We start from the raw sequence: 461,373 nt of genomic DNA, 5'->3' as shown, positions 1-461,373 counted from the left end.
ACCTGAAACAGCATACTTACGGTCGAATACAAAGAATGGAACACCGCGTACGCCTAAGTGCTGTGCTTCCTCAACATCCTGTCTTACTTTGTAGGCATACGTATCATCCGTTAGAGCTGTTTGAACTTCTGCTTCGGTTAACCCAATGTCTTTACCTAATTCAATCAATACATAGGAGTTGCCAACGTTTTTGCCTTCCGTGAAATAAGCATAAAATAAACGTTCTTCTGCAGCATCACCCAAGTCTTTGGTTTTTGCCAGCTGAATCATGCGGTGTGCGTTGAATGAATTTGCAATAACAGCTTTATCAAAATTGTAATCCAGCCCGGCCTTTTTTGCGGTTGCAACTACACTGTCGTGCATCTGTACCGATTGTTCATAGCTCATGCCTTTGCGCTCTGCAAGATATTGATATACATTTTCTGTTACAGCTGTATCCTGAGGAATGTTCGGGTCAAGCTGAAAACTTTTCCAGATGATTTCTATGTTATTGCTGTCTGCAAATTGCTTTAAACCAGCTTCGTAATTTCTTTTTCCGATGTAGCAGAAGGGACACATAATGTCGCTCCATACTTCTACCTTCATTTTATTTGTTGCTTCCATGAAATTCTTTTTTGTTGCTGATAATACAAAATCTAAGGGAAATGAGTTCACTAATATTTCATCGGAATCACTACTTTGGGATTTTTATATTTTACCAGAACCTTGTAGGGGATGGTAGAGAATTCTGCACCATCGCAGCAGCGCGCTGCACGGTAAAAATAGGGATAGATATATAGTCCTTCTTCTGTTAGATACCAGGAGTATGCGCCCCATACATCCGGGTCACTATAATCGCATACTTCGTCCCCATCTTCAGGCTTCTTCATTTCTTCCGGATAAAGTTTTGTGAGTAATGCAGCAACATGTGGTTTCGTAAATTCAATGCTGAATTTATATGAATCCTCTTTTTTATAGTCTGCTTCTGTTTTCCCAAAATATAAAAGATCTGTCAATTCAATTCGCTTACCTGTTTCCAGATTAAATGTACGGCCCATAGTACCAAAATCGGGGTGTGCACCGCCGCACTCATAGCTATTGGATATTGCAAAGCTTAATACGTGTCCGCGTATGTACACGCTGGAAATATCGCTTGTGTATTCGCTTCCTTCGCAATTCAGGAAAGATGAAATTTCATAAAATTGAAGATCTTCAAGAAAAATATTAATAGAATCAATTGCCTTTGAAGCTGTTTTTGTAATTATGCGAAAACAGCGAAAATCTGCAATGGTATCTCGCAACCACGTAATGGAAAATTCAGGAGTTACCTGCTGAATCGAATCCTGTATAAGAAGAATAGGGGCCAGGATGCTGTACTCATATTCAGAAAGTTTATTTCGCTTAACAAACGAATTGCGCGCAGGTATTTTGGAAACATCAAAGGGTTTTAATTTAACAGGTAATGATTTTGATGTAACAGTTCCGTTTTCGTCCTGTGCTGTATTCTGCCAGGTGCCAGAATAAAACAGTGAAGATGAACCAATATCAAGCAAGGTAAATGTTTCTTTTGTGTCCCAGTGTTCGTAGGTGAGTTCAATCCCCTTTCCGTCAGTATAGCGACCTTCCAGAGGAATATTTTTTTTGAACCGTTTGTAATAATAATTACCGGATATTTCTGATCCATTCATGGTAATTTCCATTACGATAGAAGCCTTGCCAACCGTACCTTCCAATAAGATTGTAGTGGCGTGCTGTGCAGTAGAAAAGAAAGAAGAAAGGAATAGGAAAAAAAATATAATAATAAGTGATAATTTTTGAATTGACTTATTCATAGAACTCAATAGTAATTAGTACGATTAAGATACTGAACAAATATTATACATACAAAAGGCAGGAGTTTATAACAGTGTCAAGATGTTAAATTTCGAAAATGTTATAAACTCCTGTGTGAAATCCAATAATTTTTTAATCCGGCGAATCCTAATCAACAAGCTTCAGCAGCTCTTTCGGAATCCGTGCAGAAATGATCTGCAGCAGATCCAGTTTTTTCAGATCATCTTTTTCTTCGATCTCGTCTGCGAAAGGCGTGAGCCAGTCGTCGCAGGTAAGCAAGAGCGATTCTGTATCTACATCGGGAAACTGTGCCAGCGGGTGCTGTTGCTGTGCTCTAAACATAGCTGCTTGCCACTGTTCAAATTCAGGTGTAAAATGTAATAATTCTCTGCCGTCTTTTTTTACCACATCACATAAGGCTCTTGAACGTTCTTCATCGGTTGGATCATCCATGGGGAAAGACTTTAAGACAATCTTGCCGATACGTAATTCTGTATGTACGATCAGATCATTGCTGATCAGATCCCAATGTACCGATACAGCAGTTTTAACCATGCCCTTCAGATCTTTTGGATTCAACGGTGAAGCCATAAAAATTTTTCCGGTTCCTTCGCGTGCATCAATGTGTGAAACAGATACCCATGATTCGCGCGACAAAGAATCCTTGTGGCTGAACTGCGCATAGGTACCATTTGCAAGCTGAAACTGTGATTGATTACCGGGGCGTGCAAATGCAACACGTTCCGGATATGCATGTGCCAATAACAAACCTGTCATGAAAGAATCAAAGCCTTCATTTTCTACTTCAATTTCCATGAGGTCTCTGTATGATCGGGCAACACGTTCAATCAATCCAAAGGCACGCCCTTTACCGTCATTTCTTCTGAAGCGGCGCAGCGCTTTGATCCGTTCGTTGATGTCAACGCCTGCTTCTTTGATTGTAAGCGGATCTTTCTCTTCAATGATTGCCGCAATATCTGTTGCTAAGGCTTCCTGCTCCAGTTTTTCAGCCATCAGCAGCATGTGTGCGATACGTGGGTTGCAAGGCAGCTGATGGATCTTTTTTCCATGCGCAGTAACTTTATTGCGATCGAGTGCATCGATGTAATGCAGCGTTTCTTTGGCCTGTTTTACATGTGATTGCGGCGGCGGTGTAAGCCAGACCATGTTATAAATATTGGAGATTCCCCACACGGCCATTTCAAGTACCAGGGAAGAGAGGTCTGTAATTTCTATTTCCGGCTGGTGGTGCTTCTGTAAGGTTTCATGCTGCGCCTTCGACCACATGCGGTAACAGGTACCAGCAGATAACCGCCCCGCACGGCCTGCACGCTGATCAGCAGCATCGACAGAAATATTCACTGTTTCAAGACGGGATAATCCGGATTGCGGATCAAATTTAGAACGCTTGCCAAAACCCGAATCAACAACCGTTGTGACACCTTCGATTGTTAAACTTGTTTCTGCAATGGAAGTTGCGAGTACAACTTTACGTTTGCCTGTCTGATCGGGCAGGAGCGCTGCCTGCTGCTGTGCAAAAGGAAGTTGTCCGTAAAGGGTATGAACAACGGTATTGCTAAGTTTATTGTCAAGCAGATCTCTGCAGGCATTTATTTCTGCCTGGCCGGGCAGGAAAACAAGAATATCTCCTTTATTATCTTTGCTGGCTTTGCTCACCACACGTGCGGTTAGCTCGGGCAGCAGGTGCATGTCTGTTACACCTGTATAATGAATTTCGACGGGGTATTGGCGACCTTCGCTTTCAATGATTTTCGCTTTCAGTTTGGCAGATAACTCCGGCAGATCCATTGTTGCAGACATAATCAGCAGGCGCAGGTCATTCCGCTTGGTCAGCTGTGCTTCCCTACATAGCGCCAGGGCAACATCTGCATGGATGCTGCGTTCGTGGAACTCATCAAAGATTACCAACGCAACATCTTTTAACGTATTATCTGTTTGCAGCATACGTGTAAGTATGCCTTCTGTAACAACTTCGATACGCGTCTTATCGCTGATCTTTGTTTCAAAGCGGATACGGTAGCCAACGGTTTCTCCTGCCTGTTCGCCCAGCAACTGGCTCATGCGCGTAGCAATCGTTTTTGCTGCAAGTCTGCGGGGTTCCAGTACGATGATTTTTTTACCTTCCAGCCACGACTCATTTAAAAAAGTCAGTGGAAGCAAGGTGCTTTTACCGGCTCCCGGCGGAGCCTTTACAATAAGGGTGGTATTGTCTTGAAAGTGATTGATAACCTGCGGAACAATTTCCTGTACAGGCAGTGTGGTTGTAGGAATGGTATATTTCAACGGTATGGGATTTTACTATGTAAAAATACACAATAATTTCTGGTTTTGATTCTAAGAAAAATACATAAATTAAAATGGCGGTAACTAAGTATGCGCTACCACCATTTTAGTTTTTAGGACAAGGTTATTTTAACGTTTTTGTCTGTTGCAAGCAGTATGATACTCAGTACACAAACAATTAAAGAGTTATAGAAATGATTATATTCCTGATGTGCCATATGTGCCGTGAAAGCACCGATTGCAAAGGGAAGCAAAAGTAAAATGCCAATGGCTTTTAACCGATGTATAACTATGCCTGCAACGATTAGCAGCACACCTGTAAGTTCCAGAATACCGATGCTGATTGTCCATGTTTTATTAAATCCGAATGATTGCATACTCTGCATCATCGTTGTTTTCTGAAATACTTTGAATAATGAAGCATATCCAAATACATACAGGTAATAGGTATAACTTAACCAATGAACGGTTGTTTTAATTGTTTCCATTTTTAGATTTATTTTTTTATAAATATCTTTATTTACTTGTATTAATAGCAGCGCATACAGAATTGTATGGAACGAACAAAAAAGTATGTATGGCAAAACGGAAAGAAAATTCAACAAATAGTGTTAATGAAGTATACTGGAAAGACAACTGTGGTATCGCATTTACATTGTCTGTAATCGGAGGCCGGTGGAAAATAAATATTCTTTCATTTCTGTTGCATGAAAAAAAGCTGCGGTTTTCTGAACTAAGAAATAAGCTTGTTGGCATTTCAGAACGCATGCTTATTTCAAAATTAAAAGAATTGGAACAGGATGGATTGATAAATAAAATAATTCATGCGCAGGTGCCTCCTAAAGTGGAATATGAGCTAACAGAGCTTGGCTATTCGCTAGAGGAATTACTGAATTTAATGGATAAATGGGGGGAGGTTACATTAAAAAACAACATCTGATCTCAAAAATTTTTCGTCTGTTGACTTTGTGAGACTTATTAAAAATAAGTTTCATTTTCAGAAGATGTGTTTGTTATTTTATTCACGTTCAAACTGTCACACAGCATTTTTGTATATAGTTTGCTTCCGTACACATTGGTATGGATAGGATCTGAGAAATATGTGTATGAATTCCATGCGCCGGATGCTGTAAAATCAATATACCGCGTATTGAAGGTATTTTTTAAAAAAGATACATAGGTGTTATGTATGGTGCGGTCAAACGTGGCCATTTTATAATAAGGCGCAGTTACAAGTATAATTGAAATGTTGTTTTTTTTAGCAAGGCTAAGAATTTTTAATAAGTATTTTTCACTTCTCGGTCCTAACCGCACTACGCCTGGCGCTGAGATACGTTCGCCTTTGAATGTAAAATTATGGATAAGCTGTTCTCCTGTATGTGTATTAAACGATGCATGCTGCGGTTTCCCATCCATGACAAACTGCAGCATGGAGTCTGCCTTGAAGTAGGTATTAAATTCTGCGAACCGGGAGAAAGGCAGGTATTTCCACAGATACATATGCCACGGTGCCGTGTAGCTGTTGTATACGGATTTTATTTCAGGGATTTCCTGATACGGGAAAAAATCAAATTGTTTAAACACAAGCGGAGTGATTGGTTCGGCACTTAAATCCAGGTGTCGTGATTTAAATAAATCAAATGAAAGTACGAGTGTTTTTGCGGTATTTCCATTTGCCAGGTATTGTTGAAAGAGTACATAACTTTCACCATAAGAAGAACCTGGTGTTGCCAGATTGATAGAGGTTTGATGTAAAGAACTGTCAAATGCCGTTGAGGAAATCATATTAGCCATTCTTGAAGAACCTAAGAATATATAATCAACATGTTGATCCTTTAATTCAAGCGCCCAGCGGGTTTTTAAACTTTGCTTATAATAACTCAATTGATAGGCATTCAATACGAAATAAACCACGTAGCTGGCTGCCAGTGTAATGCCCGCTAATAAAAATAGTTTATGTTTGAATAATTTCATCTGGCTAAAATTGAAAGTAAATGAAATCACTGGTTTGATGAAATGACATATTCATTAATATAAGAATTATCATTGATACATAAAATGCCCATGCCAGCCATTGGTAGTTAAATGCAATTGCACGGAAGCCATCCGTCCTGAAATAGTGCCATTCCACAGCTAATAAAAAGAGAATGGGTGCTGCTACACTTAGTGGTAATATGGCCAGAAAAGGTTTAGTTATAAACGGATTTGAATATACATGTGTGATATACGCAAATGCTTCTGTAAGGCTGTTGGCGCGAAAGAAGATCCACGAGAAGCAGATACAAACAAAAACAAAAATCATCTGAATGTAATCCGGTAGTGCATAGTGCCCGGACTTGGGAGTAGATTTGAAAAATAAATATGGTATAAAATACAAGGCATTAAGCAGTCCCCAGAAAATGAAGGTCCAGTTTGCGCCATGCCAGAAACCGGAGACTAAAAAAATAATGAACGTGTTGCGTAAGGTCGTGACCAATCCATTTTTATTTCCGCCTAACGGAATGTATACATAATCTTTAAACCATGTTGTTAATGAAATGTGCCAGCGTTTCCAAAAGTCGGGGATGGAGCGTGCAAAATAAGGTGTTTTGAAATTGGTTGTTAATTCAATGCCGAATAGTTTGCTGATGCCTAAAGCCATGTCTGTATAGCCGCTGAAATCACCATAGATCTGAAAGGCAAATAATATGGCTGCAAGCAGAAGTTGTATTCCAGGTAAGGTTTCATAGTGTGCAAAGGCTGTGTTTACATGCGGGGCACAGGTGTCGGCAACGACTACCTTTTTGAAAAGCCCCCAGAGTATCTGCTGCATGCCGGCAACGGCAGTTGCATAGTCAAATTTTCGTTCTTTCTGAAATTGCGGTATAAGTGTTTTTGCGCGCTGAATGGGACCTGCAACTAATTGCGGGAAGTAGCTCATGAAAGATGCATAGACAATGAGATTCTTTGTTGCAGGAATGGTTTTTCGGTATACATCAATGATATAACTTATGTTGTGAAAGGTATAGAAGCTAATACCAATAGGCAGAATAATTTTTAAGGTGATGAAATCTGCCTGAAACCCCATCTGATTTAATAATGCTTCCAGCGAATCGGTAAAGAAATTGGCATATTTGAATACGGCCAAAAAAAGTATGTTCATTATGATTGCACTGCTTACGAGTAGCTTTCGTTTGTATGGGTCTTCATTTTTTTCCAGTAAGATACCTGCAAAGAATCCTGCAAGGGCACTGCCTGAAATTAAAAAAAGAAACTGCCAGTCCCACCAGCCATAGAATACATAACTGGTTACAAAAATAAACGCATTCTGAACACGGAGATTTTTATTGAAGATAAACCAATAGCCATAAAATACCAGTATTAAAAAAAGAGCAAATGGTATTGAATTGAAGAGCATGGAAGAGAATGATGAGTTATTTATTAGACGAAGGTACCATGTTGAAAGCTATGAACAAATAGGAAGACGAGAAATATCGTCCGGCGTAAACTCCGCCTGATGTAGTGCAATGTCTAACATACATTCACCGTGGTCTGTGGCACACAGACCATTCACTGTTGCATCAAGTTAATAATTACTATCACTTCAACCTAATAAGTAATATATCTAACACATGAATAAATTCTTTTTTAACTCATTTTACCCTTGGTGTTCTGTGTGCCACAGAACACGGTGAAAGTCACTGCTGCATCAAGTTAATAATTACTATCACTTCAACCTAATAAGTAATATATCTAACACATGAATAAATTCTTTTTTAATTCATTTTACCCCTGGTGTTCTGTGTGCCACAGAACACGGTGAAACAGACCACGGTGAAATATAAATGAGTGCGTGCAGCAACTTTAGTTTCTAATATCCAACCACTTTGTAGTTGAAGTTCTCATACCGTTGTCTTTTTATTTTTTACCCAATGGATTATATTCCTGCCTATAAAGAATAAAATTAATGAAAGAATGATTGCACCGCCTGTCATTTTAATAGAGCTGAACGTACTTGATATGGCCACTCCTGAAGGCGATATTGCAGGAAAATTATTCATCAAAATAATTTGCGAAATATTTTCAAAAATATCTGAAAGCGTTAATACAAGAGGCAGAATAATATACCATTTTTCCTTTTTGGCTAAGGCTGCAAGTAATAGGGAATAACCTGCACCGGAGATCGTGGTGTATAAAAAGTCCACTACAAGCATGTTAAAGTAGAATTTTCTTCCTTCTTCGCCTAGTTTTTGATATAAGTCCACGATGTATTCATAGTTATACGTAAAAAACTGGTCAGGATTTTTCATGTTATCTGAATAGTGAAGAAATTCAGGAAGATAAGCCATTATTAATAAAGCTTGTAACGTAAATCCCAATCCCAATACCGGAAGGGCAATTTTATATTCCCCATTTTTAAAAAAGAAACGCGTTAGTTTGTTCATCTTGGAATAAATTTTTATGATTAATAATCACAAAATTATTCCAATGTATTTCTAATTCTGTTATCAATTGTTATCAGTTCGTACAATCATTGATTTTTTTAAGCGACTGAGCGAAACAGGGGTGATGCCTAAGTACGAGGCTATATAGCGTTGAGAAATCTGCCTTTCTAAAGCGGGATAATACGTAATGAATTTCTGGTATTTGTCAAGGGCTTTTACTTGCATCAAACAATCATCTCTGTTCATAAGTCTGGTCAGTTCTCTTTCTTTTATTGCTTTACCTATTTCAGATAATTTTTTGGTTGCAGATAGTAAGTCCTTCAATTGTTTTGAGTCGAATATCAATAACTTTGTACGACACAAAGCTTGGTAATTATAAAGGGAAATACCTTTTTTAGTTCTAAGTGCCTGCGTGCTCATAAACTCTCCTTCTTCAAAAAAGGACGTACTTTTCTCATTACCATTTTCATCTGTAATAAAGCCTCTAACGATTCCATTTACCAAAAAAACTTCCTTGTTGCCAGGGTCGCCTTTTCGAATGATTAGTTGATCTTTCTTCAAATGGACTGTAGTTGCAATATGTGTTATTGAAGCCCATTCATCTTCATTTATAGCGGTTATAATTTTCATAATTTATTTGTGCATCAAACTTGTAGGTAACGGTAGCGGTTGCATTTGTTGTAGGCCTTGAAAGTGCCTAGATATCCTAAACACAAAACCCGCACAACCTTTTCCATTTAATTATTTCGTGCGGTCCGCCGTGGCGGATGAAAGCACCGCTATTAATATTATCAAAGAAGCCTACAATAAATGCTACTTATTGTTAGGCACATGTTTTATTTTTTTATTAATCCAATTGTAAATTCCATTACAGGATCTTTTCCTTGAATCATATCAGTAATATCTGGTTTCACCTCATAATCGGGTTTAACCCCGTGTCCATGAAATTTTGACCTGTCTACATGCAATACTATTCGATATCGTGGAATCTGAACTTTAATTCTAGAGTTTGTTAACGTTAAATAATAATGATGTTCTCCTGTTCCACCTTCAAATAAGCCACCTGGCTCTTCTCCAATAATTGTTCCTCTTCGATTTTGATAAATTAGGGATGCTACTTGAGCAGAAGACGAGTTTGATTGTCCATCTACTAACAAGTATATATTTCCAGTGAAAGTTACATTTGATGGATTTTGCTGCCCTAATCCTCTGGCATTTTTAACAACTTTGTAGAATCCATTGTCCATTGGAACAAAAACTTTTGTAGAATCAAAAGCTATTTTTTCTTCAAAAGTAAATTTTGTCGTAATTAAAGAATCGCAATACCGAAAGGGTTGATTCAATATCTTGGAAAGTAAATAAATTGGGTACTCTCTAGGTCCTCCTATATTCCAGCGTAGATCAATTATGAGATTAGTTATTTGTCTTGTATTTAAATTATGAATACTTGAATCCAAAAAACTTTTGTATTCTGTAAAAGGGACCCTATCAAACCATTTGATTTTAATAGTTCCATAGTTATCACGTTTGTTAATCGATAACTTTGTATATGGACCTATATTAAAAGGTTCTGGTTTTAAGTGAATTTTGTTTTCTGTTCGATTTGTTCTTATTGAATCAATTAAATGTTCAGTTAATGGTTCTAATTCAACTATTTTTGATTTATTCTTACTTTGGTATTTAATTGAATACTGATTTTGAGGTTGAAATATGTACTTGAACCATTCTTCTGCAACTCTCTCTTTTGTAGTTTCAATAAATCCATCGGTTACAACAGATGCTTTTAATCGTGTTATAATTTCCTCTGATTTTTCATTGTTTATTTCTAAAATTCTTGTTCCTGGGGATAATTCATTATTATAGCTACAGTTGTTATAAACAAACAATTGATTTTTATAAATTTTAAAATCTAAAGGTATTAACGTATTTGATTCTTCACGATTGGGTAATTGTTGCCAAGTATGTGCATCTTTGATTAATAAAAAGATAGGAGATATTAATACTGAAAATTCTTTCTCTGTATTTGTTTTGTATATTCCTTTTTTGATAGCACTTAAAGTGCTATCAAATTCCATTGGAGTACAAAATCTATAAAGTGAAGGGTGAATAGTTTTTAATTTTTGCTCTAATTCATCAATATCATTTAATTGCTGTTGAATAGATAATAAATTTTCATTCTGTCCATAAATGGAAAAAGAAATAATAGCAAAAATAAAAAGTAACAAGGTCGTATTTTTCATTTTAAAATTGTGCCTAACGGTTAACAATGCAATTTGTAGCGGTATTTAAAGATAAGAACTTTAACGGAACAGCGTAAACAAATTGCTGCGGAAAATTATATTCTTTTTAAGCATCAGATTTCCGCAGGAATTTGGAGGAGTAGGGAAGAGCTCAAGTGTTTCCTGCCAAACGAACCGCTATAAATTTTATGGATTGTTACCAGCAATTTTTTATAAATCACCAATAAACCTGTTTCCATACACTATCAGATTTACGATTATGCCAAGTTGTCTTTATCTTATTTTCTAATTGTCCTTTATAATTATATTCTTTTTCAATTGTTTTATTTAATGCTTTACCTAAAAACTTTCTTCTTTTAGTCTTTTTACTTACCTGACTATTATTATAATATTCAAGAGTGACATCCCTCCAAAAACTATTATATTCAGCTGATAAAATTATTCCATCCTCGGTGTAATGGATTGTTGTTTCCTTTCTAAATTTTGAATAATATTTATATTTACTTTCAAAATTGACTAAAATGAAAGTACCGTTAGTGTCTACTATAAAAATCTTTTTTGCCCATCCATTTTTATAATCAAAATGTTCGAAACGTTGAGTTTTGATTAATTGGCTGTCTTTGTCAAAGTATTTCCAAACTCCATCTTTTGAATAGATACCTTGTTTCTTAGTAACCCAGCCTCCGTTACCATCTGAAGTTGATTGTATACCACTCTTAAATTGCCCAAATGAGTACGAACTATCACTACAATGATATTTCCATTCTCCTACAGGTTGTCCGTGACGGTAGTTTCCAATAATAAATGTATTGCTGTCACTACTATAAGTATATAAATGAAGGCCTTGATAAAATCCTAAATTATCAAGTTTATTGAGCGTATCTCCTTGATGAGTTACAAATATTGAACTATGACAAAACCCTGATGGATATTCTTGCCCACATTGCCCATAGGATTTTATAGTTAAAAAAGTCAATATGATTATTAGTCGATATCTCATTAAAGTTTCTGGTAACGGTTGTGGTAACATTTGTTGTAGGTCTTGAAAGCGCAAAGATTCAGAACCCGCACAACATTTTTATTTAATTACTTCGTGCGGTCTGCCGTGGCTGATAAAAGTAACGCTATTACTATTATCAAAAAGCCTAAAATAAATGTTGTCCATTTTTAGGTTTATTATTCATTACCATTTATTTGAATTGCAAATTATTGTTTTATTGTCTATTAAAAACAAAATATCAAAGTTTTTAAATCCAAAATTTTTTGTCAATATTTTCTTTCTCTTATATTTTAAGGGAGAATTTATTAAATATTCATTTTCAGATGTTTCAAGATACACATCACTACTATGAAATCCCTTAGTCAATAATTGAGAGTATATATGATTATAATCTGTTGTCTCTAATTGATATATATAAGATATGTTATAGTCCCCAAAACTATAAATCGTATTGTTCCCAGAATATCGAATTAGTTTAGCAGAATCAGGTAAAGTTAATTTTGTATTTTCTTCAAAATTATTTGAATAAAATGATTCTAAAGGGTAGAAGTTTGTAATAATAAAAAAGCTAAATATTATTAATAAAATGACGCTTACAAATACGGCTAATTTTAGTCCTAACTTTTTCTTAAAAATAAAAAAAACAAATCCGACGCACAATAGAGGTATAATGATAAAAATTAATGTAGATATTAATATTGATAAAATAAAATGTTCCATATTTATTATGTTGAATGATTCGATTTTAACTAGTAGTACTACACCTAACGTTCTGGTACTACAGCGGGTTTGATACTAAATTAAGCCATTATTCGGATTTGCCAAATCATCAAAAATACAAAACCGTTTTTTCATTAAACCAATTACCTCAATCCGTTGTAGTAGCTGTTACCAACTGGCATTTATCGGTCTTCAATTTTGTGTCCTAGTTCAATAAAAAAATGCCTTAATAAGTCGTAAGTTTTATTGTCTCCATTTATGCGGGAAAACATTTTCGTTTCCATATATTCACAACTTAAACAGATATTTAAAGTAGATATGATTTGGTTCAATTTGTCGTAAAAAACTATTGCATCACGATAAATAGGAGCACACATCCAAGATGGTACGTCCTTAATTTCAGTCCTCAAGATATTTTTCAGTATGTTTATTTGAGGGTCTGTGGCTTTAAAAGTGTTTGTTTTTGTGCTGGAAGGATGAAATTGTCCTTTGTCATTGACTAAATATTGTGTAACCCCAAAAAGTTGCTGTAATTCAAAAAAACGCTTTTCTTCGAGGATTGTCAAATCATTATGCTTTTCTTTTCTAATCTTTAACTTCTCATATTCTTGTTGACTTGTCTTATTACTTTTTTCAAACTCCGTTCCTCGCTGAAATGAATACATCTCAACATAGTCAAATGGCAAATTATTTATATAGTCAATCGAGGATATATTTGTGTATTTTATCATCTTATGCTTGCTGGTAACGTTTAACATAGTTAGCGATATGTTAAAGATAATAAGTTTAACGGAACAGCGTAAACAAATTGCTGCGGAAATCATATTCTATTTTACCATCAGATTCCGCAGGAATTTGGAGGAGTAGGGAAGGGGGCTAGTGTTTACTGACCAACGAACCGCTATAAATTGCAGGTATTGTTGTAGCCAGTCTATTTTCCATACATCTCCAATACGAATTTCACATTGTCATTGTTTAGACTTTCAAGTCTTTTAAAAGTTATTAATGATTTTTCAGAATCAATTGTTTTAAGAGCATGCACACATTTTCTTAATGTAGATTCCAACTCATCATCATACCACCTAAAAATATCCTTTTAAAGAACAATCTCGATAATTGGCTCTATGAATCGATCATCACTGAAACTTCCTAAATAAATAATATTAACCAAGTCCTCATATTAGCTGTGCCAAGTGGCTTTGAGAGCTTACGCAATGTAATCATAATGACTATAATTGATTCCCTTTTAATTATCAAAATTGAGACAAATGCTTAGATCCTCTTGATTTTTATTTTACAGCTTCTACTAAATTCATTTTCATTTTGATTATATAATATCTCTTAATTCACTAGATCCTTCAGAGTTTTGAACTCTCGCTATTCGAAAAACCATATCTTCAAAGTCTGAAAATCCTTCTCCTTTCCTTACTGTAATTAATATTCTTCCATGATCAATCAAGCATTCAACTCTTATTATTAAATCTTCATAATCAATAATTGTCTCGTTCAAGATTAATCCGGTCGCACTTTGTCGATAGGTCTCGTCATCTACATAGATATGAAAGTCTTTTAGATTCAATTCTTGTCCAAATAAACATTTGAAGTCTTCAGATATCTGCACATGAACTTGGTGCACCGCATCCTGAAGTCTTTTTTGTATGTCCGTTTCATCTATTAGGTTAAGATATAAACTATCACTAATGCTCTTTATTGCTTTGTATGACTTCATTCCTGATTGGCTATAACGGTTGTGGTTGCATTTGTTTTAGGCCTTGTAAGCGCTGCGCTTTCCTAAACACCGAACCCGCACAACCTTTTAAATTTAATTATTTTGTGCGGTCCGCCGCGGCGGATGAAAGCACCGCTATTCTTATTATCAAAGAAGCCTACAATAAATGCTACTTATTGTTAGCGTATGTATTTTCGTTTTTGAATGATTGAGTCATAGTATTTGCTATGATAATCTGGCCTGTCAAAAACCTTTAATCCTAAATTGTCGAATAAAGTTTTAAATGCATTTAAATCACCTTTAATATTAGGTTTACTTGATCGATAATATCCGCATTCATAACAAACCGAAATATAATTGACTAAAGTGTCCCTATTTAGAAAAATTATATTGTGTCTAGGATTAAAACAATCGGCTGGAAAGATTTTTTTTCCAGGCTTATTTTTCAAACCATTTATAATTGAATCTAAAGTTTCAATTTGTCTTTCTGACAATGAAACAGAAATTGTATCATTTATTTCTGATAAATCAATCAAATTCCCTTTATTTAAAATTCTATAAAAAGGGTCAATAGTTGCAAAGGTAATTACACTATCATATTTAAAATTTAACCAATTCTCATTAGTTGAATCTGACTTACAAATTGACGAATGATTTTTTTCTATCCTATTTTCGCAAGAAAGAGTACAGATAATCAAAATTATAAAAAGAAAATGTTTCATCATTAATATATACGCTAACGGTTTGCAGATTTGCGATGGGCGGGATTTTTAGCATAAAAGTTCATTTGGAGAACTGAACTTTTCGTTACCACAAAGCTGTCTAAGAAGCACGAAACCCCGCCTATTGCAACTGTGCTGTTATAAGCAGCCTTTATTTCATCTTCGATTTTATTAAACATTCGTTAAGTCGATTTTGAGTTTCTTCGTCCAGTTTCCATTGACCATAGCCTCTTTTGCTCGGCCCAAGTCGTCTAAAATGATTGCCATTTAATTTAAACGGTAGGGATTTGTGAAATTTGTATATCAGCTCGTAACATTTATCATTATCGATAGGATAAGGAATAATTAAATGCAGTCTGACAAAAAGCCTTCCCGATTCAATTGAACACATAATATGTCCATATGGCTCTGGACTTTTTCCGTAATGATAAAAACAAGAAATCCAGTATTTAGATAAAGGCAAAAAACTGTCGTCCTTTAGTTTGTCTATGTAATCTAATAGGTCGAGAATATTTGCATTTTCATTTTCCCAGGTCATTGTATTTTCCATTTTCTCAAATCCTGCGTTGTCCCATTCTCTTTTTGCAGTACCTAAGAAATTGTTTAGCTTCTCAATTGTGTTACGTGCCTTTTGCAACTCGTTGTTCTTGTCGTGGCTTAAAGTCAATTGAAGCCTGTTGTCGGTTGTAGCTTTAAAACTGCTTACAAAACTGTCAATTAATCTTTGAGTTGCTCGTCTTACGTTTTTGTCACGTACACCATGTCCATGAGAATTTGACTTTGGCGGGCTATAAACAAAATAAGAAAGTGTCTTGTCCATGTTGTTGTGTGCCTAAGGTTGCTTATAACGGTTGTGGTTGCATTTGTTGTAGGCCTTGTAAGCGCCAAGATTTCCTTAACACTGTACCAGCATGCATTTTAATTTAATTATTTTGTGCGGTCCGCCGCGGCGGATGAAAGTGCCGCTATTCTTATTATCAAAGAAGCCTACAATAAATGCTACTTATTGTTATAACCATTTGTTATTCTCAGAGTTTATGACCGTCAGCTAAACAAGGTTCTGCGTATCCTATTGTCTCTTGTGTTTCTAGCTCGACTAACTTCTTCTTTATATTTTTATAGTCGACTGTTGAAGGAATTTCCATTGCAAAATATCCTTCATTCACTTTTTCTGAAACACAACCAAGTTCTTTGAATAAGTCACGGATTTGATTTATATCTTTTGACTTGTCAATTAACACAATTTGAACTGTTGAGTTGCCCGAATATCCAACGGTCTTGCGGTATGTTAGCATTTGTTCTTGATCGTCAAACTCTGCAAATACAATATCGTCTGATGCAACATATGGTGCATAAAATGGAATGCTGTCAAGTTTGTAAAATCCTTTTTCTTTATCAACTATTGTCGCCCACATTGTCTCGACTGTTTCTTCGTCCAAGACGTTACTATGAAAACGAAATAATACTTTAACGTAATTATTGTCTTGTGTTAGCATTTCACTTTTTGAAAATTTATTCTTAATCCAAATAACACAATATGATAATAATAAGGCTAATGAAAAATCTGTAAATAAAAATCTAGGTTTAAAACCAAAATCATCATAGCAATTATCACATTTGCCTTCAAAATGCTCATAGAAGATATATGGAAAACCATAAGTATCAATACCATCCGAGATTGCTTCATGTTTCATTGTCAACAAAGTCATTACAATGAAAATAATCAAAGTCAAAATTATCGTTGATTTAGCTGTCTTCATAAAATTGGCTATAACGTTTCTGGTTACATTTGTTGTAGGCCTTGAAAGCGCCAAGATTTCCTTGACTCCAAACCCGCACAACCTTTTAAATTTAATTATTGTGTGCGGTCCGCCGCGGCGGATGAAAGCACCGCTATTAATATTATCAAACAAGCCTACAATAAATGCTACCTATTGTTAGGTGCTGGCGTATATGAATGCTTATTTAAAAGCCATTTATTTTTATTGATTATCATATTTATTGCAGTCCATATTTTTTAGTTATTATTATGTTTACTATTTAAATCTGGATTAACTGCAAATCCAATTTACTCACAACACCAAATCGAAAATCCATTTGCCAAAATGTTTAGTGTGATTATTCAATGTAAACAAAGTGGAAATTCTAAATTGTCAATCTGCTTTTTTTCTTAAATAGAAGATAAATTGAATACCCTCCATTAGGTTCTGTTATTGCTGTATCAAATAATTCCCAACCTTCATTATTCATTTTTTTTACTTGTTTTAATGCCGGTGAAACAAGGTAATACGAGTTGCCATTTTCTTTTACATCTACATCAATTTTAGTATATACCTCACCATTTATATCAACTTCAACTATTTTATCTTTAAATCTATATGTAACCATTGCATAGTCATACTTATTCTGAGCTTGTAAATTATTTAAAATACTAAGAAATAAAATACTTGTCAGAAGAATAGATTTGAATAATGTTTTCATTTTGCTTGGGTTTAAGTTGTATTATAAAGACTGTCTTAAAATATCGTAATGCTGCACTTTTGGATTCACAACGGTTGCACCTACCGGTCCGCGGCTTTGCGAAGTGGCGGAAATCGAAGCACAAATGTTCAATTCAGCACTACCGTAGCCAATGCTTTTTTTATCGTTGGCTAAATTACACTTAACTCGCCATTACGCAAAACCGATGTTACCTGCTGTTTTTTTCTTTCAGCCGTTCAATTTCTTTTGTCAGCGTTTGTTTTTCTGTCTTGGATTTTATTAGTCCGATTGCCTGTTCGTAATGTGAAATTGCTTTGTCAATGTCTGTATCAGCATACAAGTAACCTAACAATTCGTGATAATAGTTGTTGCCTGTCAGTTTTAGTTTTTCGGCTTCGGATACTGCTTGGTTATGTCCGTAAACTTTGGCAAATGCAAATGTCCTGTTTAATGCTGTTATGGGCGAATACTCAATAAGAACAAGTTGATTATAAAGCTGTAAAATGTGTTGCCATTTGTTCTGGTCTGTCGGTGTAGTATGCCAATAAGCGATGCCTGCTTCCAAATGATATTTTGAAATTTCGATTCCGTTGCAGGCATTTACCAAATAGTAATTCCCTTTTTCAATCAGCGTTTTGTCCCACAAACTTTTGTCCTGTTCGTCAAACAAAATGGCTTCGCCTTTGTCGTTTGTTCTTGCTTCAAGCCGTGAGCTTTGAAAACACATTAAGGAAAGTAATGCGTTTGTTTGCGGTATGTTGGTGTAATTGTTTTCTGTCAGGATTAAAGTTAGTCTTACAGCTTCCGAACAAAGTTCTTTTCTGATTAACTGATGATTGGTTTTGGAAAAATAACCTTCGTTAAACAGCAAGTATAAAGTTTTTAAAACGGTGTTTAATCTTGATTTGATTTCTGTTTCGCCTAATGTTTTGATTTTAAAATTGTCGTTACGAAGATTGGTTCTGGCTCTTTGCAAGCGTTTTTTAATGGTTTCAGGTTTTGTAAGAAAAGCGTTGGCGATTTCTTCCACGCTGAAACCGCAAAGAATTTGAAGTGCCAAACAAATTTGACTTTCCGTTGAATTGCTTGGATTACAAACCGCAAAAATTATTGCCAACTGACTGTCTGAAATGTTTTGACTACTAAACTCAAAATCTTTTTCAGTTTCAATTTCATTTGGTTTTATTGCTTCTTTGATTTGCGTTTCAAAAACGGAAATGTGTTTGAAATAATCTTTGGTCTTGTTTTTGGCAACTGCGTAAAGCCACGCTGTCGGGTTTTCAGGTATTCCGTTGATTGCCCAATTTTCGGATGCTTTCAGAAAAGTTTCACTTGCTATGTCTTCTGCAATTTCAATATGCTTTAAACCAAAATGACGGCATAAAACAGCCGTCATTTTAGCGTATTCCTGTCGGAATAAGTGAGGTAAAAGTTCGTTATGTGATTTCGTTTCGTCCAATATTAGTCACGTTTTAAAACTTCACGAACTTCGATGTTTCCTCCGACTTGGTCAAAAATCGGATTGGCTTTAGCAATTTCCACTGCTTCGTCAATTGTTTCAGCTTTTACAATAACATAACCGCTTATAAATTCTTTGATTTCGGTGTAAGGTCCGTCCGTTACCACATTGTTAGGCTTTACGGTTTTCGCACTTCCTGGAATGGGTAAAAGTGTATTGCCTTTGTCCACTAACTTGTTTTGTGAGGCGATGCCCGCTAACCAATTCATTCGTTCCTGCATTTGTTCAGGTGATGGTTTGAAGTCAGTAATGTTTTTCAGTCTGAAAATTAACGCAAATTCTTTCATTCTTTTAAAATTTTATTGTTCGTCCTAATGACGATTTGAATTTCAGAACGGGGACAAAAGTCGCATTTTTTTTTGTCGGAGTGTGTCGGTCAGTAAAATTGCCACTAACGGTTAACATGCAATTTGTAGCGGTATTTAAAGATAAGAAGTTTAACGGAACAGCGTAAACAAATTGCTGCGGAAATCATATTCTATTTTACCATCAGAATTCCGCAGGAATTTGGCGGAGCAGGCAAGGGTACTAGTGTTTACTGACCAACGAACCGCTATAAATTGTAGGTATTGTTACCAGAAATTTTTTATAAATCACCAATAAACCTGTTTCCATACACTATCAGATTTATCAAAGAAGCCTTCAATTTATATTTTTTCTTTTTAGTTTTATGGCTCAATAAAAAAGCCTCCTGTTTTAGCAGGAGGCTTTAGATTATATCTTGTAAAAAGATCTTACTTTTTTGAAGAAGCCAATTTCGCTGCGTAGAACTCTCTGTTCATACGGGCGATGTGTTCCTGGCCGATTTCTTTCGGACATTCAGCAGAACATGCTTCTGTGTTTGTACAGTTACCGAAACCTTCTGCTTCCATCTGGTCGATCATTGCTTCAACACGCGAAGCTCTTTCCGGATGACCTTGCGGTAACAATGCCAGCTGAGAAACCTTTGCAGATAAGAACAACGTAGCAGAAGCATTTTTACATGCTGCTACACAGGCACCGCAGCCGATACAGGTTGCTGCATCCATGGCATTGTCTGCATGCTCTTTAGGGATTGCGATCGCATTTGCATCAATGGTTACGCCCGTGTTTACAGACACATAACCACCTGCCTGTATGATACGGTCAAACGCAGAACGGTCAACAACTAAATCTTTTATAATAGGGAAGGCCTTCGCTCTCCATGGTTCAATGGTAATGGTTTCGCCATCCTTGAAGCTGCGCATGTGCAGCTGACACGTTGTAATGCCTTTTTTAGGCCCGTGTGCATGTCCGTTGATGTACATACTGCACGCACCACAGATACCTTCGCGGCAATCGTGATCAAAAGCGATGGGTTCAACACCTTTTTTAATCAGACCTTCGTTAACAACATCAATCATTTCAAGGAAAGACATATCCGGAGAGATATCCTTCGCTTCGTATGTTTCAAGTTTACCTGAAGATTTAGCATCTTTCTGACGCCAAACCTTTAACGTTAAATTCATGTGACCTGACATATTACTTATAACTTCTTTGAGTTAATTTAACACTTTCAAAATTCAATACTTCTTTGTGTAATACTTCCGGTTGATTATCGCCTTTGTATTCCCATGCAGCTACGTAGCAGAAATCGTCATCGTTACGCAATGCTTCGCCTTCTTCTGTCTGTGATTCTTCACGGAAGTGACCACCACAGGATTCAGAGCGGTTCAAGGCATCTACCACCATCAACTCTCCAAGTTCCAGGAAGTCAGCTACACGGCCTGCACGCTCAAGCTGCTGGTTCAGTTCTTCGTTTGTTCCGGTTACGTTTACATTCTTCCAGAAATCGGCACGTAATTCCTGAATCAATACCTGTGCTTTTTTCAGACCTGCTTCATTACGGGCCATACCGCAGTATTCCCACATGATGTGGCCCAATTCACGGTGGTATTCGGCAACCGTTTTCGTTCCTTTTATTGCTAATAGTTTTTTCGTCTGTTCTTCAACCTTCGCTTTTGCTTCAGCAAATGCAGGGTGTTTCGTATCTACCGCTTTCGGTCCGATCTTAGCTAAGTAATCACCAACTGTATATGGCACTACAAAGTAACCATCAGCCAAACCTTGCATTAATGCTGATGCTCCCAAACGGTTTGCACCGTGATCAGAGAAGTTCGCTTCACCTAATGCATACAAACCTGGAATCGTAGTCATCAGGTTGTAATCAACCCAAAGACCACCCATTGTATAGTGAACGGCAGGGTAGATACGCATTGGTTCTTTATACGGATTCTCACCGGTGATCTGCGCATACATGTCAAATAAGTTGCCGTATCTGGCACGTACGGTGTCTTCGCCCAAACGGCTGATGGATTCAGCAAAGTCAAGATAAACAGCTAAGCCGCTTGTACCAACACCTTTGCCTGCATCGCATTGTTCTTTTGCGTTACGTGATGCCACGTCACGCGGAACAAGGTTACCGAATGACGGGTATTTTCTTTCTAAGAAGTAATCTCTTTCGTCTTCGGGAATTTCGCTTGCTTTACGTTTATCGCCTTTTGCTTTCGGAACCCATACACGGCCATCGTTACGAAGTGATTCAGACATCAATGTTAATTTAGACTGATGATCACCTGAAACCGGAATACATGTAGGGTGAATTTGTGTGAAGCATGGGTTTGCAAACAATGCACCATGTTTGTGTGCTCTCCATGCTGCAGTTACGTTTGAACCCTGCGCGTTTGTAGATAAGAAGAATACGTTACCGTAACCACCTGTACAAAGAAGTACGGCGTGTGCAGCGTGTGTATCAATTTTACCTGTTTCAAGGTTACGTGTTACAATACCTTTTGCTTCCCCATCAATCATTACCAGATCCAGCATTTCTTCACGCGTGTGCATTTTTACTTTGCCTGTGTGAATCTGACGGCTAAGTGCGCTGTAAGCACCTAATAATAATTGCTGTCCTGTCTGGCCGCGGGCATAGAACGTACGGGATACCTGAGAACCACCAAATGAACGGTTATCTAATAAGCCACCGTATTCACGTGCGAACGGAACACCCTGTGCAACGCACTGGTCAATAATATTTACAGAGACTTCCGCTAAACGGTGAACGTTTCCTTCACGCGCACGGTAGTCACCACCTTTTACTGTATCGTAGAACAGACGGTAAACAGAGTCACCATCGTTCGGATAATTTTTTGCTGCATTAATACCGCCTTGTGCTGCGATGGAGTGCGCACGGCGCGGACTATCCTGAAAGCAGAATGCCTGTACGTTGTAACCTAGTTCTGCTAATGAGGCAGCGGCAGAAGCACCTGCAAGACCAGTACCTACAACAATAATGTTGTACTTTCTTTTGTTGGCAGGGTTTACCAATTTAAGATTGAACTTATGTTTGGTCCACTTTTCAGCTAACGGTCCGTCTGGTATTTTCGAATCTAATATCATAATGCTATAACAGAAGGTTTAATAATTATCTACAGAAGAGAAATATAATAGGAATAATGGCAAAGCCAAGCGGGATAAGGCCCCAGAAAACAAAACCTACTGCTTTGATTGCCGGAGTATATTTAGGATGTCTTAAACCCAATGTCTGGAAAGCACTCTGGAAGCCGTGGTATAAGTGGAAGCCCAACGCGATCATGGAAAGTACATAGATCGCTACAACTGCCGGCTCATGAAATTCTTCCACAACTTCAGCATACATGTTTTTTACAGTAACATCATCACCGTTTTCCAATGTGTATGTAACCATTGGTAAATCATGCGTTAAGCCCATGTAAGCCAGTTTAAAATCTTTCAGGTGAATGATCAGGAAGATCAGGATCATTGTACCCAAAACACCCATCCAGCGGGAAGAGAAAGAACTTGTTTTACCCGGATCGTTGTAAGCATAACCTACTGGACGTGCTTTTTTGTTTTGGATGGTAAGGTATGCACCCCATACAACGTGCCCAAAGATAAAGGCAAAGTTTACATACGATATTGCCTTAATCAATGGATTAGAAGTCATGAACTTGGTATACAAGTTAAAAGCTTCTCCGCCATCATTATGCAGTAATTGAAAATTACCTGCCAGATGCACTGCTAGAAAGGTGCATAAAAACAAGCCTGTAAGGGCCATAATTACTTTTCTACCAACACTGGTAGAGAAAATCGTCTGTGTAAACCAACTCATCTTTTATCCTTTTATTTTTACCTGTTCGATAAATGTTTTTTATTATCTTGCCAAAGTTAACTTCAGACTTGAAATCTTGCAACCTAAATTATTATTTGTATATATTCTAAATTAAGTTTTTTCGTTCTCTAGCTAACAACAAACTGTCTTTCATTGTTTTGAACCTGAATGGAAACTTTAAAAAATCTAAGAAAATTTACGTACGTAGTTATACTTGCAATGATTTGCACGTTTTCAAGCCAGGCAACGCACATCCGGGCGGGAGAATTTTCAGCCAGAAGGCTTTCTTCAACTACGCTTGAATATGAAATTACATTGGTATTGTATTATAATTCATTAAGTGCTGCCGCGATTCCGCCATATGGTGGTGATGTTTTAGTTGAATTCGGAGATGGGGAAAGCGCAAGAGTATATAGAAGCGCGCCCATTGATGTGGGCAATAATACGTCTAAAAATGTATTTGTTACAAAACATCTCTATGGTGGCCTGGGCAAATATATTGTGCGGATGAGTGAAGCTAACCGCAATGGGAACATTGTAAACATACCGAACTCCGATTTTGTACGGTTTTATGTAGAAATGCAGATCTGGATCAATTCTTCTTTTGGACTGAATGATAGCCCGGTTATGACGGTACCGCCTGTTGATTTCGGGAACGTAAATAAAATTTACACACACAACCCGGGGGCGTATGATCCTGATGGTGATAGTCTTTCATATGAATTAATTCCGGCACAAAGTAATATTGGTGCCCAGATTGCAGGATACAATTATCCGGGATCACCCGTGTTTGGCGGACAAAGCACGCTCGGCGGACCTGCTTTTCTTACGCTTAATGCGAGCACAGGTGATATCGTATGGAATACACCTAGTGATGCAGGGGCTGTACCGAGATATTACAATCTTGCCATAAAGATTACGGAATGGAGGTATGGCACGGCAATCGGTTACATTGTGCGCGATATGCAGATTGAAATAAAACAGGAAGATAATTTTCCCCCTGTACTGGCAATGCCAAAAGATACCTGTATTGAAGCAGGTAAATTATTGCTTTCAACGGTTTCCGCCTCTGATCCGGATGGGAATAGAGTGAAACTTGAAGCGTATGGACAAACCTTTGAATTGAGTGCTCCGTCTGTAAAATCAACGTTTCCAACTATTGGCCCCGTTATCAATCCAACCGGTCAGTATACCTGGCAAACACGCTGCTCGGATGTGCGCAGACAACCGTATCAGGTAATCTTCAAAGCAAGCGATCAGGATGCAACACCTATTTTAACCGATGTGCGTACGTGGCTGATTTATGTGAAAGGTCCTAAAATAACCGGCGTCACTGCAACACCGGGTTTTGATTTTGTTACCTTAAACTGGTCTCCTTATACCTGCAGTGCAGATGCTACTAAAATTAATATCTACCGGAAAGACTGTGATCCGGCAGTACCTGTATCAGACCCTTGTACTACAGGTCCTTTAGCCGGCTATGTACTGGTTGGAAACGCGAAAGGTACAGACATTACATTCACAGATACGAATAAAGGCACAGGATTGAGCAAAGGCAAATCGTATTGTTATATACTGGTTGCTGAATACCCGGCACCAGCGTATGGCGAAAGTTATCCTTCAGATCAGGTATGTGCGCAGCTGAACCGGGATGTTCCTGTATTTTCACAGATGGATGTAACTGTAACATCTGCCACAGCCGGTGAAGTGTTTTTGAAATGGTACAAACCTTCAGCAGCAAGTGTTCCCGGGTCATATACCTATGATGTAGAAAGAGGTGTTGGTTTAAATCCAACTACATTTACAACGATTGCTGCGGGTATCAGTGACACGGTATACACCGACACAAACATTGATACCAAAAACACCATTTATTCTTACCGAATAAAACTGTTAAACAACAACCTGAAAACAACTTATGTTCCGCTGTTCGATTTAACAGCAGTGGCAGGCAATGCACAGGCAATACTCAACTGGACCTATAAAACACCTTGGACAACAGATTCTGTGCAGATATACAGAAAAATAAATGTTGCCGGTACCTTTACCAAATTGATTACGCTGCCAAGTTCAGCGGTTACCTATACAGATAATGCTGTTACGAATTGTGATACGGTATATTACTATTTACACCAGTATGGCTCTTATTGCGACGATGCCTTAAAAGCCATTGCTACACAGATTTCAGCCATTGATTCCGTTCTTCCGCTGGATGATAATCCTCCGCCTGCGCCTGCATTATCAGTAGTTGGCTGTAATGGAGATATTACGGTATTTCAGAATGTATTAAACTGGACAAATTTATCAAACCCGCAATGTGATATCATTGATCATTATAACATTTATTTTGCTACACATAATACAGATGAATTAGGTTTGCTGCGTACAATTCCAACAGGTACGACAACATATACACACATAAACATGCAGACAACGGCTGGCTGTTATCAGGTTTCAGCAACCAATGTTGCCGGAGTGGAAGGAGCCAGAAGTGATAAAATCTGTGTGGACGATTGTGTTGATTACAGGCTTCCCAATTTGCTTACCATCAATAACGATGGGTTTAATGACTTGATGAGACCGTTTGATGTTCCGCAAGGTGCACCAAGAGGAGCAGAGCTTGTACGTTTCTCTGTCTATAACTGCTGGGGAGCGCTTGTGTTTTTTAAAGATACAGACCCTAATATTATGTGGAACGGTTCTTTAAATGGTACGCCGCTTTCAGATGGTATTTATTATTACAATGCAGAGGTTCATTTCTATGGACGTGTGAATAAAGACGATGAAGTAAAAAATCTTAAGGGATGGGTACAGTTACTGACAACAAAATAAATACGTCCCAATCATTGATCTTGTTTGATGGTGTATGCCATTTCTGTAACAATTCAGTGAACTTTGTGATTGACCGCGATCCTGAAAAGAAATTTGTATTTGCTCCGCTTCAATCAGATTATGCAAAAGAACGATTGACCCAACTAGGTGCGTACAATGCTTCTGTTTATACGGTGATCCTTATCCGCAACAATAAGCTATACAAGCGTTCAAGAGCTGCACTGGAAATAGCCAGGCGACTTAATGGCTTGTGGCCATTGTGTTATATGTTTATTCTCATACCCGGATTTATACGGGATGTTGTTTATAATTTTATTGCTAAAAACAGATATAAATGGTTTGGCAAAATGGAAGCATGCCGCATACCTACACCGGAAATGCGCGAGCGATTTTTATAAGAAGTTCTGAGTACTCAGTATAAAGTGCTTAGTACTCAGTACTCTATACTTAGTACTAAATCTGTCACAGTTCTTTACTTTGGAAATAAGTAAATAAAGGAATAGTTTTGTTCCCTTATACTTAGTTTAAACAGTAAGAACATACTATGAAAGCATACGTTTTCCCTGGTCAGGGGTCTCAATTTTCAGGAATGGGTAAAGACCTTTTTGAAAACTCTGCGAAAGCAAAAGAATTATTTCTTCAGGCAAATGATATTCTGGGATTCGATATTACGAAAGTAATGTTTACAGGTACAGACGAAGAATTAAAGCAAACGAATGTAACTCAACCGGCTATATTTATTCATTCTGTTATACTTGCTAAGATCAGCGAAACATTTGCACCTGAAATGGTGGCAGGTCACTCGTTGGGCGAGTTTTCTGCCTTAGTTGCAAATGGTACATTATCTTTTGAAGATGGATTAAAATTAGTATCCAAGCGTGCTGCTGCCATGCAGAAAGCATGTGAACTTGTACCGGGTACAATGGCAGCTGTATTGGCCTTAGCGGATGAAAAGGTTGAAGAGATATGTGCATCTATTGCAGATGAAGTTGTTGTCGCAGCGAATTATAACTGTCCGGGACAATTAGTTATTTCCGGCAGTGTAAAAGGAATAGAAAAAGCATGTGAGCTGATGAAAGCAGCCGGTGCAAAACGTGCGTTGGTATTACCTGTTGGTGGCGCATTCCATTCGCCTTTAATGGAACCTGCCCGTATTGAGTTAGAAGACGCAATTAAAAATACATTGTTCAGCAAGCCTGCATGTGCCGTTTACCAAAACGTAAATGCCAAGCCTTCAACAGATGTTGAAGCAATCAAATTAAACCTGATTGCTCAGTTAACGGCTCCGGTCCGCTGGACACAGTCTGTACAGAATATGGTAAAAGATGGCGCAACAACGTTTGTTGAATGTGGTCCGGGTAAAGTATTACAAGGTCTTGTAAAGAAAATTGAATCCGGCACGGAGGTAGCTTCGATTTAATAATTTTAGTATTAATGAAAGCGTACACAATCTTATGATTGGGTGCGCTTTTTTATTTTTACAATGCCTAAGGCCCAGAGCCTAATGCTGAAAATGTGAGCCACAAGCTTTAAGCCTTTAGCTTTTGGCATTAAGCTTTATCACTTCCAACATATCCGTACACCGCTCCAGCAGCTGCTGATTTGAAAAATTGTATATCGGATGTATGAAATCCGGCATCACTTCACAAAGAGGCACTAACACAAACCTGCGTTGTTGCAGGAAGGGATGCGGTACTTTTAGTATTCCGGAAGCAATAATATCCCGGTTAAAATATAAGATATCAATATCAATTGTGCGGCTGCCCCATTTTTCTTTTCTGTTTCTGCCCAGTTCTTTTTCGATCGATAGACACAACGCTAATGTTTTCTCTGCTGTACATGCCGTTTGACAAACCAATACCTGATTTAAAAAATCCGGCTGATCTTCAAGTCCCCAGGATTTGGTTTCATAGTATGAAGATATTTTTGTAATAGAACCGATCTGCTGAGCAATTTTACCGGCAGCCTGCTCCAGAAAATTCTTACGTTCACCCAGGTTGCTGCCAAGCAAAAGTACAGCGCTATGTAATTGCTGATTTTTCATTATGCTGTAAAGATAGGTACTGAATAGGTAATTTCTGTAAAATAAATATGGGGAAAACAGATGTATGGGTACAATAAAAAACAGACTTCACACGACTATACGCATAAATAACTTTATCAGCTAAATAATCAGGCTTTTAAAGTATTCAACTCTCTTTCAGGTTTTGTATATTTGAATGAATTAACCACTATTTCCTATGAGTTTTATAAAACAAGTTCTGGCTGTTTTTGTTGCGTTTGTATTGTTTGTTGTGCTGGGCATTCTCATTATCGTAGCATTGTTCTCATCCGGTAAAGAAGATGTTTCTGCAGCCGTAAAAGAAAATTCTGTATTAAGGCTTACGCTGGATAACGAAATTATTGAACGTGAATCAGATAAACTATTCGATGGGTTGCTGGATCCGAGAGGTGCTGCTTCAAAGATCGGCCTGCTTGAATTAAGAGAAGCCATACAGGAAGCCGCTGTAAATGATAAGATCAAAGGTATTGTTATTGAGATTAAATTTGCGAATACCGGTATTGCTACCTGGAAAGAATTAAGAGATGAATTGACTGCATTTAAAAAATCTGGGAAATTTATTATTGCTTATGGTGAAATGTACACCGAAGCAGGATACTATCTGGCATCTGTGGCAGATGAAATATATTTGCCTGAATCAGGTATGCTTGAGTTTAATGGCATTGGTGTAAACATGCTTTATTTTAAAAACCTGTTGAGTAAAATAGGGGTTAAGACAGAAGTGTTCCGTGTAGGTAAATATAAAAGTGCAATTGAACCGCTTGTTAACGATCACATGAGTGACGAAGACAGAGAACAGGTACACTTATATATAAACTCATTGTATTCAGTCATGCTGAATGATATTGCGTCGTCCAGAAATATTCCGTTAGCGTCATTAAAAAATATTTCAGATTCAATGCTGGTACGCAATGCGCATGATGCAAAGAAATATGGCCTGGTTACAAACGTAGCTTATTACGATGAGATGTTATCTTCTCTGAAGAAAAAACTAACTGTTGAACCGGATCAGGAAATTGATTTTGTTTCATACAAAAAAATAATAAAAGGCAAACCTGAAAAAACAACCTCAAGTGAACCGCATATCGCTGTTTTATTTGCCAACGGAGAAATTCAATCGGGCAAAGGTGATAATGAAACAATCGGGTCAGAGACATTTTGTACAGATTTACGTAGGCTGCGCGAAGATAAAAATGTTAAGGCAATTGTATTACGTGTGAACTCACCGGGTGGCAGTGCACTGGCATCGGATCTTATCTGGAGAGAAATTATGCTGGCACGTGAAGTGAAACCCGTGATTGCCTCTATGGGTAATGTAGCTGCATCAGGAGGCTATTACATTGCTATGGCCTGTGATACAATCGTGGCTTCACCGGCAACAATAACCGGTTCCATTGGCGTATTCGGTTTATTGATGAATACAGAAGATTTGCTGAACAACAAGCTGGGCATTTCTACCGATCGTGAAAAGACCGGTTTATATTCCGACCTTGGTTCGCTTACACGCCCGGTAACAGACGCGGAACGTATGATTATTCAGAATGAAGTAAATGCCATTTATGCTACGTTTATCAGAAAAGCGGCAGAGGGAAGACACACTTCTGTTGAAACGATAGAAGTACACGCATCCGGTCGTGTATGGGCAGGGAAAGATGCCAAAGAAAACAACCTGATTGATGTATTCGGAGGCATGAATGATGCTGTTATGCTGGCTGCTAAAGCAGCAAATATGGGAGAAAAATATGCGTTGGTGTATTATCCGGAACAAAAAAATCAGGCTTTGATTGCTCTGATGAATGCTTTTTCAGACGATGAAGAAGCAAAAATAAAAACCTTCGGCGCATACTATACACATTTCAAAACGCTACAGTCTTTACCTAAATATCAAGGCGTACAGGCCCGGATTCCTTATTTTATGGAAATAAAATAAGGAAAGTCTAAATATTATATCTTCACGCTGAATTACTTAGCATTCAAGAGGAAACGTAAGACTCCCGAGTACGTATACAAAACTCAATAATTCGTATATTTGTTGATTAGCTTATAGAAAAAGAAATGACAGAAATTCGCAATAACTGGACAAAAGAAGAAATTTCAGCAATCTACAACAGCCCAATATTGGATTTAATGTATCGTGGTGCTACAGTACACCGTGAATTCCATGATCCGCAAGAAGTACAGGTTTGTACATTGTTGTCTATCAAAACGGGGGGGTGCCCGGAAGACTGCTCTTATTGCCCGCAGGCTGCCCGCTATCACACAGATGTGAAAGTAGAGAAGTTGATGGATGTGAAAGATGTATTGAACTCAGCATTGGAAGCGAAGGAATCCGGAAGCACACGTTTTTGTATGGGTGCTGCCTGGAGAGAAGTCAGAGATAATAAAGACTTTGATAAAGTGATTGATATGGTGAAAGGAGTAAGTACAATGGGTATGGAAGTATGCTGTACACTTGGTATGTTAACTCCTGAACAGGCTGATAAATTAAAAGACGCCGGTTTGTATGCATACAATCACAACCTGGATACAAGCGCAGAGCACTACGATAAAGTAATTACAACCAGAACATACGACGACCGGTTGGAAACATTGGATAACGTGCGTAATGCAAAAATATCTGTATGTTCCGGAGGTATCATCGGTATGGGCGAAAGCCACGGTGACCGCGTAGGTATGCTGCATACGTTAGCTAATATGGTTGAGCATCCGGAATCTGTTCCCGTAAATGCACTGGTACCTGTTGAAGGTACACCATTAGAAGATCAGCCCCGTGTTTCTGTTTGGGAAATGGTTCGTATGATCGCTACAGCACGTATCATCATGCCGAAAGCAATGGTACGTTTATCTGCCGGCCGCGTGCGTATGAATACAGAAGAACAGGCATTGTGCTTCCTGGCAGGTGCTAATTCAATCTTTGCCGGTGATAAATTGCTTACTACACCAAATCCTGAAGTAAACGCCGATAAAGAAATGTTTCAGGTATTAAATCTAAAACCGCGTCAATCGTTTAAGAACGGCGACGCGCCAAAGATTAAATTTGAACAGATCCCAAGTGCATTGGTAAAATAATACGAACCCTTACAAACATATTGTTTGTATGCATATTTATAAAAAAGCCTTCCTGTAAATTTGCAGGAAGGCTTTTTTATAAACAATAAAAGAATTCAGAATAGTTTAATGACGTAGAGCAGGAATACTTTTACTGCTGATAAATCGTTAACTTACATAGAGCGTAATCGTATTATGGTAAAAAAATCACACATACGTTTTTTAATCCTTCTGTTTCTGGGCAGCATAACAGGTATGTTGTTTTCCTGCAAAAATAAAACCTACAACTATAATAATGGTGTTATACCTAACGGTATTAGTTTTACGAATTATTATTCCGGCACGGGTACAAGTCTTACGGAAGGCGCTATCATTGTGAATGTGTATTCCAACAGCACTAATATCAATTATGAATATTATGTTGTAAGCATTTATGGCGTTGGAACCTATACCATGCAGACGGGTACCAAACAATTATTTATTCCATATGTATGGGCGAATACGTATGATATTTCCGTAGAAAAAATTTGTGCCGCAGGAACCAATACAGGCTGTAACCCACGTATTGTAATAGGTTCTATAAATATTACAACACAAACAACAACGGTTGCTAATGCCTATCTGTGATATCAGAACTGTGGACAGACCACCCGTCTTGAAACCCGTTTAGATTTTTTTGATTTAATGCCGTACGATACCGTAAGCTCATGCGCACCGCCGGAAGCACGTGTTAAGTTTGATATGGTGTAGTCATAACTATAACCTGCAGACAAGCCTTTGTGAACAAAGCCGATTAAAAAGATCAGCGCATCGTTGTTCATTTTTTCAGGTTTAAAAACTTTTACGGGTATTCCTCTATACCACATACCTACAATTAATGTATTGTATCGCCCATATAAGCCAACATCCAGCTGGTCTGATTTTCCCTGCATTTTATAAAGCAGGGTAGGTGTAATACTTTTTTCTTCATCGGGGTTTACGTGTTTCTTACGCCATTCGGGTGTAAATGAAAATTTGTATCCGCCAAAAAAAGATGTTTTTACAGCGAGTTCACTTTGACTTTTAATAAAACTTTGTTCCGGTGTGTTTAAATGATTTACAGACACACCAATCCAGAAATTTTCTGAATACAGAATCCCGCCTGAAGATATATCAAGGTAAGACACGGTTGGCACGTTAGATACTTCGTTGCTTGGGGCGCCGGTAAAACCATTATTATCATATTGAGAACCAAATGTAAGGCTATTAAAATTAATACTTCTGTTTACATAAGAGAGCTGCAGCGCCGGTCTGAAAACGATTTTTTTTGAGAGTTCCGCCTGGAACGCATAGATGAGGCCTGCTTCAGTAGAACGTAGTTTAGCAGCTGTTGAAAGATCGGATGTAGCAATGAAACCCACACCGCTTTTGTAACGGTCTATATAATGGTCCACAGAAAATGTATTGGAAATAAACGACGCATCTAATGCCGGCCATTGATAGCGGGTTGCAAAAATGCCGCGCGTGTTTTCTTCTGCACCGGCAAAGGCCGGACTCAAATACAAGGCATTTGCATACATCTGCGAATACTGAGGATCCTGTGCATAGACACTGTATATGCTGCAAAGTAACAGAAACGTATAGATGAATATTTTTTTCATACAGATTTCTTTAACGCACAAGAGTTATACTGCCTTTAACTACATGCTCCGAATGCTCAGCATCAACAGTGCTTTGATAGTTGATGATCCACGGATAACTGCCCGAAGGCATTTCCTGACCTTTATAAGTACCATCCCAACGCATGTTTTTATCGGTTGAAATAAAAATTACTTCTCCCCATCGGTTAAAGATTGTTATTTTAAACGCGGTAAAGTTCTTGCCAAATATTTCTACATCATCATGCAAACCATCTCCGTTAGGTGTAAATCCGGTCGGTACAAATATTTTTGTTTCGCAGAAGTTATTCACCTGTATTTTTTCTGTGGAAGTACATTGATTCTCATCCGTTGCTGATACGCTGTAGATACCGGGTTCTGTTATCTGTATGCTTTGTGTGGTTTCGCCTGAAGGTGTCCATATAAATACTTCACCCCAGTTGGCTGTAAGAATAGCAGGTTCTTCATCAAAACAATGATTCAGCATATCTGCAGTAAATATGGCTTCAGGTTTGAGTATCGTAAGATCTAAGGTAACAATACTGTCGCAGGTAAGTGTAGAAAGTGTATCCTGATAAATACCTGCTTCATAGTACCTATGCGTACCAATGGTTATACTTTCTCCGATACAAATGGCTGTTTTAACGGTAGTACGTTTGAGCGGTACTACGGTGAGATCAGTAATTACAACACTGTCGCAGCCAAACGAAGAGAGCAGGGTATCTGTATAGATGCCCGTTTGCGAATAACTGTGTATGCCTACCTGCAGCTGTTCGTTTTCGCAGATACTTTTCTGAAATATTTCAGGATATCCGTTTACATCCAGATTTGTTACAGTGATTTCATAGCAGCCGAATGCATTTAATGTTGAGTCTTTATAATAGCCCGGACTGTTATAGGTATTTGTACCGATCAGAATAGATTCGCCATTACAGATGCGTACCGCAACCGTATCTATTTTTTTAGGACGCATCGTTAAGGTAATGATACGTATGCTATCGCAGCCAGCAAGATTTGTTAATGTATCTGTATATATACCCGAAGCGGTGAATGTTGCCGTATCAATGTTTACAGAACCTCCTTCACAAAAGAAAATTGTTTGGCGGTACACATCCCGCAATTCAAGGTGATATGTTGCTAAGAAAGTATCTGTGCAGCCATTAATGGATACCTTTTTTGCAATGGTATAAATACCAGTATCTGCGGGCGATAACGCATTAATTATAATAGAATCTCCTGTATACATAGTGCCATCTGGTTTTTTCCAGTCGTATTCAAAAAAAGCAGAAGTAATTGCTTTTAATACAATACGGTTTCCCCGGCAGGCGCCGCCGATTTTTAATATCGGAGAGAATTTAGCAGAGTCAACAGAGATCTGTTGGGTATTGCTGTTGCTGCATGCATCGCGGATACGGATAACATATTCACCATAGATGGGCAATTGAAAGACATTGCTGTATTGAAGCGGAAATGTTGTGGGCCCGCTGCTTATTTCATATTGGTATGGCGCAACACCACGTGAACTATCTACATTGATTTCAACATAACTACTATTGTTGCAGAATATGGATGTATTGGACTCAAAGGAATTATTTGAATATTCGGGCACCTGTATTGTATCTGTTAAAAACCAGCAATCAAGCGGCCCGTCTGTTATGGTGCTGTTATATGGTTGTGTTGAATAACCCGGAACATTGCCATAATAAATCTGAAAAACATATTTTCCCGGTTCTATGTTTATGATAGAATCAAAAGCCAGTCTTCCGATGCGTTTGTATAATTCAATATTTGTAGAAGCATTTTTAATGGTCACACCTGCGGCATTGTTGCTTACGGGATCAAAGTATAAAACATTTTTTCCTACACATCCTTTGGTTACGGAATACGAATAAAATAAATTGGATACATTTGCAGGTCGTACTTCAAAGGTACCGTTAAACGTATTTCCACAGGTGTCTGTAACGTTATAGGAATACACACCTGCCGAAAGATTTTTTATTGAATACCGTGTTGAACGACCTGCATAATAGGTTTTAGGATAGGTAATGGAGTAAGAAAACGCATAGCCGGGTTTTGTGCTGCTCACTGTTTGTGGGCCGGACAGGATGTTTATGGTTACCGGTGAACCAAAATTGTTTAAATTAAAGTACGCAACCGCTGTAGAATCCAAACAACCTTTGTCGAGAGAAACAGACACTGCTTCAGGAAGTATAACAGGAGGTGGCCATAGAATTGTTTTTTGAAAAACAGTGCCGCAGCCATCCACAATACGCAGGTTGTAATTTTCTCCTGGTGTCTGTTCTTTTAATGAAAGTGTACAGAAACTTCTGCTGCAGCCGGTAGAATCACTTAATGTATTTGTAGCGGCATTTCGTAATGTTACAGATACCGGTGTCTGGAATCCTGTCTTCATATAAGGTGTAGCTGTAACAGATGCAGGTGAAACAGTAGCGGTTAATTTATTTGTACAGGAAATATAGGAAGTATTGAATTGAACATCAAAAGTAAAAGGTGCAATCAAATCCCTGGTAGCACAGATTTCATAACCACATACATCTTTGATACAGGCATGCAGATAATCTTCGTACGTTATGTCAGGAACGGTATCACTTATGGAATATAGGCCAGGAATATAATTAACCGTGTCAACCGGAATGGCTGTAATTGTTTTTATGGAAACACTTCCATCTCTTCTGGTGAGCGATAGCGTAAGCGGGCTTCGGGCGCGTTCTTTAAAAAGTTTTAGTTGCATGGTGAACAGCATGGTGTCACACGCTATCTTCGATATGGTTGGGATACCATCAGATGCATGCACAAGTCCGGTCCCGCCTTTAGAAATGGTTACCGAACGTGTTTGATAATTTCCGCAGGCATCGGTTAGTTTTATGTTATAATTTCCGGCAGACAAATTTGTGAATACGTCTGTAGATTGTTTTACAGTAGATGTAGCAGAAATTAATTCCCAGATAAAAGGTTCTTTGCCTTTACCCGGAACGGCCTGGCCAATGATGCTGCCATTAGAGCCTCCTGTACACACTGGATTTGCTGCTTTGGGTGTAAGGTCAGGTAACTCATAGTTCCCATCAATTTTAATTTCCTGTTCTTTAAATTCAAAATCAATATCATACACACGTATCACATAGGTACCAGGAAACAAAGAAGAAAAAACGGGTGTATTTTGTAAGGGAGCTAAAGACGGACCTGAAATGATTTCATAAAATAATACCGGATTTACTTTCGTACTTTTTGCCAGTATGGTTGCCGTGCCATTATTTCCACATGTACTGGCAGTTACAGCAATGGATTGTATTGTTACTGTTCCGTAGGAAAATTGTGCATAGAGTAAAAAAACAATGCTCAACAATATGGTTAGTTTAGATATACTGTTTTTAAAAAAACACGCGAAGAGACAGACTTTTTTTTCAACGCAGTACATACTGCTTTGCCCTGCCGAAATAGGTTCGGATATGCGGTTGGGTATGTTATGTGAAAACAAAACAGTCTGTAACATAATGTATGTTAATGTATAGCATATCACATCAATTACATCGTGAAATGCGATTGAATCAATATTCGTAAAGGGGGTAGAAGGATAGGGTAGGTATTGTGCAGGCTGGTTAAACCTATATGAATATAGTAAAAAAAATCAAAAAATGGAAGTGTGTATTTTGAAAATGAAACTCAACCAACATATAAAAATTATGCGTATCTGATGTAAAAAAAACTTTCCTTAAAAAGTTAAATTTTGATTTGTTATAATATAGGAGGGTATATTAGTTTTTGTCACTCAAAATTTAAAATAGGACTAATGGGGTTTAAATTTATGGTTATTAGTTTTTTGTTAAAATTAAGCATAAAAAAATATACCCGTAATTGTGCAATAATTTGTTTTTTCTAGGGTTTCACTTACTGTTTTATGAATCACTAGAATTTCGGACACACGGCACGTTTTTGTATACGCTTCGCTTTTTTTGTTTTAAATCCATAGGATAGTGTCAGCTCATGTGCGCCTCCTGAAATGCGTGCAAGTTTTGATATGGTATAATCGTAACTATACCCCATGGCAAAACCTTTGTGTAAAAAGCCTACAAGGAAAATTAACGCATCATGATTTGTTCGCTCCGGGGCATACAGTTTAACAGGAATTCCTCTGTACCAAAAGCCAACGACCAGTACATTGTATTGCCCGTACAGCCCAATGTCAAGCTGATCGGATTTTCCCTGCATTTTATAAATGAACGTTGGGGTAATGCTTTTTTCTTCGTCCGGATTCACATGTTTCTTTTTCCATTCAGGTGTAAATGAAAATTTATATCCTCCGAATAAAGAACCTTTGATTGGCAGCGGGCTTTGGCCTTTCATGAATGTTTGTTCAGGCGTATTCAAATGATTTACGGAAATTCCGATCCAATAATTTTTTGCATATAACAGACCGCCGGCAGAAACATCCAGATACGAAACGGTTGGAATGTTTGACGTTTCATTCGATGCACCGCCTGCAAATCCATCGTTGGTGTATTGAGAACCAAATGTGAGCCGGTTAAAATTAATGCTTCGGTTTACATATGAAAGCTGCAGTGCCGGCCTGAAGACAAGTTTTTTTGAAATGTCTGCCTGAAAAGCATAGATTAATCCTGCTTCTGTAGAACGCAGCTTAGCTGCTGTAGAAAAATCAGAAGTTGCAATAAAGCCAATACCGCTTTTATAGCGGTCTATATAATGATCGGCAGAAAATGTATTCGATATAAAAGAAGCATCTATACCGGGCCATTGGTAACGGGTAGCAAATATGCCACGTGTATTTTGTTCTGCGCCTGCAAACGCCGGACTTAAATATAAGGCATTCGCATACGACTGGGAATATTGTGGATCTTGTGCAAACACATGTATACTGCAAAGAAAGAACGATAGCAAACAGATATACATTTTCAGCATATGCATATTAACGTATAAGTGTAATGCTGCCATTTAACTTCTGTTCTGTATGATTTGTATCGAAGATACTTTCATAACTTATTATCCAGGGATAACTGCCAATAGGCATTTCTTCTCCGCGATACATACCGTTCCAGCGTATTTCTCTGTCTGTAGAAATAAATATGATTTCACCCCATCTGTTGAAAATGGTTATTTTAAAATTTGTAAAATTTTTTCCGAAAATTTCTACATCATCGTGCAGACCGTCTCCATTAGGTGTAAACCCGGTAGGAACGAAAATTTTTGTTTCGCAAATATTTCTTAATGAAATCTGTTCTGAATAGGAACAATGATTTAGATCGGTTGCGGTAACAGTATAAATACCTTCCTGCGCTACCTGAATGGTTTGGGTGATTTCTCCGGAAGGAAGCCAGAGAAAAGATTGTCCCCAGTTTGCGGTAAGTGCTGTCGGGCCTTCGTCAAAACAATGATCGATTGTTGCGGCAGAAAAGAGGGAGGCCGGCTTAGGGTATACAGTTACAGCAACATCGTCTGAAGCCGAGCAATGATTTATATCAGTTACTGTTACACGATACGTTGTATGTGTAAGCGGCGACACGGTTACCGTTTCTTGCTGCATATTACCGGGCATCCATACATAACTGATGCCACCACCCGCAGACAGCTGAATGCTTTCACCGTAGCAGGCTGTTGTATTTGGACCTGCATCGGCCGTTGGTAATGGGTATACATGCAGTATTTCCATCGTATCATTTTTCGTGCATCCAAATTGATCCTGTACATTCACCCAGTATTTTCCGGCAGCTGTTACAGTAATTGAAGAAGCAGCAGCAAGTACATTATCGTTCCAGTAATAAGCGGCATAACCTGTATTTGCCTGTAACACTAAGGATGCGCCCGTGCAGAGAGAGGTATCTTTTCCGAGTGATACATCCGGAGGAGCTGTCACTGTTAAGTTGAGTATAACAATGCTGTCGCAGCCTGTTGTTGCTAAGGTATCTGCATAAATGCCTGTCTGATTATAAATATGCGGGCCAACCTGTATACTTTCTCCTGCGCAAATTGTTTTGCTGAGCATATTTCGTTTGAACGGATGTACCGTTAGGTCAAGAGTAACAATGCTGTCGCAGCCTGCTGTTGCAAGTGTGTCCTTATAAATACCGGTTTGTTTATAGCTATGTGTGCCGATTGTTACGCTTTGCCCTTCACAGATGCTGCGTACAAGCGTATTCCGTTTAAGTGGAAGTACGGTAAGATTTACAATTGTAATGCTGTCGCATCCGGAAGTGGATACCGTATCTCTGTATATGCCGGTTTGTATGTAGGTGCGTCCGCCTGTACTATATTTTTCACCTTCACATATAACTTTAACAATTGAATCTTTTTTGTAAGGATTAACCGTTAGTGTAAGCACAATAATATTTTTACAGGATGCAGATTGGATCGTATCTCGGTAAATACCTGCTTGCGTATACGTATGTGTTAAGAAGGCAAAACTTTCTCCTGCACAAATTGTTTTTGCTACAGGAAATTCCGGATAAGGGGTAACGGTGAGGTCATGTACAATAATGCTATCACACCCAAGGGAGGATGTTAATGTGTCTGTATACATGCCTGTAGTCGTATACGTATGTGCCCCGACCACTAATGGATACCCCACACATGTGTTTATTTTTACTGTATCAGGATCTCCATATACATATAATTTTGTAAGAATTAAATCGTAACATCCGGATATATTCTGTACAGAATCTTTGTAAATACCAGTTGTATTGTACGTATTGCTTCCTACAGTAATGTGATTTCCTTTACAAATAGATACGTTAGTAGTATCTGTTTTTTGCGGCATCTTTTTTATTGTTGTAATAATAATGCTGTCACATCCCAGCCCATTTTTTAATGTATCTCTGTATATACCCGGTAAGGTGTATAGATGTGTACCGACATGGATTGCAGTACCTACACAAAACGGAAACGTTTGTTCGGAAAGATCATGCAATGAAACCTGGTAGGTTGATTTGAAAATATCTGTACAGCCGTTGATGGTAACTTTTTTAGTGATGCTGTATGTACCCGTATCTGCAGGCCCCAGCGGATCAATAACAAGCGAATCTCCGGCATAGGTGGTGCCGTTGGGTCGTTTCCATTCATAAGAAAAAAATCGTGCACTGGTTCCTTTCAATACAATCCTGCTCCCGGTACAGGATGCACCTTTTTTTATAATAGGCGGAAATTTAGCAGAGTCAACGGAGATCTGTCTGCTATTACTGTTGCCGCAGGCATCACGGATCCGGATAATATATGTTCCATATGTTGGTAATTGAAATACATTGTTATCCTGCAAACCAAATGTAGCCGGACCTGAAATGATCTCGTACCTGTAAGGTGGCACACCACGGGTACTGTCTACATTAAGTTCTACATAACTTGTACCATTACAAAAAATAGTTGTATTGGATTGGAATACATTACTGCTGTATGGAAGCACAGTGATCGTATCGTCTACATGCCAGCAATCAGCATTATTATCTGTAGCTGAACCATTGTATACACCGCCACCCATGGGATCATATCCATAATAAATACTCATTACATACTTTCCCGGAGCCACCGAAGGAATGGAATCAACAGCATCAAAGCCTCTGCGCTGATACAGGGTAACTCCTGTTTCTACATTTTTCACATAAACACTAATGGTATTGCTGCTTCGTGCATCGAAATACAACATATTATTGCCAAGACATCCGCGTTTTATTTTGTATGAATAATTAAAGTCTGTCAGTTGTTCGGGTTGTACGGTAAAAGATCCGTTCACGAGATTTCCGCAGGTATCAGCCACTCGGTATGTATATGTTCCTGCAGTAAGATTTTTAACGGAAAGCCCATTATAGGCATTTGGTATGAATATCTTGGGATAGGTAATGACATCTGAAAATGCATACTTAGGCTTGCTGCTATGAACAGACGTTGGTCCTGATAATAATGTAACAGTTACAGCAGAAGTAAAATTATAAATATTAAAAGACCCGGTTGCTGTTGAATCCATACAACCGGTACCTGTGGAATAATCAACTCTGGGCGGAGCAATTACTTGCCATACAAATGTTTTATTATAAACGGTTCCGCAGCCGTCTGTTACTTTTAACGTGTATGTTTTTCCGGCTACCTGCGGACTGATCAACATATTGCAATAGCTATATGTACAAGCAGATGAATCTACAGTTGTATTTGAATTGTCTTTTAATGTATAGGTAAGAGGCGCATTGAATGCTGTCCAGACGTATGGGTAAAATGGCGGATTTTTCATCCGTAACGTTGCTGCTAATTTATTACCGCAGTTTACAACACTACTGTATTCCAGATCAAATTCAAAAGGAGCTGTTGATGCCCTGGTGGCATAAATAGAATTTCCGCATGTATCCGTAATATATGCATAAATATAACTGCTATAGGTTATTCCCGGAATGGTATCGCGAAGTTCATAAAAGGCCGGATTGTAACTGATCGTGTCAAGTGGAGTAGGATAGATGTATCTTACATGTGTACCTGTACTGGTATTAACAGTAAGCTTTAAAGGCATGTGCGCTTTGTCTTTAAACAGCTTTATCTGCATAGCGAAGGCAACCGTATCACAACCTATCTTTTGCACTGAAGGAACTCCATCATAAAAATGCGAAAGGCCTGTACCGCCATTTACCAGCACGGCTGTGCGTGTCTGGTAATTGAGACATGCATCGGTCATTTTGATGGTATAGGTGCCGGTTGTTAAATTTTTTAAACTGTCACTTGACTGTGGCGCTGTGGCAACAGGATCTACAATTTCCCATGTGAAAGGAGCACGGCCGCTTCCCGTTACCGGGTTACCTATGATCATTCCATCTGAAGCACCCGGACATATGGGATTAATTGTTACAGGCTGCATATCCGGTAATGTATAGTTTCCGGTTATAGTAAATTGCTGGTCTTTATATACGAAGTCAATATCATATACACGCGCTGTGTATGTTCCGGGGAATAAAGAAGGAAACGTTGGATTATTTTGTATGGCAGCCGTACCTAAAATCTCGTACATCAGGGAAGGATTGGATTTATTACTTGTTGCTGAAATTGTTGCTGTGCCATTGTTCCCACAAGTACTTTCTGTTGTTGTTATTGAGCTGATTGTAATTGCTGCATTAGAAAAATTAACGTTAAGAAAAAATGTAAAAATCACTAGTAAAATAAAAAGTGCCTTATTATAAGAGATTATATTCTTGTTATGAAAAGAATATTTTTTTGATTTTGTTTTATCTGTATCCGGGCTGAAATTACCTTTTAATAAGTAATCAGATACTCTATTATTTAATGAAAAGTAACAGGGGGGGAAGTTCATCATAAGTAGTCTATAAAGATAGCACAGATCTATGATTGAATACAAATACATAGGATATAAGTAACCTTCATATCTTAAATATATTTTCTGTGAATGCAATATTACAAATATTGAATAGGTTACATATATTTTTTTTGAAGGCTACTATCTGATGATTAATGATGTGACTGACTATGTATCAGAACAAACCTAATTGCCCTTTGTTACTTCGCACAAATAAATCTGTACGTAATGGTGGATATTCTCTGCCCGATAAATATTTTTTTCTGGATACATAAAAGAGGTCATGTATACTTGCAGCAATATTTCCTTGTCCGCGCATGCGGGTGCTGAAACGGCTGTCGTTAAGCGTACCACCATGACATTCTTTAATTTGATTCAGTACTTTATCTGCACGGTCGGGATAGGCTTTTCGGATCCAGTCTTCAAACACTACGCCAATAGAACCATTCAGCCGCACAATGGTATAAGCTGCTGAAGATGCTCCTGCGTCTGCAATCTGTTTCATGATCTGTGGAATCTCATGATGGTTGATACCAGGAATGATCGGCGCGATCATTACATTCACCGGTATGTTTTCTTTTGCTAACGCTTCAACCGTTTTTAAGCGCTGCGAAATAGCCGAAGCTCGCGGCTCTAATTTCTGTCTGATCTCATCCCGTGCAGAAGTAATGGAGATACTCACATGTACAAGCTGTTGTGCGGCAAGTTCTTTTAAAATATCTATGTCTCGTGTGATCAAATGATTTTTGGTGATCATACCAACCGGGTGCTTATAGGTTGCAATTACTTGCAGCATGTTCCGGGTAATCTGTAATTTACGTTCAATAGGCTGATAACAATCTGTATTGCCTGAAAACATAATGGGTAATACTTCCCAGTTTGGTTTTTCAAATGTCTTAGCCAATACACTTGCAGCATTGCGCTTCACAATTATTTTTTTCTCAAAATCTATTCCTGCATTGTAGCCCCAGTATTCATGACTGTTCCGCGCATAACAATAAATACAGCCATGCTCACATCCCTGATAGGGGTTCATGGAATAAGCAAGGCCAATATCCGGACTGTCAACTTTATTTACGATCTGTTTTGCATTTTCATACAGATATTGAGTAGGGGTGTTGATGTCTGTAATTTCATCAATACCTTCCATATGCTCTTGAACAATTTCCTGTGCATGAAAACGGCTCTTTGCCTGCATCTGCGCACCTCTGCCTTTAATTAATTCATTATTATCTTCCATGATGTGAGGAGTGTGATAAATGGAGCTGTATTAATAAGGCTGGATCTTATTTAAATCAAAAATACTAAAAAAAATGGCAAAACTAAAAATATTAGAAATATCTTTTTGCCTGATTACGCCATTTTTTTGTGGAAAAAAACAAATAAATAGAAAGGCACAAAACAGGTAAAAACACAAAAATAAACATCGGGTGATATTGCCACATGATCCAGATACAAAATAAAAATATGGCAGCACTGAGTAAATAGGTAACTATAGGTGCAATATAATAGGCTATGCGTGCAGGTTTAAAAAAAGCGGATTGCTGAAACGCTTCTTTGCGTTTGAGAAACGCAGCATACGCAATTTCTTCTTCTTCTTTTATTTTCCTGCGTTCAATTTCTTTCCATTGCGCATACGTCAGCAGATGTTCTGAATTTGAAACCATTGCCATGTCATACAGGTGACGTTTGTTGGGGTCCATCAACGTTTCATATGCCTGCGTGAGAATTAAAAAATGCAGATGCGAATTCGATTGCAGGTTCATATCCGGGTGATAGAGTTTTGCCTTAGATCGATAGGCTTTACGAATCTGCTGTACAGTAGCAGTTTTCGGTATTTCCAACAGATCGTAGTAATTTCCTGCAGACATATTCCAGCTATTTCAACTGCAAGTACGAACAACATTGAATAAATTCCAAATAACAAAAAACAAATTACAAATACGTAAATCTTAGCTTGAGTTTAATTCGTAACAATCAAATATTATTAATTATTAGTTTCAACTCGTGAATAATTTCCGCTTACTATTTTATATTGAAATTTGTTTTTTGTTATTTGGAATTTTGTCAAAATGTCCATCGTATCTGCCACGTGCCGCTGTAAATCGATTTCAATGAAGTTGCCGCTGATTCAAGCACAGTTGCTGCCAGTGGTTTGGTTAAGGAAAGTTTAAACCAGCAATCAATGTTTTTAAACACATTGTACTTAATAATCAACATCGGATGAATAGCTTTTCCTGTATAAGCCGGTATATAAAAGCTATATGGAACATCGGGCTCATACGCATACTGCCGCGCATTGTAATCTGCTACTTCATACCACATCCAGCGAAAGGTCAATTGATATTTTCTTTTTTTATACATAATGTCCTGAGCATACAAACTGCCTGTTGAAGTTGTTGCATTTGTTTCATAACTGCCCCATTGGATACGTGTCCGCAATGTTATGGCAAGGGAAAGTTTGTGCTCGAAATACAGAATCGAAGATTGCCTGAACGCAGGCAGGGTAAGGGTTGTTCCGGTTACATCCCACGACTTCTGTTCATTACGGTGCTGAAAATACAGCATCGTTTTTTTGGAAGGTTTATATTCAATTTTTATAAAATATTCTTCACCTGTTGATGGTGTGTGGATGCGGTATTTCAACCACGGGAATACAAAGAGATCAGCATATGCATGAATGCTCCATTCTTTCTTTGGCCGTATTTTTATACCTACATACATGCCTTTTTCATTAGACACAGCACTTGATTCTGCAAATGCCTGTGCATACGGGCTGATATATTCTTTCCCATAATTCCGGTACAAAAAGGAAAGATCCGTACTACGGTGCAGAGCCATCATGACGCCTGCCAGAAAAGCTTTTCCGCCCGTCGCTGTAAATGAAACTTCTCCAAATAACAGCATGTTTTGATACCTTCCCTGAAAATCAAGAGACGTACCGGAGAATAGTTGCCCGCGGTTGTAGAATTGATTGTAATATGTTTCTTTGGGTTGAATGGCATGAGAAACGGCACGGTACAGAAATGTATTGCCAACCGAAAAATGTTTGCTTTCATACCGTACATGATAACCTGCTAACTGAACATGAATGTTTTTACGTTTGGCAAGTTCTGCAAGTGAACGGTGATACCCTGTTTCTGAAATGGATTGTATAAAAGGAACATTATCGTTGGTTGTATCGATGCCGGCATCTTCTTTTGTGTTTGAATAAAAACCGGTAAGTGAAATGTGCCGTGTAAAGTAATAGGTAGAACTTATTCCAAACAGTCTTCCATACTCTGTTGTGCCCCCAACGGGAATAATAGCGCGGCCGGTTTTACGGAGTGTGGTAATGGTTTCAGATCCTTTGCCTGCATAGAAACCACCGCCCATGAGCAATCCCTGTCCAAATTGCAGGCGTTGTGCGCCGATGGTTATGTGTTTCCACTTTTTTGATGGCAGATAATGCAGATAGAAATTAACATTGTCAAATCCATAGTAATTTTTTGCGGCATTCCAGCGGATCTGTTCACCCGCATCTTTTTCAAGACACAAACCAAAACGCATTTTATTTGGTATCATGGTTTGAAAACGGATGGACGCTTTATCTCCGTTGCCGGTCCATTCTTTCGGAATAGTTACAGGAGCAGCACTATAGCGGATAAGCAGCATGCTGTGTTCTTTACCCGCCAGATGATGCAGCAGCTTTTGGTCCTGTGTTGAACCTGTTATTGTAAAACAGCTTTTGAGCCAGAAAAAAGTTTGTTCGTTCATGGACGGAAGCGTTTGCAATTCATGCACATTGATCAGCGGTCCGTATGCATGTATGTACTGCATGATTTCCGTGATCTGAACTTCTTTTAAATAGCCTACACCCAGCAATACCGACTCATCTGCTTTATTTATATTCATAGGATTTTTTACTAACAATGCCAGGTTTTCAGCGGCATCTGAATTGGTTTGCATAATTTCTTCATTACCGGTTAAACTTTCAAGAATGCCTGAATCTTCTATACTTAACTGTGCCTGAAGGATAAAAGGTATGCTGTAAAAAAATAATAAAAGTAGCTGACGCATTATTTCTTACGAAGATTGATGTACATAGAAAGCTGATGTTTACTGCCCAACGGCTGCTGCCAGGAAAAACTGTAATCGATAGACAAGCGTTTAGATGAAAAGCCTGCACCGCCATGCAGGCGCATGGGCTTTAATTGCAGTCCCGTTCGCAGGTAAAAAAATCGGTGCATACGGTATTCCAGACCGGAACTGAAAAAGACATTGCTGTTGCTTTGCTTTATGATATCCGCATAAAACAATACGTCATTGGAAATTTTATACAACATGCCGCCTTTGATACGCAGCGGTAATGTCTGAACAGTATTTTGAGTATTGCTCACATTGCTTATATGTAAACCAATCTGCAGGTGTTTGTTTACAGACATTGTACCGCCAATATTACACAAGGGATATGTTTCCCGAAATGTTTCTCCTGCAATGCGCTGCCATAAAATAAAACTGATACCTAAACTATACGGACCTTTTCTGTGTGCCGCGTGTATTCCTATCTGCTGATCATTGAACCATTTGTAGCCCTGATTGGAAAAACTCGCAGCAAGCAGCAATTGTTTTTTAAGCGGACAAATAATTCCTGCGGAAAAATTTTTTATTTCCTGGATACCGTATATTTTTTCATCGCTGATCAGTACCGCGACGTGTTTCAGAGAAGCAATACCAGCCGGGTTATTGAACAATGACCATACAGTACTATCTGCCGTACAGCCCGATCCAAGTGAACGGGTGCGTGCCCCTGAAGCAAAATCCTGTCCATAGGATTTGTGGTGGAAATATGTTAGTACAAAAAGTGCTAACCCGATAAAAAATTTCATAACAGTATTTAAAAATATATTCAAAGAAAAACCTTTTACCTGACCTGTGAAAGCATGTAGCTATTTGGTAGCAAATGTTAATAATTGTCAATGAAAATAGGATATACAGGAATTTTGTATATGCGCATATCTCTGACAATAAATAGCCGTAGCCATAAATCAGGAAAAGGAAAACCAACTCTGTTAGTACAGACAACGTTTAATAGAAAAAGGGGGATCAAAAGCATTATTATTAATCAAACCTTTTTTGTATTTTACTAAGCAATAACTGACCTAACAGTACACATTATGTATCGATATTTATCTGTAGTTCTATTCCTGTTTTTTAGTTTTTTACTTCAGGCACAGCAGACAAAAGAATACTATGCGAATAGTAAAACCGTAAAGGCTGAAGGAAATCTGCTCAATGGTAAGCGGGATGGTTTATGGAAATCCTATTATTCTTCCGGTAAAATTGAAGCAGAAGAAAACTATACAGCAAATAAATTCAATGGAAGTGTGGTTACGTACCATCCGAACGGTAAAGTTGCACTACAGGGAAATTATGTAAACGGAAGAGAAGAAGGAGCATGGAAAGAATTTTACAACAACGGGCAGCAGTCGGTTGATGCTGCATTTATCGATGGTAAACGCAACGGAACGTATAAAGAATTTTATGCCAATGGGAAAATCTCTATTGAGGGTACATACAAACTGGATGCGAAAGACGGTTCATGGAAAGAATATTACCCAAACGGGCAAATAAAAATTGATGGCGTATATGCCAATGGGTCACGCATCGCAGAATGGAAGGAATATTATGCGAATGGTGCGGTATATCACAAAGCACAATACGTAAATGGTAAAATTGAAGGAACGGTATTCTGGAACTATTCAACAGGCAAACCAAAGATCATGGGTTCATATGCAAAAGGCAATATGAATGGAGAATGGAAACATTATTACGCATCCGGCAAACTTGAAACACGTTCATATTACACCGATAGTTTAGAAAACGGGTTGTTTGAAGAATATGCAGAGTCAGGTGTTAAAACATTTTCGGGTACTTACAACCAAGGCGAGCCTGATGGCACCTGGACATACTATTACGATAATCAAACAGGTTCAAAGCAGAGCGTAGAGCAATGGAGCATGGGCAAATTACAGTCTGCGCCGGAAGCATATACCGAAGCGGGTGTGTCGCTAGATGCCGGTACCTTGAAAGATGGAAAAGGTTCGCGGAATATTTATTATCCGAAAGGCGCATTGTTGATGGATATTCCTTTTGAAAATGGCCTGGAGAATGGCTTGGCAACAAGCTATTATGAAAACGGATTTATTAAAGCAGAAATATTTTATGTGGATGGGGTACAGGAAGCTGTAATGCGTGAGTATTATTCAACAGGTACACTGGCAGCTATTACAACGTATGAGAAGGGAGTGGAAGAAGGAGCTTTCAAGCAGTTTAGAAAAGATGGCACCGTATCAGTATATGGTTTTTATAAAAAAGGACTTGAAGATAGCGTGTGGTTTGAATTTCATGCAAACGGAAAAGTATTCAGCGAAGGTTATTATGTAAATGGGAATAAAGAAGGCGAATGGCTGGAACATTATGACAATGATACCTTAGCTTCCAGAGGTTCATATAAGAATGGTAAACCGGATGGCCTCTGGATTGATTATTACCCGACAGGCTTAAAAACAACAGAAGGATATTATGTGGACGGCATGAAAGAAGGTCTTTGGAAAAGCTACCACGCTAATGGAAAGGTTTCCATGGAAGGGAATTTTGTACAGGGATATGAAGACGGACCATGGAAAATTTATTTTGAAACAGGAAGAGTAAATCTGGAAGGGGCTTTTGTGATGGGCAAAGAAACAGGTGTTTGGAAAGAATACCATTCAAATGGTAAACTTGCTTCTGAAGGAAGTTATGTAGACGGACTGGAAGATGGCAAATGGAAAAATTACTGGAGCAATAGTTTGCTGATGGATGAAGAAACATATGAAAGGGGACGCCTTGTTGCAGTAAGCGACATCACATCTATGGCAGGCGCAAAGCTGTCTAAAGGTTCATTTAAAGATGGAAATGGCATACTGAAAAGTTATCATTACAATACAAAACTTTCTGCCGAAGGTAATTTTAAAAACGGATTGCCGGATGGTAAATGGAAGTATTATCACAACAATGGTTTTTTATCCGGCGATGGAGATTATGTGGAAGGCATGCGTCAGGGACACTGGCGCTTCTACACAGAAGCCGGCTTGCTGGAGGCTGAAGGAGCATATACCGACGATGAGATTTCCGGTATCTGGAAATACTATGATCAGGGAAAACTCGTTCGTATTCAGAACATGGATATAGACGAAGAAGAGGAAGAATAATTATGATAAAAAAACTATCTGTAACAATCTTTTTTATGTACACACTCCTGCCGGTTAGTGCGCAAAGTAGCGATACGCTTAAAGAATTTTATTCTAATGGAAAACTGAAATCAAAAGGAATAAAACAGGAAGGGTTACGAGAAGGAAATTGGTTTTATTATTATCCCAATGGAAACTTATCTGCACGGGAACAATATAAGAGTGATATGCTTGATGGTACTTCCTGGTATTACGATACACTTAATCATGTGGTAGCGAAAGAACAGTGGAAGCGGGGCATGGAGCAGGATAGTGCCTGGTATTACTACAGCAATGGAAACCTGAAGCGTGCAGGTGTATATGCATTTGGCATGTACAAAGGTGTGTGGCACAGTTACCATGAAAACGGAAAATTGAAATCTGTTGGACCGTATGTGAATGGAACACCAAATGGTGTATGGGTATTTTATTCAGAAGCAGGTGTTATAACCGAAGAGTACACATATGTAAATGGTGTATTAAACGGTCCGGCAAAATTATACAACAACGGAATCTTATCTGCTGCAGGCAAGATGGAAAAAGATGTACCGGTGGGCTGCTGGCAGTATTATAATAAAAAAGGAAAGGTAATTAAGACAAAAACATTTTGAGTTCAGAAACATCTGCAGTTCATGTGTAAAATATAATGACTACATAAATTGTTATGTTTTATAATCATCAAAATTTACATTGATTTTTTCGAACCGTTTATCTGCAAGCAGGATAGCATCGATTCTGACAATACAAGGCTGATTCATATCGGCCATAATAAATGCAAAATCCCAGATATCTTTAGATAAGGTGAATGATCCAAAAACAGAATTTATGGAGTAAATAATCTCATCATTCATCCACAGGTCTTCAAGTCCAGCTACTGTCGGCAGAATCTCTTGCAGCGCATCTAATACATCTGTTGTAAATGTGGATGTTTCCGTACCACGGATGAATTCAATAAGTAAATTTTCAGAACCATAGCCGGGCCGGCAGTGATAGGCATATAAAGGTTTATCCGACATGATTTATAGCTGCTGTTTCAGTGTATGTAGCCAATCTGCCTTGGTAATTGCATATTCATAATGCAGTACTTTTTTTCCATAATAGTCGAAATCTACTTCACCTACTTTGGTTGCGCCAATATTCAGAATTGCTTTTTGTGAACGCAGGTTGTTTGCACCAATGTGAAAATAAACCGTATCAACATAGTGAAAGGCATAATCAAGTAACAGTTTTTTTGCACTCCTGTTATATCTGCCACCCCAGTAGTCCCTGTTCAAAAACGTATAACCGATGGCTATGCTCGCCTGCTCCGGTTTATAATCGTAATAACGGGTAGATCCGATGATTCTTCCGGTTGCTTTATCTATGATTATAAAGGCTGTGTTTCCTCCCAATGCACCATCAAAGAAAAGCTGAAAAACCTCTTTTTTATAGCGGTCTTTGGTTGGATGCTGCTCCCATATCAGCGGATCAGAAGCGACTTCGAACAACGTGTCAAAATCAGCTTTAGCAAGCGGTACAAGTTTTAAGAGATTGTTTTCAAGGCCTTGCGGTTGCCAGTCCGGAAATTGCTGCGACATTTTACAAATATTTTTTGAAATAATGAACAGTTTAATTTTTAAGGAATATAACCGGTCCTTTTATTTCAATAGTCTGATCAATATATTCTTTTCGGATTTGATGAATCATTTTTCCTTTGACTTCAGTATCTGCATCTAATTGCACCAGCATTAACGTTAATTGAAGATGGTCAATTGGTGCTGTGACTAAGAGCTGTGTTAAAAATCTGAAAGATGCATTTGGGTTTACTTCTATTTTTAATGGAAATGATATATTACAATGAAGCATGATGTAAGATTCGACACTAGAGTCGTTTGTTAAGATATAATAATCAAGTTCATTGCAGGATTCGGATAAAAAATAAATAGGTTTGTCGCTTTTATTAATGATCATCGCCTCAACATTAATAATTGATGTATCCGTTTCGTGTGTTTTTAATGTATATGAGAATTCAATAGTATTTTGTGCTAAAGCGTAAGCGGAAGTAATTAGAAAAAAGAAAAACACCAATAAAATTCTCATACTTCTGTTTTTCGACTAATTATTGTCCAATATCCTTTTTATTCCCGCTCTGTAATCCGGATGATCCGTCATTCCGTTATGACCAAGTCCGTTTATCGTGATCAGGGTATCTCCACTCTTGAACTCTTGTTGCAGTTTCAGCGACGATTCATAATAAATAACCTGGTCCTGATCGCCATGAAAGAGGACAACCGGCATCTTACAGCTCTTGAGATAATGATTTGTTTCAAATTTGTATTTTAAAATAAACGTTGGAATAATCGGGAACCGTTGCTGCACAATATCTACGAGGCTATAATAAGGCGCCTGTAAAATCAGCAGTTTAGGGTTATTTGCCGAAGCTGTTTTTGAAGCCAACCCGCTGCCGATAGAATAACCTAATACAATGATTTTATTTTCTGCATAGTTCTTTTTTAATTCATCGTAAACGATCTGTATATCTTCGAATAATTGTACCTGTCCGTTTATAGTGCCTTCACTTTTTCCGTAACCGCGGTAATCCAGTATAAATACATCGTAGTTGGAATCGGTATAAACGCTGGCAACATAGCCCCATGAAGCCAGTGAACCGGCATTTCCATGGAGATAAAAAATTAAACCTTTTGAATGCTCCGCTTTAAACAGTAAGCCATTTAATTTTTTTCCATCAGCCATTTCAATATTTTTTTCTTCAAATGGCTGATCAAAGTCAAATCTAAAGCCGGCATCTAATTTTTGAGGAAAGAAAATTAATTTTTCCTGAAAAAAATATAAAAGTCCGCATACAAACACATAAATGCCTGCAAGTACTTTTAAGGTACTGATAAGAATTATTTTCATTCAGAATAGAAGTTAGTGAACCGGTACCGTTTCGCTACGGATGCAGCAGCAGCTATTTGATTGCTGCAGTATGTGTAACACCCAGGATGTAGATTTTTGGTTTAAATAAATAGGGCACGACACCCAGTGCAACCATACCTGCACCTAATCCCAGGTAAGTGCCGGTAGAACCATCTTCGCCTGCTAATGCGCTGGAGCTTGCCATGGTGTAAGCGCCTCCCAAAATGAAAAATGCACCCACCGCTTTGGTTACGCTATGTATGGTGGTAGACTTTTGCAATGCATGCAGATCCGACAATGGAATTTCTTTAATAGTGCTTCCTTCATCTTCGTTGGGTAAATAAAACGTAATGGAAGTGGCCGTAATGTTTTGAATTTTTCCTTTTTCAAAATCTGTATCATCAAACGCTTTAAACCGGATTGTTTTACCGATCACAAAAGTTTTAACTTTTCCGTTTTTAGCACTCGTCAGTTCCAGTTGTTTCTGAGCAACCGATGCAAAAGAAACAACGCTTAAAAATAGCGCAAAAAGCAGTTTTGATTTTTTCATAGTTTTAATAAGTATAGAGTACGTAGTACATAGTACTAAGTACAAAAATGGTCAAATTTTATTGTAAGCGGACTGTGTAATACAGACCAAGGTCGCCCGGCCTTAAGCTTTCCGCCTTATGCATTAAGCTTACACCGTTTCGTGTAATTGCTTCAGATAAATATTCCGGTAAATACCTTCTTTATCCATTAATTCTTCATGCGAGCCGCTTTGAGCAATCTGTCCATCTTCTAAAACGATAATTTTGTCCGCAAGTTTCACCGAAGAGACCCTATGTGAGATAATAATTGTACTGCGGTCTCCTAAGACAACTTTTAAATTATTCAGAATGGTATCTTCTGTCTTGGTATCAACAGCAGATAAACAATCATCCAGGATAAATAAACGTGGATTTCTGATAAATGCACGTGCCAGCGACAGGCGTTGTTTCTGACCGCCCGATAAGGTAATGCCGCGCTCACCTAAAATGGTATCCAGACCCATCGGGAAATGCTGAATGGAGGTGTACAGGTCGGAAAATTTTGCTGCTTCAATGATCTGTTCTTCCGTTACATTGTCAAAACCAAAGGCAATGTTGTTGCGGATGGTATCGGAAAACAGGAATACATCCTGTGGTACAAAACCAATCTGGCTGCGCAGGAATTGCAGGTTATAATCACGTATGGATATGCCATCAATTTCAATGTCGCCGGAACTTGTATCGTACAAGCGGCAAAGCAATGAAGCGATGGTTGATTTACCTGAACCGGTATTGCCGATAATTGCAAGTGTCTGACCCGGTGCAACCATAAAGCTGATGTGCTTACTGGCTTCAATGCCCGTATCGGGATAGGTAAAAGAAACATCCTTAAATGCGATCGCGCCTTTAATAGGGGTAGTAATTTCTTTTCCTTTAAGAAGGGTATTTTTCTGTTTTAAAAACTGATTGATACGTTCCTGCGATACCTCGGCACGCTTTATCATCACAGTGATCCAGCCCAGAGAAGTAACCGGCCAGGCCAGTTTATTCAGGTAGAAAATAAATTCTGCAATATTTCCATTCGTTACACCTTCACCGGCAATTACTTTTTTACCACCGATCCAGACAATAAAGATGATGGAAGCACCGATCAAAAAGACCATTAGCGGAAAAAACAAGGCATTAATCTGTGTCAGGTGAATGGATTTTGATTTATACTCGTTGCTTTGCGCATCAAACTGTGTTGTCATGGAAGTTTCTCTGCCAAACGATTTCACCACACGGATACCTGAAAATGTTTCCTGCACCAGCGAAGATAAACGCGACATGCTGCGCTGTATTTCTTCAGAGTGCCTGGTAATAACATTCTGTACGGTGTAAATACTGATCACCAGGAACGGCAATGGAATGAGTGTATATAACGTTAATTCCGTGCTCACCGAAAGCATGATCGGAACAGTTACAATGAATATGGCAAACAGGTTCATGCCATACATCAGGGCAGGGCCCAGGTAGTTACGCACCTGGTTCACATCTTCTGAAATCCGGTTCATGATATCGCCGGTGTTGTTGCGCTTATAAAAGCTTACCGGAAGCTGCTGGTAATGATCGTAGATTTCATTTTTTACATCGTATTCAATGCGGCGGGAGGTGCCGATAATGATCTTGCGCTGCAGATACAGGAAAATACCGCTCAATATGGTTAAACCAAGGATCTGCAGTACCAGAAACGTTACTTTTGAACCGAATTCAGCCTGGAGAGTAACTTTTTCAGTTCCTGCAGCCTGTTTTAAGGCAGGTAAGGATTGCTCCAGATAATCGATGGTTTCGCGGATAACCGGCCCCTGATAACTTCCGAAAAAATTGTTTAAAAACACGAATGCTATACCTGCAAGCAGGTAATATCTGTATTGGAAAAGATATTTATTTAAATGACTTAATGCCCAGTTCTTCACAAATTATGTATGTTTCAATAAAATTATCCGTTGGAATCTTTTTTAAAAAAGAGTACCTTTGTATTTCAACACAAAGTAAGAAATTTCTGTTTCTTTAAATCAACAAACAGATTTACTTCTATAATAATTCACAGAAATTACTCTGTAAAACAAAAAATGTTCTTTTAAATAGTATGCTGAATCGAAGAATTCTCCGTATCAAGGTAATGCAGTCGTTATATGCATTATACCAAACGAAAGTATCAAATTACCATTTAGGTATGGATGAAATTACGGAGTTATTTGCTCCTGATTTAATGTCACCTGACGTACAGGATGTTCCAGCATTAGAATTAAAAAAGAAAACTGCCCATGCTTCCTACGAAGCATTTTTTGAAAAGCATGATACCGGCTATACCGAAGCTGCACCGGACATTCGCAAAGCAGTTACAGAAGCAATCAATCAGTACCACAACGCGCATACCAGAGATGTTAATCATTTTAAGAACATGCTGCTTGAAGATGTAGCACGTGTTGAAATGATGTATAAACTCGTTTTGTTCAGTGCAACACGCCTTATGGCAATTGCTGAAGCAGATGCCAAAGAGGGGATACATACCGTTGTTAAAAGCGAAGTGCCGGAATATTTTTATAAGCTGAAAAACAATCCTGTTTTACTGGCCATCGAAAAAAATAAATCACTGAGGCTGTTCGTAGAAAAAAATAAACTGAACCCGCCGGTTGATTTGTTAAAAACGGTTTACAAGAAAAAGATCAAGCAGGATCCGTTGTACATCGAGTATCAGAAATTTCCCGAATCAACGTTTGAAAAAGATAAAGAAATCGTTCAGCATTTAGTTAAAACATATTTGTTTAAAAATGAACAGCTGGATGCATACTGGGAAGATCTGGATTACAACTGGAGTGAAAACGATGAAGCCATCAGAAGCCTTACACTAAAAGCAGTTAAGGGCATTGTTGAAACAACAGATGAAATGTATGAACTGCCGTCATTGTCGCCAAACTGGGAAGATGATCAGGAATTTATGCTGGAATTATACAAAGAGTCTACCGCGTTTGATGATGCCGCTGAAAAATTAATAACAGATAAGGTACAAAACTGGGACATTGAGCGTCTTGCTTTTACCGATCGCATTATACTGAAAATGGCATTGACAGAAATGGTGAAATTCCCGAATATTCCAGTAAAAGTAACCATTAATGAGTATATTGAGTTATCGAAATCATATAGTACACCGAAGAGTAAGCAATTTGTAAATGGTCTGTTGGATACTATTTCTATCGACCTGCAGAAGAGCGGCCTTATTCAGAAGAGCGGCAGAGGTTTGATGGATAATAAGTAGTCGCGTATAGCCAGTTCCTCGATCTGTGGCACACAGACCGAAATTTACGTTCCTATACATAAAAATGTTCTGTGTGTTACATACCATGGAATGAACTAATAGAAACATGGAAAACAAAAACTCAAACAACATCATACCCGCACTTTTAATAGGCCTTGCAGCAGGTGCAGTATTAGGTGTATTATTTGCTCCGGATAAAGGTTCAAATACACGTGCCCGTTTAAAATTTAAACTGAGCCGGTACAAAGAACAGCTTATATCTTTTATAGAAGAATTTGAAGCAGGTAAAGAAGCGTTCAAAAATTCAGAAGACGTTGCTGAGTCCAAAGAAACAGCAGAAAAATTGGTTGCTGAAATAGAAGAACTGATCCAGAAAATTCAATCAGGAAAAGCCTGAAATGAAAACACATATATTTCTATACCCAGGAGAAGGCATAGGCCCGGAGCTGTTTGAATCGCTTCGGGCTTTTTTTAGTCTGTTCAACGACAAACTTGAATATCATTATTTAGCATCCTTTCAGGATCTGTCTTCTTTGAATAAACCGTATTATGTATTGTGCGGTCCTTTTGCCTCTGAACAGGAGCAAACAGATGTATTGAATCCGTTACATCCGCTTTATGCGCATACGCTTGTACCACATGATAAGAAAGGGAATGCCAGTATACTCGCATTGCCGTTAACACAAAAACAAACCACAGGCGCATTAAAGGATTTGTCGGTTATTGCAGCCTGTTTTGATCCGGCACATAAAGTTGTGATGGTGCAGCAATACCAGGAACAGCCGCAGATCTGGGAAGATGCTATGAAAGCGTGGACCAAGCTTGCCTTTTCCAATCACGACTGGAAGTTTGAAGATGCAAACGTACTTTCATTCATCAAGCACAGCCAATACAGTAAAGCCAACCAGGTGGTGAGTTCTATGGAAGGAGCAAACGTACTGAAGGCTTTATACGCTTCGATTTATAAATCATTAAACAGGGCGCATACACTGATTGAAGTAGAAGATGGCTATATTACCATGCCCATGCACGGGCATGCACCCGATATTGTGGGTATGGGCATTGCTAATCCATATGCATTACTAATGGCCTTCTGCCGGTTGTTAACTGTTGCCGGTTATGAAGAATTGGCTCAACAGGTTGAAAATCAAATTGAAAGTGCGTTTTATGAAAATCGTGATCAAACAACACCCGATCAGGGAGGTGTGCTTAATACAGAAAAATATATGGCTATGATGGTAGAATGTATAAATTTGTAATCAACAGCCCAATTAAGCTAAGTTTTAACTATTTTAGAGGTATTAAAAAATAAATAATGATTACTACTATGAAACGTATTGTGACCTATGCATTTTTATTGTCTGCAGCATTCGCTGTAGTATCATGTAGCAACAACGAAGAGAAAAAAAGTGAAGAAGCAGCTGTTACGCAGAGCCCTGCTTTGGTACAGGAATTAAAAACAACCGCGATCACATTTAAAGAACCGGAACATGCTTTCGGTGATGTGAAAGAAGGGGAAATGGCCAAACACGAATTTGTTTTCCAGAATACTGGCAGTGAGCCGCTGTATGTAAGAGATGCGAAAGCATCCTGCGGCTGTACAACTCCTGAATGGACGAAAGATACCATTGCTCCGGGGGCTGAAGGTAAGATCCTTGTTCAGTTCAACAGCGAAGGCCGTCCGGGAGATTTTACTAAAACGGTAACCGTGTTAGCCAATACAGATCCGGAAGCAACAGTCATTACCATTAAAGGACATGTGATCGGAAAACAAAAAGAAATCACAGGCCCTTACTTAAAGGATGCAAATTAATCTGCTGAATACTTAAAAATTTAAACCAAATATATATTACAATGTCAAACGTTCAATTAATCTTATTACAAGCACAAGGAAGCAATAACTATTTACAATTTGGTTTTATTGCTGTAATGATCGCGGTATTCTATTTCTTTATGATCCGTCCGCAGCAAAAGAAAGCGAAAGAACAGGAGACATTCCGCTCAAACTTAAAACCCGGCGATAAAGTGCAAACGATCGGAGGTTTACACGGAACAATTGCAAGTATCGAAAGTGATGGGACGATTGTTTTATTGGTAGATCGTATTCGTATGAAATTTGAAAAAAGTGCTGTTCAGGGCCTTTCTACAAAAGCTGAATAACACCCATGTATAAATAAACCTCCAACGATAAAGGATTATTCCAACATCGCTGGAGGTTTAGTTTTAACCAGATTTTTCTAAACAGCGAATACATTGAAAGCTATATTGAGATTATTTAAGAGAAAATACGACTGGAAAGTAATGTTTGTATGCCTGATCGCTACAATGTTGTTTTGGTTGTTGAATTCCATGAGTAGAGATCACTTGGCAGATGTTACGTATCCTGTTATTTTTAAATACGACAATCAGCAGTTAATGACAAACACCGATACCAAAGCTGAAATCGCCTTTCACGCATACGGGCAAGGCTGGGAGTTGTTAAAATTAAAATTGAATTGGTTTGTTGATCCCATTGAGATCAATCTTCAGAAAAGAAAAAAATACAGGTATGTACTTTCGTCTGAATTGAAGCCTTACCTGGAAGATCATTTGCCGCAGCTTGAAATCCGTTATTTCATTTCTGATACCTTGTATACAGGTTTGGATAAAGTAAAAAAAGTTAAACTGAAAGTATATCTTGACCGCGAAGATATTTCCTTAGCCGAAGATTTTAAGATTGATGGCAATGTTGTTATCAGTCCGGAATATATTTTAGCTACAGGCCCTGGGTCTATCCTTGATACCATGCAGCATAAAATATTGATCCGTCTTTCTGATTCCGATATTTCTGAAGCGTATAAAGAAGAGATCCGTATACCGGAACCCAACAATGAACTGGTAAGTTATAATGCCCGAAAAGTTCAGGTATCGTTTAATGTTACAAGGCATAAAAGACCGTTTTCAAACTGATGTATAAAGTTGGAATCACGGGCGGTATCGGAACCGGTAAATCAACTGTGTGCCGTATTTTTTCGTTGTTAGGCATTCCTGTATATGATGCGGATACCCGTGCTAAATGGCTTACCGAAAATGATCCCGGAATACGGGCCGCTTTAATAAAATCCTTTGGCGAAGAAGTTTTTGCAACAGGTGTTTTAAACCGGGCATTCCTTGCTTCCGTTGCTTTTAAAGATGCGTCATCCACTGCTTTGCTTAATTCCATCACACACCCTCCAGTAGGGGAAGATTTTAAACAATGGGTACAGGCACAAGCACATGCGCCCTATGTATTAAAAGAAGCTGCCTTGCTGTATGAGGCGGGAACCGATAAAGAACTGGATGCAATGATTGTTGTAACGGCACCAGTGGAACTGCGCATGAGGCGTGTGCTGACACGCGATCCACAGCGCACAGAAGCTCAGGTGTCTGATATTATGAGCCGCCAGTGGTCTGATGAAGAGAAGATCGCCCGGGCAGATTTTACCATATCAAATGATGAGCAACAGTTACTCATTCCTCAGGTTCTGCATCTGCACGAACAATTTATTCGCAACGCACTTTCATAGACCATTTTTTCTTAGTAGATTCAGCTAAGAAAAACCCTGCATGTCACAAATTCAACTTAGCAGCGATCAAATGCGCTTTGAATGCTATACGCCTGAAGAATCACTTTCCATGTTAAGTGCACTGGTTGACTTTGCACAGGGTGAAGAAGTATGGGTGCTGGAAGGAGAGATGGGAGCCGGTAAAACAACTTTTGTACGTCAATGCGGTGCATATTTCGGTTTCATCGAACCAGTGCAAAGCCCTACTTTTTCTATCGTGAATGAATACCGTTCAAACAGCGGAAAAATATATTATCATTTTGATTTTTACAGAATCAATTCAGAGCGTGAAGCATATGAAATCGGCTGTGAAGATTATTTCTATTCAGGAAATATGTGTTTTATAGAATGGTCGTCTCGTATACCATCGCTGCTTCCTGATACCTATTTAAAAATCACAATTCATATACTCAATGAACAGGCCCGGGCATATACAGTTACCCGTGTGAATACCACTCATAGCTAAATCAACGAGTACTATAACGGAAGATATCACGTCATGAAAACAAAGTCTGAATTAGGCGTATTGGTAAAAGAACAGATTTTATATCCGAAAGAACAGCTGATGAAAGTGCGCAAGCAACATCCACAGCTGTGTATCGGCATACCTAAAGAGTTAGAAGGCATTGAAAACAGAGTATGTTTAACCCCTGAAGCGGTAGCGTTGATTGTAAACAACGGGCATATTGTTCAGGTAGAAACAGGTGCAGGTTTGAACGCGAAATTTTCAGACCGGGAATACAGTGAAGCCGGTGCGAAAATTGTGTATTCGAAAAAAGAAGTTTTTGATTCGGAAATTGTGTTGAAAGTAGATCCGCCAACAACAGAAGAAATCGGTTATATGAAACCGGGCAAGACCCTGATCTCAGCCCTTCAGATGTCTACGCTTGATCCGGGTTATATTACAGAGATTAATAAAAAACGTATCACCGGCCTTGCCTATGAATTTATTGAAGACAAGGCAGGGGGAAAGCCGGTTGTAAAATCCATGAGTGAAATTGCCGGAAGCGCTGTTATGCAGATTGCTGCCGAATACCTGATCTCTAAAAACGGTATGGGGGTAATATTAGGTGGCGTAACCGGTGTGCCTTCAACAAAAGTACTGATCTTAGGTGCCGGAACAGTGGCCGAATACGCTGCCCGTACGGCTATTGGATTGGGTGCGGAGGTAAAAGTATTCGACAGTCATTTATATCGCTTACGACGCATAAAATTAAACCTGGGTATGCAATTGTATACCTCAGTAATTGATACGGTAAATCTACGGAAAGAATTACGCGAGGCCGATGTTGTAATCGGTTCGCTGCGTGCCGAAGAAGGTACGTCATGTCTGGTAACAGATGAAATGGTAACAGAAATGAAACCTAACTCGATTGTGGTGGATGTAAGTATTGATCAGGGAGGATGTTTTGAAACGTCTCAGATCACGAATCACATCAGTCCTATTTACAGAAAGTATGATGTGATCCATTATTGTGTGCCGAATATACCGTCGCGCGTGGCGCGTACTGCTACTATTTCACTAAGTAATATTTTTGCACCGATCCTGTTACAGATTGCAGAAGCTGGCGGAGTCGAAGAGATGATTCACCACAAAGAATGGTTTATGAACGGCATCTACAGCTATAAAGGATATTTAACGAATTCAATTATGGCTAAAAAATACAACGAATCTTATAAGGATATAAAGCTGTTAACGGCGAGTATGTTTTAGAAGAGAGGCAAAAAAGCTTAATGCCTAAGGCGAAAGGCTTTCCGGAGCAAAAGATAAAAGCTTCTGTTTACTTTATAATATATTTGAAACGAAAAAGGCTCAGTTGTAATCAGATACAACTGAGCCTTTTTCGTTTAGCGTTTAGCGTTTAGCGTTCCGCTTACTACTGTTTCACAATTTTTGTTGTAATAACATCTGTGCTGCTGGATACGGTAAGCATATACATACCTTTTGAAAGGCCTTCAGCTATTGTTTTTCTTTCATTAAATGAACCTGTTCCGTATTCGATCAGCTGGCCATTCACTGCGTAGATTGAATAACTGTACGTGCCTGCATTATCACCACCTGCCCCTGTTACCAATAAAGTGGTACTTTGCAGGAACGGATTTGGATAGGTCGTTACCTGCATCAATCCATCACTTGAATAAGCTCTCATTGCAGTAGACGAGAACTTACCGTCAAAGTCATGCTGTGTAATGCGGTAATAGGAAGTACCGGCTAACGGTGCATTGTCTATGAAGTAATAGTTTGAAGCAATATCTCTGTTTCCGCCACCTTCAACGTTACCAATGATTTCAAAATTAATACCATCGGCAGAACGTTCTACAGCAAAGTATTTGTTGTCTTTTTCATCTGCTGTTCCCCACGTTAACTTACAGGCATTGTCTAATGGCGTAAGGTAGAACGTAGTCCAGGTTACAGGCTGCGGGCAGTTGCTGATTGCACGAACGGGAACACGTGCGCAAGGGTATTTGGCAGATATTTTCCAATTATAAAAGAATGCATAGCCATCCGGGTCGGTTGTCGGACTGGCATTATTACTTGTATTAGCGCCAGTAATGGTGATAGCGGAAGAAGGGTTAGAAGCAATCGGGTAAGTAAATCCGGATGTATTTACCTGAGGCTGACCATTACCATGCGTGTTGCCGTTTATTTTTAAACGTAAGGATGAACCCCATGCAGATGAGATTGTAAACCCTGTAAACGGAAACGTGTATAAGTGGATGCCATTGTCAGCCGGCACTGTTTCTAAGGATGGTTGTGAAGTAAATACTCTGGCAGGGGATAGTGAAGCACCAGAAGCACTTACTACTTCCAATGTCACAGTGAAAGCAGGCCATCCGCTTCCTGGCTGGTAATTTGTTATAAATGGTATCTGAAGTGAATTGACAGTTACATCTCCTACAATATTGAAAGACTGAGTCCAGCCATTGCCATAATTGATTCCAGTGGTGGTATATGTCTGGGCTGCAGCTGTACCAGTTGTTGCAACTTCATCCTGCACATAATATGTCTGAGTAGCTGTTGTGCCTGCAGGTATTGATGGAATGGTGTATTGAGACGTAGTTGCATTAGGCGTTGTTACACCTGATGTAATTTCAGTTCCCCCCGTAGGAGTCGTAAACCATTTTAATGTAGAGCTGTTTGCATTGGTTGCTGCGAGTACAACGTTTGTTGCAGGATTAGGTGCTGTTGCACAGTAATAACCATCTATAGGTGTTACTGTAGAACTTGATGTAATGGTTGTTGTACTGGATGCTGTAACACAGCCCGGTGAAGAAACGTCAACCCGGTATGTGCCGGCAGATGTTGCCGTATATGTTTTATTATCATTCGGAAAAGGTGCTAAAACACCGTTCCTATACCACTTGTATGTGGCGCCGATTCCTGCATAACCGGCATCTAACACTTGAGAAGTGCTTGAACAGAACGTGTAGGGTCCACCAATATTTACACTTATTGTATTGGTGATAACAATGACATCGGATTTTACACATGAACCATTATCTGTTACACAAACTGAATAGGTACCAGGAGTTGAAATTACTCTTGTGTATGGAGCAGTAAGTCCGGATCCTGAAAGGCCGTCATTCCAATAAACGTTAGTAGTGGTTTTTTGCGGTACATTTGCATCCAGTGTAATAGGTGCGCCACCTCTGCCGCAAAGTGTTAAATCGGGGCCAAGATTCGGTTGCGGACCGGGTGCACCAAAGCTGCAACCAGGTGTAAAAGCAATATCATCAATACCAAAATCTACCTGGCTTCCACACAAATTCAAGTTATTGTTCTGTATACTGATAGGTACAGGGCCGCTTGTTGATCCGGAGTTCCATACAATTTCATAGCGGATCCAGCCGCCGCCTGCCTGAGTTCCGTTACTTGCAGTGGCACCACCTTTTGCAGGTGCAAGAATATTTGCGCCCAACGAGTTTCCTCCGATATTAAACCTTAGATTACCAGGATCTGTAGTCATATCTTTCAAAGACGAGATCCAAACAGAAAAATAATAATTTGTATTGGCAACAACATTTACTGTCTGGTACCAAACACGAATAGTTGTTGCTCCACCGCTACACTGTCCATCTACCATTAAAAAGTTACCTGAACCTGTAGTATGATCTCCATAAGAATTGAAACCACCAGGTCCCGTGTTAAACTGTAACTGAGGATTTGTACCAACTAAGATATCACCAGGAAGCGACTGCCCGCTGGTTAGGACTTTATAACCACCAGGACCCGCATCAAAGCTCCAACCTGTATATCCATTGCTAAAATCTCCATTCACAACCAGATTCTCTCCAAGGTTTAAATCAGTAGCACACGTTTGAGCTACTAAACTAACCGATGAAGTAAGAAACCATCCAAAAAATAATACCGACAATAAATTTTTTATCATATTCTTTGTTTTCATAGACTTATTCATAGAATAAATAGAAAAATATTCAACTAATTAAACGGGCAATATTATCTAAAGTTAAGAAAAAAATCAGAATTCTTTATGTAAAATTAATTAAGTAATTAACATTCAAATTATTGAATATATAGTAGTTGTACATTTTTAATTCAATAATCTGATATGTGAGATTTAAAGGCAAATAAGCATATTTTTGTGCGTTTAGTAGGTATGAAAAAAGTATGAATGGTTTAGAACGAAGCAGGCAATTCTACATTTGGTACACATTTTTTTAAATAATCAAGAGCACCTAAACACACCAGTCTCTTTAAATACTTTTAAGTAGGAGGATGTATTGGATAAATAGAATTCTTTCCGGCTAGGTTAACATAGACCTTTGGAAGACTTTATTTTGTATCACCGGGCGGCTCCATGAACGAATCCGATATAAAAAAAAAAGTCACGCTAACAGCGTGACTTTTTTTAAAAGATAATAAATAAAGTATTATTGAAGGATATGCATTTCAACACGGCGGTTTTTCTTACGGCCTTCCGGTGTATCATTTGTATCAACCGGTCTTGCTTCACCAAACCCATCTGTTGTTAATCTGGCAGCACCAACACCTTTAGAAACAAGGTAGTTTTTAACAGATATCGCACGACGTTTTGAGAGGTCAAGGTTCGCTTCGTCATCACCTACATTATCCGTGTGGCCTTCAATGTACAGGTTATAAAGCGGGTTATTTCTTAACACTTTTGCTAAATCATCTAACGATTGGAAAGAAGAAGAAACAATAACATCTGAACCTGTTTCAAACAATAAGTTGTCAAATGCTTTTTGAAGCGCTGCTTTTTCTGCCGGTTTCAATTCCGGGCAGCCTCTGTTTGTTTTTGGTCCAGGTGTACTCGGGCATAAATCGGAATAATCTTCTACACCATCGCCATCACTGTCTTTGAATGGCGGAGGGCAACCATCATACTGAAGTGTTCCCGGTACTTTCGGGCATTTATCTTTATTATCCGGAATACCATCACCGTCTGTATCGGGGCAACCTTTGTACATTTTTAAACCGGGTACAGTAGGACAGTCATCTACGTTATCCATGATTCCGTCACCATCTTTATCTCCCCAAGGGCAGCCATGGTTTTCTCTTGGCCCTGCTTCATTTCTGCATGAATCTTCGTAGTCAAAGATCCCGTCAAAATCCACATCATACGGACAGCCGAATGGTGTTACAGGTTCGCCTTTGGGTGTATGGATGCATTGATCGCGGCTATCCGGTACACCATCATGATCTGAATCAGCATCGTGATATACAGGAGTATATGGATCTTTCTTTTTCTTTTTAGCTGCCTTGGCTTTTTTCTGATATTTCTTGCTTTGGGCAGGGTTTTGAGCGGATACCTCAATGGTACTTGTCGTTGATAGTACAAGTAATAAAATTAAGATGCGTACAAAATGTTTCATTCGATTAGGGATTCGTAAAAGTATAAATTTAAGATACAAGTTCCTTTAATGCTTCTTCCAGGGATTTAATTTTAGAAAGCGCATCCTGTTGTTTTTGTCTTTCGTTTTCAAGCACGTGGGCTGCTGCGTTTTGTACGAATTTATCATTATTTAGTTTCTTTTCAACAGAAACTAAGAAACCTTTCGTATACTCCAGTTCTTTCTGGATACGTTCTTTCTCTTCATTTACATCTACTTGCGAAGATTGAATAGAGAAAAAGAATTCGTCATTTTTAATAATAAAGGATGCGCAGCCCTCAACTTTTTGTTCAACAAAAGCTATTTCTCCAGCTAATCCCAGTTTTTTAATAACAGTATCAAACGCTTTGTAGGTATCATTCTGGGAGGCTTTAATATAGAGTTCAGGACGTACGTCTTTTGCCAGTTGCTTGGAAACACGGATGTTTCTTAATTGAGTAACAATTTCCATGATGGAATTACCACCTGTTAATACATCCGGAGAATAAGGTTTAACCGTTGGCCACGCTGCAACAATCACACAATCTGTTGCACTGCGCTCCTTAATTTCATGCCATAATTCTTCGGTAATGAACGGCATAAACGGATGTACAATTTTTAATATCTCTTCAAAAATCGCTAAGGTTTCCTCATAGGTTTTTGCATCGATTGGCTTACCGAACTCGGGCTTGATCATTTCCAGATACCACGCACACAAATCATCCCAAACCAATTTGTACACACTCATCAGCGCATCAGATAAACGGTATTTACTGAAATGATCTTCGATCTCCACCAAACTTGCGTTGATACGTGCGTTCAGCCATTCAACCGAAGCCGCGTTTACGTAAGGTAAGCTCTTATCTATTTCCCAGCCTTTTATTAAACGGAAAGCGTTCCAGAGTTTATTTGTGAAGTTTCTTCCCTGTTCACAATATTTATCATCAAACAATAAATCATTTCCGGCAGGAGAACTCAACAGCATACCAAAACGTACACCATCTGCACCATACTTCGTGATCAGATCTAACGGGTCAGGAGAGTTACCTAACGACTTAGACATTTTACGGCCTTGTTTGTCACGTACAATACCGGTTAAGTATACATTGCTGAAAGGTTTTTCACCTCTGAAAGCATAACCCGCCATAATCATACGCGCCACCCAGAAGAATAAAATTTCAGGTGCTGTTACCAGATCGTCAGTAGGGTAATAGTACTTGATGTCTTCGTTGTTGGGATCTTTGAAACCATCGAATACAGAGATCGGCCACAACCAGGAAGAGAACCAGGTATCCAGTACATCTTCGTCCTGTTTTAAATCAGCAAGGGTTAATGCAGCATTGCTGGTAAGTGCTTTCGCTTTTGCCAAAGCTTCTGTTTCATTCAACGCAACAATATACTGTCCGTCGGATAAATACCAGGCAGGTATACGCTGTCCCCACCACAATTGACGGGAGATACACCAATCTTTAATATTGTCGATCCAGTGTTTGTACGTATTTTTAAACTTCGCAGGATGTAATTTTATTTCATCGTTCATTACTGAACTCAACACTTCCGGATGTTTATCCATGAAGCTACGCATATTTACGAACCACTGTAAGGAAAGGCGTGGTTCAACAACAGCATTGGTACGTTCAGAATAACCAACGTTGTTTGTAATGTTATCTGTTTTGGTTAAAAAACCTTTTTCTTCCAGTTCAGCAGAAAGTTGTTTGCGAACTTTGAAACGGTCCAGGCCAACGTATAACTGAGCCTTCTCATTGAATGTACCATCGTCATTCATAATGTCGATCACTTCCAGCCCATGTTTCTGTCCCAGCTGATAATCGTTTACATCGTGGGCCGGTGTTACCTTAAGGCAGCCTGTTCCGAATTCAAGATCTACGTATTCATCTTCAATGATTGGTATTTCTTTATTGATCAGCGGAACAATAACTTTTTTCCCTTTTAAGTGTTTCCAGCGTTCATCTTTCGGGTGGATACACACGGCAGTATCACCAAGAATGGTTTCAGGGCGTGTCGTTGCTACAAGCGCATAGTCATCCGAACCAACAACCTGGTATCTGATATAATATAATTTGGACTGAACTTCTTTGTGAATCACTTCTTCATCCGATAACGCTGTTTTACCTTCCGGATCCCAGTTAACCATACGGAATCCACGGTAGATCATGCCATCTGCGTAGAGTTTATTGAACACTTCAATAACGGCATCTGAAAGATTGTCTTCCATGGTGAAACGTGTTCTGTCCCAGTCACAGGAAGCACCCAGTTTTTTCAACTGTTCAAGTATGATTCCGCCGTATTTATCCTTCCATGCCCAGGCATGTTCTAAAAATTTATCCCTAGACAGGTCGCTTTTTTTTATGCCCTGTTCACGCAGCAAAGCAACCACTTTTGCTTCTGTAGCAATAGAAGCGTGGTCCGTACCAGGTACCCAGCAGCTTTCTTTGCCTTCCATACGTGCCTTCCGGATCAACACATCCTGGATGGTATTATTCAGCATGTGACCCATGTGTAAAACTCCCGTTACGTTTGGAGGAGGAATGACAATGGTAAATGGTTTTTTATTGACATGCGGAGCTGAATGAAAGAATTTATTTTCAAGCCAATAGGAGTACCATTTTGTTTCTACTTCAACCGGGGAATATGTTTTACGGATTTCAGACATAGGAATTATCAAACTATACGTTTCATCTTAATGAAGCTGCAAGTTAGTTATTTCTTGTAGCATGGAAAAATACTAATTTGTAGTATTATTGCATAAATATTCACATTCAACAAAAAACAACGATGAGAACATCAAACCCTGCGCTAAACGAATCTACTTTTGATACCTATGCGGTTGCCGGAGAAGAGCGCATGACAATCAGAGGCACAGTTAATAAAAGCTTCATACTGATTGCCCTTGTTTTTTCTACCGCTTTGTTATCCTGGGATTTCATGACAGCTGGCGGAAACGGCGTTATTTATGTGATCGCTTCCGCTATTTTAGCATTAATTGTTGGTTTGGCAACATCCTTTAAACCAACCTGGGCACCTTATACAGCACCGGCATATGCCTTATTTGAAGGGGTGTTTCTAGGTGCACTTTCCGGTTTCGTTGATGCAATGTATCCGGGTATTGCAATACAGGCCGTATTATTAACATGCGGAACGTTTCTTTGTTTGCTTTTGGCATACCGCTCCGGTTTGATCAAAGCAACCGAGAATTTTAAACTTGGTATCGTTGCTGCTACCGGTGCGATCGGCTTGATTTACCTCGCTTCATTCGTTTTAGGTTTCTTTGGTATTCAAATTCCATACATCCATGGTAACGGTATAATCGGAATTATTTTCAGCCTGGTTGTGGTGGTTATTGCAGCCTTAAACCTGGTATTGGATTTTGATTTTATTGAACAGGGAGAAGCAAAAGGAGCTCCCAAATACATGGAATGGTATGCTTCTTATGGACTGCTTGTAACACTTGTGTGGTTATATATTGAGATTCTGAAATTACTTCTGAAACTGGCGAGCAGAAGAGATTAATAGCTACGGGGTATCAGCCATTAGTTACCAGAGCAGAGTACTCGTCGTACAATAGGTTACAAATATATCAGACAATTATTTTTTATGTTCTCTAGCATATAAAGCATATATATTAAAAAGAGCGCCCCGTTATTTTATCGGAGCGCTCTTTTTAATATGGGGTTAATATTTTTTAAATTGGGTAACTAAATGTAGTAACGTTTTTACATCACGCGGTTCGTTTTTAATAAATTTATAATTTCTTCTTTGTCACGGATTTGCTCTCGTAAGTAATCAATCTCGCGCATCATACTGTCCATCTTCTTCAGCGTTTCCTGATCATCCATCATAGATGTGCCATTTGTGCTGTCGGAAATCATTTGCCCGTTGCCCATGTACAGCCAATGCGGATTAATATTCGGTAATGCTTTGTATATAGCATTAAAGAACTCAATGTTAGGAATGTTTTTTCCTTTTTTTGCATTAGACAGTGTGTTTTCCGGCAATCCAGCTTGTTTGGCCAATTGTTTTTGGTTCAAATTAAAATGTTTCAGAATCATTTCGATTCTAGCATGTACAGGTGTATTCATGTCACTTTAAAATTTATTTATTCAACAAATTGAATTTTACGTGACAGTTTTCTATATTTGTTTGCAGTCAAATAGAAAACGACCGTTTTTGCTTTCAGTGATAGTACCTCCATAGTATCACTGAAAGCTATTCGTCAATAAATCACGATATTAATAGATAATACGAGAAGATGAATAAATAAGTTTGTATTAATTTCTATTTTATGTATGTTTTTTATATTTTCTTGTGTAAATCCATGTTCAATGGATAATTTTATTAAAAGCATTTCCTATGTTAACGCATGAATTCTACAATTGATTGGGTACTTTTGGTGGATGATGATGAGATACAGAATTTTATACATCTGCGAATTTTAGGTAAGTATATTTCTGCTGATAGAATCACAGTAGCAACAAATGGAGAAGAAGCAATTACCATCATCCGGAAATTAATTGAAAATAAAGTAAACCATGAAAACGGGCTTATTTTTTTAGATATAAATATGCCTATTATGAATGGCTTTCAATTTTTAAAAATTTTTAAGGAAGAATATGGAGCACAGTTCCCGCATACAAAAGTCTATCCCTTATCTTCTTCAGAAGATTTGAGTGATGTAATTCAAATGAATAAACTGGGCGTTGAAAATTATATTGTAAAACCACTCACACACGAGCAGGCAGGCGAGCTCCTGAACAAATAATCTGCTGTATAAAAAAATCTCAATACGATTCTTAAACGTTTAAAAATAAAAGATCCCGGATATAATATTTCCGGGATCTTTTTTATTTCAATCTATGAGATTGAATTATTTAACAATAGTCATCTCCTGAATTAAATGTGTTGCTCCTGCATACTGTTCAATAATAAACAATACATAGCGGATATCTACACAGATACAACGTTGTAGGGAAGGCTCATAAATTATATCGCCGCTCATTGCTTCCCAGTTTCCGTCAAAAGCAATTCCTATCAGTTCTCCTTTGCCATTCATAACCGGACTTCCTGAATTACCGCCAGTAATATCATTTGTAGTAATGAAACATACAGGTACTTTACCTTCTTCGTTTGTATAACTGCCAAATGATTTTGTGCGGTAAAGTTCGCTTAATTTTTCAGGAACAATAAATTCAGCATTTGTTGAATCTTCTTTTTCCATCATACCATCCAGTGTCGTATAATATTTATAGTATACGGCATCTCTTGGCTCATAATCCTGCACAGTGCCATAGGTTAAACGCATGGTAAAATTTGCATCCGGATATAATACTTCACTGGAACGCATTTCTAAAATAGCTTTCAGATACAATGCATTTGTTGTTTCAAGTTTTCCGAAAATAGCACCCAGTGTAGGGCCTACGTTGCTTCTGAAGTCTGTTAAGATGGATAACATGCATGAAAAACCAAGATCTTTTTCCAGGGCAGCAGCGCTTGGGTTAGCCATAAACAGATTAAACGTTGTTTGATTTGCAAACATGGATTTTGCAAATACAGCAGCTGCATATTTCGTAAAATCGCCTTTGTATTTTTTTTCCACTACACCAAAGATTGCCGGGTGTAAGCCTCTATCAATATCGTCGTGATACATTTTTAATAAGGCAGCAAATACTTTTTGATCGGTTGCTTTATTGTAATCCTTGAAATACTCTTTACCGTATTCCTGCAGGGCAGCCCTGGCATCTTCCGCGGATTGGCCTGCTTTCAGCAGTGTATACAGCTTATTTGCTTTATATGCGAATTCTAAAATCTCTGTTCCAAAAGCCGCTTCCTGAACATATACGTAAGGTAAATTAACCTTGCTGTATGCAGCATAGGTTTTTTTATAATCGCTTAATACATTTCCGTATTCTTTAATACGATTACTGTCCTGTTGTACCCAGGCTGTAAAAGCAGCTTCCTCAGCCTCTTTATCTTCGATTACATGAAGTCTTTTTAAACCCTGATTCTGACCGATGAAATATTTGTAGTAATTGCTTACACGCGCGTATTTTGACGCGTATTGAATACGGATGGCTGGATTGGCATCCATGTCTTCCTTCATAAGCGCAAGGCGTTTTTCGCGCAGCTTTATTTTAGCCGGGTTGCTTTGATAATAATTCATCGCAACGGCATAAGAAGTCATATAACGATCGGTACTTCCCGGATAACCCATTACCATGGAGAAATCATCTTTTTTGATGCCTGCTGTTGAAACAGACAAGTGCTGACGGGGGTGGTAGGGGATATTGTCTTTTGCATAAGGAGCCGGCTTTCCGTCTTTGCCCATATAAACACGGAACATAGAGAAATCGCCCGTTTGTCTTGGCCACATCCAGTTATCGGTGTCTCCGCCAAATTTACCTACAGCTGATGGGGGCGCACCAACCAAACGGATATCCGTAAAGATCTGGTATACAAAAAGAATTTTTTGATTTCCTTCAAAGAAATCTTCCACCTCAACCGTATAGGCATCTTCTTCACCGTATTCTTTTGTGAGTTCTTTTACAAGAGCTGTTTGTTCCTCTTCTGTTTTGCCTGTAAAACGACTTGTAACATCCTCCATACGAATTAAAAATGTAACTGTCAGGCCCGGGTTGCTTAATTCCTGCGAACGGTCCATGGCCCAGAAACCATCTGTAATATAATCGTGCTCCACAGAACTATGCGATTGAATGGCATCAAACCCGCAGTGATGGTTGGTAAGGATCAAACCATCCTGTGAAATGATTTCACCCGTACAGAAATTACCAAAATTTACAACGGCATCTTTTAAGCTGGAGTTATTAACAGAATAAATTTGTTCAGGAGTGATTTTTAAACCAAGCTTTTTCATCTGGTCATAATTCTTTCCCAATACAAATGGCAGCCACATACCCTCATCTGCACAAACATTTCCAATACCAAGGGAAACTATGGTAATAAAAAGAATAAAACGTTTTAACATAAAATAAATATTTAATAATGAATGGTTGAAAGTAAGGAATAATTTAAAGAAAAGAAAAGAAGTATAGAGTACAAAGTATAGAGTACTAATGTGCCAGCAATACTTTGAGAGCTACGAAGAATGAAATAAATACAGCTATGAATGTGATTACCTTACATACTCTGTACTAAGTACTATATACTTTGTACTTTTAAATCCCCGCCTTAAAGTTGATAAATACGCCGCTTTGTAAATCTCTATTAACAGAATATTCTACACGCATCACAAAATCGTAGTAGCTGACAAAATCAAATCCGACACCGCCGCCGGGTAAATACATATTTGCATAATGCTTGTTACCGGTAGCATATACATCCCTACGGTTGTCCCACACATAGCCCATGTCCATATACGCTTTTAAAAATATTTTAAACGGAACTTTTGTAAACCGGTCTTCCGGAAAACCATTCAGATGCAGATTCCAGTCGAGCAATTTAAATTTAAGGTTCAGTTTTGTGATGAGGTATTTTTGTCCGTCGATTACATATTGTTCATAACCGCTTACGGTTTCTTTGTCGTAGCCAAGTCCGCGCTGATTAAAATAAGGCTGTGTTACAGGTGTTGAATATTTTCCTTTTAACGTAGCAGCTATATTGAATCGATTTATTAACGGTTTGAATACACTGATCTCTCCTTTGAAAGATGTAAGTGAAACAGCGTTGCTGATTCCCAAGCCCATCTGTTCAACATCCAGACGCAGGTAGGTTCCTTTGAGTGCATAATACCGGATATCGCGGTGGTCCCGGATGAGCGAATACTTTAATGAAATGAATTCCTGTTTTGTACGGCCTTCCAGAAAATACGTAGGATTTAATTGAGATACGGTATCACCAATGGCATTGTTGTAATAGGTAGCACCTAACTGATGTTCCACATAAAAAGAGCCTCTGTACGTAAATGTTAAACCTGTACCGAAACGTTCGCGGATAAACCGGTCACCTTCTACATAAAACAATTTATTATCAAGTGTGTTGTACGCAACCTGTTTGTTAAGAATGTAACCGATGTAGTAGATAAGCCCGAGCTTTCTTGATTTGGTGAGGTAGGGAATGGTGTAGGTAAATTCTATTTTTTTCGTGAATCCGAATTCAGCTTTAATCTTCATGGATTCATTTCTTCCGCGCATATTTTTTTGCAGAAAATAAATGCCCAGATCCAGTCGGTTTAATTTGTGATCGCGCTGTACCCACCATTCATTGAAGTTACGATCTGCCAGGCCAACAATAGGTACAATGTAGGTGTAGAAGCGTTCCTTCACAGTAACCTGAACAATTTTATGAATAGCATCTTTAGAGATAAGTTCAGTATTGGTTTCTAAAAATAAACTTGTGTTGAACAAGCGGTTTTGTGTACGTGCTATGCGTGCGGCTAAACTTTTAGTAAGAACAGAATCACCCTTTTTTAAATCGAGTTCGCGTTCAATAATGAATGTCTTTGTGCGTTTATTACCTATGATCTGAATGCTGTCAATGATGATGTAAGAAGAAGCGGAAGAATCTGCCTGGGCAACACATATAGACACCGAAGCGAAAAATGGCAGTAAAAAAAGAATATGTTTTAATATTGAATACACGCTTTCAGAATTATCGTTTAAATTTATATATTTAATTTGTATTTAACCGCTTTTTATACCTATGATCAAAGCAATTCAATCTTTTGATGAATATACCCGCGCATATGCTGCCAGTATTGCAGATCCCGAAAAATATTGGGACGATCAGGCTGCGCAATTTATATGGAAGAAGAAATGGGATAAAACCCTGGAATGGAATTTTTCTGATCCGGATGTAAAGTGGTTTATAGGGGGTAAATTAAACATCACTGAAAATATTTTAGACCGTCATGCAACAAAAACACCTGATAAAGTAGCGATACACTGGGAATCCAATAACCCCGATGAAGCAGGCAAAGATATAACCTATAAGCAATTGTATGAACAGGTATGTGTGTTTGCAGGTGTATTAAAACAGAAAGGCATTAAAAAAGGAGATCGTGTATGTATCTACATGCCGATGATTCCGGAATTGGCAATTGCTGTACTGGCCTGCGCGCGTATAGGTGCCATCCATTCGGTGATTTTTGCAGGTTTTTCAGCCAGTGCGGTTGCAGACCGTGTAAACGATGCGAAAGCCGTAGCTGTGCTTACATCCGATGGCTCTTTCCGCGGAACAAAGAGCATTGCTGTAAAAGCGCTTATTGATGAAGCGCTGCAGCAGTGTGAAACTGTAAAGACAGTGCTGGTTGCTAAACGTACCGGCGATGCAGTGGCTATGAAAGACGGTCGTGATTACTGGTGGGATGAAGCGATTGCAGGGGCAACACCAGTATATGAAGCAGAAGAAATGGATTCGGAAGATCCCTTGTTTATTTTATATACTTCCGGTTCAACCGGAAAACCAAAAGGTGTTGTACATACGATTGGCGGGTATATGGTGTATACAGCATTCTCTTTTGCGAACGTGTTTCAGTATAACGAAGGCGATGTTTATTTCTGCACGGCTGATATCGGCTGGATTACCGGACATAGTTATTTAGTGTATGGTCCCTTGCTGCAGGGAGCTACACAGGTAATGTTTGAAGGCATACCTACGTATCCGGATGCCGGCCGTTTCTGGAGCATCATTGACAAATATGCCGTTACACATTTCTATACGGCACCTACAGCGATCCGTTCACTGATGTCTTTCGGCGATACAATGGTAGAAAAATATTCGTTGAAATCGTTGAAAGTACTTGGCTCTGTAGGCGAACCCATTAATGAAGAAGCCTGGCACTGGTTTAATGAACACATTGGAAAGAAAAACTGTCCGATTGTGGATACCTGGTGGCAGACAGAAACAGGTGGAATCCTGATTTCTCCATTGGCGAGCATTACACCATTGGTGCCCTCGTATGCAACCTTGCCGCTGCCGGGTGTGCAGCCTGTACTCGTAGATGCAAATGGTACGGTACTGGAAGGGAATAATGTAGAAGGAAATTTATGTATGAAATTTCCATGGCCATCTATCATCCGCACTACATATGGCGACCACGAACGTTGTAAACAAACCTATTTTTCAACCTATCCGAATCTGTATTTTACAGGCGACGGCTGTAAGCGTGATGAGAAGGGATATTACCGGATCATGGGAAGAGTAGATGATGTAATCAATGTATCGGGTCACCGTTTTGGAACAGCAGAAATAGAAAGTGCCATCAATGAACAGGCCGATGTAATTGAGTCGGCAGTAGTCGGCTATCCGCATGAAGTTAAAGGGCAAGGTATTTATGCCTATGTGATCTGTGATAAAACAGATAAAAATGAAGACCAGCTTCGCAAGGAAATTCTGGATAGTATTGTTAAACTGATCGGGCCCATCGCGAAACCCGATAAAATCCAGATTGTAACAGGTTTACCGAAAACACGTTCAGGAAAAATTATGCGCCGTATTTTACGTAAAGTTGCAGAAGGAGACCTGAATAATCTGGGTGACACCTCTACGTTGCTTGATCCGGAAATTGTTGAAGAGATTAAAAAGGGGGCCTTATAGTTTTTAGTTGTCAGGTACTAGTTGTCAGACAAGAGTATTGAGTTAGTTGCTACTACGGAACTTTTGACAAAAAAAGGAATGAGATCCGAATATTAATAGATAAATTATTTATAAATGAAATATACACGCAGTTGATGCTTGTATGGATTCGTTAGGCACAAGTATATTTATACCAAAATGGCAATAACAGTAACAATAGAAAAACTCGAGAAAATAATTTGTCAAACATCAGATACTTATATCAAAGACTATGAATCGAAAATTAAGCATATTCAAGAAAAAAGTAAATTGTCATTATGGATTATAGGTCTATCTATTGGAATGGAATTATTTACATTAAACAAACTTAAAAGCGAAGATATTTCTGATTGCTTTAATTTTTTATTAATTATTGTAATCGCTTTATTTTTATAGTAAATTCTTTTTTAGGTCTTTTAATTAGAATCAAAGAAACTAGATTATATAGTCACTTTTTACAAATTATAATACTTCATAATTATCAAAATGTACAAATTACTTTGAATTTAGATAAATCAATACCATTAGGTCAGCAAGTTATTGAAGACTTTTCAAATGGTATTGCAATCAATAAATTAAAAAATCTTGAATACATTGGAGAACAAAATGAGAAAAATAATCCTATTGTTTTATCTGACTTCGAGTTTTTACATAAAAGTGAGAATATAACAAGTGTTCTTCTAATTATACAAGCAATATTGACCGGTATTTTTTTGATAATCATAATTTAAGATAAAATTGTTTTATAAATTTTTTTGTTTAATAGTTTACATGCATAAACAATTATTTAAAAACATATTAGGTTATAGAATTATTGGCAATATTTTTAGTCTGTCAAGATACTTTTTTTGAACTAATTACGATATTTTAAAGTTGTACTATAGGGAAACTTTTTATACATTTGATAAATTGGGTGAAAATCAAAAAAATCGAACAATTGTGTTCTACAAGGACTACTTTTCAGAGTTCTTTGTGAAACAAAAGGCCAAAGTAAAAGATAAGATTATCTGGACTTTTGAACTTATAGAAGAACTGAAACGTGTTCCGGAAAGTTATTTAAAACACATTGAAAATACAGATGGCTTATATGAAATCCGTGTTCAACATGGCAGCGATATTTATAGAATATTCTGTTTTTTCGATAAAGGACAATTAGTTGTTATTACTAATGGTTTTCAAAAGAAAACACAGAAAACTCCCAAACAAGAAATTGAAAAGGCATTAAAAATTAAGGAGGAATATTTAAATGAAAAAAAGTAATATAAAAACACTTGAACAGTTCAAAGACCAAAATTACGGAAAAAAAGGAACTGCAAAACGCGATAGTCTTGAGATGGGTTATGATACCTTTAAAATTGGGGCATTAATTCAAGAAGCGAGGATCGAAAAAGGAATGACTCAAGAAGAACTTGCTATAAAATGTGGCACAACTAAATCCTATATATCCCGGATTGAAAATAATATTAAGGAAGTGCGGATCTCTACGTTGCAAAAAATAGTTGAACTTGGATTTGGAGGTCAACTTCAATTATCAATTAAATTTTAAGAAGAAATAATAATACACTTGAGAATCTATAGAAAGGCCCGAAATTATCCGGGCCTTTGTGTTTTATAGTATTACTTATTCATGTCTCTGTACTTAGTACTAAGTACTTTTGTCTGGCAACTGGAAGCTAGTACCTAGCAACTAACTTATACCAACCGATTTCTGATCGCGCTTAACGTTTCGTTTACAAGAAGTTTTCCATCTCTGAAAATTTCGTGCAGTTCACCGGTTTTTTCTTCTGCCCAGCTTACCTGATCGATTAATTTATACGTGTTATTTTCCAGGATAACTTTCATTAAACCTTTTGCAGATTTTTTAGTACCATCATCGGTGATCGGATCTTTAAAGATTTCTCTGCCGATTCCGTTTACTTCACAATACGTAGCTTTTACGGCACCGCCCTGGTTGTCTCTGGTCGCATAACCCATAGAATAACTGCCAACACCCAATACAATGTTTGTAGAAGCAAATCCTTTAGCTTTCAGACGTGCACATATGTGCTGTGCACGTTCCAGTGTGATGGAATCTCCATAAATAGCTCCAATATGCGGGTCAAGTACTTTATATCCTTGTGCATTCACCGTGCCGCCAAATGTATTCCATAGAAGTTCTATAACACCTTTTGATGCGGGTGCGTTTTCCCAGTTACCTTCGTATTTTCCATACGGTTCAGAGGTACCACAGATGATATCAACGGGGTCGCCGCTATCCGGACGTATTACCAGTTTTCCATCACGTGCCAGGATCTGTTCTTTTAATGTTGTTACGAATTCCGTACATACTTTCCACAAATCAAATGAATCGGATACTACGGATAAAATTCCTGTAGGATATTGTTCCATCAATCTTTTAAAGCCCTGAATTTCGTCTTCTCTTCCATAAGCAGTCATTACAGCGTGTTCAGAGGCAGGTACACTGAATGCTACATCCTTTTCATTGTAATAATACGCAGCTGCTTCAAGTGCAGGGATGGTATCCGTTCCTTTAAAAGAAGTAAGAAAACCTAAACTTGAACTTACTGCTGCCTCCGGATGCTGCATGCCCCTGCTTGAGAAATCATGTCCCTGAAAATCAACAAAGCCAATATTTTTTTCATCGGTGTTTTTTGCTGCTTCAGATAATAATTTTTTATAGCCATACGCTAAAGACGCTGAATGTAACGGCTTCCATAACAGACTTGAAATAAGTGTTTCCAGGAAATTCGGCAGCCAGTAAAATTCAGGCAGTGTATTATAAAATGTTAAAATCGGAATTTTAGCATCAATGATAGAACCTTCTTTTAGTGATTTAACGGCAATAGGTAAATATTGCAGATCATGCAACGCTTCGAAATGCGAAACATCGTAATCGCAGTTCAGGTAACTGGATAAATATTTTTTAGCTTCACCACATACTTCTGCTTTAGGTCTTTTAAAAAACTGTTCGTTGTATAAATCGAAAATGTATTTAACCGTGTACTGTGTACCAAACACTACAATCTGTTTGGCCTGTTCAGGCATGTATTTTACATTTCTTGGTGTGAAATTAGAATATACTAATGTTGTACCGGCAGGGTACATTTTATGATGGGAGGTTTTGTAACCATCTGTCATCAATAAGGGATTGTAATTCATAGTTGTAACGGTTTAATATCTTTAGAATCAATTCAATGAGTTTTACTACTGTTTATCAGACGGATTTTATACGGATGCTTTCGTGTTGCAGCAATTGTGTTAATTCACCGAATACTTGCTTCAAGCCTGCTCTGTCGTCGAGGTAAACATTTGCATACACTTTTTTACTGCTTGATACATGGAACGGAGGATTTTCATTTATATCATCAAACGGAATATTATTTTCCATAAGATAGTTTTTTACAAACGTCAGATCTTCCTGGCCTGTCCAGCAGATGAGGTGGCAGTTTATTTTTTTGAGATCTCTTAAAAGCGTTACCACATCTGCATATAACCGGCCTTTTTTGTGGAAATCGTATACCGTATCATCAAAGTCAAATGCAACGACCAATGAGTTATACGTTTGATATTCGTCCAGTATACGGGCGAATGAATTGGCAGCATTAAGATAGCAGTCCATCTGCTATTTTTAATTGAGTGACGTATTCATTTTCTATGTTCTGAAACGAATCTGTTGTAAAGATCCGTTTGAAAGCCGGGCTGAATTTTTCAAATCCCTGGCTGAATATTCCATGAGAGACTGCGAGGTAAATAGCTCCGCAGTTTTTCTTTTTTAATTCTTCTGCCAGGCCTATAAACGTTCCTCCGCCATCGCAGATGTCATCTACAATCAAACAATCTTTACCTTGCAGATCGTCGGCATACACTTTAAATCCTTTCAGTTTACCGGTTGTTACATCGCGGCTTTTGCTGCATTCCACTACCTGTATACCTCCTAAATATTCAGATACCTTATAGATCTTTTTCAGCGCTCCGCCGTCAGGCGAGATAAGCAAACAATCGTTACCTGTTATTTTCAGCACCTGCTGAATGAAGCGGTGATTGGAAACAGCTTCACAATTGTTTAATAAGGCTGGAGTAACTTCTGAATGCGCATCAAATACTGTAACCTTGCTTAACTGCAATGCATTTATCAGTTCCGCATATACTTTTACCGTTAAGGGTTCGCCTTTTACCATGACTCTGTCTTGTCTTGCTGCAGGGAAGTAGGGAATAAAAAGATTGATCTTATCTACATGCATTCTTCTTAACGCATCTACAGCAACAAGAAGCAATCCCACATCATTAAATGAATTCAAACGGTGTGTGACAGTAATCGGCTGGTTTGTATCAACGTCGGGCCGGATTTTGATGTGTGGCTCACCTCCGGAGAAAATGAAGCTTTCAAACGGAAGTTCTGTTCCGGAAAATGGTTTAAATGTTTTATCTAAATTGAGTAGCATAGTTCGCGTGTTTGTGTAATTATTACGCAATGTATATAGAAAGGTTTTAAATACATGTTAATTTGTGTAAAAATTACGCAAACTTAATTTCGAAATTAAATCCTTCTTTGTGTAACTTGTTGTATTTCTTTTTGTTGAATTTGAAAAGTTTTGCCGGTCGGCCAGTTTTTTCAGATGAAAATTTTTCTGTTTCTTCTAAAAGTCCGAAGCTCAGAATCTTTTTTCTGAAATTTCTGCGGTCAATTTGTTTTTGCAGGATGTTACAATAAAGATTTTCCAGATCAGAAAAAAGAAACTCTTTTGGCAGCAGATCAAACCCAATGGGCTGATAAGTAAGCTTACTTTTTAAACGTTCATAAGCTACCTGAATGATTTGATTGTGATCAAAGCCTAATTTAGGTATTTTATCCAGGGGCACCCATTTTGCATCTTTGGCATCTGTATCAGCAGACAACTTAAGTTCGGTAGAGTTTAGTAAAGCAAAATAAGCAACAGAAATGACTCTGCCTCTTGGGTCTCTATGAATATCGTCTCCGAAGGTATATAACTGTTCCAGATAGGTAACCTGGATACCTGCTTCTTCGCGCAGTTCTCTGTTGATGGCTTCGTATAAGGTTTCACCGTCTTTAACAAAACCTCCTGCTAATACCCAGTTATTTTTAAGCGCACCAAATTTTTGTTTTACAAGTAATACATGCAAGGCATTGTTGCTATAGCCAAAAACAATCGCGTCAACGGCAACCTTAATGTTTTGATTGATTTTTACTGATTCCATGTTCGGTTAAGCAAATAGTAGTACGTGCATACGTGAAAAAATAAAAAGCGTGCTTGCAAACATATTCGTTTACTGTTAGGGTACCGGATCGTATCCGCTGCCGCCCCAGGGATTACAGCTGCAGATACGTTTAGTCCCCAGCCAGATTCCTTTAAGCGGGCCGTATTTTTCGATTGCCTGCACACAATATTCCGAGCAGGTTGGCGTGTATCTGCAAGCGCCCGGCAGCAAAGGGGAAATGCTGTATTGATAGATCTTCACAGGTATAATAAATACCTGTTTTACTGCACCTGTGAAGAATTCTTTTTTATTCATGTCAGTTCTTTTCAGAAGTGTTTTTACGCTTTAATGTAAAGCTGCGGATCAACACAAATATACCGGCCAATACCAAGGGGATACTTAAGATCTGGCCCATGTTCCACGTCATTCCGTTTTCAAATTCAGATTGATTTTCTTTGAAGATCTCATAAAAGAAACGCAGGGAGAAAAGGATCACCACAAATAAACCGAACAGCAATCCCTCCGGCGTTTCAGCTCCGAATCTTTTGTACAGGCCGTATAATAACAGGAATAACAGGAACGATGAAATGGCTTCGAATAATTGTGCCGGGTAACGGGGGATACCATAAATCAACACATCAATCTCCTGTGTCTTCCCATCGATAATGCGTGTACCCAAAAACATGTTTTTATCTGTTGGCAGTAAAATGTGTTCAGAATAACTGGATGATTTGTACAGGCTTTTCCGGATCTGATTGTTTACAAAGCTTTCCGCTGAATCGATGCGTTTTGTGATCAGTGTCATTTTTAATTCCGTAGTAGGAAAGCCGTAGCTAACCGAATCATTTCCGAGTTCTTTAAACGAAACTTTTTTTATGTATTTATCACCAAAGGATTGTATCAGGTGATCCTTTGTAGGATACGTAAATACAAAGGATGTAAGGGAAGCAGCAGGTTTACCGATGATTTCGGAGTTCATAAGATTTCCCATACGGATACACGCGCCGGCAAGCGCCACAACAATAACAACACGGTCCAGCACATATAAAAAACGTTGTGTTTTATATTTTCGTGAATACAGCCATACTGCAAAGATGATTCCAAAGGCAGCACCGTGGCTTGCTAATCCTCTGAAGCCGGTAAATTTAAACTCCGGCTCAAATTCAACCGGCAGGAAAATTTCTAACATATGATGCTGAAAATATTCCCAGTCATAAAAGATACAATGACCCAAACGTGCACCAATTAAGGTTGCCAGAAACATGTATATGGCTAGTTTTTCTACATCGGATTCTTTTCTTCCCTCAGAAACGTAGATAGAAGTCATTATTCTGAAGCTGAAATAAAAGCCGGCAGCAAATAAGATGCTGTACCAATGCAGTTCAAAATTTCCTATTTCAGCAAGATATGGAGCAACATTCCAGATGATGTAATTAAGCATAAATGTACGGTATGTAATGGTGTACAAAGTACGAAAAAAACACCACGATTAGTACACGATTATAGTATAAATAAAAGAATACAGGATTAGTAAACAATTTAAAAGAATTAATAAAATAATACCACATGAGAAATACTACTGTACATTTTTTTTCTTAGTACTTAATACTTAGTACTCTATACTTCTTCTGCGCAGGCTCTCTTCAAACGGTCATTAATGGCAAGGCCTAAGCCAACAGCGGGTACGTACTCGGTCAGGATAATATCAGCTTCGCTGGTATCTAATACACGCATGGCGGCAAACAGATGCTGTGCGGCTTCTGTAACATTTCCTTCAGGGGATAGAATATAATTTTTGTATGCGGCAGGGTATGCCTGCTGAAAAGATAATACGGCTATTTTTTTACCTGCATAGGTCTGCAGCAGTGTTTCAATGTTTCCTGCACGCATGGGAATACGCGGGGCATAATGACTTTTTAACATACCCGGTGCAGCCGGATTGGATGAACTTACCGCTTGAACATGTACCGGGCCGATTATGGCTTCGATGGCTTCAATGGATAAACCTCCGACACGCATTACGGTAGCCTTGCCGTTTTCCCAGCCAATGATGGTAGACTCAACACCAATGTTGGAAGCACCGCCGTCCAGGATATAAGCAACTTGATCGCCCAGCTGATCAGTAACATGCTGTGCTGTTGTAGGTGAAATATACCCAAAAGGGTTTGCACTTGGCGCAGCCAGCGGGAAAGAAAGGGATTGTAACAAGGCCAGTGTTAACGGATGATTCGGGATGCGAACCGCAACACGGTTTAAGCCGCTGGTAACAAGATCAGGTATGATTTCTTTTTTTTCTAACAGCAAAGTTAGCGGTCCCGGCCAGAATGCTTTTGCCAGCAGCTGTGCCTGCTCGGGAATATCCGCTACAAATTCCCCTAAAGCTTCAATAGAATGCGTATGTACGATAAGCGGATCAAAACTGGGTCTTTTTTTTACAGAAAAAATGGTTGCTACAGCTTTTATATCTAATGCATTGCCCGCAAGCCCATAAACCGTCTCTGTTGGTATAGCAACAACGTGATTCTCTTCAAGTAATCGTTTAGCTTGTGTAATATCTACACCCGTTTTTGATGCTTTATTCATTTTATTTTATCTGCTGCAAATTTAAGCCAATTATTGAAGAATAGAAGGTTAATGAGGGTGTTTACACAGGATAATTTTTGTCTTGAATCAATTGTACTTTCAAAAGATACCCTTAGATAGAAAATAGAATGCGTGCATTTCTGCCCCAATACACAGCGAAAACTTACGCAATACTGACATCTGTAGGTTTTACAAAAACAATTCGAAATCTGTAATTTATAAATTACGTTCTTTTGTATAGTCAATTAACTATTTAATTTTCAAACAGCTATGGAACTACAAAATACCACTCAAAACACGCAGAAAGCATATATTGATGCCGTTGCAAACATGCTTGAAGTATTGCCGGGGGATATTCTTATTCTCAGACCGAGACCCCGAAATAATTCTTAACTAAAAAGAATTATTGTAACTGATCCAGATCGTTCAGTTCTTTTGCAAAACCACTGCTCAGAATCGGGAAACGATACCAGGATCTTGGATCAATATTAAAATCATCCATGTGAAAAGAAGGTGCAAGGCGTTCGCGTTTCCATTGATTGATTGACCACAAACGGAAAAATTTCTTTACCCAGTATTTAAATTCGTTTTTGGTATACGGGCCTTCAGTAAGTAATGCAGTATACACCTGAACAGGTGAAAGCCGTTCTTTAATTGCTTTACGTTCAATACGGGCCAGGACATCATATGGCATGAGATCCCGTTCGTCTGTCTGTGTATATTCTGACGGGCGTAGTTCTGCGGTTGGTGCCAGTTTATTTACAATATGCAATCCATGCTGATTTCTGTTTTTTTCTGCCCAGCGCAGCCAGCTTCGGATGAAATCCTTATCTACACCGGCAATAGGAGCGATCCCGCCCGCTGTATCACCATCCATGGTTGCATACCCTACATCACCTTCGCTTCTGTTCGAAGTTGTAATCAGCAAGGCCTGCTTCACATTTGTGAGCATCCAGATGATCGGTGCTCTGCCGCGCGCCTGAATGTTCTGCAGGGTAATATCATCTTTTTCCCAGGTAAGCGGGCGTTCAATTACGTTTTCTATAGTAGCCTTATACTGTTCAATCTCTTCGTCCACACTCCAGTTGTAAAATGTTGCACCGATAGATTCTGCCAGTGTTTTAGCAGACGTATAGGTTTCATCTCCGGAGTTGCGTGTAGATTGGTATGCCGTTGTTAAAAATACAGCGGTTATTTTTTTTGCCTGTTCTTCAAAAGGAAGATGTTGTAACGCCGGAAGATCAAACAGTGTTTCCATGTTTGATTTTTGGAGGAATGCCGTTAGTCCTAATTCTTTTAATCCTTTACGGATCATTTCGGCAACCATAATAGCACAGGCGGAAGAATCAGCACCGCCGCTGAGCGATAAAACAAATCCTTTGCTGCGGCTTTTGCGCATGTAATCAAAAAGCCCCAGAGAAGTAGCTTCCCAGAATTCAAATTCTTTTTCCAGATCGTCCTGCGTAAGCACGGTTTCAGGCGTTTCAGCTGAATCGGTAGCAATATCCGCGTAGATGAGGTTTACATTCTTAAACGAAAGGCGATCGTTGCGCTGAATGAGTTTGCCTTTATGTGCAATGAGTACTTCGCCGTCGTAGATCATGCGTCCGGCTTCGTTTCCGAGCAGGTTGGCATACACATAGGTACAATCAAACCGTTCAGACCCGCCAATTACCAGGTCGTAGCGGATGGCAGATTTTCCAAATGCAAAATGGCTGGCACTAGGGTTTAATACCAGTGTAGCGCCTTTTTCATAATGGCGGATACCTACACGGTCTGTGCGCCAGGCATCTTCACATATTTCAAATCCGATACGGGCATCTTTTACATTATACAAGACATCACCGAATGGGTATTTTACATCGTTGTAGAGAAAGGTAGTAGTGTGGTTTCGAGGCCAGGCAGTGAACCAACGCGTTTCATAATGTACACCTTCGTTTGCTAAAAACTGTTTGGCAGAAAAGCCTTTTACTATCCCATTTTCAACCAGGCAGACACAGTTGTACGTAATACCTGCAATGCGCATCGGTAAACCTAAGGAAACCGTAATGTCTGTACACGATGCAGCTATTTCAAAACAATATTCAATAGCTGTTTCGGCAACCCAATCCGTTAAAAATAAATCTTCGCAGCCATATCCGGTGATACATAATTCAGGTAAGCAAAGAATTTCTACATTCGCATTTTTTGCTTCCTCTATTGCATCAAGAATATTTTTAACATTATTTTCCCAGTCAATGGGAGTTTGATTTACTGCCGCGCCGCCTATCCGTATTGTGCTCATTGTAGTAATGATGAAGTGATTGAAAGGTAAGAAAAAAAATGAAAAAAGTGTAACGTTTACAGTGTAAAGTGTATTTCGACTTTCTAAAAATCATTTTAGGTAATTTATAAGCACCAAAGCAGGTACACATACCAGAGAATTACACTTTACACTATACACTTTCAACCAGTATCGTTATATTAGAACTTAACCATTAATTTGGATTTTAGTTTTGAAAGATAAACCAGCTTCCGCCTTTCGCTTTTTTCAGCTACATTTACACTATGTTATCAGTTAAAAATTTGAGCATGCGTTATCAGGAGGCTACTTTTGATGCGGTGCAGGATATTTCCTTTGAACTTGAACGGGGAAAGAAGTTAGCGATTGTTGGAGAAAGCGGCAGCGGAAAAACTACTTTATTAAAATTGCTTGCCGGGTTGTTTGATCCGAACGCCGGCGATATTCATTTAAATGACAGTCGCGTTCTGGGACCCGCACACAATCTGGTAGCGGGGCATCCGCACATACGTATTGTTCTGCAGGATTATGGCCTGAAGAAAAATCAATCTCTGAAAGAAAACCTGCAGCATCCGCTGCGGTATTTTACAGCAGAAGAACAGAATGAAAAAATCGCCGTGCTTGCAAAGATCTTTCATATACAGCAGTTGCTTGATCGTAAATCGTATCAGTTGTCTGGCGGGCAGCAGCAGCGTGCAGCCATTGCAGCTGCTTTTGCAGCTTCACCGCAGGTAATGCTTATGGATGAACCGTTCAGTAACCTGGATGTGTTACTGGCCGATCATATCCGCATGTTTATGATGAAGGAGATCCGTAAAACAAAAACCAGCCTGATTTTTGTAACACACCAGACAACCGATGCGCTGGCACTTGCGGATACCATTCTGGTAATGCGCAACGGAAAAATGGTACAGATGGGAACAGTTGAAGAGATCTACGATCAGCCGGTTTCTCCGTATGTAGCAGCGTTGTTTTCGGACATTAATTTTTTCCGTTTTTCAAAACTGGAAGATTTAAAATTGAAAGGTTATAAGCCGTGTGAGAAAGAACTGGGAAATAATTTTATCGCCGCCATCCGTTCTCATGATATAGAAGTGCTCACTAAAGGAAAAGGCCTGAGCAAAGCAGTGGTGCTTCGTAAAGAGTTTCATGGTGATCAGTATAAATTATTTTTGCGTTTACCGAATAAGCTGCAATTGAAAGCATTTACCACAGACATTTCCATACAGGAAGGCGATGTAGTAAAATTAAATTTCACCTTTGAAGATCTGTTGTTGTTCCCGAATCAAACAACACTGGACGTTTAGAATTTCTTTGCAGTAGTTTATACCTATGGAGATCCGCTGGAAAAAACACCGCCTGGATTTTACCTTTCAGGCTGGCACATCAAGAGGTGTGCTTACACACAAAGACACCTGGTACCTTATTGGTGAAGAATCAGGAAAAGAATTTTATGGAGAATGCGGTCCGCTGAAAGGATTAAGTATTGATGACCGTCCGGATTTTGAATCGAGGTTAAATGTAGTGTGTGCGCATTTAAATACCCGTTCCGTACATGCCTGGAATACCTTAGGGTTTGTTGATTCATTGATCCCGGAATTGGACCTGATCGGTTTTCCCTCTATTGTAATGGCGCTTGAGACGCTGCAGGCAGATTATCTGAATGCGTATAAAAGAGAAATCTTTGAAAGCAGTTTTTATACCTTTGGTTCACCTATAGCCATCAATGGATTGGTATGGATGAATGAGCCGGAAGATATGTATGCTCAGGCGATCAAAAAAATAGAGGCCGGGTTCAGCTGTGTGAAGTTTAAAGTAGGGGCTATTGATTTTGAAAAAGAATGCCGGATCTTTGAAAAGATCAGAGAACAATACCCGGAAGAGCAGGTGAATATCCGCGTAGATGCAAACGGTGCTTTTACAGAACAGGATGTGTGGCAAAAATTAGAGAAGCTGGCAACTTACGGCATTCATTCCATTGAGCAGCCAATCAAGCCGAAGCAGGAAGAACTCATGCGTCAATTATGCAAAGATGCAGCGTTGGAGATTGCGCTGGACGAAGAGCTTATTGGAATGTCTGCTTTGCAGGAGAAAGAAAGACTGCTGGAAGAATTAAATCCACCGTTCATTATTTTAAAGCCGACGTTATTAGGCGGCTTTGCTGCAACAGAAGAATGGATCCGTGCGGCAGAATTCAGAGGAATAGAGTGGTGGATGACATCTGCGCTGGAATCGAATATCGGGTTGAATGCCATTTGTCAATTTACATCAACCTTTCCGGTTTATATGCCGCAGGGCTTAGGTACAGGAAGTTTATACCACAATAATATTCCATCTCCGTTAACGGTTGAAAACGGTCATATTTTTTATGATACAACCAAACCGTGGGATTTTTCAGCATTAAAAAACAGATAGAAACATGACACAACACATACCCGTAACCCGTTCGATAAATTATGGCGCATTCGCTTTGCAGATGGTCTTTTTATTTGTTCTGATCGTTCTGTTTCAGTTGTCCGGTTCAGACGAAGCAGCCGTTTGGGCAGGCATGGTCTATCTGGTCCTTGCGTATGGGTTACGGTATTTTGTACCTATTGATCACCGCAAAGGCATGCGTGCCTTAAAGCAGGGAGATTATGAACAGGCTATCATACATTTTGATAAAAGCGCTGAGTTTTTTTCAAATTATAGCTGGGTAGACCGGTTCAGAGTGTTTACAACATTTACTGTTTCAAAATTATGTTACCGGGAAATTGCCTTGGTAAATAAAGCTTTTTCATTGATCTGCCTGGAACGGAAGGAAGAAGCCAAAGCTTTGTATGAGCAATGCCTGAAAGAATATCCTAAAAATAACATTGCGTTTTATGCGTTGAAAATGATGTAGAATTTGGTTAATTAAATCCTCCTGGATCTTTTAAAACCCAGGAGGATTTGTCTCCGGTTTTATTTTTTCTTCACAATTCCGTTATCAATCATCTGCTGAAACAATTCAACGATTGATTCTTCAATCGGCCTGTAATGTATTCCTAACTTCTGAATACTCTTTGTATTATCTACGCGCCACGGATAACCAACGTTTCGGTTAATCATGTCGCGTTTAAAGCCGGCAAGCGGCGCCAGCAGCCATACCAATGATTTAGGCAATAGCCTGGTAGGGAAGTGGTAAGCAGTACCAAACTTTTTACGCAGCATACCTGCCAGTTCAAGTAAGCCTGTATTTTGTGCCGAGATAATATTCCGTCCTTCGGCGTCAGGCTTTAAGCCGGCAATAACATGGGCTTCGGCCAGATCACGTACATCCACTACACCGATGGTAAAATCCGGTATGCCAAAACGCATGCTGCCATCGCCGACCTGGCGCACAATATTAAAGCTTTCAGAAGTAGCAAATGGATTTAAACCTGGTCCGATAACCAGTGAAGGATTTATCACAACAAGATCCCAGCGATTCTGTTTTTTATTTATTTCCCAGGCAGCCCGTTCTGCCACTGTTTTAGAATAATTATACGGCTGGTGATTTAACGTAGAAGTCGTGTTCCAATGTGCTTCCGTGCCAGCCCCGTCAGGCATTTTGCTGCAGTCAATGGCATCACCAATAATAGCGGCTACACTGCTGGTTAACACCACACGTTTTACAGACGCAGTTTTATTTACTGAAGCCAATACGTTTTTGGTTCCGATCAATGCCGGATCTACTAAATCACGTTGCGGGTCTGCTACTTTATTAATGAACGGAGAAGCGGTATGAAATACCAATTCACAACCTTCCATAGCTTCATCATACGAGCCTGCCTCTAACAGATCAGCTTTAAAATATTTAATCGTTCCGGAAGCCTGCTGGGCAAGGGTATTTAAATATTTCAGTTTGTCGTTATCGGTTGGATTTCGTACAGATGCATGCACGGTAAAACCTTCATCCAGTAATTTTTTTACAATCCAGCCAGCTACATATCCTGTAGCACCTGTTACCAGAACAGGTTTTTCTTTATTGATGTGTGTCATGTGATACGTAAGGATACTAAAAACAAACGGTTAGTAATTTGAACTTGAAAAAGAGGGTATCCTATGGTATAAGTTGTTCTTTAATTTTTTTAGACAATCCGGAAAATACTAAATCATATGAATGGTCGATCCATTCCTTTATATATGTATCATTAACAGAACCATTATGAATAATCGTGTTCCAGTGTTTTTTACTCATGTGATAACCGGGTAACACACAATCATAGGCTTCACGTAATTCAATTGCTTTTTCAGGGTCACACTTCACATTGAATTGAATCGGGTTACTTGTTAATGATAGCAATAAGAATATTTTGCCGCCCACTTTAAATACCAGCGTGCTTTCATCAAACGGAAAGCTTTCTTCCACGCCGGGCTTCTGCAGACAATACATTCTTAAATGCTCTATATTCATGGTATCTTATTGGAATAGAATTTAATATAATATTTGTGTTGCTTACTTCAAAGAGATATTTCTTTAATCAATAAGTTACGGTTAAATTATATACGTAGCGATCTTAATTTTTGGTTCTCGGTGTGAATTAACTTATTTTAGCTAAAGTTTAATTTTATAATATGTCAACAGTTTTAGTTACAGGTGGTGCAGGATATATCGGTTCGCATGCTGTGCGTGCATTAGCCAATTTAAATTATCAGGTTATTGTGCTGGATAATCTTATTTACGGACATAGAGAAGCCATCGTAAACAGTGAAGTACGTTTTGTTGAAGGGGACATTGCCAATAAAGCCTTGGTTATTGATATTCTTAAAACATATAAGGTAGATGCAGTCATGCACTTTGCTGCATTTGCTTATGTGGGTGAGTCTGTAACAGAGCCGACAAAATATTACAACAATAACTTAGCTGCTTCCATTACCCTGCTTGATGCTATGCGTGAAGCAGGCTGTAAAAATATTATTTTTTCTTCTACCTGCGCTTCTTATGGTTCGCCTAAATACATGCCTATTGATGAGGCTCATCCGCAAGAACCCATTAATCCATATGGCGCGAGCAAGTGGATGCTTGAGCGTGTAATCAAAGATTACCACCATGCTTACGGGATCAATTATGCCTTCTTACGGTATTTTAATGCATCTGGCTGTTCGGCAGATGGTTTGATCGGCGAAGATCACGATCCGGAACCGCATTTAATTCCATTGATCTTAAAAGCGATCAAAGGGGAACGCGATGCGATTACTGTATTTGGTACAGATTATGAAACACCGGATGGTACCTGTGTACGTGACTATATTCACGTTGAAGACCTTGCAGATGCACACATTAAAGCGTTTACTTATCTATTGTCTGGTAAAGGTCCGGTTATCTGTAATTTAGGTACGGGAGTTGGTTATTCAGTTAAAGAGATGATCGATGCAGCGGAGCGGGCTACAGGTAAAAAGGTACCGGTAAAATATGGTGAACGCAGAGCAGGTGATCCAAGTCATCTGGTTGCGAATGCTGAAAAAGCCTGGAAAGAACTGGGCTGGAAAGCACGTTACGTAAATATTGAAGAAATCATCGCAACGGCCTGGAAATGGGAGAATGGCGAACGTAGCGGCCGTTATGGAAAAAATTAATACGAACACTTCATATTGAAATTATGAATGCTTCGCTATAAGGCGAAGCATTTTTATTTCAGGTCAGTATAAAAATACATACATGAAAGGCAGGATTCATCCGGATGCAAATGTTGTTCAAAAGATATACGAAACGTATGGGTGGGCATGTAGTGAGATACAGCCCGAGTCAGAAAGCACGGAGTATGGCGCCGCTACTTTTCGGCTTAATAACAAAAAAATCATTTTTAGGGTTGCTAAACGTACACCCACCAAGACCGGCCAATTTGTTACCATCTGGAAAAGAAATCCGGAAGGCATTACAACTCCCTTTGATGCGGCCGATGCATTTGATTTTATCGTGATCTTTGTACGAAACGGAGAACAGACCGGGCAGTTTGTATTTTCAAAAAAAGTGTTGACAGAGAACCGGATTATTTCAGCAGGAAAAAATACTGGTAAGCGAGGAATACGTGTGTATGCGCCCTGGGATCGTACAGAAAATAAACAGGCTCAGCAAACGCAGACCTGGCAACTGGCTCATTTTATTGTGCATGGAAAATCTGAACGTAACAGGTTGGAAATCTTGTTTCAGGATAGATAAGTATTGTTTTATTTTTTAGTACTTTTTAATTATTCAGGTAACATTCATTCTTATAAGCAAGGGTTAAAATATAATTATCATAAGGCTTTATTTTTTCAAATGTGATAATTATGATAAAACAACAAAGAAAGATGTAACTGGCCTTTTTTAAAATAACTCTACTTTTATTCTATAATAGAGTAAAGAAATACACCCCTAAACGCATATCGTAGTTCTTTCCCTTAATGCATTTTCTATCTTAAAAAAACACGAACTATGTTAAACGGAATAATGATTCAATTTTTTCATTGGTACTCAAGAGACAATGGCAGTTTATGGAATTATTTAAAAGATGAAGCACCAAGATTGGCAGGTTTGGGTGTTACAGCAGTGTGGCTTCCTCCGGCGTCTAAAGGATCTTTGGGTATGGAGTCAAGAGGGTATGATGTGTATGATTTGTATGATCTGGGTGAGTTTGATCAGAAAGGAACAGTAGAAACACGTTACGGATCTAAAGATGAATATCTGGCATGTATTAAAGCGCTGCAGGAAAACGGCATCACGGCGATTGCGGATATTGTACTGAATCATAAAGGCGGCGCAGATGAAACACAGAAAGTTTGGGTTAAAAAAGTAGACCCGGAAAATAGAAATGAATTTATCAGTGACAGGTACGAAATTGAAGCTTATACGAAATTTACATTTCCGGGAAGAAATAAAAAGTATTCTGATTTTATCTGGGACTCACAATGTTTTTCAGGCGTAGATTATGATGAGCAGACAAAAGAAACTGCAATTTTTAGTATACAGAATGAATACGGTGACGGATGGGAAGAAGTGATTGATGTTGAAAAAGGAAACTTTGATTATTTGATGTGCGCGGATATTGAATACCGTAATCCGGCAGTAAGGGATGAAATTAAAAACTGGGGTAAGTGGTATCTGGAAACAACAGGTTTTCATGGCATTCGGTTAGATGCGATCAAACATATTTCTCCACGGTTTATCATTGAATTCATTGATTACATGCGCAGTTTGAAAAATGACTTGTTTGTGGTTGGTGAATACTGGGCGCCCGGTGATCTTCCTTTGTTAAAAAGATATATTGAAGCGACGGAGGGCCGTATGACATTATTCGATGCCTCCCTGCATCACAATCTGTATGCTGCATCACAGCAGGGGAAAGATTATAACATGGCTGCCATTTTTGATGGCAGCCTGGTACAGGAAGTTCCGGATCTCGCCGTAACACTTATTGATAATCATGATACACAGCCTTTGCAGGCACTTGAGGCTCCGGTTAATCCGTGGTTTAAGGGATTGGCGTATGCACTTATCCTGTTACGCGAAAAAGGATATCCGTGTGTATTTTATCCGGATCTGTATGGCACTTCTTACAAAGATAAAGGTAAGGATGGAAATGAATATGAAATTAATATGCCCAAATGCGATGCACTTGAAGGATTATTAAAAGCACGTAAAGAGTTTGCTTATGGTTATCAACGTGATTATTTTGATCATCCGAATTGTGTTGGCTGGACAAGAGAAGGCAAAGAGGATGATGATAAAACCGGCTGTGCTGTTTTATTATCCAACGGTGAAGATGGTTTCAAACACATGGAAATAGGCGCAAGGCATACAGGTAAAACATTCTATGATTATCTGGGGCATGTTCAGGAAGAAGTACACATTGCTGAAAACGGCTGGGCAGAATTTAAAACGAAAGGTGGAAGTGTTTCCGTTTGGGTACAAAGAATATAAGGCAGATAAAACACAATAGCGGTTTTGATTATGTGGAGGAAGTTTGAAGGTATGAAAACAGTACAGCTCATTTGTATAAAAATGAGCTGTATTATGCTGTTTTTTGTTTCCGGTTATGCAAAAGGCACACAGGAGGAACATACCATGCAGTTTGGTGAAGAGAAAACAACTTACCTGCTTCATTTACCGAAAGGATATATACAAGGTAAAGCCTATTCACTTGTTGTTAATTTTCACGGTCTGGGTTCAGCAGCAATAAAACATCAGCACTACTGCCAGCTTGATGCCGTTGCCGACAAGGAAGGCTTTATAGCAGTGTATCCGCAATCGTATCACCAGGGCTGGAATGCAGGCCTGGGCTTTACTTCATATATTCAGGGGCACGATGACATTGCCTATTTCAATGCCCTGTTAGATACACTTGAGGCTGCGTATTCGATTGATAAAAACCGGATCTATGTTACAGGTGTAAGTTTAGGCGGATCCTTTACTTACCGCATTGCCTGTGAAATGAGTAAACGTATTGCAGCTATTGCCTCGGTATCGGGGTTAATGTCGGATAGTACACTGATTTATTGTACACCGGAACGTAGCGTGCCCGTTATGCATATACATGGAACAAAGGATCACATCATGCGGTATACGGGTATGAAGCAGGCATTTGGTGCGGAAGAAGTGGTGAGATTATGGGCATTGAAAGATCAATGTGAAAACAAACCGGATACGGTTTTTGTACCCAATACAAGTAAGAAAGACCATACTTCTTCTATTCTCATTAAGTATACACATTGTGCAAATGGATCGGAAGTCTGGTTTTATAAAATCTATAATGGCGGCCATACCTGGCCGGGTGCTGCAAAGGCGTTTAAGCTGATGGGCAGAAAAAGTAAAGATTTCAATGGCAGTCAGGCTATCTGGGATTTTTTTGAAACGTTTACGTTACAGACAGGTGTGAGCATGCAGACAAGGAAATAATAGTTACTGATATTTCCATTGCGCTATTATTTTTAGACAATGAGACTGTTTCACTGACCATGTATCCGTTAATTGGCACTTTTCAACCTGGCTTACGATACTTAATTTAAAGGTTGAATTGTAATCCCGTTGTCTACGCCTGAACACATTGTTTCCTGCCTGAATCTTTCATAAATAAGTCGATTTTGTGTCAACTTATTTCAGGACGTGACACAGAAAACAAAAAAGGCTTCGTGGAAATACGAAGCCTTTTTTTATATGATGCGTGTTGATTAACGATCACCTCTGCTGTTACGGCCAGTTCCGCTTCCGCCGAAACCTCTGCTGTTACCGCCACCGCCGTAACCACCGCCACCGCTACGGTTTCCACCGTAACCGCCGCCGCCATTACCACCGCCGCTGTAACCGCCGCCACCGCCACGGTTGCCGCCACCACTAAATCCACTTCTTCTTGGACCATCTTTTTTCTCTTCTGATTTGTTAACAACGATTGTACGTCCGTTAACTTCAGCACCATTTAATTCGTCAATAGCTTTTTGTGCAGCTGCATCATCGGGCATTTCAACAAAACCGAAGCCTTTGCTTCTTCCTGTGAATTTGTCAGAGATAATTTTCACTGAACTAACTTCACCATACTCTTCAAAAAATTCTCTTAATTCGTTTTCTTCTAAACTAAATGGAAGGCTTCCAACAAAGATGTTCATAATATAAATAACCTAGTGTAAATTGATTGTAACTTGTTTCTACAAAAATAACCTTATTTTACTCAACAACTAGATTTTATTCTTTTTTATTGAAATTTAATCCAGAGAAATTTTCCCGGATATTCAGCCGGTTTTGTTCTGAAAAATGCCTGAATGATATAAAAAGGGCTTATCCACCTTAAAAAACGACTTTTAGGGAATCCGTAGCACACTCAGGCAGGTCCTTTTTTATCATCCACCAACGTTTTTTTTCCGGTGCTTTTACTTACCAGGTATACACCCAGTAAAATGGCCAGCGCATAAAATAACTTTTGTGCATCCATTTTATCCGAGCCAAAGTACATTGCAATCGCTGTTGTAAAGATCGGCTGTATGTATACATACATGCTGGATACCGCCGGACTTACATCTTTCAGTACATCAACACCGATGTAGTAATTTACAATGGTTGCAAATACTACAATAAATCCTACTGCCAGCCATACCAATACAGGCAGGTGCGCCCAGTCGGTATGCGTGTAATTCGCATAGCTGTACGGGAATGTAAGGCACGCGCCAATCAGAAAGATCCAGAAGATGACCGTAACCGAATCGTATTTCTGCATCAGCTGGCGTGCCAGGATCAGAAAGATGCCATACGAAATGGCATTGATCAGAATAAACAGATCTCCGATGAATAAACCATTGAGTTTTCCTTTGGAATCAAGCAAAAGCAGCGCTGCACCCGCTGCACTAAGTGTTAAGCCTAGTGTATTCATCCAGTTCATTTTTTCTTTTAAAAAGATGGCGGAAAGAATAAAGACCGTTATGGGGATACCCGCCATGATCAGCGATGTATTGATGGGCATGGTTCTGCTTAAACCTTCAAAAAAGAAGATCTGGTTGATAGTAATACCAAAGATGGCACATAAAAAAAGCCGTAACCGATCTTCCGCAGCAATAAAGAAGGAACGTTTGGCAAGCAGGATGAAGAAGAAAAAGAAAATGGTTGTACAACACATGCGGATCCAGATGATGGAAGATGGTTGAATGGGAACAGGCATTGCTATTTTGGCAATAGTATAATTAAATCCGGAAATGATGGTGAGTATAGATAAAAAAATATGGGCACGCGCGATTCTGTTCATGTGATTTTCTGATTCGAAGGCAATTTTATGTAAATTTGTTGATGCTACCTGCTGGAACGGAATAAAAAGTTTTCACAGGTTATATATTCAACTCTTTTTACTGGCTCCGATATGCAATTGATTCCGTTAGCAGAACGTATGCGCCCTGTTTTATTGCAGGATGTATACGGACAACAACATTTGATAGGTGAGGGTATGGTATTCCGCCGGTTTGTGGAAGAAGGCAAAATACCATCCATGATTTTATGGGGACCTCCCGGTGTTGGCAAAACAACACTGGCGCAATTGCTGGCAAAAACAGTTGGTTTGCCTTTCTATACATTATCAGCAATCAGTTCCGGTGTAAAGGAAGTACGGGAAGTTATTGCGAACGCACAGACAGACGGCAAGGCTGTACTGTTCATTGATGAAATTCATCGGTTCAGCAAATCACAGCAGGATGCCTTGCTGGGTGCTGTTGAAAAAGGGACGATTCAATTGATTGGTGCTACAACCGAGAACCCTTCTTTTGAAGTGATTCCCGCATTGCTGTCGCGCTGCCAGGTATATGTGCTGCAGCCCCTCAGCGAAGAAGAACTTGTGGAGCTGATGCGCAGTGCGTTGAAAAAAGATGCGTACCTGAAAACACGTTCCGTTGAAATAAAAGAGCATGATTCTCTATTGCGCCTTTCCGGCGGTGATGCCCGCAAGCTGTTGAATTTGCTGGAGCTGGTGATTGATGCATCTGGTAAAGATCCGATCGTGATCACCGATGCCTATGTGCAGAAGATCGCGCAGAAAAAAGTTGCGTCGTACGATAAGAACGGAGAGATGCATTACGACATTATTTCCGCATTCATCAAATCCGTTCGCGGCAGTGATCCCAATGCTGCTGTATACTGGCTTGCACGTATGATTGAAGGTGGCGAGGATGTTGAATTTATTGCACGCCGTTTGCTTATTCTGGCATCAGAAGATGTAGGCAATGCAAACCCTACAGCACTGGTGATGGCTACTACAGCATTTGATGCTGTCCGTTTTATCGGCTGGCCGGAATCAAGGATCATTCTTTCACAGGTTACAACGTATCTGGCTTCTTCACCAAAAAGCAATGCATCATACATGGCCATCAATGAGGCACAGCAGCTGGTCCGCTCGCATGGCGACCTTCCGGTGCCGATCCATTTGCGCAATGCACCAACAAAACTGATGAAAGATCTGGATTACGGGAAGGAATATAAATATGCACATTCCTACGAAGCGAATTTTGTAGAACAGGAATATATGCCGGATAAACTGGCCGGGAAAAAAATATTCGATCCGGGGAATAATGCACGTGAACAGGAGCTGCGCACGTTTCTGCAGAAGCGCTGGAAAGAGAAGTATAAGTATTAGTGGGCAGTAAATAGTAGCCGTTGACAGTTTTTCTACTTCCTTATATTGCTTTTTTGCCGTTGACTAAAGCCAAACGGTAATGAAGTGCGGTCGACTGAAGGTTGGATAGATTCTGTGCTTGTAATTCATATTCAAAAATAAGTAATGATAAACGCTAAAAAAATACAGATGGTTTATTTGATTATTAGCCTGCTGGCAGCAAGCTGTTCGGTTGGCGGTATTTCTGTAAACAATTTACCGAAGCAGGAAGATCTTAAAGCCGCCATCTGTAATGGTATAGAAATTCCTTTTGAAACTTCTCCCGGCGATACATTGATCTATGAATCGTTTATCGGTATCTGCGGTAATTCCTCTAAAGAAGAATTGGAAACCTATTATGAACCGCATTTAAACGAAGAACCTTATCCGGATTTGCTGCGCAAACACTATAACGGAACAATTCTTTTTACTGGCGACAGTCTGTATGCCCTTGCAGATAAGAATTGTATAGATACGCTGCATAAAGCAATTTCATGGGACTGCTTTAAAAAAAATAAAATTGTGTTATCTATCAGCGGTTATGCCGCAGACAATAATTCTGTTTTATTGTATGAAAGTTATGCATACAATAACCAATATGTTTCTCTGCAAAAACTATTTACGTTCAAGGATGGCAGATGGACGTTTTCGATAAAAGATAGAAAATAATCAGCCATTTATTTTGTTGCAGTCTTTGCGGAATGATAGCGTTTATAACTGTTCTGTGTGCATAAGCCTGAGATCTTGAGGGAGAAGAAAGTACTATTTTCTGTCTCCTGATTACTCTTTCCACTATTTTTGTATCTTTACCGTACCACCTGGTATAATAAAGCAACCGTATTGCCGTGTTAAAAAAGAGTTTTTTACTTGTATTTATTTTGTTTTCGATACAACCTGTTTTTGCGCAGAACAAAGGCAGGGCTGCTAAATATTATTCGTTCGGTGCGCATCTCATCGGTTCGTATTTTTGGGGCGATCTATATTCCAATGTCAAGACTGTACGCTCAGGAGTGGGACTGCAATATTTACACAAAACCACTGAACATGCTTCTATAACCGTTGATCTGAATTACATCCGCCTGGTGGCAGATGATGCAGAAGCAAATGTGAAAAAACCGAAATATTCACCTGAATACATCCGTAATCTGCATATGCGCAACGATGTGATCGAGTTCGCCATTCATGGGCGGTATGAGTTGCTGCCATGCATGGATTATTTTACCAAGCGTAAAAAAATGAATGCGTTTGGCACCATTGGTTTGGGTGTGCTGTATACCAACCCGCAGGCAAAAGATTCCAGCGGAACATGGCGTAATTTAAGACATATTCAGACCGAAAACCGGTCATACGGCGCATTTACCGCTTATATACCTGTTTCCGTGGGTGTCCAGTTTAAACTAACCGGTCACCTGGATCTGGAACTTGAACTCGGGTACCGGTTCAGTTTTACCGATTACCTGGATGATGCCAAGGGGAAATATGTTGAAACGACTGCGCTGCCAAATGGTGATGCGCGGTATTTATCAAACCGGTCTGCCGAAGAATACGATGCGTTTACAGGTAAGAGCCGCAATATGGAATACATCACACATGATCTGGGTTATCCTGTTTTAACCACTTCAGACGGGTATTCGTATGTGGCATCCACGGCACCGGGGCAGCAGCGGGGTACCCGTTTCGGCCTGGATGGGTATTTTGTCGGAATGGTCCGGATCGTGTATATTATCCCTAGAAAGGGCTAAGTTGTCCACGTTGGAGACATTAGCAGTAATTTTAATCCCTCAGGGCTTTTTTTACCCCTAAAAAATTTTATTTTTGTAGTACTTAAATCCTTTTAGCTATAAAATAATGAGCGTTCTAGTAAATAAAAATTCAAAAATCATCGTACAAGGTTTTACAGGTACGGAAGGAACATTCCATGCACAACAAATGATTGAGTATGGTACAAATGTAGTTGGTGGTGTTACGCCGGGTAAAGGTGGTTCTTCTCACTTAGACAGACCGATATTCAATACGGTTGCTGAAGCTGTTGCTAAAACAGGTGCAGATGTTTCAATCATATTTGTTCCGCCTGCATTTGCGGCAGACGCTATTATGGAAGCTGCTGATGGCGGTATCAAAGTGATCATCTGCATCACAGAAGGTATTCCGGTACGTGATATGATCGATGCGAAGGCATATGTAACGAAGCGTAAAGTTACCTTGATCGGACCGAACTGTCCGGGTGTAATTACACCGGAAGAAGCGAAAGTTGGTATCATGCCGGGCTTTATCTTCAAAAAAGGAAGAATAGGTATTGTATCTAAATCAGGTACGTTAACATATGAAGCTGCTGACCAGGTGGTGAAAGCAGGTTACGGTATTTCTACTGCAATCGGTATTGGTGGTGATCCGATCATTGGTACTACTACAAAAGAAGCCGTTGAATTATTGATGAACGATCCGGAAACAGATGGTATCATTATGATAGGTGAAATCGGTGGTCAGTTAGAAGGCGATGCAGCGAAATGGATCAAAGCAAACGGTACAAAGCCGGTAGTTGGTTTCATTGCCGGACAGACAGCGCCTCCGGGACGCCGTATGGGCCACGCAGGTGCAATCGTTGGCGGTGCAGACGATACAGCTGCAGCAAAGATGAAGATCATGGCAGAGTGCGGTATTCACGTAGTACAGTCTCCTGCAGATATCGGCGAGACAATGGCGAAAGCAATGAAGAAACAATTGGCGTAATTTAAACGCTACTTTCAATAATAAGAAACCCCGGTGTGTTAGCGCAGCGGGGTTTTTGTTTTTAACGTGGTTTGTTTATTTGAGTAAAGTTGGGATATTTAGAAGCGTATTTTATTCTTTAAATTTCAACAATAATAAAGAATTCAATATAGGCACAAGGCTAAAGAAGAACCAAAATATACTGATATGGTAAAATTCTCACCATGGTCTGTGGCACACAGACCATCTTCTGTATCTATTAAGCACCTTTCTCATTAACTATTGTTACAAAACTCATAAAGTATTTTTGTAATAATCTTTTTCAATATAATTTTGTACTCAGCCCGTTTCTTCAGTCTTTGTATAAAGAACAAGATGAAGTAAAGGTGTTCTGTGTGCCACAGACCACGGTGTGGGGGCATAAGGCTAAAGAAGAACCCCACCTTGGTGTTCCCAAGGTCACCAATCAATAAAATTGAACGTATGAATGTTACCTTGGGGTCACCGACCAGCCGTCTTTTCACATGCAATCAATAAACATACTTTTTAAAAACTATGGATAATGGGTAATTTACACGTGCTAAATTGGTCGGTGACCCCGGGAAAAATCAGCTGTTCAATAAAATCGTGTTATTGCCCGGGCACACCGACCAGGGCGAAGGTTTTAGGGAATAAGTTGCCTGGGCTTTAATAAAAATATGGCATATTTGCCGGAACAAAATAAAGAGGAATAATCGGGAATACGGGCATGAACGTATTATAACTAAAATAAAAAAAATATGAATTCCACAACTGCGATTAAGATAATGCTTTGGATCGTGGCATCTGTACTACTTTTTCATGTAAGTATTCTGGTAAAAATAATTCCCTATGAAATTACCTGGGGAGGGAGGTTGAATAATGATACAGAAATGTATGTTTTTGAAACCATTTCTATATTGATCAACGGACTGCTGTTTTTAATACTGTTGATTAAAGGTAAGTATGTAAAAGAATGTATATCAATAAAAGCTGTTACTATTATTTTATGGGTTTTTACAATACTATTCTCTTTAAATACGATTGGAAATATTATAGCAGAGACACTATTTGAGAAACTTTTTGCGCTGTTAACATTCGTTTCTGTAGTACTGCTTTGGATTATTCTCCAGAAAGACAAAAAGTAAACAGACTATAATGTTTCGCCTCGCCTTGTCAGGTATTCCGCAGGTCACCATAAATAAAATGAACGGAGGAATGTTACCTTGCCCCCCCGACTTGGTTGGTGTTCCCAAGGTCATCAATAAATAAAAAATGAAGGTAGGATTGTTACCTTGGGGTCACCGACCAATTGTTTCTGTTCACATAGAATCAATAAATATACTTATTGATTCTATGTTCTTATCACATGATGGAAAATACGAAATTCAATTTTTGTATTTATATTAGCTTAGTAATAGTATAAGCATGTGTACTCTGGCTCCGACTCAACGTTCCGAAGTGTTGCGACAGGTATGAACAAACACCTTAAAATTCAGATTATGAATATACATTCCGAACGTGAAATTTATAGTGCACGGGTTTTAAATGCACCAATAGAAATTGTTTATGAAGCTTTCGCAAATCCATCTTATTTGAAAAATTGGTGGGGACCAAAAGGTTTTACAAATACAATTCATGCGTTTGACTTACAACCTGGAGGAAAATGGATTCTTACAATGCATGGACCTGAAAAAGGTAATTACGAGAATTCATCAATATTTAAAATTGTTGAGCCGCAGAAGTTAATTTCCTGGGAAAGAAAGTCAAAACCATTATTTGATATGGAAGTTGAATTCAAAAAGCTTAATAATTTGCAAACTGAAATTTCTTTTCGAATGACTTTTAGCACGAAAGAAGATTGTGATAAAATCAGAAGTTTTGTTGAACCACAAAATGAAGAACTTCGATCGATTAGAAAAAGAAATTCTGAACATAAATTAATTCCTACATGCATACCTCGCCACCCGCATTGGTTGGTGTTCCAAAGTCGCCAATAAATAAAAAATGAACATAGGATTTTTACCTTGGGGGCACCGACCAATTGTTTCTGTTCACATAGAATCAATAAGTATACTTTTTATTCGTGGGTAGGTTAGGTTGAAGCCGGCATGAATTAAAAAAATAACAGTTCAATAAATCAGAGCACGTGCCTGTAAACACCGGCCAAGGCGAAGTAATCCGAACAGTAACATACTAAAAAAGGGGAGTCCATCTTGCGATGAAACTCCCCAATCAACCTTATAAAAAATCTTTAGAGTTATTCTTTCACTACTTTTAACGTTTCGGTTTTGTTACCTGTAGTGACTTTAACAAAGTAGATACCGGATGCCAGATGCTGACCAAAGGTGAATGATCCGCTGGCAATTGTTTCTTCCACTAATATACCATTTGCGTTATATACCTCTATTTTGCTGTCCGGTGCGGCAAGGTTTATCGTAGTCTCTGATGCAAAAGGATTTGGGAAACCTACCGGTTGAAGCGTCAGAGATTCTGATTCTTCAAAACTTGCTTCTCTTGAAGTTGCGCATTTAGGTAAGGTAATGCAATATGTAGTATGGTATGGAGCAGATGCGTAACCAACACCTACACACAACTGACCCTGGCCGTAGTTATTGCCTGTAACCAACGTAGCCTGGTACTGCGTAGTTGCTGATGGCGTGAAGCTCTGGGTTGATCCTGTAAAATACCAGCCATAACTCGTTGCGTTTACTCTTTTTGAAGCAGCCAGTTCGTAGGTAATCGTTGTATTGTTACCCGCACAGGCAGGACCTGTGATATCCGCTGCAGGAGCTGTTACGGCAATATTATTTCTGGTAGAAGAAGCAGTAGCATTCAGGTTGTCAATTGCAAGTGCAGTGATGTTGTAAACACCTGCAGGTACATTGTTCCATGTATACGAATACGGAGCAGTGAAATCACTTCCCAACCACGTAGATCCGTTGTAGAACTCAACTTTCCAGATTGATCCGTCCGCGTCCGCTGCTGTTGCATTGATAATAATCGTAGCGGGTGCCGTATAGCTTGCATTTGTAAGCGGACTTGTAATGCTCACGGTAGGTGCCTGATTTGCAATTACGGCAATGTTGTTTCTTGTAGAAGATGCAGAAGCACCCAGGTTGTCGATTGCCAGTGCCGTGATGTTATATACACCTGCAGGTACATTACTCCATGTAAAGGTATAGGGAGCAGTAAGATCAGATCCTAACAGTGTAGAACCGTTATAGAAATCTACCTTCGTGATTGAACCATCGGCATCTGTTGCTGTAACATCAATATAGATGGTTGCAGGTGCAGTATAACTCTGATTTGTAACCGGACTGGTAATGCTTACCGTTGGTGCAGTATTGCCAACTACCGCAATATTGTTTCTTGTAGATGAAGCAGATGCGCCCAGGTTGTCAATTGCCAGTGCCGTAATGTTGTATACTCCAGCCGGTACATTGCTCCAGGTATACGAATACGGAGCAGTGAAATCACTCCCAAGCCAGGTAGAACCGTTATAGAATTCAACCTTCCAGATATTACCTTCTGCATCGGTTACATCCGTATTGATTACAATTGTTGCAGGAGCAGAAAAACTCTGGTTTGTAACCGGACTGGTAATGCTTACAACAGGTGCCGTATTGGTACCAACAGTAATATTTGTTACTGTATATTCAGATGTTGCGCCCAGATTGTCATATGCCCGTGCAGTGAAGCTGTATACGCCTGACGGCAGGTTTGAAATGGTTGTGGAATAGGGAGCAACCGTATCTCTGTTCAGATAATTAACGCCTGAATAAAATTCTACTTTTACAATAGAGCCATCTGCATCAGCAGCATTTGCATGGATGGTAATTGTTGCAGGAGATGTAAAGGTATTGCCATTTTCAGGACTTGTAATTACTACCGTTGGCAGCTGATTCGCCGCTTGTGGTGTTCCGTAAAACTCGATTTCGGCAATGTTTCCGACACCACCTTCAGGCCCTATGTAACGCAGGTATTTGAAAGATGCTGTGCTGGAAACATCAAAGCAGTTCCAGGTAAATGATGGCTTTGCAACTACTGTAGCTAAATCTGTATACGTACTGAAATCTTCAGCATTACTACCCTGGAATTTTCCGCCAATCATACGGCCTTCCAGACCAGCTCTTGGTACATAACGGATAGTGGTAACTTTATAGGTAGCAGAAAGATCTAACCCCGTCCATGCTACGTCTACCGATGCATCAAAGTACGTGTTGATATTTCCGTCAAATGCTTTTTCGCGTGTATTTCCTGATCCGTTCCATGAACCAGGGGTGCCAATTACCGTACCCTGTAATTTTGAACCTGCAGCAGTACAAGGTGCAACAATTGCTACTTTAGCAGAAACAGCAACTTTTCCTGTATTGTCTGTAGCTTTTGCTATCAGCGCATGTATGCCGCCACTAACATTATTCCATACAAAGCTGTAAGGAGCAGTATTATCCGTTCCGATCAACGTAGTATTGTCATAGAAATCTACTTTGGTAATAGAACCGTTTGCTGCAGCTGGCGCAGCTGTAGCATTGATGGTTACTGAATTCGAAGAAAGTACTGTACCAGTTGCCGGAGAGGTTATATGCACTGTTGGGAACGGACTTGATGTGAAAGAAATTGTATCAAATAAAGCCTGTGCAGGATATGTGGTGTATCCGGTTCCTTTTGTAAATAATCCTACATATACCTGAGAAGCCATTGAGATGTTTTGGTTTCCGATTTCATACCACGTTACTCCATCCTTTGATACAGAACTTACGATTACATTTCCGCTTCTCACAATCTTTAACCAATTGTGCAATTCATATATGTGTAAATTTTTTTGATCATTCGGGTTGTCTTGTGTTAAACCTCCTGAAGATGCTCTTTGCTGTACAATAGCACCACCCATATCTATTTTTGCGATTGCAGAAAATGCTGCATCCGGTTGTAAAGATTCCCGGATCATGATACCTGTTCGTTGGCTTTCAAGAGTATTGTAGTTTCCAAGGTGTGCAATGTATGTTCCGTCACCATTCAAAAGCTGATAAGTAAATGTGAAATTATCACCCGAACCACCAACGGTGTTTCCGTACGTTTCCATATAAAAATTTGTACCTGAATGTGCTACAAAATCTGAACTGCTTACACTTCCTATTGTCGCCTTTTGCCATGGAGAAGGCAATGCCGTTTGAGTTGTTTTTCTTTTGTATGTAACTGAAATTGTTTTCGTGCCAGAGATACCTGACATTGTGTATGGATTGGCAGCTGTAACGGTTGCATTATCTACTTTTAAAACATTCACTTCATATCCCGGATTCGGTGTAAGGCTGAATGTTTTTGTTTGTCCGCTGGCAACTCCTAATGTTCCTTTGGGTGCTATCGTACCAAATATATCTGAACTTGAAACTACTGTGTTTGGTCTTGCCGTTACAGTAAACTGCATCGTAGCACCTGGACTGGAAATGTTCGTAATATTAATGCCGAACTCGCCACCGTCTTTCCATCTGAACGGTGTACCATTAGGAAATGATTTGTTTGCATTTCCATAAAGATCTTCCATATCTCCCCGTACATCTGCAGGCACTAAGAATTCATCATGCATTTCGTCTTTGTTATCTGCCTGCACCAGCCGGATATAATACTGGTTGTCGTGATTGGGATTTAAAGGAGAATCATAACCGGTTTCTTCGTCTACATACCAGATAGCCAATCCTTCAGGCATAGGCCCGCCTACTACGGGTTGATAATAACCACCATGTTTAAAGGCGTGGAATAATAAATATTCCTTTGGGTTGTTTGGATTCGTGTATTTGTGGATCGTTGTGTAGCTGTTGGCTGTAAGCGTATACGTCTGTGTAGTTGTTCCGGAAACCGGAATAATGTTGTCGATCCAGCCACGCTGCATACGCAATGCAGGATTGATGGGCATAGGTGCAACAGCTGTTCCGGCAGATCCCATCACACAAAAATTTCCCAGGTTTGAATATGCAGTTCTGTAATAATCTGTCCAGCTCATTACACTATGTCCCATTTCATGGCAAATAACATTGATGATCAAAGGGTCATCTACATTGAAATAGGTCATGTTTCCTCCAACGATCTCAAGCTGGCCGGTAGTATTGTTCTTAAAAAATTTGCCGGCACTTGCACCAACGGTTGATGAATGTCCGGGTGATCGTGCTATAAAATTTAAATGCATGAGCTTTCCATCAAACGGATCGGCTGTTAAATCCTGAAAACCTGCCGGATAATTTTGATTTATTAAATCAATAGCTTCATCTACATAATTTACATTGTTGTCGTCGTAATACGCACGTGTGTGAGCCACCGTGACTTTAACTATTGTACTTGTAATTACTACCTTACCGCTTGTTTGCGTGTAAAAGTAATCACGTACAGAGCCCAATTGTCCGTTTCCGGTATAGCCCTGTTTGTTCATGAGGTCATCAACGGCCTGGATCGGATCATTAATCGGATAATCCTGAAAAGAAAGCATCACCGTGACACCCTTTATCACATTTGGAATGCTGACCTGCTGTGCCCTTGAGAGTTGGCAAAGCAGGATACTGCAAAGCAGTAAAATTGTTTTTTTCATGTCTTTTAAAATTGTTTGTTTAAAATGTAGCTAAAGAATATTGATGTTATCCCAAAATATAGCTGTATAGACGAAAGGCAAACATATTGAATGTTGTTAAAGCAGAAGCTGCTAATTAGTTTGTGGTAGACTTTAGCCTTTGAAAGGCAGAGATTACTTAGTTAAAGGATATGTTACCACTTAAAATGAAAGGGAATCAGATAAAACAGGGTGTCACCACATTTTGATTCAGATTTCAGCAGTGAATCTGTATATTTGGTTGACGTATATGTACGTAAATCAAAGCGGTTAATACTTTTTTAGTCAAATCATATATAACTAAACCCATATGAGAAAAATAATTGCATTCATGCACCTATCACTTGATGGCTTTGTTGCAGGCCCGAACGGAGAAATGAACTGGATCAAAGTGGATCAGGAAATTTTTGATCACGTTGCTAAGCGCATAGAAAGAGGCGACACCGCATTATATGGAAGAGTAACGTATGAAATGATGGAAAGCTACTGGCCAACTGCAGCAGAGTAGCCAGGAGCAAGCAAGCACGACATGGAGCATTCAAAATGGTATAAGCATGTACACAAAGTTGTTTTGTCTAAAACATTGAAAGAAGCGGATTTGGCGAGCACAACAATTATCAGCGAAAATCTTTCAGATAAAATAACTGAAATAAAGCAACAGGGAGATAAAGAGATACTGGTTTTTGGTAGTCCTGCAGCAACACATACACTTATTCAGAAAGGTCTAATTGACGGCTACTGGCTGTTTGTTAATCCGGTCATTCTTGGAAAGGGTATTCCATTGTTTACAAACATTAAAGACAACGTAAAACTAACGCTGGTGAGTACTCAACCATTTACATGCGGTGTAACGGAACTGAATTACATAGTAGAGGGATAATAAAAATAGTTACCTATCGTAAAGAAGAATACACATTTATATGTACTTTTATTAAACATACTATTTTAATAATTATATGAAGCATCTTTTAGTAACCGCTTTTAGTTTATTGTGTTTTACTGCTGCATTTGCACAGGTTAAGATTTCAAGTCCGTATGAATATGGACAGACATCGATCAAAATTGTTATTGCTTATCCAACGTCCATTACAGTTGCAGATTCAACGGTATTGGAAGTGAATTATGGGGGAGAAGCGTACGAAAGAGTAACAGGTGTAAAGGGGCTGTCTAAAGAATTGTCTCAGGGATATACAAATAAAGACCGTTTCAACAACAGACGTATTTTCCGCGTAGCTGTATATCAGAAAAGCAAACCAGTTGTGTACAGCAATGAAACAGAAGTGTATTATCAGCCTCAATTTACATATTCAGATGCGGGCTTACCAAGTGTAACCAACCTGAAAGCTACTGTAATTGAAAAAGAAGGCAAGAGATATCTTCATTTCACATGGGCAGCCGTGCCGGGTGCCGCTGCTTATCGTTTGTTTATAGAAAGCGGTTCGATGATCTGGGAAGCAAGTATTGGTGATCAAGGATATTTTTATACCACCTCGTATGATTACTTACTGGAAACAACCGGCGAAAGAACATATGTATTTGGTGTAGGAGCTGTTGAAGGTCCGGATGACAATACAGATGTACCTAAGCTTGTTAACAAGGTTACCATTAAGGTACCCGCAGCCTATTAATACCGGGCAACGCTGGTACATATATATAAATCCCGGTTCAGTTATGGCCGGGATTTTTTATGAATGATATTTATGACCGGAATATATTTACAAGTTCATAATCAATACCGGGTCATATCAAGATAGTAGCTTGAAAGTTAAGGGCTGATGCCTGAAGAAAAAAAACGATATTAAAAACGATTCATGAATAATACATACAAAGAAATTGAAGCTGCAATTGTGGCTGCTTCCAGCATTGTTATTACCGCGCATAAATCTGCTGATGGCGATTCGGTCGGTAGTTCCTTAGGCTTGTTGTACTTTATCGAAAAACTTGGCAGAAAAGCCGTTATTTGTCACCCCGATAAAGCACCGGATTTTTTAGACTTTATGGATCTTTCACACATCATGCTTTTGAGCGATGAGCCTGAAAATGTACGTAATGCTTTTCAGCAGGCAGATCTGATCTTTTGTCTGGATTATAATGCCACAGATCGGGTAGGTGCAGAGATGCAGGTATTGCTTGAAGAAGCTGCCTGTATGAAAATCATGATTGATCATCATTTAAATCCGCAGGAGTTTCCAACCATCGTTGTTTCTGATACAACAGCTTCGTCAACAGCTCAATTGATTGCAGAGCTGATTGTACAATCAGGCCATGCAGCGTTGCTGGATGCAAAGATCGGAACACCCTTGTATGTTGGCATATTAACAGATACAGGAAGCTTTCGTTTTTCTTCTGTGCTGCCACGCACACATGAGATCCTGGCTATGCTGTTAGCTGCCGGTGTACAGCATCATTTGATTCATGAAACACTCAACGATACCAATACGGTAAGCCGCCTGCGTTTGCAGGGATATGCGATGAGTGAAAAAATGGAAATCCTGGATCACTATAACGTTGCACTTATTCCGCTGACAAAAGAAGAGCTTGAAAAATTCCATTATAAAAAAGGAGATACCGATAGCTTAGCCAATCTTGCCTTATCCATTAAAGGAATGAAAGCAGCAATTGTATTTTCGGAACGGGATGGAATTATTAAAATATCTTTCCGTTCAAAAGGAAAAGAAAATCCGGTGAATGTATTTGCATCGGAGCATTTTAATGGCGGCGGCCATGCCAATGCTTCCGGCGGCATGAGTGAATTAACGGTGCAGGAAACATTGGAAAAAATGAAACGGCTGATCCCGGAATATTTCAAGAAGATTGAGTAGTTGCTGGCTGTTTGCTGCATACAAAGTGACATTCCCTTTTATATCAGTACGAATAACAATAATTAAAATATGCTTACAATTAATTTGACTTCAACCGATTTCCAGATCAATAAAACTTCTATAACTTTTCCCGTTGCAATTGAAACATTAAGAACGATTTTTGCTGTTTCTGACCGGGTTAATAAAAAGAAACACAATACCATATATACCTGGGATGCATTGGGCGTATTGGCTTATTCGAAAGATGGGAAGATGGCTGACGGTTTATATCTGACATTAAAAACAGATACATTTGATTTCAGTTGCAAACAAATTTTTAGTGGCGTATTTCATTTTAATAATGAGGAAATCATTACGTATTACAACAAAAATAAAAATAAACGTGTAGCACTTTTTGATGGGGATTCTTCGGGAGCATTTGTATTAAATGATATATCTGTCTGGTTTGATCTGGATGATGCAGATGTACAAGGTCTGGAAATAAAAGCGTATGATGTGGCTGCTGAAAATGAATTAAAAAAGAAAAACGAAATACCAAAAGATACTTACATTATAAAGAAACTGGAAGAAGAAATTGTTTTTGTTGATTTCGGTTTTAAGCTTGCGATTATTCAGGAACTGATGTACAATAAAAAAATGATTCAACCGGAATTCGACTTATTTGAATTTGTAAAATGGTATCCGCACCGGAAAATTGATCTTGAAAAAGAAGGTTATCAACCCATTGCAGAAGTAACACAGTATTTTAAGGATTTGCCTATACCCCAACGGTTGGCTGCTGAAATAACCGGAATTTATCAGGATGGCGGGAATGATATTTATTTGAATCTACTCCGTTTTGGAGAAGGGTGGGAAACATATTGGGATATTGAATCTATTGATGATGTGAAAAAATTTCCTAATCTGAAAGAGGTTACATTATGTTATGCAAAAGAGCATGTACTGGCAGAACTTAATGCTGCTGGTATACAGGCAGAGTGGATATAAGGTTTATTTAATATACATACTGGATGATATTGAAAATCCTTGAACCTGTTTTTGAACAACTGGAACCTTATCTTAAATTTTCTAACTGTTCAAAAACCGGGATGAGTGCCTTGCCATTTTCAGTAAGAAAGTATTCAATGTGCAAAGGTTTTTCTGTTATCGTTACTTTTTTTAATATTCCTGTTTCTTCCAGTTCTTTTAGCGCAACTGAAATCGTTTGCTTATTAGAACCTTTAATTTGTCTTAGTAAACTGCTGAATCGCAAAGGCCCATCAACAGCCAGACGGAATATTTCAGGTTTGTATTTTCCGGCTAGCATTTTTAAAAGTGCTTGTGCAGGACACGTTTCATTTTCTTCTGGCTTTTTGAGGTTAGTCATATAAATCTGACTTATTGTGAAAGAGTTTTACTATGCTGAACTTTGACAAAGATAAAAGCAAATTGTTCAATTAGATTATAGGAGAATGAAATTTATCTGTTCAATAAGTCTCATCATTCTGATGGTAAGCTTTGTAAACTGCCGGTCACAAATCAAGACGAATATGCAAGAACAAAATAATCCTCTATTATGCAATCCGGAAAGCGGTTTTTGCGAAATGCCTTCAATAAAACCGGATACAGCACATCAGGCGGATTTAAAATCGGATAAAAAACCGGTTAAGGTCATTTATTATACAGATCCTATTTGCTCCTCGTGCTGGGGAATAGAGCCCCAGCTTCGCAAATTGAAATTGGAGTATGGAACCAGTATAGATATCGAATACAGAATGGGCGGTTTATTACCTGATTGGTCGTACAATAGCGGTGGCATCAGTAAACCTTCAGATGTTGCACATCATTGGGATGAAGTCAGTGTTTATTATGATATGCCTATAGATGGCGGGGTTTGGTTAGAAGATCCGCTGCCATCTTCATATCCTCCATCTATTGCTTTTAAAGCGGTACAAATTCAAAGTACTGAACGGGCAATTTTATTTCTTCGCGAAATTCGTGAAATGGTTTTCTTACAGAAAAAAAATATTGCAAAATGGGAACATCTTGAACAGGCTGCAAAAAATACAGGTGTCAACATAGAACAATTTAAGAAAGATTATGAAGGAAGAGCAAAAGACCTTTTCTATGCAGACTTGAAATTAGCCAGAGACCTAGGTGTTCATGGGTTTCCTACAATGATCTTTTCTGATTCGACAGGTAAGAACGAAACCGTTTATGGATATAAACCGTATGCCGTTTTTGAAAATACGATTGCAGGCCTGTACCCAAGCGTTCAAAAATATACGTACGATAAAAGTATAGCTGCTGTGTTTTCAACATTTCATTCGTTAACGGCCAAAGAGTTTTCAGAATTGACAGGTGTTGCCAGAAACCAATCGGAACAAATGCTGGATGAATATGTTAAACAAGGGATGCTGCAAAAATGGACTACAAAAAATGGTTCTCTATGGAGCCTTAAAAAATGACTGGTATAGCACCTAATGCAATCTAACATTATATACGTTTATGCACAGATTAAAATCCTGGTTTATTTAAAATAGCCGGGATTTTTTTATAGCTATACTGATCTCTGCTGTTTATAGATTATATTTACTCCATTCACAGAAAGCACAGATCCAGATGATTGACGTACAACAAGCATATCAACAGGCAATAACATTTGCAGCTGCAAAACATGCAGCGATCAATCAGCTGATTCCCGGAACAAATCTGCCGTATGTGGTGCACATAAGCAATGTAGCGATGGAAATACTTATTGCCGGAGCCGTAACACCCGGCTTCAATCTTTCTTTTGCTGTGCAGGTTGCCTTGCTGCACGATGTGCTGGAAGATACGGATACGACGTTCGAAGAAGTGGAACATACATTTGGTCGTGACGTTGCTGATGCTGTAACAGCGTTAACTAAAAACGATGCATTAGATAAAGCAGAAAAGATGGCCGACAGCTTAACACGTATTAAAGCATTGTCGTGTGAAGTATGGTCTGTGAAACTTGCCGATCGGATCACCAACCTTCAGAAACCGCCCGCACATTGGAGTATTTCAAAAATCCGGGAATATAAAAGCGAAGCGGATATCATACTGCAAACACTTGCAGGAGGAAATACATATCTGGAAAACAGATTGAAAATAAAGATCGCAGCGTATGCGTTACATGCAGGCGCCTAAGCATATGGATGTCTTTTACATTTAATGAATGAAACCGCCGGTTTGTCTATACCGTAATACAGATTTATATTTGCTAAGACACGTTTAACCTATGGGATTAAAATTACAAGGTATATTGCTCAACGAAAATCTTCGGGAGCGACAATCAGAAATATTTGAGCAGTTAGGTATTCAGGAATACAAACTGATTAAGCAGCATACTTATTCGGATTATTGGGACGGATTTCAGGAAAGAAATAAACTTGTGTTAAGTTTTTATAAAAATGCAACCATTATCAACTGCGACAATCATTTTTTGTCGAGCGAAATTGTTAAGAAACAGTTGTCTAAAGGAAGAAGAGCAGCTGGTTTTTTTGAGTATGATGTTATCAGCGCATTTTCATTTGATGTTTTTGAAAACGGAAAACCAATACGGAGAATGTATTCGGACAGCGCAGCAAACTATTACAAGCTTCACGAGGGTGAGCCATTGGATTTTGAAAAAGGTCTGCAAAGCGGAGAGGAACGGTTCATGAAAATGGCGGAAGCATTTTTATCTTGTACGCTGGATAATAGCATTCTCCACGATGGAGCTGAATCATTTGAATATACGTTTACATATACATACCCAAATCTTTTCCAGCGTCTTCTGGGAAATAACGCATATCACAGCTACTGGAAACGTACTTTTTAAAAACGAATGTATATTATTTATAGACCTGCTAAATTAAAATTCTAACTTTCGCATGCTTGAAATATGCCGGATAATTGCTATATTCTTAATAAGAAAACAGCACAAAACCGTAACACATATAGCATATGAAAACCATCCTTTTTCTAATCTGTATTTTTACATTCAACGCCTATAGCCAGGATTGTCATATTCCTGTGCTGGATTACAGTCCCAAAGAAGTTGTTGGAAATTATTCTGTATATCAATTTACGCCTAAAAAAATCAAGGATAGTTTCCTGCTCATTACTGCCGTGTATGATTCGGTACAGATGATCGGAACGAAAATACTGCATCATAAAACGCATTCAATGGCTGGTTCTTACAGAGATCCGGGCGTAGATAAAATTCAATTTGATGTATATAAAAATGTATTGAGCAAAAAAACATATGGGGAAGGAGAAAAATACGACGGGAAATATAAATACATAGGATTGAATGAACGGGTATATAACTATGACGGACATCTGGTGTCAGAAAGTAATTACGGTACGTCAAATATTCCTTCCGCATTTGTATATGCAGATTCTGTTTTTGAACAGGCGATTAAACAGAATTATGCGCACCGGGCAACGCCGGATTGTATTTCCCGTTATCAGTACAAAGAGGGGCATTGTACGGGTATTGAAAATTATATGAACGGTTCCCTGACATTCACCAATATGTTAAGCTATACAGCAGGAAACATTACGCAGGCTAAAGGCTATAAGCCTGATGGTACCGTTTTTTCACTCATAGAATTCACCTATTCACCCAAAGGATTCACACAGACATTGTACTACGGGTCTGAGCAGAATAATGAATTTGAAAAAGAAGAAGATTCGTATTTCTGGAAGTATAAAAAAGAACAGGGCAGGATCGTGGAACTTTCTTATGGTAAAAACGGGACAGTGATTGACCGGAATGAATATGTATATAATTCAAAGGGCAGATTGGTAATGGTTAAAATGTACGATGGAAAGGTATTGAAATACATACATAAATATTATTATAGATAAAAAGCATTTACAGCCTGTCTTTTCATAAAATAAATACATCTTACTAATAATTCAGTATATTAAAATGTAATTGCCGTTTTCTGTTACTATAGAAATATTTAACACGTATGAAAAGATTTTTTTTAAAAACCATTTTAGCTGCGTTCTGTGTGTATGTGCCAGCTATTTTAAACACGGCCTATGCGTGTACAAGAATTGTGTATCAAGGACCAAATGGTACCATTATCACAGCCAGGTCCATGGATTGGAAAGGGGAGATTCCTGCTAATCTCTGGATCTTTCCCCGGGGTATAGAGCGCAACGGCGAAGCAGGAAGTACTTCTGTGAAATGGAAATCAACATATGGAAGTGTTATAACGAGCTCCTGGGATATTGCATCCTCTGATGGAATGAATGAAAAAGGTCTTGTAGGAAATTTACTTTGGCTTGTTGAATCAACTTATCCGAAATTTGTGAAAGACAAAGACAAGCCCGGTCTGGCTGTTTCGCTTTGGCTGCAATATGTATTGGATAATTTTGCAACTGTTTCCGAAGCTGTTGCATTTCTGGAAAAGGAGCCGTTTGTAGTTGCTTCTTCTCATATTCCCGGAACCGCTATTTTTGCTACGGTACACTTATCTATATCTGATGCCACAGGCGATAATGCAATCTTTGAATATATCGGCGGCAAGCTGGTCATACATCACGACCGGTCTTATGTAACCATGACAAACTCGCCGGTTTTTGATGAACAGCTTGCTATAAACACGTATTGGAAAAACATTCCCGGTACGGTTATGCTGCCTGGAACCAATAGAGCTGCCGATAGATTTGTTCGCGCATCGTATTATATTGATGCCATACCAAAGACAGACAATACCCGTGTAGCGTTACCAAGCGTGTTTAGCGTAATACGGAATTGTTCGGTACCATTGGGTATTTCTTCTGAGGCAGAACCTAATATTTCATCCACACGCTGGAGAACGGTATCGGATCAAAAGAACCTTGTGTATTATTTTGACAATGTTTTGAATCCGAATGTTGTCTGGGTTGAATTCAGCAAAATAGATTTCAGTGAAAAAGCAAAAGTAAAGAAACTAACCTTAGCGAATAATGAAAATTATTCAGGAGAGGCTTCAATGAATTTTAAAGCTGCACTGCCTTTTACATTTGCGGGATTGGATTAAGCGGTACTTGAATTTATTTTATGAAAAAAATATTCGCTGCAATCAGTGTTATTCTGTTTGTCGTTTCCTGTGACAGGTCATCTGGCAGAGAAGACGTTAGGACAGACAGTTTACAAACATACGCTGCGGATGGGGTAGTATCAGATACCAGCACCGACTCTCAAAATGATAGTATTCCTGTAGTACAGGATAGTATTGGTGAGTATAGCAGTTATCAGATACATCTTACCATTGAAACAAATGCCGGAATAGTTAATGGGTATACAAGTATTTCACCGCTTTATTTTGACAGCGATTCAATTAACAGTTCAGAATATTTAATACGCGCATTAGCAGATGATAACAGGACGGATAGTTTGATCTGTTATAAGAACCGGATTACATATAATTATCCTGGTTGCGCAGAAAATGTGATAATGAAAGATAAGAATGTATTATATTATCTGTTAACAGATACGGTCATTGCCCTATCAGACATACATAAAATAAAAATTAATTCTATTCATGTCGGGGATTATATAAGTGGTATTGCAACTCCTTTAAAATTGTCAGATAAAACCTGGATCAACACACCACCTATGCGTTGCGTTACGTTAGGTGGATATTTATGCTATTACGAAATATTTATTTATGAAGAATCAAAAGCAATTAATGATGTGATTAAAAAGGCAAATGATTTTCTCCTCAAATACAATGGGCCTGAAGATGATGATCAGATTGATAGAGGTCTTTCTAATATTATTAAGAAAATTCATGGACAAAAAGTACTAGTAGTTTATTCATGTACCTGCTAAATACAGCAAAATCAAACGGAGAAATGGAAGATAAAAAAATTGATAAAATCGTAAAACAATTGATCAAAGCAACCAATCAGTTTGATGTAAAAGCAGCGCTGAAATTATTTTCGGAAGATGCGGTGATAGACGATGTTTCTGTAGGTGAAAAATTTCAGCATACAGCAGGTATCCGTACTTATATCGAAAAGTTTTTTATTGGATATAATACCGTAACAAAGATTGAATCGATTGAACCTGTAAGCAGCAGAGAGGCAAAGGTACAGGTTGATTTTACCGGAGACTTCGGGCACGAAACAGGCGGCCTCAATATTACTGTAAATGCAGCAGGCCTGATCATTGGTATTGATGCATACCTGGATTAGCCGTTAATATAAACTTGCATTAAACATACATATATTTATTTCATGGGAAATATTTCAATCGTTTACGGCAACATAATAGGGGCTACGTGGAAGACGGATGATTATCATAAATTACAACGGCTTAATAATAAGATTTTAACGGAACTTCCCGATGCAGATGCATATCCCTGGATTCACCGGCATATGTTCCATACACAGGACCCTCACAACATCCAAGGTACTTACCGCGATCAGGTAATTACATTTGGTGCTTCCTATAAGTTTGTTGAATACGAATGGGAAGAATGGCTGCAAAAGTTTGAAGCGATTTTAAAAACGCTTTACTGGACACGTGCAACCATTCATTTAGAAACAGAATTTATGGGCAGATTTACCTATGAATGGGTAATAGATTTCCATCAATCCGATAACTGGTTTTTAGAAAACCCTTTACCCATTCAGAAATGGGAGTTTACCGGCGGGCCACGGAAATTTTTTCAGGAATAAACGTGTGGATGTAAATGGATAATTAGTAATCGAATATTAAAAACACTAAGTTTAATAGTAGAGATTTTTGGGTTATGATTTAATAGATAGGTGATGGAACTGGTATTACAGATTTTATTGGGAGTGGTTTCATTGATTTGCATCGGAGTAGGTTTAAGCCAGACAATAAAAGGTGCGCGTCATTTTTTACCTGAAGCTGTTCCGCCTCAAGCCAAGCTGGATAATACATTCAGGTTTTTGAGCAGCATGTTTTTAAGTTTTGGATTTTTATTGATCTGGATTATTTTTCATATACAGGAAGTAACGGATCAGCTGTATTTTGTTGGTATTATTATTAGCAGCGCAGGCCTGGGCAGGTTATATTCAAGAAGTAATGTCGGTTCGGCAGGAGCCTATCAGGATTGTATTATGCTGCTGGAAATTGCCTTAGGTATATGCGTGATGCTGCTGCAATATTTCAGGTAAAAACAGGAAAATCTGCTTATGCGTGGATGAATTTTTTTGGTATTCAGTTTTAACTCCAGCCTTTTTTAGTTATTTTTAAAGATCACGTAGTTCAGATTTAAGAATAATCTGATTCATTCCGAAACCTTAAGCGGTTTGAACCGCACACCATCCGGTGTAACCGTACGACAGGACTGCACATCTTCATTAGAAAATAAAAAATCTGTTATGCTGCTGAATAAACGAATTCCGCTATCTTATTTAATTATCAATATAAAATTTGCCTTAGTGTACGTCTTGATTGTATCATTTTCGGCACATTTTTTTTCAAAAGAACATCAGGAGTCGCTGCCAGATATGCCGCTTGCAATACCTGCATTTATTGGTACCGCCATTTCCGTTCTTTTATCTTTTAAAATAAGTCAGTCATACGAGCGCTGGTGGGAAGCAAGAAAAATATGGGGCAGTATTGTTAATGATTCACGCAGTCTGATTATTCAGCTTCAGTCATTTGTTAGCAGCGGTAATGAAGAACAAATAAAAAAAATCGCTTTCAGACAAATAGCCTGGTGTTATTCGTTGGGAAGATCGCTCAGGGGACTTGGTCCATTGGATAATATCGATGCGTTTATATCTGCAGATGAACTTAATGAATTAAAACAGCATACAAATAAACCGCTGGCTATGCTTAATGTTCATGGCAATGATATTAAAAACTTAAAAGAAAGAAATCAGCTGGATGTTTTTGCCCAGGTACAATTAGACAGTACAATTGTACGTTTGTGTGAAGCGCAGGGTAAGGCTGAACGAATAAAAAATACGGTCTTTCCGGCTACATACAGATCGTTTCTCCATGCGATCATTTACCTGTTTGTGATTACACTATCCCTTTCCTTTAAAGACATTGCCTGGTATTTCGAAGTACCTTTATTGATTTTTATTTCTGTTCCCTTTTTTTTACTTGAAAGTTCTGCAAAGGATATGCAGGACCCTTTTGAAAACCGCCCGACGGATACCCCAGTAACAGCTATTGCCCGTAACATAGAAATAAACATCAAACAAATGCTGAAAGAAACAGCTATTCCTCAGCCGATGCAGCCGGAAACATTTCATCTATCCTGATGCGATTGATCATTCGGATGTTCCGGTAATATGTCAATTATATAAATTATATTGAAAGTGATGTAAACATTCCAATTGTTTTATGCGGTTTATTTGTACATAAAAAAATAATCCGTTGTACAATTAAAACAGAACATTATGAATGGCTTTTTCAGAACGATCATTGCAGGCTATGGTGCAAAAAAATTAGGCGGCGGCTGCCTGGGTACTATTATTGTTTTTATTATTATTTATGTATTGCTTAAATATGTATAACGAATAGCGGTTATTCAAAAACATTTCTTTCATCCGAACCGAGTGAATGGTTTATCAGGATACGGTTTATAACGAATCCTGATAAACCATTTTTTTTGATCATAGAAATAGTTTTTTTTCCTGTTTCGCATTTTTTTAATGAAAGCAGAATAAAATCGTTTCCTAACAGTTGTAAACGCATTATTTATCAATTTATTACCGGATTTTTCACCTGGCTGTTTACTTTTTTCACCTGAACAGGTAGTATACAAAATTCCATTTAATTTAAGCCGTAACTAATATATAACGTATGAGACTACAACTACCAGTAAGAAATACTATGCGCAGATTTTCGCTCATTGTATTTTCATTTGTGTTGCTCGTTACAGTAAGCGTATCTTACGCACAAACAGTAACTACTAATACACAAAGCACCCATAACGGGTTTTTCTATTCTTTCTGGAATGACGGTTCTAAAGGATCCGCATCCATGACATTAGGCCCCGCAGGTAATTACAGTACTACCTGGTCTAATATCGGAAACTTTACCGCAGGTAAAGGCTGGGCGGTAGGAAAACCGGATCGTGTGGTCTGCTTTTCGGGAAACTTCGATGGCGGCAGCAATGGCTTTCTGGCCTTATATGGCTGGACAAAAAATGCATTGATTGAATATTATGTTTGTGAAAATTATGGCGCATGGACACCTCCGGGAAATACAAGCGGCATTGTAAACAAAGGAACCTATACCTGCGACGGAGGAACCTATACAATATACACGGCTACCAGAACAAATCAGCCATCTATTGTAGGTACAGCTACATTTCAACAATTCTGGAGTGTACGTACACAAAAAAGATCGAGCGGAACCATAACGTTTGCTACCCATGTTGCTGCATGGAAAGCTGCCGGAATGAACATGGGAACTACCTGGGATTATCAGATCATGGAATCAGAAGGATATAACAGTTCGGGAAGCTCAAACATTACAGTAAGCGAATGTGTTTCCTGTGCAACACCGGCACCAACAACCATCACTTCATTTGATTACGAAGTAGGTGCTGCGGCAACACAATTAACCGCAACAGGTACTGCGCTTAAATGGTATACGGTAGCAACCGGCGGCACAGCATTAAGTTCTGCACCAACTCCCAATACCGCTACGGCAGGTACTACAAAGTATTATGTCGGACAAACATTAAACGGTTGTGAAGGTCCGCGCACTGAAATTACAGTACGGGTTTCTCAGAAATATAAGATTTTTAAAGTGTCTTCGCCTATAATCATTGACGGAACGCTTGAAGCCACCTGGTCCAATGCCAGTGTGTTACCTGCGGCTGCGACAAAACTGATCGCGGGAGCAGTTACCAATAGTACAGATCTCTCAGGTAATTTTAAAGCCTTATGGGATGATACCTATCTCTATGTACTGGCAGATGTTACCGATGATGTAAAAATGAATGAAAGCACCAATGTATATGATGATGACGGTGTAGAAGTCTACGTTGATATTAATAATGATAAAGCAACTACGTATGGTGCAAACGATGTGCAATATACATTTGGCTGGAATGATGGTACAACGGTAGGGGTATTGCCATCAGGTCGTGCAACTACAGGCATTACCTATGCAGCCGTAGCACGTACGGGTGGATATATTGTTGAAGCCAGAATTCCATGGACTACCTTAAAAGGTACACCAGCCATTGGCCAGTTAGTCGGTATGGATTTTATGATCAATGACGACGACGACGGAGGTACACGTGATGGTAAATTGGCCTGGAATGCAAGCGAAGATGATGCCTGGGAAAACCCTTCTTTATTTGGTACAGCGGTTTTACAAGGTTTATTGCCTTGTTCAACGCCGGCAGCTCCGACCGTGGTAACACCTGTTGCCTATTGCCAGAATGCAACAGCCGCAGCCTTAACAGCAACGGGCACAAGTTTGTTGTGGTATACAAACTCAACAGGCGGAACAGGTACTGCATCCTTAACGCCAGTTACAACAGCTGCAGGTACTGCTACCTATTATGTAAGCCAGAATGTAGGCGGCTGTGAAAGTGCGCGCGCGCCAATAGTTGTTAACGTAAATGCCTTGCCAACAGCAGTAATCACAGCAGGTTCAGCAACAACGTTCTGTGCAGGCGGTTCAGTAACATTGACAGCAGGTAACGGAACGGAATATGTATGGAAGAACGGAACAACACAGGTTGGTACTGCTTCTACTTATACGGCAACAACATCCGGTTCCTATACCGTTGAAATAACCAATACAAACAATTGCAAAGCTACTTCAACAGCAACAGCCGTAACGGTAAATGCCGCACCGGCTGCACCAACGGTTACTGCACCAGCAGCGTATTGCCAGAATGCAGCATCAAGCGCATTAACAGCAACGGGTACAGCATTGAAATGGTATGACGCAGCAACGGGCGGTACTTCATCTGCTTCTGTAACACCAAATACAGCAACTGTTGGAACGAAGAATTATTACGTTTCACAAACAACCAACGGATGTGAAAGTCCGAGAGCACAGGTTGCAGTTACTGTAAATGCCTTGCCAACAGCAGTAATCACAGCAGGTTCAGCAACAACGTTCTGTGCAGGCGGTTCAGTAACATTAACAGCAGGTAACGGAACGGGATATGTATGGAAGAACGGAACAACACAGGTTGGTATTACTTCTACTTATACGGCAACAACATCCGGTTCCTATACTGTTGAAATAACCAATACAAACAATTGCAAAGCTACTTCAACAGCAACAGCCGTAACGGTAAATGCCGCACCGGCTGCACCAACGGTTACTGCACCAGCAGCGTATTGCCAGAATGCAGCAGCAAGCGCATTAACAGCAACCGGTACAGCATTGAAATGGTATGACGCAGCAACGGGCGGTACTTCATCTGCTTCTGTAACACCAAATACAGCAACTGTTGGAACGATCAATTATTACGTTTCACAAACAACCAACGGATGTGAAAGTCCGAGAGCACAGGTTGCAGTTACTGTAAATGCCTTGCCGGCAGCAGCGATCACAGTTATCGGGTCTACTTCTATTGTACAGGGCGGCAGTGTAACGCTGAATGCACCTGCAGGAACAGGTTTATCCTATAAGTGGTTTAAGGGTACAAACCAGGTAGGCACAGCTGCTGCTTCTTATACCGCAACTGCGGAAGGAAATTATACTGTAGAAGTAACAAATGCAGCCGGCTGTAAAGCTATTTCTCCTGTTACAACGATCACGCAAAAGGTAAATCAGCCTTCCGTTATTACCATTACATCTCCGGTTACCAATACAACGGTATCATCAACGGTTACCATTACTGCAGATATATCGGATGCAGATGGCTCTATTAAATTGGTTGAATATTTAGTTGGGGATACGGTAATCGGTTCCAGTATTTCTGAGCCTTATAGCTTTACATGGAACGATGTATCGGCAGGTTTACATACTATCACGATACGTGTTACCGATAGTCAGGACGGTATTACGACCTCTTCACCAGTAACTGTTTTTGCGGGCGTAACAACAGGTATTACATCCGGGAACAGCATGCAGGCAAACGTATATCCGGTTCCGGCAAAGGATGAATTGATTGTTGAAACGGAAGTAGATCTTTCGGAGGCTTTATTCAGAATAACAAATGCCTTGGGTGAAGAAGTTTTTGCACCTATTCAGATAGCCGGCACAAACGCAAAAGTAAATGTCAGTACATTGGCTGAAGGTGCGTATGTATTGGTGATCAGACAGGGATCTAATGTTCTTACAAAGAAAATTATTTTAACATATTAATATACAGTTAATCGTTGTTTTATGTCCGGCACTCCAGTCTGTTTATTCAGGCTGGAGTGTTTTTTTATTTTACTTACAGTCATCCAGAAGTGCAACGGATTTAGCAAGTATGCAGATAAAATCAGCTGTACACTAAAATTTAAGACCCCGGGGATTAGATATACTCCTGTTAAAATTGTATATTCTAATAAAAAAATTATATGGCACAAAAACACACAAAACAGTTCGGGGTGTGGATGGATTCGCGCAACGCAACAATTGTAGGAAAGAATTCCGGTACGGATGAATTTGCTGTTCTCGGACATGCAAAAAATCCAGGCGCAGAACCTAATACAAATGAAAATACGGGAAATAACCATGAGATTATGCTGACGCATAAATTCTTCAAAGAAATTTTAAGCAAGATATCTGATGCAGACGAAATTCATCTGACAGGTACCGGCCAGATTCAGGAGCAATTTATAAAGTATCTGGCGGAAACACCTCAGTATAAAAGCACTAAATCAACTGAAAGTACTTCCAATAAGATGAGCGATGAAAAACTTGTAGAATTTATAGGGAAACAGTTCAACTAAGCTAAACCGATTTTATTCTTTTAAAAGACTGCAACAGATGAATGTTTGCAGTCTTTTTTTTTAAAATTATGCATAAGCAAGTTCTAATGCTTATTTTAGACCGCATTTAAGCTGCCGCGAACTGATAGAGGGGCCGCTGCGTAAAAGTCAGCAATGAAGTAGTTTTAACTGCAACAGGAAAATTTATGCAGAGGGTTAATTACTTTTAGCCGTTTTAACAGAATACTATGAGCGTTTTTGATCATAAAAAGAATATAAACCGAAACTATCCGGCAGAATCAGGTGCCGGAACCATTAAACTGGCTGGCAACAGAATTAACTATACCGAACAACATCCGGTGTCAGTATCTGAAGTACGCCTGGAAGATCTTCAATATGCATATGTTGTTGTAACAGAAGAGCAGGAATCCTTTCTGTTTCTGTTTGATCATCACCGGCATTATATACCCGCAGAGGATGTTGGGTTTAAAGATATGTATGAAGCTCTTTCGGCAAAATTCACCTTTGATGATGCTGTTTTTTTTGAGCACATAATGAGTATCCAGCCTGTTAAAAAAATAATCTGGCGCAGAACATATGAGCCAACCTACGATATCCTGACCGGGTTCACAGACTATTCGGAAGGATTTGAAATCCAATCTCCTGAAAAGGAATTTGTATCGTGGGATACAACGTATGAAGAACTTGCAAAAAATCCCTATGTGCGTTTCAAACAATCACCGTACATTCAAAAGATATCAAAATTTGCATACCCAATCCGTCTAGGAAATATTTTACTCAGAAATTTTCATGTGTATTATGACCAGATGCGGGAAGATGTTTCTGTACTGCAGTTTTATTCGGATTGTTTTGATGCCTTGGGTACAGATAAAAGCTATGACGATCTCAAACGTATATTGCTAAAAGACCTGGGTATAGACCGTAACAGATTTAATTACGAGCGGGAAGATCAAAAAAATCTGAATTATAATTTTGGCGGAATGAGTTTGTCTATTTGTTACACCTACGATAGTAAATGGAATTTTGACGGCGGGTATACAGCTTTGTCTGTAGAAAATAAACGCGACTATTTTTCTTTACTTATCGATCAGCCATATGAGGAAGGCATGGTTGTAAGCAATTATGCGCTGCTTCCGGAAGGTATACGTGTTTCAGAAGATTATAAACGCAACAGTAAAATAAAAAGAAGGCCTCGAAAAATAACAGATCAGTTCGGGGATAAGCCAATTATCTGGATGGATGAACGGAATTCTAAAATTGGATTTTCAAGCCGTTTTTTTTCGCAGGTGTTTGATGTAAAAGATATAAAAACAATTCGTATTCAGAATGTGCTGCCAGCTAAAGGTGTGGGCGGAAGTTCACTGGAAGTAGAACTGGAAATTCCCCAAGGTCAATATGCCATTGTTATGAAAGGAGATTGCCGCGCTTTTGATTCCTATGCGGATAAGATAAAAGCACTTACCGGCAAAGAGGTAATTTTTGAAATAGAATATTATGATTGTTGACAGGAAAAATAAATACTGAATTCATATTATCAGATGAAATAAAAAATGACCCTATGAAAAAATTTTTATGTGCGATCCTTTTTGCATGCTTGTTTACTGGCTGTTGCATGACCGGAACGAAATGTGATCCCGATCAGGATATTGTTTGTTTTCGTATACTAAATGCTGCAGGGGAGGATCTTGTATTTGGTCCATCAAAAGTATACGATAAAGATTCCATTCAATTTTTTTCATTGAATGGTGCTGATACGGTTAAACAAAGCCTTATAACTGATGGCAGCTATCTTCAGGGATGCAGCAACAGTCTGCTTATAGACTTTAATAGTGCCACAAAGAACGGCCCGGTATATGTGCGGTTGAATGATTCGGATATTGATACACTGAACATTTACTATGAGAGATTTGATGGCGGAAAATGTTGCGGAGCATACAGAATTGTTCATGCAACAACCTATAATAACAAAAATATAGAGGTCATACAAGGATTTGCTGTTTTGAAAAAGTGAGTGTAATATGAACGTAACAGTAGATAAGCTGATGCTTGTATTTTTTTTAAGTTTTCTAATGGTGGCATGTAACGGGAGTAAAGAAAATGAAACACGTGTACAGGATAGTGTTGTTGTTATGACAGATTCCCTGCAACCGGCAGGCGCAGCCATTTATAAGGATACACAATTTTATGTGCCGGGAGCACCCGTTTTTATTCAGCTGGATAGTATAAATACACAACCTGTTACAGTCCTTCCGATTGGCAGCAAACTTCTTCTCACCTATAAATTTCCGGAAGCATGGCTGTCTTACGGTGAGACAGGTTTTTCTGAACCAACCGGAATGAATAAACAATATAAGGATGCAATGCATCGCGTGCATGAATATTATGACGCGTTCCATCACGGCAAACCTTATTTACTTCCCGTTATCCATGAACTGAAATATGTAAAACTGCATGAAAAGGAAGATACTATTTCTGCTGGTGACTCACTGGTATATTCAATAAAACACTGTAACTACCGCTTTCCTGATGTTGGTATGTATGAATGTTATTATGCCTATAACTCCGGCCGGTATGTGCGAACAATTGACTATCAGGATTTATATCACGATGCAGCCGGTCATTTGATTCTCTACGACAGAAAAACAAAAAAAGCAAAATACATTACAATATATGATCAAAAGCACGATGAAGTATGGAGCGGCAGCAGGTTGTTTCTGATAAATAAAGATCACTCTATCCAGTTGTTCGACGTTGATTTCGGAGAAGAAGAAACTACTTTCAGCAAAAGCTATACGATCAGCATCAATCAGAACGGAGAGATAGTGGTTGAATACTAAAAAAAGTTGAGTAATACATGAAAACAATACTGATCTCACAATGCCTGCAGCATGATTTTGTGCGGCCGATAGGTAAATACGACAACCTCCCAAACCTGCTGCATGTAGGTTATGATGAGTCTTCCAGATTAATGGGCAATGAAGCGAATAGTGGGCCGTTGGATCTGTTTATGAACTGGCTGAATAAAACAGATGAACATCAGATAATAAAAGTGCATGTGCGCGACTGGCATGATGCGGAAGATCCCGCACAGAAAGCGCACCTGAATAAATTCGGTAGCCACTGCATTCAGTATACAGAAGGCGCTGATTTTGTTTTTACTGCAGATGACCAGGCACATATTATCAACTCGGTCAGTTTAAATGATTTTGTTGAACCTGATCTGAATACTATTCTTGCGCAATATACCGATGAGCCCGTACGCATAGGACTGATCGGTGTCTGGACAGAAGCAAAGATCTATTTCACCGCATACGATATCGCAACCCGTTATCCGGATTATACCATTGCTGTTTGCGCGGCTCTTTCTGCAAGCTCTTCTGTACACAGCCACTATGCAGCATTGAACCAGCTTAACCGTATCCTGAATGTACAGGTCTTTAATTCCATCGGACAATTCACACACTTTCTAACCTGGGACAAAGAAAGTATTTCTATTGAACTTGAGCATGCTGAGACACCTATAATCCTTTCAGAGAAACCGATTGCGCTGGGAGATACGGAAACGAAACTGCTCAAATATGTTTTCCGTAATTCAAAAGAAATATCGGTTAACGTATTGGACGGCGGATTTTCCGGAAATAGTGTAATTGGCACACAAAGTATCGATATGCATGGACATCAGGAGTCAAGCACGTAGTAAAGATCGGTGAACAGGAGGAGATCGGGAGAGAGCGGAAATCGTTTGAGATTATTGAAAATGTTTTGGGAAACAATGCTCCGCGTATTATTGATTTTGCTGACAGTAAAGGAAAAGGTATTATTAAATACCGCTATGCATCAATGGGGGCAGGCCAGGCAAGTTCTTTCCAGAAAAAATTTACAGGGAAGGAACCGGTTGAAAAAATACAACATTACCTGCATGTCGTTTTTAAGGAGCAACTTGGAAAACTCTATACCGCAAAGACGCATGAGAAAATGAATCTGCTGTCGTATTATGAATTTGATAACATATCGGCGGGCAAACTGAAAGCTTCTATCGGTAATGTGTACCAGGGAAACATAGAGGCAAACGAATTCATCCTACATGCAAATTCTTTTCCCAACCCGTTGAATTTTTATAAAAATGATTTAGATACCTATCTCAAAAATAATAACATGTATGCGTTTCAATCCTATGTACATGGTGATCTGAACGGGGCTAATATTATTATTGATGCGCAGGACAATGTCTGGATCATAGACTTTTTCCATACGCACAGAGGCCATGTATTAAAGGATCTGGTAAAACTGGAAAATGACCTGCTGTATATCTTTTCAGAAATGCATTCCGAATCTGATTTTCAGGAAGCGTTAAAAATCAGTGAAGTATTGTTTGCTGTTTCGGATCTGCAGGCCTCGCTGCCGGATATAACACAAACCGGAATTACAAAACCGTCGTTTGTGCGTGTCTACAAAACGCTGTCTTATTTGCGGAGCTTATATAGTGATCTGGTAGAATGGGATAGAAATCCGCTGCAGGTATTTATTGCGCAGCTTCGTTATTCCATGCATAGCCTGATCTTTGATGAATGCAACCAATGGCAAAAAGAATGGGCATTATACAATTCAGGTAAATTCAGTCAGATCATCAGTAATAAGTTTTTAGAAACAGATAAACTCCGCATCGATTTTATTAAATCCGATAAAATAGATGCACACTCACTTGCCCTTACTATTTTGCCCGGAAGAAAGGATTACAGCAGAGACCTTTCGGAAGATCTTAAAGAAATAAAAGAACAGCAGATTGATTGTGTGGTATCGCTCATTACAAAAGACGAGATGGATATGTATGGTGTTCCGGAGCTTTTAGACGTATATAAAAAGCAGGGGGTTGAATGTCTGCATGTACCTGTTATTGATCAGAAAATACCGGTAAAAGCAGAGATCGAAAGAATTAATGCATTTATAAACGCGCAGCAAAAAAAGCATAAGAAGGTATTGATTCACTGTGTCGGCGGGCTAGGCCGTTCAGGACTTGTGGCAGCCTGTTATTTAAAATCATTGGGCTATCCTTCAGACGATGCCATTAAAATAGTGCGGGAAGCACGCTCATCAAGAGCGATTGAAAGTACAGAACAGGAAAAATTTGTATATGATTACAATGAACGTACTGTTTGATGCAGATTGACCTGCGTGCGTTCGATATATATATTATTTTTTTAGAGAACGGTTTTATTAAAACACTATTCAGGAATGAGATTATTTTCTATAGGATCAAAACAAAAAAAGAACCTGCCGGTTGTTTATAAGCTGGGCTGGTGGGCGCATCAGAAAATGCTTGAAGTTTCGTCTTTTGAAGTAACGGTAATTAAGAGCCAGCTGAATTTACTAAATAGCATATCCGTGATCCGTTATGTGGTGAAAGGCTGGCTACAGCCGGATAGTTTTGGGATGCCTTACATACAAGCTGTGCATCACAGCGAACAGCTCAAACACATGCAGGATTCGTTTTCACAAGAAATAGAAGAAACATTTTCCTTGCCCGTACATGCGCTTATACAACTTACACCCATTGTTGGTATTAAAAATGAAAAAAATATCAATAAAGAACGTGTAGCATTTGAAATTATAAATGAATATAACATAAAGTCCTTGCAGTGGGGGGCGAATAATTTCATGTTCCGTTGTGCAGGTATTAAAAGAGTGATCTGCCTGAACCAGACTAAATAACGAATAAATGATTTGATTATATATCATTAAAAAATAAAACTGCTTTGAAAAAGTATACTACTTATAAAAAAATAGAAGAGCCATATTTTAATTTTTCTGAATTACTTGGTTTTCCTATACTGCCGATCTGCGCAATCGCTTTTCTCTCTTTCGGTATGTTGTTTTTCTTCGGGCTCATTCCGATGCTTGTCGCAAATGGAATCATTGCAGTTTTTTTGACAGCTGCTTATCACGGATTAAAAAATGCTTCTCCAAACGGATCGCGGAATGCAACACATACCGGCCTGTTTGATCTGCTCTCGCTGCTTACGTCTTTTTTAGTAATTCTGGCTGTGATCCTGATTACAAATGTTGGAGCATACATTATTGTTACGTTTCAGCAGACAGGTGTTTTTTATGATATCTATTTTTACATCTGGCTGTTTGTTGTGCTGGCAATTCCGGTTATTTATTTTGTGGTGCTGGAGCTGAAGTATCAGTTTGATCAATATTACCAGGCAGCCCATTTTACAACGCTTCCGCTAACTATTATACACGATTATGAACTGCTGACCTGTGCTGAATCTGTTACCTTTCTGAATACGAAAAAGAAATTCATGACTCATGTGTCTGTCACAGAACGTAACCATCTGGAGCATATAGGAAAGCTGGCTAACCTGTCTGTATCAGAACGGAATAAATATCTGTATCAACCTGTATTCAATGAAACCATTCATATACCTATAGGTACAGACCGGTTACAGATTTCCTGGTATTCTGTTATAGAAGATGCATATTACAAAGACGAAATTAATTTTCCATTTGAGAAACTGGCATATGAAGAAAATAAATATCCGACAAACATTCCTAAATTTCTTCGCGGGCAAAAAACAGACCGGGTAACACTTTCCATATTAAAAGGAGGAAAGATACAGCTGTTTAATAAACATACGGATATTATTGACCGGGTTACCTTAAAATCAATGGATGCAGCTGCTGAAGCAAGAACGGATCTGCAGCATGCAGCTGCTGCCATATACGGAAAAAAAGAGCTATCTGCACAATCCAATAAGATCAGACAATCCAATGAAATCGATGCACGTGCGGAGCTGGCTGATTATCGCTGCAGCTGGCAAATTACCGGTACCGGATTGGAGGGACATAACATAGAAATCAAAGACGTTCGCAATAATTATACAACCAGTAAGGCCATTCCATTTAATACGTTTGAAGAAAGAAGACTGCCTGTTTTTTTTGAAATAGATTATCACAAAATCAGCTGGGTAAATATTCATGTTGATGCGGAAAAATTATACAGTCTGATACAGACATTTGGTACTGTTAAACCAACGCTCACTTTTGATTTTCAACTCGATCCTGAAAACGGTGATGCAACAATGCGTCTTAAACTTAATGATGCTTTTGTTCCTTTTACCGCCTGGGAAAAAGAAGTTAATGAATACCGGTTGAAAGATGTTAAAGAAACGCTTTCAGAAAAAAAAGATTTTATAGTTAAAAATAATTTCCTGAAAAATATTTACGAAGCCATTGTTGAAAAAGCATATACAAAAGCTGAACAGCTTTGTAAAGAAGCGCTGGAACAATATCCGTACTTTCCGATGATTTATTTTTATGAAGCACGCTTGCTTTGGTATGCACAGGGATTTGAAGCTTCGTATGCACAGGAAAATTATTTCCTTGATAAAACGAAAACAGAACCATATGCTTTTGCTCAGATTTATAATCATTATGGTTGTTTATATGATGAGGAAAAACGCTATACTGAAGCACTTGCGCGTTTTGAAAAAGCCTATGCTGCTTATCCGCAGCAATTGTTTTACCTGGTAAACATGGCAGAGATCCATTATAAAATGAAAGATGCACGTCAAGCTTTGCATTATGCAGAAGAATGCATAAAAAAACAATTTACAACGGATATGGTTGCTGAGATTATTGCAAATAAAGGGGTGCTGGTTTAATGACAAATAAATTAGTTGAAATTTGGCAAAGATAAAACTTAAAAAATCCCTGCAGGCAGTACTTGAAAACGCTAAGCTGGCACTTATAAAAACAATTGCAGAAAGTATGCAGCAGCAGTCGCCGGTAGAGGACGAAATCAGCTGGCTGTTGTTAGAATTTACCTTGGAATATCCGTTCCCGCCAACGCTTGGCCTTGCTCAGAAAAAGGAAGCAGAGGGTTTGTCTGATAGGCATGAACATCCGCTTGCAAGTTATAATGCAGCTGACCTGGAACTGTTTAGCGAGAACCAAACGATTGTACTTACATTCGATCCGTATGAAGCGCTGTTCTCAACAGCTGATCAGTTATTGGAAGAAATTGAATACGAAGACCGGCAGCCGTTTATATTTCAATTGTATATAGAGGTGTGCAAAGCATTGATGCTTGAATCTTCTAATTGGACACATCTGAATCTGGCAGCGGATTTTCATGTAACAGCACGGGATTATGAAATGTGTGATGAAGCAGATTATCTTAAAAAACTGCTCCCAAAGAAAGCTGTTAATAAAATAAAACAGAAGCTTCAGGCATATGATAAAAAAAATAACGAAGAATATGCGAATGATGAAACCATTCTTAACGTTCAAGCAGTTATAGAGCAGGAGACAGGCCGTTATGAAGAACTGATTGAAGCAATAGAAATGGATGCCTGTGTAGATATATTTACACAGCAGGAAATTTATTTTATTCAGCCGTATTATGTAGAAATACATATGCATAAACGTTCCGAAAATATAGATTGGGAGCTTAGTAAACAGAAACCCGAAAATCTGTTGTTTTATTATCAGTATAAATTAAAAAATAATATTCCTCAGCTGGTAGATTATTATCATGAAGATAAACTCATCTGGAGGCGGATTTTTCAAGACAAAGAAGGTGTAAAAACGGCTTATAAATTTTTCTTAAAGAGCGGACAACCTGAATTTGAATCGTATACAGTACTGAAGCCGGTTACTGAGCATAGCGATCAATATGAAAAGTATTCGGAAGGTCATTATAATGAAATTACATATTATAAAAACGAACAGCAACAAATTATACGTGCCGTGTATCTGCACTGCATGTTTTTTATGGGACATAAATCGGATGCCGGATTTGAGTATACGTTTGAATATAAAAATAACGAGTTGTTTAAAATTTCAAGCTTAAATCAGCATGGGAAGCAGACTGTGTCATATTGTAAGGATAACTCGTTTATGGAAGAAACCATAGATGCATTTATAGAACATATCTGCACGTTTACGCTTATGAAAATGAACGGGCGTTCGCTGGACAAGCTCGATGCTGTTGTGCTGGAATATGACCACTCCATGGCGTTTTATTTTACGATTCATCTGGTACAGCATAGGCAACTGGTTAATATTTCTACGTATGAACAATATGAAGATGATTCAGCGTTAATGAATCTGACTGTTTACACATCAAAGAGTACAACGTCTCCTTTGTGGGAATATTTTTCCGGAGCACAAGCTGAAAATTATGTCAATGAAACATACACACGTCTTTGTTCAGCATTATCCGAAAGGATTGCTGCTGCGTTTGATATGTCGGTTCCGGTGGTGTGCAAATACATCTATGACGAACTGAATTTGTAAGAAACTTGTGGCGGTGCCTCAGGAAAATAATAATTTATACTATGATCTTAGGCGTTTACTGGTATTTTGATTTTCCGTATAATTTGTATACGTACGATTATTTCACCTATCGCAAAGGGCTTGGCGGGCATGCCGATGCACCTGCTGAATTGGAAGTAATTGTTGAAACAGATCAGGCAGCTAACGTTATACAAGCCCTCCGTGAACTTGTAGATCAATATGCCGATGCATTTGTGTTTATATACAGATCAGGAAAGTATCTGCAGATTGGTACAGGCAGTTATAACATGCATGATTATGATTTTGAGATCGCATTGAAAATGGAAGTAATCTTAAAAAATATGGATGCCCGAAAGGTAGCCTATACGTCGCTCAAAGATGCTGAACTTATTCGATTGTATCATGTGAAGAACGATCATGTTTGGCCAACCAAAAAATATTTTAGTATGGTAGCATCTTCGCTTATGAAATACAATGCGGAGACTTCCTGTATTCGCTTTGATTGTAATGCAGGCACAAATGAAAAGGAAGATTTTTTAAATGAAATTTTGGTTGTTACAGCTGCAGCGAATATTCATGTAGTGTTTTACAAGGAAAAAAAATGTGGAGATAGACACAACCTGATGTTGTTTTTTACGAATGGCCGTCAGGGTGTTGGCTTGAAACCTAAACAAAAAGTTGATGTTGCATCATTTGAAGTTGGTATGGAGGCGTTGATTCAAAAATATACTGTTAAAATTGGTCTGATTGGAGGCTTTGATGAAAATTATCCCGAAGGTGATTTTATTGTATTGAAGATGGTGGATGCGGAATTTATACTGGATTAATTTAATTTCCCTGAAATTATAGGGAGCGCCGCAATCAGGGTCATCTGCAGGCAATATATCCATTTCGTTCATGCTTAAAAGTATACGCATAAACGGTTAATTAACATGCATGCAGCGGTAATTTTATATTTTTTTTAGAGCCGTAATGATGCAGAACGATAAAAAATAGTAGTACATTTAAGTAACTGCGATGTGTATTTAGTCTGGCAGAAATAGTTAGCCCGAACAAACACTGATTTGAATAACACTTAAATGGATTCTTACATTTATACATTAAGCTGCGCTCTGCGTATTGATCCGGCTGATTTTGGCGGGTTATCAAATACGTTAGAAATCACCATTCCATGTAGCACTTGTCAACGGTATAACCGAACCATATTTTTCGAAGAAATTGATACACCCGGCATTTGTACACCACGGGCAATATGTGCGGGCTTTCCGGGTAAACTCATTGAAAGGAATGTTATAAGCGGAACAGACTTAGTCTCCATAACCCATACAATTGAATTTGAGTTTGAATCATTTATTGATAAAAAATATAAGGGCATAGCAAGACTGGATGTGTTCAGATGGGCAAGAATCCATCTTATAGTGGTTTGCCGGAATTGTGCAACGAAGTCAACAATAAGTGTGAGTGAGAATGCAGTACGTCCTGTTGTCTATCGGTGTACATGCGGAGAAAAGTTATACGAAGAAAAGATAAGTCCCTTTGGATACAACATCAAAAAAAATACTGCCGGTTGAATTCCTTGTACTAAAAAATAAATGTATGATCGAAGTTATTAAAGGAGATATTACGACCGTAGAAGTTGATGCCATCGTAAATGCAGCAAATACTTCTTTATTAGGCGGAGGTGGTGTTGATGGTGCGATACACCGGGCTGGCGGAAAAGAAATTTTAGAAGATTGCAGGAAAATTATTGCCCGGCAGGGTAGTTGTAAAACAGGCGAGGCTGTCATTACAACGGCAGGAAAATTACCTGCAAAATTTGTAATACATACCGTTGGGCCTGTTTGGAATGGCGGTAATAAAAATGAATCCGATAAACTTGCAGATTGTTATTTTAATGCCTTAAAACTGGCTGTTGAAAACGATTGTGTATCCATTGCTTTCCCAGGCATCAGTACGGGAATATATAGATTCCCCAAAACTATGGCAGCCCATATTGCCGTGAAAACAACAGTTGATTTTTTAGCCGGTACAGATAAGATTAAACAGGTGCTGTTTGTATGTTTTGATGATGAATACGAAATGCTTATAAAAACAGAACTGGATCTCTATAACCGGTCACATAGCCGTTGATACCTGCATGTCGATTGTAATTTATTGTCTTGGAACTTTCGTTAACATACCAGCATCTTTTAATCTGCTTTTATAAAAGGCGGAAGGTTTCGGATTTCTTTTTTTCGCTGTTCCCAGTACTCGATTAATTCATCCCCGTTCATTGTTCGTAATTTTTTCCATTTGACCTGTGGATCGTAGTAATAATTTGCATGTACGTCTTCCATAAATGATTTTGTTTCATCCAGAAAAGCATCCAGTTTTTTAAATGATGAATCCTTAAATTCTTCATAGAGTTTATAGAACATAGATTCGGCGCAGCGTTCATGCAGGATCAGGCTTTTGGTACATTGCAGGATTGCCTGTTCTTCATCGTGTTCAAACAAGGCAATCCGCATCAGTAATTCATACGGGTAGCCTAAGAAGCCTTCTGATTCGATTTCTATTTCATCTGCAACCAGTTTCAATTCTGCTACGGTTGGTTTGTCAATAGTACCTTCATAGTTGCAGCAATATTCCATAAACTCAGCATAATGAATATGGGTAGAACGATTACATTTTACCAGACTAAGATGTTTTTTGTAAAGTGCCTGTGCCTGTTTTATAGCTATATCTGCCAATGTATGATCTCTATTTTCAAGGTGTATGTGCGCAATCTGCTTCCAGATGCTGGCTATATAATAGACTTCAAATGCTGCATCATCATACGTATTCAGGATACGCTCGTATATGGATTGCGCCTTTAATAAAAAATCAATACGTTTTGTTTTAAGCCCGATAGCATTAAAAAAATCTGCTGCCTGATGGGCATCCATCCGTGTTGCTTGTTCGGGTGTATACGCTAACGCTTTTTCAGCCCATATAAGTGCATTTAGTTCAGGGAAACGATCCTCTCTCTTATTCCATTCAAGGAATTCGTACAAGTGTTTATAGGCAAGAGCGAAGGCATAAGCTATTGCTGCACCATATTGTTGTTCTAATGCTTGTATTTGGTGCTGCACTTTTTTCTGCATGCCTTTCTGTGCAGCAAGTATGTTGTCATCTTCTGTAAACAGGTATAGCAACTCCAGCAGGGAAGACCATGAAGCTTCTTCAGGAGACAAGCCAATTGCTTTATTTATTTCAGATACCGCATGCTGCCAGTGGTTCAAGGCATTTTCAGCATCCGCTTCCATCATCCATCTATATGCGGTAGATAATAAGCGGTGTATTTCCAGCGCATCTTCAGGTGATATCCGAAGATACTGCTCAAAGGCTTCAACAGTATCAGTTAAAATGGAAACGCTTGCTGACGGATTTTCTTTAATTGATCTTTCCAGTAAAATGTGCAATGCTGCACTGCGTTGCATCCATTTTTTTTCTCCCGACAACAATTCCATTTTTTCTACTATTGGAATCAAATAACTGATACCAGCATCTGTAAGTTTACCGCAGGCATAATCATAGTTCATATCCCAGAACAGACTTTCGTAACCGTTTATAGCAAGGTCTTCTTTTTCCAGCGCTGAAGTAAAACGCGTTTCCGTAAGTTCACAAAGCTGATCCAGCCGGTCAATATCATAATTATTCACATTCTTTTTTATTTCTTCGTGAAACAAAGAAACAGGATAGGGTTTGTTCAATACATAATTTGTTACGGCTGTATGCCGCAGATACTTCATGAAATTTTCCTCAGATACTATTTGAGAATAGGGTTCGGAGATATAATAATAGTTGAAGTAAATGTGTTCTTCGGAGTCTGCCTTATGTTCACGTGCAGTATCTATGCGCTTTTGAAGTGCTTCGAAGTCATCGTATTCAAAATACGATTCCGAATCTGGAGTTGTCTGTGTATTTTCAATGAGAATAAACGGAAAATATTCAAAAGGAATTTTATTCAATATTGCATCTGCCTGTATTTCTGCAGGCAATGTATTGAGATATGCAACAGCATCTTCTTTAATTTGACAAATTGCGACAACCCATGTATCGGCAGGCTGTTTGATTTGAAGGATATACATGTGTATGAATAAATAGTGTACTGTTGCTTTTCGTTTTTTAGTATAAGAACGTTAAAAAACAGTTTATTGATTTTAATAAAATGTTTTGATTTTTGTATAGTCAAACAACTGCTTATATACATCCGGCACGTTATTTTCCATTCCCATATTGTCTATGTATAGCTTTTCCATTCCGATCATGGATTTCGGTAAGACAGTGACATTGGTTAACGTAAGACTTAGATACGTTAAGTTTTTTAACCGGTCAATGTCTTCCGGTAATGAAGGGATAGGGTTAGCGCCGATCTTTAATCGTTCCAATTGTTCCATTTCTAAAAATACGTGTGGAAATTCTGTTAGCTTATTTGAAAACAGGTCAATGTTTATAAGCGCGGTGAGCTCGGCTATTTTAGGAGATACGGTATGAATGTTTCCGTACGTGATGGATAGCGATTGCAGTTTGGTAAACGTTGTTATTGCATCTGGAATTTCAGTCATGCCCGTTGTCATTTCCAAATGTTCAAGATTTTTCAAACGTTCAATTTCAGGAATCCATTCGTTACAATTTTCTGCATATATTTTCAGACTTGTTGTATGTTCCGGATCAAGCAGTGCAACCTGTAATGTTAAAGGCAATGCGCTGAATTCTTTCTCTGTCATATCTGAAGGAATATCGTCAGAAGGATTGCTTGTTGTTGCCGTGCGCACAACAAATACACCGCCGCCCAAGCGATTGTCCCCTGAATTCTGAACCGATTCCATAAATACCAATGAGTTTTTTGTGCGAATATTTGCCGGGAGTTCAAAGGTGCGGAGCCCTAAATGATAGGCGGGAATGTAATCTGCTTTTTCTACATCCAGGATTTTAATTTTGAAGAGTTCTCCGTTCGTTTTAAAGTTTATATATACCGTACCGGAACTTTCACCGGGTACATATACCGGAATCACTCCAACTTTCATAATGCCCTGCCAGCCGGAAGAATATTCTTTTCGGTATCTTTTCATGTGAAAGGTTTGATTGAAACCTGTTCTCCAGTAAACAAAGGGATTGGTATTTTCGGTTACAAGCGGAATCATTTCGATTGCCGCCGATGACTGCGGAAAGTTTTCCTTGTTACGTATATCCGGGGTGTAATAATCATCAAAGTTATTGATGGTACGATCTTCCTGATAATTGCAGATCATGCGGCTATCGCGTAAGCCGGAAAGCAGGATTTCAACCTTACCGCCACGTTTGAAAATTACAGCTGCCTGATGGATGTCGTCGCGCGAGGCACGGAGATTTATAAACTCAATATATTCAGACGTTGCATACAATTCCATAAAAAGTTTTTCAAATGCTTTTGAGCCCAGGTCCAGTTTTTCATTATGGATCTGATGATAGCGAAGTGTATCTGTTTTACCTGTTTCTAAAAAAGGAATATAGGTGTGTGGCCCGTAAAAACAGCCGCTGCGGTAGGAGAAACGTAAAGGTGTTTCAAATGTAATAACATTTGTTCCTTTATCATCCAGCAGTGCATATGCTTTGCCTTCGGATTTACTGGTATGTTCATATATTTTAAAAGGCCCTGTTTCATCTAAGTCTGAATAGACCATGTATTGATTTAGAGCAGGAATATAGAAGTAACGCGGGTAATAAACCCGTCCGCGTAACACCGGTGCGAGTTCAAAATTTTTCGATTTGCTTAATATCACATTTCGAAATAGGTAGGTATACTTCATCGGGTTCTGTGCCTGACTTAACAGAAAGAAACCCAATATAAAAACGGGGATGAGTATAAAAAGACTTGTTAGTTTGAGCATGGAGAAGGATTGTAGCATGTGCAGTTTATCTGCTTTTACTATATTAATTGTTCAGTAGATATTTTTTTGTCAATCGGTTGTTAATATACAAGTCTATTTTATTATCAGGAAGAAGAATAAACTTGATTGGGTAAATATTTTTTTTAGTTACCCAAAAACAGACGTCAAATGCAAAGCTTTCTTTTTCATTACACAAAGCATAATCGAATGGAAAGTCCTGCCAAACCATACGGTTTGTTTTAGATGACATGTATCTAAATGTTACCTGATCGGTTCTTCTTGGAATATATCTGTTGGGATATGGATTTGAAGACGGATCTATGTCTGTACTGAGACCCGTTGTTTGATTTTTAAAAGAAATGCCATGGATAAGTGTCATATTATCTCTTTGGTTTTCAAATTGAAAATTACAGATGCTATAATTTTTCCCCCAGAAGATTATAGTACGGATATGGTTGTATGTAAATCGTCCAATGACAAATGCAGCAATTACACAAAGCGGAACAATAGCAACGCTATTTGGAAATTCTTTTTTCATTAAGAAGCATAATGCCCATAAGCTGCAAAGCAATACACTGCCGGCGAAGAGTAAGGGTGCTGCAAAAACAGATGCGCCAGGCCCGTTGCTTCCGCCATTTGGTGATGCGTGCGATAATGCTACAACGTAAGATATCAGTACAAAGGATATTAATTCAGATGCGATCAGTGCAACAGACCAATGTATCAGCCATAGCAATAACCACTGCAAGCCTGCCATAGCAAGCAGAAATAATAGTAGTACTCCTGTTATTTCTTTATCCGGTTGTTTCATGTAGAAATATATTAATGTACGTTTGATTATTTATGCTTCACAATAATACTTATACCATTCCGTCAGGTCTTTCGATACCACTTTCATCTTTTTAATCAATACAGTATTTGTGTACAATTCTTCCAGAACCGGAAATACATATTCTTTATTAAAGACATCATGATCCATGTCGATAGTGTCAAGATATTGCAGTATGGTTGTCAGATAAAGATCGCCTTTTTTCGCCAATTCGTGTACCGCATGGCATAAGGCTGTTTCTTCCGCATTCCGGTAAAGATATTTTGCTTTTGGGTAAGCAATGAAATGTTTAATAATAGCCTCTACAAGCTCTGGATTATGATGTACTGCTTCTGCGAAGAATGCGGGTTCGTTTACCGTTTTTCCGTTAGAATCTTTTAACAGGAACAATAATAGGGAACCAACACCTAATGCTTTTAAGTCCGAAACGAGCACGTTCATTTGAAGTAATGCTTCTTCTATACCTTGTTTTGTTGAGAGATCTATTACTTCAATCAGTATATAGTCCTGGTTTTCGATCTCAGACTTTTGTTCTGCTGAGTACTTCAGGTTGAATATTTCTTCCAGGCTTGTTTTCTCAAAGGTTAAAGGAATCGGCTTTTCAATATCTGAATAAGCAATATCGGGCATCGAGGTTTTGTAAAAGTTTATATCTTCTGCCAGAATAATGGAAGACCTGTTAACATGATATACATGCGCATGAAAATATGTATGATTAAACATGCCTTCTTCTGAATTTTCTGCCCGGTTTGCAGTAACCAGCAGGGGAGACAAAATAAATTCTGAATTTATTTTCCGTAGAATACCTCCGCGCCAGCAAAGCCATATAGCATCAGGTGTTACGTATATGCTTGTCAGGTTTTCGTAATATGTTCTTAAGGCATTTATATATGCTTTATTGCGAATAGATGATAGGAAAAGCTCTGCCATTTCTTCGCATTCATACGCGCTGCAGGCAAGCTGATAAGCCGGAAAATCACGTACCGGTAATACGTGCAGGGGCTCGAAATTAGTAAGGTTAAATAAAAAAATTCTGAATTCAAAACGTATTTCTCCTGAGGCAGTTCCTTTATATGTTACATCATCATAAGCTGGTAGAATACCTATGTTTTTAACTGTATCAAGAACCGGTGTGAATTCATCAAAGGAAAATTGTGGTGCATAGGGAAGTTCATACTGATTCATCGTTTTAGTTTCCATGTTCAGTACAGAATAAAAATGTTTGTATACTTTCTGATCGTTTATATAGCTCCAGTCGTGTTTATAAAACAGCAGGCATCCGTCTTTTCTGATCTGTAACGATCTGGAAAAGATATCAGGTAGTGCAGTCGTTTTTAGTTGAAAAGAATCCAGCGAAAGCTGTAAAAGTTTTTGACCGGAATCTGCAGAAAAGGCAACGTATAAAATGGACCGATCTATAGAAAGCACAGCCTTTGCATCTACCTCTGCGTTTAGTTTATGATCCAGCAGTAATTCTTTTTTATCCGCATCGTAGATACGTATCCATCCGTCCCAATTCATTACAATAAATTGGTTTTCTGTATAAAATTCGGAAAAGACAATCGGCTCGTCATCGCCTTTTAATGGAATGTTCCAGTCGTTGACATATGCGTCTCCTGCAGATTTGAATATGTTTACATGATTTATACCTTTCTGTTCGATCAATAATTTATATGTTTCAGACATCGGAGTATTTCTATTTTAATATTTCGAAGAGAATTCTTTCTTAAAAGGTTACTGACTCAAATAGATTCGTTTCGGTCAACATTTGCTGTGTTAGTTCCGGCTGATTCTATTCTGTAATCTGTAAGTACGGTATGCCAGTAACCATACAGTGCAACTGAAAAATACCCGGGCTTGTTGCCGGTTACATTTGCATAAGCAGTTTCCAGCAGCGTAAATAATTTCAATTTGAACAACTCATCAAACAATGCCATGGGCATATTATCATACAAGTCATTATAAAGAAATTCTTTTTTTTGTTCTGATTTGCCGATCAGTTCATACCATGCCTCCGTAACAAGGTATACAGATAACCTGTTTAAGTCGAGAGCATGTCCGCCTAAGGCTGGTTTTTTTTCATTTACAACTGTCCAGTTATTATCCGGGCCTGCATCCATGTGGGATAAAAAATTGTATGCACATTTTTCATGTGCCTTGCCAATAGCAGGGTTTTGAAGGTCATATGAGTCGTGGTACCATTCGTAACAGATCGCTTCATAATGCAGGGGCTCTTTGTTTACGATATAAATTGCCTGCTGCAGCTCTTTGGTAAGCTGTACTATAATTGATTCGCTGTCAATGCCGGTAAGCGTTTCCTGTACATCAGATGGCGACATCAATAAATCCGCTATAATTTCCGGATCTGTTGCCTGTAATTCTTCCCAGATACGTTTCGTACGGGCTTCTATTCTGAGTAACCTGTTTGAAGGATTCATGTATGTTATGTTAAAACACTCAGAGCGCTTTCTGTATCGAATGAAAAAGCGCTTCTTTTTGTTTGGATAAAAATACTTCTGAGTCTTTTGCAAAAACGCATAGAAGATGTTTGTTATTCAAATGTGTCTCTGCTGTTTTACCCACCTGTATACCAATACTGGAGATGCTTTCCGGTATCAGTTCTTTTCCCGTACCATCGCTCATAAGCGTCGAAAAGATGGAGGGCAATGTTTCGGTTAACTGCAATGCCCGGCTTCTGTAAGCTTCTGTAACAGTATCAAAAGAAACAGGTATCCGTGCAGAAACAATCTGTTCGATCTCATCTTCTATGGTTTTGATTTTGCGTTTTACTTCCAGTTCCGAAACAACAGGCTGTTGGTTTGATGCGATAGCGAGAAACACATTCGGATCAATAAAGGAGAGTGCAGATATCTCTTCGCACTGAATCAGATGAAGCTTCTGTCTTGCTTGCGGCTCAGCTTCTTCAGAAAGCATCAGTAAATTTTCGTCCACAGATCTTTTCAAACCAAGTACACTTCCGCAAAACGTTTTCCCGGAACGCAAAGACACTTCAAGCTTTGGTAAGCCGGAAGTGTCTGTTGTGTTTTTGGCTACTTCTTCGAGGAGTTCAAGCCACGTAGAAATATTTTTTAATAGATCTTTCTGAAAGGAGTGAATCACTGAATTATAGTTGCTTTTCAACATAAGCAGCAATTTGTGAATCTGTAAAAGAGCTGAACGTATCACCCGCCAACTGAAAATTTAATGAAAGTATATTGTCTTTCAATTCCATTTTTACATCATCCCGTTGATCTGTATTGGTCAGGTGAATGGTAGCCATTTTATCTTTTAATGCTTCTTTACCCATATCATCCTGGCAGATTTTTTTTACAAAACCTTCAATGTCATCAAATACAATATCCAGTCTTGAAAGCGGATATTGATCAAAAGCTGTGAATGTTGCCCAGTCGATATTAACTTTGATCGGATAACCTGCTTTTTCATTCAGCTTTGATTCAAATGCAGGAAGTTTGTCTGTTTTAATTTCTTCGGCTAATCTTTTTTCTGCTAGTCCCATGATTATTTTTTTTAAAAGTTGATTGTAAAATATTAAGTTGATTCGTAAACGGTTAGAATGTATATCAACACAGTTGGTTTCTCCTGAAAAAAGCGCAGGCACGTACCCAGTTGTTTTGATTACAGCTATTCGGTATTAAGGTAATAAATACTCTTTTATGTTCTAAAAGTATTTAGTGAACGGTAGCTTTTAAAATGTAAACGGTTAGAAAAATTTAGGATGATTAAATGTTGTTATGTGGGAAAGTATTCGGCCACATTGAATTGTTTTGAAAGCATGTACTTCCGTTTTTATTTATGTTTACCGTTTATACATAAATAGTAACTGACTTTAATGGTTGTGGAATTAATAAAAACATTGACTGAAAGTAAGCCGGCTGTTGAGGCACTGGATGATGCAAAAGTAGTTGTAGTCCAGGATAATGGTGTAATTACGGTGGCTTATCTACATACAAATAAAATGCTTTCCGTTAAACTGAATGCGCAGGCAGTACAGATCCGGATACATAAGGCAAGTGTGTATGTTTCTGCCAAACCGTTTTTAATTCCGATTACTGCAGACAATGAGGAATCGGAGGAAGTGCTGGCAAATAATTTATTAGCGGGCAGAAAGACCGGTGTTACATTATATAAAATCGATATTGAGGAAGATGCATTAGTTGTACGCAGTATGTTTGATAAGGTTGGTGGATTTGCAATTAAAGAAGATCGGATTTATGCCTGCAACATTTATTCATACGGCTTTTATGTATTGTCGTTGGACTTAACAGAAATTGAATGTGTTCCTGTTCAAATAGAGCCGTCAACCAGGAGACCATGGTATTCCAATATTACCATCATAGACAATACACTGTTTTTAATGCAGGAAGAAGACCGCATCCGTTGGTTTACGTTAGAAAGTAACATTGAAGAAAGAGGAATTGTTGAACCTGAATTTCCACATCAGACTGCTTTTGTTTCATTAAATACAGCACCCGGAAGAATCTTGAAAATCGGCGGACATATACTGTGTGTGCTTGAATCCGTAGAACCGGTTGTAATTACTTTTATAGGCGGCAAACCAATTGTAGCGGTAGATCCTAAAATAGTTTTTCCATTAATGTATAAGGAAAAATCTGCTGTTTTACATCGTGTAAAAGAAGCTACAGAGCAATGTGTATTGGCGATGGACCGGTATCGGATCATAGTAACCGACGCCGGTATGCGCACCGTCTACCATGGGTTTTGTTTGGATGAAGTGGATGAAACGCTGAATGTAACACGCATTACTGCCTTCGGAAAGTACGCGGTTTGTTTTGCATGGACATATGCCGGAAAATATCCGCTTGTTGTTTTAAATCTGACAAATCCTCGGGAACCTGTTATTGCTAAGATTATTGATTGTGGTGCTGTATCCTGTGCAATTAAAATTGATGCAGATGAATAGTGAATAAACGTTCATTATCGATAGCATCGCTTCAAAGCATCTATCGTATAGTCTTTATGTATTAAGTTAGTCATGTATGTTAATCAGGCTCTTTCAAGAAGTTGGTGATTTGAAATGCGCATAAAAATCAATAATTTACCTACGTGTTCACGTAAAAACAGTATACAAGAGTTCTTCTTAAACCAGAATTACCGCCATGTCGATAACAACAGAAGCCGAATTAGACGGAATGAAAAAGGTAAGCGAAGCCGTAGCCTACACATTAAAAGAGATGCGTAATTATGCGCAGCCGGGCCTCACTACAAAACAACTCGATGATTTTGGAGGGAAGATCCTGATGGACCTTGGAGCAAAATCTGCTCCGTATGAAACATACGGTTTTCCTGGTTTTACATGCATCAGTACCAATAAAGAATTCTGTCATGGTATACCATCCGATAAAAAAATACTTCATGAAGGTGATCTGATCAACATAGATGTATCTGCAGAGCTGAATGGTTTTTGGTCAGATAATGGTGCATCTTTTGTGTTAGGTAAAGATGTAAACAATCATCAAAAACTTATTGATGCATCCAGGCACGTATTGCGTAAAGCAATTGATCATATAACAGGCGGTGTGCGAATCTCGGATATTGGTTTTTTAATGGAAACCGAAGCAAAGAAACACGGTTTTAAAGTAATTAAAAATCTTACCGGACATGGTGTCGGCAGAAGCCTGCATGAAGAACCTAGTGAAATAGCCAATTACAGAGATCCCTTTAACCGCAAACGCTTTACTAAAAATTCTGTTGTTGCCATTGAAACATTTATTGCAACAGCATCAACCTATGCTGAAACACTTGAAGACGGCTGGACAATGGTTGGAAACAGAGGAGGCTTTATGGCACAGCACGAACATACCATTGTTGTTACAGACGGTAAGCCGGTTGTATTAACAGCAATGAATGAAATTTGGTAATGAAACGCAGTTTTGATTATAAGCAGATATAAATGGAGCAGGAAATTAATGCTCACGCATTAGATAAAAGATTTTATACCAATCAGGAAATAAAAATATATGATTCGGTTAATTTAATACGTGTAATACGTACCGTTCCTAAAGGAACACTTTTAGCATATGAACGTTTGGTAATACGTAAAGGCCAGCCGCTGGCCCGGAGAATAGAGGCTAACGGAGATTATTCGTATTTCAGTTATAAAGGATGTACCACAGAATGTTCGCAGTGTGTGGTATTAGAGGGAGGTTTGGATGTGCTGGATATTGAACCGGCAAATCTAACGGGAATAAAAATTAAAGTAGAGAAGAAAGCGTTTGTTGACAAAAATGCAAAACTGGAAAGCGGCCAGGTACATATACAGAATGGACAAACGGTTTTACTGTTGAATCAGGAAGTACATGAAAAAAATAAAATTGTCAGCGTTACTATTCATGATACGTATCAGCGCTATACGCTGATGCATTTGCAGCCAAACACACTGTTTTATTCATTCAAGGAAAATTTTCTTGCAAAAGGCACTACGATTATTCTTTTGGATGGCCGCCGGAAAGTATTATTTCATGAAGATGGGTTGTTTAAAGAAATTCTTGATGGATGGGCAAAATTCCAGATACGCATCATGACTCTATTGGCGCTTTTAATACTGGGATTTGGTATCTGGACGATTGCTGCTAAAACAGGCTATTTGGTTATTGTAGGTTTTGTAATGATTCCCGTAGCATTTGGTTTAGCTTATCTGCTTACGTTTCCCATACTTTTCCTGATAAGATATTTGATACGTTACTTATAAAGAACAGCATTGTTAATGCTGCTGTTCATATATTTAAAACGAAATCTTACAAAATGTTCAACATATAATCCGGCATCTTATTCGTTATATGTTTTTGCAGCAAGCACGTGTCCGCTGATCAAGTGTGAAGCCTTATTACAGAAATCCAATCCGGAGTAATCTGGATTATAACCTGAAATAAACGGGACAGCCATAATGTAAATGCGTTCATTTGCAATTCCTGAATCGTTTATTACCTGAAAACTATCGTTGATTGCAAGACCCGGTACATCCATAAAATAGGTGGCGTCCGTTTTTTTGTGTACGTTCTTATTTCCTTTTTTTATTTCCTGCTCAGCTGCTTTAGTATCTTTAAATGCTAAGCATGCCTGACTGATTGTGTTTTCCTTACGAAGTGTTTTGAACGGAAATTTTTCCAGCGGTAAATCTTTTTGACCGATAGCATCTATAAAGGTATTGTAAAATGACGCAACCGGTTCATCGTTTTCAGTTTTATACTGATAAATGATACCGCCGTTTTCCTGAGGCTCAATGTGGCTGTTTTTATCTACCTTAATAATGTTGAGTACATTAGCTGCATGCAGTGCCAGTATTTCTCTGGCAGAACCTTGGGGCACAAATGCAATCACGATGGAGATTAATTCACCAAGTGTATCATGAAGACGCTTCATGTCTTCTGCAGAAAAATACTTTGCCGGATAATTCAATGTGAAGCTTAAGGCAGCCAGCATTTCTTTCCAGTAAATAGGTTGTTTCCGTTGGATAGATGTTTCAGCTTCTTTATATTCTGCCTCAAAAAGTAAAAACGGGTCTCTCTGTTCCCGTTGGTTCATCATATAGGTTACAAAAGCCTCCATATTCATATCTTGAATACAGGCATAGAATTGCGGATCTTTTTCTTTAAGCGGATTTTTGAAAGCGAATTCAAAAACAAAATTCAATGATAAGAAGCCGTTGTTCTCTGCTCTGTTGGTTTCTACAACTTCCGGAGTGAGCAGATCATGCGTTGATGGCTGCGCTTCTTCTGTATGAATGCGTATGGCAGGAAGCATACCGCTTGTTGAAAATAAAACCATCTGGAAAGAAGGATTATCGTCACTGATTGTGTAAGTAAGCATTCCATTGTTACTTTCTTTGAAATGCCCGTGCGTGCGTGAAAGCGTCCGTATCGCATCAATAGCAGTCAGAGATGTTCCACGTATCGCTACAGCATGGTTCATTTTATATGTCAGTTTCGATGGGGGGTAAGGAGAGTCGTAGTATCCCTGAATGTTATCTTCGTATGTTTTGGGCCAAAAATGACCCGTGCAAATGATGCAGGCATCAAATTCTTCAGAACCAATTTCTGCGTTTTCAATACAAACGGTATCTGTTTCAGGTTTATCCTGAATGTCTGTTACATTGTGATTTAAACGGACATGTATCTTTATGCCCATACTTTCTCCGGTATCTATCAGGAGCCTAAATTGGGCAGATAAATAGTAGCCTACCAATAAGCGCGGCAATACTTTATATTCATTAAAGTGCAACGGATCAATATCGAATGTTTGAAGTATATTCAACGGAACCGTATGTATCCATTCCTGCATTGGAGTTATAAGTTCCGGAATTTCATTTGCAGAAATATTGGCAATATGTTCGGTGTTTGCTCCTGCAGCACTATAGGGCATGCCCGCACCGAGTGAATCTGTTTTTTCAAAAACGTACAGTTCTATATCCGTACGTTTCGAATCAATAAAATGCTTGCAAATGTATAAGGCGCCCGGGCCGCCGCCAATAAGAGCTATTCGTTTAATTATCTTTTCTGTATTCATTATAAAAATAATCTGTTATTGTACCGTTCTGTTCACCTTACATACTTCATGAATAAAAGAAAGTTTTTCTACTATTTTTTCAGAGATCACAAACGGATAAAAATCCGTATACCCCATGCTGCGGTTCAGGTTATTTACCGCGAACGTTAGCGGTACCCACATGTTGAACAATACAGTGAAATCACTTACGGTATAAGGATCAACGGTGATGGCTGTAGTAATACTGTTTTTGCTCAGATGGACGGTATTCAACGAAACACCAAAGAAATAAGCCGTTTCAAGTGTATCCATTAAGTGCATATAATGCGCCCACGTTTCGGCCCAATCTTCCCATGGGTGAGAGGATGCATACACACTGATGAATTTATTCTGCCAGTCTGCTGCGGGAACCGTACTGTAATAATTGAGTAAGGCCTGATCATAATCATATGTTTCATCGCCGAAAATTCTTCTGAAATCTGCTAGCTGCGGACTGTTCTGAATGAGCAGATCCCAATAATAATGTCCGATCTCATGGCGAAAATGGCCAAGCAGTGTTCTGTATTTTTCTCCCAGGTCAAGTTTATGTTTGGTGCGTTCGGCTTCATCCGCTTCATCTACATTCAGGGTGATTACACCTAAGTCGTGTCCCGTCATGACCTTTTCGTCCGGAGAAAGATCAACCATGAAATCAAATGCTATACCGGAAATACTGTTGTTTATTTTTTTCTCTACAGGTAAATTAAGGCGCAGTAAAGAATAGATCAGACGATGTTTTGCAAATTCTATTTTGCTCCACCGTGCATGGTTTTCAAGATTTTCAAGAGGTGGTATGGTTCTGTTCAGGTCACATGCCAGGCAGTAAGTAAACGGACTATCAGCAGGAATAAGCCAGTTGCAGTTACCGTGCTGCGTATTCAGGCAGTATTTATAAGGGCTATGATTTATTACGTCTGAAAATGTAAGCGTGCCTTCATTTTTCTGTAAGGTAACCATCGATAATTGGCGGCTGTCAAAGCCTACAGGGTGGTTACAATGCAGGCACAAACTATTTTCAAAATATAGGGAGTTACCGCAATTTCCGCAGGAATATAGTTTCATGCTGATAGAGATTAATTGAATTGTAAGTTAAAAATGGATCAAACCATATAGAGTGCAAAGCAACAGCTATTGGCGCAGTATCATCTTACAGAAAAATCAGAATAGTTTATATCTTTCAAAGGTGCAGGGCCTATAAATAAAGAACCTCAGTAATCCAGGTTCTTTATTATAAATGGAAGCAGTTGAAATTATTTGGTTTTGAATATGGAAGCCAGCAGAGAAGGCTTTGATTCTTTAGAAACGGTATCCTGTGCTTGTGCTTGTACCTGCGTTTGAACCTGATTTTGTTCTGCTGTAAGCGTTTGCTTTTCTTTTTCCGTTATTGGTTCTTTTTTCTCTTTATCCGGTTTTTCTTCAGGCATGCGGTGCTTTTTACAAAGCTTATGAATGAAGGAAAGTTTTTCGATAATTTCTTCAGAAATCACAAAAGGGTAGAATTCCGGATGGCCCATACTTCTGCTAAGTCCGTTAACAGCGAAACCCAGCGGTACCCACATATTGAAGATATCAATGAATTTTTTTATTTCGTATGGGTCAATTATTTTGGATGCGGTAATATTTCTTTTGCTCAACGATTCTGTGTCTAACTGAATGCCAAAATTAAAAGCTGTTTCAACCGTATCCATTAAGTGCATATAATGCGCCCATGACTCTGCCCAATCTTCCCATGGGTGAGAGGTGGCATAGATACTGATATAATGGTTGCTGGTATTTTTATTCGGATTGTTGTAGTATGCTCGAAGTGATTGTTCGTAATTAACAGTTTCATTACCAAAAAGCTCTCTGAATTTTTTTAAGAGCTTTGGATCGTTTTTGATCAGAACATCCCAGTAATAGTGTCCGATTTCATGGCGAAAATGTCCTAAAAGTGTACGGTACTTTTCGTTCAGATCGTATTTGTGTTTTGCACGTTCGGCTTCATCCGCTTCCTTGATATTAATGGTAATCAAGCCGGATTGATGTCCTGTCATTACACTTTTTGTATGGTGATCAGCTGTAAAATCAAAGGCAATTCCTTCGATGCTGTTATTGATCTTTTTTTTGATCGGTAATTGAAGTTTTAGGAGCGAATATACCAGACGGTGCTTCGCAATCTCAATTTTATGCCAGCGTTCTCTGTTCTGAGCAATAGTAAGGGGGGGGATGGTTCTATTTAATTCGCAGGCTACACAGAATGCAGACGTACTTGCAGAAGGAATTAACCAGTTGCAGGTTGCTTCCTGAGCATTCTGACAGTATTTATATGTTTTTTTTGTTTGTATATCAGAATAGAATGCTTCATGTTTATTTTTTTGAAGCGTAAGCATGCTAAGCTGTGTACTATCAAAACCAATGGGATTCTGACAGCTCAGGCAGATGCTGTTTTCAAAATAGAGGGTATTATTGCAATGTCTGCAGGTAAACAATTTCATCTTAATACAACCAAATAATTTTTTTCAATACAGTTATTCCAGTTTCATTGAAAAATATATGTGTTAGATATACTTAAAAATACCTTAATATAGGTAAAAAGAAAAATTAGAAATACAAAGAAGCTTACATTGAGCGTATTAAAAAATAAAATACATTGAATTACCAATGTTAGCTCTTCCAATAGATGAATACGTTCATATAACGTACCGGAATTATCCTATGGCCATCAGGACCCAGTTAAAACTATTAGAACGTATGGTTAAGAATACGAAGCGTATACCACATCATAAGCCATCAGAATAATGATTAAGTATTTCGGCCGTGATTAAACATTGCAGCCATGTTTAATAATTACACCCTGTTTAACCATCATATGCCTGGTTGAATAGTATATCCCATTGTTTTAATCCATCAGGACCCATGGTTAAAACCATGTGCTGAGTGATATATTTTAATCAACGAATTGTATTCCTGCTCAAACGATTTTAATGCATGATGTGTCTTTTGATTTTGAATATAGGCGTCAACCTTTCCTACGATTGATTCACTTACGGAATAAGCAGCATAACCAGTTTGCCATGAAAATGTTGTGTAGCATAAATTATTCTGATTGATGTAATGGGCAGAGCTGCCTTTTATTTGTTTGATTACTTCTGAAATAGACTTCTGTGTGTTTAATAGAAACAAACAATGTATGTGATCCGGCATGCCGTTTATATTTTTAATGTAGCATCCACATTCATTAAATTGATTTTTAATAAATGTGTAGATATGTTGTTCGTGATGTTTTTCAATAAGTTCAGTTCTGTTTTTAGTAGACCAAATAGCATGAATCCATATTTTGCTTAATGCGTGTGACATAATAATTAATAGCGGTTAGAAAAATTAAATAAAAATTAAGAACTGCTAATTTAGATGTTTACAAAAAGATGTGTGATATGCATTTGTTAATAAATGATGATTTAAATGAATGATGTTTGCTGAATGTTTCCAACCCATGGTTTCAACCATGGGAAATATGATGTCCCCATGGTTGAAACCATGGGTTGGCATGAAACCATTAAAGAACGCATCTGCAGAAAAAAAAAAATAAAAACCGTTAAAACGGTTGTGACATTGGATTGGGAATGCAATGCTATTTATAATCTTGTAATGGTTTTAACCATTTTTATTGTAATGAAATACGTGATCTGATAATAATTTAAATGAATGATGTTTGCTGCATGCTTCTAACCCATTGTTTCAACCATGGGAAATATGATGTTCCCATGGTTGAAACAATGGGTTGGCATGAAACGTTAAAGAACGCATCTGCAGCAAAAAAATATAAAAACCGTTAAAACGGTTGTGGCATTTGATTGGGGAATGCAATCTGATATATAATCTTGTAATGGTTTTAACCATTTTATTGTAATGAAATACGTGATCTGATAATTTAAATGAATGATGTTTGCTGAATGTTTCCAACCCATGTTTCAACCATGGGAAATATGATGTTCCCATGGTTGAAACAATGGGTTGGCATGAAACCATTAAAGAACGCATCTGCAGCAAAAAAAAATAAAAACCGTTAAAACGGTTGTGGCATTTGATTGGGAATGCAATGCTATTTATAATCTTGTAATGGTTTTAACCATTTTATTGTAATGAAATACGTGATCTGATAATTTAAATGAATGATGTTTGCTGAATGTTTCCAACCCATGGTTGAAACCATGGGAAATATGATGTTCCCATGGTTGAAACAATGGGTTGGCATGAAACCATTGAAGAACGCATCTGCAGCAAAAAAAAATAAAAACCGTTAAAACGGTTGTGGCATTGGATTGGGAATGCAATGCTATTTATAATCTTGTAATGGTTTTAACCATTTTATTGTAATGAAATACGGGATCTGATAATTTAAATGAATGGTGTTTGTTGCATGCTTCTAACCCATGGTTTCAACCATGGGAAATATAACGCAACCATGGGTGCGTAAAGCTATATAAAACTGAAATCTGTTAAAACTTTTGTATCACTACTATTCGTATACACCGTTTATCAGATCGCATGCGGTGTACATGAAAAGAACACGTTTAAAACTAAAACAGATACGGCTGTTTTAGAAAATATATATTCATATGAATATATTGTTGATGCTATTGCTGGTTATCTTTTCCCAAGCATCTCACTGATAATTTTTTTCACTTGTATTACTTCTAAATTAAATGATTCAGTAAGATAGCGTGCAATTTTTTTTTCTTTGTTTCCCAATATGCCATCTGCCAGAAGTAATTCCATGATCATGGAAAATAATTCCGGTTTATTATTTTCCGCTACAAGTGGTGTACTGGTATCTATAAGTGCATAACTTCCTATTTTTCTATGACCAAGCATGGCAGGCTGATAATAATCTGCTACCTGCTTTTTTGTAAACAAAGGATGCTTTTCTACCAACTGAAACATTTTTTTTATTTCAGAAAGAGCAATATTTCCGTCTATATACATGCACGCATACATGATCGCGATCCAGGCTTCCTGTTCGCTTCGGGGGCTGTATGAGAAATTGGAAGATGATGTTTTGAAGAGCTTGTTAAAAACGGAAATTTTAAATACGTTTTTTAGTGTCATTTTGTGTATGATATAACAATTATTACATACATACGGATTGGGTAAGAAAGGTGGATTCATAAAGCTATTCATGGGGATTTTATTTTTATGAGTTATTTCTATCCAATTAAGTATGAATTGGATAGTTTACAAAAAGTGTGCCACCGGAAATGAGTTAATCCGGTATTTGAATCAACATATTGTATTTATGTTTAAAAATAAAAAAGCAGAGGTTATTTAACTTCTGCTTTTTCGACGATTCATTCTGCTATGAGCAGATCATCTACAATTTGTTTAGCAACGTCAAATTCTAAATGAAGTGCTTTTGTAAGGTATTCTGCAATCTCTTTTTCTTTTGGTTTTAACTTACCATCTACCAGCAGCAGCTTCATGATCAATTCAAATAGTAATGCCTTGTGATTGTCTGCTATACGCGCTGCACAAATATCAATCAGGTTGTAGCTTCCTATTTTTCTGTCTGCCAGCATAACCGGCTGGTAATATTCAGCAACATGTTTGTTTTTAAACATGGATTGTTTTTCGAGCAGATTAAACATTTCCTGTAATTCATGATCAGAAATATGTTCATCAATATGCATACTTGCATACATAATTCCGATCCATGCTTCCTGTTCGCTTTTAGGTTCGTAACTTTCTGTAACAGTTTTTGAACCGAATAGTTTAGATAAAATTCCCATGGTGTGTTTGATTTAATTAAAGCATTTCTTTCCTCAGAGAAATACTTCGTTACAAGCATGCGCGCACTATTCAAGCTTGTTGCAACGGTTATGAATACCTAATATATTGAATTGATCTGTATATACCAACTCAATATATTTTAGTAACTCATTTCCACTATCTTAAATACATCATCCGGGGTAATATCTTTTCGTTCACCCAATGCGATCCAGCCGCGGCTCTTTAAACGTTCGGCCGCAAAGCCTGCACACTTCTTATAATCATCCGTGTATTCCGAAAGTTTTGTTTTTATATTCAGTGAATGAAAGAATGCTTCCGTCTTCTCAATTGCTTGCATGGCTTTCTCTTCAACACTTCCTGTTTGAATGTTCCAGATACGTTCGGCATATTGTGCCAGTTTCTCTTTTTTAGTATTGAACTTATACCGGTACAGACTAGGCGCAATGATTGCCAGCGTGCGTGCGTGATCAATATCGTATAAGGCAGTTAATTCATGTCCGATCGCGTGTACCGACCAGTCGGTAGGTACACCTTTTTGTATAAGTCCATTCAGCGCCATGGTACAGCTCCACATAAAATCAGAGGCTGCTTCGTAATTCGATTTATCTTTTAAAATAACCGGTGCAATCTCGATCAGTGTCTGCATAATGCTTTCAGCAATCCGGTCCTGCAGTAACGCCTTCGCAGGGTAGGTCATGTATTGTTCCAGCACGTGTGTGAACGCGTCAGTTATACCGTTTGCAATCTGCCTGTCAGGTATGGAATTGATCACCTGCGGATCTAAAACAGAAAATATCGGAAACAGACCCGGACCGCCCATCCCTAATTTCTGTTGGGTGGAACGGCGCGTGATTACGGCCCCTGAGTTCATTTCTGAACCTGTTGCAGGTAACGTGAGTACTGTTCCGAAAGGCATGCCTTTTTCCGTACGTATAGGCTTCGTGAGGATATCCCATGGCTCTTCGCCGGTATAGAGTGCGGCTGACGATAAAAACTTCGTACCGTCGATTACAGAGCCTCCTCCAACGGCCAGCAGGTAGGTAATGTTTTCTTTTTTAATAATAGCCAGTGCTTCCATCAAAATATCGTATTCCGGATTTGCAGGAATACCGCCAAACTCAACTACTTCAAAGTCTTTCAGGGCATTTTTTACTTGTTCGTACACACCGTTTGTTTTGATACTGCCACCGCCGTAAAGCATAAGCACTTTAGCTTGTACAGGAATCTCTTTTGCGAGCGCAGCAATCTGCCCTTTACCGAAAAGAATCTTTGTTGGGTTTTTATAATCGAAGTTAAGCATGGTAATGGTCAGTTGTAAGTAGACAGTAAACAGTAATCAGTAATTATGAATTATAAATTATGAATTATATTTCATACGGACAACATGTCTGTGGTATATACGCTAACAGCGCCAGAACTAACGCTGGCCGCTGATACAAATAAAAAAGTCACGCTGTGAGGCGTGACTTTTAAAATCTTAAATGATTGGTATATATTAAAACTAAACTAGTTTAACATTTACTGCATTTAGTCCTTTTTTTCCTTTTTCAAGTTCGAAAGTAACTTCGTCATTTTCTCTGATCTCGTCAACAAGACCTGAAACGTGTACAAAATATTCTTTTCCTGATTCTTTTTCGATAATAAACCCAAAACCTTTTGAGTTATTAAAGAATTTAACTGTTCCGTTATTCATTATTGTGATGTTATTAATTATTTATATAAAATTACGCATTTAATTTTTAATAATACACTCCTCCATATTATTTTTTTGAAAGCTGCAATATCTTGTAATATTCCGTGAAATATCGCTGATATAAAACGCTTATTTGTACTTTTCTATCAATTCACGTACAATACGCGGTGTGGCAATGCTTGCTTTTTCTGCAACTAATGTTAACAAAGGATGATTTTTTACTGCCGGCATGTTCGGATCAATGACAATTACTTCCGTATCCGGACCTGCATAATCAACCAGACTTGCTGCAGGATATACCTGTAACGATGTGCCGATCACAATAAACACATCTGCCTTAGCGGTAAGCTTTACTGCATCGTCCATTAACGGAACGGCTTCACCAAACCACACAATGTTGGGTCGGAGCTGGGAACCTCTTGTACATCTATCGCCGGGTTTTAATTCCCAGCCGTCGATCGGGTAGATTAGCCGGTGATTGGCTGTACTTCTGCTTTCAAACAATTTACCGTGCAGGTGCAATACATCTGTAGAACCCGCGCGTTCGTGCAGGTCATCTACATTTTGTGTAATGATTTTTACAGGGAAATGTTTATTCAATTCTACCAAAGCAAGGTGGGCTTCATTGGGCTGTGCTTTCAGCGCATCTTTTCTGCGTATGTTATAGAACTCCAGCACCAGCTCCGGATTCTTTCTCCAGCCTTCCGGCGAGGCTACTTCCATCACATCATGGCCTTCCCATAAACCACCGCTGTCGCGGAACGTATTGATACCGCTCTCAGCAGAGATACCGGCACCTGTTAAAACGACCACATTCTTCATATTCTCATATTGATAAAGCCAGATAAAATTACAAATTACAAAATTCAAATAACAAACGGAGGGAAAGGACTGTCTAGGGTAAACGTGTTTGACATAAAAATAAAAAGGAGAACGTTTATGACGTTCTCCTTTTCTAATGCTATAACAAAAACGATTTTGTTATTTGTTAGTTGAATTTTGTTATTTACGTAGGAACAGATTGGTAAGATTTATTGCCAAGGCAGTAAATCTTACCAATCTGTTCCTACGTTTACGGGTTTATCGTTCTGGTTGCCCATTCCAACTTTAATGTTGGCTACAAGTTTTTCCATTTCAGCAGCAGTTAACTTTTTAATATCTCCCCAGCCTTGCATGCTTAGTACATATTTGTTGCACTCCGGTACAGACTTTTCCAACGCACCGCCATTTCCTTTTTCAGACGTATGTACAAAATCTGTAATTACATATTTATAACGGCCGTCTTTGCAGGCAAGCACTACCGTATAGGTAACAATCCCGGCATGCATTAAGCCCGGTTGCGGTGCATGGTAGGAAACTTTAAACTGTCCTTTGTAGCTGTAATACCCATCTGCAGGTTTGTCTGTTAATACCCCGCTGCCGGATATATTCAACCCGTGTGCACGTTTGAATAATACCGCCTGGGTGGCACCATCAACGGTTACCACATCGGTGTAAGCAATTTTTTTAGTTGTTGAATCAACAGCAGGAAGTGATTGTGCCTGCGAACAAACAGCAAGTGCAATGCCTATGAAGAACGAATAAATAATTTTCATCTTGATACGGTTGGGTTAAATGGATATTCAGATAATGTCAACTGGTATGCTTTCAAAACCATGCCAGAAATATTATTTCTTAGCAGTTGTTTTTTTAGCCGATGCTTTTTTAGCTGCGGGTTTCTTAGCTGCCGCTTTCTTCGCAACTGCTTTTTTAGCCGCAGGTTTTTTAGCTGCCGGTTTCTTCACCGCTGCTTTCTTCACTGCTGTTTTTTTAGCTGTAGTTGTTTTCTTTGCAGCTGCTTTACCTTTCTTTGCTTTTGCCAAACCGGCGTCCACATCTGTAGGGTCGTGGTCTAAGCCTGCAATGGCAAGGCATTCCGCGTACGTTAAACTTGCAGGTTCTTTGTCTTTGGGTAATTTGAAATTATTTTTACCAATTGCCAGATAGGGGCCCCATCTGCCTTTTAATACTTTTACATATTCACTTTCCGGGAACTCAAGAATCAGCTTCTCTGCATCCGATACACGTTTTGCAAGAATAAGTTCAATGCCTCTTTCCGCAGAAATCGTCATCGGATCATCAATCTTCGGAATAGAAACAAACTTACTGTTGTGGCGGATATATGGGCCGAAACGGCCGATTGCTACTACCATTGGTTTGTCTTCAAACGCACCAAGCTCTCTTGGAAGTTTAAATAATTCCAGCGCTTCTTCCAGCGTAATGTTTTCAATCAGTTGTCCTTTGCGTAAACTCGCGTACTTCGGCTTGATGCCCTTTTCTTCGTCGGCTTCACCAATCTGTACAAACGGACCATACCGACCCAGCCGTGTGCTGATCTGTTCGCCCGTTTCAGGGTGTGTACCCAGTATACGGGATGTATTTACGGTAGAACGGTCAATGTTTTCTGTCTTTAATACCTGCTCATGGAAGTCGCCATAGAAGCCCTTCAGCATGCTTTGCCATTTGATCTTCCCTTCAGCAATATCATCAAACTCTTTTTCTACCATGGCGGTAAAATTGAAGTCTGTAACACGCGGAAAATGTTCTACAAGAAAATCATTGGTGATCATGGCAAGATCGGTCGGAAACAGTTTCGATTTTTCCTGTCCGGTATTTTCAGTGATAACAGCTGCTTTAACCGCATTATCTTTTAATGTCAGTTGTTTCAGCTTACGCTCTCTGCCGTCGCGGTCTTCTTTAATAACGTATCCTCTTTTCTGAATGGTTGAGATCGTTGGCGCATACGTAGATGGCCGGCCGATCCCCATTTCTTCAAGCTTCTTAACAAGGCTTGCTTCTGTATATCGGGATGGCGGTCGTGTATAACGTTCTACCGCCACGATCTGATTCAGACCTAATTTCTGATTAACGGTTAATGGAGGAAGAGTTGCTGTACCACCTGTTTTTGCTTCGATTTCTTCTTCGTCTTCATCCTCTTCGTCTTTAGACTCCAGGTATACTTTTAAGAAACCTTCAAAGGTGATCACTTCACCGGTTGCAATAAAATTTTCCGGTCCTTTATTATTACCGATTGTTACAACGGTACGTTCTAATTTGGCATCTGCCATCTGAGAAGCAATTGCACGTTTCCAGATCAGATCATACAAGCGTTGTTCGTTGCGGTCTGAACTTGCCTGCTGTACGTTGAAATCCGTCGGACGGATGGCTTCGTGCGCCTCCTGTGCATTTTCAGATTTACTCTTATATTTTCTGGTGAATGCGTATTCCCCACCATAGTTAGTTGTAATAGTAGTGCGTGCGGCATCAATGGCAAAGTCCGACAGGTTTACCGAATCCGTTCTCATATAAGAGATCTTACCGGCTTCATACAAACGCTGTGCAACGGTCATGGTCTGTGCCACGGAGAAGCTAAGCTTGCGCGATGCTTCCTGCTGTAATGTAGAGGTAGTGAATGGGGCAGAAGGTGATTTTTTCGCCGGCTTTTTTTCTAAGTCACGTACAAAGAAATCCGCACCAACCAGTTTATCTAAAAATGCCTGCGCTTCTGCTTCTGTTTCAAAACGGTTCGGCAGTTCAGCTTTGATCGTTTTAGTACCATCTTTGAATTCTGCTGTTACTTTAAATAAAGCAGTTGCATTGAACTGGTCCACTTCACGCTCTCTGTCAACTACAATACGCACGGCTACAGATTGTACCCGGCCAGCCGATAAACCAGCTTTGATTTTCTTCCAGAGCACAGGTGACATTTCAAAGCCTACAAGACGGTCAAGGATACGGCGTGCCTGCTGTGCATTTACTAAGTCAATATCTATACCGCGTGGTGTTTGTACGGCATTTAAAATGGCATTTTTTGTAATCTCACGGAATACAATCCGTCTTGTTTTTTTATCATCCAGATCCAGCGATTCTTTTAAATGCCAGGAAATAGCTTCTCCTTCGCGGTCATCATCGGTTGCTAACCAAACCATTTCGGCTTCCTTGGCTAGCTTCTTTAATTCCTTTACGACATCTTTTTTATCGGGAGAAACCTCATACGTAGGCGTAAAATTATTTGCTATATCGATGGCCTTATCGCCTTTCTGTAAGTCTCTTACGTGACCATAACTCGACTTAACAGTAAAATCTTTTCCAAGATACCCTTCAATGGTTTTTGCCTTTGCAGGGGACTCAACTATGACTAAATTCTTTGGCATCTGCCTTCTATTTATAAATGAACGGAACAAAGATGAATATTTTTTTTTCTAAAATGCAAACATTCAATTCAATGAATTGAATTAAAATGGTATTTAACAAAGTATTTATATGAATTCAATTTATTGAATGATTTAAATTGAGGAATTTTATGTAATATGCTTCTTTGAAAATAGCAATGGGGAAAACACTTATATTAATACGTCACGGAAAGTCAGATTGGTCGAATAATGGGGAAAAAGATTTTGACCGCCCGTTAAATAACCGCGGGAACATGGATGCGCCTAGGATGGGCGGAAAACTGCATGATATGGGTATTATGCCGGATCTGATCGTTTCCAGTCCGTCACTGCGTACCACATTAACCGCTGAATATATTTGTGAACAGATTCATTATCCGTTTGAAAAAGTAGATTTTCAGGAAGATATCTACGAAGCTTCGGTAAGAACCTTATTAAAGGTAGTGAATGAGCTGGATGAAAAGAATCAGACTGTAATCATTGTAGGGCATAATCCGGGTTTCAGCTATCTGGCTGAATATCTTTCAGGTACTGTAGTAGGAAATATTCCTACCTGCGGTATTGTTGAATTGACATTTGATCTGGATACATGGTCCATGGTTTCGCAGAATACGGCGAAACTCAAAAATTTTATTTATCCAAAAATGTTTTTTGGCGGCGGCGGCGAACAGGTGGAGCAGGAATAATACATGTGTTCGTTTAATAAATTTTAGAATAGGATTAATCTGCTAAAATTAGTTTTCTGAATACACATGCAGACATACTGGTAATATACTAAAAAGACCTGCTGATAACTTTAGCAGGTCTTTTTAGTATGCTAGCGCATTATTTTTTTATATTGAGATCCTCATTATTAACACCTGAATTAAAATGGAAAACAACGTTGAGGACACAGAATTAAAACAGCTCACGATTATCAGTTTAACAGGGCATGAAAAAAAGAAATTTCTGCAGTTCGGAAAACGGAAACCAGAAAACTTTTTGCTGAAACTGGAATTAGTAGAGGAACCTTATTCAACCATTGATATGATTGTCGGTCGGCAGGAAGCTTCAGAATTGGCTATCGCTATTGAAGGTATTGATCCGGGCAGACCAATGCCATCGCAATTACTTAAATCTGCTATAGAATTGTTTGGGTATAGCCTGTCGAAAGTTGTTATAGAAAAATTAGAAAAGGGAATTTTTTATTCCACCTTATATCTTATAAAAGACAATGAAATAAAAACACTGGACAGCCGGCCGGCGGATGCAATAGCGCAGGCGGTTCGCTTTGACTGTCCGTTGTATTGTACCAATCAGGTGCTTGAAAAACTAGCTGAACCACTTCCATCATAATAGATAAAAAGAATTGAAGTATGAAGAAATTTTCCGGTAACCGATTTACAGGATATCATTTTATCCGGCTTAGGAATTATACATTCCTAAAGGCTTGTTCTTAATGGTTTCAACCAGTATTTTCCCAGGTAATAAAAAAGCTATCCGTAACGGGATAGCTTTTTTATGTATAGTATGCAGCATGAAGCTACGTTATTTCTTATTCTTCGATTTTACGTAGCTCTTCTTTTTCTTCGTCGTTTTCTTTTTAGAAGCATTTAAACGCTTGGTTGCACGTTTATCGGCTTGTTTACGTGTTACCGCATTCCGTTTTTCCTTCTCTTTTTTTGCCTTGGCCATTTTTTTCTGATAAGCAATAGCCTCCGGCGTCATTTGCTTTTCAGTTGTTTCCTGATTATCTGCATCCAGATCAGCCTGCGTCTGACCTTTTCTGGCTTTTTGTTTTTTAACCTTAGGGGTTTTTCCACTACCGCCGCCGCCATCATTAGCCCCAGCATCAGGTTCTGTTTGTGCATAAGAGTTCTGTTGAGTTGCTACTAAGCAACCGAAACTCAGGATGATAATAAAAACAAGTTTTCTCATAGTAATTCATGCACAATATGCTAAAAAAGTAGTGGGAAAAAAAATCTCTATTTACTTCACTATCCACTCAGGAATAAAGATTTTTGTTAAAATGAAAACCTGCGCCAGAATCTCCTGTTTTTTAATCCTTGCTGTCTGCTCTTTTTTTGATGCAGCCGCACAGGGGAATTTCCTCTTATGGGAAATAACAGGCAACGGATTGGCAGATACGTCATATCTTTTCGGTACCATTCACATACGCGACAAACGCGTGTTCAATCTGGGAGATTCCACCTATTATGCCATTACACATACAAAGGCACTGTATGGCGAACTGAATCTGCAGGATAAATCAGAAATGAAACAACATGCACCGGAATTGCTGATGCCATCCGGTACAAGCCTCCAGGCCATGCTTTCAGCGCAAGACTATAAACTGGTAAAAAAATACTGTAAAAAACATATTGGTGTATATGCCTTGCTGATCAATAAGATCAAACCGATCTATATCTCAGCGGTTGTATCGGAAGATCTGTTAAAAAAAGAAGAGAAGAAACCGCTTGACCTGTATCTGCAGGATTATGCAGCCAGGCAAGGCAATGAGATCGGCGGCATTGAAACTTTTCAGGAACAACTGTCCGTTATTGATCTGCTGCCGTTACAGGAGCAGGCAGATATGCTGGTGGAACAGATTAAAAACATTGATCAGGAAAAAATACTAATGGAACAGATGCTTCAGTTTTATCTCAACGAATCGCTGGATAGCCTGGAAATACTCGTGCAGGAAGATACGCTTTCGCAGGAGTTTAATGAAGCTATTCTGGATGCGCGTAATAAAGTAATGCTCACGCGCATGGAAACACAAATGAACCGTGAGCCAACGTTTTTTGCTGTTGGCGCCGCACACCTGGCCGGTGAAAAGGGGCTGGTGATTTTATTGCGGAAAGCAGGATATACCGTACGACCAGTTAAAAGAAAATAACATAAACAAAATGAGTAAAGTGGAGATTTCTGTACTGCATGTACATGTAGTGGCAGCTGAATTAAGTGTCAGCACCAAACAAGTAGAAGCAACGATCGAATTATTGGATGAAGGTGCAACCGTACCGTTCATTTCCCGCTACCGGAAAGAGATCACCGGCAGCATGGATGAAGTACAGATTGCCGCCATCCGCGATCGCTTTGAACAGCTGCGTGAACTGGATAAACGCAGAGAAAGTATTTTGAAATCCATTCAGGAACAAGGAAAGCTTACACCTGAATTAGAAGAAAAAATTAAAGTAGCCGGTACCATGACTGAGCTGGAAGATTTATACCTTCCATACAAACAGAAAAGAAAAACCCGTGCAAGCATTGCCAAAGAAAAAGGTCTGGAGCCGTTAGCTACCCTTATTCTGGAACAGGCAAATACAGACCTGGATGGGGAAGCAGCGAAATTTATAGATACTGAAAAGGGTGTGAACACGCTCGAAGAAGCATTGGCTGGGGCACGGGATATCATTGCAGAACTGATCAATGAAGACCAGCAGGCGCGTGCTTCGGTACGTCAGCTGTTCAACGAAAAAGGAACGATCAAATCCCGCGTGTTTCCGGGTAAAGAAAACGAAGGACAGAAATACCGCGATTACTTTGAGTGGGAAGAGCCGATTGCGAAAACGCCTTCGCACCGCCTGCTTGCCATGCGCAGAGGCGAGAAGGAAGGCTTCCTGATGCTTGACATCGCACCGGTAGAAGAGGATGCGATAGAGATCCTGGATCGTCAGTTTGTACAGGGCAGAGGAGTTTGCGCCGATCAGGTGAAGCTTGCTGCCAAAGATGCCTACAAGCGGTTGCTGAAACCATCCATGGAAACGGAAGTGCGCATGGGTACCAAGAACAAAGCCGATGAAGAAGCGATTCGTGTTTTCTCCGACAACTTAAAACAGCTGTTGCTTTCTTCTCCGCTGGGACAGAAAAATGTTCTGGCCTTAGATCCAGGCTTCCGTTCAGGGTGCAAGGTTGTGTGCTTAGACAGGCAAGGTAAATTACTGGAAGAAACGGTTGTGTATCCGCACGAGCCGCAACGCCAGACACACCAGTCTGCAGCCGTGATTATGGCGCTGTGTCAGAAACATGCCATTGAAGCCATCTCTATCGGTAACGGTACAGCAGGGCGCGAAACCGAAGCTTTTGTAAAGGGGTTGGGTTTGCCGAACGAAATATTAATTGTAATGGTGAACGAAAGCGGTGCCTCGGTGTATTCCGCATCCGACGTGGCACGCGAAGAGTTTCCGGAATACGATGTTACGGTAAGAGGCGCGGTTTCTATCGGCCGCCGTTTGATGGACCCATTGGCAGAGCTTGTAAAGATTGATCCGAAAGCCATTGGTGTTGGTCAATACCAGCACGATGTAGATCAGACAGCTTTAAAGAAAAGCCTGGATGAAGTGGTAATCAGTTCGGTGAACTTAGTAGGTGTGGAAGTAAACACCGCAAGTAAGCAGCTGTTGACGTACGTTTCAGGCCTTGGTCCGCAGCTGGCACAAAACATTATTGATTACAGAAATACAAACGGCCCGTTTAAATCACGTGCAGATATTAAAAAAGTAGCACGTATGGGCGACAAAGCGTTTGAACAGTCGGCAGGTTTCTTACGCGTACGTGATGCAGAAAATCCACTGGACAGAAGTGCGGTGCACCCGGAAAGCTATCCGGTAGTAGAGCGTATGGCCAAAGATTTAGGTGCTTCTGTAACCGATATCATGAAGAGCAAAGAGCTGCGTCAGAAAATTGTATTAAAGAATTACGTAAGCGAAACCGTTGGTTTACCGACGCTTCAGGATATCTTCCAGGAACTGGATAAACCGGGCCGTGATCCGCGCCAGACCTTTGAAGTGTTTGAATTCGCCGAAGGAGTGAAGGAAATGAAAGACCTGCGTCCGGGTATGAAACTGCCGGGCATCATCACCAATGTCACCAAGTTTGGTGTGTTTGTAGATATAGGCGTACACCAGGATGGTTTGATCCACATCAGTCACCTGAGCGACCGTTTTATCTCTGACCCCTCAGAAGTAGTTAAAGTACAGCAGAAAGTACAGGTAACGGTACTTGAAGTAGATGAAGCACGCAAGCGGATCAGCTTATCCATGAAAGGGGATGCGGGCGGAGCTGTCCGCCACGGCGGATCAAAAGGTGCAGGCGGCGCGAAGAAAGAAAAAGAAGTAGAAGGCGACATGCAATCGAAACTGAATATGCTGATGTCGAAATTCAAGAATTAACGACGATTTATTACAGCCCACGGTTTCAACCGTGGGCTGTTTGTTTTATAGCAGGTTAATAACGGTTTCAACCGTTTTGTATTCTTGGCTGAATCAGGATTTGCAGGATGCAAGAATTAAACAGGATTAGTACAGCCCATGGTTAAAAAACTGTGGGCTTTTGTCTGAACCATGATTCATCTGATTTCATGGATTTATATGATTTAAAGTTCAGTATGACATTGAATATCATACTCAATCACCTAAATCAGATCGGGCCTTGTTCAGACAACTCTCCAATCATCATTCATAATTCATAATTTATAATTAAATTGCGTCATGAATATTGATTTTCAAAAAGGCGGCGGATTAGTACCCGTGATCATTCAGGATGCAGTAACCAGAAATGTACTCATGCTGGGCTATATGAATGAAGAAGCCTATACAAAGACCAAAGCAGAAGGTAAAGTAACGTTCTTCAGCAGAACCAAAAACCGTCTCTGGACAAAAGGCGAAACAACAGGCCATTTTCTGCATGTGGTGGATATTAAAATTGACTGCGATAACGATACCTTACTTATTAAAGTGAAACCTGATGGTCCGACCTGCCATACGGGTACAGATACCTGCTGGTCGGAAGTGAACAGCGGCAGAACTTTCTTTATCGAGAAGCTGGCAAACGTGATCAAAGACCGCCGCAACAATCCTACAGACGTTTCTTACACGGCATCGCTGTTTAAAAAAGGCATCAATAAGATTGCGCAGAAAGTAGGCGAGGAAGCGGTTGAAATTGTGATCGAAGCAAAAGACAATAACGACGACCTGTTTAAAGGCGAAGCAGCAGATCTCCTATACCATTACCTGATCCTGCTGGAAGCGAAGAATATTCCGCTGGATGACGTGATTCAAGTGCTGGAGTCAAGACAGAAGTAAGATTAATGTTTTATGTTTAACGTAATACGTTATAAGAATCGCACCGTACAGGTTGCTGAAGGAATAAAAAAGCGCTTTGCATGGATATGTGAAGCGCTTTTTTTGATTGCTTTACGAAACAAAAACGCCGGCATTCCCCGCCTTGCATAACTGATAGAAATCCAAGGCGGGGGTAGGAGCAAAATCGCGCCCGAGGACCATACAGTCCCCTAACACATTACTCACTCCTTACAATTCAATAATCTGAATAAGAGTTTACGCCGCGGAGAAATGCGTCGTTTAACAACACATATGCTTATTCAAAAAAAAATAAGTAAATATTTAATAGTAAGATATTGACTATAGTTGAGCAAATTTTTAGTTTTGCTCCTGTCGCTTCCTTTAACTTTTCTTTGGAGCGCACGATTCTGATTAAGTTTTCATAGTGTTCGTCGTTTAAACCTTAACCTTACGTTTTATGAAAAACCTATTATCTTATTTCAAACTTACAGTACTCTCATTTTTTTCTTTAGCTGCTTTTATTTTCTCCTTTTATCTTTCCATACTTTCCTTTTTAATTCTTATGATTAATGAGGCTATAAACGGAAAAATAAATGAAGCTCTGAAAGAAGACTTTTCTTATTACATTCAGAAAGTTTCGGATCTGCCAGTAAGTATTTTTACTCGCGAAGAAAAAAGAGAAATGAATTGGTCTGAATGATGATCTAAAATTAAAAGTCCCGCTTTTGCGGGACTTTTTAAAACTCTGCCCAAGGTCTCATTAACGGCTTAACTTCTATTTAAATAATAGAAGTTGCTAAAGAAACGATTGCGTGGAGCCATTTATTTTTTCGCAAAGGTTGGTAAACACTTTCTTTGCTAACCTCCAAACCCCCACGGTTGCGCTTTTCAGACAACCACCTACTGTTCTAAGTGGTTAAGTGACTACTCACTTAGTATGACTTTTTTACCTTTATCATCTTTTCATGCTAATAGAACAGTTCGTAATATCTAAACGTCACGGTGCGATCTTTACTTAAAAAACATATATTCGCTATAAAAAATATACATATGCGTGGAATTCTTCTAACAATTATCTGTTCTGTGAGTTTGTGTTTCTATAGCTTTGCAAATCCCATTGATGCATGCCTTGCAGAAGATTCCATTGAGCTTATTGACTATTATCCGAATGGCAATAAAAAACTTGAGGGATTCTATTATCCACGTGTTGATGAACGTGGGCGTCCATTATATGTAGCTGTAGGCAAACAGATCAGCTATTATCCCAGCGGAAAAATTCAGGGATGCCAGTACTATAAGAATGGCGTGCCCCATGGACAATGTGTAACATACACCGAACAAGGAGCGATAGATAAATCGTATTTTTTAGTAGATGGGAAATTAGAAGGACCTTATGTATATAATTATCCGGATGGATCGGTTAAGCGCGTTGGTACATTTAAAAATGATGACGACTATGGGCTTTCCAGAGAGTATTTCTCCGATGGAATACTTGCCTTAGAACAATATTTTAATGGTAAGGGTGTACAGGAAGGTGAAGTAAAAATATATGATAAAAACGGCGTGTTGATAAAGCAGGAGATAATGTATGATGGCAAAAAGATAAAGAAGTGATCTTTTTAATTTTTTAATTTCTTTATCCATTACACATATGACTTGTGTTGAGATTGGTCGGTGACCCAAGAAATATTCAGCAATACTTTCACCGTGGTCTGTGACACACAGAACACCAAAGGCGGATTGAGTTAAGAAAGAACTAATAGAAGAATAACATGGGACGCATGGTTATTACATGCAATTATTAATAAGCATTATGCGTTACAGGCAGGTATGCAGTAACTGGAGAGGATGAGTAATTACGAATAACATCAGTGTGTTCTGTGTGCCACAGACCACGGTTAGACCATTAAGAAACATTGGAGGTCCTGGAGCACCGGCCAAGGCGTGGGAAAAAAAGTTTGTGTTATGATTTTTAATTTACTTTCACCTTGGTCTGTGACACACAGAACACCAAAGGCGGATTGAGTTAAGAAAGAACTAATAGAAGAATAACATGGGACGCATGGTTATTACATGCAATTATTAATAAGCATTATGCGTTACAGGCAGGTATGCAGTAACTGGAGAGGATGAGTAATTACGAATAACATCAGTGTGTTCTGTGTGCCACAGACCACGGTTAGACCATTAAGAAACATCGGAGGTCCTGGAGCACCGGCCAAGGCGTGGGAGAAAAAGTTTGTGTTATGATTTTTTCACCGTGGTCTGTGACACACAGAACACCAAAGGCGGATTGAGTTAAGAAAGAACTAATAGAAGAATAACATGGGGACGCATGGTTATTACATGCAATTATTAATAAGCATTATGCGTTACAGGCAGGTATGCAGTAACTGGAGAGGATGAGTAATTACGAATAACATCAGTGGGTTCTGTGTGCCACAGACCACGGTTAGACCATTAAGAAACATTGGAGGTCCTGGAGCACCGGCCAAGGCTTGGTAGAAAAAGTTTGTGTTATGATTTTTAATTTAAATAAAATCTAGCGCAGTGTAGATTCCATGTTATAGATATTCATAAAAGAGAGTGGATTGTTATTTTTAGGCAAGTCAAATTCTTCATTCCTGGTTTGTCCGTTAATGGAGATGATCGTAGCAGATATCCGGATCTCGTTTTCAATCGGAATTCTTGCATAAGAGATTTGATCTGGCAGCGATTGCCATTGTCTTGTATCTGCTTTTTCAGTACTGCTGTTTACAACACTTAACACTGCACCCAACTCTTTATTTTCTTTCCGTAGAGCCATTTCTGCGGCTTGTTTTACTAATAATCTGGAAACAGCAGCAGTAACCTCACTGGCAAATCTATCTTTCAGCGTTTGTCTTGCAATTGTATTTACATCCTCTATTAATTCTGTCTTATAGTTTTTACTTCCTGCATGTACCGTTATATCCTTATATAAAGATTGTCTGTCTGTATATTTAGGAAGTGCCAGTCTGATCATTTTAAAATCAGATACAGAAACAGTGTTTGAATTATTTAATTGAAAAGGGATACTTATTCCCAGATCGGTATTAACAATAGTTACAAATCCGGTCTGGCCAGGTAATACAGTAAAATTAACACTCCATTCTTCTTTTACCGGCGACAGACCATTCTCCCAGAACAAAACCAATTCTTTGGCAGGTACATCCTGTTTATTAAATTTCATCCCAAATTCTTTCTCATAGTTATTTTGGATGTCTGTAAATCCATTTAAGGAAGCACAGCGTATAACGTCTTTTTTTAGCTGATTGGGTATAGGTACATTCATGTACACATCTCCATTCGCCTGATAAATTTCAAGCGCATTTCTGTAAGCTATAAAAGCGTTTCCAATGTCTGAGCTGGCTTCATAAATTAATCCCATCAGAATATGTGCAAACGCATCTTTGCTGTACCTGTTCCTGTCTACCTTATATTTGTCGTCAAGCTGCTGCAGTTTCAGGTTTATTCTTTTGGCTTCTACCAACGCATCTTCATAATTGCTTAAATAAATATAATTCAGCGCTTTGTAATAATGAATGAGCACTTTTTCAAACTCTTCCGGCTTGTAAAAGCTGAGCTGAGCATTTATAGTGGCTGATACCACATAATCTTTTGCCGCTTTATTGTAATCTTCTATTAAAAGATCCGCTTTATTAAAATAAACATTACTTTCTGCGTAGTTTTTTTGAAGATGGGCAACTTTTCCTTTTTCTAAAACTAATAATAACTCATTACGTTGCTTATGCAGTAACTTAAGTTTGTCTAACGATTTTTCTGCCTGTAAATAATTGTGCGCCTGAAGCTGACTATTGTAATCTAAATTTATCTGGTAGTACGTTCGGCATTCAGAAAATAGCAAAGAAAGAAACACGAAAGCGAAGCTCCTGATTGTCAATTTCATTCTACAGTTGAATCGTGTCATAAGGTGTATAACAAATAAGGCTGCTCTTTAATTAAAAAAAGAGCAGCCTTATTAACGTCAAGGATTATTTTAGTTTTTAACTACTTTCTTTATTTTTTTATCTCCAATCCAGACTACTTCGTTTGTCTGTAAGTTTGTCAGTTCCAGATCAATTTGATAATAAACAACTTTATCTTTTTTGTACGCATCTACAATAGAATTAATTGAACCTTGCATAATAAAGTCTGCACCAATCTCTAAACCGAACTTTTTCATAGTAGATACAGAAGCATTCGTTTGCTGATCTGCACGTTCTTTTCTTAGTTCTTCTCTTTTATCGCCAGCCTGAACAAGTCTTACACGTTGAGATTTTATAAATGATTTCTCTAAATCTTTGATAAACGTTTCTGCCTCTATGTGTTCGTGGCTTTTATTTGTAACCATCCCAATAATAACTACTGGTTGCTTCCCATCATTGTTTTTTACAAAGTTTTCTAACCAGATTTCTCCAAGTGCCTGTTGTGTCATGGCTTCTGCCGTTAACTTAGAATCTACATCATTCCATCTGCCGCTTAAATCAATCTGTTTGTCAGGTTCTACTCTTGCTACGGTTCTTTTACAACCAGAGGTACATACTATCAGAGCTGTTATCGATACCCAGAATATCTTTTTAATCATTTCTTTATTTTTTTAAAATCCAATCCAAATATTTCTGCCGATTCTCACAGACGCACCCACTCCGAAATTTACTGGATATGCGTAAGGTCTGTAATAAGCAGAGGAAGTATAGTATCCATTTCCATAACCGAAACCGTTCCCGTAGCCAAATCCATTCCCGTAACCATAACCGTTGTAACCATAACTATTTCTATATCCAAAGCCCGGGTTGTTATATCCATAGTTGTTATATCCATAAACACGGGGAGTATAAGGATAATAATAATTTGGTCTGTTTATTCTTGCTAACCGTCTTTGTTGCCTGTATTCTCTTGCTAACCTGTTATTTTCTATTTTACGGTCCTTTTTATCCTGCCATTCATCTATTGCTTTGTAGGTGTGTTGCACGGTTGTAGACATGGTAGTATTCCCGGAATCCAGAAGTTTTTTAGTGTAAAGATCTAAACTGGACTGATAATTAGGATTCTGGTCTGCAATTTGTCCGTAAGAAAAACCTGCAACCAAGAATGCTAGAATGGGTAAGGCTATATTTTTCATGGCTTTTTATATTATAATACGTGTATTTCAAGATTTGTGCCAATTATTATTTAATGTTAACGAATTTAATTCAATTTGGTATACATAATTGATGTAGAAAATTATTTATTATTTCCAGCTGAAAAGACACAATGGCGGTCGTATCTGACATAAAACAACTCTGACAGACTGATTTTTCAAAATTTCGTATACGACTGTTTTTTTGTATCTTATATTTAAGGAGATAAACCAGCAAACACGTAGTCTGTATCTACAAACCACGGTGTTTGGATTACTGAAGCGCTGATCCGTGCATCGCGATGTGCAGCTATGTATCAGCAATATAATACACATTACATTTGCATGAATACCTTGTTATATTGTTATGGAAACAAAAGATTCTCTATCCAGATTCCTCAAGGCACAGGAAGGCGTTTATGCCCAAGCGCAGGCAGAGATTAAGAAGGGAAGAAAAACCAGCCACTGGATGTGGTTTATCTTTCCGCAGATACAAGGCCTGGGGCATAGTGAAACGGCGCGGTATTACGCGATCCATGATCTGGAGGAAGCGACGCGCTACCAGGCGCATCCCGTTTTGGGGAAGCGCCTGGTGGAGATCAGCACCATTTTACTACATCATCCAGCGACATCTGCGGTTGAGATCTTCGGCACCGTTGACAGCTTAAAGCTGCATGCTTCGATGACTTTATTTTCGTTACAGGAACACGCGCATCCGGTTTTTAAACAAGTGCTGGATGTGTTTTATGCCGGGAAACGGGATGCGAAGACTGTGGCATTGCTGCAGGAGGGATGAAGCTGCCGGACTGGTGTTTACCGTGCACTGCACATCCTAACCCAAGCTGAATGCGTCAGACGTTTTTACCGGAGCAGCTTGCTGAGGCGGATACAGATTCCGGAGAGCATCGGCAGCATGGGAAACAGACACTGTTTTCATTCTTTAACCTGTCGCATCCGGCCTCTTACATTGTCTTATTTGCACCTCTGCGAAATCCTTTCTGTTTCCGATATTTGTATCGTAACTAACAACAACAACAACAACCTTTAAAACATATTCATTCATTATGGCACAGATAAATCCGAGTATTAATTTCAACGGTAATGCAGAAGAAGCCTTTACCTTTTACAAATCCGCATTTGGCGGCACATTCAAACAGATTGTACGCATGAAGGATATTGCAAGCGCTGAAAACCCGGTGGCGGCAGAGGATGCCGAGAAGATCATGCACATTGCTTTGCCGATCGGCAGCAACGTCTTAATAGGTAATGATGTGCCGTCTTTTCTGGGCAAAGTAAATGAGCAGGAAAACAGATCTAAAATAGCTGTCGTAGCAGAGAGCCGCGAAGAAGCCGACAAAATCTTCAACATACTTTCCGCAGGCGGCAGTGTTGAAGTACCTATGGATGACAGCCCCTGGGGTTCGTACTTCGGCATGTTCCGGGACAAATACGGCATTGAATGGATGATCGACTTTAACCCGGCAGCGAAGTAATCGCAACAGTTCTAACCATGGTCTGTGGCACACAGACCACAAAAAAACGAAGTGGAAAAACGTAACACCACCGCACATGAACAAGACAACATTAAAAAGCATCGGCGCGATCCTCGCGGGTTTTATAACAGGTGCGGCGCTCTCTATGGCCGCAGATTTTATCATGGAAAAAACCGGCATGATGTCGATGCAACACTTCAAACAAAGTTCTCCCGCCATCCTGTTACTGGTGATCGGATACCGCTTTGTGTTCAATGTGCTGGGCTGTTATCTGGCAGCCAGGCTGGCACCCGGCAAACCGATGAAACACGCGCTTATCATTGGTGTTATCGGTACGGTCTTAAGCATCGTGGGTACAGTGGCCATGTGGGATATGGCTATTCCGTTCTATAACATTACCATCATTGTTATGTCCTTACCAAGCGCATGGCTGGGCGGGAAGCTGTTTTTGCAGACACAGGGCAAATCAGAAGCATATAAGTAGTCAATCCGCCGCGGCGGACTACACAATATGGCGCCAGTGGCAGATTAATAAAAAAACATTTAACATCTAACTATTTAAAAAAATGGCAAAACAGATTTTTATCAATTTACCTGTAAAGGACCTTCAAAAGTCCATGGACTTTTACACGGCGCTGGGCTTTACAAACAACCCGCAATTCTCAGACAACGCCGGCAAGTGCATGGTCTGGAGCGAAAATATTTATGTCATGCTGCTGTCGCACGAAAAGTTTGCTGGCTTTGCGACCAAACCGATTGCCGATACGAAATCGAAGCTGGCCGGATTGTTCTCTTTATCTGTAGATAGTGTAGATGAATTAAACACGATCGTAGCCAATGGTCTGAAAGCCGGTGGCATCGAGCCGCACGAGATCCGCGATTATGGTTTTATGCAGCAACGTACGATCGAAGATTTTGACGGCCATACCTGGGAAGTGTTCTATATGGATCTTTCGAAAATGCCAACGGAATAGTAAGCCGGATAATTACTGCTATTGCTACCTTCACCGTGGTCTGTGGCGCACAGAACACCAAAGGCAGATTGAGTTGAGAAACAATTTGTGTAAACTTTTAATCGTGTCGAAATAAATGTCATACAGTAAAAATAATTATAAACCCCATACGCCAGTTGGTGGTGGGTGTGCCACAGACCACGGTGAAAGGGTAGTAACTTGTGTTCAACTTATTATGGAAAAGCGTCCTGCATGTTGCGGGGCGCTTTTTGTTTTACCTGTTGAAAAGTTTTGAAACTATTTTTCATGATTGATATCACCTTTGAAACTGTGTTTTTATTTAAAATATTTACAAAGGTATTATAATGAGTTATTTGTAATGTATGTTTTAACTATTATTTTATAACTATTCCGGTGTAATTATTTTTTATAAGTATGATTTTGTGTAAATAGGGGAGGACTTGGATCAGCTAATTTTTGAATCATTTATAATAATGTCTTTGACTTTTTATAATTCAAAATTCGGAGACCGATTATAAACGCACATATCCTTTTATTTATTGAGACGGATAATCTAAAAACAAATGAAATATACATACACTTGGGTGCGTGTATCCACCAGTTATGTGCAACCTTAAATAGACGATACAACCAAAACAATAAAGATATGAGCTTTGGACACGCACTTTATTACCCACACATTAATTTGACCAATAAAAATTGGATTAAGCATGCTTTACTTTTTTGGGATAATATTTCACGAATAGTTCCTCAATCTGTTGAGCCTGCAGACGGAGAAGACATTATTAAAATTAAATATGAATCTGGATTTATAAAGGATTATATACCTAAACGTTGGGATACATCAGGTGCCTTTCAAGAATTTAGTAGAGAATTACAACCTATACTTGAGTCAGATAATTTTTTCAATGACCGATTTTTTGGAAGAGAACGGCACAGAAGAAATTATACTAGAGACTATCAAGACAGAAGAAGGTTTTTTTCAGATATGGTGCAGACAAGTGGAACATACATTCACGTTGAAAAAATGGAGCCTAGACTGAAAGAGTATTTATTTGAAATAGGTATAGCAGTTCCTGGGCAAAATGAATGGGAAGACTGGGTGAAAATTGATAACGAAATTGGTTTATTATACATGACCTATTTTGCCAAAAGCATTTCAAAAAACAAATCGTTGCCAATTGTTACAGATGTAGAACAATCTTTTTCGGCTTCACTTTATTTTGAATCTACTATTAATTCTGACTACAATAATCAGTTCGAATATAAATTAGGTAACCTGCTAATAGAAACAGTTGTTCCAAAAAATATAAATGATGTTCCGCTAGAAAAAATACTAGACATTCGTAGAAAATATGATGATGAAAGAATGGCGTTCTTTAATGAAATATCAAATTTGTCTAACTCTATTATAGGTCTTGATAACGGAAGTGCTTTAAAAGATGCATTAAATCAACACTCAAAAATTATTCTAAAAGACACAAAGAATTTAGAGGAATTATATAATACACATAAGATTAAAACTGTAAGTAAATTTTTAAGCATTTCGCTTCCAACAACTTTTGCATCATTTTCAGAATATGTTCCAAATGATGCAAAACCTTTTGTTGCAGCAGGTGGGGTTTTATTCGGATTGGTTTCAGCCGCAAATTCTGTAAGGAAAGAAAAACTTGAACTAAAAGAAAATCCAAAATCTTATTTATTAAATCTAAAGTCTGAACTTTCAGCAGAAGATATTTTCCATAAAGTAAACGATACAATTAAAGGTATTAGAAAGTGGTAAAGCACTTACAACTTACTTAATGTGGTGACTCAAAAGGTAGCACATAACAACAATTTATAGCGTTTCGTTTGTCAGGAAATAATTGTGCTCTTTCACACTCCGCCAAATTCCTGTGGAATTCTGATGGTAAAAAAGGATATGAATTTCCACAGTAATTTGTCTACTCTGTTCCTTTAAATTTCTTAATAAATACCGCCACAAATTGCATGATAACCGTTATGCGTATTAGTGCCTTGCCAATAAGCCCATTTCACCGTGGTCTGTGGCACACAGAACACCAAAGACAGATTGAGTTAAGAAACAATTTGTGTAACTTTTTAACCGGATAGTAATAAGTAACCTAAGGAAGAGCAGTCAAAGACTGCTCAATGATACACACCAGTCTGAAGACTGGCGCGAGTGATTGTTCAACCCCACGCTGGGGGCATGATGAGTCATTTTTCGTTATATGATAAGATTCTACAACAGAAGGCTACTGATATAGACTTGGTCAATGTTGCACATGTGAATCATGTAGCTTTTTTTAGAAAACGTGTAAGCCTTGCACCACTTTTCCTGCAGAACTTAGCAGTATAATCTAAAAGACATATTTCGGTTCCACTAAATAAAATAAATAGTATGAAAACATATCTGATCATCTTCAGCGTGCTGGCCTGTGTTGCCTGCAACAATACACAAAAAGCAGAAGAGCGTGGCCGTGAGGCTGCAAACCGGGAGAATGCCATTCGTCAGAGAGCCATAGATTCTATGGCAGAGGTGAATGCGCGTCATCAGCATTCAAGCACTGCTTCTCCTGCATCAACAACTAACAATGAAGTTAATAATACTACTGGTGAACCGGAAAGAAAAGGCATGAGCAAGACTACAAAAGGAGCCTTGATCGGAACCGGTGTCGGTATTGTAAGCGGCGCGGCAACAGGCGCGGCAGTGAGCAAAGATAAAGGCAAAGGCGCTGTAGTTGGCGGTATTGTAGGTGGCGGCGTTGGTTCAGGTGTCGGTTACGGCATCGGTGCAAACGAAGACCGCAAAGACAAGAAAAAATCCGGCAAATAGGTTTTGCATCCGTGTCAGGAATAATAGATTTCAGTCGTGTTCAATAGCTAAGCAGTTATTTCTTTGCAGCAAAAACAAAAAAGTACAGCGAACATATAATTGAATCAGAAAAAAACAAAAATAAAAGGTGCCTGCATATTCATGCAGGCACCTTTTATTTTTTCCATACTGTATCGTCCTGAAATAAGTTGACACAAAATAGTCAAACTTATGGAAAAGACAGGAAAAAGAGTTTATGTAAAGCGGACTCAAAAAGATTACAGTTTAGCCTTTAAACTACAATTAGTAGATGAAGTAGAAAAAGGGGACTTAACCTACAAGCAGGCACAATTGAAATATGGTATCCAGGGAAGAAGTACCGTATTGACTTGGTTACGAAAACATGGTAGATTGGATTGGAAAGAATCTGACCAGATGAAAAAGAAGGCCCCCAATAAGCAAATCAAAGAACTGGAGCGTAAACTAAAACGCCTGGAAGCCGAGAAAGAAATTCTCAATGCCGCTATTGACATAGCAGATGAGCTGTTTGATACAGAAATCAGAAAAAAGTATTTGCCCCTCTCAGAAGCCGCTTTCAAAGAGAAGGGGAACAAAGAAGATTTATCACAGTAAAAGGTATAGCTTCAACGTTAGGTTATAGTCGTCAGTATTTATACAAAATGCTCAAGCAGGAGTTGATACTCATTGACAGAAGAAAGGCTATCAAACAACTGGTAGATACACAAAGAAAGCAGCTTCCTAGATTAGGAGGAAAAAAGACTTACCATATTATAAAGCCGTTTATTGATCAGGCAGAACTCAAAGTTGGCCGGGATAAACTCTTCTCAATATTAAGGTTTTATGATATGCTTATTAAGCCCAGGCGCAGATATATTCAAACAACGATGTCTAAGCATTGGCTCAGGAAATATCCCAATATAGTGAAAGGGCTCATCATACATAGACCTGAGCAGGTATGGGTTAGTGACATCACATACATAAAAACAGATGAAGGAAACTGCTATTTAAATATGGTCACTGATGCCTACAGCAGAAAAATAATGGGCTACTCTATAGCAGACTCTATGGATACAGAATCCATGATAAAAGCGTTTGAAATGGGATTGAAAAATAGAAAGTATCCTGATTCAAAATTGATTCATCATTCTGACAGAGGGCTTCAGTATTGCAGTAAAGAATATGTAGCATTGTCAAATAGCAATGGAGTAAGCATAAGTATGACCGAACAATCTGACCCTTATGAAAATGCGTTAGCTGAAAGGATGAATAGAACGCTCAAAGAAGAATTTGGATTAGGTCAAAAAATAATAACCAGACAAGTAGCAAAAGAGCTTACTGAGCAAGCAATACAATTATATAATAACGTAAGACCTCATTTATCATTAAAAATGAAAACGCCAGAAATGGTGCATTAAACAAAAATCCCAGTTACTTTTGATAACTGGGATTAGTATTAAAATCTGTCAACCTATTTCAGGACGATTCATACAGACAGAAAGTTGTCTTTATTAATTAATTCCGCCTGCGTTATGCTGATTGAAGTAATCAGCAGAAATAAAAAATAGAATTGTGTATTGAACATAGAATTCAGTATGCTATATACGTACTTGTTTCAATACTGTTTTTTTGTCGGATTCCGCTTGTGAGATTGTCATTTTTGCACCGCTGTAAAGCCGTTTGTATTCGCCATCTTTATTATATGGAACAACTGTTAAAGCACCATGAACAAGGTAGAAACATACATACAGCAATTTGAACCTGAGATTCAACAACGATTACTGGTTTTACGTAAACTTTTTTTTGAGACGCTGCCCGATACAGAAGAAAGCATCCGCTATAACATGCCCGCCTATAAAGCAGGTACGCATCATTTATATTTTGCAGCGTACAAAAAACACATTGGTTTTTATCCGGTGTATGGGTTGCCTGAAATTGAGGATGAAGTTTCTTTATACAAAGCAAAAAATACAAAAGACTCCCTGCATTTTCCGCACAACAAACCTTTGCCTCTGGCATTGATCAGAAAAATTATAAAGCTGAAATCAAAACAGCAATAAAGCGATTATACAGCGCTGTCTGAATTCGGCATGATAACTCCCGGATAGTTCAATTATACATTCAGAATAGCTGCTTAAAATCTGAACAGGCGCATTACTTTTTCGGATACGTGTAATTTGCGTGTTTTAGAATAACGCTGTATCTTACCTGAACAAATCAATGCGTATACATTCAGCATTGGATGGACAGATAACCGGTACGATACTACATATGAATACTTCCGATACACACAACCAACGCATGGCAAACATGACCTTTGCGTCTGTTTATCCGATGTACCTTGCAAAGGTAGAAAAGAAGGGACGTACAAAAGAAGAGCTGGATGCTGTGATTGAATGGCTGACAGGTTTTGATACAAAAAAGCAGGCAAAACTGATTGCGGATAAGGTTACGTTTGAAACATTTTTTAAGCAGGCTACCCTGCATCCCAATGCGTCGCTCATTACGGGAATGATCTGCGGGTACCGCATTGAAGAAATCGAAAACCCCTTAACGCAGCAGGTACGCTACCTGGATAAGCTGGTGGATGAACTTGCAAAGGGCCGCAAGATGGAGAAGATCCTGCGTAGCTGATATTTTTTTTGATGTAAGGAATCTGCCTGTGTTTAGCTGAACAGCCTTTACATGCAGCAAACAGTATCCGGCAGGATCTGTCTGTTACTGCTGTTGATTTTAAACGGAGTATGCGCCTGTACGCATTTTTCGCATTCCGCCGCTGTATTTGTCGCATTCGTACGTAATTGTTACCGTATTTTTTACGAAATTAAGTATGCAACTAAAACCCTGTGACTATGCGGAAAATAATTGTTTTATCAATGCTCACACTAGACGGTGTAATACAGGGCCCGGGCGCACCTGAAGAAGACACTTCAAATGGTTTCAGTTATGGCGGCTGGGTAGCACCATTTGGTGATGATGAATATAATGCTGTGGTAAAAAAAGAACTGCAGCCTGCGGATTATCTGCTGGGCAGAAAAACGTTTGAGATCTGGGAAAAATACTGGCCGCAGCATGCAGACTCCTGGCCGGGAATTAATTCCGGTGTAAAGTATGTGTTGTCAAATACGCGGGAAAAATCCGATTGGCAGCATACCGTATTCCTTAAACACGTTGCAGCTATCAGAACGCTTAAAAATACAAACGGTGCAGACATTCAGGTATGGGGCAGCAGTGAACTTATTCACCTGCTGTTGTCCAATGATCTGGTAGACGAACTTAAACTTAAAATTCATCCGCTGCTGCTGGGCAAAGGAAAAAAACTATTTGATGATGGTGCAGTTCCTGCAGCTTTGACATTAATAGATTCTGTTGTTACATCAAAAGGTGTAATTATTGCCAGTTACAAGCGTGCGGGAGAAGTAAAGACGGGGACTGCCGGTGCATAAAAAAGTGTAGTGATTATAAATCGCCGAAATCTGTGTGCGAATTTTAACTTACCGGCAGCAGAGGGGCCTTGTGTTAACATTGGCCGCTGCCGCACGGTAATAGGTTTTCTGTCAGAAAGAAGCAGCGGGCTAAATACCAGTCAACGTATCTGCAGACTGATTCAGCAATCACTCCCGGATTGATAAAAGCGAAAGGCGTATTAAAATAATCTACGGCATAAGTATTTTCTGAATGATACCGGGGGATTTATGGAACATTCAACAACAAGCTGACCTATGAAAAAAAATATACTGTTTATTCAGGGTGGCGGCGAAGGCGGTTATGAAGCAGATAAACATCTGGTTGCTTCTTTACAGCAAGCCCTGGGAAAGGACTACGCGATTCAGTACCCGGAACTTTCGTCAGACGAGACAGCTCCTGATTTTGGCTGGCCGCAGCAAATCGGAACATTACTTTCGAAAACAGACGATGAAATTATTCTGGCTGCACACTCCTTAGGTGCATCGATGCTGCTGAAATACCTTTCTGAATATGTAGTAAAAAATAAAAAAATCGCAGGTGTATTTCTTCTTGCAGCTCCTTTCTGGGAAGGGAAGGAAGAATGGAAAACAGGATTAAAACTCAAGGAGCATTTTTCGGATACGTTGCCAAAGGATGTGCCGTTTTTTTTCTATCAGTGCCGCGACGATGAAGAGGTTCCTTTTTCACATCTTGAACAGTATAGAAAAAAACTTTCCCGCGCTGCGTTCCGCGAAATCAGCAGCGGCGGACATACTTTCCACACGGATTTATCTGTACTGGCAACGGACATAAGTGCATTGTAACACAGTATCCCGCACTGCCGGCATTACTGCACATATGTATTGATAATCTCAGAAATAAATGGTATGTTAAGTATACGAACATTCTACAGCCACTATGAAAAGAAACACCGTTTTACTTCTGCTGGCCTGCATCAGTATTGCAGCGCTGGACAGTTGTTCTAAAAAGAAAGAGGATACAGCGAGCCCGGTTACACGAATCATTGCTACCGGCCCGCCTGTTGAAACACAAGCCGCCAACACAACATATCCTCCTGCGTTTAGCGGACAGACGCGTATCGGAAGTACACAAACCACCAGTGCTTTTAAAGCAACCGTTATTACGTCCGGACTTGCTTCTCCTTGGGGCATTGCCGTGCTTCCCGACGGTCGCTTGCTGGTAACGGAAAAAGCCGGCAAGATGCGCATTGTTAGCGAAGAAGGCGTAATCGGTAATGCACTGTCCGGTATTCCTGCTGTTAATCCATCCCGCCAGGGCGGCTTGCTGGGTGTATGCATTGATCCGCAGTTTGCAACCAACCGCATGGTGTATTGGACATTCTCAGAAGCCGTTTCCGGAGGAAATATCACAGCTGTTGCAAAAGGCAGATTAAGCAACGATGAAACGGCAATAGAATCCGATGAAGTTATTTACCGTTCAAATACACCTAACAGCAGTGATCTGCATTACGGATCACGGATTGTTTTTGACGCTTCCGGAAATTTGTTTGTAAGCATCGGTGAACGTTCCGTATTACAAACACGTCCCTTGGCACAATCTGTATCCAGCAGCCTTGGAAAGGTGATCCGCATTACAACAAACGGTCAGCCGGCATCCGGTAACCCTGTATTCAGCGGTACGGGTGCATTGCCTGAACTATACAGCATCGGGCATAGAAACCCGCAGGGATTAGCCATTCATCCGCAAACAGGCGAATTGTGGCAGGGAGAACATGGTCCGCGCGGCGGAGATGAAATCAACCGCATACTGCCAGGTAATAATTACGGATGGCCGGTAATTACCTATGGGATTGAATATACCGGAGAAGCCATAGGCGATGCTATTCAGCAAAAGAGCGGCATGCAGCAGCCTGTGTATTACTGGGACCCGGTGGTATCACCAAGCGGGATGGTATTTTATAAAGGCAGCCGCATTCCGGAATGGCAGAATAATTTATTTATCGGTGCACTGAGCGGACAGCACATTGTACGGCTGGTTATTGAAAATAATGTTGTTGTTGCTGAAGAACGATTGCTGGAAAATGAAAATCAACGATTCAGAGATATAACACAGGCTCCTGATGGTGCCTTGTACGCAATTACTGACGGAGGAAAATTATATCATATTGATAAATAAAAAAATACAGCAATACATGTAAAAATTGTTCACGATTTATACCTGCCTGGTATAGATCGTGAATATTTTTTTTAATGTTCGTATTGTAATAAGGCTAAAAAGATGCGTAACATATATTATTGAGATATATGCCATATAACTGAAAGAAAATTTATTGATTTCCATGAGGGAAATAATTTTACAGATATGAATTTCATATATTGCTATCTCTGAATACCTCTTAAATAACAATCGCTTCTATGCTATTAGCGTTTGATACGTATTATTTCGATAACAAAGCAAAGACTGTTTGTCTGGCCTTTGATCGCTGGACCGCTTCAGACAATTTTACCGTCTACACTGAAATACGGGAAGATATAGAAGACTATACACCAGGTGAATTTTATAAAAGAGAATTGCCGTGTATCATAAGTTTATTGGAAAAAATACCATACCGGCAGGCAGAAGCAATCGTGGTAGACGGGTTTGTCGTGTTAGATGATAACAATAAGCCGGGCCTGGGTGCGCATTTAAATGCATACCTTCAAGGCACCATACCCATTATAGGTGTTGCTAAAAACAATTTTGCAACTATAGAGAAAAATAAACGTGTGCTGCTGCGCGGAGAAAGTGAAAAGCCGCTTTATATAACCTCTGTTGGGATAGATGTAGACAAGGCGGCAGCGCTTATCAGAAGTATGTCCGGTGACTTCAGAATTCCAACCTTACTGAAACACCTTGATATGCTGACCAAAGAAACGGGCCCGGAGTAGCTGTGCTGCGTATTACAGAATGGATAAAAAATAACACAAACGGCAGGAACAATGGAAACAAACAACCCTCTTAACGCTTCTTCTATAGATACCAAACAGCTATTTTATCATGGTACAAAAGCCGACCTCAAAACAGGTGACCTGATTGAAATTGGCTTTCATTCAAACTACGGTAAAAAAAAACAGGCGAAATATATTTACCTTACGGCCACGCTGGATGCCGCTATCTGGGGCGCTGAACTTGCGGCGGGCGATGCACGTGAACGCATTTACATTGTAGAACCAACCGGACAGATTGAAGATGATCCGAATTTAACAGATAAAAAATTCCCTGGAAATCCAACAAAGTCTTACCGCTCATTACACCCATTTAAAGTTGTTGGTGAAATAACAGAATGGGAGGGGCATGCTCCCGAACAGCTGAATGCAATGAGAAATCATTTGGAGCAGCTTAGGCAGCAAGGCATTGAAGCAATTGAAGATTGACAGCACGTTGCATTGACACGAATAGTCCTGCATACAAAAAATGGAATCATGCCACTAATACCTATCCGTTAAGCGCTATATTTGTGTGCTGATATCGATTGTCTGCGGCGTATATAGACATGCGCTGCAGTTTCATAAAGCAGAAAAAATCCGTGAATATCTTCTATTTAATGTGATAGCGAAAACGTATATCCGCATCTCTTTTCTTTTTCTTTCTTTCTGTTTATGCATCCATGCACTGTACGCACACCCTGCAGATAGCCTGGTACGGCATTTTTTACTGCAGGCAGAGATCAGGCCACGTTTGGAATACAGGTATAATTATACCCTCCCGCCTGCGGATACGATTTCACCTGATACATACATTACCCAACGAAACCGGGTATCGATGCTGTATGCAAGAAAGAAGTGGATACTGAAAGCGGATATTCAGGAAATTCATGTGTGGAATGAAGGAGGGAAAATATCAAAAGCCGGCAGTGTTAATTTTTACCAGCTGTATCTGGAAAGTAGATTCAGATCCGTTAATTTCCGGATTGGAAGGCAAGGAGTTTTACTTGATAACGGAAGGATTTTTTCTGATGCTCCCTGGGCACAACAAGGCAGGTCGCATGAAGGGATACGGGTAATGAAAGATTCAAAACGTATTTCAACAGCAATTTTTTTTTTATTTACAAGGAAGTATACTGATTACTTTGAATCCATGTATTCTCCTGTCGGATCACACCGGTACAAATATTTATTCATGTATTATCTGAATTATAAATCCGGCAGACATTTTTCTTTTAATACCATTCATTCAGTTGATGTATTTGAAGATGTAAAATCCACGCATACCTATTCACGCGCCAACATTGGCGGAAGAATTGAACTGACATATAATAAATGGTATTACACGCTGAATGGCTACCTGCAATTCGGACAGTATCCGTTCGGAAAAAAACTGTTTGCTTATTATATACAACCTGAAATTAAACTTACACTGAAAAAAGCGATCCTGCGTTTTGGGATTGAAGTGCTGAGCGGCACAAGTGATTCACAGCAATCGGCGGGTCATTCCGGAAATTTTGATGTACTATATGGTGTAACCTGGAAGTTCAATGGGAATTTGAATATGTTTACGCGTTTCCCTGCGGATGCAGGAGGAAAGGGCTTAGTAAATCCGTATTTTTTTGTTACCGTTCCTGTTAATAAAAAATTATCTATCCGTTCAGATGTGCATGTTTTCTTTACACAATATCCATTGCTGGATGAATCGCGACAAGCAGTAAACCGATACCTTGGATTTGAAAATGATCTTTCATTAAAATATTTTCCCGTAAAAAATGTAGAAATTAATTACGGTTTTTCACTGTTTACATATGCTGCCGCGATGAACTATTTACCTAAAACACAAGATGTAACCAAGCCTGCCGTATGGAGCTATCTGATGGTTGCGTATACATTTAATGTTGTGGATTCAAAGATGTATAAAAAGTAGCAGGCACACCTGTACAAAGCTGCGCACTGTTTCTTAAATTCTCAAAACATACAACTGAATCGAACCTGATAATTTAGTATCTTTCGTATGATGTCATTGACCAGAATTCAATATCCTTCTCCGGGTTTTTCACAGCACTGGAAAGAACCCGCAGGTAAAAATATGCTGAAGAAAATATCTGTTCTTCCAACAGCAGCAGATATAACAAATTTCAATACGCTTTATATGAGCTGTGATACGCAGGCAGATCAGGTAGTCGTTGATCTGTTTGAAGGATTGGGTCATAAGAAAGGCCACGCCATTCTGCATGCATTATTGGAACACGGTCCGGATGCCGTGCCGGAGATGCCGGATTCGTTACGGACATTATACACTGGCTCATTAAATGTTCCTGCCTGGGTAGACGAAAAGCTGTTACAGGCAGGAGCAGCATGCTGTCAGCGCGCTGGCCTTTTCAGTCTGGTTACCCTGCGTAACTATTCGCTTATGGGCGGATATGAATCTGCTGCCATCAACAAACCCCTGATCTTTACAGGAGCCTTAAAAGCAGGTCCTGCGAAGCGTCTTTCCGATACGCTCGCCTTTTGGGTAGATGTAACAGGCACGGATGCCATGAAACCTGCGGCTGTAGGTTTTAATGCAGCCATACGTGTACGCATTATCCATGCAATGGCTCGTCATTACACACGTAAGTCGCCCGGATGGAGCGATGAACAATGGGGCATTCCTGTGAATCATGGTGATATGGTAGCCACCTATCTTGGTTTTTCACTGGTTTTTCTGGAAGGATTGTATATGCAGGGATTCAGACCATCGTCACAAGAGGTAAGCGGCATTTTTCATTTATGGAAATATATCGGATACCTGCTCGGTATCCCGCATCAGCTGTTGCCCGATACAGAAGAGCAGGCTATTCAGACACTCTATAAATGGACAATGACACAACCACCTGCAGATGCCGATACAATAGCACTGGCACATGCATTGATGCATGCACCGCTTACAGCAACTTTTCCTGAAAAGAACTGGCAGAAGAAGCTGCTTGTCAGAATCTACCTGGGTTTTAATTATTATTACCTTGGCCGTCATGCCTGCAGGCGCATGGCATTACCTTCCACCTGCTTTAAATTTTTACCGTATCTTTCTGCATGCATCAACCGTATGAATGAATACCGCATAGGATCTTCTGAAAAAAGAAGAGAGCGGGCAATAAAAAAAGGAAGAAAAGCACAGGTAGAAGTAACAGATGCTTTCTTAAAATCAACAGGCTTTGGAAAGTCCGTACAGAAATAATATTTTAATTGTTTTATATAATTACAGCTATTTTTAAGCGTATAATTTTAGTTATTTGTAAATTAAGCAATCGCGTTTAACTGAATGCATGCATAAAAAACATGTCAGTCAGTACATGAATAACCAGCATATACAACCGAGTAAATGTATACGATACTATGGAGATTGCAGCAATTCCCGCTAATGAAGCACAGCGCCTGGAGGCATTGAGAGCCTATTCTATTCTGGATACCTTACCTGAAAAGGATTTTGAAGATATAACAAAAATTGCTTCAGAAATCTGTCAGACACCGATTTCCATGATTACCCTGATTGATGCAGAAAGGCAATGGTTTAAATCCAAAATAGGTATTAATGATACGGAAACACACCGGGATTATGCTTTTTGTGCACACGCGCTGAATAAGCCGGATGATATATTGAATGTAACGGATTCAAGAGAAGATAACCGTTTTTCAGATAATCCTTATGTGACAGGAGATCCGAATGTAGTGTTTTATGCGGGTGTACCGCTTGTGAATGAAGACGGTTATGCGCTTGGTACCATTTGCGTAATTGATAATACACCACGGGAACTGAATGAAATGCAGCTGAACTCGCTGCGTGCATTATCCAATCAGGTTGTAAAGCTTTTTGAACTACGGAAAGCAAACCGTCTGCTTATAGAAACTCAGCAGGAAATACGCAATCGAAATAAAGATCTGGAACAATTCGGATATGTGATTTCACACGATATAAAATCACCGCTGCGGAATATTATTTCGCTGGCAGGCATTTTAAAAAAGAGTCTGTCTGGAAAGATAGATACGTACGAAGCAGAAGTGATTGAGCATTTGCTTAATACATCGGTTCGACTGAAATCACTGATTGATGGTATCATTGCACATTACATGGATATTAATATTGATACACTGAATAAAAAAAATATTCAGGTAACTGCTTTTCTGGAAGATACAATAGCCTTGATTGATCCGCGTAAAGAACATACAATTACCCATCAATCCGACGTGGAACTAATCGTAACAAATGAAGTTGCCTTAAAGCAGATCGTAATTAACCTGATTACCAATGCCATTAAATACAATGATAAAGACCATGTGCGTATTGAAATAAGCGTAACTGCCCGGAACGATTATTATGAATGGGCCATTTCTGATAACGGCCAGGGGATTGATAAAGCTCAGTTCGATAAAATATTTGAAACATTCAGTACATTAGGTACAAAAGATCGCTTCAATAATTCCGGAACAGGTATTGGTTTGTCTACCGTTAAAAATTTAGTCGGAAAGCTTGGTGGATTTATCCGTGTGGATTCTAAGGTTGGTTCCGGCTCGGTATTTACATTCAGTATTAAAAAATAATGCAGATTGGATGAATACTGCCGTTTTTTATAAGGGTGTTAACTGAATGTACACCATGGAATGCGCTGCTTCTGAACAGTAAAAAATATTTTTCAGATTTTTCTTGACTCTACCCTTACGTAAAGGTGTACATTTGCAGCATTCTATTCTTGCAGGAAAATGATACACTATTCAGTTAAAAAACTTGCTCAGATTTCCGGTGTCAGCATCCGTACGCTGCACCATTATGATAAGATCGGATTGCTTAAACCATCCGTACGTACAGAGGCCAGGTACCGTATGTATGGGGAGCCAGAGTTGATACGGCTTCAGCAGATTTTGTTTTATAAAGAGCTTGATTTTTCACTTCAAAAAATTGCAGCGATTATGGATGATCCGGATTTTAATACAATCGATGCGCTGGAAAGTCATCGGATTTTGATGCAATCCAGAGCAGACAGGATCTCACAGCTGCTTACAACCATTGATAAAACAATTCTGAAACTAAAAGGAAAGATTATGTTAACCGATAAAGAATTATATGCGGGCCTTTCAACGGAAAAGACTGAAAGCTATCGCACACATATTTCAGATGCGTATGGAGCAGATACATTGCAGCGCTCAGAAAACAGCCTGAAACAACTGGGTAAGTCTGCCTTCGTACAGTTAAAAAAAGACTTTGCAGATTTGTATACAAAACTAGCGGCACAACGGAAAGAGAATCCTGAAAGTGTACAGGTGCAGGAACTGATTGCGGAGCATTATAAGATAATACGTATGTTCTGGGGAACAGCCGGAACGGAAGATGCACAGTACAATACATATAAAGGGCTGGGGGAATTGTATGTAAGCAATCCGTTGTATGCGCAGGTGGATGGTAAACCTGATGAAGCTTTTGCCCGTTTTATGAAAGCATCCATGTATTTCTTCGTTGCATCAAAATTAAATCAGTCATAAAAAAAACAGTTCTTCCGGATTACCGGAAGAACTGTTTTTTTTAGTTGGTATTTTATTTTACTTCTTAATGCTGACCTGTTTTTCAACATGAATGGTATCTAAGGCATGAATAAAATGCAGGATGTGTGTATTGAATAGTTCCGGTTGTTCAAGATTAGATACGTGTCCGGCTTCGTCAATTATACGCAGCACCGATCCGTAAATCTGTTCGTGCAGATATTCCGATTTTTCAGGAGGCGTTACTGCATCCTCACTTCCACAGATAATAAGCGCAGGCATATCAATGGTACTTAAGATTGAACAGGTTTCATGTCTTTCAGCCAGCGCTGTTAAACCCATGGTAAGGCTATGTTCAGAGGTTGAATAAACCATCTCGCGCAAAGCTTCTATAACTTCGGGTTTTGTTTCCAGCGTTTTTGCAGCGCATACACTTTTCAGGAAAGGTTCATTGAAAGCACTTATACCGTTTGTAGAAATTTCATCCATAGAGGCATATCTTTTTTGTTTTGCTTCGGCAGTATCCGAATAACATTGCGTATCGCATAAAATCAATGCTTCGAAACGGTTTTTAAATCTGTTTACAGCATTCAACGCAATGTAACCGCCCATGGATAACCCACAGATGATGGCTTTCTCAATGCGCAAGGCATCCATAAAACCGATCAGGTCATCTGCAAACTGGTCGATGCTTAAAAAAGAAGTTTCATCTTCAGATTTGCCAAAACCCCTCAGGTCACAAGCAATAACGCGTGTTTCTGATTGAAGTGCCTCAAGCTGTTCTTTCCACATTGTTCTGTTGAAAGGGAAACCATGTAAAAAAATGACCGGAGTAGTTCCTTCTCCCAGATCATCATAAGCAACATTCATGTTGTTGACAGTAGCTGTTAAATTATATCCGTGCGTTGCCATAGTATGTTTAGGTTAAAATGGTGATGTTCATATGTGCATATGCATTTTGATAAAGCACATATAACTTATTCTTAAACATACGGTTTGAAACAGGCAAAGCCCTTACATGATTTATAGAATACGTTATACATTTTCAGGTCGCGGTAATGGCTGAATCTGCAGCAGTAAAGAAAAATCAGATACTGGTGAATCAACGTAGCGCTTTCAGATTGTTTAGGGAGTTAATTAGAGGTACTGATGCTGAAAGGAGAGAGGAATTCCTGCAAATGCTTATTGAAGGTATGTGGTTGTTCGAGATTGGATACATGGCCGGCATTATCAATCACGCGCAGCATAGAACCTTTGATGGCTTCATGCATGGATTCAGATTGTGAGAGCGGTGTTACAGCATCTTCTCTGCCGCAGATAATAAGGGTAGGAATTTGAATGTTATGAATTTCGGAACAGGTTTCAGTACGTTCCGCAAGAGCTGCCAAGACACGTGTCATGGAACGTCTGGTATTAGATTGCATGTTGATGCGTAACGTTTCAATTACTTCTTTTTTTTTGATCAGAGAATCCGTATGAAAAATGCTTTTAATGAATTTTTCATTGAACGCATGCACACCGTTTTCATTTATTTCATCAATGGCTTTATACCGTTTTTCTTTTGCTTCAGCTGTATCTGCGATACATTGGGTATCACTTAAAATTAATGCCTCAAAACGTTCCGGATACTTTTTTACTGCATTCAGTACAATATAGCCTCCCATGGAAAGCCCGCACAGAATCGCTTTGTCAATGTGCAGCGCATTCATGAACGCAATCAGGTCTTCGGTAAACATTTCTATGGTCAGCGATGCGATCTGTTCCTTTGATTCACCAAATCCTTTTAGATCGTATGCAATTACCCGGTTTGATGATTTTAAAAAATACATCTGCCGCTGCCACATTGTTTTATCAAATGGAAAACCGTGTATGAAAATAATCGGAATAGTTCCTTCTCCTACATCATTATAAGATACTTCTAAGTTGTTGATCTTAATGCTTAGATTATATCCTTTTTCTTTTTCCATTATATTAATTAGTTCCGGGCAAATGCTTCAATGCATAAAACGGTTGGTTTAAGCATTGAATTTTATTATTATGACTTCTAAAGTTACGGGAAAACGCTAAAAGGATTTTACATGATTTATATAATGAGTTATATAATTTACATATGAGCAGTTAGATTACTAATAAAAAAAGCGGATGTTTTAATTCCGCTTTTTTTTAAATTTTTTAAAGTGTATCGTCCTGAAATAAGTTGACACAAAATAGTCAAACTTATGGAAAAGACAGGAAAAAGAGTTTATGTAAAGCGGACTCAAAAAGATTACAGTTTAGCCTTTAAACTACAATTAGTAGATGAAGTAGAAAAAGGGGACTTAACCTACAAGCAGGCACAATTGAAATATGGTATCCAGGGAAGAAGTACCGTATTGACTTGGTTACGAAAACATGGTAGATTGGATTGGAAAGAATCTGACCAGATGAAAAAGAAGGCCCCCAATAAGCAAATCAAAGAACTGGAGCGTAAACTAAAACGCCTGGAAGCCGAGAAAGAAATTCTCAATGCCGCTATTGACATAGCAGATGAGCTGTTTGATACAGAAATCAGAAAAAAGTATTTGCCCCTCTCAGAAGCCGCTTTCAAAGAGAAGGGGAACAAAGAAGATTTATCACAGTAAAAGGTATAGCTTCAACGTTAGGTTATAGTCGTCAGTATTTATACAAAATGCTCAAGCAGGAGTTGATACTCATTGACAGAAGAAAGGCTATCAAACAACTGGTAGATACACAAAGAAAGCAGCTTCCTAGATTAGGAGGAAAAAAGACTTACCATATTATAAAGCCGTTTATTGATCAGGCAGAACTCAAAGTTGGCCGGGATAAACTCTTCTCAATATTAAGGTTTTATGATATGCTTATTAAGCCCAGGCGCAGATATATTCAAACAACGATGTCTAAGCATTGGCTCAGGAAATATCCCAATATAGTGAAAGGGCTCATCATACATAGACCTGAGCAGGTATGGGTTAGTGACATCACATACATAAAAACAGATGAAGGAAACTGCTATTTAAATATGGTCACTGATGCCTACAGCAGAAAAATAATGGGCTACTCTATAGCAGACTCTATGGATACAGAATCCATGATAAAAGCGTTTGAAATGGGATTGAAAAATAGAAAGTATCCTGATTCAAAATTGATTCATCATTCTGACAGAGGGCTTCAGTATTGCAGTAAAGAATATGTAGCATTGTCAAATAGCAATGGAGTAAGCATAAGTATGACCGAACAATCTGACCCTTATGAAAATGCGTTAGCTGAAAGGATGAATAGAACGCTCAAAGAAGAATTTGGATTAGGTCAAAAAATAATAACCAGACAAGTAGCAAAAGAGCTTACTGAGCAAGCAATACAATTATATAATAACGTAAGACCTCATTTATCATTAAAAATGAAAACGCCAGAAATGGTGCATTAAACAAAAATCCCAGTTACTTTTGATAACTGGGATTAGTATTAAAATCTGTCAACCTATTTCAGGACGATTCAAAGAATAAGATCAATGGCGTTTTATTATTTTTCCTGTATGCAGTAGTGTATTGTCTGTTTGCACCTGAATATAATATATGCCTTCCGGCTGGTTTGTAAGATCAACCTCAAATTGTTTTTCAGAGAATTGTTTTTCAAGAACAATATTTCCTGTCATATTTAATACACGTACAACTCCATGTTCGGTTGCAGCAGGATCAACAGTGATTAAAAAAAATCCCTGTGAAGGGTTTGGATATACTTCTATAGCTGTTTCATTCAAGCTGGTATTAATGCTTAATGCAATACCGCTGCATGCAACAGGCGTTGGAGAAGATTTGGATATTTTGGTACCATCCCCTAATTGCCCGTTACTATTTGTACCCCAGGCCCAAAGGCTCCCGTCCGTTTTAATAGCCATTGTATGATAATAATTTGCATTTACCATTTTCCAATCGCTGTCTGTTCCTATTTGTGTCGGTAACGAACGATCTGTTTGTGTACCATCTCCTAATTTACCATTTTCATTATAGCCCCATGCCCAAAGTGTACCATTGCCTTTTATACCCAACGTATGTGTACCGCTTGGCGAAACTTCTTTCCAATGGCTTGCTCCAATCTGAGCAGGGTTTTTAAGGTTATTTAATGAACCGTTTAGACCATTTCCTAATTGACCATACCCATTATATCCCCAGCCCCAAAGCAGACTGTCAGCCTTCATAGCCATTGGAGCAGAATATATTTTTTGCCAGTCCGCAGCGGTTCCGATTTTACCGGGTGTATTTCTATCTGCTAGCGTACCGTTCCCTAAATTTCCGCTTGTATTATTTCCCCATGTCCAGAGTGTGCCATCTGTTTTTAGGGCAATTGTATAACCTGAACCGGCATGTATTGCTTTCCATTCATTCGTCCCAATCTGAAGCGGCGATTTTTTATCTGTATTGGTGCCGTCTCCAAGCTGTCCGGAATAATTATTACCCCATAACCATATCGTTGCATCGCTGGCTAATGCTGCAATATGATTATATCCGGCTGATACGGATTGCCAGTTTGTGGCTGTACCGATTTGAATGGGAGCTGTTTTATTAGTAGTAGTACCATCTGCGAGCTGCCCGAAGGTATTATCTCCCCAAGCCCAAATTGTGCCGTCATTTTTTAACGCAGTGCTGAAATTGTGCGCCGCTGAAATCTGTGACCAGTTCGTTGCTGTTCCGATTTGTGTAGGCACAGTTTTATTAACTAACGTTCCGTTACCTAACTGTCCTTGATTATTTAATCCCCAGCCCCATAACGTACCATCTTCTTTGAGCGCCAATGTATAACCGTCCCCAACGGAAACAGATTTCCAGCAATTTTGCGCGTGCAAACAGGTCACGTAAAAAAACAAGGCTAAAAATAATGTAACGAATTTTTTCATAGTTGTGTATAATAAGAAATGTGTCTGATACTGATTCCTATATAAATATAATTAATATATAAATTCAAATATACTGCTTTATATTCCATTATAGGTACTTTTAAGTATAAAATTAAAAATATAATATTAAAATTAATTCAAATGTATACGCTTTTGGAAGCTATATTAAATCAATGTACTTTGTATAAGATAATCCATGCTTAAAATGAAACATAACAACCAGGAAATACGAACGGATGGTCCATATGTATATAATGAAGAACTTCCGGTTTGGCTTGTAGCTGTCAGCGGATGGGGAAGTGAAGATATAAACAGCGCGCATGAACGGATGCGTGCATATCTGCTGGCGGCAGAAAAGCTGAAGATCAACATTCAGTTTACAACCCGCTTAGGTACGTTTCAGAGTTACAAACATGCACCAGCAGTTGCCAAAGAAATCATGCAGCACAATGATACAACCTTTGCGGTATATACTACTAAGCTTGGTGAAAACTGGCAGAAGACATTTCATGACGAAATGAGTAAGCATCTGAATGGAAAATAGAAGAAGTTTTTATTCACGATTTCCTGATAACCTAACCTATCTGCACTATAGAAATGAGTGACTCCTGGACGGAACGGTGGAACGATCGATACAGCAACGAAATATTTGCGTACGGGGAAAAACCGAATAATTATCTGAAAGCACAGCTTGAAAATCTGCAACCCGGAACAATACTGTTTGCCGCAGAAGGAGAAGGACGAAATGCTGTTTTTGCAGCCTGCCTGGGGTGGGATGTTCAGGCATTTGATATCAGCAGCGAAGGGAAAAAGAAAGCATTTCAACTGGCAGAAAAAAATCAAGTGACGATTGCTTATCAGGTTGGACAACTTGAAACACTTGGTTACACGGCCGGACAATTTGATGCATTGGCGCTGATCTACGCGCATTTTCCTGCAACAGTTAAATCAGCTTATCACAGAATACTCAGCAGTTATGTACGCTCAGGCGGATACATTATTTTTGAAGCTTTCAGCAAAAAACATCTGGACTACCTGGCGAAGAATGAACAGGTAGGCGGTCCGAAAGAATTTGATATGTTATTTTCTATAGAAGAGATCAAAGCAGACTTTCCGGATTATGAAATTCTGGAACTGGAAGAAAAAGAAATTGAGTTGAACGAAGGTCAGTTCCATAACGGCACGGGTTCTGTGATCCGGTTCACCGGACGGAAAAAATAACAGATGTCTGTCTCCTGAATGGGGTCATACGATTACAAAAGGTCGCGGGTATATTTTGCACGATATTGCTGCGGAGAAATACCGGTGATCTTTTTAAATACTTCTCTGAATGCTTTGTCGTCCGCATAACCAACTTCATACATAACTTCAGAAACAGTTGCGCGGCCCTTTTCCAGACTATTTTTGGCCACTTCTATTTTTACACGCTGCAAATATTCTACCGGTGTATTGTTGGTTGCTTTAATAAAACGTCTGTCGAAATTACGTCTGCTTACGGCAAGCAGAGAAGCTAGTTCTTCAAACGAAATTTTTTCACCTACATGTTCCTCTATATACGTTTGTGCCCTGCTGATGATGGCATCGCCGTGATTTTTCTGTGTCTGGAAAATAGTGAAAGGTGATTGTGAAGTACGGTCAATTTCAATTTGAAAAACCTTTGAACAATATATAGCTGTTTCCCGATTGAAATATTTTTCAACTAAAAAGAGAATCAGGTTTAGAAACGAATAAGCGCCGCCATTTGTATAAATTCCTTTTTCAGCAACAATCAGTTTGTCAACCTGAAGATCGGTATCCGGAAACATCTTTCTGAAATCGTTTGCAGCATTCCAATGTGTTGAACAGGATTTACCGTCAAGTAATCCTGTTGCAGCCAGTAAAAATGCACCAGTACAGATACTGGCAACTTCTGCACCATTTTTATACTGTTCTCTTATCCAGTCAATCAGTATGCTGTTATCTTTAAGTACCTGTTCATAATCGTAGGATAGAGAAGGAATCACGATCAGGTCTGCTTTTTTTATAGAAGCTATAGCCACCGGATGAAGTGAAAAGAAACCACTGCCTAACGTGAGTTCCGGTTCATACCCTGCAATACAAATCTCAAACACCGCGTTGTTTCCCATCTTTTTCCAATACGCATTAGCGCGCGACAGAATTTCAAACGAGCCTGTAATGCTGCTCATATTTATATTCCCTTTAGGAACAACTAGTACTACTTGCTTCATGGGTTGCGTATTTTGTATGTATAAAGATAGGAGAATGTAATGTCCAGATCAACCCTTAAGAATGTCTGTTTAACACCCTGCTTTTATTGGTTAAAGACAGTACTTTTAGTTACCCGAATGAATAGTATTTTACATCAAACATTTATACCACTGTGGAAGCATCCGATTTAACATTTACTGTCTCTGTAGACCAGACTACCAAACACGTATTCGATGCCATTTGTAATGTACGTGGCTGGTGGTCCGAAGAAATTGAAGGCAATACTGATAAGCGCAATGAAACATTTATCTATCAGTACGAAGATGTGCATTATGCAAAGATTAAGGTGCAGGAACTTATTCCGAATGAAAAGGTTGTTTGGTTGGTAACATACAACTATTTTAAATTTACCAAAGACAAAAGCGAATGGACAGGTACAACAATCCGTTTTGATATTTCTGCAAAAGGTGATAAAACAGAAATCCGTTTTACACATTACGGCCTTAATCCGGAATTTGAATGTTACGATATCTGTTCTAATGCCTGGGGACAATACATCGGTCAAAGCCTGCCAGACCTTATAAAAAGCGGTAAGGGAAACCCGAATGGTAAAAACAAACCAACCACTGCCGACGAAGAACGATTTTCGGCAAAGAACTAACGGCCGTTTTTTTATATAAAACCTAATCTAATCAACAAATATGGAAAATCAGGATTACACCGTACGCCTTACCGTTCAGGCTTCGCCCCAAGAGGTATTTAAACAGATTAACCGGGTTACTGCCTGGTGGACAAAAAATCTGCAAGGTGATTCAGAAAAGCTTAACGATGTATTTACCGTAAATTTTCCCGGGATGCATGTGTCTACACAAAAGCTTATTGAATGTATTCCGGATAAAAAAGTGACATGGATGGTTACGGATAGCCACCTTACGTTTATTCAACGTAAAACTGAATGGACAGATACAACCATTCAGTTTGACATTAGTAGAAATGTAAAACACACTGAAGTGCTTTTTACACACAAAGGTTTAAACCCGGCGATAGAATGTTATGGCGACTGTGCAAAGGGCTGGGACTATTTTATAAAAGGGAGCCTGTTTAAATTATTGACAGAAGGAACGGGGACACCCGAATAGGCATGCCGTTTTAGTAATAGTACGCGTATGCTGTTATACATCTGGTGTGGAACCGTTTGATTTCTTTGCGCCGATTTTTTCTTTCAATTTTGCAAAAGGAATTTTTTTTGTATGATCTGCGGAAGCAAAAAGGAGCGCGTATTTATTCCATTCCGGATTGCTTTCCACCAATGCTTTTGCAATGCCTAAAAACGGTACAAATAATACCATACCCGATACTCCCCAGATGATTGCGCCTAACATCACCGCAGACAGTACAAGAAATGCATTGATCTCCATTTTATCACCAACAAGTTTTGGACGTAAAATATTTTCCTGAATCATGTTTGAAAAATATAAACAGATGGTAATATAAATAAGAATTGAAACAGACTCTTTTGTTACCCAAACGAAAGATAAAATGGCAATATAAGCAATTAAATTCCCCAGATAGGGAATGATATTTAAAATGGCGAGAAAAACACTGAAGAAGATGGCCGATTTTACACCGAATAACATCAGGATGATGTAAGTCATGACTGCTGTTACAGCCGTGAGGATCATTGTTCCCCATAAATAATTTTTCATGGACGTCAATGACTTTGTAATAAACGTCTGGATCGATTCAAGATCATTGCCTTTATAATTTTTTATATAGAACGCTTTAACAAGTCCTCTTAAATTTAAAATGAAAAATAAAAACACCGGCGTAAGCGCAATCGTAAGAACGTTGGTTCCAACGCTGCTCAATTGTGTAGAGATAACGCTCATGCCATTTTGGAAAATAGTACTAAGGCTTTCTTTTAAACTATGCGGGTGATAAAATTCTAATCCTGTTTTAGATTGAATGTGTAAAATAACGGATTCAATTCCTTCTTTAATTTTATGCAACACATTATCATTCGTTTGTATGATGAGCAATGCCTGCATGATCAGAAAGTACATGATAAAAAACATGATCACACAAAAAAGCAATGTTACAAGCATAGAAGTGAGTGTGCGGTTCAGGCCTTTGCGTTCAATGAACATGCAAACGGGATATAACAGGCAGGCAAATAAAAATGCCCATGATACCGGTATTAACCAGGTACTGGCAAATATCATTGTAGTAACCAGAATAACAGTAATCAGTAAATTCTGAAGCAACCGGGAAATTTGTACATGTTCCATAATCGTATTTTAAGTTTACTGTTAACGTATTTGGTATAAACTAAATTTATTTCTTCGTATTTGTTAAATATACGTGTACCTGTATGTAAAAGGTTAGTAAAAGCAAGATGAATACAACTGACAGCAACACCAGTGTAAATACAATCAAAGTTTGTATCGTGTAATGGGAAGATACTTTTTTGATTTGAGCCGCTGCCTGTTTTTTGTATTCAACGTTATTTAGTTTCCCTTTATAAGCTACATCTACCGTGGATGCAAATTCGATGTAATCTAAAATAGCGTTGATTTCTTCTATAGGTAAAAAATCCATGTTTGTCATAACATGCTGGTCAAACTGGTTGAACAGATGTACAGCGTAAGCATCTCCCTGATTTATTTTTTTTTCTGAATTTTGTATAAAAGATATCAGCCATTCACGCGAATGCCTTTTTGTTACACTTCCAAGCGCTGGCGCAAATGTACTTTCTTTGTGAACGAAATGGCACATGGAACAATGATCCAGAAATTCCTGTTTCCCCCGGATTACACTGCTATCGCTGGTAGGAGGGATAGCAGCATCGTTTAAATATTCCTGTGGTTGCAGCGATTCAATTTCAAGATAATATAAAATAGCTTTTATATCCTGATCTGACAGCTGTTCAAAAGGAGGCATGATCTGATGATCGAATTTTTCAAATAAGGCTTTCGCATATGCATCACCGGAACGGATCACTTCCTGTGAATTCCGTATGAACGGAATCAACCAGCTTTCTTTTCTTTTCTTTGAAATACTTCCCAGCATGGGACCGTAAATTTCCTGATGCGCACTGTGACAGGAACTGCAGAGCGTTCGGAAATGTTTTTCCCCTGTTTCAAAAAAAGCAGAATCCCTTTGTGCATGCGCAGTATAAACGTTCAACGTAAAAAGGATTGAATAGAATAGGGTACATGCATGAAAAAGGATTCTGATCTTCATTCTTTAGCAGACCCGAAGGTCTTTTAATTACTTAATTATCCGTGTGAAATATGCGTGTTATGCACAGGTTGGTTTTGTAATGAACCTTCAATAGAATCATCTAATGTTTGTCCGGTTGCAGCGCCAATAAGCATTTTAATTCCGGCAATAAAGTTTCCGTGTTTTGTATCCCAGTAATAGCCTTCTTTAGTAGTGAATTTTATAATTGTAATTCTAGGATCATTTTCTCCTTCTGTAAACCATGTTTTTAATACCGGATTCCATAATTCCTTAATTATTGTTTCATCTCTTAAAACAGTTGCTTCACCATATAGGTGCATGAAATCAGAATGCTGGTTTCCTTTAAAATATAAGTTCACAGAACTGTTTTCCTGAATTTCTTTATTCTGATTGCTGTCACTTGCACTCAGAAACCAGATATTTCCCTGTTTATCTACTTTTTGAACAGCCATAGGTCTGGCATTTCCTTTTGCACCCTGTGTAGTACAAAGAAAGCAGGTTTGATCAGAAGCCAACTCAATGATTTTATCTATAGAATCTTTATTTTTTAAATCTTCATGATTTTTTTCCGGCTGGTTTTTATTAATGCTGTTCATAACGCGTTGAAATTTGGTTTAAGATGATACAAGTTTGATTATTTTATTAATAACGTGCTTACATAAAAAAACATAAATGTTACAATTTTATCAGCAAACGTTTTTAAGTAATATTTTCAGAATATATACACTAAATGACTTGAAAGGGAATAAAAAGGATGCATACCCTGAAAATCAGCTTAAAAATGTAAATGATATAAGTTTTTTAAAAAATCCTGTAAAAACACCTATGTTAAAATTCCTGAATTTTGAAATAATTAAATGATTGAAAAAGTACAACTGAGTTTAGTTAAAGCAAACGCATGGAAGAATTGTTATTTGAAGTTTTATGGCTGTTTATTTTAGCACTTCCAATTGCTTGCGTAGCCTGGACAGTAACACATGAAGAAGTTTTCAAGGAACCAAGAAATTTCTGCGTCGAAAAAAGCAAAACCTGTAAGCCTTTAGTAGTAAGAAAGTTTTTTTATCTGTTTACCTGTGAATATTGTTTCAGTCATTACGTTACAATTTTATTTTTAATCTTAACAGACTTTAAACTATTACTGGATGATTGGAGAGGTTACATCATTGCAGGGTTTGCGTTGGTATGGATTGCAAATACATATATGAGTTTGCATTTCCTGCTTCGTCAGGCAATTGTTAAAGAAAAAACAGAGATTCAGGTTTTAGAATCGAATAAATAGACATTAAAAATAAATCTTTCAATCAGCTATACAAGAAATTAATAATTATGGCAAAGTATTCAAAAAAAGCACAGGAGTATGTAGCAAGCGCAATGGATCGTATGAAAAAAGGTACGTTAAGATCAGGAGGCAGCGGAGATAAAGTGAAGAATTCCAAACAGGCAGTGGCCATTGGTTTATCTGAAGCAAGAGAAAAAGGAGCCAAAGTACCTGTAAAGAAATCAGTAGCTAAAAAATCGGCTGCAAAAAAATCAACGGCTAAGAAAGCTGCTTCGAAAAAGCCTGCTATGAAAAAAGCAATGGCTAAAAAAGCAGCACCGAAGAAAAAAGTTTCTGCTAAAAAGTCTGTGGAGAAAAAGACTCCAATGAAAAATCAGCGATGAAGAAGCCGGCTATGAAGAAAATAGCCATAAAGAAACCCACAGCTAAAAAGTCAATGGCTAAGAAATCTGCCATGAAAAAATCAACAACAAAAAAATAAAAGAATATGAACGATTTACTACTTGAAGATATCTACGAAGTAGAATTCTTATTTGTTTAAAACTGCGTCAATAGCTTGTACTATGGAAGATACAATGGATTCAGCAACGGAAGAAATACTTAGAGAACCTCAGCAACAGGAAAGGCCGGGTAAAGAAACGGATATGAAGCCAAGGCCTCAATCTGAAAATAATGCACCGGGCAATAATAAACTGAAAAACAAAATCGCTTTGATTACCGGAGGTGATAGCGGAATTGGTAAAGCTGTTGCATTGCTTTTTGCTAAAGAAGGAGCCGATGTTGCCATTGTATATTTAAATGAACATGCTGATGCGCTTGAAACACAAAGCATAATCAATGCTAAATACAGTAAACAGTGCTTGCTGTTACCGGGCGACATAAGCAACGAATCTTTTTGCAGTAAGGTGATTGATCAGGTGATTGAGACATTCGGACGCATTGATATTCTTGTGAATAATGCTGGTATTCATTACGAATGTGAGGATCTGGCAGAACTGGTTACTGAAAAAATGATCGCAACATTTGAAACCAATGTGTATAGTATGTTCTGGATTACGAAGTATGCATTGCCGCATTTGAAAGCCGGAAGTTCTATCATAAACAGTTCTTCTGTTACGGCATATCGTGGTAGCAAGCATCTGATTGATTATGCAGCAACAAAAGGTGCAATTGTTTCTTTTACACGCAGCTTATCATCGAGTTTAGTAGACAAAGGCATTCGTGTAAATGGCGTCGCACCCGGCCCGATCTGGACACCGTTGATTCCATCTTCTTTTGAAGAGGACAGAGTGGCCAAACACGGATTGAATGCACCCATGCACAGAGCAGGAGAACCTTCGGAAGTTGCACCTTCTTACCTGTTTCTGGCAAGCGAAGACGCTTCTTATATAACAGGACAATTCCTGCATCCAAACGGTGGTGAAATTATTAATGGTTAATTTAAATTTTGATTTTATGACGATCTCTCAAACATCTATTTCTGTATCTAAACTTATAGTTCCAAGAAGCAAAATGCGTAAAGCTGTGAAGGACTACCAGGAGAGTGCTAAATTAGCAAATCTTGTATATGTAAATGATAAAGAAGAAGGTATTGCACGGAAAAAAAATAATGGAAGATTTTCATATTATTTGAAAGACAAAAAAATATCTGATAAAAAAATATTACAACGCATCAACCAATTGGTTATTCCGCCGGCCTGGGAAAATGTATGGATTTGCCAAAATGAAAACGGACACATTCAGGTAACAGGTGTTGATGCTAAAAACAGAAAGCAATATCGTTATCACCCTGCATGGTCTAATCTGCGCGATCAGACAAAATATTGCAGGCTGCGTGATTTCTCGCATGCGCTTCCTGAAATAAGAGCACGTATAAAAGAAGATCTATGCCAACGTGGGTTTCCTAAAAATAAAGTTCTTGCTGCTGTTGTAAGCATCATGGAGTCTACAAGTATTCGTGTAGGGAATAGCATGTATGAAAAACTATATGGTTCATATGGCTTATCAACAATGAAAGACAGGCATGTTAAAATCCAGGGCCAGGAAGTTCAATTTTCGTTCAAAGGGAAAAAAGGTGTTTACCATAAAATAAGTTTGAAAAGTAAAAAACTGGCACATATTGTCTCTCAATGTAAAGACATTCCCGGTAAGGAATTGTTCCAGTACTTTGATGAAAAGGGAAACAATCATTCCATTGATTCAGGAGATGTAAACGATTACATACGTGAAATATCGGGTGGTGATTTTACAAGCAAAGATTTCCGTACCTGGACCGGAACAGTAAAATGCCTGCAGGCATTTTCAAACCTGGGTCACGGTGAAAATAACACACAAGTAAAAAGGTTGATGAATGAAGCAATGGATATTGTAGCACATCAATTAGGGAATACACGCAGTGTTTGTAAAAAACATTATATTCATCCCGGGATCCTGGCTGATTATGAAAGCGGGAAACTGGAAAAATACATTAAGCAGATTCAGGAAATTGAAATGGATTGTAATTCCGATGCAATCATTACACCGACAGAAAAAGTACTGGTAAAAATTCTTGAACATTAAAATTAAAAATACTTGCAGATGCACTGCAACTAACCGTTGAGTAGAAAATAAAAGAGCAGAAGTACATGTTACTTCTGCTCTTTTATTTTAGTGTAAGCGGTTAAATAAATACAGCTGGTTATGAATTTCTTTTGCCAGTTCTTCTGTTAACGGAGCCTGAGAATGTAAGCGCCATTTCCAGTTATCATGCAGGCTGCCCGGGCGATTCATTTTTGCTTCAGCGCCGAGGCCAAGCATATCCTGCATGGGCCATACAGCAATCACTGCCACGGAAGAAATTGCTTTCCGGATAAATTCTTTGTTCAGATTACTTTCGTCTATGGTTTTATTGAAATACACGGAAATCATACTCTTGCCTTTATCCGATACTTCTTCTTTCCACCAGCCTTGTAGCGTATTATTGTCGTGCGTGCCCGTATAGGAAATGCAATGCGGAACATAGTTATGCGGATTGTGAATACTGGTAGGCGCATCATCAAAGAATGCAAACTGCAGAAGTTTCATTCCTGGCAGATCAAATTTTTTCATCAGATCCCATACCGGCTGATCAATTTCTCCTAAATCTTCTGCAATGAAAGGCATATCGGCATGTATCTGCTGAATTTTTTTAAACAGATCATTGCCCGGTGCTTTTACCCATTTGCCATTTGCGGCAGTGTGTTCGGTAGCAGAGATTTCATAGTAAGCAGAGAACGCACGGAAGTGATCTAATCGGATAATATCACACATGAGTAAGGTGTGCGTAATGCGTTTGATCCACCAGTCGTATCCCGTTTTTTTCAACGCCGACCAATTGAAAATCGGCATCCCCCATAATTGGCCTGTTTCAGAAAACATATCCGGCGGCACACCCGCTACTTTAGCAGGACGTCCGTCTTTAAATAATTTAAATAATTCAGGATGTTTCCATACATCAGCACTGTCATGGCTTACATAGAAAGGCATGTCACCTATGAATTGTATATTTTTTTGAGTTACATAGGTGCGTAATAACGCCAGCTGTTTAAAAAAAAGATACTGAATGAATTTTTCTTTTACGATGGAATGTTCAAGTGTTTTTTTAATTTTATTTAATGCCCGGGTGTCTCTGTTTTTTATTTCAGCCGGCCAGTCCAGCCACCAGGCACCTTGATAAAAATTCTTAAGCGAAAGAAACAGGGTGAAATCATCCAGCCAGTAAGCCTGCTTTTTGCAGAAGGATTTGAAATCTGGTTGTTCTGTTTTTTCAAAACGCTCAAATGCTTTGTTAAGTAAAGACATTTTATATGCAAATACTTTGTCAAACTCAACAATATTTTCCTCAAAGGTGTGTTCCAGTAAATCCGTTGTTTCCAGTAAACCATCTTCTAACAGTAATTCCGGGCTTATAAACATTGGATTGCCTGCAAATGCTGATAAACAGCTGTAGGGTGAAAAGCCGCGTCCGCCGTCTGTATAGTTTAACGGAAGTGTTTGCCAGTAACGGATACCCGTTGTTGCCAAGTAATCTGCGAACCTATATGCTGAAGGTCCGAAATCTCCAACGCCAAATGTATTATATAAAGAAGAGATGTGTAAAATAACGCCGCTGCTCCGATTGATATTCATATGTTATTTTTATTTTATGCCAGATAAATGGATTGAAAGTATTCCTTATTAAAGATAATAAAAATCGCGACTTTATGAAGATATATCCAGAGTTATTATATCGAAATATCTGCAATTATTTTTTATGTAACCCCGATTGATTTTTCATGTATCTTAATTCAGTAAATGGGTATTGAAATAAAAAGTATCGGCACTTAATAGTAAAAATAATTACGCTTTATTTTTGCATGACTTGTTTGCGGTGCTCCAATCCCCAGAGATATAGTGCATCTAAAACTTTCTCGATGGATTTGCCATGTTTGGTAATAGAGTATTCTACAGTAGGAGGAAAGGTATCAAAGACGTCTCTTTTGATTAATTTATTTTCTTCCAGCATTTTCAATTCTTTCGAAAGCATTTTATCCGTAATGCCATTGATGTCTTTGGAGATTTCTTTGAAGCGTTTTGTTCCGGTTGAGAGCGAAAGCATAATCAATAGCTTCCATTTGCCTTCCAGTGCTTCCAATGCATCTTTAATAGCAAGTACATTTTTAGGACAACCTTCTCTTGTTAACATAGCATTGATGGTATGAAGTGGTGAATACGTTACTATCCTTTGGTATAGCGCTATCTAAAAGGATAGTACTATCTGTGGTATAGCAAATATGGTTACTTTTGTTTTAACATACATAGCGATTAAAAAAATAATTATGGTACAAAAAAGAAAACGGATCATTTCTACTATACTGATTGCCATACCGGCACTGGTATTACTTACGGGAGGAATCATGAAGCTGACTCATACTGAACCTGAAACAGTTGTACAGTTTCTTACAGAAGCTGGCTTTGGTTCATACATGCAGGTGCTGGGACTTGGATCCATACTTATCGGTGCACTGCTGTTGTATCCTGAAACGCATAAGATTGGTTTCTTATTGGCCAGCTGTTATTTTGCCGCTGCATTAAGTTTAGAAATATCCGGTGCACAACCTCCTGTTTCAGCACTTTTCATTACAATACTTTGGCTCGGCATGTTCTTAAAAAATAAAGGAATGTTTTTCGGTGTTTAGGAAAATAATTGAAGTCTGGTTAGACAGAAGAATGCATACGTGTGTTAAAACGTATAAAAAATTAAACCTTCCATTTCTCTTTTTGAATTAAAAGAAATGGAAGGTTTAGTATAATACAAGACAGCTTAGCAATCCAATTGCGGACACTCGTGTTTTTTTCTATGTTTTTGCTGTTTCTTAATACGCTTTTCGGTAGTCGATTTTTTAGGTTTTCCCGGAGATGGTGTGTTACCCAGACAGCCTATAGACAGAAAACTGCCTAAAATGGAAAGAATAATGAGTTTTCTCATAATACTATAAATAATATGAATTGTTCAATTCAATATACAAAAAAATAGATTAAATTTAGAAGAACAATTTAATTTTATACCGAATTGAAACTTCAACCTAAAATATTTTTGTCATATTTTTTACTTCCCGCGGCATGTCTGCTTTTATTAACAAGCTGTTATAAGAAGAAATTTGATGAACTAAAACTAGCGAATGCCAGTCCTGAATATTTGTATCCGCTTATAGATGCTGAACTAAGCCTGAAAGATATTATTGATCCAACGAAGAAAAAGCTGTACATCACCGAAGATGCGAATGGTTTTTATACGTTTGTATACTACCAGGATGTATATGAAGCATATATAACTGACTTTTTAAAAATTGATGATTTGGCTTTCAATCAGTCTGTTTCTCTTACTGGAGGAGAAATTGCATCCTTGCCGGTTAATACTACTATTACACATTCTTTTACCCAGTCCAACACTCTTGATGCGGAGAACGGCGAGCAGTTAAAACACCTGACAATAAAATCCGGTTCTATTCCATTAAATCTTTCATCTACTTTCAGGCACGATATTCAATTAGTTATAACGTTTCCATACATTAAAAAAAATAATGTCGCGTTAACAAAAACAGTTGCGCTGAATTACAACGGTAGTTCGCCTGTTGTATCTAATAACACCATTGATCTTTCCGGTTATTCAATCGATTTGTCTGAAAACAATACCAAAGTAAATACACTAACCTATACAGCCGCATTAACAGTTACGTATAAAGCAGGCAGTCCGATTAATGCAACGCAAAAACTGGATGTACAAACCGGTTTAACAGGTATTCAATATCAATATGCAGATGGTTATATCGGACACTATGATATTAATATGCCGGAAGACACACTTAAGATTGAAATTTTTGATAATGCCTATGCAGGGAATGTTTATTTTACAGATCCTAAAGTACGTGCAATCATATACAATTCCATTAGTGCAGCATCTTCTGTTAAGATGAATCAATTAGAAACGTATTCCAACATTACAGGCCAAACCAATATTACAGGTTCAATCATTAATACAAATATCCCGATCAATTATCCTGCAGTATCTGAAATTGGCCAGACTAAAACAACCACTATTCAGCTGGATAAAACAAACTCGAATGTACAAACCGTTTTTAACCCGGCTCCTGATCAGGTAATCTATAAAATGTCAGGCATTATAAACCCAGGCGGTGTTACTACAAATTTTGTAACTGATACGAGTAAGATACGGATACGAGGCGAAGCAGAAATTCCATTGGAAGGAAAAATCACGCAATTTGTATTGCTGGATACCATTGAAGATATCAGTTATCCGGATATAAAAGTAGATGGAAATGATGTTACCGTTCTTTCTGCTGCATTTAACCTGGCGCTGGTAAATGGTTTTCCGTTAAATACGAATATTCAGATGTATTTCCTGGATGATACAGGTATGATTGTAGATTCATTATTTTCCACGCCGCATTTTATTGCGTCCGGTTCCATTGACGGGAACGGTAAAGTAACTACACCAACTACTGTTCACATTAAAGAAATATTTGATGAAGCCCGTTATAAACGTGTTTCAACTTCTTCTAAAGCGGTTATATATGCATTCTTCAGTTCTGCCAACAATGGAACAGTGCCGATCAAAATCTATTCTTCCTATAAAATTAAGTCTAACATTAGTATAAACGTAAAAGCCAATGTTAGTTTTTAAAAAAATAACAACGATACTGTTTCTGTTTGTCTGCACAGGCATAACGCTGTTCGCTCAACAGGAAACAACCTTACCTGCATTAACGTGGGTGCCTCAGGCAGGCTATACAGATGTAACGATCATGCCCGATCAATATAAGACAAGTGTTTCATTGCCGTTGATTGGCTCATTTCAGTTGTATTACTTTAATTCTGCGTTTACCTATAACAATCTGGTTAAAAATAATACCATAGATCCGAATCTGGTAATACCAAAACTTAAAACTATGAATCACCTGTATTCAGGCGGCAGTTATGATATTTTCAGCATGCGGTTTAAAACAGAAAAAACATACTATCAGGTTAGTATACGCGATGTATGGACGCAGCGTTTTGATTATACGAAAGACCTGATGAATCTTGTCTGGAATGGGAATGCTCCGTATGCCGGCAAAACAGCTGATCTGAATGGTGTTCGTGTAGGTGCAAATTATTACAGAGAACTTGCATTGGCAGCAACCAAACCTGTGAACGATAAGTTAACGGTAGGCGTGCGTGGTAAGTTTTTAATGGGTATGGCAAATGTTACTACCAAAGAATCTCAAAGTAATCTCTATACAGCTCCGGATGGAATGTCTGTTTCAGGGCAATCCGAATTTACTTTGCTAACCTCAGGCGTTGCAGGAAGTGAAAGCTTTAATGCGTCTAATTTTCTCGGATTGAAAAATTTAGGTTTAGCAGCAGATCTGGGCGCACGCTATAAACTTTCTGAAAAACTTTCCATCGCATGTAATGTCAATAATATTGGTTTTATCCACTGGAAGGGACAGGTAAAGAATTACCGCGTAAATGGTGACTACACATCAACCGGTTATCTGATGCGCGACAGTGCTGATGTAATGGATGCAGACTGGCAAAATGTACTTGACACACTTGAAGCTGTATTTAAACCGAAAGAAGATTCGAAAGCATATACATCATGGCTTTCACCAACAATTTACATCAGCGGTAATTATAGCATTAAAGAAAATACAATTGTGTATGCTTCTTTTGCAACCGATATTTATCACGCTATCCGGCCGGCGTTTACCGTAGGTGCTGTTCAGCAAATTGGTAAAACACTTCAGGCAACAGTTAATTATTCTATCATGGCCGATAACTATTTCAACATAGGCGGCGGGTTTGTAGTACGTGGCGGCCCTGCACAGTTTTATCTGACATGTGATAATCTCGTAGGACTTTTTGATCCATACTCCGTTAAATATTTTAATGCAAGACTTGGATTGAATTTTCTGTTTGGTAAAGTAGATACATCAAATTAAAAATAGTTTCTGTATTCTTCAAAACAAAAACGTTTTGTATTTTTGAGTACACATTAAATACTATAAAATGTTACAAACACTTTTAAAATTAGCCTTTAGCGTAGCTGTTGTACTTGCGTGCACCTATCTGTTCTGGTTTGTTGAAGTACAAAATGTACGTTCCGCTATCTTATTTGTTGCTGTTATTGGTTTGCTGAATATCTTTGTCAAACCGTTATTAACCATATTAACCATTCCGATAACGTTGTTTACGCTGGGTTTTTTTCTGCTGGTGATAAATACATGTATGGTTATGCTTGCAGATTATTTTATCGATGGTTTTTTCATTGACACGTTCTGGCATTCATTTTTATTCAGTTTAGTTTATTCCTTATCAAATGCGGTATTTGAATCCTTTTTTATAAAAAAGAGGAGCGCATAAAAATAAATGGAATCAAGAATTGAAATTCTTTCTCCAAAGAAACTCATAGGCATGCGTATGTCTATGTCTTTTGCTGATAATAAAACAGGTATACTCTGGAAGAATTTCATGTCAAGAAAACACGAAGTAACGCATACAGCCGGAACGGATTTATATTCGATACAATTCTATGCAGCTGGCTTTTTTAGTGCGTTTAATCCACGTGCACACTTTGATAAGTGTGCTTCCATAGAAGTTACTTCTATGGAAGCTATTCCGGAAGGCATGGAATACATTGAATTGCCGGCAGGATTATATGTGGTTTTTTTATACAAAGGAGATGCCCGGAATGCCGCCGCTGTTTTTCAATACATACTTGGTACGTGGTTACCAGCCTCTCCTTACGAATTAGATATACGTCCGCATTTTGAAGTGTTAGGTGAAACGTATAAAAAAGATGATCCTGACTCAGAAGAAGAAATATGGATTCCGGTGAGAGATAAAAACAAAAATCAATAAACAAAAAAGGATCGCCCAACGGACGATCCTTTTTTGTTTTATAAGTTGCAGTTAGAATTACTTGCAGTTGTAATAAATATCTGTTCTGTTATTAGCACCTGAAGTAGTTTCATCAACACGGGTTACATAACCTTCTGAATTAAATGTATAACCATATGTTACTGTTGTTCCGTCTGATGTCTTTGCAATTGGAAGTTTTTGACTTGTCTTGCCATAGATATTTCTGATAGAAGCATCTCCCGGCATAGGCACAAGGAATTCGCTTGTAGCGTCATTGTTACCGTATGTGTAATAAGTTGTTGTCGTAGCAGCAGTACCTATCTTACGTTCTTCTTTAGTTAGATTGCCTCCACTATATGTGAACCATGAAGTGTCTTTTGATAATCCTTGCGTTATAATAAAATCAGTTCGATCATGTGTAATAGTTCTTGTAACATGTCTGTCAGAATCGTATAGGTACCAGGTAGTATCTGCATTGTCAAAATCATTGTTACCTGATGCATCTTTATCAAATGCTACAGAGTATTCTACATTGTCGTTTGCATTTAAATGATAATTAACTTCAGATTGGATATCACCACCCTGATAAGTTTTCTCAACTATTTTACCGGATGAATAGTCATATGTCACATACGCCTGAGAGTTTCCGGATGATTTAGAGAATACTTCTTCTTTTGAAATTCTTTCCTGTGAATCATATGAAACTTTTAAAGAATCATTTCCATTCAATATATACTCTACTGAACATGCCTGTTTTGAAGGAGTTACAGCATCATCATTATCTTTTTTACACGAAGTAATAGTTGTTGCGAAGCCTACTAATAATACAGCCGGTAGTAAGAATTGTTTTTTCATTTTTGTGATTTGTTTAGTTTATGATTCAAATCTACAGTAGAGTAATTTTTATTCGTTACATGAAAAAATGATTTTTTTATACAAATCGCAGATATGTTCATTGAAATTCTATAAATCAATACGATACAATTTGCTGAATCTGTTTTTTGAAATTGAATCATATTTTGATAGGCTTAATGGTATTATTTTAAGGAAGATGTTGAACAGGAAATGTAATATGTATTTCTGCATGATCAGTAATAAAGGGATATACAGCATATTTTACAGCTATAAAAAATAATCATTGATGCGCATGTAAAATGCATGTATCAACGGTGTGTATTTTTTTTATCTATATAAACTGAATAATAAAAAACACAAAAAAAATCTGAACCGATTTTTCCGGTTCAGATTTTCAATGTAATGATGAGTTAAACTACAGGTTATTGTATTTCTTCACCAGGCTTTGTTTTAAAACGTTCGTGCATCCAGACCCATTGTGAAGGATCTTTTCGGATAAATGCATCAACTGCCTGATTCATACGTAAGGTATTATCCAATAAATCCTGTTCCGGATCTCCGCTTCTGGTTACTTCCAGCGCAGGCATGCAGGTGATGGTTTGATTGTCGTGTTCGTCCATTTGAACTATTACAGGTACAATGTCTGCACCCGATTTAAGTGCGATCATGGTAGCGCCAACAGGCGTTGCTGCCGGTACGCCCATAAAATCAACAAAGCGGCTTTTAACTTTTGTATCCTGATCAATTAATATAATCATGACACGGCCTTCTTTCAGGCTGCGCATAAGCTGTAAGGTGTTTTCACCGCGGTGCACGTATTTGCTTCCGCCTTTAGAACGTGAACGCACAATTAAATCATCCAGCCGCGGATCTTTTAATTTTGTACCTACCATAATCGATTTATAATTTAAACCGATAAACGTTCCTAAAATTTCAAAGGCTCCGATATGTGCTGTAAGTAATACAACTCCTTTGCCTTTTGCATACGCTTCATCCAGATTTTCTTTGCCGATTATCCTTACCTGTTTATAGAACTGATCTAAATTTTCCATTGGGAATACCCGCATTACAGTTGCCAGGTTTTTTCCTAAGTTCATAAACATTTTTTTTGTAATGGCTTTTATCTCTTCCTGCGTTTTTTCTTTGCCAAAAACAATCGTTAAATTTTTAATTGCTCTGCGTCTTGGTTCACCGGCAAAGTAATAGGCCAGTCTTCCTAACCCCCCGTATACAAAATATACAACCGGCCGGGGTAATTTTTCGGTAACAAAAATCAAGGTTTTTACCAGCCAGAATAGTAAGGTATATTTTAATCGTTTCAGGAAAGGACGGTTATCTGCTTCCATTTTTGAGAGGAATAGTATAAGTAAATGAATACACAAAACTACAAAAAAGCATGCGCTTTCCAACCCCGATTTTGTACACCCCAGCCCACGATTTCAATCGTGGGTGATTTCAATCGTGGGTATCAATGATTTCAATCGTGGTATGATCAGATAAAAAAAGCCCATGGTTGAAACCATGGGCCGGATTTATTTTTAAATAGGGTAAACGTTATAACAATTCGTTTGCCAGGTTGGCCAGCTCCGAACGTTCACCTTTTTCAAGTGTTATGTGTGCATACAGGTCCTGATTTTTCAAACGGTCAATTAAATAGGAGAGACCATTTGATTCTGAATCAAGATAAGGTGTATCAATCTGGAAAATATCACCGGTAAAGATGATCTTGCAGTTTTCACCCGCACGTGAAATAATTGTTTTTACTTCATGCGGGGTAAGATTCTGTGCTTCATCCACAATGAATACAATGTTGGATAAGCTTCGGCCCCTGATATAAGCAAGCGGTGTAATAACAAGCTTTTCCTTATTCACCATGTCGGTAATCCGCTGGTAATCCTGATCGGTTTCATTGAATTGATTCTGAATAAATTTCAGGTTATCAAACAAGGGTTCCATGTACGGATTCAACTTTGACTTGATATCGCCGGGTAAGTAACCGATATCTTTGTTACTCAACGGCACAATTGGTCTTGCCAGGAAGATCTGTTTGAAATCTTTACGCTGTTCCAGCGTTGCAGCCAAGGCAATAAGTGTTTTACCTGTACCGGCAACCCCTTGTATAGAAACCAGCTTAATATGCGGGTCAAGCACGGCGTGGATCGCGAACGCCTGCTCTGCATTACGCGGTTTAATGCCGTAAGCAGGTGTTTTACCTACATGTTCCAGACGTTTATCTACGGGATTATAATACGCTAAAGCCGAACTTTTGACGCTTTTTAATATGTAGTAATGGTTTTTGGAAACATCCTGCTCCGGAATAGCATCTATATCACAATAGCCTTTTTCATACAGTTCATTGATCTTTTCAGGCGCCACATTTTCAATCGTTGTGTGGCCTGTATACAACAGATCAATATCTTTTACTTTACCTGTATTATAATCTTCCGAAGGGATATTCAGAGACTTTGCCTTAAGGCGCAGGTTAATATCTTTACTTACTAGAATTACTTTTTTATCTGGATTTTCTGCCTGCACAGAAATAGCCGCATTTAAGATTTTGTGATCGTTTTTGCGGTCATCAAAAATCTTTTCAGCATCTGTTTCTTTGGTACCATGCGTATTCATGATAACTTTCAGCTTTCCTTTATCACGGCCCTCAAGCTGTATCCAGTCCTGCAGACTTGCACTGTCAGCAGCCAGCTCATCCAGAAAGCGTGTAAATTCTCTTGCTTCAAAGTTTTTGATGTCGTTACCCTTTTTAAAATTGTCCAGTTCTTCCAGTACAGTAATGGGGATAGCTAAATCATGCTCTTCAAAATTCTTAACTGCATTGTGATCGTAGATAATCACGGATGTGTCCAACACGAAGATTTTCTTCTGTGTGTCCCTGCTCTTTTTTTCCTTAGCCATAAAATCAAAAACGTTTAAACGATACGAAATCGTTAGTGCATTTGTAAACTGTTAAATTGTTGGAACCATACGTATTTCTGTTTTGAATATACCAGTTCCGTCGAAATTATGGATAACGAATTACATGATTTTGTTGTCTTGTTAATAAGTTTTCTAACGTGGATGCGATATCAAAGTTTTAGTATTTGTTAACAAATCTTAAATGTCTAACTTCGTTCTTTCAATAGTGTCTGATAGTTAATAAAATAGAACATATATGCCTTCTTTTGATATCGTAAGTAAAGTTGATCCGCAAACCCTTGATAATGCCTTAAATGTAGCCCGCAAGGAGATCACAACGCGGTATGATTTCCGTGATTCAAAAACGGAAATAGATCTGGACAAAAAAGCATCGATCATCAAGGTTACAACCGAGAACAGCATGCGTATGAATGCCATCGTGGATATTGTCATTACACGTATGGCAAAGCAGGGAATTGATGCCAAAGCATTGGATATGTCAAAGGAAGAATATGCTTCCGGACCTATGGTAAAGCGTGAGCTGCCTGTAAAGAATGGTATCGATAAAGAAAGCTGCAAAAAAATAATCAAGATTATTAAAGACTCGGGCTCAAAGGTAACACCTGCGCAAATGGATGATTTAATTCGTGTTACAGGTAAAAAGATTGATGACCTGCAGGAGATTATTGCTCTTTTGCGCTCCAAGGATGTAGGGGTAGCGTTACAGTTTATCAATATGAAATAATTGTATCCTGCAAGTACAATTCCTTAAATTGCCTATATTCGTACTTTAATTCTCCCATGTCTGAAATACGCTTAGATGATATAAGAAATGTTGTGAAAGACGACATGAAGGACTTCGAAAAGAAGTTCCGTGATTCAATGAAATCCAAAGTGATGCTGTTGGATAAGATTATGTCGTATATCGTAAAGCGCAACGGCAAGCAAATGCGGCCAATGTTTGTATTTTTATCCGCTCATCTGGCAGGGAATGTAAACGACTCAACACAACGCGGCGCCGCGCTCATCGAATTATTGCATACAGCAACGCTTGTGCACGACGATGTGGTAGATGATTCAGATTACCGTCGCGGAATGTTCTCTATTAACGCACTCTGGAAAAATAAGATCGCTGTTTTGGTAGGCGATTATCTGTTATCAAAAGGTCTTTTGTTATCAATCAATCACGGCGATTTCCATCTGCTGAAAATTGTATCCAATGCGGTACGTGAAATGAGTGAAGGTGAGTTGCTGCAGATTGAAAAAGCCCGTAACCTGAATATTAACGAAGAGATCTATTTTGAAATTATCCGTCAGAAGACCGCTTCGCTGATTGCCTCCTGCTGTGCTGTAGGTGTTTCTTCTACCGGTGCAGATGAAGCATTGGTAGAGCGTGCAAAAATGTTCGGGGAAAAAATCGGCATGGCGTTTCAGGTGAAAGATGATCTGTTTGATTATGAAACATCTGAAATGATCGGTAAACCGGTAGGTATCGACATTAAAGAACGCAAGATGACGCTTCCATTGATTTATGCCTTGAATAAGGCAAGCTGGCTGGAGAAAAAACGGATCATGTTTATTATCAAAAATCAAACGCATAAATCGGCAAAGGTAAAAGAAGTGCTGCAGTTTGTGCGTGAGTCCGGGGGCATTGAATACACACGCACGGTAATGGAAAATTTCAGAGAAGAAGCTTACGGATTTTTAGAAGAATTTCAGGATTCCGTATATAAAAAAGCGCTGCGTGACCTGGTAGATTATACTATTGCGCGCAAACACTAGGCCGTTGTTCGGAAATTCCAAGGTACAAATATCAAAAAGAACAAAATACAGTTCAACGTCTGTGGTTATTCATTTTCCTTCAAAATGGTTGTTGATAGAATTAACAAATAAAAATTTTCACTGGCAGCCGAAATTATATAAAGGCCGCGCTTCATTGCCATGCCTTTTAAGGGATGGGATTAGGTTCTGAGTCTGTTGCTGAGTAAAGTCAAATACAATATATTTTATAAGCGAGCAAAATGGCTTTCGCTGTTTTCAATTATACAAAGACTGCGCTTCATTGCCATCACTTTTTAAGGGATGGATCCAGAGAATTAATGAAAAGCGCAAAAGCTTAAATTCCATTCGCAGCAGCATAAAATTGGTGTTTTGAATGAGCGAACATATTGCTTTTTTATCACCTGCGTACTTTTTCGTATCTTCACAAACTCTTTATGAAGACATGAACCTTTCTATCCGCGTTTTCTTAATCCTTACGAGTGTGCTGTTTTGCTGCTCTGCAGTATATAACATAACAGAAAAGCCGTATGTATTAAACATCCCGGAAGGATTCCCGCAGCCTTATATTCCGGAAGATAATGCGCTCACCTATGCCCGGATCGAATTAGGTAAAAAGTTGTTCTATGACACCCTTTTATCTTCAGACCGTTCTGTTTCGTGTTCCTCCTGTCACCTGCAAACAATGGGGTTTACCGATGGTAAAACGTTAAGCACAGGGGTGAATCAACGGGTAAGCGACCGCAACGGAATGCCTTTGATCAACCTTGCCTGGTCCAATGCCTTTTTCTGGGACGGCGGTGTACCGAGCCTGGAACTGCAGGTGTTGAAACCCCTCACCAGTCCGAATGAAATGAATCTGCCGGTGCAGGAAGCCGTAAACCGGCTGAATGCAGATCATGTATACAAAAAGCTTTTCAAAAAAGCCTATGGAACGAATCCGGATGCTGCCAGTTTGTTCAAGGCAATTGCTTCATTTGAACGTACGCTCATAAGTGCAGATACAAAGTTCGATGCGTACTTTTATAAAAAAGATCCGGCTGCTTTTAATGAATCTGAACTGCGCGGGTATAAATTATTTTTTGGTGGTGATAAGGTTCACTGTGGTTCCTGCCATTCAGGAATTAACCTGACCAACAACAGTTTTCAGAATAACGGTTTGTATATGGAATACAGTGATCAGGGCAGATACCGGATCACCGGAAAAGAAAGTGATAAAGGGAAATTTAAAGTGCCAACACTTCGCAACATTGCTTTAACAGCGCCTTACATGCACGATGGCAGCCTGAAGACACTCGAAGAAGTGATTGATCATTATAATACAGGGGGAATTTCTCATCCAAATAAATCAGAACATGTGCATATTCATAAAGGCATGAAGTTAAACACGCAGGATAAAAAAGACCTGGTCAGTTTTCTGCATACGCTTACAGATATGACGTTTATTACCAATAAAGCTTTTCGTCCGGAATAACTATGGGTAAGCATTTATATACAGGAATTATATTGCTGCTTGTTGCAGCAGGCGCGTGTGTAGGCAGTAAAAAAAAGCAAGGTGTGGGGATCAAGCCCGTTGCGAACGTAGAGTTTGTGTGCATTCCGGTGGTGAACGACAAACCCTTTTATCTGGATAGTGTATATGTGAATGCAGCAGACGAATCGTATACGATTAACAATCTGAAATTTTTCCTTACTGATATTGCCTTCTCCCGTTCCAATACACCTGAGCGGGCGGCTCATTCCGATGCGGCCGCACAGGGTGTTTTTTTTGTAGATCTTACTGAAACAAAACAGGATACAGCAACCGGTTTCCTGCAGCATACCACATCGTTTACCACGCAAACAGGCGACTATTCAGACATCCGCTTTTCCATAGGAGTACCGCGGGCACTGAATCACAGCGATCCTACAATGGCCCCTTATCCGCTGGATGTCGGGAATGCAGACATGTTTTGGGAATGGAACTCCGGATATATCTTTTTTCTGGCAGAAGGAAGAAGCCCAGTGGCAGAAGACAGTCTGCTGCACCTGGCCATAGGCGGCGATGCACGTATTATGCCTATCAGTTTCGGAGACATATTCAATGCGGTACCTTTGATTCAGGTGAAGGAAAATACCCTGACACGGATTTATGTTAAGCTGGATATAAATAAACTGTTTGTAAATCCGGATAACCAGCCGTATTCGTTCAGGCTGGCAGAAGCTTCTGTGGTTCATAACGGCAGGTATGCAGATCTGTTGCGCCTCAACATCCTGCAGGCGCTGGAGTTTGTTTCTGTGGAATCTATACCGTTGAAATAGAAACGATTCTCCTTCCGTAATTCTGTATTAACATAGGTATATAGCACTTTTAATTGTTTTAAACGATTTTTCCACCGTGCCTAGGAATCAGCCATTTTCAAGCGGTATCTGCTTGGCAAAACCTTAAAAAAGTTGTATTATTGAAGGATATTCCGTTCAGAAACCAATATGGAAGGGAGTAGATTAATGCATTTTATATTTTAACACATAAACGATGAAAAAAACAATTTATCTTTTTGGTGTTCTTGTTTCTCTCTGGGCTTTTACTGCTTGTAACAAAAGCGAAAAACCAGCAGCGCCTGAAACGTCAGCTGTTTCAGACAAAGACAAAGAAATCGAAGCCAAAGTTGATGCACTTATTGCAAAAATGAGTCCTGAAGAGAAGGCTGGTCAAATGACGCAAGTGAATTTGAACAAAATTCTTTACACGGGTAACGGTAGCGGTTATGATAACAACTACGGTATTATTGACCCGGCTTTATTAGACACTGCAATTGTTAAGTACAAAGTTGGTTCTATTCTGAATGCGATCAACCGAGCATATTCTCAGGATCAGTGGATCTCAATTATCACACAGATTCAGGACAAAGCAACGAAAACAGGACAGAACATTCCGGTATTGTATGGTATTGATGCCATTCACGGGGTTACGTTTACATTAAACTCTACGTTATTCCCGCACAACATCGGTACTGCCGCTTCATGGAACCCGGCTGTTGAAGCTGCTGGTGCTGAAGTTACAGCATTAGAAGCAAGAGCCTGCGGTCTTAGATGGAACTTTGATCCGGTTCTGGATCTTGGCCGTAACCCGCTTTGGCCGCGTTTCCCTGAAACGTTTGGTGAAGATCCATACCTTGTAGAACAAATGGGTGTGGCTGCCATTTCTAAATATGAAGAAGCTGGTTTAGGAAGCCCGAAAGCAGTTGCTTCCTGTATGAAACACTTCATTGGTTACTCTGCTTCAAGAACAGGCCGTGACAGAACACCGTCTTTCATTCCTGAAATTGAGTTGAGAGAATATTATTTACCGCAGTTCCAGGCAGCTGTTAAAGCTGGTGCCTCTACCATCATGATCAACTCCGGTGAGATCAATGGTGTGCCGGTTCACGCAAACAAATACCTGTTAACAGATGTATTACGTGGTGAATTAGGTTTCAAAGGTTTGATTGTAACAGACTGGGAAGATATCAACCGTTTACACGAACGTCACAACATCAGCCCTACAATGAGAGATGCTGTTAAAACAGCTATCCTTGCAGGTATTGACATGAGTATGACACCAAACGATTATGAATTCACAAAACATTTGATCTCTTTGATCAAGGATGGTGAAATTCCAATGGCGCATATTGATGCTTCTGTAAAAAGAATTTTAACATTGAAAATGAAATTAGGTTTGTTTGAAAATCCGGTAGTAGAAAAAGAAGCGATCGCAAACTTTGGTAAGCCTGAGTATGCAGAGAAAGCATTATTTGCTGCAAGACAAACAATCACTTTGTTGAAAAATGATAAGAATACACTTCCATTGAAAAAAGAAATCAAGATTGTTGTTGCTGGTCCAAATGCAAACAACGTTCCTTCTTTACATGGATGCTGGTCATACACCTGGCAGGGTGCTGACGCGTCAGCAAAACTTTCAAGCAAAGGTGATAAAAACTTTATCAATGGCGTTACGTTCGGAGACAGTATTTTACCATTGTTCCCTAAATCTACGTTAACAATCAAACAAGCATTGGAAGCTAAGATCGGTGCCGGTAAAGTTGTGTGTCAATCTGTAGAAAACTACGAAGATCCTAAAAACTACAGCTTGCCATCTCTTGCAGGCGCAGACGCGATCGTTCTTTGCTTAGGTGAAAATTCATATGCTGAATCTCCGGGTTCAATCAGAGATCTTACATTAGATGCACGCCAGATTGCATTGGCACAAGCTGCTATTAAAACGGGTAAGCCGGTAATTCTTGTATTGGTTGAAGGACGTCCGAGAGTGATCTCTGCGTTTGTTGACGGTGTACCTGCTGTAGTAGATGCATTCTGGCCGGGAAGCCAGGGCGCAAATGCAATTGCAGATGTATTATTTGGTGATTATAACCCGGGTGGTAAACTTCCATTCTCTTATCCGAAACACACAGGTGATTTCATCATGTATGACCATAAGTGGACAGAAGCTAACGTTGAAACAACACCAGGTGGTTTCGTTGACGAAGGGTATATGCCGCAATGGCCATTCGGTCATGGTTTAAGTTATACAACGTTTGAATATTCTGATGCTAAAATCAGCACAGATACATTAATCGGAGATGCTAAACTGAAAGTATCTGTAACCGTTAAAAATACAGGTACGGTTGACGGTGAAGAGGTTGTTCAATTGTATACACGTGATATGTTTGCATCCGTTGTTCCGAATTCTAAACGTTTAAGAGCGTTTGAAAGAGTAGCAATCAAAGCAGGCGAATCTAAAACGGTATCGTTTGAAATTTCAAGAGCAGACCTTTCATTCGTGAAAGAAGAGCAGACGGCAACAACGCATAAATTTACACGTGTAACGGAAGAAGGTGCATTTAAAGTAATGATCGGTGGTTCTTCTAACTTCGAATTAGAAGCAGCTCCATTCCCTTGGATGACATTCCCGTACAGAACGTATAAAGGTGCATTGAATTTTTACTACAAAGAAAAGTAGTATTAAATAAATCTATAAAATTGAAAGCCTCCTGCAATTTGCGGGAGGCTTTTTTTGTATATTGGAACAGAGTATTTTTAGACCACTTCGATTATACGTGTAAAAAGTCATGTTTGAAAAGTAAAACGCATTCATATATTTATGGAAAATTTACCGTCCTATATCTGCATCGCTTTTGTCTTAACAACGCTGTTAACGATATTCTTTTTTTACGAAGCAGCCGGCAGGTCTAAAACCACGTTAATTGTTTTGCTTGCCTGGATCACGCTGCAGGCATTGATCAGTACTACCGGTTTTTATACCGTAACGGATTCGTTGCCGCCGCGTTTCCTGCTTTTAGTTATACCGCCTTTACTTACCATACTTGTCTTGTTTAACACATCACAAGGCAAAGACTTTATTGATCGGCTCGATGTAAAAGTGTTAACGCTGTTACATGTTGTCCGTATTCCTGTAGAGATCGTTTTGTTTTGTTTATTCCTGTATAAACAGGTACCGGAACTGATGACGTTTGAAGGCAGAAATCTGGATATTCTATCCGGAATTTCAGCACCGTTCATTTATTACTACGGCTATGTAAAACAAAAGCTCAGCCAAACAGTACTGCTGGCATGGAACATCATTTGTATGGGTTTGCTGTTAAATATTGTTGTGTATGCAGTATTATCAACGCCTGTTCCATTTCAGCAATTCGCGTTTGACCAGCCGAATGTTGCGGTGTTATATTTTCCTTTTGTATGGCTGCCTTGCTGCGTGGTACCATTGGTATTGCTTTCGCATTTGGTTTCAATCAGAAAACTATTAAAATACTGATGTTTAGAATATATATAGTCATACTCAGTATTTTTTGTTTTTCCTGTATTGAAAAACAAGAATATTCAGAAATTATCTTGGGTGATGACACAGCCTCTGTTTATCCTTCTCAAACCGGGTCTGATAACATAAATGACATCGAAACAATTTACATACCACAAAAAATGCCCGCAGATATTTTTTGTGATCTGGATGGCGATGGAAAGAATGATACGATTGGTCTGAGGTTAGATGCCCACATATCAAAATATGGCCTTGTTATTCAGTATGCTGCCGGTAGATGTGACACACTAGGCATGGGGAAGGCATTTTTAGATAGAGGCTTTAACGATTTTAACTGGGCTGGTATTATGGAAGTTGCGCCCAAAGGTGAGTTTTACTGGAATTATGCAAACTATGACGATCCTGATATTTCCCGCGATCAAATTAAAGATGAAGATAAAATTACATTGACACGGGCAGGTATTTTTTTACATGCAGATGAATCCTGTGGAGGTGGCGTAATTTATTTGAATGATGATCAGACGTATGCATGGATGCAACAGGAATAGTTGCTGATTAGCGTATTCTATAGTCATTGGTTCATTTAACTGTTCTCAACAGGCGGAATCTCACGTTTCATCTTAAAAAAACGTGCAATTATCTATTTTTTTATTTTATCACAGATATATTTAGAATCTTTAAGTAGTAGAATAAAGGTATATACCCCAATTTCTTAGATTTGCCATAATGTTTATTCATATATGAAATTTATATTTCCTGTTATTTTCTTCTTATACGCTCTTTCCGGTTATGCGCAAAACGTTACCGGTAAAGTTGTAGATGCCGGCACCGGTGATCTGATGAGCGGAACAATTGTGTTGTTAATAGATAAATCGGATACAACTAAGGTGAATTCTGCTTACGTAGAAGAAGACGGTGTTTTTCAATTTGAACGGATAAAAGCAGGTACCTATATTTTTAAAACACTTTTGGTTGGGTATAAAATAACAACGTTTGAAGTAGGTATCGGTTCAGAAAATAAAGATCTGGGTACGATTAAAATTGCAGAAGACTTGCAGATGCAGGACATTGTTATTGCTGAAAAAATAACACGTGTAGAGCAGAATGGCGATACAACCAATATCAATGCTAATGCTTATGTTACCAACCCGGATGCAACAGCAGAAGACCTGGTAACGAAAATGCCCGGTATAACTGTTCAAAACGGAGAAGTTAAAGTAAATGGAGAAACAGTAAAAAAAGTAACGGTAGATGGTGAAGAGTTTTTCGGTAATGATGCGCTATTAGTACTGCGCAGTTTACCGGCAGAGATTGTAGGTAAAGTTCAGATCTTTGACAGACAGACAGACCAGGCACAGTTTACGGGCTTTGATGATGGCAATTCACAAAAGTCGATTAACATTGTTACCAAGCCGGAAAAGAATAACGGTCAGTTTGGTAAAGTGTATGCAGGTTATGGTACAAACGACCGATACAATGCAGGTTTAAACCTGAATTCATTTAAAGGAAAACAGCGCATTTCAGTAATAGGTATTGCTAATAATATAAACGTACAGAATTTTTCCGCACAGGATCTTACCAGCATGGGGGCAAGCTCAAACAGAGCAGGCCCTCCCGGTGGTGGAGGCAGTGGTGGTGGTCCTCAGGGCGGCGGCGGCGGAAATAGTGCCAATAATTTTTTAGTCGGTCAGCAAAGCGGGATCAGTACTACCAATTCTATTGGCTTAAATTATTCAGATGTTTGGTCGCCCAAATTAAAAGTAACGGCCAGTTATTTCTTTAATAATTCAACGAATGTAAACAACAGTATTATTAACAGACAGTATTTCTTAAACGATACAGCCAGCACAATCTATCGGGAAGATAATACCAGCAAGACACAAAACTACAATCACCGCATATCCGGACGCTTAGAATACATGCTGGATTCATCTAACTCGTTTATTTATATTCCAAGCATCAGTTTTCAAAAAAGAAATTCATATCAGAACCTGCTTGGTGTAAACAGGTATATAACAGATTCATTATTGAGTACTACGGCAAATAATAATGAGAACCGGAGCGATAATTATTCGATTTCAAATAACTTAATGTGGCGCCATAAGTTTGCAAAAAAGGGAAGGACGTTTTCTGCAAACCTTGGTTCTACAATCAATGTAAACGAAGTTAATACAACCTTGTATTCGGATAACTTTTATACCGATAACCTTGTCAGCACCAGATTGATTGATCAGCAAGGGATAAATAATACGCATTCATATTCATACAGAACAAACATCATGTATACGGAGCCGATTTCTAAAACGGGTACCTTACAGTTTAATTACAGTCCAACGTATACAAAAAACGATGCCAACAAACGTGTTGATAATTATAATACCTCTACCGGAGAATACGATTCAACAGCTATTTATGTATCCAACCAATTGGATAATTATACGCTCACACAAAAAGGAGGTATTGGCTACCGTTATGCTAAAGGAAAGACAAATTTCATGGTGGGCGTTGACGGGCAGAACGTAAAACTTTCGAGTACACAATTATTTCCTTCGACCAGCGAAATTGAAAAGCAATTCAATAATATTTTACCTTCAGCTATGCTGAAGATTAAGTTTTCAGATAGCAGCAACATTCGCTTGTTTTATAGATCCAGTACATCAACGCCTGGTGTAAATCAGTTACAGAATGTAATAGATAACTCAAATACCTTGTTGCTTTCAACAGGAAATCAGAATCTGAAACAGGAGTATACAAATTCGTTGTTTATGCATTACGGTATAACCAGCTCGAAGAAGGCAACGAGCTCAATGTTGTTCTTAGGTATAAATCAAACCAATAATTACATAGCCAGTTCCAGCTTTATTGCGACCAATGATACCGTTATTGAAAATGGTGTTACCATTAATAAAGGTTCGCAGCTTAGAAGGCCTGTAAACCTGGATGGATACTGGAATGTAAATAGTTTTTATACGTATGGATTTCCGGTTTCAAAAATTAAAAGCAATATCAATCTGAATACAGGTGTTTCCTATATACGCACTCCGGGTACGATTAACCTAATAACCAATATTTCAAACGCATATGCCTTAAGCGGCGGTTTAGGTATCTCAAGTAACATCAGCAAACAGGTGGATTTTAATGTTACGTATAATGCATCCTATAACATTGTAGAAAACTCTATCCGCCCGCAGCTGAACAATAACTATTTCTATCACCTGGCAACCGCTAAAGTAAATATCATGCCGTATAAAGGTCTGGTGCTCTCTACCGAAGTGAATGAACGTCTGTATTCCGGTTTATCCACTGCATTCAATCAGCAGTTTTTCCTGTGGAATGCTTCGATCGGATACAAGCTGCTAAAAGATCAATCTTTAGAAGTTCGCGTAAGTGTGTTTGATTTGTTAAACCAAAACAGGAGCATCGCAAGAACGGTCACGGAAAGTTATGTGCAGGATACGTATACAACCGTATTAACACGGTATTTTATGTTTACCGTAACGTATAACCTGAAGAACTTTAAAGCGAGTTAAGTAATTATGAATTATGAATTATGAATTATGAATTATGAATTATGAATTATGAATTATGAATTATGAATTATGAATTATGAATTATGAATTATCACGTAATTTCGGTGAAATAATTCCTGCGTGTATAATCAAATGTAGTTACCCATCGTTATTTGCTATTGCGTTATGACCCCAGCGGGGTCAAATATCTGTAGTATAACACACCGCAAATTCTTACGCACAATCCCGAAGGGATTGCAATTTACAGATGACTGATGTTTAAGATCTGATAAAATAAGATAGAAAATCTTGAAGCGGTAAAATAAATATCCTTCTTCAAACCAATCCTTTTCAGCTTCGTTTTAACACATTTTTTGTTGGTAACAAAGCGTATCAATACAGCAGTAAAGTGCTTCAAAATATGTGTTTTTAAGGCATAAATACACTTTTTTACTAATTATTCCTGCCACAGCACCGTAATATTGGAAACGATTTCACCTAACTCTTTTCTTATATGAAAAAAATAACCGTATTGATTTCCATCTGGCTCAGTGCAGCCGCTTTTTTCTCTTGTGAGAAAAAAACAGAAGCGGGGAGTAAACCTCAGGCCTTTGATAAAGAAGTACAGGATCTGTTAAAAAATATGTCGCTGGAAGAAAAAGCCGGACAGATGACGCAGATCGATATCCGTAATTTATTGAACAACGGATATGGAAATACCGATGAAAAATTAGATACCGCCAGATTAAAAGAAGCCATTCAAACCTATCATGTCGGTTCTATATTAAATTGCATTCAGGCATACACACCTGAAAAATGGGTTGAATTGATTTCTCAGATCCAGAACGAAGCATTGCAATCACCTAATAAAATTCCGGTTTTATACGGAACAGATGCCATGCATGGTGTTGGCTTTATTAAAGATGCCGTATTGTTTCCGCATAACATAGGTATGGCTGCATCCCGCAACGATCAATTGGTTTCGCAGGCAGCTCAGGTAACGTCAACAGAAGCGCGTTCCGTTGGCCTTACCTGGAATTTTGCTCCGGTGCTTGACGTAGGCAGAGAACCTTACTGGTCGCGCTTTGAAGAAACCTTTGGTGAAGATGTATACATAACAACACAAATGGGTTCAGCAGCCGTACAAATGATGGAAGGCAGTGACCTGACGTCTAAAACAAACATAGCTTCCTGCCTGAAACACTTTATTGGATATTCAGCACCCAAAAATGGTATAGACCGCACACAATCACACATTCCTGAAATTGTGCTGCGCGAATATTATCTGCCCCCGTTCAGAGAAGCGATCAATAAAGGCGCTTCATCCATTATGATCAACTCTGCTGAGATCAATGGCATTCCGTGTCACGGCAACAAATGGCTGTTAACAGATCTGCTCCGTACAGAGCTTGGATTTACCGGAATGGTTGTATCGGATTGGGAAGATGTGATCCGTTTGCACACCTGGCATAAAGTAGCTGCTACGCCGAAAGAAGCCGTAATGATGGCCGTTAACGCAGGTGTGGATATGAGCATGGTGCCGAATGATTACTCGTTTCCGAAATATCTGGTAGAATTGGTGAAAGAAGGAAAAGTTTCTATGGCGCGCATCGACGAAGCGGTGGGACGTATTCTGACCCTGAAAATCAAACTGGGCTTGATGAAAAATCCATTGCCATCCATTGCAGATGTTGGTGTAGTGGGTTCTGATGCACATCAACAGATCGCACTAAATGCAGCGCGTGAATCAATTACATTATTGAAGAACGATAAAAATATTCTGCCTCTTGCAAAAGATAAAAAAATACTATTGGTTGGTCCGGCCGCTAACAGTTTATCTGCGCTGCACAGTTCATGGTCATACACATGGCAGGGAAGCAATGAATCGCTGTATCCTGAAACAACTAAAACAATCCGTGAGGCATTAGAAGCGAGCGGTAATAAAGCTAACATCAGAACGAATGCGACTACAGGATTTGATGATGCAGCAAATTATGATGTTTCCTTTATTCAAAAAAATACAGCAGGGGTGGATGTAATTATTGTGTGTGTAGGTGAAGCTGCCTATGCCGAACAGCCTGGAGTAATCAAGGATCTCAATCTGCCGGAAGCGCAGAAGCAATTGATTGTTGCTGCAAAGAAAACAGGCAAACCTGTCATTGTATGCCTGGTAGAGGGCAGGCCGCGTTTGTTTCCGGAAGAAGAAGCACTTGCAGATGCTGTAATAATGTGCTACCGTCCGGGCAGCAAAGGTGCAGACGCATTTGCAGAGATTCTATACGGTGACATCAATCCCAGCGGTAAGCTTCCGTTCACCTATCCGAGATACGACGGAGATATTACTACATACGATTATAAATTTAAGGAAACCGAGCAGCAGTTAAAACCGGGCGTGAGTGAATTTGTTGCGTTCAATCCGCAATGGCCATTCGGACATGGCTTGAGCTACACAACGTTTGCATATTCAAACCTTAACGTGAACAAAAGTAATTTTACGAAGAACGATAGTGTGCTGGTAACGGTAGACATAAGCAATACAGGAGCACGTACAGGTAAGATAGCCGTAGAGTTATATTCCAGAGACCACTTCGCATCGATTACGCCTTCTGAAAGACGCTTACGTAAATACACAAAGATTGAACTGAAAGCAGGAGAGAAGCAAACCGTTTCGTTTACGATCAAAGCAGCGGATCTGCAATTTGTAAATAAAGATCTGAAAACAGTAACCGAAGCAGGCGCTTTTGATCTGATGATCGGAAATCTCCAGACAGAAATATATTTTAATGAGTAATTTGATGGAGTTTATTTTCAAGGCATCCCTTCTGAATAGGCAGAAGGGATGTTCTTTTAAAACATGTCTCTGGTTTAATCGTATTAAATAATAATAAGCGATATTGTTACATGATTACACGAATCCTTACCTTACTTACGTGTTTTTTTTTACTGCTTCCGGTGCAGGCGCAGCTTGTATTGGATGAATATACCAGTGACATTTTTTTAACCGATAAAAATTCTTTCTTTGGTATTCATACCGGCGATACCGCTTATTACTGGATCGAAACAAACATTCAAAAAAACACCTCATCCGATTTTTTGATTGAATGCCTGGCCCCTCAGCTGAAAGAAGTAAAGTGTTATGTATTGAATCAGGGAAAAGATACCATCCGTTCTTTTATAACCGGCGCAGCGTATCCGTTTTCCCAGCGTTACCTGCAGCATAAAAATTTTATTTTTCCATTGAATATGGAACCTGGTGTGTATACCATTTGTATTGGTGTGCGGGACATTCAACCCGATGAATTATATTTTAAGATCCGTTCTGATCATTTCTTTACCGAATATGCCATCTCGGAGTATTTCTTTTTAGGTTGTTATTATGGCGTACTGCTGATTGTACTGCTGTATAATTTATTTCTGTACATGAAAGGTGCCATGCGCGTTCATATTCTGTACGTCTTTTATATCATAGGCTGTATTGCCTTGTCTGTGCGTGAAGATGGTATAGCCTACCAATATGTATTATCTTATTTCCCTTCGTTGAATTTTATTTTTAACCTGTATCTGGCCAAACCAATATTTCTGAGCACATTTATTGTATATTCTGTTTCATTTTTAGAGATAAAACGTTATGCGGCAGGCATCAAAAAACTGCTGCTGTTTTTACTTGGTATATATGTTTGTATGCTGTTGCTTTCTATAGCAATACCTGCTCTTATGCTGCTTTCAGAATATGTGTTCTTCTCCGTTTTCATTATTGTTTATATCACTTCGTTATTTATTGCAAAAAAAGGAAATCATTTTGCATACTATTTCTTTGCGGGCTTTTCCATGGTTATGCTAAGTGTACTGATCAATCTGCTGCGTTCCTTTAATATCCTTCCATCAACTATTTTTACGGTATATAGTTTTAATTATGGTATTATATTGGAAGTAATTATTTTCTCCGTAGCACTAGCTGATAAGATCCGGATCATTCAGCAGGAAAAGGAGCAGAGCAAAGAAGCATTGATTGTACAGTTGAGTGAGAATGATGGTTTGCAGCAGCGTTTGATTGTAGAGCTGGAAGAAAAGAAAACATTGCAGGAAAAAGTTAACCGTGAATTGGAAACCAAAGTACGGGAGCGTACAGCTGAACTCCAATCGGCAAATGAAAAGTTAGAAGCGTTTGCAAAAGAAACAGACCGGTTAAATTCTGAATTAGACCGCTTTAACTATGCCTTGCAAAAAGAGATCAAAGAAGAAAAAATTTCGCGTATTTATAATCAGGATGTTTCATATGAAGAATTTTTGAACACTTACCCGGACGATGATACCTGTTTAAAAGTAATTCAGCAACTGAAATGGCCGGATGGATTTGTCTGTAAGAAATGCGGCAACACAAAAGCCAGCAATGCCGGCGTGTGGTACCGGAAGAAATGCAGCAAGTGCGGTACTATTGAATCAATTACGGCGAATACCTTATTTCATCATTTGAAATTCCCGTTGAATAAAGCATTTTATTTGACGTATGTAGAGTTCTCAAACATGAAACAGACAGACGAAGCATTGTCTGAATTGATCGATCTGCGCAAGCCCACAATCTGGGCATACCGTAAAAAAGTAGAAGAACGCATGGCCGATAAAAATTATAAAAAAGCAACCAATTGGAAAGATATCGTATTGGATCTGCTGTAGGAGCGACCCTTGCGGTTGCCCTGTTTAATATGCGGTCGCCCTGTTTAATATGTGGCCACCTGTTTTTTATGACCGCCCTGTTTCATTGCGTTCGTCCATTAAAACGATCATCCATTTTTGAGAAGAAAGCGTGATCGCAAGGGGCGCGTCAACACTAATCAATTCAAAATTTACCGGCGATCTCAATCATATAACCGGCCATTCCTTCAATATACTTTTTTACTTTCTCTTTGATCTGTGTGCTGGATGGGTGCTGAGACATTTCTATCGTATGTACTTTGGCACGGATACAGGACCGGTATGCTTTAAAGTAGGTAAATAAAAGCTGTTCTTTTTTACCGAATGCATATCCTGTTTTTTTGATGTAATCTGTCAGAAATATTTTTGACAGATCTGCATAGCCGTATGTTTCCAGATCCATACAAAGAAACGCTATTTCATTCAGCACATCAATGTGTCTGAATGCTTCCCTGAATTCAATGCAATCAAAAATAACAGGTTTCTTTTCAATGAAGATATTCTGACTGTGCAGATCGCCGTGGCAGTTTTTAAAATATCCCAGACACGGGCGTTTTGAAATAAATTCCTGTTGCAGTAATACAAAGTGATTTGATAGTTGTATGCAGGTCTGCACCAGTTTGTAATAATCAACGCCTAATTTTTTTTCAATCGTGGAACTGAATTTTTCAATATCAGCAAATTCACGCGAAAGGAAAAATGGATCGTATGTAAGCGATAATGATTTTTCATTCTGATGAAAGTCTGCCAGTTGTTGCGCTAGTTGGCGGATTGGTTTTTTTGTGATTCGATTTTTTTTCAGCAACGCATTTAACTGATGATCCGGATTCATGCCTTTCATCAGTATAACATATTCTTTTGCTTTAGCCGGACCTGTTGAAATAGACCACTGCTTGCCTTTTTTAGAAACCGCGAATACGTTTATGTACATATCTTTTGCCAGCCGTTGATTGAGACGCAGCTCTTCGTAGCAAAAATGCCTGCGTTTTTCAAGCGTGGAGAAATCAAGGAACGACAGCTTAATGTTCTTTTTGATCTTATATGCATAAGAGCCTTTTAAAAGAATGTATGAGATAGCCGTTTCAATCAGCCGTGTTTTTGCCTGCTGGTCATATGGAAAAATCCCATGGGCGACAAGCTGTTCAATTTCATTTCTTTCCATTGCTCAGATATGTTAACGCATTTGTAAGAAGCGTATCAATATTATTTTTGTCTGAAACGAGTGTTTTATACGGCAGGGTAATGGGTTCGAACAGATCCTTCAGCTTTACATATACAGAAAAATCTGCTTCACTATCGGTACGCGTAACGGAAGTTCTTTCTTTAATGAGGGCTTCGTCAGCTGTAATGTAAAAGATATATAATGGAATGTTGTTTTTCTGCGCCAATGCATAAAAAGGAATACGCAGTTCCTGTTTATAAAAGGTCGCATCAACAAGTACAGGTTTATGATCAAATAAGGCCGACTGTGTACGTGCTAACAGGGTATCGTAAACAAATTGTTTTTCCGGTTCAGAATAGCTGCGTTTGTCGGGGAACAATTCCTTGCGTAACAGGTCGCTGTTTAGATACAGCACTGCTGTTTTTTTGCTCAGGTGATGTGCAAAAAAGCTTTTACCCGATCCGGGTAATCCGCAAACTAAGATAAGTGCAGGAATCATCCGGATAAAATACAAAACTTTATATTTGCTTCAAAATCTCTTCATAAATTCTTCAGAATTAGCACAAATACGCTACAGAATCCAGCTGTATATTTGAATCATTAAATGACACTGAAAATAAGCATTTTATAAAAATATCACTTAACCTTAACAATTACAGCAATGAAAAAAGTAGTATTTACAATGGCCTTGCTAATTTTTTTAGCTGCAATCTCATATGCATCAACAGCAGCAAGTGAACCCAATTACAAACATCAGTCAGGATCAAAAGCAACGCATCGCATTGTTCATCCGGTAGATCACTTTACGATTTAAGGATGAAACAGCAAGGGAATAAAAAAAGCGTGATACCAAGTAGTATCACGCTTTTTTTATTTATCGCGATATATAGTTATGAACCGCAGCCTTCACAGAAATAATTTATTGAGCCATATGGTTTAACACCATTCAGGATCATAGTCATATTGTGAATTTTATCTTTTAGTTCTAATTTCTCGCTAAAATCAGTTGTGCGTGCAACCGCTTCATTCAACTTATCCAATTCCAGTTGAACGTGTTCTTTTTCTGAAACGCTTAATTCTGCCATATATTTAAAATGTTAATCTCCTTAAGTAAAGATAACAAAGGCTGTAATTAAATAATTCCTTGTGGAAAAAACTTTTTACAAGATTGAAATATTGATGCGTTTTTTATTTCCAGATAACGCTGTGAACGTCGTTGCCTTCTGCTTTCTCAATACTTCTCTGAATTGCGGTAACGTCTGTGGGTCAGATACTATTTTGTAGCTGATTATACGTCAACCTTATAATTCAGGTCCAGTTCATCTCCGCTTTTCCCACGAATACCCCAGTTATGTTTGGGTGATTCAAACAACGTAATTTCCAGATCCATGTTTGAAATACCTAATTCTGCATCAAATCTTGAAAATAAAAGCTGATACAGTTTTTTCTTTGCTTCAATAGAGCGCCCTTCAAACAAATTGATTTCTATGATCGTATGTTTGCGTGTGCGTGTTTCGAAATAAAAATAGCTATCGTCATCGATGTAAATAAAACGGTGCGCCTTTTTATCTTTCGGATACTGAAATGCTTCCATTACACATTCGTGTAAAGTGGCAGATAGTTTTTCTCTGATCGGATGCAGTTCTTCTTTTATTCCGAATATTTTTATTTGTCCCATGTAATTTTTCTTTTGTACTTTATATGTCTGCCCATGGTTAACCATGGTGTAATAATGCATTTACTCATAAATGGGCACATTCCGTTGAGCTTGTTGCACATGCCGTTCCGTATGTGCAACAAGGAATTGAAATACATCCCCAAGTTTTAATTTAATAAAAGGCGCAATAGAAATTGAAATCCGGATGGTATTCATATCATATTTTTTTGCCTTTTCCAGATACGTCAGCAGTATTTCCTGCTGTTCAATAAAGGTGGCTACAACAGCAGCCGAATCCAATCGTGGTTTAGGGATATGTTTTTTAAACGCCTTGTATTTTTTACCTGAATCCGGAAGCATCAGTTGTGTGAAATAATTTCCGAGCCAGCTGCTTTTAACATCTTCTGCAGGTTTTCCGGGCATATGCGTATCGAATGCTTTTTGGATATGCGGCAGGTAATAATCTCCATAGCTGTTCAAGTGATCCAGACACTGCACAATACTCCAGCCGCCTGTATTTGAAGGACAAAGGAGTGAAGCCGTATTCAGATTTTGAAAGACGTTAACAGCCATCTCTGCACACGTTTCAATACGCGCTTGCAGATTCTGGATAAGTATTACTGAATGAATTGGTTTCATAAACTCAGGCATTGCGTGTATGAATTTTATTAAGCAGATACAGCGTAAAACCGATAACGAAGAGCACACTTTCAATCACGAGCCACTGAGAGCCGAAATTTCCTAAGGAACCTTCAATCTGTATGGTGATGATCCGGGAGAGTGCGTACAGACCCCATAACAAGGAGAGAAAAGCCAGGCCCAGTTGTACATCTCTTCTAAGCAGGTATAACAGGCTTATGCAGATCGTTAACCCTACGCCGCCATAAACACCGCGTATTGAACTATACGCATCTGTATTAGGCAGGTTTACCTGTACCAGATCCATGACAGCCTGCGGATCATTAAAGGCAAGAATGCTTAACGTTAATAAACTCAGTGCTGAAAAAAGTATAAAGCCTTTTGATGCAAGGGGCAGAAGTATCGTTGTTTTCATAAGTGTTGGTTTTGTATGAAACAAAATTGCATCTATGTTGAATCTGAAATATTGGTATTTACCAATATTTCAGATTTTAACTTTATTGATGAGTTTACTGAAGTTTGTCGGGTCAATACCCAGATAGTTCGCCAGGTATTTATGCGGAACAAGCTGCAATATATGCGGACTTCTTTGCAAAAGTTTTTTAAAACGTTCTTCTGAAGAAAAAGACTGTACTTCAACCAGGCGTTCCAGCACACCAGCTAATGCCTGTACAACGCCTTTGCGGAGTAGCAGCTCAATACCTCTAATTTCTTTGCTGAGTGTTTCTATCTCAGCAAATGGTGCGCGCAGAAAGGCCGATGGGGTAAGTGTTTCATAATAATACTTTGATGGTGTTTCGTGAATCATGGAATCCAGCACACCACCAAAGGAAGGGGCATAGGTAAATACCAGCGTAGCTTCTCTGTTTTCATCATCAAAATAAAATACACGCTGTACACCCTCCGTTACAAAGTATAAATATTTTTCTGTTTGACCCGGTATGGTTAATTGTTCCTTTCTCCGCGCTTCAAATGGTTTCCACAAAGACGCAAACTGTTCCCATTCTGTATCAGTAAAAGGATGGATAGATGTAACAAGTTTTTTTAACGGATCAATGGAAGCTGACATAGCTGATAGCTGTTTCTGTTTTTTTAATGTGCATGCATACACAATTTCATATGCTGAAAGACAATGATTCTATAATCGGTTAATAATCGTTATGGCCCATTTAGGTGAAATACGTGCGACCCAATATAATAAAGCTACTTTAGAAACGCGAATTTCATTCTGCCCTTTATCTATTCCGGATAGAATTTTTGCCGCCGCCTGTGTAGCTGAAATAGCAGATTTTGGTACACGTCCTTTATGCCAGGGTGTATCAACAACAGGCAGGAGCGCTTCAATAATTTTTAACGGACTTGCAGCAGTTTGCATGCGAAGGGTTTGTGTAAAGATATGTAAGGCAGCTTTTGTCGCAGTATAAAAGGGGTACCCTGCTTTAGGAGCATAGATCAAACCTGTTGAAATATTAATTAATGCAGGATGTTCATTTTGTAAGAGCAAGGGCGAAAAGAGTTTTGTTAAACGGATGGGTGCTAAAACATTGGTTTGAAATTCCTCATTGGCTTTATCAATTGCCTGTTCATCTTTTAAAAAATCTGTCGTGTAGGCAATTGCTGCATTGTTGATCAGTATATTGCATGCAGGATAATTATTTTTTATCCAGTTGTAAAAGTGCTGGCATGAAATACTGTCGGCGATGTTGCAGGTATATGTTACCAGCCAAGGGGTCTGGTTCGCTGCATCTGCTAATTTTTGTGCAGACCTTCCGCAAATAATAACGGTGTTTTTTTGTGCAATAAGTTGTCTTGCAAGTTCAAGACCCACACCGGAACTTCCTCCGGTAATAACAATTGTATTTCCTGTTAACATAATTGAATTGATTTATTTTTCCGTAAAGAAAAAATCTTTCTCAATCAAAAACATTAACCTATGTTAAGTTCGCTTTTTTCGTATTCTGCTTAAAGAAACAGGAGATATACCCAGGTAAGAAGCAATGAGGTGTTGTTTTACACGTGTTTCAAGTGCGGGGAATTCCTGTCTGAATGTTTCATAACGCTGCTCTGCATCTAAAAGCAACAGGTCGCGTTCACGGTTTTCTTTTATTGTAAATGCGTTTTCCAGTATTGTAATTAAAAATATATTCCAGCACGCATTTCCTTTTTTAAGCGTAAGCCAATCTGTATAATCAATCTCGCAGATAATAGAATCTTCCAACGCCTCTATAGCCATTTTAGAAACTTCATGCCGAATCATTGAAGAATAAGCCAACGCAAAATTATTTTCAGGGACAAAGTTTTTTGTAAATTCATTTCCTTTGCTGTCAATGTATACATACCGGAAAAGCCCTTTGGCAACAAAGGCAAATTTCTTAGGTATTTGCCCAATCTGAATATAAAAATCGCCTTTAGGTACCTTATAAACACGTGTGATCGCCAGCAGTTTTTTTTCTTCTGCTGCAGGCAGGTCAATAATTTTTTTTATAAATAAAGCCAGCTCCTGTTTCATTAATTATTTCGTATGATGCGAAGATTCAAGGCTTCTTATTTCACCTACACACAAATATAAGATTTCACCGGATAGCTGTTTTTGTTGCTGTGCTTTTTTCAACACTTGTATCGGATCACTTAGCGGTTCATCGGCAAGGTCGAATGTTCCGTAATGCATCGGAATGAGATATTTTGCTTTAGTATCTTCAAAAGCTTTAATGCCGTCAATAGGTGAGAGGTGGCTTTGCGCCATAAAGAATTCAGGTTTGTACGCACCAATACCAATCATGGCGTAATCAATAAACGGAAAGATTTTTCCGATATCTGCAAAATGACTTCCATAGCCGCTGTCGCCGCCAAAGTAAATCGTTTTGCCCGCAGCTTCTATTACATATCCGCCCCACAGCCGTACATTGGTATCGGTTAAATAGCGTCTGCCCCAGTGCCTGCTTGGTACATAGGTGATCTTAATTTCAGGTACGATATTGTATTGCTGGTACCAGCCTGCGGCTTGTATGCAGGTGCTGCCGGTTATTTTTTTGATCACAGCATCTACTTTCAATCCGGTTAAATAGGTTGCAGTCGGGTTGTTTTTAGCAAGCAGCTCCAGACTTTTTTTATCGCAGTGGTCACGGTGATCATGCGATACCAGAATGTAATCGATATTTTTTAAGGTATTCGGATCTACCGGAAATGCACATTTGCGTTTGATCAGCGATACATCAAACAACACAGGATCTATGAGTAAAGTAATGCCTGCAAGACGTATGAAAAAAGATGCATGACCCAGCCATACGATACAATCTGATTCAGATGTCAGGAAATCACTATCCGTTTTACAGGCTAATCTCCAGGTATCTTTTTTCTTTTCCTCTTTTTGGGGATTGATCATTGTTTGCCATTTCCATAAAGCTTTCAATGAATTGATGAATGTAAATTCATGGTTTAAAAATCTGCCCTTAGCATCCAGCGGCGTTCCCTTCCATTCAAAAGGCAGGGGGATAGTTGCTAAGTCTGGGTTGGATGTAAAACCAACAGGTTCAGAATGTTTTGCAGTCATGGTATTCATTAAGAATGCTTGATATAAAAGAAAAGAGGGACTGTAAGCAGCCCCTCTTTAATAGTACGATTTTTTTTTAATACTTACTTATACAGAGCAAATTTTTATTTTTTAGCACCATCACCAGGCTCTAACGGAGTAATGTCTTTAGGTGTATCTTCTCCTTTTAAATACGTTGGTAAGTTAAGACCGGCCATGTTGAACAAGTCATTCAACGGAGGTACAGTTTTCATCATGCCGGAAACAAAGTTTGCCGTAGAAGAGTTACCATTGTCTGAATTTCCATTGCCGGAATCCCAAACAGTGATCTTGTCAATTTTAATATTTTTAACTGCTTCAACCTGTGTTTTCACTAATTCAGGAAGTTTTTCAATTAACAATAGCTGGAATGCTTTTGTCGGATCTCCACCCGCAGCAGCAACAACGTCTTTGTAACCTTGTGCCTGTTTGGTTAATATTTCATACAAACCTTTTGCTTCTGCTTCCATCTTTGCATAAATCGCATCGGCTTCACCTTTTGCATTTTCTCTGATACGTTCCGCTTCTGCCTGCGCTTCAATGATTGCACGTTGTTTAGCGATCTCTGCCGGAATAACAATGTTGGCGATCTGTGTGGAACGTTCTCTTTCCGAACGCGCTAATTCGGCTCTTTGTTCTGCCACGTATGCTTCTTCCAACGCCTTTGCCTGTTGAACTTTTTCAGCGGTAATGGCTATACGTAAAGATTCTGCTTCTTTTTCTCTACGAAGGGCTTCAGAATTTGCAATCGAAATTTTTGCTTCATTTTCCCCTTTAATCGCGATCGCGTTTGCTTCAGATGTTTTTACACGGGTATCGCGTTGTGCTTCTGCTTTACCAATTGCTTCATCTTTTTCAGCAGACGCAATACTGATCTCTCTGTCTTTTTGTGTAATTGCGATCTTAACATCACGGTCTCTGTGCGTTTCAGCAATCTGTGTATCTTTTTCTCTATCCGCTAATGCCTTACCCGTTTCACCTATTTTCTCCTGCTCGGCAACACTTACTTTCGCTTCGTTGATCGCTTTCGCAGCAGCTTCTTTACCTAAAGCAGCAATGTAACCAGATTCATCTTTGATATCGGTTACGTTTACGTTAATCAGTTTCAAACCGATTTTTTTCAATTCGCTGTCTACGTTTTTAGAAATGTTTTCTAAAAATTTATCACGGTCTGAGTTGATCTCTTCAATTGTCATGGTTGCAATAACCAAACGTAACTGACCGAACAAAATATCTTTCGCCAATTCCTGAATGTTTTCGTGTGATAATCCTAATAATCTTTCAGCAGCCGTATTCATGGTATCTGCTTCGGTAGAGATTGCAATCGTAAAGCGGCAAGGTACATCCACACGGATGTTCTGGCGGCTTAATGCATTCGTTAAATTCGCTTCAATCGATAATGGTTTTAAATCTAAAAAAGCATAATCCTGAATAACGGGCCAGATAAAGGCACCACCACCGTGTACACACTTCGCAGAAGAACCGCCGGTACGTCCGTAAATAACAAGTATTTTATCTGAAGGACAACGTTTGTAGCGCGATAGTAAGGAGGATATTAATACAAAACCGACAACGACGGCAACAACAACAATAATAATAAACTGGGTCATGGTTAATTGGGGTTAATAAAAGTTAAAGGGTTTCTACTAATAAAATATTCTCATTTAAAATCCGTACAATTTTTACCACTGCTCCGGATGGGATTCTGTTTTCATTTTCAGTCATGGCATCCAGCTCACGCATAGAACCGCGTATGCTTACCAGGATTTTTCCTTTACCCGTTTTATTGGCAGGAATAGTCAGGTATACATCCGCTGATTTATTAATTGTTTCTACATAGTCAAAGGAATTATCTTCCGCTAATTTTTGAAGTTCGCGGATAATTGCAAAGAACATGTAAACAAATAGCGAGCCAATTGCAATGGAAAGAAAGATAAGCAGCATCGGATTGATGCTGTTGTAAAACGATATGCCTGTCCAGCTGAAACCCAATAAGAAATTTATTAAGTTTCTGAAGGAAAACAGCTGAAACGTAGAATCTCCGCTTTCAAGGTCTCCGTCAAAATCAGCGTCAAGTCCATCTGTTGCATCAGAACCGAAAAAGGTCATGATGGTTTGAATGATAAAAATTAAACTAGTAGGTATCGCTATGTACCAAAATATCCTTAACAAAGGATCTAGATTATCCAGTAATTCCATGGTTGTAATTTAGTTATTTTTTATGAATACAGGCCGGTATTCTTATGTTGAAAAAGTAATAGTTATAATGGGGAAAATTATATCCTTACGATCGTTTTTACTCTTAGGCCGAGGTATATATACGTGACTACGTAATATATGTTGGAGGTTGTTGATAGATTTTATGTTACATTTCTGTAAAGTATTTATTCGTTACAATTGATATGTATCGAATCAAAAAAGTAACCCATGATTGGTTCATGGGTTACAGCTATGTTTTCAGAAAACGTAAAGTGTGTATATGTCAAAATCAGTTAGATCCGAATTTATAGGCTACACCAACTAACATACTGGTTGTATTTGCATGAATGGCTGAATTAGCATTCGAATTTTTGTTGATGTTGGTTAGGCCTACGTTATTTCGAACTTCGAACGAAAGTGCAATAGCATTACCTAACGGTATAGCAATACCCAGGCCTGCTGTAATACCTGCATCAGCTTTTTTATATTGGTTCGTATTATGTGTTTTTTGATTTCCATTTCCATACGGATTGTCATATATAAATGTTTCTGATAACAGTAATCCTATGGAAGGACCGGCATTAACAAAATATTTTACTTTATTACCTACACTGGCTTTAAATAATACAGGTATGGTTATGTAATCCAGGTGACCGTATAGTTTACCGGTACCAAGTATATTACCAGAATTATCGGTAAAGGTTATATCTTTATATTGATATCCTTTACGATCAAACGTTGGGTCAATGCGCAAAGAAAAGTTTTCACTGAGGTTGTATTGGAAAAAAAGTCCTGCAGAAAATTGTATGTCTGTTGGTTTTCGGGCATTCTGAATAAATGAATTTTTATAGCTGAAATAACTCAGGTTGGGGCCTCCTTGTATACCTGCTTCAAATTTGTAATCCTGAGAAAATGCGTGTGTGAATAAAAAGATATTCAGAGAAAAGAAGAAAAGATATTTCATGATTTTTTAGATTGGTTATTTTAAAAGTAATAACTAAAAATCGATTAAAATTATTGTTCCCGATATGCATTTAAGTTAGTAAGCCAGTAAAAAGAATACAACTAAAACATAACCGGATTGGTCATTACGGCAAAAAAAAAGCAGGACTGCAATAGTGCAGCCCTGCTTACAAAAGAATGACGCATTGTATGCGTTGATTACTTTACTAAGTTCGAGGAAAGCGTAATTTCAACCGCAGACAAAGCCTGGCTAACCGGGCAGTTTTTCTTTGCAATATCTGCAAGTTCTTTAAACTGTTCTTCACTGATGTTTGGTACAGTCGCCTCTAAATGCAGGTGAATCGATTTGAATTTGAATCCACCGTTTTCCTGAACCATTGTGATGCTTGCTTCGGTAGCCAGTTTTGTTGGTGTAAAATTGGCTCCCGATAATTGAAAGCTCAACGCCATTGTGAAGCAGCCTGCATGTGCCGCTGCAATTAGTTCTTCGGGGTTGGTACCTGCTTTGCCATCTTCATTTTCAAAACGGGTTTTGAAGGAATACGGTGTGTTATTTAATACAGTACTTGGTGAAGTAAGCGTACCGCTGCCTTCTTTACCTGTTCCTTGCCATACGGCATTTGCTTTACGGATCATAACATTAATTCATTTAAAGGTTGAAGAATAAGATACGATGTGTTTAATTTTTAATGACACATACGCTGTTAACATTTTATTAAGTTATTAAAAGTATTGAATGCATACAATTATTTAACAAGAATGTTACCAGGCATATGGCATCTGTTGTTGGTAAGCAATCTTGTATCCTCAATAAATTTCACTAGATTTCTTCCATGATTTCAACAGAGGAAATTTATACTGTTTTACTTTTTGAATTCCCCTATTTTAAAAAGATAAACGAAGAAAAAAGGCAGCAGCTTTGCTTACGAACCAAACGGTTTATTGAAGAAACCAATTTTATTCCAAGAAAGGGTATTGAGCTCACCAATCGGATGGTTATTCTTATTTCTGCCTGTTCGCAGCAGCTTACACTGGGCTTTTCAAACCACTACAATTATACATACTTTGAAAAGATAATTGTGTATCCTGAAAAATATCTTTCAACAGTAACAGAAAAATATCACACGGGGGAAATGAATACAGCCGGCATTGTAGTTCTTTCCTGGGAAGATTTTTATAAAGGGATCAAAATTGATAACGATGCACATAATGTAGGTTTACATGAGTTTGCGCATGCGCTGGAATTTATGGACATTGCCAACAAAGATGTCAATGAAGTATTTTCAGCATGCCTGGATAAGTTTACGGTTCTGGCCGATCAGTATTTACAGCATCAGCCGGATAAACCGTTATTCAGGTCCTATGCAACTACAAATCTTTCAGAATTTTTTGCCGTAGCAACGGAATATTACTTTGAAGCACCGTATGAATTTTCGCAACAGGAGCCCGAATTGTTTGATGTATTGCATAAAGCATATCAGCAGAATACAGTACCGAAAGCGTCTAAACCGAAACTGCTGGCATTTCCTAAGCCGGAAGAAAAGGATTTGTTATTCGGGCACGCTACCTCTTTTGCTTATTCTTTAATGGAGCTATTTGTGTATAGTGTTATTGTTGCTCTTGCAGGTTTTACCACTCTGTTACATCCGGTTACAGGTATATTGATTCTTCTTACCGCCAGCGTTCTGGTATACAGGTTTGCATTCAAAAATCATTTTTGCCTGTACCTGAATCAGGTTCAGATCTATAAACCTTACATAAAACGGCTGATAGATGTTGTTTTTTATAATACGCCCATGCAGGAGATATATGTGGATTATTCGCATGTATTGTATGTCTCTGCCGATGAATACTACAGCGATCAGTTAAATGATAATTTTGAGCGGCAATTGACAGGTTTAAAATATACACTCTGCTATTGGGAAAATGGACGCGTTTCATACGCAAATTTTTCTACAACCAGCACCAATTATGATGAATTGTTTCTGTTTTTGTACCGGAAAAAGAAAGTCGGTACACGCATCAATGTTACGTTTAAAAAATACAGAATCAGTAAGTAGTTGAAAGTAGACATTAGTCAGTATAGTATGTAAGAGGATTGAATTTTAAAAAAGCAATTATATAATGAATATGCGGGTTATTTTTTAACTTGAATAAACCTAAATTCAATCTGTATGCCTATTTTAGTAATCGTCCGTCATGGCCAATCCGAATGGAATCTGAAAAATCTTTTTACAGGCTGGTCTGATGTAGAATTGACACCAACAGGAGAACATGAAGCAGAATATGCGGGCATTGTATTGCGCCCGTATCATTTTGATATTGCATTTACATCGGTACTTAAACGTGCCATTCATACCTTATCGATTATTCTGAACCAGACAGGTGCTACCATTCCCATCATAGAAAATGAAGCACTCAATGAACGCAATTACGGCGACTTACAAGGGCTGAACAAAGCAGAAGTAGGAGAGAAGTATGGTGCGCAGCAGCTCATTGCGTGGCGCAGAAGTTATACGGAAGTTCCGCCCGGTGGGGAAAGTCTGGAAAATACCTGTCAGCGTGTAATCCCTTATTATCAGGAGAAGATAGAACCTGAATTAAAAGACGGGCGTAACGTATTGATCGTTGCACATGGAAACAGCCTGCGTGCATTAATGATGCATCTTGAAAAAATAAGTCCGGAAGATATTGCACACGTAGACTTAGCAACAGGTGCGCCAAGATTGTATGAATTTTCGAGCAAATTAGATTTAAATTCTGTATCTTATATAAAGCTGCCTGAAACACCACTGGATGTTTCAACGCTTCTATAATGTATTACATAATCTAATTTAACCGCTATGCTTTCAAAAACAGTTTCCGATCAGCTTGTAGCCATGTTGGTACAAGCCGGTATTAAAAGAGTTTATGCCGTGACCGGCGATAGTTTGAATTTTGTAAATGACGCCATTCGCAGGAGCGGTAAAATTGAATGGATCCATGTGCGCAATGAAGAGACAGGTGCGTTCGCGGCGGGAGCTGAAGCACAACTCAAAGGCATAGCCTGCTGTGCGGGCAGCAGCGGTCCTGGTCACGTACATTTGCTTAACGGCCTGTATGATGCGCATAAATCAAGCGCATCTGTTCTGGCGATTGCTTCTACATGCCATTCCACAGAATTCGGAACAGATTCTTTTCAGGAAACCAATACCATTAAATTATTTGATGATTGCAGTTGTTACAATCAGATTGCTGTAACACCGTTGCAGTTTCCACGCATGTTGCAGGCAGCTGTACAACATGCCATTCATAAAAAAGGCGTAGCTGTACTCGGGTTGCCCGGTGACCTTACAAGCATGGCTGCCGAATTGAGTCCTACCTCTATGGAGATCTACCATTCCAATCCTGTAATACGACCTTCTGCTGTTGAATTGATACAGCTAGCCGCTATCTTAAATGATCATTCAAAGATTACTATTTTTTGTGGCATCGGAGCATCGGAGGCGCACGACCAGGTTGTTAAACTTTCAAAAGTACTTCAGGCGCCTGTAGCATATTCCTTTAAAGCGAAAATGAGCATGCAGCATAACAATCCGAATGAAATTGGTATGACCGGCTTGCTGGGTCTGCCTTCAGCCTTTGAAAGCATGCATGAGTCAGAGGTCATTCTTTTGTTGGGAACAGATTTTCCATATGCGGATTTTATGCCGGTTAAAAATAAAATCATTCAGATCGATACGGCTCCTGAAAAACTTGGCAGAAGAGCAAAGCTTGACATGGGCTTATGCGGAAATATACAGGATACCTTAGATGCATTGTTCCCGTTGATTACACAAAAAGAAGATGATTCTTTTTTACAGAAACAATTGAATCTATATACAGAAGTGAAAGAGCATTTAAAAAGTTATGTGGATGATCCGGGTAAAGAAAATCTGATACATCCGGAGTACGTAGCTTCCCGTATTGATGCGCTATCTGCTGAAGATGCCATCTATACGGTTGATACAGGCATGACGTGTGTTTGGGCAGCGCGTTACCTGAATGCAACAGGCAAACGTACACTGCTTGGTTCGTTTAATCATGGATCCATGGCTAATGCTATGCCACAGGCCATAGGTGCAGCATTGGCGTGCCCCGGCAGGCAGGTAATAGCCATGTGTGGAGATGGCGGTATCTCTATGATGTTGGGAGATATCATGACAATTGTGCAATATAAACTGCCGATAAAACTAATTGTTTTTAATAATCACAGTTTAGGTATGGTAAAACTTGAAATGGAAGTTTCCGGTTTACCTGACTGGCAGACAGACATGGTTAATCCCGACTTTTCTAAAATTGCAGAGGCAATGGGTATGCGTGCCATAACCGTTACCGATCCGGCAGATGTTGATGGGGCATTGATTGAAGCGTTTGCTTACAGTGGTGCCATCTTGTTAAATATTATTACTGATCCGAATGCTTTAGCAATGCCGCCGAAAATTACGTTTGAACAGATGAAAGGCATGGCAACTTCAATGACAAAACTCATGTTAAGCGGGCAAATGGACGAAGTATGGAAAAAAATTGAATCGAATAAAAAACACCTGAAGGAATTATTATAAAATTTCCATAAGAAAAAGTATAAAAAAACCGGTAGATATTTCTAACGGTTTTTTTATACGCATTATAAAGAACTTATATATTTCAAAGCATTGAGCCCGGGCATAAAAAAATAACCGCCGCCTTTAACGTTTACAAAACGCGTAATGCCTCGTACCTGTTTTCTTACAGGTACAGCCTGTTCTGTAAATGTTGTTGTTGCGCCATCGCCCATGATACCCGGATACCCGATCATCGGATCCGGATCTTCGTACAAACCTGCAAACTTAGGGTTATTGATCCATGTTTGCTGGATTAATTCATACTGCCGCCCAATGTTTGAATTAAAACATAAAAAATATAAACCTCTTTCCTTGTGATCTTCTGCTGCCTGAATAATATCTTTAGGCTCCATGGATTCTACTAGTGGTGCACCATAAGAGCGGCCTCTTCGTATGATCCGGAAGCGTTTCATAAATTTCATGGATTTTTCAATGTCTTTTTCTTGATCACCCGTACTGTCGCGTAAAAAATTATCTCTTGGGTTTGCTCTGCGGATGTGTGCACCGATCGGGCATTTTAACCCATCATAGTCGTGTTTGGCATAACCAAAATTGTCAAACGTTTCTTTGGATGCGTCCGGCTCCATCGGACATTTGGTAAGGGGAGATCCGTTTGGCCAACGTCCCAGCATTTTAGATGCAATATATTCCGGTGTTACCGGATCATCATGTGTATTCTGTTCTTTCGCTGCTCTTTCGGCCATAGCCCAAAAAGCCTTTACATTTTGTTCCAGCTGGCGGAACACAAGCATGCTGCCATTTCTTCCCAAATCTTTTAATAACGGATTATTCATATCTGCCGGAAGGATATTTGCCGGATCGTTTTCAGGTGCAACGGTCGGGCTGAACATGTATTTTTCATATTCATTCTGATAGCCAAAAAGAAATTCTCCCGGTTTTATGAGGTTCGCTTCGTTGTCACTTGTATGATTGATACCCCGCATAACCGGTTGTGCAATCCCGTCTCTGAAACCGAAATGTTCTTTTTCTTTTGGTAGCTTAGAAGTTTCCAGCTGATAAGCTATTTTTAATCCTGCTGCATCAAGTGTATTTTTTTGTTCTGTATAAAAATGCTGTAATGTACTGTCATCTGTTGCATACAACATAAGTAACAGATGGATAGAATAAAAATCTTTTTCTGTACCGCCCCACTTCCATTTATCGGGAGCACTGTCTTCCAGATCGCCCAGCATACGGCTTCTGTGCTCTGTTACCATCCCTTCAATAAATTCAGGAGGAAATGTTTTTAATGCTTCTGCCGGAACATTCAGTGCTGCAACCCCTGAATAGGTAAAAGCTAGTTGCACCGCAGTGGTAATTGTTTTTGTTGATATATCTGCATGTGTTACCATTGGGAGCTGAGAAGCAAGCCATTGTTTAGTTTTTGTGCTGTCAGTAATTTCCAGTAATAAAAATGTTGCTGCTTTCAATTTGTCATACCCTTTTATGATTATGCCTTGCACATCATGTAATTCTACCGATTCATTCATAGTTGTAGACGTTAATACTTATAATCTTTTTAGCCAGTCAGAAACTGATTCTTCTGAACTTCCATCAAGTCCTTTCCGGATCCTGGAATTATTCAGAATGTTTTTCATTGTGATATATGGATAGGTACTGTAAAAAACCTGAGAAGGATATTGGTTGTTCCGTACCACTGTTTTAAACGCCTGCTCATCAAAAGCCCCTTCCCATAAAAGCCGTTTTGTTTTCGGATAATTAGCTGTTGTTCCAAACGTAAGATTCATGGCCATTGCCGAACGGTCTATAAATTCACTTAAATAAACCTGCCAGGCGCCATCGTAATTGCTCAGGAACATTACATTTTTTCCTTTGTTGAATAAACTCCAGTTCGCAAAGTGAATGGTCTCAATACCGCTCAGTTTGCCTTTATTGGAACGGTAGGTACCGTTTAGTGAAAAGATCCACAACCCGATCTTTAGTGTTGTGAGTCTGTACCAATATGGCCGGTTAATGCAGCCATAAATGGTAAGCTGATTCATAAATACCCGGTCTTCTTTGTTTAACAGATCGGTAATTGTTTTTGTACGGACAATCTGCTTGCGTTTTTTATCATCTTTCTTTTCAAATATTCTGGAAAGCAGCAGCCACCAGATCGGAATAAAAAATATAAGAAGGATCGGAAGCAGTAATACGATCAGTAAAAGTTTTGTTACCAGTTTAAAGTAGTACATAAATTTCCAGCCAAATGGCGGATCGGCGCGCTTCGTAAGTGCCCATTTTAAGGAAGGATCATTTTGTACATAATGAACAATGCCGGCCTTGATCTCATCAGGCGTTAAGCCATTGATTTTATTGTCTGCCAAACGTTTATTCAAATAAATTTGAATAGAATCGCGTACCCTCTGTTCACCTATAATCTGCTCTACCGTTCCGCCTCTGTATGCGGGCCATAGAAGCTGATTTTTGCTCATGCGTTTTTTGAAGTAACGGATGATGGCTGAATCCGTAGCGGCTGTTCCGCCAGGGAAATCTTTGCAGTACCCATATATAAGCTTAATGCTGCTCATACAGTTATCCAGCAGTTCTTTTAAATGGTCTTCTTCACTGCCATCGTAATAAGCGGCATACACCAGGCTATCCGGATAGGAGCGTCCCGATACATCGGTCAAACCTTCAATAATAAACCAACGGCAAAAATGTAATCCCTTCATGCTGGCAAAATCGATGACGGGCGTAGTGTTGATATTATCGCCAATATGATTCAGAAGTACATACAACTCCTGAATATCCATAGCAGGATCAATTTCTGTAATTACAGTTATACCGCCCTGTCCGATATACCTTTCATTGTTTTTCATTCTATAGCTTGTTTTGAAATAAAAATGGTTTGAAATGTGTCTGATTAATTAAACGTTTTCATCGTTACAGGCTCTTGTTCTGTTTGTATATTCAATTTATGTCTGAAAGCTGAAAGCGCTATATACACTGCTTTGCGTGCTCTGTTGACACCACCCAGCGGACGGTGTTCTTTGATGCAATGCCATGGCGTAAAGGAAAGGCTTTCGCCATAATTTTGCTGCTCAGAAGAATTAAATTGCTGTTTCGGAATTTTAATTGTAGCGAGTTTAATAAAAGGAGACCGCCATTTTACCGTTGGGTCTTCAATGGGCATCGTTTTGGCATCTTCCTGAAACTGAATCATGAAATCAAAATAAAAGTCAGTATGCGACAGATCATTTATGAGCTGTTCTTTTAGAAAATTGCCGGTTTTTTTTACAGCAGGTGTAACAGGCTGATTTTTCTGCGGGATCACAGCATACTTAACAGCCATAGTTTCATTGTTGCCAAACCGGTAAGGGGTTGTACTGAAAAAAGAAGTGGTTAGTAAGTTGTTGCATGCAGAGATCTGTTTCATTGAACGGATCACGACCCGGACGTGTGTAAGTGCATACCAGGCCAGCTTAAAACCACCTGCCATTAAAGCCGACAGCGATTTTTGAAAGTCATGTACAGACCGTGTTTGCAGTGTTTGTGATGTTACACATAAAAAATCTTGTGTAACATTATTCACATGCTGTTCTAATAATTTTTCACCAGGTACACCAATTAGTTTAATGGCCATACCACGCATATCTTTTTTACTATCAGGGGCAGGTTTCTTTTTTGCATTAGAAAAACGTATCCAGCAGGGGTATTCAACACCGGGAAGAAATATGCCGTGCTGATATCTCTGTTCTATGTCTGTAGCGACAGAAAAACGTGCCTCTACGAGTCCATGCATTTTTGGATGAAACATTCGTTTTACTTTTCCTGCAGGATAATATTCTGGTAATGCATGTTTAAATGCCTGAATAATTTTTTCAATATGCCTGTCTTCATTTGGCTCGATGTGTTCTTTACCAAGTGCATGCAGTTTTAATTGCAGATCTTCCATAATAAAATAGCTGTCTAAAAAGTACTTAAAAAACGATTCCGTAAAATACTAATAACTATTTAATCCTGAAAGGATTATTGAAAATCTCTCTATACGGATCTTAAGTATTGCATGGGCAGATTAAAATAATGCAGGAATGCTGATTTTAACCTTCCAGCAAATAACTTATGTTAAAATAATCGGAGAACGGATGTTAGGCAGGTAGTTTTTTTACCGGATTACATATTTTTTAGTACATTACGGCAAGTACTTTTTAAATACTTTTATCCTTTCATACACCTCAAAACAAATTTAGCTATGAACTTTTCAACAACAGAAATTCAAACTATTTTTAATGCAAACGAAGCTGCATCAGCTGTATTAAACCAGGCCCTGGAAGCGGCGGCACAGGGTACTTTTGCTGTCGGAGGCATGATTGTTGACAACCAGACCGGGAATGTCATCTGTGCCATGCACAACAATGTACTGAAGCCATTATTTGGCAGCAGCCAGAATTTTACATTTGATCCTACTGCCCATGGTGAAAGGCAGCTTGTATATTGGTATTATGCGAATAGGCATCAGTTGAATTTACCGGATCCGGAATATCTGACTATTATTACTACACTTGATCCCTGTGCTATGTGTGCAGGAACGTTGCTTACAGCAGGTTTTAATGTGGGCGTGATCGCAATAGATGACTTTGCAGGTATCAATTACAATCAGACTTTTAACTTTGATACATTACCTCCTGATCTGCGGCCGCTGGCTAAACGTAAGTTTGGTTATTATGCGTGCGGTATAAAGGGTGTTGATCCGGACATATATGTGCGCGGATATGTTGGAGGTCCGAATGTAGCATTTAAAGATTCGGTTGTATCTGTACAAAATTTAACCGGATGTAATAATGTCTTTCAGGCAAATGTAGAAGCGGTGCGGAACAACAGTTCCAATTCAGGAAAAGCTCCACAAGAATTGTTTGACCCTGCAGCACTGCCGGATGATGCTCCTGTAAAGCTGCGCTACCGCGAACTATATGCCGATGCGTTCCGTTTGAAAATAGATAACCCGAGATTGCCGGATAAAAATTTACTCGATCTGTTATTATATGTGAAAGGTTCGAACCCTACTGCCCAAAATGCAGTTGCTTTGCTGGATCCTTTTGGCAATGTGGTATTGTGTATGCCGGATACATTTGAAAACAGTCCGGTTGAAACCGCTTTTATGAATGTAACACAGGCCTATGCGATTACGCGGTATCAGTTAATGAATGATCCGTTTGCACGTGCACAAGCGTATGATTATTTAACGCATCCTAAGTATGGAACATTTGTATTTCTGAATGCACCAAACCCTGCAGATGCAAGAACAATCATGACCTTAGGTGCATATGGTTCAACAATGGAAGGGCCGGTGCCGCAGATATTCCCTTCGAATTTTCAATATTATTTCTTGCCGCAATACGGTACGGAAAGAGAGTTCCGCCTGGATATCATGAATCTGCCTCCATTCTATACGCAGCTTGCACAGCTGTCTGCTATGCAGGTAGCAAATTATTAATAAATGTTAGAATCTGTTATGGTATGTTTTTGCCATAACAGGTTTATTTTTTCATACTGCTTAAAAGTAGTATGGTGATCAGAATACAGATTGTACCTACCCAGTCACTCCATAAAAAAGATACATGCAGCCAGCATACAGAAAGCAGTACTGCAGCCAAAGGTTCTGTACAAGCCAGTAAGCTTGCTGTCTGGGCACCGATCTCTTTTACTGCGGTTATATACATGTAAAAAGCCGCCAGGCTGCCGAGTAAAATAATAAAGCTTACAGAAAGAAACGTATAGACATCCCAGATGCCTGTTATGTTCCAGGGTGCAGCGATGAAAACCGGTATAATTCCACCAAGAAGCATACCCCAGCCAATCACCGGGAAGGATGAATACTTCTGCAATAAAGGAATTGGTAATATAGAATACATCATTAACGCTACCGCAGAGCTGATGCCCCACACAAACGCTTCTGAGGAAATTGCAAGACTATGAATATCACCATGCGTTACCAAAAAAAATACACCTGTAAATGCCAATACAATTGCAGCAAGTTCTATAGCTACGGGTATTTTTTTCTGTAGAATTGCAAAATAAACAACGATGAATACTGGACCGGTATATTGAAGCACAGTAGCAGTTGCTGCATTGGAAGCTACAATTGCTGCGAAGTAGGTATACTGAACGGCAAACATACCCAACATGGCAAAAAGAATCAGCTGTACTACATCCCGTTTGTTTTGCCAGATCAATATGAAATCTTTATCGCGTTTGAATGCACCGAATACAAGTAATGTAAATCCGGAAACCAGCAGTCGCATGGTTACAAGCCACGACGGATCAATGTGTTTTTCTTCAAATACATATTGAGCAAAGGTTCCTGAAATACCCCATAACAGAGCCGAAGCTAATGCCTTTGCTATTCCGCCGGCCGGTATTGATTTTCCCATGTATGAAGAGCCCCTTTTATGATCGTTACGATCAATTAAACCGATATAAAAATACGCAATTCTGGATTCCCTTCTACGCGTGTTTTACTTATCTAAGCGATATTTTTACTGTTATATTATAGAATATGATTCTATACATTGAAAAAAATAAAAAAATGTTTTTTGAGAAAAATGCTTTGATACTTAAGCGTTTATTCGGCACACTGTTTTATAAGTATGAAACAGTGGCTGATTTATATAAAATAATTTATCTTTAAGCATTACACCTATTTTATGCTATGAAAAAAATATTCCTTTTAGTACTGATGTGTGTATTCTGTACAGCTTCTTTTTCTCAAAAACTCAAGTGGACGGTTTACAATCAAAATAAAAAGATTACGTATACAGAGAATGCCTGTCCGGCAGATTATCCGAAACAGGATGAAGATGCAAATTATTATTGCTTTAAAAACTACACCGTTAAAGAACTTGATTTTGCGATTCAGGTAGATAATGTTTTTCAGATCGTACAAAGTAAAGCTTCGGATTCGTTATGGTTTGCTTCTGCAGAAGATGGTGTTGCTGCTTTTGCAAATTTGAGATGGAAAAATTTAACAAGTTCCAATTCAATACTTCCTTCGAATAGAATCACACGTGTATTTCAGAAAGATGGTTTTGGCGTACTTGCAGGGTCTCCTTACGGCGTATATTATCTGGGACCGAATACAACGATCAATGCTAATTTACCGGCTGAGATGGAAGGAGTTTCCGGTGTAAGTATTGTAGACAGAAATAATACCATCTGGTGCGGCTATACTGCTGGAGGTGGTCTCTGGAAAACCAACGGTACAGATTATACACAATGGATCAATATCACCAACGAAAATTCAATACTGCCTTTTGAAGCAGATCAGGCAACAGTAAGTTTTTTATATGAACAACGTAAGAACGGACATATCTGGGCAAACGTAAATGGGTATGGTGTATATGAATATGACGGTACTGGCTGGATAGATCATGCATCTGAAGTATCAGAATTCAAGACAAGTGATTATGTAAACCCGCCTTACGAAGATGCTGCAGGAAATATATATTGTGGTACTAAAGCCGGATTGTATGTGTATAATGGTATACAATGGACGTTATATAATACAGCTAATACATCTTTCAGATCGAATGTTGTAAAAAAAGTTTTTGAAGACAGCAGAAAAAATCTTTGGGTAATAACTGAAAAAGATATTTCAGTATATGACGGTAACGGCTGGTTCTCACACAATATGGAAAGCGTACTGGGAAGTGTAAATCCATATAGAGATCTTTTTGTAGAAGATGATTTTGGTAATATCTGGGTGGCTGCACGTACCGGCTTATTGATGTATGATGGATATAAGTGGACAAAATTTACTACTTCGAATTCTCCTTTGCCACACAATAAAGTTATTTCAGTTTTTAAGGACCGTTCAAATAACATCTGGGTTGGAAGCGAACAAGGCTTGAGCTGCATTCAGTATGATGGTCCGGCAACGCGTATCCCTTATGCAATCAGCGGATATACATTCCTTGATAAGTCTTCAGATGATATGTATGATAAAGCAGCAGAGCCCGCACTGGCCAATCGTAAACTTATCCTGCTGCCGGACAACATTTATGCATATAGTAATAGTCTTGGGTATTATCAGTTTCATGTTTCACAGGCTGGAACATATACAGTGAGAGCCGTTGATGATGCTGCTTTTATTGGAACAAAGGATATTACTTTTACGATTACGGATGGGTTAAATGTACAGGCTGATGTGCCGTATAAAATTGGTACACTTAAGTCAGATACGCTTGCCATTAGTGTTATAGGAGGTTTTCCGCGTTGCAACAATGTTGTTACATACTGGCTGGATATAAAGAACCAGGGCAGTGCGGATTTCACCGGAACACTTGCTTTTAATATTGATCCGAAAACGGAATATAGCAGTTCAAATCTGCAGCCTACAGATGTGGATGGCAAAAAAATAGTATGGTCCAATCAATCCATACCGGGTTTAACATCCAAGCAGATCCAGGTATCCGTTGTGCTTCCTGGTGTTGAAGTTGCTACTGATGTGATTGATTTTTCTGCAGATGCAACCAATCTGCTTTCAGAAAAAGTTTTTACATCAGCACTTGGACAAAAGATTCTGTGTGCATTCGACCCCAACGATAAATCTGTGCTGCCCGATAATGAAGAACTCTTGCAAACAGACGAAATGGAATATCAGATCCGTTTTCAGAATACCGGTAATGATACCGCATTTACGATCGTCATCCGTGATACCTTATCTCCGGTGTTTGATAAAGAAAGTTTTGCAGTTCTGTCTGCCAGCCACCTATATACCGTAACGCTGGATGTACTTACAGGAGAAATTATTTTTACCTTCAATAACATTCAATTGCCGGATAGCAACGTAAATAAAAAAGAAAGCAATGGATTTATCCGCTATAAAATCCGTTTAAAAAACAATCTTGAATTACTGACGGAGATAAAAAATACGGCATATATTTATTTTGATCGGAACCCGTCAATTGTCACCAATACAACACATCAGGTGCTGGTGAATGAACTTGCAACAGGCATTACAGCCAATGGAAAAGAGGTGAGCGGGAATGCATATCCGAACCCGGCAAAAGATGTAATTAACATGCAGGATAGAGAAGGACGTTTGGTATTGTATAATGCTATTGGGAAAAATATGCTGGAAGGTGCAGCAGATGTTCCGTTGAATGTATCCACACTTCCTTCAGGTATGTATATTCTGTACCAGATCAAAGGGGATGCAACACTGGTACATAAGGTAGAGATTATACACTAAAAGATAGAGCAGTCAGTAAAAAGAAAGCCTTGTTATGCATTCCATAACAAGGCTTTTTGCTGTGCACCCGACGGGAGTCGAACCCATATCGTCAGAATCGGAATCTGATATACTATCCATTATACTACGGATGCAAAATTGGTTTGCAAATTTAGGGTATTATATCGGTGAAGACAAGGAGTTTTTTAAAATGAGTTGAAAGTGTTTAGTGTAAAATGCATTCGGAGCTATGATATTGGCATTTTTACACTAATTAAATCTTACCTAATGGTGAAATCTTAAAATAAACAAACGAATACACTTTACACTTATATCTAGCAACTCGTACCTGGCAACTATGCTCTGAATGTTACCAGCGTAACGCCATCACCCCAGCCGCCTTCTTCATTTTCCAGTTTTTCCACTTCTTTGTATTTCTTTAAGAATGAGCGAACGGTATCGCGCAGTACGCCATTGCCGCGGCCGTGTACAATTTTAGCTTTGGTTGCGCCAATCAGAATGGCATCATCCGCCCAGGTTGTTAATAAGGGAATCAGTTCGTCACGCATTTTACCCCGCACATCCAATTCAAACTGAAACGTCTGCATTTTTGCTCTGGTATCAACACCTTCGTACGATGTTTTTTCCACTTCATCTTCTTCCCATTCATCATCACCAGCCGGACTTAATTGGTCGAGCTTTACTTTCATTTTAAGGATTCCCATTGCCACTTCAGCATTGGTTCCTTTAATGGCAATGATTTCGCCTACACCTTCGTAGCCGTCTATGTGTACGTGGTCACCGATTTTCATGTAGTTAATTATGAATTATGAATTATGAATTATGAATTATGAATTATGAATTATGAATTATGAATTATGAATTATGAATTATGAATTATGAATTATGAATTATGAATTATGTTTTTCTTTGAAGTCATTATGATACTTCTGACTATTTTTAATAATTCTATAGCATCGGTATTCATGCTTTCGAATTCTACGTTATTAGTATAACCGGTTTCATCACATTCTTTTTGAGAAATAGCTAATTTGTGTATGAAACCTGGCTTACTTTGAGCATTTAGTGCTTCTCTAATATTTGCACCCACTGAGGTTCCTGATCGTAATAATTGCTTACTCATTACAAATTCTTTTATTTCAGAAGAAAGTACTTTATATAAATTTACAATCCTCACGGCAAATGTAAAACTCTTCTTTTTAATTATGTTATCCCCCGAATTCATAATAAATCTATTTGTCAATTAATATACTAAACTTTAGCTATTCATTTTATTTTAATCAATTCATAATTTATAACTCATAATTCATAATTAACTCCAAACAAAAAGCGCCTGACAGGTTAAACCATCAGGCGCTTTCAATAGGAGAGATGAATCAGCTTACGCTAACGCTTCAGTTACCAATTTCGCAGCATCTTTTAAGATAACCGCAGAACGAACTTTTAAGCCGGATTCGTTGATGATTTTAGCACCTTCTTCCGCATTTGTTCCCTGTAAACGAACAATGATCGGAATATTAATTGTGCCGATATTTTTGTAAGCTTCAACAACGCCATTGGCAACACGGTCGCAACGAACGATACCACCAAATACGTTGATTAAAATAGCTTTTACATTTGGATCTTTTAAGATAATACGAAAACCAGCTTCAACTGTCTTCGCGTTTGCTCCACCTCCAACGTCAAGGAAGTTAGCAGGCTCACCACCAGCTAATTTAATAACGTCCATCGTAGCCATTGCAAGACCTGCACCGTTTACCATGCAGCCAACGTTACCGTCAAGCTTTACATAGTTTAAGTGACTTTCTGCCGCTTCAACCTCCAATGGATCTTCTTCTGTAACATCACGGTAAGCAGCAAGATCCGGGTGACGGAATAATGCGTTATCATCAATAGATACTTTAGCATCAACCGCTAAAATTTCATCTTTGGATGTTTTTAATACCGGGTTGATCTCAATCATTTCAGCGTTCGTTGCTTTGTATGCAGTATACAAACGTGTCACAAACGTAACCATTTCTTTGAATGCTGTTCCTGAAAGACCCAAACCGAAGGCAATCTTACGAGCCTGGAACCCTTGAAGACCAACAGCCGGATCAACAAATTCCTTTGTGATCAAGTGAGGCGTGCTGTGTGCAACTTCTTCAATATCCATACCGCCTTCAGTAGATGCAATAATTACATCCTGGCCGGTACCACGGTCAAGCAACATAGATAAGTATAATTCTTTTGGCTCAGAAGCACCTTTCTGGTATACATCAGCAGCAACAAGCAAACGGCTTACTACTTTACCTGAAGGTCCGGTCTGGATTGTAACCAGTGTATTACCCAACATCTGTGCAGCTTTTTCTTTTACTTCGTCATACGACTTGGCAATCATTACACCACGGTGTTCAGTACCAACAAATTTACCTTTTCCACGACCACCAGCATGGATCTGCGCTTTAACAACAAAGATGTCAGTTCCTGTTTGCTCCTTTAATTTTTTAGCTGCTTCTACTGCAGACTCAGGCGAATCGGCATAAATACCTTCTCCGATCTTAACGTTGTATTTCTTAAGAATTTCCTTCGCTTGATACTCGTGAATATTCATATTTCAGTGAGATATAAAATGGTTATATTTTTTAATTGATTCTTAAAAGGGTCAATCCACGAATCTACTCGTTTTAGGGGTTAAATTCAAATCTAATAGGGAATTAAATCTGCCATGTGGGGAAAAGGTTTGGGCTTTTGTACAGCAGAATCTGTAAATACCTGTTTTTGAAGCCAGTTTTTGGATATTCCTTAGTTGACAGCGATATGTTAACCACCGTTGAACGTCTTTTTCAGTATCATTTTCAGACTTAACGATTGATAAGAAATGTACCGGAAAGAGCTTTTATTTTTGATAGTTTAACGCATTTTCACATATTTAATTTTTTATAGTCAATCATTTTTTTTCAAATGTTACACAATCAGATTTTTAAAAAACGTAGATCCATACGTCTGAAGGGGTATGATTATTCGCAGTCAGGTTTTTATTTTATCACTATTTGTACAAAAAACATGAAATGCATTTTTGGTGAAATAAAAAATGGCAGCATGCTGGCAAATCAATACGGTAAAATTGCGGGTGATGCCTGGTTGCAAACAATGGAAATCCGAACAAACGTACGTCTGCATGCATTCGTTATAATGCCCAATCACATACACGGCATTATTGAAATAAACACCAGTAGGGGCGAATTGCATTCGCCCGCGCAAGAACATTCGCCCGCGCCCACGAAACAGACGCCGGTGCCGGAACAACAGCAGCAGAAACAACAACGCGGCACGTCCAATACGGTAGGGGCAATCGTACGGGGATATAAAGCGTCGGTAACCAGACAAATAAAATTAATTGATGACACGATAGAAACTGTATGGCACCGAAACTATTATGAACACATCATCCGGGATGAACGATCGTATGAAAATATCACAAACTATATAAACAACAATCCTGAAAAATGGCAAGCCGATAAATTTCATCGTACGGGCGAATAGCATTCGCCCTGCTCGAATAGCATTCGCCCTGCTCGAATAGCATTCGCCCTGCTCGAATAGCATTCGCCCTGCTCGAATAGCATTCGCTCGAATAGCATTCGCTCGAATAGCATTCGCTCGAATAGCATTCGCCCTTTAAATAAATTCACTCTCTTTTCGGGCGAATATTATTCGCATTTATTTTGGGGCGAATTCAATTCGCCCCTACTATTGCATGAAAAAATAAAAATGTGTATATTCATTAGTGAACCCCATTTGCAGCTGTAGTTTAGTTATGAAACGTTTTAAAGGAATTCATTTACTGATATCTTTTTTCTTTCTACTTATTTCATTTACCTCACACGCACAGTTACAATTTCATTATGGCCCGCGGATTGGTTTAGGATTGAGTACCTTTAGTGGGCCGGATGCAATTGGTACAAATTATCCTTCAGGCACCATTGTTGGATTATATACACATACAGATTTTGCAAAGAAGTTATCGGTAGATATTGAGCTGAATTATATTTCCATGGGAAGTCTCTTTACAATGAATAAAGATACCCCTGAACAGCGCGATTATAAAGTATCTCTGGGTTATATTTCCCTGCCTGTAAATCTGAATTATTGTGTATATAAACATATTCATGTTCAGGTGGGTATACAGACATTAGCCTTGCTTACCGCAGTTACAGAGCAAAAGTATCAGAATGTAGTAACGAAAGGAAAGAACATTAATGACTTTCATGCGATTGATGCAGGTCCTACAATAGGATGTTATTATCAGTTTGAAAAAGGTCTTCAGCTTGGTGTTCGTTATTATAGAGGAATTCAGAACGTTGTTAAAGAAAACATGGTACTGTACAATACAGGAATTCAATTTTTATTGACTTATCAGTTCTCCCGGGCAAATAAAGAACTATAACAATGTTCTGAGATTAAAACCGGTAGGCCAGCTGAAGGCTTCCATAGCGGTGGGTAAAGCCTGTAGAGAATTCAGGTGAAAGAAAATTCTGAATAAGGAGAATCGTAAAACGTGCATACATAATAGATACGCCAGCTCTGGAATGAAACAGGAAATTATTCAGGGTATATGTTGGCCTGTTCAGGCTGCTTGGCTGAATAATCGTAGCGTCGAAAAGTATTAGCTTGAATTTTACATCCAGAAAAACAGAAAAGTAAAATTTCTTCATCCCTTTTGAATACCTGTAACTTTCAAAATAAGGCGATAGTTTTCCGACGCGCCATAGGTAACCAAACCCCATATTGGTGCGGAGATTACCTGCCTCCGCTTCAATAATACCAATGAACTGGTTATTCTTGTCTACATGTAATCCTTTTTGAAGTTCAAATTCATAATTCATCAATAGTTTATTGTCGAGTTGGTTGTACCACCCTTCATAAATATTGTTGTTGATCAGATTGTGGAAGCCATTCTGTGCCTGTTCACCCAAAGCAATGTTTCCGATAAAGCCCAAACCTAAGCCACTGTGTAACCTTAAACGCCTGCCCGGCTGGAAAGATGTTTTTTGCATGTATAGCATAAGCGTGGCTACATACGGACGGTCATTAGCTATAAAGCCTGCTGTATCTACATTAGAAGGTGTATAGATATCTTGTGTAAGTGTTAAACCATAATTTTTATCAGAAGCTTTAGGCAATGAAGGAATTAATTTATTGAATGGATTCTTACGTAAAAATGGATGGTTAAAGGTTAAGGAAAGTCCGCTGGTATAGTAATAATCTGTTTTATCAACCAGGTCGTTGGATATATTTAATTTAATATATTTCGGTGAAAGTATATCCTGGGCAAAGACTACATAAAGGTTTAAAAACAAAAGCAGGGATACCGGTACTTTCATGTATAAGAAATTCAAGGGTTGTTCCTTTATATTAAGTTACAATAATTATTCAGAATAATAAACCGATAGCACCAAATACATTTGTACTATTTAATAAACAAAAAGAATTAAATTGGGAATAATATAAATTCTACCTAGACACGTTACATGCAAGCATATATTTCATTAAAAAATACCTACAGCCATCAGTTAATCAGGCTTAAGCAAACACACACCTGGATCAGTATAGTGCGGATTGCACTTGTTTTTATTGCCCTGATTTGCTTTTATTTTTTTATAACCAGTTTTGAATCTGGAGCCTTTATTATTGGTCTTATTTCAATCATCGCTTTTGTTTTTGTTCTGGTTTGGCATAGGAAAAAATCAGCTGAGATCCTGTTTAAAGAAACGCTTGTAACCATTATTTCTCAGGAGATTGCATATCTGGAAAATAAAGAATTGCCTTTTGAAAACGGAGCTGACTATAATGAAACGAATCATCCCTATACATATGATCTCGATATTTTCGGGTACAGAAGTTTGTTTCAGCATCTGAACAGAACAGCAACATACCTTGGTAAGACAAGGCTGGCAAATTCGTTAAAGCATATATTACCCAATGAAGCTATTGAAAAGAATCAGCAAGCCATAAAAGAGCTGTCAGAAAAACTAACCTGGCGGCAGGAGATACTGGCACGGGCTAAAATGGCAAACGATACGAAAGAAATTTATACTAGCATTCTTACCTGGTCTACGAAAAAAGCAGGAGAAGTGCCCGTATACATGCGTATTATTTCTTTTGTGTTTCCAGTGGCATTGTTTATACTATTTGGGATGGCAGCAATTTCTGATTCAGGCATATATATGAAGGCCGCTGAAATTTTATTTGTAGTGAATCTGATCATTATCGGGCTACATCTTAAAACCATAAAGGCAGAATTGTTTCATGCCGATAAAATTGAAGTAATCATTCAGCAGTACAGTCTTATTCTTGAAAAGATAGAAGGAGAAACATTTTCTGCTGCACGTTTAATAGAGCTGAAGGATCAATTGCTGCATGCGGATATTTCTGCAAGTGCCCATTTAAATACACTCTCAAAATTATTTGCCCATGTAGAAACAATTAATAATGCGGTGGGTTCGCTGTTTATGAATGGACTGTTTATGTATCACATACACAGCTTACAGGCACTATTGAAATGGAAAGAAAGGCATGCTTTTAGAATTGCCGAATGGATCTCGGTAATTGGTGAGATAGAAATGCTGAACAGCTATGCAAACCTGTCCTATAATAATCCGGATTTTATTTTCCCGGCTTTGCGTACAGATTACAGCATTCAACTGACAGGTGCGGGCCATCCGCTGATTGATAAAAAGAAACGTATCTGTAACGATGTCGTTTTTAATACAGGGAATTTTATTATTCTTACCGGTTCAAATATGTCCGGGAAAAGTACGTTTCTGCGTACGCTTGGCGTAAATATGGTATTAGCGGGAGCAGGCGCTCCCGTGTGCGCTTCTGCTGCACAGATTCATCCGCTGCCTGTCATTGTATCCATGCGTTTATCCGATTCATTGTCTGATAGCGAATCGTATTTCTTTGCGGAAGTAAAACGGCTGAAACAATTGATGCAGATGCTGGATGAGCAGATGTGCTTTGTCTTGCTGGATGAAATTTTGCGTGGCACCAATTCGGATGATAAGCGTATTGGTACTATTGAAGTGATAAAAAAGATTGTGGCAAAGAACGCAATCGGTATTGTTGCCACGCACGATCTGGAAGTGTGTAACACAACACAGGAATATCCGGAAAAACTCTCTAACAAATGCTTTGAGGTACAAATAATCAACGATGAACTGGTCTTTGATTACAAGCTTCGTGAAGGCATCTGTAAAAATAAGAGCGCCACTTTTTTGATGAAAAAGATGGGTGTAATATAATTTCTGTCGTATTTATTTTGCGTAAAATTTATTGATCAGGGTGAAGAAATAAATACCATCAGCCATGCCGCCAATGGTTGTTTCCATGCATTGAAAATCCGTATTGTAATCATAGAACACTACTGCGTTTGTATTGAAGGCTTCGTAGGGATTTGTTTTCGGAATATTGAAATAGTTTAACAGTTCATCGTGTGTTTTTTTATCGCCTGGTCCTTCAGCAATAGCACCTGCAGCAGATAATTCGGGATGCAGTGTATACATTTGAGAATAAATATGCTTTATACTACCGGGTATTTTTTCTGTCATAACAAAAGCTGTTCCCCAGTTATTCTGACCAAGTGTATAGTTTAGCACATCTGTTCCCATGCGGCCATAGATATCTTGTGTTCCGGTTACTTTTGCATACATCATAGCAGATGAACCAACACCCATAAAACTATATAAAGAGGCCCAGGTATATGCATGAGGCAATCTCCATACATTTCCTTTTTTATTGGCGATCCCGTTAAACGTATTCAGATCAGCAGTTAAATAAGGCTGTACGGTTTGCGGTGCATATTGAAATAACCGCAGGTGTGCAGTCATGTTCAGACTACCCCATGAAACCCAGTAGGCGGCCCCCGTTTTTGAAGCATTGCCTTTGGCTTCATTGAGGTACAATTCATCCTGAGTGAGTCGGTACAGTTCTATGGCGGCCAGTTCCATGTTGTCTTCAGCAGTTACATCGTTGTAGAATTTTTCCCAGCCTTCTTCAAACCACGCGGGTGTTTTATTTGCAGCTAATGCTTTTTTGTATATCTGAATAGCTTTATTTCGGTATTGGTTTGCTTTTATTTTAAACGAAGCATCGGATTCAAAAATCGTTGCCGCTAATGCCAGAGCTGCGGAGGTGAGCCCCATTTGTGTCGGGCTGAAATCGGAGTAGGCGTGGCGCGACCCGTTTAATGCATCATCATAGGGCATGCGCGTACCTTGTTTGTGATCGTCGGCATTCCCAACCTGAATGATAAATGTTGAATCATCCGGCATTGTTTTTAACAGATACGTTAAGCCCCAGATTGCTTCATCCATCAGCGCTTTTCTATCGGCGGCTGTATGTGTGTTTACAGGATATTCTTCATAAGAACGCAATAAAAAATAAGTTGTGTAAGCAATGGTTTGTGTGAACTTGAGGTAATCACCTGCATCATACCAACCGCCCGACATATCTGCATAGCGCTCCGTTGCCGCTGCATGCCAGCTAGTATTCGCAGCTGTTTTCTTTTCATAGATGCGGCATTTCACATCCCCGCTGTGGCCGGTTTTATTTGCAGGAGCAACAGGCACACCACTGCGCTGCTTGTTTAAGAAACTGACCATTTCCCTTACCAGGAAATCCGTTGGATTGTTTTTTATCTGTATGGAAAAATCGTTGTATGTACCGATGGATATGGTGTAAATGCCTTCTTTTTTAAGAGAGGAAAATTCCAGTTCATAATTAAATGGTTTAGGTGTATGGCTGCTGGTACCGCTTATAGATGTTGAAAAAACACCTTCCAATACGACTGTATTGGAAGGTGTTTTTATTATCCATTTTTGTTCTTTTAAATTTTCATCAGAAAGTATGATACAGGATTTGTTTGCTTTGGATGCATAACCAGCAAGGTTATAGCGTGGATATATTTCTGCCTGTATAACATATGTCTGAATAAAAAAGAATAGGAATACACTTATTAATTGCTTCATATATAGTTTATAATACAGTTTTGTATACCTGATCTATCTGATTTGAAATATATTTTGCTGTATGGAGGCGTTTGAGCCGTCTTCATTCAGCCCCAGTATTTTTACAGGCAATCCATTTAAATCTAACGTATAAACAAATGTAACAGTTCTGGAACCGGTAGTTTCAGATGCAATTAAATTTTTACTTTTTTTACCGAATACTTCCTGTAAAAGTCCGGTATGCATAGGATCCATGATACTTGATTTGTCAGGATAAGAAGTGTAGGTATAGTTTGTATAGCCCAGTTGATTTTTAGTAAGTCTTGAAAATTTGGTGGACTGGGTCATATTACCATCCACATATTCAAATGTTGTTGAATCATTTTTTGTAATGCGGTTATGTAAGTATCCATCAAAAGTGTAGGTGTAATATACCGTATCGGCATTGATTAATGCACGTATGATTTTTCCTTCTGAATCCGGAATATAGAATACTGTATTAGTAATAGCAGTGTTATTAATATCTGCTATTGCATGACTTTTTTTAATCGTATCTGCATTGTATGTAACAGCGAAGGAATAGATAATTGAACCATTATCATATTGTGTTAATTGGGTTAAACGTTTTTTGTCGTCGTATTCATAAAGATAAAATGCGTCCGGGTCATCTTCTGTAAAAACGCTTGTTCGTAAATATTCTTTGGTATCAGCTGAAGATAAATTTCCTTCCGGATTGGGAATTTCATGAATGTTTTTTTTGCAGGCAAAACACAATACGGGCAGCAGGCAGATGTAAAATAATTTTGTTTTCATTTGGTTGTTGAAGGTTTGTAAAAAGATTCACGGACTTATGCTAAAAATCCTTATATGTTCATTTAAGACCACAACACTAACGGTAGATTCCGATCAAAATTATTAACCTATTTAAAAAAATAATAAAAACCGCTTTATCAGTTCACATACAGATGAATAGATTTTGAATGGTCCTGCTAATTCTATTATCATTATCGCCTAATTTCCGTATCTTTATCTATTGATACCAAATAACGTTATGCAAGAAATTCTGAAGGCGGGAGATATATTTAAAACCTATGGAACGGTAGATGTGTTAAAAGGCATTGATTTTTCTGTTCAGCAAGGTGAAGTTGTATCCATCGTCGGGGCTTCCGGAGCCGGCAAAAGCACACTTCTTCATATTCTGGGAAGTCTGGATCGTCCGGATACAGGATGGGTGAAGATCAAGGATGAAGAAATTTCTGCTATGAATGATAAAACGTTATCTGCTTTCCGTAATCAGCATATCGGTTTCATCTTCCAGTTTCATAATTTATTGCCCGAGTTTACAGCGGTAGAAAATGTATTGCTGCCTGCTATGATTGGCAAGCGCAATCTCAAAGAAGCTGAAAACCGTGCGAAAGATTTGTTACGTTTTCTGGGTTTGGATCATCGTTTTACACATTACCCAAATCAATTATCCGGCGGCGAACAGCAACGTGTAGCTGTAGCCAGGTCATTGATCAATGATCCGCTGATTGTATTTGCCGATGAACCAAGCGGTAATTTAGATACACACAATGCAGAAGAATTACATCAGTTATTTTTTGATCTGCGTAAAACATATAATCAAACATTTGTGATCGTAACACACAATGAAAAACTTGCCGATTTATCAGACCGTAAAGTGGTCATGCAGGACGGCGTAATCATTTAATTCAACATCGGGTATGAGTGCTTCTATACATGAAATTCTCAAAACCTATTGGGGCCATTCAAACTTTCGTCCGCTTCAGGAGGATATCATAAATTCTATTTTAGGAGGCAATGACACCGTTGCGCTTTTACCAACGGGCGGAGGCAAATCTATTTGCTATCAGGTGCCCGCCCTGGCAAGAGATGGATTGGTATTGGTTATCAGTCCGCTCATTGCATTAATGAAAGACCAGGTAGAACAGTTGCGCCGTAGAGGCATTATTGCTACAGCAATCCATTCAGGCCTGCGCAAAACAGAAATCGATATTGCACTTGATAATTGTATTTATGGAAATATAAAATTGCTGTACGTTTCTCCTGAACGGTTAAAATCTGATCTGTTTAAAGAGCGTGTAGAGAAGATGAAGATCATTTGTATTGCTATCGATGAAGCGCATTGTATCTCCGAATGGGGCCATGATTTCAGACCTGCTTACAGGGAGATCGCATCAATCCGTACGCTGCTTCCTGAAGTGCCTGTGATTGCACTTACTGCTACGGCCAATGAAATGGTGCTGAATGATATCATGGATCAACTGGCGCTCCAGAATCCGCAGATATTTACACAAAGTTTTACCCGTAAAAATTTATCGTACTCGTGCTTGTACGAAGAGAATAAAGAGAAACGACTTGTGTCGATGCTGCAAAAGATTCCCGGCGTATGTATCGTATATGCCAATACCCGCGCACGTGTGGTAAGGATTGCGGAGTTTCTGAATCGGCAGGGCATTCCAACAGAATTCTATCACGGCGGACTTGATCATAAGCAACGCAGCATTAAGCAGGACGCATTTATGAAAAATACCGTACGTGTAATGGTTGCTACCAATGCATTCGGTATGGGCGTTGACAAGCCCGATGTGCGACTGGTTGTGCATATGGATGTACCCGATTCACTGGAAGGTTATTTTCAGGAAGCCGGCAGGGCAGGACGTGACGGTAATAAAGCCTTTGCTGTTTTGCTGCATACAAAGAAAGACGAAGAGGAATTGCTGGCTAAAATTCCCGTGGCACACCCATCTCCCGAAGTGATCCGGAGAATGTATCAATCGCTGGCAAACTATTATCAACTGGCAGTAGGCAGTGGGTATATGGAAAGTTATCCGTTCGATTTAGACGAATTCTGCAAAAAATATAATCACAATAAATTAGAGGCATTCTATTCCTTAAAGCGGATGGAGCAGCATGGGATTATCCAGCTCAGTGAAGCATTCTACAATCCACCCAAATTAAAGGTAATTGTAGATCATGAGCATCTGTATGATGCCCGTTTGAAAATGCCTAAGTATGATGAATTTATTAAGCAGTTATTGCGGATCTTTGGAGGTGAAGTATATACAGCATACCGCGAGTTCTCTTTTTCAACCTTGGCAAAATCAACCTTAACACCTGAATCTGAAATTGTAAGTAAAATAAAATTTCTGGTGCAGAGCGGTATCATTGATTTTATTGATGCCAGTGATGTTCCGCAGCTTACGTTTTTATTGCCTCGGCAGGATGCACCAAAATTACAATTAGATCTGCAATGGCTGGAAGACCGTAAAGACCACGATCAGGAAAGCGCAGAAAACATGATCGGCTTTCTGCATACACAAGGCTGCCGGGCGCAATATGTACTGGAATATTTCGGTGAATACAATGCAGCACCTTGTGGTATCTGCGACCGCTGTATCAGTAAGGCACGTAACAAAGAATATTATGACCATACTGCAATGGTAGTGCAGCAAACACTGCAAACGAAAAACATTCCGATCGAAGAACTTGAAAAAGAGTTTGCTGGCTTAGATAAAAATATTGTGCTTGACATTATCCGTACGTTGATGGATACTTCTAAAGTTAAGATCGATGATACAGGTAGGTATTTGTGGGTGAAAAAGTAATTGTTAGCAGAGGCTAGTACACAGTGAACAGTATACATTGTGCAGAGGGCAATAGTGAATACAGCATCATTTAGTTGATTTCTTATAACCTAATACTTAATACATAGAATATAGTATGAATATCGTTTTCTTAGACGCTTTAACAATGGGGGACATGCCTGAGCTGGAACGTTTCAACGGGTTTGGAGTCTATACACAATATGCTGAAACGGCTCCGGATGAAAGACTGGAACGTTGCTTAGAGGCAGACATCATCATTACAAACAAAGTAAAGATCGATGCTGCATTACTGGAGCTTCTTCCAAATCTTAAACTGATCTGTGTGGCTGCAACCGGAACAAATAATATTGATCTGGAGAAAGCAGCGGCATTGAATATTCCGGTGAAGAATGTTAAAGGCTATTCAACCAACAGTGTGGCGCAGCTTACTTTCGGTTTCATCATTGAATTGTATAATCGTATTTCTTTTTACGATACGTATGTAAAAGAAGAAATGTATTCTTCTCAACAACTCTTTACGCATATCGGTCCGGGTTTGGAAGAAATTGCTGGTAAAACAATCGGAATTATCGGAATGGGAGATATTGGTAAAGCGGTGGCAAAAATTGCAGCAGCATTTAATATGCAGGTGCAGTATTATTCCACCAGCGGAAAAAATACAGATGCAGGTTATCCCTCTGTTTCCTTAGAGGTACTTTTAAAGACTTCTGACGTAGTTAGCATTCATGCGCCATTCAATCCGCAGACAAGCCAGTTAATCGGCGCTAAACAGCTTGCAATGATGAAATCAGATGCGGTATTGATTAATGTTGGAAGAGGAGGGATTGTAGTAGAAGCAGATTTGGTTCGGGCATTAGAAGAAAAAAAGATTTATGCTGCAGCGCTGGATGTATTTGAACAGGAGCCGTTACCGCTTCATTCACCCTTATTGCAGCTGCAGGATCATGGTCAGTTGATCTTAACACCACACATTGCCTGGGCGAGTAAGCAGGCACGTCTTACCTTATTACAAGGCATTGAGCATAACATCAAACAATTTATTTCATAATACTATGCTTCACAACAAAGAACTTGCTCCAACAAGTGTTTATTTATGGCGAACGTTTGTGCTTTTTATCATTTCATTTACGTTTTTGGCATTATCACTTGGCTTGGGTGTCTGGGGATATCATTATTACGCTGGCTTGTCTTTTATTGATTCGCTGCTGAATGCAAGTATGATCTTAACGGGCATGGGGCCGATAGATCCCATGAAAACAGACGCTGCCAAACTTTTCGCTTCGTTTTATTCCATATACAGCGGCGTTGCTTTTTTAACGTCCATCGGTGTTTTTATCGCGCCTACCTTACACAGGTTGCTGCATAAGTTTCATATTGAAGACTCTGAATAGTTATCAGTTGCCAGGTACTAGTTACCAGACGAAGGAAGTACGAAGTATAGAGTACATAGTACATAGTACATAGTACAAAAAGAAAAAGGGATTTAGACATTTTGTCTAAATCCCTTTTTTATTCTATGTGTTCATCCAATGTGAGACAAAGTATGGATTATAGAGACGATTTGTACTTAATACTACTTCGTACTCTATACTTTTGTCTTGCAGCTGGAAACTAATACCTAGCAACTATTTCTCCAACGCCGCCACACCCGGAAGTGTTTTGCCTTCGAAGTATTCAAGTAATGCACCGCCGCCTGTAGAAACGTAAGATACATCGTTACCGAAACCTAAATTGTTGATTGCAGCAGCTGAGTCGCCACCACCGATTAATGAGAAAGCTCCTTTTTGTGTTGCTTCTTTAACTGCTTTAGCAATAGCAATCGTACCAGTAGCAAAGTTTGCAAATTCAAACACGCCCATTGGTCCGTTCCATAAAACAGTTTTAGAGTTTGCAACTACTTCGCTGAATAACTTAACAGTTTCAGGTCCGATATCCAGCCCTTCCCAGCCATCCGGAATTTCACCCGTTTTTACTGTCTGCTTGTTTGCATCGTTGCTGAAATCATCTGCAACAACGTTATCTAACGGTAAATATAATTTAACATTTTTCGCTTTAGCTTTTTCAATTAACGAAAGCGCAAGCTCTAATTTATCTGGTTCGTTGATTGATTTGCCAATCTTTCCGCCTAATGCTTTTGTGAAGGTATAAGACATACCGCCACCGATTATCAGGTTGTCAACCGTATCTAATAAGTTTTCAATCACCATGATTTTATCAGAGATTTTAGAACCTCCCATAACAGCTGTGATTGGTTTTTCACCTTGCTTTAATAATTTATTTGCATTGTCAAGTTCAGCCTGCATTACATACCCGCAAACTTTATCTTTGAAGAATTGTCCGATTACCGCTGTTGAAGCATGTGCTCTGTGTGCGGTACCAAATGCATCATTCACCCATACATCACCTAATACAGAAAGTTTTTTTGCGAATTCAACATCGCCTTTTTCTTCTTCCGGATAGAAACGTAAGTTCTCAAGTAATAATACCTGACCTGGTTTTAATGCTGCTGCTTTTGCTTTTGCATCTTCACCGATACAATCCGCCGCAAACAATACTTCCTGTCCGAACATTTTGTTCAGATAAGGAAGGATGTGTTTTAAAGAATATTTTTCTTCCGGTCCACCTTTTGGTCTACCTAAGTGTGACATCAAAATTGCTGAACCACCATCTTTTAATACTTTCGAAACAGTAGGTAATACTGCTTTTAATCTTGTATCATCTGTAATTTCAAAACTCTTATTAAGAGGGACGTTAAAATCAACGCGTATCAGGGCTTTTTTACCTGAAAAGTTAAAACTGTCTACTGTTTTCATGGTGGTTTTTTAAAATTATCTCAATTCGTCTCCTAAAATAGCAATACCTTTTAAAATAAAAAAGGCGACTTACAGCCGCCTTTTTTGTATTATTGATTAATACTTGATAATGAGCTTATTCACCGTGAAGCCACGCTTTCTTAGCTTGTAATTCTTCTGTAGTCTCAACATTATCCGGATCATCTACACAACAATCAACCGGACAAACAGCTGCACACTGCGGTTCTTCATGGAAACCGGTGCACTCTGTACACTTGTTTGGAACAATATAGTAGAACTCATTAGATACAGCTTCCATTGGGTCTTTGGCATCTATAGCTGTACCATCTTCCATCTGGATTTCTGTCAAACTTGTACCCGCAGCATAGTTCCATTCAACTCCACCTTCGTATATTGCTGTATTCGGACATTCAGGTTCGCATGCACCACAATTAATGCATTCATCAGTAATTATTATAGCCATATTCTCTCTTCGTAGTAATTGGTTTACAAAATTAGATACAAAATCCTTAGGTTCAAATTATATTTGCATATAATACATCAACAAAAAATACGGATGAAAGGTTTACATACAGATTTACAGACGTTTGCTTTATTACACGACCAGTTGCGAAACATTGATTCCGAAGAATTAAATGAATGGATGTACCGGGCAGAGGCAAATAATCCATGGTTTACAGCGGAAAATGTAAAATCTGCTTTAGAAGGAATTATTGAGATTCTGGAACCGAAAGCCCTGGAAAATTTTTTTTTCAGATACAAAATTTCTGCTTCTGCGAAAAAAATAGGGGTGATTATGGCCGGAAATATTCCCGCCGTAGGGTTTCACGACTTCTTATGTGTGCTTTTGTCGGGTAATATAGTATATGCAAAATTGAGCGGAGACGATAATGTACTCTTAAAAAAGATCGCATCTGTGTTAACACATATAAATCCTTCCTACGAAGAACGCATCTTTTTTGTTGATCAGTTAAAAAATATGGATGCCTACATTGCAACAGGCAGTGATAATACGGCAAAACACTTTGAATACTATTTTAGAAATACACCAAATATCATTCGTAAAAACAGAACTTCTGTAGCAGTACTTCATGGCGATGAAACAAAAGATGTTTTGATGGATCTGGGTTCAGATGTGTTTCAGTATTTCGGTCTTGGTTGCAGAAATGTATCGCATCTGTATTTACCGGAAGGCTATTCGCCTGTAACTATTCTGTCTGCCTGGGAGGGGGAATTTTCAACTGTACGTAATCATCATAAGTACATGAATAATTATGAATACAACAAAGCGGTATTACTGATCGATCAGGTACATCATTTTGATTCGGGTTATTTGCTGTTAAAAGAATCGGATCTGATTTTTTCACATATCGCTACATTAACATATTCATATTATACTTCGCAGGAACAATTGGCAGCATTGTTTGAAACAAACAAAAAACAGCTTCAGTGTGTAGTGAGTAATCAACAAACAGATCTGTATCCGTCTTATAAACTTGGCCAGGCGCAGCATCCGACTATTTCGGATTTTGCAGATGGTGTAGATACCATGGCATTTCTGACCGCCTTATAAGCACAATGAAACATATAAAGTTTACAGAGAAGATTACGATTCATGCATCAGCAGAAATTATTTTTGATGTAACACAGGATTATGCACAACGGCTTCGTTGGGATACGTTTTTAAAACAGGCAGAGTTAATAGAAGGGGCGGAGCGTGCAGGTAAAGGTGTGAAGGCATATTGTGCAGCAAAAAATGGCATGGGTATGGTTACTGAATATGTAACGTTTAACCGCCCTAAAGCTACAGCCATTAACATGACCAAAGGGCCATATATGTTTGAATCTTTTTTAGGTTCCTGGAATTATAAACACATAGGCGAAAATGAAACAGAAGTTATTTTTCTGTATGCATTTTCATTGCGTTTCCCATTTAATTTAATCTGGAAAATTGTTGAAAATAATTTACAGCGAAACGTACGGCAGCGGCTTCTTGATCTGAAAAAATATATTGAAACAAATTAAAAATAGAGAACATGCCTGAATAAAAAGAAATAAAAAATCCCGTCACAATATGTTGTGGCGGGATTTTTTTAGTGTGTGGTTTAATCCTTATCGGATTACTTCAACCCAGCCTTTATATCTGTTATTGTCCGGCAAGGTTAGTTCATAGTAAAATACACCATCGCTGTCTTCATCAGCATCCCAGGAGTTATCGTAATTGTTGCTCATGTATACTTCATTTCCCCAACGGTTAACAATTTTTAATCTGCTGCCTTTTGGTAGTGCCATGATCTCAAAGCGGTCATTTTTCCCATCTTTATTCGGTGTGATCAAATTAGGTATAAAGAACTCAACAAGAATGGTTATTTCGAATGATGCTGCACAACCATTTGTATCCAACACAAAGATGGTATGTGGCCCACTTGATAATTTGGTTAATAACACGGTATCGCCAACAACAGGTTCGAATATAATGTTGTCTGCGCTCCATAAATAGCCAGGCGTACCGCCCTGAATGTTATAGATTCCGGCAACGCCTGAATTCTCATGTCGATCAGCATCGTTTGAAAATACAGTAGCCGTTACAGCAGCAGGCTGAGTAACCGTGATCCCTGACGCTGAAATCGTGTCATATGCATTTTTTGTATAATTATAAACAAAGAAACTATCTATTTTATACGTACAAGCCTGATCTATAATTGTAAGTTCATAGGTGCCGGCTGCTTTGTCTGAATAAGCGGTTGAAGAACCAACCGGAGTTCCATCCAATTCATATTGAAATAAAGGTACCCCCCCATAAATAGAATCTAATACGATAAAACCATCAGAGCCACCATTACAGGTTGGTTCCTGAATACGCACATAAGGAATAGGGGCCGTTTTTGTTGGTAATGTAACTGTATAGCCATATGAGCAGCCATTTTTATCCTGTACGCGTAATGGGTAGCTTCCTGGTCCAAGGCCGGTAAATAACGTGGTCGAGAAATAATTGTCACCATCGTTAATACTGTATTTATAATCAGGAGTGCCGCCTGTGACATTTATAATCTGGATACTTCCGTCGAAATTTTTACAGGAGGAACCCACTATTTTTTTCTCGAATCCAATCTGTTGGGGTCCGGAAATTGTAAATGGATAATTTGTGATACAACCTGCTTTATCTGTAATGATAATGGTATGGTTACCGGAAACTAATTCATCAAAGAAAGCAGTTGGGCTGTCTACTCCATTAAGTGTATAAGTATACGGAGCAATACCTCCGGTAACATTGCTTAATTGAATGCTTCCATTATTATTTGTAGCACAAATATTATTTACAATTGTTGCAACGATTAACGACACATTAACACCATTTGGCTGTATGATCGTTGCTGTAACAGACGCTGTGCAACCTTTAGCATCTAATGCATCAATGGTGTATGTTCCTGCAGATAGATTTGAAAATAACGGATTGTCCTGCTGGGAAACTCCTGAAGGAGTAAGTGTAAACGTTATAGGAGTATTGGCATTGGATGTTGAAACCAGTATAGATCCATTATTTCCGCCTGCACATGGTGAAACATTTTCAGTTTGCTGCACGATCATGGCAAAAGATACAGGTTCTGTTAAACTGGTTGTAAGGCTTGATTGACATGAAATTCCATCATAAATAACTACGGTATAATTTCCTCCTGCCAGATTAGAGAATACCGGGGAAACCTGGAATGCGCCGCCATTCAACTTATAAGTATACCCGGTTGAATTACCGGTAACAGTTACTGTTAGTTCTCCATTGCTACCTCCGCCACATGATAGTGGATTCGTAATATCAAGCGTGGCATCAATTTTTGAAGTTGAAATAACTACAGCTATATCATTGCTTAAACAGCTATTTACATCTTTCAACAATACATGTACGGTTGTATCAGAAAGAATGCTTGCGATACTGAAATCAGCCGCTGTCTGGAATGTCAGACCTCCATCAAAAGAATACGCATTTGTAGCTGGTGTAAATGCCGCATCTATGGTTGCTGTAATGGTAGTACTTTGGCCTAAACATACGGTCGCGGGAGTGGCAACGGCAGAACCTGTAACAACAGGCGCCGGATCAATGATAACCGATAAAGAATCTTTACAGTTTTTGCTGTCTGTTACAACAATCTTATATGTACCAGCCGATAAATTTATCAAATCCTGATTCGTACTGCCATCTGTCCATAGATATGTATAAGGAACAGCGCCTCCGGAAACAGAAATATCAATTGAACCTGACAATGGGTTGGTACAGGTAACAGGAGTTGTTACAGAAGTAATTGACAATGGTGCCGGACTGTTTACAGTTCCATCAACATTAGCCGTACAGCCTTTGGAATCGGTAACAGATATTGTATATGTGCCGGTAGCTAAACCAGTAAATGTACTGTCTGTTTGAGAAGAACCCGATGGAGTTATGGTAAACGTTTTATCTGGATTGCCGCCATTCGATGTAATAACAATGGAGCCAGTTGTTGCAGATAAACATGGATTAATATCCGTAATTGTTTTAATATTGATTGTTAAGAGTACAGGCTCGGTTAGGGTAGTCGTGTAACTGGAATTACAGGCACTTCCATCATCAACAACTACCGTATATGTTCCGGCAGCTAAGTTGGAGAATATGTTTGAATGTTTAAATGCTGAACCGTTGATTGAATACATGTAAACGGCAGAGCTGCCTGTAATATTCATTGTTAATTCACCATCACTGTTTCCAAAACATGAAACAGTTTTTGTTACATCTAAATTTCCAGCAATTTTATTAGTAGTAACTGACACCGGGATCGGATCGGTTAAGCATCCGTTTATATCTTTTATAACTACAGATATTACTGTATCTCCTGTGATTTTGGCAATAGCAAAAGAAGAAGAAGACTGGAATGTTGACCCAGCATTAAATGAATAAGCGTTGGTTGCAGGTGTATAAGCCGCATCAATCGTTGCAGTAACCATAGTGCCCTGGCCGGAACAAACAGTTGCAGGGGTAGCAGATGCTGTACCAGTAATAGGTACACCATTAGCAATAGTAAATGAAACAGGAGTAGGGTTTGAACAGCCTTTACTATCTGTAATGGTTACAGTATACGTCCCTGCTACAACATTTGTTAAATTCTGCGTGGTTGCACCATTCGACCAGCTATAGGAATAGGGTGCTACGCCGCCTGTAGGAAGATCAAGTGAAATGGAACCGGAAGCTGAACCATTGCAGGATGGAGGTGTAGAAGTTCCTGTCACTGCTATTGAAGCAGGCTCTGTTATTGTATACGGGCCGAATAATTTTGAACAGCCTTTACTGTCTGTAATTGTTACAGAATAATTTCCGGCAAGGATAGACATATTGCTTTGAGTAGTTACACCATTAGACCATAAATAGGTAAAAGGAGCTGTTCCTCCGGTAGGTGTTGAAATAGAAATAGACCCGGTTGAAGTTCCATTGCAGGAAGCATTCATTTGGGTTTCCGTTGTTGCAATTGCAGCAGGTTCTGTAACCGTAAATGGTAAAACAAGTTTACAGCCCGAAGCATCTGTAATCGTTACAGAATAACTGCCTGCAATAAGGGAAGGATTATTTTGAGTTGTAAGTCCATTTGACCACAGGAATGTGTAAGGGGCTACACCGCCCGTTGGTGTAGAAATGTTTATAGCCCCTGTAGCTGTTCCATTGCACACAACCTGTGTTACAGCACCAATGCTTGATAATGCTGTAGGCTGTGTAATTGTAAATGTTGGTAATATACGGGAGCAACCATTTTGATCTGTAATGGTTAACGTATACGACCCGGCAGCTAGTCCTGTAAGATCTTTTATAGCAGCACCGGTGTTCCAGGAGTAAGAATAAGGGGCTGCTCCGCCAGTTGGTGCTGTAATAGTTATAGACCCCGTTGATGAACCATTACACGTAATATTGCTCACTGTACCAGTAGCAGAAATTGCTACAGGTTGTGTGATCGTAAATGGGCCAAAAGCTTTTGAACAGGTGTTATTATCGGTTATGGTTACTGTATAGGTGCCGGCAGCTAATCCCGAAACATCTTTTGTTGTAGCACCATTGCTCCATGAATACGTGTAAGGAGCAGTTCCGCCTGCAGGGGTAAGTGTAATTGAACCATCTGGTTTGCCATTACACGAAACACTCACTGGTGTTGCAGTTGCAGAAATTGCAATAGGTTCAGTAATTGTGTAAGGTCCAAATGTTCTGGAGCAGGTTGTGTTATCGGTAATCGTTACAGAATAAGTACCTGCCGGAGCATTGGTTAAATTCTGTGCTGTTGTACCATTGGTCCAGGAGAACGTATAGGGAGCATTACCACCCGAAGGATTAATAACAATACTTCCGGTGCTGTTTCCATTACATAAAACATTTGTGATTGTTGGTGAAGCCGTCAGGTTGATTGGTGGATTCTGTGAAATGGTTAACGGACCGATTGAAACAGAACAGCCATTTTTATCTGTAATCGTTACAGAATAATTTCCTGCAGTAACTGCAGATAAGTCTTTTGCAGTTACACCATTGTTCCATAAATAGGTATAAGGAGCCGTACCGCCGGAAGTGGTAACATCAATAGCTCCTGTTGATGACCCATTACAGGTAATATTAGTGATGCTGGTTGTAGCAGATATTGCAGTAGGCTGTGTAATTGTGAATGCAGGTAATACACTTGAACAGCCTTTCTGATCGGTAATGGTCAGGATATAGGTGCCGGCAGTTAATCCGGAAAGGTCTTTTGTGGTAGCTCCCGTGTTCCAGGAATAGGTATATGGAGCTGTTCCGCCTGCTGGTGTTGAAATAGTAATTGCTCCGGTTGGCACACCATTGCACAATGGATTTGTTACTGTTCCTGTCGCTGTAATTGCTGCCGGTTGTGTAATTGTAAATGGTCCCAATACTTTAGAACAGGTGTTGTTATCTGTAATAGTTACAGTATACGTTCCGGAAACTAATCCCGAAACATCTTTTGTGGTAGCGCCATTGCTCCATGAATACGTGTAAGGAGCGGTTCCGCCTGCAGGCATAAGCGTAATTGCGCCGTCTGGTTTGCCGTTGCACGAAGCATTTACTGGTGTTGCAGTCGCTGAAATAGCAGCTGGCTGTGTAATAGTGAAAGGCCCGAATGTTTTGGAACACGTTGAGTTATCGGTAATCGTTACAGAATAAGTACCTGCCGGAGCATTGGTTAAATTCTGTGCTGTTGTGCCATTGGTCCATAAGAATGTATACGGGGCGTTTCCTCCGGTAGGGTTAATCGCAATCGCTCCTGTACTGCTTCCGTTACACGTAATAGGTGTCGGCGTAGCAGTTACACTGATCGGAGTAGTTTGGGTAATGGTTAGAGAACTGATTACAGTAGAGCAGCCATTTTGGTCTGTAATGGTTACAGAATAGGTCCCTGCAGCTACAGCAGATAAATCTTCTGTAGTTGCACCATTGTTCCATAAATAGGTATAAGGAGCCGTACCGCCGGAAGTGGTAACATCAATAGCTCCTGTTGATGACCCATTACAGGTAATATTAGTGATGCTGGTTGTAGCAGATATTGCAGTAGGCTGTGTAATTGTGAATGCAGGTAATACACTTGAACAGCCTTTCTGATCGGTAATGGTCAGGATATAGGTGCCGGCAGTTAATCCGGAAAGGTCTTTTGTGGTAGCTCCCGTGTTCCAGGAATAGGTATATGGAGCTGTTCCGCCTGCTGGTGTTGAAATAGTAATTGCTCCGGTTGGCACACCATTGCACAATGGATTTGTTACTGTTCCTGTCGCTGTAATTGCTGCCGGTTGTGTAATTGTAAATGGTCCCAATACTTTAGAACAGGTGTTGTTATCTGTAATAGTTACAGTATACGTTCCGGAAACTAATCCCGAAACATCTTTTGTGGTAGCGCCATTGCTCCATGAATACGTGTAAGGAGCGGTTCCGCCTGCAGGCATAAGCGTAATTGCGCCGTCTGGTTTGCCGTTGCACGAAGCATTTACTGGTGTTGCAGTCGCTGAAATAGCAGCTGGCTGTGTAATAGTGAAAGGCCCGAATGTTTTGGAACACGTTGAGTTATCGGTAATCGTTACAGAATAAGTACCTGCCGGAGCATTGGTTAAATTCTGTGCTGTTGTGCCATTGGTCCATAAGAATGTATACGGGGCGTTTCCTCCGGTAGGGTTAATCGCAATCGCTCCTGTACTGCTTCCGTTACACGTAATAGGTGTCGGCGTAGCAGTTACACTGATCGGAGTAGTTTGGGTAATGGTTAGAGAACTGATTACAGTAGAGCAGCCATTTTGGTCTGTAATGGTTACAGAATAGGTCCCTGCAGCTACAGCAGATAAATCTTCTGTAGTTGCACCATTATTCCATAAATAGGTATAAGGAGCCGTACCGCCGGAAGTGGTAACATCAATAGCTCCTGTTGATGACCCATTACAGGTAATATTAGTAATGTTGGTTGTAGCAGTGATTACTGTAGCAGGTTCTGTCACATTGAATGTAAATGCCTGTTTGCAATCTTTATTATCAGTAATGGTTACAGTATATGAACCAGCCGTTAGACCGGAAATATCTTCAGTTGCTGCACCATTACTCCATGCGAAAGATTTATAAGGCAATGATCCGCCTGTAGGAGAAATATTTATTGAACCGGAATTACCGTTTTTACAGGAAACATTTGTAATAACAGCATTCGCATTTATAGGAGCAGGCTCTGTAACGGTAAAGGTTCTGGATAATTTACAGCCATTACCATCTGTTATCGTTAATGTATAATCACCAGCTGTTAGCCCTGAAATATCTTCAGTTGTTGCACCATTACTCCAGGAATAGGTATAGGGCATGGTTGGCCCTCCTGTTACAACCGCATCAATAGCTCCGTCGTTTCCTCCATGACAGGAAACCGATTGTATTGGTCCAGTAGAAATAGATAGAGCAGCAGGCTCAGTTAATGAAATTGATGTGGGGCATACTGTAAAACCTCCTCCTGCCAGAGGTACTTGCACAACTAATAAATAATTATCAAATGCCGGAAGATTTGTAAATGAATAATTATTAAGAGGATAATTATTAACAATAATGGGGCTAATGATGCCACTAAAAAGAGAATAATTGTAATTATTACCTGTAGAAGGAACACCTCCAGTAATTGAAACAATAATACTACCTGAATTGTCTCCGTTACAACGTAAATTTTGAGTAGTAACAGTAACTTTAATAGAAGGATTACACTGAGCATATGAATCGAATGCGTTGAACGCAATCACGCATACACACAGTGCAAGTGTAAAAAAATGTACAAATATTTTTATTAAATTATTCAAAACTATTCCTGGCTTAAGGTGATTGTTTTACTTCTATACGCATTATCTCTTCCACTTACTACAATCATGTAATCACCGGCAGCCAGGTTTGTTAATAATAGATCCTGAGAAACCTGATATTCCTTTAAAGGCATAGTGGTAGAATAAACCAGAATTTTATACGGCGCCTTTCCTTCTATGACTTTTAATTCAATCGTACCATTATTTAAATTCGATAGCGGGTTTCTGCTTTTAATATCAAAATCAATGCTGCCCGCAATAATAGAAGGAGCATTGTGAACATCAACAGATGTGTTTTCAAACGAAGCGTTTGCAGGAGCATTTAAAAAACCAAATAAAGAGAAAAATGAAAATAAGCCGATTGCAATGAAGAATTGTTTTCTGATCGCGTACATATTTACCATAATCGTTATTGTTTAGGTTTAATTTTAAACTATTCACATCAATGCTTCTTACGCATGAATCTGATGAATGTTTATTTTTTCACTCATTTTGATATTTTTTTTAATTATTTTAACAATTGTTAAGAGTATAGCTGTCGTTTTGAATCTATATTTCTATCTCATATAGCAAATTAACCGTAATTCAATATTATGTATTTAAGCTTGCAATAATATAAAACTTTGAATTTTTATTATTATTTCTTTTCGTATTTTTGTCTAATTATAATGGTAAACATTAATTAAAACGAAAGAAGGATTATGGCATTTGATTTGGAGATGATAAAAAAGGTCTATTCTCTTATGCCTCAAAGAATTGAGGCAGCAAAAAAGTTGATAGGCAAACCTTTAACGCTTACTGAAAAAATTCTTTATTCTCATTTGGATGAAGGTACAGCGACAAAGGTGTATGAAAGAGGTGTATCTTATGTTGATTTTAATCCGGATCGTGTTGCTATGCAGGATGCAACGGCCCAAATGGCGTTGTTACAATTTATGCAGGCAGGAAGACCGAAAGTTGCTGTACCATCTACCGTACACTGTGATCACTTGATTACTGCAAAAGAAGGAGCAACAAAGGATTTACCTTTTGCAAATAAAGAAAGTAAAGAAGTATTTGATTTTTTAGGTTCTGTTTCTAATAAATATGGTATTGGATTCTGGAAACCAGGTGCAGGTATTATCCACCAGGTAGTTTTAGAAAATTATGCATTCCCGGGTGGTATGATGATCGGTACAGATTCACATACTGTAAACGCAGGTGGTTTAGGTATGCTGGCAATCGGTGTTGGTGGTGCTGATGCATGCGACGTAATGGCTGGTCTTCCATGGGAACTTAAATTCCCTAAATTAATTGGTGTTAAATTAACCGGTAAATTGAATGGCTGGACAGCACCTAAAGACGTGATCTTAAAAGTAGCTGGTATCTTAACTGTAAAAGGTGGTACAGGTGCTATTGTAGAATACTTTGGCGAAGGCGCTACTTCTATGTCTTGTACGGGTAAAGGTACAATCTGTAACATGGGTGCTGAAATCGGTGCTACCACGTCAACATTTGGTTACGATGAATCTATGGAGCGTTACCTGCGTGCTACAGGCCGTGCAGATGTTGCAGATTTAGCTAACGGTATCAAACAGCATTTAAATGCAGATCCTGAAGTATACGCTTCTCCTGAAAAATATTTCGATCAGGTAATTGAAATTAATCTTTCTGAACTTGAGCCGCACTTGAACGGTCCGTTTACTCCGGATCTTGCTACTCCTGTTTCTAAAATGAAAGAAGAAGCAGAGAAAAACGGATGGCCGTTAAAAGTAGAGTGGGGCTTGATCGGTTCTTGTACAAACTCTTCTTACGAAGATTTATCAAGAGCTGCTTCTATCGCAAAACAAGCTATTGCTAAAGGTTTAGTGACAAAAGCTGAATTCGGTATCAACCCGGGTTCTGAACAGGTTCGTTATACGGCAGACAGAGATGGTTTGTTGGGTACGTTCACAGACCTGAATGCAAAAATATTTACAAATGCCTGCGGCCCATGTATCGGTATGTGGGACCGTGTAGGTGCGGAGAAAAAAGAGAAAAACACAATCGTTCACTCGTTTAACCGAAACTTCGCAAAACGTGCAGATGGTAACCCGAATACATTTGCATTTGTAGCGTCCCCTGAAATGGTTGCTGCTATTGCTATTGCAGGTGATCTTTCTTTCAATCCAATCACAGATTCATTGATCAACGATAAAGGAGAGAAAGTAAAATTAGACCCTCCATTCGGTGATGAACTTCCTACAAAAGGTTTTGCTGTTGAAGATGCAGGCTTCCAGGCTCCGGCTGCTGATGGCTCTGCCGTTCAGGTTGCTGTTTCTCCAACATCTGATCGTTTACAGTTATTAGATCCGTTTAGTGCCTGGGAAGGTACAGACCTTAAAGGCCTTAAATTATTGATCAAAGCAAAAGGTAAGTGTACAACCGATCATATTTCTATGGCTGGTCCATGGTTGAAATACAGAGGTCACTTAGATAATATTTCTAATAACATGTTGATCGGTGCCGTTAACTTCTTCAACGATAAAACGGATGATGTTAAAAACCAGTTAACAGGTACTTATGGTCCTGTACCTGCTACGCAGCGTGCTTACAAAGCTCAGGGAATCGGCTCTATCGTTGTAGGTGATGAAAACTACGGTGAAGGTTCTTCAAGAGAGCATGCTGCCATGGAACCTCGTCACTTAGGTGTTCGTGCGGTATTGGTTAAATCATTTGCACGTATCCATGAAACAAACCTTAAAAAACAAGGTATGCTTGGTTTAACGTTTGCAAACAAAGATGATTACAATAAGATTCAGGAAGACGATTCCATCGATATCTTAGGCTTAACAACTTTTGCGCCAAACGTTCCATTAACACTGGTGTTAAATCACAAAGACGGAAGTAAAGAAGAGATTAAAGTAAATCACAGCTACAACGAACAACAGATTGAGTGGTTCAAATCCGGTGGCGCTTTAAATATCATCAGAGCTAATGTTGGAGCTTAAGTAGTATATAGTATTGAGTACTTAGTACAGAGCAAAAAAAATAGCGCATCAAATGATACATTTGAATGCGCTATTTTTTTACTAACGTGTATTAGCTATTAAAGGTTCTTTAAAAGGCGATGCATTTTGTACTTAGTACTTTATACTCTATACTTAGTACTAGATCGCGTTTCGCTTCAACAAAAACGGGACAAAGATCTGGTCAAAGCTTTTTCGGATATCGGCTTCAATAAATTCAATGCCATAATCACCGCACTTGAGTTTCAATTCATAAAAATATGCCTGCACTTTTTTCGAATATTCTTCTTTAATTTCCTGCGGATAAATTTTTATCTGATCACCGCTTTCCGCGTCTGTCAATAGGTAGGGACGATCCTCCAATTCAAACAATTCTTCCTGCTGTGAATCCCAGACATGAAATAAAATAATGTCATGCTTGTTGTGTTTCAGATGTTGCAGAGAAGTGAACAATTCTTCCATACGTTTATCTTCACCTAAAAAATCCGTAAAGACAACAACCATTGACCGGCGGTGTATCTGCTCTGCAAGCAAATGAAGTACTTCCGGCAGATGGGTTACTTTTTGCGCTGGCTGTTTATCCAGCGTTTGCTGAAGCTGTATAAGTATATTGTGTAAATGAATAGACGTTGATTTCGTCTGGCTCATGTAATCGATCGAATCGCTGAACAGGCATAAACCAAAGGCATCACGCTGCCTTTGCAATAAATTCGCTAAAGAACCGCATGCAATGGTACTGAACCGGAGTTTGTCGTTTGTATTTTCGGGGAAATACATACTAGAACTTATGTCTAACGCCAATACACAGCGAAGATTTGTCTCTTCATCAAACCGCTTGGTAAAAAGCTTATCTGTTTTAGCATATACTTTCCAATCAATAAAACGGGTATTGTCACCCGGATTATAATTTCTGTGTTCTGCAAATTCAACAGAAAAGCCGTGATAAGGTGATTTATGTTTCCCTGTTATGAATCCGTCCACTAACTTTTTAGTTAGTAATTCAAGATTTCCGTACTCGCCTAGTTCTTCTAAATTCATTGTTATTTTGGAGATAGGATCACACTATCAAATCCTTTTTTCTTTAATTCTTTTTGTTTCTGAGTAACTTTTTGTTTGGTCGCAAAACCAGAGTAGATTACCCGGTATAATTTCTTTTTTTTGACCGTTATAAGCTCAATACAGGGTGCTCCGATGGTATAGTCATCTAATTCGCCGATACGCCTAGAAGCGTGCTCATATGAACTGAACGCGCCTATTTGCAGAAGATATCCTTTGGGTCGCTGAATAGGCTCCAATTTAGTAGAATAGAAGCCTGGAGAAAGCGAATTTGGTTTTTGATTATGAACAACCGGCGGCGGTATTTCAATCACATCGCCATCGCTTAAGATCTCTAGTTTTACCTGAATGGTTCCGGGCTGGATCATACCAAGCGCTGTAGCCGCTGCATAAGATACATCAATGATCCGGTCTTTTGCATACGGACCGCGGTCATTTACATATACTTGGATCCAAATCCCTGTTTTAATATTGGTGACTTTTAATTTTGTTCCGAACGCATATGTCCTGTGTGCTGCGGTAAATTTGTTTTTATCGTAGGTTTCTCCTGAAGCAGTTCTTTTGCCTTGAAATTTATTCGCATAGTAACTGGCACTTCCTGTGGTTGGTTCTGATTTTGAAAAAAGGGTGTAGTTCAGGCAAAAAAGAAGGACAAAGATAAATCCAAATTTTGAATGTATGTTTTTGATAATTAGGTTTTTTACTAATGAAACAAAGATTCTAATGCGCTGCATTGATAATGTTTATTTTATTTGTAATTTAAAGAAAATAAATTAGTTTTACTTACATAGTAATTTAACAATTTTGAATTGTGGAAGAGAAAAAAGACAAGGATAATGTGGAGATTTACTCTCAACGTGTGAAGGCGGGGAAACGTACCTATTTTTTTGATATTAAATCAACGCGTTCGAATGATTATTATTTAACCATAACTGAAAGCAAAAAACGCTTTAAAGACGATGGTTTTTATTATGAAAAACATAAGATATTCCTCTATAAGGAAGATTTTAACAAATTTATAGAAGCGCTGCAGCAGTCTGTTGATTATGTTAAGACAGAACTGATGCCTGATGTGGATTTTACTGAATTCGATCGTACAGAAGACGAGGATGAAAATTCAGGATCCCTTGATACGGATTTGAAATGGGATTAATTTCTTACATTCAGAATACTGTTTAAACAGGTAAATATTCCATTTTTTGTACATTAAAAAAATTTTTTGGCGAATAATGACTACTTTTGTATTCGTTAAATTAAATTTTTTATAAAATGAGTTTACAATGTGGTATAGTTGGTCTTCCGAATGTTGGTAAATCAACTCTTTTCAATGCTTTATCAAACGCAAAAGCAGAAGCGGCAAATTATCCTTTCTGTACAATTGAACCAAATGTTGGGGTTGTTACGGTACCTGATGACCGTTTAGGTATTCTGGAAGGCATTGTTAAGCCTGAAAAAGTACTTCCTGCAATTATTGAATTTGTTGATATTGCCGGATTGGTAAAAGGTGCAAGTAAAGGAGAGGGTCTGGGAAATCAATTTCTGGCAAATATTCGTGAAGTTGATGCCATTGTACACGTAATCCGTTGTTTTCAAGACGACAATATCATTCACGTGAATGGTAAAGTGGATCCGATCTCTGATAAGGAAATTATAGAGACAGAACTTCAGTTAAAAGATCTGGATTCGGTTGAAAAAAAACTTTCTAAAGTAGAACGTTCGGCTAAAGCCGGAGACGCTAAAGCTAAGAAAGAAGTTGTTACATTAACCCTTTACAGAAATCATCTTTTAGAAGGCAAAAACGCACGATCTTTAGATTTGCCACAGGAAGATAAAGCAGTTTTGGATGATTTGCACTTATTGACCATAAAACCTGTTATATATGCAGCGAATGTGGATGAGAAATCATTACCGGATGGTAATGAATATGTTGAACGCCTTAGAAAGGAAGTAGAAAAAGAAAATGCTCAGATCGTTATTGTTTGTGCAGCAATTGAAGCACAGATACAGGAATTAACAGATCCGGAGGAAAAGGCTATGTTCTTACAGGAATATGGGTTGACAGACTCCGGGTTGAACCGTTTGATCCGTGCATCATATGCTTTGCTTGACCTCATCACTTACTTCACAGCAGGTGTAAAAGAAGTAAGAGCCTGGACAATCACAAAAGGTTGGAAAGCTCCTAAAGCAGCAAGTGTTATACACAACGATTTTGAAAAAGGATTTATTAAAGCAGAAGTAATAAAGTTAAAAGATTATCAAACATATAAATCTGAAGCTGGATGCAAAGAGGCTGGTAAGATATCTATCGAAGGTAAGGAGTACCTGGTCGAAGATGGAGATATTATGCACTTCCGTTTCAATGTTTAGTAATCATCAGAAAATGAATGTTAAATATTTTTAATTTAATAGTATGAGAGTTCGTTTAATATTTGGTTTAGTGAACAAGGGATCGTATGTTCCTTTTCACCATCAATATTTAATTTCAGAGTTTTTGACTCCTTATATCGATAAGTACTTAAAGTCGATTAAAGAGCCATCAAGAGTATTCTACAACTTTTCTGCCCTTAAGGGACAGACGCGTGTTGGTAAAGAAGGTTTACATTTCTATTCAAGTAAAGTAACCCTTATATTTTCTTCAAACGATCCGGGTTTGGTTGAGTCTTTGGTGAACCAATTATTCAACGAAACAGAGGTTAATCTTGGTAAGCTGATCCTTAATCCGATCAATGTAGATCAGGAGAAATTAGCTGATTTTACAAATGAGATGAAATACATTTGTTTGTCTCCTTTGGCAATCATAACACCTCAGGATAATCCCGTAGATGCAAAACGTTTCATAAATCCATCGTTTGATGTGTTCTCTGATGCATTATATGAAAATACATTGAACAGAATGGAACGCGCAGGATCTACACCGGATGAGATCGCTCAGTACTTCCAGTTTCAGCTTGTGCCGGATAAAGATTACCTGACAAAAATTAAAGGCGAAGAAAAGAAGTTTGCGCGTATTTTCCCTGTCTTTATTGATGATGAAAAATATGAAGTAAGAGGATATACCTTTCCGTTCACGTTCTATGCACACCCTAAAGTGCAGGAGTTTGTATTTACATGCGGCTTCGGTGTATTTGGAGAGAAAGGCTTCGGTATGTTAGATATTGCGAACACAGATCCGAACCTGCGTATTATCCCGTATCCGATAAAGAAAGATTAATTACACAATAATAACAAATACCATCAACGGCCTCTGAATCGTTGACTGTAATAGCCTACAGCACGATCGTATAAGTCTCCCTGAGCGCGGACATATACGATTATGTCGTAGGCATTTTCCGTTTGAGAGGAATTGCCTTCGAAGTATATATCGTCTCGTTTACCTGCATTTACAAGGGCGTAGCTATAATTGTAATATCCTTGTTTTAAAAATAACGCACAGGAATAATATTTTTCAGTTGCATTGTAGGTGAGCATATTTTCCGGAAGTATTTCCCAATTGCAAAAACGTCCTGTAATGTACACATCTCCGGGAGCCTGTTCGCTCATCAGCTGAAAGTGTACGTTCACATAATCCGGATCAGTAGTTTTATTTAAATTCTCATATAACTGAGGAATGAAAGCACCATTGATATCATCGTAGTAGGTATAGGCAATCCCTTTTCTGGATTTTTCCGGCAGTATCCAGGCATCGCATTCTTCATTGGTACGAACTACCTTTCCCACATACATACCATTAAAGAGTACGCTTCTTAAATCAAAAAAACGAAACTCATTGCCTCCGTCAAATGCATTTTCATTATTGAAAAACTGATAACTTAACATGCTCTGATTGGCATCAATAAATGCCGGCTGAAGTGTTCTGATAGCATTGTAGTCTTTGAAGTTTTGCCGTACAACTACTTTTACATCTGCATATGGATTACCTATCGTAAGCTGGCTGTAGTTAATCTGAAAATTTACCTGCTGCTTTTTAAATGCATCTGCGGGCACTGCAGACCTTGATATTAGCGGGATGATCGTTGTAGCATTTTCATAGATAACAAACTGGCGGGTTAATGCAAGATCTTCTTCATCATAATTTCTGTAGACCTTAATAAGATAATTTCCGCTTACTTTAACTTTGGGAATGGTTACGGTATAATGGTAAAACGAAATACGTGTTTTAAACGACATCTCTGCTTCCAGTACACGGAATTCATTGAAGTCATTCAGATACTGATTTGACGAGAGATAGGATGCTGTCCAGTCTGCATTGTAATGATAAATCTTATAATAAAAATATTCCTGTTCATCGCTTAGTTCATCAAATTCAAGAATGAGGCGTGTATTTTGACCCAGAGGTACAAGTGGTACCCCTCTTGAACCATCAGGTTCTGCATAAAACAATACCGATTTAATCTTATCTGAATATATATGATCGATTGGTTTAACATCGGCACCATATGTTGATACGATGCCTGTAAAACAAAATAAAAGTATATATAGATAGATTTTTTTCATAGTTATTGTTCCAGTTTTTCAACACACATTTCCCATTCCGTCTGCAGCTGTAAAAGTTCTTTATCTACTTTATCAAATTCCATGCTGGCTTTTGCTAATTGATCCGGATTGCCGTATACTTCCGGTTTAGCGAGATGTTCTTCTGCGGCTGTTTTTTTCTTTTCAAGTGCTGTTATCTGTTCTTCCAAACGTGAAATCTGCTGTTGGATTTTTTTTATTTCCGGATCAGCAGCTGGTGCCGGAGCTTTTTTCTTTTCAGCTACAGGTTCTTTCTTCTCCTTGGGAGCGGCCGTTGCACCGGTAGTTTTAATATTTTCGATCCAGTATTTATATTCATCGTATGTTCCCGGATATACTTTGATTTCCTGATCTTCGATGTACCAGATTTTGTTTGCAACTTTAGAAACAAAGTGTCTGTCGTGACTGATAACGATCAATGTTCCTTCATATTGCTGTAATGCCTGAATCAAAATATTAACAGATACCATATCCAGGTGATTGGTAGGTTCATCCAGTAATAAATAATTGGCATCAGAGATTAAGGTCTTTGCTAATGCAACACGTGATTTTTCTCCACCTGAAAGTACTTTAATTTTCTTGAAAGCATCATCACTGGAGAACAGGAAGCAGCCGAGTACATTCCGTAATTCTGTTTCTGTCCGGTTAGAGCCATGCTGCTTCAATTCTTCTAATATCTCATTATTTATATTTAATGATTCCAGCTGATGCTGCGCATAAAAAGAAGAAATTACATTATGACCAAGTGCCACTTCACCTTCTGCACTTTCACCGCCGGTTAGGATGCGCAGTACAGTTGATTTGCCTTTACCGTTTGCACCAATCAATGCGATTTTGTCGCCACGCTCAATCTTTGCATCAGTATTTTTAAGAATATGTAAGTCTCCATAACTTTTGGAAATATTCTTTAATTCATTAATTACTCTGCCCGGTTGTGTTTTAAATGTGAAACGGAAGTTTACGGTTTGATTATCTTCCACCACATCTTCAATCATATCCATTCTGTCGAGCGCTTTCACTCTGGACTGTACCTGTGTGGATTTACTTGCTTTGGCTTTGAAGCGTTCAATGAAACGTTCCGTTTGTTTAATTTTTGCCTGTTGATTTTCAAAAGAAGCTTTTTGAATTTCCGATCTTAATTCTTTTTCTTCCAGATAAAAACTATAATTCCCGGCATAGATATTTAATGTTTGCTGGGCTACTTCAACAATTGTTTTCACACAGTTATCAATAAATTCTCTATCGTGCGAAACAACAATTACAGCACCTTCATAATCGCGCAGGTAGTTTTCCAGCCATTGTATGGATGGGAGATCCAGGTGATTGGTAGGTTCATCGAGCATGAGCAGTGCAGGCTTGGCAAGCAGCATTTTGGCAAGCATTACCCGCATTCTCCAGCCTCCGGAAAAATTCTTTAAGGGCTTGTTCAGATCGTTGGTTGAAAAACCTAAACCTTCCAGAATTTTTTCCGCTTTGGATTGTATGGTATATCCTTCAAGTGCCTGAAAACGTTCCTGAAGTGCACTTAATTTTTCAATCATGTCATCGGTATAATCCGTTTCCATTTTATGTATCAATTGATCCATCTGGATTTGAATTTTGGTCGCTTCTTCAAAAGCTTCCATGGCTACCGCTAAAATACTTTCATCACTCTGGAAGGATAGCAGATCCTGGTTTAAGAAACCAATGGTACAGTCTTTGCTTTTTTGAATGTTCCCTTCATCCGCACTATACTCACCTGTAATTACCTTTAATAACGTTGACTTGCCGGTGCCATTTGCACCGATCAATCCGATTTTATCTTTGGGTTTTATCTGCATGGTGATATTTCTGTATAGGGCGCGACCGCCAATGAAGTAGGAGATATTATTCAATGTTAACATGCTGCAAAATTACCGAAAATTAAGCAGTAAAAATATTTGTTTGGAAGAATTCACGAAAGAATTATGAATAGATCATTATGTCAAATGCCAAGGATACTGTTCGGTATAATACAGCTTACCTGTTTCCGGCAGTTTCTATTGATATGATATGAGAAATACATGGGAGGTACATGGGAAAGACGTGGGACAACATTGCTGTAAATATGTAATCCTTATGCCATGCTGATTTAATTCTGTTGCTCCAGAGATTCTACGGATTTGTATTTATGCAGGAATCTCCGGCTGGCCGCTGTTAATTACTCATACGAAATTGTATCTTTGATCTCCTGATTAATTCACAGATGAAAAGAGATGTATAAGAGACCGGATTTTGATGATATATATATGGAACTGGCCGTTAATCTGGCCAAGCGTTCGCATTGTATTAAAAGGCATGTAGGCGCTGTTTTAACAAAGGATACACGCATCATATCCATCGGGTATAACGGTCCGCCGGAAAAGACGCACAACTGCGATGAAGAGTGGCCGGAAGAAGGTTGTCCGCGTGATTCGAAAGGAAGCTGTTCCTTAGCTTTACATGCAGAAGAAAATGCGATTTTATTTGCTGTTAAAAATGGCACAGAAGTAAAGGGAGCAACAATTTATGTAACGTTGTCTCCCTGTATTTCATGTGCACGTTTGTTGTTTGCGTCCGGTGTTAAAAAAGTTATTTACCTGCACTCCTATGCCGAATACAAAGGGCTTGACGTAGATGAAGGCAATGCTTTTTTGTCAAAATTCGGTGTTGAAGTTCAAAAATACTCCGGTGATTTTTCTATGATACATGAATGATTTTTGTTGGTTGCCACAGCTGTCAGAACCACTTGGCTGACTCCTGTTGCACGCAGCTGAGTGGTCAGAGCGCTTTGTTTGTTATTCCATGAATTTATCCGGATGCAGAACAAGATCTATCTAAGCGGTCAGACCACTTGTTTTTGGCAATCAGATCATGTTCACCATCACCTTGTTCTGTGGCACACAGAACAATCTTATTTATCAACACTTACTGCTTTGTTGATTTGTGTAGCACGGACGAAGGTGATGTTTTGTTGGGCTGTGTGCCACAGACCAGAGTGAAGGACCAAGGTGAGAGGTATCCGTTTTTTGTTATAATCAGATCATATTTACTTCAGGCTCTAATTCAATGCCAAATAACTCTTTTACCGATTTACGCACTTCTAAAGAAAGATCAACAATCTCCTGACCGCTTGCCCCGCCGTAATTCACTAATACCAATGCCTGCAACCGGTGTACACCAACATTGCCAATGCTTTTACCTTTCCACCCTGCTTTTTCAATCAGCCAGCCGGCAGGTACTTTTATGGTATCAGGTTTTGTACCAGGGAAGAATACAATATCAGGGAATTTAGTTTTTAACGCATCAAAATCTTTTGATGGTATTTCCGGATTCTTAAAGAAACTACCTGCATTGCCTAATTGTGCCGGGTTTGGGAGTTTACTTTTACGTATTTCTATAACAGCGTTACTCACATCCCGAATGGTAGGAGAGGTGATCCCTTTTTCATCCAGCACCTGTTGAATAGCACCGTAAGAGGTGTTTACTTTTGGCTGTTTTTTCAAGCGGAAAGCCACTTGTGTAATGACATATTTTCCTTTATATATTTTTTTAAAAATACTTTCTCTGTATCCAAATATACATTCACTGTTTGAAAACCGTTTTTTAGTTTTTGTTTCAATATCAATGCATTCAACAGATTCAATCGTATCTTTCACTTCCACGCCATAAGCTCCTATATTCTGGATCGGAGAGGCGCCTACCGTGCCCGGTATCAACGATAGATTTTCCAGACCGGCCCAGCCTTTACCTACGCAGTATAACACGAATTCGTGCCACACTTCACCTGCGCCGCATTTGATCAAAACAGTGTCTGCATTTTCAGAAAGTATTTGAATACCTTTAATCTCATTTTTAAGAACAATCCCTTCAAAATCTTTTGTAAAAAGCATGTTGCTGCCTCCGCCTAGTAACAGCATGGGCTCATTCAGCTCTTCAAGTTCTTCTAATATCGAAAGCAGTTCTTTTTCCGATTTAAAAACAGTGAAGAGTTTTGCTTGTGCCGAAATGGCAAAAGAATTGTATTTTTTTAAGTCTTTATTCTGTATAATTTGAGGAATCATTGATCGCTTCTGATATGTTAGGACAAACATCCGCATTTAGTTCGTATCCTTCAAATGCTTTTTGGGAAATCGCAATATTTTGCCCATAAAAACAGTTTTTTTACATAAAAAGGGAACTTTTTTATTTGTAATTATTCTAAATTATAATGTTCATATATTTTAGAATTACCTAAAATTAAGTAAATCAAGTTTTTGCATTATTCTTCAGGCCAAAATCTTGTTTTCTTGCGTGCAGACAAAGAAAAAATGTTTGAATAATCGAATTGGCATGATAGATTTGTAGGACTTTTAGGTAAAGTATGGCCAAAATTTCGGAAAAAACAGTGTTAAACATGTCCAGATTAACTATTCTGATGAGTAGAATTTCGAGATCAATCCTTACGTTAGTAGCATTCTCTTTTGTAACTCTAACTTCTTCATTTGCAGAGGTTAAAGATTCATCAGCCTCTGCTACAGCGGAAACTCCGGCACTTGATGGCAAAGGAGAGCAATTATTCAAGGAAAATTGTAAATCATGTCACAAAATCCATGAAGAATCAGTAGGACCTGCTTTGTCAGGTGTTACGAAACGCAGATCAGCTGACTGGTTACATCAGTGGATTAAAAACAATGCCGTGTTTAGAGCTTCAGGCGATAAAGACGCTATTGCTATTTATGAGAAGTATAAAAAAGCAGAAATGACTGCTTTCCCTACTTTCACAAATGAAGACATTGATGCGATTATAGCATATGTTGAATCCGTTCCTAAAGAGGATCCTGCTAAATTAAAAGGTACTGAAGATCCTACCAAGCCTAAAGGCGAAACAGAAGGCGGACAATACGATACAATCATTCTTACCTTGATCGTAGTTGTATTGGTTCTTGTGCTTGTGGCAATGCTTGTTTTCTTATCTGTAATTAAACGTTACTTAAAAGAAAAAGAAGCAGGCCTGGATGCAGAAGACAGAGAGTTAGTAGATCAGAAATTTGATATTAAAGCGCTTGTTAAGAGCAAAGCATTTATAGCAATTGTTGTTTTATTATTTGTTGGTGCAACGGTTCGTTCTTGCTGGATCGGTGCTCAGGAAGTAGGCGTAGAACAAAACTATGCACCGGTGCAGCCGATTGCATTCTCTCACAAATTGCATGCAGGTGACAACAAGATCAACTGTAACTATTGCCACACCGGGGCGTACAAAGGCAAGCAATCAAATATTCCTTCATTAAATATCTGTATGAACTGTCATACCTATATCAAGAAAGGTCCTCTTCATGGTGAAACTGAAATTGCTAAATTGGTAGATGCGTACGAAAAAGGTACTCCGATTAAATGGGTACGTGTACACAACTTACCTGATCTGGCTTACTTCAATCACTCTCAGCACACACAGGTTGCAGGCATTGAATGTCAGAAATGTCACGGTCCGATTGAAGAAATGGAAGTTGTTAAACAATATTCTAACTTAACAATGGGCTGGTGTATTAACTGTCACAGAGAAACAGCTGTAAACAGTGAAGATAATGCATACTATGATCGCTTGTTGAAAGTTCACGAGGAGTCTAAGAAAAAAGGCAATATGACTGCTGAGGAAATCGGTGGATTGGATTGCTCTAAATGTCACTATTAATTAAGAAAGTTCGAAAGCCTAGTTATTCATATATATGAAAGATAATAACAAAGTATTTTGGAAAGGTGTTGAAGAGTTGGGTAACAGCCCTGAATTCGTAAAGAATGCTCAAAATGAATTTCCAGAATTCCTTCCTCTAAAGAATTCTTCTGAAGAATCAAACGGAACGGATAGAAGAGACTTCTTAAAGCTTTTGGGCTTTAGTGTTGCAGCCGTTTCTCTAGCTGCTTGTGAAGCTCCGGTTAAAAAAGCTATTCCATATTTAAATAAGCCTGAAGAAATAGAGCCAGGTATTGCAAACTATTATGCTTCTACTTTTGTAGATGGCGGTGAATATTGCAGTGTATTGGTAAAAACGCGTGAAGGTCGTCCGATTAAAATTGAAGGGAACAAGCTTTCAAGCGTTACAAAAGGCGGTACAAACGGTCGCGTTCAGGCATCCGTATTAAGTCTGTATGATACAGCTCGTATTCAGGGGCCTTTAATTAAAGGTGCTGCTGCTACGTGGGCTGATCTGGATAAGCAGGTAGGTGTTCAGTTGGGTGCTATTGCAGCAACCGGCGGAAATATCCGTATTGTTTCTCCGACTATTTTAAGCCCGACAACTAAAAAAGCAATTGCAGCATTCAAAGCAAAATATCCATCAACAGAGCATGTGCAATACGATGCAAACTCTTCTTATGGTATTTTAAAAGCAAACCAAACATCATTTGGTCAGGCTGTAATTCCTTCTTATGATTTCAGCAAAGCAGAAGTAATAGTAGGCTTTGGCGCTGATTTCTTAGGTACATGGATTTCTCCGATAGAGTTTGTTTCTCAGTATGCTGATACACGTAGACTTAGTAAAACTAAGAAAACGATGAGTCAGCATTTTCAGTTTGAAACGGCTCTTTCGTTAACAGGCAGTAATGCTGATTACAGACAACCGATCAAACCTTCACAGGAAGGGTTGTTTATCGCTGAACTATATAATAAAATTGTTTCATCTAAAGTTTCTACAACTCCTGTGAAAAATGATGTATTAGATAAAGCTGCTGCAGCTTTATTAAAAGCATCGAACAGAGGTAAATCATTAGTTGTTTCAGGTTCAAACGATGTTAATGTTCAGATTTTAGTAAATGAAATCAACTTAGCATTAGGTAACTACGGTACAACAATTTCATTAGCTACACCTTCGTTCCAGAAACAAGGAAATGATGAAGCAATGAATACGTTTATAAACGATGCGGTTGCAGGCAAAGTAAATGCTGTGATTTTCTATGGTTCAAACCCTGTGTTTGATCATGCAAGAGGAGCAGAGCTGGCTAAAGCATTATCATCGGTATCGTTAACAGTATCTTTTGCTGATAGAGTTGACGAAACAGCAGCATTAACAAAATTCGTTGCACCGGATCATCATTATTTAGAAGCATGGGGTGATGCAGAACCAAGAGCTGGTTTCTATTCACTAGGACAGCCGAGTATTTCTCCAATATTTAAAACGAGAGCTGCTCAGGAGTCACTTCTTTTATGGTCTGGTAATTCCGGTGATTATTATGAATTCCTTAAATCTAACTGGATCTCATCGATCTTAGGTGGTGCTTCATGGGATCAGGCATTGCAGGACGGTGTATTCGAACCTAAAAATAAATCAGGTGTAGAAGTAACTGCTTCCAGTTTCGACCGTTCAGCTGTTGAAGCAGGTATCATTAAAAACTACCCTGCCAATACATCTGGTATTGAATTAAAATTATACGAAAAAATAGGCTTGGGTACAGGTTCTCAAGCGAATAACCCTTGGTTACAGGAATTACCTGATCCGATCTCTAAAGCTACATGGGATAACTACGTAGCGGTATCTGCGAGTTATGCTAAAGCAAATGCGTTAGAGCAAGGAGATAGAGTTGCGGTTAAGTCTGCTAACTATTCTGTAGAACTTCCTGTTTTGATTCAACCTGGTCAGGCTGGTAATACGGTATCGATAGCAATCGGATACGGAAGAACACATGTTGGGAAATGCGGGGATGGAGTAGGTAAAAATGTTTATCCATTCGCACGTTTCGTAGACGGCTCTGTATTGGATTTCGTTACAGGCGTTTCTGTTACTAAACTAGGTGGCGATAAATATCCAATTGCTCAAACTCAAACACACCATACATTAATGGCTCGTCCGATTATTCAGGATGCGTTATTATCTGAATACATTAACGACCCTTCTGCAGGCAGATTCAAACCAACGGTTTCAACACCGGATGGTAAAAAAGCTCCTGCATTAGTTGATATCTGGAAAGATCAGCACCATCAGCCAAATCACTTATGGAGCATGTCTATCGACTTAAACACCTGTTTAGGTTGTGGTGCCTGTGTGATTGCTTGTCAGGCTGAGAACAACGTTCCGGTAGTTGGTAAAAAAGAAGTTTTAAATGCACGTGAAATGCACTGGATCCGTATCGACAGATACTACAGTTCGGATGCAGAACCCACTAAAACAGGGGAGTACTTTACTTCTGATGCAGAAGGTATCGGTTACGGAACATTAGAAATTCCTTCTGAAAATCCTCAGGTTACTTTCCAGCCAATGATGTGTCAGCACTGTAACCACGCACCGTGCGAAACGGTTTGTCCGGTTGCTGCAACAACACATAGCTCTGAAGGTTTAAACCAAATGACTTATAACCGTTGTATCGGTACACGTTACTGTGCAAACAACTGTCCATATAAAGTTCGTCGTTTCAACTGGTTCAAATACTTCGACAACGAAGAGAAATTTGACAAAAACGTTGCGATGAATACTTCATTGGGCCGTATGGTATTGAACCCGGATGTTACAGTACGTTCTCGTGGTGTAATGGAAAAATGTTCATTCTGTGTTCAGAAAATACAGGAAGGCAAGCTTAAGGCTAAGAAAGAAAAACGTCACATCGTGGATGGTGAAGTTACTACAGCTTGTGCAGCTGCTTGTGCAACAGGAGCAATCTTATTCGGTGATTTAAGAGACGTTGAAGGTAAAGTTTACCAGGAACGTAATGTGCACAATCCAGAGCGTACATACACAGTTCTTGAAGAATTGAATGTTCAGCCGAATATTACGTATTTGACAAAAATCAGAAATATTTCTAAAGCCTAATTTAATCGAGATTTAAGATTATGCAAGTTACTTCTTCGGTAAGGCCGCCGTTGGTTACAAACGGAAAAACAAAACAAGACGTTACCAACGATATTTGTAGACAAGTAGAAGGTGCGCCTTCAACTGCATGGAAAATATCATTTGCTATGGCATTGATCACATTGTTCTATGGTGGTTACTGCTTATGGACAACATGGTATGAAGGTATTGGTATGTGGGGATTGAACAAGACAATTGGTTGGTCCTGGGATATCACGAACTTCGTATGGTGGGTAGGTATCGGTCACGCCGGTACATTGATCTCTGCCGTATTGTTACTATTCCGCCAAAAATGGAGAACATCTATTAACCGTGCAGCAGAGGCGATGACAATCTTTGCCGTTATCTGTGCTGCTACGTTCATTATTGCGCACATGGGGCGTCCGTGGGTTGGTCACTGGGTATTACCTTTCCCGAACAACAATGGTTCTTTGTGGCAAAACTTTAACTCTGCCTTAATGTGGGACGTATTTGCGATTTCAACATACTTCACTGTATCATTAGTATTCTGGTATGTAGGTTTGATTCCTGATTTTGCAACCATCCGTGAAAGAGCTACAGGTATCCGTCGTGTTATTTACGGTGCGTTAAGTATGAACTGGGACGGTTCAGCAAAAACATGGTCACGTTATGAAGCTGTATCCTTAGTGTTGGCAGGTGTTTCAACACCACTTGTACTCTCAGTACACACAATTGTATCCATGGACTTTGCAACGTCATTGATTCCGGGGTGGCATACAACAATCTTCCCTCCGTATTTCGTTGCTGGTGCGATCTTCTCAGGTTTTGCGATGGTATTAACACTAATGCTGGTAACACGTGTGCTGTTCGGCTTAGAAGATTACATAACAATCAACCACATTGAATCGATGAACAAGATCATCGTATTAACAGGTTCAGTTGTAGGTATTGCTTATATTACAGAGTTCTTCATTGCGTGGTACTCAGGTGTACCATATGAAAAATACGCCTTCATTAACCGTGCATTCGGTCCGTATTGGTGGGCATATGCAACCATGATGACATGTAATGTGATTTCCCCGCAAATGTTCTGGTTCAAGAAAGTACGTACAAGTATCGCCTGGACATTCGGTTTATCTATTGTAGTAAACATCGGTATGTGGTTTGAACGTTTTGTAATTATCTGTACTTCATTACACAGAGACTTTATTCCTTCATCCTGGTCTTACTTCTCGCCAACGTTATATGATGTAGGGGATTACTTATTTACCTTCGGATTATTCTTCACATGTTTCTTATTATTTGCGAAGTATTTCCCGGTAATTAACATGGCTGAAGTTAAAACAATCATTGATTCATCTTCTGAAAAGAAATAACCTAAGTCCTGAATACTTATAAATAACATGGAAAAAGGAAAGAATTTTGTATTTGGTGTGTATGATGATGAAGCAGTATTGATGAACGCTGTAGATCAGATTCGCGCAAAAGGGGTAAAGATACATGAAGTATATACTCCATATCCGGTTCACGGGCTTGACAACGCATTAGGATATAGTTATTCAAACTTACCTATCGCAGGCTTCCTGTTCGGTATTGTCGGAACAATCACAGCCTTATCAATGATGATTGGTATGCTGGGATTTGACTGGCCGATGGATATTGGTGGTAAACCACACATTCCGCTACCTGCTTTTATTCCGATCACGTTTGAATTAACGGTATTGTTTTGTGCATTAGGTATGACCGGAACATTCTTCGTTGCAAGTAATCTGAATCCATGGTCTACACCACAGATGTTTGATCCAAGAACAACAGATGATAAATTTGTTATTGCTTTTGATACTGCATCAAACAAACACGACTCAGCAGCTCTGAAATCGATCCTTTCAGAAACCGGAGCTTCTGAAGTAACTACAAAATCATTGGAAAACTAAGAAAGGCTTCATATACTATGACAATGAAAACCTTCAATATAGCAGCCGCAATCGTATTTGCCGCAACCGTTTCATCGTGTAACCACAACTTTGATCAGATACCTGTTCACGAAAGCCCTAGAAATGAATATGCACCAAACATGTATGTTTCTGAAGCGTATGAACCAGTTACTTTGGTTGAAGATAAAGAACATTTCCCGGAAGCATATAATGTAATGCCATATAACAATGGTTCTAACTTACGTATGCCGGTACCAGGTACTATTAAACGGGGAGCTGTTCCATATCACATTACTAAAGATTCATTAGCACAGGCTAATGCAACATTAGTTTCACCTATTGCGCCAACAGAAGAAGTATTGTCTGAAGGACAGGTTTTATTTAACAGATTCTGTTCTCACTGCCATGGTGAAGGTGGAGAAGGCGATGGTCCTGTAAATGATAAATTACAAGGTGTTGCCAACTTAAAATCCGGAACACTTAAAGCAGTTAATGCCGGACACATATTCCATGTTATTACATATGGAAAAGGGAGAATGCTTCAGCATGCTTCTCAATTGGAACCTTTAGAGAGATGGAAAATTTCACTTTATGTGAAAGAAGTTCTACAAAAAAAATAACTATTTAGAACGAAGGTAGATTTATGGCACATCATCACAATACTTCAGTTAATCTTGACGAAAAGTTTGTATTCTCTGCGGAGATAAAGAAAAAACTATTTATTTTAATAGGAGTAGGGGTAATCCTTGTAATCATAGGTGTTTTCCTTGCAATGTATCAGGAAAATCATGCACATGGAGGACATGGTGAACACGCAAGTGTTACTACTTCATTAGTTGCAGATGCACACGCTACAGATGCACACGCAGCTGAAGCTCCTCATGGCGATGCGCATGCACATGCTGAAGCAGGACATGAGGCACATGGTGACCATGGTGCTCACAAACCAACGTGGGCATTACGCCTGATCAAAGATCTTTGGCAGAACAATATTTTCTTTGCAGGTATTGCTGTAATGGGTGTTTTCTTTGTTGCATTCAATTACGTTGCCTGGGCAGGGTGGTCTGCTGGTATCCAACGAATTCCTTCGGCTTTCGGTAACTATCTTTGGGTAGCGGCACCTTTGACAATTGTATTGTTTGTTGTATTCGGTCATGATTTATTTCACTGGACGCACGAAGATTTATATGACAAGACAAGCGCACATTACGATCCATTGTTAGACGGTAAAAAAGCATTTCTGAATACACCTTTCTTCCTTGCACGCACAGTAATTTACTTTGCATTATGGTTATTCAGCTGGACTACACTTCGTAAGTATCAGAAGAATGAAGATTTATCTCCGGATACAAAATGGTGGCACAAAAGTGTTGTAACATCAGCGTTTTTCCTGATCTTCTTTGGTGTTACTTCTTCTATGTCTGCATGGGATTGGGCAATGTCAATGGATCCGCACTTCTTTAGTACAATGTTCGGTTGGTATGTATTTGCCAGCTGGTTTGTTTCAGCATTAGCTTTCATTACATTAATTGTTGTTCTGTTAAAAGACAATGGTTACCTGTCAATCATCAATGAAAACCACTTACACGATTTAGGTAAATTTGTATTTGCATTCTCTATCTTCTGGACATACATCTGGTTCGAACAATTCTTATTGATCTACTATGCAAATATTCCTGAAGAAGTTGGTTATTTTGTTCAACGTTTGAAGACAGATGCGTATACACCTATTTTCTTCTTAACATTATTCCTTAATTTCTTCTTCCCGTTCCTTGTGTTAATGACAAGAGGGTCGAAAAGAATGGGTATCATGTTGAAAATTGTTTGTGTTGTTGTAATATTAGGTCACTGGTTTGACTTCTACATGATTACTACACCTCCGGTATTAAATCAATCAGGTGGCTTAGATGGTATATTCTTATTCATGGAATTGGGCTTAGCTATGGTCTTTGTTGGAGTATTCTTATTCATGGTGTTAACAGCGTTATCCAGATTGCAGTTAATTCCTAAGAATCACCCGATGATCGAAGAAAGTGTTCATCATGATGTATTTTAATTAAAGCCATTACAAAACTCTATATATACAATGACTTCTGTAATTATAATTGTAGCAATTGCCCTAATACTATCAATACTCTATTTGATATTTAGAATTGGTGTATTAACGAATGTGATAAACGGCCGGTACCAGAAAACAGTTGGTGTTGGTAACACGGTTAACGCCTTCCTGTTTATCGTAGTATTTGTAACGGGTGTACTAGCATTCTATTTATCTTTCATGTCTGCGAGAGATAAGTTTTTACCTGAAGCTGCTTCTGCTCACGGTGTAAGAACTGATATGTTGTTCTGGGTGATTATGGCCGTTTTAACACTTGCGTTCTTAGTAACAAACGCATTGCTGTATTTCTTTCCATACATGTACCGTTTTAAAGAAGGTAACAGAGGTTATTTCTACCCTGATAACCATACAGTAGAGCGTATCTGGACAATCATTCCTGCAATTATCATGGCTGGTTTTGTTGTGTATGGTTACAAAGAATGGCATGCAATTACGTCTCCTGCTCCTGCAGGTTCAGAAGTAATTGAGATCATGGGTAAACAATTTGCATGGCAGGTGAGATACCCGGGTGCTGATGGACAGTTAGGTAAATATCATTTCAGAAAAATTGATGCTGTGAACGAGTTCGGTATTGATTTTAATGATACTGCAAGTTACGATGACTTTATTCCAATGGAATTGCATTTACCAAAAGGTAAAAACGTTTCATTACATATTCGCTCAAGAGATGTAATCCACTCGGTATTCTTACCGCACTTCCGTGTGAAAATGGATGCTGTTCCGGGAATGCCAACGAAGTTCTGGTTTACACCAACAATTTCTACAAAAGAAATGCGTGAGAAAACAGGAAATGCTGAATTTAATTATGAATTAGCTTGTACTGAAGTGTGTGGCCGTGGTCACTATGCCATGCGTTTCCTGGTAATTGTTGATGAACCTGCTGACTATGAAAAATGGAAAGCTTCTCAAAAATCATGGGCTTCTTTAAATGCTGCTTATGTAGCAACTAAAGCTCCCAACGTTTTAAAAGAAAAGTATTTAAAAGAGTTCTTACCTTCAGAAACAATTGCTAAGACTTCTGTTTCGGATACATTAATGACTCCTGAAGTTGTTGCAGATAGTGCGCATGTAGATCTGAAATTTTCTCACGAGTAATATCAGGTAACGCTTCAAAATTAAATTTGAATTAATAACAATTTATCATAAATACTATGTCGGCTGTAGATATGTCACATTCTGGTTCTTTATCTGATGCGCATGCACATGATGAGCACGATCACCACGATCTGCCTTGGATTCGTAAGTATGTATTCAGTGAAGACCATAAGTACATTGCTAAACAATATTTAGTTTCAGGTATTGTTTGGGCTGTTATTGGAGGTTTACTTTCAGTGTTGTTCCGTTTGCAATTAGGTTTTCCTGATGCAGATTTAACCTGGTTAAAACCATTGTTAGGGGAGTGGATTCAGAATGGTAAATTAGATCCTGAATTTTATCTTGCATTAGTAACCATGCATGGTACAATCATGGTATTCTTTGTATTAACAGCGGGTCTGAGCGGTACGTTCAGTAACTTCCTGATTCCGCTTCAGATTGGTGCACGTGATATGGCATCTGGCTTTTTGAACATGCTGTCTTATTGGTTGTTCTTCCTTTCAAGTGTGATCATGATGTTCTCTTTATTTATTAAAACAGGACCTGCATCAGGTGGCTGGGTAATTTATCCTCCATTGAGTGCATTACCACAGGCAGTAAACGGTTCAGGTTTAGGGATGACATTATGGTTGGTTGCAATGGTATTCTTTATTGCATCAACATTATTGGGTGGTTTGAACTATGTAACTACAGTAATTAACCTCAGAACAAAAGGTATGACGTTTACACGTCTTCCGTTAACGATCTGGGCGTTCTTTATCACTGCAATCATTGGTTTATTATCCTTCCCGGTATTATTCTCAGCAGCATTATTATTAGTATTCGACAGAAGTTTCGGAACAAGTTTCTTCTTATCTGAAATCTACATTGGTGGGGAAGCGTTACACAACGAAGGTGGCAGCCCAATCTTATTCCAGCACTTATTCTGGTTCTTAGGTCACCCGGAAGTATACATCGTATTATTACCTGCATTGGGTGTAACATCTGAGATTGTTGCAACGAATTCACGTAAGCCGATCTTTGGTTACAAAGCGATGATCTTCTCTATTGTTGCTATTGCATTCTTATCATTCATTGTATGGGCCCACCATATGTTCGTAACAGGTATGAATCCATTCCTGGGTTCCATATTCATGTTCCTTACATTGATCATTGCGGTACCATCTGCGGTGAAGGCTTTCAACTACATTGCTACATTATGGAGAGGTAACATCATCTTTACACCTGCTATGTTGTTCTCTATAGGTCTGGTTTCTTTCTTCATATCAGGTGGTTTAACAGGTATTGTATTAGGTAACTCTGCAGCAGATATTCAATTACACGATACGTATTTCGTTGTAGCACACTTTCACATTGTAATGGGTTCTGCATCCTTCTTTGGTATGCTTGCCGGTGTTTATCACTGGTATCCTAAAATGTTCGGCCGTATGATGGATGACCGTTTGGGTTATATCCACTTCTGGTTAACATTTATCGGTGTTTACCTGATCTTCTTCCCGATGCACTACATTGGTATCGCAGGTTTTCCAAGACGTTATTATTCATGGACAGGTTTTGATGCGTTCAATAGCTTTACAGATCTGAACGAATTGATCAGTATTGCAGCGATCGTAACATTTGTAGCGCAATTTGTATTTATCTTCAACTTCTTCTACAGCATGTTTAAAGGTAGAATTGCTACAATGAACCCATGGAAATCAAATACATTAGAGTGGACTACGCCAATCAATCCGGGTCACGGCAACTGGCCGGGTGCTATTCCGCACGTGTATCGTTGGCCATACGATTACAGCAAGCCTGGTGCTGCTGATGACTTCATTCCGCAGACAGTGCCATTCTCCGAAACTCCTGAGTCTAATTTACCAGGCGAAGTAGACGAACATTAATTCATATAAAAGACTAACCTCCGCGGGTTAGTCTTTTTATTATCTTATTTATCCAAAAGCATTAGCTAGATTTTTTTATAGTCTTACTAACACTTTTGGATTTTTTATGCTGGTACCTCTTGCTCTTGACATACTATGAATATCGTACATATTAATCGTTTCTACCGAATAGTCTTTGTAAGTCTGGTAACTATTTATCTGGTGATTCTTGCCGGTGGTATTGTGCGGAGTACAGGGTCGGGCATGGGCTGTCCGGATTGGCCAAAGTGTTTTGGAACCTATGCACCGCCGCTGGAAGAGTCACAACTGCCTGCGGATTATAAGGAAAAATATGCTGTGCAGGGGCACCCGGCGGTATTCAATGTATACAAAACATGGACCGAATATGTCAACAGATTAGTCGGTGCTATTGCCGGACTGATCATTGTTTATCAATGTATCTATGCGACCCGCTTTCTTAAAACTACGCCTAAATATTTCTGGTACTCTTTGCTGTTAGCTGTATTAATGGCCTCTCAAGGCTTATTAGGTGCAAAATTAGTGTCATCGTATCTGAAGCCGATTTTGATAACATTACACATGGGCGTTGCTTTACTGATCATGGGAATATTGATCTGGTTGTTGGTTGAAGCAGGAAAAGAAAAGCAACGTTTGCATGCAGCGGATTATGCCGAAGAAGATCTGGGCAGAAAATACCGTTGGGCGATGTGGGTATTTATTTCATTAACGGTGATACAAATATTCTTAGGAACAGAAGTGCGCGAAACCATTGATATTATTTCATATGCCCTGGATTATCAATATAAAGAAACATGGATTGCTTCTGCCGGAAGTATTTTTATTATACACCGCAGTTATTCTATTTTATTGACAGCAGCAACAATATATTTTACCTTTATTTTATACAAACAACGTGCGCTGTATCCAAAGGCATATAGGCTTTCAACAAAGATTGCAGCGGTTATTGCTATTGAAATAGCGGCAGGAATAACACTGGCATATTTTGCCTTACCACCGTGGGCGCAACCTATACATTTGTTGTTCGCAACTGTATTGTTAGGTGTCCAACTTGCATTTGTTTTTAGGTTTATGGTAGGACAAAACAGAAGGAGTGTGTAACTTGCGTACCCAACACATAGATATCGATCAATCATTGGCTTCACAATTTCAGGCATATTTCAAATTAACGAAGTTCAGACTTACTTCTACTGTAGCATTTTCTTCGGGTATGGGGTATATTCTTGCTGAACGCGGGCAAGTAGACTGGCTGAATTTAGTACTATTTCTTATCGGAGGTTTTTCCATTACGGTATCGGCCAATATTATCAATCAGATTATTGAGCGGGAGTCAGATAAACTGATGAAGCGTACCGCGAGCAGACCATTGCCGGAAGGTATTATAACTGTGCAGCAGGCTATCATAACTTCTGCATTGTTTCTGATTGCAGGAACCGTAATACTAGCCGTATACAGCACGTTAAATGCGCTTATTCTGTCGTTAATCTCTCTGGTTATTTATTCGTTCATTTATACGCCATTAAAAACCGTTTCGCCAATTGCTGTATTTATAGGAGCTTTCCCTGGTGCATTTCCTCCGATGATCGGCTGGATCGCTGTAACAGGCGAATATGGATGGGAACCGGGTGTTCTGTTTGCTATACAATTCTTATGGCAGTTTCCGCATTTCTGGGCCATTGCCTGGGTTCTGGATGAAGAATATAAAAAGGCAGGGATTAAATTATTGCCTACTAAAGACGGAAGAAGTAAGCACACAGCAACAATCATTATGACGTATACCTTGTGTTTATTGCCATTAGGTTTTCTTCCGTATCTGTTTGGCATGTCAGGAATAACATCTGCATACATTGCATTGGCATGCGGCATATTATTCTTTTTTCAAACCATGTATCTGTGGAAGGAATGCAGCGTGAAAGCAGCACTGTTATTGATGTTTGGATCCTTTCTCTATTTACCGATTGTTCAGATAGCATTTGTACTTGATAAAATTTATTAGATAATATGGATACTGCAGATAATACTCTAGACAAACAATTTCCTCAAGAAGAAGAAATAAAACCAACGTTTGCGATGGAACCAAAGAAATTCCTTCTCTGGTTATTTATTGTTACGATCGTGATGCTTTTTGCCGCTATGACCAGTGCTTATCTGGTTCGGAGCACAGATGGCGACTGGTTAAAATTTGATCTGCCGAACAGATTTCTGGTGAGTACGGGAGTTATTATATTAAGCAGTGTAACCATGCAGTGGGCATTTGGCGCAGCAAAAAATAACAACAGAACGATGCTATTGGTTGCTTTAACCGGAACCATCATTCTGGGCTTAATATTTTTGAAACTGCAGGTAGATGGCTGGGGACAGCTGGTAGATCAGAAAGTATTCCTTGGCGGCAGATACAGTAATCCTGCCGGTTCATTTGTTTATATTTTATCCGGTTTACACGGTTTTCACCTGATTACAGGCTTGATTTATCTGTTAATCGTTTTATATTCAAGTATAAGAACACAAGCAGGTTCTTTAAACTTATTACAAATAGAGATGTGTACAACTTATTGGCACTTTTTAGATTTGCTTTGGATTTATTTGTTTGTATTTTTACAGGTGAATAATTAGAATAAGAACTAATTTATTATTTAAGTATATTATATGGCAACGGCAGTTATCGACGAAAAAGAAAACAAAGCCCTTTGGGGAGGAGATGCAGAACCACTAAAAGCTAGTTATGGCAAATTAATGATGTGGTTCTTTTTATTATCAGATGCTTTAAGCTTTTCTGGTTTATTAATTACCTATGGTTTTGCGCGTTTTTCACATGCTACGTATGATGGCCTGTTACATGATTTTAAAGCTTCAGTAGCATACTGGCCAATACCGGAAAAAGTATTTACACACATTCCGTTCTTTCATATTAATGCCCCGCTTGTATTCGTAGGGTTAATGACTTTCATCCTTATTCTTTCTTCTGTAACAATGGTATTGGCTGTTGAAGCCGGCCACCGTAACGATAAGAAAGATGTTCAGAAATGGATGTTATGGACAATTCTTGGAGGTATAGCATTCTTGTCTTGCCAGGCTTGGGAATGGACAATCTTCATCAGCGGTACAACAGATGGATTAACAGTAACAGATGCTGATGGTTCAGTGCGTCAGATCTTTGGTGCTAATCTGATTCAGAATGAATATGGCCCGAGATTATTTGCTGATTTATTCTTCTTCATTACAGGTTTCCACGGCACGCACGTTTTATCCGGTGTAATCATTAACATTCTGGTGTTCTATAACGTATCTTATGGTACATACCAACGAATCGGCACGTATGAGATGGTTGAAAAAGTAGGTCTTTACTGGCACTTTGTCGATCTTGTTTGGGTATTCGTATTTACCTTCTTCTATTTAGTTTAATTTCAATAGCTTAAAAATAGTACATACAATGGGACACGCATCACATTCTCACGGACACTCTTCTGAAGTACAACCAAGAGATCCGGCAAAAATCAAACATTTACTTGTTGTTACAGCCATCTTAGGTGTTTTAACGGCTATTGAATTCGTTTTAGCTTTTACAATGGAAAGAGGGATTCTTCTTACAACAATTTTCGTATTAATGACATTGGTTAAAACATTTTATATTGTAGGTGAATTCATGCACTTAAAATATGAAGTTAAGTTATTGATATGGGCAATTGTATTGCCTGTAATATTCATCATCTGGTTAATTTTATCTCAATTGATTGAAGCGACTTATGTATTTCATTCAATTAAAGAAATCTTCGGTTAATCATTAATCTCCGTATTCGAAAGAATACTTTCTCATTCAATTATGAACACTACTAAAAAGACCGTGTACTTATGCTTAGCGCTGTTAGTACCGGTCTTTTTAATTTTTCTATTTACCTTTTTCGCACGTACACAACACACATTGCCTGTATACTTTGCATATGATTCAACAGAAACAGAACGCGGCTACATTATTACAGACGCGCACCGAATTCCAGCTTATACATTAACAGATCAGAATGGTGATGCTTTTAAGAGCACAGCATATGATTCCAGTTTTAAGGTTTACGACTTTGTATTTACACGTTGCGGCAGCATCTGTCCGGAAATGACCACTCAGATGATCCGCGTTCAGGAAGCATTTAAGCATGATAAAGATGTGGTACTTATTTCATTAACCGTAGACCCGGAACATGATTCTTCTGAAGTACTTCAGCGCTATGCAAAACAGTATAATGCTATTCCCGGCAAATGGTATTTCCTGACCGGAGAAAAGGATACGATCTATACCTTGGGGCAGAGACAGTTCTTTTTGACTGCAAAGCAAAACGAAGAAGATCTGACAGACTTTCTGCATAGCGAACGTATTGTATTGGTAGATAAAAACGGATGGATCAGAGGCTACTATACAGGCACCAATGAGAAAGATGTAGACAGACTGATTACAGAACTTAAAGTATTACAAAAAATAGAGCGTGATGCAAAACGAAAATAATCTTGTTAAGGTATTAAACGATAAAACAATCAACATTCTGGCAATAGCAATTCCGGTTGCTGTAGCGCTGTTATTGGGTTTGCCTTTTAAACTTGATTTGGGAAGCTGGACAAACACATTGCCGCATATCAACGCATTGGTAAACAGCCTTACCACCTTATTTCTTGTTATCGCTTTTGCAGCGATCAGACGTAAAAACATTGCCCTGCACCGTACCTGCATGCTGATTTGCGTAGCTTTGGGGCTCTTTTTTCTCCTTACGTATATCTTATATCATTTAACACATACATCTACTCATTACGGAGGAACTTCTCCGTTAAATTATGTGTATTACTTCTTATTAATCACACATATTATCTTAGCTGCTGTAGTTGTTTATTTTGTATTGAAGGCACTTTATTTTGCTTTTACAAGCGATTTTGAACGACACAAAAAAATAGTTAAATGGGCATACCCAATCTGGCTGTATGTTTCTGTTACGGGAGTACTGGTGTATTTAATGATTAGTCCGTATTACGGTAAATAATACTAAACAATGTTTCCTATGAAAAAAGCGTATATCATTCTGCCTCTTTTACTTCTTATATTATTTATTGGATTGAATATGGATGCGGAAGCACAATGTGCTATGTGCCGTGCTCAATTGGAAACTGCTGATAATGCAGGCGCAGATGCTAAAAATACCGGTATTAACTCCGGAATATTATACCTGATGTTATTCCCCTATATTCTGATCGCTTTTATCGCATTTCTGTGGTACCGTTCTTCCCAGAAGAGTAAGCAGCAAGCGAATGCTTAAGTAAAAAGCATACTATTACGGGCATATTTCCGTATTTTTAGGGTATATGATGTTGCCGTTTAAGTCTTTCTCATCTTTTTTAACCTTCCTGCGTTGGGTCATACTTTCATTAGGCGTAAGCTTAACGTTATTACTGATTTTTAGAACTGCATGCATCCATCTGGATCAGAATATTTATTATTCTACTGTTTCAAACCGCGTGAGTCATTCAATGACTGAAACAGAAATTCAAAATAAAAACATCTTAAAAAAAATAGGAGCGAAAGAAATTTCTTTTTCGGCATTTAATAAAATAAAAAAAAGCAATCCATTTTTTGTGTATGAAGAAGGCCGCTTAATTTATTGGTCTGAATCTGAAAATATACCCAATTATAAATTTTTAAAAGGCGTAAATAAATGGAGTTATATCAGTAACAGCACCGGTAAATACCTGTCTTGCCGCGATACGGCTTCCATGGATGGGAAAACAATAGAAGTATTCTCGTTGCTGGAACTTGAACGCATTTATTCCGTTGAAAACACCTTTATAAACAATCACACAAACCCCTTGCTGTTTAAGCATATTCCGGTACGTATTTATATATCAGGGAAACAAACAGGGCAGGTGATAGGCCGGCACGGGCAGTATTTATGCAGTTTTGAATGCAGCTCATCGCAGCAGGATTTTATATACGGCACATTTGCTACCGTTATTTATGTGTTACTCGTGCTGCTGGTATGGGTGTATTTTATCACGGAAGTATTATGGAAACGCAAACGTAAGGTGATGCATGTACTGTTTCGCATCGCTTTATTTATAAGTTTCCGGCTGCTTTTGATACTGTTAAATCTGCCGGAATATTTTTCTTCGGATGAAATCTTTTCATCAGGTTATTATGCTTCTTCTTTTTTCAGCGAATCAATATTTGATCTGGTACTCAATATATTTTTCTCTGTTTATTTATTGTTTGAAATCATTTCAGTTGTTCAGCACCGCAAGATCTACCGATTTATTTATATCAATAAAAAAACACTTATGGTTCGGATCAAACTCGGTTTAAGTATTCTGCTTTCCTGGGTTTTTGCTGTAACTTATTATTTGATGATTCGCAGTATCGTATCCAATTCTACGGTATCTCTGAATCTGATTGAGGATTTAGATGTTTCGGTACTGCGTATTTTATTAGTGGTATCAATCATTTCAATTTCATTTGTGTTCTTTTATTTAGTGCATTTAACACTGCAGGTTTTATGGAGGTTGTATAAACGCTATAGAATTGATTCCCCCATGCAGCTTATTACATTGTATCTGATTTTTATTGCAATAAGTGCCTTTATTGATCCGCAGCTGGCGGTTGTCAGTATGTGCTTAACGGTGTTTAGTTTATTGAGTTTACTTCAGGGGTATCCGGCTATTTTAGGGAAAATGAAATACCAATCTTTTATTTACATTTTTTTATTTTCCCTGGTTTCTTCTTTAATGATTGGTACGGCTATTTTTTATAACGGCAGAAATAAAGTGAATCAGCAGATGAACCGCTATGGCGAACGTTTGCTGTATGATCGGGATGAAATAACAGAATTTTTATTGCAGGAAGCTTCTATCAACATTCAACGCGATGGGTTTATACGTGAAAAGATCTTATCGCCTTTTTCTGATCTGACAATTGTAAAAGATAAAATTCAGAAGAAGTATCTGTCCAATTATTTTAATGATTATTCCGTTCGCGTAGAATTGCTGGATGCTACGGGAGAGCCTTTCAATACACAGACCGGACAGGTAACCTACAACGAATACTATAATACCGTTTTAGTGAAATCTACCTATCTCAATAAACTTGATCTGTATAGCTACAACGATCACATAACAAATACACGGCGCTATATTTCTGTGAATAAGATTACTTCTTCGAATATCGTAATTGCTTACATCATTATTGAACTGGAATCAGGTAAGTATAGTAAAAACAGCGTATTCCCTGAATTGGTACTGGATCAGAAACAAGTTCAGGAAAATTATAAAGATTTCGATTATTGTATTCTGAATAATGGGAAATTGGAAACCAGTTATGGCTATTTTAATTACGATCAGCAGTTCATAAATTTTATCCGCAATAAACGCAATAATAATATACAGGAATGTACGTATGAAGGGTATTATCACATCTGGTTAAAAGGAACGGATAATGCCTGGATCGTAGTAAGTAAGCCGTATGGTATTATGGATATATTGATTTCAAATGCATCCCTGTATTTTTTATTCCATATTGTAGGTATTCTGTTTATTGTACTTGTGCACGTGTACCGCATAAATCTGCAGAAACGCCAGGTCAGTTATGCAACCAAGGTACAGATCTATTTAAATCTTGCCTTTTTCATTCCGCTTTTATTGGTCAGTGTTATAACCCTGGGTTATGTAAATAAAAACTATGAACAATCGCTGATGAATCGGTTTATCAATGATTCAGATAAATTGTCTGCCTTGATATCATCACGTACGATTATTCAGGATCGGATCAGTAAAGCTTCGGTAGGTGAGTTATTGCTGGAGTCTGATCTGACACGGGTGGAACAGCTGGATATTAATATCTACGGAACGAACGGATATTTACTGGCAACAAATCAACCTGAAGTGTTCCGGAAAGGAATTCTTTCAAGCTATATACAGCCCAGTGCATACGCGGCACTTCTCGAAAGTAAAAACCAATATATTGTAACTACAGAACAAACGGGTTCATTATCCTACAAATCCATTTACCGGTTGATACGTGTTCCGGGAACCGGAGCCATTGCGGGTATTATACATTTGCCATTCTTTGAATCAAAGGAAGATATTGTGCGGCAGATATCGTCGTATCTGAAAATTATTCTGAACATCTTTTCAATCGGTTTTATCATTTTATTATTGCTTTCGTACCTGGTTGCCTTTTATTTAACATATCCTTTAAAGCTTATTACCATAGGGATTAAAAAAACAGGCTTGTATGATAATGAACCGATTCAATGGCAGTCTTCCGACGAAATAGGACGTCTGGTTCAGGAGTATAATTCCATGCTTATAAAGCTGGATGAAAGTAAGTTAATACTGGCAAACTCAGAGAAGGAGAGTGCCTGGAGGGAAATGGCCAGACAGGTAGCGCACGAGATCAAAAATCCGTTAACACCCATGAAGTTAAAACTGCAGTATCTATTGCAGCGCTTTAATAATGGCGGATCAAAGCCTACGGATGAAGAATTAAAACAATCTTTTCAGACAATCTTAACCCAGGTTGATTCGTTAAGTGAGATAGCAAGTTCTTTTTCATCTTTTTACAAATTGCCTGAATTGCAGCTTGAAAAAGTTGAATTGAATTTATTAGTAAAAGAACTGGTCGTGCTGCATCAGCAACAGGATCAATCGGGCATACAGGCGCACATACCGGCAACACCAACATTTATAGTGGCAGACAAAACAATGATTGTAAATATTTTAAACAATTTATTGTTGAATGCAATACAAAGCATACCGGATATGCGTACGCGTAATATTGATGTGTATGTGAGTCAAAAAGTAGATCGTGTGCTGATAGAAATCCGGGATAATGGAACGGGTATACCAACAGAACTTCAAAGCAAAATTTTCGTGCCGTATTTCAGTACAAAATATTCAGGTTCAGGCATAGGTTTGGCACTTGCAAAACGATTGGTTGAGGATATGAAAGGCACCATATGGTTTGAAACTACAGCAGATAAAGGCACTTCATTTTATATAGAAATGCCTTACTATAACGAATGATAAGGGTTTATGTAATTACACTTTTCTTTTTTTTTGTTATTGTGCATAGCGGATATGCGCAATATAGTAATCTGCGTTGCCGCTGGATCAAACCTTCTGAAGATGGTATAAAACTGGATTCTCTTTCTGTCGTTCCGGGAAGTATTGAAATAAAATCCCCCGGCGGTTACACAAGTACATACAGTATCGCATCCAACCTTCTTACTCTATCACCAGCTCCTTTACCCGATTCGATATTGGTCTGCTACCGTGTTTACCCGTTTGATTTAGCAAAACGTGTTTACAAAAGAGATCTTTCCATTTATGATTCGCTTGGCGGTTACAGAGAAGTAATGCGGCTGCGCGGCTACAGCAATACGCCGCAGCAACGGGAGGAATTATTTTCAACGCCCGGCATCAACAAAACCGGTGTGATATCGCGTGGGTTATCGGTTGGAAATAACCAGAGTGTTTTTGTAAACTCTGTGCTGAACCTGCAGCTGGATGGAAAGCTGACAGAGAATTTAACCTTGACTGCAGTAATTTCTGATCAGAATATTCCTTTTCAACCAGAAGGAAATACGCAGCAGCTGCAGCAATTTGACCGGGTGTATATTCAGTTAAAAACACCCAAGACTGCATTAACCGTAGGAGATATTGTTTTGAAGGAACAGCAGTCTTATTTTTTACGCTACTACCGTAACGTACAAGGGGGGCATATTATGCATACCGAAAAAAAAGATTCCACTTTTGAAAGTATTACACAGGGGGGGATCGGTGTTTCAAAAGGTAAATTTAATTCCATGCAGTTTTCACCGGGTACTGCAGACGTATTGCTGGAGGGAGTGCAAGGGCCTTACCGGTTAAGGGGGGCCAACAATGAAGCCTATATTACGATTATTGCAAATTCAGAACGGGTATATTTTGACGGCAGGCTGCTGACGCGAGGGTTTGATTACGATTATGTGATCGATTATAATACAGCAGAAATTACGCTAACTCCTTATATATTGGTTACGCGATATAACCGCATGCGCGTTGATTTTGAGTATACCGATAAAAATTATGCGCGTACAAACACCGCCATTTCGCAAAGCATTAAAAACAAAAACGGTGTATTTTCTTTTCAGTACTATACAGAAAAAGATAATCCGCGTAACCCCTTGTTGCTCGATCTTTCAAACGCTGATCAGATCTATCTTTCAACGATCGGGGATGATCTCACAAAAGCTTATATTGACGGCGCCGATTCTGTTGGATATACCCAGGGTGCTACCTTATATAGCAAAACAACAGTAGCAGGTGTGGATGTGTACGAGTATTCTACGGACCCGGCTACAGCTGTGTATCAGGTAAAATTTTCTCAGGTAGCACAAGGGCAGGGCAGTTACTCCCTGGATAATGCAACGACTAATGCACGGGTGTACAAATATGTAGGTTTGCCGAATGGCAATTATTTACCAGTTCAGTACATTCCTACTCCGAAGAAAAAGCAAATGATCCAGGGTTCTTTTTCGCAATACATCAATAAACACGAACAGGTTTTCAGTGACATTGCATTCAGTCAGAATGATATCAATTTATATTCTACGTTGGACAAAGGGGATGATGCAGGTATGTCTGTACGTGCCGGTGTGAAAAGTAATAAACGAGACATTGGCCTGTTAAATAAATACCTGTTAACATCAACGCTTGCATATGAACTCAATGAGAAAAATTTCAGTGCGATTGACCGCTTCCGTGCAGCAGATTTTGAACGCTACTGGAATGAAGATGTTACCAGGCTTGGTAACAATAACATGGTAACAGGGAATATTACCTATGCTAAAAATGCAAGTGAGCTGATGAGTTATTCCCTGAATTACCGGAATAAGGAATCCGATCTGAATGGCGTACAGCATCAGGCACAATTGTATCAGAAGATCGGAAATTTGTTTTTTAAAGGTGATCTGTTTTTAAATAACAGCAATAACTACAGAGGTAAGGCAAACTGGGAGCGCTATAACGCACATGTATATTATAAAACAACTACCATCACCCCAGGTTTTCAATACAATACAGAAAAGAACCGCGTGGTCGATTCTTCCGGGAATTTATTACAATCCTTAATGTATTTTGAAGAATTTAAATATTATGTTACCTCTAACGATACTGCTAAGTTCAGATATAAAATTGATTACAGCAGCCGGAACGACAGGCAGTTATTTGGCAACGAATTGCTTCCTTATACAAAGGCACAAACTGTAAGTTTTACAAGCGGTATTAAGTTCAGTTTAGACCATCAGTTAAATTTTGTTACTACCTACAGGTATCTGAATTATGTTGGTCCGGTAGCAACACCAGGCGATGAAACGATCATGTCGCGGGTAGACTGGAGTATCAGTGCATTGAAACGGCACATACGTTCAGAACTTACGGTTACAACAGGCGTGGGGCGGCAAGCCAGGCAGCAGTTTGTTTTTCAGCCGGTAGCAACCGGACTGGGAACCTATGTTTGGCGGGATTATAATAATGACCGCATTCAGCAGATCAATGAATTTGTTACTAAAATTTATAATGATACGGCTGAATTTATTAAGATTTACCTGCCTTCCAACGATTATTATAAAGCGTATACCAACCTGATCAACTACCGGCTGGATATGAGCATGCCAAGGAAATGGAAATCTTCTAATTCCTTTATGTTAAAAACCTTATCGAAACTTTCGAATACATCCTCCATTACATTAAATAAAAAAACAACCGATGATAATTTGTGGGAGCGGTTTAATCCTGCTTCCCCGAGTACAAGCGATACTTCCTTGCTGGCTTTTCAGCGCGTTATCCGGGCAATTGTATTTTACAACCGGTCAAGCTCACTTTTCGGGATGGATCTTGCCTACACCGCAAATGACTCAAGGCAGTTTTTAACACAGGGGTTTGAAAACCAATCCATCAACGATCTTGTGTATGGGCTGCGTTCTACATTTAAACGCATGTATGCCTGGAAGATAAAACTGACCACGGGATTCAACAGCGTGAACTCCGATTTCAATACGGTTAGAAACTATTATATAGAGTACAAAAAAGCAGATAATGAGATTTCCTATCAGCCGCGAACAAATCTGCGTTTTTCAATTTTAAGCGGAGTGGCCTACAAAATAAATACGCTTGCGATCGGGAACGGTGAAAATGCGATCTTATATAATATAGGTACGGAGCTGAAACTGAATAAACTTTCCAAACGCACGTTTACCACAACCATTAAATATATTCGCATCAATTCCAGGTTGAACGGTACGCAGGAGAATAGCCCCATTGCCTACGAAATGCAGGAAGCTTTGCTGAGCGGAAATAACATGACATGGAATGTTGTCTGGCAGGAGCGTTTGACCAATGGGTTACAGATATCGTTTTCGTATGAAGGCAGAAAATCGGAATCGGTTAAAACTATTCATACAGGCAGGATGCAGTTGAGCGCGTTGTTTTAGGATACATGCGGAAGGCTTAACGCCTAACGCTGAAAGACTAAGCTTTTTGTTTACAGCTAACGATACAATGAACCTTTATTGGTGGTGGGTGGTCTGTGTGCCACAGACCACGGAATTGGTGGGCCTTTAGCTTTCAGCCTTTAGCTTTCAGCCTTTAGCTTTCAGCCTTTAGCTTTCAGCTTAATTCTTCATATCCCGGATCAGCTTACTGGCAAAGATAAAATCCTGCAGATCTTTTACATCCGTTTCAAGGATATTGTCTTTTGTTCCTTCCCAGATCTTTTCGCCTTTAAACATAAAAATGATGTTTTCACCGATCTCAAGCATAGAGTTCATATCGTGCGTTACTACCACGGTAGTGATATCATATTCATGTGTAATTTCCTGAATCAGATTATCGATCCGGATTGAGGTTTGAGGATCTAAGCCTGAATTGGGTTCATCGCAATACAGGTATTTTGAATTCAGTACAATTGCACGGGCAATACCCACCCGTTTTGCCATACCGCCGCTTATTTCCGAAGGCATTAATTTTGCTGCCTGATCTAAGCCTACACGTTGCAGACAGAAATTGACCCGATCTGTTTTTTCAGATTTAGACATATTACTGAGCATGTCTAAGGGGAACATCACGTTTTGCTCTACTGTTTTAGAATCAAACAGGGCGCCGCCCTGAAAAAGCATGCCGATTTCTCTGCGGATCACTTGTTTTTCATCTTTATTCGCCTGCGTAAAATCGCGTTCATCATATAAAACAGCACCTGAATCGGGGTGAACCAGCCCCACCAGTGTTTTTAATAACACACTTTTTCCTGTACCGCTGGCTCCAATGATCAGGTTTGTTTTTCCTTTTTCAAATTGGGCCGATACATTTTTTAAAATCTGTTTACCGTTAAAGGACTTATTAATGTTTTTGCACTCAATCATAACGACTTATTTGGCAATAATGGGAGGATTAGTTTAATAGTAATTGAGCAAGCAGCAGATCGGCAACCAATACACCGATACAACTATTTACAACCGCTGTGGTAGAAGATTGTCCAACTTCCAATGCTCCTCCTTTAGTAAAATATCCCTGATAAGCAGAAATAGAAGAGATCAAAAAGGCAAAAACGAATGCTTTTATCAGGGCAAATGTAACATTGAATTCATTAAAATCGATCTGTACACCGTACACAAAATCCTGTGTGGTAATAATGTTTCCCAGAATACCGGCTATGTAACCGCCTAAAATGGATAATAATCCCGCAAATGTTACCAGCATCGGGATCGTAATAAGGCTGGCAAGGATTTTGGGCAAAATCAGATATGATGCGGAATTTATACCCATAACTTCCAGAGCGTCTACCTGTTCGGTTATGCGCATGGTACCCAATTGGCCTGCAATGCTCGAACCGACTTTACCCGCCAAAACCACGCAGGTAAAGGTAGGGGCAAGCTCCAAAATGGACATTTCCCGTACAACGGAGGCAACCACATAGATCGGAACCAGGGGACTAACCAGGTTGGCAGCTGTCTGAATACAGGTTACTGCACCAATAAAAGAAGAAACAATGGCAACAATAAAGATGGAATTTGTACCGATCAGGATACATTCATCGATTGTTAACTTCCAATAAACACTAAATTTTTCTCTTCTAACAAAAAGACTTCCCATCAAAATCATGTACTTCCCAAAACTCTTCATCGTATTTTACTATCAAGTAACCGAATAATCTGCTTAAAATCCTTACTAAAATAAGGTATATTTAAGTGGCAAACAATTTAAAATTAACATGAATAAACTAGTCATTATAACAGGTGGTACGAAAGGAATCGGCAGAGCATTGGTCTATAAATTTGCTTCCGAAGGGTTTGATGTTTTTACCTGTGCCCGAAATAGAGAAGATCTGGACTCTTTAAAAAATACTATTTTGTCTAACTATGCCGGTATACAGGTTTTTACCCAAGTGGCAGATGTTTCCAACAAAAAAGGAAGAGAAGAAGTGGTACGGGCGTTTACCCAACTGAACCGGGCGGCAGATGTTCTGATTAACAATGCAGGTGTTTTTGTTCAGGGGCAAATCCATAACGAACCCGAAGGTGTTCTGGAAACGCAGATCCAAACCAACTTATATAGTACCTATGATATTACCCGTGGAGTGATTGGCCGGATGATCGAAAACAAGAGGGGGAGCATTTTTAATATCTGTTCCATTGCGAGTATCATGCCGTATGCAAACGGAGGGTCATATAGTGTCTCCAAGTTTGCCATGCTGGGCATGACAAAAGTTCTGAGAGAAGAGATGAAGCCATACAATATCCGGGTGACGGCGGTACTGCCCGGAGCAACGCTGACTGCTTCCTGGGATGGGGTAGACCTGCCGGAAGAACGATTCATTAAGCCAGAAGATGTGGCTGATTCAATCTTTGGTATCTATAAACTATCCGATCATACCGTAGTGGAAGAACTGCTTTTACGTCCTCAGCTGGGAGACATTTAAGTAATGTGTTCTGGTAAAATTTACATATCCATATACCAAGCTCATTCAGTCCGAATGAGCTTTTTTAGTGCTTTTTTTAATCATTTTACAAAAACAACAGCAACTTTTTTAATTCATCTGATACTTTATGTTAAATTAATTAATTGTTCTGATTTTTAAATAACTAAATGTTAAATTTTAGATTAGTCTAAAAAAATAAAATGCTTCAAAAAACGAATTAAATAGCATATCATGGAGGGGAATTCAACAAAAAAGTTATCTTTCCTGATATATAACGAAATCAAGAGATGTCATCAGGCGAACTTTCTTCAATAAACACAAAATACTGTTCCAGTCTTACCCAGTATGTGCGTAGGAAATCAAGTGTTGTTACCATAGGAAAAGTTCCGATGGGCGGCGACTATCCTATCCGGTTACAATCGATGACTACGGTTGATACGATGGACACGATGGGCAGCGTGGAGCAAATAATCCGAATGGTAGAGGCCGGATGTGAGTATGTCAGAGTGACAGCTCCAAGTGTAAAGGAGGCTCAGAATTTAGAAAACATTAAGAACGAATTATTAAAACGCGGGTACGATGTTCCCCTGGTTGCCGATATACATTTTACTCCGAATGCAGCCGAACTTGCTGCAAAAATTGTTGAAAAAGTCCGGATTAACCCGGGCAATTATGCCGACAAAAAGAAGTTTGAAGTAATCGAATATACAGACGCTTCCTATCAGGAAGAGCTCGAACGTATACGTGAAAAGTTTATTCCGCTGGTAAAAATCTGTAAAGAATACGGTACGGCGATGCGGATCGGAACCAACCACGGCTCTCTTTCAGACCGGATTTTGTCCCGCTACGGAGACACTCCTTTGGGTATGGTGGAGTCTGCACTGGAGTTTTTGCGCATCTGTGAAGACTTGGAATATTACAATATTGTAATTTCCATGAAAGCAAGTAATACCCAGGTTATGGTGCAGGCATACCGCCTGCTGGTTCAGAAACTGGAGGAAGAAGGGCTGCGTCCTTACCCCTTGCATCTGGGTGTAACGGAAGCCGGAGAAGCTGAAGATGGAAGGATAAAATCTGCCGTTGGGATCGGAACATTATTGGAAGACGGGTTAGGAGATACCGTTCGGGTGTCCTTAACCGAGGCTCCGGAATTTGAAATTCCCGTTGCTCAAAAATTGGTTGACCGGTATATCGACCGGAAAAAACACGCTGCTATTCCCTTCGTAGAAAAAAATCCGATCAACCCGTATTCTTATAAAAGGAGAACGACTACAGATGTACATACAATCGGTGGCTTAAATGTGCCAAGAGTGATCGCCGATTTCAGTGATGTTGAATCACTCGAGGTTCAGGACCTGAAATCTATAGGACATTTTTATTTGCCTGCATTGGATAAATGGAGCATGAATGATCTGGGTGCAGACTTTATCTATACGGGTAAAAACAAAGCACCTTTTATGCTGCCGAATGGCCTGAAGGAAATTGTAGATGCAGATACGTGGAAGGTGTTAACGGACCAGACACATGTATTTCCGTTATTTATGGCCCGCTGGTATAAAACGGATGTGGTAAAACACCCGCAGCTGAACTTTGTTGTCGCTGATATTGAAGATGTTGACGACGCCTTGTTGCTGCGTTTGGCTTCTGATACAACCGCTGTGCTGATCCTGGAATCGTTCAATGAACATGCCATGGCCGAGTTGAGAAGGAGTTTTATCACGTTAATGAACAGAGAGATCGCTACACCCGTTATTATAAAACGTGCGTATACACATAAGAATGAAGAAACGTTGTTTTTGGCAGCTTCAACCGATGCAGGTGGTTTACTGGTAGATGGGCTGGGAGATGGTATTTTCCTGTCTTCAGAAAAAATGATTCTTGCGGAGAAAGAAGCGTTGTTGGCATATTTAAAATCGGTGAATAATCTGGGTTTCGGAATTTTGCAGGCAGCACGTACGCGTATGACCAAAACGGAATACATTTCCTGTCCATCCTGCGGAAGAACTTTGTTTGACTTGCAGGAAACGACCGCGATGATCCGTAAGCGCACTGATCATTTAAAAGGCGTGAAGATCGGGATCATGGGCTGCATTGTGAATGGTCCGGGTGAAATGGCCGATGCCGATTACGGATATGTGGGTGTTGGGAAAGATAAGATTGCGTTATACCGCGGACAAACGGTTGTGAACAAGGCGGTACATTCGGATAAGGCCGTAGATGAGCTAATCAATATTATTAAAGAAGATGGCAAATGGCTGGAACCAGTGGTTTCGGAAGTTATATAAAGCTATATATCAAAATATGAAGCTATTTAACTTCAAGCAATCTCAACCAAACATGCAGCAAGCGATAAAAGATTTGGCTGATCATATTCCTGAATTTTATAAGAACCACAAACAGTTTACAGATTACAGTGAGTTTTTAAATAATAGAGCATAGGAACTTGCAATAGATCGTTTGATAGAATCAGCAAATGAAACATCATATTGTTATTCGGAAGACTTTTGGGATAGCTTAATAAATTGTTCTGAAAAAATGGGTTTATTTGATCAGGCAAATTATTGCAGAGCAAAGTCAAGGAATACAAATAAATGATTCTCCTTAAATTTAATAATTACACAAATGAAAGAATATTTTAAAATAGGGGAAGTCTTCACCTATTTCTTCCGGAAAAAAGATCCCAATACAAACCCTTCTATATATATGAAGCTGATGTATGCAGCGAATAAAATCGCTATCGTTCTTTTTCTGATTTGCCTGTTTGTTATTTTATACAGACTGTTTATTCGCCAAAACGGCTGATCTTATTATATGTATATGAGAATACTTAAATCAATCCTTTTAAGTACGGTGTTATGTTGTTGTATACAAATACACTCTATCGCAGCACCTGTTGTTGTTACACTGCAATATCAAACAGTTGCTGCAGCACCTTATGAACAGGTTGCTTCTGTAACCATTCCTGTAACAGTTGTGCCCGGAAGTACAGAAATTCAACTGGATAAACATCCGGAAAGAAAAAGCCGGCTCGCCCGCCGGAATGTTCTGGTAAAAGAAGTATTTATCACTACCGGAGAAGTGCTTTGGGTAATGACAGAAATTATTGTTCAGATTATTATTGATAATCCCTGTTTACTAAGATAGTTTTTAAACGCTACCGATTAATTATGACTGTTCTCAAACACATTCTTCTTTTTGCTCTTATATATATAAGCCTGAGCAGTTTTGCCCAAACACCGGGAGTTGTTCCTACACCTTTTAAATCAGGCGAAAAATACGGATATATTGATGCACGTACGGGTAAAGTGATGATCCTGCCGATTTACGACCGCGTTGCTCCGTTTTCAGAAAACCGTGCTTTGGTTTACCGGATGGGCAAAGGGTATTTTATTGATCAGACAGGTACGATAAAGATTGTGGTCAAATATGATTCAGCAATGTCTTTTACAGAAGCGTTTGCAGCGGTTAAAGTAGCAGGATCCTGGGGCTTTATTGATAAAATGGGGGGATTGAAAATCCCGGCTAAGTTTGAGGAAGCGTATCCGTTTTCAGAAGGCATGGCTGTTATCAAAAAAGGAGGCAAGTATGGGTACATTGATAAGCTGGGAAAAGAAGTTATTCCTGCTCAATTTGAATTTGCGATCGAATTTTCAGATGGCCTGGCAGCAGTAAAGAAGAATAACCTGTTTGGGTACATCAATCCGAAAGGCGCCTTTGTTATTCAGCCAACATTTGAAAAAGCAGGTAATTACAGCAGCGGCGTTGCGGTTGTTTCCAAAGGTGGAAAATACGGTATTATTGATAAAGCCGGCAAAACAGTTTTGCCCATTGAACAGGATTGGGTTTCAGTGTTTAAAGACGGGCTGCTGCGGGTACAAAAAAATGATACCTGGGGTTTTGCCAATACCTCAGGAGTTATGCTGGTACCGGCTATTTATGATTGGGCCGGGGATTTTTCAAATGGTTTTGCTAAAGTCAAAAAAAACAATCTGTATGGATACATTGATAAAACAGGTACGGTATTTGTACCTCTCATGTATCAATGGCTGGAAGACATGGATGCGGATGGAGAGTTAATGGCTGTTAAATCAGGCTATTGGGGTTGCATCAATAGTAAAAATGAACAGGTAACGCCATTTACGTATAAAGTTATGCGCCCTTATTCAGAAGGCTATGCAGTGGTATCGAAGTCAGGTAAATATGGTTATCTGGATAACAAAGGTAAATTAATCATATCTTTTAATTATGAATATGCGTATGACTTCATTAACGGCTCTGCAGAAGTTGTTTTAAATGAAAAAACACGTTTTATTGATAAAAGAGGTACTTGTATTAAATTCTGTGAATAGAATAATTATGAATCGATTAGGTAAAATTGTATTTGGGTTAGGTATTGCTGTTTGTTTATTTTCAGCTACCAACAGCATTGCTCAGGTAAAAACACACAGTTCATTGAGAGCTGAAAACCTGGAGGTTATTCTTGTAAAAGATATTCAGCATATTTCAGATACAACACATCATACACATGCACATGATCCGCACAAGTCGAGCTATAAAATTTTGCATGTTAATTTTATGCTGGTAAGTTCAGATCCATCGGTTACCGGATACAAATCTGTTATGATGCGTTTAATCGATCCGCATGGCGTAGATATTTATGATCCGGCAGCGGGCGGCGGCTTGTTTAATTTAAATGGCAAAGAAACTCCCTATACATTTAAAGTAAGTACAAAATTAGATGGTCAGCCATTAAAGATTGATTTCTTATACAATCACCCCAAACATTTCAGACATGGGTTACACATTATTGAGTTATATGTGGATGGGCTAAAAATAGGTGAAGAACATTTTGTGATAAAATAAATATAAACGTGCTGCTAAACAGTAACGGAAGTCTCGCCCCTGTCAGGGTGAGACTTTTTTATTGTATATACAATTCATAGAGTTTTTGTTGTTAATAATTTACGCTAAGTTTATCCGTTGATCCTGAATATTATTTTAATGAAAAACAACCGGACCTATTTTCAAACATTTGATGCCTTACGTTTTTTTGCATTCGTTAAAGTTTTTCTGTTCCATATTCCTATTTGGGGATTTCCGGTTTTTGATTTTATAAAAGAAGGCGGGGGGGCGGCTGTTTCATTCTTTTTTTCATTAAGCGGATTTTTAATTACCTATATTATTTTAGAAGAGAAAAAACGTACCGGTACATTGGATCTTAAGGCATTTTATGTCAGACGGATATTACGGATCTGGCCCTTGTATTATGTTATGCTGGTGTTTGCGTTTATAACCCCATTCATTTTATCACTTATTTCCATAACAGCTTCCGGTGATGGTTATACACCTAATTGGCTGATGTCTGCTTTTTTTCTTGAAAACTATAAAATGATTGCTACCGATGGTTTTCCCAATGTATCTCCTTTGGGAGTGATGTGGTCCTTATGTGTAGAAGAGCATTTTTACCTGATATGGGGACTGGTTTTGTATGTTGTATCCATCCGGAACATACATTGGCTTGTTGTGGGTTCGATTATTTTTGCCAACATAGCGCGGGGGGTATTTTATATGCAGGGCTGGAGTTTTCTCGATGTCTGTACCAATATTGATTATTTTGCTTATGGCGCTGTTCCTGCAATTTTACTGATACTATATAAAGAACGGATGGAGTTGTTTACGGAAACCCTTGCATCGGGCGTGAAAATTTCAATTATAATCATAAGTGCATTGATTGTGCTAACGCTGCCTAATCTCGCTCTTCCGTTCAAGCTGCTGATTGAGCCAACCATATTAGGATTTGCTCATTTACTGATTATAGCAGCAGTTGTGTTTGAAAAGAAACTATTCACCATTCCGCAAAAAAATATACTGAGCAGGCTCGGAATATATAGCTATGGGTTTTATTTAACACATACCATTGTCATTAATCTCTTTGTTAAAATTTTTGATAAAAAACATATACCGCTTGAAAGTCCGCTTGTTGTACTTGTATTTGTTGGGGTATGTCTGGGGGGAACAATTGCAGCGGGTATGTGCAGCTATTATGTGATTGAAAAACCTTTTTTAACATTGAAAAAAAGATTCAGTTAAGCGCAGCTGCTCATACGCTTAACTGAATCTTTTTTATTTACATTTTTATAATCGTAAAATCAACGCGTCTGTTCAGCTGACGGCCGTGGTCTGTATCGTTTGTAGAGACAGGTTTAGTTTTTCCATATCCTTTAGATTGCACACGGGATGCATCGATGCCGTGAGAAACCAGATAATTTACAACTGCTTTTGCTCTGTTTTCAGAGAGCGTTTGATTTTCTGCATCGCCGCCAACGTTGTCGGTATGGCCGGAAATTTCTATCGTCATGGTCAGGTATAATTTCATTAATTCTACCGTACGGTTTAATTCGGCATAAGACTCTTTGCGCAGATCACTTTTTCCGGTATCAAAAAACAAATTATTCAAACGGATGGTTTGTCCTGTTATAAGGGGCGCTAAATATAAATTACGTTCCAGTTCCTTATATTCTTTCAGGTCATTCAGATCCATGTTGTCTGATACGGAGAAAAAGTTTTCTTTCTGTGCCAGGAAACCATAGTTTGCACCTGTTGGCAAAACAATTTTGTATTCACCTGTTTTAGGATCGCTGGTTGCTATACCAATTTCTTTCCCTGTTGCCAGATCTACATATTGAATGTTTGCTTTCAACGGTAGTTTTGTAGTAGCATGTAATACTTTGCCATACACCAGCACAACAGGTTTCGGTTTTGCAGATTGCGGCAAGGCAATGCGCACAATATCAATATCGCCAATGGAGTTTTCTGCTGTAACCATGTAGGCATATTTACCCGAAGCCTCTACTGAATAATAGGCATCCCAGGCTGTTGAGTTGATCTCTGGTCCGAGGTTCAAAGGCTCAGACCAATTTGTATACGTTGAATCCAAACGGCGTGTCATATAAATATCGGCGCTGCCGTAGGTAGGGTGGCCGTATGTTGCAAAGTAAAGTGTTACACCGTCTGCAGCAATAAAAGGAGTCAGTTCTCCTTTGCTTGTGTTTACCTGGCTCCCAAGATTTAAAGGTGTGCTGAAGCTGCCGTCTTTTTGTAAAAAACTCACATAAACATCTTTATCACCTTTGCTGTCATCGCGCTGTAACGTCATGAATAAAACTTTGCGATCTGCAGACAGGGAGTATTCATTTGTATTTGCACGGTTATAAAAATTATTGATCACAACATCTGCCGGCACCGACCAGCCCGATTCCGTGCGGTATGAAAATGAAACACCGGATCCTTTTTGTGTACCATCTGCATTATATTGATTCATAATCAGCATACTGTTGTTATCGGGAGTTACAGAAATAACAGCATTTGGGCCGGCATTATTTAACGGTTTGCCAATGGCTGTTGATTTGTTCCAGTTACCCTCAGCGGCAGCTGTTGCTACATAGATTTCATCACCATCCATTGTACCACCTGTATTAGCAGGGTTTCCCTGTATGGAATAATAAAGCGTTTTACCATCTGCAGCAATGTACGGTAATTTTTCAGCATAGATTGTGTTGATGTTTGCACCCAGGTTTTCGCGTTTTATTCCGTTCGTTAAGTTTGGTACCGTTTTGATCTGCACATCGTGGTATAAGCTTGCCTCTTCAACAACTACAGTCATATTTGTACGCATAAAAATTCCGAATACGCCTGTGAGTGATTCAAAACCTGAGCCTGCATACGGAATCGATAATAATTCCGTATCGTTCAATCTGAAAAGTATGTTACTCCCTTTATGCGCAATTTCCAGCGTATTCGTTACATTTCTGGGTTTAATGGCAGCTGTACGTTTGTTGGTGTTTGATCCGTAATACTCATACAGAAATGTATTTTTACCATTTTCACTGGATGCAATCGCGTATTCAAACCGTTCCGGATTGATGACAAAATAAAAGTATTTATTGTTTCCTGCGCTTAAATAAATACCTGCACCATCGCTGGCATAACCACCCAGCTCTTTTATTTTAAACTGGTAGGTAAATTCTTTATCGGGATTCAGGTACGTTGAATTGGTTGACCAGAATGTTTCTCCGGATACCGATTTATTCGTGCAGAGATATCCGCCATTCGTAATTTTGAAAGAATATTTTTCTGTTTCTCCTTCATACCATCCTTTAGAGGTTGTCTCAAAATCATCAAAGAAAAATAGTGAAGGGCTTTGAGCATACAATGATGTGGAAATAAAAAGAAGCAATGATAGACCAACGAATAATCTCCCTGCAATAGATGAAAACGAAATCATAGGTAATGTAGATTTGTAAATGAAAGTTGTTAATAGTTGATTAACCAGCAGTTAAGTTATAAAAAATAGCAGGTGTTCACAAACCCGCATGTGATTTATTCCTTATGTGTATCGTGTTAAACGGTTAACAGATACAAGTGGTTTTGGCTGAATGCAAGAATTTATATGCGTGTATACAAAAAAAGCAGGTTGAAAAATTACAGCAGCTTTTGAATAGTAAGCTATATTAGTCAGTTTTTTTTTTACTTATTTTGGCAGGTACAGTTTTTACTTTGTCGGGATTCTCTTTAATGAAATTATTCCATCCGCCTTTACTTTTTTTAACATCACCCTTTTGGAAGTAATGGCATACGGCAACGCCGAGGGCATCCGTTGCATCAAGCAATTTAGGGATCTCCTGAAAAAATAAAATTTTAGAAAGCATGGCTGCTACCTGCTCTTTTGAAGCATTTCCGCTGCCGGTTACCGATTGTTTTATTTTTTTTGGTGCATATTCAAAAATAGGAACCTGCTTTGAAATAGCTGCGGCAATTGCTACACCCTGTGCACGCCCAAGCTTTAACATGGATTGCACATTTGAGCCGAAGAAAGGAGCTTCAATGGCCATTTCATCGGGATGATACTCTTCGATCAGAAGGCTTATCCTCTCAAAGATTTTACTTAACTTTATTGCATGGTCCGTGTATTTGCTCAAATGAATAACACCAAATTGAATCAATGTCAATTGAGTTCCTTTAATAGCAATAAGTCCATAACCCATCACATTCGTTCCGGGGTCTACACCGAGAATGATCCGATCAATTGTTTTGGGAGAATTTTTGTTGACCATACGAGAGATGCAAGTTAACGAACCTTTTGTGAAAAAAATCAATCCTTCCGGAATCTTTTCTGCAGGTATAAAAATTGCCGTTTTCCTTTTTTCAATAGGTGTTATTTATACTGTGTTGCTGGAGAAAAAGCATTGGCTTGAACTGTTTGCACAAACATTTTTTAAAGAAAACGGACTATATGTTTTTGCAGCCATGCTTGCAGCCATGTTTGCTAATATTTCGGTAGAAGCAATTAAGTGGAAACGGCTGGTAAAATCCATTACTGTAATACCTTTTTCAACGTCTTTAATGGCGGTGTATAGCGGTATTGTAGCGGGTATAATCACACCGCATGGCATTGGGGATTATGTTGGAAGAGTATTATTTATACATTCTGAAAAACGGTTTGAAAGTATCGGGTCTGTATTATTCAGCCGGGTGGCACAACTGTGCATTACCTGTATTACCGGCGTTGCGGCAGTGATCTATTTTTATTTTTTTATAGAAGAAGATGCACATATGTTACTTGCATTGGCTGTTGCATGTGTCACCTTGGTATTGATTTGTGTGGCATGGAACTATCGTGCCTGGCTGCTCGATAAAATGAAGCATGTTCCGTTATTAAAAAATATCGAAAAATGGTTTGAACAGCTGCGCATGTATAATAATCTGCTGTTTGCAGAAACACTGGGCTTGTCAGCGTTTCGGTATCTTATTTTCCTATCTCAGTTTGTTTGCCTGCTGATGTATTTTGGTGTTGATCTGCCCATTGAAATTCTTATAACAGGATCGGTATTTACATTTTTTGTCAAGTCTGTGATCCCATCTTTTCTGGATATTGGGGTGCGGGAGCTTGCTGCCGTTTTTTTCTTTTCTGCCTATCATATTGCAGATGAAAAAGTATTGCTGGCAAGTTTAAGTCTGTGGTTTTTTAATCTGCTGATTCCTGCGGTTATAGGTTTGTTCTGTATGTTTAAAATAGAATATAGAAAACGGACGTAGTATGGCTATATACATCGGCATCTGTTGTTTGCTTTATATACTTTTCGGCGTGTGTCTGCTGATCGGCTGGCAACGCATACAAGAATATGACATAGATCCTTCTTATATGCCGGATACTTCTGTAGCAGTGATTCTGCCTGTACGGAATGAGATTGACAAAATTGAATCTGTATTACATGATCTGCTGATACAGGAATATCCCCAGGAATTGTTTACCGTCTATCTGGTTGATGACGCATCAACAGATGGTACAACGCAAGTACTGCAGAACTGGGCGATGCGTTATCCGGATCGTTTTAGAATGGTTTGCATACAGCCGGCGTATGCCGGCTGGAAAGGTAAAAAGAAACAGATCGCCTCTGCTCTTGCACAATCTGCTTCGGCATTGATCCTCACAACAGATGCTGATTGCAGGCATTTGCCGGCATGGATAAAAACAATGGTTTATACGCAGCTAAAAACACAGGCATCTTTTGTTTCCGGACCTGTTCGCATGCAGGGTGAATATACTTTTTGGAATAAATTTCAATGGATTGAATTTGCAAGTCTGGTTGGAAGCGGAGCCAGTGCAATCGGATTACAGGTGCCGCTTATGTGCAACGGTGCAAATATACTGTATACACGGGAAGCCTATAATGCTGTTGGTGGTTTTGAAGGAAATACAGCAGTAGCGAGTGGAGACGATGAATTTTTAATGCATAAACTTGTTGCTGCCAGAGGTGCCGGATCTGTTGTTTTTTGCAAGCAACAGCATGCTGTTGTATCGACCGGTTCCGCAACATCGTGGCAGGAATTCAGGAACCAGAGAAAACGCTGGGCCAGCAAATGGGAGCATTATGCGCTCTGGTACGTGCAGGCAGTAGCTATATGGATTTTTGTATTTCATTTTACATTATTGGTATGCAGTGCGTTAGCGCTCATTTTTGTAACAGCCTGGTATTGGGCCGTTGCAATGTGGGCAACTAAAATCATTTTTGACTATTTCTATTTAAAGTCTGTTGCCAGATTTTTGTCAATAGATTTTAAAAAGAGTACATTTATGTATGCAGTTCTGATCTATCCGGCCTATGTAATTTATTTTGGATTGATGGCCCGTTTTGGAACATATACATGGAAAGAACGTATTGAAAAGCATTCATGACAGATATAGAATTTGAACTGATTGACAGCTTATATTTTGTACAGACATTCGGGTTTCTTTGTAACGAATTGGAACTGAATGAACATGATTTGAAAGCATTACTGATCGGAATGGTACAAAAGGAATGGGTAAAAGTGCTGGATAAAGAAAGTGATGAGGAAATTTTATCACCGGAGATCTGGTCAGCCAACTGTTCCGGCTATCATTATTTAGCAACTAAAAAAGGATTGTTTGCGCATAACTCTTTATAATTTCTTAATTCGAACGTGGAAAGCAAAGACGTACATTCTCCCTCATACTATATAAAAAAACGGCTGTATAATAATAAACCAGCAATGTTTGGGTTGTTTTTTATTATCGTAGCACATATTATAGCCATACTGGGTTATTCTATCATGCCCGATAATACACCTAATGCAGATGATGGTGCAAATCTTATCAAGAAACAGGCTCCGGGTTTTTCAGCTAAATTTATAAAGAAGCATAAAAACAGAGTGGTAGAGGACGTCAACTTTTTTACCATGATGATTGAGGGGCGGGAAAATCCCTATACGATTGAACCTGTTGATTCTTTTTATTTCAAAGGAGATTCCATTTACTACAGAGAATTTAACGAGCGTGTCTGGGAAAGAGAACTTACATTAAGTTATATCGATGTATGGTATGCAGGCCCAACGTATAAATTATTTAAAGATTCATCTGCCAATCATAGATTAACAGCGGATTCTTCTTTTTATGTTGATGCCAATGAAGTTGTTCATGGCTTCTCTAAAAAAAGTCTCAATGAAACATTTCTAAAAAAGAATGTTGAGTCGCGTACCTACATGTTAGGCACAGATAAACGCGGCAGAGATATGCTTAGCCGGTTACTGTTCGGTACACGGATATCCTTATCTATTGGTTTTATATCTGTAATCATTTCATTGGTTGTAGGGATCACATTTGGTGCTATCGGCGGTTTTTTCGGCGGCCTGGTTGATCGTACGCTGATGTGGTTTTTAACGGTTACGTGGTCCATTCCGGGTATCATGCTGGTAATCGCAATCAGCCTTGCCCTACAAAGCAAAGGTATCTGGGTAGCCTTTGTGGCAGTTGGTTTAACCATGTGGGTTGAGGTGGCGCGTGTTGTACGTGGTCAGATCCTGGCTATCAAAGAAAAACAATTTGTTGAAGCAGCCAGAGCCTTAGGGATCGGAAGCTGGAGAATTATTTTCTATCATATTCTTCCCAACATTGTGGGGCCGATGATTGTTATTGCTACATCCAATTTTGCTTCCGCAATCCTGATTGAGTCTGGTTTAAGTTTCCTTGGTTTAGGTGTACAGCCGCCAATGCCTTCCTGGGGTATGATGGTTAGCGAAGGCTATCAATCGAACTGGAGTGATGGTGGCTGGTATCTGGTGTTCTTCCCAAGTATTTGTATCAGTATGCTGGTATTAGCCTTTAATTTATTCGGTAATGGTTTAAGGGATGCGTATGATCCCCAAACAGCAACAAAATGGTAGAGAAGTCAACAACTACGCAGACACACGAATTACTTGTAAAAGATTTAAAGTTATCGTCTTTGCTTGAGATTACGCAGGCAATCAATGCGAATTTGCCTGAATCGTCTTTATATAAAATTTTTCAGTTTACCTTATTAGCAAATTTAAGTGTCGGCAAACTGGCGTTATATGTTAAAGATGATGCCTGGGTTTGTAAAGCAAATGTTGGTACCGCGCTTGATTACACGAACGTTCCTTTATCTGAAGAACTTCAACACATTACAGCCATTACAGTACTTGACCTTGCTGTATCTGAACCGTTTTCTGATTTTGATCTGGTAATTCCGGTTATTCATAAAAACAATGTGCTCGCATATGTGTTTTTAAAGAAAAAAGCAGATAAGGGAGAGATCGATCAGGCCTTTATTCAAACGTTTACAAACATTATTCTTGTAGCAATTGAGAATAAAAAGTTTGCACGAAGGGAATTACAGCAGGAAGCATTTAAAAAAGAGATGCAGATTGCGCGCGAAGTACAAAGTCATCTGTTCCCGAAAGATTTACCTGAAACAAGTAAAATTTCCTTAAAAGCATTTTATTTACCGCATCAGACCATTGGCGGTGATTATTACGATTACATCGATATAGATGAAGACCGCTCGCTGGTATGTATTGCAGATGTAAGTGGTAAAGGCGTTCCTGCCGCTATTCTCATGTCCAATGTACAGGCGGCGTTGCGCACGATGTTGCGTTATACAAGTGATCTTAAAAAGATTGTTTTTCAATTGAATGAATTAATTCTGCTGCATACAAAAGGCAATCGGTTTGTAACCATGTTTATTTGTATTCTTGATTTTACTAAAAAAGAAATAGCGTATATCAATGCCGGTCATAACTCGATTCCGTTGATTCAGAAAGATCAGGTAATCTTGCTGGATAAGGGCTGTACAATTCTTGGTATGTTTGACCGCTTACCTTTGATTGAAGAAACGATATTAAAACTACAGGATGAAAATCATTTGTTTTTGTATACGGATGGTTTATCTGAATGTATGAATGAAAAAGATGATGAATTTGGTTTAGAGCGTATTCTGCCTATGATTCAGATTGAAGCCTCAAAAAATCAGACCGAGATGATTGAATCCATTGTAAAAGCAACGGTAGATTTTAAAGGTACAAAAGCCTACAACGATGATATAACAGTCCTGAGCTGCCGTATTCAGGCGTAAAAATACATTAAGAGATATAAAAAAACACCTCATGAATTTTATGAGGTGTTTTTTTATATATGATATATCTGTTCAGAAGAACAGTATTATATTTCATTTTTTTTCAGTGCTGACAATAATAAGATCAGTATGGCAGTAACTTCAGCGATTATAACAGATGTGATGATGATAACAAGCTTTTGAGGTTTAGCTTTTTTCGCTATCGGCTCTGCACGTTCAATGATATTCATTGTTGAGAAATCCTGTTTAATTAAGTCAAGATTTTTACGGGCAGAATTTAATTCAGTGATTGTTTGTAATAATTCAGATGTAATAACTTCAGAACGTGAGAAGTTTTTATCGAAGTGCAATACATTAATAATTTTCTGTATACTATCGATACCGGAATACCTTTCATTCAATATTTTTTCAGAAGACTCAAAAAGTTTCTTGCTGAATTCAAGTAATGGTTTTTTATTAATCTCATCCGTTTTTGCAACAATGTCATTTACAATCATCGCTGCTGTATCTGCATTTTCATCCAGAAAACTTATTTCAATAGCGCTTAAATCATTTTCAACAATATTCAGATTTCCCTGAAATTTGTTTGTCAGATCTACCTTAGCCCGCCAATGGGTAGGGTCTATGTCATAATGTTTCATTAGATCATATTTCTCCGTAATATAATTCTGCACTTCGCGCGACTGAGCAATAGCCATGATGCGGTCTGCATCCGCAGAGGAACCGTATGGGTTTTTAGAGTCCCAGATATTTCTTGGGTCATATGCTTCAGGATTGTAAGCATACACAATTGACGTAGATTTATAATAAACAGGCATCATAAATGATACCGCGAGGCTTAGAATTAAGGAGGTAATTCCAACTACGGTTAAAAGTTTTCCGTTTTTTATAATAAGATTTAAAATTGCAATCCCGGATATTTTATTAGTCATTGTTGTACGGTAGTATAAGTTGTTTTATTTGAAAGATCAATTGTTACCAAGCAGGCCAGCATTCCGAAGAAGATAGTACATATCTTAGATGTATCAAGAAAATTATTAAAGAAACTATGCACCAGATAGGTTGTAATACTCATGCCTAATCCTATCACGATATAATAATTAACATCAGCAGGTGTCAGGGTATTCACCAATTTTGAAACGGTATACAGGCTCATTACTAATAACGCTATATAAACCACACCTGTAATGATACCATTTTCTGAGGATATTAATAAATACTCAGAGTGGGTTGTTCCACCGGTTCCGCTTTTATATTTAGGTTGTGAATTGTGGATACTAATATACGTCATTTCATTAGCTTTTTGATAGGGAAAATACTTATGTTGGTACATGCCGTAACCAAAACCCAGAAAAGGTTTGTCTTTAATCATACGGATGGCCGAACTCCAGCGATTGAGGCGTTCCATATTAGAAACATCCGTATTCATGTTGGTGATTGATTTGAACTGGTCCTCAACACTTGTTTTTTTAGTTTTTGAATCTGCATTGTTTCTTTTCATCTGCATGTAAAACTGATCCCGTGCAGAGAATATGTATACTGCTACTATAAGTGCGGCAATGCCGATATAGCTCCATCTGATCTTATACCGCCAAACGATAAATAAACACAACGCGCCTGCTACGCCCATCATGGCAGCACGGCTGTAAGATAAGATCAATGCAGAAGAGCTTAATAAAAACAAGCAGGTAAATACATTGAATTTCCACAACGATTTTTTATAATACCACAGCATGGCGGTAAAGGCAAGCGGAATCATAAAGGCTGCCATAGTAGAATAAATTGTATGATCGGTATAATACGGATTAGGAATGTTCCATGCTACGGTACGTGAAAAACCGAAGGTACTGTGTCTGATAAAATTAATTAACGCCAATACAGAAAATGAAAATAAACTAGTCAGTAAAAAGTGATAGGGAAGTTTTGGGTCTGATTGGCTGAAGTACAGAATCCCAAAATAAGACGCAATAATGTATATAATTGTTTGTGCCGCAATCCGGAATGAAATTAACGGTTCGGTTGAAAAACAGCAGCTCACAAAAATCAAGCTGATAAACACTATAACAAGTTTAGTTAACGGATGGAAAAGCATTGCCTTATCTATACCATTAAACATGAAGTTGAACAGCGTAGTACCTGCAACAACTAATAACAATGGTTCTAAAGGTGTATTAACCGTTACGCCAATAAAATCAAACCCGATATTTCTGGAAAAGGGTAGTAGCGCTGCTGTGATATATAAACCTGCTGCAGGGTAACTGAATATAAAAGCGCTTATTAATAATGCAACCGGCAGCAGTGCAATTCCTATACTATCCTGCGAAAGTCCGATCAGACTGCAAAAAGTAAAAAGAAGGATTACCCGGTATTGCTCCCCAACGATCTGGTAGTTTTTAATATATTTTTTTACGCTCAAAATTATATTGTGTATTATTGTAACTAAAATCTACGAAAGATAGGAAAATTATATAAAAATATTGCGCTAGCTATACTTTTGAATCTAACGATCAAGCCTATAAACTTATTGTTAGAGAATAGTGTCCAGAATAGTATCGGTCATGAGCAGTATGGTTTATTCGCAGCGTTAAATGCGCTGGCATTTCTTTTTATCGTTTTACTGGATCTGGGGGTCAATCAATTTCTTACTAAAAAGTTCGCCGCAGAGACCGGTTATGCACCCGATGCATTTTCCACCTATTTCTCTTTTAAATTTGTATTAGCCGCAATCTATCCGTTTTTTATGGTTGCTGTAGGGTATCTGATTGGGTATCATACAGATGAAATAATCCTGTTGTTTTTAATCAGCCTGTCGTATAGTTTCTACCAGCTGCTTATGTACATACGCGCCAAGTTTCAGGCGTCGCAACGGTTTACGATTGACTCTCTTGCGTCCGTTTCAGATAAAACTTTTTTAATAATCGGAACGCTAATTCTGTTTACCTGGGGAATAACACTAAGCAATTATATTGAGCTGCGTGTAGTGGTTATGTTGCTGAGTTTATTGGTGTTTGTGATCCCGGCCATTAAATTATATACCCCTGAATCATTTTCGTTTCAATGGAACTTGCGTGCCTGGAAAGATATTGTTAAGCAGACATATCCGTTTGCATTGATTACGGTGCTGTTTTCATTGCACGATAAAATTGATCAGGTAATGATTGAACGTATGCTCGGCGAGCACGCATCAGGCTTATATGCAGGCGCCTACCGCTGGATGGATGCGTTTATGATGTTCTTATGGATTATTTTACCCATGTTTTTTGCCCGTTTTGCGTTCTTCAAAAATAATCCGGCTGATCTGTCAAAGATCATCAGCATGTCTCAAATCGTGAGCGGTATACCAATGATCTTTATTTCCTGTTTTGTGTGGTTCTATGGGGAACAGCTATTCTTTTTATTAGGCAACAGTACCCCGGCAGAGATTGCAGAAATGACAAGCTGTTTAAAGATTCTTTTTGGCGCGGTCTTTATTCATGCTTTTTTTGCAGCATTCGGAACATTATTATCGGCAACAGGCGGAGAATATTTTATAAATAAAATGCTTATTGGAAGTATTGTGATCAATGTGGTATTGAATGTGATTCTGCTTCCCTGGTTAGGCATTTCCGGGGCAGCTGTAGCTACTGTAATCAGTAATATTTTTATTTCCGGCAGTTATGTCTATTTTATCCTGCGACACAAACATGCCGCACTGGATTATTCCATAACCGTGAAACTGCTTTTGCTGGCAGCAATTACATTGGTAAGTTTTTACACGGCGCATCATTTTGAACTTGTATGGTGGCTCGCCTCAACAACGACAGGCATTCTGGTGCTCTTTTTCAGCCTGGCACTTAACCTGCATAAATCGATACATACGTTTTAAAAATTTGTTTTATCCCTCCCTTTTTGCTTATTTATCACATAGAATAAAAAAACAACTGCTATTTTTATACATTTGCATCAGTAATACAACAAGGCATAGAATAATTCAGTCGTAATCAATTTAAATGAGTTTGTATTTTAATCATTCGGGTTGGCTATTTTCACAGTTTTTTAAGGGAGCTGAATGGCGTTTGAAAAGCGGTAAGGATGAAGCTAAAACGATTTACCTTACGTTTGATGATGGGCCGGTACCCACGGCTACACCTTTTGTACTGGAGCTGCTTAAAAAATATGATATCAAAGCGACGTTTTTTTGTGTGGGTGATAATATTAAAAAGTATCCCGAATTATATAAACGCATTTTACAGGAAGGACATCGTACGGCAAACCACACCTATAATCATTTAAAAGGATGGAAGCATGCAGACGATTATTATTTTGCAAACATTATGGCATGCGAAGCTATGATGGAAAAGCTGGAAGAAGATATGGATCTGCCGCAGACCTGGAAAACAGAGCGTCTTTTCAGACCACCATACGGGAAAATGAAAACCGCTCAATGTGATTATTTACAGACCATTTACCGGATCATCATGTGGGATGTGATTACGGGTGATTTTGATAAACTCCGCGGCGCTGAAAAATGCCTGCAGACCGCAATCAAAGATTCCAGAGACGGTTCTATTGTAATTTTTCACGACAGCATGAAAGCTCTGGAGAATCTCGATTATGCCTTGCCTAAATACATTGAATCATCCTTACGCAACGGGTACCAGTTTAAAACGTTATGAGTTTCATACCGTATCTTTTTTTAGCCTACGCGATTGTTTATATAAGTTACCAATGTGTTTTACTGTACCGCATCCGGTTTCATCATAAACCACCTTCTTTTTTTGCACGAGCTCAACGTCCCGTTATATCTATTCTCATCGCTGCGCGCAACGAAGAAAAAAATATTTTAACTTGTTTACAGGCGGTAGAAAAATTAAGTTATCCGGCTGAAAACATAGAGGTGTGGATCGGGGATGATCAATCGACGGATGCAACACATACCATCGTTGCAGCTTTTATACACAATAAACCGAATTATCATCTTGTTTCCATACAGCCTTCGGCCGGACATGTAAAGGGAAAAGCTAACGTGCTGGCACAACTCGCAAAGCAGGCACGGGGAGCGTTCCTGTTTATAACCGATGCGGATATACAAGTACCGACGCATTGGATCGAAGCCTTATTCGCCGGGTTTGAAGAGAACACCGGTATTGTATCCGGCTCTACGATTGTTGCAGGTGACAGTCTGTTTGCCCGTACACAGCGGATCGACTGGGCGTATGCAAGCGGGATGATCCATGTGGTTTCAGACATGCATATTCCGGTTACGGCAGTAGGAAATAACATGGCCATACAACGGCTGTGTTACGACGATACCGGCGGATACGAAAACCTTTCGTTTTCAGTAACCGAGGATCTTGAACTCTTTCTGGCATCACTTAAAAAAGGCTGGGGATTCCGCAATCTCTTAGATGCCGGTTCAACAGCAACTACCGCTCCGCTTAAAACACTTAAGGAAGCTTTACAGCAGCGCAAACGCTGGATAAGCGGCGCTTTCAGATTACCCAAAATACTGGTTATTTTTCTGGTGCTGCAGGCCATGTTTTTTCCGATGCTGGTACTGGCATTCATTTTTATTCATTGGATCTGGATAGTAGTGATCTGGTTAATCATATTTAATCTGCACATGTCTTTTATTGATCAGGTTGCATGCAAGATGGGCATCAATAGTTTGCGCAGAAATAGTATCTTATTTGAACTTAACCGATACTTCTTTCCGTTGCTCTTATTCATGTACCGCCTGCTACCATTGGGGGTACAATGGAAAGGACGGACATATAAAGGAAAAGACATACAACCGAAATAAATTATGAATGAAGGCATTGTATAATTTACATTTTCCAGATAAGGTGGCTTTGGTTAGCAATTTTATGTTTTGGCAAAAAACAGGTATCTGAAATGGTTTTATTAAAGAAAAGATTCATTCATAATTTATAATTCATAATTAGAGATGGGAATTATAGAAACACACATTCATTTGTATTCAGATGAATATAAAGCAGACCGCAATGCGCTTATTCAACAGGCGATTGATGCAGGCGTAGAAGCCTTTTATATGCCGAATGTGGATGTACATTCAATTGAACCGATGTTTGCGGTAGAAAAAGATTTTCCGCAACATTGTTTTGCCATGATGGGTCTGCATCCCTGTTATGTAAAAGAAGATTATAAAGAGCAGCTGGCGGTTATTGAGCGGCAGCTGGCAAGCCGCACGTTTGTTGCGCTGGGTGAAGTTGGGATTGATCTGCATTGGGATAAAAGTTTTCTTGCACAGCAGCAGGACGCATTGAATATACAGGCGGAGTGGGCGTTGAAATACAATCTGCCGATTGTGATTCACAGCAGGGAAGCAAATGCCGAATCGCTGGAAGTATTGAAACCCTATATGCAACGGGGTTTACGTGGCGTATTTCATTGTTTTTCCGGTTCCCTTGCTGAAGTTACCCTGCTAAAGACCTATGGCTGGATGATTGGCATCGGCGGCGTGATAACCTATAAAAAAGCGGGATTGGATACACTGATTGAAGAGATCGGCATCGGGCAGGTAGTACTTGAAACCGATGGTCCGTATCTGGCACCCGTGCCATACCGGGGCAAACGCAATGAACCGGCGTACATTGATATAATTGCGCAAAAGATAGGAGATGTGCTTCATATGCCGAAAGAAGCAGTAGTGGAACAGACGACGGCTAACAGCAGGCTTTTATTTGGAAATAGCTTCAGAAATTCCAAATAACAAACGGATATTGAACATGCTCATAAAATTGCTAAATTAATAATAATCAAGTTTCTATCTGTCTTAAAGACAAAATCCTGCTCTCTGATAATCCATTAATTCTGTTGTGTTTGTTTTTACCCGAATAAAAGCGTTTATTTGTATCCCAATTAAAAAAATGACAGATTTTCATTCGTTTGAAATTTGTTTTTTGTTTTCGCCGCGGCGAATGGAATTACCAAGCTACAGAGAGAGGTGTCCGAGTGGCTTAAGGAGCACGCTTGGAAAGCGTGTGTGCGGGTGACTGTACCGAGAGTTCGAATCTCTTCCTCTCTACAAATCCCCTGAGTTTTATAAACTTCAGGGGATTTTACTTTTTCAGCAGATTTTTACACATCACAGAGGCGGAATATAGGCGGAACATACCCGGAATATACACGGAACATAGGCGGTTCGCCGCGGCGAAATATAGGGCGGAGGCTACCTGTAAATGCCGTTATAGCTTATGTTTACTGTGGTCTGTGTGCCACCCATTGGGAGGTGGTCTGTGTGCCACAGACCACGGTGAGACGTGTGCCACAGACCACGGTGAGAATATTATACATACTCGAGTAGCGGTTTTTTAAAGCCCTCCGTTAATTTTTCAAGATGCGCCGCAATTTCCAGTAATTTTATATCATGCCATTTTTTACAATGAATCTGAATACCCACCGGCATATTATTTTTAATTGAACCTATAGGAATCACACATATCGGGTGACCAGGAAGTGCAGTGGTAAAATTAAAGCTTGCCAGTGCATCTGTGTAGGATACTTTTTTATTATTAATGATGTATCGTCCTGAAATAAGTTGACACAAAATAGTCAAACTTATGGAAAAGACAGGAAAAAGAGTTTATGTAAAGCGGACTCAAAAAGATTACAGTTTAGCCTTTAAACTACAATTAGTAGATGAAGTAGAAAAAGGGGACTTAACCTACAAGCAGGCACAATTGAAATATGGTATCCAGGGAAGAAGTACCGTATTGACTTGGTTACGAAAACATGGTAGATTGGATTGGAAAGAATCTGACCAGATGAAAAAGAAGGCCCCCAATAAGCAAATCAAAGAACTGGAGCGTAAACTAAAACGCCTGGAAGCCGAGAAAGAAATTCTCAATGCCGCTATTGACATAGCAGATGAGCTGTTTGATACAGAAATCAGAAAAAAGTATTTGCCCCTCTCAGAAGCCGCTTTCAAAGAGAAGGGGAACAAAGAAGATTTATCACAGTAAAAGGTATAGCTTCAACGTTAGGTTATAGTCGTCAGTATTTATACAAAATGCTCAAGCAGGAGTTGATACTCATTGACAGAAGAAAGGCTATCAAACAACTGGTAGATACACAAAGAAAGCAGCTTCCTAGATTAGGAGGAAAAAAGACTTACCATATTATAAAGCCGTTTATTGATCAGGCAGAACTCAAAGTTGGCCGGGATAAACTCTTCTCAATATTAAGGTTTTATGATATGCTTATTAAGCCCAGGCGCAGATATATTCAAACAACGATGTCTAAGCATTGGCTCAGGAAATATCCCAATATAGTGAAAGGGCTCATCATACATAGACCTGAGCAGGTATGGGTTAGTGACATCACATACATAAAAACAGATGAAGGAAACTGCTATTTAAATATGGTCACTGATGCCTACAGCAGAAAATAATGGGCTACTCTATAGCAGACTCTATGGATACAGAATCCATGATAAAAGCGTTTGAAATGGGATTGAAAAATAGAAAGTATCCTGATTCAAAATTGATTCATCATTCTGACAGAGGGCTTCAGTATTGCAGTAAAGAATATGTAGCATTGTCAAATAGCAATGGAGTAAGCATAAGTATGACCGAACAATCTGACCCTTATGAAAATGCGTTAGCTGAAAGGATGAATAGAACGCTCAAAGAAGAATTTGGATTAGGTCAAAAAATAATAACCAGACAAGTAGCAAAAGAGCTTACTGAGCAAGCAATACAATTATATAATAACGTAAGACCTCATTTATCATTAAAAATGAAAACGCCAGAAATGGTGCATTAAACAAAAATCCCAGTTACTTTTGATAACTGGGATTAGTATTAAAATCTGTCAACCTATTTCAGGACGATTCATGAGGAAGGGTTTGCCGGTGCGCTGATGATGGAAGGCACAATCAGACGAAACAGGTGTTAACCAGATGTCGTATTTTGTTAGAAAGTTTTCAAAGATGTTACTTAATTCGTCTCTGAATTCCAATGCATTTGCATACGACTTGATGTTCCCGCCAATACCTCTTTTCATACCTGTAGCCCAGTCGTAATCGCGATATTTGAAAAACATAAATAACCACATTACATACTTTTCCAATGGAATTCCCGGCATGTTGATACCAAAATCAAAACCCATAATCGTTGCCCAGTTCAGGTAGCTTTCCTTGTAATTAAAGTCAGGCTGTTCTTCTGTAACCGTGTGCCCATCCTGTTTTAATTTTTCTATGAATGCAGTAAATACCTGTTTATATGCTGAATCTACCTCAACATTATGGATGGTATTTGAATAGGCAATTTTCAAGGGTCTGTTTTTATCGTAAGGAAATTTTTCAATATTTAACGGAGCATGATTTTTGGATAACCTGTTCGCATAGAAAACATCAAAAAGAATTTTAAGATCGGTTATATTTCTGGCCATTGGTCCGGGAACAGTTATATAACGCAGACCTTTCGCTTTTCCCGGGAATTTAAATTGTCCGTCGTTTGAAAATAATCCATCGGTTGGCCGTAAGCCGCAAACGCCGCAAAAATGGGCAAGTACGCGCACGGAACCTCCTGCATCACTACCTAGTTCCAGTGGTGTAAACCCTGCAGCTAAAGCAGCTGCAGAGCCGCCTGAGCTTCCGCCGGGGTACACGTGTGAGATCATATGGGTTGTTTGTTCTTCCAAACCAAAAGTTATCGCTTATCCAATCAATCGCTAATAAGGGCAAATTCGTTTTTCCAATTATTATGGCACCCGCATCTTTAAGTTGTGAAATTAAATACGCGTCTTTTTCAGCAATATTATTCCGCAAAAGAGGATCTCCGTTGCAGCTCTTCATTCCTTTCACATCAAATGTATCTTTAATAGTCATAGGTATGCCATGCAAGGGGCCAAGGTAAATACCTTCATTTATTTTATTATCCAGTACGTCTGCTTCAGCCAATAATTCTTCTACAGATTTCAGGTCTGTAATGCAGTTGATTTTTTTTTTCATACGTAGAAATATGATCGTGAAAAATCGTTATCAATTCTTTAGAAGAAATAGTTTTGTTTTTGATCAATGCACTTAGTTGATGCAGCGGGTAAAAAACAATTTCATTTATCATAACAGCTTGTAATTTTTTATACTAACTCTTCTCTAATGTAGAGAATAGTTATCTCAAAACCGGAGTATTTTGAATTCAATTTTCAATTACATATGTTAATTTTATTTAATGCTCACCGTGGTATGTGGCACACAGAACACTACCAAATGTTCTGTGTGCCACATACCACGGTGAGAGCAACACATGGTGCATTTGTGCTGGTTTTACATAAACACTTAAGCCTGAAAAAGTGGAAGCTCAGGCAGGTTCCCAGAGTTCAATAGTATTGCCTTCCGGATCGAGTATGTGCACGAATTTACCGTAATCGTATGATGCTATCTCATCAATGATCGTTACACCATCTGTTTTCAATTGTTCTACCAACGCAACCAGATTTTCAACCCGGTAATTGATCATGAAATCTTTTTTGGAAGGCTCGAAGTATTTCGTATTGCGGTCAACTATATTCCAGGCTGTACAACCCGTTGGGTCAACTTTATCGTCCTGTACCCAGTTGAATGCAGCGCCGTATTCACCGCTTTCTATTCCCAGGTTTTTGGCATACCATTCTTTCATCTTTTTCGGATCATCGCATTTGAAGAAAACCCCTCCAATACCGGTTACTTTTTTCATACAGATAAGAAATTTATACATACTATAAAACAGCAGCTGTCTAAAATTTAATATATCCGGCAGCTGGTGCGCGTGCACAGAAGCAAATTATGCTGTAAATGCAATAATTGCAATAATTTTAAAACTTATTTTATATCCTGATACGCAGCTGGATTTGATAGTAAGTTTTTAATAATCAGTATTTTAAGTGTGTGATTATTTAATTCGTCTGAAAGAAAAAATACGGTAATCACATGTGCAAAATAAGACAACACATGCATCAGATACAGGGCAATACATGCAGCATGTATAGTAGCAGAGAAACGGAGATACTGAATTTTCTATGAACGTACCATGCAGATGTTACTTTGAATTCTAGTATATTTAGGGAAGATAAGAAAATGAAAATGGAACAGATCTGTTTTTTCGATCGGTTCATCATAGTATGTTACTTTACGTTAACGTAAGCATTTAAAAAGTAGTAAAATGGTTTTAAGCAGGTTCTGGCTCGCGATATTTATTTCTTCGTTATTATTTGTACTTGTATCCTTATTCACCGGTTCTTTTTATAGTCTGGAATATAGCTTAACGGGTAAGAAGGATGACCTGAAAATTATTTCTGAAAAGTACCTTTCCGAACTTCCGGTTGCGCTTCAGGACAGCCTGAAAGCAAGCCCGGCGCACAGCGTTGTGATCAACGATACCAGTTTTGTGTACGAAAAATCGGTTGTGAAAATCTATCACGGCAAACAGCAGGCAGACGGGCTTTTAACCACCTGTAAAAATACCATTACAGATATCATCATTCCGCTGATCGCTTACCTGGCCTTCTTCTGCGGGCTGCTGCAATTACTTATCGATTCGGGTGCTTCTGAAAAACTAGCGGTGCTGATCAGTCCGGTTTTTGTAAAGATCTTTCCTGAGATCCCTAAAAATCATCCGTCTATATCCTACATGACCCTGAATTTTGCGGCTAACTTTCTTGGTCTGGATTCTGCAGCCACACCCTTTGGATTAAAGGCTATGGAAAGCTTACAGGAGCTGAACAAAAACAAAGAGGTAGCAAGTAATTCCCAGATCATGTTTATGTGCCTGCATGCAGCCGGACTTACCTTAATACCAACATCCATTATCGGTTACAGAGCGGCGCAAAACGCCACCAATCCCGCCGATGTAATGCTGCCGTGTATCATTACATCGTTTATCGGTACCATTGCAGCGTTGCTGATTGTTGGTATCCGTCAGAAAATAAATTTCAAAAGTGCTTCGCTCATTCTTTCCATCGGTTTATTATCCGGCGTTATAATTTCGCTGCTGTTATTTATTAATACCCTGGACCTGATTTCAAAAAATCATTTTACAGCCAACCTGTCTAATGTACTCATGTTTGGCATCATCCTGTTTATTCTGGTATATGCTCTTGCAAAAGAAAAAGTATTTGATGCGCAAGGGAAAAATGTATTTTCATCCTTTGTAGAAGGAGCTACATCCGGTGCCCGGACAGGCTTTACGGTGTTTCCCTATGTACTGGGAATGCTTGTAGCCATTTCGTTGTTCCGCAACAGTGGTTTGTTTGAAATTATTACAACAAAACTGGCCAGTTTCTTCCTGCTGTTTGATCTCAATAAATCCATTGTAGATGCACTTCCCGTGGCCTTGCTGCGGCCTTTCAGCTCAGGTGGTTCGAGAGGTTTTATGATTGATGCCATGAATACGTATGGCCCCGATTCCTTAACCGGCCGTTTGTCCTGTATCTTCCAGTGTGCTGCCGAAACAACATTCTATGTGATCGCTGTTTATTTTGGAAGCATAAACATTAAAAACGTACGTTACACATTAACGACTATGCTTTGGGTAGATTTTATCTGCGTGCTGGCAGCCATCTTTGTAAGCGTGTTGTTTTTTGGGTTAAGTTAAGCACCTGTTTATTGATCAGCCAAAGCATATCCTGCGCCTGATGCCCGATCTGACCTGCTGATCCCGGCAGGTTTTCCATTCTCTACACGCACCAGCGGCATCGCATCCGGGTAACGCTTACAATAATATGGTGTTTTGCATGGATGTAGTGTACGGTAAGCTTTTTAGTAAGTCCGTATGCGTTTTTGTATATTTAACCATTCAACGAAACAGGTTTAACGGATCATAAAACCGGTTGTACATTTCGTATTGGATGTCTTATTTATTTTATTGCTGAAATTTATTTATGCTTACATTGCTTTCCTATCATCAAAAAGTGCTTGATCATTTTAAGCATCAGACAAAAACCTGGGATTTTTTTACAGCCAGTCAAAACAAAGATGAACAGCTTAATCAATATAAAACGGAGCTGTTAAAAAATACATACAAGTTCGATCCGGAGAAAGATACTTCCATCTATGAAAAGGTAGCTAAGTCGAAACAGGTCCTGGGACTTGATATCAATGTGTATGTATATCAGGCGCAGTATTCGGATGAACTGAATGCGAGCGTAGGTTTTGTGAATAATGAAGCACACATAGTTTTCAGCGGACAAATTATTCAGCTGCTGGATGATGATGAATTGCTAACGGTGATTGCACATGAACTGAGTCACATCAAACTGTATACCATGCAGGGAGGAGATCCGGAAGTAGCTGCGCGTATTATTACAGCAATTTCAAATAATTACGATAGTGAATCTTCGTACATGGAAACGGCACGGCTTTTCAGATTATATACGGAAATTTTTTGTGATCGTGGTGCGTATGAAGTGCAGGGAAGTACCGGACCGGTAATTACCTCTTTGGTTAAAACAGCAACAGGCCTGAAACAGGTAAATGCAGAGAGTTACATCAAACAGGCGGAAGAAATTTTTTCTGCCGATCAGCAGCTAAAAGCCGCAAGCATTTCACATCCTGAAAATTTTATACGTGCCAGGGCTATTCACTTATGGCATGAAAAAAAAGAAGCAGCAGAAGAGGAGATCATTCGTATGATCGAAGGTGTAACGGATATTGATGCGCTCGACATTTTTAAGCAAAAAGAACTGGCAGCATGTACACGTCAGTTTCTGCAGTTGTACCTTAAGCCCAATTGGTTTAGAAGTACACTGGTTGTAAGCCAGGCAAAACAGTATTTTGTAGATTTTTCCTGGGATGACAAAATAATTCTGGAGGAAACATTTATTACCCGTATGGAAAAAGCACACGAAAGTGTAAAGAATTATTTTTCGTATGTGCTGCTTGATTTTGCATTGCTTGACAGTACGCTGGAAGAAATACCTTTTGGCTGGGCCTTCCAGTTTGCAGAAGATATAGATATAAAGGAAACATTTGATGCCGTTGTTAAGAAGGAATTAAACCTGAGTGATAAAAAACTTCAGCAGCATAAACAAAAAACATTATCTGCCTTTTATAATGTGAAAGAAGGTGATGGCGAACAGATTTACGAAGGATAAGCAGAACGAATTGATATAGATTGATGGAAAAGAACATTCAGTTATTTAAAGATTTTTTAGAATCCGGATCAGAAATGGAACGTTACGCAACGGACGATATCATTAGTTTTGTATTGCCCTTGTTTAAAGAAGTAGTATCATTTCACGAAATGGATCTGGTGGCCCCTTTTGAAAAAGAAGAGGCGCTTTTTATTACCGATCATTGTCTGGATATAGATGAGAAGCTGGCGCATGAACCGTTTTTTCAATTGAGCCGCGTATCTGAACTGGTGGAAACAAAAAGTACGTTCTTTGATATTGTTGGTAAAGTAAAAATGGATACAGATGTTGATAGCGGACGTCTGACACTTAATAATTTAAACGTTCACCTCAATATACAGGAGCCGCTGTTAAATCCTGCTTACATAAAAGGATACAAATGTTTTGAACAGCTGTTGGGCCATCACGATGCGCAAACGGATGTATTCTGCCTGGGACTTATCCTGGGAAGTATTTCTCTTGCACTGGATCTGTATGATGAGGAAGATGTAAAACTTTTTGCACAATACAGAACAAACCCGGTACAATACAACGGACGTCTGCATCCTACTATTTCAGCTTTGATCACAGAGATGACCGAACTGGACAGACGCAAGCGTACACCGGATCTGTATGATGTTATTCACCGCCTGATCAATTACCGTGATTACGATCCGGAAAAACAAACAGATCTTTCAACCGTTGCCGGCTGGATGCATAAAGAATTAAAGGGCAAAAGTCAGTTCATTCTGAATAAACTGCGCAACAGGCTTTTTGATACCAGCCGCCGGAACCGTTTGCTGTATTATAAACCGAACATGCGTTTTGTAAATATGACAGCCAGCAGTGTGCCTGTTGTATTGCATTATCAGAGCATTCGCCCTGAACTGCTGTTTACCTGGAACAAAGAGATTTCAGGTAAAATAAAAGGCATGAATGAAATTGTGCTGAATAAATACCTGCGGTTTGAAGATCATCCGTATCTGCCTTCAGTACTGGATAAGATCCGGGTAGAGTCTCAGCGTGATGTGCAGGAGTATGGTTTCAGTCAGCTGAAACTCGTGATTGCATTTTTAAACTGGCACAATCTGAAAGAAGACACAGGTGAACGCATACAAAGTCCGTTGCTGCTCATTCCGGTTGAATTAAAGAAGAATAAAAAATTAAAAGAAGATCACTATGTATTGAATGTACTGGCAAACGAAGCAGAAGTAAATCCTGTACTTGCAAATCATTTGCGTGATCTGTATGGCATTAAATTGCCTGATTTTATTGATCTGGATGAAATGAGCCCCGAACAGTTTTATGCCTTATTAAAAGAACAGATCGAAGGTGCTAACCAGGGGATTTCATTAAACTACATTGATAAACCACGCATAAAACTGATACAAAGCGTTGCAAGGCAAACCATAAACAATTATAAAAAACGCCTGCGCCGTGGTACCGGTACGTTTGATACGTATAAAAATTTATCGTATAGCTATCAGACAGAAAGTTACAAGCCGCTTGGTCTGGAGATCTTCAGGCAGCGCATAGAGCCACGCAGCACGTTTCTGGAGTTTCTGATCAATGATGATATTAACCTCGCATCAAATCAATTAACCGGCACTAAAAAGAGAGAACTTTTTGAAATGGTGGAAAGTGAAAACAATCCATACAGCTGGGACTTTGATGTGTGTAATATTGTACTCGGTAATTTTAATTATAAAAAAATGAGCCTTGTGCGGGATTACAATGAAGTAATTGAATCCGGCATCAATCATAACGTGTTTGAAGAATTATTCAGTTCGGAACCCAGGAAACAGTCTGCACATACATTTAATCTGAAAAATCTTTCAGACTGGAACCATGTCATCACAGCCGATCCTACACAGACAAAAGCAATTCTGCAGAGCCGTACCGGTGAAAGCTATATCATACAGGGACCTCCTGGTACCGGAAAAAGTCAGACGATCACCAACCTTATTGCTGATTTTGTAGCACAAGGTAAAAAGGTACTTTTTGTTTGTGAGAAACGTGCCGCGCTGGATGTGGTATATTACCGCTTAAAACAACAGGGGCTGGATGAACTCTGCTGTTACATTCACGATAGCCAGAGTGATAAGCGGGAGTTTATTCAGAATTTGAAAGCGACGTACGAAGACTTTGTAAAAAATAAAATGGATCTTGCAGCTATTGCTGCAAAACGCACGCAGCTGCTGGATACTATGCTTGCACAGCTCGGAATGATCGAAAAATTTCATCAGGCCCATCTGGATACACATGAACTTGCTGGAAATGAAATCAGACAGTTAATCCATCAGCTGATAGACCTGAAAGATTTTTTGCGTTCTTTTCCTTCAAAAGATGAAGAACTTATTCCGCATTATAAATACTGGGATGCTTTCGGAACAATTGTTACTGAGTTGGGAGAGGCTTTGGAAGAGTCGGGCGCAGAAGCAGTTTTTCAGGAACATCCTTTCAGCAAAATAAATGAAGCTGTATTTGTTTCTGATCAGCCCTACAGCCTGCTTGACCGGCTGCTTACAGAAGCACAGGAGTATCTGAAACTGCTGGCTGCCGGTATTCAACAGCACAATATTGAGGAACGGTACACAAGCTTTCATGTAATGAAGATCATGGCTGAGGCTTCTGTAAAGCTGCAGCCACTGAATGAATATGGTAATTTTTATCTGCTGGATGTGAGTCATCCCGATACAATTGCATTTGAGCGCAAGGTAACGGGGTATAAAAAACGTATTGAGAAGCAGGAAGCGGCGCGTAACCATACACTCTTCTGGAAAACGAAATTCAGCAAAGAAGATGTTATTCAGGGAATAGAAATAGCTGCTGCAAAAGAATCGTCTTTCTTCCGTTTCTTTAGTGGTGCATGGAAAGCGTTAAAAGCTCAGGTTGATAACAGCTATGATTTTTCAAAGCATCAGGTTAAGCCCCGGTACAAATATGTGCTGGAGCAATTACTGGCAGAATACAGTGCTGTAGAAGCCGTTTCGGATATTGCAAAAGAGATCGAACAGCAATACCATCTAACGGATTTGCAAACGATGTATGCGTTTATTGAACTGATCCGGACGAAGAAAGACACTGCCGAGATTCAATATTTATTACATGCAGCCAATTCAACTGCGCTGGTGAAAGATCTGTCTAAACTGGCTGGAGTATTTTCACAACTTGAACCTGTTTTGCAGCAAGCGTTGAGCAGTTATGCGCATACAACCATTGGTAAATTACAGGATGAACTGGAAAGCATACAGATAAATACAGAAGTCCTTTCGGAATTGTTACCATCTTTGAAGGCATTTACAGCAATTGATCCGCAGGTCAAGCGCATGCTTAAAACATTGCCGGTAACGCCCAGGGAAGCACAGGCCAGCATGGCCAATAAAACCTTCAACCATATTTCTCTGGAAAATAAAACATTTGCTGTAACAGATTATGCGGCAGTAGAAAAAGCCGTTCATGCTATTCAGGTTTTATATAAACAATTGTTGAAGCAGAATGCAGATTTGATCCGCGCTTCAATCCGGAAGAATTTTCTGGATCACCTGGATTTAAGCAATATGGCGTTGAGTCAGCTTACCAGTGAACAGAAAACATTTAAGAAACAGTACAGTGAAGGAAGAAAAATTCTGGAGAATGAGTTTGCCAAAAGCATGCGCTATAAAAGTATCCGGGAACTTTCAGAAAAAGAAAGCGGAGAGGTATTGAGGGATTTAAAACCGGTGTGGCTGATGAGCCCGTTAAGTGTGAGCGATAGCTTACCGTTGCAGGTTGCCTGCTTCGATGCGATTATTTTTGATGAAGCGAGTCAGATTACCTTAGAAGAAGGAATTCCATCGTTATACCGTGCACCACAGATTATTATTGTTGGTGATGATAAACAAATGCCTCCTTCTAATTTCTTTACCGCAAAAGCAGAAGACCCCGATGATCTGGATGAATACACAGCGGAAGAAAACGATGAATTGCTTAGCAACGATGCCGACAGCTTACTTGCACAAGGCGCCCGTAAGCTGGATAGTGTTATGCTGGGATGGCACTACAGAAGCCGCTATGAAACACTGATCAGTTTCAGTAACCATGCCTTTTATAATGCCGGCTTACTGACCATTCCGGATAAGACAATACATCATCAGGAAAAGCAGGCAATCGTTGTTCAGAAAGCAGAAGAAGGTACACAGCATGCAAGCGCTCTTTTCGACCGAAGCATCAGTTACCATTTCCTGCAGGACGGTTTGTATGAGAAACGTGCCAATCTGGATGAGGCCGATTACATTGCTCATATGGTACGTGAGATCCTGAACCGCAATGTACCGGAAAGTATTGGTATTGTTGCTTTCAGCCAGGAGCAGCAGCATGCCATTGAAGATGCCTTAACACGGCTCGCATCAACCGATAAGAATTTTGAAAGCCGTTTAGAAGCAGCGTATACACGCACGGAAGAAGATCAGTTTATCGGGTTGTTTGTAAAGAATCTGGAAAATGTGCAGGGTGATGAAAGAGATATTATCATTATGAGTGTGTGTTACGGATTTGACCGTAAAAAGAAAATGATCATGAACTTTGGTCCGATCAATAAAAAAGGAGGAGAGAAGCGGTTGAATGTAATTTTCAGCCGCGCTAAAAAGCACATGGCCATTGTAAGCAGCATCAAACATTTCAACATCAAAAACGAATACAATGCCGGTGCCAATTACTTTAAGAAATTCCTGCATTATGCAGAGCTCATCAGCGAAGGAAATACTGCAACGGCAAGAACCATACTGGATGGGCTTGTACGGGATAATAAACAGAAGACTTTTGCACCGGGGAAAAATAGTGTACTTGAACAAATAAAGCAGGCCCTTGAAAAAGAAGGCTACGAAGTAGCCGCGTATGTAGGCCAATCCAGCTTTAAATGTTCACTTGCTGTAAAAGCAAAAAAAGAAGACACTGAATATACGTTAGGTATTTTGCTTGATGATGATCTGCATTACAGCAATGAAAACCTGATGGAGCAGTATTTTCAACGTCCGGCTGTTCTGCAGAGTTTCGGCTGGAGAACCATTACACTGTTTGCTAAAGACTGGTTTCAGCATCCCGATAGAGTGCTGCAGCAACTAATCAAACGTATTAAAGAAGTACCTGTACCAACCGTTACAGAGATTGAACCCGATGCTGTACAAACTGCCGAAAAACCAAAGGATGCTGCTGTACCTGCCAGCGTTCAGTCAGAGGAGCCGGTTAAAAAAGCTGAACTCCCGTCTGTATATGGTGATTTACTATTTACAGAATTGATTTACAAAGATGAAACCAGCCACAAATTCTGGAAAGTAGCTTTTGAACATACTTCCAATAAACTGGTTATTTGTTTTGGACGTGCAGGAACAAAAGGACAGACACAGGTGAAAACATTTGCATCGGCAGAACTTGCCGAAAAGGAAAAAGAAAAAATGATCCGTGAGAAGCAGAACAAAGGATATGTAAACGTGTAGTCTACACCACATCGTTATAACAGAAAAGCGCTTGTACAACTGAATGTACAGGCGCTTTCTATTATAAGAAATAGTGTATGCGTAGAACTTATCCGTTTACACGAATCCCGTTTAGTTTTAATTCCTGATAGATCAGATAGCGTACTTCACTTTTTGTCTGATCTGCTTTGTAATAATCTTCACACCAGAAATAAACGTCCATGCTGTATGCGTTTTCTTTTGTATTCTCAAGTAATACTACCGGTTCTCTTTTTTTCAATACATGATCTGCAGATTTAATTACCTCTTTAAGTATGGAAGTAATTTTATCCTTGGGTTCCATTGTTTCAATATCCAGTTTCAATTCGATCCGTTTATATGAATTGCTGTGCGTCCAGTTGGTGATGTGCTGCGACAGCATGTCGCCGTTGGGAATGATCACATCTGCACCATCAGAAGTAATTAAGGTGCTTGACCGTAAACCAATTTCTTTTACCCTGCCGCTATGGTCTCCGATTTCAACGCTGTCGCCAACTTTAAGCGGACGGTCAAAAATAAGTATAACACCCGATACAAAATTATTCACGATGTTCTGCAAGCCTAATCCAATACCAACACCCAGGGCGCCTAAAACAATGGTAATCTTATCGACAGGTATTCCGGATGCAGCTATGGCAATTAAATAACCCAGTGCAAGTAAAATTAACCGTGTCATGACAAGTTTGGAACGTTGTGCCAGTCCTTCCTCGCCTTCATCGTCGCCGGTATCTCCCAGTAAATAGCTGATATACCGTTGTAAAAAATGTGCCAGCCAGATAATAAAAAAGAACAGTGTAATATTACCGAACGTAAAGGAGATACTGCCCAGACTTCTTGGTGCGCTTAAAAAATCAGCTGTGCCATTAAAGATTGAATCATAAATATTGAGGTTTGTTGTAAACACAATAAACCAGATCATTACAACGAGCCATAAAAGTGGTTTTCGTAACGATGTAACTACCCGGTCTGCCTGAAACGGATGTTCGATTCCCTGACGAATCCGGCTGGTATGAATTTGCATTACAACTGCTTCCAGTAAAATTTTGACTAACATGGATAACGAAAGCACCTGCATGACAGCCAGAATTCCTGTAGAACCTAATAATTGCGACAGACTAATACGTCCGGTAATGTTACATAAGATCGCAAGCACATGCAGGCAGATTTCTATGATCAGTACAGCGCGGATAAAGCGCCGGAGCTGAATAGATCCGGGTAATTTTTTTCGCAGATATAAGGCAACAGCAATAGCAGATAGATTCAGCAGCAGCATAACACACCGCTGCCAGAATACCGGTACTAAAATATGGCTGGTGAACCCAAATAAAAAGAATAAGAGAATGATTGCTAACCAGGAATAAAAAATAGGAGCGGCCCACTGTCTGCGGTAAAGAAATGTTAACGCAATAACAGACAGGAACTGTACCAATTGCACATATGCCGCCGGAGCATGCAAGTCAAAGAGCGGCGCGATGCTGAAGATAACAGCGAATGCGGAAGCAATGGGCTGGCGTGTAATGTCGGTGACGTTATACTGGTTTAAGGTGTCAAGTTTGTTGAGACGTTTGAGTATACGTACATTCCGGATAATCCAGAACAGAAATAATAATCCGATGGTCCAGTTTATAAACCGGTTTTCTGTTGAATTGCTGTAATAAAAATTCAAGGCTTTCTGTTCTTCAGTAAATACCGATGATACGCTTTCTTCTTTTTCTTCGCCGCGTTCAGGTTTTTCCCACAGGTAATGTAATTCCTGTGCAAAAACTTTTTGACTGGCAGAACTTAATTGTTTGTTTAGTTTATTAATAAGTTTCGAACTTAAAATAGATGCTGCTGATGTTCTGCTTTTAAATCCGTTAATAATAGAAAGTCTGGCAGTAAGCATACTATCGGTGTATCTTCTGCTTGTTCGCAGGTCCTGAAGCTGCGGCAGGAATTTTTTACGTGTTGTACTGTCCCGGAACATCTGACGCAGAAGTGTATCCTGTCTCATATCCCGGATTTCATTTTTAAGTGCCGATAAAGTATTGTATGTTGTTTTAAAACTTTTATTGAATTTCTGAAGATCTGTCTGTACATCTTCCAGCAGAATCTTTAACATTTCGATGTTACGTATGTTCAGTGTTTGATTGTATTTCAGGAGACTTTGGTTTACAAACTGTATAATGGAATCACTTTCATTCAGTTGTTGCCCGTATAACAGTATCTCCGGACTTAAAATACTTTCGTTCTGAATGGAATCCATTTTTTGAAAAACCGTTTCAAGATGCAGCATATACTCTGCTTGTGTAGCACTGGCAGAATCACTGAAAAGCGCAAATGAACGGTTCCGTTCACGTTTAAAATCCTTTCCTTTAGAAACGGAATCCTGCGCGTAAGCAGTATAACAACTTTTAAATAAGCATACAGTAATTAAAAGAAAAAGCAAGGCGGCATGGTGCAACGTACGGATCATAAATACATCGGTTTACCTGGCTAATCTACTGAAATTACCCGTACCAGCATACCATCCGCCCCTGTTATTTAGCGTAAATTAACTTATTACAGCACGGGTATCCGTTTGTTTTTCATCTGGTATGGAGCCTGTACATAAAAGCCCGGCATATAAACTTCCGTGTAGAAAGAAGCGGATGTTAGACTATTAGGTATGCGTATCGTTTTTTATACGGTTATATAGCTGTGTTTGCCGGTGCAGCATAACGCAGGAACAAGGGCATTTTTTTTCTGAAGAAAAAGATGGCTTAAACAGTATTCTCTGATGTATTCCGTTACTTTTTTATTAATTTACTTACATATAAAAATGTGTATGGAAGAAAATAAAAATAAAGCCAGTGCCGCTGATTATTTAGCAAACGAACGTACCTTCTTAGCCTGGGTACGTACGGGTATGGGGATCATGGCTTTTGGTTTTGTGGTTGTTAAGTTTTCATTGTTTGTAAAACAGATTTCTTTTATTCTGAATGGAGAAGATGCGCCTGAGTTACCGGCAGATCATGGACATTCTTCTGCTTTGGTAGGAATTATACTGGTAGGCCTTGGTGTAGTTGCTATTCTGTTTTCGTATATCCGTTACCGTTCTACCAATAAGCAATTGGAAACAGGCAACTATACACATTCTTCTTTGTATATCAGTCTGCTTACAGCAGCAATTCTTCTGATCAGTGTGTTTCTGGTATATTACCTCATCCGAAGCTGAAAGCGTGGAAACAACATGCAAATGCCGGCCGGGAGGGAACTGACAAGGAGTGAAAGGGGAAACTGCGTATGCGGGTCACCAGCAATCTCCCATGATCCTGGGTCATAAACACGATTTCAACCCTTGCACATCCATCATAATTTTACTATCTTATTTATACAGAAGTAAAATCAATAACCGGCAACCGTTGTACAGGTGAAGTGGTGTATGCCGGCAACAGCTATGAATAATCCAGAGTTATCTATACATACAAAGCGTGATCCGTATGCCGTATTGCGGATCCGTGATTTTCGTTTCTTTATTTCCGCACGTGTATTCGGTGCCATGGCTATTAAAATGCAGGGCGTGATTGTCGGCTGGCAGATCTATTCGCTCACCAGAGATCCGCTGGCATTAGGCATGATCGGTTTGGCCGAAGCAATCCCTGCTATCGGTGTGGCGCTTTATGCAGGTTATCTCGCCGATAAAATTAACCGTAAGTATATCGTTACGGCAGTTTACTCCATGCTCATTCTGTGTACGCTGGGTTTACTGCTACTTTCAGCAGAGATCATACAAATGCCTTTATCTTTTACCGTACGCGCCATGTATGCGGTGATCTTTTTAACCGGCCTTGCACGCGGGTTTCTTGCACCTTCATTATTCGGATTGCTCAGCCAATGCGTACCAAGGGAACTGTATCCCAACTCTTCTGCCTGGAACACGTCACTCAATCAGATTTCTGTTGTAATCGGTGCTGCCGCAGGCGGACTCATCTTTGCAGCCGCGGGATTTTCCATTAGCTACCTGATTAATATTTTCCTGCTGTTGGCAGCCTTGATTATGATTGCCTGTATTTCTCCCAAACCCAAACCTGTACTGGTTGAAGGGCACGCCTTGCTGGATAATCTGTTATCGGGAATCCGTTTTGTTTTCCGGCATCAGATTCTGTTAAGTGTATTGTCACTTGACCTGTTTGCTGTCTTGTTTGGCGGTGCGGTTGCCTTGCTTCCGATCTTTGCTGCAGATATTCTGGATGCAGGCCCGCAAGGACTGGGCTTACTGCGTGCTGCGCCGTCTGCCGGTGCATTTATTATGGCAGTGCTGCTGATCTATAAACCGCCGCTGCAACATACCGGCCGTAAACTACTTTGGTGCGTAGCAGGCTTTGGTGTCTGTATGATTTTCTTTGCATTATCCCGAAACTTTTATCTGTCGCTTTTTTTATTGATGCTGAGTGGCATGTTTGATAATGTGAGTGTGGTAATCCGTTCCATTATTATGCAGACATTTACACCGGATGAGATGAAGGGACGTGTATCGTCCGTGAATTCTATGTTCATCGGTTCATCCAATGAGATCGGTGCGTTTGAATCCGGTGTGTCTGCAAAATTTTTCGGAACAATTCCGTCTGTTGTGATCGGAGGCGGAATCACATTGGCCGTTGTTGCAATCGCTACCATCAAAGCACCGCTGCTGCGGATGATGAGCCTCGATAAAAAACAGGAGTAGGGTGGCTATATCTATTTTGTGGTCGGCTGCACGGAATCAGTAGGTGCACCAGCGCTACCTCATATAAGCATAAATTATCTGCTTAAGTAATTTTGAATCCTACCGGGTTGACTTATTATCAGTATCTTTGTGCATAAAAAAAGAAACAGAATACTAAACTTAATAAAGCCGCTTACTGTTTCTCTTTAATCAATACGTTACTCATGCGACATACACAAAACCGACACCTGATTACACTTATCCTGGGCATGCTGGCAACCGTTTCTCCCTTTGCCATTGATTTTTATCTGCCTGCATTTTCACAGATAGCAAACGAACTGGGTACAACTACAGCCCGTATCTCCCTTTCCGTTTCCAGTTATTTCATTGGGATGGCGCTTGGTCAGCTGCTGTATGGACCGCTGCTGGATCGCTTTGGAAGAAAGCCACCGCTTTATGCCGGTCTCATCATTTTCATTATTGCCAGCATCGGCTGTTGTTTTTCAACGGGTGTAGAAATGCTCATTACACTCCGCTTTATACAGGCATTGGGAGGCAGTGTGGCAGGTGTGGCTGCAATGGCCATGGTAAAAGATTTCTTTCCGCCTGAACAGAACCACCGAATCTTTGCCATGCTTATATTAACCATTGGTTTATCGCCATTGCTTGCGCCAAGCATTGGCGGTTTTGTTGCGACTGCTTTTAACTGGAAATTTGTATTTGTGCTTTTAGCGTTGATTGCCTTATTTGCTATAACGATTGTGTTTCTTTTTTTGCCGGAAGGGCAGGAGCCCGATAAGACTGTTACCTTACAGTTGAAACCTATGGCGAAAACGTATCTCTCTATTCTTTCAGATACACAGTTCTTCACGTATACCATTTCAGGTGCTTTTGCCTTTGCATCCCTGTTTATTTATGTAGCCGGATCTCCAATTGTATTTATTGATCTGTTTCATGTAAGTAAGCAGATGTACGGAGCAATTTTCGCATTCCTTTCTATTGGTTTTATTGGTGCCAGCCAGCTGAATATTTTACTGGTACAAAAATTTTCCAGCGCTTCTATTTTCCGTTTTGCTATGCGGCTGCAGGTAGCAGCGGGTATGGTGTTTTCAATCGTTGCCTGGAACGGATGGATGGATCTGTATACAACCATCCTGATGTTGTTTGTATTCCTGAGCTGCGTGGGGCTGATCAACCCCAATGCTTCCGCACTGGCGCTTGCACCGTTCACAAAGAATATAGGCAGTGCGGCTGCTATGATGGGCTGTTCGCAGATCGGGATTGCGGCAGTAGCGTCTATTGCTGTCGGCATGTTTGATGCCGCAAGTGTGCTGCCTATGGTGCTGTCTATGTCTGCGACTGCGTGTATTGCACTGGCATTACTGATGTGGGGAGAGAAGAAGATGGCCGGCAAAATTGTTGCCGCAGATGCAAGTAAGGGTGTAGTGGTGCATTGATCTAATCGTTTGGTATTATACGAGATCCGCAGGCATTTACCACTGGATAAAAAGATCCATGGAATTACCTGGAATAAGAAGTGAGATAAATGTGTGTGCAGGTGTTTGCTTGCGCGTGACGAAAGTCTTGATTATTATTTCAGTGTTGTTATGAACGAGGCAAAAAATGGGTATAACGTGTAGTAATGTTTTTGTTACAACATGGTAAGAAATTAAAGCTGCCTATTACGGAAATAATCCACATACGGTTGTGTATTATTTATATAATAACTTGTGTTACAGGAAGAATGTTATAAATATCATCTTCTAACAGTTTTGTAAGAAGGCTAAACTATATATGTATACTGCAGTATGGTTGTAGCAATATAATCGTCAGTTATATGTAATTCTTTACACCCCCATAACCCGAAAAATTGTAACTTGAACAACAACAACAGCACTTCTACAAAAGATAAAACCTACTACCTAAAACATAAAAACATGATACAAGCAAAAGGATACGCCGCGCAAAATGAAAAAACGGATCTTGCTCCCTGGAATTTTGAACGCAGAGACGTTGGACCGCACGATGTACAGTTTGATATTCACTACTGTGGTGTATGTCATTCTGATCTGCATCAGATCCGCAACGATTGGTTCAAGGGAATTTTCCCGATGGTGCCCGGGCATGAAATTGTTGGAAAGATCGTAAAGGTCGGGGCACATGTAACGAAATTTAAAATCGGCGACCTTGCAGGTACAGGCTGTCTGGTTGATTCCTGCAGAACCTGTGATAACTGCAAAGACGGCCTGGAACAGTATTGTGTAAACGGAAACAGCGGTACGTATAACAGCCTGGAACAGGATAAAAAGACACCTACTTATGGCGGCTATTCCAATACCATTGTTGTACACGAAGATTTCGTATTGCACATCAGTGATAAGCTGGATCTTGCAGCAGCAGCACCGTTGCTGTGTGCAGGCATTACCACCTATTCTCCGCTGCGTCACTGGAAAGTAGGCAAGGGGCATAAACTGGCAGTATTAGGTTTAGGCGGTCTTGGCCACATGGCCGTGAAATTTGGTGTTGCCTTTGGTGCGGAAGTTACGGTGTTGAGCACATCACCGAACAAAGAAGCCGATGCCAAAAAATTAGGTGCGCATAAATTTGTGGTTACGTCTGATGCCGCACAGGTAAATAGTGTGAAAGGATATTTTGATTTTATTCTGGATACTGTATCTGCACCGCATGATGTAAATATGTACATGTCTTTATTGAAAACAAACGGCGTACACATCTGTGTTGGTGTTCCGCCCACACCGTATGAAGTACATGCGTTCAGCATCATCGGCGGCAGAAAGAGCCTGGCGGGTTCCAATATCGGTGGTTTGCCGGAAACACAGGAAATGCTTGATTTCTGCGCGCAGCATAATATTACGTCAGATATTGAACGGATTGATATTAAAAATATTCATGCTTCGTATGAACGCATGTTAAAAGGGGATGTGCGTTATCGTTTTGTTATTGACATGTCAACCTTATAATAGAGTAATCCATCTGAAAATCTGTGCTGTCAGCGTTTCCGTGATGTATACATGGCGGAATTGCTGGCAGTACGTTTTTATATAGCACAATACGCAGGGCATTTCTTTTTCCAGTTTGATTTTCATCTGTAAATGATACAATACATTTTGAAAAAGATGTAATATTTTTTTAGTGTTGATTTAGAAATTTGTAACAATGGAGTTCTTCACCTGATCATGTATGTGAAAATCCAAACAAACCCATTTCAACTAAAACAGCTACACAAATGAAAACGATCCGATTACTTTTATTCACCGCCCTGGCCGTGATCTTCGCAGGCATAGGAGCACATGCACAGAATTACAAAGCACAGTTTCCTCAAATGGATACAACAGGTGCAATCAAAGATGCATCCGGTACTACGTTTGCAACCATTTCAAAAGATAGTATTATTAAAAACAGTCAGGGAGAAAAAATCGCATTGATTGATCGCAACGGAAACCTGCTAGACAACACTGGTAAGATTCTGGGTAAAGCCGGAAAAAACGGCGAGTTTACAAAGGCAGACGGGCAGGTGGAATATACAGTTAAGCCTACTAAAGATGGTGCACATTGTGAAGTGTATGATAAAACAGGCAAGAAGGTATTAACCGTTCCTAAAAATTATAAAGAGCAGGCCAGTACAATGGCTTATGTACAGCGGGAAATGTGTATGCCAAAAAAGTAAAAAGCATTTAAAATTTCGTTCGTTTATGTTGGAGTAAAGGTAATGGAGGAATCTGTTGCCTTTATTCTTTTATAATGAAATTCAGACAAAAAATATTTCTTCCCGTGTTTTATATCGCACCAACAGCTGTTTATGATGCAAAAATCAGTACGCAATTTTTAGATTTGATAAACAGGCTTCAGCAACAGCATTATTATGCTTCTGTATTCAAAATGAAGCTGCGGAAAAATACGATAGTCGCGCTGCTTCAGATGAAAAAGCTTAATATTGCTGCGCTGCAACGCGCGTTCGACGGAAAATAAGTGCTGTATGGGAAAACAGCCGGACCAGTTTTTTGCGGCTGGTTTTAAGAAGACTTTTAAGAAGGTAATACCAGCAATTTTAATGCGATGCCTGTAAGGGAAGCAGCCAGAATGATTAACGGTTCTGGTATTTTTTTAAATGTGTACAGGATACCGATTGTAGTAATCGCAATCAATGCTGTTGGCACATCTACGAGATTTCGTTTGGCCAATACCAATACAGCACCTGCAATGGCTCCAATGGCTGCTGCTGTAACGCCATCCACAAACGCTTTTATCGCAGGATGCTTGCCGTATTTTTTGAAATAAGGTGCCGGTAAAACGGTGAACACATAACACGGAATAAATGTAGCAAGTGCTGCAATGCAAGCCCCCCATATACCGCCCACAAGATACCCGATAAACCCAACTGTAATTACTACCGGACCTGGCGTGATCATAGCTACAGCCACGGCATCAACAAATTGCTGTTCATTCAGCCACTGATATTCTTTCACCACACCTCCGTATAAGAACGGAACAATTGCAATGCCGCTTCCGAATACAAATGCTCCGGCCTTTGTAAAGAACCAGGCGATTTGCCAGAGTTTCCCGCTGGAGCTTACCGTTGCAGGAATTTGAAGCAGTACAGGCATGGAAAACAGATGCACTGATTTTTTGTTCCGCGAAGGCGGACTTTTTACAAACCAGATCAATACTCCGGCTGCCAGGATCAGCCAGATGTTTTCTTCTTCGGTAATAAATGTGAAGCAGGCAAGTACAAGAAATATGGCCCATAACCAATAATCTTTACCGATGCTTTTAGTGGTAAGCTTATAGCTGCTTAGGGCAATAATTCCGATTACTGCCGCGCCTACACCATAGAATATGGCCTGCATCCAGGGCAATCCGCCAAAGGAGACATAGGCCCATCCAATAAGCAATACCATAAAAAAAGAAGGTAATACAAAGGCAATACCGGCTACTGTTGCACCCGTTATTCTGTAATGTACATAGCCGATGTAAATACAGAGCTGTGCTGCAAGAGGCCCCGGAGCAAGCTGGGAGAGGGCCATGCCTTCCTTATAATCTTCTTCACTGATCCATTTTTTTGTTTCAACCAGATCCCGGTGCATATAACCCACTAAGGCTACCGGTCCGCCGAAGCCCCAGGTGCCCAGTTTCAGGAAATAAATGATTAACTGTTTGAGCGAATACGTTGGTATGGTGTGCATAAGAATAGATCAGAAGCCAATGCCAAATTGAATGCCTGGTGTAACAGATGGTTCGTGGTTGTTGCCGAAGCGCACAGGTAATAATGCAGCCACATAGAAGGTGTTGTGCGGCGTGCGGATCAGCACTTTATTGATAATCGGTGTAAAGCCGTATCTTCCGGAGGTTTCGTAAGCCGCACGTGCAATAAACGTATACTCATGCCCGAGTCTGTAAAGGATACCCGGGTGGAACAGAACATTGGATACCTTGTTTTCTTTATTGTCTATTTTTAAAAAAGGCGTGAATTCAAAGGAAAATCCAAACCGTTTGCTTTTCCAGATATTGATGCCCCAGGGATTACCGATAACAAAGCTATGTTCCCCGTTAAATGCATTGCCTTCACTGCTGAATGTATAGACAGGTACTACAAGTGCAATGTAGCCCTTCACTTCCGGATAAACATGTTTGTCCGGAATACTGTTTGCATGTCTTAAGGAGTCCGCCGATATCGACTGGCTGTATGCAGCTGCATGAAATAACAAGAAGCAGATTGCGGAAATTAGTTGTAATCGGTTCATAAAAAGTGTTATTGTTTAAATTCCCAGCCGTGTGTTTCAGTACTTACATATTTGCACCAGCTGTACAGGGCATCGTAGATAATAAGGCCCTGGCGCAGCATTTCATGGTCGTCTTTGATATTGTAAGACAAGCCGGCAGAGATCGCAAACAGACCGGATGCCTGTGGTGCTATCGTATAATCGTCTGTGTCAGCCGCACGAACGATCAGGGCTAGGCGATGCAGAGCCTCGTCGGTGAGCAGGTGTTTTTTTAAAATATAATCGAATGTACAAAAAGGACCTTCGTGTGTATACTCTACTCCTGCAATATCAAACGGAATGGCATTAAGTTCAAGCGCCTGATCCAGTACCTGATTGGTGGGTACATATATGATCTCTGCTTCCGGGTCAATGAACCGGAGAATCAGCCAGGGGCATGCGATCCTGTCAATCTTAGGGCGTTCGCGTGTGATCCATTTCATATCGGTTGTATTAAAGTTCTATCAGTGTATAACCAATGCCATACACGTTTTTAATTTCTAATTCTGCTTTAGCTTGTTTTAATTTTTTACGGAGATTCTTAATATGTGCTATCAGCAGATTGGAAGCTTCTTTATCTTCTGCAGTATCTCCCCATAAATAATCTGCAATTTTTGTCTGTGATACGGTTGATGAACGGTTCATGATCAGAAACAGAAACAGATCATACTCCGTACGTGTTAACAGCACAGTCTTATCCCACACACAAATGGACTGTGCGGCAAGATCAACCACCACATTGGCAATATGAACAGAACTTCCGGTATTGAATTTTTTTCTCCGGATAACAGCCAGGATACGTGCTTTAAGTTCTTCCGTATTGTAAGGCGCCGATAAACAGTCATCAGCACCGGCATTCAGGAATTGAACTTTATCTGCAATGCTCAGTGTTTCAGATAAAATAATAATGCCTGTTTCAGCACTCTTCCGGTACAGATCTGTTAATAAAGGCCGGAGGTTATCCGTTAATTCCTGATACTTGAAAAGAATGCAATCATATTCATACAGCTGAATCAGTTCGGAAGCCGTCCGGATCTCCCGGACGGTATGCACAGAAAAGGCAGCGTCTTCCGTAAGATTTTTACGCAGTTCCGGAACATCTCCAGATATATCAACCAGCAATACTTTCATTCAGATAAAATCAGATGCTCAAATGTATCATACAATAATGAATAAAAAGTGAATTTGTTTTTCTGCTTATATAAATGTCCGATAATCTATACTATACGGCAATAATTTTTGCGTTTTACCTATCGTGTACACACGATGATAAAGACAGTGTTTAATTTTAGCTGTCAAATATTATTTCTATTTCTTTTCTTTTGCGTTCTTTGCGCAGTCTTTACAGATAAACCGGATACGATTCATGGATCAAACGTTAACCGAACTCAGAACAGTAAACGTAATACGTTATGTGACACCGCTGCGGGAAGGTGGTTCAATGCCTGCCATTGTAGAAGCAGATGACGGATTCTTATACGTCATTAAATTCCGCGGTGCCGGACAGGGTACCAATGCATTGATTGCGGATCTGGTGGGCGGGGAGCTTGCACGGGCGCTGGGATTAAAAGTACCGGAATTGGTTTTTATTCATCTGGATGAAGGTTTTGGCCGGAGTGAAGCAGACGAAGAAATTCAGGACCTGCTGAAATTCAGTGTCGGACTCAATCTGGGTTTACATTATTTGTCCGGGGCAATCACCTTTGACTCAACCGTTACGCAGCTTGATCCGCTGCTGGCATCTAAGATTCTTTGGCTGGATTGTCTGCTTACTAACATTGACCGTACCTGCCGGAATACCAATATGCTGATCTGGAACAAAGAACTCTGGCTGATTGATCCGGGTGCTTCCCTGTATTTTCATCACAACTGGAGCAACTGGAAGGAACATATTCTGACCCCATTTGCATTGGTGAAAAATCATGTTTTGCTGAAACAGGCATCTAAACTTAACGAGGCAGATGTTTTTTGTAAACAGCTGTTAACGACTGAACGTATTGAATCGATTGTTGCGCTGATCCCGACGGACTGGCTGAAAGATGAGCCGCTCTTTGAAAGCAAGGAAGCCCAGCGCAATGCCTATACAACCTTTCTGCTTACACGAATGCAGCATTCAGATATATTTATAAAAGAAGCTAACGATGCACGCGAAAAACTTATTTGATTATGCCGTCATTCGCGTGATGCCTAAGGTAGAGCGCGAAGAATTTATAAATGTAGGTGTTATTGTATTTTGCAAAGCTGAAAAATTCCTGCAGGTAAAATATCTGTTAGATGATAAACGATTGCAGGCGTTTTCTCCCGATCTGGACATTGATGCAGTAAGCAAGAACCTTAAAGCAATTGAAGAGATCTGTCTGGGAAGCAAAGCAGGCGGAGCAATCGGTGAACTGGATATAGCATCCCGTTTCCGCTGGTTAACGGCAACACGCAGTACGGTGATACAATCGTCCAAGGTACATCCCGGTTATACACAGGATGCAGCCAAAACGCTGGAGAAGCTGTTTGCGCAATTGGTGCTGTAATGTGCCCTTGTTGTTGCCCCGCATTATTTTCTGTTCATTAGCCCATCAGTTGTCAGGCAGGAGACATCCACGGCAGAAGAGCATTCAGTTATCCGCCGCGGGGGTGCCTGTTCGTATTTGTATGTAGTAACTTTTTGATTTTTAGATATTTGTTGTTTTTGCCTGTTTCTTCTAAATAGTACTATCTTTATTTATTTTAAAATAAATCAGTGAAAGGGCGTTACTTTCAAACACTGAATGTGTACTATATGGAACTGCGTTTTCTTCAACAAAGGAGAAATTCTAATCTATCTGATTTCTATGAAAAAAAGTTTACTGCTCTTTGCGCTTATTTTTACATCTGTGATTGCCTCTGTTGGGCAGCAGGTAACCATTATTAACAAAAAATTTGTCGTGAACGGCAATGCTTCCTGTCCGATTTACTTCAACGGAGCTAATACACCCTGGGACAACTGGAACGACTTCGGTGGAAATTACGATGCAGCATTCTGGTCTGCACATTTCGCAACCCTAAAAGCAAACGGGATCAATGCTACCCGCGTATGGATCAGCTGTAACGGAGATGTGCAGCCCAATATCAATACCGATGGAACAGTAACCGGCGTCAGCACACAATTCTGGGCCAACGTCGATGACTTTTTTCAATCTGCAAAAAATAACGGAATCTATGTAATGGCAACTATGATGTCGTTTGACCATACAAAAAACACGTATACAAAATATCAGAGCTGGAGAAACATGCTGAACGATCAGGCAAAAGTTCAATCCTATTGCGATAACTACCTTGTACCTTTTGTGAATCGCTACAAAACGAATCCGTATCTGATGTCTATTGATATTTCAAATGAAATTGAATGGGTTGCAGAAGATGCAAACAATATGAAATGTTCGTATGCCGTACTGCAGCGCTTTGTTGCCATGTGTGCTTCAGCCATTCATAATAATCCAAGAACAGATGGTACATCGGTATTGGTTACGATGGGTTCGGCAGCTACTAAATGGAATGCTACTAAAATGCGTATCGGTCAAAATGGTGCCTGGTCACAGAATAATTCAGATGGAAATAAGTGGAGCGATGCTGCTTTAAAGGCACAATACAACCAGGCTAACGCGGTGCTGGATTTTTATTCCCCGCATTATTATGCCTGGATCGATGGATATTATTCTAACCCGTATGTGCGTACACCGAGTGATTTCGGTATGGATGAAAAGGCTGTTCTTATTGGTGAAACACCAGCGGGCAATCCCGGCACGCCAAACCTTACGCCATTGGCATCTTATGAAGCGTTAAAAAATAATGGCTATCAGGGGCATTTTCCATGGACATCAAATAGCGTAGACAGTAACGGAGGGATTGAAAAATTCGGTACAGATGCAAAAACATTTTCAACAACATATAGCGCACTTGTAAAACCAACCTGTGCAGTAGCTTGTACAACACCGGCTCCAACGGTAACAACACCTGTCGTTTATTGTAAAAATGCGTCAGCTGTTGCGTTAACAGCAACAGGCACAGCCCTGAAATGGTATACAGATAATACAACCACAACGGCATTTTCCACAACACCGATACCTTCAACAACAGTAGCTGGTACAACAAGTTATTATGTTTCACAGACGCTAAATGGTTGTGAAGGAACAAGAGCAGCAGTACAAGTAACAGTAAAAGAACTACCGGCAGCAACGATCACCACAACAACGGCAACCACATTCTGTGCCGGTGGAAGTGTGAGCTTAGCCGCGAATACAGGCACAGGCTTAACGTATGTCTGGAAGAAAGATAATACTACGATCACCGGTGCGACAGCATCAACCTATCCGGCAGCAACAGCAGGCAGCTACACGGTAACGGTTACGTCAAATAACTGTTCAGAAACTTCGGCAGCAAAGGTTGTAACGGTAAATGCCTTGCCGGCAGCAACGATCACCACAACAACGGCAACCACATTCTGTGCCGGTGGAAGTGTGAGCTTAGCCGCGAATACAGGCACAGGCTTAACGTATGTCTGGAAGAAAGATAATACTACGATCACCGGTGCGACAGCATCAACCTATCCGGCAGCAACAGCAGGCAGCTACACGGTAACGGTTACGTCAAATAACTGTTCAGAAACTTCGGCAGCAAAGGTTGTAACGGTAAATGCCTTGCCGGCAGCAACGATCACCACAACAACGGCAACCACATTCTGTGCCGGTGGAAGTGTGAGCTTAGCCGCGAATGCAGGTGCAGGCTTAACGTATGTATGGAAGAAAGATAATACTACGATCACCGGTGCAACAGCATCCACCTATCCGGCAGCAACAGCAGGAAGCTATACAGTAACGGTTACGTCAAATAACTGTTCAGAAATTTCCGCAGCAAAGGTTGTAACGGTAAATGCCTTGCCGGCAGCAACGATCACCACAACAACGGCAACCACATTCTGTGCCGGTGGAAGTGTGAGCTTAGCCGCGAATACAGGCACAGGCTTAACGTATGTCTGGAAGAAAGATAATACTACGATCACCGGTGCAACAGCATCCACCTATCCGGCAGCAACAGCAGGCAGCTACACGGTAACGGTTACGTCAAATAACTGTTCAGAAACTTCGGCAGCAAAGGTTGTAACGGTAAATGCCTTGCCGGCAGCAACGATCACCACAACAACGGCAACCACATTCTGTGCCGGTGGAAGTGTGAGCTTAGCCGCGAATACAGGTGCAGGCTTAACGTATGTATGGAAGAAAGATAATACTACGATCACCGGTGCAACAGCATCCACCTATCCGGCAGCAACAGCAGGAAGCTATACAGTAACGGTTACGTCAAATAACTGTTCAGAAATTTCCGCAGCAAAGGTTGTAACGGTAAATGCCTTGCCGGCAGCAACGATCACCACAACAACGCCAACCACATTCTGTGCGGGCGGAAGTGTGAACTTAGCCGCGAATACAGGTGCAGGTTTAACGTATGTATGGAAGAAAGATAATACCACCATTACCGGTGCGACAGCATCCACCTATCCGGCAGCAATAGCAGGCAGCTACACGGTAACGGTTACGTCAAATAACTGTTCAGAAACTTCGGCAGCAAAGGTTGTAACGGTTACAGCTGCAACAACCTGGTATCAGGATCTCGATGGTGATGGAAAAGGGAATGCGGCTGTTACACAGACAGCATGCACGCAGCCTGCAGGCTATGTATCGGTAGCAGGCGATGCCTGTCCGTCTGACCCGGATAAACTGATTGCCGGAGACTGTGGCTGCGGTATAGCAGAAGGAACATGTACCGATTGTGCCGGTGTAATTAACGGAAAAGCAGCACGTGATGTTTGTAATGTTTGTTCCGGAGGTACAACAGGTATTAATCCGATTACGGATATTTCTCAATGCGGTCCGGTAACAGCTATTGAAAATAGTCTGTCGGCTGATCTGCATCTGTATCCGAATCCATATGAAACTGAACTGTACATAGAAGCTGGTACCGGAGAATTTATGATTGTGGTATACAACAATTCCGGACTGGAAGTTCTTAGAGGTACCTATGAATCACAGGCGCTTATCGGTGCCGGATTAGCGCCGGGCATATATTTAATCCGTATTGAAAAAAACGGTCTTACAGAGACCCGGAAAATAATAAAAAAATAATCGCTCCTTGTTTTTTTTATAAAGCGCGTGTATGAAATTTTCATACACGCGCTTTATGTTTACAGCATTCAATCTATTCAGGTCTGATTCCATATGTGTAATTTAAATGACTGAATACATATTTTTTGCAGATGCATTTTCAAACAATCTGTATTACCTGTCGTATTACTATTAAGATCCGTATGTTAAAAAGAGCAATCCGTTATGAAAAAACAGTTCCTTCTAGTTCTAGTTCTTATGCTTATCAGTGGTATAAATTATCCGGTTACGTATGCGCAGGTCCTGGATCAGACAGGCTTCGAAACCTATGCGGATGAAACGGAATATACGATAACTTCCTGGCGTGCCGATGGTTTTACTGTTCCCTGGGTAAATGGTTTTAATCAAAGCAGGGCATTTGTGGATGATGCCTTTGCCCGGTCCGGCACCAAATCATTGCGCATAACATATCCTGCCAATACCTTTGGTCCTACGGATGGTGGTGCACAGGCACCGCTTATGGTAACACCTGCCAATGAATTATATATGTCGTACTGGGTGCGTTTCAGTGATAACTTCGATTGGGGCGGTACTTCCGAAGGTGGGAAATTACCGGGTTTGGGCGGCGGCGGACGTTGCAGCGGTTGTACGGTCTGTACCGGTTCAAACGGTTTTACAGCGCGATTAATGTGGCGGCCGGGTGGTAAAGCCGTACTGTATCTGTATCACATGGAAGCAGATAAAGCCAACGGACCTTGTGGCGATAATGATGCGTTACAGCTGACAACCGGTACGGATTTTTATTTTCAGAAAGGACAATGGTATAATATTATTCAACGGGTAAAAGTGAATACAGCTACCAGTCACGATGGGGAAGTGCAGCTCTGGATCAACGGGCAGCAGGCATTGCTGCGCACGGGTATTCAGTTTGTAAGCAACGGTGACAAAGTAGACAACCTGTATTTTTCAACCTTTCATGGCGGCAGTACTTCTGTATGGGCTCCTTCTGTAGATTGTTATACCTGGTTTGACGATATTAAAATTGCCGCAACCTGGGCAGATGTCGCTCAGGATGGAATAACGACGGATATAAAAAACAGTGCTGCGGAGAAATTTGCTGTGTATCCAAATCCAAGTTCTCAGGACTTTACCGTTTCGGCACATGCAGGCAGTTTTACCGTTTCCTTGTATAATGCGGCAGGCCAACTGTTGTCGGTTAATACATATAATGCTGCAACGCATATCGGTGAAGGTCTTCCTGCCGGTATTTATGTAATCCGCATTGAACAGAACGGTATTGCTGAAAGCAAAAAAGTTATTAAACAGTAAATACATGTTAGTTAATTGTAAAAGAAGGGTGTACCATACGTGCACCTTTCTTTTGAACGCTACAGGTGCCGGATCTGTTTGTATTCAATCATACCTGGTTTCTTTTTAGTAGCTTTGTATTCCCATAACTGAATCATCCATACATGGAGCATTTACACCGCAAGCAGATCACAAATACATTTACGGAGACATTTCCCGGCGATCTGTCTATGAATAACACAACCCGTCAAACGCCGGGTGTATTGTATTGCAGCGTGCTTCCAACACCTGTGCATCATCCGCAGCTGCTTGCCTGGTCTGCTGATGTTGCAGAAATGCTGGGCCTTGAATCGCCCGTACCGGAAGATGTACTCATCCTGGGCGGTAATACTGTAAATCCGACCATGAAGCCGTATGCATCGTGTTATGCCGGACATCAGTTTGGAAACTGGGCGGGGCAATTGGGTGATGGCAGAGCAATTTCACTGGGGTTTTGCAGCGGAAAAGACAGCATGGAGTATGAACTGCAATTAAAAGGAGCTGGGCCAACACCTTACTCACGGAATTCAGATGGAAGAGCCGTCTTACGTTCTTCGCTCCGGGAATATTTAATGAGCGAAGCCATGCATTACCTGGGCGTACCCACGACACGTGCGCTTAGTCTTGTATCTACAGGGGATGCGGTGTTGCGGGATATGTTCTACAACGGACATGCAGCATATGAACCGGGTGCGGTTGTACTGCGTGTTGCGCCGTCTTTTATACGGTTCGGTAATTTTGAAATATTGGCAGAACGCAATAACCGTGATTTGAGTCAGCAGCTTTGTGATTGGGTTATAACACGTTATTATCCGGAAATACGAGGCGAAGATCGCGTTGTACAGTTGTTTCAGGCTGTAGCAGAGCGCACGGCCGATATGGTGGTGCAATGGCTGCGTGTTGGATTTGTACATGGTGTAATGAATACCGATAATATGTCAATTCTTGGTGTAACCATTGATTACGGGCCATATTCTTTTGTAGATGAATACGACGCACGTTTTACCCCGAATACAACAGACTTGCCGGGCAGAAGATATGCCTTCGGAAACCAGGCTGCTGTTGCTTACTGGAATTTGGGGCGCCTTGCCAACGCGCTCGCTTTTTTAGTACCGGAAACAGATAAGCTTGTTGCTGTATTAAAAAATTATCAGGACGTATACGAAACCAAATACTATACCATGATGGCAAACAAACTGGGTTTTGATGCGTTACGTGAAGATGACCGCTTGCTGATTGATTCGTTTGAAGAAATGCTGCGCACCGTAAAACCGGACATGACCATGTTTTATCAGCTGCTCATTGATCTGCCTGCAGATCCGGGAACAGCAGCCGATGTGAAACAGTTCTTTCAATCCTGTTTTTATACAGAAGCCGATGAAGCACTATTGCATACATGTATTGCTGCGTATAGTAAGAGAATTAAAACCAATACCTGTTCAAAAGAAGTTTCCGCGGAGAAAATGCGTGCAGCAAATCCACGGTTTGTGCTGAGAAATTATATCTTGCATGAAGCGATTGAGAAACTGGAAAAAGGAGATGATGCTCTATTGAAAAAATTAGAGGAATACATCAAGCAGCCATATTCAAAAAATGCAGATGAATATTTTATTAAACGTCCGGATTGGGCAGCTCAAAAAGCCGGCTGTTCCATGTTATCGTGCAGTTCATAAGGTATGGATACAATAAAAACAGGGCCAAGGTATATCGGTGAAGTGAATTACGCTTCCATTGTTGCACACGTAGAAAAACTGGGTATTACGGATCTGTATAAAATTAAAATGAACCCGGTTGATTTTGAAAAACTCATTCTGGAATATGAAAAAAAATTTCAGAAAGATTTCAGAACGGTACTTCTTATCGCAGGTATTCCGGTAGAACAATTGGAAGCTACTCCCGTAAACCGGATTTGTGTGGTACATAATAACCCCGATGGAGATTCGTGCACAATCTGATATGCGTTAAAAAGGGTGGGTGATTGTGTATGGCAAACGCTTTTCTGTTGTGATGTATGTGATACATGTATTTACATGTACAGCACCTGTGCTGAACTATTTTTTGACTTCTGTTTATACCAAAAGTTAAAACAGTAAAGAGAAGCCGTACACACGCAATGTTTTGGCAGGACTTAATTACTTCTTTTAACGAACGGAATTTTTTAATCAAATAAATATCCGCTGTACGCTAATCCTTTAGATACACTGATAAAATTATCGCCGGATGTAATAGCAATGTGCGGGAATTTTTCTTTGAAAAGTGCTTGAATGGCTTGTACCATAGAAGTTCCTCCGGTTAAAAACAAACTATCGATTGATTCCGGCACGATAGCGTGTTTACTCAGAAAAGATTCCAGGTAGTTATTTATTTTTGTTACATCACGTTGTATGATCCTGTTGTAGGCTGTCAGGTCAATTGGTTCATCAATATGAATGTCTGCTTTGTGATAGCTGAAAGAACTTGAAGATTGAATGGATAAATCTACTTTTGTTTTTTCGATGGATTGAAAAATGGAATAACCTAAATTGTTTTCGGTCAGCGTAATCAGATTTTTCAGTTTGTCGTTTTGTTTTGAATAATTATAATATTGCCTCAGGTCGTTTTGAACCTTTACACCATTAAAGAAATTCATTTTTTCCCATGAACAGATGTTGCTGAAGAAACTCGGCGGAACATCCACCATTTTGCCGGGCATGGATTCATACGTTACACCGCGTCCGAAATAAGGCGTTCCTTTATCCCACATAAAAGCAGAATCGAAACTGTCGCCCCCGATATAAATACCCCCTGTGGCAATGATATCACTTCGGCGGTCTTTGCGGTTATTTTTATGCGGATCCAGTTCAATAAATGTAAAATCTGTTGTACCGCCGCCCAGATCGGCTACCAATACATGTTCTTTTTTTGATATTGTCCGTTCGTATGCAAAAGCAGCACCGATGGGTTCATACTGAAAACGGATATCGCTTAAACCTGCCTGTTGTGCCGCCTGCAGCAAACGTTTCTGCGCAACAGCATCGTTAACGGTATTGTCATCATCAAAATATACCGGTCTGCCAATGATCGCTTTTTTACAATCCATTCCAATAATTGCGTCTGCCTTTGTTTTCAGTTCCTTTAAGATCAGGGTTATTAAACCTGCTGCGTTAAAAGACTTTGTATGAATACGTGTTTCTACAAAATTGGTACGGGGCAATACACGTTTTATGGATTTCATAAAACGCCCTTTCATACCATCGGAAATATAGTAACGGATAGCATCTTCACCTACATAATACTGCAAGGGCAATGCAGGGTCATATGCATCCGGGAAATATAAAATAGAGGGAACGGATAAGGTTTCTATGATTTCATTTTTATCTTCATCAAAAATGGACAGTACTGAATTGGATGTTCCAAAATCTATTCCGTATAGAAAATTACCCATGTAGTTTTAGTAAAGTAGCGCGTTCTGTGTTCATTAATAAGATCCGGCAAAAGATAAACAGTGCCTGATGTATCAGAGTAAAGATAAGGAATACCAATTACATTGAAGCAGTGATCGAACCTAAAAAAAAAGTAGTATGTCTAATTATTTGCTGTAGAGGCAGGTATTTGACCGAATGAAAAAAACGATGATGCAATGCATGCCGGCTTTTGTGATTCATTTTTTTGCAGAAGCATACATTGTCAGTAATTTTTGTAATTTTAGTATCAAGGAAGAATTTTCAATATACAACCAGATGAAAGCTCGTAAAATCTTCATTGTATTGATTTTAACATATACATGTTTTTTTAAAAGTGCAGCTCAAACTGACCTGCCGCCTAAAAGGTATTTAGTTGAAGGCTCCGCGATGACTGGCTGGCTCTTTGCCGGTAAAGCATCTGCAGCCAAGATCATTAATGCGCCTGTATACAATCTGTCTGTAGGCTACATCCGCAATGAAATGGCCATGTATGAACTGAATATAAATACGTTATTTTCTCAGACGCGTTTCCCGAACTGGAATAATACAGGCGATACCACTACTACGTATTCACAGACATACATTATGCTTGGTATTGTGCGCACGTTTAATACTGAAATGCCGAAATTTTCTCCCTACGTTTCAACCATGATCGGTATTTTAAGTCAGCGCATACATGCACCAAATGTTTCTCCGCAGACACAAATAGCAGCGGGCCTTTCCGGTGGTATTAAGTATTTTATAAAAGAAAATCTGGGAATAAAATTACAGGCACGTATCCAGGCTCCCTTAAGCGGTATTGGGTTAGGTGTGGGCATTGGTTTTGGCGGCCCTTCGGTTGGAGTAGGAAGCTATTCAAATAATATTCAGTTTGACTTATCAGGCGGTGCCTGTTTCCGTTTTTAACCGAACGTATTTATCCACTAGCTATAGACATGTTTGCACAAGTACATTATCCGGAATCATTGAGCGGGGAGGAGTTGGATGAATATCTTTTTAAAGGGTGGTTTCGAAATGGCCAGCGTATTTTCACAACAAATTTTTTAAATTTTGATCAGAAAATTTATAGTGCTGTGTGGCTGCGTATTCATCTGCAGTCAATCAAATCCATTCATGCACTGGATAAACTGGCAAAACGGAATAGCCGGTTTAAAATAACCATTCAGCCTGCATCCATTACACCTGAGAAAGAAGCCTTGTTTGAACAGTATAAAACAGGTGTGGATTTCACCGCTTCCCAATCGTTACATACGTTATTGTTCGGAGATTCCACTGTTGATATTTATAATACACTGGAATTGCTGATCCACGATGGCAATAAACTCATCGGTGTCGGATATTTTGATACAGGAAAAGATTGCGCGGCTGGTATCACGTCTTTTTATGATCATGCGTATAAAAAGAACAGCCTTGGAAAGTATATCATCATGCAGAAGATTAAGTATTGCATTGATCAGCAGTACAGCTACTTTTATCCGGGTTATTTTGTACCCAATTATCCGGCTTTTGATTATAAGTTATCGATCGGTACAGAAACACTGGAATACCTGAGCCTGAGCAAAAATACCTGGGTGTCTATTCAGGCGTTTGTTACCAATGAAGACCCGTTCCAGGTAATGCTGAAAAAACTGAAAGAATTTCAATCCGTATGTGCGAATTATGGTATTGAACAGCAGATCTATCAGTACAGTTTTTTTGAAGCCAATATAATTCCAAGCCTTCGGGGGTTACATTTGTTCGACTTTCCTGTGTTTGTCTATTTATTCAGCGAACAGGAAGATGTTGTAAATCCAATGGTTGTATTTGATGTAGTTAATCAGTGTTATCATCTTATTGAATGCAGAAGCATCTGGAAGGCCGACGAATCCATTCAGGAAGAAGGATTTTATTCCAGCCATTTATTAAAAATGGAAAAACACATCTGTTCTGCATTAACAGCTACGGAAATGAGTACTATAATCATGCGCTCTATAGAAGAAAGCAGTACATTCAGATAATCAGATAATTTATTAATTTAAGAAACATGCATACGCTGGAACAGTTACGGGCAGGAGCATTGACAGGCATACAGGCGTTAAAATTGTCGGAAAATTTAACAGAAGTTCCGGCAGAAGTTTTTCAGCTCGCCGATACATTGGAAATACTGGATCTGTCAGGTAACCGCTTACATTCCTTACCGCAGGAAATGGCTTGCTTAACCAGGCTCCGGATTTTATTTTTATCGGATAATGATTTTACTATTTTTCCTGAAGTACTAAAAGAGCTGAAGCAGCTTGATATGTTAGGTATAAAGGCAAATAACATACAGGTGATCGCAGAAGATGCTATTCCGGTATCGCTGCGCTGGCTGATCTTAACAGATAATTGTATTGAAGCGTTACCGGTAAGTATCGGCCGTTGTACAAAACTTCAGAAAGTCATGCTGGCGGGAAATCAACTTTCAGGATTGCCCGATGAGCTTGCAGCCTGCAGAAATATTGAGTTGCTGCGTATCTCAGCAAATAATATGCATACGTTTCCTGAAGTTGTAAAACAGCTGCCGCGCCTGGCCTGGCTGGCGTATTCCAGTAATCCGTTTCAGGTAAACAGGTCTTCTTTCAATGCTTTGCCTGTTATTGCCTGGGAAAACGTAGCGCTTATGGAACAGCTTGGCGCAGGGGCTTCCGGTATTATTTATAAAGCCCGGTTGAATACAGGTAAATCACCAGAAGATGTAGCCGTAAAAGTATTTAAGGGTGCTGTTACCAGCGACGGGCTGCCGGAAGATGAAATGACTGCCTGTATGCAGGCCGGTCGTAACAGTCACCTGGTGTCTGTGTTGGGCGTGATCGGGGGGCATCCGGAAGGTATGCACGGGTTGGTAATGGAACTGATTCCTGCGGAATATAAAAACCTGGGCAGACCGCCTTCCTTTGTTACCTGTACACGGGATACCTTTGCTGCCGGTACCCGTTTTACCGCTCAACAGATGCTGCTTATACTGAAAGGAGTGGCAGAAGCTGCCAAACAGCTGCACGATAACGGAATTATGCACGGAGATTTATATGCGCATAATACCCTGATCAATGAAAAATACCATAGCCTGTTTGGTGATTTCGGTGCAGCAACGCTGTATGATAAGAATAACCGGGATGAAGCTTTTTTTCTGGAACGTCTGGATGTACGTGCTTTCGGCTGTTTAGCAGATGATTTGCTGCAATACAGCGTATGTACCAAAGAAGACGAATGGTGTCTGGAAACACTCAAAAGGCTTTCTGCCGGATGCATGAACGAAGAGCCTGATAAAAGACCGGCATTCAACACAATTGTTTACGAACTCCAATTACTGCAAAATACTCATTAACAGTAGAATTGAACGCTCTCCAGGTGTTTTGAAAAGCATTCCCCGCTCAATTCTAACAATTACCCGATATATACTTGTTTAATTATACTCAAACAAGTAATTTACATCGTCTGGCTACGTTTGTAGCGAAAAAGTATAAATATAACCCCTTATGAAAAAAAGTATCTTTTTGTGTCTGTTTTTTACAAGTAAACTATTGTTTGCACAAGACGCAAGTGAAATGTATGTTCATCAGAATTTAGGAGAAAATATAAATTCGAAAGCAACAGAACTTACGCCTCGTATATCTGCGGATGGTAAAATTATGTTTTTTGTTCGTGATGGACATCCGGACAATAAAAATCAGCAGGATATCTGGCACTCTGAAAAAGACAGTGTGGGTAACTGGGCACCGGCAAAACGTGCAGATGACAAAATCAATCAATTGCCAGCAAACTGCGTATGGTCTGTAAACGCCGATGGTAACAGCTTATTGATCCGTGGCGCGTACGATAATGGAAAATATCTTGGCAAAGGTTTTTCACTAACACGTTTAACTAAAAACGGTTGGACGGATCCACAAATGTTGGTGATTCAGGATTTAGCAAAAGTAAACCTGGGTGAAAATGATGGCGCGTATTTATCTACAGATGGTAACGCAATTATCTTTACCATGTGCGATAAAAAGAAATGCACGTTGTATGATCTGTTTGTAAGTACAAAAAAACAGGATGGTACATACACAAGACCAGTCAAATTGGGTACTACGGTTAACGCTTCCGATTTTAATGAGTTTGCGCCATTCCTGGCGGCTGATAACAAAACCTTATATTTCTCAAGCGACCGTCCGGGTGGCCTTGGTTTAACAGATGTTTATAAAACAGAACGTTTATCCGATACTTCCTGGTTAAACTGGAGTACACCGGTTAATATGGGTGAGCATGTGAATACGTCTTCTAAAGACGCGTATTATGTTACGGATGCAAAAGGTGAGTATGCATATATGGTTTCTGATTTGAATTCTTATGGAAGCGCAGATATCATTCGTTTCAAATTGAAAGAAGAGCATAAGCCAAAGCCGGTTGCTTTGTATGATGGTAAAATCTACAACGCGAAAACAAAAGAGCAGATTCTGGATGCAACGATTGAATACAAGATCTATCCGGATGATTCAGATGAAGGTGTAGGTCACACAGATCACGAAACAGGTCAATACAAGATCATCTTACCATTCGGTCATAACTACTCTGTCGATGTATTTGCAGCCGGTTATGTTCCCGAATACGATACCATTACAGTTGGGTCTAAAAATGAATACATCGAAATCACACGTGATTATTATTTAGTACCGATAGAAGTTGGACAAAGCATTAAATTAAATCACATTTATTTTGAAACAAGCAAATACGACCTGTTACCGGAATCCTATTACGAATTGGATAAGGTTGTGAAATTGCTTCGTGAAAATCCAAAAATGAAAATCGAGATTGAAGGCCATACCGACAATCAGGGGAATGCAGATAAAAACATGATCCTTTCTCAAAACCGTGCTAAATCGGTAATGGATTATATCATTTCTAAAGGCATAACTGCAGACCGCATTACTTCTAAAGGATTTGGTATTACTAAACCGATGGTTGATAACGATACACCTGAAAACCGTCAGTTGAACCGCCGTGTGGAATTTACGATTCTTCAGAAATAAAAAAATAACACGCTTAATTTTAACGGGTTTCATTATTTTAATGAAACCCGTTTTATTTTTTATATGTGTTGCAGATTTTATTTGTATCTTTGTAGAGCAAGCTTGTATACATTGTCAATGGCCGATATATACTCATGGATTTAACAAAAAATCGTTTATCTGTACTGTAAAAAGTCACATAACATTTTTTCCAAAAAGAATTGTGAGTGTGCCGACAGTGAATTCACAAGCTTGCTTTTTTATTATACCATATAGTCTTTTTTTCGTATAGGTGTATCGTATGATTATAACACAGGTTGAACTATACAAATCTCCCGTTAAACTAAAAGAGCCGTTCAAAATCTCATTGGGTATTCTGACCCATGCGAACAATGTTATTGTCCGTATCCATACTGCCAGCGGACATATCGGATATGGAGAATGCAGTCCGTTTATGACCATTCACGGGGAAAGTATGGATACCGCTTTTATCGTCGGTCAGTATTTGGCGAAAGGATTGATTGGTACATCCTGTCTTGATATTGTGAGCAACAGCCTGTTAATGGATGCAATTATCTATGGAAACAGCTGTATTAAAAGCGCGTTTAATATTGCCTTGTATGATCTTGCTGCTCAGCATGCCGGGCTGCCTTTATATGCTTTTTTAGGCGGCAAAAAAGATAAGATTATACAAACAGATTATACAGTAAGCATTGACGAGCCGCATAAAATGGCTGCTGACGCTGTTCAGATTAAGAAAAACGGATTTGAAATAATCAAAGTGAAAGTAGGCGGAAGCAAAGAGCTGGATGTGGAACGCATCCGCATGATCCGTGAGGCTGCAGGTGATTCCATTACGTTGCGTATTGACGCCAATCAGGGATGGTCTGTAGAAACAGCCATTGAAACATTAACACTGCTGGAACCCTATAACATACAGCATTGTGAAGAACCTGTCTCGCGGAATTTGTATACAGCGTTGCCAAAAATACGGCAGGCATGCCGCATACCGATTATGGCAGACGAATCCTGCTGCAATTCGTTCGATGCGGAACGCCTCATACAGATACAGGCCTGTGATTCGTTTAATCTTAAGCTGAGTAAATCGGCAGGTATCACCAATGCCTTAAATATAATAAGGCTTGCAGAGCAGGCGCATATGCCTGTTCAGGTGGGTGGTTTTCTGGAATCAAGACTGGGATTTACCGCCGCTGCGCACGTAGCATTGGTGAGTAAAACAATCTGTTATTATGATTTTGATACACCGCTTATGTTTGAAGCGGATCCGGTACGGGGAGGAATTGTTTATCAGCAGAGAGGTATCATTGAAGTGCCCGAAACAGCAGGGCTGGGCGCCGGTTACCAGAAGGATTACCTGTCGGGCCTGGAAAAAATATGCATAAACTGAGCGCCTTGCGTTTGTGTCGGAAGTTCTGAAACATCTTCCGTTGGCCTGATAATTTTATATGATCAGTACACACAGCAGGCAAAAGTTATAAATACAGCATATCGTTTTAATGCTGATTCAGAACAGTATGAAATGAATTTTTCGATCAACGCGAATAATGAAATAATACTGGAGCAAGCGGGCCAGACAGAAGGTGCGGGTGGTGATCCGGAAGATCTTTCGGATAAAAGAAGTATCATCCGTATTTCCAGAGACGGTAATATTACCGTACAAATAAATTAAAAAGGTCTGCTTTCTGAGCAGACCTTTTTAATTTATTTGTAATATTGTTCTTACTGAACAATTACTTTTTTAGATTTCTGGCCTGTTACTGTTTGAATACTCACCACATACAAACCCATACCCAGGTTGCTGATCTCCATTTGCTGTTCGTACGAGCTTTCATCATATGATCTAACCGTATTGCCAGTCATGTCTGTAACGGTAACAGCAACAATTTCATTATCGGCAAAGGCAGAAAGGATCGTGAAATCGCCCGTTGTACTTGGGTTCGGGTAGATGGTCCAATCTATTTCTGAATTGGAATCTACTGCAACAACACTTGAATACGAATGTGTTTGATCCATGTCTGTCTGTTTTAATCTGTAGTACGTTACGCCTGGTAACGGGCTGAAATCATACTGCGTGTAGGTCATTTTTTGTGAACTGTTTTTATTTCCTGCAAGCGAAACAACAGATTCAAAATGAATGCCGTCTGCAGATCTTTCTACTGTATACGACTGATTATTTTTTTCCTGCAGTGTTACCCATTCAATAACCACATGCGCGTCTTCTTTCTCTGCGGTAAATGAGAGTAACGTAATCGGCAGTGGAGCACATGGATTGCTGCAGCCGGAATAGCCTAAGTAATAGCCTGGACCTAATTTCAATTTGGTTTGATCCACGATTACCTGGCTGCCGCTGATCACTGCGCCTGCTGTGTATGTGCTGCCGATAAGGTCCCATGTACCGTTTCCGTTATTGATCACCTGCCAGTAACCATTCAAATCTGAAACACCTGTTACACCGGAGATCTGAACATAACCGTTTGTTGCAGGCCCGGAGGATAAGGCAATTCTGTATCTGCCCGGACTGGATGCACTATTGGTTACCGACGTGATTGCAATATATGATGGCGACTGCGCAGGAGGAGCACCGCAGAAATTGATATTTGCATTATCCAGGAAAGTAGCGTTTATATTTGTTGTACTTGGCGTAGTACTTCCCAATACCGAAGCACAACCCGATACCAGGTGAATAGCAGTGCCGTTCCATGTAGTAACATTTTGTACAATATTTAAAACACTATGGTCATACATGTTAATGCTGCCGTTGTTTTTATATAACGTTTTTGTTGTGGTAGTTGAATTAGCACCAAGATTCAATGTGCCGCCGTCCAGACGCAGCTCATCAGAAAAGGTCATGGTGCCATTGTTGGTTGTTGTATTGCCGGCTAAATAAAAGGTACCTGAAACATTCATTGTACCATCATTGGTAATATTAGGCCTGTTTGCAGATGCGGAACTTGAGAGATTAAATGTACCTGTTGCAGCATTGTTGAAGGTTGCGCCATTTGTATTTAAAACCGGCGAATAGGTAAGTGTTCCTGCATTATTGAACACCGTAGCAGAAGGCATCGCTCCACCTGGTACGGAAGTAACCGTTAAGGCTGCACCGGCAGCATTGTTAAAGGTCATCCCGCTGTTCCATGCGCCTGTTATACTGAAGTTCACGCCTGTACCGTAGTTGTTGAATGTATTTGTTGTATTTACGTTGTTATAAGCAATAGTCACGTTATCGGCATAATTATTCAATGTATTGCCGCCGGTACTTAATGTTATAGTGCTGGCTGAATAATTGTTTAGTGTGATATTTGTATTGAAGTTACGTGTGCCGGAAAGTGTACCGCAGTTATTTATGGTACTTGCAGCCGTAGCACTAATGTCTTTAGCAAGTGTACCGCCGCTTAATACGTTTAAGGTACCGCCAGACATAGCAAGTGTACCGTTTAATGCCGGATTATTTTTTATGAACATACTTGCCCCCGCAGGCAAACTGGCGCTCCCTGTTAATATACCTCCTGAAACAACAAGGTTACCGCCATTTTGTACAGCAACCTGTGGGCCGATTGTACCACCGGACACCAATAGGATACCGCCGTTCTGAACGTTAAATGTACCGGTATGAATGCCGCCGGTAACACACACAACCTGCCCCGCAGCAACCGTTACGTTTGTAACAGAAGATGCGCTTATCGTGCTCGTGCAGGATGCAGTAGGATCTGACGGACATTGTGCGGCTGCCATCATACCCGAAAGCAGCATATATATAAGAACAGATAAGCCTAAGAATCGTTTCATCGCTATATACTTTTTTTAATAAATCAAAACCCTTTTTGGATTTTTTGAGTTTTAATTTTAATTTATTAACGAAGGTTAACGGCTTATGGTTTTTGATTTGTTAAAAAATATATTTGAATAGTTCAATTATTCAGTTATTGGTACTCTAAAATCAAAAGAGTGAATATTTATACGGTAAATAGAACGAAATAGCTCCAAATAACACTTTTTTAGATCATTACAGAAATAATTAGAAAGATAAACAGGCTGGAAATATCATCTGTTTCAGATAGAATAGTAAAAGGTATTACAAGGTATAATACTAAAAATGACCTATAATTATAAGGCCTGCATGTAATACTACAATGCATGCATTATATAACGAGTGTTCCAACATTTAAGTTTTAACTTCGGCCATAAATCCTGTATCTTTATTTAATGGTTAAATTGTTTGAAATGAAACGCAAGTCTAAAATTTTATTTGTTCAGAAGATTACCTCACAGGAATATCGCGTATTACTAGGCAGAAGAGTCTCAAACAATGAATCCTTCTGGTGGATTCCGGGAGGGTCTGTGGAACCGGGAGAGACAGATTTTGAAGCAGGTATCCGGGAGCTGGATGAAGAATTATTTTTAACCGCGGCGTATTCAAGCGCCATTCATGCGTACGAACTAAAAAATGAAGTGCCGCCTTTCATTGAATACGAGTCGGCACAGGCAAAAAATATTATTTTTATGATCTCTATGATACAGGCAAACGATATTCCGCTACCTGCCATTAAGGATGAATTTGAAGAGTTAGCCTGGTTTAATATAGATGCTTTGCCAGCGAATATGTCAAAAGAGTTTGCTTACATTCAGCATCAGCTGGGTGCTTCTGTCAGAGAGCTGTAGGGTGCTTTACAACGCAGCGACTTTTATATCATACCTCTTGATTTCAGCTCGAGGTATTTGTTAATAGAATTTAACGGAAGGTCCTGTGGTTTTGTAAAGATGGATTGAATACCAAACTTCTTAAGTTCATTGCTGATCCGTATTTTCTCCTGCAGACTTTTTTTAGCCATTGTCTGCTGATAAATTTCCTCGGTATCTGTTGCATCTTTTAATGCAAATGTACTGAGCTCTGTATTTTCAAAGAAGATCACCACCAGCAAGTGCGCGTTATTTATACGTCTCAGGTAAGGCAGCATGCGTTCCAGCGCATGGTAGCTTTCAAAGTTGGTGAATAAAAAGATCAGACTTCGTCCTTTAATGACCGAACGTGTTGTTTGATACAGCAATTCATAATTCGATTCCAGCGCGTGTTCTTTTTCTTTATATAAAGCTTCTAATATATTTTTCAGCTGACGGCTACCTTTATCCGGTTTTACCAAACGGTTAATGGTATTGCTAAATGTTAACAGACCAACTTTATCGTCCTTTTTTAATGCGGTATTGCTAAGTATAAGTGCGGTGTTGATGGAATGGTCCAGCAGCGTTAAGCCATCAAAGGGCATACGCATGCTGCGGCTTTTATCAATGATGCAGAAAATCTGCTGGGATTTTTCTTCTTCGTATTGATTCACCATCAGATCACTGCGGCGGCTGGTAGCTTTCCAGTTAATGCTGCGGTAATCATCGCCACGCACGTAATTTTTTATCTGCTCAAATTCATAGCTGTGTCCGATACGTCTCAGCTTCTTTATACCATAATGATGGGATATGCGGGTAAATGTTTTTAGTTCCAGCTGTTTCATCAGCAGGATCGATGGATACACAGGAATAGTTATGTGTGTCTGTATTTCAGATCTGCGCTCAACCATACCAATAACACTTTTAATGAACAGCAAGGTATTGCCGAATGTATATTCACCGCGGGATAGCGGGCGAAGTACATAATCTATTTGTTTTTTCTCCTGGCCCTGCATGTTCATTGTAAATGAAAAATTCCGCTCCTGAAACTGATCGGGGATTTCATCATAGATGGTAAGCGTAAACGGTAAATCGCTTGTGTTCTTGATACTTAACCGAATGGTATTTTCTGAACCAAGGGATAAGATATTCGAAACTTTACGTGTACAGATAAAGGTTACGGACGGGTTAAAAATAAAGAACCCATCTGCCACTGTTGTAATAGCAAGTATAACCAGACTTATTTTTGCAACGACCAGCAGTATCGGAAAAGGGTAGGCAAGAATAAACAGTCCGATGATACTGGTTAGTACAACGTAAAACCGGTTTGTTAAGAAAGTATTTTTTATGATTGATCTCACCTCGGCACTTCTATTTTTTCAATGATTGATTTGATCACACTTTCAGTAGAGTCACCTTCCATTTCTTTTTCAGGCGTTAAAATGATTCTGTGATTTAATACCGGATACGCTACATACTGTATGTCTTCAGGGATCACAAAGTTTCTGCCCCGCATGGCAGCAATGGCTTTAGACGTTTTTAAAATAGACAACGATGCTCTGGGAGAAGCGCCCAGATACAGATCCGGGTGATTACGTGTATTGAAAACAATCTGTCCGATATAATCTAACAGATGTTCTTCAATGTGAATTTTTTCAATGTGTTCGGCAATGAAAGTCAAATCCTGATAACTTAAAACAGAAGATACTTCCTGGCTTACCTTATTGGTAAAGTCTTCCTTAAAGCGTCTTAAAATTCTTTTTTCCTCTTCTAATGTCGGGTAGCTTAATTTTATTTTAAAAATAAAGCGATCTAGCTGCGCTTCCGGAAGTTTATACGTTCCTTCCTGTTCAATCGGGTTCTGCGTAGCAATCACAAAGAACGGAAATTGCAGCGGGTGCGTAACACCATCTACTGTAATCTGTTTCTCTTCCATTACTTCGAACAACGCCGCCTGTGTTTTTGCAGGCGAACGGTTGATCTCATCAATTAACACAATGTTGGAAAAGATGGGCCCTTTATTAAATTGAAATTCTGCTGTTTTTACATTGAAAATGGTTGTGCCAACTACATCCGTCGGCATCAGATCCGGTGTGAACTGAATACGGTTGAAATGTACATCAAGTGTTTTAGCTAATGTTTTAGCTGTTACTGTTTTTGCAATACCGGGTACACCTTCAAGCAGTACATGGCCGCCGGAAAAAATACCCGCCAGCATCAGATCGATCATTTCATCCTGACCAATAATTACTTTATGAATTTCATTTTTTACACGCAAAACCATATTGTTAAGTCTGCTGTACGAATCATCCGGTGTTATTGAAAATGTATCTTCCATTAGTTTTGAATTTTTTTGTAAATGAATTGCATCTGTTGATAGAAGGTATGAAGTTCTGTTGTTTTAATATCGTGACCGGGTACGGTTAATTTTTTATAGGTGTTATGCAGTTCTGCATATTGTTCAACAGGGATACCTGACTTGTTTGCCAGCCATCCGGCAGATACCGGATCTGAAAGATTGATATGCACAGCATATTTTTGCTGAATACCGGATAAAAACAAACGCATGTTTAACTGAACCAGTTTGCGGTGATTTCCGATCTGTGCGTATAATCTGCCTGTTGTATGTACATATTCAAGGCTTGTATTTACAATAGGTTCCACAACCGGAATAATACGTTGTTTGCGTTTGCTGGTAAATACAATGTAAATAAAGGTGGTTGCTAATAACAGGTACCAGGCCCAGCGAAGTGAATCGAAAGAAAGGATGTACTTTAAATATACTTTGGGTGTATGCATGCCCTCATTGTTTGCAGAGCCCTGTGAAGCACTGATTTCGTTCCAATAGACAGGCCCCTCTGATAACACAGATAAGATATTTTTTGCATAGGCAAATCCTTGTTTTTCCTTTAGATGGAAATTGGAAAATAATACCGGACTCGTATGTATGTAAAGTTTTCCTTTTCCATAAGGAATCGAAATGAAATTGCACATCGAATCATTTACACTGGTAAGTTTGGAGCACGTGTAATGCAGATTTGCCTGTGCCGCAAAAAGACTCCATTTATACGGCATCTCAATACTGAAAAAGGATGTCTTAACGGTCTCAAAGGTAAACGTTGTATGGGTGTCAGGTAGGGGTGGTTTTAATGTTGTTTTAATTTTGGCCTGTTGAACGTGCACCGGTGCTACACCGCTAAGTTCAGGGATTTCATAGGATACCGTATCCGTGGCTGCCTGAACAGTGTCTGTCAATGTATTATTTTCAAGCGCTGCATCGTCTTCGTCGTAATCGTCTGTTTCATCATATGCTTCTACCTGCTCATAAGGAATGACTGGCAGACTGTCGCCTCCTTCCGGATAGGTAGCAAGTGAGTCAACTACCTTTTCAATGTCTGATTTTTCAACCGGCATAAAAGGAATTGATTGCGGATAGATAAGTGTGCTGGTTGCAGAATCAAATGTAAACGTGCCGCCGGCATATAATAAATACTGCATGCTATGAGGCAATTGATTGATAGAAACAAAGGCATTGTTTCCTTTTTCAATAAAGGTATAGAATGATTTTGTATCCCGGTCAGTTAAGTTCAGGGTGTTGCCGATATAAATAATCGTACCCTTTTTAACGGTATCGTCAAGAGGTAAAATTTCATCTAAGGATTTATTGATATCCTTCATATCATCCTTATATCTGTCTGCAATTAATTCTTTGATCAGATATAAGCCATACGGATCTTTCGAGGAAGTTTTATAATGCTCGTCCCAGTTAACCCTTTTTTTTGTGTAAAATAAATAGAACAGTACTGCAATGCCTGCAACAACGCCAAGTACAATCCATAACCATGTTTTTTTAGTTTGCATCTGGTCTAGGGAACTGATTGTTGAACATTGTAAACTGATCTTTTATGATACTGAAAACTGCCTCATCGGGAACATATTTTCCATACCAGGTTGTTTCATAAATGGTGGTTAACGCAGAGAAATCCGCAACGAATGGTTGAGCCGATAATTCAAGTAGGTATTTACTGTTTGTTTTATCTTTTTCCCATTTAATAAACCCGTTGAGGTGCAGCTGCTGCAGTGCCATGAGGTAATAGATCCGGATTGCATTCCGTATGTCACCTTCATGCATGTATTTGTTCAGTATTTTCTGTAAAGGCCATTCGGAAATATTTTCTTCCTGCAATTCATCTTCACTTGTAATCTGCAAGGTTTGCTTTTTAATGCGGGCATTTTTATTTACAAGGGAAGCAATTACCAATGCACAGATATAACCAATGATTCCGATGATCAGCGCAAAGCCAATATATTTAATCCCTTCGCTAACGCCTGACAGATCAGGAGCTGTATCTTTTTCTTTGCTGACCGGCTCTTTTTCTTTTGGTTTTTTGTTTGGGTCTTCTGTATAGTCAAGCCCGTTTGAAAGTTCTTCCCACTTTTGCTTATTCAGCGGCTTTTCGCTGTACGAATTGCTGTCGGCAGCTGCATGCAGTGTTAAGTATACGCTTAATAAAATTACAAACAGATATCGTATCATTCGTTCAATCATACATTATTTCCAGTTTGAATGAATTTTATTGAATAAGTTACCTGCATACTTAATTTCCTTTAAACTGAAAAACTTCCACATTGTACCATATGCACACAGCGGCAGTAAATAAAAGATACCTGCGTAAGATAAAATGCTGTAAAAAGAAATGTAGATCCAGCGTAATGTTTCAGCATCCACATCTATATTAAAGAGTACAAACTCAATAAAGAAATACGTAAATGGAGATTCAAGAAACAGATAATACAGCGACATGCAGCCGGATAACAAAACAAATAAACCAACAACTGACATATACTGCTTTTGCATATAGCTAAAGGATAACGTGATCGATTGAAAGTAATGCTGTTCTTCGATCACTGAAACGATAAGGATAATAAATAATGGAGGAGTCAGTAATATAACTGCGAAAAAGATCAGGGTTTCATTTGGCAGAAAAAACAACGTATAAATCAGCAGCGCAGTTATAAATGATTTATAATAATTCTGTAGCGAAAAGACAATAAGAGTAAACGCTTTATCTTTAACCAGACAACTGATGTTGTACGTGACAAAAAACAACAGAATAGATAAATTGAATACATGCATGGCATGAATGTAGACCGGTAAATTCGAATCCAGAAAATGCGTAAAGAAAAACCATTGTCTGTAATCAATGTCTTCGGGAAGAACTTCATGCAGCGAAACGATCAGCAAACCTGTTGAAAGTACCAGAGACACTAATTTCAACGGAGCATTCAAAAACAGATAATGATGGAACAGCGAAAATGAATTACGTATCAGTTCGGTATTGTCATCAATACTGGTAGTAGAAGGTGTTTTAAAATCTGCCGCTGAAATTTTTGTTTGTTTAATAAAGGTAGAAAAACCATTTCTGTTTTTTATGATCGGATATACAATGAAATATCCAACAATAAAAAATAAAGAAAGCAGGATAAGTGCAAATCTTACAAGATCAGGTGTTTCTGTAAAGCGGGTTAAAAAACTTTCAATAACAGCCGCGAAGATCGTAATGGGTACTGTTCCCATAAGCAGTTTAAAGCCATGCATGGCAGAGCGTTGAAAGGCTTGTAAACGGGAGTAGCTTCCGGGAAAGATCAATCCGCTGCCCATACGTATACCAGCAGCGCCGGCCAGTACCATGCCCGCCATTTCCAGCGTCCCGTGCAGCCAGATCGTTAAGGCAGATTCAATAAATAAACCCTGCTGCACAAAGAAGTATTGAAACACGCCAACCATTACACCATTGAAGAGCATAATTAAAATAGAACCGATTCCCAAAAAGAGCCCGCTTGCGAACGTTAAGAAATCTACCTTTACATTATTAATTGTAATGCCTAAAAACATATCCATATTCTTGGATTGCTTGTATACGGCCATAGGATCGCCGTTCTGAATATTTTTAAGCGTATTGTTTACATATTCATCGCCTAGAATAACACGCACAAAATTCGGGTCCTGTATGGCTGAAAAAACACCGATGGATACAGCAAGCACAAATACAAAAAAACTGATGTTTAATTCCTTTCTGGAATCCCATACAATTTTTGGTAATTCTTCTTTCCAGAAGAATACAATATCCGACCATTTTGAACGGCGGCTTTTATAAATATTGGAATAAACGGATTGAGCTAAGTTGTTCAGGTAGAGTCTTACAGACCTGTTTGGATAAAACGTACGCGCATAGGATAGATCATCACTTACCTGAATATATAAATCACTTAACTTGTCCGGATCTTTTTGTTCAGACGCTAAATGCTTTTCTAAATCTTTCCACTTTTGTTTATTTTGCTTAATAAAAAGTGATTCTTTCATTTAAAAACAAGTAAATTCATACGATAAAATCTTCCATTGAATAAAATTCCCTATTGGATGATGTATTCAATAGTATGAAATTCATTTAACAGCACAAAATAATTATAACATAAAGATACATTTTTTATGTCGAACATAGAGATACAAACCAGCCAAAATGTAGCAATTGAGTATGAAGCCGCACCGTTACGCGATCGCATAATCGGCTGCCTGCTGGACATGCTTATTCTGTCGGTAGGTGGCGGCTTTATTTCCATGGCCATATACTCCGCAACGGGCAGCGGTACACTGGCTTATTGTTTTATAGTTCCCGTAGTGGTTTTTTATAGTCTTACGCTGGAAGTATTTAATAATGGAAAGTCGCTGGGTAAAATGATGTTAGGTACACAGGTTGTACGACTGGATGGGCAGGAAACACGGCTGAATGATTTTCTGATCCGTTGGGCGTTCCGTTCGGTAGATATACTATTAAGTATGGGAAGCCTGGCAACGATCATGGTAACGATTACAAAAAGGCATCAGCGCCTGGGTGATTTTGTAGCTAATACGGTGGTAATTAAAACTAAAGCAAGTTATTTTATTACACTGGAAAGTGTTTTGAAGAAAAAAAGTGCTGAAGGCTATGTACCTGTATATCCGGATGTAACCCGCTTCTCAGAAGAGCAGATGCTTGTATTGAAAAATACGATTGACCGCTCTGTATCATACCCGAACGATGCCCATAAAGAAGCAATCATCCTGCTGAGCAAGCAGGTTGCAGCAAAAATGAATATTGCCGTGCCGCAAAAGAAACTGGAATTTCTGAAGCAGGTATTAAAAGATTACGTGATCCTTACGCGATAATAATCCGCAGGTATTTCCGTTCTCTACCATACATCCATGTATTTCCAGCAATCGTTCCGATCCATGAAAAGCAGCCTATATATCTTTGTATCTTTTTTTATCTGTCTTACCGCATCGGCACAGATTGATACCGTAAAGATTCAGGTAACCGGCTTAACCTGTTCAAGCTGTTCTAAATCTGTAGAAGAAAAAATCAGACTGATTGATTTTGTCTCCGCTGTTAAAATGAATCTTAATCTGAATGAAGCAACCATATTGGTCAACTTTTCAAAACAGGTAGATTGGGATGTACTTGCTAAAGCGGTTTATGATGCCGGTTTTTCAGTGGGCGCATTTTATGTGCCCGATTGTGAACGCGTTACTTACAATATAAACGGTAAGCAGTGTGCGTATAGCTATATTTACATTGGTGACCCACATACGTTCCGTTCAAACGGATATGTAAGGCTGGCAGGGAAGTATTTTATGGATAAAAAAACATATCATACCTGGGTAAAAAAAATACCGGATCCGTTGCCACCCATTCCTGAAACAGGCAATAAGCATTATTACTATTTCTGATGGGTAAAAAAATCGCAGCATATCTATTCCTGTGGATAATCAGTAATAATGTCGCCGGGCAGGAATTATTTCCGCATGCAGAGCCTGCATCCACAGTGCCTAAAGGTGTTTCCGGTTTGCGGTTTTTTTATGAACGCTACAACGAACAGACATCCAACCGGCTGAAAGATAGTTATCACCTCAGGTATATGTATGGCATTACATCTAAGTGGACAGTCATGGCTACGCTTGGTGTATCAAATCATCACTATTCTAAATTCCCGACTGACCTGCTGCCGTATTTTTTTAATCACCACCTCAGATCTTATCCGCCGGCAGGTTATGGCATTGAAGGTATAAACATCTATTCGAAATACCGTTTTTTTTCACTCGATAAATACCATCAGCATCTGCGGTTGGCCGTATTTGCTGAAGGCTGTAAATCCTTTATTGCACACGACGATGCAGAACCTACCCTGATGACAGACAATTCCGGCTATGGCGGCGGATTAATTTCAACATACCTGCTGGGAAGGTTTGCTACTTCTGTAACGCTGGGCTTCATACATCCGCTTATGTATAAACAGTCCGATATACAGGTGCGTTTTCAATCCGGAGACGCTACCTATATGGAGATTTCTACCGGATACCGGATCTGGCCATTAACATATCAATCCTATTCCGATCTGAATATAAATCTGTATGCGGAATTTATGTTCAAGCAATACGGCGAGGCCTATGTGGAACAGTACGGACAGCAGATTGATTTTGCCAGCTATGCACAATATAGCCCGTATACATATATGACGCTGAAAGCAAATGCCTATATAGCAGGTATGTTTGCGGTACAGTTTATAAGTAATTCAACTAGCCGTGTAGACATAGGTGTTACACTGGCATTGAAAGACCGTTCATACAATTACTGGGCGCCGATGTTTACCATGCAGTACCAGACGTACCTGTATAAAAACAAAAAAAATAAAAAATTAAACCAGGTGAAGATGTAATGGTTAAACCATCACATCTTCTTCTTTTTTCAGCTGATAATCCAGATAAAACGTTCCGAATGGAAGGAAAGACGCTACAAATGCCCATGCTGCCCGCATCATACTCCATTTAAGAAAGTAAACACCCAGCCCGATAGCAGTCATAAACAATACAAACAGCACACCGTGTGCCATACCCAGGTAACGGATACCCAGATGCACGTCCAGTTCGGTAGTTCTTTTCAGTATTGATAAGGTTAATAAGATTAAATAGGAGACACCCTCTGCAACAGCAATGTATCGGATGGTTTGGGAAAGTTTCTTTTTAGAAACCGTATTTTGATCCTGCATAATATTCAAATGAAATAGTGGAATAAAGGTATGGCTTTAAATATTGAATGCCTACATTTTTACAGTCATTCTGACTCTTATCACTGGTTTTTTTATTCAAGGAATCAAATGTGTATATTGCATGGAATATCACTCAGGTTAACCACCTTTTCTTTCCCTTATGACCATTAAATCTGTACTGAAAAAAATAGTTAAAATTGCCGCGTTTTTTTTAGTATTTCTGTTCATTCTGTGCGGGGTGTTTTTATGGATGGTCCATTTAAGTGAACCGGTCGTAGGAAATCAATCTTCCTATTTACATTTAAGGCGCGATTCCATACCCAATGGATGGGTTTCAGGAAATAACTGGTATCATAAAAATGAATATGGGTTGTATGAAATGTATCTGGAAGGGAAACCTTATGAGCGCGGATACATGCATGGTTTACTGGCAGAAGACATTGTTGTGCGCCAGGAAGATTATTTTGTGGATCGCTTAAATGCGCTGATTCCGTCACGCCTGTATCAGTTTTTCTTAAAGCAGGTTGTAGTCTGGTTAAATAAAGATCTGGATGAAAATATTTCCGAAGAATTTAAACAGGAAATTTTCGGTGTTTCCAGATTTGCCTCTCCCAGATACGATTACATAGCGCCTGCCTATCAGCGTATGCTGAACTATCACGGCGCGCACGACATCGGGCATGCCATGCAGAACATGAATCTGGTTGCCTGCTCGTCCTTTGGTGCCTGGAATGCCTATACGCCCGACAGCAGGTTACTTATTGCCCGCAATTTTGATTTTTATGCCGGAGATGATTTCGCAAAGGAGAAAATGATTTTATTTATCAAACCGGATAGCGGATATAAACTGATGATGATTACCTGGGGCGGATTTACCGGCGTTACATCCGGTATGAACGAACATGGCTTAACTGTAACGCTTAATGCGGCTCCTTCTGTATTGCCTTCTCATACGGCTACCCCAATCACGCTTATATCAAGAGAAGTATTGCAATATGCTAAAAACATTGATGAAGCCTTTAAGATTGTCGCTAAATCAAAATCGTTTGTTTCTGAGTCATTTTTAATCGGTTCTGCATGGGATCATAAAGCTGTATTAATTGAAAAGACACCGGATACAACGATCTTATTTACATCACCCAAAGACGAAATTTTATCTACCAACCATTTTCAAAGTCCTTATTTTGCAGCCGATCCGACAAATATCAGGCACATGAAGGAAAGTGCAACGGTTGACCGCTACAAACGGTTTGAACAGCTGCTGAACCAGGAGAAGCAGCATACACCGGAATCGGCCGTGAAAATTTTAAGGAACAGATTTGGCTGGAATGAATCGGATATCGGTATGTCCAATGAAAATACATTGAATCAATTGGTCGCACACCATTCCATTATATTCAGCCCGGAGAAGAAAATGATCTGGATTTCTACAAACCCGTATCAGCTGGGCGCTTACCTCTGTTATGATCTCAATAAAATATTTGCTTCTGAATACAACATCAAAAGTAATACAGCCCTATATGATACAAGCCGTACCATTCCTGCAGATTCTTTTCTCACAACAGATACGTACAAGCAATACGAATATTACAAAGTTATTCTTCAGCGTCTGCAACGCAGCAATTTCAAAACAACATTAACCGATGCGGAAATTCATGCATTTGAGATTTCCAATCCGGAATATTTTGATACCTACATACATATCGCTCAGTATTACATGCAGAAGGAGCAATACGTAAAAGCCCTGTACTATTTAAAAATAGCCGGAACAAAAGTAATACCGCGTAAAGAAGACCGCGACAAAGTGCTTACACTTACGGAAACCTGTAACAAACAGCTATGATACAGGGGATCGGTGTTGATATTGTAGATATTGCACGCATGCAGCAACGTATTGATGCCGCTTCCGGATTCAGGGAACTGGTCTTTTCACCAGCAGAAATAACGTATTGCGAATCAAAAGCAAATAAATATGAATCGTATGCGGCACGTTTTGCTGCAAAGGAAGCATTTCTGAAAGCGGTTGGCATCGGTATTGATTTCAGCATTGATCTGAATCAGATTGAAATTACAAACAACAAAGCAGGCAAGCCGTATTTTGTTTATACAAAACAGGTAGAAGCATTACTGTTAACACATATTGGGTTTGTGCCCGATGCACAGGTAAGTTTATCGCATAGCAGAGAGCAGGCTATTGCGTTTGTATTATTTAATAAAAACTAAATGGATACTTCTTTTCAAACAGAAGATCAGATAGATCAGGAACAAGCAGCAGCGTTACAGCAACAGCTACGTTATATCACGGCACATTCACCGTATTACAAACGTGTTTTTAACGAACAAGGCATTGATATTACGGCTATTCAATCCATCGCTGACTTGCAGAAACTCCCTTTCACATCAAAGGAAGATCTGAACCGGAATTATCAGGAAATGTTGTGCATTGAATCCGGACAGATTGCCGATACCGTTGTTACATCGGGCACCTTAGGTGAACCGATTCCGTTTCACTTATCAGAAAAAGATTTAGAACGCCTTGCATTAAACGAATATCTGTCGTTGTCGATTGCAGGTGTTACGGCAGCAGATAAAGTACAATTGTCTGCAACCATGGACAAATTGTTCATGGCCGGACTGGCGTATTATATGGGCTTGCGGAAAATCGGGGCAGGCATCATCCGCGTTGGCCCGGGCGCACCGGAATTGCAGTGGAACACGATCAAACGTTTTGCACCAACGGTATTTATTGGTGTGCCCTCTTTTATCATCAAGCTGCTGGATTATGCAGAAGCACATAATATCAATCCGGCTGAAACATCTGTAAAAAGAATTATCTGTATCGGAGAAGCGATTCGCAACGAAGATTTCACTTACAATAATTTAGGAAAAGGCATTGTTTCACGCTGGCCGGTATTGCTGCATTCTACTTACGCGTCAACGGAAATGAGTACTGCTTTTACAGAGTGTACTGCAGGGCAGGGCGGGCATCAGCTTACAGATTTAATTATTACAGAATTTGTAGATGAACATGATGCGCCGGTTGCAGAAGGAGAAGTAGGAGAATTGGTGATTACTACATTAGGGGTGGAATCCATGCCGTTAGTACGGTTTAAAACGGGCGACCTGTGCCGCTTTTATACCAGTCGGTGCGCATGCGGCAGACATACAAAACGTGTCGGGCCAATCGTTGGCCGTAAAAAACAGATGATCAAGTTTAAGGGCACCACCCTTTATCCGCCGGCGCTAAGTGAGATTTTAAATGAGATTTCCTGTATCCGTTCGTATTACACTGAAGTGTATCACAATGATCTCGGCCTGGATGTGATCCGCGTTCACGTGGCCTGCAGAACAGAACATGAAGAAAATGACAAGATTATAAAAGATCATTTCAAAGCTAAAATACGTGTTACACCTGAAGTGCTGTATGAATCCTTTGAACAGATAGAAAAAACAAGAAATAGCTTAAACTTCAGAAAACCAGTGGATTTTTTAGATAACCGCAAATGAGCGTTCATGGCAGGATTCTGTGGTTTTACCAGAAAGAGAGCATTTTTAAATAATGTAAAAACTGGATTTTTCAGCCAAAATCGAATTTCTTTATAAACATTCCCTGAAAATGTGGCTACAAAACCTTACTTTTGTAGATTGTTTATATAGTAATATAGTATTTTATTAATGATAACGATTGGAGACCAGATAGTAACACTAGATCAATTAAAGGGGTTTTTATATTCAAACGAACAACTTGAGATCAGTGCAGCAGCGATTGAACGAGTAAAAAGAAATCATCAGTTTTTGATACATTTTTCTACCGATAAAATCATTTATGGTATTAATACTGGATTTGGTCCGATGGCTCAATACCGCGTTAGTGATGAAGATCGTAAAACCTTACAGTATAATTTAATCCGCAGCCATTGTTCAGGTACAGGTAATGCACTTGATCCGATCTATGTTAAAGCAGCCATGATTGTTCGCTTAAACAGCTTCCTGATCGGAAAATCCGGCGTACACGAAAGTCTGATATTTCTATTGCGCGATCTGATCAACAACAATATTACGCCTGTTGTATTTGAACACGGTGGTGTTGGGGCAAGCGGTGATTTAGTGCAGCTGGCACATTTGGGACAATGTCTGATCGGCGAAGGTTCTGTGCACTACAAGGGAGAGATCCGTGAGGCTGCAGAAGTATTTGCAGAAGCAGGTATTTCACCGATAACCATTCAGATCAGAGAAGGCTTAGCCGTAATGAACGGAACTTCTTTTATGACAGGTATTGGTGTGGTGAATTTAATTCAGGCACAAAATCTTGTAAACTGGTCGGTGAACGCAGCATCATTGATCAATGAACTGATCGCTTCATACGATGATTATTTTTCTTCTGAACTGAACGATGTGAAATTACATGCCGGCCAGCGTAAAGTAGCCGCACAGATAAGAGAACGTTTAGAAGGTAGTACGCTGATCAAATCACGTGCTACGCATTTATACAAAAAAGTGGATGAAATGTATTTTGAAGATAAAGTTCAGGAATACTATTCGATCCGTTGTGTACCACAGATCGTTGGCCCTATCAGCGATACCATTGAATATGCAACAACAGTTATTGAAAATGAAGTAAACTCTGTTAACGACAATCCGGTTGTTGACGAAGCTGCCAATAATATTTATCACGGCGGTAATTTCCATGGCGATTACATTTCGCTGGAAATGGATAAAGTGAAAATTGCTATTACAAAACTTGCCATGCTGGCAGAACGTCAGGTGAATTATTTAATGAACAGCAAATTAAATAATATGCTTCCGCCGTTTTTGAATAAAGGTGTGTTAGGGTTGAATTTTGGTTTACAAGGGGTTCAGTTTACAGCTACATCAACCGTTGCAGAGTGCCAGACATTAGCAAACCCAATGTATGTACACAGCATACCAAACAATAACGACAATCAGGATATTGTAAGTATGGGTACAAACTCTGCCTTGATATGCAGCAAAGTAATTGAGAACGCATATCAGGTAATTGCCATTGAATTGATGTCTATTACACAAGCTATTGATATATTAAAATTAAACGATCGCTTATCCGTATATAACTCTTCGGTATTGGCAACGATACATACTGCGTTTGTTCCATTCACAGAAGATCAGCCTAAATACAAAGAGATACGCAACGTATTATCCAAACTTAGAATTTCTATTTCTAAAGAAACTGTTAAGTAAGCATATGTCAGCGAATTTAAAATACGCATTGGTTACAGGTGCTGCCAGAGGTATTGGAAAAGCAATTGCTGTAAAGCTGGCTTCAGACGGTTATCATGTGCTGATTAATTATAAATCAAACGATGCTGAAGCTGAAAAGACAAAATCGGCTATTGAAGAACAGGGCGGAGCTGCAACATTGATGAAGTTTGATGTATCGGATCGCACGGAAGTAAATAACGTATTAGCAGGCTGGCTGGAACAGCATCCCGATTCTGTTATCGAAGTGCTTATTAATAATGCCGGTATCCGCAACGATAATTTATTGATGTGGATGGAACCGAAGGATTGGGATGGCGTGATCGATATCAACTTAACGGGTTTTTATAATGTAACCAAAACATTGATCAACCAGATGCTGTTGAATAGATATGGCCGCATTATAAATATCGTTTCGCTATCAGGCCTAAAAGGTGTACCTGGGCAAATGAATTACTCTGCCGCAAAGGCTGGCGTAATAGGTGCTACAAAAGCTTTGGCACAGGAAGTTGGAAAGCGTGGAATCACTGTAAATGCCGTTGCTCCCGGTTATATAAAGACAGATATGACGCAGGATATAAATGAAAAAGAAGCAAAAGCACAGATACCGGCAAACCGTTTTGGCGAACCGGAAGAAGTAGCAGAGCTTGTTTCATTTCTGGCTTCTAAAAAAGCTTCGTACATAAGTGCCGAAGTAATTTCTATTAATGGCGGATTGTATTCCTGATACAATAGGAATCTTCCTGTATCAATGTTTATAGCGTTTGCCGGGTAGATAACCGAAACCGGATAAGCGGACAAATAAATTCAAATTAAATACATGGCAGCTTGGGATGGAAAATCAAAAGGATCAAAAGCGGGCTATTCATTCTTCGTTTTCATATTAAGAAGAATGGGTGTCTGGCCTACGTATATTGTATTGTACCCAGCGGCCTTTTATTATTTCATACAATTCAACCAGGCCTGGAAATCAATCTATTCGTTTCTGCGTGAACGCATGGGACTTTCACCGTTGAAAGCATTCTTCGGTGTATATCGCAACTTTTACATTTTCGGTCAGACACTCGTTGACAGAGTTATTGTAATGGCCGGGTATGGAAATTTTACCTTTACGTTTGACGGGGAAGAAAACCTGATACAAATGGTAGAAGAAGGTACAGGCGGTTTGCTGGTAAGCGCACACTTAGGAAACTGGGAGATTGCGGGACACTTATTATACCGCGTAAAGGCTAAGATTAATATTGTCATGTTTGAAGGCGAACATGAAAAAGTAAAAGAATATTTGGACCGTGTAAAAGGCGAAAAAAATATTCAGGTAATTGCTATTAAAGAAGATCTGTCGCACTTGTATGCCATAAACGATGCCTTTGAGCGTAAAGAACTGGTATGTATGCATGGCGATCGTTTCTTACCGGGCACACGCGTTGTAGAGGTTCCGTTCTTGGGTGAACCGGCCTGTTTCCCAAGTGGTCCGTTATTAATGGCTGCTAAATATAAAGTACCTGTGTCTTTTGTATTCGCTATGAAAGAACGTTCGTCTCATTATTACTTCAGTGCTACTAAAGGGGAAGTATATACGTTTGACCGGGATAAAAATACCCAGGCAGAACAATTAAAAGATGCATTTACTACGTTTGTTCAGTTAATTGAAAAAAACGTAAAAAAATACCCATACCAATGGTTTAATTATTATAATTTTTGGCAAACAGGAAAATAAAATGATGCAAACAAAAGAAACAAGATCCTCCATGAGGTTTTATCAGGAAGAAAAACACTCAGCTGTAGACGCAAAATTTGAAGCTCAAAAAATTGCTTTTGCTCCCTTTGTGTTTCAGGCTTCAATGGCTTTAAGAGATTTAGGTATTTTGAAAATCATTGAAGATTCCGGTACAGCAGGAATTACGCAGGAAGAGATTGTTGCTAAGTTAACACTATCAAACTATGGTGTGCGTGTATTGGTAGAAGCAGGGCTGGGTATGGGTTTGCTGATCATTAACGACGGAAAATATACCATTACACGGGTAGGGTATTATATATTAAATGATCCGATGACAATTGCCAATATGGACTTTGTTCAGGATATCAATTACCAGGGTTTCTTTCATTTAAAAGATTCTATTGTAAACGGTAAACCGGAAGGATTAAAAGTAATCGGGCCGCAATACGAAACGTTCTATCAGGCGCTTTCTGAATTACCGGAAAAAGAAAAACAAAGCTGGCTGGCGTTTGATCATTTCTATTCAGACGATTCATTCAGCCGGGTACTGCCGATCGTTTTCAAATTTAATCCGGCAAAAATTTTAGATGTAGGCGGCAACACCGGCAAATGGTCGTTAAGCTGCGTGCATCACAACAAAGATGTAAAAATGACCATTGCAGATCTTCCTCAGCAGATTGCGATGGCCAAAGAAAATATCAGCCAATACAAAGAAGGCGAACGTATTTCATATCATCCGCTGGATATATTAAAGCCCGAAACGAGCTTGCCTGCAGGTTATGACGTTGTCTGGATGAGTCAGTTCCTGGATTGTTTTTCTGAAGATGAAATTGTTGGCATTCTGAAAAAGGCATTAACAGCTTTAACTGATTCAGGCAAGCTGATCATTATGGAAACATTCTGGGACAGACAGAAATTTGAAGCAGCTTCTTTCTGTTTGCAGCAAACGTCTCTATACTTTACCTGCATTGCCAACGGAAACAGCCAGATGTATCATTCAGAGGTATTTATCCGCTGCGTAGAGAAGGCAGGTTTTGTCATTGAAGAAGATATTAATAATGTTGGTATCAGCCATACGGTTTTAATCTGTAAAAAGAAATAACATGGCAGCAGTTCTTCCGGATAAAAATGTGATTCAATATATTCCGCAGCGCCCGCCGATCGTTATGATCAGCACATTGGTGTCTGCAGAAAAGAATGTAACGGAAACAGAACTTGAAATACCTGCACACGGATTGTTTGTTAAAGACGGTGTGCTGCACGAACCCGGACTGATTGAAAATGTTGCGCAGACCGCAGCAGCCGGTGTTGGCTATGCGTGTACATTAACCAGCCAGCCTGTGCCGGTTGGTTTTATTGGCGCTGTTAAAAACCTGGAAATTGATTATCTGCCAAAGGTAGGAGATGTGCTTGAAACACGCGTTGAAGTACTGGAGGAAATCTTTGATATGACATTGATAAAAGGAGAGAGCTTTGTAAAAGGCAAGCGCGTGCTTACCTGTGAAATGAAAATCGTTTTGAAAAAATAATACAATGACCTTATGCCATGAAACAGATGTGTTGGTTCGGTTCAGTGAAGTTGATTCTTTACTGATTGTTTGGCATGGGCATTATGTACGTTATTTCGAAGATGCGCGCGAAGCATTCGGTTTAAAATACGGCATTCACTATCTGGATGTACACCGCGCAGGTTATTCCACACCGATTGTAAAAGTAGTGTGTGATTACAAGCGTTCGTTAAAATATGGCGATACCGCAATAGTGGAAGCTACTTACGTGGATACCGATGCAGCGAAACTTATCTTTAAATTTGTTATAAAAAACAAAGCAACCGGAGAACTTATTGCCACGGGCGAAACCGTTCAGGTGTTCCTGGATTCTAACAAAGAATTAAGCTTAACCATACCTCCGTTTCTTGTTGAATGGAAGAAAAAACACGGACTGATCTGATACATGAAAAATAACGTTTACATACTTGCTGATTCTGTTGTGACGCCATTGGGGCAGAGCACGGAAGAGAATATGGAAAAGTTATATAGCTTGCAATCTGCTATCAGAACATATACGCATCCGCAGATCGGTACTTTTTACGCGTCAAAATTTGAAGACGGAAAATCGTTTCAAATCAAAAAAGATGCAGCCGGTAAAACTAAAATAGAACGTCTGTTTATTTCCTGTATTGAAAAAGCCTTAGAACGTACGGAAATTGATGTAGAAAATGCTAACGTCTTGTTTGTATTTGCTTCAACAAAAGGAAACGTAGAATACCTGACAGACGAAACATTTGATAAAAACCGTTTACGCATCGGGATAACGGCACAAGACGTTACCGCCTATTTTAATAATCCCAATACACCTATTGTTGTATCCAACGCCTGTATCTCAGGCTTACAGGCCATTCAATACGGGTATGAAGTTTTGCAGGACAACCGTTACACACATGTAGTGGTTACAGGAGCAGATTGTTTTTCAGAATTTATTCTGTCCGGCTTTCATTCCTTCCAGGCACTTAGCCCGTTTCCATGCAAACCATTTGATAAAGCACGTGCAGGTTTATCCTTAGGAGAAGGCTGCGGCACATTGATATTAAGCAATAAAAAAACTGATGCAGCAGCTATTGAAATTCTATCGGTTGTATCTTCCAATGATGCCAATCACTTGTCTGGTCCTTCAAGAACAGGAGAAGGGTTGTCGTCTGCTATCCTTGGCGCGATAAACGAAGCCGGTATTACCGCAGAGCAGATCGACGTTATTTCAGCACACGGAACAGCAACGCTCTATAACGATGAAATGGAATCGATGGCATTTAAAACAGCAAACCTGGAAGCAAAAGCTGTTTATAGTGTAAAAGGCAATATTGGTCATACGCTGGGCGCGGCAGGTATTATTGAAACCATTTACCTGGCGCAGAGTTTACAAAATAACATGCTTGTTCCATCCATTGGTTTTACTGAAACCGGTACAAGCGTAGAATTAAATGTTACACGCCAGTCCACTCTTAAAACCATGCAGATCGGCTTGAAAACAGCGTCTGGTTTTGGCGGAGGTAACACCGCTTTACTTTTAAAGAAATAAAAAGATGGCATATATCATTTCCGGGTTTTGTCGTATAAAAGTTGAACCTTCTCAACCGGATTTTGTTTCTATTGAAACGGCAGAAGGAAAAGAGTTGGTTAAAAACGATCCTGCAGCCTTATACAGCCATCTGGGACTGGAGTATCCGAAGTATTTCAAAATGGATACGCTGAGTAAATACGGAATATTGGCAGCAGAAAAAATTATAAAAAAACGGGATATAAAAGCTGCTTATTTGGATACAGACATCGGAATTGTTATATCGAATGCTTCCGGATCGCTGGATACGGACATTGAATTTCAGAAAACTATCACCAATAAAGAGAATTTTTTCCCGAGTCCTGCTATATTTGTATATACACTCTCAAACATCGTAATGGGTGAGATCTGTATAAAGTACAAAATCAAAGGAGAAAACATGTTTTTTCTTTCTGAATCCATTCAGGCAGAACTTTTGAAAAGTTATACCGTTCAACTATTTAATAAAAAAACAATCAAGGCAGCACTTGTAGGCTGGATTGATTATTCACAGGGAAAACCGGATGTATTGCTCGTATTGGTTGAGCAAGGGCTTGGGAACAACTCTTCAGAAATTGAATTTACTGCAAGACAAATAGAATTACTATATCGATAATATGAACCAGTTAATTACTGAATTAAAAAAAGAAATCATTTCACAGCTAAATCTTCAAGACATTACCCCGGAAGATATCAAAGACAATGCACCATTATTTGTTGATGGTCTTGGTTTGGATTCCATTGATGTATTAGAATTGATCGTATTGCTTCAAAAAAAATACGGTATAAAAGTGAATGGTGCAGAAGAAGGTAAATCGGTATTTTTCTCTGTTCAATCTATGGCAGAATTCATCTACGCCAGACAGCAGCAACAGCAACAGCAACAGCAGGAACAAAAATAATCTTATTCATATAGTTTGATGTCTTCACGTGTTTTAATTTCCGGCATTGGTTCTGTTTCTTCAATTGGTCTCAATGTAACGGAGTTAACGGATTCTATTCTTGAATCAAAAACAGGTGTTTCCAGAAAAACCAGATTGGATTCTATTCTGGCGCGTGCCTTACCAACAGCACAGATACAGCTAAGTGATGCCGCATTAAAAAGCAGGGTGCCGGGTTTACCGGCTAAGCAGGTATATTCCAGAACAGCTTTATTAGGTATGATCGCCGCTTCGGAAGCCGTAGCAATGGCAGGCTTAACAAAGGAAGACTGTATACGTGCAGGCCTGGTTAATTCAACCAGTGCCGGTGGTATGGATAAAGGCGAATTTTTTTACGCAGATTTTATTCAATCTCCTTCCAAAGGAAATCTTAAATTAGCATTAACCCACGACTGTGGTGACGCCGCCGAACAAATGGCAGCCTTGCTGGGGATTGAACAATACATTACAACCATCAGTACAGCGTGTTCATCTGCAGCCAATGCAATGATTCATGCAGCACGCCTGATTAAAGCAGGCGTATGCGATATAGTTGTGGCAGGCGGTTCAGATGCCATCTGTAAATTTACCATAAACGGTTTTAATTCGCTGATGATCTTATCCGAAGAGCCTTGCAAACCCTTTGATAAAAACCGTACGGGTTTGAATTTAGGTGAAGCCGCCGGATATTTCGTACTTGAATCAGAAGCTTCGGTAACCCGCAGAGGTGTAAAACCATTAGCCGTATTATCCGGTTATGGCAATGCCTGTGATGCGTATCATCAGACGGCATCTTCGCCCAATGGAGAAGGCGCTTACCTGGCCATGATGCAGGCCATCAACGTGAGCGGTTATGCACCATCCGTGATCGATTACATCAATGCACACGGAACAGGTACACAGAATAATGACATGTCGGAGAGTGTTGCCTTGCAGCGGATCTTCCCGGCAGATCTTCCGCCGGTGAGTTCAACCAAAGCCATGACCGGCCATACCTTAGCAGCTGCAGGTGGGATAGAAGCAGTCATGTCTGTGCTGGCGATACAGAACGGATGGATGTTCCCGAATAAAAATTTCAAAGACCCCATTGAAGAGACAGGTATTATACCGGTTACAGAACTTCAGACAAATAAAACGATTAAACATATTCTCTCTAATTCCTTTGGTTTTGGGGGCAACAACTCATCTTTACTGATCTCGGCATGTTAATACAGAACGTTTATATTAATGGCTTATCAGGGGTTTCTGCTCAGCCAACGTTTGACGAATCGTATGTAGATGGAAATGTACAGACAGAAACCATTCCATACCGGAAAGTACTTGACCCGGATTATAAGCAATATTTAAACCCCACAGCGAGCAGACGCTTCAGCAGGCTCATTAAGATGTCCCTGGTAGCGGCGCAGAAAAGCATTGCTATGGCAGACGGCGTAATGCCCGAAGCAATCATTACAGGTACGGGCTTAGGTTGTCTGGAAGACACGGAGAAGTTTTTAAAAGCATTGATCGAAAACAACGAATCGATGCTTTCACCAACTGCATTTATTCAATCCACACACAATACGATCAGCGGGCAGATCGCTATGATGATCACGTGTTATTACCCGAACTATACGTATTCAAACAGATATTTCACCTTTGAGTCATCACTGCTGGATGCTGTACTGATGCTGCTGGATAAGAGCTGTAAGCATGTATTGGTAAATGCAGCAGATGAGATCATTCCTGCCGTGCATACGATCGTAAAACGCATGCATCTGTGGGACCGTGCGGAAGCTATTGCGCATAAAAATGCGTTGGCTGTAACTGCGGGAGAGGGTGTGGTAAGCATGATGCTCTCTTCGGAGAAAAAAGAATCTTCGGTAGCCGCCGTTAAAGCGCTGGAGCTGATTTATATATTACCGAAGGATACATCTATTGAAGCACACTTTAAAAAGTTTCTTGCAGAAGCTTCGTTAACAGCCGCCGATATTGATGTATTGGTATTGGGCATGAACGGCGATGCAGCAAGTGATGTGTATTATGAACCGGTTCGTAATCTGTTCAGCACGTCTACACACGTTGTATATAAACACCATTTCGGTGAATCCTTCACCGCTTCTTCGTTTGCGTACTGGTTGGGCGCACAGCTGATCCGTCATAAAAAGATAGATGCATCGGTCATTCTTTCCGATAAAGGACACCGTGCCCCTAAACGTGTGCTGCTGTACAATCAATCACACAATAAGTATCATTCATTCTGTTTGCTGACAGATGTTGACCTATAAGACATTCCGCTACCTGTTCGGGAGCTTTTTTATTGCTACTGTTCTCTACGGATCGCTGGTTTCACCACTTCCATTCTGGGTATATCCCATGGAGATTATGCTCTGGATGCTGTTCATTATCTATGCCGCGTTTCGCATGCGTGCCGGTATTTTTTTAACTTCGATCTGTTCGCTCCCCAATGCATCTAAAAAGAATATTATCCTTACGTTTGATGATGGTCCGCATCCGGTATATACGCCGCTGATTCTTGAAGCACTGAAAGCAATGCATGCAAAAGCTGTTTTCTTTTGCATCGGAAAAAACATTGTGCAGTTCCCGGAACTGGCCAAACAGATTGCTGCCGAAGGCCATATTGTAGCCAATCACAGTTATAACCATTCCAACTTTATTGGCATGTATGCGGCTAAAAAAGTAGCAGAAGAAATAGCAGCGACAGAACAGATTATTCAGCAAACCATCGGGCGTACGTATAAACTCTACCGCCCGCCTTTTGGTGTAACCAATCCAAACATAGCTAAAGCTGTACAACGCTTGTCTATGCACTCCATAGGCTGGAATAAACGCTCGTTTGATACGGTAAGCAAATCAACAGAAAAAGTGCTGAACCGCATTAAGCCAAATCTGAAAAACGGGGACATTATCTTGTTGCACGATACAAATGCACATACACCGGTGATTTTGGCTGAGTTTTTGTTGTTTGCCAATGCGAATGGGTTTATTTTTGAGCTTAATGACATACTCGATTTAAATAATTTAGATGAATAGTTTCAGAAAATATATTGGTATTGCCGTTTTTGTACTGCTGTGCTGTTCCATGGCCGGACAAACTGATCCATATGTGGCAATGAAAGATGTGGCTGGCTTCAAAACAAAACTTAACCAGAAAAATACATCAATCACTTCCATGACCTGTGATTTTGTACAGGAAAAGAGTTTGTCTTTTATGGCTCAGAAAGTGATCTCTAAAGGGAACATGAAATATAAAAAGCCGGATATGATGAAGCTGGAATATACAACGCCCTTTGTCTATATCATGTCTTTGTATAAAGGTAAAGTACTGATTAAAGACAATGGTAAGGTTAGCAAATACGATTCAAAGACCAATAAATTATTTAAATACGTTAACGATCTTATGATCAAAGCGGTTCAGGGAAATGTGCTGGACAGCAAAGAATTTTCTATTGCATTCAAAGAGAACAGCAAATTTTTTCTGATGGAGATGACACCGATTGATGTAACAATGAAACAGTATGTTACAAAGGTGAATGTGTACGTGAATAAAACGGATTATGGAGTAATGAAAGTTGAAATGACCGAAAAGTCGGGCGACTATACACTAATCACGTTTGTAAACCGGGTATATAATGTTGCGTTGAAAGATGAAGAATTCCTGGTTCAGTAATGTTGTATGGAGCAGCATTCTTCTTATTATGCTATCCGCATGTTCCAAACATACCTACAAACACGCCGCTGTTGCCGGCGGTTTTGAAGGGGTTATGCAATCACCCTTTTTTGAACAGGATTCCATACATTATTTCAAAACCAGCATTGATACATACGGCAAAGCCTTAAGCGGTATTCTGGCGGTTAAAAAACAATCGGGCGACACGCTTAAAGTTTCGTTTTTTACTGAAATGGGTGTTTCGTTTTTTGATGCCTATGTAACACATGATTCGTATCAGCTGATTCGCTGCATCTCTCAGCTGGATTCAAAGCCGGTTATGAATACCATTATCGAAGACATACGCTGGGTTGTTTTATTTAATAAGAATCAATTATCCGATCCGGTACAGATAAAAAGCGCTTCAAATCAGCAAACAGTACGGTTTAACTACCAGGGCGCGTATATTTTTGCTGAATTGGCAAAAGATAATTACCCGTATAAGATTACCTATGTGTATGGTTCAAAATATAAGCGTAAATTTGAAGTAAAATATGCAACGCTTGAAAATTTAACCGCCAGTCAGATTTTTGTGGAGCATTTCAACTTTGATTTAAAAATTCAACTAACCGCCCTTTCTTTTACCCAATAATATGCTTGTTGATAATCTATACCGTGTTGTTAGCAACCAGAAAGATGCTGCTGTTATACGTGTTCATCTGGAAGTAAACGCTTCGCATGAAATATTTAAGGGGCATTTTCCGGAAGTACCAGTATTGCCCGGGGTTTGTATGGTTCAATGTATTAAAGAATTAATTGAAGAATCATTGCTCGTAAAAACACAGATAGATAAAGGCGATATGATTAAATTTTTATCCATGTTAAATCCCGTGGAGTCAAATTCGATTCAGGCGGAGATCAGCATTAAAGAAAAGACAGAAACGCGTATTGTCTTTCAGGCAACCTTAAAGAATGAAGACCGCTTTTTATTAAAATATTCCGGTAGCTTAGTTGTTTTAAATTAAATGGAGCATACTACCTTACATCATAAATTTATTCATCACGCCTGTTGTGTATTGATTCCTACGTACAACAATGCAACAGCTATTGCAGCTGTTATTGAGGGGGTATTGGAATATACGTCGAATATTGTGATTGTTAACGACGGATCAACAGACAATACACGCTCTATTTTAGAAAACTACCCGGATTTGCTTGTTGTAGAACATGCGAAAAACAGCGGTAAAGGAATGGCGCTGCGTACGGGTTTTAAAGCAGCATTTAAGCATGGCTATAAATATGCCATTTCCATTGATTCGGATGGACAACATTATCCGGATGATCTGCATCTGTTCATTGAGCAGATAGATGCACACCCGAATGCAATCATTATCGGTGCACGGAATATGGATCAGCCGAATGTGCCCGGCAAAAGTACCGTCGGGAACCGGGCTTCCAGCTTCTGGTTTTGGGTGGTTACAGGTATAAAGTTAACCGATACACAATCGGGTTATAGATTATACCCGCTTGAACCCATCAGTAAGATTCATTTCCTGACACGTAAATATGAATTTGAAATTGAAGTAATGGTACGTTGTTCGTGGAAAGGAGTAAATGTGCTGTCTATTCCGATCAAAGTATTTTATCCGCCTGCTGACGAACGCATCACACACTTCCGTCCGTTTAAAGATGTTACCCGGATAACGTTGCTGAACATCGTTTTTGTATTGCTTTCGGCTTTTTGGTTTACACCCATCCGTTTAATAAAAAACTTTTCATTAAAGGAAAGTAAAAAAAAAATCTATGACCATACGGTAGGCAGCCCGGATTCTATTCTGAAGAAATCACTATCCATGGGCTTTGGCGTGTGCATGGGTATTACGCCTTTCTGGGGCTATCAGATCTGGATTGCATTGGCCCTGGCGCATCTACTGAAATTGAACAAGGTAATCGTTGTTATATTTTCCAACATCAGTATTCCTCCGTTTATTCCATTTATCTTGTATGGAAGTTATTACATAGGAGCCACCCTTTTAAATAAACCAACGGAATTGGTTTTTTCAACCGACCTGAGCATGCAGGATATTTTTAATTATTTATATCCATACATATTCGGAAGTTTTATTTTGGCACTTGTATCCGGTATAGCTGTATTTATTGTATCGCTGGCCATTCAACTGGTTATTGAAAAGATTTCTCATAAAAATAATAATAAAGTAGATGAATAGAATAGTCGTGTTTTTTTATGAGTTTTTTAAAACGAATAAACCTGTTTTTTATACCGTACTGATCAGCTTGTTTGTGGCATTCGGATATTTTACTTCAAAAATATCTTTTCAGGATGATATAACGAAAATGATTCCTGATGATGCATCGACTAATAAATACAAGACGGCCATTCAGGATATCCGGATTTTAGATAAGATCATTGTTAGCTTTACAACGGATCAGGATGGAATGGAAGATTCGTTAATCGCTGCTGCCGATCGTTTTGTATCTGATCTGAATGCACAGCCACAGTCTCATACATGGATCACTGAGATACGGAATGAGATTGATGAAACACGGGTTGCAGAGGTATATGAATTGTTATACAACAATCTTCCTGTTTATCTCTCGCCATCGGATTATGCACGGATTGACAGCATCACCACAGATTCATCGATCAAAGAAAGCATTGACCGCGGATACCACAAACTGATTTCGCCGGCCAGCCTGGTATTAAAACAATTTGTATTAAAAGATCCGCTTGCTATTTCTTCTTCAGCGTTAGGTAAACTGCAGGGCATGCAGGCTGAAGAAAATTATGAATTGTATAACGGTCATATTTTCAGAAAAGATAAAAAAACGCTTGTTGTATTTATCACACCAAAATATCCACCGAATAAAACAAGAGAGAATGGTCCGTTGATTGATATGCTTAATAAAGCCGCACAAACATACAGCGGAGCAACGGTTAACGTAAATTATTTTGGTGCGGCCGCAGTAGCGGTAGCCAATGCGCGACAGATAGAAGCAGACATTAAAATTATTGCTACAACTGCTATTCTGGTAATCCTGGTATTCCTGTATTTATTCTACAGAAGCTGGTCTTTACCTTTTTTAATGATGTCGCCGATACTTTTTGGCGGTGTATTTTCATTGGCTATGATCTATCTGATCAAAGGATCGATCTCAGCTATTGCTATAGGTGCAGGTTCTGTAATTATTGGTATCGCGCTCGATTATTCCTTTCACGTCTTTGCCCACTACCAGCATACACGCTCTATTAAAGCGGTTGTCAATGATATTGCCACACCCATGCTTATCGGTAGTGTGTCAACGGTTGGAGCCTTCTTTAGTCTGCTCTATGTGCATTCAGAGATTTTAAGCGATTTTGGTCTGTTTGCAGGTTTGTGCCTGATCGGCGCATCGTTGTTTGCCTTACTTTTTTTACCGCATTTAATAGAAGCATTTGTTTCAGAAAAACAGCTGGATAAAAACGAAGAAGTAACAAAAGCAAAATCGTTTATTCTGAAAGTAATACAGGTACAGCCTGAAAAGAGTAAGCTATTTATTGGCTGTATTGCTGTGCTTACACTAATATTTGTTTATTTTTCAAACCGGGTGTCGTTTGATAGTGATCTGTCTAAGATCAATTACATGTCTGATGAACTGCGGGTCGCAGAAAATGCTTTATATCAAAATGATACTTCAGCCGGCAAAAGTGTATTCTTATTATTTAAAGGAAAAACAATTTCTGAAGCTATCTATAGAAATGAAACAGCTTTGCCGATTATTGATTCGTTTAAGAAGCAGGATATCATTCACCGTTATGCAGGTATTTCCGGTTTACTTCCTTCTGATTCCATACAGTTAAAACGTATTGCCGCATGGAATGCATACTGGACACCGGAAAAAATTGCACAGGTGCAGCAATCGGTAGCGGTGCATGCAACAGCATTGGGCTTCCGGCCCGAGGCATTCACTCCATTTTTTGAGCTCCTCAGCAAAAAGTATGCAGTTATGCGTGCAGAAGATAAAACATTCATGCAGCATGTTTTTCTGAAAGATTATATTCAGCAGGATAGCAATGGTGTTGTCGTGATTGCCAGCATGCGTGTTCCGCAGACTGTAGATAATAAAGTTTATAGTACATTCGATAAAATTCCGGGTTTGACCATTTTAGACAGGCAGTTATTTTACAATAAGTTTCTGGTCATTATAAAAGATGATTTTAATCAGATCTTAATGTCTACTTCCATTTTGGTTTTCTTGATTCTATTGATCTCGTATGGAAGAATTGAATTGGCGATGATATCCTTCTTTCCGATGGTTATAAGCTGGTTCTGGATCCTTGGATTAATGGGCATTTTCAATATTCACTTCAATATTGTTAACATCATTATTTCAACCTTTGTATTTGGTTTGGGAGATGATTATTCCATTTTTATCACGGATGGATTGCAGAAAAAATATGCAGAAGGTAAAGACAATTTGCCTTCCTATAAAGTTTCGATATTCCTTTCTGCTTTTACAACCATTATAGCAATGGGTGCCTTAATCTTCGCTAAACACCCGGCATTAAAATCCATCGCAGCTATTTCAATTATAGGTATTACCTGCGTTGTAATTATTTCGTATACACTTATACCGCTTTTATTCAAGTGGGTTATTACCAACAGAACAGATAAAGGCAAGCCGCCGCTTACCCTGATAACCGGATTCCGAACGGTTTTCTTCTTCCTTGATCTGGGTATTATGTTTCTCATACTTTGCCTGCTTAAACTGATTTTCTCTTTGTTTAGTCTGCTGGGTTTAGAAAAAATAAGCAGAAGCATCTACAAGTCGGTTGTTTGCGTTGGATTCAAAATACTTATATTCTTTTCATATTTTCTGAAGCAGAAAAAGCGCGCCTTTAGACATCTTACTAAAAAGGATGCGTTCCTTATTTTAGTAAATGATGAAACACTACTTACTAAATGTATCTTATTGTCTTTACATTCGAAGGTTGTTTTGCTTAAGGACCCAACAGCCTCGTATACGTTAGTAGAAAAGGCGCTGTTTTATATTCAGGACCTGAAACCGGCACCTGTGTGCGCTGCATCGCAGGCTGCGTCGATCATTTCCGGCTATGTAGGGAATGGTTATTCTCCGGTGTATTTGATTGATACGCGTGAAGCAGCAGTCGTGTCAACGGAATTTGTTTCAGCAATAAAAGAGGCTAACGCAGAAGTGGCCATTCTTTTTATAACAGGAACAGAATTGTCGTTAGTGAAAAATGACTGGGTATTTAACCGTGCGCATATAACCATACAGGAACAGTTTGTTATAGCATCCGATTCAGCAGAAATGCAGCAGCTCATTACCACAGCCTTTACCAGGCAATTGGATGAAATATCTGTAAACAGAAGCATGTCGGTTTATTTCAATAAAATTCTTACTTCCTATGTGTATAAAGGCCCCGTACTGGAATGGTATTACAGAATAAAAGTTGGCCTTGAAGATTCGTATAACGAGTTCAATACCTTGGTGCCACGTAAAGGTGTAATCTATGATCTTGGCTGCGGATACGGCTTTCTGGATTATTTCCTGATGCATCAGTCAAGTGAACGTATCATTACAGGTGTAGATTACGATGGCGAAAAAATTATTGTTGCAAACCATTCTTATTTAAAAAACGATCAACTCACATTTATTGAGAACGATGTTATGCAGGTGGATATGAAAGATGCCGATGCAATCATTATTTTGGATGTGCTGCATTATCTTTCTGCTGAAAACCAACGCATACTTATCCGAAGAAGTTTTGAAAAATTAAATCCGGGTGGTATTTTAATTATTCGCGATGGAGATTCTTCGCAGGAATCAAAACACAAAGGCACCAAGCTCACAGAATTCTTCTCTACCAAACTGTTAAAGTTTAATAAGCAGACGGAAGAAGAGCTGTGCTTTATTTCTTCTGATACAATTATTAAAACACTGGAAGATTATAATGTTCAGGTAAGTGTAGTTGATACAACTGTATATACATCGAATATTATGTATTACGTAGTGAAACAATAACTCTGATTCCTTTGTCGTTACTAGTCTTATAAAAGATGGTGGATTCAGTAACAGAACATTTGTCAGAATAAAATAAGCGGCATACATTTATTTTTATTCATCTTCCGTATCCGGTTTGCCTAACAAGCGGCCAACCAGCAATACAATAAACAGGTTAGACCACACCGCTTCAATGATACCCAGATTCTGGATCAATGGAATGGCTTGCAGAAACGCATCGTGGCCACCAATGATGGTCATACTGTAATAAATACACACCATGTAACTTTCCAGTCCCTGCGCTACCGGAACACCCATGCTGCCGGGGTTTACAATATTGATCAGATCATATACACTGCCGAATGAAATCCCGATCATCAAATAAATACACGCAGCACCCCATATTTTTTCTGCTGAAAGTTTTTTACCCGTAAAAATATCGTACACGCAGTGATAGATTACAGTAGATTCTATAATGAAAAGCGATAAGTGTATAAAGAATAAATACGGACGTTTGGCATTGTCACTTTCAAAAAAATCATATACCGGATTCACGGCAAAAAACGCTACACCAAGGCCAACCAGCATGAGCAGGAACATCGCCACAATCAACGTGTTTGATTTGGTGAGATTACGCAAAATATCCCACAGCACAATTACATATAAACCGCCCAGAGTTAAAAATAAGATATCACGGATTGTGTTGGAAACTTTTATATCAACACCAGCAATTGCCAGCGTCTCTTTCACCAGCATGGCTGAAAGAATAATCATCATCTGAAGGTAAACGATGTTCCTGTAATCCTTATTTTTTTCTTCGTTAAGCTCCTTGTTATTTAATTTCTGGATCTGAACAAAAGAAAAGTACCTCCTCAATAAAGCTGGATTCAAAAAACTACGTAAAATTTTAAAATATTTTGTTTTAGGCATAGGGGTAGGTACGGATTTTTATGTCATAGGGATATAAACTTGTTCTACTTTATCTAATTCGAACGCTTATGTATAAGGCTAGCATTAAACAAATATTAATGACAATTTTATCTAATGAATTGTTAATTAATCACTTAGATATTCACTCGTTTGTTTATTTTGATAAAGATCTTAAACTTTCAGAGGATGAGTTCAATAGATTTTTATATTTTGTAGAAATGCATTTCAATATAGAGCTTTCTTCTCAACAAATTTCTTTGCAAAACAGATTTTCAGATTTAGTTGCCTGTATCTATCAAATGACTATTATTGATAGACAATATGCCTTACAATCTGCTTAATAAAAGCGTTTATAGAACAACGTAATACAATAGTGTATTGTAATATTTTGTTAAAAAATTGACTTATTTCTTTTGGTATTTTAAGTAACTTACCTATATGAAACATATAGGTAAGTTACTATTTCTTTTTTTAGTGTGTCACGTTCAGTTACATGCTCAAAATTTACTTTCCAATCCGGGCTTTGAAACCGGCTCGGCAAATCCATTTCAGTTATGGGTATCTCCGGTTACAGGATATGCGGCAACCATGAGTGTTTCTTCAACCAATCCACACGCCGGTACAAAATCACTGCTGATGGATGTTACGCAGTCAGACCCCTCCAATACAAATTATTACGATAAGATCTGGCGTGTGCAGTGCACACAAAGTGGATTTTCGACAATCGCCGGACAAAAACTATTATTTTCTTTCTGGGCCCGTGCAGATGCACCACATCCGGTGCAGTTTGGTATTACTAAAAACAGTGAGCCATACAATGACTTTTCAATGGAAGAAGTGGATCTCACTACGGAATGGAAAAAATATGAAATGGTATTTATAAGCCCCGTTACGGGTAATGATATCCGCATGATGTTTCGGTGCGGAAGTGCAGAAGGAAAATATTTTTTAGACGATATTTCATTAACCAGTCAGGGGATGTCGGATCACAGCTGGTACGCGCAGGCAGATACCCGAATTGAGCAAATACGTAAAGGCGATTTTGTATTAACGGTTAAAGATCAGAATGGAAATATCCTGAAAAATTGTGACGTTACCGTTAATCTGAAACAGCACGATTTTAAATGGGGAACCGCCTTGGCCTTTCAGCAGAATAGTACGGAAGATGAAGTCTGGTACCGCAATACGGCGAGTAACTATTTCAATAATGCGGTTTTTGAAAATGATTTTAAATGGCCATCCATGGAATATGTTAATGGTGATGTAACTTATTCAAACCTTGAGCGATACCTGGATTGGGGCAATGATCAGCATATTGACTTCAGAGGGCATACACTGGTATGGGGCGGGAAGCAGGCTTCGCCACCCAATTCATATTGGTTAACACCTTCCTGGTTGTGGGATGTCTCTTCCGATTCTGCTTATAAATTAATCGAAAGACGTATCAAACGTGATCTTACTTATTTTAAGGGACGCATACATGAATATGATGTTGTAAACGAGCCCGTGCATGAAAAAGCACTGGCAGGCTGGCTTGGAGACAGCGTGCATGTAATGGCCTTCAAATGGGCCAAACAGGCAGACCCGACTGCAACGTTATATATCAACGATTATGCAAACATTGACGGTGCTACAACATCTAAATACAGATCCTATATTTCATACCTGCTAAGTAAAGGCGCTCCGGTTGAAGGCATTGGTGTACAAGGCCATTTCGGATCGCGGATTGATTGGGCCAGTGTAAAACTACGGCTGGATTATCTGGCTGAAATGGGCTTGCCGATTAAAATTACAGAATTTGATATGAATCAGAATACTTTAAACCTGACCGAAGCAGAACAGGCAAGTGAATATTCTAAAATGATGCGTATTGCGTTTTCACATCCGGGAGTAGAAGGATTTTTATTCTGGGGATTCTGGGATAACCGCCATTGGATCCCGGGTGCAGGGCTTTTCAAGGCAGATAAAACACCTAAACCAGCAGCAGATTCGGTATATAAACTGATCCATACAACCTGGTCGACAACGGCTCATGTAACAACAGATCAAAATGGTCAGGTAGGTTTCAGAGGGTATTACGGCAGCTATGAAGTGTTAAGTACCTGTGGCAACGCTCTTGCGGGACAAACAGTATTTACTAAAAATACACTTTCCAATACTGTTACATTAGATTATGCAGTTACTGCTGTTAACGGCCGTGTAGAGAACAGGCAATTGCTGGTATTTCCGAATCCTGCAACGCAGCGTGTACGTGTTACAGTGCCTTACAATGAACCTGTAGCTCACGTTGATTATGTACTGATCAATGCAACAGGCCAGACGGTTTCACAGCAACTGCGGGTCCCGCTTCAAACGCAAACAGATTTTGATATTGATATTCAAACATTTAATGCAGGTATATATAATCTGATTGTAAATAGTAATGGTAAAACATATTATTCAACCGTGATAAAACCGGAATAATTTTTTATCAGGTAATATCTTCAAACAAAAAAGAATCAAATATTCATTTGGTTCTTTTTTGTTTTAGCTGGTTCATAGGCTTATCTTTAGTATATTAATATGTTTCAATGAAAAATTATAAAAAGTACTATATTATTCCGGCTCCTCCGGAGGAAGTTTACCTGGCGTTAACCGTTCCGACAACGCTGTTACTCTGGACAGGTGAAGAGGCTGTTATGTCAACCGAACCTGAATCAGAATTTTCGTTGTGGGGAGGAAGCATTGAAGGCCGGAACATTGAATTTATTGAAGGAAAAAAGATTGTGCAGCAATGGTATTTCGGCGATCAGGAAGAACCTTCTATTGTAACAATTATTTTACATCCCGATAAACAGGATTCAACTTCAGCGGAGCTGCGCCATACAAATATTCCGGATGAGGCATATGAAGATATGGTTGAAGGCTGGAATGGCGCATACTTTGGCGCGCTTCAGGAATTTTATGAAGATGAAGAATAATGGCAATTGAATACACAAAAATATAAATAAGAATCTTTCTATGATTAAAAAAATATCCGTAGTGCTTGTCCTTCTTACAGGCATGTTACTTTCCGCTTCGGTTTTTGCACAAAAGACAATCGTTGAAAAATACGGTAAGTTGTCTGTAAAAGGAAATTATATGGTTGGCCAGTACGGTGATACCGTTCAGCTGAGAGGCATGTCTTTATTCTGGAGTCAGTGGATGGGGCAATACTACAATTCAGATGTGGTAAAGTGGCTGCGCGACGATTGGAAATGTACCGTAGTACGTGCTGCAATGGGCGTGGAAATGGACGGATACCTTGAAAATCCGGATACAGAAAAAATGAAGGTGATGGAAGTGGTGAATGCTGCTATTGCCAAAGGCATTTATGTGATCATTGATTACCACAGCCACGAAGCGCAGAAGAATCCTGCAGCGGCGCAACGGTTCTTTTCTGAGATGGCAAAAAAATACGGGAACATTCCCAATATTATTTATGAAGTTTATAATGAACCACTGCAGGCAACTTCCTGGAATAAGGACATAAAGCCGTATGCAGAAGGTGTCATTACAAAAATACGTGTGTATGATACAACAAACATTATTGTGGTAGGAACAAGACAATGGTCGCAGCTGGTAACAGAGGCGGCAGCGAATCCGATCACCCGTCAGAACATCATGTATACCCTTCATTTTTATCCGGGTACGCACAAGCAGGAATTGCGTAATGAAGCACAAAAAGCATTGGATATGGGTATTGCCTTATTTGTTACTGAATATGGTACCTGCGATGCATCGGGTAACGGAAATTTCAGTCCGGAAGAAACTGCTTTGTGGTATGAATTTCTGGATGCCCACAAGATCAGTTATTGCAACTGGTCCATTGCGGATAAGCCCGAAACCGCTTCAGCTATTGTACCGGCAGCAAGTCCGTATGGTGGCTGGGCTGATTATGATCTTACACCGTCGGGCAAATTAGTACGCGATGATCTGCGCTTAAAAAATGGACCTATCTTTGACTCACTGGTAAAGACCAGTACTGGCGGAGTGTCTAAAAAGAAATCAAAAACAAAATAGCAGTTGAATAAACCAAATAGGGAAAGGCGTGAGAGGAGTGAACTCATATTGCATTCAGGTACTAATGAGAATGACAGCATGCCTTTTCCTGTTTTTGTGCAGCATTTTTTTTTCTTACAGTCAGCGAACAGATACCGCCGTTTTTCATTTGAAAGCTACCTTAACCGGTATCATCAACAAAACGAATACAGCTAATTCTTACTTATCAAATAACAACGTCCGGTTCAGTATTCTGAAAGGCCCGAGCATATTCAACTCGGTATACAGCTGGATTTATGGCAAACAATTGACCGGAATAACAAACAATGATTATTATGCTGGCCTGGATTATAATTATTACGACAGTGCAAGAGTATTGTCTGCCTGGTCATACGTGGGTTATGACAAAAGTTATTCATTAAAACTGAATGGTCGCTTTCAGGGCGGGGTTGGTTTGGGAGCGGATTTACTCGAGAGCCAGTATATCAGTTTGAATATAAGCGAAGGTATTATTTTTGAATACAACGATTATTATCAAACGGCTGATATTCAACAAAACATCAATCAGGTTTATCGTAATTCCTTGCGGATAAAATCTACCATAATCATAAAGAAAAAGATTATTTTAAACACGACGAATTTTTGGCAGCAGTCATTTTCCGATAAAGAAGATTACATTCTGAAATCAAATTCTACATTAAATTTAAAACTGAAAAAATGGCTGAGCCTTACGGTTGCTGTTGCTTACAACAAAATTAATTTAACAGGTGGTGAAACATTTTTGTTAAACTACGGACTTACCTTTGATAAGATTTTTTAAAAGAAAGAAAATGATAATAGGCCGGAAGGTCTGTAACGAATATACATATGCTGGATTGGAAAAAATTATACAGCCCTAAACGGTTGGGTGCAGAAGGTAGGTTAGATATCGATCCGGACTCTATACGCAATCCGTATCAGCGGGATTACGACCGCTTGATCTTTTCATCTGCCTTTAGACGGCTGCAGAATAAAACACAGGTTTTTCCATTGCCCGGAAGCATCTTTGTACACAACCGTTTAACACATAGCCTGGAAGTTGCCTGTGTGGGAAGAAGCATCGGCAGCATGATTGGTCAGCGGATTGCCAAAGCATATCATAAAGAAGACGAAGATTTTCAACGCTTCTATAATTATGAATTAGGTTCTGTCATTTCTGCAGCTTGTCTGGCACACGATATAGGCAATCCGCCGTTTGGCCATTCCGGTGAAAAAGCAATCTCTGCTTATTTTAAACAGCTCTCCAAAGAAGAAACCTATATTTTAAAACAAAAAGTATCTGAAAATCAATACGCCGATCTGATACATTTTGAAGGTAATGCCAATGGCTTGCGATTGCTTACGCATCCATTCAATGAGAACTCCGGAGGCGGTATGCGCTTAACATATACAACCATTGCGTCGATGATAAAGTATCCGTGTGAAGCACGCGCCGGACATCAGAAAGAAATCCTGCACAGAAAGAAGTATGGTTTTTTTGATTCTGAAAAAGAGACTTTTCAAAAGATCGTTTCTGAATTTGATCTGATCTCTATCTCAACAGATGAACAGATCGCCTATGCACGCCATCCCTTTGTTTACCTGGTTGAAGCGGCAGACGATATCTGTTATCAGATTATCGATTGGGAAGATGCATACCGCTTAAAGATTATTTCACTTGAAAAAGCGATCGATGGGTTGCTTACTTTTTTCCCTGAAGAAGGAACACATACGCTTTCAAAAGCAAAAAGAGTAGTAGAAAAAATAGTTGACCCAAATCAGAAGATTGCTTATCTGCGTGCTACCGTCATCAATCTGCTGCTTGAGAATTGTGTGGATGTGTTCTGGAAAAATCAGCAGGAAATTTTAGAAGGCAAATATGAAAAAAGCTTAACCGACGATTTAAATCCGGAGATAGCGGTTCCGTTTAATACACTGAAAGAAATTTCAATTAAAGAAATTTATAATTACCGTTCAGTTGTAGAAATTGAATTGGCCGGGTATAAAATATTAGGCGGCTTGCTGGAAGAATTTATTCCTGCTGTGTTGTATCCAGACAGGCCGAATGCAGAAAAGCTGCTGCAATTATTGCCTCCGCAATTTGTGTATCAGGGAGAAGACTTATATCTGAAACTGCAATCAGTGATCGATTTCATTTCTGGTATGACTGATATTTATGCCGTTGATTTGTACCGCAAGATCAAAGGAATCGCGTTACCCGAATTGAAGTAATACGTACTCACTCATGGGAGCAGAGCTGCTTCTGGATTGTGCAGGCGTTGCTAACGGAAAAGCACCGCCTGATAACTGCAATGCATGTGTTTTGGGAACAACCGGTAAACAGGGGTAGTATAGGATTGTACCCGAGATTGGGCGGTACAGCAGGTATTGATGTAGGTAACCAGTATGCAGGAGGAAGTATGTATCAGGAGAAATACAGGCCTCTTTTTACCACGGTATAGACACATTAAATTGTGCCGGTTATCTGAAGTAGCTGTATTTATTTTTGGCCTGTCAAATAACTGCCCAGTAATTTTTCAAATGCTGGCTCTAAGGTGAGCGCAACTCTAAAACCGGTTTGCGGTGTTGTGAAATTTTTAGAAAGTACCTGACTGCATGTATTAATCATATAAACAGGCGGGTTATCCCATGAGCCGCCCTTCACAAGCATGCCATCGGATATTCTGGATAAAATACTTCTGTTGTAATTTTCCATCTCTTTAACACGTATAACATATTCATTAAACCAGTATTGCTGTGCCTGCGCGTCATATCTGCCACGAACCGATTCCGCTTTAAAGGCATCAAATTTTTTCCAGTCGGGTGCTGGTTTTAATAGTTCTTCAAACAGATGTTGATATTTTGTCTGCAATAGATTGCTGTAGTATCCCGCATAAAATTTATTGAGCGAATCTAAAGAGATAGAGGTATTCGTCCATTCTGATACATTGCCGGAAAGATCATATAACCCCATTAAAGAAGGAACATATTTTTTAACGGGAGCAAGTGCATCGTAATTGTCATCCCAACGCGCTTTGATCACCATATGATTCAGGTCCCTGATCAATCCGAAATTTGCTTTATAAAGACCTTCTTTTGTTGTAAGCGGATAATCCAGCCATCCGTAAATGTTATACGCATCCGGATTTCTTTGATTGAACCAGTCGCCATTTTTCTCCACGATCATGGCAGCGTATTCCCACTCCAATGCTTCCGGAAGTCTGTATTTTCCCCAGTCTGTAGTTGGTACGTGATTTTTCTTTAACAATTCAAGCATGCGGTTGTTTAACCAATGGATATAAGCCTGTGCCTGATGCCAGGAAATGTTGGTTGTTGGAAAAGAAATAAATTCTTTATGCGTATAGTAATTCAGGTTGCAGTACCCGAACATATCCCGCAGCACCCGGTTCATTGTATCCGGCACAATGGAAATACGTGTTGATTTTCCGGATGGAGTTGTGTAGCGGTAAAAGACCGTATCAAAAGTAATGTTGTTTTTTATCAGCGAATCTGTTACCCATACAATAAATTGCCTGTATTCTGCATTTGTTACTTCATGCGTTGAAATATAAAATGACGTAGTTACTTTGGTTATAGTTGCTTCAGGATGAATGCAAAACAGTAGATTGGTATCTTGTTTTGTTGGTTGAATGTTCAGAAACGAATATTCATGTTTTAAAAATGACCCCGCCGGAATTTTTGCCATTTCACTAAAACTACTTGCAACTGTTTTGAGTTCTTTTACCGTTTGAGCATGAAGTAAAAAACCGGATAATACTAAATAGAGACTTAACAAACGTTTCATACAATGAATATAGGTAATTTTTAATAACTCAAGGAAAATACATGCATGTTGCATATGTATATAAAATTAATATCTTTGTAACTAAGATAATTAATTACTAAGATATAAGATGTCTAAAAAAACAAATAAGGTACTTATAGATCAGTTCAGGGAATTAAGCAGAAGATATTCCGATACGTCTATATGGATGCATGAAGCCATTGCCCGTAAGGCAGGGCTTTCAGGTACGGATCATAAATACCTGGGGTTTATCATCGAGCAGGAGCAGGTTACGGCCGGGGAACTGGCTGCTTTTACCGGCTTAACAACAGGTGCCGTTACGGGCCTGATTGACCGGCTTGAAAAGAAAAAATTAGTTAAACGTCAGTTTGATAAAACAGACAGAAGAAAAGTGATTCTTGTTCCAAACGTAGTTAATACAATGAAATTACTGGAACCAATCTTTTCAGAACTTCAGCAACGGACGATTGAGCTGCTTGAATCTTTTACCGAAAAAGAGCTTAAAATTATTGAGAACTATTTTCAGTCGGCCACGGCTATTATGGCTGATGTTACACTAAAATTAAATGCAAAATGAAAGAAACCATGCATCTACTAACCGCGGATTATCTAAGCAGAGCAGAGCTCTGGCTTTTTATAACAACAGGTATGTATTTCCTCATGAATGGTGCACAGATTTTTGAAACCGCAGTGCTTGTACCAGCGTGGTCTGCAGCACCGCCGGAATCCTTTCCTATGCTGCAGGGTAAATATGGAATTGATCTGAAAACATTCTGGATTGTGATACATTCTATCCACGAACTAACCTTTATTGCAGCCCTTGTTTTTTGCTGGAAGATTGAACCGATCCGCACTGGCTTATTGATATTGTTTGCGGTTCATTTTGGTGTGCGTATATGGACAATCCTATACTTTGCGCCAAACATGATGGATTTTCAGAAGATCACTTCCGTAACGGACACTGCCGCTGATCTGATACAGCGCGTAAATCAATGGCGTGTGTTAAATTATATCCGCGTAGGGATTTTTATTGCCGTATCCATAGGACTGATTCCTTTGTGTATAAAAATGATGCACCTGCACATTAAATAAAACGACTTTATCCGCGCTCTCTTAAGAAGCAGGAATAAATCCTTCTAAATGTATGTTTAAACATATATATTAAGTGTAAATCCGAATATCTGAGAATAAAACAGCGTTTTTATGAATAGAAATGACTTTATAAAAAAAGGATTGATGGGTACAGGTATGTTTGTAGCCGCATCTGCAATGGGTAACGTTATGCAGAACAATATCGATGAACTCAAGGAACTTGAAATTTTAGGATTCAATCATATTCCCAATACTCAATCAACACATATGGAAAATGCTGTACTGCATAAAGCTGAAACACGCGGAGACGCGAATCATGGGTGGCTGCACAGCAAACATACATTCAGTTTTGCAAATTATTACAATCCCGAACGCATGCACTTCGGAGTGCTGCGTGTATTAAATGATGATGTTGTTTCCGGTGGAAAAGGTTTTGGAACACATCCGCATGACAACATGGAAATCATCAGCATTCCGCTGGAAGGAGATCTGGAGCATAAGGACAGTATGGGTAATGTTACGGTTATCCGTAATGGAGATGTACAGGTAATGTCTGCCGGCACCGGCATTCAACACAGCGAGTATAATAAGAATGCCGATAAGCAGGTGAAGTTTTTACAGATCTGGGTGTTTCCGGATAAAAAAAATGTGACGCCTCGGTACGACCAGATTACCTTACAACGGGCCCACCGGCATAATACATTTCAGCAGATACTTTCACCAGACCCGGAAGATGCCGGCGTATGGATTCATCAGCATGCCTGGTTTCATTTAGCCCAATTTGATGCCAATCATACACAGGTTTATAAAATGAAAGATAAAGTAAACGGGTTGTATGTATTCAATCTGAATGGCAGCATTACTGTGAATAACCAGATATTAAACGCACGGGATGGTTATGGTATCTGGAACGTAGAACAGGTAAGTATTAAAGCGGATTCCGCATCAGAGTTTCTGTTGATGGAAGTGCCAATGACAGTTTGAAATCACAAATAACAAAATACCAATAACAAAAAATACTGGCTGTTCGAGCAGTTTGGAATTTGTCTTTTGTTATTTGTGATTTTACGATAATTAAAGATTGAAAAAAATAAATTATTCAGGTAAAAAATATTATACTAAATAGAAATGATCAAACACGCCATTACTCAATCACCTGTTCTGGATCTTATTAAAGAACGCTGGAGTGCACGTTCTTTTTCTCACAAAGAAGTTACTAAAGATGCTGTTCATACGATACTGGAAGCAGCCAGCTGGGCCCCGAGTGCAAACAATGAACAACCCTGGGAGTTTCAATATGCATTGAGAGGTACCCCGGGTTTTGATACCATCTGGAATTGTCTGATGCCTGGCAATCAGCCCTGGAATAAACAGGCCGCAGGTTTTATTGTAACCATTGCCCGTAAAACGCTGTCAGCAAACGGAAACCCGAATGCAAACGCAGAACATGATACAGGTATCGCTACTGGTTTCCTGGTTCTGCAGGCTTCTTCTATGGGAATATATACACATCCGATGGGAGGGGTTGATAAAGTAAAACTGAGTGCGGAACTGAATATAACAGAAGATGAAAAACTGCTGTGCGTTATTTCTTTCGGCTATTTAGACGTTGCGGAAAAACTGGAAGAACCGTTTAAAGGCAGGGAACTAACGGCGAGAACACGGAAGCCGCTGGTGGAGTTTGTGAAAGCAGTTTAATTGAGTTTCAGGTTTCCAGTTACCAGACAGTATATAAAAAAGGAGTCTCTTTAACGAGACTCCTTTTTTATATACTAATACGCACTTTTCTTAGATGTGACAACTCACAACCAAAATCTGGCAATTGGAACGTGGCAGCTGTTCACTAACAACTATTCATCAATCAGATGTTCTACGTCTTTGATCTGGATGAGTAGTGCTTTGTTTGATAAATATACTTCTACTGCACACAGCGTAAGTGAGATGAGCATGGAGATCAGGCTCATGCCAAATACTGCATGTACCCATTCTTCTAAATTATAATAGATCAGAAACATGGAGAACGCAGCGATGAACATGGTTGCAATACCAAACAGTTGCATGTTCCGGATTAGAAAAATACGTTTTTTAAGAATGTTGATCTGTGCAATCAGAATCGTTGACTGGTCTGTTTTATATAAGGTATGCAATGCACGGATCCGGTTGCTGATGGCTATGTATCGATTGGTATAAGCCAGCAGCAGGAGAGAGATGGTGGGAAAGAGCAGTGCAGGTGTATTTAAGGTTACTTCAGTCATAGGAATTTTGAAATGAAATTATCTGAATATCTACTTTTTGCGCACAAATAAAGGTATTTTACCTGGCATACATGTTTGTACTTGTTTTATAATTAGACTATTATAAAATTTACTGATAGCTTTTAGGATTAAATTGTATATTGCAGCATGAAAACCACATTATTCGATTACGAGATTCGAGCTAAATATCGTAAATTAATATTAACTGTTTCTAGTGCAGAAGCAAAAAGAATTATCATGAAAGGCGACGAAGAATTTGCGCCTGTTGAAAAAGAAAAATTGGCTGCTATATTAAAAGGCTGATTGATCTTAAAATCCTGTTTAAAAACCACAGCGTTCCGTTCCGTAGCGTTGTGGTTTTTTTTATTTGATGTAGTTGTAGAGGTTAATAGAGATAATTTTTTAATAAAACAAGATTCCAGATCCTGTTAATCTGGCTTCGAAATTGCAAATGACAAAGAGCTGATCTGCTACTTTACAACGCTTCTCCGTTCAGATCGGTAGTTAATATCTCACTCATGTAGTCTAAATACGGCCGCATTTTTTTGAATGTATTTGACACGGTTACATGAAAGTTTTGGGAAAGTACTTCTTCGTTTGTGAACGTATGTTTTACAATAAACTGTTTGTTGCGGATCAATTCGATAGCCGGATCGGTAATGTCAAATCCGCGTGGCGCTGTCTTGACCTGTTCTCCCAGCAGGCTGCCAAATGTTTTTTTGAATACCGGCTGATTTAAAATCTTTTTTAATGTTTTTGGATCTTCAGACAGATGCCGGCGGATGTGTAGCAGATCTTCTGCATTGGGCGCCCAGAAACCACCGGCAAGAAAGGAGTTGCCCGGTTCAATATGATAATAATACCCACCCCGTAATTGTTTGGTTGCACGGCGCAAACTGCCGGCTAAGTGGTTTTTATACGGACTTTTATCTTTTGAAAACCGCACATCGTTATAAATACGATATAAACTTTTTTTGCCTGTAGCTGTTTCAATCGTATCATGTTTGTTCATTTCAACCAGCAGCGCATCTGCAAAGCTGATCAGCTGGCCATAAGCTGCTTCATACATTGCTTTGTTTTTGGTGAACCATTCTCTGTTATTATTCTTAGAAATCTTCTTTAAGAAATCGAATGTGGGTGATAAGTTGTACGTTGACTGCATAAAAGAAACCGGATACTTTTTTTTGAATGAAGACCTTACACAAGTTTAACACATTCCGGTTAATAATAGTTGTACTTATGACTAAAATTAAGTGTATTTTAGAGGTAGATATGAAACTGTGCTATTGTCATTCAGATAAACCATTTGAATCCTGCTGTGAAGTATATCTTTCGGACAGTGCTATCCCTGTTACAGCAGAGCAGCTGATGCGTTCGCGGTATACGGCTTATGCGGTCCATGATGTAGATTATATTATGCAGACAACACATCCTGCTACCCGAAAGCACTACGATCCCAGGTCAATAAAAGCCTGGGCAGAATCCAGTATCTGGCAGAAGCTGGAAGTGATCGGAACGCGGAAGGGAAGCGCTTCGGATACAGTAGGTTTTGTTGAATTTAAAGCATACTATTTTGATTCCGTACAGCAACCGCAGCTGCATCACGAATATTCTACATTTAAAAAAGTAGATGGTACATGGTTTTTTGTTGAAGGCAGGGTTTTGTAATTTAGTATATATGAAGAACTGGAAGATCAGGTGTATTCTTTTTACAAGCATTTTTTATTTTAATGCCTGCGCGTATGTGAATAGACGGTTCTATACAGATCCTGACATTTATTTTACAAAGGCTTTAAACAATGCTCCCTACGATGCATTGATCGTACCCGGATTTCCGCATATGAAAGACAGCATGACTACCATTGTGCAGCATAGAGTATGCTGGGCCTGGTATCTGTATTCAAAAGGTATTGTTAAAAATGTGATCTTTTCTGGAGGTGCAGTGTATACACCGTATCGTGAGGCAGAGATCATGGCTATGTATGCAGTGCAGCTCGGCATTCCTGCTGAACATGTCTTTGCTGAAGTGCAGGCAGAACACAGCACAGAAAATCTGTATTATTCCTATGAGATTGCAAAAGCGAAAGGATTTAACCGTGTGGCTGTCGGAACCGAAAGTGCACAATCCAGTTTTATGTATAGTGTAAACAATAACCGGTTTAAAATACCGGTTGATTTTATTCCGATTGTACCTGATACGCTGAAATGTATTGAATGTGTGAAACCCGATATTGATCAGCAGACGGCTTTTGTGGAAGAATTTGTGTCCATTATCGACCGCGAAAGTTTGTTCAAACGTCTGCGGGGTACCCGTGGGCGTAAGGTTGATAAGCTCATGCGGATAAGTAAAAAATAAGTTTAAGATGAAACAGTTGCTGTTATTTTCAGGAGTAATTTTTCTATTTGTCTGCATTACGTCAGGCACCGGTGCGGATAAAATTGAAGTACTGTATGATTCTAAACCGATTGGTAAGGAAGGAATAAAACTGATAAGTGGAAAAAGCATTCAGGTTATCAATGCTTCCGGTGGTAAAGTATATAAAGTAGAAGCTTACGTCAGTATGGGCAAAAGGCCTTGTTTCCAAAAAACATACTCCAATTCTGAAGCAGCCCAGCCTATTGATGTGGTGGCTTTTATGTCTCCTGGCTGCGCCGATGCTGATGCGCTAATCTTAAAGATTAACCTTTCAACCTACATTACTATTCCCATCAAAAAGTAACAGTGGCCAGGCGTTTTGCACTGTTTACTGACCACTGCTTACTGTCTACTGTTTATAGGCTGTCGCAAATTCTTTTGCGAAGTCTTCCAGTTTTGTTTTCGATGCTTTTACTTCTGATTTGTGTTTATAATAATCTTCAAACATGGCACCTTCGCGTACAGCTTTGCCCATCTCCACATAGTTCTTAGCTACTTCTTCCGGTAACCCTGCGCCAATCATGCCACCCAGGCTGTCTTCATCTTTAAAATCAATCCAGGGCAACTCCGGTTTTCCGACCGCTGTTCCCAGAATCTTAGCTACCTCAGTGGTTGTCCGTTCATCGCTCACTATATAGCGCACAGTATGTCCTTTAAATGTTAAGGCTGTTAATTCTTCTGCAGCTGCAGCAGCAATATCCGCAGGGTGTACAAATACTACCGATGTATTGTTACCGTAGTTGCCTCCAATGATGTTGCTGTGTTTGATCATACCAATGTTTGCATAAAAGTTGGTATAGAAATTACCCGGGCGCAGGTGAATAATGTTTACATCTGAAAGTGTATTGAATGCCTGTTCTACTCTGTAAATGCCGCTCACCGGACCGCAGCCTTCCGGCATCTGCGCACCGATGCTGCTTAAATTGACAACATGTTTGATAGCTGCTGCCTTAATTGCCTGCGCATAGATTTCACCTGTATCACCGATGTGTTTTTTCCAGTCGCTGGCAGTGAAAATAGGAGGAACCATTGTATATACGGCATCAGCTCCGGCAAACGTTTTGGTAAGAAAATCTACGTCCTGTATGGAACCGATAGCAGCCTTTGCGCCCAATGCTTCAATTGCTGCTTTGCGGTCTTCGTGGCTACTGATAACCGTTACGGTATGTCCGGCTGCAACTAGTTTCTGTGTAAGCGGTTTGCTTATATTTCCTAAAGAACCTGTAATTACGTATTTCATAATAGTGTTTATTTTGGTTTGAGTTGATGATAAAACAAATGTATATTTGTACTTACTTTATTACAAGTACTAACCCTAAAGTAGGTATTGTTATGACCCAGGTAAAAGAATCTTCAACTAATCAGTTAAATAAGCAGCAGGCTATAACTGCATGTCCGGTATCCTTTACATTGACTAAGATAGGAGGGCGCTGGAAGCCTATTATTATTTTTAATTTGTTGAATGGAGGAAAGCGGTACGGAGAATTAAAAAGAGCCATTCCTGCAATTACTGAAAAAATGCTCATCCAGCATTTGAAAGAGCTGGAAGCCGATCATCTGGTGGAGCGAATAGCAAAACCTGTAATTCCACCCCATGTAGAATATAAGCTTACAGAGGCAGGCACAGCGCTTGCTCCCGTAATGAATTCCATGGTTGAATGGGCGGCGAAATACAACATTTAAATGTCGCTTCTTTTATTCAACAAACAGTTTGATGATCATTAAATAGACTCCTATATCTGCCAGTAACAGAAGCACCAGCTTTCCTGAGAAAGCATGTTTTTTGTAAAATAATTCCATAGCTCGTTGACGTTTATGTTGCAGCATTATACTACAATGGTAGCGTATAGAACTGTCAGAAAAGGAATTTGAATATTAATTTTCGGCTCGGAAAAAAGTATTTTAACACCCGTTTACAGACAAAATTCAATAGTTCTAATTTTTTAGCTTTTATCCAAAAGGCTATTTTAAAAGTGCAAAATCAGCAATCAATCTTTGGTATAAATTCAAGAGTGTGTATATGTGAAAATGTAATATACATGTATGGTAAGTAATTGAAAGTCAAATTTGCAACACACTTATACACGTTTTCTTTTTATCCATTCTTTTTTATTTGGTTTACCTGTTTGGAATACCGGATCGTCTGGTTCAGGTATAAAATAATTTTGTTGAGTATTTCTTCTTTTTCAATCAGGGAAAATGTATTTCCATTCAGCTGATCTTTCACAATTAAACGTATATCTGTACAGGGAATACCACCATACTTTCCATTAAAAACACGTGGGACATTGGATTGGCGCAGGCTTCCGGCAGTTGAATCTTTTATGCAGAAGTATTGGTTGTGCCTTGTATATGCCATCAGCGTATCCATTTTTGTCAGGTCAAGCATGTATAGTACGGCTTCATCGGATAGTACGATTTTGGTTTTGTTGTTATCCGTCATGCCCAGGTACATAGTACTGTCGCAACGTTCTTCCATGCTGTTCATCATACCGGGCGCATACCAGGAGAGTAGCTTCATCGGCCTGAAATTGTTTTCAGTTGTTGTGTTGAGAAGGTAACGCGCAAGACTGTCAAGAGCCTGTTTGTATTCGAGCTCCTGTGCAGATAGTGTTTTGATACTAAGTATAAAAAGTAAAGCAGGTAAAAGCCTTGTCATATTATGTGTGTATGTATATACTTATGTGTATAACATGTTACTAATATGTGGAATTTCTGTGGGAATGACAAAACAGTAAGCTTCATACTTAAAGCGGACTGAAAGCATTGCAGATGCATTTTGTTACCTGTATGTAGTGATACTACTTCTTTAAATGTGTTTAATAAATGGATTTGAAGGTGTTCTAATCAGGCTGGATGCTGGATGATGAACATGCATTTCCGGTAGTAGTAGACTGCTCTTATTTTTACGGATGTATCGGTCATATGTCCGCACTAGTTATGTTGATAAAGCTATACAAGTTGTTTGGCTGTAACATTTTTCAGCATCACCCTTTCAAGCATTGTTTCCAGCGGTTTTAAGAGAAAGGCTACAAGTCCTTTAAATGATATGGCTATGAGAAAACCAATTTCAAGTGCATCTACAAACGGATCAATAACTGCTTCCGAAATCAGAAAAATACAAATAGCTACCGTTAATACCATTGTTGTGGCTTTGCGGCTGATTTTTGCTTTTTTTGTTTCTTCAAGAGCTAATTTCAAAATGGTTATGTCCTGTATGGTACCAATGATTTTCTTTTTATCTGAAAAAGAATTTGTATCGCTGCGTTTTTTTATATGTACATACTTAAAAATATTTTCAAATGTTTTGATGCGAAGCGTGATTGCATAGTTTTGTTCTTTTTTAATGTTGCGGATGAAAGTAACAAGCAGCGGGATATTTTCCGGATGTACCTGATGCCGAAGGAATGCATGCATGGGGAACAGGCTTTTTTCTTTCTCATAATTCAGTATGTTCTGCGCTTCATCAGAGAGATAAAGTTCCCGTGTTTCACTATCGAATTCCCAATTGCCAAGGGCTGCAATTTCCTGTGCTTCTGAAAGTCGTAGCTGGCTTTCTTTCAGTGCTGTAATGGCGGCTTCTTTTTCTTTGTGAATTTTATATAACTGTCTGGATTTTTCAAAACTTAAGCGCAATGTTTCAGGTGTAAGGTCTGATTTGGATATATAATCATTGGCACCTTCTTTAAGCAATTCAACAATGATGTGCTCGTCTTTTTGTCCTGTAAGCATGATGATAGGTGTATCAATGCCTTGAGACCGGATTTTTTTTAATGCTTCAAGTCCGTTTATTTTTGGAAGGTTATAATCTAAAAATATGCAGTCAATCCCTTTCTGCAACGCTTCTACTGAACCCATGACACCATCCGCTGCATACAGCACTTCTGCCTGAATGCCGGAATTGGTGATAGATCGTTTAACCAGTGCGTAATCGTCCAGGCTGTCATCAATAATTAAAATTTTAGTTTCCATAGCTCTGCGTGTTTGAAAAAGTTTAACTGAATTAAAAATACTGTTGAAAATTTCAATTGGGTAATTTCTCAATTGAATCCTAATAAAATAATTTAACATAAACAGGATATTTGCATTTTACCCCATTTCCCCCGGATAAGTTAATACGTATTTAAACTAAAAAAGATTGTAATTTATGTGTATCTTCAGGTACAATTATTTTATCATTCATGTCAATCAGTTCAAAGTCAGCGGAGACGCATTCAACTGTATTAAATTTTTTATCCGGCGGGGGAGAAATGGGAGAACGTATACGCTCTTTTGATTGGGCTGCAACGTCTCTTGGCCCGATCAGCACCTGGCCGCAAAGTTTGTTAACATCTGTTAGCATTATGCTGCATTCAACGTTTCCCATGTTTATCTGGTGGGGAGAAGAGATGATTCAGTTTTATAATGATGCGTACCGGCCGAGTTTAGGAAACGAGGGGAAACACCCGTCAGCGCTGGGTCAAAAAGGGGGGGATTGCTGGCAGGAAATCTGGCCGGTAATAAAGCCCATGATTGATGAGGTTATACAGGGGAAATCGACCTGGAATGAAAACCAGCTGATTCCGATTTACCGGAATGGTAAACTGGAAGATGTATACTGGACATTCGGTTACAGTCCGATTTACAAAGAGGGAGGCACTGTTGGCGGTGTGCTTGTTGTATGTACCGAAACAACAGATGCGGTAGTGAATCTGAAAAAAATTGAAGAGGATGAAAATAAGTTACGGTTCTCTATTGAAGCAGCAGAATTAGCTACCTGGGATTACGACCCTGCAACCAATAAATTTCAGGGAAATAATCTTCTGAAAGAATGGTTTGGCTTAGTGCCGCTGGAAGAAATTGATCTTTCCCTGGCACTCGCTGTAATAACAGATACCGACAGGCCTTTAGTTGTAAAGGCGATTGAGGCTGCGCTGGAACATACGTCCGGCGGTAATTATAACGTTGAGTATACCATTGTACATCCCGTTTCCAAGAAGGCACGCATTGTAAAAGCCAAAGGCAGAGCCTGGTTCAATGAAAAAAAGATTGCATACCGGTTTAACGGTATTCTGCAGGATGTAACAGAAGAAGTTTCTTCAAGAATGGCCTATGAAGAATCGCAGGATCAGATCCGTTTCGCTTCAGACCGTTTGCAGCTGGCTCTGGACGCAGGGGAGATCGGTTATTATGAGTGGGCGATCGAAAACGATGAAATGCATTGCAATAGTCTGTACAAGAAAATTTTCGGATTTTCAGATGCACATGATCCTACCTATAAAGAATTTACTTCCCAGATCTTTCCTAAAGACCTGAGTGTACGTAATAATGCTGTACAGCGGGCTATTCTGGTGGGTGGTGTTTATAATGCCGAATACCGGGTACGTCACCCAAATGATGAACTGCGCTGGGTGAAATCATTTGGTAAAGCCATATATGATGAGAAAGGCAAACCTGTAAAACTTATCGGGATGATCCTGGATATTACCGAACACAAACAGTTTGCAGAAGAGCTGAGCAGGCAGGTGCGGGAACGTACTGCAGAACTGAAGCAAACCAATTCAGATCTGCTGCAATTTGCGCATGTTGCCAGTCATGACCTGAAAGAGCCGGTGCGGAAGGTAAAAATTTTCAGTGGACGCATACGTGATGAGTTTAAAAAAGAACTGCCTGTAAAAGGGCATATCTACCTCGAAAAAATACAGCATTCAACAGACCGTATGCTTTCTATGATTGAAGGGGTGCTGATGTATTCCACGCTAAGTAATCTTACTCAGGTAATGGAGAAGGTGGATTTAAATCAGGTAATCGGAAATATTCAAAAAGACCTTGAGATCCTGATTGAGGAGAAGCAAGGCATGATACAAATGGATAAGCTGCCGGTCATTCATGGCGTTCCGGTATTGATGTACCAGCTTTTTTATAATCTGATCAATAATGCCCTTAAATTTTCAAAAAGTAATGTGCCCAGCCGGATCACCATCACGTATGAGCAGGAAAAGATCTCCTCTGTGTGGTATGACCGGATCACCCTTTCCGATAACGGGATCGGATTTTCTAACGATCAGGTAGATAGGATGTTTGATGCTTTTATACGTTTAAATTCCAAAGATAAATACGAAGGTACCGGGCTGGGACTGGCTCTGTGTAAAAAAATTGTTGACAGGCACAACGGAAATATTTTTGCTTCAGGTGAAAAAGATAGTGGAGCGGTATTCACAATTTTATTACCTTTGAAGAAAATTAAATCATAAGAATAAATGGCGATAGAGTTTTTGCTGGTAGATGATGATACGGATGATTCAGATTTAATATTTGAAGTGTTGAAAGAAATGGACAGTGATGTCAAGTATACCTACGCAATGGAAGGGCCGGAAGCATTGACCATGCTGGAAAAAGGATATACACCTCATATTATTTTTTTAGATATCAATATGCCGGGAATGAATGGCTGGCAGTGTTTAACAAAATTGAAATCCAGCGACCGAAGCAAGGACGTACCAGTTATCATGTATTCTACTTCTTCGTATCCACATGAGATTGAGAAAGCATTTCAATTGGGTGCGCTGGCATTTTTTACAAAGCCAAATCATTATTCGTTGCTTAAAAAGAATATACAGATTGTGCTGGAAGCCGTTGGTACAGATAACCTTAAATCGCTGGAGAAAAAGGTGCTTGATTCTATAACACCTTCTGAAAAGAAACCTTAAGAACAAAAGGCATTATTCTGTTTTAATTATCAACAGAATAATCCTTACGTACATTGGGTAACACAATGGTAACACTGGTACTTTCGTTGTCAACAGAAGTAACGGTAACACTTCCTTTCAGTTTTTCAACAAATTCTTTTACCATATAGAGCCCCAATCCGGCGCCATCACTTTTTTCAGAAGCCCGGTAGAACATATTAAAAATATTGGGCATGAATTTTTCAGGAATCCCCAATCCATTATCTTTAAAACTCATCGCAGCATGTTCAGGTGTACAGATCACCTGAATAAGCAGAACAGATTTCTCTTTATACGGATCGCGGTATTTAATGACATTTGATAAAATACTATTGAAGATAACTTCTAAGCGATAAGCATCTGAATAAAACGGAGCCTGCGCTGTATTGATAATAGTAACTTCTACTTCATTGGAGCCGGGTAAATACGAAACATTTTTCATTGCTTTATCCAGCAGCGCGTTGATGTCAATGGCGTCTGTATCAACTTCCAGACGTGCATTTTTAGATTGATCCACCATTTGCCGCAAGGTAGTATCCAACCGCTTCACACAGGTTTCCATCATCTGATGCAGTTCCTTCACGCTCATATCATTTTTTTCCTGCGATTCTTTTTCCGCCAGGTGCAGCAAGCCGCTTACCGTTGAAAGCGGTCCGCGTAAACTGTGTGAGATGCTGTAAATAAAAGAATCCAGCTCTTTATTGATTTTCAGGATCTGTTCATTCTGCTCCTTTAATTCCTGCATGGCCTGAAGTTTCATTCTTTCAAGTTCGCGTTGGCGGAGCGCTGTTAAGATGGCACTGGGTAAGCGGGAAAGGTTAGATTTGAGAATGTAATCGTCGATACCATGTTTCAGACAGGTAACGGCAAATTCTTCAGAAACGGCGCCTGTTACCAGGATAAAAGGTATCAGCAGGTTTTCATTTAAACAGATTTTGTGTGCTTCAATGGAATTGAACTGCGGAAGGGAATGATCAGAAAGTATTACGTCCGGCTGGTATTCTTTAATGCCTTTTATAAATTCAGATTTAGAATCTACCTGAAGTGTGGAATGATCAATACCTGCTTTTTGAAGCACGTTCTCAATAATAGTGACATCATCATCAACATCTTCAAGCATTAATACTTTAATTTTTTCCATTGTTTTCATAACCGGGTTAGGCATACAGCAATCAACACTTTTTTCTTTTATCACTTGCCGTTGTGCGGATTAAACCTATCTACACATTTATTTATTAATATACCTTCAATAAACAATTGATGCAATAAACAAATGTTAAAAAAAGTATATTAAACTGTGTATTGTGTTGTACAGCTCCGTGTTGACTGTTAAAGGTATTTTAATTCTGCTGTCGTTTTTATTTTTCCTGTGTATAATTATTTTATTTTATTGAAAATATTTTATTGAACTACTGTTTAATTTTTTATTTTTATATATATGAAATTTACATTAGATAATAAAATTCTGGCTGGATTAGGAGCCTGCACGATTGTTTTGATTATTGTGGGCTTTATTTCCTACCGGAATAGTGAAAAATACCGTGAAACCAACGAATGGGTAGACCATACCCACAAGGTTTTGTACGCATTGGAACAGATTTTAGTTACAGAGATTGATGCCGAGACTTCCATGCGCGGGTATGTTATTACCGGAACCAGCAGTTTTTTAAAACCTTATAACCGCGCCATCGATAATATTTATTTTAATATTGATATTGCTAAGGACTTAACGGTTGATAATACGGTTCAGCAAAAACGGATTGCAATGATCCAGGGTCTGGTAGATCAGCATATGACACATCTGGATAGCTGTATTAAGCTGCGCCATACCGATTATGATAAAGCCCAGTCTCTGGTTGCCAGTGAAAACGGCAAACGCATCATGGATAAGATCCGCGACAATATTGAACTTGCCAAGGATGAAGAATTCCGGTTACTGGAAATCCGCAAGAAAGATAGTGATAACGATGCGCGTGATTTTAACTTTGTTTTCATTACACTTATTGTTTGTATCATTATCGTATTAATAGCGGTTTATTTTATTATTATTTCAAATTTATCGGCCTTACGCAAAGCAGAAAAAACGACAGCAGATAAAAACTGGACACTTACCGGCAGCGCCGGCCTGGCACAGGATATGCAGGGTAATCTACTCATCCAGGAACTTTGCCAGGCAGTTATCAACCATTTTGTACGGTATCTCAATATTAATCTCGGGGCGTTGTATGTATCCAATGAGGTGGAATCTTCTTTACATCTGTTAAGCGGGTATGCACTTTCCAAAGCGAAAAAAGAAATGCCGGCTATCCGTTTTGGTGATGGCATTGTCGGTCAGGTAGCTCAGGAAAGAAGATTGCTTGTATTGGAAAACATTCCTGGGGAAAATTTTGTACTGGAATCAGGTTTGGGAGATATTCAGCCCAGTCATATTTTAATTGCTCCCATTCTGTATCAGGAACGTATGCTTGGCGTAATTGAACTGGGGAGCCTTGAGCCTTTTACCGAAAATCACAAAGAGTATATGAGCCATGTTATGGATAGTATAGCCATTGCTATTACATCGGCACATGCACGGGAAAAAGTACGCGAACTGCTGGAAGAGACACAACGCCAGTCGGAAGAACTGGAAGCTCAGCAGGAAGAGCTGAAACAGTATAACGAAGAGCTACAGGTAAAAACTGAATTGCTTGAAAAAAATGAAGCCGAATTACGTTCGCAACAGGAAGAACTGCACCAAAGCAATGAAGAGTTAGAAGAAAAAGCGAACCTGCTGGAAGAGCAAAAAGAGACGCTTGAAAATGCTAAAATGCAGATTGAAACGAAAGCACATGAGCTTGAACTGAACAGTAAATACAAATCAGAATTTCTAGCAAACATGTCGCATGAACTGCGTACACCGCTGAACAGTATCCTGATTCTCTCTCAGTTGCTGGCGGATAATAAAAATAAATCGTTAAGTGAAAAAGAAGTTGAGTTTGCGCAGAACATCTGTAATTCAGGTTCTGACCTGCTGGAACTTATAAACGAGATTCTGGATCTTTCTAAAGTAGAATCCGGAAAGCTGGATCTTGAAATTGAAGATGTATCTTTAAGCAAGATCTGCAGCAGCATTCATGCCATGTTTGATGAAGTGGCTAAAAAGAAATTGATTCAGTTTAAGGTTAACTGTTCAGAAAAATTACTTCAGACGACTGTTCATACAGACCGTCAGCGACTGGAGCAGATCATACGAAACCTGCTTTCAAATGCCTTTAAGTTTACAAGTGCTAAAGGTGCTGTAACCTTTAAGATAGAGGCGGCTTCTGAATCAACCGTTTTCCGAAACAAAAATCTGAATGCCCATAATTGCCTGGCACTTTCTGTTACGGATACCGGTATCGGTATTCCGCAGAATAAGCAGCAGATCATTTTTGAAGCCTTCCAGCAGGTGGATGGATCAACCAAACGCAAGTATGGCGGTACAGGATTGGGTCTTTCGATCAGCAGGGAACTTTCAACAGCTTTGGGCGGTGAGATACATGTATTCAGCGAAGAAGACAAAGGGAGTACCTTCACCTTGTTTATTCCATACAGCTTCAATGAATCCAATACTATCAGCACAGACCGGTATGCAGATGCCGTTAAGCCGGAGCTGGTTGCCGCAGCCTTAACCGAACCTGTGCTTTCGGCCTCTCTGGAAGAAGAAGCTCTTGCTGAAGAAGCGGAAGACTTTTCGGATGACCGGAATATGATTACTGCAAATGACAAAGTGGTCTTGCTGATGGAAGACGATATTGTTTTTGCAAAGCTGATGCTTGATTTCCTGCACGAACGTAAGTATAAAGGTATTATTGCTACCAGAGGCAATACCGGCTTAAGCTATGCACGCCAGTATAAACCGGACGCGATCATGCTGGATATGAAGCTGCCTGTTATGGATGGTGCGGAAGTATTGAAACAATTGAAAAATGATCCGGCCCTGAGACATATTCCGGTGCAGATTATTTCAGGCTATGATCGCAAGCGTGAAGGCCTTGAACTGGGGGCGTTTGACTATATCCGCAAGCCGGTCACAAAAGAAGTTTTGTTAAAGGCATTTGATAAGATCGAAGACTTTGGGCGTAAAAAACTGAAAAAATTACTTGTTGTTGAAGATAATGAAACACAGAATACGGCTATCCGCGAATTGGTGGGTAACGGTGATGTAAAGAGTTATTCTGCGTACACAGGTAAGGAAGCCTATGAGATGCTTTTAAAAGATGAATACGATTGCATTATCGTTGACCTGGGTTTGCCTGATATGTCGGGTTTTGACCTGATTGAACAAATCAAAGAAAAACCGGAAATAAAAGGTATTCCGATTATCGTATACACGGGCAGAGATCTTACGGCTGATGAAAAAAACCTGCTGAATAAACTGGCCAGTGCGGTTGTATTAAAAACAGCCAATTCACAGGAGCGGTTGCTGGATGAAACAACATTGTTCCTGCACCGTGTAGAATCTAAATTACCGAAAGAAAAACAACACATCATCCGTAAACTGCATAAGACAGAAGAAATTCTCAAATCTAAAAAGGTACTGGTTGTTGATGACGATATACGCAACGTGTATTCATTAACCAATGCACTGGAAGAAGAAGAGATGACTTGTTTCATTGCAGAAAATGGAAAAATAGCCTTGCAGGTGCTGACAGAAAATCCGTCTATCGAAATTGTACTGATGGATATCATGATGCCTGAAATGGATGGGTATGAAGCTACAAAAGCGATACGCAACATGCCGCAATTTGATAAGATTCCGATCATTGCCATTACAGCTAAAGCAATGAAAGGCGATCGGGAAAAATGCCTGGCAGCAGGTATGTCGGATTATATTTCGAAGCCGATTAACATGGAACAATTGCTTTCATTGTTACGTGTCTGGCTGTATAATTAATCATTGATTTTTCAGTAAGAACAGCCTTGGGCTGTTTCTTACTGAAAGTCATGCAGCTCACGATTTATCTGCTGTCATACACTCAGGTTTAGGGATCATGGTATTAAATTGTATACATTGCTAACATTCCATGAAATAATCCGCTGAGGACATGGGCAGATTAAATACTTTTTATTATCATCAACTATGGACAATTCGTTAACACCAAATACATTTCAATATCCACAGGAAGAGTTAAAAGCCTTTCTGGATGCGATCCGGTTCATGTATGGATATGATTTTACAGAATATGCCGAAGCGTCTGTTAAGCGCCGGATTATAAATTTCATGAACATTTATAAGATTCCTACGTTACAGGATCTAAGTAAATTGTTATTGAAGGATGAAAACGTTTTTGAAACATTTATTCAGGAGTTGTCTGTTACTGTAACAGAAATGTTCAGAGACCCTACTTTTTATAAAAGTTTACGTGAAAATGTAATGGAACGCCTTGCTACGTATCCGGTAATTAAAATCTGGATCGCGGGTTGTGCAACAGGCGAGGAGGTATATTCCGTTGCCATTGTATTAAAAGAAGCCGGGCTTCTTGACCGTTCTATTATTTATGCCACAGACATCAATCAGAAGTCTATTCAGATAGCAAAAGAAGGATTGTATTCGGTTGAAAATATGAAAGCGTATACGGCAAATTATAATCATTCAGGCGGCAAGCATTCCTTGTCTTCCTATTATATTTCCAAATACAACTCTGTACTGTTTGATAAATCGCTGAAGCAGAACATTGTATTTTCACCACATAATTTAACGGTTGACAAATCATTTAATGAATTTCAACTGATCGTTTGCCGCAATGTGCTGATTTATTTTAATCAGCAGCTGCAAAATAAAGTTATTAATCTTTTTCATGAGAGTTTGTGTTCGTTTGGTTTTTTAGCGTTGGGAAGTAAAGAATCACTTTTGTTTACCGACAAAAAAACAAACTTCGAAGATGTCGACAAGAAGGAACGTATATTTATGAAAATACGATGAAAAGTAACGCAGAGAGTAACCGGGAATTTTCTGCAATTGTTATTGGTGTGTCTGCGGGTGGCCTGCACGCACTTATTCAAGTACTTGGAAAACTTCCGGCTGATTATGTTATCCCCATTATTGTTGTACAGCATCGCGGAAAAGAATATAAAGATCTTCTCGAAGACGTACTGCAGACTAAATGTTTGCTGAAGATAAAACAGGCAGATGAAAAAGAATCCATTGAACCGGCACATATTTACATTGCACCGGCTGATTATCATTTGCTTATAGAACATGATAAAACATTTTCACTAACTTCAGACATGTATGTAAAACACAGCCGGCCGTCTATTGACCTGTTGTTTACAACAGCGGCTGAAGTGTATAAAGAAAAACTTTTGGGTATTATACTCACAGGAGCCAGTAGTGACGGCGCAGAAGGTATGCGGGAAATAAGAAGAGTGGGAGGTCTTACTATTGCTCAGGATCCGCTTACAGCTGAATATCCGTACATGCCACAGGCTTCAATAAACATCGGGGCCATTGACACTATTTTGACATTGGACGAGATTACGTCCTTTTTAATGCGTATTTATGAAAGAGGGTAAAGCCAATATTTTAATCATTGATGATATTTCAAGTAACATATTTGCACTTGAAAATCTATTAATGACAGAAAATCGTACTTTTTTTAAAGCAACCTCTGGAGATGAAGGATTAAAACTTGCTTTAAGTAAGCCGGTTGATCTTATCATTCTGGATGTACAAATGCCGGAAATGGATGGCTTTGAAGTAGCGAACATGCTTAAGTCAAATAAGCGTACCAAAGATATTCCGATTTTATTTGCATCTGCTGAATTAAAGGAGCAGAAAAATATGCTGAAAGGTCTGGAAGAAGGCGCGATTGATTATTTATTTAAACCGCTTGACCCGGAGATTACCAAGGCAAAAGTGAATATGCTTATCCGCCTTGAATTACAGCGCAAGGAGATGGTGGAAATAAACAGTGCCTTAGAAAAGTCTGCCATCCTTATCAATAACTGCCTGGACATCATTTGCACCATTGATGCGGAAACCTTTAAGTTTGAAGCCTTCAATGTTGCCATGACAAATGTGCTGGGCTATTCAAGCGAAGAAATTACCAGCCAGTCTTTATTATTTTTTCTTCAGGAGTCTGACCGGGAGTTTATAAAGAACCTGAAAAAATCGGATTCAAATACTGGTTCGTTTGAAATACAGATCATCTGTAAAGATTCATCTATTAAATGGCTTCAGTGGAACATTGTTGTTAAAGGTGGAAAATGGTTTTCAAATGCCCGTGATATTACTGAGCGCAAGAAAAAAGACGATGAAATTATACGCCTGAATCAGGATCTTCATGAAAATATTCAGCAACTGGAAAATGCAAATAAAGAACTGGAATCCTTTTCGTATTCTGTTTCTCATGACTTGCGTGCTCCGTTGCGTTCTATCAACAACTACGCACAAATGCTTGAAGATGCCTTTGCTGCGCAGATGGACGAAAAATCAACCCGCCTGTTGGGAAACATCAAGCGTAATGCCTTCCGGATGGATACATTGATTGATGACCTGCTTGCGTTCTCCCGGTTGGGAAGAAAGCCTGTACAGAAGCAGTCGATTAATATGAACGACCTGGTACAACATGTGTATGCAGATATGCAAGGTACCTTCAAGGGAGAATTTGTTCTTCCTGCGCTGCCGGATATTGATGCAGATTATAATCTGTTAAAACAGGTTGTGGTTAACCTGCTTTCCAATGCCATTAAATATTCAGGTAAAATAGAAGAACCCAGAATTGAAGTTGGCTATACAAAGAACCCAAATGCAGTTGTTTACTACATCAAGGATAACGGTGCAGGTTTCGACATGGAATACAGCGATAAACTGTTTGGTGTCTTCCAACGCCTCCATAGTACAAAAGAATTTGAAGGGACCGGTGTTGGCCTGGCGATTGTAAAACGGATTGTTGAAAAACATGGGGGCACCATATGGGCAGAAGCAAAAGTAGGAGAGGGTGCAACGTTTTATTTTTCATTACCTGCTCCTGTATAACAGATACTAATTCAACAGGCTTTATACTGCCTGATTAATTTTGTTAAAATTATTTATGGCCATTCATTTCTTTCGGGAATGAATGGCCATTTGTATTTTATGAGGTCTCATATGTGATTTATACAAGCATTCTATAAAAATGTGTAAGCGATTACAGCATGTATTTTCACACCTTTGGTATACAAAAATTAACACATATAAATTTTAGGTTTTATGAAATTAGGACTATCAGAAGAGAGCATAAAAAAAAGCGTGAGCATGTTGTCGATTGCATTGGCAGATGAAATGACCTTATATGTAAAAACAAGAAAATTTCACTGGAATGTTTCCGGCCCAAGCTTTATGGAACTTCATAAATTGTTTGAAGCACAATATACGCAGCTTGAAGCGGTAATCGACGAAATTGCAGAACGTATCAATAAGTTTGATTCAAAAACAATCGGAACGATGGAAGAGTTCGGTAGAGTAACACGCTTAAAAGAAGCACCAGGAAAATATCCTTCGCAAAAAGAAATGATACAGGAATTACTTGCCGATCACGAAACAATAATTGTTGAATTAAGAAAAGATATTGACGTAGACAGCGATGCCGGTACAACAGACTTTTTTACAAAGCTGCTTCAGGATCATGAAACAATTGCGTGGACGTTGCGCAGATATTTAAACTAATTATTTAATATAGTTTTATTCAGATACAAGTGCTTCATTCCTCAGTAAAATCAGTGGAATGAAACACTTGTATTTATAATTTATACAGATTGTTTGGCATTTACAGTTGAATTTTTTTAGTTGTTTTTTTTTATTGGGGATCTATTATGCGCAGAAATTATTTTAATGCCCTATATCAAATTCTTTATTAGTAGATAGAGCATACGTTAATTTTAATTAACGTGTGTTAAAATTATGTAACGTTTCGTTTATATGTTGTAACACATGCTCCCGTTGTTTTTATGAATTTTACATCATACTAAAAACAATACTATTATGAGACGTAAAAGAAATACAAACGGAATTTTCGAACCAATATTGAGAATTGCAGCACTATTTTTTACAGCATATATGATGGTTGCATTTTCAATTATGCTAATGAATTAGGTACATTACTGATTCATTTAAATGTATATTAATATTGGTTGAGTATTAAAATCTTACATCTGTATGTTGTATTTATGTAACCCTATCCGAATAAAATAAGTATATATCTATGTGTTTATTCAAGTAATTAATACAATGAGATTATATAAAAAAGGATATGTTCGGTTGCATCGATTTGTGCGTGAAGCAGGAAATACCATTACCTCTCCACCGGTGTATACAGTTGCAATAATTTTTACGGCCATTATTAGTGTTATTTATCTCGCCTGAGATAAACAGGTGTTTCTTATAAAACAGAACACCCTTATTTTCTTACTTTCTGTAAGATTGTCTTCTGAATTGCTAACATGTATTTAATTGATTGAGCAACGGGTTAAATGTATATATTTGCCTGGTGTACAATCATTATGATGCTTATTTAACTTGATACCTATGTATAGATGGCTTACGGCCGCAGTATTTTTGCTATTTTTTGTCGTTGCAGTCCATGCACAGGAAACAAAAAAGAAAGAGAATGTATTTTTACATCCCGACAAATTCTACGCAAAATATTTTCCCAATATTAAAATTACTTACAATCCATCGGATTCAACGTATATTAAAACGTATCCGAAAAATTATATGACGGTTGCATTGCATGTACTATCGCCAACCATATATGCAAATCTTGAACCTTCGGGTGCGCCGCAGGCTTCATCTGACCTGCGTACAAATGTTAAAACCATTACCGGCTTATCGTTCAGTTACCGGCATGTAACAGCAGGTTTCGCATTAAGCTTATTACCTCCTTTAGGTGATCCTCCAGGTTACGGATCCTCACGCTACCGTACGGCTACAATCAAATATAAAAGCCCTATTTATATACTTACGTTTCGGTTTATGAAAATTAAGGGTATGACAGATATCAATGCATTTAATTCACTTGATCTGGCACAGCAGACTGTTTACCGGCCGGATATCATCATTAAAGAATATGAGTTTGAAGGAATTTACAATTTCAACTGGAAAAAATATTCCTATCTCTCTACCATTGATTATACGGAAAGCCAGATCAAAAGTCACTTGGGCTTTATGGTAAAAGCCGGCGTATACAGTCAGCAGTTTTACGGCGACAGCAATCTGCTGAGTGTACCGCAACGGCCGTATTTTGAATCGTTTGATAATATTACGCGTATGAATGGGTTTAATATAAAATTATCTCCCGGTGCGGGCGGCAACCTGGTTATTAAAAAACATTTTTATATGGCTTGTGCGATTTTTTCTCCGCTTAACCTGTATGTAAACCGTCTGTTTACAACGGAGGGAATTGCACATAAAGAGACAAGCTTTCAATGGGTACTGGATGGTTCTGCAAGCATTGGATATCAGTCAAAACGTTTTTATGCAGCGCTGCGTTATGAGATTGATGGACGGACAGCTGCATTAACTACGTTCAGGTATACGAGCGTGTACAGTTATATCGGATTGGATGTAGGATACCGTTTCAAGGCACCTACCTTTGTTAAAAAGTTTTATAAAGATACCATGCCGCCCGGTATGTAGCCCGGTTATGTTATTACAGAAAGTCTCTGGGTTCTGTGTACAGATATAACAGCGTAGTGGTATAAATAGCAAGTGATAAACGGATGTTGCATAGGCATACACGTACAATAGAGCTGAATTTTATATAGCAGCATATTTCAATTATGCTGCAATGGATTTTAAAACTTCAAACACCCTAAAGGCATTTTTTTAATCGGGACTGATTATTTTTATTCTCCCGTCTGATTGTCAGGAGCATCTACCGGTTTTGATTGTGATGAGCCTTGCTGACGTAAAAAAATGGACAGGACGATTATGGCAAATACAGAAAGAAATTCGCTCTGCCAGTTTTGGAAAGATTCAAACCATATTTTAGAGCTACCGATAAATGAACTAACCGTTTCCAATGGTTTATGATGTAGCGCAAGTTTTTCGTTTTCCTCTTTTAAGCTGCCATAAAAATGTACAACAAAAGAAAGCGCAAAAAGCATTAACAGAACCAGGGTAAGTGAGTGTTTATAGAAGATTAAGATCCAGCCACCTTTCTTCACAGGCCATGGTACATGTCTGCGAAGTACCGAAGGCTCTCTGTCAACATCTTCTTTCTTATGAAAATCCTTCGATTCAGAAGATCCCTTCTGCTGTAGAAAAATAGTAAAGATTACAAATAATGCCATTTGCAGAAATTCGCTTTCCCAGTTTTCAAAGGTTGCTTCCAGAAAATGACCGGTGCTGAAATACTGGAGCAGACTTACAGGATTTACGTGATCTTCTATACGTTGCTCATTATATTGAGCTAAACCAAAAAATGTTTGACCGATAATTGCCAATACAAACAGCAACAGGAAAGCCAGCGAAAGTGAATTATTCGTTATGATTTTTTTCATATTGTGCTCCTTGAATATCTGTTGTTTTTTTATAAGCCCCGGCTGCGGCAATACCGAAAAAAATATGCGCCAGCAATAGATGTTTATAATATGCATCATAGTCTTTAACAGGTGGTTTTGGATGCAGGGCAATGGTAGCGCGCCATACAGCTATACCAACTAATCCGCTGAGTGCGCCAAGCACAGCTCCGGATTTTATATTGGGTTTAACAGAGGTTTTTTCCCAGATCTGATCGTAAACAGCAGTAAAAACTGTGCCCACTCCATAATGTAAGATCCAACCGCTTATGTTTGCCTGCTGCTTGCTTATATCAGGAAGAACACGTTTGATTAATTCGCCCAGTATTTCAGGCTCTCTGAAATTTTTATGTTTGCTGTCTGAAATCAGGTAGCTGAAAAGGCTCATCAGACTGGTTCCACCGGCACTTGCTGATACTGTTTTTATGATGTCCATGCTGTTAGATTTTAATGCATTCAAATGTAAAAACAAGTATACCCGCCTTGTATCATGATAAAAAATATTCGTTACATGTTTCCCATATGCTCTATTAAAAATACCATTCCTTTAGTAATTTATATATCATTTAAAAACATTTAAACATGCGTTTACTTACTGCATCTTTGCTGGTGTTTATTTCTTATCATATATCCTTTGCTCAGGCCGATCAAACAAAAGAAAAGAAACCTAAAGCTGTACCGGATACGAATTTTATTATGACTTATCCGAAATACATCAGCTTGGGTATTTACACAGCATCACCATTAATGCAGATTGTTGTTGATCCGGTTAACAGTGCACAGGATAGATATAAAAGTGATTTTAGAGGAAATTTTTCTGACCTGCTTGGCTTGACATTTTCTTACCGGTCAATTTATATTCAATATGCATTTAAAACACCTTTTGGTCCAACCGAAGATTCACGTAAGGGTAGGTCTGCGAGTACAGGCATTACGCTGCGTATACGTAAGCCTCGTATAACGCTTGCTGCGGAATACCGTCGCTATAAAGGTTATTATGACAGTAACGTGTCTTCTTATGATTCAGATACCGGAAGCTATTATGTACGACCCGATATGAATTATAAGAATATCGGTGTAAATGGTATCTATAATTTTTCCTGGCGGAAATTTTCGTATAATGCTCCGCTTACCTATATGGACAGGCAGCTTAAAAGCCGTATTGGTTTTCTGGTGAAGGGCGGTGCAAACTACACTACTATTTATTCTTCGGATTCAACCATTTTATCGCGGGCACAGGCATATAACTTTGATTCCTTTTATGGTATCAGTTCCGTTCATGCTTTGCTGTTTAAAGCCGGTCCGGGTGCAGGTGTAAACATTGTTTTCTGGAAGCGTTTTTATTTTTCTCTGAACTATTTTATCATGGGGAATTTTATAGGGTATCAATATAAATCTGTAGAGGAGGGATACAGCAGCTGGCGCACGAATGCAAATCTATATACAGAAACTGCAACCGGCTTTGGTTATAATTCAAAACGTTTATATGCCGGCATCAGCTTTAACGGAGATATCAATATCATGCGAATAAAAGGGGCGAGTATTAAAACGAATTTCGCCAGCGTCTCTATTACCGTAGGATATCGATTTAATACACCCCGATTTATTGATCGAGGATGGAAAAACGTAACAGAAAAAATTCAGGAGATTAAAAGCTAACTCAATTATGATCTGTCTGCGACAAAAAAGAAATTGTGGGAATCCTATAACTTTTTGTGTAACGGGTGTAATCATTTACATGAAGGAACATGGATCTTTGATAAAAAAAGCATATGAACATTAAACGAATATTCGGCGCAGCATTAACTGTTTTAGGCGTAGGTTTTTTAATCTATACGGCTATTTTATTTTCAGGAACAGGAAGTCCGGTTAAGCCTATGATTATATATGGTGTATTAGGATTCGTTTTTTTCCTTTCCGGAATGGGTCTGATACGCACAATGAACGATGCCGCATAAATAAAATTTAGTTCTTTTTACAAACCCTATTCAACATCGTTTTGATACAACCGTATTTCTTCTGCGATCTGATTTTTGACCGCATCACCTGCTGAACGGTTATTAGCGGAAGAGTGATCCGAAAAGTTAATATTCATTATCCCGATTCTATCTGTATTATATAACATTTCTGAATCCGCTTTCCCGTTTAACGGAATTGTGAACGTGAGATTGCGCAGACTGTAGTTTTCTTTATGACTAAGGGAGCGGCTGTTCATATGGTTTATCTGTGAAAGTATCAGCTGTGTTCCGCTGCATTCTATTTGGCTGTAATAGCCGGGCCGGTAATCGTCTCCGGCATATTGATTAATGGCTTTTTGTGCAATGCGGTCTGCAATAGCAAGACTATTCAGTATATCTCTGGAAAGCCAACTGGCCGGAACGCTGTTTTGGGCAAAGGATGCCTGATGCAGGCTTGGGTTTGATTTGATTGAAGTTAATAATTCAAATGCTGCGCCCGAATTATGATACAAATCTTTAACATATATTTTTCCCTGATTTATTTCAAACAGCACCTGAATATGTATGTGTTTTGTATTATCGGAATCTACATGTAAAACCCTTAGCGAAATTTCATCATAACTCAGACTCACGGTATAGGTAAATATTACGTTGTCCTGCTTTATTTTTTCATTGTGTGCCAGCAATTGTGCGTGCTGTATGTAGGGATATAATGCATATATACTTTCTGCTGCTGTCATGTATAAAAGATTAATTGGTTTGCGCAATGTGAACGCTTCATATTTTAATTAACAATAATACAATATTTTTCTTATGTGGTAAACATACAAGCAATAAAGAACATGATGTAAGTCATCACCTGTAAGATTGATTTAAATTCGTTATATAAAAAACAACTAACTATTTATTAACTACCGCTATGGAAAATCAAAATAACAACAACCGTAAATTACTAACAGGTATGTTCAGTGATCGTGAAAGCACAGAAAATGCTTATAATGCTTTACATGAAAGAGGGTATAAGCAGGATGATGTACATTTACTGATGTCTGATGATACACGCAAAAAGCATTTTGCAGATGAAGATACGGAGATCGGTACGAAAGCTGCGGCTGGTATGGGGGCAGGTTCTGCTATCGGAGGCACTATAGGTGCTGTTGCTGGTATTATTGCCGCAATTGGTACAACACTTGTAATTCCGGGTCTTGGTCTGGTAATTGCCGGACCGATTGCAGCAGGCCTTGCAGGTGCAGGTGCGGGCGGATTAACGGGTGGTATCATCGGAGCACTTGTAGGTGCTGGTATCCCTGAAGAACGTGCACGTATCTACGAAGAAGGTATTAAAAAAGGCAACGTTGTATTGGGTGTAAACCCTCGCAATGATGAAGATGCCGACTATTTCAAAAACAACTGGAAACAAAACAGAGGTGAAGAAATTTACCACTCTTAAATTCAGCATTTCAAACGCTTCAACTAATATAAAGTATACACGCATTTAAATATACCGTTATGAAAACAATTATATCCATTACCATCATATTTATAGCCTCTCTATTCATCAGTTCATGCAGCGTAATAGGAGGGATCTTTAATGCTGGCATGAGTGTAGGTATTTTCTTAACGGTATTTTTTTTAGCGATTATCCTTTTTATTGTGTTACGGTTTAGTAAAAGAAAAGAATAATAAACAAACATTTAATAAAGCTAAAAACTACAACTATGGAAAAGAAAACAACAACTGCAAACGGTGCAAAAAAAACTGCTCCGAAAACTACCAAACAAAAATCAACAAACAGTACAGGTTCCATGCAGGAATCACAGTTACAAAAATTATTTGAAGACGAATTAAAGGATATTTACTGGGCTGAAAAAGCATTGACCAAAGCCATTCCTAAAATGGTTAAACATGCTACTTCACAAGAATTGATCCAGGCCCTGGAATCACATTTGGAAGAAACACAGCAACATGTTACACGTTTGGAACAGGTGTTTGAAATCATCGGAAAAAATGCTGTAGCCAAAAAATGCGAAGCAATGGCAGGCCTGATTGAAGAAGCAACACAGATCATGGAAGAATGTGAAGAAGGTGCTATGTGTGATGCTGGTATCATTTCTGCGGCACAGAAAGTAGAACATTACGAAATCGCGAGCTATGGTACATTGTGTCAGTTTGCAGCAACATTAGGACTTTCAGAAGCAAAAGAAATTCTTGGTTCGACTTTGAATGAAGAAAAAACAGCAGATGAAAAACTATCTGAAGTTGCAGAAAGTGCAGTGAATATTGAAGCAGCACACGAAGAAGCATAAGCTTAATAAATACCAAAAGGTAGATATCCGTTCTGAAGCATAGACTACAGAGCGGATATTTTTTTTCTTTTAAGGATATTTTCATCAGGTAAATTTGTAAGGAATTGATTAAAACATATAACACTTTCATATACGTGCTTAGTAGTTTTAATTAAATTTTTGAGAATATTAAGCTATGCAAATACAACAAATGTATACGTATGAAACGTGACGGACAATTAATCAGTTTATGGCAGGATATGCCGGAACACATATCCAGGCACATGCCTGCACAGGCAGATGTGGTTGTTGTAGGCGGCGGAATTACTGGCATCAGTACTGCTCTGCGCCTGCAGCGCGAAGGCAAAAAGTGTGTTATACTGGAAGCGCAGAATATAGGCTTCGGAACTACAGGTGGCACTACAGCACATCTGAATACTTTATTAGATACACCGTATTATACCATTAAAGATAATTTTGGACAAAACAATGCTGATCTTGTTTTTACATTGGTAAGCAAAGCGTTGAACCTCATTGAAAAAAATGTGATCGGATATGAAATTGATTGCAGTTTTGAATGGAAGGATGCGTATCTGTTTGCACATGATAAAAAACAAAACAACGAATTGGATAAAATTGTTGAATCTGCCAGATTAAGCGGCGTGAACATTGATTTTTGTGAGCAGATACCAGTACCTGCTGTTTTCGAAAAAGCGGCCCGGCTAAGCGGCCAGGCGCAAATTCATGCAACAAAATATTTATATGGAATTGCAGAAGCTTTTGAACGCATGGGCGGAAGCATCATTCAAAACTGCCGGGTAACGGATGTGATACACGAACAGGATTGGACAATTGTACATGCATCAAAAGGCAAAATAAAAACAGATCATGTGGTATATGCAACGCATACTCCCCCGGGTGTAAATGTGCTGCATTTTGAAGTAGCGCCGTACCGCAGTTATGTACTTGCCGTAACATTAGCGGATAATAATTATCCGGACGCACTGGTATATGATCTCGACGAGCCCTACCATTACTACCGTACGCAGGAAGTTGACGGGAAGAAATACCTGATTTTTGGCGGAGAAGATCATAAAACCGGACATCTTGAAAATACCGAATATTGTTTTACGAAACTTGAAAGTTATCTGCGCAAACAATACGCAATTGATGAAGTAGCTTTCAAATGGTCATCACAATATTTTGAACCGGCAGATGGCTTGCCTTATATCGGACATTTGCCCGGCAATCCTTCAAATGTATGGGTAGCTACAGGCTTTGGGGGTAATGGTATGATTTATGGCACACTCACATCCTGCATACTTACAGACCTGATCTGTAAGGGCGAAAGCGCCCATGCTCAATTGTTCAGTCCTTCGAGATTTAAACCTGTTGCAGGATTTTCAAATATCATTAAGGAAGGTGCAGATGCTGCTGCAATGCTCATAGGAAATAAGTTTGCTTTTGAAAAAATTGAAGGTGCTGTTGAGCTTGCCTGTAATGAAGCAAAGCTGGTCAGGTTTGAAGGGCATTCAGTAGGGCTTTATAAAAATGAAGAAGGAAAGTTATTTGCCGTAAATCCTGCATGTCCGCATATAAGCTGTAATGTATGCTGGAATGGTGCGGAGAAGACCTGGGATTGTCCGTGTCATGGTTCACGTTTTTCTTTTACCGGAGAACTGATGACAGCACCAGCGCGCAAGGACCTGGAAGTAATTGAACGGACAGAAATAAAACAAAAGTGATTATGAACAGGCAGTAAATCTTTTCATATGATATATATAAACCAGATACTGCATGCGACTGTTTTACAATCCATATGCAGTATCTGATTTGTATTCTTATTTTACTGTGCCTCACACTTCTTATTTTTGTTCTGCCGGCTGCATTTGTTTTTCAACCATTTTTGCAACGTTCTGATTGGAAAGAATTGAACTCATTGCAGCAGCCTGTCTTACACCCGGTGCATACGCATGAGATTCTCCTTTAAGAAGTGCTTCATAACCGATCTGAGCAACCAATGTCGGGTTATCGGGGCTATCCTGTGCTGCTTTCGTATGTTCCATACCAGCCTTCCGAAAGAAATCTGTATCAGTAGCGTTCGGGATCAATGACGTGATCGTGATATTTGTATCTTTTAATTCATAAGCCAGTGCATCACTGAAAGAAAGTACAAATGCTTTTGTTGCCGCATATACCGCGAGCATCGGGCTTGGCTGGTAGGAGGCAACAGATGCGAGTTGCAGGATACGCCCTTCGCCATTGTACTGGATCATCTCACGCAGATAGAGTTTAGTAAGATGTACCATGGCAGATATGTTTAGCTGGATGATGCGCAGTTCCTTTGCCAGGTTTGTATCGGTAAAGTACCCGTATTCACCTACACCTGCATCGTTTATAAGTACATTAATATGAATACCTTGTTGTTTCGTGATTAAAAATACATCCTCTGCAGCATTGGGCAGCGAAAGATCTTTGGGAACTATGGTTATGTTTTGTGCTCCCATGGTCTGGAGTTCGGCCGCAACACGGTTTAGATTTTGTTCATCGCGGGAAACAAGTACCATGTTATACTTGTCGGCTGCGAACAGGCGTGCGAGTTCCAGTCCGATTCCGCTGGTAGCGCCTGTAATTAGTACGGTTTGGTTTTCATTTGTCATAGCTGTGTATTTTTTTGTTGAAAGAATTTAGCTGGTGTGGTAAGGTTCCTTGCACAATACAAAATACACCGAAACAACTTGTGGTGTTTTATATAAAAAAATATTTCTGTTGCAGTGAATCTATGTAGAAAAAGAAAGCCATGATCCTAAAAAACATGGCTTTCAATTTTCCGAAAAAAATAATCAAAATATATCTTGTTATTTTTATTGTTAAAGTGTTACCGGGTTAGTACGGCTGCATCTGTTTTTCAACCATACGCGCTACATTCTGATTGGACAGCAAAGAACTCATTGCTGTTACCTGCCATATACCTGGCGGGTAAGCATGTGGTTCACCCTTGATCAGTGCCTGGTATCCTACTAACGCTACAATTTCCGGATCTTCCGGATTGTCCTGCGCAGCTCTTGTATGTTCCATTCCGGCTTTACGGAAGAAATCGGTATCGGTAGGTCCGGGTATCAGTGAGGTAACTTTAATATCGGTATCTCTTAATTCTGCTGCTATGGCATCGCTGAAAGAAAGTACAAAGGCTTTTGTTGCTGCATATACAGCCAGCATCGGGCTGGGCTGATAGGAAGAGACAGAGGCAAGGTTTAGAATACGCCCTTCTTTGTCATGCTCAATCATATCTTTCATGTATAATTTAGTAAGCTGTACCATAGATGCTATATTCAGCTGAATGACACACAGATCTTTTTGCACCTCTGTTTCTGAAAATAATCCGTATTCAGCCATGCCAGCATTATTAACCAGTACGTCGATATGGATGCTGTGCTGGCTTGTAATGTGGTGGATTTCTGCCGCAGCATTTTGCAGGCACAGATCTTTCGTGATAATGGTTATTCTTCCTGCACCCATTTCCTGCAGTTCCGTAGCAATTTCAATAAGTCTTTCTTCATCACGTGCAATAAGCACCATGTTGTAGTTATCGTATGCAAATAATTTTGCCAGCTCTAATCCAATGCCGCTCGTTGCACCGGTGATAAGTACCGTTTGATTGTGGTTTGTCATATGCGTAGTGTTTTACTGGAAAATATCTTTATGAATGTCTTTGATGAATACAATTTATGGTATGCAAAGAGCGCAAAGAAAAATTAATCTATTTATATAAAACGAGAATTTTGTTACAACTATCCCATGTTATTTCTTATAAATAGTTTCATTCAAATAAAATATTGAACAATGTGAATATATTCGGTATGCCTTATGTAGAGCGGAATAGAAGGATAGTGAAAATGTTTTTTTGTTTACATGCTGACACTATTTCTTGTGATAGGAACATGTATTGTTTTGCGCATGTATTTTCGCAGAAAAATACTATTTAATGTGCTTGTCCAAACCATAGATAGTTATATGAATTATGAATTAATCCTGGGACACATACACGTGTCTATAAATAAATAAAAATAAGTGCAGTAATGTTGGTTAAATAGATCATATGGAAAACTTGTAACATTCTTGAATGATTATATAATTAATTGAATTAGGTCATAGTATATCTTTGTATTGTTGGTTGAGCAGACGGCTCACAACCATTTAAAACTTGAAATAAGAAATTAGTATACAGGGCAACAGAATTTCAATTTCCATAACATTTGAACGGAACGTTTGCATCCGTTTATGTACCGTGCAGGTACGAATAGCACGTGAGACACGCAACAAGCCTGCAGTTTAGTAAAAGTTATTACTACAGAATCGTTATTCTTTTCCTGTATACGAACAAATAAATCATGCGTGATTCAAAACGCAAACCTCAATCTTTTATCGCGGAGAATTCAGACCTGATGCTTAGGTATGTAGGAATGGGTAATTCGGATGAATGATCAGGCAAAGAGCTTTCAACCACTTCCGTATACCGGATAAGCTTCCGGACTGCCCAGGGTAGTCCGGAAGCGGCTCTGAGTCTTTTAAAACAAAACAAAACAATTATCTGCAAGACAGAGTCATTTCGTTTTTTCACAATAGTTCCTGACCTGTTCGATTTTGGAAAGAGAAAGTCTCTGTCGCATGCGGATAAAAAAATAACAATAAACAACATACCTCTTTCAAACAGCTACAGACAAGCCGCAGGCACATACGTGTTCTGCGGCTTGTCTGTTTTTACTGTATGGGCGAATAGCATTCGCCCTATTCGCCGCTACAGAATAATCCAGGTGGGGGCGTGGTCGCTGCTTTTTTCCCACCCGCGTACGTGTTTGTCTACTCCGGCTTTTTTTAATTTGGCAGCCAGGGGAGGGCTTAGCAGGAAATGATCAATACGTAAGCCGGCATTGCGTCCGTATGCATTTCTAAAATAATCCCAGAACGTATAAATCTTTTCATCGGGATGCAGTTTGCGGATGGCATCTGTCCAGCCTTGCTTCATAAGTTTTTTAAATGCGGCGCGTACTTCCGGACGGAACAAGGCATCATCAATCCAGCTTTCCGGTTTATATACATCCAGATCAGTTGGCATGACATTAAAATCTCCGATCAGTGCAATGGGCATGTCTGCTTCTATGAGATCTGCTGCATGTGCCGTTAAACGCTTAAACCACTTCAGCTTATAATCAAACTTAGGGCCCGGTGCAGGATTGCCGTTGGGCAGATACAGACAACCAATAACAATACCATTTACAAATGCTTCAATGTAGCGGCTGTGGTTGTCTTCCGGGTCTCCGGGTAATACACGGCGCAACTCACGGATATCGCTGCTGCGTGAAAGGATGGCTACACCGTTCCAGCTTTTTTGTCCGTGCCAGATTGCATGATACCCGGCTTGCAGAAACGCTTCTTCCGGAAATTTTTCCTGCGGTGCTTTTAGTTCCTGTAAACAAACAACATCTGGTCTGGCTTCTTGCAGCCAACGTAGCAGCACGGGTAATCTTCCGTTAACTCCATTCACATTATATGTAGCTATTTTCATAGAAAAAATGCGATTACTTTTTCTTGCGGCGTGTATAGATAAACCGTACTTCATTTCCTTTTTCTGCGCCTGCATAGATCTGGAGCGTGTCGGCTTCTATCTTAAGTATACGCATCACCTGTGTGTGATTCATGGAATCGGTTGCGGGTAGTGTCTGTAGATACAGGGAAGAATCTTTTTCTGTCCAGTTGCCTTTAAGTTTTTTTGATTTTGTAAGCATCAGGAAAGTGCCGTCTTTTCGTAAGTCCAGCTCAAGAGGATTAACAGTACCGTCAAGCGGTTTGCCTGCAGCATCCAGCACCTGTTTAAATTGCCAGTTGCCTATAAGTTTTGGCGTAAGCTCTTGTGCCTGCAAGCCTGTACTGCAAATGAACATACAGCATAGTACCATGCTTTTAAAAGTATTTGTGTTAGTTCGGGAGCGGGATTTAATCAAAATACGTTTCATCTTTGTATATAGCTGAATGAATGAGTGTTTTTATTTAAGATACTAAAAAGTTTTTTGTATAAAAACATCAAATGAGATGTCACAGATAGAAAAGGTAACAGGATGCTTGTTCCGGATCATGTGATTCCGACCCAAAGGCGGATCAACGTACATTTCTAAAAGATGTATGAAGAAAGGAAAGGTTGTGGTATAATTCCCCAAATAATCCCTTTTATGAAAACTTATTTTAAATGTGTATAAATGACTTTTATGCCGTATGTGTTGTGGTTCAACTACTTCAGATTTTCTTCAGGATTATTTATTAAAACAGGTAGTATTTGCGGGCCATTTTAGTTGGGGAGCTAGTACATTTTTTGTAATTTTTAAACTTAATCTTCTCTGCAATTCAAGGCAAGGCTGTTAACGCGATTCATATGCAGCCATAAAATCCTGGAGAATTGTATCACCAATAATCAAATTGCTTCTCCCTGAATCACTAATGCGGAAGTATTTTGAATGTGTTTTATTATGAAAGTATTTTCGATTATTCAAGATTCTGTTTACAGTAAAAAACAACACTACAATTTTATTGAACGGTTTTATCTTACGTTGATCCGCGATGAACGCGATCTGCCTTTTGTAAAACTTACAGTAACAATTCTGTTGACACTTATTCCACTGGGCGTATTTTTATATGTGCCCGGCCTGCCTGCTTTGGTATGGTGGCCTGCAGCAGTAATTTATTTCTTTCTGAATAACTTTTATTTCAAAGCACCTTTCGGTCTAATGCTGCATTGTACCTGCCATAGCAAGTTGTACAAATACAAATATGAAAAGCTGAATCTTATACTGCCTTGGTTTGTAGGCCTCTTCTTTGGGCAAACACCGGAAACGTATTTCAGCCACCATATTGGTATGCATCATATTGAAAATAACCTGGAAGAAGACGAAAGCAGCACGATGGGATATCAGCGTGATAGCTTTCGTGATTTTATGAAATACTTCGGTTCATTTATGTACCGCGGACTGGTAGATCTATCCATGTATTTTAACCGTAAGAAACGCGAAAAGCTTTTGGTAAAGACTGTTCGCGGTGAAGTGTTGTATATCCTTATGTGTGTGGGATTATGTGTGATAAACTGGCAGGCAACAGTTGTTGTATTTATTCTACCCTTGCTGATTTCCCGTTTTATTATGATGCTTGGTAACTGGACTCAGCATTCTTTTATCGATGCCGCAGATCCGGGTAACCATTATAAAAACAGTATTACCTGTATCAATACCAAATACAATAAAAAATGCTGGAATGATGGCTATCACATCAGTCACCATGTGAAACCTACGATGCATTGGACAGAGCATCCAACACATTTTCTTACAAACTTAAAACAGTACACCACCAATAAATCTATTGTGTTTGATGGTATCGGTTTTCTGGAAATATTTATTTTTCTGATGACAAAACGATATGATAAGCTTGAAAAACATTTTGTAAATATTGAAAACTGTTACGCTTCCGGTGATGAGGCAATCTCGCTGATGAAATACCGGACGCAGAAGATTGTGCGTTGAATAGAATAAAATATTGAAATAATTTATAACAGATAAAAAAAGAGCGTGTGATTCAGTCCTGAATCACACGCTCTTTTTTTATCATGTTTGTATTTCAATAAAGCAGAGAAGGCGCAACACCACTGCAATTATTGAGATGATATGCTGCATATCTCATTCCTGTATCGAATTTTCTTCTTCCTTCATTGCCATAAGTGCTTTATATGCACCTGCATACCGCTGATCAAAGATACAAGTAGTCCTTATTTCCTATCTTAACAATATTGGATACATAGGAGCAGAGCAAAAACTGTTCGTTAAACTTGATGCCGTGGCTGGCCGATTTTTGTTGCTGCTGTAAAAGCTCTCGGATTCTTTTTGAAAATGCCATTGCATTCTTCAAAAGGGCAAGCAGCAATTGGTTTTCATAATTCCTTTATGGCTTACTTCTGCAGGAAGAAACAGCATAATCCTACCGGAATAAACCGGAATGTATTTATCGAAAATGAATATTTCTGTTTAATAATATGGTTCATTCATCGCATAAAAAAACACAGTTGTAATCCAGTGCATCATCCATTATTTTTCCTGAATTTTTTCGTAAGCGATTTGTTTTGTAAGTTCTTAATAGAAATCTACAGCGTCATATGCATACGAATAGTATACATATGACGCTTGGATCAACCTCAATCGATGTTGCAACACCATGTGTAAAACATATAACATTATCACATGATTATATAAAAAATTGAATTTTGTGTCTGATATATTTGTACTGTAGATAAGCAGATGGCGAGTTCTTTCAACCAGCTAAAAAAAACTGCGGTCATTAAATCCACAATGTTTTATTCTGATTATGTTGGCCCGCGTGCAGAAGAAAAAATAAACATGAATAAAACAGACAAACAGATTTTAATCCGCTTTTCACTTGTGGAATAAAGCTGCTGGATGACACTCTGGGTAATCGGGCAGCGGACTCTACGTCTATCGATCAGTAAAAGTAATTTGACAGGTATCTTCCTTCAGATACATGCCCCTCAATTGATTTCGTGATAAATAAAATGTCTTCACATAGATCGCAGGCAGTTTTGTTGATTCAATATACTATATAACTCATGTGCCCGCTTTTTAGAGATATGTTATAGTCTATAAAAAAGCACTACAAGAACGCATTGCACATTAACATCTTGCCTATGAATATGAATGTAAATGTTACCGGATTGAAAGAGTTTAATGTAACGCAATTAAATACAGAAATCATCTGTAAACAGTTGCTAAGGCATTCCAGACATAATGCAGTATTTATTCTTGATACAGCAGGTATAATCATGGGTATAAGTGAAGGTGCACAACGCAGTTATGGGTATACGCATAAAGACGTTCACGGCAAGTATTTTGATATGTTATTTACCGAAGAGTCACGTAAGCAGCAAAAGCCTGAGTTGGAACTTGCTAAGGTATTGCAGTATGGAACGGCGGCAGATTATAATGAATTTGTACATAAGGACGGCCGGCATATATGGACAGAAGGAGAGTCGCTGCTTATAACCGATGTGTGGGGTGATTCATTTATCATTAAAAATGTTCATTCGCTTGATAAAGAAAAGGAAGAACAACGTAATCTTCAGCAGCAGAATGAAAAATTGCTGCGCATCAATAATGATCTGGATACTTTTGTATATACCGCATCACATGATCTTAAAAATCCGGTAAGTAATATTGAATCACTTGTTTCCATCATGCAGTATGAATTGAAGCACGGAGCAGATGCGGAAGCGGTAGAACCTGTTATGTCACGTATAACAGAAGCTCTTAACAGATTCAAAACAACTCTGAATGAACTTACAGAAATCAGCAGAATTGATGCACCAGTCGATACAGATGAAATGTATGTGTCGTTTGATTCGATCCTGCAGGAAGTAATGTATGATGTTCAGGATCTTGTTGATAGTACAGAAGCTTCTATACAATCAGATTTCAGTGCAGCAACAATGGTACGTTTTTCAAAAAAGAATGTGCGCAGTATCTTATTTAATCTCCTTTCCAATGCGCTTAAATACAGGTCACCGGAGCGTAAACCGGAGATTTATATAGAGACTAAACCAGCTGGAGAATACATATTACTTTCAGTTCGTGATAATGGGATAGGTATTGAACCTGCACAGCACAAAAAAGTGTTTCAGTTTTTCAAACGTCTGCATACACATGTACAAGGCACAGGTGTTGGCATGGGTATCGTTAAAAAAATAATGGATAATACAGGTGGAAAGATAACGCTTGAAAGCATTCCTGGCAAAGGATCTGCATTTACCGTACATTTTAAACAATAGGGGCGAACGTAAAGGCAGCCCTACGTGTAAAACATATAACATTCTCGTATGATTGTATAATTAATTGATTGTCTGGAACAATATCTTTGTTTCAGAATTCAAACAAGCAATTTTACAAGTTATTTAAATCAATATGAAGAAAATTTTACTTTCAGGAGTTTTATTATTGAGTGTATTAGCTGTACAGGCACAACGTACCTCAATCGGCATCACAGCAGGAACAGGAACAGCTTGGCTGTCTGATACAGACAGAGACGTTGTATTTAATCCGGTATGGAATGCTGGTGCAACGTTGGTGTATAGTTCAGAAACGCACTGGGGGTTTGGAGCAGATATTAAATATTCCAGAGAAGGTGTAAAATTTACGTATGCAGGAACCGGGAACTATAACGGTCAGACAATGACTACCAGAGTTGGAAGTGATTTTATACGTATTCCGTTGCGTGCTATTTATTTCTTTAATAAAAATGAAAATGCTTTTCGTCCCAATGTTTCACTTGGACCGAGCTTTGGTATTTTAACCGGCGGAGAAATTAAAACTTATGACGGTGATAAAAATGTGATCGGAACAAGCAAGGTAAGTGATTCGTTCAGAGATGTTGACTTTGGTCTGCAAGGTACCGCAGGTGCAAGTATTATGTTATCAGACGGATTGTGGTTCAGTGCAGATATTGTTTACTATCAGGGTTTAAATAAACAAAATAAAAACGGCACCAATACTATGCTGAACAGCAACGTGGGTATTAATCTCGGTTTACGTATCGGTGTAGGACGTTAAGTAAAACTTTTCCTCTATCAGGTAAATATAATATTTGTTAACTAGTATGGGCAGTCTTAAGAGCTGCCCATACTAGTTAATTAATACAACGCCTGTTTTTTCTTTGCCATCGATGATAATTATATAATAACCCATCGGGCATAATTTACCGGACTCGTCTGAGCCATCCCAGGCAGCCGGCGTGTTTAATGTACGGATCAATGTTCCGTTTTTATTATAAATTTTTGTATAACCTGGTTTATCTATAAGATAGGTATCTTCTAACCCATCTCCATTTGGTGTAAAACTATCCATACATCCTGCAGGTACAGGAATGAAAATATAATTTTGCAGTTCAACGGAACAATTATTTACATCGCTTATTGTAAGTGAATACCGTCCCGGCATTACATCATTCAATACTGCAGAGGCAGACGTTATTGACGATTGATTGTTTAGCGGGTGTAACGCATAGGTTAGAGGAGTATTGAGCGCGCTGATTTGTGTATGATCAATTTGTATGGCAGCGCCTTTTGAACAATCATTAGCAGTTATTTCGTAATTGATGTAAGAGAATTTAATGCAAGGTTCTACTAAAATACTATAAGATCTTGCATGCAAGGTTATACCTGTCAACCTGGATGTATTGTTTGTAATTATACACGTGTAGCGCCCCGCATTCATTTCTGTAATATTCGATAAGGTTAATACAGGTATCGTTGTACTGCTGAGGTAGATATTATTTTTATACCAGTTGTAGGTGCTTCCTGAAACAGCAAGATCAAACTGTAACGGCAATGTTATAGTACTTCCTTTAACAGCAGATACTGGCTGGTTTACATTTAATGAATCTTGCGGCTGAATGTTAAAGACTGTACTGAATTGAGGATGCTTGGAAGAAGGAAGGATATCTTCAAAGGTTAATTGATTGTGTGATAGTTCTACGTGTGTAAGATTATCAAATCCGGATAAATCTGGTATGTGCGTTAGTTGATTATTATCTCCGGTAATAATAAAGAGCGCTGTATTAGCAGATAGATCTGGCAGCGTTGAGATCTTGTTGTGTGCAAAGATCAATTGTTTTAAAGCAGTTAATGTAGTAAGCGGAGGAATTGTCTCAATCTGGTTTAAATCAAACTGTAATATTTCGAGTTTGGTATTTTGAGAAATATCCGGCAATAGCGCAATTGCATTATTTTCGATATTGAATATTTTTAAATGAAGCAGGTTTGAAACAGATGGGATGTTTGTAATGAAATTGATGTAACAATACATTTCCTCCAGATTTAACAAGGTACTCAGGTCCGGCAGCGCTGTTAATTTGTTGCTGCTGCAATCCAGGCTTTTTAATGCTGTCATGCCTGTTAGTGATGGAAGGTTTGTAAGCTGATTATTTTTAACATTAAGTGTTTGCAGATTCGTAAGCTGGTTTACACTGGGTATGCTGGTAAGCTTATTGTTATATACCCACATGTGCTGTAGTTGTTTTAGGCTATCAAGCGAGGGCAGGAACGTTAATTGATTACTGTTACAATTTAGCTGAGTGAGTTTGTAAAAATACTGAAGCCCCGAGAGGTCCTCGATATTCATACCAACACAGTTTATTGTTCCTGTAAAAATTTTCGCATTACTGATAATTAATTCCTGATTTGAATTTAAAACATAAGGAATATTTAATGCAAGGTAATTTTTGAAATTCGCATCCGGTATTACATACGTTTGCGCCTGTATCGGTTGATTCAACAGGATAAAGATATACAGAACCGTGTAACAGGTTATTTTTTTTAACATACTCAGAATAGTACTACTTCACCGGTTTCTTTTATCCCGGATACGTATTCAATAATGTAAATATACACACCCGCAGATAATAATTGTCCGTTTTGGTTGGTGCCCTCCCAGAAATCAGATACTCCCCGTTGTAGATGTGTTTTATAA

Annotated in this window: 419 protein-coding genes, 2 tRNA genes and 1 pseudogene (2 of these 422 only partly in view); 256 read left to right on the top strand and 166 right to left on the bottom strand. The window is 39.1% G+C overall.

The features are described from left to right. The 4 genes from CHU_RS12135 to CHU_RS12120 form a co-directional block, all read right to left on the bottom strand. Positions 1-603, bottom strand: partial view of a DsbA family oxidoreductase gene (locus tag CHU_RS12135; protein ID WP_011585861.1) — the 5' portion only. The gene continues 126 nt to the left of window position 1, outside the view; only the first 603 of its 729 coding nucleotides appear in the window; it begins with the start codon at positions 601-603; the stop codon falls past the left edge of the window. Between the two features lie 50 nt (positions 604-653). Beyond that, a complete protein-coding gene (locus tag CHU_RS12130) occupies positions 654-1,811 on the bottom strand; it encodes a hypothetical protein (RefSeq protein ID WP_041932372.1) in 1,158 nt (385 codons plus the stop codon). Between the two features lie 148 nt (positions 1,812-1,959). After that, positions 1,960-4,116 carry an ATP-dependent helicase HrpB gene (gene hrpB, locus CHU_RS12125; RefSeq protein ID WP_011585859.1) on the bottom strand — a complete coding sequence of 719 codons (2,157 nt, stop codon included), beginning with the start codon at positions 4,114-4,116 and terminating at the stop codon, positions 1,960-1,962. A 113-nt stretch (positions 4,117-4,229) separates the two neighbouring features. Beyond that, a complete protein-coding gene (locus CHU_RS12120) occupies positions 4,230-4,604 on the bottom strand; it encodes a DoxX family protein (RefSeq protein ID WP_011585858.1) in 375 nt (124 codons plus the stop codon). 89 nt (positions 4,605-4,693) lie between these two features. On the opposite strand from CHU_RS12120, the gene CHU_RS12115 reads away from it, so the two are divergent. Further along, positions 4,694-5,056 (top strand): winged helix-turn-helix transcriptional regulator, encoded by a 363-nt coding sequence (locus tag CHU_RS12115; RefSeq protein ID WP_011585857.1) that lies wholly within the window; start codon positions 4,694-4,696, stop codon positions 5,054-5,056. A 38-nt stretch (positions 5,057-5,094) separates the two neighbouring features. On the opposite strand, the gene CHU_RS12110 is transcribed toward CHU_RS12115, so the two are convergent. The 18 genes from CHU_RS12110 to CHU_RS12020 all read right to left on the bottom strand — a co-directional run bounded on the left by CHU_RS12110 (position 5,095) and on the right by CHU_RS12020 (position 23,095). Beyond that, positions 5,095-6,090 (bottom strand): hypothetical protein, encoded by a 996-nt coding sequence (locus tag CHU_RS12110; protein WP_238379274.1) that lies wholly within the window; start codon positions 6,088-6,090, stop codon positions 5,095-5,097. Positions 6,091-6,094: 4 nt separating this feature from the next. Beyond that, positions 6,095-7,513 (bottom strand): MBOAT family O-acyltransferase, encoded by a 1,419-nt coding sequence (locus CHU_RS12105; RefSeq protein ID WP_011585855.1) that lies wholly within the window; start codon positions 7,511-7,513, stop codon positions 6,095-6,097. Between the two features lie 484 nt (positions 7,514-7,997). Continuing rightward, the gene (locus CHU_RS12100) at positions 7,998-8,540 is read right to left on the bottom strand and encodes a hypothetical protein (RefSeq protein ID WP_011585854.1); all 543 of its coding nucleotides are present in this window, start codon (positions 8,538-8,540) and stop codon (positions 7,998-8,000) included. Between the two features lie 63 nt (positions 8,541-8,603). After that, a complete protein-coding gene (locus CHU_RS12095; RefSeq protein ID WP_011585853.1) occupies positions 8,604-9,170 on the bottom strand; it encodes a Crp/Fnr family transcriptional regulator in 567 nt (188 codons plus the stop codon). Positions 9,171-9,376: 206 nt separating this feature from the next. Further along, complete coding sequence (locus CHU_RS12090) at positions 9,377-10,780, bottom strand: S41 family peptidase (RefSeq protein ID WP_041932371.1); 1,404 nt, start codon at positions 10,778-10,780, stop codon at positions 9,377-9,379. Positions 10,781-10,997: 217 nt separating this feature from the next. Next, positions 10,998-11,810 (bottom strand): hypothetical protein, encoded by an 813-nt coding sequence (locus tag CHU_RS12085; RefSeq protein WP_041932370.1) that lies wholly within the window; start codon positions 11,808-11,810, stop codon positions 10,998-11,000. Between the two features lie 153 nt (positions 11,811-11,963). Next, entirely contained in the window at positions 11,964-12,500 is a 537-nt protein-coding gene (locus CHU_RS12080) for a hypothetical protein (RefSeq protein ID WP_011585850.1), read from the bottom strand. 182 nt (positions 12,501-12,682) lie between these two features. Next, positions 12,683-13,258 carry a hypothetical protein gene (locus CHU_RS12075; RefSeq protein WP_202944116.1) on the bottom strand — a complete coding sequence of 192 codons (576 nt, stop codon included), beginning with the start codon at positions 13,256-13,258 and terminating at the stop codon, positions 12,683-12,685. A 569-nt stretch (positions 13,259-13,827) separates the two neighbouring features. Then, positions 13,828-14,229: a hypothetical protein gene (locus CHU_RS12070; protein WP_041932369.1), complete on the bottom strand. Its 402-nt coding sequence runs from the start codon at positions 14,227-14,229 to the stop codon at positions 13,828-13,830. 179 nt (positions 14,230-14,408) lie between these two features. After that, a complete protein-coding gene (locus CHU_RS12065; protein ID WP_143144116.1) occupies positions 14,409-14,951 on the bottom strand; it encodes a hypothetical protein in 543 nt (180 codons plus the stop codon). Between the two features lie 151 nt (positions 14,952-15,102). Beyond that, positions 15,103-15,771, bottom strand: a complete 669-nt coding sequence (locus CHU_RS19430; protein WP_011585847.1) for a hypothetical protein — start codon at positions 15,769-15,771, stop codon at positions 15,103-15,105. 208 nt (positions 15,772-15,979) lie between these two features. Further along, positions 15,980-16,711 carry a DUF4265 domain-containing protein gene (locus CHU_RS19740; protein ID WP_238379273.1) on the bottom strand — a complete coding sequence of 244 codons (732 nt, stop codon included), beginning with the start codon at positions 16,709-16,711 and terminating at the stop codon, positions 15,980-15,982. A 385-nt stretch (positions 16,712-17,096) separates the two neighbouring features. Further along, positions 17,097-17,432, bottom strand: coding sequence for a hypothetical protein (locus CHU_RS12045; protein WP_011585845.1), 336 nt, complete (start codon positions 17,430-17,432; stop codon positions 17,097-17,099). A gap of 208 nt (positions 17,433-17,640) precedes the next feature. Further along, entirely contained in the window at positions 17,641-18,891 is a 1,251-nt protein-coding gene (locus CHU_RS12040; RefSeq protein ID WP_011585844.1) for an RNA polymerase sigma factor, read from the bottom strand. A 2-nt stretch (positions 18,892-18,893) separates the two neighbouring features. Then, entirely contained in the window at positions 18,894-19,238 is a 345-nt protein-coding gene (locus CHU_RS12035; protein ID WP_011585843.1) for a YciI family protein, read from the bottom strand. 447 nt (positions 19,239-19,685) lie between these two features. Further along, positions 19,686-20,438, bottom strand: a complete 753-nt coding sequence (locus CHU_RS12030) for a succinate dehydrogenase/fumarate reductase iron-sulfur subunit (RefSeq protein WP_011585842.1) — start codon at positions 20,436-20,438, stop codon at positions 19,686-19,688. Between the two features lie 13 nt (positions 20,439-20,451). Beyond that, on the bottom strand, positions 20,452-22,365 hold the full coding sequence (locus tag CHU_RS12025; RefSeq protein ID WP_011585841.1) for a fumarate reductase/succinate dehydrogenase flavoprotein subunit: 1,914 nt from the start codon (positions 22,363-22,365) through the stop codon (positions 20,452-20,454). 25 nt (positions 22,366-22,390) lie between these two features. Further along, positions 22,391-23,095 carry a succinate dehydrogenase cytochrome b subunit gene (locus tag CHU_RS12020; protein WP_011585840.1) on the bottom strand — a complete coding sequence of 235 codons (705 nt, stop codon included), beginning with the start codon at positions 23,093-23,095 and terminating at the stop codon, positions 22,391-22,393. A 168-nt stretch (positions 23,096-23,263) separates the two neighbouring features. On the opposite strand from CHU_RS12020, the gene CHU_RS12015 reads away from it, so the two are divergent. The 3 genes from CHU_RS12015 (at position 23,264) to fabD (ending at position 27,347) form a co-directional block, all read left to right on the top strand. Then, complete coding sequence (locus tag CHU_RS12015) at positions 23,264-25,927, top strand: gliding motility-associated C-terminal domain-containing protein (RefSeq protein WP_072356023.1); 2,664 nt, start codon at positions 23,264-23,266, stop codon at positions 25,925-25,927. Continuing rightward, positions 25,900-26,325: a thiol-disulfide oxidoreductase DCC family protein gene (locus CHU_RS12010; protein ID WP_011585838.1), complete on the top strand. Its 426-nt coding sequence runs from the start codon at positions 25,900-25,902 to the stop codon at positions 26,323-26,325. The genes CHU_RS12015 and CHU_RS12010 overlap by 28 nt, the downstream gene beginning before the upstream one ends. A gap of 146 nt (positions 26,326-26,471) precedes the next feature. After that, positions 26,472-27,347, top strand: a complete 876-nt coding sequence (fabD, locus tag CHU_RS12005; protein WP_011585837.1) for an ACP S-malonyltransferase — start codon at positions 26,472-26,474, stop codon at positions 27,345-27,347. Between the two features lie 117 nt (positions 27,348-27,464). On the opposite strand, the gene folK is transcribed toward fabD, so the two are convergent. After that, entirely contained in the window at positions 27,465-27,971 is a 507-nt protein-coding gene (gene folK / locus CHU_RS12000) for a 2-amino-4-hydroxy-6-hydroxymethyldihydropteridine diphosphokinase (protein ID WP_011585836.1), read from the bottom strand. Between the two features lie 196 nt (positions 27,972-28,167). Here folK and sppA point away from each other — a divergent pair, with 196 nt between their 5' ends. The 3 genes from sppA (at position 28,168) to CHU_RS11985 (ending at position 31,664) form a co-directional block, all read left to right on the top strand. Then, positions 28,168-29,919, top strand: a complete 1,752-nt coding sequence (gene sppA / locus CHU_RS11995) for a signal peptide peptidase SppA (protein WP_011585835.1) — start codon at positions 28,168-28,170, stop codon at positions 29,917-29,919. 125 nt (positions 29,920-30,044) lie between these two features. Next, positions 30,045-31,058 carry a biotin synthase BioB gene (bioB, locus tag CHU_RS11990; RefSeq protein WP_011585834.1) on the top strand — a complete coding sequence of 338 codons (1,014 nt, stop codon included), beginning with the start codon at positions 30,045-30,047 and terminating at the stop codon, positions 31,056-31,058. 174 nt (positions 31,059-31,232) lie between these two features. Next, complete coding sequence (locus tag CHU_RS11985; protein ID WP_011585833.1) at positions 31,233-31,664, top strand: hypothetical protein; 432 nt, start codon at positions 31,233-31,235, stop codon at positions 31,662-31,664. 2 nt (positions 31,665-31,666) lie between these two features. Here CHU_RS11985 and CHU_RS11980 read toward each other — a convergent pair whose 3' ends face one another. The 4 genes from CHU_RS11980 to CHU_RS11965 all read right to left on the bottom strand — a co-directional run bounded on the left by CHU_RS11980 (position 31,667) and on the right by CHU_RS11965 (position 41,684). Next, positions 31,667-32,677, bottom strand: coding sequence for a PorP/SprF family type IX secretion system membrane protein (locus tag CHU_RS11980; protein WP_011585832.1), 1,011 nt, complete (start codon positions 32,675-32,677; stop codon positions 31,667-31,669). A gap of 10 nt (positions 32,678-32,687) precedes the next feature. Next, entirely contained in the window at positions 32,688-36,035 is a 3,348-nt protein-coding gene (locus tag CHU_RS11975) for a gliding motility-associated C-terminal domain-containing protein (RefSeq protein WP_238379272.1), read from the bottom strand. Between the two features lie 563 nt (positions 36,036-36,598). Then, positions 36,599-37,600: a PorP/SprF family type IX secretion system membrane protein gene (locus tag CHU_RS11970; protein WP_262485273.1), complete on the bottom strand. Its 1,002-nt coding sequence runs from the start codon at positions 37,598-37,600 to the stop codon at positions 36,599-36,601. A 16-nt stretch (positions 37,601-37,616) separates the two neighbouring features. Continuing rightward, positions 37,617-41,684, bottom strand: a complete 4,068-nt coding sequence (locus tag CHU_RS11965; RefSeq protein ID WP_143144117.1) for a gliding motility-associated C-terminal domain-containing protein — start codon at positions 41,682-41,684, stop codon at positions 37,617-37,619. Positions 41,685-41,694: 10 nt separating this feature from the next. Between CHU_RS11965 and CHU_RS19595 the strand changes: the two genes are divergently transcribed. Further along, entirely contained in the window at positions 41,695-41,853 is a 159-nt protein-coding gene (locus CHU_RS19595; RefSeq protein WP_177254170.1) for a hypothetical protein, read from the top strand. 309 nt (positions 41,854-42,162) lie between these two features. Here CHU_RS19595 and CHU_RS11960 read toward each other — a convergent pair whose 3' ends face one another. The 4 genes from CHU_RS11960 to CHU_RS11945 all read right to left on the bottom strand — a co-directional run bounded on the left by CHU_RS11960 (position 42,163) and on the right by CHU_RS11945 (position 46,855). After that, positions 42,163-43,227 (bottom strand): PA0069 family radical SAM protein, encoded by a 1,065-nt coding sequence (locus tag CHU_RS11960; protein ID WP_011585828.1) that lies wholly within the window; start codon positions 43,225-43,227, stop codon positions 42,163-42,165. A 91-nt stretch (positions 43,228-43,318) separates the two neighbouring features. Then, complete coding sequence (locus CHU_RS18940; RefSeq protein WP_011585827.1) at positions 43,319-43,858, bottom strand: J domain-containing protein; 540 nt, start codon at positions 43,856-43,858, stop codon at positions 43,319-43,321. Between the two features lie 196 nt (positions 43,859-44,054). After that, positions 44,055-46,046: a hypothetical protein gene (locus CHU_RS11950; RefSeq protein WP_011585826.1), complete on the bottom strand. Its 1,992-nt coding sequence runs from the start codon at positions 46,044-46,046 to the stop codon at positions 44,055-44,057. Further along, entirely contained in the window at positions 46,046-46,855 is an 810-nt protein-coding gene (locus CHU_RS11945) for a hypothetical protein (RefSeq protein ID WP_041932366.1), read from the bottom strand. Before CHU_RS11945 ends, CHU_RS11950 begins: the two co-directional genes overlap by 1 nt. Before the next feature lie 288 nt (positions 46,856-47,143). Between CHU_RS11945 and CHU_RS11940 the strand changes: the two genes are divergently transcribed. Next, on the top strand, positions 47,144-49,219 hold the full coding sequence (locus CHU_RS11940; RefSeq protein ID WP_011585824.1) for a toxin-antitoxin system YwqK family antitoxin: 2,076 nt from the start codon (positions 47,144-47,146) through the stop codon (positions 49,217-49,219). Between the two features lie 35 nt (positions 49,220-49,254). Continuing rightward, positions 49,255-49,848, top strand: a complete 594-nt coding sequence (locus tag CHU_RS11935) for a toxin-antitoxin system YwqK family antitoxin (protein ID WP_011585823.1) — start codon at positions 49,255-49,257, stop codon at positions 49,846-49,848. Between the two features lie 51 nt (positions 49,849-49,899). Here CHU_RS11935 and CHU_RS11930 read toward each other — a convergent pair whose 3' ends face one another. The 6 genes from CHU_RS11930 to CHU_RS11905 all read right to left on the bottom strand — a co-directional run bounded on the left by CHU_RS11930 (position 49,900) and on the right by CHU_RS11905 (position 54,599). Then, positions 49,900-50,253 (bottom strand): hypothetical protein, encoded by a 354-nt coding sequence (locus CHU_RS11930; RefSeq protein WP_011585822.1) that lies wholly within the window; start codon positions 50,251-50,253, stop codon positions 49,900-49,902. Between the two features lie 3 nt (positions 50,254-50,256). Beyond that, entirely contained in the window at positions 50,257-50,814 is a 558-nt protein-coding gene (locus tag CHU_RS11925; protein ID WP_011585821.1) for a GNAT family N-acetyltransferase, read from the bottom strand. Positions 50,815-50,845: 31 nt separating this feature from the next. Then, the gene (locus tag CHU_RS11920; protein WP_011585820.1) at positions 50,846-51,316 is read right to left on the bottom strand and encodes a hypothetical protein; all 471 of its coding nucleotides are present in this window, start codon (positions 51,314-51,316) and stop codon (positions 50,846-50,848) included. A 15-nt stretch (positions 51,317-51,331) separates the two neighbouring features. Next, positions 51,332-52,135, bottom strand: a complete 804-nt coding sequence (locus CHU_RS11915; RefSeq protein ID WP_011585819.1) for an alpha/beta hydrolase — start codon at positions 52,133-52,135, stop codon at positions 51,332-51,334. A 52-nt stretch (positions 52,136-52,187) separates the two neighbouring features. After that, the gene (locus CHU_RS11910; protein ID WP_049755552.1) at positions 52,188-52,685 is read right to left on the bottom strand and encodes a hypothetical protein; all 498 of its coding nucleotides are present in this window, start codon (positions 52,683-52,685) and stop codon (positions 52,188-52,190) included. Between the two features lie 129 nt (positions 52,686-52,814). Next, complete coding sequence (locus CHU_RS11905) at positions 52,815-54,599, bottom strand: ABC transporter ATP-binding protein (protein ID WP_011585817.1); 1,785 nt, start codon at positions 54,597-54,599, stop codon at positions 52,815-52,817. Positions 54,600-54,772: 173 nt separating this feature from the next. On the opposite strand from CHU_RS11905, the gene nusB reads away from it, so the two are divergent. From nusB to CHU_RS11860, 9 genes are all read left to right on the top strand, one after another. Then, positions 54,773-55,942, top strand: a complete 1,170-nt coding sequence (gene nusB, locus CHU_RS11900) for a transcription antitermination factor NusB (protein WP_011585816.1) — start codon at positions 54,773-54,775, stop codon at positions 55,940-55,942. Between the two features lie 106 nt (positions 55,943-56,048). Then, a complete protein-coding gene (locus CHU_RS11895) occupies positions 56,049-56,339 on the top strand; it encodes a YtxH domain-containing protein (protein ID WP_011585815.1) in 291 nt (96 codons plus the stop codon). Position 56,340: 1 nt separating this feature from the next. After that, positions 56,341-57,201 (top strand): isocitrate/isopropylmalate family dehydrogenase, encoded by an 861-nt coding sequence (locus tag CHU_RS11890; RefSeq protein WP_011585814.1) that lies wholly within the window; start codon positions 56,341-56,343, stop codon positions 57,199-57,201. Positions 57,202-57,269: 68 nt separating this feature from the next. Next, positions 57,270-57,755, top strand: a complete 486-nt coding sequence (locus CHU_RS11885) for a DUF1573 domain-containing protein (protein ID WP_011585813.1) — start codon at positions 57,270-57,272, stop codon at positions 57,753-57,755. Positions 57,756-57,796: 41 nt separating this feature from the next. Then, positions 57,797-58,102, top strand: coding sequence for a preprotein translocase subunit YajC (yajC, locus tag CHU_RS11880; protein WP_011585812.1), 306 nt, complete (start codon positions 57,797-57,799; stop codon positions 58,100-58,102). A 93-nt stretch (positions 58,103-58,195) separates the two neighbouring features. Beyond that, positions 58,196-58,891, top strand: a complete 696-nt coding sequence (locus CHU_RS11875) for a hypothetical protein (protein ID WP_011585811.1) — start codon at positions 58,196-58,198, stop codon at positions 58,889-58,891. Further along, on the top strand, positions 58,891-59,487 hold the full coding sequence (gene coaE / locus CHU_RS11870) for a dephospho-CoA kinase (RefSeq protein ID WP_011585810.1): 597 nt from the start codon (positions 58,891-58,893) through the stop codon (positions 59,485-59,487). Before CHU_RS11875 ends, coaE begins: the two co-directional genes overlap by 1 nt. A gap of 40 nt (positions 59,488-59,527) precedes the next feature. After that, complete coding sequence (locus tag CHU_RS11865; RefSeq protein ID WP_011585809.1) at positions 59,528-59,992, top strand: bifunctional alanine racemase/tRNA (adenosine(37)-N6)-threonylcarbamoyltransferase complex ATPase subunit type 1 TsaE; 465 nt, start codon at positions 59,528-59,530, stop codon at positions 59,990-59,992. A gap of 33 nt (positions 59,993-60,025) precedes the next feature. Beyond that, a complete protein-coding gene (locus CHU_RS11860) occupies positions 60,026-61,240 on the top strand; it encodes an alanine dehydrogenase (RefSeq protein WP_041932365.1) in 1,215 nt (404 codons plus the stop codon). Positions 61,241-61,403: 163 nt separating this feature from the next. Here the strand turns inward: CHU_RS11860 and CHU_RS11855 are convergent, their stop codons facing one another. From CHU_RS11855 to CHU_RS11845, 3 genes are all read right to left on the bottom strand, one after another. After that, complete coding sequence (locus tag CHU_RS11855) at positions 61,404-63,917, bottom strand: T9SS type A sorting domain-containing protein (RefSeq protein ID WP_177254171.1); 2,514 nt, start codon at positions 63,915-63,917, stop codon at positions 61,404-61,406. A 502-nt stretch (positions 63,918-64,419) separates the two neighbouring features. Further along, entirely contained in the window at positions 64,420-65,382 is a 963-nt protein-coding gene (locus CHU_RS11850; protein WP_011585806.1) for an OmpA family protein, read from the bottom strand. 28 nt (positions 65,383-65,410) lie between these two features. Further along, positions 65,411-68,053, bottom strand: a complete 2,643-nt coding sequence (locus CHU_RS11845; RefSeq protein WP_011585805.1) for a valine--tRNA ligase — start codon at positions 68,051-68,053, stop codon at positions 65,411-65,413. 122 nt (positions 68,054-68,175) lie between these two features. On the opposite strand from CHU_RS11845, the gene CHU_RS11840 reads away from it, so the two are divergent. After that, positions 68,176-68,910: a Bax inhibitor-1/YccA family protein gene (locus CHU_RS11840; protein ID WP_011585804.1), complete on the top strand. Its 735-nt coding sequence runs from the start codon at positions 68,176-68,178 to the stop codon at positions 68,908-68,910. A 203-nt stretch (positions 68,911-69,113) separates the two neighbouring features. On the opposite strand, the gene CHU_RS11835 is transcribed toward CHU_RS11840, so the two are convergent. Continuing rightward, positions 69,114-69,479, bottom strand: coding sequence for a helix-turn-helix domain-containing protein (locus CHU_RS11835; protein WP_011585803.1), 366 nt, complete (start codon positions 69,477-69,479; stop codon positions 69,114-69,116). Between the two features lie 281 nt (positions 69,480-69,760). Between CHU_RS11835 and CHU_RS11830 the strand changes: the two genes are divergently transcribed. Further along, positions 69,761-70,159: a response regulator gene (locus tag CHU_RS11830; protein WP_011585802.1), complete on the top strand. Its 399-nt coding sequence runs from the start codon at positions 69,761-69,763 to the stop codon at positions 70,157-70,159. 105 nt (positions 70,160-70,264) lie between these two features. On the opposite strand, the gene CHU_RS11825 is transcribed toward CHU_RS11830, so the two are convergent. Beyond that, the gene (locus CHU_RS11825) at positions 70,265-72,379 is read right to left on the bottom strand and encodes a S46 family peptidase (RefSeq protein WP_011585801.1); all 2,115 of its coding nucleotides are present in this window, start codon (positions 72,377-72,379) and stop codon (positions 70,265-70,267) included. Positions 72,380-72,569: 190 nt separating this feature from the next. Then, entirely contained in the window at positions 72,570-73,991 is a 1,422-nt protein-coding gene (locus tag CHU_RS11820; RefSeq protein WP_011585800.1) for a BamA/TamA family outer membrane protein, read from the bottom strand. A 61-nt stretch (positions 73,992-74,052) separates the two neighbouring features. Here CHU_RS11820 and acs point away from each other — a divergent pair, with 61 nt between their 5' ends. From acs to CHU_RS11795, 4 genes are all read left to right on the top strand, one after another. Further along, positions 74,053-75,948 (top strand): acetate--CoA ligase, encoded by a 1,896-nt coding sequence (gene acs, locus CHU_RS11815; protein ID WP_011585799.1) that lies wholly within the window; start codon positions 74,053-74,055, stop codon positions 75,946-75,948. 518 nt (positions 75,949-76,466) lie between these two features. Next, positions 76,467-76,697, top strand: coding sequence for a hypothetical protein (locus CHU_RS11805; RefSeq protein ID WP_011585797.1), 231 nt, complete (start codon positions 76,467-76,469; stop codon positions 76,695-76,697). A gap of 142 nt (positions 76,698-76,839) precedes the next feature. After that, positions 76,840-77,226, top strand: coding sequence for a type II toxin-antitoxin system RelE/ParE family toxin (locus tag CHU_RS11800; RefSeq protein WP_011585796.1), 387 nt, complete (start codon positions 76,840-76,842; stop codon positions 77,224-77,226). Beyond that, on the top strand, positions 77,213-77,512 hold the full coding sequence (locus tag CHU_RS11795) for a helix-turn-helix domain-containing protein (protein WP_011585795.1): 300 nt from the start codon (positions 77,213-77,215) through the stop codon (positions 77,510-77,512). Before CHU_RS11800 ends, CHU_RS11795 begins: the two co-directional genes overlap by 14 nt. Before the next feature lie 146 nt (positions 77,513-77,658). Here the strand turns inward: CHU_RS11795 and CHU_RS11790 are convergent, their stop codons facing one another. The 7 genes from CHU_RS11790 to CHU_RS11760 form a co-directional block, all read right to left on the bottom strand. After that, complete coding sequence (locus CHU_RS11790) at positions 77,659-79,125, bottom strand: nicotinate phosphoribosyltransferase (RefSeq protein WP_011585794.1); 1,467 nt, start codon at positions 79,123-79,125, stop codon at positions 77,659-77,661. 55 nt (positions 79,126-79,180) lie between these two features. Continuing rightward, complete coding sequence (locus CHU_RS11785; RefSeq protein WP_011585793.1) at positions 79,181-79,585, bottom strand: hypothetical protein; 405 nt, start codon at positions 79,583-79,585, stop codon at positions 79,181-79,183. Next, positions 79,569-80,408 (bottom strand): ribose-phosphate diphosphokinase, encoded by an 840-nt coding sequence (prs, locus tag CHU_RS11780; RefSeq protein WP_041932361.1) that lies wholly within the window; start codon positions 80,406-80,408, stop codon positions 79,569-79,571. The genes CHU_RS11785 and prs overlap by 17 nt, the downstream gene beginning before the upstream one ends. Positions 80,409-80,481: 73 nt before the next feature. Continuing rightward, complete coding sequence (locus CHU_RS11775) at positions 80,482-81,183, bottom strand: NUDIX hydrolase (protein ID WP_011585791.1); 702 nt, start codon at positions 81,181-81,183, stop codon at positions 80,482-80,484. A 75-nt stretch (positions 81,184-81,258) separates the two neighbouring features. Beyond that, positions 81,259-81,498 (bottom strand): membrane protein insertion efficiency factor YidD, encoded by a 240-nt coding sequence (gene yidD, locus CHU_RS11770; RefSeq protein ID WP_011585790.1) that lies wholly within the window; start codon positions 81,496-81,498, stop codon positions 81,259-81,261. A gap of 1 nt (position 81,499) precedes the next feature. Further along, a complete protein-coding gene (locus tag CHU_RS11765; protein ID WP_011585789.1) occupies positions 81,500-82,624 on the bottom strand; it encodes a prolipoprotein diacylglyceryl transferase in 1,125 nt (374 codons plus the stop codon). Between the two features lie 176 nt (positions 82,625-82,800). Then, complete coding sequence (locus tag CHU_RS11760) at positions 82,801-83,766, bottom strand: L-threonylcarbamoyladenylate synthase (RefSeq protein WP_011585788.1); 966 nt, start codon at positions 83,764-83,766, stop codon at positions 82,801-82,803. A 270-nt stretch (positions 83,767-84,036) separates the two neighbouring features. Here CHU_RS11760 and CHU_RS19800 point away from each other — a divergent pair, with 270 nt between their 5' ends. Then, a complete protein-coding gene (locus tag CHU_RS19800; RefSeq protein WP_256235649.1) occupies positions 84,037-84,159 on the top strand; it encodes a hypothetical protein in 123 nt (40 codons plus the stop codon). A gap of 10 nt (positions 84,160-84,169) precedes the next feature. On the opposite strand, the gene nadE is transcribed toward CHU_RS19800, so the two are convergent. Next, positions 84,170-86,050 carry an NAD(+) synthase gene (gene nadE, locus CHU_RS11755; protein WP_011585787.1) on the bottom strand — a complete coding sequence of 627 codons (1,881 nt, stop codon included), beginning with the start codon at positions 86,048-86,050 and terminating at the stop codon, positions 84,170-84,172. A gap of 287 nt (positions 86,051-86,337) precedes the next feature. On the opposite strand from nadE, the gene CHU_RS11750 reads away from it, so the two are divergent. Genes CHU_RS11750 through CHU_RS11740 form a run of 3 tightly spaced genes read left to right on the top strand, consistent with a single transcriptional unit; the run spans position 86,338 to position 88,931 of the window. Further along, a complete protein-coding gene (locus CHU_RS11750) occupies positions 86,338-87,354 on the top strand; it encodes an ABC transporter ATP-binding protein (protein ID WP_238379270.1) in 1,017 nt (338 codons plus the stop codon). Between the two features lie 25 nt (positions 87,355-87,379). Next, positions 87,380-88,462 (top strand): o-succinylbenzoate synthase, encoded by a 1,083-nt coding sequence (locus CHU_RS11745; RefSeq protein ID WP_011585785.1) that lies wholly within the window; start codon positions 87,380-87,382, stop codon positions 88,460-88,462. 4 nt (positions 88,463-88,466) lie between these two features. Beyond that, entirely contained in the window at positions 88,467-88,931 is a 465-nt protein-coding gene (locus tag CHU_RS11740) for a tetratricopeptide repeat protein (protein WP_011585784.1), read from the top strand. 59 nt (positions 88,932-88,990) lie between these two features. On the opposite strand, the gene CHU_RS11735 is transcribed toward CHU_RS11740, so the two are convergent. Then, entirely contained in the window at positions 88,991-90,049 is a 1,059-nt protein-coding gene (locus CHU_RS11735; protein WP_011585783.1) for an NAD-dependent epimerase/dehydratase family protein, read from the bottom strand. 61 nt (positions 90,050-90,110) lie between these two features. After that, positions 90,111-90,464: an MmcQ/YjbR family DNA-binding protein gene (locus CHU_RS11730; RefSeq protein ID WP_011585782.1), complete on the bottom strand. Its 354-nt coding sequence runs from the start codon at positions 90,462-90,464 to the stop codon at positions 90,111-90,113. Between the two features lie 161 nt (positions 90,465-90,625). Here CHU_RS11730 and galE point away from each other — a divergent pair, with 161 nt between their 5' ends. The 4 genes from galE (at position 90,626) to CHU_RS18935 (ending at position 94,925) form a co-directional block, all read left to right on the top strand. Then, entirely contained in the window at positions 90,626-91,627 is a 1,002-nt protein-coding gene (gene galE, locus CHU_RS11725; RefSeq protein ID WP_011585781.1) for a UDP-glucose 4-epimerase GalE, read from the top strand. Positions 91,628-91,709: 82 nt separating this feature from the next. After that, on the top strand, positions 91,710-92,210 hold the full coding sequence (locus tag CHU_RS11720; protein WP_011585780.1) for a MepB family protein: 501 nt from the start codon (positions 91,710-91,712) through the stop codon (positions 92,208-92,210). A 255-nt stretch (positions 92,211-92,465) separates the two neighbouring features. Further along, complete coding sequence (locus CHU_RS11715) at positions 92,466-93,950, top strand: alpha-amylase (RefSeq protein ID WP_011585779.1); 1,485 nt, start codon at positions 92,466-92,468, stop codon at positions 93,948-93,950. Positions 93,951-94,001: 51 nt separating this feature from the next. After that, positions 94,002-94,925 carry an extracellular catalytic domain type 1 short-chain-length polyhydroxyalkanoate depolymerase gene (locus CHU_RS18935; RefSeq protein ID WP_177254172.1) on the top strand — a complete coding sequence of 308 codons (924 nt, stop codon included), beginning with the start codon at positions 94,002-94,004 and terminating at the stop codon, positions 94,923-94,925. Positions 94,926-95,197: 272 nt separating this feature from the next. Here CHU_RS18935 and CHU_RS11705 read toward each other — a convergent pair whose 3' ends face one another. After that, on the bottom strand, positions 95,198-95,629 hold the full coding sequence (locus CHU_RS11705; RefSeq protein ID WP_011585777.1) for an RNA recognition motif domain-containing protein: 432 nt from the start codon (positions 95,627-95,629) through the stop codon (positions 95,198-95,200). A gap of 212 nt (positions 95,630-95,841) precedes the next feature. Further along, positions 95,842-96,756, bottom strand: a complete 915-nt coding sequence (locus CHU_RS11700; RefSeq protein WP_011585776.1) for a DMT family transporter — start codon at positions 96,754-96,756, stop codon at positions 95,842-95,844. A gap of 111 nt (positions 96,757-96,867) precedes the next feature. Here CHU_RS11700 and CHU_RS11695 point away from each other — a divergent pair, with 111 nt between their 5' ends. The 6 genes from CHU_RS11695 (at position 96,868) to CHU_RS11670 (ending at position 102,875) form a co-directional block, all read left to right on the top strand. After that, positions 96,868-98,130, top strand: a complete 1,263-nt coding sequence (locus tag CHU_RS11695; protein ID WP_011585775.1) for a replication-associated recombination protein A — start codon at positions 96,868-96,870, stop codon at positions 98,128-98,130. Between the two features lie 144 nt (positions 98,131-98,274). Further along, positions 98,275-98,817: a hypothetical protein gene (locus CHU_RS11690; protein WP_011585774.1), complete on the top strand. Its 543-nt coding sequence runs from the start codon at positions 98,275-98,277 to the stop codon at positions 98,815-98,817. A gap of 209 nt (positions 98,818-99,026) precedes the next feature. Further along, the gene (locus tag CHU_RS11685; RefSeq protein WP_238379269.1) at positions 99,027-99,890 is read left to right on the top strand and encodes a DUF6089 family protein; all 864 of its coding nucleotides are present in this window, start codon (positions 99,027-99,029) and stop codon (positions 99,888-99,890) included. 106 nt (positions 99,891-99,996) lie between these two features. After that, on the top strand, positions 99,997-100,878 hold the full coding sequence (gene sucD, locus CHU_RS11680) for a succinate--CoA ligase subunit alpha (protein WP_011585772.1): 882 nt from the start codon (positions 99,997-99,999) through the stop codon (positions 100,876-100,878). 758 nt (positions 100,879-101,636) lie between these two features. Beyond that, a complete protein-coding gene (locus tag CHU_RS11675; RefSeq protein ID WP_011585771.1) occupies positions 101,637-102,023 on the top strand; it encodes a hypothetical protein in 387 nt (128 codons plus the stop codon). Between the two features lie 354 nt (positions 102,024-102,377). Beyond that, a complete protein-coding gene (locus CHU_RS11670) occupies positions 102,378-102,875 on the top strand; it encodes an SRPBCC family protein (protein ID WP_177254173.1) in 498 nt (165 codons plus the stop codon). A 260-nt stretch (positions 102,876-103,135) separates the two neighbouring features. Here CHU_RS11670 and CHU_RS11665 read toward each other — a convergent pair whose 3' ends face one another. Next, positions 103,136-107,455 carry an Ig-like domain-containing protein gene (locus tag CHU_RS11665; protein WP_041932359.1) on the bottom strand — a complete coding sequence of 1,440 codons (4,320 nt, stop codon included), beginning with the start codon at positions 107,453-107,455 and terminating at the stop codon, positions 103,136-103,138. Positions 107,456-107,783: 328 nt separating this feature from the next. On the opposite strand from CHU_RS11665, the pseudogene CHU_RS19735 reads away from it, so the two are divergent. The 4 genes and pseudogenes from CHU_RS19735 to CHU_RS11645 all read left to right on the top strand — a co-directional run bounded on the left by CHU_RS19735 (position 107,784) and on the right by CHU_RS11645 (position 111,282). Then, positions 107,784-108,353: pseudogene (locus CHU_RS19735) on the top strand (dihydrofolate reductase family protein). 76 nt (positions 108,354-108,429) lie between these two features. Continuing rightward, positions 108,430-109,101 carry a hypothetical protein gene (locus CHU_RS11655; protein ID WP_011585766.1) on the top strand — a complete coding sequence of 224 codons (672 nt, stop codon included), beginning with the start codon at positions 108,430-108,432 and terminating at the stop codon, positions 109,099-109,101. Positions 109,102-109,284: 183 nt separating this feature from the next. After that, positions 109,285-110,295, top strand: coding sequence for a DHH family phosphoesterase (locus CHU_RS11650; RefSeq protein WP_011585765.1), 1,011 nt, complete (start codon positions 109,285-109,287; stop codon positions 110,293-110,295). A 69-nt stretch (positions 110,296-110,364) separates the two neighbouring features. After that, the gene (locus CHU_RS11645) at positions 110,365-111,282 is read left to right on the top strand and encodes a DUF6892 domain-containing protein (RefSeq protein ID WP_011585764.1); all 918 of its coding nucleotides are present in this window, start codon (positions 110,365-110,367) and stop codon (positions 111,280-111,282) included. 67 nt (positions 111,283-111,349) lie between these two features. On the opposite strand, the gene CHU_RS11640 is transcribed toward CHU_RS11645, so the two are convergent. After that, positions 111,350-111,661, bottom strand: a complete 312-nt coding sequence (locus tag CHU_RS11640; protein ID WP_011585763.1) for a winged helix-turn-helix transcriptional regulator — start codon at positions 111,659-111,661, stop codon at positions 111,350-111,352. A gap of 163 nt (positions 111,662-111,824) precedes the next feature. Between CHU_RS11640 and CHU_RS11635 the strand changes: the two genes are divergently transcribed. The 23 genes from CHU_RS11635 to CHU_RS11520 all read left to right on the top strand — a co-directional run bounded on the left by CHU_RS11635 (position 111,825) and on the right by CHU_RS11520 (position 135,564). Then, positions 111,825-112,742 carry a ClpXP adapter SpxH family protein gene (locus CHU_RS11635; RefSeq protein ID WP_041932734.1) on the top strand — a complete coding sequence of 306 codons (918 nt, stop codon included), beginning with the start codon at positions 111,825-111,827 and terminating at the stop codon, positions 112,740-112,742. Between the two features lie 154 nt (positions 112,743-112,896). After that, on the top strand, positions 112,897-113,445 hold the full coding sequence (locus tag CHU_RS11630; RefSeq protein ID WP_011585761.1) for an HD domain-containing protein: 549 nt from the start codon (positions 112,897-112,899) through the stop codon (positions 113,443-113,445). A 91-nt stretch (positions 113,446-113,536) separates the two neighbouring features. Further along, on the top strand, positions 113,537-114,118 hold the full coding sequence (locus CHU_RS11625; protein ID WP_011585760.1) for a hypothetical protein: 582 nt from the start codon (positions 113,537-113,539) through the stop codon (positions 114,116-114,118). Between the two features lie 125 nt (positions 114,119-114,243). Next, on the top strand, positions 114,244-115,152 hold the full coding sequence (locus CHU_RS11620; RefSeq protein ID WP_011585759.1) for a hypothetical protein: 909 nt from the start codon (positions 114,244-114,246) through the stop codon (positions 115,150-115,152). A 107-nt stretch (positions 115,153-115,259) separates the two neighbouring features. Next, positions 115,260-116,318: a linear amide C-N hydrolase gene (locus CHU_RS11615; protein WP_011585758.1), complete on the top strand. Its 1,059-nt coding sequence runs from the start codon at positions 115,260-115,262 to the stop codon at positions 116,316-116,318. Positions 116,319-116,338: 20 nt separating this feature from the next. Further along, positions 116,339-117,112, top strand: a complete 774-nt coding sequence (locus CHU_RS11610) for a hypothetical protein (protein WP_011585757.1) — start codon at positions 116,339-116,341, stop codon at positions 117,110-117,112. Then, positions 117,100-117,477, top strand: coding sequence for a nuclear transport factor 2 family protein (locus tag CHU_RS11605; protein ID WP_011585756.1), 378 nt, complete (start codon positions 117,100-117,102; stop codon positions 117,475-117,477). The genes CHU_RS11610 and CHU_RS11605 overlap by 13 nt, the downstream gene beginning before the upstream one ends. 42 nt (positions 117,478-117,519) lie before the next feature. Further along, a complete protein-coding gene (locus CHU_RS11600; RefSeq protein WP_011585755.1) occupies positions 117,520-117,963 on the top strand; it encodes a hypothetical protein in 444 nt (147 codons plus the stop codon). A gap of 93 nt (positions 117,964-118,056) precedes the next feature. Continuing rightward, a complete protein-coding gene (locus CHU_RS11595) occupies positions 118,057-118,428 on the top strand; it encodes a DUF4345 domain-containing protein (protein ID WP_011585754.1) in 372 nt (123 codons plus the stop codon). A 135-nt stretch (positions 118,429-118,563) separates the two neighbouring features. Continuing rightward, positions 118,564-119,529 carry a bestrophin family protein gene (locus CHU_RS11590; protein WP_011585753.1) on the top strand — a complete coding sequence of 322 codons (966 nt, stop codon included), beginning with the start codon at positions 118,564-118,566 and terminating at the stop codon, positions 119,527-119,529. Positions 119,530-120,103: 574 nt separating this feature from the next. Continuing rightward, entirely contained in the window at positions 120,104-123,556 is a 3,453-nt protein-coding gene (locus CHU_RS11580; RefSeq protein ID WP_049755547.1) for a sugar-binding protein, read from the top strand. Between the two features lie 200 nt (positions 123,557-123,756). Then, positions 123,757-124,131, top strand: coding sequence for a hypothetical protein (locus tag CHU_RS11575; protein WP_011585750.1), 375 nt, complete (start codon positions 123,757-123,759; stop codon positions 124,129-124,131). Between the two features lie 227 nt (positions 124,132-124,358). After that, on the top strand, positions 124,359-125,636 hold the full coding sequence (locus CHU_RS11570; RefSeq protein WP_011585749.1) for a hypothetical protein: 1,278 nt from the start codon (positions 124,359-124,361) through the stop codon (positions 125,634-125,636). Between the two features lie 53 nt (positions 125,637-125,689). Continuing rightward, positions 125,690-126,142 (top strand): hypothetical protein, encoded by a 453-nt coding sequence (locus CHU_RS11565; protein WP_143144119.1) that lies wholly within the window; start codon positions 125,690-125,692, stop codon positions 126,140-126,142. A 7-nt stretch (positions 126,143-126,149) separates the two neighbouring features. Then, positions 126,150-126,968, top strand: a complete 819-nt coding sequence (locus CHU_RS11560; protein WP_011585747.1) for a hypothetical protein — start codon at positions 126,150-126,152, stop codon at positions 126,966-126,968. A 17-nt stretch (positions 126,969-126,985) separates the two neighbouring features. Further along, positions 126,986-127,828 (top strand): cysteine hydrolase family protein, encoded by an 843-nt coding sequence (locus CHU_RS18930; protein WP_011585746.1) that lies wholly within the window; start codon positions 126,986-126,988, stop codon positions 127,826-127,828. Positions 127,829-127,833: 5 nt separating this feature from the next. After that, complete coding sequence (locus CHU_RS11550) at positions 127,834-129,288, top strand: dual specificity protein phosphatase family protein (protein ID WP_394330728.1); 1,455 nt, start codon at positions 127,834-127,836, stop codon at positions 129,286-129,288. A gap of 75 nt (positions 129,289-129,363) precedes the next feature. After that, the gene (locus CHU_RS11545) at positions 129,364-129,840 is read left to right on the top strand and encodes a hypothetical protein (protein WP_011585744.1); all 477 of its coding nucleotides are present in this window, start codon (positions 129,364-129,366) and stop codon (positions 129,838-129,840) included. 44 nt (positions 129,841-129,884) lie between these two features. Beyond that, positions 129,885-131,798, top strand: coding sequence for a tetratricopeptide repeat protein (locus CHU_RS11540; protein ID WP_011585743.1), 1,914 nt, complete (start codon positions 129,885-129,887; stop codon positions 131,796-131,798). A gap of 22 nt (positions 131,799-131,820) precedes the next feature. Beyond that, a complete protein-coding gene (locus CHU_RS11535; RefSeq protein ID WP_041932357.1) occupies positions 131,821-133,434 on the top strand; it encodes a hypothetical protein in 1,614 nt (537 codons plus the stop codon). A 41-nt stretch (positions 133,435-133,475) separates the two neighbouring features. Beyond that, on the top strand, positions 133,476-134,261 hold the full coding sequence (locus tag CHU_RS11530; protein ID WP_011585741.1) for a hypothetical protein: 786 nt from the start codon (positions 133,476-133,478) through the stop codon (positions 134,259-134,261). A 252-nt stretch (positions 134,262-134,513) separates the two neighbouring features. Further along, positions 134,514-135,005: a hypothetical protein gene (locus tag CHU_RS11525; RefSeq protein ID WP_011585740.1), complete on the top strand. Its 492-nt coding sequence runs from the start codon at positions 134,514-134,516 to the stop codon at positions 135,003-135,005. A 25-nt stretch (positions 135,006-135,030) separates the two neighbouring features. Then, entirely contained in the window at positions 135,031-135,564 is a 534-nt protein-coding gene (locus tag CHU_RS11520; protein WP_011585739.1) for an O-acetyl-ADP-ribose deacetylase, read from the top strand. Between the two features lie 59 nt (positions 135,565-135,623). On the opposite strand, the gene CHU_RS11515 is transcribed toward CHU_RS11520, so the two are convergent. The 7 genes from CHU_RS11515 to CHU_RS11485 all read right to left on the bottom strand — a co-directional run bounded on the left by CHU_RS11515 (position 135,624) and on the right by CHU_RS11485 (position 143,671). Further along, on the bottom strand, positions 135,624-137,543 hold the full coding sequence (locus CHU_RS11515; protein ID WP_011585738.1) for a hypothetical protein: 1,920 nt from the start codon (positions 137,541-137,543) through the stop codon (positions 135,624-135,626). A gap of 72 nt (positions 137,544-137,615) precedes the next feature. After that, positions 137,616-139,343 (bottom strand): leucine-rich repeat domain-containing protein, encoded by a 1,728-nt coding sequence (locus tag CHU_RS11510; protein WP_238379268.1) that lies wholly within the window; start codon positions 139,341-139,343, stop codon positions 137,616-137,618. A gap of 25 nt (positions 139,344-139,368) precedes the next feature. After that, positions 139,369-140,136, bottom strand: a complete 768-nt coding sequence (locus CHU_RS11505; protein ID WP_041932356.1) for a hypothetical protein — start codon at positions 140,134-140,136, stop codon at positions 139,369-139,371. Between the two features lie 30 nt (positions 140,137-140,166). Beyond that, entirely contained in the window at positions 140,167-141,840 is a 1,674-nt protein-coding gene (locus CHU_RS11500) for a hypothetical protein (RefSeq protein ID WP_011585735.1), read from the bottom strand. A gap of 56 nt (positions 141,841-141,896) precedes the next feature. Then, on the bottom strand, positions 141,897-142,592 hold the full coding sequence (locus CHU_RS11495) for a hypothetical protein (protein ID WP_041932355.1): 696 nt from the start codon (positions 142,590-142,592) through the stop codon (positions 141,897-141,899). A gap of 19 nt (positions 142,593-142,611) precedes the next feature. Continuing rightward, positions 142,612-143,298 (bottom strand): hypothetical protein, encoded by a 687-nt coding sequence (locus tag CHU_RS11490; RefSeq protein WP_041932354.1) that lies wholly within the window; start codon positions 143,296-143,298, stop codon positions 142,612-142,614. Further along, complete coding sequence (locus tag CHU_RS11485) at positions 143,279-143,671, bottom strand: hypothetical protein (protein ID WP_041932729.1); 393 nt, start codon at positions 143,669-143,671, stop codon at positions 143,279-143,281. The genes CHU_RS11490 and CHU_RS11485 overlap by 20 nt, the downstream gene beginning before the upstream one ends. Positions 143,672-144,028: 357 nt before the next feature. Between CHU_RS11485 and CHU_RS11480 the strand changes: the two genes are divergently transcribed. The 3 genes from CHU_RS11480 to CHU_RS11470 all read left to right on the top strand — a co-directional run bounded on the left by CHU_RS11480 (position 144,029) and on the right by CHU_RS11470 (position 146,884). Beyond that, positions 144,029-145,096 (top strand): hypothetical protein, encoded by a 1,068-nt coding sequence (locus CHU_RS11480; protein ID WP_143144121.1) that lies wholly within the window; start codon positions 144,029-144,031, stop codon positions 145,094-145,096. Positions 145,097-145,292: 196 nt separating this feature from the next. Beyond that, on the top strand, positions 145,293-146,054 hold the full coding sequence (map, locus tag CHU_RS11475) for a type I methionyl aminopeptidase (protein ID WP_011585730.1): 762 nt from the start codon (positions 145,293-145,295) through the stop codon (positions 146,052-146,054). Between the two features lie 32 nt (positions 146,055-146,086). Continuing rightward, positions 146,087-146,884 (top strand): hypothetical protein, encoded by a 798-nt coding sequence (locus CHU_RS11470; protein WP_011585729.1) that lies wholly within the window; start codon positions 146,087-146,089, stop codon positions 146,882-146,884. Positions 146,885-146,961: 77 nt separating this feature from the next. On the opposite strand, the gene CHU_RS11465 is transcribed toward CHU_RS11470, so the two are convergent. From CHU_RS11465 to tnpA, 4 genes are all read right to left on the bottom strand, one after another. Then, positions 146,962-148,698 (bottom strand): FAD/NAD(P)-binding protein, encoded by a 1,737-nt coding sequence (locus CHU_RS11465; RefSeq protein ID WP_011585728.1) that lies wholly within the window; start codon positions 148,696-148,698, stop codon positions 146,962-146,964. Between the two features lie 15 nt (positions 148,699-148,713). Then, positions 148,714-149,778, bottom strand: a complete 1,065-nt coding sequence (locus CHU_RS11460) for a zinc-binding metallopeptidase family protein (protein WP_011585727.1) — start codon at positions 149,776-149,778, stop codon at positions 148,714-148,716. Positions 149,779-149,966: 188 nt separating this feature from the next. Continuing rightward, on the bottom strand, positions 149,967-151,190 hold the full coding sequence (locus CHU_RS11455) for a zinc-binding metallopeptidase family protein (RefSeq protein ID WP_011585726.1): 1,224 nt from the start codon (positions 151,188-151,190) through the stop codon (positions 149,967-149,969). A gap of 412 nt (positions 151,191-151,602) precedes the next feature. Further along, positions 151,603-152,052: an IS200/IS605 family transposase gene (tnpA, locus tag CHU_RS11450; RefSeq protein ID WP_011585725.1), complete on the bottom strand. Its 450-nt coding sequence runs from the start codon at positions 152,050-152,052 to the stop codon at positions 151,603-151,605. A 123-nt stretch (positions 152,053-152,175) separates the two neighbouring features. On the opposite strand from tnpA, the gene CHU_RS19425 reads away from it, so the two are divergent. Then, positions 152,176-152,385, top strand: coding sequence for a hypothetical protein (locus CHU_RS19425; RefSeq protein WP_011585724.1), 210 nt, complete (start codon positions 152,176-152,178; stop codon positions 152,383-152,385). 957 nt (positions 152,386-153,342) lie between these two features. On the opposite strand, the gene CHU_RS11440 is transcribed toward CHU_RS19425, so the two are convergent. The 7 genes from CHU_RS11440 to topA form a co-directional block, all read right to left on the bottom strand. Then, positions 153,343-153,804: a TerB family tellurite resistance protein gene (locus CHU_RS11440; protein WP_238379267.1), complete on the bottom strand. Its 462-nt coding sequence runs from the start codon at positions 153,802-153,804 to the stop codon at positions 153,343-153,345. Positions 153,805-154,043: 239 nt separating this feature from the next. Beyond that, complete coding sequence (locus CHU_RS11435; RefSeq protein ID WP_011585720.1) at positions 154,044-154,481, bottom strand: TerB family tellurite resistance protein; 438 nt, start codon at positions 154,479-154,481, stop codon at positions 154,044-154,046. Between the two features lie 140 nt (positions 154,482-154,621). Next, complete coding sequence (locus CHU_RS11430) at positions 154,622-155,782, bottom strand: iron-containing alcohol dehydrogenase (protein ID WP_011585719.1); 1,161 nt, start codon at positions 155,780-155,782, stop codon at positions 154,622-154,624. Between the two features lie 201 nt (positions 155,783-155,983). Continuing rightward, positions 155,984-156,175: a cold-shock protein gene (locus CHU_RS11425; RefSeq protein ID WP_011585718.1), complete on the bottom strand. Its 192-nt coding sequence runs from the start codon at positions 156,173-156,175 to the stop codon at positions 155,984-155,986. A 129-nt stretch (positions 156,176-156,304) separates the two neighbouring features. Beyond that, positions 156,305-156,997, bottom strand: a complete 693-nt coding sequence (locus CHU_RS11420; RefSeq protein WP_011585717.1) for an SIR2 family NAD-dependent protein deacylase — start codon at positions 156,995-156,997, stop codon at positions 156,305-156,307. A gap of 230 nt (positions 156,998-157,227) precedes the next feature. Continuing rightward, the gene (locus tag CHU_RS11415; RefSeq protein WP_011585716.1) at positions 157,228-157,770 is read right to left on the bottom strand and encodes a hypothetical protein; all 543 of its coding nucleotides are present in this window, start codon (positions 157,768-157,770) and stop codon (positions 157,228-157,230) included. 72 nt (positions 157,771-157,842) lie between these two features. Next, positions 157,843-160,368, bottom strand: a complete 2,526-nt coding sequence (gene topA / locus CHU_RS11410; protein WP_011585715.1) for a type I DNA topoisomerase — start codon at positions 160,366-160,368, stop codon at positions 157,843-157,845. A gap of 176 nt (positions 160,369-160,544) precedes the next feature. Between topA and CHU_RS11405 the strand changes: the two genes are divergently transcribed. Further along, entirely contained in the window at positions 160,545-161,072 is a 528-nt protein-coding gene (locus CHU_RS11405) for a SixA phosphatase family protein (protein ID WP_011585714.1), read from the top strand. A 184-nt stretch (positions 161,073-161,256) separates the two neighbouring features. Beyond that, positions 161,257-161,721: a bifunctional nuclease family protein gene (locus CHU_RS18925; protein WP_011585713.1), complete on the top strand. Its 465-nt coding sequence runs from the start codon at positions 161,257-161,259 to the stop codon at positions 161,719-161,721. Between the two features lie 192 nt (positions 161,722-161,913). On the opposite strand, the gene CHU_RS11395 is transcribed toward CHU_RS18925, so the two are convergent. Beyond that, positions 161,914-162,303 carry a hypothetical protein gene (locus CHU_RS11395; protein WP_011585712.1) on the bottom strand — a complete coding sequence of 130 codons (390 nt, stop codon included), beginning with the start codon at positions 162,301-162,303 and terminating at the stop codon, positions 161,914-161,916. 91 nt (positions 162,304-162,394) lie between these two features. Between CHU_RS11395 and CHU_RS11390 the strand changes: the two genes are divergently transcribed. From CHU_RS11390 to CHU_RS11370, 5 genes are all read left to right on the top strand, one after another. Further along, on the top strand, positions 162,395-163,264 hold the full coding sequence (locus CHU_RS11390; protein ID WP_143144122.1) for a TraB/GumN family protein: 870 nt from the start codon (positions 162,395-162,397) through the stop codon (positions 163,262-163,264). 10 nt (positions 163,265-163,274) lie between these two features. Beyond that, on the top strand, positions 163,275-165,539 hold the full coding sequence (locus tag CHU_RS11385) for a Tex family protein (RefSeq protein ID WP_011585710.1): 2,265 nt from the start codon (positions 163,275-163,277) through the stop codon (positions 165,537-165,539). A 318-nt stretch (positions 165,540-165,857) separates the two neighbouring features. Next, a complete protein-coding gene (gene hisIE / locus CHU_RS11380) occupies positions 165,858-166,451 on the top strand; it encodes a bifunctional phosphoribosyl-AMP cyclohydrolase/phosphoribosyl-ATP diphosphatase HisIE (RefSeq protein ID WP_011585709.1) in 594 nt (197 codons plus the stop codon). 457 nt (positions 166,452-166,908) lie between these two features. Next, positions 166,909-167,151, top strand: coding sequence for a hypothetical protein (locus tag CHU_RS11375; protein ID WP_011585708.1), 243 nt, complete (start codon positions 166,909-166,911; stop codon positions 167,149-167,151). 350 nt (positions 167,152-167,501) lie between these two features. After that, a complete protein-coding gene (locus CHU_RS11370) occupies positions 167,502-168,065 on the top strand; it encodes a toxin-antitoxin system YwqK family antitoxin (protein WP_041932352.1) in 564 nt (187 codons plus the stop codon). Positions 168,066-168,993: 928 nt separating this feature from the next. Here CHU_RS11370 and CHU_RS11365 read toward each other — a convergent pair. The 3 genes from CHU_RS11365 to CHU_RS18920 all read right to left on the bottom strand — a co-directional run bounded on the left by CHU_RS11365 (position 168,994) and on the right by CHU_RS18920 (position 171,594). Beyond that, the gene (locus tag CHU_RS11365) at positions 168,994-170,379 is read right to left on the bottom strand and encodes a COG3014 family protein (protein WP_011585706.1); all 1,386 of its coding nucleotides are present in this window, start codon (positions 170,377-170,379) and stop codon (positions 168,994-168,996) included. A gap of 90 nt (positions 170,380-170,469) precedes the next feature. After that, the gene (locus CHU_RS11360; RefSeq protein WP_011585705.1) at positions 170,470-171,057 is read right to left on the bottom strand and encodes a penicillin-binding protein activator LpoB; all 588 of its coding nucleotides are present in this window, start codon (positions 171,055-171,057) and stop codon (positions 170,470-170,472) included. A 12-nt stretch (positions 171,058-171,069) separates the two neighbouring features. Next, the gene (locus CHU_RS18920) at positions 171,070-171,594 is read right to left on the bottom strand and encodes a hypothetical protein (protein WP_011585704.1); all 525 of its coding nucleotides are present in this window, start codon (positions 171,592-171,594) and stop codon (positions 171,070-171,072) included. A 364-nt stretch (positions 171,595-171,958) separates the two neighbouring features. Here CHU_RS18920 and CHU_RS11350 point away from each other — a divergent pair, with 364 nt between their 5' ends. The 19 genes from CHU_RS11350 (at position 171,959) to CHU_RS11260 (ending at position 188,803) form a co-directional block, all read left to right on the top strand. Then, on the top strand, positions 171,959-172,387 hold the full coding sequence (locus tag CHU_RS11350) for a DUF1810 domain-containing protein (RefSeq protein WP_011585703.1): 429 nt from the start codon (positions 171,959-171,961) through the stop codon (positions 172,385-172,387). Between the two features lie 268 nt (positions 172,388-172,655). Then, positions 172,656-173,084 (top strand): VOC family protein, encoded by a 429-nt coding sequence (locus tag CHU_RS11345; RefSeq protein WP_011585702.1) that lies wholly within the window; start codon positions 172,656-172,658, stop codon positions 173,082-173,084. 76 nt (positions 173,085-173,160) lie between these two features. After that, the gene (locus CHU_RS11340; RefSeq protein ID WP_011585701.1) at positions 173,161-173,568 is read left to right on the top strand and encodes a hypothetical protein; all 408 of its coding nucleotides are present in this window, start codon (positions 173,161-173,163) and stop codon (positions 173,566-173,568) included. Between the two features lie 82 nt (positions 173,569-173,650). After that, positions 173,651-174,058 carry a VOC family protein gene (locus CHU_RS11335; protein WP_011585700.1) on the top strand — a complete coding sequence of 136 codons (408 nt, stop codon included), beginning with the start codon at positions 173,651-173,653 and terminating at the stop codon, positions 174,056-174,058. A gap of 646 nt (positions 174,059-174,704) precedes the next feature. Beyond that, positions 174,705-175,841: a DUF6236 family protein gene (locus CHU_RS11330; protein ID WP_041932351.1), complete on the top strand. Its 1,137-nt coding sequence runs from the start codon at positions 174,705-174,707 to the stop codon at positions 175,839-175,841. A gap of 618 nt (positions 175,842-176,459) precedes the next feature. After that, positions 176,460-176,894, top strand: a complete 435-nt coding sequence (locus CHU_RS11325) for a hypothetical protein (RefSeq protein WP_011585698.1) — start codon at positions 176,460-176,462, stop codon at positions 176,892-176,894. Between the two features lie 210 nt (positions 176,895-177,104). Further along, positions 177,105-177,506 (top strand): IS3 family transposase, encoded by a 402-nt coding sequence (locus CHU_RS19865; RefSeq protein WP_011585551.1) that lies wholly within the window; start codon positions 177,105-177,107, stop codon positions 177,504-177,506. Further along, positions 177,497-178,309 (top strand): IS3 family transposase, encoded by an 813-nt coding sequence (locus tag CHU_RS11315; protein WP_148206040.1) that lies wholly within the window; start codon positions 177,497-177,499, stop codon positions 178,307-178,309. Before CHU_RS19865 ends, CHU_RS11315 begins: the two co-directional genes overlap by 10 nt. Positions 178,310-178,615: 306 nt before the next feature. Next, positions 178,616-178,951, top strand: a complete 336-nt coding sequence (locus CHU_RS11310; protein ID WP_011585697.1) for an iron chaperone — start codon at positions 178,616-178,618, stop codon at positions 178,949-178,951. Positions 178,952-179,162: 211 nt separating this feature from the next. Then, positions 179,163-179,525 (top strand): DUF2200 domain-containing protein, encoded by a 363-nt coding sequence (locus tag CHU_RS11305; RefSeq protein WP_011585696.1) that lies wholly within the window; start codon positions 179,163-179,165, stop codon positions 179,523-179,525. A gap of 218 nt (positions 179,526-179,743) precedes the next feature. Next, the gene (locus CHU_RS11300) at positions 179,744-180,337 is read left to right on the top strand and encodes a dihydrofolate reductase family protein (RefSeq protein ID WP_041932350.1); all 594 of its coding nucleotides are present in this window, start codon (positions 179,744-179,746) and stop codon (positions 180,335-180,337) included. Positions 180,338-180,613: 276 nt separating this feature from the next. After that, positions 180,614-181,162 carry an alpha/beta hydrolase gene (locus CHU_RS11295; RefSeq protein ID WP_011585693.1) on the top strand — a complete coding sequence of 183 codons (549 nt, stop codon included), beginning with the start codon at positions 180,614-180,616 and terminating at the stop codon, positions 181,160-181,162. A gap of 94 nt (positions 181,163-181,256) precedes the next feature. Next, a complete protein-coding gene (locus tag CHU_RS11290) occupies positions 181,257-182,495 on the top strand; it encodes a PQQ-dependent sugar dehydrogenase (protein ID WP_011585692.1) in 1,239 nt (412 codons plus the stop codon). A 239-nt stretch (positions 182,496-182,734) separates the two neighbouring features. After that, positions 182,735-183,247 carry an endonuclease V gene (locus CHU_RS11285; RefSeq protein WP_011585691.1) on the top strand — a complete coding sequence of 171 codons (513 nt, stop codon included), beginning with the start codon at positions 182,735-182,737 and terminating at the stop codon, positions 183,245-183,247. 51 nt (positions 183,248-183,298) lie between these two features. Beyond that, on the top strand, positions 183,299-183,733 hold the full coding sequence (gene arr, locus CHU_RS11280; RefSeq protein ID WP_011585690.1) for an NAD(+)--rifampin ADP-ribosyltransferase: 435 nt from the start codon (positions 183,299-183,301) through the stop codon (positions 183,731-183,733). An 85-nt stretch (positions 183,734-183,818) separates the two neighbouring features. Further along, positions 183,819-185,213, top strand: a complete 1,395-nt coding sequence (locus tag CHU_RS11275) for a hypothetical protein (protein WP_049755540.1) — start codon at positions 183,819-183,821, stop codon at positions 185,211-185,213. A gap of 90 nt (positions 185,214-185,303) precedes the next feature. Further along, positions 185,304-186,506: an oxygenase MpaB family protein gene (locus tag CHU_RS11270; RefSeq protein ID WP_041932723.1), complete on the top strand. Its 1,203-nt coding sequence runs from the start codon at positions 185,304-185,306 to the stop codon at positions 186,504-186,506. A 158-nt stretch (positions 186,507-186,664) separates the two neighbouring features. Next, complete coding sequence (locus CHU_RS11265; RefSeq protein ID WP_011585687.1) at positions 186,665-187,867, top strand: sensor histidine kinase; 1,203 nt, start codon at positions 186,665-186,667, stop codon at positions 187,865-187,867. A gap of 159 nt (positions 187,868-188,026) precedes the next feature. Then, positions 188,027-188,803 (top strand): MerR family transcriptional regulator, encoded by a 777-nt coding sequence (locus CHU_RS11260; protein ID WP_011585686.1) that lies wholly within the window; start codon positions 188,027-188,029, stop codon positions 188,801-188,803. A 57-nt stretch (positions 188,804-188,860) separates the two neighbouring features. Here the strand turns inward: CHU_RS11260 and CHU_RS11255 are convergent, their stop codons facing one another. Both CHU_RS11255 and CHU_RS11250 read right to left on the bottom strand, forming a co-directional pair. Continuing rightward, positions 188,861-189,712 carry an alpha/beta fold hydrolase gene (locus CHU_RS11255; protein WP_011585685.1) on the bottom strand — a complete coding sequence of 284 codons (852 nt, stop codon included), beginning with the start codon at positions 189,710-189,712 and terminating at the stop codon, positions 188,861-188,863. A gap of 221 nt (positions 189,713-189,933) precedes the next feature. Next, positions 189,934-190,767, bottom strand: a complete 834-nt coding sequence (locus CHU_RS11250; protein WP_011585684.1) for an alpha/beta fold hydrolase — start codon at positions 190,765-190,767, stop codon at positions 189,934-189,936. Positions 190,768-191,019: 252 nt separating this feature from the next. On the opposite strand from CHU_RS11250, the gene CHU_RS19860 reads away from it, so the two are divergent. Together CHU_RS19860 and CHU_RS11240 are read left to right on the top strand one after the other, a co-directional pair. Continuing rightward, positions 191,020-191,421, top strand: coding sequence for an IS3 family transposase (locus CHU_RS19860; protein WP_011585551.1), 402 nt, complete (start codon positions 191,020-191,022; stop codon positions 191,419-191,421). After that, a complete protein-coding gene (locus tag CHU_RS11240; RefSeq protein ID WP_148206040.1) occupies positions 191,412-192,224 on the top strand; it encodes an IS3 family transposase in 813 nt (270 codons plus the stop codon). The genes CHU_RS19860 and CHU_RS11240 overlap by 10 nt, the downstream gene beginning before the upstream one ends. Positions 192,225-192,305: 81 nt before the next feature. On the opposite strand, the gene CHU_RS11235 is transcribed toward CHU_RS11240, so the two are convergent. After that, entirely contained in the window at positions 192,306-193,691 is a 1,386-nt protein-coding gene (locus tag CHU_RS11235) for a T9SS type A sorting domain-containing protein (RefSeq protein WP_011585682.1), read from the bottom strand. A 205-nt stretch (positions 193,692-193,896) separates the two neighbouring features. On the opposite strand from CHU_RS11235, the gene CHU_RS11230 reads away from it, so the two are divergent. Both CHU_RS11230 and CHU_RS11225 read left to right on the top strand, forming a co-directional pair. Further along, the gene (locus CHU_RS11230; RefSeq protein WP_011585681.1) at positions 193,897-194,235 is read left to right on the top strand and encodes a hypothetical protein; all 339 of its coding nucleotides are present in this window, start codon (positions 193,897-193,899) and stop codon (positions 194,233-194,235) included. Between the two features lie 53 nt (positions 194,236-194,288). Further along, positions 194,289-194,912 carry a class I SAM-dependent methyltransferase gene (locus CHU_RS11225; RefSeq protein ID WP_011585680.1) on the top strand — a complete coding sequence of 208 codons (624 nt, stop codon included), beginning with the start codon at positions 194,289-194,291 and terminating at the stop codon, positions 194,910-194,912. Between the two features lie 32 nt (positions 194,913-194,944). Here the strand turns inward: CHU_RS11225 and CHU_RS11220 are convergent, their stop codons facing one another. Beyond that, positions 194,945-195,919: a GlxA family transcriptional regulator gene (locus CHU_RS11220; protein WP_011585679.1), complete on the bottom strand. Its 975-nt coding sequence runs from the start codon at positions 195,917-195,919 to the stop codon at positions 194,945-194,947. Between the two features lie 152 nt (positions 195,920-196,071). Between CHU_RS11220 and CHU_RS11215 the strand changes: the two genes are divergently transcribed. Further along, on the top strand, positions 196,072-196,560 hold the full coding sequence (locus tag CHU_RS11215; RefSeq protein WP_011585678.1) for an SRPBCC family protein: 489 nt from the start codon (positions 196,072-196,074) through the stop codon (positions 196,558-196,560). Between the two features lie 40 nt (positions 196,561-196,600). Further along, complete coding sequence (locus CHU_RS11210) at positions 196,601-197,038, top strand: ATPase (protein WP_011585677.1); 438 nt, start codon at positions 196,601-196,603, stop codon at positions 197,036-197,038. A 33-nt stretch (positions 197,039-197,071) separates the two neighbouring features. Here the strand turns inward: CHU_RS11210 and CHU_RS11205 are convergent, their stop codons facing one another. From CHU_RS11205 to CHU_RS11195, 3 genes are read right to left on the bottom strand one after another with little or no spacing between them, the layout of a single operon-like run. Further along, on the bottom strand, positions 197,072-198,187 hold the full coding sequence (locus CHU_RS11205; RefSeq protein ID WP_011585676.1) for an AI-2E family transporter: 1,116 nt from the start codon (positions 198,185-198,187) through the stop codon (positions 197,072-197,074). 46 nt (positions 198,188-198,233) lie between these two features. Next, positions 198,234-199,142 (bottom strand): c-type cytochrome, encoded by a 909-nt coding sequence (locus tag CHU_RS11200; protein WP_011585675.1) that lies wholly within the window; start codon positions 199,140-199,142, stop codon positions 198,234-198,236. A 35-nt stretch (positions 199,143-199,177) separates the two neighbouring features. After that, entirely contained in the window at positions 199,178-199,738 is a 561-nt protein-coding gene (locus tag CHU_RS11195; RefSeq protein WP_011585674.1) for a pyridoxamine 5'-phosphate oxidase family protein, read from the bottom strand. A 302-nt stretch (positions 199,739-200,040) separates the two neighbouring features. Here CHU_RS11195 and CHU_RS11185 point away from each other — a divergent pair, with 302 nt between their 5' ends. The 4 genes from CHU_RS11185 (at position 200,041) to CHU_RS11170 (ending at position 202,980) form a co-directional block, all read left to right on the top strand. Continuing rightward, complete coding sequence (locus CHU_RS11185) at positions 200,041-200,421, top strand: hypothetical protein (protein ID WP_011585672.1); 381 nt, start codon at positions 200,041-200,043, stop codon at positions 200,419-200,421. Between the two features lie 47 nt (positions 200,422-200,468). Continuing rightward, positions 200,469-200,804 carry a DUF6496 domain-containing protein gene (locus tag CHU_RS19730; protein ID WP_011585671.1) on the top strand — a complete coding sequence of 112 codons (336 nt, stop codon included), beginning with the start codon at positions 200,469-200,471 and terminating at the stop codon, positions 200,802-200,804. A gap of 180 nt (positions 200,805-200,984) precedes the next feature. Further along, complete coding sequence (locus tag CHU_RS11175; RefSeq protein ID WP_011585670.1) at positions 200,985-201,860, top strand: SDR family oxidoreductase; 876 nt, start codon at positions 200,985-200,987, stop codon at positions 201,858-201,860. A gap of 16 nt (positions 201,861-201,876) precedes the next feature. Beyond that, positions 201,877-202,980 carry a DNA topoisomerase IB gene (locus CHU_RS11170; RefSeq protein WP_041932720.1) on the top strand — a complete coding sequence of 368 codons (1,104 nt, stop codon included), beginning with the start codon at positions 201,877-201,879 and terminating at the stop codon, positions 202,978-202,980. Positions 202,981-203,067: 87 nt separating this feature from the next. Here CHU_RS11170 and malQ read toward each other — a convergent pair whose 3' ends face one another. Both malQ and CHU_RS11160 read right to left on the bottom strand, forming a co-directional pair. Next, complete coding sequence (gene malQ, locus CHU_RS11165; RefSeq protein ID WP_011585668.1) at positions 203,068-204,567, bottom strand: 4-alpha-glucanotransferase; 1,500 nt, start codon at positions 204,565-204,567, stop codon at positions 203,068-203,070. Between the two features lie 217 nt (positions 204,568-204,784). Then, complete coding sequence (locus CHU_RS11160; RefSeq protein ID WP_011585667.1) at positions 204,785-205,123, bottom strand: winged helix-turn-helix transcriptional regulator; 339 nt, start codon at positions 205,121-205,123, stop codon at positions 204,785-204,787. Positions 205,124-205,256: 133 nt separating this feature from the next. On the opposite strand from CHU_RS11160, the gene CHU_RS11155 reads away from it, so the two are divergent. Further along, on the top strand, positions 205,257-205,616 hold the full coding sequence (locus CHU_RS11155; RefSeq protein ID WP_041932719.1) for a hypothetical protein: 360 nt from the start codon (positions 205,257-205,259) through the stop codon (positions 205,614-205,616). Between the two features lie 125 nt (positions 205,617-205,741). Here CHU_RS11155 and CHU_RS19585 read toward each other — a convergent pair whose 3' ends face one another. Beyond that, entirely contained in the window at positions 205,742-205,906 is a 165-nt protein-coding gene (locus CHU_RS19585; protein ID WP_011585665.1) for a hypothetical protein, read from the bottom strand. 108 nt (positions 205,907-206,014) lie between these two features. On the opposite strand from CHU_RS19585, the gene CHU_RS11150 reads away from it, so the two are divergent. From CHU_RS11150 to CHU_RS11135, 4 genes are all read left to right on the top strand, one after another. Next, positions 206,015-207,622, top strand: a complete 1,608-nt coding sequence (locus tag CHU_RS11150) for a hypothetical protein (RefSeq protein WP_238379265.1) — start codon at positions 206,015-206,017, stop codon at positions 207,620-207,622. Beyond that, positions 207,609-208,922 (top strand): DUF5723 family protein, encoded by a 1,314-nt coding sequence (locus tag CHU_RS11145; protein ID WP_011585663.1) that lies wholly within the window; start codon positions 207,609-207,611, stop codon positions 208,920-208,922. Before CHU_RS11150 ends, CHU_RS11145 begins: the two co-directional genes overlap by 14 nt. A gap of 67 nt (positions 208,923-208,989) precedes the next feature. Further along, a complete protein-coding gene (locus CHU_RS11140; RefSeq protein WP_011585662.1) occupies positions 208,990-209,343 on the top strand; it encodes a phage holin family protein in 354 nt (117 codons plus the stop codon). A 6-nt stretch (positions 209,344-209,349) separates the two neighbouring features. Continuing rightward, a complete protein-coding gene (locus tag CHU_RS11135) occupies positions 209,350-209,841 on the top strand; it encodes a GyrI-like domain-containing protein (RefSeq protein WP_011585661.1) in 492 nt (163 codons plus the stop codon). Between the two features lie 57 nt (positions 209,842-209,898). Here the strand turns inward: CHU_RS11135 and CHU_RS11130 are convergent, their stop codons facing one another. The 3 genes from CHU_RS11130 to CHU_RS11120 form a co-directional block, all read right to left on the bottom strand. Further along, positions 209,899-210,696 (bottom strand): hypothetical protein, encoded by a 798-nt coding sequence (locus CHU_RS11130; protein ID WP_011585660.1) that lies wholly within the window; start codon positions 210,694-210,696, stop codon positions 209,899-209,901. A 422-nt stretch (positions 210,697-211,118) separates the two neighbouring features. Further along, positions 211,119-212,042, bottom strand: a complete 924-nt coding sequence (locus CHU_RS11125; protein WP_011585658.1) for a lysophospholipid acyltransferase family protein — start codon at positions 212,040-212,042, stop codon at positions 211,119-211,121. 208 nt (positions 212,043-212,250) lie between these two features. After that, positions 212,251-213,606, bottom strand: coding sequence for a PhoH family protein (locus CHU_RS11120; protein ID WP_011585657.1), 1,356 nt, complete (start codon positions 213,604-213,606; stop codon positions 212,251-212,253). Positions 213,607-213,862: 256 nt separating this feature from the next. Here CHU_RS11120 and CHU_RS11115 point away from each other — a divergent pair, with 256 nt between their 5' ends. From CHU_RS11115 to CHU_RS11070, 10 genes are all read left to right on the top strand, one after another. Then, positions 213,863-214,351 (top strand): YajQ family cyclic di-GMP-binding protein, encoded by a 489-nt coding sequence (locus tag CHU_RS11115; protein ID WP_011585656.1) that lies wholly within the window; start codon positions 213,863-213,865, stop codon positions 214,349-214,351. Between the two features lie 56 nt (positions 214,352-214,407). After that, positions 214,408-215,388 (top strand): polyprenyl synthetase family protein, encoded by a 981-nt coding sequence (locus CHU_RS11110; protein ID WP_011585655.1) that lies wholly within the window; start codon positions 214,408-214,410, stop codon positions 215,386-215,388. 373 nt (positions 215,389-215,761) lie between these two features. Beyond that, positions 215,762-216,859 (top strand): cytochrome-c peroxidase, encoded by a 1,098-nt coding sequence (locus CHU_RS11105; protein ID WP_011585654.1) that lies wholly within the window; start codon positions 215,762-215,764, stop codon positions 216,857-216,859. A gap of 2 nt (positions 216,860-216,861) precedes the next feature. After that, on the top strand, positions 216,862-217,686 hold the full coding sequence (locus CHU_RS18915) for an MbnP family protein (protein WP_011585653.1): 825 nt from the start codon (positions 216,862-216,864) through the stop codon (positions 217,684-217,686). Positions 217,687-217,900: 214 nt separating this feature from the next. Continuing rightward, on the top strand, positions 217,901-220,363 hold the full coding sequence (locus CHU_RS11095; RefSeq protein WP_011585652.1) for a glycoside hydrolase family 3 N-terminal domain-containing protein: 2,463 nt from the start codon (positions 217,901-217,903) through the stop codon (positions 220,361-220,363). Between the two features lie 141 nt (positions 220,364-220,504). Continuing rightward, positions 220,505-221,176 carry a hypothetical protein gene (locus CHU_RS11090; protein WP_011585651.1) on the top strand — a complete coding sequence of 224 codons (672 nt, stop codon included), beginning with the start codon at positions 220,505-220,507 and terminating at the stop codon, positions 221,174-221,176. A 77-nt stretch (positions 221,177-221,253) separates the two neighbouring features. Continuing rightward, the gene (locus CHU_RS11085; protein WP_238379264.1) at positions 221,254-221,727 is read left to right on the top strand and encodes a hypothetical protein; all 474 of its coding nucleotides are present in this window, start codon (positions 221,254-221,256) and stop codon (positions 221,725-221,727) included. Positions 221,728-221,919: 192 nt separating this feature from the next. Next, on the top strand, positions 221,920-224,709 hold the full coding sequence (locus tag CHU_RS11080) for an outer membrane beta-barrel protein (protein ID WP_011585649.1): 2,790 nt from the start codon (positions 221,920-221,922) through the stop codon (positions 224,707-224,709). A gap of 493 nt (positions 224,710-225,202) precedes the next feature. After that, the gene (locus CHU_RS11075) at positions 225,203-227,479 is read left to right on the top strand and encodes a glycoside hydrolase family 3 N-terminal domain-containing protein (protein ID WP_011585648.1); all 2,277 of its coding nucleotides are present in this window, start codon (positions 225,203-225,205) and stop codon (positions 227,477-227,479) included. A gap of 110 nt (positions 227,480-227,589) precedes the next feature. Next, positions 227,590-229,362 (top strand): 7TM diverse intracellular signaling domain-containing protein, encoded by a 1,773-nt coding sequence (locus CHU_RS11070; protein ID WP_011585647.1) that lies wholly within the window; start codon positions 227,590-227,592, stop codon positions 229,360-229,362. A 163-nt stretch (positions 229,363-229,525) separates the two neighbouring features. Here CHU_RS11070 and CHU_RS11065 read toward each other — a convergent pair whose 3' ends face one another. Together CHU_RS11065 and CHU_RS11060 are read right to left on the bottom strand one after the other, a co-directional pair. Beyond that, complete coding sequence (locus CHU_RS11065; protein WP_011585646.1) at positions 229,526-230,542, bottom strand: hypothetical protein; 1,017 nt, start codon at positions 230,540-230,542, stop codon at positions 229,526-229,528. Beyond that, positions 230,529-231,041, bottom strand: a complete 513-nt coding sequence (locus CHU_RS11060) for an AAA family ATPase (protein ID WP_011585645.1) — start codon at positions 231,039-231,041, stop codon at positions 230,529-230,531. Before CHU_RS11060 ends, CHU_RS11065 begins: the two co-directional genes overlap by 14 nt. Positions 231,042-231,203: 162 nt before the next feature. Here CHU_RS11060 and CHU_RS19580 point away from each other — a divergent pair, with 162 nt between their 5' ends. Next, the gene (locus tag CHU_RS19580; protein WP_011585644.1) at positions 231,204-231,356 is read left to right on the top strand and encodes a hypothetical protein; all 153 of its coding nucleotides are present in this window, start codon (positions 231,204-231,206) and stop codon (positions 231,354-231,356) included. A gap of 76 nt (positions 231,357-231,432) precedes the next feature. On the opposite strand, the gene CHU_RS11055 is transcribed toward CHU_RS19580, so the two are convergent. The 12 genes from CHU_RS11055 to CHU_RS11000 all read right to left on the bottom strand — a co-directional run bounded on the left by CHU_RS11055 (position 231,433) and on the right by CHU_RS11000 (position 240,204). Further along, positions 231,433-231,627, bottom strand: coding sequence for a hypothetical protein (locus tag CHU_RS11055; RefSeq protein ID WP_011585643.1), 195 nt, complete (start codon positions 231,625-231,627; stop codon positions 231,433-231,435). Positions 231,628-231,830: 203 nt separating this feature from the next. Next, positions 231,831-232,220 carry a tautomerase family protein gene (locus CHU_RS11050; RefSeq protein ID WP_011585642.1) on the bottom strand — a complete coding sequence of 130 codons (390 nt, stop codon included), beginning with the start codon at positions 232,218-232,220 and terminating at the stop codon, positions 231,831-231,833. Positions 232,221-232,280: 60 nt separating this feature from the next. Then, on the bottom strand, positions 232,281-232,838 hold the full coding sequence (locus CHU_RS11045) for a DinB family protein (RefSeq protein ID WP_041932716.1): 558 nt from the start codon (positions 232,836-232,838) through the stop codon (positions 232,281-232,283). Positions 232,839-232,842: 4 nt separating this feature from the next. Beyond that, positions 232,843-233,253, bottom strand: a complete 411-nt coding sequence (locus tag CHU_RS11040; RefSeq protein WP_041932348.1) for a DUF4345 domain-containing protein — start codon at positions 233,251-233,253, stop codon at positions 232,843-232,845. 69 nt (positions 233,254-233,322) lie between these two features. After that, a complete protein-coding gene (locus CHU_RS11035) occupies positions 233,323-233,907 on the bottom strand; it encodes a Crp/Fnr family transcriptional regulator (protein ID WP_041932715.1) in 585 nt (194 codons plus the stop codon). A 69-nt stretch (positions 233,908-233,976) separates the two neighbouring features. Next, the gene (locus tag CHU_RS11030; protein ID WP_011585638.1) at positions 233,977-234,711 is read right to left on the bottom strand and encodes an SDR family oxidoreductase; all 735 of its coding nucleotides are present in this window, start codon (positions 234,709-234,711) and stop codon (positions 233,977-233,979) included. Between the two features lie 63 nt (positions 234,712-234,774). Further along, complete coding sequence (locus CHU_RS11025) at positions 234,775-235,347, bottom strand: Crp/Fnr family transcriptional regulator (protein ID WP_011585637.1); 573 nt, start codon at positions 235,345-235,347, stop codon at positions 234,775-234,777. A gap of 3 nt (positions 235,348-235,350) precedes the next feature. After that, entirely contained in the window at positions 235,351-236,388 is a 1,038-nt protein-coding gene (locus tag CHU_RS11020; RefSeq protein WP_143144199.1) for an MBL fold metallo-hydrolase, read from the bottom strand. 104 nt (positions 236,389-236,492) lie between these two features. Further along, a complete protein-coding gene (locus CHU_RS11015) occupies positions 236,493-238,016 on the bottom strand; it encodes a flotillin family protein (RefSeq protein ID WP_011585635.1) in 1,524 nt (507 codons plus the stop codon). A gap of 22 nt (positions 238,017-238,038) precedes the next feature. After that, entirely contained in the window at positions 238,039-238,515 is a 477-nt protein-coding gene (locus CHU_RS11010) for a serine protease (protein ID WP_238379263.1), read from the bottom strand. Positions 238,516-238,894: 379 nt separating this feature from the next. Next, complete coding sequence (locus CHU_RS11005; protein WP_011585633.1) at positions 238,895-239,569, bottom strand: porin family protein; 675 nt, start codon at positions 239,567-239,569, stop codon at positions 238,895-238,897. Between the two features lie 197 nt (positions 239,570-239,766). Continuing rightward, positions 239,767-240,204 carry an OsmC family protein gene (locus tag CHU_RS11000; RefSeq protein WP_011585632.1) on the bottom strand — a complete coding sequence of 146 codons (438 nt, stop codon included), beginning with the start codon at positions 240,202-240,204 and terminating at the stop codon, positions 239,767-239,769. Between the two features lie 197 nt (positions 240,205-240,401). Between CHU_RS11000 and CHU_RS10995 the strand changes: the two genes are divergently transcribed. The 3 genes from CHU_RS10995 (at position 240,402) to CHU_RS10985 (ending at position 244,151) form a co-directional block, all read left to right on the top strand. After that, on the top strand, positions 240,402-241,628 hold the full coding sequence (locus tag CHU_RS10995; protein ID WP_011585631.1) for a zinc-dependent peptidase: 1,227 nt from the start codon (positions 240,402-240,404) through the stop codon (positions 241,626-241,628). A gap of 114 nt (positions 241,629-241,742) precedes the next feature. Beyond that, entirely contained in the window at positions 241,743-242,384 is a 642-nt protein-coding gene (locus CHU_RS10990) for a 2,3-bisphosphoglycerate-dependent phosphoglycerate mutase (RefSeq protein WP_011585630.1), read from the top strand. Between the two features lie 27 nt (positions 242,385-242,411). Continuing rightward, a complete protein-coding gene (locus CHU_RS10985; protein WP_011585629.1) occupies positions 242,412-244,151 on the top strand; it encodes a ubiquinone-dependent pyruvate dehydrogenase in 1,740 nt (579 codons plus the stop codon). 62 nt (positions 244,152-244,213) lie between these two features. On the opposite strand, the gene CHU_RS10980 is transcribed toward CHU_RS10985, so the two are convergent. Genes CHU_RS10980 through CHU_RS10970 form a run of 3 tightly spaced genes read right to left on the bottom strand, consistent with a single transcriptional unit; the run spans position 244,214 to position 248,088 of the window. Continuing rightward, positions 244,214-245,680, bottom strand: coding sequence for a Dyp-type peroxidase (locus CHU_RS10980; protein ID WP_011585628.1), 1,467 nt, complete (start codon positions 245,678-245,680; stop codon positions 244,214-244,216). A gap of 18 nt (positions 245,681-245,698) precedes the next feature. After that, on the bottom strand, positions 245,699-247,012 hold the full coding sequence (locus CHU_RS10975; protein ID WP_041932347.1) for a hypothetical protein: 1,314 nt from the start codon (positions 247,010-247,012) through the stop codon (positions 245,699-245,701). 44 nt (positions 247,013-247,056) lie between these two features. Continuing rightward, positions 247,057-248,088 carry a catalase family protein gene (locus CHU_RS10970; protein ID WP_011585626.1) on the bottom strand — a complete coding sequence of 344 codons (1,032 nt, stop codon included), beginning with the start codon at positions 248,086-248,088 and terminating at the stop codon, positions 247,057-247,059. 297 nt (positions 248,089-248,385) lie between these two features. Here CHU_RS10970 and CHU_RS10965 point away from each other — a divergent pair, with 297 nt between their 5' ends. After that, on the top strand, positions 248,386-249,627 hold the full coding sequence (locus tag CHU_RS10965; RefSeq protein ID WP_011585625.1) for a nucleoside deaminase: 1,242 nt from the start codon (positions 248,386-248,388) through the stop codon (positions 249,625-249,627). A gap of 43 nt (positions 249,628-249,670) precedes the next feature. Here CHU_RS10965 and CHU_RS10960 read toward each other — a convergent pair whose 3' ends face one another. Continuing rightward, positions 249,671-250,564 carry a DMT family transporter gene (locus tag CHU_RS10960; protein WP_011585624.1) on the bottom strand — a complete coding sequence of 298 codons (894 nt, stop codon included), beginning with the start codon at positions 250,562-250,564 and terminating at the stop codon, positions 249,671-249,673. Positions 250,565-250,842: 278 nt separating this feature from the next. Here CHU_RS10960 and CHU_RS10955 point away from each other — a divergent pair, with 278 nt between their 5' ends. Continuing rightward, positions 250,843-253,383 carry a DUF7619 domain-containing protein gene (locus tag CHU_RS10955; RefSeq protein WP_011585623.1) on the top strand — a complete coding sequence of 847 codons (2,541 nt, stop codon included), beginning with the start codon at positions 250,843-250,845 and terminating at the stop codon, positions 253,381-253,383. Between the two features lie 62 nt (positions 253,384-253,445). Here the strand turns inward: CHU_RS10955 and CHU_RS10950 are convergent. The 4 genes from CHU_RS10950 to sucC form a co-directional block, all read right to left on the bottom strand. After that, positions 253,446-253,517 (bottom strand) — tRNA-Arg (locus CHU_RS10950). Positions 253,518-253,718: 201 nt separating this feature from the next. Then, positions 253,719-254,174, bottom strand: a complete 456-nt coding sequence (locus CHU_RS10945) for a Smr/MutS family protein (protein WP_011585622.1) — start codon at positions 254,172-254,174, stop codon at positions 253,719-253,721. A gap of 92 nt (positions 254,175-254,266) precedes the next feature. Further along, complete coding sequence (locus tag CHU_RS10940) at positions 254,267-254,608, bottom strand: four helix bundle protein (protein WP_011585621.1); 342 nt, start codon at positions 254,606-254,608, stop codon at positions 254,267-254,269. 156 nt (positions 254,609-254,764) lie between these two features. After that, positions 254,765-255,976 (bottom strand): ADP-forming succinate--CoA ligase subunit beta, encoded by a 1,212-nt coding sequence (gene sucC / locus CHU_RS10935; protein ID WP_011585620.1) that lies wholly within the window; start codon positions 255,974-255,976, stop codon positions 254,765-254,767. 452 nt (positions 255,977-256,428) lie between these two features. On the opposite strand from sucC, the gene CHU_RS10930 reads away from it, so the two are divergent. Then, complete coding sequence (locus tag CHU_RS10930; protein ID WP_202944115.1) at positions 256,429-256,908, top strand: transposase; 480 nt, start codon at positions 256,429-256,431, stop codon at positions 256,906-256,908. A gap of 274 nt (positions 256,909-257,182) precedes the next feature. Next, positions 257,183-257,812, top strand: a complete 630-nt coding sequence (locus tag CHU_RS10925; RefSeq protein WP_041932346.1) for an outer membrane beta-barrel protein — start codon at positions 257,183-257,185, stop codon at positions 257,810-257,812. A gap of 13 nt (positions 257,813-257,825) precedes the next feature. Here CHU_RS10925 and CHU_RS10920 read toward each other — a convergent pair whose 3' ends face one another. Continuing rightward, positions 257,826-258,749, bottom strand: a complete 924-nt coding sequence (locus CHU_RS10920) for a lipid A deacylase LpxR family protein (RefSeq protein WP_011585617.1) — start codon at positions 258,747-258,749, stop codon at positions 257,826-257,828. Between the two features lie 147 nt (positions 258,750-258,896). Here CHU_RS10920 and CHU_RS10915 point away from each other — a divergent pair, with 147 nt between their 5' ends. Next, on the top strand, positions 258,897-260,669 hold the full coding sequence (locus CHU_RS10915) for a MutS-related protein (protein ID WP_011585616.1): 1,773 nt from the start codon (positions 258,897-258,899) through the stop codon (positions 260,667-260,669). 12 nt (positions 260,670-260,681) lie between these two features. Here CHU_RS10915 and CHU_RS10910 read toward each other — a convergent pair whose 3' ends face one another. Together CHU_RS10910 and CHU_RS10905 are read right to left on the bottom strand one after the other, a co-directional pair. Continuing rightward, positions 260,682-262,394, bottom strand: coding sequence for a glycoside hydrolase family 9 protein (locus tag CHU_RS10910; protein WP_011585615.1), 1,713 nt, complete (start codon positions 262,392-262,394; stop codon positions 260,682-260,684). Between the two features lie 33 nt (positions 262,395-262,427). Continuing rightward, complete coding sequence (locus CHU_RS10905) at positions 262,428-263,186, bottom strand: hypothetical protein (RefSeq protein WP_011585614.1); 759 nt, start codon at positions 263,184-263,186, stop codon at positions 262,428-262,430. Between the two features lie 238 nt (positions 263,187-263,424). Between CHU_RS10905 and CHU_RS10900 the strand changes: the two genes are divergently transcribed. From CHU_RS10900 to CHU_RS10885, 4 genes are all read left to right on the top strand, one after another. Further along, positions 263,425-264,084 (top strand): ABC transporter ATP-binding protein, encoded by a 660-nt coding sequence (locus CHU_RS10900; protein WP_049755537.1) that lies wholly within the window; start codon positions 263,425-263,427, stop codon positions 264,082-264,084. Between the two features lie 13 nt (positions 264,085-264,097). Further along, entirely contained in the window at positions 264,098-266,002 is a 1,905-nt protein-coding gene (locus CHU_RS10895; RefSeq protein ID WP_011585612.1) for a RecQ family ATP-dependent DNA helicase, read from the top strand. A gap of 115 nt (positions 266,003-266,117) precedes the next feature. Continuing rightward, positions 266,118-267,050, top strand: a complete 933-nt coding sequence (locus CHU_RS10890; RefSeq protein WP_011585611.1) for a D-2-hydroxyacid dehydrogenase — start codon at positions 266,118-266,120, stop codon at positions 267,048-267,050. A 4-nt stretch (positions 267,051-267,054) separates the two neighbouring features. Further along, positions 267,055-267,393, top strand: a complete 339-nt coding sequence (locus CHU_RS10885) for a hypothetical protein (protein ID WP_011585610.1) — start codon at positions 267,055-267,057, stop codon at positions 267,391-267,393. A 234-nt stretch (positions 267,394-267,627) separates the two neighbouring features. Here CHU_RS10885 and CHU_RS10880 read toward each other — a convergent pair whose 3' ends face one another. Further along, positions 267,628-268,815 (bottom strand): phosphoglycerate kinase, encoded by a 1,188-nt coding sequence (locus CHU_RS10880; protein ID WP_011585609.1) that lies wholly within the window; start codon positions 268,813-268,815, stop codon positions 267,628-267,630. Positions 268,816-268,930: 115 nt separating this feature from the next. Further along, the gene (locus CHU_RS10875) at positions 268,931-269,278 is read right to left on the bottom strand and encodes a 4Fe-4S dicluster domain-containing protein (RefSeq protein ID WP_011585608.1); all 348 of its coding nucleotides are present in this window, start codon (positions 269,276-269,278) and stop codon (positions 268,931-268,933) included. 93 nt (positions 269,279-269,371) lie between these two features. Between CHU_RS10875 and CHU_RS10870 the strand changes: the two genes are divergently transcribed. Further along, positions 269,372-270,388, top strand: coding sequence for an acyl-CoA reductase (locus tag CHU_RS10870; protein ID WP_041932345.1), 1,017 nt, complete (start codon positions 269,372-269,374; stop codon positions 270,386-270,388). A gap of 5 nt (positions 270,389-270,393) precedes the next feature. Next, a complete protein-coding gene (locus tag CHU_RS10865) occupies positions 270,394-270,840 on the top strand; it encodes a type II toxin-antitoxin system RatA family toxin (protein ID WP_011585606.1) in 447 nt (148 codons plus the stop codon). A gap of 87 nt (positions 270,841-270,927) precedes the next feature. Here the strand turns inward: CHU_RS10865 and CHU_RS19405 are convergent, their stop codons facing one another. Together CHU_RS19405 and CHU_RS10855 are read right to left on the bottom strand one after the other, a co-directional pair. Next, positions 270,928-278,136: a gliding motility-associated C-terminal domain-containing protein gene (locus CHU_RS19405; protein ID WP_011585605.1), complete on the bottom strand. Its 7,209-nt coding sequence runs from the start codon at positions 278,134-278,136 to the stop codon at positions 270,928-270,930. A 2-nt stretch (positions 278,137-278,138) separates the two neighbouring features. Then, positions 278,139-278,540 (bottom strand): hypothetical protein, encoded by a 402-nt coding sequence (locus CHU_RS10855; protein WP_011585604.1) that lies wholly within the window; start codon positions 278,538-278,540, stop codon positions 278,139-278,141. Between the two features lie 297 nt (positions 278,541-278,837). Between CHU_RS10855 and CHU_RS10850 the strand changes: the two genes are divergently transcribed. Further along, positions 278,838-281,105, top strand: coding sequence for an aconitate hydratase (locus CHU_RS10850; protein WP_011585603.1), 2,268 nt, complete (start codon positions 278,838-278,840; stop codon positions 281,103-281,105). 159 nt (positions 281,106-281,264) lie between these two features. Here CHU_RS10850 and CHU_RS10845 read toward each other — a convergent pair whose 3' ends face one another. Further along, the gene (locus tag CHU_RS10845) at positions 281,265-282,161 is read right to left on the bottom strand and encodes a DUF58 domain-containing protein (RefSeq protein WP_011585602.1); all 897 of its coding nucleotides are present in this window, start codon (positions 282,159-282,161) and stop codon (positions 281,265-281,267) included. A 2-nt stretch (positions 282,162-282,163) separates the two neighbouring features. Then, the gene (locus CHU_RS18910; protein ID WP_011585601.1) at positions 282,164-282,913 is read right to left on the bottom strand and encodes a septal ring lytic transglycosylase RlpA family protein; all 750 of its coding nucleotides are present in this window, start codon (positions 282,911-282,913) and stop codon (positions 282,164-282,166) included. 77 nt (positions 282,914-282,990) lie between these two features. On the opposite strand from CHU_RS18910, the gene CHU_RS10835 reads away from it, so the two are divergent. From CHU_RS10835 to cas6, 3 genes are all read left to right on the top strand, one after another. After that, positions 282,991-283,332 carry a DUF3276 family protein gene (locus CHU_RS10835; RefSeq protein ID WP_011585600.1) on the top strand — a complete coding sequence of 114 codons (342 nt, stop codon included), beginning with the start codon at positions 282,991-282,993 and terminating at the stop codon, positions 283,330-283,332. Positions 283,333-283,448: 116 nt separating this feature from the next. Continuing rightward, positions 283,449-284,546 carry a redox-regulated ATPase YchF gene (ychF, locus tag CHU_RS10830; RefSeq protein WP_011585599.1) on the top strand — a complete coding sequence of 366 codons (1,098 nt, stop codon included), beginning with the start codon at positions 283,449-283,451 and terminating at the stop codon, positions 284,544-284,546. A 43-nt stretch (positions 284,547-284,589) separates the two neighbouring features. Then, positions 284,590-285,390: a CRISPR-associated endoribonuclease Cas6 gene (gene cas6, locus CHU_RS10825; protein WP_011585598.1), complete on the top strand. Its 801-nt coding sequence runs from the start codon at positions 284,590-284,592 to the stop codon at positions 285,388-285,390. Between the two features lie 23 nt (positions 285,391-285,413). On the opposite strand, the gene CHU_RS10820 is transcribed toward cas6, so the two are convergent. Both CHU_RS10820 and CHU_RS10815 read right to left on the bottom strand, forming a co-directional pair. Next, complete coding sequence (locus tag CHU_RS10820) at positions 285,414-286,673, bottom strand: DUF5103 domain-containing protein (protein ID WP_011585597.1); 1,260 nt, start codon at positions 286,671-286,673, stop codon at positions 285,414-285,416. Positions 286,674-286,675: 2 nt separating this feature from the next. Next, the gene (locus CHU_RS10815; protein ID WP_011585596.1) at positions 286,676-288,574 is read right to left on the bottom strand and encodes an ABC-F family ATP-binding cassette domain-containing protein; all 1,899 of its coding nucleotides are present in this window, start codon (positions 288,572-288,574) and stop codon (positions 286,676-286,678) included. A gap of 351 nt (positions 288,575-288,925) precedes the next feature. Between CHU_RS10815 and CHU_RS10810 the strand changes: the two genes are divergently transcribed. Next, complete coding sequence (locus CHU_RS10810; protein WP_011585595.1) at positions 288,926-289,405, top strand: deoxycytidylate deaminase; 480 nt, start codon at positions 288,926-288,928, stop codon at positions 289,403-289,405. Between the two features lie 321 nt (positions 289,406-289,726). Here the strand turns inward: CHU_RS10810 and murB are convergent, their stop codons facing one another. Next, positions 289,727-290,752 carry a UDP-N-acetylmuramate dehydrogenase gene (murB, locus tag CHU_RS10805; protein WP_011585594.1) on the bottom strand — a complete coding sequence of 342 codons (1,026 nt, stop codon included), beginning with the start codon at positions 290,750-290,752 and terminating at the stop codon, positions 289,727-289,729. Between the two features lie 332 nt (positions 290,753-291,084). Between murB and CHU_RS10800 the strand changes: the two genes are divergently transcribed. The 18 genes from CHU_RS10800 to CHU_RS10715 all read left to right on the top strand — a co-directional run bounded on the left by CHU_RS10800 (position 291,085) and on the right by CHU_RS10715 (position 315,011). Beyond that, on the top strand, positions 291,085-292,359 hold the full coding sequence (locus CHU_RS10800; RefSeq protein WP_238379262.1) for a c-type cytochrome: 1,275 nt from the start codon (positions 291,085-291,087) through the stop codon (positions 292,357-292,359). Positions 292,360-292,393: 34 nt separating this feature from the next. Next, positions 292,394-295,465: a TAT-variant-translocated molybdopterin oxidoreductase gene (locus tag CHU_RS10795; protein WP_011585592.1), complete on the top strand. Its 3,072-nt coding sequence runs from the start codon at positions 292,394-292,396 to the stop codon at positions 295,463-295,465. Positions 295,466-295,485: 20 nt separating this feature from the next. Further along, positions 295,486-296,841, top strand: a complete 1,356-nt coding sequence (gene nrfD / locus CHU_RS10790; protein WP_011585591.1) for an NrfD/PsrC family molybdoenzyme membrane anchor subunit — start codon at positions 295,486-295,488, stop codon at positions 296,839-296,841. A 27-nt stretch (positions 296,842-296,868) separates the two neighbouring features. Then, a complete protein-coding gene (locus CHU_RS10785; RefSeq protein ID WP_011585590.1) occupies positions 296,869-297,399 on the top strand; it encodes a DUF3341 domain-containing protein in 531 nt (176 codons plus the stop codon). Positions 297,400-297,422: 23 nt separating this feature from the next. Next, positions 297,423-298,019 carry a c-type cytochrome gene (locus tag CHU_RS10780; protein WP_238379261.1) on the top strand — a complete coding sequence of 199 codons (597 nt, stop codon included), beginning with the start codon at positions 297,423-297,425 and terminating at the stop codon, positions 298,017-298,019. Between the two features lie 23 nt (positions 298,020-298,042). Then, positions 298,043-299,455, top strand: coding sequence for a hypothetical protein (locus tag CHU_RS10775; RefSeq protein WP_011585588.1), 1,413 nt, complete (start codon positions 298,043-298,045; stop codon positions 299,453-299,455). 84 nt (positions 299,456-299,539) lie between these two features. Continuing rightward, complete coding sequence (locus tag CHU_RS10770; RefSeq protein ID WP_238379260.1) at positions 299,540-300,613, top strand: cytochrome c oxidase subunit II; 1,074 nt, start codon at positions 299,540-299,542, stop codon at positions 300,611-300,613. A gap of 56 nt (positions 300,614-300,669) precedes the next feature. Further along, positions 300,670-302,499, top strand: a complete 1,830-nt coding sequence (locus tag CHU_RS10765) for a cytochrome c oxidase subunit I (protein ID WP_011585586.1) — start codon at positions 300,670-300,672, stop codon at positions 302,497-302,499. 135 nt (positions 302,500-302,634) lie between these two features. Further along, positions 302,635-303,618, top strand: a complete 984-nt coding sequence (locus CHU_RS10760) for a COX15/CtaA family protein (RefSeq protein WP_011585585.1) — start codon at positions 302,635-302,637, stop codon at positions 303,616-303,618. Beyond that, positions 303,611-304,513 (top strand): heme o synthase, encoded by a 903-nt coding sequence (gene cyoE / locus CHU_RS10755; protein WP_011585584.1) that lies wholly within the window; start codon positions 303,611-303,613, stop codon positions 304,511-304,513. The genes CHU_RS10760 and cyoE overlap by 8 nt, the downstream gene beginning before the upstream one ends. Before the next feature lie 74 nt (positions 304,514-304,587). Further along, positions 304,588-305,130, top strand: a complete 543-nt coding sequence (locus CHU_RS10750) for a cytochrome c oxidase subunit 3 (protein WP_011585583.1) — start codon at positions 304,588-304,590, stop codon at positions 305,128-305,130. Positions 305,131-305,163: 33 nt separating this feature from the next. After that, entirely contained in the window at positions 305,164-305,919 is a 756-nt protein-coding gene (locus CHU_RS10745) for a heme-copper oxidase subunit III family protein (protein ID WP_011585582.1), read from the top strand. A gap of 28 nt (positions 305,920-305,947) precedes the next feature. Further along, on the top strand, positions 305,948-306,295 hold the full coding sequence (locus CHU_RS10740) for a cytochrome C oxidase subunit IV family protein (RefSeq protein ID WP_011585581.1): 348 nt from the start codon (positions 305,948-305,950) through the stop codon (positions 306,293-306,295). 42 nt (positions 306,296-306,337) lie between these two features. Further along, the gene (locus CHU_RS10735; protein ID WP_011585580.1) at positions 306,338-307,009 is read left to right on the top strand and encodes an SCO family protein; all 672 of its coding nucleotides are present in this window, start codon (positions 306,338-306,340) and stop codon (positions 307,007-307,009) included. Then, positions 306,993-307,535: a DUF420 domain-containing protein gene (locus CHU_RS10730; protein WP_041932341.1), complete on the top strand. Its 543-nt coding sequence runs from the start codon at positions 306,993-306,995 to the stop codon at positions 307,533-307,535. The genes CHU_RS10735 and CHU_RS10730 overlap by 17 nt, the downstream gene beginning before the upstream one ends. An 18-nt stretch (positions 307,536-307,553) precedes the next feature. Beyond that, on the top strand, positions 307,554-307,808 hold the full coding sequence (locus CHU_RS10725) for a hypothetical protein (RefSeq protein ID WP_041932340.1): 255 nt from the start codon (positions 307,554-307,556) through the stop codon (positions 307,806-307,808). 46 nt (positions 307,809-307,854) lie between these two features. Further along, a complete protein-coding gene (locus CHU_RS10720; RefSeq protein ID WP_143144204.1) occupies positions 307,855-311,562 on the top strand; it encodes a sensor histidine kinase in 3,708 nt (1,235 codons plus the stop codon). Then, complete coding sequence (locus CHU_RS10715; protein WP_011585576.1) at positions 311,559-315,011, top strand: hypothetical protein; 3,453 nt, start codon at positions 311,559-311,561, stop codon at positions 315,009-315,011. The genes CHU_RS10720 and CHU_RS10715 overlap by 4 nt, the downstream gene beginning before the upstream one ends. A gap of 180 nt (positions 315,012-315,191) precedes the next feature. Here CHU_RS10715 and CHU_RS10710 read toward each other — a convergent pair whose 3' ends face one another. Both CHU_RS10710 and CHU_RS10705 read right to left on the bottom strand, forming a co-directional pair. Then, positions 315,192-315,938: an ABC transporter ATP-binding protein gene (locus tag CHU_RS10710; RefSeq protein ID WP_011585575.1), complete on the bottom strand. Its 747-nt coding sequence runs from the start codon at positions 315,936-315,938 to the stop codon at positions 315,192-315,194. A gap of 28 nt (positions 315,939-315,966) precedes the next feature. Further along, entirely contained in the window at positions 315,967-316,698 is a 732-nt protein-coding gene (locus CHU_RS10705; protein WP_011585574.1) for an MlaE family ABC transporter permease, read from the bottom strand. 88 nt (positions 316,699-316,786) lie between these two features. Between CHU_RS10705 and CHU_RS10700 the strand changes: the two genes are divergently transcribed. The 7 genes from CHU_RS10700 to CHU_RS10670 all read left to right on the top strand — a co-directional run bounded on the left by CHU_RS10700 (position 316,787) and on the right by CHU_RS10670 (position 323,584). Next, positions 316,787-317,494 carry an SDR family oxidoreductase gene (locus CHU_RS10700; protein ID WP_011585573.1) on the top strand — a complete coding sequence of 236 codons (708 nt, stop codon included), beginning with the start codon at positions 316,787-316,789 and terminating at the stop codon, positions 317,492-317,494. A 287-nt stretch (positions 317,495-317,781) separates the two neighbouring features. Continuing rightward, positions 317,782-319,779, top strand: a complete 1,998-nt coding sequence (ispG, locus tag CHU_RS10695) for a (E)-4-hydroxy-3-methylbut-2-enyl-diphosphate synthase (RefSeq protein WP_011585572.1) — start codon at positions 317,782-317,784, stop codon at positions 319,777-319,779. A gap of 337 nt (positions 319,780-320,116) precedes the next feature. Next, positions 320,117-320,296: a DUF6728 family protein gene (locus CHU_RS19855; protein ID WP_011585570.1), complete on the top strand. Its 180-nt coding sequence runs from the start codon at positions 320,117-320,119 to the stop codon at positions 320,294-320,296. 15 nt (positions 320,297-320,311) lie between these two features. Continuing rightward, positions 320,312-320,638, top strand: a complete 327-nt coding sequence (locus tag CHU_RS10685) for a hypothetical protein (protein ID WP_143144203.1) — start codon at positions 320,312-320,314, stop codon at positions 320,636-320,638. A 23-nt stretch (positions 320,639-320,661) separates the two neighbouring features. Then, on the top strand, positions 320,662-321,843 hold the full coding sequence (locus tag CHU_RS10680) for a WG repeat-containing protein (RefSeq protein WP_011585568.1): 1,182 nt from the start codon (positions 320,662-320,664) through the stop codon (positions 321,841-321,843). A 7-nt stretch (positions 321,844-321,850) separates the two neighbouring features. Further along, complete coding sequence (locus CHU_RS10675) at positions 321,851-322,357, top strand: hypothetical protein (protein WP_238379259.1); 507 nt, start codon at positions 321,851-321,853, stop codon at positions 322,355-322,357. A 138-nt stretch (positions 322,358-322,495) separates the two neighbouring features. Next, positions 322,496-323,584, top strand: a complete 1,089-nt coding sequence (locus tag CHU_RS10670) for an acyltransferase family protein (RefSeq protein WP_041932339.1) — start codon at positions 322,496-322,498, stop codon at positions 323,582-323,584. Positions 323,585-323,621: 37 nt separating this feature from the next. On the opposite strand, the gene CHU_RS10665 is transcribed toward CHU_RS10670, so the two are convergent. Next, positions 323,622-325,778, bottom strand: coding sequence for an OmpA family protein (locus CHU_RS10665; protein WP_049755531.1), 2,157 nt, complete (start codon positions 325,776-325,778; stop codon positions 323,622-323,624). 226 nt (positions 325,779-326,004) lie between these two features. Continuing rightward, on the bottom strand, positions 326,005-326,607 hold the full coding sequence (gene ruvC / locus CHU_RS10660; protein ID WP_011585564.1) for a crossover junction endodeoxyribonuclease RuvC: 603 nt from the start codon (positions 326,605-326,607) through the stop codon (positions 326,005-326,007). Positions 326,608-326,635: 28 nt separating this feature from the next. Here ruvC and CHU_RS10655 point away from each other — a divergent pair, with 28 nt between their 5' ends. Genes CHU_RS10655 through CHU_RS10635 form a run of 5 tightly spaced genes read left to right on the top strand, consistent with a single transcriptional unit; the run spans position 326,636 to position 331,443 of the window. After that, a complete protein-coding gene (locus CHU_RS10655) occupies positions 326,636-327,589 on the top strand; it encodes a lysylphosphatidylglycerol synthase transmembrane domain-containing protein (RefSeq protein WP_238379258.1) in 954 nt (317 codons plus the stop codon). A 1-nt stretch (position 327,590) separates the two neighbouring features. Next, positions 327,591-328,730: a glycosyltransferase family 2 protein gene (locus tag CHU_RS10650; RefSeq protein WP_011585562.1), complete on the top strand. Its 1,140-nt coding sequence runs from the start codon at positions 327,591-327,593 to the stop codon at positions 328,728-328,730. Continuing rightward, positions 328,727-328,981, top strand: coding sequence for a hypothetical protein (locus CHU_RS10645; protein WP_011585561.1), 255 nt, complete (start codon positions 328,727-328,729; stop codon positions 328,979-328,981). Before CHU_RS10650 ends, CHU_RS10645 begins: the two co-directional genes overlap by 4 nt. 15 nt (positions 328,982-328,996) lie before the next feature. Then, entirely contained in the window at positions 328,997-330,235 is a 1,239-nt protein-coding gene (locus CHU_RS10640; protein WP_011585560.1) for an ABC transporter permease, read from the top strand. Continuing rightward, positions 330,229-331,443 carry a PP2C family protein-serine/threonine phosphatase gene (locus CHU_RS10635; protein ID WP_011585559.1) on the top strand — a complete coding sequence of 405 codons (1,215 nt, stop codon included), beginning with the start codon at positions 330,229-330,231 and terminating at the stop codon, positions 331,441-331,443. The genes CHU_RS10640 and CHU_RS10635 overlap by 7 nt, the downstream gene beginning before the upstream one ends. An 86-nt stretch (positions 331,444-331,529) precedes the next feature. Here the strand turns inward: CHU_RS10635 and CHU_RS10630 are convergent, their stop codons facing one another. Together CHU_RS10630 and CHU_RS10625 are read right to left on the bottom strand one after the other, a co-directional pair. Next, on the bottom strand, positions 331,530-332,375 hold the full coding sequence (locus CHU_RS10630) for a hypothetical protein (RefSeq protein ID WP_011585558.1): 846 nt from the start codon (positions 332,373-332,375) through the stop codon (positions 331,530-331,532). Then, positions 332,372-333,859, bottom strand: a complete 1,488-nt coding sequence (locus tag CHU_RS10625; protein WP_011585557.1) for an O-antigen ligase family protein — start codon at positions 333,857-333,859, stop codon at positions 332,372-332,374. The genes CHU_RS10630 and CHU_RS10625 overlap by 4 nt, the downstream gene beginning before the upstream one ends. A 39-nt stretch (positions 333,860-333,898) precedes the next feature. On the opposite strand from CHU_RS10625, the gene CHU_RS10620 reads away from it, so the two are divergent. The 5 genes from CHU_RS10620 to CHU_RS10600 all read left to right on the top strand — a co-directional run bounded on the left by CHU_RS10620 (position 333,899) and on the right by CHU_RS10600 (position 338,470). Continuing rightward, complete coding sequence (locus CHU_RS10620) at positions 333,899-335,308, top strand: oligosaccharide flippase family protein (RefSeq protein WP_316910397.1); 1,410 nt, start codon at positions 333,899-333,901, stop codon at positions 335,306-335,308. A 124-nt stretch (positions 335,309-335,432) separates the two neighbouring features. Continuing rightward, the gene (locus tag CHU_RS10615) at positions 335,433-336,098 is read left to right on the top strand and encodes a polysaccharide deacetylase family protein (RefSeq protein ID WP_011585555.1); all 666 of its coding nucleotides are present in this window, start codon (positions 335,433-335,435) and stop codon (positions 336,096-336,098) included. Beyond that, the gene (locus CHU_RS10610) at positions 336,095-337,225 is read left to right on the top strand and encodes a glycosyltransferase family 2 protein (RefSeq protein ID WP_011585554.1); all 1,131 of its coding nucleotides are present in this window, start codon (positions 336,095-336,097) and stop codon (positions 337,223-337,225) included. Before CHU_RS10615 ends, CHU_RS10610 begins: the two co-directional genes overlap by 4 nt. 144 nt (positions 337,226-337,369) lie before the next feature. Continuing rightward, positions 337,370-338,155, top strand: a complete 786-nt coding sequence (locus CHU_RS10605) for a TatD family hydrolase (RefSeq protein WP_011585553.1) — start codon at positions 337,370-337,372, stop codon at positions 338,153-338,155. A gap of 228 nt (positions 338,156-338,383) precedes the next feature. After that, a tRNA-Ser gene (locus CHU_RS10600) sits at positions 338,384-338,470 on the top strand. A gap of 261 nt (positions 338,471-338,731) precedes the next feature. On the opposite strand, the gene CHU_RS10595 is transcribed toward CHU_RS10600, so the two are convergent. Continuing rightward, entirely contained in the window at positions 338,732-338,992 is a 261-nt protein-coding gene (locus tag CHU_RS10595) for a hypothetical protein (protein ID WP_041932338.1), read from the bottom strand. 13 nt (positions 338,993-339,005) lie between these two features. On the opposite strand from CHU_RS10595, the gene CHU_RS19940 reads away from it, so the two are divergent. From CHU_RS19940 to CHU_RS19215, 3 genes are read left to right on the top strand one after another with little or no spacing between them, the layout of a single operon-like run. Next, positions 339,006-339,407, top strand: a complete 402-nt coding sequence (locus CHU_RS19940) for an IS3 family transposase (RefSeq protein WP_011585551.1) — start codon at positions 339,006-339,008, stop codon at positions 339,405-339,407. A gap of 47 nt (positions 339,408-339,454) precedes the next feature. After that, the gene (locus CHU_RS19220; RefSeq protein ID WP_011585550.1) at positions 339,455-339,835 is read left to right on the top strand and encodes a hypothetical protein; all 381 of its coding nucleotides are present in this window, start codon (positions 339,455-339,457) and stop codon (positions 339,833-339,835) included. Between the two features lie 23 nt (positions 339,836-339,858). Continuing rightward, positions 339,859-340,209 carry an integrase core domain-containing protein gene (locus CHU_RS19215; RefSeq protein WP_187148215.1) on the top strand — a complete coding sequence of 117 codons (351 nt, stop codon included), beginning with the start codon at positions 339,859-339,861 and terminating at the stop codon, positions 340,207-340,209. Between the two features lie 48 nt (positions 340,210-340,257). Here CHU_RS19215 and CHU_RS10580 read toward each other — a convergent pair whose 3' ends face one another. The 3 genes from CHU_RS10580 to CHU_RS10575 form a co-directional block, all read right to left on the bottom strand. Beyond that, entirely contained in the window at positions 340,258-341,067 is an 810-nt protein-coding gene (locus CHU_RS10580; protein WP_041932337.1) for an amidase family protein, read from the bottom strand. Continuing rightward, on the bottom strand, positions 340,982-341,398 hold the full coding sequence (locus tag CHU_RS19795) for an amidase family protein (RefSeq protein ID WP_072356065.1): 417 nt from the start codon (positions 341,396-341,398) through the stop codon (positions 340,982-340,984). Before CHU_RS19795 ends, CHU_RS10580 begins: the two co-directional genes overlap by 86 nt. 349 nt (positions 341,399-341,747) lie before the next feature. Next, positions 341,748-342,122, bottom strand: a complete 375-nt coding sequence (locus CHU_RS10575) for a VOC family protein (protein WP_041932705.1) — start codon at positions 342,120-342,122, stop codon at positions 341,748-341,750. Positions 342,123-342,587: 465 nt separating this feature from the next. Here CHU_RS10575 and CHU_RS10570 point away from each other — a divergent pair, with 465 nt between their 5' ends. The 3 genes from CHU_RS10570 to CHU_RS10560 all read left to right on the top strand — a co-directional run bounded on the left by CHU_RS10570 (position 342,588) and on the right by CHU_RS10560 (position 351,008). Further along, complete coding sequence (locus CHU_RS10570) at positions 342,588-344,018, top strand: nucleoside recognition domain-containing protein (protein WP_011585545.1); 1,431 nt, start codon at positions 342,588-342,590, stop codon at positions 344,016-344,018. Positions 344,019-344,304: 286 nt separating this feature from the next. Then, positions 344,305-345,516 carry a M48 family metalloprotease gene (locus tag CHU_RS10565; protein WP_011585544.1) on the top strand — a complete coding sequence of 404 codons (1,212 nt, stop codon included), beginning with the start codon at positions 344,305-344,307 and terminating at the stop codon, positions 345,514-345,516. Positions 345,517-345,539: 23 nt separating this feature from the next. Beyond that, positions 345,540-351,008 (top strand): AAA domain-containing protein, encoded by a 5,469-nt coding sequence (locus CHU_RS10560; protein ID WP_011585543.1) that lies wholly within the window; start codon positions 345,540-345,542, stop codon positions 351,006-351,008. An 88-nt stretch (positions 351,009-351,096) separates the two neighbouring features. On the opposite strand, the gene CHU_RS10555 is transcribed toward CHU_RS10560, so the two are convergent. Continuing rightward, on the bottom strand, positions 351,097-353,481 hold the full coding sequence (locus tag CHU_RS10555) for a mechanosensitive ion channel domain-containing protein (RefSeq protein WP_011585542.1): 2,385 nt from the start codon (positions 353,479-353,481) through the stop codon (positions 351,097-351,099). 351 nt (positions 353,482-353,832) lie between these two features. Between CHU_RS10555 and CHU_RS10550 the strand changes: the two genes are divergently transcribed. The 6 genes from CHU_RS10550 to CHU_RS10525 all read left to right on the top strand — a co-directional run bounded on the left by CHU_RS10550 (position 353,833) and on the right by CHU_RS10525 (position 359,682). Beyond that, positions 353,833-354,222 carry a YidH family protein gene (locus tag CHU_RS10550; protein ID WP_011585541.1) on the top strand — a complete coding sequence of 130 codons (390 nt, stop codon included), beginning with the start codon at positions 353,833-353,835 and terminating at the stop codon, positions 354,220-354,222. Between the two features lie 222 nt (positions 354,223-354,444). Continuing rightward, positions 354,445-355,713 (top strand): MFS transporter, encoded by a 1,269-nt coding sequence (locus CHU_RS10545; protein ID WP_049755613.1) that lies wholly within the window; start codon positions 354,445-354,447, stop codon positions 355,711-355,713. 203 nt (positions 355,714-355,916) lie between these two features. Further along, positions 355,917-357,149 carry a multidrug effflux MFS transporter gene (locus CHU_RS10540; RefSeq protein WP_011585539.1) on the top strand — a complete coding sequence of 411 codons (1,233 nt, stop codon included), beginning with the start codon at positions 355,917-355,919 and terminating at the stop codon, positions 357,147-357,149. 480 nt (positions 357,150-357,629) lie between these two features. Next, complete coding sequence (locus CHU_RS10535) at positions 357,630-358,673, top strand: NAD(P)-dependent alcohol dehydrogenase (RefSeq protein ID WP_041932703.1); 1,044 nt, start codon at positions 357,630-357,632, stop codon at positions 358,671-358,673. A 266-nt stretch (positions 358,674-358,939) separates the two neighbouring features. Continuing rightward, complete coding sequence (locus CHU_RS10530; protein ID WP_011585537.1) at positions 358,940-359,380, top strand: 5-fold beta-flower protein; 441 nt, start codon at positions 358,940-358,942, stop codon at positions 359,378-359,380. A gap of 74 nt (positions 359,381-359,454) precedes the next feature. Next, a complete protein-coding gene (locus tag CHU_RS10525; protein ID WP_011585536.1) occupies positions 359,455-359,682 on the top strand; it encodes a hypothetical protein in 228 nt (75 codons plus the stop codon). A gap of 56 nt (positions 359,683-359,738) precedes the next feature. Here CHU_RS10525 and CHU_RS10520 read toward each other — a convergent pair whose 3' ends face one another. The 4 genes from CHU_RS10520 to CHU_RS10505 are packed head-to-tail and all read right to left on the bottom strand — an operon-like array spanning position 359,739 to position 362,603. Next, on the bottom strand, positions 359,739-360,896 hold the full coding sequence (locus CHU_RS10520) for a chromate transporter (RefSeq protein WP_011585535.1): 1,158 nt from the start codon (positions 360,894-360,896) through the stop codon (positions 359,739-359,741). A 9-nt stretch (positions 360,897-360,905) separates the two neighbouring features. Further along, positions 360,906-361,454: a hypothetical protein gene (locus CHU_RS10515; RefSeq protein ID WP_011585534.1), complete on the bottom strand. Its 549-nt coding sequence runs from the start codon at positions 361,452-361,454 to the stop codon at positions 360,906-360,908. Positions 361,455-361,462: 8 nt separating this feature from the next. After that, positions 361,463-361,915 (bottom strand): chromate resistance protein ChrB domain-containing protein, encoded by a 453-nt coding sequence (locus CHU_RS10510; RefSeq protein WP_011585533.1) that lies wholly within the window; start codon positions 361,913-361,915, stop codon positions 361,463-361,465. 10 nt (positions 361,916-361,925) lie between these two features. Then, positions 361,926-362,603: a response regulator transcription factor gene (locus CHU_RS10505; RefSeq protein ID WP_011585532.1), complete on the bottom strand. Its 678-nt coding sequence runs from the start codon at positions 362,601-362,603 to the stop codon at positions 361,926-361,928. Positions 362,604-362,838: 235 nt separating this feature from the next. Here CHU_RS10505 and CHU_RS10500 point away from each other — a divergent pair, with 235 nt between their 5' ends. From CHU_RS10500 to CHU_RS10470, 6 genes are all read left to right on the top strand, one after another. Further along, complete coding sequence (locus CHU_RS10500; protein ID WP_011585531.1) at positions 362,839-363,636, top strand: HipA family kinase; 798 nt, start codon at positions 362,839-362,841, stop codon at positions 363,634-363,636. Then, entirely contained in the window at positions 363,614-363,997 is a 384-nt protein-coding gene (locus CHU_RS10495) for a DUF3037 domain-containing protein (protein ID WP_011585530.1), read from the top strand. Before CHU_RS10500 ends, CHU_RS10495 begins: the two co-directional genes overlap by 23 nt. Positions 363,998-364,297: 300 nt before the next feature. Beyond that, the gene (locus CHU_RS18905; protein ID WP_011585529.1) at positions 364,298-367,624 is read left to right on the top strand and encodes a T9SS type A sorting domain-containing protein; all 3,327 of its coding nucleotides are present in this window, start codon (positions 364,298-364,300) and stop codon (positions 367,622-367,624) included. 204 nt (positions 367,625-367,828) lie between these two features. After that, positions 367,829-368,932, top strand: coding sequence for a T9SS type A sorting domain-containing protein (locus CHU_RS18900; RefSeq protein WP_081428665.1), 1,104 nt, complete (start codon positions 367,829-367,831; stop codon positions 368,930-368,932). A gap of 143 nt (positions 368,933-369,075) precedes the next feature. After that, positions 369,076-370,623 (top strand): protein adenylyltransferase SelO, encoded by a 1,548-nt coding sequence (locus CHU_RS10475; RefSeq protein ID WP_011585527.1) that lies wholly within the window; start codon positions 369,076-369,078, stop codon positions 370,621-370,623. Between the two features lie 3 nt (positions 370,624-370,626). Continuing rightward, on the top strand, positions 370,627-370,905 hold the full coding sequence (locus tag CHU_RS10470) for a hypothetical protein (protein WP_011585526.1): 279 nt from the start codon (positions 370,627-370,629) through the stop codon (positions 370,903-370,905). 203 nt (positions 370,906-371,108) lie between these two features. Here CHU_RS10470 and CHU_RS10465 read toward each other — a convergent pair whose 3' ends face one another. Next, a complete protein-coding gene (locus tag CHU_RS10465; RefSeq protein WP_011585525.1) occupies positions 371,109-372,374 on the bottom strand; it encodes an Hsp70 family protein in 1,266 nt (421 codons plus the stop codon). Positions 372,375-372,549: 175 nt separating this feature from the next. Here CHU_RS10465 and CHU_RS10460 point away from each other — a divergent pair, with 175 nt between their 5' ends. The 6 genes from CHU_RS10460 to CHU_RS19575 all read left to right on the top strand — a co-directional run bounded on the left by CHU_RS10460 (position 372,550) and on the right by CHU_RS19575 (position 379,089). Next, positions 372,550-373,299 (top strand): hypothetical protein, encoded by a 750-nt coding sequence (locus CHU_RS10460; protein ID WP_011585524.1) that lies wholly within the window; start codon positions 372,550-372,552, stop codon positions 373,297-373,299. Positions 373,300-373,328: 29 nt separating this feature from the next. Further along, positions 373,329-374,390: an arginyl-tRNA--protein transferase gene (locus CHU_RS10455; RefSeq protein WP_011585523.1), complete on the top strand. Its 1,062-nt coding sequence runs from the start codon at positions 373,329-373,331 to the stop codon at positions 374,388-374,390. 26 nt (positions 374,391-374,416) lie between these two features. Further along, on the top strand, positions 374,417-375,736 hold the full coding sequence (locus tag CHU_RS10450) for a leucine-rich repeat-containing protein kinase family protein (protein WP_011585522.1): 1,320 nt from the start codon (positions 374,417-374,419) through the stop codon (positions 375,734-375,736). Between the two features lie 151 nt (positions 375,737-375,887). Continuing rightward, positions 375,888-377,420, top strand: coding sequence for an OmpA family protein (locus tag CHU_RS10445; protein WP_011585521.1), 1,533 nt, complete (start codon positions 375,888-375,890; stop codon positions 377,418-377,420). Between the two features lie 280 nt (positions 377,421-377,700). Further along, complete coding sequence (locus CHU_RS10440; RefSeq protein WP_011585520.1) at positions 377,701-378,807, top strand: dipeptide epimerase; 1,107 nt, start codon at positions 377,701-377,703, stop codon at positions 378,805-378,807. A 132-nt stretch (positions 378,808-378,939) separates the two neighbouring features. Continuing rightward, the gene (locus CHU_RS19575; RefSeq protein WP_177254183.1) at positions 378,940-379,089 is read left to right on the top strand and encodes a hypothetical protein; all 150 of its coding nucleotides are present in this window, start codon (positions 378,940-378,942) and stop codon (positions 379,087-379,089) included. A gap of 50 nt (positions 379,090-379,139) precedes the next feature. Here the strand turns inward: CHU_RS19575 and CHU_RS10435 are convergent, their stop codons facing one another. Further along, on the bottom strand, positions 379,140-381,206 hold the full coding sequence (locus CHU_RS10435) for a T9SS type A sorting domain-containing protein (protein ID WP_011585519.1): 2,067 nt from the start codon (positions 381,204-381,206) through the stop codon (positions 379,140-379,142). A gap of 435 nt (positions 381,207-381,641) precedes the next feature. Here CHU_RS10435 and CHU_RS10430 point away from each other — a divergent pair, with 435 nt between their 5' ends. Then, the gene (locus CHU_RS10430) at positions 381,642-382,079 is read left to right on the top strand and encodes an NUDIX hydrolase (protein WP_238379256.1); all 438 of its coding nucleotides are present in this window, start codon (positions 381,642-381,644) and stop codon (positions 382,077-382,079) included. Between the two features lie 23 nt (positions 382,080-382,102). Here CHU_RS10430 and CHU_RS10425 read toward each other — a convergent pair whose 3' ends face one another. Genes CHU_RS10425 through CHU_RS19205 form a run of 5 tightly spaced genes read right to left on the bottom strand, consistent with a single transcriptional unit; the run spans position 382,103 to position 388,440 of the window. Beyond that, on the bottom strand, positions 382,103-383,437 hold the full coding sequence (locus tag CHU_RS10425; RefSeq protein ID WP_011585517.1) for a DUF58 domain-containing protein: 1,335 nt from the start codon (positions 383,435-383,437) through the stop codon (positions 382,103-382,105). Continuing rightward, entirely contained in the window at positions 383,434-384,414 is a 981-nt protein-coding gene (locus CHU_RS10420; protein ID WP_011585516.1) for an AAA family ATPase, read from the bottom strand. Before CHU_RS10420 ends, CHU_RS10425 begins: the two co-directional genes overlap by 4 nt. After that, positions 384,414-385,937 (bottom strand): DUF4350 domain-containing protein, encoded by a 1,524-nt coding sequence (locus CHU_RS10415; protein WP_011585515.1) that lies wholly within the window; start codon positions 385,935-385,937, stop codon positions 384,414-384,416. The genes CHU_RS10420 and CHU_RS10415 overlap by 1 nt, the downstream gene beginning before the upstream one ends. After that, positions 385,927-386,613 carry a hypothetical protein gene (locus tag CHU_RS18895; RefSeq protein ID WP_187148214.1) on the bottom strand — a complete coding sequence of 229 codons (687 nt, stop codon included), beginning with the start codon at positions 386,611-386,613 and terminating at the stop codon, positions 385,927-385,929. Before CHU_RS18895 ends, CHU_RS10415 begins: the two co-directional genes overlap by 11 nt. A 15-nt stretch (positions 386,614-386,628) precedes the next feature. Beyond that, positions 386,629-388,440, bottom strand: coding sequence for a stage II sporulation protein M (locus tag CHU_RS19205; protein WP_011585513.1), 1,812 nt, complete (start codon positions 388,438-388,440; stop codon positions 386,629-386,631). A gap of 126 nt (positions 388,441-388,566) precedes the next feature. Here CHU_RS19205 and CHU_RS10400 point away from each other — a divergent pair, with 126 nt between their 5' ends. From CHU_RS10400 to CHU_RS10390, 3 genes are all read left to right on the top strand, one after another. After that, a complete protein-coding gene (locus tag CHU_RS10400; protein WP_011585512.1) occupies positions 388,567-389,283 on the top strand; it encodes an RDD family protein in 717 nt (238 codons plus the stop codon). A gap of 63 nt (positions 389,284-389,346) precedes the next feature. After that, the gene (locus CHU_RS10395; RefSeq protein ID WP_143144189.1) at positions 389,347-389,844 is read left to right on the top strand and encodes a heavy-metal-associated domain-containing protein; all 498 of its coding nucleotides are present in this window, start codon (positions 389,347-389,349) and stop codon (positions 389,842-389,844) included. After that, positions 389,844-390,830, top strand: coding sequence for a hypothetical protein (locus CHU_RS10390; protein WP_011585510.1), 987 nt, complete (start codon positions 389,844-389,846; stop codon positions 390,828-390,830). The genes CHU_RS10395 and CHU_RS10390 overlap by 1 nt, the downstream gene beginning before the upstream one ends. A 3-nt stretch (positions 390,831-390,833) precedes the next feature. On the opposite strand, the gene CHU_RS10385 is transcribed toward CHU_RS10390, so the two are convergent. Then, positions 390,834-391,160: a DUF3817 domain-containing protein gene (locus CHU_RS10385; RefSeq protein ID WP_049755527.1), complete on the bottom strand. Its 327-nt coding sequence runs from the start codon at positions 391,158-391,160 to the stop codon at positions 390,834-390,836. Between the two features lie 160 nt (positions 391,161-391,320). Between CHU_RS10385 and CHU_RS10380 the strand changes: the two genes are divergently transcribed. The 20 genes from CHU_RS10380 to CHU_RS10285 all read left to right on the top strand — a co-directional run bounded on the left by CHU_RS10380 (position 391,321) and on the right by CHU_RS10285 (position 411,819). Beyond that, positions 391,321-393,003, top strand: coding sequence for a C45 family autoproteolytic acyltransferase/hydolase (locus CHU_RS10380; protein ID WP_011585507.1), 1,683 nt, complete (start codon positions 391,321-391,323; stop codon positions 393,001-393,003). Then, positions 393,000-393,383 carry a holo-ACP synthase gene (acpS, locus tag CHU_RS19350; RefSeq protein ID WP_011585506.1) on the top strand — a complete coding sequence of 128 codons (384 nt, stop codon included), beginning with the start codon at positions 393,000-393,002 and terminating at the stop codon, positions 393,381-393,383. Before CHU_RS10380 ends, acpS begins: the two co-directional genes overlap by 4 nt. After that, the gene (locus CHU_RS10370) at positions 393,384-394,667 is read left to right on the top strand and encodes a phenylacetate--CoA ligase family protein (RefSeq protein ID WP_011585505.1); all 1,284 of its coding nucleotides are present in this window, start codon (positions 393,384-393,386) and stop codon (positions 394,665-394,667) included. A gap of 168 nt (positions 394,668-394,835) precedes the next feature. After that, on the top strand, positions 394,836-396,377 hold the full coding sequence (gene hutH / locus CHU_RS10365) for an HAL/PAL/TAL family ammonia-lyase (protein WP_011585504.1): 1,542 nt from the start codon (positions 394,836-394,838) through the stop codon (positions 396,375-396,377). A 4-nt stretch (positions 396,378-396,381) separates the two neighbouring features. After that, entirely contained in the window at positions 396,382-397,122 is a 741-nt protein-coding gene (gene fabG, locus CHU_RS10360) for a 3-oxoacyl-ACP reductase FabG (RefSeq protein WP_011585503.1), read from the top strand. A 93-nt stretch (positions 397,123-397,215) separates the two neighbouring features. Beyond that, the gene (locus CHU_RS10355; RefSeq protein ID WP_011585502.1) at positions 397,216-398,112 is read left to right on the top strand and encodes an acyltransferase; all 897 of its coding nucleotides are present in this window, start codon (positions 397,216-397,218) and stop codon (positions 398,110-398,112) included. 1 nt (position 398,113) lies between these two features. Continuing rightward, entirely contained in the window at positions 398,114-399,214 is a 1,101-nt protein-coding gene (locus tag CHU_RS10350) for a methyltransferase (RefSeq protein WP_238379255.1), read from the top strand. A 1-nt stretch (position 399,215) separates the two neighbouring features. Then, positions 399,216-399,641, top strand: coding sequence for a 3-hydroxyacyl-ACP dehydratase (locus CHU_RS10345; protein ID WP_041932334.1), 426 nt, complete (start codon positions 399,216-399,218; stop codon positions 399,639-399,641). A 4-nt stretch (positions 399,642-399,645) separates the two neighbouring features. Continuing rightward, positions 399,646-400,062, top strand: coding sequence for an acyl-CoA thioesterase (locus CHU_RS10340; RefSeq protein WP_011585499.1), 417 nt, complete (start codon positions 399,646-399,648; stop codon positions 400,060-400,062). A 3-nt stretch (positions 400,063-400,065) separates the two neighbouring features. Continuing rightward, the gene (locus CHU_RS10335) at positions 400,066-401,187 is read left to right on the top strand and encodes a beta-ketoacyl-[acyl-carrier-protein] synthase family protein (protein ID WP_011585498.1); all 1,122 of its coding nucleotides are present in this window, start codon (positions 400,066-400,068) and stop codon (positions 401,185-401,187) included. 4 nt (positions 401,188-401,191) lie between these two features. Next, positions 401,192-401,821 (top strand): hypothetical protein, encoded by a 630-nt coding sequence (locus tag CHU_RS10330; protein ID WP_011585497.1) that lies wholly within the window; start codon positions 401,192-401,194, stop codon positions 401,819-401,821. Position 401,822: 1 nt separating this feature from the next. After that, positions 401,823-402,107, top strand: a complete 285-nt coding sequence (locus CHU_RS10325) for a phosphopantetheine-binding protein (protein ID WP_011585496.1) — start codon at positions 401,823-401,825, stop codon at positions 402,105-402,107. 18 nt (positions 402,108-402,125) lie between these two features. Next, positions 402,126-403,334, top strand: a complete 1,209-nt coding sequence (locus CHU_RS10320) for a beta-ketoacyl-[acyl-carrier-protein] synthase family protein (protein WP_011585495.1) — start codon at positions 402,126-402,128, stop codon at positions 403,332-403,334. After that, entirely contained in the window at positions 403,328-404,392 is a 1,065-nt protein-coding gene (locus CHU_RS10315; RefSeq protein ID WP_011585494.1) for a beta-ketoacyl synthase chain length factor, read from the top strand. Before CHU_RS10320 ends, CHU_RS10315 begins: the two co-directional genes overlap by 7 nt. Further along, positions 404,379-405,158: a polysaccharide deacetylase family protein gene (locus CHU_RS10310; protein WP_011585493.1), complete on the top strand. Its 780-nt coding sequence runs from the start codon at positions 404,379-404,381 to the stop codon at positions 405,156-405,158. The genes CHU_RS10315 and CHU_RS10310 overlap by 14 nt, the downstream gene beginning before the upstream one ends. After that, complete coding sequence (locus tag CHU_RS10305) at positions 405,151-405,795, top strand: LolA family protein (protein ID WP_011585492.1); 645 nt, start codon at positions 405,151-405,153, stop codon at positions 405,793-405,795. The genes CHU_RS10310 and CHU_RS10305 overlap by 8 nt, the downstream gene beginning before the upstream one ends. Beyond that, positions 405,773-406,426 (top strand): hypothetical protein, encoded by a 654-nt coding sequence (locus CHU_RS10300; protein WP_011585491.1) that lies wholly within the window; start codon positions 405,773-405,775, stop codon positions 406,424-406,426. Before CHU_RS10305 ends, CHU_RS10300 begins: the two co-directional genes overlap by 23 nt. 1 nt (position 406,427) lies before the next feature. Then, a complete protein-coding gene (locus CHU_RS10295) occupies positions 406,428-406,799 on the top strand; it encodes a (3R)-hydroxymyristoyl-ACP dehydratase (RefSeq protein WP_011585490.1) in 372 nt (123 codons plus the stop codon). Next, entirely contained in the window at positions 406,800-408,002 is a 1,203-nt protein-coding gene (locus CHU_RS10290; protein WP_011585489.1) for a DUF2062 domain-containing protein, read from the top strand. After that, entirely contained in the window at positions 407,995-411,819 is a 3,825-nt protein-coding gene (locus CHU_RS10285) for an MMPL family transporter (protein WP_011585488.1), read from the top strand. Before CHU_RS10290 ends, CHU_RS10285 begins: the two co-directional genes overlap by 8 nt. A gap of 93 nt (positions 411,820-411,912) precedes the next feature. Here CHU_RS10285 and CHU_RS10280 read toward each other — a convergent pair whose 3' ends face one another. Continuing rightward, the gene (locus CHU_RS10280) at positions 411,913-412,728 is read right to left on the bottom strand and encodes a hypothetical protein (RefSeq protein WP_011585487.1); all 816 of its coding nucleotides are present in this window, start codon (positions 412,726-412,728) and stop codon (positions 411,913-411,915) included. 438 nt (positions 412,729-413,166) lie between these two features. On the opposite strand from CHU_RS10280, the gene CHU_RS10270 reads away from it, so the two are divergent. From CHU_RS10270 to CHU_RS19570, 6 genes are all read left to right on the top strand, one after another. Then, positions 413,167-415,191, top strand: a complete 2,025-nt coding sequence (locus CHU_RS10270) for an endo-1,4-beta-xylanase (RefSeq protein ID WP_011585485.1) — start codon at positions 413,167-413,169, stop codon at positions 415,189-415,191. 107 nt (positions 415,192-415,298) lie between these two features. Beyond that, positions 415,299-415,688, top strand: coding sequence for an SRPBCC domain-containing protein (locus tag CHU_RS10265; RefSeq protein ID WP_011585484.1), 390 nt, complete (start codon positions 415,299-415,301; stop codon positions 415,686-415,688). Between the two features lie 40 nt (positions 415,689-415,728). After that, entirely contained in the window at positions 415,729-416,769 is a 1,041-nt protein-coding gene (locus tag CHU_RS10260) for a processive endoglucanase Cel5B (protein WP_011585483.1), read from the top strand. Positions 416,770-416,917: 148 nt separating this feature from the next. Beyond that, the gene (locus CHU_RS10255; protein WP_041932692.1) at positions 416,918-417,568 is read left to right on the top strand and encodes a DUF481 domain-containing protein; all 651 of its coding nucleotides are present in this window, start codon (positions 416,918-416,920) and stop codon (positions 417,566-417,568) included. A gap of 47 nt (positions 417,569-417,615) precedes the next feature. Then, a complete protein-coding gene (locus CHU_RS10250; protein ID WP_011585481.1) occupies positions 417,616-418,998 on the top strand; it encodes a deoxyguanosinetriphosphate triphosphohydrolase in 1,383 nt (460 codons plus the stop codon). Between the two features lie 86 nt (positions 418,999-419,084). Next, positions 419,085-419,228, top strand: coding sequence for a hypothetical protein (locus tag CHU_RS19570; RefSeq protein WP_177254182.1), 144 nt, complete (start codon positions 419,085-419,087; stop codon positions 419,226-419,228). A 38-nt stretch (positions 419,229-419,266) separates the two neighbouring features. Here CHU_RS19570 and CHU_RS10245 read toward each other — a convergent pair whose 3' ends face one another. Continuing rightward, positions 419,267-420,571, bottom strand: a complete 1,305-nt coding sequence (locus CHU_RS10245) for a formylglycine-generating enzyme family protein (RefSeq protein WP_041932333.1) — start codon at positions 420,569-420,571, stop codon at positions 419,267-419,269. Between the two features lie 109 nt (positions 420,572-420,680). Here CHU_RS10245 and CHU_RS10240 point away from each other — a divergent pair, with 109 nt between their 5' ends. The 4 genes from CHU_RS10240 to CHU_RS10225 all read left to right on the top strand — a co-directional run bounded on the left by CHU_RS10240 (position 420,681) and on the right by CHU_RS10225 (position 423,361). Next, positions 420,681-421,148: a MarR family winged helix-turn-helix transcriptional regulator gene (locus tag CHU_RS10240; RefSeq protein ID WP_011585478.1), complete on the top strand. Its 468-nt coding sequence runs from the start codon at positions 420,681-420,683 to the stop codon at positions 421,146-421,148. 8 nt (positions 421,149-421,156) lie between these two features. Continuing rightward, a complete protein-coding gene (locus tag CHU_RS10235) occupies positions 421,157-421,663 on the top strand; it encodes a hypothetical protein (protein WP_041932691.1) in 507 nt (168 codons plus the stop codon). Between the two features lie 111 nt (positions 421,664-421,774). Further along, positions 421,775-422,647, top strand: coding sequence for a pirin family protein (locus CHU_RS10230; RefSeq protein WP_081428664.1), 873 nt, complete (start codon positions 421,775-421,777; stop codon positions 422,645-422,647). Positions 422,648-422,791: 144 nt separating this feature from the next. After that, positions 422,792-423,361: a nitroreductase family protein gene (locus CHU_RS10225; protein WP_011585475.1), complete on the top strand. Its 570-nt coding sequence runs from the start codon at positions 422,792-422,794 to the stop codon at positions 423,359-423,361. Between the two features lie 152 nt (positions 423,362-423,513). On the opposite strand, the gene CHU_RS10220 is transcribed toward CHU_RS10225, so the two are convergent. Beyond that, positions 423,514-423,918 (bottom strand): DUF2721 domain-containing protein, encoded by a 405-nt coding sequence (locus CHU_RS10220; protein ID WP_011585474.1) that lies wholly within the window; start codon positions 423,916-423,918, stop codon positions 423,514-423,516. A gap of 147 nt (positions 423,919-424,065) precedes the next feature. On the opposite strand from CHU_RS10220, the gene CHU_RS19565 reads away from it, so the two are divergent. Further along, complete coding sequence (locus tag CHU_RS19565; protein ID WP_011585473.1) at positions 424,066-424,221, top strand: hypothetical protein; 156 nt, start codon at positions 424,066-424,068, stop codon at positions 424,219-424,221. A 172-nt stretch (positions 424,222-424,393) separates the two neighbouring features. On the opposite strand, the gene CHU_RS10215 is transcribed toward CHU_RS19565, so the two are convergent. Further along, positions 424,394-425,080: a DUF2461 domain-containing protein gene (locus tag CHU_RS10215; RefSeq protein WP_011585472.1), complete on the bottom strand. Its 687-nt coding sequence runs from the start codon at positions 425,078-425,080 to the stop codon at positions 424,394-424,396. A 77-nt stretch (positions 425,081-425,157) separates the two neighbouring features. Here CHU_RS10215 and CHU_RS10210 point away from each other — a divergent pair, with 77 nt between their 5' ends. From CHU_RS10210 to CHU_RS10200, 3 genes are all read left to right on the top strand, one after another. Continuing rightward, positions 425,158-425,586: a YchJ family protein gene (locus CHU_RS10210; RefSeq protein ID WP_011585471.1), complete on the top strand. Its 429-nt coding sequence runs from the start codon at positions 425,158-425,160 to the stop codon at positions 425,584-425,586. A 76-nt stretch (positions 425,587-425,662) separates the two neighbouring features. Then, positions 425,663-426,274: a YdcF family protein gene (locus CHU_RS10205; RefSeq protein WP_177254181.1), complete on the top strand. Its 612-nt coding sequence runs from the start codon at positions 425,663-425,665 to the stop codon at positions 426,272-426,274. Between the two features lie 7 nt (positions 426,275-426,281). Further along, positions 426,282-426,638: a hypothetical protein gene (locus tag CHU_RS10200; RefSeq protein WP_011585469.1), complete on the top strand. Its 357-nt coding sequence runs from the start codon at positions 426,282-426,284 to the stop codon at positions 426,636-426,638. A gap of 45 nt (positions 426,639-426,683) precedes the next feature. Here the strand turns inward: CHU_RS10200 and CHU_RS10195 are convergent, their stop codons facing one another. Continuing rightward, positions 426,684-427,574: an NAD(P)H-binding protein gene (locus CHU_RS10195; RefSeq protein WP_011585468.1), complete on the bottom strand. Its 891-nt coding sequence runs from the start codon at positions 427,572-427,574 to the stop codon at positions 426,684-426,686. A gap of 38 nt (positions 427,575-427,612) precedes the next feature. Between CHU_RS10195 and CHU_RS10190 the strand changes: the two genes are divergently transcribed. Continuing rightward, complete coding sequence (locus tag CHU_RS10190; RefSeq protein ID WP_238379254.1) at positions 427,613-428,017, top strand: winged helix-turn-helix transcriptional regulator; 405 nt, start codon at positions 427,613-427,615, stop codon at positions 428,015-428,017. Positions 428,018-428,429: 412 nt separating this feature from the next. Here the strand turns inward: CHU_RS10190 and CHU_RS10185 are convergent, their stop codons facing one another. Continuing rightward, a complete protein-coding gene (locus tag CHU_RS10185) occupies positions 428,430-428,993 on the bottom strand; it encodes a hypothetical protein (RefSeq protein ID WP_011585466.1) in 564 nt (187 codons plus the stop codon). Positions 428,994-429,286: 293 nt separating this feature from the next. Beyond that, positions 429,287-430,306: a response regulator gene (locus tag CHU_RS10180; RefSeq protein WP_011585465.1), complete on the bottom strand. Its 1,020-nt coding sequence runs from the start codon at positions 430,304-430,306 to the stop codon at positions 429,287-429,289. Positions 430,307-430,515: 209 nt separating this feature from the next. On the opposite strand from CHU_RS10180, the gene CHU_RS10175 reads away from it, so the two are divergent. Both CHU_RS10175 and CHU_RS10170 read left to right on the top strand, forming a co-directional pair. Continuing rightward, positions 430,516-432,567 (top strand): sensor histidine kinase, encoded by a 2,052-nt coding sequence (locus tag CHU_RS10175; RefSeq protein WP_041932332.1) that lies wholly within the window; start codon positions 430,516-430,518, stop codon positions 432,565-432,567. 6 nt (positions 432,568-432,573) lie between these two features. Then, complete coding sequence (locus CHU_RS10170) at positions 432,574-433,023, top strand: response regulator (protein ID WP_011585462.1); 450 nt, start codon at positions 432,574-432,576, stop codon at positions 433,021-433,023. Between the two features lie 22 nt (positions 433,024-433,045). On the opposite strand, the gene CHU_RS10165 is transcribed toward CHU_RS10170, so the two are convergent. Beyond that, positions 433,046-434,182, bottom strand: coding sequence for an ATP-binding response regulator (locus tag CHU_RS10165; protein WP_238379253.1), 1,137 nt, complete (start codon positions 434,180-434,182; stop codon positions 433,046-433,048). 297 nt (positions 434,183-434,479) lie between these two features. On the opposite strand from CHU_RS10165, the gene CHU_RS10160 reads away from it, so the two are divergent. From CHU_RS10160 to CHU_RS10135, 6 genes are all read left to right on the top strand, one after another. Further along, positions 434,480-437,956 carry a response regulator gene (locus tag CHU_RS10160; RefSeq protein ID WP_011585460.1) on the top strand — a complete coding sequence of 1,159 codons (3,477 nt, stop codon included), beginning with the start codon at positions 434,480-434,482 and terminating at the stop codon, positions 437,954-437,956. Positions 437,957-438,142: 186 nt separating this feature from the next. Then, entirely contained in the window at positions 438,143-438,985 is an 843-nt protein-coding gene (locus CHU_RS10155) for a CheR family methyltransferase (RefSeq protein WP_011585459.1), read from the top strand. Beyond that, a complete protein-coding gene (locus CHU_RS10150) occupies positions 438,982-439,575 on the top strand; it encodes a chemotaxis protein CheB (RefSeq protein ID WP_011585458.1) in 594 nt (197 codons plus the stop codon). The genes CHU_RS10155 and CHU_RS10150 overlap by 4 nt, the downstream gene beginning before the upstream one ends. Further along, complete coding sequence (locus CHU_RS10145) at positions 439,562-441,040, top strand: sensor histidine kinase (protein ID WP_011585457.1); 1,479 nt, start codon at positions 439,562-439,564, stop codon at positions 441,038-441,040. Before CHU_RS10150 ends, CHU_RS10145 begins: the two co-directional genes overlap by 14 nt. A 213-nt stretch (positions 441,041-441,253) precedes the next feature. Continuing rightward, entirely contained in the window at positions 441,254-441,709 is a 456-nt protein-coding gene (locus tag CHU_RS10140) for a Dps family protein (protein WP_011585456.1), read from the top strand. Between the two features lie 858 nt (positions 441,710-442,567). Beyond that, positions 442,568-443,677, top strand: coding sequence for a DUF4421 domain-containing protein (locus CHU_RS10135; RefSeq protein WP_041932331.1), 1,110 nt, complete (start codon positions 442,568-442,570; stop codon positions 443,675-443,677). Positions 443,678-443,886: 209 nt separating this feature from the next. Here the strand turns inward: CHU_RS10135 and CHU_RS10130 are convergent, their stop codons facing one another. Both CHU_RS10130 and CHU_RS10125 read right to left on the bottom strand, forming a co-directional pair. Further along, complete coding sequence (locus CHU_RS10130) at positions 443,887-444,543, bottom strand: DUF6766 family protein (protein WP_011585453.1); 657 nt, start codon at positions 444,541-444,543, stop codon at positions 443,887-443,889. After that, a complete protein-coding gene (locus tag CHU_RS10125) occupies positions 444,521-444,997 on the bottom strand; it encodes a hypothetical protein (protein WP_041932330.1) in 477 nt (158 codons plus the stop codon). The genes CHU_RS10130 and CHU_RS10125 overlap by 23 nt, the downstream gene beginning before the upstream one ends. 146 nt (positions 444,998-445,143) lie before the next feature. Between CHU_RS10125 and CHU_RS10120 the strand changes: the two genes are divergently transcribed. Both CHU_RS10120 and CHU_RS10115 read left to right on the top strand, forming a co-directional pair. Next, entirely contained in the window at positions 445,144-446,220 is a 1,077-nt protein-coding gene (locus CHU_RS10120) for a DUF4421 domain-containing protein (protein ID WP_011585451.1), read from the top strand. Positions 446,221-446,333: 113 nt separating this feature from the next. Next, positions 446,334-446,519, top strand: coding sequence for a hypothetical protein (locus CHU_RS10115; RefSeq protein WP_011585450.1), 186 nt, complete (start codon positions 446,334-446,336; stop codon positions 446,517-446,519). 26 nt (positions 446,520-446,545) lie between these two features. Here CHU_RS10115 and CHU_RS10110 read toward each other — a convergent pair whose 3' ends face one another. Next, entirely contained in the window at positions 446,546-447,259 is a 714-nt protein-coding gene (locus CHU_RS10110) for a hypothetical protein (RefSeq protein ID WP_041932329.1), read from the bottom strand. 179 nt (positions 447,260-447,438) lie between these two features. Between CHU_RS10110 and CHU_RS10105 the strand changes: the two genes are divergently transcribed. The 4 genes from CHU_RS10105 to CHU_RS10090 all read left to right on the top strand — a co-directional run bounded on the left by CHU_RS10105 (position 447,439) and on the right by CHU_RS10090 (position 450,549). Next, positions 447,439-447,969, top strand: coding sequence for a hypothetical protein (locus CHU_RS10105; RefSeq protein WP_011585448.1), 531 nt, complete (start codon positions 447,439-447,441; stop codon positions 447,967-447,969). 59 nt (positions 447,970-448,028) lie between these two features. Then, positions 448,029-448,202, top strand: coding sequence for a phosphatidate cytidylyltransferase (locus tag CHU_RS19395; RefSeq protein ID WP_143144188.1), 174 nt, complete (start codon positions 448,029-448,031; stop codon positions 448,200-448,202). 35 nt (positions 448,203-448,237) lie between these two features. Then, positions 448,238-448,825: a ferritin-like domain-containing protein gene (locus CHU_RS10095; protein WP_011585446.1), complete on the top strand. Its 588-nt coding sequence runs from the start codon at positions 448,238-448,240 to the stop codon at positions 448,823-448,825. Positions 448,826-449,025: 200 nt separating this feature from the next. Continuing rightward, positions 449,026-450,549 (top strand): FAD-dependent oxidoreductase, encoded by a 1,524-nt coding sequence (locus CHU_RS10090; RefSeq protein WP_011585445.1) that lies wholly within the window; start codon positions 449,026-449,028, stop codon positions 450,547-450,549. Between the two features lie 120 nt (positions 450,550-450,669). Here the strand turns inward: CHU_RS10090 and CHU_RS10085 are convergent, their stop codons facing one another. The 4 genes from CHU_RS10085 to CHU_RS10070 all read right to left on the bottom strand — a co-directional run bounded on the left by CHU_RS10085 (position 450,670) and on the right by CHU_RS10070 (position 454,746). Further along, positions 450,670-451,464, bottom strand: a complete 795-nt coding sequence (locus tag CHU_RS10085) for an SDR family NAD(P)-dependent oxidoreductase (RefSeq protein WP_011585444.1) — start codon at positions 451,462-451,464, stop codon at positions 450,670-450,672. 226 nt (positions 451,465-451,690) lie between these two features. After that, positions 451,691-452,476: an SDR family NAD(P)-dependent oxidoreductase gene (locus CHU_RS10080; RefSeq protein WP_011585443.1), complete on the bottom strand. Its 786-nt coding sequence runs from the start codon at positions 452,474-452,476 to the stop codon at positions 451,691-451,693. Positions 452,477-453,602: 1,126 nt separating this feature from the next. Further along, on the bottom strand, positions 453,603-454,370 hold the full coding sequence (gene xth / locus CHU_RS10075) for an exodeoxyribonuclease III (RefSeq protein WP_011585441.1): 768 nt from the start codon (positions 454,368-454,370) through the stop codon (positions 453,603-453,605). A 13-nt stretch (positions 454,371-454,383) separates the two neighbouring features. After that, positions 454,384-454,746, bottom strand: coding sequence for a hypothetical protein (locus CHU_RS10070; protein WP_041932328.1), 363 nt, complete (start codon positions 454,744-454,746; stop codon positions 454,384-454,386). A 579-nt stretch (positions 454,747-455,325) separates the two neighbouring features. On the opposite strand from CHU_RS10070, the gene CHU_RS10065 reads away from it, so the two are divergent. The 3 genes from CHU_RS10065 (at position 455,326) to CHU_RS10055 (ending at position 459,456) form a co-directional block, all read left to right on the top strand. Further along, the gene (locus CHU_RS10065; RefSeq protein WP_011585439.1) at positions 455,326-456,369 is read left to right on the top strand and encodes a fatty acid desaturase family protein; all 1,044 of its coding nucleotides are present in this window, start codon (positions 455,326-455,328) and stop codon (positions 456,367-456,369) included. A gap of 1,172 nt (positions 456,370-457,541) precedes the next feature. Then, the gene (locus tag CHU_RS10060; protein WP_049755523.1) at positions 457,542-458,678 is read left to right on the top strand and encodes a sensor histidine kinase; all 1,137 of its coding nucleotides are present in this window, start codon (positions 457,542-457,544) and stop codon (positions 458,676-458,678) included. A 133-nt stretch (positions 458,679-458,811) separates the two neighbouring features. Further along, positions 458,812-459,456 carry a porin family protein gene (locus CHU_RS10055; protein ID WP_041932327.1) on the top strand — a complete coding sequence of 215 codons (645 nt, stop codon included), beginning with the start codon at positions 458,812-458,814 and terminating at the stop codon, positions 459,454-459,456. A 72-nt stretch (positions 459,457-459,528) separates the two neighbouring features. On the opposite strand, the gene CHU_RS10050 is transcribed toward CHU_RS10055, so the two are convergent. Together CHU_RS10050 and CHU_RS10045 are read right to left on the bottom strand one after the other, a co-directional pair. Continuing rightward, the gene (locus tag CHU_RS10050; protein WP_011585435.1) at positions 459,529-461,226 is read right to left on the bottom strand and encodes a leucine-rich repeat domain-containing protein; all 1,698 of its coding nucleotides are present in this window, start codon (positions 461,224-461,226) and stop codon (positions 459,529-459,531) included. 2 nt (positions 461,227-461,228) lie between these two features. Further along, positions 461,229-461,373: the 3' portion of a gliding motility-associated C-terminal domain-containing protein gene (locus tag CHU_RS10045; RefSeq protein WP_011585434.1), read on the bottom strand. 1,010 nt of this gene lie beyond the right edge of the window; only the last 145 of its 1,155 coding nucleotides appear in the window; its start codon lies beyond the right edge, outside the window; the stop codon is at positions 461,229-461,231.

This window comes from Cytophaga hutchinsonii ATCC 33406 (assembly GCF_000014145.1).
In the GTDB taxonomy this organism is placed as follows: Bacteria; Bacteroidota; Bacteroidia; order Cytophagales; family Cytophagaceae; genus Cytophaga; species Cytophaga hutchinsonii.
The sequence above is the reverse complement of the archived record's forward strand: the minus strand, read 5'-3'. Positions and strand labels throughout refer to the sequence as shown.

What these genes read in the sequence shown, in the direction of transcription:
- CHU_RS12130 (WP_041932372.1), bottom strand. Translation starts at nt 1,811, where the DNA reads ATGAATAAGTCAATTCAAAAATTATCACTTATTATTATATTTTTTTTC.
- CHU_RS12120 (WP_011585858.1), bottom strand. Translation starts at nt 4,604, where the DNA reads ATGGAAACAATTAAAACAACCGTTCATTGGTTAAGTTATACCTATTAC.
- CHU_RS12115 (WP_011585857.1), top strand. Translation starts at nt 4,694, where the DNA reads ATGGCAAAACGGAAAGAAAATTCAACAAATAGTGTTAATGAAGTATAC.
- CHU_RS12110 (WP_238379274.1), bottom strand. Translation starts at nt 6,090, where the DNA reads ATGAAATTATTCAAACATAAACTATTTTTATTAGCGGGCATTACACTG.
- CHU_RS12105 (WP_011585855.1), bottom strand. Translation starts at nt 7,513, where the DNA reads ATGCTCTTCAATTCAATACCATTTGCTCTTTTTTTAATACTGGTATTT.
- CHU_RS12100 (WP_011585854.1), bottom strand. Translation starts at nt 8,540, where the DNA reads ATGAACAAACTAACGCGTTTCTTTTTTAAAAATGGGGAATATAAAATT.
- CHU_RS12095 (WP_011585853.1), bottom strand. Translation starts at nt 9,170, where the DNA reads ATGAAAATTATAACCGCTATAAATGAAGATGAATGGGCTTCAATAACA.
- CHU_RS12090 (WP_041932371.1), bottom strand. Translation starts at nt 10,780, where the DNA reads ATGAAAAATACGACCTTGTTACTTTTTATTTTTGCTATTATTTCTTTT.
- CHU_RS12085 (WP_041932370.1), bottom strand. Translation starts at nt 11,810, where the DNA reads ATGTTACCACAACCGTTACCAGAAACTTTAATGAGATATCGACTAATA.
- CHU_RS12080 (WP_011585850.1), bottom strand. Translation starts at nt 12,500, where the DNA reads ATGGAACATTTTATTTTATCAATATTAATATCTACATTAATTTTTATC.
- CHU_RS12075 (WP_202944116.1), bottom strand. Translation starts at nt 13,258, where the DNA reads ATGTTAAACGTTACCAGCAAGCATAAGATGATAAAATACACAAATATA.
- CHU_RS12070 (WP_041932369.1), bottom strand. Translation starts at nt 14,229, where the DNA reads ATGAAGTCATACAAAGCAATAAAGAGCATTAGTGATAGTTTATATCTT.
- CHU_RS12065 (WP_143144116.1), bottom strand. Translation starts at nt 14,951, where the DNA reads ATGAAACATTTTCTTTTTATAATTTTGATTATCTGTACTCTTTCTTGC.
- CHU_RS19430 (WP_011585847.1), bottom strand. Translation starts at nt 15,771, where the DNA reads ATGGACAAGACACTTTCTTATTTTGTTTATAGCCCGCCAAAGTCAAAT.
- CHU_RS19740 (WP_238379273.1), bottom strand. Translation starts at nt 16,711, where the DNA reads ATGAAGACAGCTAAATCAACGATAATTTTGACTTTGATTATTTTCATT.
- CHU_RS12045 (WP_011585845.1), bottom strand. Translation starts at nt 17,432, where the DNA reads ATGAAAACATTATTCAAATCTATTCTTCTGACAAGTATTTTATTTCTT.
- CHU_RS12035 (WP_011585843.1), bottom strand. Translation starts at nt 19,238, where the DNA reads ATGAAAGAATTTGCGTTAATTTTCAGACTGAAAAACATTACTGACTTC.
- CHU_RS12030 (WP_011585842.1), bottom strand. Translation starts at nt 20,438, where the DNA reads ATGAATTTAACGTTAAAGGTTTGGCGTCAGAAAGATGCTAAATCTTCA.
- CHU_RS12025 (WP_011585841.1), bottom strand. Translation starts at nt 22,365, where the DNA reads ATGATATTAGATTCGAAAATACCAGACGGACCGTTAGCTGAAAAGTGG.
- CHU_RS12020 (WP_011585840.1), bottom strand. Translation starts at nt 23,095, where the DNA reads ATGAGTTGGTTTACACAGACGATTTTCTCTACCAGTGTTGGTAGAAAA.
- CHU_RS12015 (WP_072356023.1), top strand. Translation starts at nt 23,264, where the DNA reads ATGGAAACTTTAAAAAATCTAAGAAAATTTACGTACGTAGTTATACTT.
- CHU_RS12010 (WP_011585838.1), top strand. Translation starts at nt 25,900, where the DNA reads ATGGGTACAGTTACTGACAACAAAATAAATACGTCCCAATCATTGATC.
- fabD (WP_011585837.1), top strand. Translation starts at nt 26,472, where the DNA reads ATGAAAGCATACGTTTTCCCTGGTCAGGGGTCTCAATTTTCAGGAATG.
- folK (WP_011585836.1), bottom strand. Translation starts at nt 27,971, where the DNA reads ATGAAAAATCAGCAATTACATAGCGCTGTACTTTTGCTTGGCAGCAAC.
- sppA (WP_011585835.1), top strand. Translation starts at nt 28,168, where the DNA reads ATGAGTTTTATAAAACAAGTTCTGGCTGTTTTTGTTGCGTTTGTATTG.
- bioB (WP_011585834.1), top strand. Translation starts at nt 30,045, where the DNA reads ATGACAGAAATTCGCAATAACTGGACAAAAGAAGAAATTTCAGCAATC.
- CHU_RS11985 (WP_011585833.1), top strand. Translation starts at nt 31,233, where the DNA reads ATGGTAAAAAAATCACACATACGTTTTTTAATCCTTCTGTTTCTGGGC.
- CHU_RS11980 (WP_011585832.1), bottom strand. Translation starts at nt 32,677, where the DNA reads ATGAAAAAAATATTCATCTATACGTTTCTGTTACTTTGCAGCATATAC.
- CHU_RS11970 (WP_262485273.1), bottom strand. Translation starts at nt 37,600, where the DNA reads ATGTATATCTGTTTGCTATCGTTCTTTCTTTGCAGTATACATGTGTTT.
- CHU_RS11965 (WP_143144117.1), bottom strand. Translation starts at nt 41,684, where the DNA reads ATGTACGAGATTTTAGGTACGGCTGCCATACAAAATAATCCAACGTTT.
- CHU_RS11960 (WP_011585828.1), bottom strand. Translation starts at nt 43,227, where the DNA reads ATGGAAGATAATAATGAATTAATTAAAGGCAGAGGTGCGCAGATGCAG.
- CHU_RS18940 (WP_011585827.1), bottom strand. Translation starts at nt 43,858, where the DNA reads ATGTCTGCAGGAAATTACTACGATCTGTTGGAAATACCGAAAACTGCT.
- CHU_RS11950 (WP_011585826.1), bottom strand. Translation starts at nt 46,046, where the DNA reads ATGCGTCAGCTACTTTTATTATTTTTTTACAGCATACCTTTTATCCTT.
- CHU_RS11945 (WP_041932366.1), bottom strand. Translation starts at nt 46,855, where the DNA reads ATGAAATTTTTTATCGGGTTAGCACTTTTTGTACTAACATATTTCCAC.
- CHU_RS11940 (WP_011585824.1), top strand. Translation starts at nt 47,144, where the DNA reads ATGTATCGATATTTATCTGTAGTTCTATTCCTGTTTTTTAGTTTTTTA.
- CHU_RS11935 (WP_011585823.1), top strand. Translation starts at nt 49,255, where the DNA reads ATGTACACACTCCTGCCGGTTAGTGCGCAAAGTAGCGATACGCTTAAA.
- CHU_RS11930 (WP_011585822.1), bottom strand. Translation starts at nt 50,253, where the DNA reads ATGTCGGATAAACCTTTATATGCCTATCACTGCCGGCCCGGCTATGGT.
- CHU_RS11925 (WP_011585821.1), bottom strand. Translation starts at nt 50,814, where the DNA reads ATGTCGCAGCAATTTCCGGACTGGCAACCGCAAGGCCTTGAAAACAAT.
- CHU_RS11920 (WP_011585820.1), bottom strand. Translation starts at nt 51,316, where the DNA reads ATGAGAATTTTATTGGTGTTTTTCTTTTTTCTAATTACTTCCGCTTAC.
- CHU_RS11915 (WP_011585819.1), bottom strand. Translation starts at nt 52,135, where the DNA reads ATGAAAATAATTCTTATCAGTACCTTAAAAGTACTTGCAGGCATTTAT.
- CHU_RS11910 (WP_049755552.1), bottom strand. Translation starts at nt 52,685, where the DNA reads ATGAAAAAATCAAAACTGCTTTTTGCGCTATTTTTAAGCGTTGTTTCT.
- nusB (WP_011585816.1), top strand. Translation starts at nt 54,773, where the DNA reads ATGCTGAATCGAAGAATTCTCCGTATCAAGGTAATGCAGTCGTTATAT.
- CHU_RS11895 (WP_011585815.1), top strand. Translation starts at nt 56,049, where the DNA reads ATGGAAAACAAAAACTCAAACAACATCATACCCGCACTTTTAATAGGC.
- CHU_RS11890 (WP_011585814.1), top strand. Translation starts at nt 56,341, where the DNA reads ATGAAAACACATATATTTCTATACCCAGGAGAAGGCATAGGCCCGGAG.
- CHU_RS11885 (WP_011585813.1), top strand. Translation starts at nt 57,270, where the DNA reads ATGAAACGTATTGTGACCTATGCATTTTTATTGTCTGCAGCATTCGCT.
- yajC (WP_011585812.1), top strand. Translation starts at nt 57,797, where the DNA reads ATGTCAAACGTTCAATTAATCTTATTACAAGCACAAGGAAGCAATAAC.
- coaE (WP_011585810.1), top strand. Translation starts at nt 58,891, where the DNA reads ATGTATAAAGTTGGAATCACGGGCGGTATCGGAACCGGTAAATCAACT.
- CHU_RS11865 (WP_011585809.1), top strand. Translation starts at nt 59,528, where the DNA reads ATGTCACAAATTCAACTTAGCAGCGATCAAATGCGCTTTGAATGCTAT.
- CHU_RS11860 (WP_041932365.1), top strand. Translation starts at nt 60,026, where the DNA reads ATGAAAACAAAGTCTGAATTAGGCGTATTGGTAAAAGAACAGATTTTA.
- CHU_RS11855 (WP_177254171.1), bottom strand. Translation starts at nt 63,917, where the DNA reads ATGATAAAAAATTTATTGTCGGTATTATTTTTTGGATGGTTTCTTACT.
- CHU_RS11850 (WP_011585806.1), bottom strand. Translation starts at nt 65,382, where the DNA reads ATGAAACATTTTGTACGCATCTTAATTTTATTACTTGTACTATCAACG.
- CHU_RS11845 (WP_011585805.1), bottom strand. Translation starts at nt 68,053, where the DNA reads ATGTCTGAAATCCGTAAAACATATTCCCCGGTTGAAGTAGAAACAAAA.
- CHU_RS11840 (WP_011585804.1), top strand. Translation starts at nt 68,176, where the DNA reads ATGAGAACATCAAACCCTGCGCTAAACGAATCTACTTTTGATACCTAT.
- CHU_RS11835 (WP_011585803.1), bottom strand. Translation starts at nt 69,479, where the DNA reads ATGAATACACCTGTACATGCTAGAATCGAAATGATTCTGAAACATTTT.
- CHU_RS11830 (WP_011585802.1), top strand. Translation starts at nt 69,761, where the DNA reads ATGAATTCTACAATTGATTGGGTACTTTTGGTGGATGATGATGAGATA.
- CHU_RS11825 (WP_011585801.1), bottom strand. Translation starts at nt 72,379, where the DNA reads ATGTTAAAACGTTTTATTCTTTTTATTACCATAGTTTCCCTTGGTATT.
- acs (WP_011585799.1), top strand. Translation starts at nt 74,053, where the DNA reads ATGATCAAAGCAATTCAATCTTTTGATGAATATACCCGCGCATATGCT.
- CHU_RS11795 (WP_011585795.1), top strand. Translation starts at nt 77,213, where the DNA reads ATGAAAAAAAGTAATATAAAAACACTTGAACAGTTCAAAGACCAAAAT.
- CHU_RS11790 (WP_011585794.1), bottom strand. Translation starts at nt 79,125, where the DNA reads ATGAATTACAATCCCTTATTGATGACAGATGGTTACAAAACCTCCCAT.
- CHU_RS11785 (WP_011585793.1), bottom strand. Translation starts at nt 79,585, where the DNA reads ATGGACTGCTATCTTAATGCTGCCAATTCATTCGCCCGTATACTGGAC.
- prs (WP_041932361.1), bottom strand. Translation starts at nt 80,408, where the DNA reads ATGCTACTCAATTTAGATAAAACATTTAAACCATTTTCCGGAACAGAA.
- CHU_RS11775 (WP_011585791.1), bottom strand. Translation starts at nt 81,183, where the DNA reads ATGGAATCAGTAAAAATCAATCAAAACATTAAGGTTGCCGTTGACGCG.
- yidD (WP_011585790.1), bottom strand. Translation starts at nt 81,498, where the DNA reads ATGAATAAAAAAGAATTCTTCACAGGTGCAGTAAAACAGGTATTTATT.
- CHU_RS11765 (WP_011585789.1), bottom strand. Translation starts at nt 82,624, where the DNA reads ATGCTTAATTACATCATCTGGAATGTTGCTCCATATCTTGCTGAAATA.
- CHU_RS11760 (WP_011585788.1), bottom strand. Translation starts at nt 83,766, where the DNA reads ATGAATAAAGCATCAAAAACGGGTGTAGATATTACACAAGCTAAACGA.
- CHU_RS19800 (WP_256235649.1), top strand. Translation starts at nt 84,037, where the DNA reads ATGGAACTACAAAATACCACTCAAAACACGCAGAAAGCATATATTGAT.
- nadE (WP_011585787.1), bottom strand. Translation starts at nt 86,050, where the DNA reads ATGAGCACAATACGGATAGGCGGCGCGGCAGTAAATCAAACTCCCATT.
- CHU_RS11750 (WP_238379270.1), top strand. Translation starts at nt 86,338, where the DNA reads ATGCGTTATCAGGAGGCTACTTTTGATGCGGTGCAGGATATTTCCTTT.
- CHU_RS11745 (WP_011585785.1), top strand. Translation starts at nt 87,380, where the DNA reads ATGGAGATCCGCTGGAAAAAACACCGCCTGGATTTTACCTTTCAGGCT.
- CHU_RS11740 (WP_011585784.1), top strand. Translation starts at nt 88,467, where the DNA reads ATGACACAACACATACCCGTAACCCGTTCGATAAATTATGGCGCATTC.
- CHU_RS11735 (WP_011585783.1), bottom strand. Translation starts at nt 90,049, where the DNA reads ATGACACACATCAATAAAGAAAAACCTGTTCTGGTAACAGGTGCTACA.
- CHU_RS11730 (WP_011585782.1), bottom strand. Translation starts at nt 90,464, where the DNA reads ATGAATATAGAGCATTTAAGAATGTATTGTCTGCAGAAGCCCGGCGTG.
- galE (WP_011585781.1), top strand. Translation starts at nt 90,626, where the DNA reads ATGTCAACAGTTTTAGTTACAGGTGGTGCAGGATATATCGGTTCGCAT.
- CHU_RS11720 (WP_011585780.1), top strand. Translation starts at nt 91,710, where the DNA reads ATGAAAGGCAGGATTCATCCGGATGCAAATGTTGTTCAAAAGATATAC.
- CHU_RS11715 (WP_011585779.1), top strand. Translation starts at nt 92,466, where the DNA reads ATGTTAAACGGAATAATGATTCAATTTTTTCATTGGTACTCAAGAGAC.
- CHU_RS18935 (WP_177254172.1), top strand. Translation starts at nt 94,002, where the DNA reads ATGAAAACAGTACAGCTCATTTGTATAAAAATGAGCTGTATTATGCTG.
- CHU_RS11705 (WP_011585777.1), bottom strand. Translation starts at nt 95,629, where the DNA reads ATGAACATCTTTGTTGGAAGCCTTCCATTTAGTTTAGAAGAAAACGAA.
- CHU_RS11700 (WP_011585776.1), bottom strand. Translation starts at nt 96,756, where the DNA reads ATGAACAGAATCGCGCGTGCCCATATTTTTTTATCTATACTCACCATC.
- CHU_RS11695 (WP_011585775.1), top strand. Translation starts at nt 96,868, where the DNA reads ATGCAATTGATTCCGTTAGCAGAACGTATGCGCCCTGTTTTATTGCAG.
- CHU_RS11690 (WP_011585774.1), top strand. Translation starts at nt 98,275, where the DNA reads ATGATAAACGCTAAAAAAATACAGATGGTTTATTTGATTATTAGCCTG.
- sucD (WP_011585772.1), top strand. Translation starts at nt 99,997, where the DNA reads ATGAGCGTTCTAGTAAATAAAAATTCAAAAATCATCGTACAAGGTTTT.
- CHU_RS11675 (WP_011585771.1), top strand. Translation starts at nt 101,637, where the DNA reads ATGAATTCCACAACTGCGATTAAGATAATGCTTTGGATCGTGGCATCT.
- CHU_RS11670 (WP_177254173.1), top strand. Translation starts at nt 102,378, where the DNA reads ATGAATATACATTCCGAACGTGAAATTTATAGTGCACGGGTTTTAAAT.
- CHU_RS11665 (WP_041932359.1), bottom strand. Translation starts at nt 107,455, where the DNA reads ATGAAAAAAACAATTTTACTGCTTTGCAGTATCCTGCTTTGCCAACTC.
- CHU_RS11655 (WP_011585766.1), top strand. Translation starts at nt 108,430, where the DNA reads ATGAAGCATCTTTTAGTAACCGCTTTTAGTTTATTGTGTTTTACTGCT.
- CHU_RS11650 (WP_011585765.1), top strand. Translation starts at nt 109,285, where the DNA reads ATGAATAATACATACAAAGAAATTGAAGCTGCAATTGTGGCTGCTTCC.
- CHU_RS11645 (WP_011585764.1), top strand. Translation starts at nt 110,365, where the DNA reads ATGCTTACAATTAATTTGACTTCAACCGATTTCCAGATCAATAAAACT.
- CHU_RS11640 (WP_011585763.1), bottom strand. Translation starts at nt 111,661, where the DNA reads ATGACTAACCTCAAAAAGCCAGAAGAAAATGAAACGTGTCCTGCACAA.
- CHU_RS11635 (WP_041932734.1), top strand. Translation starts at nt 111,825, where the DNA reads ATGCAAGAACAAAATAATCCTCTATTATGCAATCCGGAAAGCGGTTTT.
- CHU_RS11630 (WP_011585761.1), top strand. Translation starts at nt 112,897, where the DNA reads ATGATTGACGTACAACAAGCATATCAACAGGCAATAACATTTGCAGCT.
- CHU_RS11625 (WP_011585760.1), top strand. Translation starts at nt 113,537, where the DNA reads ATGGGATTAAAATTACAAGGTATATTGCTCAACGAAAATCTTCGGGAG.
- CHU_RS11620 (WP_011585759.1), top strand. Translation starts at nt 114,244, where the DNA reads ATGAAAACCATCCTTTTTCTAATCTGTATTTTTACATTCAACGCCTAT.
- CHU_RS11615 (WP_011585758.1), top strand. Translation starts at nt 115,260, where the DNA reads ATGAAAAGATTTTTTTTAAAAACCATTTTAGCTGCGTTCTGTGTGTAT.
- CHU_RS11610 (WP_011585757.1), top strand. Translation starts at nt 116,339, where the DNA reads ATGAAAAAAATATTCGCTGCAATCAGTGTTATTCTGTTTGTCGTTTCC.
- CHU_RS11605 (WP_011585756.1), top strand. Translation starts at nt 117,100, where the DNA reads ATGTACCTGCTAAATACAGCAAAATCAAACGGAGAAATGGAAGATAAA.
- CHU_RS11600 (WP_011585755.1), top strand. Translation starts at nt 117,520, where the DNA reads ATGGGAAATATTTCAATCGTTTACGGCAACATAATAGGGGCTACGTGG.
- CHU_RS11595 (WP_011585754.1), top strand. Translation starts at nt 118,057, where the DNA reads ATGGAACTGGTATTACAGATTTTATTGGGAGTGGTTTCATTGATTTGC.
- CHU_RS11580 (WP_049755547.1), top strand. Translation starts at nt 120,104, where the DNA reads ATGCGCAGATTTTCGCTCATTGTATTTTCATTTGTGTTGCTCGTTACA.
- CHU_RS11575 (WP_011585750.1), top strand. Translation starts at nt 123,757, where the DNA reads ATGGCACAAAAACACACAAAACAGTTCGGGGTGTGGATGGATTCGCGC.
- CHU_RS11570 (WP_011585749.1), top strand. Translation starts at nt 124,359, where the DNA reads ATGAGCGTTTTTGATCATAAAAAGAATATAAACCGAAACTATCCGGCA.
- CHU_RS11565 (WP_143144119.1), top strand. Translation starts at nt 125,690, where the DNA reads ATGAAAAAATTTTTATGTGCGATCCTTTTTGCATGCTTGTTTACTGGC.
- CHU_RS11560 (WP_011585747.1), top strand. Translation starts at nt 126,150, where the DNA reads ATGAACGTAACAGTAGATAAGCTGATGCTTGTATTTTTTTTAAGTTTT.
- CHU_RS18930 (WP_011585746.1), top strand. Translation starts at nt 126,986, where the DNA reads ATGAAAACAATACTGATCTCACAATGCCTGCAGCATGATTTTGTGCGG.
- CHU_RS11545 (WP_011585744.1), top strand. Translation starts at nt 129,364, where the DNA reads ATGAGATTATTTTCTATAGGATCAAAACAAAAAAAGAACCTGCCGGTT.
- CHU_RS11530 (WP_011585741.1), top strand. Translation starts at nt 133,476, where the DNA reads ATGATCTTAGGCGTTTACTGGTATTTTGATTTTCCGTATAATTTGTAT.
- CHU_RS11525 (WP_011585740.1), top strand. Translation starts at nt 134,514, where the DNA reads ATGGATTCTTACATTTATACATTAAGCTGCGCTCTGCGTATTGATCCG.
- CHU_RS11520 (WP_011585739.1), top strand. Translation starts at nt 135,031, where the DNA reads ATGATCGAAGTTATTAAAGGAGATATTACGACCGTAGAAGTTGATGCC.
- CHU_RS11515 (WP_011585738.1), bottom strand. Translation starts at nt 137,543, where the DNA reads ATGTATATCCTTCAAATCAAACAGCCTGCCGATACATGGGTTGTCGCA.
- CHU_RS11510 (WP_238379268.1), bottom strand. Translation starts at nt 139,343, where the DNA reads ATGCTACAATCCTTCTCCATGCTCAAACTAACAAGTCTTTTTATACTC.
- CHU_RS11505 (WP_041932356.1), bottom strand. Translation starts at nt 140,136, where the DNA reads ATGAAACAACCGGATAAAGAAATAACAGGAGTACTACTATTATTTCTG.
- CHU_RS11500 (WP_011585735.1), bottom strand. Translation starts at nt 141,840, where the DNA reads ATGTCTGAAACATATAAATTATTGATCGAACAGAAAGGTATAAATCAT.
- CHU_RS11495 (WP_041932355.1), bottom strand. Translation starts at nt 142,592, where the DNA reads ATGAATCCTTCAAACAGGTTACTCAGAATAGAAGCCCGTACGAAACGT.
- CHU_RS11490 (WP_041932354.1), bottom strand. Translation starts at nt 143,298, where the DNA reads ATGTTGAAAAGCAACTATAATTCAGTGATTCACTCCTTTCAGAAAGAT.
- CHU_RS11485 (WP_041932729.1), bottom strand. Translation starts at nt 143,671, where the DNA reads ATGGGACTAGCAGAAAAAAGATTAGCCGAAGAAATTAAAACAGACAAA.
- map (WP_011585730.1), top strand. Translation starts at nt 145,293, where the DNA reads ATGTCGATAACAACAGAAGCCGAATTAGACGGAATGAAAAAGGTAAGC.
- CHU_RS11470 (WP_011585729.1), top strand. Translation starts at nt 146,087, where the DNA reads ATGGAGCAGGAAATTAATGCTCACGCATTAGATAAAAGATTTTATACC.
- CHU_RS11465 (WP_011585728.1), bottom strand. Translation starts at nt 148,698, where the DNA reads ATGAATACAGAAAAGATAATTAAACGAATAGCTCTTATTGGCGGCGGC.
- CHU_RS11460 (WP_011585727.1), bottom strand. Translation starts at nt 149,778, where the DNA reads ATGAAACTATATTCCTGCGGAAATTGCGGTAACTCCCTATATTTTGAA.
- CHU_RS11455 (WP_011585726.1), bottom strand. Translation starts at nt 151,190, where the DNA reads ATGAAATTGTTTACCTGCAGACATTGCAATAATACCCTCTATTTTGAA.
- tnpA (WP_011585725.1), bottom strand. Translation starts at nt 152,052, where the DNA reads ATGTCACACGCATTAAGCAAAATATGGATTCATGCTATTTGGTCTACT.
- CHU_RS19425 (WP_011585724.1), top strand. Translation starts at nt 152,176, where the DNA reads ATGTTTCCAACCCATGGTTTCAACCATGGGAAATATGATGTCCCCATG.
- CHU_RS11440 (WP_238379267.1), bottom strand. Translation starts at nt 153,804, where the DNA reads ATGACACTAAAAAACGTATTTAAAATTTCCGTTTTTAACAAGCTCTTC.
- CHU_RS11435 (WP_011585720.1), bottom strand. Translation starts at nt 154,481, where the DNA reads ATGGGAATTTTATCTAAACTATTCGGTTCAAAAACTGTTACAGAAAGT.
- CHU_RS11430 (WP_011585719.1), bottom strand. Translation starts at nt 155,782, where the DNA reads ATGCTTAACTTCGATTATAAAAACCCAACAAAGATTCTTTTCGGTAAA.
- CHU_RS11425 (WP_011585718.1), bottom strand. Translation starts at nt 156,175, where the DNA reads ATGAATAACGGAACAGTTAAATTCTTTAATAACTCAAAAGGTTTTGGG.
- CHU_RS11420 (WP_011585717.1), bottom strand. Translation starts at nt 156,997, where the DNA reads ATGAAGAATGTGGTCGTTTTAACAGGTGCCGGTATCTCTGCTGAGAGC.
- CHU_RS11415 (WP_011585716.1), bottom strand. Translation starts at nt 157,770, where the DNA reads ATGAAAATTATTTATTCGTTCTTCATAGGCATTGCACTTGCTGTTTGT.
- topA (WP_011585715.1), bottom strand. Translation starts at nt 160,368, where the DNA reads ATGCCAAAGAATTTAGTCATAGTTGAGTCCCCTGCAAAGGCAAAAACC.
- CHU_RS11405 (WP_011585714.1), top strand. Translation starts at nt 160,545, where the DNA reads ATGGGGAAAACACTTATATTAATACGTCACGGAAAGTCAGATTGGTCG.
- CHU_RS18925 (WP_011585713.1), top strand. Translation starts at nt 161,257, where the DNA reads ATGGAAAACAACGTTGAGGACACAGAATTAAAACAGCTCACGATTATC.
- CHU_RS11395 (WP_011585712.1), bottom strand. Translation starts at nt 162,303, where the DNA reads ATGAGAAAACTTGTTTTTATTATCATCCTGAGTTTCGGTTGCTTAGTA.
- CHU_RS11390 (WP_143144122.1), top strand. Translation starts at nt 162,395, where the DNA reads ATGAAAACCTGCGCCAGAATCTCCTGTTTTTTAATCCTTGCTGTCTGC.
- CHU_RS11385 (WP_011585710.1), top strand. Translation starts at nt 163,275, where the DNA reads ATGAGTAAAGTGGAGATTTCTGTACTGCATGTACATGTAGTGGCAGCT.
- hisIE (WP_011585709.1), top strand. Translation starts at nt 165,858, where the DNA reads ATGAATATTGATTTTCAAAAAGGCGGCGGATTAGTACCCGTGATCATT.
- CHU_RS11375 (WP_011585708.1), top strand. Translation starts at nt 166,909, where the DNA reads ATGAAAAACCTATTATCTTATTTCAAACTTACAGTACTCTCATTTTTT.
- CHU_RS11370 (WP_041932352.1), top strand. Translation starts at nt 167,502, where the DNA reads ATGCGTGGAATTCTTCTAACAATTATCTGTTCTGTGAGTTTGTGTTTC.
- CHU_RS11365 (WP_011585706.1), bottom strand. Translation starts at nt 170,379, where the DNA reads ATGAAATTGACAATCAGGAGCTTCGCTTTCGTGTTTCTTTCTTTGCTA.
- CHU_RS11360 (WP_011585705.1), bottom strand. Translation starts at nt 171,057, where the DNA reads ATGATTAAAAAGATATTCTGGGTATCGATAACAGCTCTGATAGTATGT.
- CHU_RS18920 (WP_011585704.1), bottom strand. Translation starts at nt 171,594, where the DNA reads ATGAAAAATATAGCCTTACCCATTCTAGCATTCTTGGTTGCAGGTTTT.
- CHU_RS11350 (WP_011585703.1), top strand. Translation starts at nt 171,959, where the DNA reads ATGGAAACAAAAGATTCTCTATCCAGATTCCTCAAGGCACAGGAAGGC.
- CHU_RS11345 (WP_011585702.1), top strand. Translation starts at nt 172,656, where the DNA reads ATGGCACAGATAAATCCGAGTATTAATTTCAACGGTAATGCAGAAGAA.
- CHU_RS11340 (WP_011585701.1), top strand. Translation starts at nt 173,161, where the DNA reads ATGAACAAGACAACATTAAAAAGCATCGGCGCGATCCTCGCGGGTTTT.
- CHU_RS11335 (WP_011585700.1), top strand. Translation starts at nt 173,651, where the DNA reads ATGGCAAAACAGATTTTTATCAATTTACCTGTAAAGGACCTTCAAAAG.
- CHU_RS11330 (WP_041932351.1), top strand. Translation starts at nt 174,705, where the DNA reads ATGAGCTTTGGACACGCACTTTATTACCCACACATTAATTTGACCAAT.
- CHU_RS11325 (WP_011585698.1), top strand. Translation starts at nt 176,460, where the DNA reads ATGAAAACATATCTGATCATCTTCAGCGTGCTGGCCTGTGTTGCCTGC.
- CHU_RS19865 (WP_011585551.1), top strand. Translation starts at nt 177,105, where the DNA reads ATGGAAAAGACAGGAAAAAGAGTTTATGTAAAGCGGACTCAAAAAGAT.
- CHU_RS11310 (WP_011585697.1), top strand. Translation starts at nt 178,616, where the DNA reads ATGAACAAGGTAGAAACATACATACAGCAATTTGAACCTGAGATTCAA.
- CHU_RS11305 (WP_011585696.1), top strand. Translation starts at nt 179,163, where the DNA reads ATGAATACTTCCGATACACACAACCAACGCATGGCAAACATGACCTTT.
- CHU_RS11300 (WP_041932350.1), top strand. Translation starts at nt 179,744, where the DNA reads ATGCGGAAAATAATTGTTTTATCAATGCTCACACTAGACGGTGTAATA.
- CHU_RS11295 (WP_011585693.1), top strand. Translation starts at nt 180,614, where the DNA reads ATGAAAAAAAATATACTGTTTATTCAGGGTGGCGGCGAAGGCGGTTAT.
- CHU_RS11290 (WP_011585692.1), top strand. Translation starts at nt 181,257, where the DNA reads ATGAAAAGAAACACCGTTTTACTTCTGCTGGCCTGCATCAGTATTGCA.
- CHU_RS11285 (WP_011585691.1), top strand. Translation starts at nt 182,735, where the DNA reads ATGCTATTAGCGTTTGATACGTATTATTTCGATAACAAAGCAAAGACT.
- arr (WP_011585690.1), top strand. Translation starts at nt 183,299, where the DNA reads ATGGAAACAAACAACCCTCTTAACGCTTCTTCTATAGATACCAAACAG.
- CHU_RS11270 (WP_041932723.1), top strand. Translation starts at nt 185,304, where the DNA reads ATGTCATTGACCAGAATTCAATATCCTTCTCCGGGTTTTTCACAGCAC.
- CHU_RS11265 (WP_011585687.1), top strand. Translation starts at nt 186,665, where the DNA reads ATGGAGATTGCAGCAATTCCCGCTAATGAAGCACAGCGCCTGGAGGCA.
- CHU_RS11260 (WP_011585686.1), top strand. Translation starts at nt 188,027, where the DNA reads ATGATACACTATTCAGTTAAAAAACTTGCTCAGATTTCCGGTGTCAGC.
- CHU_RS11255 (WP_011585685.1), bottom strand. Translation starts at nt 189,712, where the DNA reads ATGGCAACGCACGGATATAATTTAACAGCTACTGTCAACAACATGAAT.
- CHU_RS11250 (WP_011585684.1), bottom strand. Translation starts at nt 190,767, where the DNA reads ATGGAAAAAGAAAAAGGATATAATCTAAGCATTAAGATCAACAACTTA.
- CHU_RS19860 (WP_011585551.1), top strand. Translation starts at nt 191,020, where the DNA reads ATGGAAAAGACAGGAAAAAGAGTTTATGTAAAGCGGACTCAAAAAGAT.
- CHU_RS11235 (WP_011585682.1), bottom strand. Translation starts at nt 193,691, where the DNA reads ATGAAAAAATTCGTTACATTATTTTTAGCCTTGTTTTTTTACGTGACC.
- CHU_RS11230 (WP_011585681.1), top strand. Translation starts at nt 193,897, where the DNA reads ATGAAACATAACAACCAGGAAATACGAACGGATGGTCCATATGTATAT.
- CHU_RS11225 (WP_011585680.1), top strand. Translation starts at nt 194,289, where the DNA reads ATGAGTGACTCCTGGACGGAACGGTGGAACGATCGATACAGCAACGAA.
- CHU_RS11220 (WP_011585679.1), bottom strand. Translation starts at nt 195,919, where the DNA reads ATGAAGCAAGTAGTACTAGTTGTTCCTAAAGGGAATATAAATATGAGC.
- CHU_RS11210 (WP_011585677.1), top strand. Translation starts at nt 196,601, where the DNA reads ATGGAAAATCAGGATTACACCGTACGCCTTACCGTTCAGGCTTCGCCC.
- CHU_RS11205 (WP_011585676.1), bottom strand. Translation starts at nt 198,187, where the DNA reads ATGGAACATGTACAAATTTCCCGGTTGCTTCAGAATTTACTGATTACT.
- CHU_RS11200 (WP_011585675.1), bottom strand. Translation starts at nt 199,142, where the DNA reads ATGAAGATCAGAATCCTTTTTCATGCATGTACCCTATTCTATTCAATC.
- CHU_RS11195 (WP_011585674.1), bottom strand. Translation starts at nt 199,738, where the DNA reads ATGAACAGCATTAATAAAAACCAGCCGGAAAAAAATCATGAAGATTTA.
- CHU_RS11185 (WP_011585672.1), top strand. Translation starts at nt 200,041, where the DNA reads ATGGAAGAATTGTTATTTGAAGTTTTATGGCTGTTTATTTTAGCACTT.
- CHU_RS19730 (WP_011585671.1), top strand. Translation starts at nt 200,469, where the DNA reads ATGGCAAAGTATTCAAAAAAAGCACAGGAGTATGTAGCAAGCGCAATG.
- CHU_RS11175 (WP_011585670.1), top strand. Translation starts at nt 200,985, where the DNA reads ATGGAAGATACAATGGATTCAGCAACGGAAGAAATACTTAGAGAACCT.
- CHU_RS11170 (WP_041932720.1), top strand. Translation starts at nt 201,877, where the DNA reads ATGACGATCTCTCAAACATCTATTTCTGTATCTAAACTTATAGTTCCA.
- malQ (WP_011585668.1), bottom strand. Translation starts at nt 204,567, where the DNA reads ATGAATATCAATCGGAGCAGCGGCGTTATTTTACACATCTCTTCTTTA.
- CHU_RS11160 (WP_011585667.1), bottom strand. Translation starts at nt 205,123, where the DNA reads ATGTTAACAAGAGAAGGTTGTCCTAAAAATGTACTTGCTATTAAAGAT.
- CHU_RS11155 (WP_041932719.1), top strand. Translation starts at nt 205,257, where the DNA reads ATGGTACAAAAAAGAAAACGGATCATTTCTACTATACTGATTGCCATA.
- CHU_RS19585 (WP_011585665.1), bottom strand. Translation starts at nt 205,906, where the DNA reads ATGAGAAAACTCATTATTCTTTCCATTTTAGGCAGTTTTCTGTCTATA.
- CHU_RS11145 (WP_011585663.1), top strand. Translation starts at nt 207,609, where the DNA reads ATGTTAGTTTTTAAAAAAATAACAACGATACTGTTTCTGTTTGTCTGC.
- CHU_RS11140 (WP_011585662.1), top strand. Translation starts at nt 208,990, where the DNA reads ATGTTACAAACACTTTTAAAATTAGCCTTTAGCGTAGCTGTTGTACTT.
- CHU_RS11135 (WP_011585661.1), top strand. Translation starts at nt 209,350, where the DNA reads ATGGAATCAAGAATTGAAATTCTTTCTCCAAAGAAACTCATAGGCATG.
- CHU_RS11130 (WP_011585660.1), bottom strand. Translation starts at nt 210,696, where the DNA reads ATGAAAAAACAATTCTTACTACCGGCTGTATTATTAGTAGGCTTCGCA.
- CHU_RS11125 (WP_011585658.1), bottom strand. Translation starts at nt 212,042, where the DNA reads ATGGAAGCAGATAACCGTCCTTTCCTGAAACGATTAAAATATACCTTA.
- CHU_RS11120 (WP_011585657.1), bottom strand. Translation starts at nt 213,606, where the DNA reads ATGGCTAAGGAAAAAAAGAGCAGGGACACACAGAAGAAAATCTTCGTG.
- CHU_RS11115 (WP_011585656.1), top strand. Translation starts at nt 213,863, where the DNA reads ATGCCTTCTTTTGATATCGTAAGTAAAGTTGATCCGCAAACCCTTGAT.
- CHU_RS11110 (WP_011585655.1), top strand. Translation starts at nt 214,408, where the DNA reads ATGTCTGAAATACGCTTAGATGATATAAGAAATGTTGTGAAAGACGAC.
- CHU_RS11105 (WP_011585654.1), top strand. Translation starts at nt 215,762, where the DNA reads ATGAGCGAACATATTGCTTTTTTATCACCTGCGTACTTTTTCGTATCT.
- CHU_RS18915 (WP_011585653.1), top strand. Translation starts at nt 216,862, where the DNA reads ATGGGTAAGCATTTATATACAGGAATTATATTGCTGCTTGTTGCAGCA.
- CHU_RS11095 (WP_011585652.1), top strand. Translation starts at nt 217,901, where the DNA reads ATGAAAAAAACAATTTATCTTTTTGGTGTTCTTGTTTCTCTCTGGGCT.
- CHU_RS11090 (WP_011585651.1), top strand. Translation starts at nt 220,505, where the DNA reads ATGGAAAATTTACCGTCCTATATCTGCATCGCTTTTGTCTTAACAACG.
- CHU_RS11080 (WP_011585649.1), top strand. Translation starts at nt 221,920, where the DNA reads ATGAAATTTATATTTCCTGTTATTTTCTTCTTATACGCTCTTTCCGGT.
- CHU_RS11075 (WP_011585648.1), top strand. Translation starts at nt 225,203, where the DNA reads ATGAAAAAAATAACCGTATTGATTTCCATCTGGCTCAGTGCAGCCGCT.
- CHU_RS11070 (WP_011585647.1), top strand. Translation starts at nt 227,590, where the DNA reads ATGATTACACGAATCCTTACCTTACTTACGTGTTTTTTTTTACTGCTT.
- CHU_RS11065 (WP_011585646.1), bottom strand. Translation starts at nt 230,542, where the DNA reads ATGGAAAGAAATGAAATTGAACAGCTTGTCGCCCATGGGATTTTTCCA.
- CHU_RS11060 (WP_011585645.1), bottom strand. Translation starts at nt 231,041, where the DNA reads ATGATTCCTGCACTTATCTTAGTTTGCGGATTACCCGGATCGGGTAAA.
- CHU_RS19580 (WP_011585644.1), top strand. Translation starts at nt 231,204, where the DNA reads ATGAAAAAAGTAGTATTTACAATGGCCTTGCTAATTTTTTTAGCTGCA.
- CHU_RS11055 (WP_011585643.1), bottom strand. Translation starts at nt 231,627, where the DNA reads ATGGCAGAATTAAGCGTTTCAGAAAAAGAACACGTTCAACTGGAATTG.
- CHU_RS11050 (WP_011585642.1), bottom strand. Translation starts at nt 232,220, where the DNA reads ATGGGACAAATAAAAATATTCGGAATAAAAGAAGAACTGCATCCGATC.
- CHU_RS11045 (WP_041932716.1), bottom strand. Translation starts at nt 232,838, where the DNA reads ATGAAACCAATTCATTCAGTAATACTTATCCAGAATCTGCAAGCGCGT.
- CHU_RS11040 (WP_041932348.1), bottom strand. Translation starts at nt 233,253, where the DNA reads ATGAAAACAACGATACTTCTGCCCCTTGCATCAAAAGGCTTTATACTT.
- CHU_RS11035 (WP_041932715.1), bottom strand. Translation starts at nt 233,907, where the DNA reads ATGTCAGCTTCCATTGATCCGTTAAAAAAACTTGTTACATCTATCCAT.
- CHU_RS11030 (WP_011585638.1), bottom strand. Translation starts at nt 234,711, where the DNA reads ATGTTAACAGGAAATACAATTGTTATTACCGGAGGAAGTTCCGGTGTG.
- CHU_RS11025 (WP_011585637.1), bottom strand. Translation starts at nt 235,347, where the DNA reads ATGAAACAGGAGCTGGCTTTATTTATAAAAAAAATTATTGACCTGCCT.
- CHU_RS11020 (WP_143144199.1), bottom strand. Translation starts at nt 236,388, where the DNA reads ATGACTGCAAAACATTCTGAACCTGTTGGTTTTACATCCAACCCAGAC.
- CHU_RS11015 (WP_011585635.1), bottom strand. Translation starts at nt 238,016, where the DNA reads ATGACCCAGTTTATTATTATTGTTGTTGTTGCCGTCGTTGTCGGTTTT.
- CHU_RS11010 (WP_238379263.1), bottom strand. Translation starts at nt 238,515, where the DNA reads ATGACCTTTTTCGGTTCTGATGCAACAGATGGACTTGACGCTGATTTT.
- CHU_RS11005 (WP_011585633.1), bottom strand. Translation starts at nt 239,569, where the DNA reads ATGAAATATCTTTTCTTCTTTTCTCTGAATATCTTTTTATTCACACAC.
- CHU_RS11000 (WP_011585632.1), bottom strand. Translation starts at nt 240,204, where the DNA reads ATGATCCGTAAAGCAAATGCCGTATGGCAAGGAACAGGTAAAGAAGGC.
- CHU_RS10995 (WP_011585631.1), top strand. Translation starts at nt 240,402, where the DNA reads ATGATTTCAACAGAGGAAATTTATACTGTTTTACTTTTTGAATTCCCC.
- CHU_RS10990 (WP_011585630.1), top strand. Translation starts at nt 241,743, where the DNA reads ATGCCTATTTTAGTAATCGTCCGTCATGGCCAATCCGAATGGAATCTG.
- CHU_RS10985 (WP_011585629.1), top strand. Translation starts at nt 242,412, where the DNA reads ATGCTTTCAAAAACAGTTTCCGATCAGCTTGTAGCCATGTTGGTACAA.
- CHU_RS10980 (WP_011585628.1), bottom strand. Translation starts at nt 245,680, where the DNA reads ATGAATGAATCGGTAGAATTACATGATGTGCAAGGCATAATCATAAAA.
- CHU_RS10975 (WP_041932347.1), bottom strand. Translation starts at nt 247,012, where the DNA reads ATGAAAAACAATGAAAGGTATATCGGACAGGGCGGTATAACTGTAATT.
- CHU_RS10970 (WP_011585626.1), bottom strand. Translation starts at nt 248,088, where the DNA reads ATGGAAGATCTGCAATTAAAACTGCATGCACTTGGTAAAGAACACATC.
- CHU_RS10965 (WP_011585625.1), top strand. Translation starts at nt 248,386, where the DNA reads ATGAACTTTTCAACAACAGAAATTCAAACTATTTTTAATGCAAACGAA.
- CHU_RS10960 (WP_011585624.1), bottom strand. Translation starts at nt 250,564, where the DNA reads ATGGGAAAATCAATACCGGCCGGCGGAATAGCAAAGGCATTAGCTTCG.
- CHU_RS10955 (WP_011585623.1), top strand. Translation starts at nt 250,843, where the DNA reads ATGAAAAAAATATTCCTTTTAGTACTGATGTGTGTATTCTGTACAGCT.
- CHU_RS10945 (WP_011585622.1), bottom strand. Translation starts at nt 254,174, where the DNA reads ATGAAAATCGGTGACCACGTACACATAGACGGCTACGAAGGTGTAGGC.
- CHU_RS10940 (WP_011585621.1), bottom strand. Translation starts at nt 254,608, where the DNA reads ATGAATTCGGGGGATAACATAATTAAAAAGAAGAGTTTTACATTTGCC.
- sucC (WP_011585620.1), bottom strand. Translation starts at nt 255,976, where the DNA reads ATGAATATTCACGAGTATCAAGCGAAGGAAATTCTTAAGAAATACAAC.
- CHU_RS10930 (WP_202944115.1), top strand. Translation starts at nt 256,429, where the DNA reads ATGAAATGCATTTTTGGTGAAATAAAAAATGGCAGCATGCTGGCAAAT.
- CHU_RS10925 (WP_041932346.1), top strand. Translation starts at nt 257,183, where the DNA reads ATGAAACGTTTTAAAGGAATTCATTTACTGATATCTTTTTTCTTTCTA.
- CHU_RS10920 (WP_011585617.1), bottom strand. Translation starts at nt 258,749, where the DNA reads ATGAAAGTACCGGTATCCCTGCTTTTGTTTTTAAACCTTTATGTAGTC.
- CHU_RS10915 (WP_011585616.1), top strand. Translation starts at nt 258,897, where the DNA reads ATGCAAGCATATATTTCATTAAAAAATACCTACAGCCATCAGTTAATC.
- CHU_RS10910 (WP_011585615.1), bottom strand. Translation starts at nt 262,394, where the DNA reads ATGAAGCAATTAATAAGTGTATTCCTATTCTTTTTTATTCAGACATAT.
- CHU_RS10905 (WP_011585614.1), bottom strand. Translation starts at nt 263,186, where the DNA reads ATGAAAACAAAATTATTTTACATCTGCCTGCTGCCCGTATTGTGTTTT.
- CHU_RS10900 (WP_049755537.1), top strand. Translation starts at nt 263,425, where the DNA reads ATGCAAGAAATTCTGAAGGCGGGAGATATATTTAAAACCTATGGAACG.
- CHU_RS10895 (WP_011585612.1), top strand. Translation starts at nt 264,098, where the DNA reads ATGAGTGCTTCTATACATGAAATTCTCAAAACCTATTGGGGCCATTCA.
- CHU_RS10890 (WP_011585611.1), top strand. Translation starts at nt 266,118, where the DNA reads ATGAATATCGTTTTCTTAGACGCTTTAACAATGGGGGACATGCCTGAG.
- CHU_RS10885 (WP_011585610.1), top strand. Translation starts at nt 267,055, where the DNA reads ATGCTTCACAACAAAGAACTTGCTCCAACAAGTGTTTATTTATGGCGA.
- CHU_RS10880 (WP_011585609.1), bottom strand. Translation starts at nt 268,815, where the DNA reads ATGAAAACAGTAGACAGTTTTAACTTTTCAGGTAAAAAAGCCCTGATA.
- CHU_RS10875 (WP_011585608.1), bottom strand. Translation starts at nt 269,278, where the DNA reads ATGGCTATAATAATTACTGATGAATGCATTAATTGTGGTGCATGCGAA.
- CHU_RS10870 (WP_041932345.1), top strand. Translation starts at nt 269,372, where the DNA reads ATGAAAGGTTTACATACAGATTTACAGACGTTTGCTTTATTACACGAC.
- CHU_RS10865 (WP_011585606.1), top strand. Translation starts at nt 270,394, where the DNA reads ATGAAACATATAAAGTTTACAGAGAAGATTACGATTCATGCATCAGCA.
- CHU_RS10855 (WP_011585604.1), bottom strand. Translation starts at nt 278,540, where the DNA reads ATGGTAAATATGTACGCGATCAGAAAACAATTCTTCATTGCAATCGGC.
- CHU_RS10850 (WP_011585603.1), top strand. Translation starts at nt 278,838, where the DNA reads ATGGCATTTGATTTGGAGATGATAAAAAAGGTCTATTCTCTTATGCCT.
- CHU_RS10845 (WP_011585602.1), bottom strand. Translation starts at nt 282,161, where the DNA reads ATGAATTTAGAAGAACTAGGCGAGTACGGAAATCTTGAATTACTAACT.
- CHU_RS18910 (WP_011585601.1), bottom strand. Translation starts at nt 282,913, where the DNA reads ATGCAGCGCATTAGAATCTTTGTTTCATTAGTAAAAAACCTAATTATC.
- ychF (WP_011585599.1), top strand. Translation starts at nt 283,449, where the DNA reads ATGAGTTTACAATGTGGTATAGTTGGTCTTCCGAATGTTGGTAAATCA.
- cas6 (WP_011585598.1), top strand. Translation starts at nt 284,590, where the DNA reads ATGAGAGTTCGTTTAATATTTGGTTTAGTGAACAAGGGATCGTATGTT.
- CHU_RS10820 (WP_011585597.1), bottom strand. Translation starts at nt 286,673, where the DNA reads ATGAAAAAAATCTATCTATATATACTTTTATTTTGTTTTACAGGCATC.
- CHU_RS10815 (WP_011585596.1), bottom strand. Translation starts at nt 288,574, where the DNA reads ATGTTAACATTGAATAATATCTCCTACTTCATTGGCGGTCGCGCCCTA.
- CHU_RS10810 (WP_011585595.1), top strand. Translation starts at nt 288,926, where the DNA reads ATGTATAAGAGACCGGATTTTGATGATATATATATGGAACTGGCCGTT.
- murB (WP_011585594.1), bottom strand. Translation starts at nt 290,752, where the DNA reads ATGATTCCTCAAATTATACAGAATAAAGACTTAAAAAAATACAATTCT.
- CHU_RS10800 (WP_238379262.1), top strand. Translation starts at nt 291,085, where the DNA reads ATGTCCAGATTAACTATTCTGATGAGTAGAATTTCGAGATCAATCCTT.
- CHU_RS10795 (WP_011585592.1), top strand. Translation starts at nt 292,394, where the DNA reads ATGAAAGATAATAACAAAGTATTTTGGAAAGGTGTTGAAGAGTTGGGT.
- nrfD (WP_011585591.1), top strand. Translation starts at nt 295,486, where the DNA reads ATGCAAGTTACTTCTTCGGTAAGGCCGCCGTTGGTTACAAACGGAAAA.
- CHU_RS10785 (WP_011585590.1), top strand. Translation starts at nt 296,869, where the DNA reads ATGGAAAAAGGAAAGAATTTTGTATTTGGTGTGTATGATGATGAAGCA.
- CHU_RS10780 (WP_238379261.1), top strand. Translation starts at nt 297,423, where the DNA reads ATGAAAACCTTCAATATAGCAGCCGCAATCGTATTTGCCGCAACCGTT.
- CHU_RS10775 (WP_011585588.1), top strand. Translation starts at nt 298,043, where the DNA reads ATGGCACATCATCACAATACTTCAGTTAATCTTGACGAAAAGTTTGTA.
- CHU_RS10765 (WP_011585586.1), top strand. Translation starts at nt 300,670, where the DNA reads ATGTCGGCTGTAGATATGTCACATTCTGGTTCTTTATCTGATGCGCAT.
- CHU_RS10760 (WP_011585585.1), top strand. Translation starts at nt 302,635, where the DNA reads ATGAATATCGTACATATTAATCGTTTCTACCGAATAGTCTTTGTAAGT.
- CHU_RS10750 (WP_011585583.1), top strand. Translation starts at nt 304,588, where the DNA reads ATGGAACCAAAGAAATTCCTTCTCTGGTTATTTATTGTTACGATCGTG.
- CHU_RS10745 (WP_011585582.1), top strand. Translation starts at nt 305,164, where the DNA reads ATGGCAACGGCAGTTATCGACGAAAAAGAAAACAAAGCCCTTTGGGGA.
- CHU_RS10740 (WP_011585581.1), top strand. Translation starts at nt 305,948, where the DNA reads ATGGGACACGCATCACATTCTCACGGACACTCTTCTGAAGTACAACCA.
- CHU_RS10735 (WP_011585580.1), top strand. Translation starts at nt 306,338, where the DNA reads ATGAACACTACTAAAAAGACCGTGTACTTATGCTTAGCGCTGTTAGTA.
- CHU_RS10730 (WP_041932341.1), top strand. Translation starts at nt 306,993, where the DNA reads ATGCAAAACGAAAATAATCTTGTTAAGGTATTAAACGATAAAACAATC.
- CHU_RS10725 (WP_041932340.1), top strand. Translation starts at nt 307,554, where the DNA reads ATGAAAAAAGCGTATATCATTCTGCCTCTTTTACTTCTTATATTATTT.
- CHU_RS10720 (WP_143144204.1), top strand. Translation starts at nt 307,855, where the DNA reads ATGATGTTGCCGTTTAAGTCTTTCTCATCTTTTTTAACCTTCCTGCGT.
- CHU_RS10715 (WP_011585576.1), top strand. Translation starts at nt 311,559, where the DNA reads ATGATAAGGGTTTATGTAATTACACTTTTCTTTTTTTTTGTTATTGTG.
- CHU_RS10710 (WP_011585575.1), bottom strand. Translation starts at nt 315,938, where the DNA reads ATGATTGAGTGCAAAAACATTAATAAGTCCTTTAACGGTAAACAGATT.
- CHU_RS10705 (WP_011585574.1), bottom strand. Translation starts at nt 316,698, where the DNA reads ATGAAGAGTTTTGGGAAGTACATGATTTTGATGGGAAGTCTTTTTGTT.
- CHU_RS10700 (WP_011585573.1), top strand. Translation starts at nt 316,787, where the DNA reads ATGAATAAACTAGTCATTATAACAGGTGGTACGAAAGGAATCGGCAGA.
- ispG (WP_011585572.1), top strand. Translation starts at nt 317,782, where the DNA reads ATGTCATCAGGCGAACTTTCTTCAATAAACACAAAATACTGTTCCAGT.
- CHU_RS19855 (WP_011585570.1), top strand. Translation starts at nt 320,117, where the DNA reads ATGAAAGAATATTTTAAAATAGGGGAAGTCTTCACCTATTTCTTCCGG.
- CHU_RS10685 (WP_143144203.1), top strand. Translation starts at nt 320,312, where the DNA reads ATGAGAATACTTAAATCAATCCTTTTAAGTACGGTGTTATGTTGTTGT.
- CHU_RS10680 (WP_011585568.1), top strand. Translation starts at nt 320,662, where the DNA reads ATGACTGTTCTCAAACACATTCTTCTTTTTGCTCTTATATATATAAGC.
- CHU_RS10675 (WP_238379259.1), top strand. Translation starts at nt 321,851, where the DNA reads ATGAATCGATTAGGTAAAATTGTATTTGGGTTAGGTATTGCTGTTTGT.
- CHU_RS10670 (WP_041932339.1), top strand. Translation starts at nt 322,496, where the DNA reads ATGAAAAACAACCGGACCTATTTTCAAACATTTGATGCCTTACGTTTT.
- CHU_RS10665 (WP_049755531.1), bottom strand. Translation starts at nt 325,778, where the DNA reads ATGATTTCGTTTTCATCTATTGCAGGGAGATTATTCGTTGGTCTATCA.
- ruvC (WP_011585564.1), bottom strand. Translation starts at nt 326,607, where the DNA reads ATGGTCAACAAAAATTCTCCCAAAACAATTGATCGGATCATTCTCGGT.
- CHU_RS10650 (WP_011585562.1), top strand. Translation starts at nt 327,591, where the DNA reads ATGGCTATATACATCGGCATCTGTTGTTTGCTTTATATACTTTTCGGC.
- CHU_RS10645 (WP_011585561.1), top strand. Translation starts at nt 328,727, where the DNA reads ATGACAGATATAGAATTTGAACTGATTGACAGCTTATATTTTGTACAG.
- CHU_RS10635 (WP_011585559.1), top strand. Translation starts at nt 330,229, where the DNA reads ATGGTAGAGAAGTCAACAACTACGCAGACACACGAATTACTTGTAAAA.
- CHU_RS10630 (WP_011585558.1), bottom strand. Translation starts at nt 332,375, where the DNA reads ATGACTAATAAAATATCCGGGATTGCAATTTTAAATCTTATTATAAAA.
- CHU_RS10615 (WP_011585555.1), top strand. Translation starts at nt 335,433, where the DNA reads ATGAGTTTGTATTTTAATCATTCGGGTTGGCTATTTTCACAGTTTTTT.
- CHU_RS10610 (WP_011585554.1), top strand. Translation starts at nt 336,095, where the DNA reads ATGAGTTTCATACCGTATCTTTTTTTAGCCTACGCGATTGTTTATATA.
- CHU_RS10605 (WP_011585553.1), top strand. Translation starts at nt 337,370, where the DNA reads ATGGGAATTATAGAAACACACATTCATTTGTATTCAGATGAATATAAA.
- CHU_RS19940 (WP_011585551.1), top strand. Translation starts at nt 339,006, where the DNA reads ATGGAAAAGACAGGAAAAAGAGTTTATGTAAAGCGGACTCAAAAAGAT.
- CHU_RS19220 (WP_011585550.1), top strand. Translation starts at nt 339,455, where the DNA reads ATGCTCAAGCAGGAGTTGATACTCATTGACAGAAGAAAGGCTATCAAA.
- CHU_RS19215 (WP_187148215.1), top strand. Translation starts at nt 339,859, where the DNA reads ATGGATACAGAATCCATGATAAAAGCGTTTGAAATGGGATTGAAAAAT.
- CHU_RS10580 (WP_041932337.1), bottom strand. Translation starts at nt 341,067, where the DNA reads ATGATCTCACACGTGTACCCCGGCGGAAGCTCAGGCGGCTCTGCAGCT.
- CHU_RS19795 (WP_072356065.1), bottom strand. Translation starts at nt 341,398, where the DNA reads ATGAAAAAAAAAATCAACTGCATTACAGACCTGAAATCTGTAGAAGAA.
- CHU_RS10575 (WP_041932705.1), bottom strand. Translation starts at nt 342,122, where the DNA reads ATGAAAAAAGTAACCGGTATTGGAGGGGTTTTCTTCAAATGCGATGAT.
- CHU_RS10570 (WP_011585545.1), top strand. Translation starts at nt 342,588, where the DNA reads ATGGTTTTAAGCAGGTTCTGGCTCGCGATATTTATTTCTTCGTTATTA.
- CHU_RS10565 (WP_011585544.1), top strand. Translation starts at nt 344,305, where the DNA reads ATGCTTACATTGCTTTCCTATCATCAAAAAGTGCTTGATCATTTTAAG.
- CHU_RS10560 (WP_011585543.1), top strand. Translation starts at nt 345,540, where the DNA reads ATGGAAAAGAACATTCAGTTATTTAAAGATTTTTTAGAATCCGGATCA.
- CHU_RS10555 (WP_011585542.1), bottom strand. Translation starts at nt 353,481, where the DNA reads ATGATCCGTACGTTGCACCATGCCGCCTTGCTTTTTCTTTTAATTACT.
- CHU_RS10550 (WP_011585541.1), top strand. Translation starts at nt 353,833, where the DNA reads ATGGAAGAAAATAAAAATAAAGCCAGTGCCGCTGATTATTTAGCAAAC.
- CHU_RS10545 (WP_049755613.1), top strand. Translation starts at nt 354,445, where the DNA reads ATGAATAATCCAGAGTTATCTATACATACAAAGCGTGATCCGTATGCC.
- CHU_RS10540 (WP_011585539.1), top strand. Translation starts at nt 355,917, where the DNA reads ATGCGACATACACAAAACCGACACCTGATTACACTTATCCTGGGCATG.
- CHU_RS10535 (WP_041932703.1), top strand. Translation starts at nt 357,630, where the DNA reads ATGATACAAGCAAAAGGATACGCCGCGCAAAATGAAAAAACGGATCTT.
- CHU_RS10530 (WP_011585537.1), top strand. Translation starts at nt 358,940, where the DNA reads ATGAAAACGATCCGATTACTTTTATTCACCGCCCTGGCCGTGATCTTC.
- CHU_RS10525 (WP_011585536.1), top strand. Translation starts at nt 359,455, where the DNA reads ATGAAATTCAGACAAAAAATATTTCTTCCCGTGTTTTATATCGCACCA.
- CHU_RS10520 (WP_011585535.1), bottom strand. Translation starts at nt 360,896, where the DNA reads ATGCACACCATACCAACGTATTCGCTCAAACAGTTAATCATTTATTTC.
- CHU_RS10515 (WP_011585534.1), bottom strand. Translation starts at nt 361,454, where the DNA reads ATGAACCGATTACAACTAATTTCCGCAATCTGCTTCTTGTTATTTCAT.
- CHU_RS10510 (WP_011585533.1), bottom strand. Translation starts at nt 361,915, where the DNA reads ATGAAATGGATCACACGCGAACGCCCTAAGATTGACAGGATCGCATGC.
- CHU_RS10505 (WP_011585532.1), bottom strand. Translation starts at nt 362,603, where the DNA reads ATGAAAGTATTGCTGGTTGATATATCTGGAGATGTTCCGGAACTGCGT.
- CHU_RS10500 (WP_011585531.1), top strand. Translation starts at nt 362,839, where the DNA reads ATGGATCAAACGTTAACCGAACTCAGAACAGTAAACGTAATACGTTAT.
- CHU_RS10495 (WP_011585530.1), top strand. Translation starts at nt 363,614, where the DNA reads ATGCACGCGAAAAACTTATTTGATTATGCCGTCATTCGCGTGATGCCT.
- CHU_RS18905 (WP_011585529.1), top strand. Translation starts at nt 364,298, where the DNA reads ATGAAAAAAAGTTTACTGCTCTTTGCGCTTATTTTTACATCTGTGATT.
- CHU_RS18900 (WP_081428665.1), top strand. Translation starts at nt 367,829, where the DNA reads ATGAAAAAACAGTTCCTTCTAGTTCTAGTTCTTATGCTTATCAGTGGT.
- CHU_RS10475 (WP_011585527.1), top strand. Translation starts at nt 369,076, where the DNA reads ATGGAGCATTTACACCGCAAGCAGATCACAAATACATTTACGGAGACA.
- CHU_RS10470 (WP_011585526.1), top strand. Translation starts at nt 370,627, where the DNA reads ATGGATACAATAAAAACAGGGCCAAGGTATATCGGTGAAGTGAATTAC.
- CHU_RS10465 (WP_011585525.1), bottom strand. Translation starts at nt 372,374, where the DNA reads ATGGGTAATTTTCTATACGGAATAGATTTTGGAACATCCAATTCAGTA.
- CHU_RS10460 (WP_011585524.1), top strand. Translation starts at nt 372,550, where the DNA reads ATGAAAAAAACGATGATGCAATGCATGCCGGCTTTTGTGATTCATTTT.
- CHU_RS10455 (WP_011585523.1), top strand. Translation starts at nt 373,329, where the DNA reads ATGTTTGCACAAGTACATTATCCGGAATCATTGAGCGGGGAGGAGTTG.
- CHU_RS10450 (WP_011585522.1), top strand. Translation starts at nt 374,417, where the DNA reads ATGCATACGCTGGAACAGTTACGGGCAGGAGCATTGACAGGCATACAG.
- CHU_RS10445 (WP_011585521.1), top strand. Translation starts at nt 375,888, where the DNA reads ATGAAAAAAAGTATCTTTTTGTGTCTGTTTTTTACAAGTAAACTATTG.
- CHU_RS10440 (WP_011585520.1), top strand. Translation starts at nt 377,701, where the DNA reads ATGATTATAACACAGGTTGAACTATACAAATCTCCCGTTAAACTAAAA.
- CHU_RS19575 (WP_177254183.1), top strand. Translation starts at nt 378,940, where the DNA reads ATGAATTTTTCGATCAACGCGAATAATGAAATAATACTGGAGCAAGCG.
- CHU_RS10435 (WP_011585519.1), bottom strand. Translation starts at nt 381,206, where the DNA reads ATGAAACGATTCTTAGGCTTATCTGTTCTTATATATATGCTGCTTTCG.
- CHU_RS10430 (WP_238379256.1), top strand. Translation starts at nt 381,642, where the DNA reads ATGAAACGCAAGTCTAAAATTTTATTTGTTCAGAAGATTACCTCACAG.
- CHU_RS10420 (WP_011585516.1), bottom strand. Translation starts at nt 384,414, where the DNA reads ATGGAAGATACATTTTCAATAACACCGGATGATTCGTACAGCAGACTT.
- CHU_RS10415 (WP_011585515.1), bottom strand. Translation starts at nt 385,937, where the DNA reads ATGCAAACTAAAAAAACATGGTTATGGATTGTACTTGGCGTTGTTGCA.
- CHU_RS18895 (WP_187148214.1), bottom strand. Translation starts at nt 386,613, where the DNA reads ATGATACGATATCTGTTTGTAATTTTATTAAGCGTATACTTAACACTG.
- CHU_RS19205 (WP_011585513.1), bottom strand. Translation starts at nt 388,440, where the DNA reads ATGAAAGAATCACTTTTTATTAAGCAAAATAAACAAAAGTGGAAAGAT.
- CHU_RS10400 (WP_011585512.1), top strand. Translation starts at nt 388,567, where the DNA reads ATGTCGAACATAGAGATACAAACCAGCCAAAATGTAGCAATTGAGTAT.
- CHU_RS10395 (WP_143144189.1), top strand. Translation starts at nt 389,347, where the DNA reads ATGAAAAGCAGCCTATATATCTTTGTATCTTTTTTTATCTGTCTTACC.
- CHU_RS10390 (WP_011585510.1), top strand. Translation starts at nt 389,844, where the DNA reads ATGGGTAAAAAAATCGCAGCATATCTATTCCTGTGGATAATCAGTAAT.
- CHU_RS10385 (WP_049755527.1), bottom strand. Translation starts at nt 391,160, where the DNA reads ATGCAGGATCAAAATACGGTTTCTAAAAAGAAACTTTCCCAAACCATC.
- CHU_RS10380 (WP_011585507.1), top strand. Translation starts at nt 391,321, where the DNA reads ATGACCATTAAATCTGTACTGAAAAAAATAGTTAAAATTGCCGCGTTT.
- acpS (WP_011585506.1), top strand. Translation starts at nt 393,000, where the DNA reads ATGATACAGGGGATCGGTGTTGATATTGTAGATATTGCACGCATGCAG.
- CHU_RS10370 (WP_011585505.1), top strand. Translation starts at nt 393,384, where the DNA reads ATGGATACTTCTTTTCAAACAGAAGATCAGATAGATCAGGAACAAGCA.
- hutH (WP_011585504.1), top strand. Translation starts at nt 394,836, where the DNA reads ATGATAACGATTGGAGACCAGATAGTAACACTAGATCAATTAAAGGGG.
- fabG (WP_011585503.1), top strand. Translation starts at nt 396,382, where the DNA reads ATGTCAGCGAATTTAAAATACGCATTGGTTACAGGTGCTGCCAGAGGT.
- CHU_RS10355 (WP_011585502.1), top strand. Translation starts at nt 397,216, where the DNA reads ATGGCAGCTTGGGATGGAAAATCAAAAGGATCAAAAGCGGGCTATTCA.
- CHU_RS10350 (WP_238379255.1), top strand. Translation starts at nt 398,114, where the DNA reads ATGATGCAAACAAAAGAAACAAGATCCTCCATGAGGTTTTATCAGGAA.
- CHU_RS10345 (WP_041932334.1), top strand. Translation starts at nt 399,216, where the DNA reads ATGGCAGCAGTTCTTCCGGATAAAAATGTGATTCAATATATTCCGCAG.
- CHU_RS10340 (WP_011585499.1), top strand. Translation starts at nt 399,646, where the DNA reads ATGACCTTATGCCATGAAACAGATGTGTTGGTTCGGTTCAGTGAAGTT.
- CHU_RS10335 (WP_011585498.1), top strand. Translation starts at nt 400,066, where the DNA reads ATGAAAAATAACGTTTACATACTTGCTGATTCTGTTGTGACGCCATTG.
- CHU_RS10330 (WP_011585497.1), top strand. Translation starts at nt 401,192, where the DNA reads ATGGCATATATCATTTCCGGGTTTTGTCGTATAAAAGTTGAACCTTCT.
- CHU_RS10325 (WP_011585496.1), top strand. Translation starts at nt 401,823, where the DNA reads ATGAACCAGTTAATTACTGAATTAAAAAAAGAAATCATTTCACAGCTA.
- CHU_RS10320 (WP_011585495.1), top strand. Translation starts at nt 402,126, where the DNA reads ATGTCTTCACGTGTTTTAATTTCCGGCATTGGTTCTGTTTCTTCAATT.
- CHU_RS10315 (WP_011585494.1), top strand. Translation starts at nt 403,328, where the DNA reads ATGTTAATACAGAACGTTTATATTAATGGCTTATCAGGGGTTTCTGCT.
- CHU_RS10310 (WP_011585493.1), top strand. Translation starts at nt 404,379, where the DNA reads ATGTTGACCTATAAGACATTCCGCTACCTGTTCGGGAGCTTTTTTATT.
- CHU_RS10305 (WP_011585492.1), top strand. Translation starts at nt 405,151, where the DNA reads ATGAATAGTTTCAGAAAATATATTGGTATTGCCGTTTTTGTACTGCTG.
- CHU_RS10300 (WP_011585491.1), top strand. Translation starts at nt 405,773, where the DNA reads ATGAAGAATTCCTGGTTCAGTAATGTTGTATGGAGCAGCATTCTTCTT.
- CHU_RS10295 (WP_011585490.1), top strand. Translation starts at nt 406,428, where the DNA reads ATGCTTGTTGATAATCTATACCGTGTTGTTAGCAACCAGAAAGATGCT.
- CHU_RS10290 (WP_011585489.1), top strand. Translation starts at nt 406,800, where the DNA reads ATGGAGCATACTACCTTACATCATAAATTTATTCATCACGCCTGTTGT.
- CHU_RS10285 (WP_011585488.1), top strand. Translation starts at nt 407,995, where the DNA reads ATGAATAGAATAGTCGTGTTTTTTTATGAGTTTTTTAAAACGAATAAA.
- CHU_RS10280 (WP_011585487.1), bottom strand. Translation starts at nt 412,728, where the DNA reads ATGCCTAAAACAAAATATTTTAAAATTTTACGTAGTTTTTTGAATCCA.
- CHU_RS10270 (WP_011585485.1), top strand. Translation starts at nt 413,167, where the DNA reads ATGAAACATATAGGTAAGTTACTATTTCTTTTTTTAGTGTGTCACGTT.
- CHU_RS10265 (WP_011585484.1), top strand. Translation starts at nt 415,299, where the DNA reads ATGAAAAATTATAAAAAGTACTATATTATTCCGGCTCCTCCGGAGGAA.
- CHU_RS10260 (WP_011585483.1), top strand. Translation starts at nt 415,729, where the DNA reads ATGATTAAAAAAATATCCGTAGTGCTTGTCCTTCTTACAGGCATGTTA.
- CHU_RS10250 (WP_011585481.1), top strand. Translation starts at nt 417,616, where the DNA reads ATGCTGGATTGGAAAAAATTATACAGCCCTAAACGGTTGGGTGCAGAA.
- CHU_RS10245 (WP_041932333.1), bottom strand. Translation starts at nt 420,571, where the DNA reads ATGAAACGTTTGTTAAGTCTCTATTTAGTATTATCCGGTTTTTTACTT.
- CHU_RS10240 (WP_011585478.1), top strand. Translation starts at nt 420,681, where the DNA reads ATGTCTAAAAAAACAAATAAGGTACTTATAGATCAGTTCAGGGAATTA.
- CHU_RS10235 (WP_041932691.1), top strand. Translation starts at nt 421,157, where the DNA reads ATGCATCTACTAACCGCGGATTATCTAAGCAGAGCAGAGCTCTGGCTT.
- CHU_RS10230 (WP_081428664.1), top strand. Translation starts at nt 421,775, where the DNA reads ATGAATAGAAATGACTTTATAAAAAAAGGATTGATGGGTACAGGTATG.
- CHU_RS10225 (WP_011585475.1), top strand. Translation starts at nt 422,792, where the DNA reads ATGATCAAACACGCCATTACTCAATCACCTGTTCTGGATCTTATTAAA.
- CHU_RS10220 (WP_011585474.1), bottom strand. Translation starts at nt 423,918, where the DNA reads ATGACTGAAGTAACCTTAAATACACCTGCACTGCTCTTTCCCACCATC.
- CHU_RS19565 (WP_011585473.1), top strand. Translation starts at nt 424,066, where the DNA reads ATGAAAACCACATTATTCGATTACGAGATTCGAGCTAAATATCGTAAA.
- CHU_RS10215 (WP_011585472.1), bottom strand. Translation starts at nt 425,080, where the DNA reads ATGCAGTCAACGTACAACTTATCACCCACATTCGATTTCTTAAAGAAG.
- CHU_RS10210 (WP_011585471.1), top strand. Translation starts at nt 425,158, where the DNA reads ATGACTAAAATTAAGTGTATTTTAGAGGTAGATATGAAACTGTGCTAT.
- CHU_RS10200 (WP_011585469.1), top strand. Translation starts at nt 426,282, where the DNA reads ATGAAACAGTTGCTGTTATTTTCAGGAGTAATTTTTCTATTTGTCTGC.
- CHU_RS10195 (WP_011585468.1), bottom strand. Translation starts at nt 427,574, where the DNA reads ATGAAATACGTAATTACAGGTTCTTTAGGAAATATAAGCAAACCGCTT.
- CHU_RS10190 (WP_238379254.1), top strand. Translation starts at nt 427,613, where the DNA reads ATGTATATTTGTACTTACTTTATTACAAGTACTAACCCTAAAGTAGGT.
- CHU_RS10185 (WP_011585466.1), bottom strand. Translation starts at nt 428,993, where the DNA reads ATGACAAGGCTTTTACCTGCTTTACTTTTTATACTTAGTATCAAAACA.
- CHU_RS10180 (WP_011585465.1), bottom strand. Translation starts at nt 430,306, where the DNA reads ATGGAAACTAAAATTTTAATTATTGATGACAGCCTGGACGATTACGCA.
- CHU_RS10175 (WP_041932332.1), top strand. Translation starts at nt 430,516, where the DNA reads ATGTCAATCAGTTCAAAGTCAGCGGAGACGCATTCAACTGTATTAAAT.
- CHU_RS10170 (WP_011585462.1), top strand. Translation starts at nt 432,574, where the DNA reads ATGGCGATAGAGTTTTTGCTGGTAGATGATGATACGGATGATTCAGAT.
- CHU_RS10165 (WP_238379253.1), bottom strand. Translation starts at nt 434,182, where the DNA reads ATGGAAAAAATTAAAGTATTAATGCTTGAAGATGTTGATGATGATGTC.
- CHU_RS10160 (WP_011585460.1), top strand. Translation starts at nt 434,480, where the DNA reads ATGAAATTTACATTAGATAATAAAATTCTGGCTGGATTAGGAGCCTGC.
- CHU_RS10155 (WP_011585459.1), top strand. Translation starts at nt 438,143, where the DNA reads ATGGACAATTCGTTAACACCAAATACATTTCAATATCCACAGGAAGAG.
- CHU_RS10150 (WP_011585458.1), top strand. Translation starts at nt 438,982, where the DNA reads ATGAAAAGTAACGCAGAGAGTAACCGGGAATTTTCTGCAATTGTTATT.
- CHU_RS10145 (WP_011585457.1), top strand. Translation starts at nt 439,562, where the DNA reads ATGAAAGAGGGTAAAGCCAATATTTTAATCATTGATGATATTTCAAGT.
- CHU_RS10140 (WP_011585456.1), top strand. Translation starts at nt 441,254, where the DNA reads ATGAAATTAGGACTATCAGAAGAGAGCATAAAAAAAAGCGTGAGCATG.
- CHU_RS10135 (WP_041932331.1), top strand. Translation starts at nt 442,568, where the DNA reads ATGTATAGATGGCTTACGGCCGCAGTATTTTTGCTATTTTTTGTCGTT.
- CHU_RS10130 (WP_011585453.1), bottom strand. Translation starts at nt 444,543, where the DNA reads ATGAAAAAAATCATAACGAATAATTCACTTTCGCTGGCTTTCCTGTTG.
- CHU_RS10125 (WP_041932330.1), bottom strand. Translation starts at nt 444,997, where the DNA reads ATGGACATCATAAAAACAGTATCAGCAAGTGCCGGTGGAACCAGTCTG.
- CHU_RS10120 (WP_011585451.1), top strand. Translation starts at nt 445,144, where the DNA reads ATGCGTTTACTTACTGCATCTTTGCTGGTGTTTATTTCTTATCATATA.
- CHU_RS10115 (WP_011585450.1), top strand. Translation starts at nt 446,334, where the DNA reads ATGAACATTAAACGAATATTCGGCGCAGCATTAACTGTTTTAGGCGTA.
- CHU_RS10110 (WP_041932329.1), bottom strand. Translation starts at nt 447,259, where the DNA reads ATGACAGCAGCAGAAAGTATATATGCATTATATCCCTACATACAGCAC.
- CHU_RS10105 (WP_011585448.1), top strand. Translation starts at nt 447,439, where the DNA reads ATGGAAAATCAAAATAACAACAACCGTAAATTACTAACAGGTATGTTC.
- CHU_RS19395 (WP_143144188.1), top strand. Translation starts at nt 448,029, where the DNA reads ATGAAAACAATTATATCCATTACCATCATATTTATAGCCTCTCTATTC.
- CHU_RS10095 (WP_011585446.1), top strand. Translation starts at nt 448,238, where the DNA reads ATGGAAAAGAAAACAACAACTGCAAACGGTGCAAAAAAAACTGCTCCG.
- CHU_RS10090 (WP_011585445.1), top strand. Translation starts at nt 449,026, where the DNA reads ATGAAACGTGACGGACAATTAATCAGTTTATGGCAGGATATGCCGGAA.
- CHU_RS10085 (WP_011585444.1), bottom strand. Translation starts at nt 451,464, where the DNA reads ATGACAAATGAAAACCAAACCGTACTAATTACAGGCGCTACCAGCGGA.
- CHU_RS10080 (WP_011585443.1), bottom strand. Translation starts at nt 452,476, where the DNA reads ATGACAAACCACAATCAAACGGTACTTATCACCGGTGCAACGAGCGGC.
- xth (WP_011585441.1), bottom strand. Translation starts at nt 454,370, where the DNA reads ATGAAAATAGCTACATATAATGTGAATGGAGTTAACGGAAGATTACCC.
- CHU_RS10070 (WP_041932328.1), bottom strand. Translation starts at nt 454,746, where the DNA reads ATGTTCATTTGCAGTACAGGCTTGCAGGCACAAGAGCTTACGCCAAAA.
- CHU_RS10065 (WP_011585439.1), top strand. Translation starts at nt 455,326, where the DNA reads ATGAAAGTATTTTCGATTATTCAAGATTCTGTTTACAGTAAAAAACAA.
- CHU_RS10060 (WP_049755523.1), top strand. Translation starts at nt 457,542, where the DNA reads ATGAATATGAATGTAAATGTTACCGGATTGAAAGAGTTTAATGTAACG.
- CHU_RS10055 (WP_041932327.1), top strand. Translation starts at nt 458,812, where the DNA reads ATGAAGAAAATTTTACTTTCAGGAGTTTTATTATTGAGTGTATTAGCT.
- CHU_RS10050 (WP_011585435.1), bottom strand. Translation starts at nt 461,226, where the DNA reads ATGTTAAAAAAAATAACCTGTTACACGGTTCTGTATATCTTTATCCTG.